This is a genomic window from Sulfitobacter sp. CB2047, assembly GCF_000735125.2.
Classification (GTDB): Bacteria; Pseudomonadota; Alphaproteobacteria; order Rhodobacterales; family Rhodobacteraceae; genus Sulfitobacter; species Sulfitobacter pontiacus.
Genome location: NZ_CP072613.1, coordinates 2,613,380 through 3,063,365, shown reverse-complemented (window position 1 = coordinate 3,063,365; position 449,986 = coordinate 2,613,380). Strand labels below are relative to the sequence as shown.

At 60.9% G+C, this 449,986-nt stretch carries 431 protein-coding genes, 5 tRNA genes, 3 pseudogenes and 2 riboswitches (2 of these 441 cut by a window edge); of the genes and pseudogenes, 248 read left to right on the top strand and 191 right to left on the bottom strand.

Annotated elements, in window-relative coordinates; genetic code table 11:
* On the top strand, window positions 1-413 hold the final stretch of the coding sequence (gene aspS / locus IV89_RS15065) for an aspartate--tRNA ligase (RefSeq protein ID WP_037943121.1). 1,438 nt of this gene lie to the left of the window's left edge; only the last 413 of its 1,851 coding nucleotides appear in the window; its start codon lies off the left edge, out of view; its stop codon occupies window positions 411-413.
* Between the two features lie 125 nt (window positions 414-538).
* Here the strand turns inward: aspS and IV89_RS15060 are convergent, their stop codons facing one another.
* Window positions 539-823 (bottom strand): hypothetical protein, encoded by a 285-nt coding sequence (locus tag IV89_RS15060; protein WP_037943122.1) that lies wholly within the window; start codon window positions 821-823, stop codon window positions 539-541.
* 42 nt (window positions 824-865) lie between these two features.
* Between IV89_RS15060 and IV89_RS15055 the strand changes: the two genes are divergently transcribed.
* Window positions 866-1,591 carry a GNAT family protein gene (locus tag IV89_RS15055; RefSeq protein ID WP_037943123.1) on the top strand — a complete coding sequence of 242 codons (726 nt, stop codon included), beginning with the start codon at window positions 866-868 and terminating at the stop codon, window positions 1,589-1,591.
* A 7-nt stretch (window positions 1,592-1,598) separates the two neighbouring features.
* On the opposite strand, the gene IV89_RS15050 is transcribed toward IV89_RS15055, so the two are convergent.
* Window positions 1,599-2,318, bottom strand: coding sequence for a response regulator (locus tag IV89_RS15050; RefSeq protein WP_037943125.1), 720 nt, complete (start codon window positions 2,316-2,318; stop codon window positions 1,599-1,601).
* Between the two features lie 134 nt (window positions 2,319-2,452).
* Between IV89_RS15050 and mce the strand changes: the two genes are divergently transcribed.
* Window positions 2,453-2,857 carry a methylmalonyl-CoA epimerase gene (gene mce / locus IV89_RS15045; protein WP_005851258.1) on the top strand — a complete coding sequence of 135 codons (405 nt, stop codon included), beginning with the start codon at window positions 2,453-2,455 and terminating at the stop codon, window positions 2,855-2,857.
* A gap of 2 nt (window positions 2,858-2,859) precedes the next feature.
* On the top strand, window positions 2,860-3,153 hold the full coding sequence (locus tag IV89_RS15040) for a DUF1467 family protein (RefSeq protein WP_005851259.1): 294 nt from the start codon (window positions 2,860-2,862) through the stop codon (window positions 3,151-3,153).
* Here the strand turns inward: IV89_RS15040 and IV89_RS15035 are convergent.
* The 4 genes from IV89_RS15035 to trpS form a co-directional block, all read right to left on the bottom strand.
* Window positions 3,086-3,820 (bottom strand): EI24 domain-containing protein, encoded by a 735-nt coding sequence (locus tag IV89_RS15035; protein WP_005851261.1) that lies wholly within the window; start codon window positions 3,818-3,820, stop codon window positions 3,086-3,088. The genes IV89_RS15040 and IV89_RS15035 overlap by 68 nt on opposite strands.
* A complete protein-coding gene (locus IV89_RS15030) occupies window positions 3,811-4,383 on the bottom strand; it encodes a nitroreductase (protein ID WP_037943127.1) in 573 nt (190 codons plus the stop codon). The genes IV89_RS15035 and IV89_RS15030 overlap by 10 nt, the downstream gene beginning before the upstream one ends.
* 11 nt (window positions 4,384-4,394) lie before the next feature.
* Window positions 4,395-5,501, bottom strand: coding sequence for a class II histone deacetylase (locus IV89_RS15025; protein WP_037943129.1), 1,107 nt, complete (start codon window positions 5,499-5,501; stop codon window positions 4,395-4,397).
* Window positions 5,502-5,637: 136 nt separating this feature from the next.
* Window positions 5,638-6,654, bottom strand: coding sequence for a tryptophan--tRNA ligase (gene trpS / locus IV89_RS15020; RefSeq protein WP_037943131.1), 1,017 nt, complete (start codon window positions 6,652-6,654; stop codon window positions 5,638-5,640).
* 75 nt (window positions 6,655-6,729) lie between these two features.
* Here trpS and IV89_RS15015 point away from each other — a divergent pair, with 75 nt between their 5' ends.
* Window positions 6,730-7,416 carry a rhomboid family intramembrane serine protease gene (locus IV89_RS15015; RefSeq protein WP_037943134.1) on the top strand — a complete coding sequence of 229 codons (687 nt, stop codon included), beginning with the start codon at window positions 6,730-6,732 and terminating at the stop codon, window positions 7,414-7,416.
* Between the two features lie 87 nt (window positions 7,417-7,503).
* Here the strand turns inward: IV89_RS15015 and murJ are convergent, their stop codons facing one another.
* From murJ to IV89_RS15000, 3 genes are all read right to left on the bottom strand, one after another.
* Window positions 7,504-9,096 carry a murein biosynthesis integral membrane protein MurJ gene (gene murJ / locus IV89_RS15010; protein WP_037943135.1) on the bottom strand — a complete coding sequence of 531 codons (1,593 nt, stop codon included), beginning with the start codon at window positions 9,094-9,096 and terminating at the stop codon, window positions 7,504-7,506.
* A 108-nt stretch (window positions 9,097-9,204) separates the two neighbouring features.
* Complete coding sequence (locus tag IV89_RS15005) at window positions 9,205-11,988, bottom strand: [protein-PII] uridylyltransferase (RefSeq protein ID WP_037943137.1); 2,784 nt, start codon at window positions 11,986-11,988, stop codon at window positions 9,205-9,207.
* A 13-nt stretch (window positions 11,989-12,001) separates the two neighbouring features.
* Window positions 12,002-13,186 (bottom strand): penicillin-binding protein activator, encoded by a 1,185-nt coding sequence (locus IV89_RS15000; protein ID WP_037943138.1) that lies wholly within the window; start codon window positions 13,184-13,186, stop codon window positions 12,002-12,004.
* An 89-nt stretch (window positions 13,187-13,275) separates the two neighbouring features.
* Here IV89_RS15000 and rsmI point away from each other — a divergent pair, with 89 nt between their 5' ends.
* From rsmI to IV89_RS14980, 4 genes are read left to right on the top strand one after another with little or no spacing between them, the layout of a single operon-like run.
* Window positions 13,276-14,136 (top strand): 16S rRNA (cytidine(1402)-2'-O)-methyltransferase, encoded by an 861-nt coding sequence (rsmI, locus tag IV89_RS14995; protein ID WP_005851274.1) that lies wholly within the window; start codon window positions 13,276-13,278, stop codon window positions 14,134-14,136.
* A 1-nt stretch (window position 14,137) separates the two neighbouring features.
* Complete coding sequence (locus tag IV89_RS14990) at window positions 14,138-14,527, top strand: YraN family protein (RefSeq protein WP_005851276.1); 390 nt, start codon at window positions 14,138-14,140, stop codon at window positions 14,525-14,527.
* Between the two features lie 58 nt (window positions 14,528-14,585).
* Window positions 14,586-15,521 (top strand): glutathione synthase, encoded by a 936-nt coding sequence (gene gshB / locus IV89_RS14985; protein WP_037943139.1) that lies wholly within the window; start codon window positions 14,586-14,588, stop codon window positions 15,519-15,521.
* Window positions 15,518-16,435, top strand: coding sequence for an alpha/beta hydrolase (locus IV89_RS14980; RefSeq protein ID WP_037943140.1), 918 nt, complete (start codon window positions 15,518-15,520; stop codon window positions 16,433-16,435). Before gshB ends, IV89_RS14980 begins: the two co-directional genes overlap by 4 nt.
* Here the strand turns inward: IV89_RS14980 and IV89_RS14975 are convergent.
* Together IV89_RS14975 and IV89_RS14970 are read right to left on the bottom strand one after the other, a co-directional pair.
* Window positions 16,401-17,915 carry a YifB family Mg chelatase-like AAA ATPase gene (locus tag IV89_RS14975; protein WP_037943142.1) on the bottom strand — a complete coding sequence of 505 codons (1,515 nt, stop codon included), beginning with the start codon at window positions 17,913-17,915 and terminating at the stop codon, window positions 16,401-16,403. The genes IV89_RS14980 and IV89_RS14975 overlap by 35 nt on opposite strands.
* Before the next feature lie 120 nt (window positions 17,916-18,035).
* On the bottom strand, window positions 18,036-18,617 hold the full coding sequence (locus IV89_RS14970) for a histidine phosphatase family protein (protein ID WP_037943144.1): 582 nt from the start codon (window positions 18,615-18,617) through the stop codon (window positions 18,036-18,038).
* A gap of 181 nt (window positions 18,618-18,798) precedes the next feature.
* On the opposite strand from IV89_RS14970, the gene IV89_RS14965 reads away from it, so the two are divergent.
* The 8 genes from IV89_RS14965 (at window position 18,799) to IV89_RS14930 (ending at window position 26,245) form a co-directional block, all read left to right on the top strand.
* On the top strand, window positions 18,799-19,677 hold the full coding sequence (locus IV89_RS14965) for an RNA polymerase factor sigma-32 (RefSeq protein WP_037944893.1): 879 nt from the start codon (window positions 18,799-18,801) through the stop codon (window positions 19,675-19,677).
* Between the two features lie 107 nt (window positions 19,678-19,784).
* A complete protein-coding gene (gene coaBC, locus IV89_RS14960; RefSeq protein WP_037943145.1) occupies window positions 19,785-20,978 on the top strand; it encodes a bifunctional phosphopantothenoylcysteine decarboxylase/phosphopantothenate--cysteine ligase CoaBC in 1,194 nt (397 codons plus the stop codon).
* A gap of 64 nt (window positions 20,979-21,042) precedes the next feature.
* A complete protein-coding gene (gene dut / locus IV89_RS14955; protein WP_037944894.1) occupies window positions 21,043-21,492 on the top strand; it encodes a dUTP diphosphatase in 450 nt (149 codons plus the stop codon).
* A gap of 99 nt (window positions 21,493-21,591) precedes the next feature.
* Complete coding sequence (gene phnC, locus IV89_RS14950; RefSeq protein ID WP_037943147.1) at window positions 21,592-22,401, top strand: phosphonate ABC transporter ATP-binding protein; 810 nt, start codon at window positions 21,592-21,594, stop codon at window positions 22,399-22,401.
* 67 nt (window positions 22,402-22,468) lie between these two features.
* Window positions 22,469-23,380, top strand: coding sequence for a phosphonate ABC transporter substrate-binding protein (gene phnD / locus IV89_RS14945; RefSeq protein ID WP_005851293.1), 912 nt, complete (start codon window positions 22,469-22,471; stop codon window positions 23,378-23,380).
* 71 nt (window positions 23,381-23,451) lie between these two features.
* Window positions 23,452-24,336: a phosphonate ABC transporter, permease protein PhnE gene (phnE, locus tag IV89_RS14940; protein WP_005851294.1), complete on the top strand. Its 885-nt coding sequence runs from the start codon at window positions 23,452-23,454 to the stop codon at window positions 24,334-24,336.
* On the top strand, window positions 24,333-25,631 hold the full coding sequence (gene phnE / locus IV89_RS14935) for a phosphonate ABC transporter, permease protein PhnE (RefSeq protein WP_037943149.1): 1,299 nt from the start codon (window positions 24,333-24,335) through the stop codon (window positions 25,629-25,631). The genes phnE (IV89_RS14940) and phnE (IV89_RS14935) overlap by 4 nt, the downstream gene beginning before the upstream one ends.
* Complete coding sequence (locus IV89_RS14930; protein WP_037943150.1) at window positions 25,631-26,245, top strand: chloramphenicol acetyltransferase; 615 nt, start codon at window positions 25,631-25,633, stop codon at window positions 26,243-26,245. The genes phnE (IV89_RS14935) and IV89_RS14930 overlap by 1 nt, the downstream gene beginning before the upstream one ends.
* Before the next feature lie 12 nt (window positions 26,246-26,257).
* On the opposite strand, the gene phnF is transcribed toward IV89_RS14930, so the two are convergent.
* Window positions 26,258-26,971, bottom strand: coding sequence for a phosphonate metabolism transcriptional regulator PhnF (gene phnF, locus IV89_RS14925; RefSeq protein WP_005851300.1), 714 nt, complete (start codon window positions 26,969-26,971; stop codon window positions 26,258-26,260).
* Between the two features lie 93 nt (window positions 26,972-27,064).
* Here phnF and phnG point away from each other — a divergent pair, with 93 nt between their 5' ends.
* The 10 genes from phnG (at window position 27,065) to IV89_RS14875 (ending at window position 36,604) form a co-directional block, all read left to right on the top strand.
* Window positions 27,065-27,529, top strand: a complete 465-nt coding sequence (gene phnG, locus IV89_RS14920) for a phosphonate C-P lyase system protein PhnG (protein ID WP_037943152.1) — start codon at window positions 27,065-27,067, stop codon at window positions 27,527-27,529.
* On the top strand, window positions 27,529-28,089 hold the full coding sequence (phnH, locus tag IV89_RS14915) for a phosphonate C-P lyase system protein PhnH (RefSeq protein ID WP_037943153.1): 561 nt from the start codon (window positions 27,529-27,531) through the stop codon (window positions 28,087-28,089). Before phnG ends, phnH begins: the two co-directional genes overlap by 1 nt.
* Window positions 28,089-29,237, top strand: coding sequence for a carbon-phosphorus lyase complex subunit PhnI (locus IV89_RS14910; protein ID WP_037943154.1), 1,149 nt, complete (start codon window positions 28,089-28,091; stop codon window positions 29,235-29,237). Before phnH ends, IV89_RS14910 begins: the two co-directional genes overlap by 1 nt.
* A complete protein-coding gene (locus IV89_RS14905) occupies window positions 29,234-30,103 on the top strand; it encodes an alpha-D-ribose 1-methylphosphonate 5-phosphate C-P-lyase PhnJ (RefSeq protein ID WP_037943155.1) in 870 nt (289 codons plus the stop codon). Before IV89_RS14910 ends, IV89_RS14905 begins: the two co-directional genes overlap by 4 nt.
* Window positions 30,100-30,870, top strand: a complete 771-nt coding sequence (gene phnK, locus IV89_RS14900) for a phosphonate C-P lyase system protein PhnK (protein ID WP_005851310.1) — start codon at window positions 30,100-30,102, stop codon at window positions 30,868-30,870. The genes IV89_RS14905 and phnK overlap by 4 nt, the downstream gene beginning before the upstream one ends.
* Before the next feature lie 5 nt (window positions 30,871-30,875).
* On the top strand, window positions 30,876-31,559 hold the full coding sequence (gene phnL / locus IV89_RS14895; RefSeq protein WP_037944895.1) for a phosphonate C-P lyase system protein PhnL: 684 nt from the start codon (window positions 30,876-30,878) through the stop codon (window positions 31,557-31,559).
* Window positions 31,556-32,131, top strand: coding sequence for a phosphonate metabolism protein/1,5-bisphosphokinase (PRPP-forming) PhnN (gene phnN / locus IV89_RS14890; RefSeq protein ID WP_037943156.1), 576 nt, complete (start codon window positions 31,556-31,558; stop codon window positions 32,129-32,131). The genes phnL and phnN overlap by 4 nt, the downstream gene beginning before the upstream one ends.
* Window positions 32,128-33,270: an alpha-D-ribose 1-methylphosphonate 5-triphosphate diphosphatase gene (locus IV89_RS14885; RefSeq protein ID WP_037943159.1), complete on the top strand. Its 1,143-nt coding sequence runs from the start codon at window positions 32,128-32,130 to the stop codon at window positions 33,268-33,270. The genes phnN and IV89_RS14885 overlap by 4 nt, the downstream gene beginning before the upstream one ends.
* Before the next feature lie 181 nt (window positions 33,271-33,451).
* Window positions 33,452-34,501, top strand: a complete 1,050-nt coding sequence (gene moeB, locus IV89_RS14880) for a molybdopterin-synthase adenylyltransferase MoeB (protein ID WP_037943162.1) — start codon at window positions 33,452-33,454, stop codon at window positions 34,499-34,501.
* 87 nt (window positions 34,502-34,588) lie between these two features.
* Window positions 34,589-36,604, top strand: coding sequence for a M3 family metallopeptidase (locus IV89_RS14875; RefSeq protein WP_037943164.1), 2,016 nt, complete (start codon window positions 34,589-34,591; stop codon window positions 36,602-36,604).
* A 114-nt stretch (window positions 36,605-36,718) separates the two neighbouring features.
* Here IV89_RS14875 and IV89_RS14870 read toward each other — a convergent pair whose 3' ends face one another.
* From IV89_RS14870 to IV89_RS14845, 6 genes are all read right to left on the bottom strand, one after another.
* Window positions 36,719-37,651: a glyoxylate/hydroxypyruvate reductase A gene (locus tag IV89_RS14870; RefSeq protein WP_037943165.1), complete on the bottom strand. Its 933-nt coding sequence runs from the start codon at window positions 37,649-37,651 to the stop codon at window positions 36,719-36,721.
* Between the two features lie 7 nt (window positions 37,652-37,658).
* Window positions 37,659-38,798, bottom strand: a complete 1,140-nt coding sequence (gene rodA / locus IV89_RS14865) for a rod shape-determining protein RodA (RefSeq protein ID WP_037943167.1) — start codon at window positions 38,796-38,798, stop codon at window positions 37,659-37,661.
* Window positions 38,795-40,738 (bottom strand): penicillin-binding protein 2, encoded by a 1,944-nt coding sequence (mrdA, locus tag IV89_RS14860; RefSeq protein WP_037943168.1) that lies wholly within the window; start codon window positions 40,736-40,738, stop codon window positions 38,795-38,797. Before mrdA ends, rodA begins: the two co-directional genes overlap by 4 nt.
* A gap of 10 nt (window positions 40,739-40,748) precedes the next feature.
* Window positions 40,749-41,384, bottom strand: coding sequence for a hypothetical protein (locus tag IV89_RS14855; RefSeq protein ID WP_005851327.1), 636 nt, complete (start codon window positions 41,382-41,384; stop codon window positions 40,749-40,751).
* A complete protein-coding gene (mreC, locus tag IV89_RS14850) occupies window positions 41,381-42,286 on the bottom strand; it encodes a rod shape-determining protein MreC (RefSeq protein ID WP_005851329.1) in 906 nt (301 codons plus the stop codon). The genes IV89_RS14855 and mreC overlap by 4 nt, the downstream gene beginning before the upstream one ends.
* Window positions 42,287-42,355: 69 nt before the next feature.
* Entirely contained in the window at window positions 42,356-43,402 is a 1,047-nt protein-coding gene (locus IV89_RS14845; protein WP_037944896.1) for a rod shape-determining protein, read from the bottom strand.
* 174 nt (window positions 43,403-43,576) lie between these two features.
* Between IV89_RS14845 and IV89_RS14840 the strand changes: the two genes are divergently transcribed.
* Window positions 43,577-44,161, top strand: coding sequence for a VOC family protein (locus IV89_RS14840; protein WP_037943171.1), 585 nt, complete (start codon window positions 43,577-43,579; stop codon window positions 44,159-44,161).
* Window positions 44,162-44,306: 145 nt separating this feature from the next.
* Window positions 44,307-45,170 (top strand): porin, encoded by an 864-nt coding sequence (locus IV89_RS14835; RefSeq protein ID WP_037943172.1) that lies wholly within the window; start codon window positions 44,307-44,309, stop codon window positions 45,168-45,170.
* 82 nt (window positions 45,171-45,252) lie between these two features.
* On the opposite strand, the gene IV89_RS14830 is transcribed toward IV89_RS14835, so the two are convergent.
* Window positions 45,253-46,824, bottom strand: a complete 1,572-nt coding sequence (locus IV89_RS14830; protein WP_037943173.1) for a 2-isopropylmalate synthase — start codon at window positions 46,822-46,824, stop codon at window positions 45,253-45,255.
* A gap of 265 nt (window positions 46,825-47,089) precedes the next feature.
* Here IV89_RS14830 and IV89_RS14825 point away from each other — a divergent pair, with 265 nt between their 5' ends.
* Both IV89_RS14825 and IV89_RS14820 read left to right on the top strand, forming a co-directional pair.
* Window positions 47,090-47,755, top strand: a complete 666-nt coding sequence (locus tag IV89_RS14825; protein ID WP_037944897.1) for an SDR family NAD(P)-dependent oxidoreductase — start codon at window positions 47,090-47,092, stop codon at window positions 47,753-47,755.
* A complete protein-coding gene (locus IV89_RS14820) occupies window positions 47,749-49,278 on the top strand; it encodes a cryptochrome/photolyase family protein (RefSeq protein WP_037943175.1) in 1,530 nt (509 codons plus the stop codon). Before IV89_RS14825 ends, IV89_RS14820 begins: the two co-directional genes overlap by 7 nt.
* Here the strand turns inward: IV89_RS14820 and IV89_RS14815 are convergent.
* Complete coding sequence (locus IV89_RS14815) at window positions 49,275-50,798, bottom strand: 2-isopropylmalate synthase (protein WP_037943177.1); 1,524 nt, start codon at window positions 50,796-50,798, stop codon at window positions 49,275-49,277. The two genes, IV89_RS14820 and IV89_RS14815, sit on opposite strands and share 4 nt — an antisense overlap.
* Window positions 50,799-50,971: 173 nt before the next feature.
* Here IV89_RS14815 and IV89_RS14810 point away from each other — a divergent pair, with 173 nt between their 5' ends.
* The 3 genes from IV89_RS14810 (at window position 50,972) to IV89_RS14800 (ending at window position 55,527) form a co-directional block, all read left to right on the top strand.
* Window positions 50,972-52,630, top strand: coding sequence for an NAD+ synthase (locus IV89_RS14810; protein WP_037943178.1), 1,659 nt, complete (start codon window positions 50,972-50,974; stop codon window positions 52,628-52,630).
* Window positions 52,631-52,707: 77 nt separating this feature from the next.
* On the top strand, window positions 52,708-54,033 hold the full coding sequence (gene gltX, locus IV89_RS14805) for a glutamate--tRNA ligase (RefSeq protein WP_037943180.1): 1,326 nt from the start codon (window positions 52,708-52,710) through the stop codon (window positions 54,031-54,033).
* Window positions 54,034-54,129: 96 nt separating this feature from the next.
* Window positions 54,130-55,527 carry an MATE family efflux transporter gene (locus IV89_RS14800; RefSeq protein ID WP_037943181.1) on the top strand — a complete coding sequence of 466 codons (1,398 nt, stop codon included), beginning with the start codon at window positions 54,130-54,132 and terminating at the stop codon, window positions 55,525-55,527.
* On the opposite strand, the gene IV89_RS14795 is transcribed toward IV89_RS14800, so the two are convergent.
* Entirely contained in the window at window positions 55,507-56,061 is a 555-nt protein-coding gene (locus IV89_RS14795) for a gamma-glutamylcyclotransferase family protein (RefSeq protein WP_037944899.1), read from the bottom strand. The two genes, IV89_RS14800 and IV89_RS14795, sit on opposite strands and share 21 nt — an antisense overlap.
* Window positions 56,062-56,213: 152 nt before the next feature.
* Window positions 56,214-56,300, top strand: a riboswitch (glycine riboswitch).
* Between the two features lie 153 nt (window positions 56,301-56,453).
* Between IV89_RS14795 and gcvT the strand changes: the two genes are divergently transcribed.
* The 3 genes from gcvT to gcvP all read left to right on the top strand — a co-directional run bounded on the left by gcvT (window position 56,454) and on the right by gcvP (window position 60,868).
* Entirely contained in the window at window positions 56,454-57,578 is a 1,125-nt protein-coding gene (gcvT, locus tag IV89_RS14790) for a glycine cleavage system aminomethyltransferase GcvT (protein ID WP_037943182.1), read from the top strand.
* A gap of 19 nt (window positions 57,579-57,597) precedes the next feature.
* Window positions 57,598-57,957 (top strand): glycine cleavage system protein GcvH, encoded by a 360-nt coding sequence (gcvH, locus tag IV89_RS14785; RefSeq protein ID WP_037943184.1) that lies wholly within the window; start codon window positions 57,598-57,600, stop codon window positions 57,955-57,957.
* Between the two features lie 67 nt (window positions 57,958-58,024).
* Entirely contained in the window at window positions 58,025-60,868 is a 2,844-nt protein-coding gene (gene gcvP, locus IV89_RS14780; protein WP_005851357.1) for an aminomethyl-transferring glycine dehydrogenase, read from the top strand.
* A 66-nt stretch (window positions 60,869-60,934) separates the two neighbouring features.
* Here gcvP and IV89_RS14775 read toward each other — a convergent pair whose 3' ends face one another.
* Genes IV89_RS14775 through IV89_RS14765 form a run of 3 tightly spaced genes read right to left on the bottom strand, consistent with a single transcriptional unit; the run spans window position 60,935 to window position 65,052 of the window.
* Window positions 60,935-61,810: an inositol monophosphatase gene (locus IV89_RS14775; RefSeq protein WP_037943186.1), complete on the bottom strand. Its 876-nt coding sequence runs from the start codon at window positions 61,808-61,810 to the stop codon at window positions 60,935-60,937.
* Window positions 61,811-61,843: 33 nt separating this feature from the next.
* The gene (locus tag IV89_RS14770; protein WP_037943188.1) at window positions 61,844-64,372 is read right to left on the bottom strand and encodes an FtsX-like permease family protein; all 2,529 of its coding nucleotides are present in this window, start codon (window positions 64,370-64,372) and stop codon (window positions 61,844-61,846) included.
* On the bottom strand, window positions 64,369-65,052 hold the full coding sequence (locus tag IV89_RS14765) for an ATP-binding cassette domain-containing protein (RefSeq protein WP_009825994.1): 684 nt from the start codon (window positions 65,050-65,052) through the stop codon (window positions 64,369-64,371). The genes IV89_RS14770 and IV89_RS14765 overlap by 4 nt, the downstream gene beginning before the upstream one ends.
* 48 nt (window positions 65,053-65,100) lie before the next feature.
* On the opposite strand from IV89_RS14765, the gene IV89_RS14760 reads away from it, so the two are divergent.
* The gene (locus tag IV89_RS14760) at window positions 65,101-65,751 is read left to right on the top strand and encodes an arylesterase (RefSeq protein ID WP_005851366.1); all 651 of its coding nucleotides are present in this window, start codon (window positions 65,101-65,103) and stop codon (window positions 65,749-65,751) included.
* Window positions 65,752-65,817: 66 nt separating this feature from the next.
* Here the strand turns inward: IV89_RS14760 and IV89_RS14755 are convergent, their stop codons facing one another.
* The gene (locus IV89_RS14755) at window positions 65,818-66,024 is read right to left on the bottom strand and encodes a cold-shock protein (protein WP_005851368.1); all 207 of its coding nucleotides are present in this window, start codon (window positions 66,022-66,024) and stop codon (window positions 65,818-65,820) included.
* 284 nt (window positions 66,025-66,308) lie between these two features.
* Between IV89_RS14755 and IV89_RS14750 the strand changes: the two genes are divergently transcribed.
* The gene (locus IV89_RS14750) at window positions 66,309-67,631 is read left to right on the top strand and encodes an NAD(P)-dependent oxidoreductase (RefSeq protein ID WP_037943191.1); all 1,323 of its coding nucleotides are present in this window, start codon (window positions 66,309-66,311) and stop codon (window positions 67,629-67,631) included.
* 20 nt (window positions 67,632-67,651) lie between these two features.
* The gene (preA, locus tag IV89_RS14745; protein WP_037943192.1) at window positions 67,652-68,956 is read left to right on the top strand and encodes an NAD-dependent dihydropyrimidine dehydrogenase subunit PreA; all 1,305 of its coding nucleotides are present in this window, start codon (window positions 67,652-67,654) and stop codon (window positions 68,954-68,956) included.
* 15 nt (window positions 68,957-68,971) lie between these two features.
* Here the strand turns inward: preA and IV89_RS14740 are convergent, their stop codons facing one another.
* Window positions 68,972-69,607: a TetR family transcriptional regulator C-terminal domain-containing protein gene (locus IV89_RS14740; RefSeq protein ID WP_009825997.1), complete on the bottom strand. Its 636-nt coding sequence runs from the start codon at window positions 69,605-69,607 to the stop codon at window positions 68,972-68,974.
* Window positions 69,608-69,776: 169 nt separating this feature from the next.
* Between IV89_RS14740 and IV89_RS14735 the strand changes: the two genes are divergently transcribed.
* The 6 genes from IV89_RS14735 to IV89_RS14710 all read left to right on the top strand — a co-directional run bounded on the left by IV89_RS14735 (window position 69,777) and on the right by IV89_RS14710 (window position 76,279).
* Window positions 69,777-71,027 (top strand): Zn-dependent hydrolase, encoded by a 1,251-nt coding sequence (locus IV89_RS14735; protein WP_005851376.1) that lies wholly within the window; start codon window positions 69,777-69,779, stop codon window positions 71,025-71,027.
* A 93-nt stretch (window positions 71,028-71,120) separates the two neighbouring features.
* Entirely contained in the window at window positions 71,121-72,581 is a 1,461-nt protein-coding gene (gene hydA, locus IV89_RS14730; protein ID WP_037943194.1) for a dihydropyrimidinase, read from the top strand.
* Between the two features lie 106 nt (window positions 72,582-72,687).
* Window positions 72,688-73,470, top strand: coding sequence for an ABC transporter ATP-binding protein (locus tag IV89_RS14725; RefSeq protein WP_005851381.1), 783 nt, complete (start codon window positions 72,688-72,690; stop codon window positions 73,468-73,470).
* Window positions 73,471-73,539: 69 nt separating this feature from the next.
* Window positions 73,540-74,406 (top strand): ABC transporter permease, encoded by an 867-nt coding sequence (locus tag IV89_RS14720; protein ID WP_009826002.1) that lies wholly within the window; start codon window positions 73,540-73,542, stop codon window positions 74,404-74,406.
* A complete protein-coding gene (locus tag IV89_RS14715; RefSeq protein ID WP_037943197.1) occupies window positions 74,403-75,242 on the top strand; it encodes an ABC transporter permease in 840 nt (279 codons plus the stop codon). The genes IV89_RS14720 and IV89_RS14715 overlap by 4 nt, the downstream gene beginning before the upstream one ends.
* Window positions 75,243-75,289: 47 nt before the next feature.
* The gene (locus IV89_RS14710; RefSeq protein ID WP_005851387.1) at window positions 75,290-76,279 is read left to right on the top strand and encodes an ABC transporter substrate-binding protein; all 990 of its coding nucleotides are present in this window, start codon (window positions 75,290-75,292) and stop codon (window positions 76,277-76,279) included.
* 102 nt (window positions 76,280-76,381) lie between these two features.
* Here IV89_RS14710 and IV89_RS14705 read toward each other — a convergent pair whose 3' ends face one another.
* Window positions 76,382-76,933 (bottom strand): L,D-transpeptidase, encoded by a 552-nt coding sequence (locus IV89_RS14705; protein ID WP_005851389.1) that lies wholly within the window; start codon window positions 76,931-76,933, stop codon window positions 76,382-76,384.
* A gap of 136 nt (window positions 76,934-77,069) precedes the next feature.
* Window positions 77,070-77,276: a cold-shock protein gene (locus tag IV89_RS14700; RefSeq protein ID WP_005851393.1), complete on the bottom strand. Its 207-nt coding sequence runs from the start codon at window positions 77,274-77,276 to the stop codon at window positions 77,070-77,072.
* 395 nt (window positions 77,277-77,671) lie between these two features.
* Here IV89_RS14700 and IV89_RS14695 point away from each other — a divergent pair, with 395 nt between their 5' ends.
* Window positions 77,672-78,631 carry a response regulator transcription factor gene (locus IV89_RS14695; RefSeq protein WP_037943198.1) on the top strand — a complete coding sequence of 320 codons (960 nt, stop codon included), beginning with the start codon at window positions 77,672-77,674 and terminating at the stop codon, window positions 78,629-78,631.
* A 99-nt stretch (window positions 78,632-78,730) separates the two neighbouring features.
* On the opposite strand, the gene ettA is transcribed toward IV89_RS14695, so the two are convergent.
* Window positions 78,731-80,386 carry an energy-dependent translational throttle protein EttA gene (gene ettA, locus IV89_RS14690; RefSeq protein ID WP_005851397.1) on the bottom strand — a complete coding sequence of 552 codons (1,656 nt, stop codon included), beginning with the start codon at window positions 80,384-80,386 and terminating at the stop codon, window positions 78,731-78,733.
* A gap of 368 nt (window positions 80,387-80,754) precedes the next feature.
* On the opposite strand from ettA, the gene IV89_RS14685 reads away from it, so the two are divergent.
* The 3 genes from IV89_RS14685 to IV89_RS14675 all read left to right on the top strand — a co-directional run bounded on the left by IV89_RS14685 (window position 80,755) and on the right by IV89_RS14675 (window position 83,467).
* On the top strand, window positions 80,755-81,195 hold the full coding sequence (locus IV89_RS14685) for a universal stress protein (RefSeq protein ID WP_005851399.1): 441 nt from the start codon (window positions 80,755-80,757) through the stop codon (window positions 81,193-81,195).
* An 11-nt stretch (window positions 81,196-81,206) separates the two neighbouring features.
* Window positions 81,207-82,760, top strand: a complete 1,554-nt coding sequence (locus IV89_RS14680) for an alanine/glycine:cation symporter family protein (protein ID WP_037943199.1) — start codon at window positions 81,207-81,209, stop codon at window positions 82,758-82,760.
* 77 nt (window positions 82,761-82,837) lie between these two features.
* Complete coding sequence (locus IV89_RS14675) at window positions 82,838-83,467, top strand: nicotinate-nucleotide adenylyltransferase (RefSeq protein WP_081858767.1); 630 nt, start codon at window positions 82,838-82,840, stop codon at window positions 83,465-83,467.
* Here IV89_RS14675 and IV89_RS14670 read toward each other — a convergent pair.
* Window positions 83,432-84,256 carry a DMT family transporter gene (locus IV89_RS14670; RefSeq protein ID WP_037943203.1) on the bottom strand — a complete coding sequence of 275 codons (825 nt, stop codon included), beginning with the start codon at window positions 84,254-84,256 and terminating at the stop codon, window positions 83,432-83,434. The two genes, IV89_RS14675 and IV89_RS14670, sit on opposite strands and share 36 nt — an antisense overlap.
* Before the next feature lie 88 nt (window positions 84,257-84,344).
* On the opposite strand from IV89_RS14670, the gene IV89_RS14665 reads away from it, so the two are divergent.
* Window positions 84,345-85,856, top strand: coding sequence for a D-alanyl-D-alanine carboxypeptidase (locus IV89_RS14665; protein ID WP_037943205.1), 1,512 nt, complete (start codon window positions 84,345-84,347; stop codon window positions 85,854-85,856).
* Between the two features lie 15 nt (window positions 85,857-85,871).
* On the opposite strand, the gene IV89_RS14660 is transcribed toward IV89_RS14665, so the two are convergent.
* The gene (locus tag IV89_RS14660) at window positions 85,872-86,294 is read right to left on the bottom strand and encodes a tellurite resistance TerB family protein (RefSeq protein ID WP_037944901.1); all 423 of its coding nucleotides are present in this window, start codon (window positions 86,292-86,294) and stop codon (window positions 85,872-85,874) included.
* Window positions 86,295-86,413: 119 nt separating this feature from the next.
* Between IV89_RS14660 and IV89_RS14655 the strand changes: the two genes are divergently transcribed.
* The 3 genes from IV89_RS14655 (at window position 86,414) to IV89_RS14645 (ending at window position 90,919) form a co-directional block, all read left to right on the top strand.
* A complete protein-coding gene (locus IV89_RS14655) occupies window positions 86,414-87,994 on the top strand; it encodes a lysine--tRNA ligase (RefSeq protein ID WP_009826010.1) in 1,581 nt (526 codons plus the stop codon).
* Between the two features lie 62 nt (window positions 87,995-88,056).
* Window positions 88,057-88,470, top strand: coding sequence for a DUF4864 domain-containing protein (locus IV89_RS14650; RefSeq protein ID WP_037943207.1), 414 nt, complete (start codon window positions 88,057-88,059; stop codon window positions 88,468-88,470).
* 160 nt (window positions 88,471-88,630) lie between these two features.
* Window positions 88,631-90,919, top strand: a complete 2,289-nt coding sequence (locus tag IV89_RS14645; protein WP_037943208.1) for a glycosyl hydrolase family 28-related protein — start codon at window positions 88,631-88,633, stop codon at window positions 90,917-90,919.
* Here the strand turns inward: IV89_RS14645 and IV89_RS14640 are convergent.
* Window positions 90,916-91,590 (bottom strand): hypothetical protein, encoded by a 675-nt coding sequence (locus IV89_RS14640; RefSeq protein ID WP_037943209.1) that lies wholly within the window; start codon window positions 91,588-91,590, stop codon window positions 90,916-90,918. The two genes, IV89_RS14645 and IV89_RS14640, sit on opposite strands and share 4 nt — an antisense overlap.
* Window positions 91,591-91,715: 125 nt before the next feature.
* The gene (locus IV89_RS14635; RefSeq protein WP_005851419.1) at window positions 91,716-91,901 is read right to left on the bottom strand and encodes a PLDc N-terminal domain-containing protein; all 186 of its coding nucleotides are present in this window, start codon (window positions 91,899-91,901) and stop codon (window positions 91,716-91,718) included.
* A 155-nt stretch (window positions 91,902-92,056) separates the two neighbouring features.
* Here IV89_RS14635 and IV89_RS14630 point away from each other — a divergent pair, with 155 nt between their 5' ends.
* Complete coding sequence (locus IV89_RS14630) at window positions 92,057-92,335, top strand: hypothetical protein (RefSeq protein ID WP_005851422.1); 279 nt, start codon at window positions 92,057-92,059, stop codon at window positions 92,333-92,335.
* A gap of 73 nt (window positions 92,336-92,408) precedes the next feature.
* On the opposite strand, the gene IV89_RS14625 is transcribed toward IV89_RS14630, so the two are convergent.
* Window positions 92,409-92,663, bottom strand: coding sequence for a hypothetical protein (locus IV89_RS14625; RefSeq protein ID WP_005851424.1), 255 nt, complete (start codon window positions 92,661-92,663; stop codon window positions 92,409-92,411).
* A 167-nt stretch (window positions 92,664-92,830) separates the two neighbouring features.
* On the opposite strand from IV89_RS14625, the gene IV89_RS14620 reads away from it, so the two are divergent.
* On the top strand, window positions 92,831-93,016 hold the full coding sequence (locus IV89_RS14620; RefSeq protein ID WP_005851426.1) for a DUF3008 family protein: 186 nt from the start codon (window positions 92,831-92,833) through the stop codon (window positions 93,014-93,016).
* 9 nt (window positions 93,017-93,025) lie between these two features.
* Here IV89_RS14620 and uvrB read toward each other — a convergent pair whose 3' ends face one another.
* Together uvrB and IV89_RS14610 are read right to left on the bottom strand one after the other, a co-directional pair.
* Window positions 93,026-95,242 (bottom strand): excinuclease ABC subunit UvrB, encoded by a 2,217-nt coding sequence (gene uvrB / locus IV89_RS14615; RefSeq protein WP_037943211.1) that lies wholly within the window; start codon window positions 95,240-95,242, stop codon window positions 93,026-93,028.
* A 100-nt stretch (window positions 95,243-95,342) separates the two neighbouring features.
* Window positions 95,343-95,627 carry a hypothetical protein gene (locus tag IV89_RS14610; RefSeq protein ID WP_037943213.1) on the bottom strand — a complete coding sequence of 95 codons (285 nt, stop codon included), beginning with the start codon at window positions 95,625-95,627 and terminating at the stop codon, window positions 95,343-95,345.
* Window positions 95,628-95,767: 140 nt separating this feature from the next.
* Here IV89_RS14610 and IV89_RS14605 point away from each other — a divergent pair, with 140 nt between their 5' ends.
* The 7 genes from IV89_RS14605 to IV89_RS18650 all read left to right on the top strand — a co-directional run bounded on the left by IV89_RS14605 (window position 95,768) and on the right by IV89_RS18650 (window position 102,836).
* On the top strand, window positions 95,768-96,079 hold the full coding sequence (locus IV89_RS14605) for an ETC complex I subunit (RefSeq protein WP_005851432.1): 312 nt from the start codon (window positions 95,768-95,770) through the stop codon (window positions 96,077-96,079).
* Between the two features lie 130 nt (window positions 96,080-96,209).
* A complete protein-coding gene (locus IV89_RS14600; protein ID WP_037943215.1) occupies window positions 96,210-97,136 on the top strand; it encodes an MYG1 family protein in 927 nt (308 codons plus the stop codon).
* 105 nt (window positions 97,137-97,241) lie between these two features.
* Window positions 97,242-98,633, top strand: coding sequence for an L-seryl-tRNA(Sec) selenium transferase (gene selA, locus IV89_RS14595; RefSeq protein WP_081858768.1), 1,392 nt, complete (start codon window positions 97,242-97,244; stop codon window positions 98,631-98,633).
* Complete coding sequence (selB, locus tag IV89_RS14590) at window positions 98,630-100,501, top strand: selenocysteine-specific translation elongation factor (protein ID WP_037943219.1); 1,872 nt, start codon at window positions 98,630-98,632, stop codon at window positions 100,499-100,501. Before selA ends, selB begins: the two co-directional genes overlap by 4 nt.
* Window positions 100,502-100,542: 41 nt before the next feature.
* A tRNA-Sec gene (locus IV89_RS14585) sits at window positions 100,543-100,637 on the top strand.
* Between the two features lie 63 nt (window positions 100,638-100,700).
* A complete protein-coding gene (locus IV89_RS14580; protein ID WP_037943221.1) occupies window positions 100,701-102,290 on the top strand; it encodes a TlpA disulfide reductase family protein in 1,590 nt (529 codons plus the stop codon).
* Between the two features lie 24 nt (window positions 102,291-102,314).
* Window positions 102,315-102,836, top strand: coding sequence for a UGSC family (seleno)protein (locus tag IV89_RS18650; protein ID WP_258182285.1), 522 nt, complete (start codon window positions 102,315-102,317; stop codon window positions 102,834-102,836).
* An 85-nt stretch (window positions 102,837-102,921) separates the two neighbouring features.
* Here IV89_RS18650 and nagA read toward each other — a convergent pair whose 3' ends face one another.
* Together nagA and IV89_RS14560 are read right to left on the bottom strand one after the other, a co-directional pair.
* Window positions 102,922-104,052: an N-acetylglucosamine-6-phosphate deacetylase gene (gene nagA, locus IV89_RS14565; RefSeq protein WP_037943223.1), complete on the bottom strand. Its 1,131-nt coding sequence runs from the start codon at window positions 104,050-104,052 to the stop codon at window positions 102,922-102,924.
* Window positions 104,049-104,924, bottom strand: coding sequence for a BadF/BadG/BcrA/BcrD ATPase family protein (locus IV89_RS14560; protein ID WP_037943226.1), 876 nt, complete (start codon window positions 104,922-104,924; stop codon window positions 104,049-104,051). The genes nagA and IV89_RS14560 overlap by 4 nt, the downstream gene beginning before the upstream one ends.
* Before the next feature lie 169 nt (window positions 104,925-105,093).
* On the opposite strand from IV89_RS14560, the gene edd reads away from it, so the two are divergent.
* Together edd and eda are read left to right on the top strand one after the other, a co-directional pair.
* Window positions 105,094-106,896 carry a phosphogluconate dehydratase gene (edd, locus tag IV89_RS14555; protein WP_037943228.1) on the top strand — a complete coding sequence of 601 codons (1,803 nt, stop codon included), beginning with the start codon at window positions 105,094-105,096 and terminating at the stop codon, window positions 106,894-106,896.
* Between the two features lie 21 nt (window positions 106,897-106,917).
* Window positions 106,918-107,565 carry a bifunctional 4-hydroxy-2-oxoglutarate aldolase/2-dehydro-3-deoxy-phosphogluconate aldolase gene (eda, locus tag IV89_RS14550; RefSeq protein WP_005851466.1) on the top strand — a complete coding sequence of 216 codons (648 nt, stop codon included), beginning with the start codon at window positions 106,918-106,920 and terminating at the stop codon, window positions 107,563-107,565.
* On the opposite strand, the gene IV89_RS14545 is transcribed toward eda, so the two are convergent.
* Window positions 107,562-108,086, bottom strand: coding sequence for a winged helix DNA-binding protein (locus IV89_RS14545; RefSeq protein ID WP_174226595.1), 525 nt, complete (start codon window positions 108,084-108,086; stop codon window positions 107,562-107,564). The two genes, eda and IV89_RS14545, sit on opposite strands and share 4 nt — an antisense overlap.
* 183 nt (window positions 108,087-108,269) lie before the next feature.
* Here IV89_RS14545 and IV89_RS14540 point away from each other — a divergent pair, with 183 nt between their 5' ends.
* On the top strand, window positions 108,270-109,187 hold the full coding sequence (locus IV89_RS14540) for a lipid A-modifier LpxR family protein (RefSeq protein ID WP_037943229.1): 918 nt from the start codon (window positions 108,270-108,272) through the stop codon (window positions 109,185-109,187).
* A 93-nt stretch (window positions 109,188-109,280) separates the two neighbouring features.
* On the top strand, window positions 109,281-110,354 hold the full coding sequence (locus tag IV89_RS14535; RefSeq protein ID WP_037943231.1) for a Hint domain-containing protein: 1,074 nt from the start codon (window positions 109,281-109,283) through the stop codon (window positions 110,352-110,354).
* Between the two features lie 33 nt (window positions 110,355-110,387).
* Here the strand turns inward: IV89_RS14535 and IV89_RS14530 are convergent, their stop codons facing one another.
* Window positions 110,388-110,957 (bottom strand): TlpA disulfide reductase family protein, encoded by a 570-nt coding sequence (locus tag IV89_RS14530; RefSeq protein WP_009826027.1) that lies wholly within the window; start codon window positions 110,955-110,957, stop codon window positions 110,388-110,390.
* 22 nt (window positions 110,958-110,979) lie between these two features.
* On the opposite strand from IV89_RS14530, the gene argH reads away from it, so the two are divergent.
* The 5 genes from argH to IV89_RS14505 all read left to right on the top strand — a co-directional run bounded on the left by argH (window position 110,980) and on the right by IV89_RS14505 (window position 116,780).
* Window positions 110,980-112,371, top strand: coding sequence for an argininosuccinate lyase (gene argH, locus IV89_RS14525; protein WP_037943234.1), 1,392 nt, complete (start codon window positions 110,980-110,982; stop codon window positions 112,369-112,371).
* A complete protein-coding gene (locus IV89_RS14520; protein ID WP_005851482.1) occupies window positions 112,368-112,547 on the top strand; it encodes a hypothetical protein in 180 nt (59 codons plus the stop codon). Before argH ends, IV89_RS14520 begins: the two co-directional genes overlap by 4 nt.
* The gene (locus IV89_RS14515; RefSeq protein ID WP_037943236.1) at window positions 112,544-112,747 is read left to right on the top strand and encodes a hypothetical protein; all 204 of its coding nucleotides are present in this window, start codon (window positions 112,544-112,546) and stop codon (window positions 112,745-112,747) included. Before IV89_RS14520 ends, IV89_RS14515 begins: the two co-directional genes overlap by 4 nt.
* 148 nt (window positions 112,748-112,895) lie before the next feature.
* Window positions 112,896-114,161, top strand: coding sequence for a diaminopimelate decarboxylase (gene lysA, locus IV89_RS14510; RefSeq protein WP_037943238.1), 1,266 nt, complete (start codon window positions 112,896-112,898; stop codon window positions 114,159-114,161).
* Window positions 114,162-114,200: 39 nt separating this feature from the next.
* Window positions 114,201-116,780: a TIGR02302 family protein gene (locus IV89_RS14505; protein ID WP_037943239.1), complete on the top strand. Its 2,580-nt coding sequence runs from the start codon at window positions 114,201-114,203 to the stop codon at window positions 116,778-116,780.
* 52 nt (window positions 116,781-116,832) lie between these two features.
* Here IV89_RS14505 and IV89_RS14500 read toward each other — a convergent pair whose 3' ends face one another.
* Window positions 116,833-117,741: a zinc-ribbon domain-containing protein gene (locus tag IV89_RS14500; protein ID WP_037943241.1), complete on the bottom strand. Its 909-nt coding sequence runs from the start codon at window positions 117,739-117,741 to the stop codon at window positions 116,833-116,835.
* 165 nt (window positions 117,742-117,906) lie between these two features.
* Between IV89_RS14500 and IV89_RS14495 the strand changes: the two genes are divergently transcribed.
* The 3 genes from IV89_RS14495 to IV89_RS14485 are packed head-to-tail and all read left to right on the top strand — an operon-like array spanning window position 117,907 to window position 120,217.
* Window positions 117,907-118,584, top strand: coding sequence for an ATP-binding cassette domain-containing protein (locus tag IV89_RS14495; RefSeq protein ID WP_037944903.1), 678 nt, complete (start codon window positions 117,907-117,909; stop codon window positions 118,582-118,584).
* Complete coding sequence (locus tag IV89_RS14490) at window positions 118,581-119,486, top strand: FtsX-like permease family protein (protein ID WP_051843895.1); 906 nt, start codon at window positions 118,581-118,583, stop codon at window positions 119,484-119,486. Before IV89_RS14495 ends, IV89_RS14490 begins: the two co-directional genes overlap by 4 nt.
* Window positions 119,486-120,217, top strand: a complete 732-nt coding sequence (locus IV89_RS14485; protein ID WP_037943244.1) for a lysophospholipid acyltransferase family protein — start codon at window positions 119,486-119,488, stop codon at window positions 120,215-120,217. The genes IV89_RS14490 and IV89_RS14485 overlap by 1 nt, the downstream gene beginning before the upstream one ends.
* 110 nt (window positions 120,218-120,327) lie before the next feature.
* Here the strand turns inward: IV89_RS14485 and lpdA are convergent, their stop codons facing one another.
* From lpdA to IV89_RS14420, 13 genes are all read right to left on the bottom strand, one after another.
* Window positions 120,328-121,716 carry a dihydrolipoyl dehydrogenase gene (lpdA, locus tag IV89_RS14480; RefSeq protein WP_037943245.1) on the bottom strand — a complete coding sequence of 463 codons (1,389 nt, stop codon included), beginning with the start codon at window positions 121,714-121,716 and terminating at the stop codon, window positions 120,328-120,330.
* Window positions 121,717-121,863: 147 nt separating this feature from the next.
* Window positions 121,864-122,259 carry an MAPEG family protein gene (locus tag IV89_RS14475; protein WP_005851499.1) on the bottom strand — a complete coding sequence of 132 codons (396 nt, stop codon included), beginning with the start codon at window positions 122,257-122,259 and terminating at the stop codon, window positions 121,864-121,866.
* A 12-nt stretch (window positions 122,260-122,271) separates the two neighbouring features.
* Window positions 122,272-122,658, bottom strand: a complete 387-nt coding sequence (locus IV89_RS14470; protein ID WP_005851501.1) for an MAPEG family protein — start codon at window positions 122,656-122,658, stop codon at window positions 122,272-122,274.
* Between the two features lie 30 nt (window positions 122,659-122,688).
* Window positions 122,689-124,218: a 2-oxoglutarate dehydrogenase complex dihydrolipoyllysine-residue succinyltransferase gene (gene odhB / locus IV89_RS14465; protein WP_037943251.1), complete on the bottom strand. Its 1,530-nt coding sequence runs from the start codon at window positions 124,216-124,218 to the stop codon at window positions 122,689-122,691.
* A gap of 2 nt (window positions 124,219-124,220) precedes the next feature.
* Entirely contained in the window at window positions 124,221-127,184 is a 2,964-nt protein-coding gene (locus IV89_RS14460; RefSeq protein ID WP_037943252.1) for a 2-oxoglutarate dehydrogenase E1 component, read from the bottom strand.
* A gap of 76 nt (window positions 127,185-127,260) precedes the next feature.
* Window positions 127,261-128,148 (bottom strand): succinate--CoA ligase subunit alpha, encoded by an 888-nt coding sequence (sucD, locus tag IV89_RS14455; protein ID WP_009826038.1) that lies wholly within the window; start codon window positions 128,146-128,148, stop codon window positions 127,261-127,263.
* 43 nt (window positions 128,149-128,191) lie between these two features.
* Window positions 128,192-128,878: a hypothetical protein gene (locus tag IV89_RS14450; RefSeq protein ID WP_037943254.1), complete on the bottom strand. Its 687-nt coding sequence runs from the start codon at window positions 128,876-128,878 to the stop codon at window positions 128,192-128,194.
* A complete protein-coding gene (locus tag IV89_RS14445) occupies window positions 128,875-129,336 on the bottom strand; it encodes a hypothetical protein (RefSeq protein ID WP_037944905.1) in 462 nt (153 codons plus the stop codon). Before IV89_RS14445 ends, IV89_RS14450 begins: the two co-directional genes overlap by 4 nt.
* Before the next feature lie 91 nt (window positions 129,337-129,427).
* On the bottom strand, window positions 129,428-130,621 hold the full coding sequence (gene sucC, locus IV89_RS14440; RefSeq protein ID WP_005851509.1) for an ADP-forming succinate--CoA ligase subunit beta: 1,194 nt from the start codon (window positions 130,619-130,621) through the stop codon (window positions 129,428-129,430).
* Window positions 130,622-130,902: 281 nt separating this feature from the next.
* The gene (locus tag IV89_RS14435; RefSeq protein ID WP_037943255.1) at window positions 130,903-131,940 is read right to left on the bottom strand and encodes a MaoC family dehydratase; all 1,038 of its coding nucleotides are present in this window, start codon (window positions 131,938-131,940) and stop codon (window positions 130,903-130,905) included.
* Window positions 131,940-132,143 (bottom strand): DUF1737 domain-containing protein, encoded by a 204-nt coding sequence (locus IV89_RS14430; protein ID WP_009826044.1) that lies wholly within the window; start codon window positions 132,141-132,143, stop codon window positions 131,940-131,942. Before IV89_RS14430 ends, IV89_RS14435 begins: the two co-directional genes overlap by 1 nt.
* Window positions 132,144-132,161: 18 nt before the next feature.
* Entirely contained in the window at window positions 132,162-132,719 is a 558-nt protein-coding gene (locus IV89_RS14425) for an NnrU family protein (RefSeq protein ID WP_037943256.1), read from the bottom strand.
* Window positions 132,720-132,724: 5 nt separating this feature from the next.
* Window positions 132,725-133,582, bottom strand: a complete 858-nt coding sequence (locus IV89_RS14420) for a CoA ester lyase (RefSeq protein ID WP_037943258.1) — start codon at window positions 133,580-133,582, stop codon at window positions 132,725-132,727.
* 174 nt (window positions 133,583-133,756) lie between these two features.
* On the opposite strand from IV89_RS14420, the gene IV89_RS14415 reads away from it, so the two are divergent.
* The 11 genes from IV89_RS14415 (at window position 133,757) to IV89_RS14365 (ending at window position 142,502) form a co-directional block, all read left to right on the top strand.
* Window positions 133,757-133,933: a hypothetical protein gene (locus IV89_RS14415; RefSeq protein ID WP_005851518.1), complete on the top strand. Its 177-nt coding sequence runs from the start codon at window positions 133,757-133,759 to the stop codon at window positions 133,931-133,933.
* A 120-nt stretch (window positions 133,934-134,053) separates the two neighbouring features.
* Window positions 134,054-135,076, top strand: coding sequence for a PRC-barrel domain-containing protein (locus tag IV89_RS14410; RefSeq protein ID WP_037943259.1), 1,023 nt, complete (start codon window positions 134,054-134,056; stop codon window positions 135,074-135,076).
* Between the two features lie 189 nt (window positions 135,077-135,265).
* The gene (gene mdh, locus IV89_RS14405; RefSeq protein WP_037943261.1) at window positions 135,266-136,228 is read left to right on the top strand and encodes a malate dehydrogenase; all 963 of its coding nucleotides are present in this window, start codon (window positions 135,266-135,268) and stop codon (window positions 136,226-136,228) included.
* A 433-nt stretch (window positions 136,229-136,661) separates the two neighbouring features.
* The gene (gene sdhC, locus IV89_RS14400; RefSeq protein ID WP_005851524.1) at window positions 136,662-137,045 is read left to right on the top strand and encodes a succinate dehydrogenase, cytochrome b556 subunit; all 384 of its coding nucleotides are present in this window, start codon (window positions 136,662-136,664) and stop codon (window positions 137,043-137,045) included.
* Between the two features lie 11 nt (window positions 137,046-137,056).
* Window positions 137,057-137,428: a succinate dehydrogenase, hydrophobic membrane anchor protein gene (sdhD, locus tag IV89_RS14395; protein WP_037943262.1), complete on the top strand. Its 372-nt coding sequence runs from the start codon at window positions 137,057-137,059 to the stop codon at window positions 137,426-137,428.
* Between the two features lie 31 nt (window positions 137,429-137,459).
* Window positions 137,460-139,265, top strand: coding sequence for a succinate dehydrogenase flavoprotein subunit (gene sdhA, locus IV89_RS14390; RefSeq protein ID WP_005851527.1), 1,806 nt, complete (start codon window positions 137,460-137,462; stop codon window positions 139,263-139,265).
* A gap of 82 nt (window positions 139,266-139,347) precedes the next feature.
* Window positions 139,348-139,683, top strand: coding sequence for a hypothetical protein (locus IV89_RS14385; protein WP_005851528.1), 336 nt, complete (start codon window positions 139,348-139,350; stop codon window positions 139,681-139,683).
* Complete coding sequence (locus IV89_RS14380) at window positions 139,683-140,498, top strand: FkbM family methyltransferase (protein ID WP_037943264.1); 816 nt, start codon at window positions 139,683-139,685, stop codon at window positions 140,496-140,498. Before IV89_RS14385 ends, IV89_RS14380 begins: the two co-directional genes overlap by 1 nt.
* Before the next feature lie 53 nt (window positions 140,499-140,551).
* Window positions 140,552-141,331, top strand: coding sequence for a succinate dehydrogenase iron-sulfur subunit (locus IV89_RS14375; RefSeq protein WP_037943266.1), 780 nt, complete (start codon window positions 140,552-140,554; stop codon window positions 141,329-141,331).
* Window positions 141,332-141,392: 61 nt separating this feature from the next.
* Window positions 141,393-141,608: a hypothetical protein gene (locus tag IV89_RS14370; RefSeq protein ID WP_037943268.1), complete on the top strand. Its 216-nt coding sequence runs from the start codon at window positions 141,393-141,395 to the stop codon at window positions 141,606-141,608.
* A gap of 51 nt (window positions 141,609-141,659) precedes the next feature.
* The gene (locus tag IV89_RS14365) at window positions 141,660-142,502 is read left to right on the top strand and encodes a DUF1989 domain-containing protein (RefSeq protein ID WP_037943269.1); all 843 of its coding nucleotides are present in this window, start codon (window positions 141,660-141,662) and stop codon (window positions 142,500-142,502) included.
* Window positions 142,503-142,581: 79 nt separating this feature from the next.
* Here the strand turns inward: IV89_RS14365 and deoD are convergent, their stop codons facing one another.
* From deoD to IV89_RS14350, 3 genes are all read right to left on the bottom strand, one after another.
* The gene (gene deoD, locus IV89_RS14360) at window positions 142,582-143,292 is read right to left on the bottom strand and encodes a purine-nucleoside phosphorylase (protein ID WP_005851536.1); all 711 of its coding nucleotides are present in this window, start codon (window positions 143,290-143,292) and stop codon (window positions 142,582-142,584) included.
* An 82-nt stretch (window positions 143,293-143,374) separates the two neighbouring features.
* Window positions 143,375-143,689: an H-NS histone family protein gene (locus tag IV89_RS14355; RefSeq protein WP_005851537.1), complete on the bottom strand. Its 315-nt coding sequence runs from the start codon at window positions 143,687-143,689 to the stop codon at window positions 143,375-143,377.
* A gap of 85 nt (window positions 143,690-143,774) precedes the next feature.
* Entirely contained in the window at window positions 143,775-145,838 is a 2,064-nt protein-coding gene (locus IV89_RS14350; RefSeq protein ID WP_081858770.1) for a protein meaA, read from the bottom strand.
* 109 nt (window positions 145,839-145,947) lie between these two features.
* On the opposite strand from IV89_RS14350, the gene IV89_RS14345 reads away from it, so the two are divergent.
* From IV89_RS14345 to IV89_RS14335, 3 genes are all read left to right on the top strand, one after another.
* Window positions 145,948-147,294, top strand: coding sequence for a 1-acyl-sn-glycerol-3-phosphate acyltransferase (locus IV89_RS14345; protein ID WP_037943274.1), 1,347 nt, complete (start codon window positions 145,948-145,950; stop codon window positions 147,292-147,294).
* A gap of 164 nt (window positions 147,295-147,458) precedes the next feature.
* On the top strand, window positions 147,459-148,739 hold the full coding sequence (ccrA, locus tag IV89_RS14340; RefSeq protein WP_009826059.1) for a crotonyl-CoA carboxylase/reductase: 1,281 nt from the start codon (window positions 147,459-147,461) through the stop codon (window positions 148,737-148,739).
* Window positions 148,740-148,917: 178 nt separating this feature from the next.
* A complete protein-coding gene (locus IV89_RS14335) occupies window positions 148,918-150,453 on the top strand; it encodes an AAA family ATPase (RefSeq protein ID WP_009826060.1) in 1,536 nt (511 codons plus the stop codon).
* Here the strand turns inward: IV89_RS14335 and IV89_RS14330 are convergent.
* The 12 genes from IV89_RS14330 to IV89_RS14275 form a co-directional block, all read right to left on the bottom strand.
* Entirely contained in the window at window positions 150,450-151,220 is a 771-nt protein-coding gene (locus IV89_RS14330) for a TIGR02186 family protein (RefSeq protein WP_005851546.1), read from the bottom strand. The two genes, IV89_RS14335 and IV89_RS14330, sit on opposite strands and share 4 nt — an antisense overlap.
* Window positions 151,217-152,125 (bottom strand): sulfite exporter TauE/SafE family protein, encoded by a 909-nt coding sequence (locus IV89_RS14325; protein ID WP_037943275.1) that lies wholly within the window; start codon window positions 152,123-152,125, stop codon window positions 151,217-151,219. Before IV89_RS14325 ends, IV89_RS14330 begins: the two co-directional genes overlap by 4 nt.
* A gap of 79 nt (window positions 152,126-152,204) precedes the next feature.
* The gene (locus tag IV89_RS14320) at window positions 152,205-153,173 is read right to left on the bottom strand and encodes an ABC transporter permease (RefSeq protein ID WP_005851549.1); all 969 of its coding nucleotides are present in this window, start codon (window positions 153,171-153,173) and stop codon (window positions 152,205-152,207) included.
* Window positions 153,173-154,303, bottom strand: a complete 1,131-nt coding sequence (locus IV89_RS14315; RefSeq protein WP_037943277.1) for an ABC transporter permease — start codon at window positions 154,301-154,303, stop codon at window positions 153,173-153,175. The genes IV89_RS14320 and IV89_RS14315 overlap by 1 nt, the downstream gene beginning before the upstream one ends.
* Before the next feature lies 1 nt (window position 154,304).
* Window positions 154,305-155,933 (bottom strand): ABC transporter ATP-binding protein, encoded by a 1,629-nt coding sequence (locus IV89_RS14310; protein WP_037943278.1) that lies wholly within the window; start codon window positions 155,931-155,933, stop codon window positions 154,305-154,307.
* A gap of 2 nt (window positions 155,934-155,935) precedes the next feature.
* Window positions 155,936-156,931, bottom strand: a complete 996-nt coding sequence (locus tag IV89_RS14305; protein WP_005851554.1) for a BMP family ABC transporter substrate-binding protein — start codon at window positions 156,929-156,931, stop codon at window positions 155,936-155,938.
* Window positions 156,932-157,091: 160 nt separating this feature from the next.
* Entirely contained in the window at window positions 157,092-157,508 is a 417-nt protein-coding gene (rimI, locus tag IV89_RS14300; protein ID WP_037943279.1) for a ribosomal protein S18-alanine N-acetyltransferase, read from the bottom strand.
* Window positions 157,505-158,161 (bottom strand): tRNA (adenosine(37)-N6)-threonylcarbamoyltransferase complex dimerization subunit type 1 TsaB, encoded by a 657-nt coding sequence (gene tsaB, locus IV89_RS14295; protein ID WP_037943280.1) that lies wholly within the window; start codon window positions 158,159-158,161, stop codon window positions 157,505-157,507. Before tsaB ends, rimI begins: the two co-directional genes overlap by 4 nt.
* On the bottom strand, window positions 158,154-158,714 hold the full coding sequence (locus IV89_RS14290) for a NifU family protein (RefSeq protein WP_005851560.1): 561 nt from the start codon (window positions 158,712-158,714) through the stop codon (window positions 158,154-158,156). Before IV89_RS14290 ends, tsaB begins: the two co-directional genes overlap by 8 nt.
* Before the next feature lie 98 nt (window positions 158,715-158,812).
* Window positions 158,813-159,271, bottom strand: a complete 459-nt coding sequence (locus IV89_RS14285; RefSeq protein WP_005851562.1) for a universal stress protein — start codon at window positions 159,269-159,271, stop codon at window positions 158,813-158,815.
* Window positions 159,272-159,303: 32 nt separating this feature from the next.
* Window positions 159,304-160,170 carry a branched-chain amino acid aminotransferase gene (locus tag IV89_RS14280; RefSeq protein ID WP_037943282.1) on the bottom strand — a complete coding sequence of 289 codons (867 nt, stop codon included), beginning with the start codon at window positions 160,168-160,170 and terminating at the stop codon, window positions 159,304-159,306.
* A gap of 14 nt (window positions 160,171-160,184) precedes the next feature.
* Window positions 160,185-160,421 carry a hypothetical protein gene (locus IV89_RS14275; protein ID WP_005851566.1) on the bottom strand — a complete coding sequence of 79 codons (237 nt, stop codon included), beginning with the start codon at window positions 160,419-160,421 and terminating at the stop codon, window positions 160,185-160,187.
* Between the two features lie 124 nt (window positions 160,422-160,545).
* Between IV89_RS14275 and IV89_RS14270 the strand changes: the two genes are divergently transcribed.
* Together IV89_RS14270 and IV89_RS14265 are read left to right on the top strand one after the other, a co-directional pair.
* Window positions 160,546-161,253 (top strand): M48 family metallopeptidase, encoded by a 708-nt coding sequence (locus tag IV89_RS14270; RefSeq protein ID WP_005851568.1) that lies wholly within the window; start codon window positions 160,546-160,548, stop codon window positions 161,251-161,253.
* Between the two features lie 9 nt (window positions 161,254-161,262).
* Window positions 161,263-161,613: a YigZ family protein gene (locus IV89_RS14265; RefSeq protein ID WP_009826067.1), complete on the top strand. Its 351-nt coding sequence runs from the start codon at window positions 161,263-161,265 to the stop codon at window positions 161,611-161,613.
* Between the two features lie 7 nt (window positions 161,614-161,620).
* Here the strand turns inward: IV89_RS14265 and IV89_RS14260 are convergent, their stop codons facing one another.
* From IV89_RS14260 to rimO, 3 genes are all read right to left on the bottom strand, one after another.
* Window positions 161,621-162,241, bottom strand: coding sequence for a hemolysin III family protein (locus IV89_RS14260; protein WP_009826068.1), 621 nt, complete (start codon window positions 162,239-162,241; stop codon window positions 161,621-161,623).
* 123 nt (window positions 162,242-162,364) lie between these two features.
* Window positions 162,365-162,784 carry a hypothetical protein gene (locus tag IV89_RS14255; protein ID WP_037943283.1) on the bottom strand — a complete coding sequence of 140 codons (420 nt, stop codon included), beginning with the start codon at window positions 162,782-162,784 and terminating at the stop codon, window positions 162,365-162,367.
* A 175-nt stretch (window positions 162,785-162,959) separates the two neighbouring features.
* Complete coding sequence (gene rimO, locus IV89_RS14250) at window positions 162,960-164,330, bottom strand: 30S ribosomal protein S12 methylthiotransferase RimO (RefSeq protein WP_037943285.1); 1,371 nt, start codon at window positions 164,328-164,330, stop codon at window positions 162,960-162,962.
* A gap of 64 nt (window positions 164,331-164,394) precedes the next feature.
* On the opposite strand from rimO, the gene IV89_RS14245 reads away from it, so the two are divergent.
* Together IV89_RS14245 and trpB are read left to right on the top strand one after the other, a co-directional pair.
* A complete protein-coding gene (locus tag IV89_RS14245) occupies window positions 164,395-166,338 on the top strand; it encodes an AsmA family protein (RefSeq protein WP_037943287.1) in 1,944 nt (647 codons plus the stop codon).
* 169 nt (window positions 166,339-166,507) lie between these two features.
* Complete coding sequence (gene trpB, locus IV89_RS14240) at window positions 166,508-167,734, top strand: tryptophan synthase subunit beta (protein WP_005851582.1); 1,227 nt, start codon at window positions 166,508-166,510, stop codon at window positions 167,732-167,734.
* A 75-nt stretch (window positions 167,735-167,809) separates the two neighbouring features.
* On the opposite strand, the gene IV89_RS14235 is transcribed toward trpB, so the two are convergent.
* From IV89_RS14235 to trpA, 8 genes are all read right to left on the bottom strand, one after another.
* Window positions 167,810-168,403, bottom strand: coding sequence for a DUF4893 domain-containing protein (locus tag IV89_RS14235; protein WP_037943289.1), 594 nt, complete (start codon window positions 168,401-168,403; stop codon window positions 167,810-167,812).
* Window positions 168,403-168,792 carry a DUF2237 domain-containing protein gene (locus IV89_RS14230; protein ID WP_005851586.1) on the bottom strand — a complete coding sequence of 130 codons (390 nt, stop codon included), beginning with the start codon at window positions 168,790-168,792 and terminating at the stop codon, window positions 168,403-168,405. Before IV89_RS14230 ends, IV89_RS14235 begins: the two co-directional genes overlap by 1 nt.
* The gene (locus IV89_RS14225) at window positions 168,789-169,961 is read right to left on the bottom strand and encodes a serine hydrolase (RefSeq protein ID WP_037943290.1); all 1,173 of its coding nucleotides are present in this window, start codon (window positions 169,959-169,961) and stop codon (window positions 168,789-168,791) included. Before IV89_RS14225 ends, IV89_RS14230 begins: the two co-directional genes overlap by 4 nt.
* Window positions 169,962-170,028: 67 nt before the next feature.
* Window positions 170,029-171,063 (bottom strand): DUF2332 family protein, encoded by a 1,035-nt coding sequence (locus IV89_RS14220; RefSeq protein ID WP_037943291.1) that lies wholly within the window; start codon window positions 171,061-171,063, stop codon window positions 170,029-170,031.
* Window positions 171,060-171,791 carry an aminoacyl-tRNA hydrolase gene (pth, locus tag IV89_RS14215; RefSeq protein WP_037943293.1) on the bottom strand — a complete coding sequence of 244 codons (732 nt, stop codon included), beginning with the start codon at window positions 171,789-171,791 and terminating at the stop codon, window positions 171,060-171,062. Before pth ends, IV89_RS14220 begins: the two co-directional genes overlap by 4 nt.
* A 152-nt stretch (window positions 171,792-171,943) precedes the next feature.
* Window positions 171,944-172,591, bottom strand: coding sequence for a 50S ribosomal protein L25/general stress protein Ctc (locus IV89_RS14210; protein WP_005851594.1), 648 nt, complete (start codon window positions 172,589-172,591; stop codon window positions 171,944-171,946).
* Window positions 172,592-172,817: 226 nt separating this feature from the next.
* The gene (locus tag IV89_RS14205; RefSeq protein ID WP_009826077.1) at window positions 172,818-173,984 is read right to left on the bottom strand and encodes an alpha-hydroxy acid oxidase; all 1,167 of its coding nucleotides are present in this window, start codon (window positions 173,982-173,984) and stop codon (window positions 172,818-172,820) included.
* Between the two features lie 97 nt (window positions 173,985-174,081).
* The gene (trpA, locus tag IV89_RS14200; RefSeq protein WP_037943294.1) at window positions 174,082-174,873 is read right to left on the bottom strand and encodes a tryptophan synthase subunit alpha; all 792 of its coding nucleotides are present in this window, start codon (window positions 174,871-174,873) and stop codon (window positions 174,082-174,084) included.
* 177 nt (window positions 174,874-175,050) lie between these two features.
* On the opposite strand from trpA, the gene IV89_RS14195 reads away from it, so the two are divergent.
* The 4 genes from IV89_RS14195 (at window position 175,051) to IV89_RS14180 (ending at window position 177,632) form a co-directional block, all read left to right on the top strand.
* Window positions 175,051-175,242, top strand: coding sequence for a hypothetical protein (locus IV89_RS14195; RefSeq protein ID WP_005851599.1), 192 nt, complete (start codon window positions 175,051-175,053; stop codon window positions 175,240-175,242).
* A gap of 59 nt (window positions 175,243-175,301) precedes the next feature.
* The gene (gene ychF, locus IV89_RS14190; RefSeq protein WP_005851601.1) at window positions 175,302-176,399 is read left to right on the top strand and encodes a redox-regulated ATPase YchF; all 1,098 of its coding nucleotides are present in this window, start codon (window positions 175,302-175,304) and stop codon (window positions 176,397-176,399) included.
* A gap of 254 nt (window positions 176,400-176,653) precedes the next feature.
* Window positions 176,654-176,743, top strand: a tRNA-Ser gene (locus IV89_RS14185).
* A gap of 181 nt (window positions 176,744-176,924) precedes the next feature.
* The gene (locus IV89_RS14180) at window positions 176,925-177,632 is read left to right on the top strand and encodes an SDR family oxidoreductase (RefSeq protein ID WP_037943296.1); all 708 of its coding nucleotides are present in this window, start codon (window positions 176,925-176,927) and stop codon (window positions 177,630-177,632) included.
* A 106-nt stretch (window positions 177,633-177,738) separates the two neighbouring features.
* Here the strand turns inward: IV89_RS14180 and IV89_RS14175 are convergent, their stop codons facing one another.
* Window positions 177,739-178,575: an NAD(P)-dependent oxidoreductase gene (locus IV89_RS14175; RefSeq protein WP_064216193.1), complete on the bottom strand. Its 837-nt coding sequence runs from the start codon at window positions 178,573-178,575 to the stop codon at window positions 177,739-177,741.
* A 102-nt stretch (window positions 178,576-178,677) separates the two neighbouring features.
* On the bottom strand, window positions 178,678-179,880 hold the full coding sequence (locus IV89_RS14170) for an FAD-binding oxidoreductase (RefSeq protein ID WP_037943297.1): 1,203 nt from the start codon (window positions 179,878-179,880) through the stop codon (window positions 178,678-178,680).
* A 305-nt stretch (window positions 179,881-180,185) separates the two neighbouring features.
* Here IV89_RS14170 and IV89_RS14165 point away from each other — a divergent pair, with 305 nt between their 5' ends.
* The 4 genes from IV89_RS14165 (at window position 180,186) to IV89_RS14150 (ending at window position 182,708) form a co-directional block, all read left to right on the top strand.
* Window positions 180,186-180,728: a sigma-70 family RNA polymerase sigma factor gene (locus IV89_RS14165; RefSeq protein ID WP_005851609.1), complete on the top strand. Its 543-nt coding sequence runs from the start codon at window positions 180,186-180,188 to the stop codon at window positions 180,726-180,728.
* On the top strand, window positions 180,725-181,420 hold the full coding sequence (locus IV89_RS14160; protein ID WP_037943299.1) for an anti-sigma factor: 696 nt from the start codon (window positions 180,725-180,727) through the stop codon (window positions 181,418-181,420). The genes IV89_RS14165 and IV89_RS14160 overlap by 4 nt, the downstream gene beginning before the upstream one ends.
* A gap of 404 nt (window positions 181,421-181,824) precedes the next feature.
* Window positions 181,825-182,319 carry a peptide-methionine (R)-S-oxide reductase MsrB gene (msrB, locus tag IV89_RS14155; protein ID WP_005851613.1) on the top strand — a complete coding sequence of 165 codons (495 nt, stop codon included), beginning with the start codon at window positions 181,825-181,827 and terminating at the stop codon, window positions 182,317-182,319.
* On the top strand, window positions 182,319-182,708 hold the full coding sequence (locus IV89_RS14150) for a DoxX family protein (protein ID WP_037943301.1): 390 nt from the start codon (window positions 182,319-182,321) through the stop codon (window positions 182,706-182,708). The genes msrB and IV89_RS14150 overlap by 1 nt, the downstream gene beginning before the upstream one ends.
* Here IV89_RS14150 and hrpB read toward each other — a convergent pair.
* Entirely contained in the window at window positions 182,682-185,096 is a 2,415-nt protein-coding gene (gene hrpB / locus IV89_RS14145) for an ATP-dependent helicase HrpB (protein WP_037943302.1), read from the bottom strand. The genes IV89_RS14150 and hrpB overlap by 27 nt on opposite strands.
* Window positions 185,097-185,205: 109 nt before the next feature.
* Between hrpB and meaB the strand changes: the two genes are divergently transcribed.
* The gene (gene meaB / locus IV89_RS14140) at window positions 185,206-186,177 is read left to right on the top strand and encodes a methylmalonyl Co-A mutase-associated GTPase MeaB (RefSeq protein ID WP_005851619.1); all 972 of its coding nucleotides are present in this window, start codon (window positions 185,206-185,208) and stop codon (window positions 186,175-186,177) included.
* On the opposite strand, the gene IV89_RS14135 is transcribed toward meaB, so the two are convergent.
* The 3 genes from IV89_RS14135 to fsa all read right to left on the bottom strand — a co-directional run bounded on the left by IV89_RS14135 (window position 186,174) and on the right by fsa (window position 188,727).
* The gene (locus tag IV89_RS14135; RefSeq protein WP_081858771.1) at window positions 186,174-187,121 is read right to left on the bottom strand and encodes a tyrosine recombinase XerC; all 948 of its coding nucleotides are present in this window, start codon (window positions 187,119-187,121) and stop codon (window positions 186,174-186,176) included. The two genes, meaB and IV89_RS14135, sit on opposite strands and share 4 nt — an antisense overlap.
* Window positions 187,118-187,825: a DUF484 family protein gene (locus IV89_RS14130; RefSeq protein ID WP_037943304.1), complete on the bottom strand. Its 708-nt coding sequence runs from the start codon at window positions 187,823-187,825 to the stop codon at window positions 187,118-187,120. Before IV89_RS14130 ends, IV89_RS14135 begins: the two co-directional genes overlap by 4 nt.
* A 248-nt stretch (window positions 187,826-188,073) precedes the next feature.
* Window positions 188,074-188,727, bottom strand: coding sequence for a fructose-6-phosphate aldolase (gene fsa / locus IV89_RS14125; RefSeq protein ID WP_037943306.1), 654 nt, complete (start codon window positions 188,725-188,727; stop codon window positions 188,074-188,076).
* 118 nt (window positions 188,728-188,845) lie between these two features.
* Between fsa and IV89_RS14120 the strand changes: the two genes are divergently transcribed.
* From IV89_RS14120 to IV89_RS14105, 4 genes are all read left to right on the top strand, one after another.
* Entirely contained in the window at window positions 188,846-191,041 is a 2,196-nt protein-coding gene (locus IV89_RS14120) for a primosomal protein N' (RefSeq protein WP_107277667.1), read from the top strand.
* Between the two features lie 143 nt (window positions 191,042-191,184).
* On the top strand, window positions 191,185-192,417 hold the full coding sequence (locus IV89_RS14115; protein WP_037943310.1) for an MFS transporter: 1,233 nt from the start codon (window positions 191,185-191,187) through the stop codon (window positions 192,415-192,417).
* 59 nt (window positions 192,418-192,476) lie between these two features.
* Window positions 192,477-193,349, top strand: a complete 873-nt coding sequence (locus tag IV89_RS14110) for a 50S ribosomal protein L11 methyltransferase (RefSeq protein WP_037943312.1) — start codon at window positions 192,477-192,479, stop codon at window positions 193,347-193,349.
* Window positions 193,350-193,458: 109 nt separating this feature from the next.
* Window positions 193,459-193,806 carry a hypothetical protein gene (locus tag IV89_RS14105; RefSeq protein WP_037943314.1) on the top strand — a complete coding sequence of 116 codons (348 nt, stop codon included), beginning with the start codon at window positions 193,459-193,461 and terminating at the stop codon, window positions 193,804-193,806.
* A 133-nt stretch (window positions 193,807-193,939) separates the two neighbouring features.
* Here IV89_RS14105 and IV89_RS14100 read toward each other — a convergent pair whose 3' ends face one another.
* On the bottom strand, window positions 193,940-194,158 hold the full coding sequence (locus IV89_RS14100) for a DUF1127 domain-containing protein (protein WP_005851636.1): 219 nt from the start codon (window positions 194,156-194,158) through the stop codon (window positions 193,940-193,942).
* Between the two features lie 330 nt (window positions 194,159-194,488).
* Here IV89_RS14100 and ruvC point away from each other — a divergent pair, with 330 nt between their 5' ends.
* The 16 genes from ruvC to folD all read left to right on the top strand — a co-directional run bounded on the left by ruvC (window position 194,489) and on the right by folD (window position 209,887).
* Entirely contained in the window at window positions 194,489-194,995 is a 507-nt protein-coding gene (gene ruvC / locus IV89_RS14095) for a crossover junction endodeoxyribonuclease RuvC (RefSeq protein WP_009826106.1), read from the top strand.
* Window positions 194,992-195,660, top strand: coding sequence for a Holliday junction branch migration protein RuvA (ruvA, locus tag IV89_RS14090; protein WP_037943315.1), 669 nt, complete (start codon window positions 194,992-194,994; stop codon window positions 195,658-195,660). The genes ruvC and ruvA overlap by 4 nt, the downstream gene beginning before the upstream one ends.
* Window positions 195,661-195,709: 49 nt before the next feature.
* Window positions 195,710-196,729: a Holliday junction branch migration DNA helicase RuvB gene (ruvB, locus tag IV89_RS14085; RefSeq protein ID WP_037944909.1), complete on the top strand. Its 1,020-nt coding sequence runs from the start codon at window positions 195,710-195,712 to the stop codon at window positions 196,727-196,729.
* A 47-nt stretch (window positions 196,730-196,776) separates the two neighbouring features.
* Complete coding sequence (locus tag IV89_RS14080) at window positions 196,777-197,400, top strand: hypothetical protein (protein ID WP_037943317.1); 624 nt, start codon at window positions 196,777-196,779, stop codon at window positions 197,398-197,400.
* The gene (gene ybgC, locus IV89_RS14075) at window positions 197,397-197,783 is read left to right on the top strand and encodes a tol-pal system-associated acyl-CoA thioesterase (protein ID WP_037943319.1); all 387 of its coding nucleotides are present in this window, start codon (window positions 197,397-197,399) and stop codon (window positions 197,781-197,783) included. The genes IV89_RS14080 and ybgC overlap by 4 nt, the downstream gene beginning before the upstream one ends.
* 132 nt (window positions 197,784-197,915) lie before the next feature.
* Window positions 197,916-198,611 (top strand): protein TolQ, encoded by a 696-nt coding sequence (tolQ, locus tag IV89_RS14070; protein ID WP_005851646.1) that lies wholly within the window; start codon window positions 197,916-197,918, stop codon window positions 198,609-198,611.
* 3 nt (window positions 198,612-198,614) lie between these two features.
* A complete protein-coding gene (gene tolR / locus IV89_RS14065; RefSeq protein ID WP_005851648.1) occupies window positions 198,615-199,094 on the top strand; it encodes a protein TolR in 480 nt (159 codons plus the stop codon).
* Between the two features lie 2 nt (window positions 199,095-199,096).
* On the top strand, window positions 199,097-200,260 hold the full coding sequence (locus IV89_RS14060) for a hypothetical protein (protein ID WP_037943320.1): 1,164 nt from the start codon (window positions 199,097-199,099) through the stop codon (window positions 200,258-200,260).
* Entirely contained in the window at window positions 200,257-201,579 is a 1,323-nt protein-coding gene (gene tolB, locus IV89_RS14055; RefSeq protein ID WP_005851653.1) for a Tol-Pal system beta propeller repeat protein TolB, read from the top strand. The genes IV89_RS14060 and tolB overlap by 4 nt, the downstream gene beginning before the upstream one ends.
* A gap of 100 nt (window positions 201,580-201,679) precedes the next feature.
* A complete protein-coding gene (gene pal / locus IV89_RS14050; protein ID WP_005851654.1) occupies window positions 201,680-202,204 on the top strand; it encodes a peptidoglycan-associated lipoprotein Pal in 525 nt (174 codons plus the stop codon).
* A 28-nt stretch (window positions 202,205-202,232) separates the two neighbouring features.
* Complete coding sequence (gene ybgF / locus IV89_RS14045; protein WP_005851655.1) at window positions 202,233-203,084, top strand: tol-pal system protein YbgF; 852 nt, start codon at window positions 202,233-202,235, stop codon at window positions 203,082-203,084.
* On the top strand, window positions 203,071-204,348 hold the full coding sequence (gene tilS, locus IV89_RS14040) for a tRNA lysidine(34) synthetase TilS (protein ID WP_235183748.1): 1,278 nt from the start codon (window positions 203,071-203,073) through the stop codon (window positions 204,346-204,348). The genes ybgF and tilS overlap by 14 nt, the downstream gene beginning before the upstream one ends.
* An 87-nt stretch (window positions 204,349-204,435) precedes the next feature.
* Window positions 204,436-206,343: an ATP-dependent zinc metalloprotease FtsH gene (gene ftsH / locus IV89_RS14035; protein WP_235183810.1), complete on the top strand. Its 1,908-nt coding sequence runs from the start codon at window positions 204,436-204,438 to the stop codon at window positions 206,341-206,343.
* 115 nt (window positions 206,344-206,458) lie between these two features.
* Complete coding sequence (locus IV89_RS14030; protein WP_037943325.1) at window positions 206,459-207,040, top strand: sulfurase; 582 nt, start codon at window positions 206,459-206,461, stop codon at window positions 207,038-207,040.
* 173 nt (window positions 207,041-207,213) lie between these two features.
* Window positions 207,214-208,890, top strand: a complete 1,677-nt coding sequence (locus IV89_RS14025) for a formate--tetrahydrofolate ligase (RefSeq protein ID WP_037943326.1) — start codon at window positions 207,214-207,216, stop codon at window positions 208,888-208,890.
* A 94-nt stretch (window positions 208,891-208,984) separates the two neighbouring features.
* The gene (gene folD / locus IV89_RS14020; protein ID WP_037943327.1) at window positions 208,985-209,887 is read left to right on the top strand and encodes a bifunctional methylenetetrahydrofolate dehydrogenase/methenyltetrahydrofolate cyclohydrolase FolD; all 903 of its coding nucleotides are present in this window, start codon (window positions 208,985-208,987) and stop codon (window positions 209,885-209,887) included.
* Here folD and IV89_RS14015 read toward each other — a convergent pair.
* The 15 genes from IV89_RS14015 to IV89_RS13945 form a co-directional block, all read right to left on the bottom strand.
* On the bottom strand, window positions 209,884-210,312 hold the full coding sequence (locus tag IV89_RS14015; protein ID WP_037943328.1) for a PaaI family thioesterase: 429 nt from the start codon (window positions 210,310-210,312) through the stop codon (window positions 209,884-209,886). The genes folD and IV89_RS14015 overlap by 4 nt on opposite strands.
* Window positions 210,313-210,353: 41 nt before the next feature.
* Complete coding sequence (pdeM, locus tag IV89_RS14010) at window positions 210,354-211,019, bottom strand: ligase-associated DNA damage response endonuclease PdeM (RefSeq protein ID WP_005851663.1); 666 nt, start codon at window positions 211,017-211,019, stop codon at window positions 210,354-210,356.
* Between the two features lie 257 nt (window positions 211,020-211,276).
* Window positions 211,277-213,721: a ligase-associated DNA damage response DEXH box helicase gene (locus IV89_RS14005; RefSeq protein ID WP_037943329.1), complete on the bottom strand. Its 2,445-nt coding sequence runs from the start codon at window positions 213,719-213,721 to the stop codon at window positions 211,277-211,279.
* Between the two features lie 102 nt (window positions 213,722-213,823).
* Window positions 213,824-215,131 (bottom strand): hypothetical protein, encoded by a 1,308-nt coding sequence (locus tag IV89_RS14000; protein WP_005851665.1) that lies wholly within the window; start codon window positions 215,129-215,131, stop codon window positions 213,824-213,826.
* Between the two features lie 61 nt (window positions 215,132-215,192).
* Window positions 215,193-215,687, bottom strand: coding sequence for a prepilin peptidase (locus IV89_RS13995; protein ID WP_037943330.1), 495 nt, complete (start codon window positions 215,685-215,687; stop codon window positions 215,193-215,195).
* A 3-nt stretch (window positions 215,688-215,690) separates the two neighbouring features.
* Complete coding sequence (locus tag IV89_RS13990) at window positions 215,691-216,545, bottom strand: hypothetical protein (RefSeq protein WP_037943332.1); 855 nt, start codon at window positions 216,543-216,545, stop codon at window positions 215,691-215,693.
* 28 nt (window positions 216,546-216,573) lie between these two features.
* A complete protein-coding gene (locus IV89_RS13985; RefSeq protein ID WP_005851668.1) occupies window positions 216,574-217,128 on the bottom strand; it encodes a tetratricopeptide repeat protein in 555 nt (184 codons plus the stop codon).
* A gap of 56 nt (window positions 217,129-217,184) precedes the next feature.
* A complete protein-coding gene (locus IV89_RS13980; RefSeq protein ID WP_005851669.1) occupies window positions 217,185-218,102 on the bottom strand; it encodes a type II secretion system F family protein in 918 nt (305 codons plus the stop codon).
* A gap of 51 nt (window positions 218,103-218,153) precedes the next feature.
* Entirely contained in the window at window positions 218,154-219,116 is a 963-nt protein-coding gene (locus IV89_RS13975) for a type II secretion system F family protein (RefSeq protein ID WP_005851670.1), read from the bottom strand.
* Between the two features lie 12 nt (window positions 219,117-219,128).
* Window positions 219,129-220,574 (bottom strand): CpaF family protein, encoded by a 1,446-nt coding sequence (locus IV89_RS13970; protein WP_037943335.1) that lies wholly within the window; start codon window positions 220,572-220,574, stop codon window positions 219,129-219,131.
* Between the two features lie 39 nt (window positions 220,575-220,613).
* Entirely contained in the window at window positions 220,614-221,852 is a 1,239-nt protein-coding gene (locus tag IV89_RS13965) for an AAA family ATPase (protein ID WP_005851672.1), read from the bottom strand.
* Between the two features lie 272 nt (window positions 221,853-222,124).
* Window positions 222,125-222,829 carry an OmpA family protein gene (locus IV89_RS13960; protein WP_037943337.1) on the bottom strand — a complete coding sequence of 235 codons (705 nt, stop codon included), beginning with the start codon at window positions 222,827-222,829 and terminating at the stop codon, window positions 222,125-222,127.
* Complete coding sequence (locus IV89_RS13955; protein WP_037943338.1) at window positions 222,816-224,255, bottom strand: type II and III secretion system protein family protein; 1,440 nt, start codon at window positions 224,253-224,255, stop codon at window positions 222,816-222,818. Before IV89_RS13955 ends, IV89_RS13960 begins: the two co-directional genes overlap by 14 nt.
* Before the next feature lie 211 nt (window positions 224,256-224,466).
* Complete coding sequence (gene cpaB, locus IV89_RS13950) at window positions 224,467-225,330, bottom strand: Flp pilus assembly protein CpaB (protein ID WP_005851675.1); 864 nt, start codon at window positions 225,328-225,330, stop codon at window positions 224,467-224,469.
* 397 nt (window positions 225,331-225,727) lie between these two features.
* The gene (locus IV89_RS13945; protein ID WP_037943339.1) at window positions 225,728-225,919 is read right to left on the bottom strand and encodes a hypothetical protein; all 192 of its coding nucleotides are present in this window, start codon (window positions 225,917-225,919) and stop codon (window positions 225,728-225,730) included.
* A 375-nt stretch (window positions 225,920-226,294) separates the two neighbouring features.
* On the opposite strand from IV89_RS13945, the gene IV89_RS13940 reads away from it, so the two are divergent.
* Window positions 226,295-227,086, top strand: a complete 792-nt coding sequence (locus IV89_RS13940) for a lytic transglycosylase domain-containing protein (RefSeq protein WP_037943340.1) — start codon at window positions 226,295-226,297, stop codon at window positions 227,084-227,086.
* Window positions 227,087-227,162: 76 nt separating this feature from the next.
* Here IV89_RS13940 and IV89_RS13935 read toward each other — a convergent pair whose 3' ends face one another.
* From IV89_RS13935 to tldD, 6 genes are all read right to left on the bottom strand, one after another.
* Window positions 227,163-227,789 (bottom strand): 3-oxoacid CoA-transferase subunit B, encoded by a 627-nt coding sequence (locus IV89_RS13935; protein ID WP_009826130.1) that lies wholly within the window; start codon window positions 227,787-227,789, stop codon window positions 227,163-227,165.
* Entirely contained in the window at window positions 227,789-228,484 is a 696-nt protein-coding gene (locus tag IV89_RS13930; protein WP_005851680.1) for a CoA transferase subunit A, read from the bottom strand. The genes IV89_RS13935 and IV89_RS13930 overlap by 1 nt, the downstream gene beginning before the upstream one ends.
* 203 nt (window positions 228,485-228,687) lie before the next feature.
* Window positions 228,688-229,260 (bottom strand): L,D-transpeptidase, encoded by a 573-nt coding sequence (locus IV89_RS13925; RefSeq protein ID WP_005851682.1) that lies wholly within the window; start codon window positions 229,258-229,260, stop codon window positions 228,688-228,690.
* Window positions 229,261-229,362: 102 nt separating this feature from the next.
* A complete protein-coding gene (gene topA / locus IV89_RS13920) occupies window positions 229,363-232,059 on the bottom strand; it encodes a type I DNA topoisomerase (protein WP_037943341.1) in 2,697 nt (898 codons plus the stop codon).
* A 245-nt stretch (window positions 232,060-232,304) separates the two neighbouring features.
* The gene (dprA, locus tag IV89_RS13915) at window positions 232,305-233,444 is read right to left on the bottom strand and encodes a DNA-processing protein DprA (protein WP_037943343.1); all 1,140 of its coding nucleotides are present in this window, start codon (window positions 233,442-233,444) and stop codon (window positions 232,305-232,307) included.
* Between the two features lie 156 nt (window positions 233,445-233,600).
* Window positions 233,601-235,025, bottom strand: coding sequence for a metalloprotease TldD (gene tldD / locus IV89_RS13910; protein WP_037943346.1), 1,425 nt, complete (start codon window positions 235,023-235,025; stop codon window positions 233,601-233,603).
* A 179-nt stretch (window positions 235,026-235,204) separates the two neighbouring features.
* Between tldD and coxB the strand changes: the two genes are divergently transcribed.
* The 10 genes from coxB to IV89_RS13860 all read left to right on the top strand — a co-directional run bounded on the left by coxB (window position 235,205) and on the right by IV89_RS13860 (window position 243,161).
* Window positions 235,205-236,101 carry a cytochrome c oxidase subunit II gene (coxB, locus tag IV89_RS13905; protein WP_005851687.1) on the top strand — a complete coding sequence of 299 codons (897 nt, stop codon included), beginning with the start codon at window positions 235,205-235,207 and terminating at the stop codon, window positions 236,099-236,101.
* A gap of 63 nt (window positions 236,102-236,164) precedes the next feature.
* On the top strand, window positions 236,165-237,100 hold the full coding sequence (gene cyoE, locus IV89_RS13900) for a heme o synthase (RefSeq protein WP_009826135.1): 936 nt from the start codon (window positions 236,165-236,167) through the stop codon (window positions 237,098-237,100).
* Window positions 237,100-237,276, top strand: coding sequence for a hypothetical protein (locus IV89_RS13895; protein WP_037943347.1), 177 nt, complete (start codon window positions 237,100-237,102; stop codon window positions 237,274-237,276). The genes cyoE and IV89_RS13895 overlap by 1 nt, the downstream gene beginning before the upstream one ends.
* Window positions 237,276-237,851, top strand: a complete 576-nt coding sequence (locus IV89_RS13890) for a cytochrome c oxidase assembly protein (RefSeq protein WP_005851692.1) — start codon at window positions 237,276-237,278, stop codon at window positions 237,849-237,851. The genes IV89_RS13895 and IV89_RS13890 overlap by 1 nt, the downstream gene beginning before the upstream one ends.
* Window positions 237,852-237,874: 23 nt before the next feature.
* Window positions 237,875-238,678: a cytochrome c oxidase subunit 3 gene (locus IV89_RS13885; RefSeq protein WP_005851694.1), complete on the top strand. Its 804-nt coding sequence runs from the start codon at window positions 237,875-237,877 to the stop codon at window positions 238,676-238,678.
* 120 nt (window positions 238,679-238,798) lie between these two features.
* Window positions 238,799-239,479, top strand: coding sequence for an SURF1 family protein (locus tag IV89_RS13880; protein WP_037943349.1), 681 nt, complete (start codon window positions 238,799-238,801; stop codon window positions 239,477-239,479).
* Window positions 239,480-239,484: 5 nt separating this feature from the next.
* On the top strand, window positions 239,485-240,873 hold the full coding sequence (gene thrC / locus IV89_RS13875) for a threonine synthase (protein WP_037943351.1): 1,389 nt from the start codon (window positions 239,485-239,487) through the stop codon (window positions 240,871-240,873).
* Window positions 240,870-242,132 carry a pitrilysin family protein gene (locus tag IV89_RS13870; RefSeq protein WP_037943353.1) on the top strand — a complete coding sequence of 421 codons (1,263 nt, stop codon included), beginning with the start codon at window positions 240,870-240,872 and terminating at the stop codon, window positions 242,130-242,132. The genes thrC and IV89_RS13870 overlap by 4 nt, the downstream gene beginning before the upstream one ends.
* Complete coding sequence (locus IV89_RS13865; RefSeq protein ID WP_005851700.1) at window positions 242,132-242,716, top strand: GNAT family protein; 585 nt, start codon at window positions 242,132-242,134, stop codon at window positions 242,714-242,716. The genes IV89_RS13870 and IV89_RS13865 overlap by 1 nt, the downstream gene beginning before the upstream one ends.
* A 7-nt stretch (window positions 242,717-242,723) precedes the next feature.
* Window positions 242,724-243,161: a VOC family protein gene (locus IV89_RS13860; protein ID WP_037943355.1), complete on the top strand. Its 438-nt coding sequence runs from the start codon at window positions 242,724-242,726 to the stop codon at window positions 243,159-243,161.
* Between the two features lie 69 nt (window positions 243,162-243,230).
* Here IV89_RS13860 and IV89_RS13855 read toward each other — a convergent pair whose 3' ends face one another.
* Window positions 243,231-243,827, bottom strand: a complete 597-nt coding sequence (locus tag IV89_RS13855) for a GcrA family cell cycle regulator (RefSeq protein WP_037943357.1) — start codon at window positions 243,825-243,827, stop codon at window positions 243,231-243,233.
* Window positions 243,828-244,259: 432 nt separating this feature from the next.
* Here IV89_RS13855 and IV89_RS13850 point away from each other — a divergent pair, with 432 nt between their 5' ends.
* From IV89_RS13850 to IV89_RS13840, 3 genes are all read left to right on the top strand, one after another.
* Window positions 244,260-245,435, top strand: a complete 1,176-nt coding sequence (locus IV89_RS13850; protein ID WP_037943360.1) for an aspartate aminotransferase family protein — start codon at window positions 244,260-244,262, stop codon at window positions 245,433-245,435.
* A gap of 76 nt (window positions 245,436-245,511) precedes the next feature.
* Complete coding sequence (gene argF / locus IV89_RS13845; RefSeq protein ID WP_009826142.1) at window positions 245,512-246,417, top strand: ornithine carbamoyltransferase; 906 nt, start codon at window positions 245,512-245,514, stop codon at window positions 246,415-246,417.
* Entirely contained in the window at window positions 246,414-247,412 is a 999-nt protein-coding gene (locus IV89_RS13840) for a 2-dehydropantoate 2-reductase (RefSeq protein ID WP_037943362.1), read from the top strand. Before argF ends, IV89_RS13840 begins: the two co-directional genes overlap by 4 nt.
* Before the next feature lie 25 nt (window positions 247,413-247,437).
* Here IV89_RS13840 and IV89_RS13835 read toward each other — a convergent pair whose 3' ends face one another.
* Both IV89_RS13835 and IV89_RS13830 read right to left on the bottom strand, forming a co-directional pair.
* Entirely contained in the window at window positions 247,438-248,919 is a 1,482-nt protein-coding gene (locus IV89_RS13835; protein ID WP_037943363.1) for an inorganic phosphate transporter, read from the bottom strand.
* Between the two features lie 86 nt (window positions 248,920-249,005).
* Window positions 249,006-249,464 (bottom strand): NUDIX hydrolase, encoded by a 459-nt coding sequence (locus tag IV89_RS13830; protein WP_005851707.1) that lies wholly within the window; start codon window positions 249,462-249,464, stop codon window positions 249,006-249,008.
* A 153-nt stretch (window positions 249,465-249,617) separates the two neighbouring features.
* Here IV89_RS13830 and gndA point away from each other — a divergent pair, with 153 nt between their 5' ends.
* Window positions 249,618-251,045: an NADP-dependent phosphogluconate dehydrogenase gene (gene gndA, locus IV89_RS13825; RefSeq protein ID WP_037943364.1), complete on the top strand. Its 1,428-nt coding sequence runs from the start codon at window positions 249,618-249,620 to the stop codon at window positions 251,043-251,045.
* A 9-nt stretch (window positions 251,046-251,054) separates the two neighbouring features.
* Here gndA and truA read toward each other — a convergent pair whose 3' ends face one another.
* Complete coding sequence (gene truA / locus IV89_RS13820) at window positions 251,055-251,843, bottom strand: tRNA pseudouridine(38-40) synthase TruA (RefSeq protein ID WP_005851709.1); 789 nt, start codon at window positions 251,841-251,843, stop codon at window positions 251,055-251,057.
* 92 nt (window positions 251,844-251,935) lie between these two features.
* Between truA and IV89_RS13815 the strand changes: the two genes are divergently transcribed.
* From IV89_RS13815 to IV89_RS13795, 5 genes are all read left to right on the top strand, one after another.
* Window positions 251,936-253,348 carry a YcjX family protein gene (locus IV89_RS13815; protein ID WP_037943366.1) on the top strand — a complete coding sequence of 471 codons (1,413 nt, stop codon included), beginning with the start codon at window positions 251,936-251,938 and terminating at the stop codon, window positions 253,346-253,348.
* Window positions 253,345-253,800, top strand: a complete 456-nt coding sequence (locus IV89_RS13810; protein WP_037943368.1) for a GNAT family N-acetyltransferase — start codon at window positions 253,345-253,347, stop codon at window positions 253,798-253,800. The genes IV89_RS13815 and IV89_RS13810 overlap by 4 nt, the downstream gene beginning before the upstream one ends.
* Window positions 253,800-254,801 (top strand): TIGR01620 family protein, encoded by a 1,002-nt coding sequence (locus IV89_RS13805; RefSeq protein WP_037943369.1) that lies wholly within the window; start codon window positions 253,800-253,802, stop codon window positions 254,799-254,801. Before IV89_RS13810 ends, IV89_RS13805 begins: the two co-directional genes overlap by 1 nt.
* Window positions 254,802-254,997: 196 nt before the next feature.
* The gene (gene ileS / locus IV89_RS13800) at window positions 254,998-257,913 is read left to right on the top strand and encodes an isoleucine--tRNA ligase (RefSeq protein ID WP_037943370.1); all 2,916 of its coding nucleotides are present in this window, start codon (window positions 254,998-255,000) and stop codon (window positions 257,911-257,913) included.
* Window positions 257,914-257,946: 33 nt separating this feature from the next.
* Window positions 257,947-258,405, top strand: a complete 459-nt coding sequence (locus IV89_RS13795) for a methylated-DNA--[protein]-cysteine S-methyltransferase (RefSeq protein ID WP_037943373.1) — start codon at window positions 257,947-257,949, stop codon at window positions 258,403-258,405.
* A 42-nt stretch (window positions 258,406-258,447) separates the two neighbouring features.
* Here IV89_RS13795 and IV89_RS13790 read toward each other — a convergent pair whose 3' ends face one another.
* The gene (locus IV89_RS13790; RefSeq protein ID WP_037943375.1) at window positions 258,448-259,143 is read right to left on the bottom strand and encodes a CDP-alcohol phosphatidyltransferase family protein; all 696 of its coding nucleotides are present in this window, start codon (window positions 259,141-259,143) and stop codon (window positions 258,448-258,450) included.
* A 188-nt stretch (window positions 259,144-259,331) separates the two neighbouring features.
* Between IV89_RS13790 and rpmB the strand changes: the two genes are divergently transcribed.
* The 3 genes from rpmB to IV89_RS13775 all read left to right on the top strand — a co-directional run bounded on the left by rpmB (window position 259,332) and on the right by IV89_RS13775 (window position 260,631).
* Window positions 259,332-259,631, top strand: coding sequence for a 50S ribosomal protein L28 (gene rpmB / locus IV89_RS13785; RefSeq protein ID WP_005851725.1), 300 nt, complete (start codon window positions 259,332-259,334; stop codon window positions 259,629-259,631).
* A 99-nt stretch (window positions 259,632-259,730) separates the two neighbouring features.
* Entirely contained in the window at window positions 259,731-260,075 is a 345-nt protein-coding gene (locus tag IV89_RS13780) for a hypothetical protein (protein WP_037943377.1), read from the top strand.
* Between the two features lie 46 nt (window positions 260,076-260,121).
* Window positions 260,122-260,631 (top strand): copper chaperone PCu(A)C, encoded by a 510-nt coding sequence (locus tag IV89_RS13775; protein WP_037943379.1) that lies wholly within the window; start codon window positions 260,122-260,124, stop codon window positions 260,629-260,631.
* Window positions 260,632-260,670: 39 nt separating this feature from the next.
* Here IV89_RS13775 and IV89_RS13770 read toward each other — a convergent pair whose 3' ends face one another.
* Together IV89_RS13770 and IV89_RS13765 are read right to left on the bottom strand one after the other, a co-directional pair.
* Window positions 260,671-261,384 (bottom strand): NAD-dependent deacylase, encoded by a 714-nt coding sequence (locus IV89_RS13770; RefSeq protein WP_037943380.1) that lies wholly within the window; start codon window positions 261,382-261,384, stop codon window positions 260,671-260,673.
* Window positions 261,385-261,442: 58 nt separating this feature from the next.
* Window positions 261,443-262,408 carry a LysR family transcriptional regulator gene (locus IV89_RS13765; RefSeq protein ID WP_037943381.1) on the bottom strand — a complete coding sequence of 322 codons (966 nt, stop codon included), beginning with the start codon at window positions 262,406-262,408 and terminating at the stop codon, window positions 261,443-261,445.
* Between the two features lie 179 nt (window positions 262,409-262,587).
* On the opposite strand from IV89_RS13765, the gene IV89_RS13760 reads away from it, so the two are divergent.
* The 11 genes from IV89_RS13760 (at window position 262,588) to IV89_RS13710 (ending at window position 272,262) form a co-directional block, all read left to right on the top strand.
* Window positions 262,588-263,469, top strand: coding sequence for a carbon-nitrogen hydrolase family protein (locus IV89_RS13760; RefSeq protein WP_037943382.1), 882 nt, complete (start codon window positions 262,588-262,590; stop codon window positions 263,467-263,469).
* 81 nt (window positions 263,470-263,550) lie between these two features.
* Complete coding sequence (gene infA / locus IV89_RS13755) at window positions 263,551-263,769, top strand: translation initiation factor IF-1 (protein ID WP_005851736.1); 219 nt, start codon at window positions 263,551-263,553, stop codon at window positions 263,767-263,769.
* A 54-nt stretch (window positions 263,770-263,823) separates the two neighbouring features.
* A complete protein-coding gene (locus tag IV89_RS13750; RefSeq protein WP_037943384.1) occupies window positions 263,824-264,402 on the top strand; it encodes a Maf family protein in 579 nt (192 codons plus the stop codon).
* Window positions 264,399-265,421, top strand: a complete 1,023-nt coding sequence (locus IV89_RS13745; RefSeq protein ID WP_037943387.1) for a ribonuclease E/G — start codon at window positions 264,399-264,401, stop codon at window positions 265,419-265,421. Before IV89_RS13750 ends, IV89_RS13745 begins: the two co-directional genes overlap by 4 nt.
* Window positions 265,418-265,609, top strand: a complete 192-nt coding sequence (yacG, locus tag IV89_RS13740) for a DNA gyrase inhibitor YacG (protein WP_037943388.1) — start codon at window positions 265,418-265,420, stop codon at window positions 265,607-265,609. The genes IV89_RS13745 and yacG overlap by 4 nt, the downstream gene beginning before the upstream one ends.
* A gap of 102 nt (window positions 265,610-265,711) precedes the next feature.
* Window positions 265,712-265,786, top strand: a tRNA-Phe gene (locus IV89_RS13735).
* A 335-nt stretch (window positions 265,787-266,121) separates the two neighbouring features.
* The gene (locus IV89_RS13730; RefSeq protein WP_051843897.1) at window positions 266,122-267,441 is read left to right on the top strand and encodes an XRE family transcriptional regulator; all 1,320 of its coding nucleotides are present in this window, start codon (window positions 266,122-266,124) and stop codon (window positions 267,439-267,441) included.
* On the top strand, window positions 267,410-268,510 hold the full coding sequence (locus tag IV89_RS13725; RefSeq protein WP_037943391.1) for a beta family protein: 1,101 nt from the start codon (window positions 267,410-267,412) through the stop codon (window positions 268,508-268,510). The genes IV89_RS13730 and IV89_RS13725 overlap by 32 nt, the downstream gene beginning before the upstream one ends.
* Before the next feature lie 68 nt (window positions 268,511-268,578).
* The gene (locus tag IV89_RS13720; protein ID WP_037943394.1) at window positions 268,579-270,870 is read left to right on the top strand and encodes a restriction endonuclease; all 2,292 of its coding nucleotides are present in this window, start codon (window positions 268,579-268,581) and stop codon (window positions 270,868-270,870) included.
* A 540-nt stretch (window positions 270,871-271,410) separates the two neighbouring features.
* Window positions 271,411-271,743, top strand: coding sequence for a hypothetical protein (locus tag IV89_RS13715; RefSeq protein ID WP_051843901.1), 333 nt, complete (start codon window positions 271,411-271,413; stop codon window positions 271,741-271,743).
* A gap of 288 nt (window positions 271,744-272,031) precedes the next feature.
* The gene (locus IV89_RS13710; RefSeq protein WP_037943396.1) at window positions 272,032-272,262 is read left to right on the top strand and encodes a hypothetical protein; all 231 of its coding nucleotides are present in this window, start codon (window positions 272,032-272,034) and stop codon (window positions 272,260-272,262) included.
* 373 nt (window positions 272,263-272,635) lie between these two features.
* Here IV89_RS13710 and IV89_RS13705 read toward each other — a convergent pair whose 3' ends face one another.
* From IV89_RS13705 to IV89_RS13685, 5 genes are all read right to left on the bottom strand, one after another.
* The gene (locus tag IV89_RS13705) at window positions 272,636-274,447 is read right to left on the bottom strand and encodes an AAA family ATPase (RefSeq protein WP_051843903.1); all 1,812 of its coding nucleotides are present in this window, start codon (window positions 274,445-274,447) and stop codon (window positions 272,636-272,638) included.
* A 51-nt stretch (window positions 274,448-274,498) separates the two neighbouring features.
* On the bottom strand, window positions 274,499-274,723 hold the full coding sequence (locus IV89_RS13700) for an AlpA family phage regulatory protein (protein WP_037943397.1): 225 nt from the start codon (window positions 274,721-274,723) through the stop codon (window positions 274,499-274,501).
* Window positions 274,724-274,837: 114 nt separating this feature from the next.
* A complete protein-coding gene (locus IV89_RS13695; protein WP_146152944.1) occupies window positions 274,838-275,605 on the bottom strand; it encodes a hypothetical protein in 768 nt (255 codons plus the stop codon).
* Window positions 275,538-276,731: a site-specific integrase gene (locus IV89_RS13690; protein ID WP_037943399.1), complete on the bottom strand. Its 1,194-nt coding sequence runs from the start codon at window positions 276,729-276,731 to the stop codon at window positions 275,538-275,540. The genes IV89_RS13695 and IV89_RS13690 overlap by 68 nt, the downstream gene beginning before the upstream one ends.
* Window positions 276,732-276,894: 163 nt before the next feature.
* Complete coding sequence (locus tag IV89_RS13685; protein ID WP_037943400.1) at window positions 276,895-277,413, bottom strand: hypothetical protein; 519 nt, start codon at window positions 277,411-277,413, stop codon at window positions 276,895-276,897.
* Window positions 277,414-277,664: 251 nt separating this feature from the next.
* Here IV89_RS13685 and IV89_RS13680 point away from each other — a divergent pair, with 251 nt between their 5' ends.
* The 3 genes from IV89_RS13680 to IV89_RS13670 all read left to right on the top strand — a co-directional run bounded on the left by IV89_RS13680 (window position 277,665) and on the right by IV89_RS13670 (window position 281,418).
* Complete coding sequence (locus tag IV89_RS13680) at window positions 277,665-279,281, top strand: AAA family ATPase (RefSeq protein WP_051843904.1); 1,617 nt, start codon at window positions 277,665-277,667, stop codon at window positions 279,279-279,281.
* Complete coding sequence (locus tag IV89_RS13675; RefSeq protein WP_037943401.1) at window positions 279,281-280,159, top strand: HNH endonuclease signature motif containing protein; 879 nt, start codon at window positions 279,281-279,283, stop codon at window positions 280,157-280,159. Before IV89_RS13680 ends, IV89_RS13675 begins: the two co-directional genes overlap by 1 nt.
* 69 nt (window positions 280,160-280,228) lie before the next feature.
* Window positions 280,229-281,418 (top strand): IS3 family transposase gene (locus IV89_RS13670; protein ID WP_107277669.1). Its coding sequence is split into 2 segments (ribosomal slippage): window positions 280,229-280,481 and window positions 280,481-281,418, totalling 1,191 coding nucleotides; the frame shifts between segments, so codons are not numbered across the junction.
* A gap of 804 nt (window positions 281,419-282,222) precedes the next feature.
* Here IV89_RS13670 and IV89_RS13665 read toward each other — a convergent pair.
* Window positions 282,223-284,412: a molybdopterin cofactor-binding domain-containing protein gene (locus IV89_RS13665; RefSeq protein WP_037943406.1), complete on the bottom strand. Its 2,190-nt coding sequence runs from the start codon at window positions 284,410-284,412 to the stop codon at window positions 282,223-282,225.
* A 3-nt stretch (window positions 284,413-284,415) separates the two neighbouring features.
* Window positions 284,416-284,880, bottom strand: a complete 465-nt coding sequence (locus IV89_RS13660) for a (2Fe-2S)-binding protein (protein WP_037943408.1) — start codon at window positions 284,878-284,880, stop codon at window positions 284,416-284,418.
* Window positions 284,881-285,024: 144 nt separating this feature from the next.
* On the opposite strand from IV89_RS13660, the gene IV89_RS13655 reads away from it, so the two are divergent.
* Window positions 285,025-285,627: a TetR/AcrR family transcriptional regulator gene (locus IV89_RS13655; RefSeq protein WP_081858773.1), complete on the top strand. Its 603-nt coding sequence runs from the start codon at window positions 285,025-285,027 to the stop codon at window positions 285,625-285,627.
* Between the two features lie 11 nt (window positions 285,628-285,638).
* On the opposite strand, the gene IV89_RS13650 is transcribed toward IV89_RS13655, so the two are convergent.
* Together IV89_RS13650 and IV89_RS13645 are read right to left on the bottom strand one after the other, a co-directional pair.
* Window positions 285,639-286,019, bottom strand: a complete 381-nt coding sequence (locus IV89_RS13650) for a hypothetical protein (protein WP_037943412.1) — start codon at window positions 286,017-286,019, stop codon at window positions 285,639-285,641.
* A 180-nt stretch (window positions 286,020-286,199) separates the two neighbouring features.
* Entirely contained in the window at window positions 286,200-287,078 is an 879-nt protein-coding gene (locus IV89_RS13645) for a haloalkane dehalogenase (RefSeq protein ID WP_037943419.1), read from the bottom strand.
* 71 nt (window positions 287,079-287,149) lie between these two features.
* Between IV89_RS13645 and IV89_RS13640 the strand changes: the two genes are divergently transcribed.
* Window positions 287,150-287,758, top strand: coding sequence for a TetR/AcrR family transcriptional regulator (locus IV89_RS13640; RefSeq protein ID WP_037943421.1), 609 nt, complete (start codon window positions 287,150-287,152; stop codon window positions 287,756-287,758).
* A complete protein-coding gene (locus IV89_RS13635; protein WP_037943423.1) occupies window positions 287,758-288,324 on the top strand; it encodes a 3'-5' exonuclease in 567 nt (188 codons plus the stop codon). Before IV89_RS13640 ends, IV89_RS13635 begins: the two co-directional genes overlap by 1 nt.
* A 374-nt stretch (window positions 288,325-288,698) precedes the next feature.
* Here the strand turns inward: IV89_RS13635 and IV89_RS13630 are convergent.
* A pseudogene (locus IV89_RS13630) lies at window positions 288,699-289,033 on the bottom strand (IS3 family transposase); the annotation flags it as partial.
* Window positions 288,957-289,169: a hypothetical protein gene (locus IV89_RS13625; protein ID WP_235183749.1), complete on the bottom strand. Its 213-nt coding sequence runs from the start codon at window positions 289,167-289,169 to the stop codon at window positions 288,957-288,959. The pseudogene IV89_RS13630 and the gene IV89_RS13625, both read right to left, overlap by 77 nt.
* Window positions 289,170-289,318: 149 nt before the next feature.
* On the opposite strand from IV89_RS13625, the gene IV89_RS13620 reads away from it, so the two are divergent.
* A complete protein-coding gene (locus tag IV89_RS13620) occupies window positions 289,319-289,861 on the top strand; it encodes a TetR/AcrR family transcriptional regulator (protein WP_235183750.1) in 543 nt (180 codons plus the stop codon).
* 96 nt (window positions 289,862-289,957) lie between these two features.
* On the opposite strand, the gene IV89_RS13615 is transcribed toward IV89_RS13620, so the two are convergent.
* On the bottom strand, window positions 289,958-290,542 hold the full coding sequence (locus IV89_RS13615) for a TetR/AcrR family transcriptional regulator (RefSeq protein ID WP_051843908.1): 585 nt from the start codon (window positions 290,540-290,542) through the stop codon (window positions 289,958-289,960).
* A gap of 78 nt (window positions 290,543-290,620) precedes the next feature.
* On the opposite strand from IV89_RS13615, the gene IV89_RS13610 reads away from it, so the two are divergent.
* From IV89_RS13610 to IV89_RS13590, 5 genes are read left to right on the top strand one after another with little or no spacing between them, the layout of a single operon-like run.
* The gene (locus tag IV89_RS13610) at window positions 290,621-291,802 is read left to right on the top strand and encodes an efflux RND transporter periplasmic adaptor subunit (RefSeq protein ID WP_037943428.1); all 1,182 of its coding nucleotides are present in this window, start codon (window positions 290,621-290,623) and stop codon (window positions 291,800-291,802) included.
* A 3-nt stretch (window positions 291,803-291,805) separates the two neighbouring features.
* Window positions 291,806-294,913, top strand: a complete 3,108-nt coding sequence (locus IV89_RS13605; RefSeq protein WP_037943430.1) for an efflux RND transporter permease subunit — start codon at window positions 291,806-291,808, stop codon at window positions 294,911-294,913.
* On the top strand, window positions 294,910-296,268 hold the full coding sequence (locus IV89_RS13600) for an efflux transporter outer membrane subunit (protein ID WP_037943432.1): 1,359 nt from the start codon (window positions 294,910-294,912) through the stop codon (window positions 296,266-296,268). The genes IV89_RS13605 and IV89_RS13600 overlap by 4 nt, the downstream gene beginning before the upstream one ends.
* A gap of 35 nt (window positions 296,269-296,303) precedes the next feature.
* Window positions 296,304-297,032 carry a DUF1499 domain-containing protein gene (locus IV89_RS13595; RefSeq protein ID WP_037943434.1) on the top strand — a complete coding sequence of 243 codons (729 nt, stop codon included), beginning with the start codon at window positions 296,304-296,306 and terminating at the stop codon, window positions 297,030-297,032.
* Window positions 297,033-297,035: 3 nt separating this feature from the next.
* Complete coding sequence (locus IV89_RS13590) at window positions 297,036-297,575, top strand: hypothetical protein (protein ID WP_037943436.1); 540 nt, start codon at window positions 297,036-297,038, stop codon at window positions 297,573-297,575.
* A gap of 274 nt (window positions 297,576-297,849) precedes the next feature.
* Here the strand turns inward: IV89_RS13590 and IV89_RS13585 are convergent, their stop codons facing one another.
* From IV89_RS13585 to IV89_RS13570, 4 genes are all read right to left on the bottom strand, one after another.
* The gene (locus tag IV89_RS13585) at window positions 297,850-298,452 is read right to left on the bottom strand and encodes a ferric reductase-like transmembrane domain-containing protein (RefSeq protein WP_051843912.1); all 603 of its coding nucleotides are present in this window, start codon (window positions 298,450-298,452) and stop codon (window positions 297,850-297,852) included.
* Window positions 298,453-298,510: 58 nt separating this feature from the next.
* Window positions 298,511-299,356 (bottom strand): NAD(P)H-binding protein, encoded by an 846-nt coding sequence (locus tag IV89_RS13580; RefSeq protein WP_037943437.1) that lies wholly within the window; start codon window positions 299,354-299,356, stop codon window positions 298,511-298,513.
* Window positions 299,357-299,419: 63 nt separating this feature from the next.
* Window positions 299,420-299,830, bottom strand: coding sequence for a nuclear transport factor 2 family protein (locus tag IV89_RS13575; protein ID WP_235183751.1), 411 nt, complete (start codon window positions 299,828-299,830; stop codon window positions 299,420-299,422).
* Between the two features lie 186 nt (window positions 299,831-300,016).
* A complete protein-coding gene (locus tag IV89_RS13570; protein WP_037943438.1) occupies window positions 300,017-300,301 on the bottom strand; it encodes a DUF2218 domain-containing protein in 285 nt (94 codons plus the stop codon).
* Between the two features lie 95 nt (window positions 300,302-300,396).
* Here IV89_RS13570 and IV89_RS13565 point away from each other — a divergent pair, with 95 nt between their 5' ends.
* Entirely contained in the window at window positions 300,397-301,281 is an 885-nt protein-coding gene (locus IV89_RS13565) for a LysR family transcriptional regulator (protein ID WP_037943440.1), read from the top strand.
* Window positions 301,282-301,556: 275 nt separating this feature from the next.
* Here IV89_RS13565 and IV89_RS13560 read toward each other — a convergent pair whose 3' ends face one another.
* The gene (locus IV89_RS13560) at window positions 301,557-302,426 is read right to left on the bottom strand and encodes a LysR substrate-binding domain-containing protein (RefSeq protein ID WP_005851782.1); all 870 of its coding nucleotides are present in this window, start codon (window positions 302,424-302,426) and stop codon (window positions 301,557-301,559) included.
* A 161-nt stretch (window positions 302,427-302,587) separates the two neighbouring features.
* On the opposite strand from IV89_RS13560, the gene IV89_RS13555 reads away from it, so the two are divergent.
* The gene (locus IV89_RS13555) at window positions 302,588-303,706 is read left to right on the top strand and encodes an S-(hydroxymethyl)glutathione dehydrogenase/class III alcohol dehydrogenase (protein WP_346428844.1); all 1,119 of its coding nucleotides are present in this window, start codon (window positions 302,588-302,590) and stop codon (window positions 303,704-303,706) included.
* A gap of 69 nt (window positions 303,707-303,775) precedes the next feature.
* Here the strand turns inward: IV89_RS13555 and tcuB are convergent, their stop codons facing one another.
* Genes tcuB through IV89_RS13540 form a run of 3 tightly spaced genes read right to left on the bottom strand, consistent with a single transcriptional unit; the run spans window position 303,776 to window position 306,895 of the window.
* A complete protein-coding gene (tcuB, locus tag IV89_RS13550; RefSeq protein ID WP_037943450.1) occupies window positions 303,776-304,843 on the bottom strand; it encodes a tricarballylate utilization 4Fe-4S protein TcuB in 1,068 nt (355 codons plus the stop codon).
* Window positions 304,833-306,218, bottom strand: a complete 1,386-nt coding sequence (tcuA, locus tag IV89_RS13545) for an FAD-dependent tricarballylate dehydrogenase TcuA (RefSeq protein ID WP_037943453.1) — start codon at window positions 306,216-306,218, stop codon at window positions 304,833-304,835. Before tcuA ends, tcuB begins: the two co-directional genes overlap by 11 nt.
* Window positions 306,215-306,895 (bottom strand): GntR family transcriptional regulator, encoded by a 681-nt coding sequence (locus IV89_RS13540; protein WP_037943456.1) that lies wholly within the window; start codon window positions 306,893-306,895, stop codon window positions 306,215-306,217. The genes tcuA and IV89_RS13540 overlap by 4 nt, the downstream gene beginning before the upstream one ends.
* An 89-nt stretch (window positions 306,896-306,984) precedes the next feature.
* On the opposite strand from IV89_RS13540, the gene IV89_RS13535 reads away from it, so the two are divergent.
* Window positions 306,985-308,031 (top strand): AbrB family transcriptional regulator, encoded by a 1,047-nt coding sequence (locus IV89_RS13535; RefSeq protein WP_037943459.1) that lies wholly within the window; start codon window positions 306,985-306,987, stop codon window positions 308,029-308,031.
* Here IV89_RS13535 and IV89_RS13530 read toward each other — a convergent pair.
* The 6 genes from IV89_RS13530 to IV89_RS13505 form a co-directional block, all read right to left on the bottom strand.
* The gene (locus IV89_RS13530) at window positions 308,006-308,980 is read right to left on the bottom strand and encodes a D-2-hydroxyacid dehydrogenase family protein (protein WP_037943461.1); all 975 of its coding nucleotides are present in this window, start codon (window positions 308,978-308,980) and stop codon (window positions 308,006-308,008) included. The two genes, IV89_RS13535 and IV89_RS13530, sit on opposite strands and share 26 nt — an antisense overlap.
* Before the next feature lie 9 nt (window positions 308,981-308,989).
* Window positions 308,990-309,148 (bottom strand): hypothetical protein, encoded by a 159-nt coding sequence (locus IV89_RS13525; RefSeq protein ID WP_181358626.1) that lies wholly within the window; start codon window positions 309,146-309,148, stop codon window positions 308,990-308,992.
* 7 nt (window positions 309,149-309,155) lie between these two features.
* A complete protein-coding gene (locus tag IV89_RS13520; RefSeq protein ID WP_037943465.1) occupies window positions 309,156-309,971 on the bottom strand; it encodes a universal stress protein in 816 nt (271 codons plus the stop codon).
* 1 nt (window position 309,972) lies between these two features.
* On the bottom strand, window positions 309,973-311,061 hold the full coding sequence (locus IV89_RS13515) for a 4-oxalomesaconate tautomerase (RefSeq protein ID WP_037943466.1): 1,089 nt from the start codon (window positions 311,059-311,061) through the stop codon (window positions 309,973-309,975).
* A gap of 11 nt (window positions 311,062-311,072) precedes the next feature.
* Complete coding sequence (locus tag IV89_RS13510; RefSeq protein ID WP_037943467.1) at window positions 311,073-313,103, bottom strand: tripartite tricarboxylate transporter permease; 2,031 nt, start codon at window positions 313,101-313,103, stop codon at window positions 311,073-311,075.
* A gap of 73 nt (window positions 313,104-313,176) precedes the next feature.
* Complete coding sequence (locus IV89_RS13505; RefSeq protein WP_037943468.1) at window positions 313,177-314,253, bottom strand: tricarboxylate transporter; 1,077 nt, start codon at window positions 314,251-314,253, stop codon at window positions 313,177-313,179.
* A 150-nt stretch (window positions 314,254-314,403) separates the two neighbouring features.
* Here IV89_RS13505 and IV89_RS13500 point away from each other — a divergent pair, with 150 nt between their 5' ends.
* Entirely contained in the window at window positions 314,404-315,075 is a 672-nt protein-coding gene (locus tag IV89_RS13500) for a response regulator transcription factor (RefSeq protein WP_005851808.1), read from the top strand.
* Window positions 315,072-316,442: a sensor histidine kinase gene (locus IV89_RS13495; protein ID WP_037943471.1), complete on the top strand. Its 1,371-nt coding sequence runs from the start codon at window positions 315,072-315,074 to the stop codon at window positions 316,440-316,442. Before IV89_RS13500 ends, IV89_RS13495 begins: the two co-directional genes overlap by 4 nt.
* A gap of 493 nt (window positions 316,443-316,935) precedes the next feature.
* Here the strand turns inward: IV89_RS13495 and IV89_RS13490 are convergent, their stop codons facing one another.
* A complete protein-coding gene (locus tag IV89_RS13490; protein WP_037943473.1) occupies window positions 316,936-317,784 on the bottom strand; it encodes a DUF4437 domain-containing protein in 849 nt (282 codons plus the stop codon).
* Window positions 317,785-317,897: 113 nt separating this feature from the next.
* On the opposite strand from IV89_RS13490, the gene IV89_RS13485 reads away from it, so the two are divergent.
* A complete protein-coding gene (locus tag IV89_RS13485) occupies window positions 317,898-318,800 on the top strand; it encodes a LysR family transcriptional regulator (protein WP_051843915.1) in 903 nt (300 codons plus the stop codon).
* A 218-nt stretch (window positions 318,801-319,018) separates the two neighbouring features.
* Here IV89_RS13485 and IV89_RS13480 read toward each other — a convergent pair whose 3' ends face one another.
* From IV89_RS13480 to IV89_RS13460, 5 genes are all read right to left on the bottom strand, one after another.
* Window positions 319,019-319,297, bottom strand: a complete 279-nt coding sequence (locus tag IV89_RS13480) for a GNAT family N-acetyltransferase (RefSeq protein ID WP_107277671.1) — start codon at window positions 319,295-319,297, stop codon at window positions 319,019-319,021.
* A 30-nt stretch (window positions 319,298-319,327) separates the two neighbouring features.
* Window positions 319,328-320,938, bottom strand: a complete 1,611-nt coding sequence (locus IV89_RS13475; RefSeq protein WP_037943478.1) for an FAD-dependent oxidoreductase — start codon at window positions 320,936-320,938, stop codon at window positions 319,328-319,330.
* 189 nt (window positions 320,939-321,127) lie between these two features.
* Window positions 321,128-322,039: a 2OG-Fe(II) oxygenase gene (locus IV89_RS13470; RefSeq protein ID WP_037943481.1), complete on the bottom strand. Its 912-nt coding sequence runs from the start codon at window positions 322,037-322,039 to the stop codon at window positions 321,128-321,130.
* A gap of 221 nt (window positions 322,040-322,260) precedes the next feature.
* Window positions 322,261-323,247, bottom strand: a complete 987-nt coding sequence (locus IV89_RS13465; protein WP_037943484.1) for a zinc-dependent alcohol dehydrogenase family protein — start codon at window positions 323,245-323,247, stop codon at window positions 322,261-322,263.
* A gap of 194 nt (window positions 323,248-323,441) precedes the next feature.
* A complete protein-coding gene (locus IV89_RS13460; protein ID WP_037943485.1) occupies window positions 323,442-324,287 on the bottom strand; it encodes an enoyl-CoA hydratase/isomerase family protein in 846 nt (281 codons plus the stop codon).
* A gap of 381 nt (window positions 324,288-324,668) precedes the next feature.
* On the opposite strand from IV89_RS13460, the gene IV89_RS13455 reads away from it, so the two are divergent.
* The 6 genes from IV89_RS13455 (at window position 324,669) to IV89_RS13430 (ending at window position 328,725) form a co-directional block, all read left to right on the top strand.
* Entirely contained in the window at window positions 324,669-325,658 is a 990-nt protein-coding gene (locus tag IV89_RS13455; protein ID WP_235183752.1) for a thiamine pyrophosphate-dependent dehydrogenase E1 component subunit alpha, read from the top strand.
* A gap of 15 nt (window positions 325,659-325,673) precedes the next feature.
* The gene (locus IV89_RS13450; RefSeq protein WP_037943486.1) at window positions 325,674-326,693 is read left to right on the top strand and encodes an alpha-ketoacid dehydrogenase subunit beta; all 1,020 of its coding nucleotides are present in this window, start codon (window positions 325,674-325,676) and stop codon (window positions 326,691-326,693) included.
* Between the two features lie 76 nt (window positions 326,694-326,769).
* A complete protein-coding gene (locus IV89_RS13445; protein ID WP_005851830.1) occupies window positions 326,770-327,003 on the top strand; it encodes a biotin/lipoyl-containing protein in 234 nt (77 codons plus the stop codon).
* A complete protein-coding gene (locus IV89_RS13440) occupies window positions 327,000-327,671 on the top strand; it encodes a 2-oxo acid dehydrogenase subunit E2 (protein WP_037943488.1) in 672 nt (223 codons plus the stop codon). Before IV89_RS13445 ends, IV89_RS13440 begins: the two co-directional genes overlap by 4 nt.
* A complete protein-coding gene (locus IV89_RS13435; RefSeq protein WP_037943489.1) occupies window positions 327,668-328,366 on the top strand; it encodes a hypothetical protein in 699 nt (232 codons plus the stop codon). Before IV89_RS13440 ends, IV89_RS13435 begins: the two co-directional genes overlap by 4 nt.
* A gap of 56 nt (window positions 328,367-328,422) precedes the next feature.
* Window positions 328,423-328,725 carry a DUF1330 domain-containing protein gene (locus IV89_RS13430; protein ID WP_037943490.1) on the top strand — a complete coding sequence of 101 codons (303 nt, stop codon included), beginning with the start codon at window positions 328,423-328,425 and terminating at the stop codon, window positions 328,723-328,725.
* Between the two features lie 210 nt (window positions 328,726-328,935).
* Here the strand turns inward: IV89_RS13430 and IV89_RS13425 are convergent, their stop codons facing one another.
* The 3 genes from IV89_RS13425 to IV89_RS13415 form a co-directional block, all read right to left on the bottom strand.
* Window positions 328,936-330,702, bottom strand: a complete 1,767-nt coding sequence (locus IV89_RS13425; protein ID WP_160171651.1) for a sigma 54-interacting transcriptional regulator — start codon at window positions 330,700-330,702, stop codon at window positions 328,936-328,938.
* Window positions 330,703-330,869: 167 nt separating this feature from the next.
* Window positions 330,870-331,652: an SDR family NAD(P)-dependent oxidoreductase gene (locus IV89_RS13420; protein ID WP_037943494.1), complete on the bottom strand. Its 783-nt coding sequence runs from the start codon at window positions 331,650-331,652 to the stop codon at window positions 330,870-330,872.
* Between the two features lie 42 nt (window positions 331,653-331,694).
* On the bottom strand, window positions 331,695-332,471 hold the full coding sequence (locus IV89_RS13415) for a CmcJ/NvfI family oxidoreductase (protein WP_037943495.1): 777 nt from the start codon (window positions 332,469-332,471) through the stop codon (window positions 331,695-331,697).
* A 157-nt stretch (window positions 332,472-332,628) separates the two neighbouring features.
* Here IV89_RS13415 and IV89_RS13410 point away from each other — a divergent pair.
* The 11 genes and pseudogenes from IV89_RS13410 to urtE form a co-directional block, all read left to right on the top strand.
* Window positions 332,629-332,754, top strand: a pseudogene (locus tag IV89_RS13410) (LysR family transcriptional regulator); the annotation flags it as partial.
* 36 nt (window positions 332,755-332,790) lie between these two features.
* Window positions 332,791-333,429: pseudogene (locus tag IV89_RS13405) on the top strand (IS3 family transposase); the annotation flags it as partial.
* Between the two features lie 193 nt (window positions 333,430-333,622).
* On the top strand, window positions 333,623-334,675 hold the full coding sequence (locus tag IV89_RS13400; protein ID WP_037943496.1) for an IS110 family transposase: 1,053 nt from the start codon (window positions 333,623-333,625) through the stop codon (window positions 334,673-334,675).
* Window positions 334,676-334,973: 298 nt separating this feature from the next.
* Window positions 334,974-336,044: a malate/lactate/ureidoglycolate dehydrogenase gene (locus tag IV89_RS13395; protein ID WP_037943498.1), complete on the top strand. Its 1,071-nt coding sequence runs from the start codon at window positions 334,974-334,976 to the stop codon at window positions 336,042-336,044.
* Window positions 336,045-336,209: 165 nt separating this feature from the next.
* Entirely contained in the window at window positions 336,210-337,346 is a 1,137-nt protein-coding gene (locus IV89_RS13390; protein ID WP_037943500.1) for a TAXI family TRAP transporter solute-binding subunit, read from the top strand.
* Window positions 337,347-337,440: 94 nt separating this feature from the next.
* Complete coding sequence (locus IV89_RS13385; RefSeq protein WP_037943501.1) at window positions 337,441-339,435, top strand: TRAP transporter fused permease subunit; 1,995 nt, start codon at window positions 337,441-337,443, stop codon at window positions 339,433-339,435.
* 328 nt (window positions 339,436-339,763) lie between these two features.
* Window positions 339,764-341,056 (top strand): urea ABC transporter substrate-binding protein, encoded by a 1,293-nt coding sequence (gene urtA, locus IV89_RS13380; protein WP_005851848.1) that lies wholly within the window; start codon window positions 339,764-339,766, stop codon window positions 341,054-341,056.
* Window positions 341,057-341,131: 75 nt separating this feature from the next.
* Entirely contained in the window at window positions 341,132-343,066 is a 1,935-nt protein-coding gene (urtB, locus tag IV89_RS13375; protein WP_037943502.1) for an urea ABC transporter permease subunit UrtB, read from the top strand.
* A 3-nt stretch (window positions 343,067-343,069) separates the two neighbouring features.
* Window positions 343,070-344,236, top strand: a complete 1,167-nt coding sequence (gene urtC / locus IV89_RS13370; protein WP_037943503.1) for an urea ABC transporter permease subunit UrtC — start codon at window positions 343,070-343,072, stop codon at window positions 344,234-344,236.
* A complete protein-coding gene (urtD, locus tag IV89_RS13365) occupies window positions 344,233-344,985 on the top strand; it encodes an urea ABC transporter ATP-binding protein UrtD (RefSeq protein WP_037943507.1) in 753 nt (250 codons plus the stop codon). Before urtC ends, urtD begins: the two co-directional genes overlap by 4 nt.
* On the top strand, window positions 344,978-345,673 hold the full coding sequence (gene urtE / locus IV89_RS13360; RefSeq protein ID WP_037943508.1) for an urea ABC transporter ATP-binding subunit UrtE: 696 nt from the start codon (window positions 344,978-344,980) through the stop codon (window positions 345,671-345,673). The genes urtD and urtE overlap by 8 nt, the downstream gene beginning before the upstream one ends.
* Here urtE and IV89_RS13355 read toward each other — a convergent pair.
* Entirely contained in the window at window positions 345,670-348,066 is a 2,397-nt protein-coding gene (locus tag IV89_RS13355; RefSeq protein ID WP_037943513.1) for a PAS domain-containing sensor histidine kinase, read from the bottom strand. The genes urtE and IV89_RS13355 overlap by 4 nt on opposite strands.
* Before the next feature lie 282 nt (window positions 348,067-348,348).
* On the opposite strand from IV89_RS13355, the gene IV89_RS13350 reads away from it, so the two are divergent.
* From IV89_RS13350 to IV89_RS13340, 3 genes are all read left to right on the top strand, one after another.
* Window positions 348,349-349,320: a mechanosensitive ion channel family protein gene (locus IV89_RS13350; protein ID WP_037943515.1), complete on the top strand. Its 972-nt coding sequence runs from the start codon at window positions 348,349-348,351 to the stop codon at window positions 349,318-349,320.
* A gap of 24 nt (window positions 349,321-349,344) precedes the next feature.
* A complete protein-coding gene (locus IV89_RS13345) occupies window positions 349,345-349,860 on the top strand; it encodes a YetF domain-containing protein (protein WP_037943516.1) in 516 nt (171 codons plus the stop codon).
* 61 nt (window positions 349,861-349,921) lie between these two features.
* On the top strand, window positions 349,922-351,016 hold the full coding sequence (locus tag IV89_RS13340; RefSeq protein ID WP_051843987.1) for an alpha-hydroxy acid oxidase: 1,095 nt from the start codon (window positions 349,922-349,924) through the stop codon (window positions 351,014-351,016).
* Here the strand turns inward: IV89_RS13340 and IV89_RS13335 are convergent.
* The 8 genes from IV89_RS13335 to IV89_RS13300 form a co-directional block, all read right to left on the bottom strand.
* Window positions 350,997-351,812 carry an energy transducer TonB gene (locus tag IV89_RS13335; RefSeq protein WP_037943519.1) on the bottom strand — a complete coding sequence of 272 codons (816 nt, stop codon included), beginning with the start codon at window positions 351,810-351,812 and terminating at the stop codon, window positions 350,997-350,999. The two genes, IV89_RS13340 and IV89_RS13335, sit on opposite strands and share 20 nt — an antisense overlap.
* Window positions 351,809-352,300 (bottom strand): TonB system transport protein ExbD, encoded by a 492-nt coding sequence (exbD, locus tag IV89_RS13330; protein ID WP_037943520.1) that lies wholly within the window; start codon window positions 352,298-352,300, stop codon window positions 351,809-351,811. Before exbD ends, IV89_RS13335 begins: the two co-directional genes overlap by 4 nt.
* Before the next feature lie 5 nt (window positions 352,301-352,305).
* On the bottom strand, window positions 352,306-353,169 hold the full coding sequence (exbB, locus tag IV89_RS13325; RefSeq protein WP_051843917.1) for a tonB-system energizer ExbB: 864 nt from the start codon (window positions 353,167-353,169) through the stop codon (window positions 352,306-352,308).
* Window position 353,170: 1 nt separating this feature from the next.
* Entirely contained in the window at window positions 353,171-353,854 is a 684-nt protein-coding gene (locus tag IV89_RS13320) for a Fe2+-dependent dioxygenase (RefSeq protein ID WP_037943522.1), read from the bottom strand.
* Between the two features lie 64 nt (window positions 353,855-353,918).
* Window positions 353,919-356,345: a TonB-dependent siderophore receptor gene (locus IV89_RS13315; protein ID WP_235183753.1), complete on the bottom strand. Its 2,427-nt coding sequence runs from the start codon at window positions 356,343-356,345 to the stop codon at window positions 353,919-353,921.
* 186 nt (window positions 356,346-356,531) lie between these two features.
* Complete coding sequence (locus IV89_RS13310) at window positions 356,532-357,008, bottom strand: hypothetical protein (RefSeq protein ID WP_005851872.1); 477 nt, start codon at window positions 357,006-357,008, stop codon at window positions 356,532-356,534.
* Window positions 357,005-357,169 (bottom strand): hemin uptake protein HemP, encoded by a 165-nt coding sequence (locus tag IV89_RS13305; RefSeq protein ID WP_009826214.1) that lies wholly within the window; start codon window positions 357,167-357,169, stop codon window positions 357,005-357,007. Before IV89_RS13305 ends, IV89_RS13310 begins: the two co-directional genes overlap by 4 nt.
* A 357-nt stretch (window positions 357,170-357,526) precedes the next feature.
* Window positions 357,527-359,170 (bottom strand): BCCT family transporter, encoded by a 1,644-nt coding sequence (locus IV89_RS13300; RefSeq protein WP_037943525.1) that lies wholly within the window; start codon window positions 359,168-359,170, stop codon window positions 357,527-357,529.
* Between the two features lie 366 nt (window positions 359,171-359,536).
* Here IV89_RS13300 and IV89_RS13295 point away from each other — a divergent pair, with 366 nt between their 5' ends.
* From IV89_RS13295 to IV89_RS13285, 3 genes are all read left to right on the top strand, one after another.
* Window positions 359,537-360,298: a hypothetical protein gene (locus tag IV89_RS13295; protein ID WP_037943526.1), complete on the top strand. Its 762-nt coding sequence runs from the start codon at window positions 359,537-359,539 to the stop codon at window positions 360,296-360,298.
* Between the two features lie 36 nt (window positions 360,299-360,334).
* A riboswitch (cobalamin riboswitch) is annotated at window positions 360,335-360,513 on the top strand.
* Between the two features lie 49 nt (window positions 360,514-360,562).
* Window positions 360,563-361,243, top strand: a complete 681-nt coding sequence (gene bluB / locus IV89_RS13290; RefSeq protein ID WP_037943530.1) for a 5,6-dimethylbenzimidazole synthase — start codon at window positions 360,563-360,565, stop codon at window positions 361,241-361,243.
* A 238-nt stretch (window positions 361,244-361,481) separates the two neighbouring features.
* Window positions 361,482-362,480, top strand: coding sequence for a hypothetical protein (locus IV89_RS13285; RefSeq protein ID WP_005851883.1), 999 nt, complete (start codon window positions 361,482-361,484; stop codon window positions 362,478-362,480).
* 188 nt (window positions 362,481-362,668) lie between these two features.
* On the opposite strand, the gene IV89_RS13280 is transcribed toward IV89_RS13285, so the two are convergent.
* Window positions 362,669-362,743 (bottom strand) — tRNA-Thr (locus IV89_RS13280).
* Window positions 362,744-362,827: 84 nt separating this feature from the next.
* Here IV89_RS13280 and IV89_RS13275 point away from each other — a divergent pair.
* The 6 genes from IV89_RS13275 (at window position 362,828) to IV89_RS13250 (ending at window position 367,192) form a co-directional block, all read left to right on the top strand.
* Window positions 362,828-363,028 (top strand): hypothetical protein, encoded by a 201-nt coding sequence (locus IV89_RS13275; RefSeq protein WP_037943532.1) that lies wholly within the window; start codon window positions 362,828-362,830, stop codon window positions 363,026-363,028.
* Between the two features lie 3 nt (window positions 363,029-363,031).
* Window positions 363,032-364,303, top strand: coding sequence for a UDP-N-acetylglucosamine 1-carboxyvinyltransferase (murA, locus tag IV89_RS13270; protein WP_037943535.1), 1,272 nt, complete (start codon window positions 363,032-363,034; stop codon window positions 364,301-364,303).
* Window positions 364,300-364,770, top strand: a complete 471-nt coding sequence (locus IV89_RS13265; RefSeq protein WP_005851890.1) for a DUF2948 family protein — start codon at window positions 364,300-364,302, stop codon at window positions 364,768-364,770. The genes murA and IV89_RS13265 overlap by 4 nt, the downstream gene beginning before the upstream one ends.
* Before the next feature lie 81 nt (window positions 364,771-364,851).
* Entirely contained in the window at window positions 364,852-366,153 is a 1,302-nt protein-coding gene (gene hisD / locus IV89_RS13260; RefSeq protein ID WP_037943537.1) for a histidinol dehydrogenase, read from the top strand.
* A gap of 94 nt (window positions 366,154-366,247) precedes the next feature.
* The gene (locus tag IV89_RS13255; RefSeq protein WP_009826222.1) at window positions 366,248-366,727 is read left to right on the top strand and encodes a UPF0262 family protein; all 480 of its coding nucleotides are present in this window, start codon (window positions 366,248-366,250) and stop codon (window positions 366,725-366,727) included.
* Window positions 366,728-367,192, top strand: a complete 465-nt coding sequence (locus IV89_RS13250) for a low molecular weight phosphatase family protein (protein ID WP_005851897.1) — start codon at window positions 366,728-366,730, stop codon at window positions 367,190-367,192.
* A gap of 35 nt (window positions 367,193-367,227) precedes the next feature.
* Here IV89_RS13250 and IV89_RS13245 read toward each other — a convergent pair whose 3' ends face one another.
* Together IV89_RS13245 and IV89_RS13240 are read right to left on the bottom strand one after the other, a co-directional pair.
* Complete coding sequence (locus IV89_RS13245) at window positions 367,228-367,587, bottom strand: hypothetical protein (protein WP_107277672.1); 360 nt, start codon at window positions 367,585-367,587, stop codon at window positions 367,228-367,230.
* 156 nt (window positions 367,588-367,743) lie between these two features.
* Window positions 367,744-368,838, bottom strand: coding sequence for a porin (locus IV89_RS13240; protein ID WP_037943540.1), 1,095 nt, complete (start codon window positions 368,836-368,838; stop codon window positions 367,744-367,746).
* A gap of 355 nt (window positions 368,839-369,193) precedes the next feature.
* On the opposite strand from IV89_RS13240, the gene lepA reads away from it, so the two are divergent.
* Window positions 369,194-370,993 (top strand): translation elongation factor 4, encoded by a 1,800-nt coding sequence (lepA, locus tag IV89_RS13235; protein WP_005851903.1) that lies wholly within the window; start codon window positions 369,194-369,196, stop codon window positions 370,991-370,993.
* Between the two features lie 57 nt (window positions 370,994-371,050).
* Here lepA and IV89_RS13230 read toward each other — a convergent pair whose 3' ends face one another.
* The 6 genes from IV89_RS13230 to IV89_RS13205 are packed head-to-tail and all read right to left on the bottom strand — an operon-like array spanning window position 371,051 to window position 377,051.
* Complete coding sequence (locus IV89_RS13230; RefSeq protein ID WP_037943542.1) at window positions 371,051-371,800, bottom strand: polysaccharide deacetylase family protein; 750 nt, start codon at window positions 371,798-371,800, stop codon at window positions 371,051-371,053.
* Complete coding sequence (locus IV89_RS13225; protein ID WP_037943547.1) at window positions 371,797-372,936, bottom strand: glycosyltransferase; 1,140 nt, start codon at window positions 372,934-372,936, stop codon at window positions 371,797-371,799. The genes IV89_RS13230 and IV89_RS13225 overlap by 4 nt, the downstream gene beginning before the upstream one ends.
* On the bottom strand, window positions 372,933-373,514 hold the full coding sequence (locus IV89_RS13220) for a histidine phosphatase family protein (protein WP_037943549.1): 582 nt from the start codon (window positions 373,512-373,514) through the stop codon (window positions 372,933-372,935). The genes IV89_RS13225 and IV89_RS13220 overlap by 4 nt, the downstream gene beginning before the upstream one ends.
* Window positions 373,511-374,587, bottom strand: a complete 1,077-nt coding sequence (locus IV89_RS13215) for a glycosyltransferase (RefSeq protein WP_340271115.1) — start codon at window positions 374,585-374,587, stop codon at window positions 373,511-373,513. Before IV89_RS13215 ends, IV89_RS13220 begins: the two co-directional genes overlap by 4 nt.
* The gene (locus tag IV89_RS13210; RefSeq protein ID WP_037943552.1) at window positions 374,587-375,849 is read right to left on the bottom strand and encodes a glycosyltransferase family 4 protein; all 1,263 of its coding nucleotides are present in this window, start codon (window positions 375,847-375,849) and stop codon (window positions 374,587-374,589) included. The genes IV89_RS13215 and IV89_RS13210 overlap by 1 nt, the downstream gene beginning before the upstream one ends.
* Entirely contained in the window at window positions 375,846-377,051 is a 1,206-nt protein-coding gene (locus IV89_RS13205) for a glycosyltransferase (RefSeq protein ID WP_037943554.1), read from the bottom strand. The genes IV89_RS13210 and IV89_RS13205 overlap by 4 nt, the downstream gene beginning before the upstream one ends.
* 411 nt (window positions 377,052-377,462) lie before the next feature.
* On the opposite strand from IV89_RS13205, the gene IV89_RS13200 reads away from it, so the two are divergent.
* Together IV89_RS13200 and IV89_RS13195 are read left to right on the top strand one after the other, a co-directional pair.
* Window positions 377,463-379,895, top strand: coding sequence for a mechanosensitive ion channel family protein (locus tag IV89_RS13200; RefSeq protein WP_037943555.1), 2,433 nt, complete (start codon window positions 377,463-377,465; stop codon window positions 379,893-379,895).
* 79 nt (window positions 379,896-379,974) lie between these two features.
* Window positions 379,975-380,745, top strand: coding sequence for an MBL fold metallo-hydrolase (locus IV89_RS13195; protein ID WP_037943556.1), 771 nt, complete (start codon window positions 379,975-379,977; stop codon window positions 380,743-380,745).
* A gap of 73 nt (window positions 380,746-380,818) precedes the next feature.
* Here IV89_RS13195 and IV89_RS13190 read toward each other — a convergent pair whose 3' ends face one another.
* The 4 genes from IV89_RS13190 to IV89_RS13175 are packed head-to-tail and all read right to left on the bottom strand — an operon-like array spanning window position 380,819 to window position 386,688.
* Window positions 380,819-381,973 carry an ABC transporter permease gene (locus tag IV89_RS13190; RefSeq protein WP_037943557.1) on the bottom strand — a complete coding sequence of 385 codons (1,155 nt, stop codon included), beginning with the start codon at window positions 381,971-381,973 and terminating at the stop codon, window positions 380,819-380,821.
* Window positions 381,970-382,998: an ABC transporter permease gene (locus tag IV89_RS13185; RefSeq protein WP_037943559.1), complete on the bottom strand. Its 1,029-nt coding sequence runs from the start codon at window positions 382,996-382,998 to the stop codon at window positions 381,970-381,972. The genes IV89_RS13190 and IV89_RS13185 overlap by 4 nt, the downstream gene beginning before the upstream one ends.
* Complete coding sequence (locus IV89_RS13180) at window positions 382,995-384,920, bottom strand: ABC transporter substrate-binding protein (protein WP_037943561.1); 1,926 nt, start codon at window positions 384,918-384,920, stop codon at window positions 382,995-382,997. Before IV89_RS13180 ends, IV89_RS13185 begins: the two co-directional genes overlap by 4 nt.
* On the bottom strand, window positions 384,913-386,688 hold the full coding sequence (locus IV89_RS13175) for an ABC transporter ATP-binding protein (protein ID WP_037943563.1): 1,776 nt from the start codon (window positions 386,686-386,688) through the stop codon (window positions 384,913-384,915). The genes IV89_RS13180 and IV89_RS13175 overlap by 8 nt, the downstream gene beginning before the upstream one ends.
* Window positions 386,689-386,848: 160 nt before the next feature.
* Here IV89_RS13175 and IV89_RS13170 point away from each other — a divergent pair, with 160 nt between their 5' ends.
* The 11 genes from IV89_RS13170 (at window position 386,849) to IV89_RS13120 (ending at window position 398,502) form a co-directional block, all read left to right on the top strand.
* Window positions 386,849-387,343, top strand: coding sequence for a class I SAM-dependent methyltransferase (locus IV89_RS13170; protein ID WP_037943565.1), 495 nt, complete (start codon window positions 386,849-386,851; stop codon window positions 387,341-387,343).
* Window positions 387,344-387,508: 165 nt separating this feature from the next.
* Window positions 387,509-388,564 carry a C4-dicarboxylate TRAP transporter substrate-binding protein gene (locus IV89_RS13165; RefSeq protein WP_037943567.1) on the top strand — a complete coding sequence of 352 codons (1,056 nt, stop codon included), beginning with the start codon at window positions 387,509-387,511 and terminating at the stop codon, window positions 388,562-388,564.
* A 27-nt stretch (window positions 388,565-388,591) separates the two neighbouring features.
* On the top strand, window positions 388,592-389,125 hold the full coding sequence (locus IV89_RS13160; protein ID WP_005851926.1) for a TRAP transporter small permease: 534 nt from the start codon (window positions 388,592-388,594) through the stop codon (window positions 389,123-389,125).
* Window positions 389,125-390,465, top strand: coding sequence for a TRAP transporter large permease (locus IV89_RS13155; RefSeq protein ID WP_005851928.1), 1,341 nt, complete (start codon window positions 389,125-389,127; stop codon window positions 390,463-390,465). The genes IV89_RS13160 and IV89_RS13155 overlap by 1 nt, the downstream gene beginning before the upstream one ends.
* Entirely contained in the window at window positions 390,462-391,238 is a 777-nt protein-coding gene (locus tag IV89_RS13150; protein WP_037943569.1) for a helix-turn-helix domain-containing protein, read from the top strand. The genes IV89_RS13155 and IV89_RS13150 overlap by 4 nt, the downstream gene beginning before the upstream one ends.
* A gap of 28 nt (window positions 391,239-391,266) precedes the next feature.
* Entirely contained in the window at window positions 391,267-393,363 is a 2,097-nt protein-coding gene (locus IV89_RS13145; RefSeq protein ID WP_037943572.1) for an FAD-dependent oxidoreductase, read from the top strand.
* A gap of 46 nt (window positions 393,364-393,409) precedes the next feature.
* Window positions 393,410-394,615 carry an acyl-CoA dehydrogenase family protein gene (locus tag IV89_RS13140; protein ID WP_005851934.1) on the top strand — a complete coding sequence of 402 codons (1,206 nt, stop codon included), beginning with the start codon at window positions 393,410-393,412 and terminating at the stop codon, window positions 394,613-394,615.
* Window positions 394,612-395,745, top strand: a complete 1,134-nt coding sequence (locus tag IV89_RS13135) for an acyl-CoA dehydrogenase (RefSeq protein ID WP_037943574.1) — start codon at window positions 394,612-394,614, stop codon at window positions 395,743-395,745. The genes IV89_RS13140 and IV89_RS13135 overlap by 4 nt, the downstream gene beginning before the upstream one ends.
* Window positions 395,726-396,154, top strand: a complete 429-nt coding sequence (locus tag IV89_RS13130; RefSeq protein WP_005851938.1) for a PaaI family thioesterase — start codon at window positions 395,726-395,728, stop codon at window positions 396,152-396,154. The genes IV89_RS13135 and IV89_RS13130 overlap by 20 nt, the downstream gene beginning before the upstream one ends.
* Window positions 396,151-396,924 (top strand): enoyl-CoA hydratase family protein, encoded by a 774-nt coding sequence (locus tag IV89_RS13125; RefSeq protein WP_037943576.1) that lies wholly within the window; start codon window positions 396,151-396,153, stop codon window positions 396,922-396,924. The genes IV89_RS13130 and IV89_RS13125 overlap by 4 nt, the downstream gene beginning before the upstream one ends.
* A gap of 84 nt (window positions 396,925-397,008) precedes the next feature.
* Window positions 397,009-398,502, top strand: coding sequence for a class I adenylate-forming enzyme family protein (locus tag IV89_RS13120; RefSeq protein WP_037943578.1), 1,494 nt, complete (start codon window positions 397,009-397,011; stop codon window positions 398,500-398,502).
* Window positions 398,503-398,599: 97 nt separating this feature from the next.
* On the opposite strand, the gene rpe is transcribed toward IV89_RS13120, so the two are convergent.
* Window positions 398,600-399,289, bottom strand: coding sequence for a ribulose-phosphate 3-epimerase (rpe, locus tag IV89_RS13115; protein ID WP_037943580.1), 690 nt, complete (start codon window positions 399,287-399,289; stop codon window positions 398,600-398,602).
* A 241-nt stretch (window positions 399,290-399,530) separates the two neighbouring features.
* Between rpe and IV89_RS13110 the strand changes: the two genes are divergently transcribed.
* From IV89_RS13110 to IV89_RS13090, 5 genes are all read left to right on the top strand, one after another.
* A complete protein-coding gene (locus tag IV89_RS13110; protein ID WP_037943586.1) occupies window positions 399,531-400,550 on the top strand; it encodes an ABC transporter substrate-binding protein in 1,020 nt (339 codons plus the stop codon).
* Window positions 400,551-400,619: 69 nt separating this feature from the next.
* Complete coding sequence (locus IV89_RS13105; RefSeq protein ID WP_037943588.1) at window positions 400,620-401,387, top strand: ABC transporter ATP-binding protein; 768 nt, start codon at window positions 400,620-400,622, stop codon at window positions 401,385-401,387.
* A complete protein-coding gene (locus tag IV89_RS13100; RefSeq protein ID WP_174226599.1) occupies window positions 401,380-402,186 on the top strand; it encodes an ABC transporter permease in 807 nt (268 codons plus the stop codon). The genes IV89_RS13105 and IV89_RS13100 overlap by 8 nt, the downstream gene beginning before the upstream one ends.
* Before the next feature lie 68 nt (window positions 402,187-402,254).
* Window positions 402,255-402,470 (top strand): DUF2945 domain-containing protein, encoded by a 216-nt coding sequence (locus IV89_RS13095; RefSeq protein WP_037943589.1) that lies wholly within the window; start codon window positions 402,255-402,257, stop codon window positions 402,468-402,470.
* 3 nt (window positions 402,471-402,473) lie between these two features.
* Window positions 402,474-403,439, top strand: coding sequence for a DNA topoisomerase IB (locus IV89_RS13090; protein ID WP_037943590.1), 966 nt, complete (start codon window positions 402,474-402,476; stop codon window positions 403,437-403,439).
* A 7-nt stretch (window positions 403,440-403,446) separates the two neighbouring features.
* Here the strand turns inward: IV89_RS13090 and IV89_RS13085 are convergent, their stop codons facing one another.
* The gene (locus IV89_RS13085; RefSeq protein ID WP_005851955.1) at window positions 403,447-403,764 is read right to left on the bottom strand and encodes a metalloregulator ArsR/SmtB family transcription factor; all 318 of its coding nucleotides are present in this window, start codon (window positions 403,762-403,764) and stop codon (window positions 403,447-403,449) included.
* Between the two features lie 84 nt (window positions 403,765-403,848).
* A complete protein-coding gene (locus tag IV89_RS13080; protein WP_037943592.1) occupies window positions 403,849-404,235 on the bottom strand; it encodes a hypothetical protein in 387 nt (128 codons plus the stop codon).
* Window positions 404,236-404,306: 71 nt separating this feature from the next.
* Between IV89_RS13080 and IV89_RS13075 the strand changes: the two genes are divergently transcribed.
* The 14 genes from IV89_RS13075 (at window position 404,307) to IV89_RS13010 (ending at window position 418,583) form a co-directional block, all read left to right on the top strand.
* Window positions 404,307-405,047 carry a cytochrome c biogenesis protein CcdA gene (locus tag IV89_RS13075; protein WP_037943593.1) on the top strand — a complete coding sequence of 247 codons (741 nt, stop codon included), beginning with the start codon at window positions 404,307-404,309 and terminating at the stop codon, window positions 405,045-405,047.
* Window positions 405,048-405,065: 18 nt separating this feature from the next.
* The gene (locus IV89_RS13070) at window positions 405,066-405,638 is read left to right on the top strand and encodes a thioredoxin family protein (RefSeq protein WP_051843923.1); all 573 of its coding nucleotides are present in this window, start codon (window positions 405,066-405,068) and stop codon (window positions 405,636-405,638) included.
* A gap of 119 nt (window positions 405,639-405,757) precedes the next feature.
* Entirely contained in the window at window positions 405,758-406,234 is a 477-nt protein-coding gene (soxX, locus tag IV89_RS13065) for a sulfur oxidation c-type cytochrome SoxX (RefSeq protein ID WP_037943594.1), read from the top strand.
* Between the two features lie 38 nt (window positions 406,235-406,272).
* Window positions 406,273-406,692 (top strand): thiosulfate oxidation carrier protein SoxY, encoded by a 420-nt coding sequence (soxY, locus tag IV89_RS13060; protein ID WP_037943596.1) that lies wholly within the window; start codon window positions 406,273-406,275, stop codon window positions 406,690-406,692.
* Between the two features lie 18 nt (window positions 406,693-406,710).
* Complete coding sequence (gene soxZ / locus IV89_RS13055) at window positions 406,711-407,040, top strand: thiosulfate oxidation carrier complex protein SoxZ (protein WP_037943597.1); 330 nt, start codon at window positions 406,711-406,713, stop codon at window positions 407,038-407,040.
* Between the two features lie 27 nt (window positions 407,041-407,067).
* Window positions 407,068-407,922, top strand: a complete 855-nt coding sequence (gene soxA / locus IV89_RS13050; protein ID WP_037943598.1) for a sulfur oxidation c-type cytochrome SoxA — start codon at window positions 407,068-407,070, stop codon at window positions 407,920-407,922.
* 96 nt (window positions 407,923-408,018) lie between these two features.
* On the top strand, window positions 408,019-409,722 hold the full coding sequence (gene soxB / locus IV89_RS13045; RefSeq protein WP_037943599.1) for a thiosulfohydrolase SoxB: 1,704 nt from the start codon (window positions 408,019-408,021) through the stop codon (window positions 409,720-409,722).
* 24 nt (window positions 409,723-409,746) lie between these two features.
* The gene (gene soxC, locus IV89_RS13040) at window positions 409,747-411,009 is read left to right on the top strand and encodes a sulfite dehydrogenase (RefSeq protein ID WP_037944938.1); all 1,263 of its coding nucleotides are present in this window, start codon (window positions 409,747-409,749) and stop codon (window positions 411,007-411,009) included.
* On the top strand, window positions 410,993-412,018 hold the full coding sequence (locus tag IV89_RS13035; protein ID WP_037943601.1) for a c-type cytochrome: 1,026 nt from the start codon (window positions 410,993-410,995) through the stop codon (window positions 412,016-412,018). The genes soxC and IV89_RS13035 overlap by 17 nt, the downstream gene beginning before the upstream one ends.
* 71 nt (window positions 412,019-412,089) lie before the next feature.
* Window positions 412,090-412,527 (top strand): DUF302 domain-containing protein, encoded by a 438-nt coding sequence (locus IV89_RS13030; RefSeq protein WP_037943603.1) that lies wholly within the window; start codon window positions 412,090-412,092, stop codon window positions 412,525-412,527.
* 183 nt (window positions 412,528-412,710) lie between these two features.
* Window positions 412,711-413,595 carry an MBL fold metallo-hydrolase gene (locus tag IV89_RS13025; RefSeq protein WP_005851975.1) on the top strand — a complete coding sequence of 295 codons (885 nt, stop codon included), beginning with the start codon at window positions 412,711-412,713 and terminating at the stop codon, window positions 413,593-413,595.
* A 4-nt stretch (window positions 413,596-413,599) separates the two neighbouring features.
* Window positions 413,600-415,327, top strand: coding sequence for a sulfate permease (sulP, locus tag IV89_RS13020; protein WP_037943604.1), 1,728 nt, complete (start codon window positions 413,600-413,602; stop codon window positions 415,325-415,327).
* A 101-nt stretch (window positions 415,328-415,428) separates the two neighbouring features.
* Window positions 415,429-416,997, top strand: coding sequence for a class I adenylate-forming enzyme family protein (locus IV89_RS13015; RefSeq protein ID WP_037943605.1), 1,569 nt, complete (start codon window positions 415,429-415,431; stop codon window positions 416,995-416,997).
* Between the two features lie 14 nt (window positions 416,998-417,011).
* The gene (locus IV89_RS13010) at window positions 417,012-418,583 is read left to right on the top strand and encodes an acetolactate synthase large subunit (RefSeq protein WP_235183754.1); all 1,572 of its coding nucleotides are present in this window, start codon (window positions 417,012-417,014) and stop codon (window positions 418,581-418,583) included.
* An 84-nt stretch (window positions 418,584-418,667) separates the two neighbouring features.
* Here IV89_RS13010 and IV89_RS13005 read toward each other — a convergent pair whose 3' ends face one another.
* The 5 genes from IV89_RS13005 to IV89_RS12985 form a co-directional block, all read right to left on the bottom strand.
* On the bottom strand, window positions 418,668-421,106 hold the full coding sequence (locus tag IV89_RS13005) for a mechanosensitive ion channel domain-containing protein (protein WP_037943606.1): 2,439 nt from the start codon (window positions 421,104-421,106) through the stop codon (window positions 418,668-418,670).
* Window positions 421,107-421,267: 161 nt separating this feature from the next.
* A complete protein-coding gene (locus IV89_RS13000; RefSeq protein WP_037943608.1) occupies window positions 421,268-422,524 on the bottom strand; it encodes an OpgC domain-containing protein in 1,257 nt (418 codons plus the stop codon).
* Window positions 422,499-424,268 (bottom strand): glucans biosynthesis glucosyltransferase MdoH, encoded by a 1,770-nt coding sequence (gene mdoH, locus IV89_RS12995; protein WP_235183755.1) that lies wholly within the window; start codon window positions 424,266-424,268, stop codon window positions 422,499-422,501. Before mdoH ends, IV89_RS13000 begins: the two co-directional genes overlap by 26 nt.
* 1 nt (window position 424,269) lies before the next feature.
* On the bottom strand, window positions 424,270-424,434 hold the full coding sequence (locus IV89_RS12990; protein ID WP_181358627.1) for a hypothetical protein: 165 nt from the start codon (window positions 424,432-424,434) through the stop codon (window positions 424,270-424,272).
* Window positions 424,431-425,993 (bottom strand): glucan biosynthesis protein G, encoded by a 1,563-nt coding sequence (locus tag IV89_RS12985; protein ID WP_235183811.1) that lies wholly within the window; start codon window positions 425,991-425,993, stop codon window positions 424,431-424,433. The genes IV89_RS12990 and IV89_RS12985 overlap by 4 nt, the downstream gene beginning before the upstream one ends.
* A 361-nt stretch (window positions 425,994-426,354) precedes the next feature.
* On the opposite strand from IV89_RS12985, the gene nhaC reads away from it, so the two are divergent.
* Window positions 426,355-427,848, top strand: a complete 1,494-nt coding sequence (nhaC, locus tag IV89_RS12980; RefSeq protein WP_037944945.1) for a Na+/H+ antiporter NhaC — start codon at window positions 426,355-426,357, stop codon at window positions 427,846-427,848.
* A gap of 65 nt (window positions 427,849-427,913) precedes the next feature.
* Here the strand turns inward: nhaC and IV89_RS12975 are convergent, their stop codons facing one another.
* The 4 genes from IV89_RS12975 to doeA form a co-directional block, all read right to left on the bottom strand.
* The gene (locus tag IV89_RS12975) at window positions 427,914-429,521 is read right to left on the bottom strand and encodes a class I adenylate-forming enzyme family protein (protein WP_037943615.1); all 1,608 of its coding nucleotides are present in this window, start codon (window positions 429,519-429,521) and stop codon (window positions 427,914-427,916) included.
* 138 nt (window positions 429,522-429,659) lie between these two features.
* Window positions 429,660-431,033, bottom strand: a complete 1,374-nt coding sequence (locus tag IV89_RS12970; protein WP_005851997.1) for an aspartate aminotransferase family protein — start codon at window positions 431,031-431,033, stop codon at window positions 429,660-429,662.
* A gap of 27 nt (window positions 431,034-431,060) precedes the next feature.
* Window positions 431,061-432,053: a N(2)-acetyl-L-2,4-diaminobutanoate deacetylase DoeB gene (gene doeB / locus IV89_RS12965; protein WP_037943616.1), complete on the bottom strand. Its 993-nt coding sequence runs from the start codon at window positions 432,051-432,053 to the stop codon at window positions 431,061-431,063.
* A 4-nt stretch (window positions 432,054-432,057) separates the two neighbouring features.
* Window positions 432,058-433,233, bottom strand: a complete 1,176-nt coding sequence (doeA, locus tag IV89_RS12960; protein ID WP_037943617.1) for an ectoine hydrolase DoeA — start codon at window positions 433,231-433,233, stop codon at window positions 432,058-432,060.
* Between the two features lie 118 nt (window positions 433,234-433,351).
* Between doeA and IV89_RS12955 the strand changes: the two genes are divergently transcribed.
* Window positions 433,352-433,807: an Lrp/AsnC family transcriptional regulator gene (locus tag IV89_RS12955; RefSeq protein ID WP_005852003.1), complete on the top strand. Its 456-nt coding sequence runs from the start codon at window positions 433,352-433,354 to the stop codon at window positions 433,805-433,807.
* Window positions 433,808-433,828: 21 nt separating this feature from the next.
* Here IV89_RS12955 and IV89_RS12950 read toward each other — a convergent pair whose 3' ends face one another.
* Window positions 433,829-434,269: a PACE efflux transporter gene (locus IV89_RS12950; RefSeq protein WP_037943618.1), complete on the bottom strand. Its 441-nt coding sequence runs from the start codon at window positions 434,267-434,269 to the stop codon at window positions 433,829-433,831.
* A 279-nt stretch (window positions 434,270-434,548) separates the two neighbouring features.
* On the opposite strand from IV89_RS12950, the gene IV89_RS12945 reads away from it, so the two are divergent.
* From IV89_RS12945 to IV89_RS12930, 4 genes are all read left to right on the top strand, one after another.
* On the top strand, window positions 434,549-436,066 hold the full coding sequence (locus IV89_RS12945; protein WP_037943619.1) for an ATPase domain-containing protein: 1,518 nt from the start codon (window positions 434,549-434,551) through the stop codon (window positions 436,064-436,066).
* Between the two features lie 8 nt (window positions 436,067-436,074).
* Entirely contained in the window at window positions 436,075-437,532 is a 1,458-nt protein-coding gene (locus tag IV89_RS12940; protein WP_037943620.1) for an HWE histidine kinase domain-containing protein, read from the top strand.
* Window positions 437,533-437,580: 48 nt separating this feature from the next.
* On the top strand, window positions 437,581-437,961 hold the full coding sequence (locus tag IV89_RS12935; RefSeq protein WP_037943624.1) for a response regulator: 381 nt from the start codon (window positions 437,581-437,583) through the stop codon (window positions 437,959-437,961).
* A gap of 128 nt (window positions 437,962-438,089) precedes the next feature.
* Window positions 438,090-439,760: a mechanosensitive ion channel domain-containing protein gene (locus IV89_RS12930; protein WP_235183756.1), complete on the top strand. Its 1,671-nt coding sequence runs from the start codon at window positions 438,090-438,092 to the stop codon at window positions 439,758-439,760.
* A gap of 105 nt (window positions 439,761-439,865) precedes the next feature.
* On the opposite strand, the gene IV89_RS12925 is transcribed toward IV89_RS12930, so the two are convergent.
* Entirely contained in the window at window positions 439,866-440,360 is a 495-nt protein-coding gene (locus IV89_RS12925; protein WP_005852015.1) for a ferritin-like domain-containing protein, read from the bottom strand.
* A 316-nt stretch (window positions 440,361-440,676) separates the two neighbouring features.
* Between IV89_RS12925 and IV89_RS12920 the strand changes: the two genes are divergently transcribed.
* From IV89_RS12920 to IV89_RS12910, 3 genes are read left to right on the top strand one after another with little or no spacing between them, the layout of a single operon-like run.
* On the top strand, window positions 440,677-441,237 hold the full coding sequence (locus IV89_RS12920) for a hypothetical protein (protein WP_037943625.1): 561 nt from the start codon (window positions 440,677-440,679) through the stop codon (window positions 441,235-441,237).
* Complete coding sequence (locus tag IV89_RS12915; RefSeq protein WP_005852019.1) at window positions 441,234-441,632, top strand: phage holin family protein; 399 nt, start codon at window positions 441,234-441,236, stop codon at window positions 441,630-441,632. The genes IV89_RS12920 and IV89_RS12915 overlap by 4 nt, the downstream gene beginning before the upstream one ends.
* Window positions 441,622-442,845: a DUF3618 domain-containing protein gene (locus IV89_RS12910; RefSeq protein WP_037943626.1), complete on the top strand. Its 1,224-nt coding sequence runs from the start codon at window positions 441,622-441,624 to the stop codon at window positions 442,843-442,845. The genes IV89_RS12915 and IV89_RS12910 overlap by 11 nt, the downstream gene beginning before the upstream one ends.
* 233 nt (window positions 442,846-443,078) lie before the next feature.
* Here the strand turns inward: IV89_RS12910 and IV89_RS12905 are convergent, their stop codons facing one another.
* Genes IV89_RS12905 through IV89_RS12890 form a run of 4 tightly spaced genes read right to left on the bottom strand, consistent with a single transcriptional unit; the run spans window position 443,079 to window position 447,760 of the window.
* Entirely contained in the window at window positions 443,079-445,289 is a 2,211-nt protein-coding gene (locus IV89_RS12905; RefSeq protein ID WP_037943627.1) for a xanthine dehydrogenase family protein molybdopterin-binding subunit, read from the bottom strand.
* Complete coding sequence (locus tag IV89_RS12900; protein ID WP_037943628.1) at window positions 445,286-446,260, bottom strand: xanthine dehydrogenase family protein subunit M; 975 nt, start codon at window positions 446,258-446,260, stop codon at window positions 445,286-445,288. The genes IV89_RS12905 and IV89_RS12900 overlap by 4 nt, the downstream gene beginning before the upstream one ends.
* Window positions 446,257-446,763 (bottom strand): 2Fe-2S iron-sulfur cluster-binding protein, encoded by a 507-nt coding sequence (locus IV89_RS12895; RefSeq protein WP_005852029.1) that lies wholly within the window; start codon window positions 446,761-446,763, stop codon window positions 446,257-446,259. Before IV89_RS12895 ends, IV89_RS12900 begins: the two co-directional genes overlap by 4 nt.
* A gap of 55 nt (window positions 446,764-446,818) precedes the next feature.
* Complete coding sequence (locus tag IV89_RS12890; protein ID WP_005852030.1) at window positions 446,819-447,760, bottom strand: LysR substrate-binding domain-containing protein; 942 nt, start codon at window positions 447,758-447,760, stop codon at window positions 446,819-446,821.
* 117 nt (window positions 447,761-447,877) lie between these two features.
* Between IV89_RS12890 and IV89_RS12885 the strand changes: the two genes are divergently transcribed.
* The 3 genes from IV89_RS12885 to IV89_RS12875 all read left to right on the top strand — a co-directional run bounded on the left by IV89_RS12885 (window position 447,878) and on the right by IV89_RS12875 (window position 449,729).
* Complete coding sequence (locus IV89_RS12885) at window positions 447,878-448,582, top strand: SDR family oxidoreductase (protein WP_037943629.1); 705 nt, start codon at window positions 447,878-447,880, stop codon at window positions 448,580-448,582.
* Complete coding sequence (locus IV89_RS12880; protein ID WP_009826291.1) at window positions 448,572-448,820, top strand: DUF6552 family protein; 249 nt, start codon at window positions 448,572-448,574, stop codon at window positions 448,818-448,820. The genes IV89_RS12885 and IV89_RS12880 overlap by 11 nt, the downstream gene beginning before the upstream one ends.
* A 573-nt stretch (window positions 448,821-449,393) precedes the next feature.
* Window positions 449,394-449,729 carry a hypothetical protein gene (locus IV89_RS12875; RefSeq protein ID WP_051843929.1) on the top strand — a complete coding sequence of 112 codons (336 nt, stop codon included), beginning with the start codon at window positions 449,394-449,396 and terminating at the stop codon, window positions 449,727-449,729.
* A gap of 252 nt (window positions 449,730-449,981) precedes the next feature.
* Here the strand turns inward: IV89_RS12875 and IV89_RS12870 are convergent.
* Window positions 449,982-449,986, bottom strand: a tRNA-Gln gene (locus IV89_RS12870); it runs 70 nt beyond the window's last position.

The window sequence follows — 449,986 nt, the reverse complement described above, 5'->3', positions numbered from 1 at the left end:
CGTTCTCTATGCCACAGGGCGGGATGGACGCGCTGATGGGCGACCCGCTTGAGGTGCTTGGCTATCAGTATGACCTTGCGTGCAACGGCTACGAACTGGTGTCCGGTGCCATCCGGAATCACAAGCCAGAGATCATGTTCAAGGCGTTCGAGATCGCAGGCTACGGCAAGGACGAAGTCGAAAAACGCTTTGGCGGCATGGTGAACGCGTTCCAATACGGTGCCCCGCCCCACGGTGGGTGTGCCGCCGGTATCGACCGGATCGTCATGTTGCTGGCGGAAGAGGCGAACATCCGCGAGGTGATCCTCTTCCCGATGAACCAGCGCGCCGAAGACCTGATGATGAACGCGCCAAGCGAACCACAGTCGGATCAGTTGATGGAACTGGGTCTGCGGGTCATCCCGCAGGACTAAGCCCTGCAACATACCCATAGAAAAGCCCGCCTTGGATATTCCAAAGGCGGGCTTTTTCGTTTGAACGCGATGGAACCGCGTTGGTGTCGGGGGTGGTCTATGTCGGGATGGCATGTGCCCGAGGCTCAGAAACCGGCTTGCGCAACCTCTACCACGGTCTGCGCGCCAAAGTCGCGCGCATGGGCAAAAGCCAGTGCCACGATCGCCACACCCACCACATTTGCCGCAAAGACTGTCCAGTCGAAACTGGTTTCCTTGGCGTAGATGCGGCGCAGTTTGGTGAACATGATGTGCCCTTTGGGATGGGTGACGTGGGTGGGTTGGTGGTTGCGGATGCCATCAGCCTCGCAGGCGTTTGTGGCAAAAACAGGACCTTTCTGCGCTCCAGATTGGGTGATGTCATATGACATTCGGGTCTTGGCGCTGACAGCGCTTGGCCTTAACGTAAGCGCATGAAACAAGATGACCAGCCCCCCGGCCCACTTGGTGCCCCTGTTGCAGATTTTTCCGTCCCGCCGCGCCCGCCGCGGACGGTGATGACGGGCCGCTACGCCCAGCTTGAACCGCTGAACGCCGAGGCCCACGCCGCCCTGCTGTTCCGCGCTTTTGAAGGTCAGGATCACCTGTGGCATTATATGTATGACGGGCCGTTCTCATCCTCTGCCCAGTTTCACCGTTGGGTGCGCGAGGTCGAAACCAAAGACGACCCGCTCTTCTATGCGATCAAGAACCTAGAGACAGGGCATATCGAAGGGGTGGCAAGCTATCTGCGCATCGCGCCAGAGGCCAGATCGATAGAGGTCGGGTCAATCACCTTTGGGCCGGCGTTGCAGCGCACGCGGGCGGCGACGGATGCCATGTATCTGATGATGAAATGGGCATTCGAGGCGGGATACCGTCGGTATGAATGGAAGTGTAACGCGCTGAACATGCCGTCGCGCCGTGCCGCGCAACGCTTGGGCTTCAGCTACGAAGGCATCTTCCGGCAGGCGGCTGTCGTTAAAGGGCGCAACCGCGATACGGCTTGGTTTGCCGCGATTGACGCCGAATGGCCGGGCCTGCGCGAAGCCTTCGAAGCGTGGCTTTCCCCTGCAAACTTTGACGCAGAGGGTAAGCAGCGCGAACGGCTGGGCGACCTGACCAGCCTCGTGCGGGTGTCCAGTGACCCGCTGACGTGACCCGCGACTAGATCGCGATCTGCCGCATCAGCCGTTGGCGCAAGACCGACCGGATCACCCGTTGTTCTTCGATAGCAGGCAGGCCCAAGGTGCTGCGTGCTGCCAGCGCTGTCGCCGCCTGCTCCAGTGCTGCGTCCCGCGCGCTGCGCGCCACGCCGGTCAGAAACTGCGCGACATATTCCAGCGTCTGAGGCGTACAGGGGCCGGACAGAACGTCATCCATATGCGCCATGTCATCCTGCAACGCGATAGTGTCGGGCGTGATCGTTTCATCGGAAAGCACGGACAGTCCCAGCGGACGATGATGCTGCGGCAGGGCGGCCAGCACGACCTGTTGAAACTGTGACAAAGATTGCAACGGTTTGCTCATGAAACGGTCTGCCCCTGCGGCCAGCGCATCCGCCGCCAGGTGGGTGTCCCCCGAAATCGCCAGTAGCGCATCCACGCGGGGCTGCGATTGTGCCAGTTCCGCAATCAGATCAATGCCGTTTCCGTCTGGTAACCCCAGATCGGCAATCACGATCGACGGGCGGTAGACCTGCAAATGCCGCCGCGCCGCGCGCAGGCTGTCGGCCCGTCTGATCCGCGCGCCAGAGCGGAGACAGAGCAGGCGCATCGCCTCGCAGGCAAAGCGGCTGTCTTCGATCACCAGAACGGTAAGGCCCAAAAGCGGGCGGTCGGCCGTGGGGGCGGGCAGGCTTTGGGCCTGATGTTCAAGCGTATCCATGATTCCTCCGTTATGCTTTGTGGGTGACCTATGGTTAGGCGCGCTTCGCTAATACGGTGTTAACGTGACGCATTGCTCTTGCGGCAGCGGCAGCCCATAAACCGGGTCAAATGTTGATTTGAGGGAGAAGAATGATGATCGGTCGCCTAAACCACGTAGCCATCGCCGTGCCGGACCTTGAGGCCGCTGCGGATCAATACCGCAACGCTTTGGGTGCGAATGTTGGCCCCGCGCAGGATGAACCCGACCACGGCGTCACCGTGATCTTTATCGAACTGCCCAATACCAAGATCGAACTGCTTTACCCGCTGGGGGACGATAGCCCGATCAACGGTTTTCTGGAAAAGAACCCCGCCGGTGGCATCCACCACATCTGCTATGAGGTCGAAGACATCATCGCGGCGCGGGATCGCCTGAAGGAAAGCGGCGCGCGTGTTCTGGGCAACGGTGAGCCCAAGATCGGTGCCCACGGCAAGCCGGTGATTTTCCTGCACCCCAAAGACTTTAACGGCGCGCTGGTCGAGCTGGAGCAGGTGTAACCATGGCCGTCATGTCAGGTATCGTTCTGTTCACCGTGATCTGGTCGATGGTATTCATGATCCTGCTGCCAGTACGGGTGCAGACCCAGGGGGATCTGGGCCAGATCGTCGAGGGCACCCACGCGGGGGCCCCCGAACATCACCACCTTAAAAAGAAAGCGCTGTGGACGACCGCTGTGTCGATCGTGCTTTGGGCGATCATCGCGGGGATCATCCTGTCGGGCTGGTTCACCGTGGCGGATGTGGAGCAGTGGCTCCACGGGGCACCGACACCAATTGGTGGAACAAATGGGTAAAGGTCGCCGCCCCTAGGATCGGAATCACCAGATTCAGCAGCGGCACCGACAGGGGAATCGCCATCAACACGCCGGCGGCCCAGATTGTAAGGCCATGTTTCCCGCGCAGACGCTTTGCCTCGGTCCGGCCCACCCGCCGGATCGCAGCAAGCGTGAAATACTCGCGTCCCAGCAAGAAACCGTTCACGCTCCAGAAGATCAGGGGCGCGAAGGGGGCGAACATCAGGTACAGCACCAACGCCACGACGTTCACGCCGATCAGCACCCCCATGAAGTTCACCGTATCGCGCAGCGCATCGCCAAAGGGCACAGGCGTGGCGGGGGGCAGATGGGGGTAGTGTTCGGCCTCTACCGCGTCGGCCACATCATCCAGAAACATCGACGTGATGGCCGAGGCGACGGGCACCATCAGGAACACCGACAGCACCATCAACAGCAGCGCCGCCCCCCAGCTGAACAGATCGTCAAGCCACGAAACCTCGCCCAGGACGGGCAGCCAGTTGTCCTCTCCGGTCAGCCAGTCGATCAGCCAGACAAAGCCCGCAGACGCACCGACCAGCAGCAGCAACGCCAAGCCGACACCCAGCAGCAGCACGCGGCGAAAGCTTGGATCGCCCACCTGTCCAACGGCCAGCCCGAAGGCGCGAAAAATCTGTGCTATTGCCATGTGGTGATCGCCGTGATGTCGGGGCGCCCGCGCTCTGGCGGGGCGGAGGTTTCGGTGCCGATATGGATGATGCCCGCGATGCGTTCATGCTCCGCGAGGTCGAAAGCCTCGGTCATGAAGGCGCGGTCGTGGCTGACCCAACCGCTTAGCCAGTTCGCGCCCCAGCCAGAGGCGAGCGCGGCATTGACCAGCGACAGGCAGACCCCGCCGACGGCATAGGTCTGTTCCAACGGTGGGATCTTGGGCGAGGGTTTCTGCACCTCGACCACAACAACCGCCAGCTCGCCCTGATCGAATTGCCCGCGGCCCTTCTGGATCTGCTCGGCGTCGAGCGCCAGGGCGGTGCCGCGTGCCTCGGCGATGTCGGCCAGACGCGCCATCGCAGGCTTTTCGATCACGATAAAACGCCACGGCTCCAGCATCCCGTGATCCGGCGCGCGCGAGGCCACGGTCAACAGCTCGGTCAGCGTGTCGCGGTCGGGGACCGGTGTGGTCAGGGTCTTGGCGGGGCGCGAACGGCGGGTTTGCAGGAAATGCAGCGCGTCGGGATTGGGTGTCGGCATCGGGGTCTCTCTTATAGGTTCAGCTCTTGCGCCATGTCATCAATGGACGCGCGCAGGAATGCGTCGAATGCGGGGCTTGGCTGGCGAATGCGAAAGTTCTTCGCATGGGGATCTGGCGCTGTGATGTCACTGTCTGCGAGGGCTGCGATGGTGGCGTGGCCACAGAAGGGAACATAGGCCTCTGAATAGCCGCCTTCATGGACGAGCACCAGCTTGCCGCCGCAAAGTTTTTGCGCCGCGGCTTTGATCCGCTGTGTCATCTCGGCAAAGGTTTCCGCTGTGGCCTGCATGCGCGCCAGCGGGTCCACGATAGAGGCATCGAAACCGCAGGCGACGATGATCATATCGGGTTGATACGCGTCGAGCGCGGGGAGCACCACGCGGTCGAGCGCGTGCAGATAGGCCGTATGCCCCGACCCCGCGTGCATCGGCAGGTTGATATTGTAACCGGCTCCCGCGCCGTTGCCCCGATCCGCCAGCGCGCCGGTATCAAGCGGGTAATTACCTTCTTGATGGAGCGAGATCGTCAGCACGTCGTCGCGGTCATAAAAGATCGCCTCGGTGCCATTGCCGTGGTGCACATCCCAGTCCAGCACGGCAACGCGGCGCACCAGCCCCTTGGCCTTTGCTGCCTCGATCGCGATGGCGATATTGGCGAGCAGGCAGAAGCCGTTGGGGAAATCAGGCAGCGCATGGTGCCCCGGTGGACGGCTGAGCGCATAGGCATTGTCGAGGTCACCTTTGGCGACGGCCTCTACCGCGGTGATGGAGAGGCCCGCGGACAGCGCTGCAATCTCGAACCCGCCGGCGGCGAAGGGGGTGCGCAACCCCAGCTCTCCACCGCCCGCGTCGGAAAGGCGCTTGAAGTCGTCGAGATAGGCAGCCGGATGGACCCGCAGCAGATCCTCGCGCGATGCAGGTGCCGCGCTGCGCACGTCGAGTTCGGCCATCAGGCCGGTGACCTCCATCAGATTGCGCAGGCGGCGTTTGGTCTCGGGGTTTTCCGGCAGGCCGCCCGCCGCCAGCGGCTGCACCAAGCCGCCCACGGGCATGGTAAAGGCATAGTTGCCACCTGCGTGCCAAAAGCAGCGTTCATCCATGAAAAAACCGGTGGTCATCGTCTATCCCCTTCGTGGTTCGGGCGAAGGCTGGCAAAACGCTAAAGGATTGTCCATGGGGGCAAGGCCCGCAGCCGTGGTGCTGCGGCGGATCTGTGGGAGGAGTATTTGGGAAAGGGTGAAGGGGCGGGCTGGTTTAGCCCACCATGCCCACAATCTCGTAGGTTTTCTTGAGGATCGGCGCGGTGATCTCGCGCGCTTGGGTGGCACTGTGGGCCAGAATGCGGTCGATCTCTGCCTCGTCGGCCATCAGCTCTGCCATGCGGGTGCTGATCGGGGCCATTTTGGCGACGGCGAGTTCAGCCAGTTTGGGTTTGAAGGTGCCGAACTGCTGGCCGCCCACATCGGCCAGAACCTGTTCAACGGTCTGGTCGTTCAGCGCGGCAAAGATATTCACCAGATTGCGCGCCTCTGGCCGGTCCTTGAGGCCGTCCACTTCGGAGGGGAGCGCATCGGCGTCGGTCTTGGCCTTGCGGATTTTCTTGGCGATGGTGTCGGCATCGTCGGTCAGGTTGATACGGCTGGCATCGGAAGGATCGGATTTCGACATCTTCTTGGACCCGTCACGCAGGGACATGACGCGGGTCGCAGCCCCTTCGATCACCGGTTCGGTCAACGGGAAGAAATCGACGCCGTAGTCATGGTTGAACTTGGCCGCGATGTCGCGGGTCAGTTCAAGGTGCTGTTTCTGGTCCTCGCCCACCGGCACATGGGTCGCATGGTAGATCAGGATGTCGGCGGCCATCAGCGCGGGATAGGCAAAGAGCCCCAGCGAGGCAGCTTCGGCATTCTTGCCGGCCTTGTCCTTCCACTGGGTCATGCGGCCCATCCAGCCCATACGCGCCACGCAGTTGAAGACCCAGGCCAGTTGCGCGTGTTCGGGCACCTGGCTTTGGTTGATCAGGATGGATTTATCGGGGTCGATGCCTGAAGCGATGAAACCGGCACAAAGCTCGCGCGTGCTGCGCTTGAGGTCCGCAGGGTCCTGCCAGACGGTGATCGCGTGCAGATCGACCATGCAGTAGATCGACTGTACCCCCTTGTCCTGCGCATCGGCGAAACGTTTGAGCGCGCCCAGGTAGTTTCCAAGATGCAAATCGCCCGACGGCTGGATGCCGGAAAACACACGCGGGGTGAAAGAGGTGTCGGTCATTGGATGCTCCGATAAGGCTGGAAACTACGGCCAGATGGGCTTACCCATGCGCACCATGCCCGTCAAGGAGGCCCTATGGAAGACCCAGATTTTCACCCCCCCGTGAACCCAATGCCCGCAACCGTGACGCTGCTTTTTCTGGCGCTGGCGGGGATAGAGGTCGTGCTGTCGCTGGCCGAGGCCGGGATCATCGGCGGTCCTGCTGCTGTGGGCTGGCGTCTGGCCTTGATCCGCGACTTCGGATTTTCGGGCGATGTCTTCGACTGGATGGTCGCCAACATGCAGTTCCCCCTGCGCGACCTGTCGCGGGTGGTGAGCTATAGTTTCATCCATCTGGGGTTCACCCATGCGATCTTTGCCTGCGTGCTGTTGCTGGCGCTTGGCAAGATGGTGGCGGAGGCGATGGGGCAGGTGGCGTTTCTGGCGATCTTCTTTGTGTCGGGCATTTTCGGCGCGGTGGTCTATGCGCTGGTGCTGGATGATCCGGTCTGGCTGGTCGGTGCCTACCCGTCGGTTTATGGGCTGATCGGCGGCTATTCCTTTGTCATGTGGCGCAAGCTGGCGGGGCAAGGGGAACAGCAGTACCGCGCGTTTTCCCTGATTGCCGTGCTGATGGGGTTGCAGCTGATCTGGGGCGTGTTCTTTGACGCGGGCACCCAGTGGGTGGCGGAGCTTTTGGGCTTTGCCTGTGGTTTCGCGCTGAGCTTTGTTTTTGCGCCGGGCGAATGGGGCAGGCTGCGGGAGCGTATTCGGCATCGGTGAGGCTTGCAGGCGTGTCAGGCAGGCGTGACGGGCAGGGGGCCAGCCCCCTGACCCCCGGGATTTAATGCCATTTGGAAGCGGGTCGGGTTAGCCGCGTTTTAGGGCGCGTTTGAATTCGGCCAGTTTGAACGCACCGATGAGCTGGCCGGTGCCGAAGTAGCTGACGGCCGCTAGGGCAATGAGGATCACCAGGGCGACCCCGCGCCACCAGGCTTCGGCGAGCAGGGGTTGCAGGGCCAGATTGCCGATCCAGAGCGCGCCGCCCATGACCGCCGCCGCCGCCATGATGCGCCAGATGCGTTTGTGAAAACGCGCATCGAATTTGGCGGCCAGCCCGAAGCCACGTGCGCCATAGGCCAGCAAGGCAAACATCGCCCATCCCGCCAGTGTCGTCGCTATGGCAGGGGCAATCCAGCCGATCAAGGGGCTGAGGCCGACGGCCAGTACCACGTTCACCACCATTGCCACCACGGCAAAGTAGAAGGGGCGGCGGGTGTCTTCACGCGCATAGTAAAGCGGTTGCAGGATCTTTTGCAGCACAAACGCCGGCAGGCCGAGCCCGTAGATCGCCACCGCAATGGCGATGGCCGCGGCGTCATCTGTGGTTGTGGCCCCGCGTTGGAACAGCACCGTGGCCAGGGTGAAGGGGATCACCATCAACGCAACCGCCGAGGGGATGGTCAGCGCCAGCGACACCTCGGCGGCGCGGCTGATCTGGGTGTGCGATCCCTGTTCGTCTCCGGCCTTGAGCCGTCGTGACAGGTCGGGCAGCAGCACCACGCCAATCGCGATCCCCACCACGCCCAAGGGCAGTTGGTAGAGGCGGTCTGCATAATTGAGCCAGGCCACGGCCCCTTCGTAGAAGCTGGCGACCTGACGGCCGACCAGCAGGTTGATCTGCATGACCCCGCCCGCCAGGGCCGCAGGGGCGGCGATGATGGCGAGGCGTTTCAGCTCGGGCGTCAGGCGGGGGCGGTGGCCGAAGGTCAGTGTGAAGCCTGCGCGTTTCGCGGCCCACCAGACCAGCGCCAGTTGCGCGATCCCCGCCAGCGGGACAGACAGCGCCAGGGTGTCGCCGATCTGCAGGCCAAGCGCCTTGTCGATGCCCATGCCGATCGCCTCTGATCCGTCGCGGCCAAGGGCGGCCCCGATCAGGACGGCGAGGATGAAGATGACGTTCAACACCACAGGGGCTGCTGCCGCCGCCATGAAGCGGCCCGTGGCGTTCAGCACGCCCGATACAAGGGCGGCGAGGGAGATGAACAGGATATAGGGGAAGGCCAGCCGCCCGTATTCGACCGCCAGATCGAACCGTTCGTCCCCCGCAAAGCCCGAGGCCATCAGCAGCACCAGCCCCGGCATCGCGACGATTCCGATGATGGTGAACAGCGTCAGGATGAACGCCATGCCGACGAAAGCATCCTGCGCGAATTTTTCCGGATCATCGCCGCTTTCGAGCTTTTTCGAGAACATCGGCACAAAGGCCATGTTGAACGCCCCCTCGGCAAAGAAGCGGCGGAACATGTTGGGCAGGGAAAAGGCGACCAGAAACGCTTCGGCTGCGGGGCCGGATCCAAGGTAGCCCGCGATCATCACATCGCGCACGAACCCCATGACCCTGCTGAGGAGGGTCCAGATCCCGACGGTGAAGAAGCCGGACATAAGGCGGATAGGTTTCATGGTGGTGCTGCCCCGTAACTGCGGTGCAAATGGCCTAGCCGTTGGCGCCGCACTGCGCAATCAGGGAAATGCGAACACAGCCGTCATGCCCGCGCGAAAGCGCCGATGTCAGTCCTGCGCCCGCGCAACACCGTCGATGATCGCCGCACGCAACCGTTTCTCGAGCGTCTTCTGCTTGCTTTCGGTATAGTATTTCAACCCGAACATATCCTTGACGTAAAAGGTATCGACCACCTGTTCGCCATAGGTCGCGATCACCGCATTGGCGATATAGACGTTGGATTCAGACAGCGACCGCGTGAGGTCATAGAGCAGGCCGGGGCGGTCGCGGGTATCCACCTCGATAATCGTGTAGATCTCGGAGCCTTCGTTATCAAAGGTGATATGCGTGGGCACCTTGAACACTTTCTCGCGCTTTTTCACCTTGTCGCGGGATTTCAGCGCATCGCGGGCCAGAATTTCACCCTTGAGCGTCTTGGAGATCATCTGCCGCAGCCGTGGCAGGCGCGAGACGTCGTAGGGGTTGCCCTCGGCGTCCTGGATCCAGAACGCATCGGTCACCCAGCCGTCCTTGGTGGTATAGCTGCGGGCATCGACGACATTGGCCCCGACCAGCGCCAGCGCACCGGCAAGCCTTGCAAAGATGCCCGGGTGGTCAGCCATGACAAAGCAGGCGCGGGTGGCGTCGCGGTCATCGTCAGGGTGCAGGTCAATGCGGATTTCACCGTCCTGAATATCGCGGAGCTGTTCGGCGAATACCACCTGGGAGGCCGTATGAAGGCCCTGCCAATAGGGCGGGTAGTGGCGTGCGGTTTCGGCCTGAAGATCCTTGCGCGGCCAATGGGCAAGGGCCGCACGCAGGGCCTTTTTGGCCCCCGCGCCGCGGTTCTCGCGGTTGAGGTCTTCGAGCCCGGTTTCAAGCGCGCGTTTGGTTTGCCGGTAGAGCCCGCGGATCAGCACGGCTTTCCAGTTGTTCCATGTGTTCGGGCCGACGCCGCGGATATCGCAGACGGTCAGCACACACAGCAGATCAAGCCGTTTGACGGTCTGCACAGCCTTGGCAAAGTCCCGCACGGTGCGCGGATCGGAAATATCGCGTTTTTGCGCCATATCCGACATCAACAGGTGGTAGCGGACCAGCCATTCGACCGTGTCGACCTCGGCCTTGTTCAGGCCCAGACGGGGCGCGATCTTGCGGGCCATTTGGGCCCCGAGGATCGAATGGTCTTCGGGGCGGCCTTTGGCGATATCATGCAGCAAGAGAGCCACATATAGCACCTTGCGGTTCACCCCACGTTGCAGGATCGACGAGGCGACGGGCAGGTCTTCTTCCAGCTCGCCCTTTTCGATCAGGGCAAGGTTTGTGATGCACTGGATCGTATGCTCGTCCACCGTATAGCTGTGGTACATGTTGAACTGCATCATCGCCACGATGGGTTCAAACTCGGGGATGAAGGCTGACAGCACGCCCAGTTCGTTCATCCGGCGCAGGCCGCGTTCGGGGTTGCCGTGTTTCAGCATCAGATCAAGGAAGATCCGCCGCGCTTCGGGCGTGTTGCGCATGTCGTCGTCAATCAGGGCGAGGTTCGCTTTGACCAGACGCATCGCATCGGGGTGGATCAACATGCCGGTGCGCAATGCCTCTTCGAAGATGCGCAGCAGGTTCAGCTTGTCGCTGATAAACGCCTTGCCATCGGTGACGGCCAGCCGCCCGCCCACGACCTCATAACCGTCCCGCAGCTTGGGGCGACGGCGAAAGATACGTTCGAGCAGGGGTTCCGCCTTGACGTGCAAGGCTTCGAGCTTGGTGAGGAAGATGCGCGTCAGTTCGCCCACTTCGGTGGCATGGCGGAAATAGGCCTGCATGAACACCTCGACCCCGCGGCGGCCCCGCGTGTCGCGGTATCCCATCGCCTCGGCCACGGCGACCTGCATGTCAAAGGTTAACTGTTCGGTCGCGCGTCCTGAAATGAGGTGCAGGTGTCCGCGTACCGCCCAAAGAAAATTCTCGGCCGCGACGAAGGTCTTGAATTCTTCCTCCAGAAACACGCCGCGGTCGACAAGATCGGCGGCATGTTCGACGCTGTAGATATGTTTGGCGATCCAGAACAACGATTGCAGATCGCGCAAGCCGCCCTTGGCCTCTTTGACGTTGGGTTCCACCACATAACGCAGACCCTGCTTGCGGTGCCGCGCGTCGCGTTCCTCCAGCTTGGCTTCGATAAAGCTGCGACCGGTGCCTGCAAAAAGATCGGTCTTGAGCGTTTCATCCAGATCCTGCGCCAAAGCCACATCCGCGGCGATAAAGCGGTGCTCCAGCAGGGCTGTCTGGATCGTAAAATCCTCGCGGCCGAGGGTAACGCAGTCGCGGATGGTGCGGGTGGAATGGCCGACCTTCAACTTGAGATCCCATAGCATGTAGAGCATGGATTCGATCAGGTTTTCAGTGCGCTGGCTGGGCGTTTGGGGGATGAGGAACAGTAGGTCCACATCGGAATAGGGGGCCATCTCTCCGCGGCCATACCCGCCGACGCCGATCACGGCGAGCCGGTCGTTCGGGCCAAGCGTTTCAATCTGGTGGAGCCGTTGTCCGGCGATCTGCAGGGTCGTGCGGACAAGCTGATCGGTGAGGTAGCAATAGGCCGACGTCATGGGGCGCGCGTTGAACGGTGACGCCGCAAAGGCGCGGGCGATTTCGGCGCGCCCGTTCTTTTGCGCGTCTTGCAGGACGGCGACGGCGGCGGCCTGAATCTCTGCCGGATCGGTCAAACCGTCCAGCACGTCCTTGAGCGCGGCGGAAACAGCCGCTTCGTCAAAGATGCGTTTGGGGGTGCTGATCAGGTGACGCGCGGTGGCCTCACCTGATTCTGCTGGTGCAACAAGGGGTTTCACAAAAGGCGGTCCCTTAGAAACCGGCCCCGCCAAAGGCTTGGGGGGCAGGGCTGATGATGACGACCTGCTGATTGCGGATCGTGGCAATGGCAAGGCCGCGTTCTGCGGTGCCGTCCGCCTTGAGGCGGAACACGCCGCTCGCCCCGCGGAAGCCCGCGCCTTGGGTCAGACGTGCCGCGGACAACGCGTCGGATTTGCCGGATTTCGCCAAGGCCCCCACGGCGGCGATCCCGTCAAAGGCCAGACCAGCGATCGGGCCGGGTGTGTCGCCATAGGCTGCGGCATAGCGCTGCGAAAATGCGGTTGTCGCACCGGGATCGGGCAGGGCGAACCAGCCACCTTGCACGCCGGGCAGGGCCAGCGTTTGGGGCGGGATGTCCCAGCGGGTCAGACCGATGTACTGCGTGGTGGCACCGCTGATCCCTGCCTCTGGCAGCATCTGTGCGAAGAGCGGCAGGGCACTGGCCGAGGATGTTGTCAGGAAGATCGCATTCGCCCCGTTGCTTTCTACGGCAGCTTTCACGCGCGGCACGTCAGACATTACGGCTTCTTGGCTCAGCGCGTAATCAACCGTACCGGCAGAGGTCGCCCCGTTTGCGGCAATCGCCTTGAGGATGGCATCGCGGCCCAGCTGACCGGCCAGATCCTGACCGTGCAGTACGAGGATCTTGTCTTTTCCGTTGCTCTTGGCGTAGCGGACCAGACGGTTGGAGGTGTCGTTAAAGTTCTGACCCAGCACAAAGACATTGCCGCCCGCGATGCTGGGGTTGTTCGAGAAGGACAGCACATTCACGCCCTGCGCGGCAACCGCGTTGCCCGCCGCGTTTGCGGCCTCGCCATAAAGCGGCCCCAGAATGATCTGCGCTCCGTCGGTGACAGCCTGCGCCGCCGCGGTGCCCGCAGTGCCGGCATTGCCGCCCGTACCATAGACCCGCAGGTCAATCTGCACGCCGCCCAGATCGCGGATCGCCAGACGCGCGGCGTTCTCAAGTTCTTGCGCCAGCAGGTTATCCGCCGCCGAACCGCCACGCGGGATCAGCAAGGCCACCGGAATAGGTTTGCTCGAGTCGACTTTGGGGCCCTTGGACCCGTTCATATTGGTCAGCGCCACAGGTTCACAGGCGGCAAGCGCCAATGCAATCAGTGGCAGGATCAAAAGCCGCAGTGGCTTGCGAAGGATGTTGAAAACAGCGATCATAACAGTGTCACTCCATTGGTGGCAGGTCGGCGGCGATGGCCCCGGGGACATATGCACTGATCATAGAGGGTGCGAAAGGCGGGTCCAGCTTGAATTACCAAAAGATTCCCCTTGCGGCGGGGCTTTACTTTGTCGGGGTGCCGATCGGCTCTGCTCGCGACATAACCTTGCGGGCGCTCGACGTGCTGGCCTCGGCTGATGTGCTGGCGGCGGAGGACACGCGGAGCCTGCGTAAGTTGATGGATATCCATGGGGTGCCTCTCAACGGGCGGCAGATTGTGGCGCTGCACGACCATTCGGGCAGTGGCGTGCAGGACAAGCTTGTCGCCGCGATCCGCGATGGGCAATCCGTCGCCTATGCCTCTGAGGCTGGCATGCCGCTGATCGCGGATCCGGGGTTCGAACTATCCCGCGGTGTGGGCGAGGCAGGGCTCATGCTGACCTGCGCCCCGGGCCCCTCGGCGGTGCTGACCGCGCTGGCTTTGGCAGGGCTGCCGACGGATGCCTTCTTTTTCGCAGGGTTCCTGCCCAATGCGAAAGGCGCACGGCTCACGGCGCTGCAAAAGTTGAAAGAGGTGCAAGGCACGCTGGTTTTCTACGAATCACCCAAGCGGGTGGGGGCGATGCTGCGCGATGCCGCACAGGCGCTGGGCGGGGAACGTCCGGCGGCTGTCTGTCGCGAGCTGACCAAGAAGTTCGAGGAAATTCAGCGCGGTACCCTAGATGAGTTGACCGAACACTACAGCGGTAAAGCCCCGAAGGGCGAGATTGTTGTGCTGATCGATCGCGGGCGTTTACCGGCTGTTAGCGAAAGTGATCTAACCTCTGACCTTGCGAACGCATTGGAAACGAATTCGATGCGCGATGCCGTCGATATGGTGGCGCAGGCATATGATGTGCCGCGCCGACAGGTGTATCAGGCGGCATTAGAACTTGGGAAAGAAACCTAAGATGACCGACACACTGACAACATTGGCGAAATCCGTTCAAGGCGCTGTTTCCTATCACGCAGGTCGTGCGGCTGAACTGCAGGTCTCGGATGACTACCGCCGCCGCGGCTTTGATCTGGCACATGAACGGTGGCGGGGTAAGGCGGGCGAAATTGATCTGATCATGCGCGACGGCGACGGAATCGTCTTTGTCGAAGTGAAGAAAAGCAAAAGCCATGACAGCGCCCTGCAGCGTCTGAACCGGAAACAGATGCGCCGTATCTATCGATCCGCCGAAGAATTCATTGGCGGCGAACCCAAAGGCGCGCTGACGGACGTGCGGTTTGACGTGGCGTTGGTCGATCAAACCGGTGACCTGCGTATCCTTGAAAACGCCTTCGGGCACGACTGACCCATTGCACCCCAGGCCCTGCTGCGCCATCTAGAAAGGAACAACAGGGAGACCCCTTATGAAAATCGCCTTTCAGATGGACCCGATCGGGGACGTGAACATCAACGCGGACAGCAGCTTTCGCCTGGCCGAGGAAGCACAGGCGCGCGGGCACGCGCTTTTCTACTACACCCCCGATCACCTCGCCTATCAAGAGGGGCGCATAACCGCGCGGGGTCATGATCTGACCGTGCAGCGGGTACAGGGCGATCACGCCACCTTGGGGCCTGAACGCGAGGTTGATCTGGCGGATTTCGACGTGGTCTGGCTGCGGCAGGATCCGCCGTTCGACATGCATTACATCACCTCGACCCATTTGCTGGACCGTCTGAAAAAGACAACGCTGGTGGTGAATGACCCGTTCTGGGTGCGGAACTACCCCGAGAAACTGCTGGTGCTCGATTTCCCGCAGCTGACCCCGCCGACCACAATCGCCCGTGATCTGGACACGATCAAAGCGTTCAAGGCGAAGCACAAGGATGTCATCCTCAAGCCGCTATACGGGAACGGGGGCGCGGGGGTCTTCCGTCTGGACACGAATGATCGCAACCTCAGCTCTTTGCACGAACTGTTCACCGGTTTCTCGCGCGAGCCGTTGATCGTACAGAAATTCCTGCCTGCTGTGTCCAAGGGCGATAAACGGGTGATTCTGGTGGATGGCGAAGCCGTCGGGGCCATCAACCGCGTCCCGGCAGAGGGGGAAACCCGGTCGAACATGCATGTGGGCGGCCGCCCTGAAAAGGTCGGCCTGACAGAGCGTGACCTTGAAATTTGCGCCGCCATCGGCCCGTTGCTACGCGAGAAAGGGCAGATTTTCGTCGGCATCGATGTCATCGGCGACTATCTGACAGAGATCAACGTGACCTCCCCCACGGGCATACAAGAACTGGAACGTTTCGACGGCACCAATATCGCGGCTAAGATATGGGAAGCGATCGAGCGTAAGCGCGCATGAGCTTGCTGCGCCCTCTGCTGAACGGCTATTTACGTTTGGTAGAGAAGCGCAAGCTGGCGCGCACGCGCGATGTGTACAAGATACGTCGTGATTTCGCGAAAACCGCGCGGCTGCTGTTTCGGGCACCGCGGGGCACCCAGATCACCCGCAGCCGCTTGGTTGGCGCGGGCGATGTTCTGCGGGTGAGCCCTACGCAAACACGCTCTGATCTGGTGATCTTTTATATTCATGGGGGCGGTTTCGTGTTTGGCAGCCCCGATACCCACGGCGCGATGCTGGGGGCCTTGGCGCAGCGTCTGGGGGCTGCGGCGGTGTTGCCCTATTACCGTCTTGCCCCCGAAGCGCCGTTTCCCGCCGCAATCGAAGATGTCGCCGCGGCCTATCGGGCGCTGCTCGACAGTGGTGTGCCGGCGCAGAATATCATTGTCGGCGGCGATAGCGCTGGCGGCGCGCTGGCGTTCAATCTGCTTAGCCGGCTTTGTGCAGGCAGTGGCCCCCTGCCGCGCGCGCTTTTTGCTTTTTCACCGCTGACCGATTTTCTGCACGAGGGGGCCAGCTTCCGCGAGAATGCGGCACGAGAGGCCGTATTGCCCGCCGCGCAGGCCGGTCTTATGGCAGAGGTGTATCTGGCCGGTGCAGACCCCCGAGATCCCGATATAAGCCCCTTGCTTGCGAGCTATCCGGGGGCACCGCCAGTCTGGATCACCGTCGGGTCCACAGAGATTTTACGCGATGACGCGCGCCGGATGGCAGCGCGTTTGCGGGATCAAGGTGTTAGCGCGTCGTTGGAAGAGGAGCATGACCTGCCCCACGTCTGGCCGATCTTCCACAACACCCTGCCCGAAGCGCGGGCCACGCTGGACGCATTGGCGCGCTGGATCACGCAACTGCCACCGACGGCAACCGAAAGCTGAGCGCTTCGGCCAGATGCGGTTTGCGCACGTCGCCGGCCCCGTCCAGATCCGCGATGGTGCGCGCCACACGCAATACCCTGTGATACCCACGCGCCGATAGGTGAAACCTCTCTGCCGCGCGGGACAGCAGCTGTCGCGCCTCCGTATCCGGGGCGGCGATCTGTTCCAGCAGGTCCCCTTCTGCATCTGCGTTCAGGGCCGCTGTGGGATGGTCGGCAAACCGGTCGTGCTGGCGGCGGCGTGCGGCTTGCACCCTTTGGGCGACTTCCGCCGAGCCTTCCGCACTGGGGGGCAGGTCGAGGTCGGTATAGCCCACGGGCGGCACATCTATGCGCAGGTCGAAGCGGTCACGCAGCGGGCCTGAAACGCGGTTCATATAATCCTCACCGCAAGCGGGGGCTTTGCTGCATGCGCGGGACGGATCGCTAAGGTAGCCGCATTTGCAGGGGTTGGCTGCGGCGACAAGCATGAATTTGCACGGGTATTTCACATGTGCATTGGCGCGGGCGATCATCACCTCGCCCGTCTCAACGGGTTGACGCAGGGTTTCCAGCACGGTGCGCGGGAATTCGGGGAACTCATCCATGAACAGCACGCCGTTATGGGCAAGGCTGACCTCTCCCGGTTTGGCCAGCCGCCCGCCGCCAATGATCGCCGCCATAGACGCCGTGTGGTGCGGTTCGCGGAACGGGCGCAGACGAGAGATGCCACCGTCATCCAGAAGCCCGGCAAGCGAGTGGATCATAGAGGTGCTGAGCGCTTCTTGTGGGGTCAGCGGGGGGAGGATGGAGGGTAAACGCGCCGCCAGCATGGATTTGCCCGAGCCGGGCGTGCCGACAAACATCAGGTGATGACGTCCCGCGGCCGCGATTTCCAAGGCGCGTTTGGCGCGTTCCTGACCTTTGACATCGCGCAGGTCATGCTGGCTGGGGCTTTGCGAGACTTCGCCCGGTGTGGCAGGGGGCAGCGGGGTTTGGCCGGTATAATGCTGCACCACCGCACCGAGGCTGGGGGCCGCGATCACCTGCGCATTGCCGACCCATGCCGCTTCGGCACCAGAGGCAGCGGGACAAAGCAGGCTACGCCCGTTTTCCGCCGCAGCCATCGCCGCAGGCAGCGCGCCGATCACGGGGATCAGGCTCCCGTCCAGCGACAGTTCGCCCAAGGCGACGGTGCTTTGGATGACATCATTCGGCAGGATATCGATCGCCCCCAGCAGGGCCAGCGCGATCGGCAGGTCGAAATGGCTGCCTTCTTTGGGCAGGTCGGCAGGGCTGAGGTTGATCGTGATCCGTTTACTGGGCAGGGCGATGGCCATCGCACCAAGCGCGGCACGAACCCTTTCGCGCGCTTCTGACACCGCTTTGTCGGGCAGGCCCACGATTGAAAAGGCGGGCATGCCGGCGGAGAGCGCGCATTGCACCTCGACGATGCGCGCGTCGATGCCCTGGAATGCGACCGTATATGCCCGTGCGACCATTCTACCCCCGATGCCTTGCGATACCTCAGGGGTAGGGCGGGGGTGTTTAATAAGCGTTAACGAACGTGGGAAGCGCGGGATTTGAGTTTAATTGGCAAAATGAAGGTAGGGGCGGGACCGTCAGACCTGATGGTTGATGGTGCCGATGTCCCACCCCTGCGGGGTGATGTGTATATCCGTGACCGACAGGTTGTCGATCTTATGGGCCATCGCGGCATGGGCATCCACACCAAGCGCGCGTTGGACCTGTGTCAGGATCACGCCGAAATGCGCCACGGCGATGATATCTGTGTTCGGATGGGCCTGTGTGATCCGGTCAACGGCGGCGTTGATCCGGCGGGCCGCGTCGTTCCAGCTTTCGCCTTCGGGGGCGGCGATGTCACCCGGGGTGGTCCAATAGGCGCGGCTGAGCTCGGGGTGGCTTTGCGATACATCGCGGGCGTGCATGCCGTCCCACAGCCCGAAATCAAGTTCGCGCAGGTCGCGGTCATGGGGCAGGCGCAGGCGGCTGGCAGAGGCCAGCGTATCGGCGGTGGCAGAAGCGCGGATGAGGTCCGAAGATACCATCACGGCAGTCTGCGGCAGATGCGCGTTGAGCCGCCCGAGCTGTGCGACATCGGACAGATCGGCAGGGACATCGCGCCAGCCGACAAAGTTTTTCTCGTGGGTCGGGCCGTGGCGCACCCAATGCCAGATAGTCATGATCAGCGCGCCTTATTCGCCCAGTGGTTTGCGATTTATTTAGCGTCATTGTCACAAAGTCAAAGCAAGCTGCGCGGAAAAAAGCCGATTCTTTTTCGATTCCGCGTGAACCAACTGGCGGTTTTCCGCGTTTACATGAAAAGGCGCAGACAGATGTGCCTCAATAGTAGGGATGGACATCATGACGCTGGCGCAATCACGTGAATTTTCTTTGACCCGCACCGCAATGAAGGCAGAGCTTTTAGATGCGGAGACAGAACTGAAGCTTGCCTATGCCTGGCGGGACGAACGCGACGAGGAAGCGCTGCACCGGCTGATCACAGCTTATATGCGTCTAGCTATCTCGATGGCGGGTAAGTTCAAGCGCTATGGCGCGTCGATGAATGATCTGATCCAGGAGGCCGGATTGGGCCTGATGAAAGCTGCCGACAAGTTCGACCCCGACCGCGGGGTGCGCTTTTCTACCTATGCCGTCTGGTGGATCAAGGCGAGCATTCAGGATCACGTCATGCGCAACTGGTCGATGGTGCGCACCGGCTCTACGTCCTCTCAGAAATCGCTGTTCTTCAACATGCGCCGTGTACAGGCACGCCTTGAGCGCGAGGCCCAAGCCGCGGGCGAGACCTTGGACAAGCATCAGCTGCGTCAGATGATCTCTACCGAGATTGGCGTGCCGATGCATGACGTCGAGATGATGGAGGGGCGTTTGTCCGGCTCTGATTTCTCGTTGAACGCGACGCAATCGGCAGAGGACGAGGGCCGCGAGTGGATCGACGCGTTGGTCGATGACAGTGCGCAGGCCGCCGAACGTGTCGAGGAAAGCCACGACACGCTGACGCTGCGCAGCTGGCTGTTGTCGGCGATGCAGGCCCTGAACGAACGCGAACAATTCATTGTGCGCGAACGCAAGCTGCGCGATCAGCCGCGGACGCTTGAAAGTTTGGGTGCCGAGCTGAGCTTGTCGAAAGAACGTGTCCGCCAGCTAGAGGCCGCGGCCTTTGGCAAGATGCGCAAAACGCTTGAGACACAATCCTCCGAGGTGCGCCACTTCCTGATGTGAGCCCCCAGATATGATCCCGCGGTCTGCGCGCTCTGCCGCAGGAACGGGCTGGCGGAAAATGAACCGCCCCCCTATGGTCGGGACGAACACCGACGACGGGGGCGATCATGCTGGCTGGCAAACATATTCTGCTGATAATCGGGGGCGGTATTGCCGCTTTCAAATCCCTTGATCTGATCCGTCGCCTGCGCGAACGCGGGGCCACTGTGACGCCCGTGCTGACCCGCGCGGGCGAAGAGTTTGTGACGCCTTTGTCTGTTTCAGCGTTGGCGGGGCAGAAGCTGTATCGCGACTTGTTCGATCTGGGCGACGAGGCCGAGATGGGGCATATCCAGCTAAGCCGTGTCGCGGATTTGGTTGTGGTGGCCCCTGCCACGGCGGATCTGATGGCCAAGATGGCGAGCGGTGTGGCGAATGATCTGGCCTCTACCCTATTGTTGGCAACAGATACGCCGGTGCTGATTGCGCCGGCGATGAACGTGCGCATGTGGGACCACCCCGCGACGCAGCGCAACCTTGCGACCCTGCGCGGTGATGGCATCCATGTGGTCGGCCCGAATGATGGTGATATGGCCTGCGGGGAATTCGGCCCCGGGCGCATGTCCGAACCGCTTGAGATCGTCGCCGCGGTCGAGGCGCAGCTGGCCGATGGTCCGCTAAAGGGGCGACGTATTCTGGTGACCTCCGGCCCGACGCATGAGCCGATTGATCCTGTCCGCTATATCGCTAACCGGTCCTCGGGCGCGCAGGGCACCGCGATTGCGCGCGCGTTGGCGGCGTTGGGGGCTCAGGTGATCTTTGTCACTGGCCCTGCCGACGTGCCCCCGCCCGACGGGGTAGAGGTGATCCGCGTGCAAACGGCGCAGCAGATGCAGGAGGCGGTAGAGGCAGCCTTGCCCGTCGACGCAGGCGTATTCGCCGCGGCGGTGGCGGATTGGCGCATGGCCAGCGCCAGTGATCGAAAGCTCAAGAAATCGAAAGACGGGCTGCCGGTGCTGAGCTTTGCTGAAAATCCCGATATTCTGAAAACCGTCAGCGCGGCGGGGGCGCGGCGGCCCAAGCTGGTCGTGGGCTTCGCTGCGGAGACGAATGACGTCGTTGAAAACGCCACGGCGAAACGGCTGCGCAAGGGCTGCGACTGGATCGTTGCGAATGATGTCTCACCGGCGACAGGCATTATGGGCGGGGCGGAAAATGCTGTGACCCTGATCACGGATGCGGGGGCCGAAAGCTGGCCGCGCATGGGCAAGGATCAGGTGGCACAGCAGTTGGCCGCGCGCATTGCAGAGGCGTTGAGCTAGAGTTTTCTTGCCTTCGGCGAGGATTTAAAACCATTTGGAAAGCGCGCGTGCGGTGGAGCGGATGATGAGCGAGATCAAATTCAAACGGGTCAGCGGCAATGATGATCTGCCGCTGCCGTCCTATGCCACTGCCGGGGCGGCGGGGATGGATTTGCGGGCCTTTCTGCCCGACGGGCCGATGGAATTTGTGAAAGGGCAGATCAGTCTGATCTCTATCGGGTTCTCGGTCGAGCTGCCGCGCGGGACAGAGATGCAGATCCGGCCACGGTCGGGCCTGGCGTTGAAGCACGGGTTTCTGATTCCCAATGCGCCCGGCACGGTGGATGAGGATTACCGCGGCGTGGTGATGGTCGGGCTGTACTATGTAGGGGATGCGCCTTTCGTTATCCGGCACGGGGATAGGATCGCACAGGCTGTTATTGCGCAGGTTCAACAATACGTCTGTGTCGAGGTCGATGCCTTGTCCGATACCACGCGCGGGGACGGCGGATTCGGCTCTACCGGCCTGAAATAGACGAGGATCGTGAAAGGTTCCGCTGTCGTGAAACTTTCATAAAGCTGAAACGAATGTGAATTAATGCCGCCCTAGGTTCCCCGAAAAAAGGGGAACCGAATGCTTCAGCTTCAAGCCGTCACAAAAACATTTGGCGCGAATACAGCCGTTCACGCGGCGAGCTTTTCCGTCGACCGCCCGATGATGATTGGCATCATTGGCAGTTCCGGTGCCGGTAAGTCGACGCTGCTGCGGATGATGAATTGCCTGACCCCTGCCAGTTCGGGCGAGATTCTGGTCAACGGGCGCGACATCACCAAGCTGCGCGGGGCGGAGAAGCGCGATTGGCAATCCCATTGCGCGATGATCTTTCAGCAGTTCAATCTGGTGCCGCGTCTGGATGTGGTGTCGAACGTGCTGCATGGCACGTTGAACCGCCGGTCGACATTGGCGACGATGTTCAACCTCTACCCCGAAGGCGACATCATCCGCGCCATCGATATTCTGGATCGTCTGGGCATTGCCGAGCACGCTCCCAAACGCGCCGAGGCCCTGTCGGGCGGTCAGCAGCAACGTGTCGCCATTGCGCGCGCACTGATGCAGGACCCCACGATTATTCTGGCCGATGAACCCATCGCCTCGCTTGATCCGATGAACGCACAGCTGGTGATGCAGGCGCTGCGGGATATCCACGAACAGGACGGGCGCATGGTGATCGCGAACCTGCACACGCTGGACACCGCGCGTCGTTATTGCGACCGCGTGATCGGCATGCGGCAGGGGCGCATCGTGTTTGACGGCACGCCCGCGCAGCTGACCACCGGTGTGGCGCGCGACATTTACGGGGCGGATGCCAGCTTTTCCGAAGCGACGACATCGACCCAGATCGAAACGCTGTCCGCCCGTCCCGAAACGGTGGCGGCGCAATAACCCCAATTATCTTTTCATCCCCAGCCTCCGATCCTCGGGGGCCTATCTGCAAAAAGAGAGACGACCGATGAACAAACTACTTGCTGCTGCTTTCGCGACGACCGCCCTTGCGACGGGTGCTGTGGCCCAAACCGAAGCCATTTCCGAATTCCGCATCGGTATTCTGGGTGGCGAGAACGCGCAGGACCGGATGAATTCGAACGAATGTATGCGCGCCATGACCGAGGATGCCTTGGGCGTCCCGACCAAGCTGTTCGCCCCTGCCGATTATAACGGCGTTATCCAGGGTCTGCTGGGCGGCACGCTGGATATGGCATGGTTGGGTGCTTCCGCCTATGCCGCCGTGTATCTGCAAGACGCCGAAGCGGTCGAGCCTGTGCTGGTGAAAATCAACGTGGACGGGTCTTATGGCTACCACTCCATCGGGTTTGCCCGCGCCGACAGCGGCATCACCAAGCTTGAAGACGTCAAGGGCAAGGTCTTTGGCTTCGGTGACCCGAACTCCACCTCGGGCTATCTGATCCCGTCCATCGAGATCCCCCAGATGGGCGAAGAGATCACCATGGACTCCGGCGCGTATTTTGGCGAGGTCAAGTTCACCGGCGGTCACGAGCAGACCATCGTTGCGGTCAACAATGGCGACATCGATGCAGGCGTGACCTGGGCTGATGGTCAGGGCAACTGGGAAGACGGCTACAACTCCGGCGCGCTGCGCAAGGCCGTGGACGCAGGCCTGGTCGATATGAACGATCTGGTGGAAATCTGGCGCTCCAAGCCGATCCCCGAAGGCCCCGTCGTGCTGCGCACCAGCCTGCCTCAGGACGTCAAAGACAAGATGACCGCGCTGGTCGACAACCTGTACGAGAACGACCCCGACTGCGCCTATGGCGTGGCGGCGGGCGACAGCCTTGGGTTCGACCCGATTACCCATGACGCCTATGTGTCGATCATCGAAGCCCGCAAGGCAAAATCGAATTGATCCAAGTGATTTAAGCACTGTCGCTGGCTCCGATCCGCATCGGGGCCAGCATTTTTACGTAAGGGCTTCCCATGACCGCGACATCGCAAACCGACCCCGACCTGGCAGGGATTCAGGAAAACTATCTGGCACTGGCCCGATCAAAGCGCTGGATGAATCTGGTGCTGCTGATCCTTTTCGTAGCGCTGCTGGTGGGTGGATTTAACACCGCAGGCAACCGCAATGCGGGCGGGTTCTGGGACGGCTTGCCGAATATTCTGGATTTCCCCGCCGATGTGATCGGCGAAGCGATTGAACGCGGGCACCTGCTGCCCGGCTATATGGCGAAATACCTGCCGTCGCTGATAGAGACGGTGAATATCGCCGCCGCCTCGACCCTGCTGGGGGCGATGGTCGGGCTGTTCTTGTCGCTGATGGTCACGCGCGGGTTGGCTCCGGTGCCGTGGCTCGTGGGCCCTTTGCGCCGCGTATTGGATCTGCTGCGTGCCATACCCGAGATTGTCATCGCGCTGGTGCTGATCTTTCTGCTGGGGGGCGGGCCAGTGCCTGCGATGATCGCCATCGCGCTGCATACCATCGGTGCCTTGGGCAAATTGTTCTCGGAGGTGAATGAAAACGCATCGCTCAAACCGGTAGAGGGTCTTGCCTCTGTCGGGGCGGGGTGGAGCCAGCGCATGTGGCTTGGCGTGATCCCGCAGGTGGCCCCGAACTACATCAGCTATGCGCTCCTGCGGTTCGAGATCAACATCCGCGCCTCTGCGATCCTTGGCTTCGTCGGGGCAGGGGGCATCGGCTATGACCTGCGCAACACCATGAGCTGGGGGCAAGGCAAATTCGACGAGGCCGCCGCCATCTTCCTGCTGCTGTTCCTGACGATTGTGATCGTCGACCAGCTTTCTTCTGTTTTCCGTAACCGTCTGACCCACGGCCTGCCGAGCGCAAAGGTGACCCTATGACCGCGACCGCCCTTCATACCCAGACGATGGTCCATTTCTCGCGCAAGCGGATGGCTGCGCTGGCGCTGCCCGTGATCGTTCTGGCCTATTTCGTCTATATCTTCTTTGCCTTCGATATTCCGGGGCTGGGGGATCGGATCAACGTGGGAAATGCCCGCACGCTGGTGGCCGATGCCTATAGCTACAAGACCCATGTCACGCAGGACAACCGCGACGGCGCGTTTTCCGTCGCGATCGAAGGCGAGCGTAAGGGCGCATATGAAGCCGGCACGGCCCCCGATTGGGTCACGTTGGGGGATCGCCCTGTCGCGGATCTGGGGGGCGGTCATATCGTGACCTTTGGCCCGCAGGTGAGCTATGACATCCCGGGCTATGGCACGGTCATGGCCGAGCCGGGGCAGCGCGGTGTTCAGGCGACATTCCCGCCCGGCGATATTCCCGACTATATCAGCGCGTCCAAGAACCGCGTGATGATCAACACGGAGGCAGGGCGGCTGACGATCACCCGCAACCGGACCGAGGTGTTCAAATACGACTACGGGTGGGAGCTGTTCTTTTTCACGCTCGACAGCCCCTACCACGGGCTGGGCCCGGTCGCGCTGATGGGGCGTGCGTTCAGCGGTGAAGCGGGCGCGATCTTCCATGACTTCTGGACCAACCGCATGTGGCGGCACAGTGATGTGGCCTGGGCGCTTTACGAGACTTTGCTGATGGCCTTTCTGGGCACATTCGGCGCGGCGATCATCGCCCTGCCGCTGGGGTTTCTTGCGGCCAAGAACTTTACCCCGCTGCGGTCCTTGCGCTTTGCCGCACGGCGGATGTTCGATTTCCTGCGCGGTGTCGACGGGCTGATCTGGACCATCGTCCTGTCGCGCGCCTTCGGGCCGGGGCCGCTGACCGGAGCCTTGGCGATCCTGCTGACCGATACGGGGTCTTTCGGCAAGATGTTCTCGGAAGCGCTGGAGAATGTGGACGGCAAACAGATCGAAGGTATCGCCTCTACCGGGGCCAAGCCGCTGCAACGCTACCGTTTTGGGGTGCTGCCGCAGATCGTGCCCGTGCTGCTCAGCCAGGTCCTCTATTTCCTCGAATCCAACACCCGCTCTGCGACGATCATCGGGGCGATCACCGGCGGCGGCATCGGTCTGCTGCTGACGCAGGCGATTGCCACCCAGAAGGACTGGGAAGAGGTGACCTATTATATCGTGCTGATCGTGCTCATGGTCATGGCGATGGACAGTTTCTCGGGCTGGCTGCGCCGCAAGCTGATCAACGGTGACGAGGGCGGTCACTGATGCCGCGCCTGACTGCCGACAGCCCCCTCATCCACCCCGACTGCGAGATCAAAGATGCCACATTCGGAGCCTATACAGAGGTCGGGCGCGGGTCGCGGATCGCCCATAGCCAGCTTGGCGATTACAGCTATTGCGACCGCTACGCCGACATTGCCAACACCACCGTGGGTAAATTCTCGAACATCGCGGCCTATGTGCGGATCGGGGCCACAGACCACCCGATGGAAAAAGCCAGCCTGCATCACTTTCACTACCGCGCGGGCGACTACTTTGACGGCGCGGCTGACGATGACGCTTGGTTCGCACACCGTCGCAGTCGGCGCGTTACCCTTGGTCATGACACATGGCTTGGCAATGGCGCACAGGTGCGGCCAGAGGTAACGATCGGCCATGGCGCGGTCGTCGCGGGTGGGGCCATCGTGACCAAGGATGTCGCCCCCTATATGATCGTCGCGGGTATTCCCGCGGTGCCGCTGCGGGCGCGGTTCAGCGCGGGCATCGCTGACCGGATGATGGCGCTGGCATGGTGGGACTGGCCCCATGACGCCTTGCACCGCGCGCTGGATGATTTCCGCACGCTGTCAGCTGAGGCATTTCTGGAGCGCTACGAATAACGCCACGTGATTTCAGGTATCTGCCAGTGTCAGGGTCACTTTGTCCCCTGCGAACCACGTGCGCCCGTATTCCAGCGGTTGCCCCTGATCATCCACATTCAGGTTGATCGTGCGCAAGATCGGCGCGCCCTCGGCCACGCGCAGATGCAGCGCCTGGGTGGCGCTGGCGAGCTTGGCGTTGATGCGGGTTGATGCGCGGGTATAATCCGTCACGCCCCCGAGCCGCAGCGCCGCCGTCACCGATTGCGCCTGTTCAAGATGCGCCAGCATGTCGGGGAAGCGCGCGGCAGAGAAGACGCTGCGAAACAGCGCGATCACCTGACCGTCGGCAAAGGACAGCCCCTCGCAGACCTGCACTTGTGCGTTCTGCGCCAGCGCAAGTGCGTCGCTTTCTTCGGGGCGCGCGGTGCGGGTTTCCAACGTCAGGAACTCCTTGCTTGGCATCCGCCCCTGCGCCGACAGGTTCTGGTGAAACCGCACGCGGCGGCCGATGGGGTAATCGGTGGGGGTCGAGGTCACGAACACTCCTGCACCGCGCCGCGGCAACACCAGCCCTTCGCCCGCCAGCGCCTTGATCGCGTGCCGCACCGTATGCCGGTTCACCCCGAACCGCGCGGCCAGCGCGCTTTCGGTCGGCAGCTTGTCGTCGGGGCCATAGACACCCGCTGCGATGTCGCTGCGCAGACTATGGGCGATGGCGGTCCAGATCGGGGTGCGTTGGGGCATGTCACAAATATTTCGCAAAAGGAGGGCTTGGCGCTGATCGGTGCTACAGGTAGTATTTGTCTAGTTGTATAGACAACTCGAAAAGGTGTCTAGATGAATATGATGAACTCAGAAATCGACCCTCATGCGCGGCGTAAGGCATGGTTGGGTCTGCTTGCCAAATCCCCCGCCGCCGAGGTCGCGCTCCTTTGGGCCGCCTATGGCACCCACCCTGATCACAGCATTCTGCGCGCGCCGGAAATCGGCGGCGTAATGGTGCGCGGTCGGGCAGGGGCCGTCGGTGCCGCGTTCAACCTTGGCGAGATGTCCGTCACCCGTGCGTCTGTCAAGCTGGGCTGCGGTACGGTGGGTCACGGCTATGTGCAGGGCCGCAGCAAGGATCACGCGCTGCAGACGGCGCTGATTGACGCGCTGATGCAAACCGATGCGGCGACGCAGATAGAGGCCGCGATCCTCGCGCCCCTGCGCAAGGGGCGTGACACGGCCAAGGCCACCCGCGCGGCCAAGGCGGCGGCGACCAAGGTGGATTTCTTTACGATGGTACGAGGGGAAGACTGATGCAGACCCATGCTTTGGAGGGCGGCTTTACCGACGCCCCGATCGACGCCGCCCGCGCCTTTCGCGGGCTGATGACCGCGATGGCGCGCCCGGGGACGATCTGTGACGTCTCTGGGGCCACACCGCCCGCCCCGCTTGGCGCGGCGGCGGGCACCGCGATCCTGACGCTGTGTGATCCCGATACGCCAATCTATCTCGGCAGCGCTTGTGACACTCAGGATGTGCGCGATTGGATCACCTTTCAGACCGGCGCGCCCTTTGTGCCGCCCGCACAGGCGATGTTTGCCGTCGGGGCTTGGGAGGAGCTCCCGCTCTGCGAATTTGCCATCGGCACCGCCGAATATCCCGACCGCTCGGCGACGGTGGTTGTCGAGATGCCAGACCTCACGTCTCTGGGTGCGACCCTAAGCGGGCCGGGCATCAAGGATACCGCCAGCCTGTCGCTGCCGGATACTGCCGCGTTCCAACGCAACGCCGCGCTGTTCCCGCTGGGGCTGGATTTCATTTTCACCTGCGCAAACCGGCTTGCCGCGCTGCCGCGCACGACGAGGGTCCGCTGATGTATGTTGCTGTCAAAGGGGGCGAACGCGCCATCGACAACGCCCATGCCTGGCTGGCCGAGGAACGGCGCGGGGACCGTGATGTGGCGGAACTGGGGGTAGACCAGATTCGCGAGCAGATGACGCTCGCCGTTAATCGCGTGATGGCGGAAGGGTCGCTGTATGATCCCGACCTTGCCGCGCTGGCGATCAAACAATCGCGTGGTGATCTGATAGAGGCGATCTTTCTGATCCGCGCCTACCGCACCACGCTGCCGCGTTTTGGCGGCTCTAACCCGGTGGATACGGCCACCATGGCCTGCGACCGCCGCGTGTCTGCAACGTTCAAGGATGCACCCGGTGGGCAAGTGCTGGGGCCAACATTTGACTACACCCACCGTCTGCTGGACTTCAAACTCGCCGCCGATGGCGAGTTTGGCGAGATGCCGCAAACAGAGCCTAATGCAGGCGAAACGCCGCATATCATGGGGTTCCTTGATCGCGAGGATCTGATCCAGTCGGAACCCGCAGGGGCGGACACACCGGACGATCTGACCCGCAGCCCGCTGGAGCTTCCGGCGAGCCGTGCCTTGCGTTTGCAGGCTCTAACACGGGGGGATGAGGGGTTTATCCTTGGCATGGCCTATTCCACCCAACGGGGCTATGCGCGCAACCACGCCTTTGTGGCAGAGCTGCGCATCGGTGCGGTCGCGGTCGAGATGGAAATCCCCGAGCTCGGCTTTGCCATCGACATCGGCGAGATCACCCTGACCGAATGCGAAACCGTCAACCAGTTCAAAGGCTCGAAAACCGAACCGCCGCAATTCACGCGCGGCTACGGGCTGGTCTTCGGGATGACGGAGCGCAAGGCGATCTCTATGGCGCTGGTCGACCGCGCGTTGCGCTGGAAAGAACTGGGCGAGGATAACCTAGGTGCCCCCGCGCAGGACGAGGAATTCGTGCTGTATCACGCCGATAACATCCAGGCGACGGGGTTTCTGGAGCATATCAAACTGCCCCACTACGTCGACTTCCAATCCGAACTGGAGCTGATCCGCAAACTGCGCCGCGAGGCACAGGCATCAGAGCAAGCGGCGGGACAGGCCGAGGGGGAGGGCCCCTCCGGGGGGAGTTTAAAGGGCAAAATGAAGGAAGGGGTGGCGTCATGAGCGACTATAACTTCGCCTATCTGGACGAGCAGACCAAACGCATGATCCGCCGCGCTATACTGAAAGGATTGGCGATACCGGGGTATCAGGTGCCTTTTGCCAGCCGCGAGATGCCGATGCCTTATGGCTGGGGCACGGGTGGTGTGCAGGTTTCGGCAGCGGTACTGACGCCCGAGGACCGGTTCAAGGTGATCGATCAGGGGGCCGATGATACGACCAATGCAGTCTCTATCAGGCGGTTTTTCGAGAAAACGGCGGGTGTCGCCGTGACCGAGGCCACCACAGAGGCCAGCGTCATACAGACCCGTCACCGCATCCCCGAAACACCCCTGCGCGAAGATCAGATCCTTGTCTATCAGGTGCCGATCCCCGAACCCCTGCGGTTTCTTGAACCGTCAGAGGTCGAGACACGCAAGATGCACAGCCTTGAGGAATACGGATTGATGCACGTGAAACTTTACGAAGACATCAGCCAGCACGGCGCGATTGCCACGGCCTATGCCTATCCGGTGAAGGTCGAGGGGCGCTATGTCATGGACCCGTCCCCGATCCCCAAGTTCGATAACCCCAAGCTCGAGATGGCCGGTATCCAACTGTTCGGCGCAGGCCGCGAACAGCGCATCTATGCGGTGCCGCCCTATACGCAGGTGGTCAGTCTGGACTTCGACGATTATCCGTTCGAGCCGAGCAAGGCGGATCATGCCTGTGACCTATGCGGCGCGACGGACAGCTATCTGGACGAGTTGATCATGGATGACGCCGGCGGGCGGATGTTCATGTGTTCGGATACGGATTACTGCGGCGCGCGGCGTGCGGCAGGGCATCTGGGTGCGCAGGGCGCCCCCTTGGCGGAGGACGCGGCATGACCCCTTTGTTGCAAGTGGAAGGCATCGCCAAGATGTACGGCGCACGAATCGGCTGTACCGACGTGTCGTTTGATCTTTATCCGGGCGAGGTGATGGGCATCGTCGGGGAAAGCGGGTCGGGCAAGTCGACGCTTCTGAACTGTTTGGCAGGGCATTTGCAGCCCGACGCCGGGGCCGTCCGTTTCGACACCCGCGCCGAGGGCCTGCGCGATACGGTCACGATGAGCGAGCCTGAACGCCGCATGTTGTCGCGCACCGACTGGGCCTTTGTGCATCAGCACGCCCGCGACGGGTTGCGCATGAATGTCAGCGCAGGCGGCAATGTGGGCGAGCGGCTGATGGCCGTGAACGCCCGCCATTACGGAGACATCCGCGACAAGGCGATCGACTGGCTGGGCCGCGTCGAGATCAGCGCCGACCGCATTGATGACCGGCCCACGGCGTTCTCTGGCGGTATGCAGCAGCGCTTGCAGATCGCGCGCAATCTGGTGACAGGCCCGCGGTTGGTGTTCATGGATGAACCCACGGGGGGTCTGGATGTCAGCGTGCAGGCACGGTTGTTGGACCTGCTGCGGGGTCTCGTGCGCGAGATGGGGTTGAGCGCCATCATCGTCACCCATGATCTGGCTGTGGTGCGTTTGCTGGCCGACCGGCTGATGGTCATGAAAGACGGCCATGTGATCGAAAGCGGGCTGACCGATCAGGTGCTCGACGATCCGCAGCATGCCTATACGCAGCTTCTTGTTTCCTCTGTCCTACAGGTATGAACCCGATGATTACTGTTGAAAACGTGTCGAAATCTTTTGTGTTGCACAATCAGGGGGCTGCCGAAATCTCTGTTATGGCGGGGGCGTCGCTGTCGGTGGCACAGGGGGAGTGTATCGCTTTGGTCGGGGCGTCAGGCGCAGGTAAATCGACCCTGATGCGGATGATTTACGGCAATTACCTGACCCAGTCGGGGCGCATTATGGTGGGCGATCTGGATGTCGTGACCGCGGCACCAAGGCAGGTGATCCAGCTGCGCCGCACCACATTGGGCTATGTCAGCCAGTTCCTGCGGGTTGTGCCACGGGTATCGACGCTGGACGTGGTGGCAGAGCCGCTGATGGCCACCGGATCTGATCGCGCCAGTGCCGAAGCGCAGGCGAAAACCCTGTTGCAGAGACTGAATATACCTGAACGTCTGTGGCAGCTGAGCCCCACGACCTTCTCGGGCGGAGAGCAGCAGCGCGTCAATATCGCACGTGGTTTTGCCTATCCCTATCCCGCGCTATTGCTGGATGAACCGACCGCCAGCCTTGATCCCGTGAACCGCGCCACCGTGCTAAAGATGATCGCCGAGGCGAAGGCGCGTGGCGCTGCCATCATCGGGATTTTTCACGACCACGCCGCGCGCGACGAAATTTGCGACCGGCAGTTTGACGTGACCCGGTTCACCCCGGGGATGGCCGCATGACGGGGCGGTTTATTGCAGTCGTCGGGCCTTCTGGTGTGGGGAAAGACAGCGTAATGGAGGGGCTGGCCGCTGCGGACCCGACGCTTTGCCTTGCGCGGCGCGTGATCTCGCGGCCCGCAACCCTTGGCGGAGAAGCATTCGACGGCGTATCGGAGCGTGCTTTCAGGAAGGCAGAGGATGACGGCGCGTTTATCCTCAGCTGGCATGCGCATGGCTGGCACTACGGCATCCCGCAGTCCGTCGCGCTGGAGGTGGCGCAGGGGCGCGATGTGCTGGTGAACCTGTCACGGGCCGTCCTGCCACAGGCACAGGCTCTCTTTGCGCGGTTTTGCGTGATCTTGCTGCGAGCGGATCATGACATCCTCTCCGCCCGTCTGACGGCGCGCAACCGCGAGGACGCCGCCGAGATAGAGCGCCGCCTGGCCCGTGCGGATTTCGCCATGCCCCTCGGTATTCCCCATCAGGTGATCGACAACAGCGGCCCCTTGGCGCAGACCATTGCCACGATACGCCAGCACCTTTCCCAGACAGCCTGCGACGCTGGCCAGTCCAATCAGAAGATAATGCCATGACCCAAGAGACAATTTTCGCCAACGCCCGCCTGATCCTGCGGGATCGCGTCGAAACCGGAACGCTCCGCATCGCAGACGGGGTAATCACCGACATCGATTTCGGCACCGCCGTGCCCAAAGGCGCGCAGGACATGCAGGGCGACTACATCGCGCCCGGTCTGGTCGAACTGCACACCGATAATCTGGAACGGCATATGTCGCCGCGCCCCAAGGTCGACTGGCCGCACCGCGCGGCCATCCTCGCCCATGACCGTGAACTGGCGGGCACCGGCATCACCACCGTGTTCGATGCGATCCGCGTCGGTTCGATGATCTCGGCCGAGCACCAGTACCAGAGATATGCGCGCGGCATGGTCGATACCATTCTGGCGATGCGCGCCGCCGGAGCCCTGCGGATCAGCCACCACATCCACCTGCGGGCCGAGATCTGTTCGGAAACGCTGGCCGAAGAGCTGGCTGAATTCGGCCCAGAGGATCGCGTTGGCATCGTCTCGATGATGGACCACACGCCGGGTCAGCGTCAGTTTCGCGATCTGTCGAAATTCGAGGCTTACGTGCGCGGCAAACACAGCTTTGATGCCGCCGCCTTCCAGCGTCATGTGGACACTCTGTACGATGTGCAAAAGCAATATGGCAAAACCCACGAGGCCGCGACCGTTGCGGCAGCCACCCGATATGGCGCAGCGCTTGCCAGCCACGACGACACCACCGCAGAGCAGGTCGAGACGAGCCACCGCTACGGCGTCCGGCTTGCCGAGTTTCCCACCACGATCGAGGCGGCGCATAGCTGTCATGCCAATGGGATCGCGACCATCATGGGCGCGCCCAACGTCATTCGCGGCGGGTCGCATTCGGGCAATGTCGCCGCCCTTGATCTGGCGAAGGCGGACCGGCTGGATATCCTGTCGTCCGACTACGTGCCCGCGGGCCTGTTGATCGCGGCATTGCAACTGGGGGATCTGTGGGGGGATCTGGCGCGCGGGCTGGCGACGGTCACCCACGCGCCTGCACAAAGCGTGGGGCTGACGGACCGCGGCACGATAGAGGTCGGCGCACGCGGCGATGTGATCCGGTTTGCGCGGCTCGATGCCTTGCCGATCCTGCGCGAGACATGGGTCGAAGGGCAGCGCGTCTTTTGACCTGATGCAGCGGCGCGACGCTTGCGGCGCTCTGGCGGGCGGGGCGTAGCTTTGGGGTTGGTGTCGGCGGAAAAATGCTTAGGTTGCCGCTTTAGGGTCTGAACACCCGGAAACAAAGCGGGGGCCTTATGCGCCAATCATTAATGCAACCACATCCCCATGTCACAGGCGGAGGCGTCTGATGCTGTTGGTGCTGGGACTGGCCGCGTTGATCTGGGGCGCGGGGGCTGCGTTCGGCCAGCCGCGTGAACGGCGCGTCGTGGTGTTGGGCATGCTGTTTGGTCTGGTGATCGGGTTGAACCTCTTGCTGCCCCAAGCGCACCCCTTGCGCGTGGCGACGGGTGGCTCGGCAGCCCCGTGGCTGCTGCTGACGGGATTTCTGCTGCTGATCTTTGGCTATAGCTGGGTGTTGAACCGCCTGCGCGCCCGCGCCGAACCGGTGGCCGCACCGACGCCCGCCGCGCAAACTGGCACTTTCTCGGAAACGGAGCTGAACCGCTATGCCCGCCACATCGTGCTGCGCGAGGTTGGTGGACCGGGCCAAAAGGCGCTAAAGCAGGCGCGGGTGCTGGTCATTGGCGCGGGTGGGCTTGGCGCGCCGGTGCTGCAATACCTGACGGCGGCCGGTGTCGGCACGATTGGTGTGATCGACGATGACGTGGTCGAGAATGCCAATCTGCAACGACAAGTGATCCACAAAGACAGCGCCATCGGCACGCCCAAGGTCTTTTCAGCGCAGGCCGAGATGGAGGCGCAGAACCCTTTTGTCACCGTGCGCCCCTATCACCGCCGCCTGACGGAAGACATCGCGGCAGAGCTTTTCACCGACTACGATCTGGTGCTGGACGGCACGGATAATTTCGACACGCGCTATCTGGTGAACCGCACCTGTGTCGCGGCCGGTTTGCCGCTGATCTCGGGGGCGCTGTCGCAATGGGAAGGACAGCTGAGCATCTTTGACCCCTCCAAGGGCGCGCCATGCTACCAGTGCATTTTCCCGCAGGCCCCGGCGGCCCATCTTGCCCCCAGCTGTGCGCAGGCCGGGGTGATCGGCCCCTTGCCCGGCGTGATCGGCGCGATGATGGCATCCGAGGCGATCAAGCTGATCACCGGTGCCGGTGCGCCGCTGCGTGGTCAAATGCTGATGTATGATGCGCTCTACGGCGAGAACCGCGTGATCGGCGTCTCCAAACGCGACGACTGTCCGATCTGCGGGAACGCGGGCGACTAGACGACCCGCCATGGCGGCTTTGCGCGCGGGTATTGCGATTGTATTGCCCCGCCGCAGTGCATAGCTTGATCCGTAAAGGAGACCGCCATGACAAACCCTTTGCTACAGGATTGGGACACCCCGTTTCAGATCGCCCCTTTCGACAAGATTTCCGACGATGATTTCGCCCCCGCGCTGGACGAGGCCCTGCAGACGCACCGGATGGAGATCGACGCCATCGCCGACTGCGAATATGATCCGACGTTTTCCAACACGATCGAGGCGCTCGAGGAAGCAGGCAGCCAGCTGGACCGCGTGTTGGGCGTGTTCTTCACCGTCGCAGGGGCCGACAGCAACCCCACGCGCGAAGACCTGCAGCGCAAATTCTCGCCGCTGCTGTCTGCGCATTTCTCTGACATCTCAAGCAACAAGGCGCTGTTTGCGCGCGTGGCCTCCGTCTGGGAAAATCGCGACAGCTTCGATCTGACGCCCGAACAGGCACGGGTGTTGATGCTGACCCACCGCGGCTTTGTGCGCGCAGGCGCGGCGCTGGAGGGTGCGGATGATGCGCGGATGAAAGAGATCAAGAACCGGCTGGCGGTGTTGGGGACACAGTTCACCCAGAACCTGCTGGCGGATGAACGCAGCTGGTTCATGCCGTTGGAGGAATCCGATCTGGAAGGGCTGCCCGACTTTGTCATCGATGCCGCCCGTGCGGCGGGCGAGGAGAAAGAGGCAGGCGCGCCGGTCATTACCCTTTCGCGGTCTTTGATCACACCGTTCCTGCAATTCTCGCCGCGCCGCGATCTGCGCGAAAAGGCGTTTCTCGCTTGGCAGTCCCGTGGGGCCAATGGCGGCGAGACCGATAACCGCGCCATCGCTGCCGAGATCCTCGCCCTGCGCGAGGAACGGGCCAAGCTTCTGGGCTATGACAATTTCGCGGCTTACAAGCTGGAAACAGAGATGGCGAAAACACCCAAAGCGGTGCGCCAGCTGCTGATGGATGTCTGGACCCCGGCAAAGCGCCAAGCGCAGGCGGACGCCGAGGTGCTGACCCGTATGATGCATGACGATGGCGTGAACGCCGATCTGGCCCCGTGGGACTGGCGCTACTATGCGCAGAAACGGCGCGTGGCAGAGCATGATCTGGATGAAGCCGCGTTGAAACCGTATTTCCAGCTGGACCGGATGATCGACGCGGCCTTCGACTGCGCCACGCGGTTGTTCGCTCTCGAATTCAAGCCCCTCGACGTACCGCTTTATCACCCCGATTGTCGCGCGTGGGAGGTGACCCGCAACGGCGAACATGTGGCCGTGTTCATCGGTGACTACTTTGCACGCGGATCGAAACGGTCGGGCGCGTGGTGCAGCGCCATGCGGTCTCAGGCGAAATTCCCCGACGTGCAGTCGCCCGTCGTGATCAACGTGTGCAACTTTGCCAAAGCCGCGCCCGCGCTGCTGTCCTATGACGATGCGCGCACGCTGTTTCATGAATTTGGCCATGCGCTGCACCAGATGCTGTCGGATGTGACCTACGAATCCGTGAGCGGCACATCGGTCGCGCGTGACTTTGTCGAACTGCCCAGCCAGTTGTTCGAACATTGGCTCGAAGTGCCCGACGTGCTCAGCCAATTTGCCACCCATGCCAGAACAGGCGACCCCATGCCGCCCGAGATGTTGGAAAAGGTGCTGGGGGCCGCGAATTTCGACATGGGGTTCGCCACGGTCGAATATGTCGCCTCTGCGCTGGTCGACCTCGAATTCCACGACGGTGCGGCGCCTGCCGATCCGATGGAGAAACAGGCGCAGGTACTGGCCGGTCTGGGCATGCCGCCCGCAATTACCATGCGCCACGCCACGCCGCAGTTTGCCCATGTCTTTTCCGGCGACGGCTATTCCAGCGGCTACTACAGCTACATGTGGTCCGAGGTGATGGACGCAGACGCCTTCGCCGCCTTTGAAGAGGCCGGCAGCGCCTTTGATCCCGACCGCGCCGCCGCGCTAGAGCAGCACATCCTGTCCACCGGCGGCAGTCAGGACGCGGCGGAACTGTACAAGGCGTTCCGTGGCCGGTTGCCGGGGGTAGAGGCTTTGCTGAAGGGGCGCGGCCTGACAGCAGGCTGAGCGCCCGCGGCCGGCCTGCCTTCGGCGAGAGTTTAAGAGGCAAAATGAAGGGGCGCACGGTTGCAGCTTCATTTTGCCAAATAAACTCAAATTCTGACCTCGATACGGGGCGGGTCAGTAGCCTTTGGCGCGATCCACCAGATGCAGGAAATCCTCGCCTGCTTCGCCGCGGCGGATGTTTTCGACGATGGCCTGTGCAGCGGTTGTCGCGCGGGTTTCAGCGGCGATGTGGGGCGTGACGGTGACCTTGGGATGTGCCCAATAGGGGTGGTCTGCGGGCAAGGGCTCGACACGGAACACATCCAGCGTGGCATGGGCGATCCGGCCGCTGTCGAGCGCTGCCAGCAGCGCGTCGTCATCAATCAGCGCGCCGCGGCCCGGGTTGATGATACAGGCACCAGCGGGCATTTGCGTCAGCGACTCGGCATTCAGCGTGTTTTCGGTATCGGGCGTGTTGGGCAGCAGCAGCACAGCGATCTCGGCACGGCGCAGGGCATCTGCGCGTCCGGCGTCCCCATGCAGGCAGGTGACGCCCGTGATGTCCTTGGGGCTGCGCGACCAACCGGTGACGTTGAACCCCAGATAGAGCAGAGTTTCCGCCACCGCCGCGCCCAAGGCCCCCAGCCCCAGAATGGTGACCTGTCGTTCCTGTGCCAGCGGTGGGGTGCGCGGGGTCCAATCGGTGTCCGTTTTGCGAATGTCCGTGTCCAGCCCCAGATGATAGCGCATCACATGGCCCGTGACCCATTCCACCATCCCCTTGGTCAGCCCCGGGTCCACCATCCGCGCCAGAGGGATCTTCAGCGTCTGGTTATTGGTGATGTTTTCCACCCCCGCCCAGAGGTTCAGCACCGCCTTGGCCCGCGTATAGGGCGTGAAATCCTGCAAGGGGCTGTTGGGGGCATAGACGATGTAGTCCACGTCTTGCGGGGCGATATCCGTTGATAGGTGACCCGCGATCCCCGCGGCATCAAGCGCTTGGCGCAGCGGCGTTTCATACGTCACCCAGCGTTCGGGGCGCGCGGCGAAAAGGATATTGAGAGGCATGGGCTTCCTATCTGGGGCGGTGGACATGGGCCGATTGTACAAGGCCAAAAGCCAGCAGCAACACCAGCATCGCCGACCCGCCGTAGCTGACCAGCGGCAAGGGGACACCGACAACGGGCGCCAGCCCCATCACCATCGACATGTTCACCGCGAAGAACAAAAAGAAGTTCAGCGCGATGCCAAGGGTCAGCAGCGACGAGAAACGGTCCTTGTTGATCAGCGCCGCCGCGACGCAGAAGACGATGATCAGCGCATAGAGACCCAGCAGGGAGAACCCGCCGACAAAGCCGAACTCCTCGGCCAGGGTGGTAAAGATGAAGTCGGTGTGTTTCTCGGGCAGGAAGTTCAGGCGCGACTGGGTGCCTTGCATGAACCCGCGCCCCGTCCAGCCGCCGGAGCCGAGCGCGATCTTGGATTGTGTGATGTGATACCCTGCGCCCAACGGGTCGGTGCTGGGATCGATAAACGTGTCGATGCGCCGGAACTGGTAATCCTTGATCAGCTGCCACGGCGTGCCGCGGGACTGGAACACCGCCGTCACCAGTCCGACGGCTCCGGTGATGACCACGGCGAAATAGCCCCAGTGCACACCGGCCAGAAACATCAGCCCGCCGCCCGCTGCCATCAGCAGGATCGCGGTGCCCAGGTCGGGCTGTTTCAGCACCAGCGCCGTGGGGATCAGGATCAGCAGCACCGGCAGCAGCACCCAAAGCGGGCGCGAGGTTTTCTTGGGCGGGAGCCAGTCGTAATAGGCCGCCAGCATCATCACCAACGTGATCTTCATCAGCTCGGAGGGTTGCAGGCGAAACGATCCGAGCTCGATCCAGCGCTGCGCGCCCATACCGACAGCGCCGAAAAGCTCTACCCCGATCAGCAGGATTACGGTCCCGAAATAGGCCACGCCTGCAAGGTTTCGCCAAAGCCAGATCGGCACCATCCCCGCGGCGATCATCAGCGCGATGCCAAGGGCAAAGCGTTTCATCTGCGGTTCGGCCCAGGGGGTAAAGCTGCCACCGGCCACGGAGTAGAGCATCAGGAACCCCACCCCCGAAACAGCGGCCAGCAGGATGGTCAGCGGCCAGTTCAGGTGCAGGATCTTGGCAAAGCCCGTGGGGACATGTTTGACCGTATATTCAAGGTAGCTCATGCTTGGTCTTTCCCGCTGAAGTCCGCTTGCGGCTGGATCGCGCGCAGGGCTTTTTGCTGCTCGGCGATGCGGCCGCGGTCGGCGGTGGGGTAGGCCTCTAGCGGTGGTTCGCCGCCATAGATCGCTTGCAGTATGACATCGCGGGCGATGGGGGCCGCTGCGGTCGATCCGCCGCCGCCGTGTTCCACCAGCACCGATACCGCATAGCGTGGCTTGTCATAGGGGGCGAAGGCGACAAACAGCGCGTGGTCGCGGCGTTCCCAGGGCAGGTCCTCGTTGCGGCTGACCCCGCGCGCGCGTTCGGCCGCGGTGATGTTGCGCACCTGGCTGGTGCCGCTTTTGCCGGCCATGCGCACACCCTCGGCGATGACGCGCGACCGGTAGCCGGTGCCGCGTCGGTCGTTTACCACCGAATACATGCCCTTGCGCACTTGCCGCATGTTGTTTTCGTTCATGCCCAAAGGCTCGCCCGCGCCGCTGGGTTGTTCGACACCGTCAATCGATTTGATCAGTCGCGGGACCACGGCGCGGTTGGTGGCGATGCGCGCGGTCATCACCGCCAGTTGCAGCGGCGAACTGAGGGTGAAGCCTTGCCCGATAGAAGCATTAACCGTATCGCCGATCACCCATGAATCGCCCTTGGTCGCTTGCTTCCACTCTTTCGTGGGGGCCAGACCGGCGGCGACGGAGGACAGCGGCAGGTCGTGTTTCCAGCCCAGACCAAAGCGGTTCGCCATGGCCGAGATTTTCTCGATCCCGACTTTCATCGCCAGATCATAGTAATAGACGTCGCAGGATTGCTTGAGCGAGTTCTCAAGGTCGATCCAGCCGTGGCCTGCGCGTTTCCAGCAGTGGAAACGGCGACCGCCGACCTCTAGGTGGCCGGGGCAATAGACGGTTTCTTCGGGGCCGACGATACCCTCTTCGAGGGCGGCCATGGCCACGACCATCTTGTAGGTCGATCCGGGCGGGTAGGTGCCCTGCACGGTCTTGTTGACCAGCGGGCGGTATTCCGATTGCAGCAGCGGGTTATAATCGGCCGAGGATATCCCCCCGATGAACAGGTTCGGGTCGTAGCTGGGCGAAGACGCATTGGCGACCAGATCGCCGTTATCGCAATCCATGATCACGACGGCGGCGCTTTCGCTTCCCAGACGGGCCTGCACAAAGTTCTGCAGCTTGGAATCGATGGTAAGTTGCAGATCCGCCCCCGATTGCCCTTCGCGGCGGGCTAGTTCGCGCATCACACGGCCGGTGGCGTTGACCTCGACCTGTTTGGTGCCGGCAGAGCCGCGCAACAGGGATTCCTGTCGGGCCTCGACGTTGATCTTGCCGATCTGGAACCGGGGGATGCGCAGCACCGCATCGGGGTTTTCCAGCGCATCCAGATCGGCTTGGCTCACGCGGCCCACACGGCCGACGATATGCGCAAAGTCCGACCCACGGGGATAGACACGGGTCAGGCCGACCTCTGGGCTGACACCGGGCAAGGCGGGGGCGTTGACCGACACGCGGCTTACCTCGTCCCATGTCACATCATCGGCGACGGTCACCGGCAGGAACGGGGCGGAGCGTTTGATCTCGGCCATCGCGCGGTCGCGCATTTCGGGATCAAGGTCGATGACCTTGCCCAGCCGGTCCATCACCGCATCCACATCATCGGCATCCTCGCGCACGATCACGATCCGGTACGACGGCACGTTTTGCGCCAACCGCACGCCGTTGCGGTCAAAGATTTCGCCTCGTGCAGGCGGGATCAACCGGATGTTGATCCGGTTCTCTTCGGCCAGCAGGCGGAACTGGTCAGCCTGATCGACCTGCAAGTAATTCATCCGCGCGGCCAGACCGCCCATGAACAGCAGCTGCGCGCTGCCCAGCAAAACAGCGCGGCGGCTGAGCTTGGAGTGGCTGGCTTCGCTATCGGCCCTGCTGCGTCTCATCTTGGTCTCCTCATGAGCGGTTGCCCATACTGTCCAGATCGCCGGGGGCGGATTTGCGCACGCCCATCAGCGCATGGGTCACAAACACCACAGCCGGATAGGTCAGGATCGTGACGGCCAGTTCAAACAGGCTCAGCGACCATTGTGGCGGTGGGACCAGCAGCAACGATAGCACGATCCGGTTCAGCATCAAAATAGCGATCAGCCATACGGAGACCGCCAGCCATTCCGCGCCAAAGGTGCTGTCGCGCAGGGTGCGACCACGGGTTTTCATATTCTCGCATGCCAGCAACGCCAGCAGCGCCCAGAGGCCGGGCGGGCGTTGCAGCAACAGGTCCGTCAGCAGGAAGGCGACGGCAAGCAGCAGGGCGGGGACATAGTCGGGCCGCCGCACAGACCACGCCAGCGCAAAGGCGATCAGCAGGTCGGGGGCGATCCAGATGCGGTCGCTGCCCTGGTCCAGCAGGGCCCGCAGACGCGCCTCTGCGGGGTCGATGGTGGCCAGTGGGGGCGACAGCTCGGGCGCGAACAGCGCGATCGGCTGGGTATCAAGCGGCAGCAGATGGAAGAACAGCAGCACCACCGTCAGCGCCAGAAACGCCGCGCGCATCAGCCACAATCGCAGGGGCGACAGTTCGTCCATCATTCGGTCGCAGGATCAAAGGGCAGGGGCGCGATCATGCCCGTGGCGTCATCCCGCACCACGGCCGCATCCTCGTTCACTTTTTCGGAGCCGTGGTGGCGCAGCACGCGCAGGAATTCGAGCCGCTCGAAATCCGCCGCAAGACGCACGCGCAGCCGCCCGCCGGGGTCGGCGGCGACCTGACCGATCAGGATACCCGCAGGAAACACGCCGCCATCGCCAGAGCTGCTGACCCGATCACCGGGACGCACGAGGTCGGGGTTCTCGAGAAAATCAATCGGTGGCGCGGCGGAGTTGTCGCCCGCAATAATCGCCCGCTGCCCCGACGGCTGGATCACCGCCGGTATGCGGCTAGAGGTATCGGTCACCAGAATGACGCGCGCGGTGTTTTCGCCCACGCCGGAAATGCGCCCTACCAGCCCGATGCCGTCCACCGTGGCCCAGCCATCGACAATGCCGTCACGGGCCCCGACGTTCAGCAGCACAGATTGGCGGAAGGGCGAACCGGAGTCCGCCTGCACCACACCGGTAATATGGGTCAAACGCGGATCAAGCCGCACCTTGTTCAGGTCCAGCAAACGGGCGTTTTCCTGTTCAAGTTGTAGCGCGGCCTCTTTCCAGGTCTGCATCTTGCGCAGCTCGGACCGCAGTTCCTGGTTCTGCACGGTCAGACGTTGATAGCTTTGGAAATCGCGGAACAGGTTCACCGTGCCGGTAACAGGGGCCATCGCCCAATCCAGATTGGGGACGATCCGGTCGGTGATCTGCGCGCGAAACCGTTCGACACGGGGGCTGTCGATCCGCCACAGCAGAAAGATGCCCGCCAGCACCAGCACGATGACGGCCAGCAGCAAGCGGCGCAGCGGGCGCCCAAAATCGTTCGAAGAGGATCGGTCGATGGCCATGCGTTATACGTTTCCCACCGCGAGGGCAGCGCCGTCCTGCCGCATCCCGGGCTGTTATAGCTGCGCTGATTAGCTGTCGTAGTCGATGGCGTGGCGCAGCTGCTTTTCATACTCCAGCGCTTTGCCGGTGCCCAAGGCCACGCAGTTCAACGGTTCATCCGCCACGGAAATGGCCAGCCCGGTCTGTTCGCGCAGCGCCAGATCCAGATCGCCCAGCAAGGCACCGCCACCGGTCAGCATGACGCCACGGTCCACGATGTCAGCCGCCAGATCGGGCGGGGTGGTTTCCAGCGCGGTCATCACCGCCTCGCAGATCTGCTGCACGGGCTCGGCCAGCGCTTCGGCGATCTGCGCCTGGGTCACTTCGATCTCTTTGGGGACACCATTCAGCAGGTCGCGCCCGCGGATCTGCATCGAGGTGCCGCGCCCGTCGTCGGGCATCCGTGCGGTCCCGATAGAGGTTTTCACCCGCTCGGCCGTTGTTTCACCGATCAGCAGGTTCTGCTGGCGACGCAGGTAGCTGATGATCGCCTCGTCCATACGGTCGCCGCCCACACGGACAGAGCGCGCATAGACGATATCGCCCAAGGACAGCACCGCGACCTCGGTTGTGCCACCACCTATATCGACAACCATGTTCCCGGTCGGATCGGTGATCGGCATGCCCGCCCCGATGGCCGCTGCAATCGGTTCGGCAATCAGGCCGGCGCGGCGTGCGCCCGCAGACAGCACCGACTGACGGATCGCGCGTTTTTCAACAGGCGTCGCCCCATGCGGCACGCAGACGATGATCTTGGGCTTCGAGAAGGTCGACCGTTTGTGCACCTTGCGGATGAAATGCTTGATCATCTCTTCGGCGGTGTCAAAGTCGGCAATCACGCCCTCGCGCATGGGGCGGATCGCTTCGATGCTGCCGGGGGTCCGGCCCAGCATCAACTTTGCGTCTTCGCCCACGGCCAGCACCTTTTTGACGCCGTCCTTGACGTGATAGGCGACAACCGAAGGTTCGGACAGGACGATGCCCTTGCCTTTGACATAAACCAAGGTGTTCGCGGTCCCGAGGTCGATGGCCATATCGGACGAGAACAAACCACGGAATTGATCAAAAACGGACATGGGCAGCAGGACCTTGCAAAAATTCATTTTGGCCCGTCGACTCTGACAAGTCACGGGCTAAACGGCTTATAGGCCGATGAGGTCAAAGACGAAAGGGGGGTTGACCTTTGTGGTGGCATGATGCCGCCACCGCGCTATGGTTTGCGGCAAGCCGGACAATAGGGGGAGAGAGAAATGCAGAAGATTCAAGTTATTGGTGTGCATCACATTACGCTGATGGGCGCGGACCGTCAGACCAGTATCGACTTCTGGGAGGGTCTGCTGGGCATGCCGTTCATCTTCGACCAGCCAAATCTGGACGATCCCGACGAAGGGCACCTGTATTTCGATCCCGGCGACGGCCGGTTGATCACGATCTTTACCAATGAAAACCGCAAACCCGTCTACAGTCGCACGCCGACGGATGCGGGCTGCGTGCACCATCTTGCGTTCGAGGTCGACCGCGCCATGTTTGATCAAGTGCTCGACCGGCTCAAGGAGCGGGGGATCGGCAATTCGGGCGTGAAGGATCGCGGGTTCATGCATTCGATCTACTTCAAGGATCCGCTGGGGTTCCTGATCGAACTGGCCTGCTACACCTTCATCCCGCCGCGCGGATCGTCCCACGCGGAAGTGATGCTAGAGGCGCATAAGCTGCGCGTCGCACGCGGAGATCACCATATCGAACGCCAGCATCTGGCCGATGCCACAGTGATGATCGTCGAACGCTCGCAACGGTCGCTGTCAGAGGATCGCAGCCCCAAGGATCCCTATCGCTAAAGGGCGGCGGGCAGCGGTTCAGGCGGGTCAAAAATACCACAAGTAAACGGATCGTAACGGCGGTTTCGCTTGGGTGTTGCGGGCGGATTCCGCTGCGCCTAAGAGCCATGGTACGAGCAACCTTAAATTGTGCGAAGGAACCAGCATGATCCGTAATATTTTTGTCGCCTCGCTTCTGAGCGTGACCGCAACCGCAGCTGCTGCCGAACTGACCTATGGCACGGCTTTCGCGAAATTCCACGACTTCGACGTTGACGGCGCAGGCACGATCGACGTGAAATCCTTTGGCGGCGGCATCGAGTACCGCTACGACAACTTCATCTTCTCGGGTGAGCTGTCGAACATCTCTATCGAGGGCGTTGATATCGATCTGGGCACAGTGGGCGTCGAATACGCTCTGGCCAACGGCTTTAACATCGGCCTCGACTATTCGCGTTTTGACATCGAAGGCTTCGACGCGGATGTCACCAGCCTGTTCGGGTCCTATCAGTCCGGCGCGCATACCTTTGGTGCCGCAATCGGTGATTCCTCCGATCTGGACGACATGACCTTCAGCATCTTCGCCGCTTGGGATGTTACCCCCACCGGCACCGTCGGTCTGGATCTCGTTCACATCGAAGACGAGACGCTTTACGCCGCCTATGCCGATTATGATGTCGCGCAATACAACGTACAGGCAGACCTGCTGAAACTGGATGATCTGAGCGTTGTTGCTGTCGCAGGCGGCTATGAATTCGCCAACGGCTTCTCTGCTATCGGTTCTGTTGGCTTCCTGGATCTGGGCCCCGAAGACGTGCGGTCGATCACCATCGGCGGTCAGTATGAATTCACCCCCGGTGCGAACGTAGAGCTGGCCTTGGGCCGTCTGGACTTTGACAGTGGCGAGGACGTGGACCAGCTGACTTTCGGCGTGAACTATGAACTGGGTCGCCGTACCTCCAAGCGTCGTTCGCTGGGTAACATCTTTTCAAGCGCGACCGGTACTTTTGCGGGTCTGACCGATTTCTAATCTGCGCTGACAGAACACCAGATACAGAAAAGGCCCCCGACTTCGGGGGCCTTTTTGCGTTCGTGGGGGAAGAGCGGGCGGGTTAGCCCACCACGTCTTTATAGCTGATCTCGCGCTTGTCGGTGCCGCCCTTCTCGCGGCGCACCAACAGACGGTTGAGCGCGTGTATATAGGCGCGGACCGATGCAACCACGGTGTCTGTATCCGCCGACTGACCGGTCACGATGCGGCCGTCTTCCTCGAGCCGGACAGAAACGGTGGCCTGCGCGTCGGTGCCTTCGGTCACGGCGTGCACCTGATACAATTGCAAGCGCGCGCTGTGATCGACCAGTGCCTTGATGCAGTTGAACGCGGCATCCACAGGCCCGTCACCGGTTTGCGAGGTAGAGGTTTCGGCACCATCCACCGTCAGCGACATCTCTGCCTTCTGCGGGCCTTCGGTGCCACAGACGACGGTCATGCTACCCAGCACAATGCGGTCGCTTTCAGGATCGGTGGCGGTGCGCATCAGGGCGATGAGATCGTCGTCGTAGATCTCTTTCTTGCGGTCGGCCAGTTCCTTGAAACGGACAAACACATCCTTGAGCTGGTTATCCCCCAGTTCATAGCCGAGGTTTTCCAGCTTCGAGCGCAACGCCGCACGGCCAGAGTGTTTGCCCATCACGATGTTGGTCTCGGTCAGGCCCACGTCTTCGGGGCGCATGATCTCGAATGTTTCGGCGTTCTTCAGCATGCCGTCCTGATGGATGCCGCTTTCATGCGCAAAGGCGTTCTTGCCGACGATGGCCTTGTTGAACTGCACGGCGAAGCCCGAAACAGCGGCAACGCGGCGCGAGATATTCATGATCTTGGTGCTGTCGATCCTGGTCTGGAACGGCATGATGTCATTGCGCACTTTCAGCGCCATCACGACCTCTTCCAACGCGGTGTTGCCCGCGCGTTCGCCCAAGCCGTTGATCGTACATTCGATCTGGCGCGCGCCCGCTTCGACGGCGGCAAGGCTGTTGGCGGTCGCCATGCCAAGGTCGTTGTGACAATGCGTGGCAAAGACGATCTCGTCCGCGCCGGGCACGTTTTCCAAGAGCTTGCGGATCAGATCGGCGCTTTCGCGCGGCGCGGTATAGCCGACGGTATCGGGGATGTTGATCGTGGTCGCCCCTGCCTTGATCGCGATTTCGACGACACGGTAGAGGTAATCAAGCTCGGTCCGCGTGGCGTCCATCGGCGACCATTGCACGTTGTCGCATAGGTTGCGCGCGTGGGTCACCGTTTCGTGGATGCGGTCGGCCATTTCGTCCATCGTGAGGTTCGGAATGGCGCGGTGCAGCGGCGAGGTGCCGATAAACGTGTGGATGCGGGGCTGGGCCGCATGTTTGATCGCCTCGTAGCAACGATCAATGTCGCCGAATTGTGCGCGGGCCAAGCCGCAGATGACCGAGTTCTTCGACAGCTTCGCGATTTCGCTGACGGCGGCGAAATCCCCTTCGGAGGCGATAGGGAAACCGGCCTCGATAATGTCGACGCCCATCTCGTCCAGCAGGCCCGCGATCTCGATCTTTTCGGCGTGGGTCATGGTGGCGCCGGGGGATTGTTCGCCGTCGCGCAATGTCGTGTCGAAAATCAAGACGCGGTCTTGTTGTGTGGTATCTGTCATCGTTTGGGTTCTTTCATTCTGCTGTATAAATCCGTGGCGCGCGGCACATCCCTCTGAGCGGGCGCGCCGGATGGCACGCTCAGAGGCGGATTAGCAGCAGTAGGTTGGCACGCAGGAAAGTCGCGCAGCGGCGCGGCAGGATCGCAATATGATCGGCGTGTGTCATGGCGACAAGTTATACCCGTGCATTCGCAAATGGGAAGGGTTTTTCTGCGCCCTTTTTTCCGCGCTTGAAGGGGGGCTGTTTTCCGCTACCTCCCCTTGCATGAAACAGGTTTTGATCATCGGGGCGTCCGGCGGTGTGGGTGCCGCCTTGGCCGCCGCTTACGAGGGGCGTGGCGATGCGGTCACGCGGCTGTCACGGTCGGTGGACGGGTTGGACATCACGGACGAACGCAGTGTGGACCAGCACTTGACCGCGCTGAACGGGCCGTTTGATGTGGTGCTGGTGGCTACAGGCGCGCTCGAGATTGACGGTGCCGCACCGGAAAAGACCATCAAGTCCATCAGCCAAAAGGCGATGTTGGACCAATTCGCGTTGAATGCCGTGGGTCCTGCGCTGGTGCTGCGCCACGCAGGCGACCTGCTGCGGCGGGACGCGCCTTGCGTCTTTGCCGTATTCTCGGCGCGGGTGGGGTCGATCGGTGACAACCGGATCGGCGGCTGGATCAGCTACCGCAGCGCCAAGGCGGCGGTGAACCAGATCGTGCACACGGCCGCGATCGAACTGGCGCGCAGTCACAAGAGCAGTATCTGCGTCGCCCTGCACCCCGGCACGGTCAAGACCGCCTTTACCGCGAAATACCTTGCCCGCCATCCCGCTGTCGCACCGTCGGAGGCGGCGGAAAATCTGCTGGCTGTGATCGACGGGCTGACACCTGCGGACACAGGGCAGTTCTTTGACTGGGCCGGAAAGCCGGTGCCATGGTAGGGCGCTTGGTGCTGGTTCTGGGCGACCAGCTGACAGAAACGCTTAGCGCTTTGGCGCAGGCGGATAAGGCACGCGATACGGTCGTGATGGCCGAGGTCGCGGACGAGGCGGCTTATGTCCGGCATCACCCCAAGAAAATCGCCCTGATCTTTGCCGCGATGCGCAAGTTTGCCCATGCGTTGGAACAGGACGGCTGGAAAGTCGTCTATACGCAACTGGACGATACGGATAACGCGGGTTCTATCGTGGGGGAATTGCTGCGTCGCGCAGCGCAGACGGGGGCAAGCGAGGTGCTGGCGACAGAGCCGGGGGAGTGGCGCTTGATCGACAAGCTGAAATACGCCCCGCTGAAGGTGCATCTGCTGCCCGACGACCGCTTTCTTGCCACTCATGCAGAATTCGAGGCATGGGCCGAAGGCCGCAAAGCGTTGCGGATGGAGTATTTCTACCGCGAAATGCGCGGCAAGACCGGCCTGCTGATGGAAGGGGACCAACCCGCTGGCGGCAAGTGGAACTTTGACCACGACAACCGCAAAGCCGCGCCCGAAGATGTCACCGTAGATGGCCCCCTGCGGTTCGACCCCGATGCCACGACGCGCGAAGTGCTGGAGCTGGTTCAAGCGCGTTTCGGCGATAACTTCGGCGCGCTAGAGCCGTTCTGGTTCGCCACCACCCGCGCCGAGGCGCTGCAAGCGCTGGACCATTTCATCGCGAACGCCCTGCCGCGGTTTGGGGACTATCAAGACGCGATGCTGAACGAGAATGAATTCCTGTATCACGCGATCCTGTCGCCCTACCTCAACATCGGGTTGCTGAACGTGACCGAGATTTGCGAGGCCGCTGCCGACGCCTATGCCGCAGGTCATGCGCCGATCAACGCCGCCGAAGGGTTCATCCGGCAGATCATCGGCTGGCGCGAATATGTGCGGGGCATCTATTTCCTTGAAGGGCCGGACTATACCGCCCGCAATAATCTGGGGCACGACCGTGACCTGCCGTGGTTCTACTGGGGTGGCGAAACGCGGATGAACTGTGTGGCCAAGGCCGTGGGGCAGACCAGGACCCAAGCCTATGCGCATCATATCCAGCGGCTGATGGTGACGGGCAACTTTGCCCTGCTGGCGGGGATTGATCCGGCGCAGGTGCATGAATGGTATCTGGCGGTCTATGCCGACGCCTTTGAATGGGTAGAGGCCCCCAATACCATCGGCATGAGCCAATTCGCCGACGGCGGCGTCATCGCGTCCAAGCCCTATGTCTCGTCCGGGGCCTATATCAACCGTATGTCGGATCACTGCAAAAGCTGCCACTATTCAGTCAGCGCAAAGACGGGTGACACCGCTTGCCCGTTCAACCTGCTTTACTGGCACTTTCTGGACCGCCATCGTGACCGGTTCTCGAACAATCCGCGCATGGGCAATATGTACCGCACGTGGGACCGGATGGACGCCGACAAACGTAAGACAGTTCTGGCCGAAGGCGATGCCTTGCTCGCCCGTCTGGACGCGGGCGAGGTGATCTAGCCGTCGTTGCTTCCGGCCGCGTCCGTACTGTCGGCGGGTGCCTCTGACGGAGACTCGGCCTCTGCCGGGGCCTCATCCGTGGCGTCGGGCGTGGGTGCCGCCTGTGTATCCTCGTCAGGGGCTGTGCCTGCTTCTTGCAGCGCGCCGTTGACCCACTGGCCCGAGACTTCCTCGCCCGATTTATAGCGCATGGTGCCCTGACCCTGACGTTTGCCGCCTTCGAACGCGCCTTCGTAGATGTCGCCGTTGGGGTAGGTGGCGGTGCCGGTGCCTTCGATCTCTCCGCCGGACCACTGGCCGTCATAGGTGAAACCATCGGGCATGGTGATCTTGCCCGTGCCGTCGCGTAGCCCGTCGACAAAGCTGCCGGTGTAGACGGTGCCATCGGGATAGGTCGCGGTGCCCATGCCGTTGCGTTGGCCGTCTTTCCAGCTGCCGTCATACTTATAGCCGTCGGCATAGGTCATCACGCCCTGACCGTCGTTGCGCGCGTTCTTGAACCCGCCCTCGTAGACGATACCGTTGGGATAGGTCGCGCGGCCTTCGCCTTCGATCACGCCCGCGACCCATGATCCTTCATAGGTTGATCCGTCGGGATAGGTGATCTTGCCCTCCCCATCGGCCAGATCATCGCGGAAACTGCCTTCGTAGACAGAGCCGTCGGGGTAGGTCACCTTGCCCATGCCTTCGATCTGCCCGGCAACCCATGATCCGGTGTAGACATAGCCATCTGTGCCGGTGAACGTGCCCTGGCCCTCGCGGCGGTCGTCCTCGAAGCCGCCCTCGTAAGTGTCGCCATTGGCATAGGTCACCTTGCCCGTGCCCTGGCGCTGACCGGCGACCAGATCGCCTTCGTAGACATCGCCATTGGGTTGGGTCAGCGTGCCGGTGCCGTCGATCTGCCCGTCTTTCCACTGGCCGGTATAGGTCAGCCCGTCGGGCATGGTCAGCGTGCCCGTGCCATTGCGTTCGCCATCGGCGATGTCACCGTCATAGAGCGCGCCATCGGGATAGGTGATCTTGCCCACGCCCTGCTTGACGCCATCGACCCAGTCGCCCTGATATTCATACCCGCCGGGGGATTGCATGACGCCCTTGCCGTGGTGGTTCGCATTGCGGAACGACCCTTCGTAGCGCACCCCATTGGCATAAAGCGCGATGCCCTGACCGGTGATCGCACCGGCCTCCCATTCGCCCTCATAGGTGCCGCCATCGGCAAAGGTGATCTTGCCGAAACCGTCCGGTTTGCCCTTTTCAAAGTTGCCCTCGTAGACGGACCCGTTGGGGAAACGCGCGACGCCTTTGCCCTTGATCTCTCCGTCTACCCAGGCACCTTCGTATTCATAGCCGTTGGGCAGCGTATAGGTGCCGGTCCCGTGCTGTACGCCGTCCTTGAACGTCCCCTCATAGACGCCGCCATCGTCGTATTGCTTGCTTTGAACCTCGCCGTCCTGCGCAAGCGCGGGGAAGGGCAGTAGCCCAAGGCAAAGGATCAGCGGGGTCAGGGTCAATTTCGTCATACAGCAACTTTCAAAAGAGAGTGCGGCCAAGAGCGGCGGGCGAGTTTGTTAACGCTTAGCCTATTCAATGGCCTGCAAGGGGGCAATCGTCTTTTGACCGGCGGTGCGCCTTGGCCTTTCACTTGGCGCGTGATCTGCTACATCACTTGCGTAGATTATCGAAGGACCGCCCTATGACATCGCGTTTTCGCATCACGCTTGGCCAGTTGAACCCCACCGTCGGGGATCTGGCCGGAAACGCAGACCTCGCGCGGGAGGCCTGGGCGCAGGGCAAAGAGGCAGGGGCCAATCTGGTTGCTTTGCCCGAGATGTTCCTGGCCGGGTATAACGCGCAAGATCTGGTGATGAAGCAGGCGTTCCAGCTGGATGTGATGACCCACCTCGAAGCGCTGGCGGCTGAGTGTGCCGACGGGCCCGCGCTGGCCATCGGTGCGCCCTGGGTCGAAGGGGCCAAGCTCTATAACGCCTATCTGATCCTCAGAAACGGCAAGATCGCCAGCCGTGTGTTCAAGCACAACCTGCCGAACGAGACCGTGTTCGACGAGGTGCGCATTTTTGACAGCGCGCCTTTGGGTGGGCCGTACGCCGTTGGCGATACCCGCATCGGCAGCCCGATCTGCGAAGACGCATGGCACCCCGATGTGGCCGAAACGCTGGCCGAAACCGGGGCGGAGTTCCTGCTGGTGCCCAACGGATCGCCCTATTATCGCGGCAAATTCGAGACGCGGTTGAACCATATGGTCGCCCGCGTGGTCGAAACTGAACTGCCGCTGATCTACCTCAATATGGTGGGCGGTCAGGATGATCAGGTCTTTGACGGGGCGAGCTTTGCGCTGAACCCCGGCGGCAAGCTGGCGTTCCAGATGCCCGTCTTTGACGCGCAGATCGCGCATGTCGATCTTGAACAGACCCCCGAAGGCTGGCGCGTGGTCGAGGGCGAGAAGGCGCATATGCCGTCGGACCTTGAGCAGGATTACCGCGTCATGGTGCAGGGCTTGCGCGACTACATGGGCAAGACCGGGTTCAAGAAAGTGTTGCTGGGTCTGTCGGGCGGGATCGATTCGGCGATTGTGGCGACGATCGCTGTGGATGCGCTTGGCGCTGACAATGTGCGCTGTGTGATGCTGCCGTCCGAATATACCTCCCAAGCCTCGCTGGACGATGCTGAATCCGTCGCCAAGGCGCTAGGCTGCCGCTACGACTATGTGCCGATTGCGCAGGGCCGTGCCGCGATCACCGACACGCTGGCCCCGCTGTTTGACGGCACCACCCCAGACCTGACCGAGGAAAATATCCAGTCGCGCCTGCGCGGTTTGCTGTTGATGGCGGTCAGCAACAAGTTCGGCGAGATGCTGTTGACCACGGGCAACAAGTCAGAGGTGGCGGTGGGCTATGCCACGATCTATGGCGACATGGCGGGGGGCTATAACCCCATCAAGGATATGTATAAAACCCGCGTCTTCGACAGCTGCCGCTGGCGCAACGAGAACCACCGCGACTGGATGAAGGGCCCGGAGGGAGAGGTGATCGCGCCGCGCATCATCGACAAGCCGCCCTCGGCCGAGCTGCGCGAGGATCAGAAAGACAGCGACAGCCTGCCCGACTATCCCGATCTCGACGCGATGCTGACGATCCTTGTGGATGATGACGGGTCCATCGCCGATTGCGTGGCAGCGGGCTTTGACCGCGAGGTTGCCAAAAAGGTCGAACACCTGCTCTATATCAGTGAATACAAACGGTTCCAGTCCGCCCCCGGTCCGCGTTTGACCAAGGGCGCGTTCTGGTTGGACCGCCGCTATCCCATCGTGAACCGCTGGCGCGACCCCAGTTGACCGCGCGGGCGACGCTGCACGTTATCTAGACAATGGCGCCGCGCTGTGACAAGCCAGCGGCCAATCAGGAGAACCCAATGACCATCACCCGCTTCGCCCCGTCCCCGACCGGCTATATCCACGTAGGCAACCTGCGCACGGCGCTGATGAACTATCTGATCGCCCGCAAGAACGGCGGAGAGTTCATCCTGCGGATCGACGACACCGATCCGGTGCGCAGCAAGGAAGAATACGTCGACGGTCTGAAAGAAGACCTGACATGGCTCGGCCTGCATTGGGACCGCGTTGAGCGTCAGTCCGAACGGTTGGACAAATACCACGCCGCCGCGGACGAGCTGCGCAAGATCGGGCGGTTCTATGAAGCCTGGGAAACCCCGACCGAGCTGGACCTCAAGCGCAAGAAACAGCTGAACATGGGCAAGCCGCCGGTCTATGACCGCGCCGCGTTGAACCTGTCGGAGGCCGAAAAAGCCAAGCTGCGCGACGAACGCGGCCCCGGTGTGTGGCGTTTCAAGCTGGATCAGGAACGGATCGAGTGGAAAGACGGTATCCTGGGCGATATCTCGATCGATGCGGCGTCGGTGTCCGACCCTGTGTTGATCCGCGGCGACGGGCAGATCTTGTATACTCTGGCGTCCGTGGTCGATGATACCGAGATGGGCGTGACCAATGTCGTGCGCGGGTCCGACCATGTGACCAACACGGCGACACAAATCCAGATCATGCAAGCGCTTGGCGGCACTGTTCCGACCTTTGCGCACCATTCGCTGTTGACTGGCCCGCAGGGCGAAGCGCTGTCGAAACGTCTGGGTGTGCTGGCGCTGCGCGACCTGCGCGAACGCGGTGTGCATCCTTTTGCGCTGCTGTCGACAATGGCGCGCCTGGGCTCTTCGGACCCGATTGAACTGCGCACCGATATGGAGAGCCTGATCGACGGTTTCGACATTGAACGCTTCGGTTCAGCGCCGACCAAATTCGACGTCGAGGACCTGTTCCCCATGACCGGCCGCTATCTGCAGACCCTCCCGCTTGAGGCCGTCGCAAGCGACATCGCAGCCCTCGGTGTGCCCGAGGATAAAGCCGCGCTGTTCTGGCAGGTCACCCGCGAAAACATCACCACGCTGCACGATCTAAAAGGTTGGTGGCAGATGTTCAGTGAAGGCGCAGAGCCTGTGATCGCGGACGAGGATAAAGAATTCGTCGCCGAAGCCTTGGCGCTTCTGCCTGAGGGCGAGTTTGACGAAAGCACCTGGGGCACATGGACGGCCGCCGTGAAAGAGCAGACCGGCCGCAAGGGCAAGGGGCTGTTCATGCCGCTGCGTCTGGCACTGACTGGCAAACCCCACGGCCCCGACATGGGCGCGGTGCTGCCGTTGCTGCAAGTCGTGAAGGCACGCGGGTGAAACGCGCCGGGTTCACGGGCGCAAGTTCGGGAGCCTTCGGCGAGAGTTTATCTGGCAAAATGAAGCCGCTGTCGGCTGATATAGGGCGCGTCCATCATGGTTGATGGGCGCGCCAAATTTTTGTCGGGCAATCTGTTCGGGCATGTCGCCAATATGTCTTTGCTGGCCTCTGTCGGGCTGGTGGCCGTGTTTCTTGTCGATTTCGTCGACATGATTTTCATCTCTATGTTGGGCAAGGCAGAGCTGGCGGCGGCCATCGGCTATGCCGGTGCGATCCTGTTTTTCACCACCTCCTTCGGGATCGGGTTGGGCATCGCGGCGGGGGCCTTGGTCGCGCGGGCCTTGGGGCAGGACAACGCGCAGCTCGCGACAGAGAGGACGACCCATGCGCTGTGCTATGGCGCGGTCTTTGGCGTGATCTTTGCGCTTTGTGTGTTCCTGTCGCTGGATGTGCTGGTCGGCTGGGTTGGCGCAGGCGGTGAGACGGCGGCGCTGGCGGTGGATTTCTTGCAGATCGTCGTGCCGTCGGTGCCATTTCTGATGGTTGGTATGATGGGCAGCGCGATCCTGCGGGCCCATGGGGATGCGCGGCGGGCGATGATGGCGACGATCGCGGGGGGCATCGTGAATGCCATTCTCGATCCGATCCTGATCTTTACCTTTGATCTGGGCCTGACCGGTGCGGCCTGGGCGTCTTTTGTGGCGCGGGTGGTGATTGCCTATACTGCCCTGATGCCGATTGTGCGCTACTATGGCGGGATCGCGATACCGCGTCCCGCGGGGCTGTGGCGCGATCTGATGCCCGTGTTGTCTATCGCGGTGCCCGCCATTCTGACGCAGGTCGCCACGCCGGTGGGGCAGGCCTATGTCACCCGTGCAATGGCGGCCTATGGCGAGGATGCTGTCGCAGGCATGGCGATTGTCAGCCGCATGATGCCCGTTGCCTTTGCCGTGATCTTTGCCCTGTCGGGGGCGGTGGGGCCGATCATCGGGCAAAACTTTGGCGCGGGCGATCTGGGGCGGGTCAAGCGGACCTATGCCGCGGGGGTCAGCTTTGCCGCTTTGGTGATCGTCGTCATCTCGGCCGCGCTGTTTGCGTTCCGCGCGCCGCTGGCGGCGATGTTTGATGCGCAGGGGATCACCTTGACGTTGATCTATCTGTTCTGCGGGCCGCTATCCCTGGCGTTCTTTTTCAACGGCGTGTTGTTCGTGTCGAATGCGGCGTTCAACAATATGGGCCACCCCTATTATTCGACCGTGACCAACTGGGGCCGCAACACGCTGGGGATGATCCCGCTGGTCTGGGGTGGCAGCCTGCTGTTCGGGGCCCCCGGTGTGCTGATCGGGCAGGCGGCGGCGGGGGTGCTGTTCGGGGCGCTGGCCTGGGTGCTCGCGCGGCGGATGATCGCGCAAGGGGGGCAGCGCAAACGCGCGAAGCCCGAAGCTTTCGCCCGCGACGGGCGGTTGATGTCGCTACTGCACCTGCGCCGATAGGCGGGTCAGATGCTGGTCGACCAGCGCGGTTTCCTGCGCGGTAAGCTCTTGCGCGCGCGGGTATTTCGGCGCGGCGCGGTCGTTCAGGATCGGCGTATCCCAGCCCCGCGTCGTGTCAAAGAAACGCTGCACCCCGTCGATGCCATATTCGCGCAGGAACCCCTGCACCACCACATCAAGATAGCTGAGCAAGATGGTATGGTCGCCCGATGTCACATGGGTGTCTGTGGGCACGGAATAATGCGCCATATCGGGGGCCGGGATGATGTCATGCACCACCGCCCCGTTCGATCCGATGCGATCATAATTGGTTTCGCGCGTATCCAGCGCCACCCAGTCGGCACCGGGGACCGCCGCGATCAACCCGTCGATCACGGTGCCCTCTTCGGGCAGCACGCTCAGGAACACATGCGCGGCACCTTCGATGCGCACCCAAAGCCGGTGCCAGCCGCGAAGCTGCGCCGGACGGGCGTCTGGATAGGCGTGGGTATTGCGGTTTACGAGGCTGCCGTAGCCGAAGAAATATGGTGTCATGCGGGTGTTTTGGCGCCGCTGCGCGATGATGTCCACATCTTGCGCGCGCCGCACCCGACGTGCTGCCCAATATCGCGGCGCCGGATGAAAGTTTTCGCGCCGCCCTGTCAACTTTGCTTGACGCAGCGCCGCGTTCCGGCATAGCACTTGCCCACACCGTTACGGGAGAACTGGCGCAAGCCGGTGCCGAAGGAGCAACCGCCCCGGAAACTCTCAGGCCAAAGGACCGCAACGGGACCTAACAACTCTGGAGAGTGACGCGACAGCGTCCGCCGAAGGGATAACGATCTCAGGCGAAAGGACAGAGGGGGCATTTGACAGGCTGCATTCCCGCGGTCTGCTGGGTGCCAGTATGGTCGATGGCCTTCTGGATAGGGAAAGGCCGCGTGACCATGAGCGATTTGCAACAGACACCGCTATACGATCTTCATCTGGAACTGGGGGGCAAGATGGTGCCCTTTGCGGGCTATTCCATGCCTGTGCAATATCCGATGGGCGTGATGAAAGAGCACCTGCACACCCGCGCCGCGGCGGGCGTCTTTGACGTCAGCCACATGGGGCAGGTGATGGTGACCGGCCCGTCGTGGGACGCCGTGGCGCTGGCGTTCGAAACATTGGTGCCGATGAATGTGCTGGGGCTCGAAGACGGGCGGCAGCGCTATGGGTTTTTCACCAATGACGCCGGCGGGATCGAGGATGACCTGATGTTCGCGCGCCGTGGGGATGACCTGTTTGTTGTGGTCAACGCCGCCTGCAAGGATGCCGATATCGCACGCATGAAGGCGGCGTTGGAGCCAGAGATCACCGTGACCCCGATCACCGACCGCGCGCTGGTGGCGGTGCAGGGCCCTGCGGCGGGGGCGGCTGTGGCGTCGCTTGATGCCGCTGCGGACGGAATGCGGTTCATGGATTTCGGCACATTGACGCTTAACGGGGTAGAGGTCTGGGCCTCGCGGTCGGGCTATACCGGCGAGGATGGCTTCGAGATTTCGGTGCCGGAGGCCCACGCCGAAGCGCTGGTCCGCCGGCTACTGGAGGTCGAGGGTGTGGAACCCATCGGTCTGGGCGCGCGGGATTCGCTGCGGCTTGAGGCGGGCTTGTGTCTTTATGGCAATGACATCGACGCGGGCACCAATCCGGTAGAGGCCAGCCTGACCTGGGCGATCCAGAAAGCGCGCCGCGCCGGTGGTGAACGCGCGGGCGGCTACCCCGGTGCCGATGCCGTTCAGGCGGCGTTCGACGATGGTGTCGGCCGCAAGCGTGTCGGTCTGGCCCCCGAAGGCCGTGCGCCGATGCGCGACGGGACACCGCTGTTCGACGCCGCGACAGGGGGCACACAAGTGGGCGAGGTCACCTCGGGCAGTTTCGGGCCGACGGTAGGCGGGCCTGTCGCAATTGGCTATGTCAGTGAGGCGCAGGCGGGTATTGATACGATGCTGTGGGGCGAAGTCCGTGGCAAGCGTCTGCCGGTGACTGTGGCCAAGCTGCCCTTTGTTGCGGCGAATTTTAAAAGATAATCTAGCGAAGGATGAAAGAATGAAGTTTACCGAAGAGCACGAATGGCTGCGGGTTGAAGGCGACGAGATCGTCGTTGGCATCACCATTCACGCCGCTGAACAACTGGGCGACGTGGTGTTTGTCGAACTGCCCGACGAAGGCACGACCGTCAGCAAGGACGACGAGGTCGTCGTGATCGAATCCGTCAAGGCTGCGTCTGATATTTTGGCACCGATCGATGGAGAGATCATCGAGGTCAACAGCACGCTGTCCGATAACCCCGCGATGGTGAATGACGATCCGCAGGGCGATGCGTGGTTCTTCAAGATGAAGGCGTCCGATCCGAGCCAGATGGACGAGTTCATGGACGAAGCCGCCTATCAGAAGTTCATCGGGTAAATCCCGCTGCCCCCGTCGGAGCCTCCGGCGGGGATTTTTATACCATTTGGAAGAGGGGCCCCGCGCCATGGTTTTCAAACCGACCGAATATTTGCCGTATGATTTTGCCAATCGCAGACATATCGGGCCGTCCCCGGCAGAGATGTCGGACATGTTGAAAACCGTCGGCGCACAAAGCCTTGGCGCGTTGATCGATGACACGATGCCCGCGCAGATCCGCCAGAAAGAGCCGCTGGATTTCGGCAAGCCCATGTCAGAGCGCGAAGTGCTGGAATACATGCGCGTGGTGGCGGGCAAGAACAAGGTGCTCACCTCGTTGATCGGGCAGGGCTATCACGGCACGGTGACGCCGCCTGCGATCCAGCGCAATATTTTTGAAAACCCCGCATGGTACACGGCCTACACCCCCTACCAGCCCGAGATCAGCCAGGGGCGTCTTGAGGCATTGCTGAACTTCCAGACCATGGTCAGCGATCTGACCGGGCTTGAGGTCGCCAATGCGTCCCTGCTGGACGAGGCGACGGCCTGTGCCGAGGCGATGACCATGGCGATGCGCCTGTCGAAATCGAAGGCCAAGGCGTTCTTTGTCGACCGCGATTGCCACCCCCAGAACATCGCCGTGATCCAGACTCGGGCAGCCCCGCTGGATATCGAGGTGATCATCGGCGACCCTGACAAAATGGACGCGAGCGCTGTCTTCGGGGCGCTATTCCAGTACCCTGGCACCTACGGCCATGTGCGCGACTTTACCGACCATATGGCCGCGCTGCATGAGGCAGGTGCCTTGGGCGTCGTATCCGCTGATCCGATGGCGCTGACGTTGCTGAAAGAGCCAGGTGCCATGGGGGCCGATATCGCCGTCGGGTCCACCCAGCGGTTTGGCGTGCCCGAAGGCTATGGCGGTCCGCATGCGGCTTATATGGCATGCAAGGATGCCTATAAGCGCGCAATGCCGGGGCGGATTGTGGGCGTGTCAATCGATGCGCATGGCAACCGCGCCTACCGTCTGTCCCTGCAGACCCGCGAGCAGCACATCCGCCGCGAAAAGGCGACCTCCAACGTGTGCACGGCGCAGGCTTTGCTGGCGGTGATGGCGTCAATGTATGCGGTGTTCCACGGGCCCGAGGGGCTGAAGGCTATCGCGCAGCGCATCCATCGCAAGGCGGTGCGTCTGGCGAACGGGCTGGAGGAGGCCGGCTTTAAGGTCGATCCCAAATCCTTCTTCGACACGGTGACGGTTGATGTCGGCCCCTTGCAGGCCGCGGTCATGAAATCCGCAGTGGACGAAGGCATCAACCTGCGCCGCGTCGGTGAAACACGTGTCGGCATCACGCTGGACGAACGTACGGTGCCCGAGACGATCGAAGCCGTCTGGCGCGCCTTTGGCATCCGCCGCAGCGACGAGACATTCGAGGCGCAGTATCGGTTCCCCGATGATATGCTGCGTGAAAGCGCTTATCTCACTCATCCGATCTTCCACATGAACCGCGCGGAGACCGAGATGATGCGCTACATGCGCCGTCTGGCCGACCGCGATCTGGCGCTGGACCGCGCGATGATCCCGCTGGGGTCCTGCACGATGAAGCTGAACTCGGCTGCGGAGATGATGCCCGTCAGCTGGCGCGAGTTTTCGATGATCCACCCGTTTGTGCCGCAGGATCAGGCGCTTGGTTACAAGCATATGATCGACGACCTATCGGCCAAGCTGTGTGACATCACCGGGTATGACGCGATTTCCATGCAGCCGAATTCCGGCGCACAGGGGGAATATGCGGGTCTGCTGGCGATTGCGTCCTATCACCGTGCCAACGGGCAGGGGCATCGCAACATCTGCCTGATCCCCATGTCGGCCCATGGCACCAACCCCGCCAGCGCCAATATGGTCGGCTGGAAGGTGGTCGTGATCAAGACGGCGGCCAATGGTGACATCGACTTGGATGACTTCCGCGCCAAGGCGGAAAAGCACAGCGAGAACCTTGCCGGTTGCATGATCACCTATCCATCCACCCACGGCGTATTCGAGGAAACCGTGACCGAGGTGACCAAGATCACCCATGACCACGGTGGGCAGGTCTATATCGACGGGGCGAATATGAACGCGATGGTCGGTCTGGCGCGTCCGGGCGATGTGGGCGGGGATGTCAGCCACCTGAACCTGCACAAGACCTTCTGCATCCCGCATGGGGGCGGTGGCCCCGGCATGGGGCCGATTGGCGTGAAATCACATCTCATCCCCCATGTGCCCGGTCATCCGAACGGCGGTGAAGGCGCTGTTTCGGCGGCGCCCTACGGATCGCCATCGTTGCTGCCGATCTCGTGGTCATACTGCTTGATGATGGGGGGTGACGGGCTGACGCAGGCGACGCGGGTGGCGATCCTGAACGCCAACTACATTGCCAAGCGGCTCGAAGGGGCGTTCGAGGTGCTGTACAAAGGGCCGACGGGACGCGTTGCACATGAATGTATCTTTGACGTGCGCCCGTTCGAGGACAGCGCAGGCGTGACGGTGGATGACATTGCGAAACGTCTGATCGACGCCGGCTTCCATGCGCCAACGATGAGCTTCCCTGTCGCAGGCACGCTGATGGTGGAACCGACCGAGTCGGAAACCAAGGCCGAGCTGGACCGTTTCTGTGATGCGATGCTCGCGATCCGTGACGAGATCCGCGCGATTGAAAATGGCGATATGCCGCGCGAGAACAACGCGCTCAAGAACGCGCCGCACACGGTCGAGGATCTGGTCGGCGAGTGGGATCGTCCCTACACGCGCGAACAGGGCTGCTTCCCCCCCGGTGCGTTCCGCGTCGACAAATACTGGCCTCCGGTCAACCGTGTCGACAACGTGCATGGCGACCGCAACCTGATCTGCACCTGCCCCCCGATGGAGGAATACGCAGAGGCGGCTGAGTAAGCTGTTCCCTATATATGTGATCGAACGGGCGCGGGGGAAACCTCGCGCCCGTTTTGCATTGGGGGCTCAATCGTCGGCGAGGAAGGCAAAGACCTTGCGCAGGCGGTTCCATGTGGTTTTGTCCGGTGTCACCAGAATATGCCCTGTGCGCAGCGTCGCGTCATAGGGGCCGCCCGACAGCATCTCGACATGGGCACCGGCTTGGGCGCAGATCAACGCGCCGGCTGCATGGTCCCACGGGTGCAGCGTCCCGCTGAGCACGAAATCGGCGTGCCCTTGGGCGACAGTACGGTATTCATGCGCCGAGCAACGTAGCGAGTTCACCTTGGCAAAGCTGGGCAATGTGGCCGCGACTTTGCCCCGCAGGTCTTTGCTGAAGTTCCCCAGCGGAACGAAACCGCTGAGGTCCTCGATCTGTTTGCCCATGCTGACCCGCAGCGGGCGCGACTGCCCAAGGGCGCGTTCAAAGCGCGGGGTGCTGGTGTCATCGCTGATCACCCAGTCGTCATTGACCGGGTCATAGATGACGCCGAAGGCCGGTTTGCCAAAGCGCGTGACCGCAAGGATCATGCCGAAGGTCGATAGCCCGTGGGCGAAATTCGATGTGCCGTCGATGGGATCAAGGATAAAGGCCAGCGGGGCTTCAGCGATCTTGTCCTGCAGGGCGGGGTCGGCCGATACCGCCTCTTCGCCGATGATCAGCGCATCCGGATAGGCCGTGGCGAGGGCGCGGGTGATCATTGCCTCGGCAGCCAGATCGGCAGCGGTCACCAGATCATGGGGGCCGGATTTGGTGTCGATGTCAGCGGGGGCGAGGTTGCGGAAACGCGGCAGCACCTCGGCCCGTGCGGCACGGCGCAGGACGTTCACCACATGCGTTTGCTGGGCTGCCGTCAGAACGGGTGGCAGGGGGGCGGGCAGTGTCTGGGTGGTCTGCGTCATTGTTATATCCCTCTTTCGGTCTATCGGTTCCATCTATTCGCGGGCGCGCAGCACCTGTGCGGGTCTGGCGTTCAAGGCTTTGATCGCAAAGCCAAGCGACGCAAGGATCGACGCCAGCGCGCCACCGGTGACGATCAACAGCGCCGAAGGCCATACCACGGCAAAGCTGGTGTCCATCACAAAGCGGCTCACGGCCCATCCGCCCAAGATACCTGCCAGCAGGGCAACGGCACCGGCGAAGAGCCCCAGCAGAGCGGCACGCATCAGAAAGCTGGCGGCGATGCTGCGGCGCGAGGCCCCCAGCGTTTTCAGCAAGGCGGCTTCATAGCGACGGGCATCCGCCCCGGCGGCGGCTGCCCCGATCAATACCAGAAAGCCGGTCAGAAGAGTAGCCGCCGCGCCGTAGGATGTCGCCGCAGCCAACCCGCTAAGCACCGCCGCTACGCGGTCGATTGCATCGCGCACGCGGATCGCGGTGATGTTGGGATAGGCGGTGGCCAGATCACGCAGGATAGGTGCTTCGGCCTCTGCATCGGCGTAGACGGTCGAGATATAGGTATGCGGCGCGCCGGTCAGGGCGGCGGGGTTCATGGTCAGGATAAACCCGATCCCCGCGGTCGAGAAGTCGACCTCTTGGAAGCTGGCGATGGTGCCGGTGATGTCGCGCCCCAGCACGTTGATGGTCAACGTATCGCCAAGCTCTAACCCGATCTCCTCGGCCTCTTCGGCGGCAAAGCTAATGAGCGGCGGGCCTGCGTAATCAGGCGCCCACCATTCGCCCGCGGTGATCACCGTGTCGTCATCGGGGGTCTCGGCATAGGTCAGCCCGCGGTCGCCGCGCACCACCCAGTGATCGCCCGCGACCTCTTTGGCGGGCCTGCCGTTGATTTGGGTCACGACGCCGCGCAGCATCGGCGCGCTGTCGATGCGGCGCACGGCGGGGTCATCGGTCAGCCGTTTGGTATAGCCGTCGATCTGGTCTTTCTGGATGTCGACAAAGAAATATGACGGGGCCACATCGGGCAGGTTGCCCGAGATCGCCTGCCGCAGGTTGCCGTCGATCTGCCCCACGGCGGCCAGCACCGACAGGCCGAGCCCCAGCGAGAGCACCACGGCCCCGGCACCTTCGCCGCTGCCGCCAATCGCGGCCAAGGCCCAACGCAGCCGCGGGCGCCCGCGTGCCAGAACCGCGGCGCGTTGTGCGAGAAACCGCACCAGCAGTGCCGCCAGCGTGAGGATCCCAAGCGCACCTGCGATTCCGCCCAAAGTCCAGAGCGTCAGCCACCAACTGCCGTTGAACCACCCCGCCAGCGCGACCAGCAGCGCCACAGTCATCACGATAATCGCCACATAGCGCGGTGCCGGAAAACGCGCGGCCCCGTCCCATGCATCGCGAAACAGGGTCGCCGCGCGGATATTCTCGCTGCGGGCCAGCGGCCACAGCGTGAAGGCAAAGGCGGTCAACAACCCGTAAATCGCCGCCTCGGCCAGCGGTGCCGGATAGATGGCAAAGGCCGCAGGGATCGGCAGCCGCGCAGAGATCAGCGGCGCAAAGACCAGCGGGGCCACCGCCCCAAGCACCACGCCGATGGCGACGCCCAGAAGCGATAGGGCACCAATCTGAATGAAATATGTCTGGAAGATCGTCGCGCGGTCTGCCCCTAGCGCGCGGAGCACGGCGATGACTTCGGTCTTGCCGGTGAGGTAAGATCGCACCGCAGCCGATACGCCCACACCGCCCACAGCCAGACCGGATAGACCCACGAGGATCAGAAACGCCGTCAACCGTTCGACAAAGCGCGACACCCCCGGTGCCCCGTTGCGCGCATCGGTCCAGCGCATCCCGCTGTTTTCGAACCGCGCACGGGCGGCAGAGCGCAGTTGATCAAGGTCGGTATCGGCAGGCAGCAGCATCCGGTATTTGGAGTTGAACAGCGTCCCTTCCGCCAGCAGGCCGGCCCCGTCCAGCGCCTCGGTCCGGAGCAGGGTACGCGGCCCAAGGGCAAAGCCGCTGGCGGCGCTGTCGGGTTCGCGCACGATCAGGGCGGAGAGGCGGAATTCCTTGACGCCAAGCTTGAAGGTGTCGCCGGGGGACAGGCCCAGACGGTCTGACAAGGCGCGCTCCATCACCGCGCCGGACAGGCCGTTTTCCAGCCCGAGCGCCTGCTCCAGCGGCATCGCCGGTTCCAGCACCATCTCGCCCACCAGCGGATAAAGATCATCGACCGCTTTCACCTGCGTCAGCGCACGGTCAGCGGCGGCCCCGTCACCCGCGACAGCCATGGACCGGAACTCGACAACCTCGGAGACGGCACTGGCTTGGCTTTCGATCCAGTCGCGTTCGGCATCGGTGGCGAAACGATAGGTGAAATCAATCTCGGCCGCGCCACCAAGCAGGGCCGCACCTTCGCGCTGCAAGCCACCCTCGATCGCAGAGCGGACAGAGCCGACGGCAGCGATTGCCGCGACGCCAAGGGCGAGGCAGGCCAGAAACAGACGGAAACCCCGCAGCCCCCCGCGCATCTCGCGGCGGGCAAAGCGGCCGGCCAGACGCAGGCTCATGCGCCCGTCCCGCTGACGATCCGCCCGTCGGTCAGGGTGACGATCCGATCACAGCGCGCGGCCAATTCATCGGCGTGGGTCACCAACACCAAAGTCGCGCCATGTTTTTCGCGCAGATCGAACAACAGCTCCATGATCGCGGCACCATTGGTACTGTCGAGGTTCCCTGTCGGCTCATCCGCCAAAAGGATCGCCGGACGCGGGGCAGAGGCGCGGGCCAAAGCAACCCGCTGCTGTTCGCCGCCCGACATCTGTGCGGGATAGTGGTTCAGCCGGTGCCCCAGACCCACCGCGTGCAATTCCGCCTCCGCCCGGTCAAAGGCGTCGGCGACGCCGTTCAGTTCCAGCGGGGTGGCGACGTTTTCCAGCGCGGTCATGGTGGGGATGAGGTGGAAGGACTGGAACACGATGCCCATCCGCCCGCGGCGAAATTTGGCCAGCCCGTCTTCGGACAGGGTGCTCAGGTCTTCGCCCAAGGCGCGCACCGATCCGCCGGTCGCACGCTCCAGCCCGCCCATGACCATCAGCAACGACGACTTGCCCGACCCCGACGGGCCGGTAAAGGCGACCGTCTCTCCTTGTGCGACGTCCAGGGTGATCCCATGTAGGATGTCGACCTTTCCGGCGTTGCCATTCAGTTTCAGGGATGCATCTTGAAGCTGGAACACCGGGTCGGTCATAGGGCTGCCTTTTGAAATACGGTCCCTGTTGGATATGGAGGTTCGACCATGATGCGCAAGGTTACGACGGCACTTGTTCTGGTATTATCAGGCCCCGCACTGGCGGAACCGCTTGTTATTGCAGCATTGGGCGACAGTCTGACGCAGGGCTACGGCCTGCCCGCCGAGGACGGGTTCGTGCCGCAGTTGCAAAACTGGCTGGATCAGAACGGTGCGGATGTGACGGTGATTAATGCAGGCGTGTCGGGTGACACGACCGCTGGCGGGTTGGCGCGGGTCGCCTGGACCATGACGCCCGAGGTCGATGGCATGATCGTGACCCTTGGCGGGAATGACCTGTTGCGCGGGATCGACCCCGCGGTCAGCCGCGCCAATCTGGATGGAATCATGAAGGCCGCCCAAGACGCCGAGGTAGAGGTGCTGCTGGTCGGCATGACCGCGCCGGGCAACTTTGGCCCTGAATATAAAACCGCCTTTGACAGCATCTATCCCGATCTGGCCGCGCAATATGACGCGAGCCTGATGGGCAGCTTCTTTGACGGCCTGTCCGACAATGGCGAGACGCCAGATCTGGCGCAGGCGCGCGGGTTTTTCCAGGCCGACGGGGTGCATCCGAACGCGCAAGGCGTCACGAGAATCGTTGATGCTTTGGGCCCGAAAGTGCTGACGCTGATCGATCAGATCAACGAAAACGAGTAGTTTTGCACAAAAAACGGGCACCGAAGCGCCCGTCGTCAAAAATATTACGAACCGGTTTTGGGCCGGTTAGGCCAATGCGATATTCGCGGCGCTTTCGCGGCCATCACGGCCCGCTTCTACGTCGAATGTCACCTTCTGGTTGTCGGCAAGCCCGGTCAGGCCAGCGCGTTCAACCGCCGAGATGTGAACAAAGATATCTTTGCCGCCACCATCAGGCGCGATAAAGCCGTATCCCTTTGTGGTATTGAACCATTTTACGGTGCCAGTCGCCATGCCCCGTTTCTCCTCGTGTTTGTCCTGCCCACATTATGCGGCAGCGTGGCTCGGTCAGAACTTGATCGCACCAGCGCCGGAGGGCTGAGGGGTCGAAAGTCTTTCGCGTCGCACCTCTGACTTTGGCGCCAAATAGGACAAAATCAAGAGTTTTTGCCCCGAAACGCGTAACCGGCGGGCATTTGCGCAAGAAATTTCACAGTTATGAAATAATTTTACCAGTTGATAAAAAAATCATTCCGTGGGAGCGTTTCAGCATAAATAGTGACAGCAGGGATAAAAAAATGTCGCAGAAAATCTTTGAACCGGGGGTGGCTGCCGGACGGCTGGACGCCGACGTCTATGCCGCGCAGTTTTCCGATTTGCACCCGCCACTGGATGTGCACGAAGCGCTTGTCGCGGCGGACCGATGCTACTTCTGTCACGACGCGCCGTGCATCACGGCCTGCCCGACGGATATCGATATTCCGCTCTTCATCCGGCAGATCGCCACGGGCACACCGGATGCCGCCGCCAAAACGATCCTGAGCCAGAATATCATGGGCGGCATGTGCGCCCGCGTTTGTCCGACCGAACAGCTTTGTGAACAGGCCTGTGTGCGCGAAGTGGCCGAGGGCAAGCCGGTCAAGATCGGCGAGCTTCAGCGCTATGCCACCGACCATCTGCAAGCACAGGGCGCACATCCGTTTGAACGCGCGGCCTTGACGGGCAAGCGCGTGGCCGTGGTCGGTGCAGGTCCGGCGGGGCTGTCTTGTGCGCACCGTTTGGCGATGATGGGGCATGATGTCACCGTCTTTGACGCGCGGCCCAAGCCCGGCGGTCTGAACGAATACGGGATCGCTACCTATAAGACACCCGACGGCTTCGCGCAGGCAGAGGTGGACTGGCTGCTTAAGATCGGCGGCATCACCGTGCAGAACAACGCAGCCCTTGGGGCGGCGATGACGCTGGACAGTTTGCGGGCCGACTATGACGCCGTGTTCCTTGGTATGGGCCTTGGCGGTGTGAACGCCTTGGGGGCCGAGGGCGAGGATAAGACCGGCGTGCTGGATGCGGTCGATTTTATCTCTCACCTGCGTCAGGCGAGCGATGTGGCTGCGGTCCCGATCGGTCGTGACGTGGTGGTGATCGGCGGCGGGATGACCGCGATCGATGCCGCCATTCAGGCGAAACTGCTGGGCGCGCTCAATGTGACGCTGGTCTATCGTCGCGGGCGCGACCGGATGAACGCCAGCGTGTTTGAACAGGATCTCGCGGCCTCCAAGGGCGTGCGGATCGTGACCCATGCCACGCCGGTCGCCGTGATCGGCAACGGTGCAGTGCGCGAGATCGAGTTCGAGTATGTGGATGACCAGATGCAGGGCACGGGTCAGACCCTGCGCCTCGCTGCGGATCAAGTGTTCAAGGCCATCGGCCAGACCCTTCAAGGTGACGCGCTGCCAACGCTGGAGGCGCGCAAGATCAAGGTGGATGGCACCGGACGCACCAGTGTCGACGGGGTCTGGGCCGGTGGCGATTGTGCGAGCGGCGGCGATGACCTGACCGTGACCGCTGTCGCCGAAGGGCGCGACGCGGCGATGGACATTCACATGGTATTGATGGGCTAAGCCCCTACAGGAGAACGCAAATGGCTGATCTAAGAAGCGACTTCGTGGGCATCAAAAGCCCCAACCCGTTCTGGCTGGCATCCGCGCCACCCACGGACAAGGAATACAACGTCCGCCGCGCCTACGAGGCAGGCTGGGGCGGTGTCGTGTGGAAGACCCTCGGCATGGAGGGCCCGCCCGTCGTCAATGTCAACGGCCCGCGCTACGGCGCGATCTGGGGCGCGGACCGGCGGCTGCTGGGGCTCAATAACATCGAATTGATCACTGACCGCCCGCTTGAAGTGAACCTGCGCGAGATGAAAGCGGTGAAACGGGATTACCCTGACCGCGCGCTGATCGCGTCGATCATGGTTCCGTGCGAGGAGGAAGCGTGGAAAGCGATCCTGCCGCATGTGGAGGAAACCTGTGCCGACGGGATCGAGCTGAACTTTGGCTGCCCACATGGCATGGCGGAACGCGGCATGGGATCGGCTGTGGGGCAGGTGCCGGAATACATCGAAATGGTCACCCGCTGGTGCAAGCAATACACGCGCATGCCGGTGATCGTGAAGCTGACGCCGAACATCACCAATGTGCTCTACCCCGCCGAGGCCGCCAAACGCGGCGGCGCGGATGCGGTGAGCCTGATCAACACGATCAACTCCATCACCTCGGTTGATCTGGACCTGTTTGCGCCCGAACCGATGATCGACGGAAAAGGCACCCACGGCGGCTATTGCGGGCCGGCGGTAAAGCCGATTGCCTTGAACATGGTGGCGGAAATCGCGCGCAACCCCGAGACGGCGGATATGCCGATCAGCGGCATCGGCGGCGTGACCACATGGCGCGACGCGGCAGAGTTTCTGGCCCTTGGCGCGGGCAATGTGCAGGTCTGCACGGCGGCGATGACCTATGGTTTCAAGGTTGTGCAAGAGATGATCTCGGGCCTGTCGGAATATATGGACGACAAGGGGATGACTTCGGTCGATCAACTGGTGCGCCGTGCGGTGCCGAATGTGACCGACTGGAACCAGCTGAACCTGAACTATGTCGCCAAGGCCAAAATCGATCAGGATCTGTGTATCTCCTGCGGGCGCTGCTTTGCCGCCTGCGAAGACACGTCGCATCAGGCGATTGCCATGTCCGAAGATCGCACCTTCAGCGTGATCGACGACGAATGCGTCGCCTGCAACCTCTGCGTCAATGTTTGCCCGGTCGAGGATTGTATCTCGATGGTGGAGCTGGCCCCCGGCACCACGGACCCGCGCACGGGCAAGCCCGTCGATCCGAATTACGCCAACTGGACGACGCATCCCAACAACCCGTCGGCAACGGCGGCCGAGTGACCCTTGCCCCCGCCGCTACTGTTGAGGCGCGGCGGGGGTCAGCAACGTCGAGAACATCAGTCGCAGATGGTCCGACGCCTGCTGGTGTTGATCGGCATCGCCGTCCAGCAGCAGCGCGACTTGCGGCGCGAAATCGGCATAGTGTTGCGTGGTCGACCAGATCGAGAAAATCAGATGGCGCGGGTCCATCCGCGCGATCTTTCCCGCCGCCATCCAATCGGAAATAACGGCGCATTTCTCGTCGAACAGCGGTTTCAGATCGCTTTGCAAACGCGGCTCCATATGGGGCGCACCGCGTAAAATTTCACCAGCAAACAAGCGGCTTTCACGGGGCAGATCCCGCGCCATATCCAGTTTGCGCTGCACATAATCCAACAGCTCTGTGCGCGGGTCACCATCGGCGTCCAGCTCGACCAGCGGGTCGAGCCATGTCTCCATCAGCTGGCTCAGCAGGGTCGTGTGGATTTCTTCCTTCCCGCTGAAATAATACAATATATTCGGTTTGCTCAGCCCCGCCTCGCTGGCGATCTGATCCAGCGTGGCGCCGCGAAACCCGTAGGTCGAAAACACATCAAGCGCCGCATCCAGGATCACACGGCGGTTGCGCCTTTGGATTCGGCTGGGCTTTTTCTTGGCGGTTGTCTCGGGCATGGCGCGTCCCCTTTCGGTGTAAGTGCCTGAAAATGCGGCGCCCCACTTCGGACGGGTGGCCCCAAGGGAAAGCATTTCTTGACAGACTTAACCCTAGCCGCAATCGTGGGTTTACCAAATGGTAAAAATTTACGCCTTGCACAAGGTAGAAAACGCAAAGGAAACCGCTATGGCCGCGCCCGGTGAAAACCTGAAGATCAACCCGGATCGTTTGTGGGACAGTCTGATGGAGATGGCCAAGATCGGCCCCGGTGTGGCGGGTGGCAACAACCGCCAGACGCTGACCGACGAAGACGCCGAAGGTCGCGCCCTGTTCCAGAAATGGTGCGAGGAGGCGGGCTGCACCATGGGCCTTGATACGATGGGCAACATGTTCGCGCAGCGCGATGGCACCGACCCCGATGCGCTGCCGGTCTACGTCGGGTCGCATCTGGATACGCAGCCCACGGGCGGCAAGTATGACGGCGTGCTGGGTGTGCTGGGTGGGCTGGAATTGCTGCGCACGATGAACGATCTGGGGATCAAGACGAAACACCCCGTGGTCGTGACCAACTGGACCAACGAAGAGGGCACCCGCTATGCCCCCGCGATGCTGTCGTCTGGCGTTTTTGCCGGCATCCACACGCAGGAATGGGCCTATGCCAAGACCGATGCCGAGGGCTTGCGCTTTGGCGACGAGCTCAAGCGGATCGGCTGGCAGGGCGACGAAGAGGTCGGCGCGCGCAAGATGCATGCGTTTTTCGAGCTGCACATCGAACAGGGCCCGATCCTGGAGGCCGAAGGCAAGGACATTGGCGTCGTGACCCACGGGCAGGGGCTGTCGTGGACCCAAGTCACCGTGACCGGCAAGGATGCGCATACCGGATCAACGCCGATGCCGATGCGCAAGAATGCGGGGCTTGGCATGGCGCGTATGCTTGAAGCGGTGGACCAGATCGCATGGTCCCACGCGCCGCATGCGGTGGGTGCCGCGGGGCATATCGAGGTTTACCCGAACTCGCGCAATGTGATCCCGGGGCAGGTGATCTTTACCGTCGATTTCCGGTCGCCCGATCTGAGCGTGATCGAGGATATGGAAAAGCGCCTGCGCGTCGAGGGTCAGAAGATCGCCGATGACATGGGGCTTGAGGTCGCTTTTGAAAAGGTCGGTGGCTTTGATCCTGTCGCCTTTGACGAAGGCTGCGTCTCGGCCATCCGTTCCGCGGCAGAGCGGTTGGGGTATAGCCATATGGACGTCATCTCGGGGGCGGGTCACGATGCCTGCTGGATCAACGGGGTGGCCCCGACCGCAATGGTCATGTGCCCCTGCGTGGATGGGCTGAGCCATAACGAGGCCGAAGAGATCACCAAGGAATGGGCCAAGGCCGGTGCCGATGTTTTGCTGCATGCGGTGCTGGAAACGGCAGAGATTGTGGGCTGAACCCGTCGGGGGCCTGAGCGGGCGCGCCCTGGGGGCCAGCCCCCAGACCCCCGGGATTTGGACCATTTGGAAGACAGATAGGGGAGAGGACAGATGAGCAAGGTTATCAAGGGCGGCATGGTCTGCACGGCGGATCGCACCTGGAAAGCAGACGTGTTGATCGAGGGCGAGATCATCAAGCAGATCGGTGAGGATCTGGTGGGCGACGAATATATCGACGCCGAAGGGGCCTATGTCATCCCCGGCGGGATCGATCCCCATACCCATCTGGAGATGCCCTTTATGGGCACCACAGCGGCCGAGACATTCGAGACAGGCACCTGGGCCGCGGCCGTGGGGGGGACCACGATGATCGTCGATTTCTGTCTGCCGGGGGCGGACGGGTCGATCAAGAACGCGATCAACGAATGGCACCGCAAATCCGCGCCGCAGATCTGTTCGGATGTCGGCTATCACATGGCGATCACCGGCTGGAACGAGAATGTCTTTGACGAGATGAAAGACGCCGTCGACATGGGGGTGAATTCGTTCAAACACTTTATGGCCTATAAAGGGGCCTTGATGGTCGAGGATGACGAGATGTTCGCGTCCTTCCAGCGCTGTGCCGAACTGGGGGCGCTGCCGATGGTCCATGCCGAGAACGGCGATCTGGTCGCGGCCTTGCAGGAGAAGTATTTCAATCAGGGGATCACGGGGCCGGAGGGGCATGCCTATTCCCGCCCGCCCGAACTGGAGGGCGAGGCCGCCAACCGCGCGATCACCATTGCCGATGCCGCCGGCGTGCCGCTTTACATCGTGCATGTCTCTTGCGAGCAGACCCACGAAGCGATCCGCCGTGCGCGGCAAAAGGGGATGCGGGTCTACGGCGAGCCGCTGATCCAGTTCCTGACCCTGGACGAGAGCGAGTATTTCAACAAAGATTGGGACCATGCCGCACGCCGTGTCATGTCGCCGCCCTTCCGGTCCAAGGACCATCAGGACAGTCTATGGGCGGGCTTGCAGTCGGGATCGCTGCAGGTGGTTGCCACGGATCACGCTGCGTTTTCGACCGAGCAGAAACGCGCGGGCCGCGATGATTTCCGCATCATCCCCAACGGGTCCAACGGGCTGGAGGAACGTCTGGCGGTGCTCTGGACCGAAGGGGTGGAGACGGGCCGTCTGACGCCGAATGAATTCGTCGCTGCCACCTCGACCAATGTGGCGAAGATTCTGAATATCTATCCGCGCAAAGGCGCGATTGTCGAAGGGGCCGACGCGGATATCGTGGTATGGGATCCCAAGATCAGCAAGACGATTTCGACGGCGAACCACCACTCCATTCTGGATTACAACGTCTTTGAAGGCTTCGAGGTCAAGGCACAGGCGCGCTATACCCTGAGCCGTGGCGAGGTGATCTGGGCCTGGGGGCAGAACTCGCAGCCCAACCCCGGACGCGGGCGCTTTGTGCCGCGGCCTGCTTTCCCGTCGGCCAACCTTGCGCTGAGCAAGTGGAAAGAGTTGACTGCGCCGAAACTGATCAAACGCGATCCGCTGAACATCCCTGCGGGGATCTGAACGCGGGACTATCAACGCAGCGCGGCGGTTGCGCCGCGCTGCCCTGAAGAAGAAAGAGGCCAGCATAGATGCGAGCACGTTGTACGGCAGAAGAGGGACGCAGCTTATGAGCACCGCGCCCGTGATCTCGGCCCAGAATCTATCCCTGACATTTGAAACCAACGACGGCCCCGTGCATGCGCTGAAAGACGTGTCGCTTGATATCGAGAAAGGCGATTTCGTCAGCTTTATCGGGCCGTCGGGCTGCGGCAAGACGACGTTCCTGCGCTGTATGGCGGACCTGGAGCAGCCCACGGGGGGCGAGATCACGGTGAATGGCGTAAGTGCTGCCGAGGCACGGCGGGCGCGGGCCTATGGCTATGTGTTTCAGGCGGCGGGGCTTTATCCTTGGCGGACGATTGGCGGCAATATCCGGCTGCCGCTTGAAATCATGGGGTATTCCAAGGCGGATCAGGCAGCGCGGGTTCGCCAAGTGTTGGAGCTGGTCGAGCTGGCAGGGTTCGAGCGCAAGTTCCCTTGGCAGCTGTCGGGTGGGATGCAGCAGCGGGCATCTATCGCGCGGGCGCTGGCGTTTGATGCGGATATCTTGCTGATGGATGAACCCTTTGGCGCGTTGGACGAGATCGTACGCGACCATTTGAATGAACAGCTGTTGCGTCTGTGGGCGCGCACGCAAAAGACCATCGCTTTTGTCACCCACTCCATCCCGGAGGCGGTGTATCTGAGCACCAAGATCGTGGTGATGAGCCCGCGCCCCGGACGGATTGCAGATGTCATCGACAGCCCTTTGCCGAAAGAGCGCCCCTTGGACATTCGCGAAACGCCCGAGTTTCTGGAGATCGCGCATCGGGTGCGGGAAGGATTGCGGGCAGGGCATGCGGATGATTGATCGCGCGCCTGCTGCAGCCCGGCCCTTCGGGGAGGATTTTCGGACCATCTGGAAGCAGGGGGGCGCGCGATGAGGTCGAGCTTCTTGCCTGTCCTGACTGTGGTCGGGGTCTTGTTTGCGCTGTGGTATGCGGCGGCGGTCTGGCTGAATGCGGACTGGACCTATGACAAGGCCACACGGTCGGGCGAGACGGTGACCGCCACGTCTTTGGTCGCGGATACCTGGGCGCAGAAAAAGCCCAAACTGCCCGCGCCGCATCAGGTCGCGTCAGAGATCTGGGACACGACCGTGATGAAGAAAGTCACGTCGAAGCGGTCCTTGGTCTATCATTCCTGGATCACGCTCAGCGCGACCCTGCTGGGCTTTGGCATGGGCACCTTGCTGGGCGTCTTGCTGGCGGTGGGGATCGTGTTCAACCGGGTGATGGATATGTCGGTGATGCCTTGGGTGATCGCCAGCCAGACCATTCCCATTCTGGCGATTGCGCCGATGATCATTGTGGTTCTGAACGCCGTGGGCGTGTCGGGGCTGCTGCCGAAAGCGATGATCAGCATGTATCTGTCGTTCTTCCCCGTCGTTGTCGGCATGGTGAAAGGGCTGCGCAGCCCTGATCAGATGCAGTTGGACCAGATGCGCACCTGGCATGCCAGTGCGGGCCAGACCTTCTGGAAGCTGCGGTTGCCTGCGTCGATGCCGTATTTCTTTACCTCGCTCAAGATCGCGATGGCTGCGTCGCTGGTGGGGGCCATCATCGGTGAGCTGCCAACGGGTGCCGTGGCGGGTCTGGGGGCGCGGTTGTTGGCTGGCAGCTACTATGGCCAGACGATCCAGATCTGGAGCGCGTTGATCATGGCGGCGGCCCTGGCGGCGTTGCTGGTGGGGATCATCGGCTTGATCCAGCGTGTGACATTGAAACGGATGGGGATGGCGCGATGATCTGGCTGGTTTTTGCCGCAGTGGCCTGGGCCTTTGGCATGTGGGTCAACATCCGGTTGGCGCGATTGCGGCCGGCCCGCTGGGTGTCCCTTGCAGCGCCCTTGGTTTTTGGCGCGACGCTGATCGCTGTCTGGGAAGGCATTGTGCGCGGGCTCGAGATTTCGCAGGTCTTGCTGCCTGCGCCGTCGCTGATTGCCCTGCGGCTGGTGTCATCGCTTGATATCCTTTGGGTGGATTTCGTGCAGACCGTGCTGAAGGGCGCGTTGTCGGGCTATGTGCTGGGCTGTGGTGCGGCCTTTTTGATCGCCGTTGCGATTGACCGTTTCCCGTTTTTGCAACGGGGGCTTTTGCCGGTGGGGAACTTTGTGGCCGCGCTGCCGGTGATCGGGATGGCCCCGATTCTGGTGATGTGGTTCGGCTTTGACTGGCAGTCCAAGGCCGCCGTGGTCGTGGTCATGGTGTTCTTTCCGATGCTGGTGAACACGGTGCAGGGCTTGCAAGCCACCGACGCCATGCAGCGCGATCTGATGCGGACCTATGCGGCCAGCTATTGGGCGACGCTGTTCAAGCTGCGCTTGCCTGCCGCGATGCCTTTCGTGTTCAATGGGCTGAAGATCGGCACGACCCTTGCCCTGATCGGGGCGATTGTTGCTGAATTTTTCGGCTCTCCTGTGCGGGGGATGGGGTTTCGGATCTCTACCTCGGTGGGCCAGCTTGCGCTTGATCTGGTCTGGGCCGAGATTGTTGTCGCGGCGATTGCCGGGTCCGCATTCTACGGCGCGATGTCATTGTTTGAACGGCGGGTGACCTTTTGGCATCCGAGCCAGCGGAACTAACGCGGAACTAACCAAGACGACCAACCAACCAAGAGGGAGATATAAAAATGAAAAAACTATCAACATATGTCGCCGGGGCCGCTGTGGGCCTGATGGGGACCATGGCCCAAGCGGCGGATGATGTGACGCTTCAGCTGAAGTGGGTCACGCAGGCGCAGTTCGCGGGCTATTATGTGGCGCAGGACAAAGGGTTCTATGACGAAGAAGATCTAAACGTCACGATCAAGCCGGGCGGTCCAGACATTGCGCCGACACAGGTGCTGGCCGGTGGTGGTGCCGATGTCGCCGTTGAATGGATGCCCGCCGCATTGGCCGCGCGCGAGAAGGGTCTGCCGATGGTGAACATCGCGCAGCCGTTCAAATCCTCGGGCATGATGCTGACCTGCCGCAAGGATGCCGGGATCGAGACCACGGATGACTTCAAGGGCAAGACGTTGGGCGTCTGGTTTTTTGGCAATGAATTCCCCTTTCTCAGCTGGATGAGCAAGCTTGAGCTGCCCACCGAAGGCGGTGAGGATGGTGTGACCGTGCTGAAACAAGGCTTTAACGTGGATCCGCTGCTGCAAAATCAGGCCGCCTGCGTGTCGACCATGACCTATAATGAATACTGGCAGGTGATCGACGCAGGTCTGACGCCGGATGATCTGAACGTGTTCAAATACGAAGAGCAGGGCGTTGCCACATTGGAAGACGGGCTTTACGCGCTGGAAGAGAACCTTGCCGATCCGGCGTTCGAGGACAAGATGGTGCGCTTTGTGCGGGCCTCTATGAAGGGCTGGAAATACGCCGAGGAAAACCCAGATGAAGCGGCGGAAATCGTGTTGGACAACGATGCCTCGGGTGCGCAAACCGAAGAGCATCAGAAACGCATGATGGGCGAAGTGGCCAAGCTGACCGCAGGCAGCAACGGCGCGCTGGACGAGGCGGATTACGAGCGGACCGTGCAATCGCTGCTGTCCGGTGGGTCGGACCCCGTCATCACGGTAGAGCCGTCGGGCGCATGGACCCATGCGATCACCGACAAAGCCTTGAACTAAGGCGCGCTGAACTAAGGGGACACGTCCCCGATACGGTGCAGAAATGCGAAGGGGCTGGCAGCGATGCCAGCCCCTTTTGCGTGATGAATAAAGCCAGCGGCGTTACAGCACCGTGACTTTGGTGCCGATGGGCACACGTTGGTACAGGTCTTTGACGTGTTCGTTCAGCATGCGGATACACCCGTTCGAGACAGAGCGCCCAATGCTGCTGGGTTGGGTGGTGCCGTGGATGCGGAAATATGTATCGCGGCCATTCTGGAACAGATAGAGCGCGCGCGCCCCCAGCGGATTGGACGGGCCACCGGGTTGCGCGTCGGTATTGCCGATGAACCGCGCATAGGTCTTGGGCTCTCGTTCGATCATCTCGTCCGTGGGGCGCCAGGTGGGCCATTCCTTTTTGACGTCGATCGTCGCGGTGCCGGTAAACTCCAGCCCCGCCTTGCCGACGCCCACGCCGTATCGCATGGCCTGACCGGGGGCGGTCACCAGATACAGGTAGTGGCTGCGGGGCAGGATCAGCAGCTCGCCCACGGCATATTGTGGTTTGATCGAAACCATTTGCGGTGTGGGGTCATAAGCGGCACCCGCGGCAAACAGCGCGTGGGGAAAGGCGAGGGCGGCCAAAGAACCTGCGATAAACTGACGGCGGCGCATGGGGGCTCCTTTAGGATGTGATGACGGTATTTTGCCCCTTGGGTTGTGTTTGGCAACCCTGAGGACATAAAAAAACCGGCTGTCCCGTGAGGGTCAGCCGGCAAATTCATCCTGCGGGCCTAAGGCCCTGCATGGCTTATGCCAGTGCGATGTTCGACGCGGATTCGCGGCCGTCACGGCCAGCTTCGATGTCGAATGTCACTTTCTGGTTGTCGGCCAGACCGGTCAGGCCTGCGCGCTCAACAGCGGAGATGTGTACGAATACATCTTTGCTGCCGCCATCGGGTGCGATAAAGCCGAAGCCTTTTGTTGTGTTGAACCATTTTACGGTGCCAGTGGCCATATCCGTAGTCTCCTCTAGTATGCCATCCGCGTCGTGCGATGGCTTGGCGTTGTCGGTCTGGATCGAAGTCTGAACGCCGTATGAGGGAGACAGTTGGTCGAAAAAGAATAACGTTAGCCATTCGGATATGGCAGGTCGTGGGGATTCGCGCAAGGGGCTGTCAATGGGCCTTGAAAAACAGGCCGATCCTTGCTGATTCCGGCACATTTGCGCCGTATTCTTCGGAGGGGCAAGGCGAAACCCTAACGTGCATTGGCAGAGGCAGCGGGGCAAAGGGTTAACGGATTGGCCGAAATTGCCTAACTGCTGACAGATTTATCTGCGATTTTGCTCCGAGCCATAAGAGAATTTAACCAGTCCCCCTTCTGCCGACACGACAACGAGTGAGCCACCGTATGAAAATCCTAGCCGTAGATGACGATCCCACCATTCTTGACCTGTTGCGCGACTGTCTGACGCCGTCGCTGGGGTTCGATCTGGTCTGTGCAGACTCGGCCGAGGATGGGTTGGCCAAGATCGACGAACACGGGGCAAGCTTTGACTGCTTCTTGCTGGATATCATGCTGCCCGGCGTTGACGGGATCACCCTATGTGACGACATCCGCAATATGCAGGCCTATAAAAGTGCGCCGATCATCATGATCACCGGCAGCCGGAAACATGATCTGATGGACACCGCCTTCCGCGCCGGGGCGACGGATTTCATCTTCAAGCCCTTGAACGGGATCGAGTTGGGCGCGCGTATCAACATGGCGGGCATGCTCAGCGACAGCCTGCGCCGTGAACGCGAGGCCGCGCATACGCTGGCGGAGCTGTCGGGCCTGATGAAGGTACGGGTCGAGGAAAGCTTTGATCTGAACGTTGTCGGCGTCGACGATCTGCACGGGTTCGAAAACCACATGCTGCGTCTGCCCGAAGGCTGCTATGCCATGAGCCTTTTTGCGGTCAAACTCCCGCAGATCCGCAATATCTTCGAGGCCGCAAGCCCGGCTGAGTTCTGTCGCCAGATGGGCTTGGTCGCGCAGGCCACGGTCGCGGCGCTGGCGCATGAGAAATGCTTTATGGGCTATGCGGGCGAGGGGATCATCGTGGGCACCGTGATGGGCCGCCACCGGATCAAGCCCGAAGAGATACAGAAAGACATCGAAGACATCCTGTCCCATGATGGCACCGCCGCACGTATCGGCGGGGATTTCAGCGCCGATGTCACGGTCAAGCTGGTGTCGAACCAGCGGCTGTGGTCGGGGCTGTCTGCCTGCAACACGCTGCGCGATTTTCTGGGCCGTGAAACGGTGCCCGACAGCACCAGCACCGACCGCACCGATGGCTATACGGAACTGGCCGACGGGCTGTAACGGCAAACCCGTGCCGCGTCGCTGCGGCGCGTTGACCGACACATAAAAAGGCCCCTGCAGTTTCCTGCGGGGGCCTTTTTCTTGAAGCTTTTGCCTAGATCAGCGCGAGAATTTCTTGTGCTTCATGCGCTTGGGCTCCATGGCGTCTTCGCCCAGACGACGCTTCTTGTCCTCTTCGTAGTCAGAGAAGCCGCCCTCGAACCATTCAACATGCGCGTCGCCTTCAAAGGCGAGGATGTGCGTGCAAATCCGGTCAAGGAAGAAACGGTCGTGCGAGATGACCACGGCGCAGCCCGCGAAATCGACCAGCGCGTCTTCGAGCGCGCGCAGGGTTTCAACGTCCAAATCGTTGGTAGGTTCATCGAGCAGCAGCACGTTGCCGCCTTCTTTCAGCAGACGTGCCATATGCACACGGTTGCGTTCACCGCCCGACAGCAGGCCGACTTTCTTCTGCTGGTCACCGCCCTTGAAGTTGAAGGCGCCGCAATAGGCGCGGGAGTTCACTTCGGCATCGCCAAGCTTGATGATCTCGGCCCCGCCCGAAATGGCCTGCCAGACGTTGTCATCAGGGTTCAGGTCATCGCGCGACTGGTCAACATAGGACAGATCAACGGTATTCCCCAACTCGATCGTGCCGGTATCGGGTTGTTCGTGGCCGGTGATCATCTTGAACAGGGTCGATTTACCCGCGCCGTTGGGGCCGATCACGCCGACGATCCCGCCTGGCGGCAGAGAGAAATCCAGCTTTTCGATCAACAGCTTGTCGCCCATGGCTTTGGACAGCCCCTCTACCTCAAGCACCTTGTTGCCCAGACGGGGACCGTTGGGGATAACGATCTGGGCGCGCGTCAGGCGCTCGCGCTCTGAGCTGTCGGCCATTTCGTTATAGGACTTGATCCGCGCTTTGGATTTCGCCTGACGGGCCTTGGCCCCCTGACGCATCCATTCCAATTCGCGCGACAGTGTCTTTTGCTTGGACTTGTCCTCGCGGGCTTCCTGTTCAAGCCGTTTGGCTTTCTGGTCGATCCAGCTGGAATAGTTCCCCTCGTAGGGAATGCCATTGCCGCGGTCGAGTTCCAGAATCCAGCTGGTGATGTTATCCAGGAAGTACCGGTCGTGGGTGACGATCAGGATCGTGCCCTTATAGTCGATCAGGTGCTGTTGCAGCCAAGCGATGGTTTCCGCGTCCAGGTGGTTGGTCGGTTCGTCAAGCAGCAGCATTTCGGGCGCTTCAAGCAGCAGCTTGCACAGCGCCACGCGGCGGGCTTCACCACCGGACAGTTTGGTCACATCGGCATCGTCTGGCGGGCAGCGCAGGGCTTCCATCGAGACGTCGATCTGGCTGTCGAGATCCCAGAGGTTCTCCGCGTCGATCTGATCCTGCAAGGCGGCCATTTCGTCGGCTGTCTCGTCGGAATAGTTCATCGCCAGTTCGTTGTAGCGGTCCAGAATGTCCTTCTTGGCTTTCACGCCCAGCATGACATTTTCGCGCACGGTCAGGGCGGGGTCCAGATAGGGTTCCTGTTCCAGGTAGCCGACCTTGGCCCCTTCAGCGACCCATGCTTCGCCCGAGTAATCCTTGTCCTTGCCAGCCATGATCTTCATCAGCGTGGATTTACCCGCGCCGTTGACGCCGACCACACCGATTTTCACACCGGGCAGGAAGTTCAGGTTAATGTTGTCGAAACACTTTTTGCCGCCCGGGTAGGTCTTTGAGACACCGGACATGTGATAGACATATTGATAGGCGGCCATTGAGAATCCTCGGATAAGCTGAATACGGTTTGGAACGTGCAATATCGCCACAGGCGGGCAAGAGCAAACATTCAATATATAAGGCCTGTGCCGCGGTTTTGAACCCCGTCCGTTACCGGGCGATTCACAGGGCGCAGGGGCGTTACGCACAAAGCGCGGATCGCGCGGGCGGCAAAGGCTGTTTTTCCGATAACTATCCCTTTTTACCGTTTTCGAGCGGTGAACTGGGGACGAATGACCGAATTTTACGCGAAATTCAGTCGAAAAAAATTTTGGACCTCGTTTATATTCGCCTAATCCGGGTGCGTTCAGCGCCCCGGTACAACGCGGCCGCAAAAAGACCGCGTCATACACAAAGGGACAAATACATGACAGCATCCACTATTGTTGTTGGACTGGACGGGGGGGAAGCCGGGGCGCGCGCTTTGGATTTCGCAACGAAACAGGCCAAATTGATTGGCGATTGCGAGCTCAAGCTCGTTTACGTGATTGAATGGTCTCCATTCAGCTTCCAGACCTCGGAAGAGAATGACCAGCGCCACAAACGGCGCGAAGAGGAACTGGCACTGGCCCGCGAACGTATCGTCGATCCGGCGGTCAAGAAGGTCAGCGAAGACGGCGTCACCGTTCAGGGCATCGTGAAGCATGGCGATGTGGCCGATATTCTGGACGATCTGGCCAAGAAACACGGCGCACAGCAGATCGTGGTGGGCCGTGTCGGTCTGCGCGGCCTGAAAGAGCGTATGTTCGGCGGCGTAACCGGCCGCTTGGCTGTGGCGTCTCGCGTGCCTCTGACGATCATTCCTTGAAAGGTCATATCATGAAAAAATTTCTGACAACGGGTGCGGGGGCTACTGCTGTCTCTGCCTTGCCCATGGTTGCCGCGGCACAAGAAACCGTCGGCATGGATCAACGCATCAATGATATCTTCGCGGGTTCGACGGGCTGGTTCGTCAATCTGATCTTCATGTCGCTACCCGGCACCAACTTCCCGTGGATCGTGCTGTGGCTGGTGGTCGCGGCGTCGGTGTTTACGCTGTATTTCGGCTTCATTCAGGTCAAAGCGTTCTGGCATGCGATCTCGCTGGTGAAAGGCGATTATTCCGATCCCGATGACGCGGGCGAGGTGAGCCACTTTCAGGCGCTGGCAACGGCGCTGTCGGGGACTGTCGGTCTGGGCAACATCGCGGGCGTCGCGGTGGCCGTGGGCATCGGCGGTCCGGGGGCGACCTTCTGGATGATCCTGGCCGGTTTGCTGGGCATGGCCTCCAAGTTCACTGAATGTACGCTGGGTGTGAAATACCGCAATGAATACGCCGATGGCACCGTTTCCGGTGGTCCGATGTACTATATGACAAAGGGCTTCAAGGAGCGCGGCCTGCCTTTGGGCGGGGTGCTGGCGGTGATCTTTTCGATCTTTACCATCGGTGGTGCCTTGGGCGGCGGGAATATGTTCCAGGCCAATCAGGCCCATGCGCAGCTGTCCGGTATCATCGGCGACTACCCTGGCTGGATCACGGGCATCGTCTTTGCCGCAGTGGTCTTTGCGGTCATTGTCGGCGGGATCAAATCCATCGCCAATGTCACCGAGAAAATCGTGCCGTTGATGGGCGTGATCTATGTTGGTGCCGCGCTGATCATCCTGATCGTTGAATACGACAAGATCGGTTGGGCCTTTGGCCAGATTTTTGAAGGTGCGTTCAGTGGTCTGGGCGTTGCAGGCGGTCTGGTTGGCGCGCTGATCCAGGGCTTTAAACGGGCGGCGTTCTCGAACGAGGCGGGTGTCGGCTCGGCGGCGATCGCACACTCTGCCGTGCGCACCAAAGAGCCGGTGACCGAAGGCGTCGTATCCCTGTTGGAGCCCTTCATCGATACCGTTGTCATCTGTACGATGACCGCGCTGGTGATCACCATCTCTGGCGTGCTGGTGATGGACCCCGAAACGGGCCGCTTCATCCTGAATGACGCAGGCACCGCGATCCAGACCATCGACGGGTCAAGCGGCGTTCAACTGACATCGGCTGCCTTTGCGACCGGGTTCAGCTGGTTCCCCTATGTGCTGGCGCTGGCGGTGATCCTGTTCGCCTTCTCCACCATGATCAGCTGGTCCTACTACGGGCTGAAGGCGTGGACCTATCTGTTCGGTGAAGGCAAAACCAAAGAGATCGTGTTCAAGGTGATCTTCTGCCTGTTCATCATCGTGGGGGCGGCGGCCAATCTGGGCGCGGTTATCGACTTCTCTGATGCGATGATCTTTGCGATGGCGGTTGTGAACATCACGGCGCTGTACTTCCTGATGCCGATCGTGAAGCGCGAGATGAAGAGCTATTTCGCGCGTTTGAAATCCGGCGAGATCAAGAAGTTCGTCGATTAACGCTCGGATAACGCGATTGACAAAGGGGCGTTGCTGCCCTTCTTTCGGCCCCTGATGTATATCGGGGGCCGTTTTCGTTGGGTTATCCATTTCCATATGCGCCCCCGGGGCAGGTGATCGGGCTGCTTGGCGGGTCGTTTGATCCGGCGCACGAGGGTCACGCCCATATCACGCGCGAGGCGATCAAGCGTTTCGGGCTGGATCGGGTGTGGTGGATGGTCAGCCCGGGCAATCCGCTCAAGGCGCATGGGCCGGCCCCGATGGCGTCCCGTCTGGCCCGCGCGCGCGAGGTGATGCAGCACCCGCGGGTCGAGGTCACGGATATCGAGGCCCATCTTGGCACCCGCTACACCGCGCAAACCCTTGCCGCGCTGCGGGCCCGCTATCCCGGTGTGCGCTTCGTCTGGCTGATGGGGGCGGATAATCTGGCGCAGTTCCACCTGTGGCAGGATTGGCGGCAGATCATGGAGACTGTGCCCCTGGGGGTGCTTGCACGGCCCGGCCAGCGCATATCGGCACGGATGAGCCACGCCGCGACGCTTTATGCACCCTACCGGATTTCGGGGCGGCAAAGCCAGCTCTTGGGGCAGACACCGGCCCCCGCGTGGTGTTTCGTGAACGTCCCGATGGTCGATGTCAGCTCAAGCGCGATCCGGGCCGCGGGCAAATGGTCAGCGCAATCTGGCAGAGGCGATACCCGCCCCTAGGATCATCGCCATGCCGGCCCATGTCAGGGCGTCGGGCCATGCGCCGAACACCAGCCACCCCAGCCCCACGGCGGACAGCAGTTGCAGATACACCAGCGGCGCGACCTTGGTCGCAGGGGCCATGCGATAAGCGTATAACATCAGCAGGTTGCCCAGCATCGAACACAGCGCGCTTGCGAGGCTCAGCCCCAGGACGGGGCCGGACAGCGGCGGGAAATAGACCAGCCCCAGAGGCAAAAGCAGCAGCCCGCTGATCACCAGCTGGCTGAAGGTCAGCGCAAGGGGCGGGGCCAGATGCGACAGCCAGCGCGACATCGTGAGAAACACGCCATAAAGCGTCCCCGCGGTCAGCGCCCAAAGCAGCCCCGCACTGGGTTCAAGCCCCGGTCGGACCACGACCAGCACCCCCAGAAACCCCGCTACGATCAACGCGCTGCGCTGAAGCGATATCGCCTCGCGCAGGAAGAGCGCGGCCAGCACATAGCTGAGCAGCGGACCGATAAAAAAGGCGGCAAAGACATTGGCCACGTCCTCGGTCACCAGTGCTGTCTGGATGCAGGTGATGCTGCCGCACAGGATGGCGGCACGGACCCAGATGCGCCAGTTGCCGAACAGGGCGCGCGTTTGCGGCGGGGCGAAGGGCACCAGCAGCAGCGCCCCGATGGCAAACCGCGACCACGCCACAAAAACGGGGGCCACGCCAAGCTGTGAGGTCAGGATCTTGCCCGCGCTGTCGCCTGCGGGAATCAGTGACATGGCGACAAACATGATCAAAATAACGCGTTGCATGTTTTGTCAGTTAGCATGGGCCCCCGCCCATGAAAATGTGATTTGCAAGCGCTTGTGTCGCTCTGTCCTGTCAGGTTTAAGTCGCCCCATGAAAACTGTTTTATCCCGTCGTTTGTTTCTGAGTACCGCTGCGGCGGCTGTTGCGGCTCCGGCGGCCTTTGCGGCACCGCCAACTCAATCGCTGCGTCCCGTGTTGCGCGGGGACGATCTGTTCCGGCAGGCGATCCCCTCGGCGCAAGAGCTGATCGACAAGGCGCGGTTGAACGGGGCTGTGACCTTTAGTCTGGCGGATGCGGAAACCGGTGCGGTGCTGGAACAGAACGGCCCGCTTGACGGGATGCCCCCGGCGAGCGTGACCAAGGCGATTACCGCGCTTTACGCGCTGGATACCTTGGGCGCGGCGCATCAGTTTCAGACGCGCATCATGGCGACCGGTGGCATTGTGGACGGCGAAGTGCAGGGCGATCTGATCCTTGTGGGCGGGGGCGATCCGACGCTGGATACGGACGGGCTGGCCAAAATGGCCGATGACCTCAAGGCGGCGGGCATTATCGGCGTCAAAGGCGGGTTGAAAATTTACGAACGCAGCCTGCCGGTCTTCCCGTTGATTGATGCGGATCAGCCGGATCATGTGGGCTATAACCCCGCTGTGTCGGGGCTGGCGCTGAACTTTAACCGCGTCCACTTTGAATGGAAGCGCGAGAATGGCAGCTATTCGGTGCTGATGGACGGGCGGTCGGGGTCTTATCGCCCTGACGTGGCGATGGCCGCGATGGAGATCAGCGACCGCAGTGCGCCGGTCTTTGCCTATCGTGACGCAGGCACCCGCGATGACTGGAGCGTCGCGAAAAGCGCCTTGGGCAATGGGGGGGCGCGCTGGCTGCCGGTGCGCAAGCCGGGACTGTATGCGGGCGATATCTTTAAGACATTGGCGGGGGCACAGGGCATCCGTCTGCGCGACATGGCGTTGATCACCAGCTTGCCCGAGGGCGAGGTGCTGGTGACCCGTTCCAGCGCGCCGCTGCGCGATATCCTGCGCGATATGTTGAAGTATTCCAATAACTTGATCGCAGAGATGGCGGGGCTGTCCGCCACGGTTTACCGCACGGGCACGCCCGCGTCCCTGCGCGCGTCTGCGGCAGAGATGAACGTGTGGGCCAAGGCCAATCTGGGCATGGATGCACCCGCGCTGGTGGACCATTCGGGGCTGGGCGAAGACAGCCGCGTGACCGCGCAGGATATGGTGACGGCGCTGGTACGGGTCTATGGATCGGGCACATTGAAACCGTTGCTCAAGTCGATTTCCCTGCGCGATTCAAAGGGGCGGCCCGTGCAGGATCACCCGATCAAAGTGGAGGCGAAGACCGGCACGTTGAACTTTGTCTCGGCCTTGGCGGGGTATCTGACGGCACCGGACGGGCGGGTGATGGCCTTTGCCGTGTTCACCGCCGATATGCCTCGTCGCGCCACCCTGACCCGCGCGCAGCGCGAACGCCCCGAGGGGGGGCGGGCTTGGAACGGGCGCTCCAAACGGTTGCAGCAAGGGCTGATCGAACGCTGGGGGGCGTTCCATGTGGCTGCGGATTCGGCCTCTCTTTGATCGCGGTGTCGTGGCCTATTTGACGTGACGGGCGCGGGCACCGCGTTCGATGGCGGCGGCGTGCAGGCGGTCGAGGTCAAGCTCGTAGCGGATTTCTTCCAGCAGACGTAATTCGGCTTCGTCCAACGTACCGTCGGCCGCGGCCACATCGCAGGCCAGCGCATAGGCCGTTTCGTTCAGCCGGTCGGGCAGCGCGCCCTTGATCAGGCCGAACAGGGCGTCCAGCCCGTCTTCCTGTTCGAACAGGTCGAACACCATCGAGCTGACAGAGCTGATGCGGTCTACATCATAGCCCGAAAAGACGGGGAGCATGTTTACAGCCGTCTGGATCTTGAGCAATTCGGTGGTGCGGATGTCCTCGTCTGATGCGGAAACCGCGATCATCACGGCGACAAGGCAATCCTGCGCGCTGAGGGTGAGGGAGGTGTCGTCATTCATGCGCATTTCCGTTCGGTCATTCCGTTGATCTGCAGATTATTGACGGGCCTACGGGGACGCAATAGGTACGGGCTGCCTGCGCGCATTGGGTGCGGGGTGAAAATGATGGAATTGATGACATGTCGCAGATGCGTGAAGCAGCCCTAACCAGTAAAGCGTGGCCGTTCGAGGAAGCACGTCGGGTGTTGAAACGCTATGCAAACAAGGCCCCCGAGAAGGGATACGTCTTGTTCGAGACCGGCTATGGCCCGTCGGGTCTGCCGCATATCGGGACCTTCGGCGAAGTTGCGCGCACGACGATGATCCGCCGCGCATTTGAGCAGATCAGCGACATTCCGACGCGGCTGGTGTGCTTTTCCGACGATCTGGACGGGATGCGCAAAGTGCCGGGTAACGTGCCCGACCCCGCCGCATTGGAAGAACATCTGCAGCGCCCGCTGACATCGGTGCCCGATCCTTTCGGCAAATACGACAGCTTTGGCGCGCATAACAACGCGATGCTGCGGCGTTTTCTGGATACCTTCGGGTTCGAGTACGAGTTTATCTCTGCCACGGAATTCTACGGCTCCGGCAAGTTCGACGAGGTGCTTTTGCGCGCTGCTGAAAAGTATGACGAGATCATGGAAGTGATGCTGAAGTCGCTGCGCGAGGAGCGTCGGCAGACCTATTCGATCTTCCTGCCGATCCACCCTGAAACGGGGCGGGTAATGTATGTGCCGATGAAAGCGGTCAACGCCAAGGAAGGCACGATCACCTTCGACGATGAAGATGGCACCGAAATGACCCTGCCGCTGACCGGTGGCAATGTGAAGTTGCAGTGGAAGCCCGACTTTGGCGCCCGTTGGGCCGCCCTTGATGTCGACTTTGAGATGTACGGCAAGGACCACAGCACCAACACGCCGATCTATGACAAGATCTGCCGTATTCTGGGCAACCGCCCGCCCGAGCATTTTACCTATGAGCTGTTCCTTGATCAGGACGGGCACAAGATCTCCAAATCTTCGGGCAATGGTCTGACCATCGACGAATGGCTGACCTATGCCAGCGCGGAATCGCTGTCGTATTTCATGTACCTCAAGCCCAAGACGGCCAAGCGCATGTATTTCGACGTGATTCCCAAGGCGGTCGACGAATACCACCAGCAGCTGCGCGCCTATGAAACGCAGGACGACAAGGGCAAGCTGAATAACCCCGTTTGGCATATCCACGGGGGCGATGTGCCCAAGTCGGATATGGTTGTGCCGTTCTCGATGTTGCTGAACCTCGCGTCGGTCTCCTCGGCCGAGGACAAGTCGCAACTGTGGGGCTTTATCCAGCGGTATGCGCCGGATGCGACGCCCGAAGGCAACCCCGGTATGGATGCGGCGGCCGAGCATGCGGTGCGCTATTACAATGATTTCGTGAAGCCCGCCAAAGTGTTCCGCGCCCCTTCCGAGCTGGAGCGGGAAGCTTTGGAAGACCTGCGGGACCAGCTGAAAACATGGGACGGCGGGCTGGATGCCGAGGCATTGCAAACGATGGTTTTCGCCGTCGGGAAAGAGCGTTTCGACCCGCTGCGCGACTGGTTCACCGCGCTTTACGAAGTGTTGCTGGGCGCCAGCCAAGGTCCGCGTTTCGGTGGGTTTATCGCGCTGTATGGCGTGGATGAAACGGTCGCCCTGATCGACGACGCGTTGGCGGGCAAGCTGACCACGGCGTGAAACTATTGCCCTATGATGTGCGTGGCTTAGGTTAAGTTCAACACATCATAGGGAGCATTCTCATGCGTGGCGCGGTTCTTTCGGCCTTTTTCGGGATGGTTTTGACCTTTGCGACGGCACTTGGTGCCACGGCGCAGCAGGCGGATATCGAAAGCACGATCAGCGGCCAGTTCGAGGCTTTCAAGGCAGATGATTTCGAGGGTGCCTTCGCATATGCGAGCCCCAATCTGCAGATGATGTTTCAGTCTTCGGAAAATTTTAAACGTATGGTGACCACGGGCTATCCGATGGTCTGGAAACATGCCGAGGTGCGGTTTCTGGATCTGCGCGAGATCGCCGGTGCGCAGTGGCAGAAGGTGCAGGTCACGGACCTGAAAGGATTTACCTATTTGCTGGATTATCAGATGGTTGAGACGCCCGAGGGCTGGCGTATTGCCGCCGTTCAACTGCTGGATGCGCCAAGCGTTTCTGCCTGACCGGCGCGACATCTTTGGCACGCTCATGTGACTGCCTGCGGCGTACGCTGCGGTTAGGCGTGGTTAACCCTTTGTGCATAAATCTTTCCCCCTGCCGGCCAAGTGCCGGAGTTTTGCAATTCATGGGGGGCGACATCGCAACCCGACGAAGGGGATGACGATGAATAAGGCAATCACGGACGGTCTGCTACTGACACCTGCGGCATTTGCGCAAGGCTTGGATGTGTATTCAAGCGGGGATGGCACAGCGGGGTCTGATACCTATGCCAATGCCATAAATGCGGCGTTTATCCCTGCGGATCAGGACTTTGGCGGGGCGCTTGAGCTGATAAAAACGCAATCCACGCAAAAGCTGCGATACATGGGACAGACGCCACTTCTGCCGGGGTGTTATCTGCGGATCACGGCGCGGGTGAAGGCGATCAGTGGGAATCTACCGTCGGTGCGGATCGCGGGGTATCCGGCGCTTGGCAATGGCAGCCGCGCGGGCGGGCTGGTCGAGGCCGGTCCGGCGGTGACGCTGACCAGCTATGGCGAGGTGGTCGAGGTCAGCGCGATTGTCGGGTCGGGGCTGCGCGGCGGGGTCGATATGGTCTGGGGCAATACGCCGGTCTATGGGCATTTCGGGCTGGACCTGACGGGGCAGAATGGCGGGGTCGTTCGCATTGATGATTTGCAGATCGAGGATGTGACGGGCGTTTTCCTGCGGGACATGCTGGCACAGGTGGATGTGCGGGATTATGGCGCGGTAGGGGATGGCAGCACCGATGATACGGCGGCCTTTGTGGCGGCGAATGCGGATGCGCAGGGGCGCAGCGTGTTGATCCCGCGCGGGACGTATCTGCTGAACGGGGACGTGACCTTTGACGCGCCGACGCGGTTTGAAGGGACGGTGATCATGCCCGCCAGCGCGATCCTGCTGTTGCGGCGCAACTTTGATCTGCCGAATTATATCGAGGCTTTCGGGAATGAAGAGATCGCCTTTCGCAAGGCGTTTCAGGCGCTGCTGAACAATGCGGATCATGAATCTCTGGATCTGGGCGGGCGCAAGGTGAACGTGACCGGCCCGATCGATATGCAGGCCGCGACGCCCGAACGCAGCAGCTATGCCACGCGGCGGGTGATCCGCAACGGCCAGTTTGAAGCGGCCACGAATGGCGATTGGGATACGGTCACGGTGACCTCGCAGGCCAGCTATTCGCCCTCGGATGCGCGCAAGCTGACAAATGTGGTGAATGTGGCGAATGTGCCTGTGGGGGCGCTGATCACGGGCAATGGCGTCGGGCGCGAGATCTATGTGCGCGCCAAGAACGTCGCCACGCAAGAGATTACCCTGAACGCGCCTTTGTATGATGCGGCGGGGACGCAAAATTTTACCTTTACGCGGTTCCAGTATCTGCTGGATTTCAGCAACTACAGCCAGCTGAGCAAATTCGTTCTGGATGACATCGAATTCCAGTGCAACAACGTGGCCAGCGCCATCAACCTTGCGCCATCAGGGACAATTTTCCATGTGCGGGACTGCTTTATCTCGCGCCCGAAGGATCGCGGTATTACGTCGATCGGCGGTGGCTGTCAGGGGATGTTCGTGGACCGTTGCCAGTTCCTGTCCGCCGAGGATGCGCTGGACGTGCCGGACCGGACCACGATCGCGATCAACTGCAACGCCAATGACGTCAAGATTCGCGACAACCGTGCCACGCGCTTTCGCCATTTTGCGCTGCTGGCGGGGCAGAATAATATCGTCACGGGGAACCACTTCTTTCAGGGGGATACGGTCAAGAACGGCGTCCGCTCTGCCGGGTTGATCCTTGCGGCGCAGCACACGGCGAGCGTGGTCAGCGGGAACTATATCGACAATTGCTTTGTCGAATGGACCAATGAACAAGACCCCGCGCCGGACTACAGCAGCGAGTATTCTTTCAGCTCCCTGTCGATCAGCGGTAATATCTTTCTGTCGGGCGAGGTGGCCCCGTGGTTCAGCTATATCGTGATCAAGCCCCATGGGGCGGGTCATGTGATCAATGGGCTGACAATCAACGACAACCGCTTCCGCAGCATCAACGGGTTCATTGATCGGGTCGAACGGATCGACACGAGCTTTGCCGATATGGATTTCTCGCGCATGCGCAATATCGAGATGACGGGCAATTCGTTCCACGGCATCCATAATCCGGTATCGAACCCGGTGCAGGTTGAACATACCGAAGCCAGTCTGGCCAAGACCTGGGTGGTGGATATTGCCGACCGCTTTCCGTTCGGCGGGTGGGCGATTGCGGTGGATAGCATCACGATGGATGGGCCGGTGCGCAACGGATCGAATGTGGCGCAATACAGCGTGCCCTATGTGCTGACGGATCAGGGGGCGGATCGTGATCTGCTGCATCTGGTCTGGAGCACCAGCGTCAAAGGGTCGATCTTTATGCAGGCGCGCATGGATAAACGCTAGAACTCGCGCCAGAGCGAGAGTTTTAGCGCGGGGTTGGAGGTGTCGTTGATCAACGTCTCTGCCCCGATCTGGAAGCGGATATCGGGGCGGCTTTTCAGCGGGCGCATGACGATAGAGGGCGTGACAGAGGTGGCGCTGGCGGCAGAGGTCGAGGCATAGTAGATTTGCAGCATTCCCGAAAACCGGTCGCCGAAGTTGATGCCTATGGTGCCGTCGACTTTGGCGAGATGCTCTTGCAGGTAGATGTCCCACGCGAGGGAGCTGTCGATGGTCACCCAGCCGTGTTTCTGCCCCAGCGTATAGCCGCGGCCCCAGGACAGCCCCGCTTTGACATTGGGGTAGACCGCATCCCCCACCCATGCCGCGCCGAACCCCAGCTCTGCGGACCAGACGTTCGGGCGGTCGCGGCGGCCTAAGGGGCGGCGCAGGAAGACCGACGCAAATCCCGATTGCAGGCCGATCGAACTGGCGAGAAAGCCGACCTCTGCCCCCAGGGTCAGGTCGTCGCGCACGCCATATTCCATGAAGGTGCTTTCCGAAATGTCGTAGCTGCGCGTGACGTTTACCGTGGTGGAGGTAAATCCCGTGCCCTTTTCGCGCAGCCACGCGCCGCCCTGTGCAGGGGTGGGAAGCTGCAGTAAGCCAAGCAGAAGGATCGGCCAGTAGCGCATGGGATACCCTTTCGGCGGGTAGCTTGGCGCGTCATGCTTAACAAATTACTTACAGACCTTTGGGGCGGCATGCGAAAAGGCCCGCAGCAATGCTACGGGCCTTTGTCAAATCCTGTGTGCGTCGCTTAGACGTTGACGCTGCCGCCGCGTGGGCCAGCGATCAGCCATACGATAAAGCCGACGACCGGGAAGATCAGGACGCCGAGAATCCAGAGGATTTTCGCAAGCCCCGAAGCGCCGGAGGTGAAGATTTGATAGATCGCGTAGATGTCTGCGATCAGGATAATGAGTCCGAGAAGACCGAATTCCATTGTAAAGCTCCTGGGTTGTAATCTGCATTACTGTCTGGGTTCACAACTTCCCGCGCGGCCCAGATGTTCCCGAAAATGTTACTGGAACCATTTCCCGCTTCGCCGAGTTGCCCTTGCATCGCCTAGAACGGCAAGTGAATTTGGAAGGAAATACTATGAAGACCTCTACAGCAGTAATCGCAGGCCTTGCCGCAATTCTGGTGATCGCATTCGCGATCTTTTTCATCGATATCGATCAGACTGAAGAAGGCGCGCTGCCGGATGTTGATGTGTCCGTCGAAGGCGGCAACCTGCCCGAGTTTGACGCACAGACCGGTTCGGTTTCCGTGACTGAAGAAGAGGTCGACGTTGAAGTTCCGGACGTTGAAGTGACTACCGAAGAGAAAACGATCACCGTCCCCGGCGTTGAGGTTACTCCGCCCGCAGGTGACTGATATCGTTTGATAGTTTGAACGCAGAAAGCGCCCTCTGATTTGGTCAGGGGGCGCTTTAGTTATGGGATAGGGCTTAGTTGCGGGTCAGCTTGGTCGCGGGTTTCGCACCGTTGTCGCCGTCGGAGGCGAAGGTCAGCGTGACCTTATCGCCGGCCATCAGATCGGACGGGACAAGGGTTTTGGCATCCAGCGTCCAGGATGATTTGTCTTGCAGGACGATGATATTGGCAAGGCGGTCATAGGCAAGGATCGTGCCGGTTGTCTCATCGGCAAAGGCGGGGGCAGAGAGGGCGGTCAGGCCCAGTGTAGCAAGGGCGATCAGGCGCATTTGGGATCCTCCGGATAAAGCGCAGACTCCGAATGTGGGGTGGGTGCGGGTGCAAAGCAATCACCTTGCAACGGGCGCATGAAAATAATTATGCGCCAAGCTGTAGCAGGGGAACTGCGGGCGGTTGGACGGGTTGTGCCGCTACATCCAACTGACAGGAGACAGCGATGAAAGCCCAATCGAAAGCCCAACAACGCGCCGCCGGTGCAGCCCTGTCTGCCAAGCGGGGCGAGACCAAGGTCAAGGATCTGCAAGGCGCGTCGAAAGATATGTACGACAGCATGTCGGAGGACGAGCTGGAGGAGATGGCCTCGACCGACCATGACGGGTTGCCGGACGAGGTGGATGACTAGACGCGCCGACTAGCGTTTTTTGCCGCCGTAGCGGGATTTGCCACCGCGCATCCCGCCGCGACCGCCGGTTGATCGGCCCGACGCCTTTTGCGCGTCATCGACGGCTTTTTCGACAGCGTACTGACGCGCCATCGGATCGTCGGCGATGGCCAGATCGACGGATTCGAGCCGCTTGACCTCGTCGCGCAGGCGTGCGGCTTCTTCGAATTCGAGGTTCTCGGCCGCTTTGCGCATATCGGTGCGCAGCCCGTCGAGCACGGTTTGCAGGTTGCCGCCCGCGAGCGGGTTATCGATCTTGGCCGTGACGCGGCTCATGTCCACATCGCCTTTGTAGAGACCGGCGAGGATATCATCGACGTTCTTCTTGACCGTTGTCGGCGTGATCCCGTGTTCTTCGTTATAGGCCAGCTGCTTGGCGCGACGGCGGTCGGTTTCGCCAATCGCACGCTCCATCGAGCCGGTGATGCGGTCGGCGTACATGATCACGCGGCCTTCGGCGTTCCTCGCGGCCCGCCCGATGGTCTGGATCAACGAGGTCTCCGAGCGCAGGAACCCTTCCTTATCCGCATCGAGAATCGCCACCAGCCCACATTCGGGAATGTCCAAGCCTTCGCGCAGAAGGTTGATCCCGATCAGCACGTCAAAAGCGCCAAGCCGCAGGTCGCGCAGGATTTCGATGCGTTCGATCGTGTCGATATCGCTGTGCATGTAGCGCACGCGGATGCCCTGTTCGTGCATGTATTCGGTCAGGTCTTCGGCCATGCGTTTGGTCAGCACGGTGCAGAGCGTGCGATAGCCGTCGGCGGCGACCTTGCGCACCTCGTCCAGCAAGTCGTCAACCTGCATCTCGACAGGGCGAATCTCGATCTTGGGGTCGATCAGGCCGGTGGGGCGAATGATCTGTTCGGTAAACACACCGCCGGATTGTTCGATTTCCCACGCGGCGGGGGTGGCCGAGACAAAGACCGACTGCGGGCGCATAGCATCCCATTCCTCGAACTTAAGCGGGCGGTTGTCCATACAGGAGGGCAGGCGGAACCCGTGTTCGGCCAGCGTGAATTTGCGTCGGTAGTCGCCTTTGTACATCCCGCCGATCTGCGGCACGGAGACGTGGCTTTCGTCTGCAAAGACAATCGCGTTGTCGGGGATGAATTCGAACAGCGTGGGGGGCGGCTCTCCGGGGGCGCGGCCCGTGAGATAGCGCGAATAGTTCTCGATCCCGTTGCAGACGCCGGTGGCTTCAAGCATCTCGATGTCGAAGTTGCAGCGCTGTTCAAGCCGTTGCGCTTCCAGCAGTTTTCCTTCGGCGACAAGCTGGTCCAGCCGCATCCGCAGCTCTTTCTTGATGCCGATCACCGCTTGGTTCATCGTTGGTTTCGGCGTCACATAGTGGCTGTTCGCATAGACGCGGATCTGGTCGAAACTGCCGGTCTTCTCGCCGGTGAGCGGGTCGAATTCGGTGATGCTTTCCAGCTCTTCGCCAAAGAAGGACAGACGCCATGCGCGGTCCTCAAGGTGGGCCGGAAAGATTTCAAGGCTGTCGCCGCGCACGCGGAAGGTGCCGCGCTGGAACGCGGCGTCATTGCGTTTATAGGCCTGCGCGATCAGGTCCGCGATCACTTGGCGTTGGTCGTAATTGGTACCGGTCTTGAGGTCCTGCGTCATCGCGCCATAGGTCTCGACCGAGCCGATCCCGTAGATGCACGACACCGACGCGATGATGATCACGTCATCGCGTTCCAGCAGCGCCCGCGTGGCAGAGTGGCGCATTCGGTCGATCTGTTCGTTGATCTGGCTTTCCTTCTCGATGAAAGTATCGGACCGCGCGACATAGGCTTCGGGTTGGTAATAGTCGTAGTATGAGACGAAATATTCCACGGCGTTGTCGGGGAAGAACCCTTTGAATTCGCCGTAAAGCTGCGCCGCCAGCGTCTTGTTCGGCGCGAGGATGATCGCGGGGCGCTGCGTTTCCTCGATCACCTTGGCCATCGTGAACGTCTTGCCTGTCCCCGTGGCCCCCAGCAGCACCTGATCGCGTTCGCCCGACCGCACCCCTTCGGACAGTTCCTTGATCGCCGTGGGCTGGTCGCCTGCGGGTTCGAATTCGGTCGCCAGCTTGAACTTCTTGCCGCCCTCGAGCTTGGGGCGCTCGCGCACGTTGGGCGCGGGATTGGCAAGATAGGCGTCTTTGCGCTCGGGCAGACTGTCAGAGTGGGCGTAGGCCATAACATCGTCCTTTGGGGGTGTTCCCTAAGGTGTCATGTTTTCGCGCGGGTTCAAGGGGCTGAGCCTTGCGCGACGCGCATATGTCGCTTTCGTCGCAGGCTTATTTGGTCAGTCGCTTGCGGTTGGCGCGGACCTTTTTGCTGACCGGCACCATCGCGGCCGAGAAAATCTGGTCGGGCGTGCCCCCGGCAAAGGCGGCTTTGGTGGCCGCCTGATAGGCTTTGGCCATGGCGGGGCCTTTTTCATTCACCATGCGGGCGTTCTCTCCGCGGGTCTGGGGAAGGGCACCGGCCATCCCCAAAAGCCTAAGCGTCATAACGGCTTGGGTGTCGATCATCAGCTTGGCGAATTTGGCATTGAGCGTCATCAGGGTCAGGGGGGTCATGAGAGGTGCTCCGATTGCATGAAGTCAGTCTATGCTGCGCCGCAGCATATGTAACGCGAATTCGGCACAAATCACTGTGATGCCTTGATCCTTGGCCGTATTTGGCTGATAAACCGCCTGATCACAGCGGAGATTCAGCTATGCGCGCGCGTATTTATCAGCCTTCCCGAACTGCCATGTCCTCTGGCACGGCCAAAACCCGTGTCTGGTTGCTGGAATTCGACCCAGAGCACGCGCGCGAGATTGACCCGTTGATGGGCTGGACCTCGTCGAAGGACACGCAAACGCAGGTGCGTTTGCAGTTCGCCACCAAGGAAGAAGCGGTGGAATACGCCCGCGATCACAATATCGACGCGCTGGTGCAAGACCCCAACAAACGCCGCGCAAATGTCCGCGCCGGCGGCTATGGCGAGAATTTCGCCACAGGGCGTCGCGGGGCCTGGACGCATTAACTCTTTCTACGTTTTCTTATGCTAGGCCCGTGACGGGCGGTGTGAGCGATACATATTCACAGGGCGGCCCCTCGCACGGTCGCCCGTTTTCATTTCGACCTGCTGAACAGATGCGCAAAGGTACAGAAACATGACGATCACCCAACTCGTGACCCACTCAGGCGGTTTTCATGCGGATGAACTCCTATCCTCTGTCATCCTGACGCGGCTGTTTCCCGACGCCACGGTGCTGCGCAGCCGCGACAAGGCGCTGATCACACCGGCCGAGGGGCGCATCATCTACGACGTGGGCGGTGACTTTGATGCCGAAGCAGGGATTTTCGATCACCATCAACGTCCCAATCCGCTGCGTGAAGACGGGCAGCCCTATAGCTCTTTCGGGCTGATCTGGGCGCACTACGGGCATGATTATCTGCGCGCGCTCGACGTGCCCGAGGCGGATGTGAATGCCATCCACGACAGTTTCGATCGCGGGTTTGTTCTGCCGATCGACCTGCTGGATAATGGTGCCGTCAACGCGTCAGAGGCGGGGCCGCTGTTTGCCGGTCTGACCTTGCCCGCGCTGTTGGAAAGCCTGAAACCCGTCTTCGATGACCGCGAGGAAGGCGTGGACGACCGCGCCTTTGCCGCCGCCTTGCCCATTGCGCGCGCCTTTGTCGAAGCGTCGATCCGTCGCAAAGCCGCCAAGTTCCGCGCCGAAGCGATGGTCATGACCGCCATTGATGCTGCGGGCGAGGGCCATGTGCTGGACCTGCCCATGGGCATGCCGTTTCGCGGGGCCGTGGTGAAGGCGGGGGCGGATCATCTGCTGTTCGTCATCCACCCGCGCGGCGAGGAATGGACGCTGACAACGATCCGGTTGGGGGATGATACGTTCGAGAACCGCGCTGATCTTCCGGTGGCTTGGGCGGGTCAAAAAGACGCCGCGCTTGAGGAAGCATCAGGCGTCAAAGGGGCAAAGTTCTGCCACAACGGCCGCTTTATCGCCGTCGCCGATAGCCGCGAGGCGATTTTGCAGATGGCTGACATTGCGGTGAAGGAAGCGCTGGCGGCGTAACCCGCCCGGCAGGCCTCTTTGTCGCCTGCCTTTGGTCTGCGTTCCGGCTTGCCCCCGTGGCACGCGCGATTACACTGCGCGTTCAGCCATCGGGGGGCGTGACGCGTGAACAGCCAGCTTAGACATTTGCCACAGATCGATACGCTGTTGCAGCAACCGCATGTCGCGTCTTTGGTTGCGACCTACAGCCACGACGAGGTGCGCCGCGCCCTGCGCGAAACGCTCGACCAGCTGCGCCGTGATATTCGGGGCGGCGGGGTGGTCGATTTGCCCGATTTCGCCAGTGAACCCTTTGCCCATAGAATTGCCGACCGGATAAAGGCAGCCCGCCGGCCGAACCTGCGCCCTGTCATCAATGCCACGGGTATCATCATCCACACCAATCTGGGCCGCGCCCGCCTTGCCCCCGAGGCGCTGCAGGCGATGGACCAGATCGGTGCGCGGCCTTCGAACCTTGAGCTGAACCTAAAAACCGGCAAGCGCGGGTCGCGCTATGACCATGCCGAGGCGCTGATCTGCCAGTTGACGGGCGCAGAGGCGGCGCTGATCGTGAACAACTGCGCCGCGGCGGTTGTCTTGGCCCTGATGGGCACCGCCGCGGGGCGCAAGGTGATCGCATCGCGCGGGGAGCTGGTCGAGATTGGCGGGTCTTTCCGTCTGCCCGATGTGATCGCGCAAAGCGGTGCAGAGCTGAAAGAGGTGGGTGCCACCAATAAAACGCGGCTTAGTGATTATGCCGATGCGGTGGACGGGGATACGGCGGTTCTGTTGAAAAGCCACACCAGCAACTTTCGCATTGTGGGCTTCACCTCTGCCCCGTCCCGCACAGATTTGGCGCAACTGGCGGCGGAGCGGGATCTGATCCTGATGGAAGATCTGGGCAGCGGCGTGCTGATTGACCTTGCCCCCTTTGGGCTGCGCGACGAACCCGTGGTGGCGGATATCCTCAAAGCGGGTGTCGATCTGGTCATGTTCTCGGGCGACAAGCTGCTTGGTGGGCCGCAGGCGGGGATCATCGCGGGACGGGCGGATATTATCGCGGGGCTGCGCAAGCACCCGTTGCTGCGGGCGTTGCGCATCGACAAGCTGTCGCTGGCCGCGCTCGAGGCGACCTTGCGTCTGTACCTGCCGCCCCATGATCCGCTGGCGCGGGTGCCGGTCTTGCGTGCGCTCTCGCAGCCTTTGGCAGAGGTAGAGGCGCGGGCGCAAAGGCTCGCGGGTTCCCTCGCTGCGGTGAAGGGGGTGGATGTTGAGGTGATGGCGTCAGCCGCCTATGTCGGCGGCGGGTCGCTGCCGCAGCAGGATCTGGACAGTTTCAGTGTCGTCGTGGCCTCTGCCGCGCTGTCTGCTGAAACCCTTGGGGATCGTTTACGGGGCGGGGGGGTGCCCATTGTCGGGCGTATCCATCAGGGCAAGCTGTGGCTGGACATGCGCACGGTAACGGATGACGAGCTACCCGATGTCGTCGCGGCGCTGGGCGCGATCGCCGCCATATGACATCGGCCTGCGTGATCGTGATCGGCCATGTGGATCATGGCAAGACGGCGCTGGTGCGCGGGCTCACGGGGATGGAGACGGACCGGCTGGCCGAGGAAAAAGCCCGTGGCCTGTCGATCGCGCTAGGCTTTGCCCATTGCGAGATGGCGGGTTGGACGCTTGACCTGATTGACGCGCCGGGGCACGAGGATTTCATCCGCACCATGGTGTCGGGTGCCAGCGGCGCGCAGGGCGCGATGCTGGTCGTCTCGGCCGTGGAGGGCGTCGCGGCGCAAACGCGCGAGCATGTGCAGATCGCAAGACTGTTGCAGGTGCCCGTGGCGGTGGTCGCGGTGACCAAAGTGGATTTGATCCCCGAGGCAGCATTGCCCGCACGTCTGGTGGAAATTGCGGATGCCCTTGCCGCGCAAGGCGTTACCGGGGCCGAACTGGTGCCCTGTTCGGCCACGACCGCTGGCGGGACGGATCATCTGCGGCAGGTCTTGGCGCGGCGGTTCAACGCTTTGCCCGCGCGGGCCGCGCCGATGGGGGCGTTCCTGCCGGTGGACCGCGCCTTCACACTGGCGGGACGCGGAACGGTGGTGACGGGCACGCTGCTTGGCGGCGCGTTGGCGGTTGGCGAAGCGTTGACCGTGCAGCCAAGCGGTGCGGCCACGGTGGTACGTGGCCTGCAAGCACGCGGCGCGGCGCAGGAGAGGGTCACGGCGGGAGAGCGGGTCGCGGTGAACCTGCGCGGTATCGCGCTAGAGGATATTGCCCGCGGCGATGTGATCTGTACGGGCGGGCAGGGGGCGACGCTTTGTATGGATGTGTGTTTGACCGTCGCTGACACGGCACCGCGACCGGTCAAACACATGCAGGATTTGCGCGTGCTGTGGGGCACGGCGCATGAGGTCGCGACCCTGCGGCTGATGGGCGGTGGCCAGATCGCGCCGGGGGACGCGGGGCTGGGGCAGCTGCGCTTCAAACGCCCCGTGGTGGGGTTCGCGGGGCAGGCGGCGGTGTTGCGTCAGCTTTCCCCTGCGGCGACGTTGGCGGGCGCGGTGATCCTTGACCCGCAGGCCACGGCAGTCGGGGCGGGCGACAGACGGCGGTTGGCGGTGATGCAGGCGGCACAGCAGCAGGACGGTACCGCCCTTGCCGCAGCGCTTTGTGCGCAGGGGCGCGGGGTGGCGCTGTGGTCTGATCTTGTCCGGTTGGCGCGCTGCGATGCGACGGCTGCGCTGCCCACGGGCGTTGTGCGGCTAGCGCCGGAACATATCGCGCTGGCCGACGACCTCGCCACGGTGCAGACGGCGGTGGTGGCGGCTTTGCAGCGCTTTCACGCTGACCACCCGATCAAGCAGGGGGCGGCGCTTTCGATGCTGCAACAGGTGACACCACTGCGGGGTTTGGTGCCCTTTGCCCAAGCTGAGTTGCACAGGGGTGGAGAGGTTGTTTTGCGCGACGGTTTGGTCAGTCTCGCACGGCATGACCCCTTTGCAGCCCTGGCCCCGCAACAGCTTGCCCGCCTGACCGAGATCGAAGAGAGGATGCGCGCAGGTGGCACCTCCCCCCCGGATGTGCGGCAGTTCGATGCGCCTGATGACGCGGATCTGATCGCGCTGATGGTGGCGCAGGGGCGGTTGGTGTCCTTGGCGAATATCGCGTTGAAACAGCAGGTTGTGTTTCACGCGGCGACCATCGGCCAAGCGCAGCGGAGCCTTGCGGCAAGCTTCCCCCCGCCCACGGCCTTTACCACCAGCGCAGCGCGCACCGCCTTGGGCACCACCCGCAAGTTCATCGTGCCGCTGCTTGAGCATCTGGATGCGCTAGGCATGACCCTGCGGATTGGTGACACGCGCCAGATCGCGCCGCAGGCGCATTAGGCTTTCGCTTGCCCTGCGGCAGGGCTACGGTGTGGCAATGCGGAGACGACCGGAGTCTGGTGGCTTCCCTGGTCTTCAAAACCATGGACGCGTCGATACGGCGTGTGGTGGGTTCGATTCCCATCCGTCTCCGCCAAGCTGTCTGGACATGCCTGACGATCCCCCACAGTATGCAGCGGCATACTTGGGAGGGGGCGACATGAGTGATCGGAAACCGGAATTTACCCTGAAGGATCTGCAAGGCGCGGCCCACTTTTTTGACGGCACGGGCCCTGCGCTGGTCTGTTTCGTGAAAGAGGATTGCGAGACCTGCAATATCGCGGGGCCGGTGCTGCAGGCGCTGTCGCAGGCTTATGGCGATGCGGTGCGGTTTCTGGTGCCCGGGCAATCCGGCGAGAAGAACGGCGATTTCGCGCAGCGCCACGGGCTGACCATGCCGGTGCTTGAGGATGCGGGCTGCAAGACCTCGTTCGACTGGGATTTCGAGATCGTGCCCGCGCTCTACTGGATTGATGAAAGCGGCGCTGTCGTGACCCACTTTGAAGGCTTCGTGCGCGATGACTGGCAGGCATTGTCCGACCAGATGGCCCGTGCGACGGGCAAAGCTGCGGCGCAGATCGATTGGGACAGCCTGCCCGCCTGGCGTCCGGGATGCGGGTCGAAACACTTTGCCCCCGAGGTCTACGACGCGCTGCGGGCAGAGGCCGAAGGCAGCCGTCTGCGCGCCCGCAAGGTAGAGGTCGCCAGCGGCGATGACATGGCGGAATTCATGTTCGATCAGGGCTTCTCGGACGGGTTGCCCTTGGTGCCGCCGACGCCCGAACGGGTGATCCGCATGTTGGAAGGGACGCATCGTGATCCGCAGGATGTCATCGCCACAGTGCCGCCGAATATGGGTATCGCCACGGTCGAAAAGATCGCGATCAATGCGGTGATGGCGGGGTGTAAGCCTGAATATCTGCCCGTGGTGATCGCAGCCGTCGAAGCTGTCTGCACGGATGAATTCAACGTCCACGGGGTCACCGCCACGACGATGGGCGCGGCGACGGTCATGGTCGTGAACGGGCCGATCGTGGACAAGATCGGGATGAACGGCGGCTTGGGCGCTTTGGGCGCGGGGAACCGTGCCAATGCCACCATCGGGCGCGCGCTGCGGCTGATCATCCGCAATGTCGGCGGGGCGACCACGGGCGGGGTCGAACGGTCTGTCCTGGGCAATCCGATGAAATACACCATGTGCTTTGCGGAGAACGAGGCGGCCTCGCCGTGGGAGCCGCTGCATGTAGAACGCGGGTTCAAGGCGGAGGATTCGGTCGTGACTGTCTTTGCCATGACGGGCGGGCCGGTGCATCTGGTGGACCAGACCTCGCGCAAGCCGGACCAGATCGCGGGGTCGTTGGGGCAGGGGCTTGAAGGGGTGTTCCTGCCGAAGATGCACAACCTGCCGATTGACGCGCTGTTGGTGGTCTGCCCCGAGCATATCCACACGCTGACCGTCGATGGCCCCTATTCCAAAGACCGGCTGCGCGACCGTATCCAAGAGGTCACGGCGCGCCCCTTGTCGGACATGGTGCAGGATGACCATTCGGGCGCGGGTATCCCCGTGGCGGACGCGGAACGCATGGGGCCGGAAAAACTGGCGCAGTTGGCCCCTAAATTTGCGAGCAAGGAATATATCCATATCGTCGTGGCCGGTGGCGATGCGGGAAAATTCTCGTCCGCGTTCCACGGGTGGGCCACGGGCGAAGTGGGGTCGATTTCCGTTTCCAGAAAGATCGATCTAGGCTAGCTTTCACAGCAGAGGAGGACGTGAATGACAATAATTCTTGACCCGACGGACGAACGTGTCCCCGTCGCGCGTCAGATCAGCGAACGGTCCGGTTCGGTGCAGGGGGTTGTCGGGCTGCTGAACATCAGCAAGCCGCGCGGCAATATCCTGCTGGATGAACTGGACAGGTTGTTGACCGAAAACGCACCCGGCGTTGAGATCCGGCACTATACCAAGCCGACTTTCGCCAAGCCGTGCCCCGACACGCTGCGCCACCAGATCCGCGATGAATGCGACTTTCTGGTCGAAGGGCTGGCGGACTGAGGATCATGTACCACGTGCAGTATGCACGATACAGTCTGGTTTGAAATCCAGGGGATCCCGTCTGTTTCCATCGCTTCAAGCGTGTTTGGCCAAGCCGCTGAAACGCAGCGCAAGGCCTTAGGCATGGAGGGCGCGCGCTATGTGCTGGTGCCGCATCCTATTCAGGATGCCACGGACGACGAAATGCGCGCCAAGGCGCGTGAGGCGTTCGACCAGATCATCGGGGCGTTGCGCGACGCGTGACTGACGTGAAAGACATAGACGCAAAAGACATAGGGCGGCGCGGGAAACCTGCGCCGCCTTTTTCGTGAGCATGGGGTGGCGAGGGTTACAGCTCGGTCAGCCAGTGCAGCTCTGACAGGTCGTCGTTGATCCAGATCATCGCATCGACGCTGTCCGCTTCGGGTGGGTGCGCCAGCAGTTGCGCAGGGATTACTGTGGCACGGGCCAGTGCCCGCTCTAACGGCTCGCCCACGGTGTTGTGCATATAGCGCACGGCTTGCAGCAGGGTCAGGTCGGCCCCGGCCAGCGTTCCGTCGGCCAGCGTCAACCGTCCGTCGCGGCGCAGGATCTCGCGGTCGTTCAGGGTGAAGCTGGTGATATCAGAGCCGCCAGTCGCCATCGCGTCGGTCACCAGAAACACCTCTGCCGCGCCGCGATTGGCGGCAAGTGCGGTGCGGATCATGGCCGGATGTACATGCACCCCGTCGGCAATCAGGCCGGATGCCACGCGCGGATGATCAAGCGCCGCCCCCACCAGCCCCGGGCTGCGCGCGTTGGCTTGGCTCATGGCGTTGAACAGATGCGTCGCCATGCGGGCACCGGCGTCGAAGGCGCGCATGGCGGTGTCATAGTCGCAATCACTATGGCCCAGCGACACCAGCACGCCCGCCTGCGTCAGCGCCGCGATCTGATCGGGGGTGGCGTTTTCGGGGGCGAGGGTCATCATCAGGTTCGGGATCCGGGCCACGGCATCTGTCAGCATCGCCATATCATCGTCAGACAGGGGGCGGATCAGGCTGCCGTCATGGGCACCTTTGCGGGCAACGCTCAGATGCGGCCCTTCAAGGTGGAGCCCTACAATACCCGGCATGCCCAGGTGCAACGCCTCTGCCACGGCGGCGATGGCGGCGCGGCTATGGGCGGGGGTGTCGGTGATCAACGTGGGAAGAAATGCGCGGGTGCCAAGCCGTCGGTGCGCGGCGGCCATCGCGCGCAGCGTGTCCAGATCGGGCGCGCTATTGAGCATCACGCCGCCCCCGCCGTTCACTTGCAAATCCACAAACCCGGGGGAGAGGATGCCCCCGTTCAGCCTCCGGGTTTTGGCCCCCGTCGGCAGCGCGGTCAGGGGCGTGATGCGCGGGATGCCGTCGGGGTGCACCACAAGCGCGTGACCGGTCAGCAGATCGTGCCCGTCAAAAATGCGCGCGCCGGTATAGGCGGTGAGGGGGGCGGTCATGCCCGCGCGGCGCGCAGGGCCAGTGCGACGGCCCCATCCAGTGCGCGGCCTTTGGTTTCGACCAGATGGGCGGTCTGCGTGTCGGGCAGATAGGCGGCGTAATGGGGGCCGACGCCGCCGGTCAGGCACAGCGGGCCGCCGGGCTGGTGGTCTAGCGCGATCAGGGCGCGGGTCAGGTAATCGGCCCCTCTTGCCATCAGCGCCCGTCCGATGCTGTCGCCCGCCGCGGCGGCCTGTACCACATCGGGGGCAAGGGTGGCGAAATCGCCGGGCCGCGCCTTGAGGCTGAACTGCACGATGCCCGCGCCACCGCCGAATTTATCCAGCATCTGCTGCGACAGGGGGCTGGCGGGGGTGATCCCGTCAACGACGAGCAAGGTCTGCTCCAGCACGCCATGCCCCAGCCACGCGCCCGACGCCTGATCCGAGACCTGATAACACCAGCCGCCGATACAGGTCTGCACGCCGGCCTTTTGGCGGCCCACGATGGTGCCGGTGCCAAGGGCGATCAGGTGGCAGTCCTGCTCTCCGACGGCACCGACGATGGTGGTGGTGGTGTCTTCGGTCACGACGGATTTGGCAAAGGGCAGACCCGCCTGCACGCGCGGGCCCATTTCCGGCCCCGTGTATCCCGCAAGCCCCAGATGAGCCACGGCACGGGGCATGTCGGCGACATCCAGACCGGCGCTCTCTATCGCGTTGCGCGTCGCGGTCAGCACGCTGTCGATCGCGGTGGCGCAATCGGTGCTGACATTCGCCCGCCCGCCTTTGCCTTCGGCAAGGATACGGCCATCGGGGGTGGCAACAGCGGCGCGGCAACCGGTGCCGCCTCCGTCAACGCCGATCAGGAAAGGAGGGTCTATTTGTGTCATCCGAATTGTTTAGGGCACCTGTTTTGGCGGGGAAAGACAATTTTCGCCATTCGTTTTACCCATGGTCGCAACGGGTTTGCAAATGGCACATGCGCGTGATAAGTTAGCGCTAACATACTCACGTCTTTGTAGGAAGGCCCTTAGGCCCACCCACGTCACGAAGGAAAGCATGATGTTGAACGATACCGTAGCCCGTGTCACCGACCGGATCATCGAACGCAGCGCGCCAAGCCGGGGGGCCTATCTGGCGCGGATGCGCCGCGCCGCCGAGGAAGGGCCGGCGCGGGCGCATCTTTCGTGCAGCGGGCAGGCGCATGCCTATGCCGGTGCGGGGCAGGACCAAGCCGCGCTGGCGACGCAATCGGCGGGCAATATCGGGATTATCACGACTTATAATGACATGCTCTCGGCGCACCAGCCGTTCGAACGCTTTCCGACCCTGATCCGCGACACCGCGCGTGCGGCAGGCGGGACGGCACAGGTTGCAGGCGGCGTGCCTGCGATGTGTGACGGCGTGACCCAAGGCACCCCGGGGATGGAGCTGAGCCTGTTTTCGCGCGACATCATCGCCATGGCGGCGGGTGTCGGGCTTAGCCACAACACTTTCGATTCCGCGATCTATCTGGGGGTCTGTGACAAGATCGTGCCCGGTCTGGTGATCGCGGCGCAGGCTTTCGGGCATCTGCCGGCGGTGTTCCTGCCTGCGGGGCCGATGACCTCGGGTATCTCCAACGACGAGAAAGCGATCGTGCGCCAGAAATTCGCCGCAGGCGAGGCCACGCGCGAAGAGCTGATGGCGTCGGAGATGGCGGCCTATCACGGGCCGGGCACCTGCACCTTCTATGGCACCGCCAACACCAACCAGATGTTGATGGAGTTCATGGGCCTGCACCTGCCCGGCGCGTCCTTTGTGAACCCCAATACGCCCCTGCGTGATGCGCTGACCGTTGCGGGGACGCAGCGGGCGCTGGCGATCAGCCATCTGGGCAATGAATACACACCCGTTTGCGATGTGCTGGACGAAAAAGCCTATGTGAACGGCATCGTCGGCCTGCATGCGACAGGCGGGTCGACCAACCTGCTGATCCACCTTGTCGCGATGGCGCGGGCCGGTGGGATCGTGCTGGACTGGCAGGATTTCTCTGACCTTGCCGATGTCACACCGCTGCTGGCGCGGGTCTATCCGAACGGCTTGGCCGATGTGAACCACTTCCACGCGGCGGGGGGCTTGGGCTTTATGATCGGTCAGCTCATGGCGGGCGGCTTGCTACATGACGAGGTCAAGACCATCGCGGGCGACGGGCTGTCGCGCTACACCCAAGACCCCAAGCTGAAGGATGGCGCCGTCGAATGGGTCGCAGGCCCGACCGAGACGCTGAACGAAAAGATCGTGCGCCCCATTGGCGATCCTTTCCAGCCCACCGGCGGGTTGAAACGTCTGGCGGGGAACCTTGGCAATGCGGTCACCAAAGTCTCTGCCGTGAAGCCGGAGCATCACATCGTCGAAGCCCCGATCCGCGTGTTCCATGATCAGGAAAGCGTGAAAGACGCCTATCGCAATGGTGAGTTCAACGAGGATGTCATCGTTGTCGTGCGTTTTCAGGGGCCCAAGGCCAACGGCATGCCCGAATTGCACAGCCTGACGCCGGTGCTGGCGAACCTGCAGGCGCGCGGGCTGAAGGTGGCGCTGGTCACCGACGGGCGTATGTCCGGTGCCTCGGGCAAGGTGTTGAGCGCGATCCACGTGTGTCCCGAAGCGGTGGACGGCGGGCCGATTGCACGTTTGCAAGACGGTGATATCGTGCGCGTCGACGCCCGCGACGGGCAGCTGACGGTCCTGACCCCCGGCGCGATGGATCGCCCGGTTGCCACGGCTGATCTGTCGGGCAATGAATACGGGCAGGGGCGCGAGCTGTTTGCCACTTTCCGCAACACGGTTGGCGCGGCTGATACCGGCGCCAGCAGCATTTGAACCTGACCAGAGGATGATCCGATGACCCCGCAAGACGCCAGCGCCGCTGCCTATGCCATCTGTAAACGTGCCCCCATCGTGCCGGTCCTGGTGGTGCATGACGCACTGCACGCCCGCCCCCTGGCCGAAGCTTTGGTTGCAGGCGGATTGCCCGCGCTAGAGGTGACGCTGCGCACTGATGCCGCGCTTGAGGTCATTGCCGAGATGGCAAAAGTCGAAGGCGGCGTTGTCGGGGCGGGCACGTTGCTCACCCCCGATGATGTCAAACGTGCGGTGGATGCGGGCGCGACCTTTGGGGTGTCGCCCGGTGCCACGGATAAACTGCTGCAAGCGGCCGAAGATCTGGGCCTGCCGATGTTGCCCGGTGCTGCCACCGCGTCAGAGGCGATGCGTCTTTATGAACGCGGCTATGATATGCTCAAGTTCTTCCCCGCTGAAGCTGCGGGTGGGGCACCCTTCCTGAAATCGCTGTCCTCGCCACTGCCTCAGGTGCGGTTCTGCCCCACGGGCGGCGTGAGCCCTGCCAATGCGGAAAGCTACCTGTCGCTGCCCAATGTGGTGTGCGCGGGCGGCAGCTGGGTCGCGCCGGACAATCTGATGCGCAAGGGCGATTGGGCGGCGATCACCGAACTGGCCCGCGCCGCCAGTACCCTAGGCAGCCGCGGTTAAAGCGACGCCGCCGCGCGACTGGCCTGATCATACTGACCCGAGATCGCGCGTAGCTGCGCCGCGATCTCGCGCAGGTCGTCGCCTTTGATATCGGTGCGCCCCATGCTGTCGATCAGGCAGGTGTTGCGCACCGCGCGGTAGGTCTCTATTAGCTCGGCCCCGCTGGCGGAGGTGCGATAGAACACTTCTTTGCCGCGTTTCTCGGCCTCTAGCAGGCCGGATTTCAGCAGTTTGCGCAGCGCGTAGTTCACCGTATGCGTATCTTCGATATTTAGCAGAAAGCAGATGTCCGTCAGCCGTTTTTCACGGTCTCGGTGGTTGGTGTTGTGCAGCACCAGAATTTCCAACGGGGTCAGATCGGCATTGCCTGCCGCCGCCATGCAGCGCGACATCCAGCGCGAGAAGGCGTTGTAGGCGATGATCATCCCGTATTCGAGCTCGGACGCTTCCCATCCTTCGCCCTCGGCAAGGTGACGGGACGAAACGATACGGCGGGACGGGTGCGATTTTGGGTCTGACATCAGTGCCTCAAGGCTGGTTTTCACTGTCGTTATGTTAGCGAATTGTCGGTATCGCGCAATCCGTCTGTGCGCCAAGGACACGCCGCCCGAGAAAAATGTACCAAGGATAGCGCGACGCGGCAGGGCGCGGTAGCAAAGGGGCAACGGGTGCCGACCCTTACAGCCATTGCGATAGGAGTGACGATGCTGCGATTTCTTGTGCCGGTATTGGCCGCGCTTTTGCTTTTGCCCGTGGGTGCGCAGGCGGCAGAGCGGGAACGCCTTGGCTATGGCCGTCTGATTTCCAATGATTCCATCGGAGAGTTTCGCGACCGCGAGCGCACGGGCGCCTATGTGTCGTCCCGCGTCTGGGGGCCTGAGTGGACGGGGCGCTTGCCGGACCGCTTTGGGCAGTTGATCGAGCTGCGTTTGGGGGTAGAGGTATTCTCCCCCGCGAACCTGCGTCGCCCGCAAGCCGGATCGCGCCCATGGGCCGGTGCCCTGTCCGTCGGAATGCACACCCATTTCGAACGCGATGCTGTGGAATATTCGGTCGGGGCCGCGATCTACGCCACCGGTCCACAGACCCATCTGGATGATCTGCAACGGGGCATTCACGACATCATCGACGCGACCTCGCCCTCTGATCGGGTGTTGGATAACCAGATCGAAAACGGCTTTCACCCCACGGTTCTGGTCGAGATCGGGCGCAGCTTTCCGATTGGCGCGCGGACAAGCCTGCGCCCCTTTGTCGAAGGGCAGGCGGGGATAGAGACATTCGTTCGCGCGGGCTTCGACCTGACCTTTGGCGATATCACACGCGGGGAAATGTTGGTGCGCGACAGCACCACCGGCCAGCGTTACCGCGTGGTGCAGCACCGCGACGCCACGGGCTTTGGCTTTGTCGTTGGGGCCGATATCGCGCGCGTCAGCGACAGTGTGTTCCTGCCGTCGGATCGTGGCTATGACCTGACCCCGCGCCGCGATCGTGTGCGTGCCGGGGTGCATTGGCAGGGCAAGCGGGCCTCGGCGTTCTATGGTCTGACGTGGCTGGGCAAGGAATACGAGACGCAGCCCGATCACCAGCTTGTCGGCTCTGTACGCATCAAGATCGACTTCTGACGCGCAGGCCCCGTGCATAGGGTGATTCGTTCTTTCCAGCGGGGAACGGTTTTGATAGCCTTGGGGCAATAATAATACGACGAGGCACGAACAGTGGTCAAAACGGGCTTTCGAGGCACGTTTGTCATAAGCTGGTCGCAGACAGAAATAGACGGGCTGGATGCCGCACCGGTGCAATCCCTCAAGGTGGGGGCAGCCTGGGCATGGCGGGGCGATTCAATTCGCGTTGACGGGCCGAATGACGTGTTGCGGCTGGATCAGGCGGACGAGGCAGGGGATCTGCGCAGACGGGCTGCGCGGATGGTGCATCGTTTGGTCGGGGCCGCCCTGGACGGCACCACGCCGCCGCACCGGTCTTTCGCCAGTGACCGCGACACCCCGTTGATGGACAACAGCTTTACCGTTACCGACGGTGCGCAGACCTATCTGGTGACAGTGATCGAGGTCGGTCAGGGCAGCCAGCCGCTGCTGATGTTCCTTGACGCGCTGCCGCCGCGCAATACCGATCTGTGGGTCGTCGCGCATACATTGAATACCGCCGCGGCGGATCGGGCGGCGCAATACAGCAGCGGCGTCATCTGCTTTACCCCCGGCACGATGATCCGCACCGCCGATGGCGCGCGCCGGATCGAACAACTGCGCGAGGGCGATCACGTCCAGACGAAAGACAATGGCCTGCAACCCGTGCGCTGGATCGGTAGCCGCCGGATGAGCGGGGCGCGATTGTTCGCGATGCCGCAGCTGCGGCCCATCCGGTTTCGCGCCGGTGCTTTGGGGGATGCTCAGCCTGACGCGGATCTGCTGGTGTCGCCCAGCCACCGGATGCTGGTAAAGGGGCGTGTCGCCCATGACTTGTTCAACACGGACGAGGTGCTTGTCACCGCGCGGGATCTGGTGAACGGGCGCAGTGTCACCATCGATGCCCATGCGCGCGAGGTGACCTATATCCACCTCCTGCTCGATTTCCACGAGGTGCTTTGGGCCAACGGCGTAGAGACGGAAAGCTTTCACCCTGCCTCTGCCGCGCTAGAGACATTGGACGCGACGGACCGCGCGCGGCTGCTGGACCAGTTTCCGCAGATCGCCTTTGATCCGCATACCTATGGCGGCTATGCGCGGCGTAATCTGTCGATGTCCGAAGCGGCGATCCTCGCGCACGCCGCCTGACGCTGCCGGATCGCCTGCTTTCTTGGGGCGGGCCTAGCTGTCTGCCTTGCCCGCGATCAATGCCTGCACGATGGCTTTTGCGCTGTCGCTCGACCAATCCGCATCACCGCGCAGGCGTGCGATTTCACGTCCCTCGGGGTCCATGATCACGGTGATCGGCAGGCCGAAAATGCCCATCTGACTGGCCAGCGCCTGTTTCGGGTCTTGGTGGCGTGGCAGGCTATCGACGCCCGCATCCGCAAAGAACCGTTTGATCCCGTCGGGCGTGTTGCGGCCCGTGGCGATGGTCAGCACTTCGAAATCATCGCCGCCGAATTCCTTTTGCAGCGCGTTCAGCTGCGGCATTTCCTTGCGGCAGGGCGCGCACCACGTGGCCCAGAAGTTGATCAGCACATATTTGCCCTGCCACGCCTCAAGCGTGGTCTCGCCGCCGTCATCCTCAAGCTGGAACGCGACAGAGGAGGTGGCAACGGGGGAATCGTGCACGACCAGTTTCTTCATATCACCGTCGCGCAGGGGCTTGATGTCGGCGCTTTGCCCAAAGCTGGGGTTTGCACCAAGGGCAAGGGCCGTATAAACGAGCGCGAGCATAATCTTTTTCATTTTCCCTCCGAGGGGTTGCCTGATGACCGATACGACTTCGAACAAAATGTGGGGTGGCCGTTTTGCCGCCGGACCAGACGCGATCATGGAGGCGATCAACGCCTCGATCTCGTTTGACCAGCGTATGGCCGCCCAGGACATTGCCGGGTCGCGTGCCCATGCTGCCATGTTGGCTGCACAAGACATCATTAGTGATAGCGATGCCGACGCCATTCGGAAAGGGTTGCTCACGGTGTTGTCAGAGATTGAGGGCGGGACATTTGCCTATTCGACCGCGCTGGAAGACATCCACATGAACGTCGAGGCGCGCCTGAAAGAGGTGATCGGCGAACCCGCAGGCCGTCTGCACACGGGCCGGTCGCGCAACGATCAGGTCGCGACCGATTTCAAACTGTGGACCCGCGACCAGTTCGACGCCGCCGAAAGCGGATTGTTGGCGTTGATCAAGGCCTTGCTGGGTCAGGCAGAGGCCGGAGCCGATTGGGTCATGCCCGGTTTCACCCATTTGCAGACCGCGCAGCCGGTCACTTGGGGCCACCACATGATGGCCTATGTCGAGATGTTTGGCCGCGATCTGAGCCGGATGCGCGACGCACGGGCACGGATGAATGAATCGCCTTTGGGCGCGGCTGCGCTTGCGGGCACGTCCTTTCCGATCGACCGCGACATGACCGCACAGGCACTTGGCTTTGACCGTCCGGCCGCCAATTCGCTGGACGCGGTCAGCGACCGTGACTTTGCGCTTGAGTTCCTGAGCGCTGCGTCGATCTGCGCCATGCACCTGAGCCGTTTCGCCGAAGAGCTGGTGATCTGGTCCTCGGCGCAGTTCCGTTTCGTGACCCTGTCGGACCGTTTCTCGACCGGGTCGAGCATCATGCCGCAGAAAAAGAACCCCGACGCGGCAGAGTTGATCCGCGCCAAGATCGGTCGGATCATGGGGGCCAATGTGGCCCTGATGATGGTGATGAAGGGGCTGCCGCTGGCCTATTCCAAGGATATGCAGGAAGACAAGGAACAGGTCTTTGACGCCGCGGACAACCTGATGCTGGCACTGGCCGCGATGGAAGGCATGGTCAAGGATATGTCCGCCAACCGCGAAAGCCTTGCTGCGGCGGCGGGATCGGGCTTTTCCACCGCGACCGATCTGGCCGATTGGCTGGTCCGCGTGCTGGGGCTGCCGTTCCGCGATGCGCATCACATCACCGGATCGCTGGTGGCATTGGCCGAACAGAACGGCTGCGACCTGCCGGACCTGACGCTGGAACAGATGCAATCGGCCCATGGCGACATCACGGTAGATGTCTTTGACGTTTTGGGCGTGGAAAATTCCGTCAATTCGCGTATGTCTTACGGGGGCACTGCGCCCGCACAGGTGCGCGCGCAGGTGGCCCGCTGGAAAGGGATCATCGGATGAAACCCGTTGCTGCTATTGCCTTGTTGCTGACTCTCGCCGCCTGTGGTGTGGACGGGGAACCCGTGCCGCCGCAGGTCAATAGCACGGTGACGCTGTCGTCCTCCGGCATGTCGGTGGGCACTGGCGTCACCCTTGGCCGCGGCCCGTTCCGGCTGGGTCTGGGGGCGGCGCTGTGATCCGCGCGGCGGTGCTGGCCGTGGTTGCACTGGCGGTGCTGGCGGGCTGTGACAGCGCGCAACGCCATGCGCCGTCTGCCCATGACAGCCGCGCCTATACCCCCGCGACGGATACCGCCACCCGCAAGCATCGCAGCAACTATGAGCCCGGTGTGCATATCTCGGGGCATGTGGATGTGGGCGTTTCCAAGACATTCTGATCGGCGGGGCGGGTGGCGCTGATTGCCATTCCCGCCGCCTTTGGTATTGGGGTAAGCTGTGGTCTGCCGCGATGCCTGTCCCTGCGGTCCGCCGCCCGTAAACGATCGCCGGCAGCTTTCGGCGGGAAAAGCTTAGGAGCCTGAAACTATGGACCATTTCCTGTACCGCGATGGCGCGCTGTTCGCCGAGGATGTCGCCATCTCCGAGATCGCAGCCGCGGTCGGCACACCCTTTTACGTCTATTCAACCGCCACGCTGTTGCGCCACTTCAAGGCTTTTGACGATGCGCTGGACGGGATGGACCATCTGGTCTGCTACGCGATGAAGGCGAACTCGAACCAAGCGGTTCTGAAAACGCTCGCGCAGGCGGGGGCGGGCATGGATGTGGTGTCGGCGGGGGAATACCTGCGTGCCAAGGCGGCAGGCGTGCCCGGCGACAAGATCGTGTTCTCGGGCGTGGGCAAGACCGTGTCGGAAATCCGGCTCGCGCTTGAGGGCGGCATCCGCCAGTTCAACGTCGAATCCGAACCCGAGATGGAGGTGCTGGACGCCGTCGCACGGTCGATGGACAAGGTCGCGCCGATCACCATCCGCGTGAACCCCGATGTCGACGCCAAAACCCATGCCAAGATCGCGACGGGCAAGTCCGAGAATAAATTCGGTATCCCCATTGCCCGCGCCCGCGAGGTCTACCGCATGGCCGCCGCGATGCCGGGCCTAGAGGTCGTGGGCATCGATGTGCACATCGGCAGCCAGCTGACCGATTTGACGCCGTTCGAACTGGCGTACCAGAAGGTTGCCGAACTGACAGAGCAGCTGCGCGCCGACGGGCATACCATCCGTCGTCTGGATTTGGGCGGCGGGCTGGGAATCCCCTATGAGCGTAGCAATGCCGCCCCGCCGCTGCCCACGGATTACGGCGCGATGGTGCAAAAGACGCTTGGCCACCTGGGCTGCGAGATCGAGATCGAGCCGGGCCGCCTGATCGCGGGCAACGCCGGCCTCATGGTGAGCGAGGTGATCTATGTCAAATCCGGCGAGGGCCGCGATTTCCTGATCATCGACGGTGCGATGAACGACCTGATCCGCCCCGCCATGTACGAAGCCCATCACGATATCATCCCCGTCGTCGAAGCCGAAGCAGGGGCCGAGCAGCAGCCCTATGACATCGTCGGGCCGGTCTGCGAATCCGGTGATACCTTTGCCAAGCAGCGCATGATGCCAAAGCTGGCGGCGGGCGATCTGGTGGCCTTCCGCAGTGCCGGTGCCTATGGCGCGGTGATGGCCAGCGAATACAACTCTCGTGCGCTGATCCCCGAGGTGCTGGTCCATGGCGATCAATTTGCGGTTATCCGCCGACGCCCGACCTTTGACGAAATGATAAATCGCGATACCATTCCTGAATGGCTGTGACCGCGCCTTGCGTGTCCGGCTTTTGAAAGCAGGGCCCGCATGACGTTTTTCACCGCCAAGGATGACGACCACTCGCCCGAGCAGGGTCTCAAGTCGATCCGTTGGCCCCTGCGTCTGACCTGGGCCGGTATCTGGGCCGAGGTGTTGGTGCAGGCGTTCTGGCCGCTGATCGCCTTGGTGCTGGTTGTTCTGGCGGTGCTGATGCTGGGGCTGCACGATAGCGTTCCGATGTCCGTCGTGACCGGCGCTGTCGTGGCGGTGACGCTGGCCGCTGTCGGGGGGCTGGTCTATGCGCTGCGGCATTTACGCATCCCCCGCCGGATAGAGGCGCTGACCCGCCTTGACGCCAGCCTGCCCGGACGCCCCATTCAGGCGCTGATGGATGTGCAGGCGATCGGCACGGGGGATGATGCCTCTGCTGCGGTGTGGCAGGCGCATCAGCGCCGCATGGCCGCCCGTGCCGCCGCTGCGCAGGCGGTGCCCGCGGACTTGCGCATCGCGCGCCGTGATCCTTTTGCCCTGCGCTATGTCGCGCTGCTGGCTTTCGTTACGGCGCTGGTCTTTGGGTCGGTGCTGCGCATCGGGTCGGTTGCGGGTCTGACGGCGGGCGGGGGGGCTTTGGCCTCCGGTCCGGTCTGGGAAGGCTGGGCAGAGCCGCCGCGCTATACCGGCAAGCCGACGCTGTATTTGTCCGACCTTGCGGAGGGGCCGCTGAACCTGCCTGCGGGCACGCTGATCACCCTGCGCATGTATGGCGAAGTGGGCGCGCTGTCGGTCACCGAGACCGTCTCGGGCCACTCTCAGCCAGAGGGGGACACCCCCGCCATCGTGCAGGATTTCAAAGTCAGCCAAAGCGGACAAATCGCCATCGACGGGCCGAACGGGCGCGCGTGGGACGTGACGATGCTGCCCGACGCCAAACCGCAGGTCGAGATTGCAGGCCCGCCCGAGGTGACCGCCCTTGGCGAGATGCAACTGCCCTTTGTGGCGCGGGACGACTATGGCGTAGAAGCGGGCGAGGCGCGGATCGATCTGGATCTGGCCGCTGTGGACCGCCGCTATGGGCTGGCGATTGACCCTGACCCGCGGGCCGAGATGATCGTGCCGCTGTCGCTGCCCATTGCCGGGGACCGCCGCGATTTCGAAGAGAACCTGATCGACGATTTTTCCAAACATCCTTGGGCCAACCTGCCGGTCACGGTCACGCTGAGCGTGCTGGATGCGTCGGAACAACAGGCGACCACCCCGCCAACGCAGATGACCCTGCCGGGACGGCGCTTTTTCGATCCGCTGGCGGCGGCCGTCATTGAACAACGGCGCGATCTGCTGTGGGCAAAGGGCAACGCCGACACCCTCGCGCAGGTTTTGCGGGCGGTGTCCTATCGTCCGGAGGATGTGTTCCGCTCTGACACGGCGGCGCTGCGCTTGCGGCGGCTGATTGAACGGATCGAAATTCGCGCCCGCTATGGTTTGTCCGACGAGGTGCAGACCGAGATCGCGGATGATCTGTGGGATCTGGCGATTGAACTGGAGGAAGGCGTGCTGGCCGATGCGCTGGACCGGATGCGCCGCGCACAGGAGCGTTTGCAAGAGGCGATGAAGAACGGTGCCTCGGACGCCGAGATCGCAGAGCTGATGGAAGAGCTGCGCCGCGCCACCGACGACTATATGCGCCAGTTGCAACGCCAACAGGCGCAAGAAGGTGAGAACGGCGACCAGCAGCAAGGCCAGCAGGGCGAGACCATGCAGATGACGCAGGACGACCTGCAGCGCATGATGGACCGGATTCAGGAACTGATGGAGCAGGGCCGCATGGCCGAGGCCGAACAGGCACTGCGCGAACTGCAAGAGATGATGGAGAACATGCGTGTTACCCAAGGCCAGCCGGGCGAAGGTGGGCAATCCGAGGGTGAACAGGCGATGGAGGGGCTGGCCGATAGCCTGCGTGAGCAGCAAGAGCTAAGCGATCAGGCGTTCCGCGATTTGCAGGACAGGTTCAACCCCAATGCCGATGACGGCCAGCAACAGGGGCAGGACCAGGGCCAGCAACCCGGCCCGCAACAGGAGGGCAACCAGCCCGGCCAACCGGGGCAGCAGCCGGGCCAGGGCGAACCGGGGCAGGGACAGGGATCGATCGCCGACCGTCAGCAAGCGCTGCGCGATGAGCTGCGCCGTCAGGAAGGGCGTCTGCCCGGTGGCGGCACCCCCGAAGGTGATGCCGCGCGCGATGCGCTGGACCGTGCCGGCCGCGCGATGGACGGCGCCGAAGAGGCTTTGCGCCGCGACGATCTGGCCGAAGCGATCGATAACCAGTCGCAGGCGATGGAAGCGCTGCGCGAGGGTATGCGCGCCTTGGGCGAGGCGATGGAACAGGATCAGCAGGCGTCCGAGCCAGGGCAAGGCACCGCGCAGGGCAACCGCCGTGCCGAAAACACGGACCCTTTAGGGCGCGAGCAGGGGGCGAATGGCGCGCAGGGGTCAGAGGGTGATCTGGCGCTGGACAATGACGCCTATGGCCGCGCGCGTGAACTGCTGGACGAGATCCGTCGCCGCTCGGGCGAGGCGACGCGGCCGGAGGTCGAACGCGACTACCTGCGCCGTCTGCTGGACCGCTTCTGATAGGATTGATGACGCAAGGACGGGGCCGCCAAAAGGACGGGCCCGATCCGTTTTAGCTGCCCGACTGCGACGCCCGTGCATCCAGCCATTGCAGCGTTGATTGCAACATCTCGTCCAGCCATTGGCGCGCGCTGTCCACCTGCGCGACGTAAAGCGCAAGATAGGGGCGCAGCGCGGGAACCGCCTCCGAGATTTGCGGCGAAAAGACGTATAGCAGCACCAGCACAGAGGCGAGCGCGACAATCAGCACGAACCCGCGGCTGAACCCGCTACGCTGTTTCGTGTCCGCATGGGTATCGCGCCCGGCGTCTGCGCCCGTGTTCGGGATGACGCGCCGTTCTGATCCGGTGCGCAGGGTGGAGTTGATCTCTTCGATATCGGGCAGCAATTCGCGGCGCGATGCAACGGCCGCCGCGGCGGCTGTGGTCTCGGCAGCGCGGTGCTGCTCTTCGCCGCGCAGACGAGACATGCGGGCCTTGGCCTGCTGCGCGCGATCGCTTTCGCTGGGTTGGTCTGCTTCTTCAAGCCCCAGATCAGGCTGGCTTTCAAGGGTCTGAGCCTGACGACGACGGCGGGCTTCTTGTTCCGCCTCGGCCTCTTGCCGGAGAATATCGGCGACCGAAGGGTCAAGCTGCTTGCGCGGTGGCGGGGCGGGATGCGCGGGTTCGCCCGCGTCGGGGGCTTCCGCTGCGTCTTCGTCGGGCTCGGGCGGGCTTGCTGGGGCGGGCGAATCTACATCGCGTTCGGGCACGACGCCATTATCCGCATCCTCGCGCGCGGACAGAGCGGCGGAAACCGTGCTGATCCTGCTGTCGTCCTCGTCATCGAGAGGGGGGAAATCGGGGTGGTGCTGGAACCAGGTCTGGCCACAGTTCGAACATTGCACATCGCGACCGGAAGAGGGCATCACCTCGTCCGGGACCTCGTACTGCGCATCGCAATTGGGACAGATCAGTCTCATGTTGCGCCCCGAACCATTGGAAACCTCTTCGTTTTCACGTCAGATCAACCTTATGTCCTAGAAAACCGTAGGAAAAGTGCAATCTTCATGCAATGGCTGCGCCGGGGTGCATTGAAACCCAAGCGGTGCTGGGGCACAACAGTTCAAACCAAGCGGGATATGCGTGTGATCGAGTTTGAAAACGTGGCCTACAGCTATGGCGGGGGCGAGCTTTTGTCCGATATCTCGGTCAAGCTGGCGCCGGGGTCGTTCCATTTTCTGACGGGTCCGTCCGGCTCTGGCAAGACCACTTTGATGAAGCTCTGCTATGGCGCGCTGCTGCCCACGGCGGGGCATGTGTCGTTGTTTGGCAAGGACGTGCGTGCGATGGACCGCGATGATATCGCGATGATCCGGCGACGTGTCGGTGTGGTGCACCAAGATTGCCAATTCCTGAACCATTTGCCGGTTGCCGAAAACATCGGTTTGCCGCTGACCGTGTCGGGCCGCCATGCGGAAACCGGCGGGGACGACCTGCTTGAGCTGCTGTCGTGGGTCGGGCTGAGCAGCCGCGCCGATGCCCTGCCGCCAGAGCTGTCGGGCGGTGAGCGCCAGCGTGCGGCGCTGGCCCGTGCGGTGATCATGTCGCCAGATGTGGTGCTTGCAGATGAACCCACCGGCAACGTCGATTGGGAAATGTCGCAGCGCCTGCTTCGCCTGCTGGTAGAACTGAACCGCATGGGCAAGACCGTGTTGATCGCGACCCACGATCTGGGGCTGATCCGTGCCACCAAGGCGCAGGTGCAGGCGCGCGTTTTGCGTATCGCCAACCGGCGCATCCAGCTGGCGGGGGCGGATCTATGAAGATGTTGCGCATTGCGCTGACCGCGCTGTGGAACGGCGACCGTCAGGCGGACCGTGTGGTGCCGCCGTCGGGATTTACCGCGCAGTTGACCTTGTTTGCCGCGGGAACAATGGCGTTTCTGGCGGTCTTTGCGCTGGCGCTGTCGCTGGCGTCGGGACGGTTGGCGAATATCTGGGGGCAAGAGCTGGCACGCACCGCGACGATCCGTGTTGTGGCCCCTATCGACCAGCGCAGCGCCCAGACCGAGGCCGCTTTGCGCATCCTCGAGACGACCAAAGGCGTCGCCACAGCCCGCGCCCTCACGGATGAAGAGCAGCAATCCCTGCTGGCCCCCTGGTTCGGTCCAGAACTGGCCATTGATGCCCTGCCGGTGCCCCGCCTGATCGAGATCATCGAAGAGGACGACGGCATGGACGCCGATGGCCTGCGCCTGCGTCTCGCGGCAGAGGTGCCAGGGGCGGTTCTGGACAATCACAGCCGCTGGCGCGCGCCGCTGGTCAAGGCCGCGTCGCGGCTGAAGCTTCTGGGCTGGGTCTCCATGATCCTGATCATCGCGACGCTGGCCGCGATGGTGACACTTGCCGCCAATGCGGCGCTGTCGGCCAACGCTCAGGTCATTGCCGTTTTGCGTCTGGTGGGCGCGACCGACAGCTATATCGCGCAGGCCTTTATCCGGCGTTTCACCCTGCGTGCGCTGACCGGCGCTGCGGCGGGCACGGGGGTCGGGCTGCTGGCGATACTGCTGTTGCCAAGCACCGCTGACGCGGCGGGCTTTCTGACGGGTTTAGGCTTTCAGGGCTGGCACTGGGTTGTGCCGCTGGTGATCCCGTTTCTGTCCGGTGGTGTCGCCTTTGCGGCCACAGGGGCGGCCGCGCGCCGTACATTAAAGGAACTCGCATAATGTTGCAGTGGATACGATCGTTGACCTTCATCGTGCTGGCCACGGTCTATATGCCGCTTTTGGGGCTGCTTTACGCGCCTTGGGCGATGTTCTCGCGGCGGGGGGCCTATGCGGCGTGCAAGGCCTATGCGGCGGGGACCATGTGGATGGCGAAGGTCATCGTCGGGTTGCGGTGCGAGGTGCGGGGCGACGTGCCGGACGGGGCCGTGTTGGTCGCTGCCAAACATCAGTCTTTCCTTGATATCCTGATGATCTTTCACATTCTGCCGCGCGCGAAATTTATCATGAAACGCGAGATCCTGATGACCCCGGTGATCGGGCAATATGCCAAGCGCATGCAAATGGTCGCGGTGAACCGTGGCAAACGTGGCGCGGCGATTTCCAAGATGCTGGCCGATGTCAAAGCGGGCGAGGCCGAACCGGGCCAGCTTGTCATCTATTCGCAGGGCACACGCGTCGCGCCCGGCCTGTCGGTCCCCTATAAGGCAGGCACTGCCGCACTGTACGAGCAGATGAACCAGCCTTGCGTCCCCGTCGCCACCAACGCGGGTTACTTCTGGCCACGGCGCGGGCTGTACCGGCGTCCGGGTGTGGCAGTGGTCGAGTTCCTGACCCCCATCGCGCCGGGGTTGGAGCGGGCCGCCTTCATGAAACGGCTTGAAGAAACGGTCGAGACACGGTCGGACGCGCTCTTGGCCGAGGCGGGGTTCAAAGCCCCTCAACCGAGCTAGGCGCTTCCCATACCGATCGGCGCGCACGACGGATAGAGCACGACGGTTAGAACACAAAAAAGGGTGGGCCAAACGGTCCACCCTTTGTCGTTTCGATGCAGTCGGCTGCCTTACATGTGGATCGGGCCATCGCCACAGGCCAGCGCCGCTTCGCGGACCGCTTCGGAGTAGGTCGGGTGCGCGTGGCAGGTCATCGCCAGATCCTCGGCAGAGGCTCCGAATTCCATCGCAACGCAGACCTCGTGAATCAGATCGCCTGCGCCGGGGCCGATGATATGCGCGCCGAGGATGCGGTCGGTTTCCTTGTCGGCGATCAGCTTGACGAAGCCTTCGCCCGCGAAGACGGCCTTGGCACGGGCGTTGCCCATAAAGCTGAATTTGCCGACCTTATAGGCGCGGCCTGCTTCTTTCAGCTGCTCTTCGGTGGCACCGACATTGGCAACCTCGGGGTGGGTGTAGATCACGCCGGGGATCACGCCATAGTTCACGTGGCCATGTTTGCCCGCCACGACCTCTGCTGCGGCCATGCCTTCGTCTTCGGCCTTATGCGCCAGCATCGGGCCTTCAATGACGTCGCCGATGGCGTAGATGCCTTTGACCGAGGTTTCCCAGGTGTCGCTTACCGCGATCTGGCCGCGTTTGGTCAGCTCGACGCCCAGACCTTCAAGGCCCAGACCGTCGTGGAACGGCTTGCGGCCTGTGGAGACAAGAACAACATCGGCGTCAAGCGTGTGTTCGCTGTCATCCTTGCGCAGCTTGTAGGTCACCTTGGCTTTGGTCTTGGAGGCTTCGGTGCCTTGTACGGCGGCACCCATGACAAAGTTGACGCCCTGCTTTTTCAGGATGCGCATAAAGTTCTTCTGCACTTCGCCATCCATGCCGGGGGTGATCGCATCGAGATATTCGACAACGGTCACCTCGGCCCCCAAACGCGCGTAGACAGAGCCGAGTTCGAGCCCGATGACGCCCGCGCCGATCACGACCAGCTTTTTCGGGATCTTGTTCAGCGACAGTGCACCAGTGGAGGTGACGACGACCTTTTCGTCAACCTCGACACCGGGAAGGGCAGAGGGTTCGGACCCTGTGGCGATGATGATGTTCTTGGCCTCGTGGATCTCGTCGCCGACCTTGACCTTGCCGGCTTCGGGGATGGTGGCCCAGCCTTTGATCCAGTCGATCTTGTTCTTCTTGAACAGGAACTCGATCCCCTTGGTGTTGGTGTCGATCGTGTTCTGTTTGTAGGTCTGCATCTGCGCCCAATCGACCGAAGGGCTTTTGCCCTTGAGGCCCATATCGGCAAAGTTGTGTTCGGCTTCGTGCAGCATATGCGTGGCATGCAGCAGCGCCTTGGACGGGATACAGCCGACGTTCAGGCAGGTGCCGCCCAACGTCTCGCGGCCCTCGACACAGGCGGTTTTGAGGCCCAGTTGGGCGCAGCGGATGGCGGATACATAGCCGCCGGGGCCGGAGCCGATGATGATGACATCGTAGCTGGACATGGAAGGTCTCCTTGGTGGTCGGGAATTGGGGTAGAGTAGAAGAGGTGGCGTTCAGGCATGAAGGGGCGGGGCGTGTTGTGGTCAAGGCTAGGGGGCGCTGCCCCCGTGTGCAAGCGCACGCCCCCGGGATCTATGCCATTTGGAAGATCAAAACAGCGCGGCCAGCAGCATCAGCACCGTAGCACCCAGGCCAACGGCCCAGATCAGCGAGCGTCCGGGACGCAGGCCAAGCGCATAGGCTGGCACATAGGCGACGCGGGCCGCGAGGAAGATCCATGCGAGAATGGCGGTGTAGGTCGTGTTCTGGCCGGACATCTGCAGCACCACGACGGCGACGGCGAAAAGCGCCAGCGCTTCGAACATATTGTTGAAGGCGCGGCCCAGACGGGCGGTCCTGTCAGAGAGCGATTTCGACGGTTCTCGGTCGCGCGCGGACATGGTGTAGCCGGGGCCGACCTCGCGGTTGGCAGGGATCGCATAGGCCACAAAGGTCACGACCTGAAGCAGCGCCGCGAGGGTCAGAACAGTGAGTTCGGGTGTCATCTTGGCGGTCCGCTATAGCGCGAGGAAATAGAGAATGGCGGTGGCGGCAAAGCCCGCCAGCCATGCGAGGGTCCGGATCGCGGGCACGCCAAGCGCATAGACCGGCAGATAGATGATCCGCGCGATGAGGAAGACCTGCGCGGCCAGCAGGGACGTGGCATTGGTGCGGTCCAGCATTTCGAGGATCAGCACCGCCGGGGCAAAGAGCGCCATTGCCACGATGGAGTTGTCCAATGCGCGTTTAAGCCGGGCCGTCATGCCGGTCATCGACCGGTCCTCGTCGCGCGACGAGAGCAGATAGCCCAGGCTGAGTTGTTGCGCACCGCCCAGAACCTGAAGCAAGATTGTCAGCATAACGAGCAGGCCATAGGCGGCGAGTATCGTGGTCTCTGTCATCATTTGTCCTTTCTGGGCGGTGGGTGTGGTGGGTTACAGGTCCATCAGCAGGCGGCGTGGGTCTTCGAGCGCTTCTTTCACGCGGACGAGGAAGGTCACGGCACCTTTGCCGTCCACGATGCGGTGGTCATAGCTGAGCGCCAGATACATCATCGGACGGATCACGACCTGACCATTGATTGCCATCGGGCGGTCCTGAATCTTGTGCATCCCGAGGATACCCGATTGTGGCGGGTTCAGGATCGGCGAGGACATCAGCGAGCCATAGACACCACCGTTAGAGATAGTGAACGTGCCGCCCTGCATTTCCGCCATGGAGAGTTTGCCGTCGCGGGCCTTGGCCCCCAGTTCACCGATTTCCTTTTCGATGTCGGCAAAGGACATCGCTTGCGCGTCCTTGACCACGGGCACGACCAGACCGGTGGGTGTGCCGGCCGCGATGCCCATGTTGACGTAGTTCTTGTAGACCACATCGGTGCCGTCGATTTCGGCATTCACTTCGGGCACTTCGTTCAGGGCGTGGATACAGGCCTTGGTGAAGAAGGACATGAAGCCGAGTTTGACGCCGTGCTTTTTCAGGAACAGGTCTTTGTATTCGTTCCGAAGGGCCATGATCTCTGTCATGTCGACCTCGTTATAGGTCGTGAGCATGGCGGCGGTGTTCTGGCTGTCTTTCAGACGTTTCGCGATGGTCTGGCGCAGACGGGTCATCTTGACGCGTTCCTCGCGGGCGGCGTCCTGGGGGGCCGATGGGGCGCGTGGCGCGGCTGCGGCAGGTTTTGACGCGTTCTTGCCAGCGGCAACGGCCTTGGCCACGTCTTCCTTCATCACACGTCCGTCACGGCCTGTGCCGGTGACCTGATCGCGGCTGATGCCGGCTTCGGCCATGGCTTTCTTGGCGGAAGGCGCGTCTTCGACATCGCCCGAGGGCGCGTTGCCGGGGGCAGGGACCTGACCGCCCGCTTTGGGTTCAGCGGTATCATCGGCGGGTTTGCTTGCGCTGCCGCCTTCGCCTTGGCTGATCACGGCGAGCTTGCCGTTGGCCTCGACCGTGCTGCCTTCTTCGGCGATGATCTGGGTCAGCGTGCCCGATGTCGGCGCGGGCACTTCGACGCTGACCTTGTCGGTTTCCAGCTCGCACAGCATTTCATCGGCTTCGACGTGGTCACCGACGTTCTTGAACCACGTGCTGACGGTCGCCTCGGACACGGATTCGCCCAAGGTGGGGACCATGACGTCGACATCATCCGCAGCGTCGCGGGGTTTCACGTCTTCGGCACCAGCATCGACCGCCTTGGGGGCTTCGGATTTCGCCGGGGCCGCATCCCCTTCGGAGATATTGGCCAGCAGCGCGTCAACGCCGACGGTTTCGCCTTCGGCGGCGACGATATCGGCCAGAGTGCCCGCCACGGGGGAGGGCACTTCGACGGTGACCTTATCGGTTTCCAGCTCGCAGAGCATTTCGTCGACTGCGACGCTATCGCCGGGCTTTTTGAACCATGTTGCCACGGTCGCTTCGGTTACGGATTCACCCAAGGTAGGGACGCGTACTTCGCTTGTCATGGTTATTTTCCTTCGATGGTCAGCGCTTCGTCAACGAGGGCTGCTTGTTGTGCTTTGTGTTGGGAGGCAAGGCCGGTCGCAGGCGAGGCCGAGGTGGCGCGACCGACATAGGTCGGACGGGTGTGGGTGGCGTCGATACGGCCCAGAACCCATTCGATATTGGGTTCGATGAAGGACCATGCCCCTTGGTTCTTGGGCTCTTCCTGACACCATACCATTTCCGCATTCTTAAAGCGTTCCAGCTCTTTCACAGCGGATTGCGCGGGGAACGGGTAGAATTGTTCGAAACGCAGCAGGTAGATGTCGTCGATGCCACGGGCGTCGCGTTCTTCCAGCAGGTCGTAATAGACCTTGCCCGAACACATGACGACGCGCTTGATCTTGTCGTCCGCCGCCAATGTGGTGTCCGAGTTGCCCTGTTCCGCATCGTCCCAGAGGACGCGGTGGAAAGAGGAGCCGGTGGTGAATTCCTCGGCCTTGCTGACGGCCAGCTTGTGGCGCAGCAGGGATTTCGGCGTCATCAGCATCAGCGGCTTGCGGTAGCTGCGGTGCAGCTGGCGGCGCAGCAGGTGGAAGTAGTTCGCGGGCGTGGTGCAGTTCGCCACGATCCAGTTGTCGCCGCCGCACATGGTCAGGAAGCGTTCCAGACGCGCGGAGGAGTGTTCGGGCCCTTGCCCTTCATAGCCATGGGGCATCAGGCAGACGAGGCCGGACATGCGCAGCCATTTGCTTTCGCCCGAGGAAATGAACTGGTCGAACATGATCTGCGCGCCGTTGGCAAAGTCGCCGAACTGCGCTTCCCACAGGGTCAGCGCGTTGGGTTCCGCCAGCGAGTAGCCGTATTCAAAGCCCAGAACCGCGTATTCCGACAGCATGGAGTCGATGACTTCGTATTCTGCCTGACCTTCGCGGATGTGGTTCAGCGGGTAGTAGCGGTCTTCGTTTTCCTGATTGATCAGGGCCGAGTGACGCTGCGAGAAGGTGCCACGGGCGGAGTCCTGACCGGACAGGCGGACCTTGTACCCTTCGGTCAAGAGCGAGCCAAAGGCCAGCGCCTCGGCTGTGGCCCAGTCGAAGCCTTCGCCGGATTTGAACATCTCGGCCTTGGCGTCCAGCAGGCGCGCCACGGTTTTATGCAGCGGGAAGCCGTCGGGTGCGGCGGTCAGCGCCTTGCCCACATCCGCCATGGTTTCGGCGGCGATGGCTGTCTTGCCACGCTGGTATTTCTTTTCCTTGGCCTTATCGAGGTGCGACCACTTGCCATCCAGCCAATCGGCCTTGTTGGGGCGGTATTCTTTGCCGGCCTCGAATTCAGTGTTCATCTTCTCCTGGAAGGCGGCTTTCATATCCTCGATCTCGCCCTCGGGGATCAGGCCGTCTTTCACCAGCCGCTCGGTATAGAGCGTCAGCGTGGTCTTTTGCTTTTTGATCTTCTTGTACATCACCGGGTTGGTGAACATCGGCTCGTCGCCTTCGTTGTGACCAAAGCGGCGGTAGCAGATCAGGTCGATGACCACGTCTTTCTTGAACTTCTGACGGAATTCCGTCGCCACGCGGGCCGCGTGCACGACCGCTTCGGGGTCGTCGCCGTTGACGTGGAAGATCGGAGCCTCGACGACCAGCGCGTTATCGGTCGGATAGGGGCTGGAGCGGCTGAAGTGCGGCGCTGTGGTGAAACCGATCTGGTTGTTCACCACGATATGCATGGTTCCGCCGGTACGGTGCCCGCGCAGGCCCGAGAGGGCGAAACATTCGGCCACGACACCCTGACCGGCGAAAGCCGCATCCCCGTGCAGCAGGATCGGCATCACGGAGGTGCGCTCCTTGTCGTTCAGCTGGTCCTGCTTGGCGCGGACCTTGCCCAGAACAACGGGGTTCACCGCTTCGAGGTGGGACGGGTTGGCGGTCAGCGACAGGTGGACGGTGTTGCCGTCGAATTCACGGTCGGAGGACGCGCCGAGGTGATATTTCACATCGCCGGAGCCGTCGACGTCATCGGGTTTAAAGCTGCCGCCCTGAAACTCGTTGAAGATCGCGCGGTAGGGTTTCTGCATGACGTTTGCCAGCACCGACAGACGGCCACGGTGCGGCATGCCGATAACGATGTCCTGAATGCCCAGCTGACCGCCGCGCTTGATGATCTGCTCCATCGCGGGGATCAGGCTTTCGCCCCCATCAAGGCCGAACCGCTTGGTGCCCATGTATTTGACGTGCAGGAATTTCTCGAAGCCTTCGGCTTCTACCAGCTTGTTCAGGATGGCTTTGCGGCCATTGCGGGTGAACTGGATTTCCTTGCCGTAGCCCTCGATCCGCTCTTTCAGCCACGCGGCCTGTTCGGGATCAGAGATGTGCATATATTGCAGCGCGAAGGTGCCGCAGTAGGTGCTTTTGACGATATCGACGATCTGTTTCATCGTCGCGATCTCGAGGCCAAGCACATTGTCGATAAAGATCGGGCGATCCATGTCCTTGGGCCCGAAGCCATAGGCGGCCGGGTCCAGTTCAGGGTGGGTGTCGCTGTCGCGCATGCCAAGCGGGTCAAGATCGGCGGCAAGGTGACCACGGATACGGTAGGCGCGGATCAGCATCAACGCGCGGATACTGTCGAGCACGGCACGTTGTACCTGCGCGTCAGACAGTTCGATCCCCTTGGAGGAGGCTTTTTCGGTAATCTTCTGACCGGCGGCTTTCGCTTCGGTCGGGACGGGCCACTGGCCGGTCAATGCAGAGGTCAGATCGTCCTGCGGGACGGGGGGCCAATCGCTGCGCGCCCAGGACGGGCCTGCGGCCTCTGCCTGAACATCGGCGTGGTCATCGTCCATCGCTTCGAAGAACGCCTGCCATGCGCCATCAACCGCATTGGGATCGCTGGCATAGCGGGCATACATTGCCTCTAGGTATTCGCCGTTCTGCCCCTCGAGAAAGGAGGTATCGTGGAACTGGTCGTTTTTGGGTTGGTCTGTCATGGCGATACCTCTGATGAGAGCGCGACGTTTAAGTAAGAGCGGCGGGGCCTGAAAAGTCAGGCCCCGCCATCTGGCGTTAGCCTTTGTTGATGGCTTCTTGAACAGCTTCACCCAGCGTTGCGGGGCTATCCGCAACAACGATGCCTGCTTCTTTCATAGCTGCGATCTTGGATTCCGCGTCACCTTTGCCGCCTGCGACGATCGCACCGGCGTGGCCCATGCGACGGCCGGGAGGGGCTGTGCGGCCCGCGATGAAACCGGCTGTGGGCTTCCAACGGCCTTTTTTCTTCTCGTCGGCCAGGAATTGTGCCGCTTCTTCTTCGGCAGAACCGCCGATTTCACCAATCATGATGATCGACTGTGTTTCTGGATCGGCCAGGAACATCTCGAGGATATCGATATGCTCGGACCCTTTGATGGGGTCGCCGCCGATACCAACCGCAGAGGATTGGCCGAGGCCAAGATCGGATGTCTGTTTCACAGCTTCGTACGTAAGCGTACCCGAGCGCGAGACAACCCCGCAGGTGCCGCGCTTGTGGATGTGGCCGGGCATGATGCCGATTTTGCAGGCGTCAGGCGTGATCACGCCGGGGCAGTTCGGCCCGATCAGGCGGGATTTGGACCCTTCGAGCGCGCGCTTGACGCGCATCATGTCCAGAACCGGGATGCCCTCGGTGATGCAGATGATCAGCTCCATCTCGGCGTCGATCGCCTCGAGGATGGAATCCGCGGCGAAGGGGGGCGGCACGTAGATGACCGTGGCGTTGGCTTCGGTGACGTGACGGGCTTCGTGGACAGAGTTGAACACGGGCAGGTCAAGATGCGTCTGGCCGCCTTTGCCGGGGGTCACACCGCCGACCATTTTGGTGCCATAGGCGATGGCCTGTTCGGTGTGGAAAGTGCCCTGCGAGCCGGTGAGGCCCTGGCAGATCACTTTGGTGTTTTCGTTTACGAGTACGGCCATGTTATGTGCTTTCTTCTCAAGTTCAATTCAGGTGGCGCCGGTCTCAGGGCGCGGTGGAAGGTGCCGCCGCCGCAAGGCGCGGCAGTCGGTATGTCAGATAGATTGCAACAGCGAACATCAGCGGGATGCCCAGTTCGCCGACTTCCTCGATGACGTAGGCCAGATCGATCTGATCCTGGCCTAGCGTGATGCCAAAGGGTTCCAGCTTGCGCGCCAGCCCGTCGGTCAGCTTGTAGACGACGATGAACAGCAGCCCGATCAACACAGCAAGCTGCGGTGCCGCGCCTTTGGCGACCCCACGGATGAAGCCCCATGTCTCGCGGCGCAACAGGATCAAACCGGTTGTGATGATCGCCAGCAGGATGACGCCGGCAACGCCCTTTTCCATCAGGCTGACGCCATCGCTGGAAAATTGCCGCGCTTTCAGCAGGCCTTCGGTGAACGGCTTTTTATCAAGGTCCAGTTCGCGGGCCGCGAACAGGGCCATGAACACCGCAAAGTACCACCGACGCGCCGCCGAAGCCGCGGGCCACAGCACGAACATCAGCAAGATGCATAGGCCATAGCCAACGACCGACAGTGTCTCGAACGGGCCGCCTTCGGCCAGCAGGGAATCCTGCATCGGCATGGGCAGCTGTGCGACGACAGCCATCATTGCGAAGACCAGAACGGTCATCCCAAAGACGATGGCCTTGCCACCGGTGACGGTTTTTTGCGCGGCCGCGGTCATTGGTTTGCCTCGTTCAGCGGGGTCAGGCGTTCGACGCGGGCAAAGGTTTCAACCCCCTGCGCACCATCGCGTACCCCCGATTGTACCACAGCCATGCGGTTGGGGTTCAGCATGACGGCGGCGCGATAGGTGGCCCCCGTCGTGACGGGAAACCCTGCGGGGACATCTACCAGATCGGTCAGGTTTTCCTGTGCCAATCCGGTGGCGATCCCCTGTTGCGCAACCTGCGGTGCCGCCCCGTCAAAGGACACTTCGCAGCGACGGTCAGTGCCCGCCGTTGCTGCCGCGCCCGTCACCGGAGACTGCGGTGCCGAGGTAAAGGGACGCAGATCATAGAAATCGACCCGTGCCCCTATGCTGCCAAGCTGTGCCTGCGCTGTCCGTGCGGTCAGACGCGGGCTGAAACAATGGTCTGCAAAGGCCTGGGCGATGTCCGCCGCGCGCGTTGTCTGTGCCATAGCGTTACTGGCCGCCCCGAAAGGGACAGCCAGCGCGGCAATGGAAAAACAAAAGGCGAGACGATGCATCATCCAAGCTTTCCAGCCAGTTTTAGCCTTTGACCGCTTTCACGATCTTTTGCGCGCCATCTTTCAGGTCGTCCGCAGCGATCACGTCCAGGCCGGAGTTGTTGATGATGGCTTTGCCTTCTTCAACGTTTGTGCCTTCCAGACGGACAACCAGCGGAACCTGCAGGCCGACTTCCTTCACGGCTGCGACCACGCCTTCGGCGATGACGTCACAGCGCATGATGCCGCCGAAGATGTTGACCAGAATACCTTTGACCTGCGGGTCGGAGGTGATGATCTTGAACGCTTCGGTCACTTTCTCTTTGGTGGCACCACCACCAACATCAAGGAAGTTCGCAGGCTCGGCACCGTAAAGCTTGATGATGTCCATTGTGGCCATCGCCAGACCGGCACCGTTCACCATGCAGCCGATTTCACCGTCCAGAGCGATGTAGTTCAGGTCGTACTTGGACGCCTCGAGCTCTTTGGGGTCTTCTTCGGTGGTGTCGCGCAGATCGGCAATATCGCCGTGGCGGTACATCGCGTTGCCGTCAAAGCTGACTTTGGCGTCCAGCACTTTGAGGTCGCCGCTGTCGGTGACGATCAGCGGGTTGATTTCCAGCATTTCCATGTCTTTTTCGACGAAGGCTTTGAACAGCTGGCCCATCAGGGTCACACATTGTTTGACCTGCTTGCCTTCCAGCCCCAGGGCGAAAGCAACGCGGCGGCCGTGGTAGGGCTGGAAGCCCGCGGCGGGGTCAACAGAGAAGCTGATGATTTTCTCGGGGGTGGACTCGGCTACTTCTTCGATGTCCATGCCGCCCTCGGTGGAGCAGACGAACCCGATGCGCGAGGTCTGGCGATCCACCAGCAGCGCGAGGTACAATTCGGTTTCGATGCCTGAACCGTCTTCGATGTAGATCCGGTTGACCTGTTTGCCCGCGGGGCCGGTCTGATGCGTGACCAGGGTGCGGCCCAGCATTTTCTTGGCTTCTTCGGCGGCTTCTTCAACCGATTTGGTCAGGCGTACACCGCCTTTGTCGCCAGCATCGGCTTCTTTGAAAGACCCCTTGCCGCGGCCACCTGCGTGGATCTGCGCCTTGACGACCCAAAGAGGTCCGTCCATCTCGCCTGCGGCTGTTTTCGCTTCTTCAGCTTTCAGCACGACCCGGCCGTCGGATACTGGCGCGCCGTAGCTACGCAAAAGGGCTTTTGCCTGATATTCGTGGATGTTCATAAAAAACGGTCCCGTCTTTGTTCCAGTCTAATCGCGGTATACGATTGAGTCTTGATACTCGGTAAACAGTTTTTCGGAGAAATACAGGGTTTTCCAGATAAAAGCGACATTTGTGATCACACGAATTTCGCGTGTGATCACAAAATAGCGCTAACGGTGGAAAATCTGCGGAATGTTGCCGACGCAGCGGCTGTCGCGCTCGGAAACCCCACGTTTTAAGGGTCGAACGCGACATATAGTTGTTTGTTTTGCGACCGGTCAGCCGTCGTCAAGGGGTCGTCCTACTTGGGAATCAGTGCCCAGTAATCGAGATCGAGCAGGACATCGGGCAGGTATTTGCCGTCTTCACCCTTCAGCTTGAACGGCTCTCCGCCTTTGGTGGCAACCAAGCGCAAGCGCAATGCGCCGACGCCGGGTTTGTCGGTATCGGCTTTGTCCAGAACCTCGGTCCAGGCGCGGATTGTGTCGCCAGACAGGCAGGGGTTCGCATGCGCCCCGCCGTTCAGCCCCACTATCATCTGCGCATTGGCCAGCCCGTTGAACGACAGCGCCCGCGCCATAGAGATCACGTGACCGCCATAGATCAGCCGCGACCCGTCGGGGCGGGCAGAGGTGTCAAAGTGCACTTTCGCCGTGTTCTGCCACAGGCGGGTGGCCATCATATGCTCCGCCTCTTCGACGGTGACGCCATCCACGTGGTCGATCATCTCGCCCACGGTATAATCGCCCCAGCGATGCGCCTCGCCCGCGAGGGTAAAGTCGTAATTGCTGAAGTCGAGCGTTTCGGGAATCGACAGATCTTCAACCGTCAGCGCCTTGGGCAGATCAGGCACGATAGTTTCGGGGGCAGGGGCGTCGACATCGCGTTTGCGCACCATTACCCAGCGGACATACTCCAGAACTTTCGTGTCGTTCTGGTTAAAGCCGGTGGTGCGTACATAGACGACCCCGGTTTTCCCGTTCGAGTTCTGCTTGAGCCCGATCACCTCGGATTCAGATCGCAGCGTGTCACCTGGCCAGACCGGCGCCAGCCAGCGCCCCTGCGCATAGCCAAGGTTGGCGACCGCATTCAGCGATACATCCGGCACGGTTTTCCCGAACACGATGTGAAAGGTGATCATATCGTCCAACGGGCTGGCAGGCAGGCCGCAGCTTTGGGCAAACTGGTCAGAGGAATAAAGCGCATGACGTGCGGGATACAGCGCGTGGTACAGCGCGCGTTCACCATCCTTGACCGTGCGGGGCACCGCATGATGCAGCGTCTCGCCTACTTTATAGTCCTCGAAGAAACGGCCCTTGTTGGTCTTTGCCTGTGCCATCAATGCGCCCCCAGTTTGGTGTCGGGCGTATAGGTGCCTTCGACTTCCTTGGTCACGGCCTGACCGCAACGCATGACATTTGCCTTGGCATCCCATGTCTGCGTGGGCGTGCCGTAAAGCTCCCACCCCTTGTTCAGCGCGTCGGTGACCTTGTGGCAAAAGGCGGAAGTGTCCTCTTCGGACAGGAAACGATAGAGTTTCATGGGGGTTCTTTCAGTAACTCAGGAAAAGGGAGAGACGCCAAGCAGGGTATGGATCGCGGTCACAACGACCAGCATCACCAGCGTGATCACCGCAAGGCGGATATAGGTGGCCTTGCCCGCGGGGGCAGGGGGTGTCCAGTTGTGTTCCGCGCGGTTGATCAGGATCACGGAACCGACCGCCCAAGCCAGCATAGAGCCAAACAGCAGGATAGAGGCGAGATCCCCGTTCACCAGCAAATGCGCGACTGCCCAGATTTTAACGGCCATCAGCTGCGGGTGGCGGGTTTTATAGGCGGGCCAGGCCTTGGCCCCTTTGGCCGCACTGGACCCGTAGACCCAGAATGCCAGCACCATCAGCAGGTTGTTCAGATGCGTGAGGAAGGGCGGGGGCGTCCAGACGGGGATAAACTCGGCCCCGCGGTATCCGATAATGATCATGACCAGCGCCGCCACGATGGCGACGGCGATGATGCCTTTGCCCTGTCGGCCCATAGCTGCGCGCTGGTCCGGCATGAAACGACGGAAATAATGGGCACCGACCCATAAGATCAGACCAAGGATCAAAAGTGCCATCATCAGGTTTACTCCGTTTGCAGGGCCGCGATCGCGTCCAGCTTTGCCAATGTTTCGCGTGCGGTGGCGACATGCAGGTTTTCAACGATGCGCCCGTCCACAACGGCCACACCCTGACCTGTCGCCTGCATTTCGTCAAACGCCTCGATCTGGCGGCGCGCCAGATCGGCTTCGGCCTCGGAGGGGGAGAATGCCTCGTTCGCGACGTCCAGCTGCGCGGGGTGGATCAAGGTCTTGCCGTCAAAGCCCATGTCGCGGCCCTGATCACATTCAACGCGGTGGCCTTCGTCATCCTTGAACGCATTGTAAACGCCATCGACAATCGCGATGCCGTTGGCCTTGGCTGCCAGCACGCATAGGCCAAGCCCGGTCATCAGGGGCAGGCGGTCGGCGCGCACGCGGGTTTGCAGGTCCTTGTTCAGGTCGTTGGTGCCCATCACCATACATTGCAGCTTGGGATGCGCGCCAATCGCGGCGGCATTCAGCATCGCACCCGGCGTTTCCATCATCGCCCAAAGCGGGATGTCGCCCGTTATTTCCGCCAGTGCGTCCAGATCGGCGGGGCTGCCGACTTTGGGCAGCAAAATGGCGTCGCAGTCCATTTTCGCCGCGGCGCGGGCATCGTCGGCACCCCATTCGGTGTCCAGCCCGTTGATGCGGATCACCTTATACCGGCTGCCATAGCCGCCGTCTCTCAGCGCCGTGGCGAGTGTTTCACGTGCAGCGGTTTTCTCTTCCGGAATCACAGCGTCTTCGAGGTCAAAGATAATCGCATCGGCCGGCAGCCCGCGAGCTTTGTCTAACGCGCGGTCCTTGGAGCCGGGGATATATAGAACGGAACGCAGGGGGCGGGTGATTTTCGACATTTGCGACTCTCCAAGAAATAATGTTGCGTGCAGGTCTGCATTTTTAGACGAAAACTTCAAGCGCAAACGCGCCGCAGCGCAGCGTCAGATAATTTGCGGCTTTAACGCGGCCTTCAGGTTTTGCTGCCAGAAGGAAAGGCGTCATGGTGCGAGTGTAAGTGTAAGAGGTGTAGAATGGTAAAACTGTTTAACCTGATCGGGCTGGCAACTGCCGCGGCGGCGGTGGTGGCGCTGACGCAGGATGTCGCGGCGGGAACGCGAACCGCAGGTTGTGACGGATGCCACAAGATTTCCGCGAAAATTTCGCACCCGCCGCAGGATCAACAAACTAAGGAGGCGGGCCCCATTTGATATGTCATAGATTATAAAAGCGGCGAAAAAAGACGCGGATCGCCGGAACGCAATCGCCACATCATCGTTGATATCACAACCGAGTGATTATCACCCGGAACTTCTAAAGGAGTATCAACAATGAAACGTATTCTTGGCACAACCGCAATCATCCTGAGCTTGACTGGTCCCGCATTTGCAGATGCACATGCAGCTGGTTTTGGTACCGTGACAGCGCAAGAAACTGACTTCTTCGCGTCCGACCTGATCGGCATGCGTATCTACAATTCCGAGACAGAAGTCGAAGCAAACTCCACCATCGCCGCTGACGGCGAAAAGGAATGGGACGACATCGGCGAGATCAACGACGTCCTGCTGGATTCCGAAGGCAACGTTAAGGCCGTTATTCTCGGCATTGGCGGCTTCCTCGGCATGGGTGAGCGTGACGTAAGCGTGAACATGGACGAGATTCGCATCGTGACCGAAGAAGGTGACAGCGACGACCGTTTCCTCGTGGTGAACACAAGCAAAGAGATGCTTGAAAAAGCCCCAGCGTTCGAACGTATGGACGACGAAGCTGACATGGAAACCGAAGCAAACATGGACGCCAACGCCGACATGAACGCTGAGACAGATATGGCAGCGACCGACATGAACGCCGAAACTGAGGTCGACACAGAGACCGAAATGGAAGCGGATGCCGAAGCACTGGCAAACGAAGCTGAAATGGAAGCCGAAGAAGCAGCCGCTGAAACAGAGCAGGCCGTTGATGAAGCAACCACTGAAATGGCCGAAGGGGCAAACGAACTTGAGCAAGACATGGAACGCCCCATGCTGACAGCCCCAGCGGTTGAGCGTGAAGGCTACGCCAACGCCACAGCTGATGAAGTTGCCGCGCTGACAGCAGAAGACCTTGAAGGGTCCTATGTTTACGGTGCCAACGACGAGACCGTCGGTGAAATCGGTGCCCTCGTTATGGGTGACAACGGCGAAGTTGGCCAAGTTGTGATCAACGTCGGTGGTTTCCTGGGCATTGGCGAAAAGCCAGTAGCCGTTACATGGGACGAGCTGCAAATCATGAAGAACGCTGAAGGCGACGACTTCCGCATCTACATCGACAGCAGCGAAGAAGCGCTGGAAGCACAGCCCGAATACCAAGGCTAAGCTGAACGCTCAGTCAAATTCGGCAATAGCTTGCTGAAAAGCTGACCAAGACGGGATCGTTTCGAAAGAAACGGTCCCGTTTTTTATGGCTCTGCGCGATGTGACGTGATGCCGGACCAAGCGCAACTTGCACGGTGCGCTTCATTTCGGTATCCCGAAGCGAAATGTAACCCTGTCGGAGTATACCACATGGCCAGACCCAAGATCGCGCTTATCGGCGCAGGGCAAATCGGGGGCACGCTTGCCCATCTCGCAGCAATCAAGGAACTGGGCGACGTTGTCCTGTTCGACATCGCCGAAGGTATCCCACAGGGTAAGGCCCTCGATATCGCAGAATCGGGCCCATCCGCCAAATTCGACGCGACCATGACCGGCGCGAACGACTACTCTGAAATCGCTGGCGCAGACGTTTGCATCGTGACCGCCGGTGTTGCGCGTAAGCCCGGTATGAGCCGTGATGACCTGCTGGGAATCAACCTGAAGGTCATGAAATCGGTTGGCGAAGGCATTGCTGCCCACGCACCAGACGCATTCGTTATCTGCATCACCAACCCGCTGGACGCGATGGTTTGGGCGCTGCGCGAATTCTCCGGTCTGCCTCACCACAAGGTTTGCGGTATGGCCGGTGTGCTTGATTCGGCACGCTTCCGTCACTTCCTCGCGACTGAATTCAACGTCTCCATGAAAGACGTCACTGCCTTTGTACTGGGCGGCCACGGCGATACAATGGTGCCCCTGACGCGCTATTCCACCGTTGCGGGTATCCCACTGCCTGATCTGGTAAAAATGGGCTGGACCACACAGGATAAGCTGGACGCGATCGTTCAGCGGACCCGTGATGGCGGTGCCGAAATCGTTGGCCTGCTGAAAACCGGTTCGGCGTTCTACGCGCCTGCGACATCGGCAATCGAAATGGCCGAAGCCTATCTGAAAGACCAAAAACGCGTTCTGCCATGCGCCGCCTATGTTGACGGTGCCTATGGTCTGGACGGCTTCTACGTCGGCGTGCCCACCGTGATCGGTGCTGGTGGCGTCGAACGTGTGGTCGAGATTGCGATGAACAAGGACGAACAGTCCATGTTCGACAACTCTGTGAACGCCGTCAAAGGCTTGGTCGATGCGTGCAAAGGCATCGATGAATCGCTGAAGTAATACCCCTAAGGTGCAGCGGGCGGGTGTGGTCGAGATCACGGTAAACCCCGCCCGCTGCACCTGCACTTGCTATTGGACGATCCCGCGAGGTGAAGCCAAAGCCGCTTGCTCCCCCGTTCAGATCAGTCTCCGCAGGTAGCCAAATCTGCCGCGTCGCAAGTTGAAGACATGCGCATCATGCGGCGCGCAAACGAACACTTGGGGCTGAGTTTTCGCCCAAACCGTCGCCGAAAAGCCCGATGAATTTGGTTGGCTTTAGTGCTTGTGATCACAGCTTGAAAATTAGTGATCACAAATTGTGGAAATGTCCGGCGCTAACCGAAGGGTTTGGGCAACTGCGCCAATAAACCGCTTCAAATTCACGCCTCTGGACGTGACAGTCCCAAAAATACCGTTATCTATGACCGCAACCTGACGAGAAAAGGAATCCATCATGGCAGATGTGAACCGGGGCAACCGCCCGCTGTCACCCCACCTGACGATCTATCGCCCGCAACTGACCTCCATGACGTCGATCCTGACGCGGATCACCGGCAACGCGATGCTGGTTGCCGCGCTGCTGATCGTCTGGTGGTTCCTCGCGGCGGCAACGTCGGCGGAGTATTTTGATATCGCGAACGGTTTCATCACCAGCTGGTTCGGTGATCTGGTCATGTTCCTGTCGCTGCTGGGGCTGTGGTATCACACGCTGGCCGGTATCCGGCACCTGATCTGGGACAACGGCTATGCGCTGGATATCCCGACGGCTGAAAAGCTGGGCTGGGCCGCGCTGATCGGTTCAGTCGTTTTGACCATTATCACCGCGCTGATCATCTGAGGGATAGACACATGGCTTATTTGACAGACCGCAAACGCGCTATGGGCATGGGCTCGGCCAAATCGGGCACCGCACATTTCTGGGCGATGAAAGTCAGCTCTGTTGCGCTGCTGATCCTGATCCCGCTTTTCGTCTTTACCTTCGGGTCCGCCCTTGGGGGCACCTACGAAGAGATCATCGCCTACTACAGCAGGCCTTTCCCCGCGATCGTCGCCGCCCTGACGCTGATCGTTGGCTTCAAACATTTTAACGACGGTGTCCAAGTGCTGATCGAGGATTACGTCCACGGGCTGTCGCAGAAGGTTGCGATCATCCTGATGACCTGCCTCAGCTATGGTGCGGCCGCGATTGGCGTTTTCGCCATCGCCCGCATCGCGCTTTAACACACGCCTACGCTATACCGGAGACCGAGACATGGCTGCATATGAATATGAAACGCATGAATATGATGTCGTTGTCGTGGGGGCTGGCGGCGCTGGCCTGCGTGCGACACTTGGCATGGCAGAGCAAGGGCTGAAAACAGCCTGCGTGACCAAAGTTTTCCCGACCCGTTCGCACACGGTTGCGGCGCAGGGCGGTATCGCGGCGTCGCTGTCCAACATGGGCCCCGATAACTGGCAGTGGCATATGTATGACACGGTCAAGGGCTCTGACTGGCTGGGTGACACCGATGCGATGGAATACCTCGCACGCGAAGCCCCAAAAGCGGTGTACGAGCTTGAACACTACGGTGTGCCTTTCTCGCGGACCGAAGCGGGCAAGATCTACCAGCGTCCCTTCGGCGGCCACACCACCGAATTCGGCGAAGGCCCCCCCGTGCAGCGGACCTGTGCCGCCGCCGACCGGACCGGCCACGCGATCCTGCACACGCTTTATGGTCAGTCGCTGAAGCATAACGCGGAATTCTACATCGAGTATTTCGCCATTGATCTGATCATGTCGGATGATGGCGTGTGTCAGGGTGTGCTGTGCTGGAAGCTGGACGACGGCACCATGCACCTGTTCAGCGCCAAGATGGTTGTTCTGGCGACAGGTGGCTATGGCCGTGCCTATTTCTCGGCGACATCGGCGCATACCTGCACCGGCGACGGCGGCGGTATGGCGGCGCGTGCGGGCCTGCCTTTGCAGGATATGGAATTCGTGCAATTCCACCCCACCGGCATCTATGGCGCGGGCTGTCTGATCACCGAAGGCGCGCGTGGCGAAGGCGGCTATCTGACCAACTCCGAAGGCGAACGCTTTATGGAGCGGTATGCCCCCACCTACAAAGACCTTGCCAGCCGTGACGTTGTTTCGCGCTGTATGACGATGGAAATCCGCGAAGGCCGCGGTGTGGGCGAGAACAAAGACCACATCCACCTGCACCTGAACCACCTGCCCAAGGAAACGCTTGATCTGCGTCTGCCCGGTATCTCTGAATCCGCGCGCATCTTTGCAGGGGTGGACCTGACCAAAGAACCGATCCCGGTTCTGCCGACGGTACACTACAACATGGGCGGTATCCCCACCAACTATTGGGGCGAAGTGCTGGCACCGACCGAAGACGCGCCGGACCGCGTGGCACCGGGCCTGATGGCCGTGGGCGAAGCGGGCTGTGCCTCGGTACACGGGGCGAACCGCTTGGGTTCGAACTCTCTCATTGACCTTGTGGTCTTTGGCCGTGCCGCCGCGATCCGCGCGAAAGAGGTCGTTGACGCAGAGGCCCCCGTACCGACGCCGAACCAGAAATCGGTCGATGCCGCCTTTGAACGCTTCGACAGCCTGCGCTATGCCAAGGGCCAGATCCCGACCGCCGAGCTGCGGCTTGAAATGCAGAAAACCATGCAGGCCGATGCTGCGGTTTTCCGTACCGACAAGACGCTGAACGAAGGCAAGGTCAAGATGGACGAGGTCGCCGGCAAGATCGCTGACCTGCACGTGACCGACACATCGCTGGTCTGGAACTCTGACCTGATGGAAACGCTTGAGCTGACCAACCTGATGCCGAACGCTGTGGCCACAATCACCGCCGCTGCCGCCCGCAAGGAAAGCCGCGGGGCGCATGCCCACGAAGATTACCCTGATCGCGACGACGAGAACTGGCGCAAGCACAGCCTCGCGTATTTCGACGGGAACGCGGCAACGCTCAGCTACCGTGGTGTGCACCTTGATCCGCTGACCGAGGAATCCGAAGGCGGGATCGACATGAAAAAGATCGCACCCAAAGCACGGGTCTATTGATCTGAAACCCTGCCTCCGCTTTTGGGGGCAGGGGACCAAACCGGGGGCCGTGCCCTCGTCCTGCAGGCGGAGGGCAGGCGACATGAAACAGTTTATCGCTATGACCATGATTTTGGCCGCGTCCGCTTGTGCGCAAGCAACGCAGCAGGTCGACAGCATCGCCCGCGAAGGCACCAAGGGGGTCATTACCGAAACCCTTGCCACGCGCTTTCCGCAGGTGCCCAAGCAGCTGATCACGCCCTTCACCGATTGTATCGTCGACAATGCCGATGCGGCTCAGGTGCGCGTTTTCGCCAAATCCGCCGTGATCGGCGTGGATGACACCACCGTCGCCACCGTGCGCGCGGTACTGTCACGCCCCGAAACCGTGCAATGCCTGTCGCGTTCCGCTGGCAGCGTCCCGGGGTTGCTGGGCTAATGGGTCACCCGAACGTCACGCCGGATACGCAGGGCAAGGATGCAGGCCATATGGCCGATCTGCGCGCGCAATTCCGTGACGGGGACACCAGCGAACGCACCCGCATCAAGGCGCAGCTTGGCCCCACACAGGTGGAGTTCGCTGACATCCGCATGGTGGTGGACCCGCGCGATAACTACACCGAAACCTGCCTTTGGCTGAACGAATACCCGCCCGAGATCAAATCGCTGGTGGCTTTGGTCGAACTGGTGGAAGACCGCAACATGCTGGTCTTTGACATCGGTGCCAACTGCGGGGCCTATTCGATCCCGCTGGCGATGGCCGCAGGCGACGGGTCGCGCGTGGTGGCATTCGAACCCAACCCGCTGATGATTGGCCGGCTTGGCATGAACATCGCGCTGAACAATCTGACCGATCGTGTCCGTATCGAAGGCTGCGCGCTGTCCGACCGCGAGGGGGAGGCGATGCTGAACTTCCGCGGGCACAATTACGGTCAGGCATCGCTGCTCCCGATCGAGGGCAAGCAACAGAACGGCGGCGTGCTGGTGCCCACACGGCCCCTGTCCGCCTTTACACACGCCGCACGGCACCATGACGGCACGATCCTCAAGATCGATGTCGAAGGGGCCGAGGAGGTCGTGCTGAACCCCATCCTCGCGCAGGGCAAATCCGGCGGCTGGCTGCCGGATGCGATCTTGATAGAGGTCCGCCATGCGGATCAGTGGGACGGCGACCTTTGTGCAGAGATACTGGCCGCCGGGTACCGTCAAACCCTGCGCGCCGAGGGAAATGCGCTTTACATCCGAAAGACGTAAGCGCCAGAATTGTAACGAACTGGGCAACTGCCCGACAGACCAGGAGAAGCGATATGGTTCAACTCACGCTCCCCAAGAACTCCCGGATGACGACCGGTAAAACATGGCCCAAACCCGAAGGTGCCAAGAACCTGCGGCAGTTCCAGATCTATCGCTGGAATCCGGATGACGGAAAGAACCCGGCCATCGACACGTATTTCGTCGATATGGACACCTGCGGCCCGATGATTCTGGACGCGCTGATCAAGATCAAGAACGAGATCGACCCGACCCTGACCTTCCGCCGGTCCTGCCGCGAAGGCATCTGCGGATCCTGCGCGATGAACATCGACGGGATCAACACGCTGGCCTGTACCTATGGCGTGGACGAGGTGAAAGGCGCGGTGAAGATCTATCCGTTGCCACATATGCCCGTGGTCAAAGATCTGATCCCCGATCTTACGCATTTCTACGCGCAGCACGCCTCCATCCAGCCGTGGCTTGAAACCAAGACGGCAGAGCCCGCGAAAGAATGGAAACAGTCGATCGACGACCGTGCCAAGCTTGACGGGCTTTATGAGTGCATCATGTGCGCCTGCTGCTCGACATCCTGCCCCAGCTACTGGTGGAACGGCGACCGCTACCTCGGGCCAGCCGCATTGCTGCATGCCTACCGCTGGATCATCGACAGCCGCGATGAAGCCACAGGCGAACGTCTGGACGATCTGGAAGACCCGTTCAAACTGTACCGCTGCCACACCATCATGAACTGCGCCAAGACCTGCCCCAAGGGCCTGAACCCTGCCGCAGCCATCGCCAATATCAAGAAGATGATGGTCGAACGCACCGTTTGATCCCATCGCAACCTGCGCCTCCCGCTGCCCATTGGCGCGGGGGGCGTGACATGTGCTCCCTATGATCCTGATTGCCTTTGCCATCGCTTTTGCGATCGTCGCCTATTTTGCCTACCGTGATAAGGGGGTGCGTGGATGCCGCTGGCGCAAGGACAGTACCCGCGACAAAGGCAGCCTGCAGTTCTACCACTGTGTCGCCTGCGGAGCAGAGGCCTATACCGCCACCCAATCGGCCCCCCGCGACTGTAAGGCCAATGTCGGCGGCCGGCCTCTCTGACGCCGTGCGCGATGGCCTCAGGATCGGACCCAACCGTCAGGAGTTTCCGCTATGACACCGCCCCATGATGCCGACGCCCGCCGCGCTGTTGCGCCCGTGATCTGCTATCCCGTCGAGACGCTGCCCGTGCCTGACATGGCACTTTACGGGCGCGCGCGCGAAACGCTGACCAAAGTGGACGAGGTCACCGTCGCCCCCCGGGAGGCAAGCTGCTTTACCGTGCCTGCGGGGCATTTTTTTCGGATCACCTCGGTCGAGGGGCCACAGGTCGGTGACCTGAACCTCTGGTCGCAAAATGATCTGTCCGAGCGGTTCTACTCCGGCAAAACCCGCGCGCTGCATGGCACGCATATCACCACTGGACAGCGCATGTGGAGCAGTTTTCCCACGCTGCGCCCTATGGCGACGCTGACCCATGATACGCTCGACTGGTACGGCATGGATGCCTTCGGCGGCTCGGTGCATGATGTGATCGGCACGCGCTGTGATCCCTATACCAACCAACTGTTGTCGGGCGGGCAATACCACCATTGCTGCCACTCCAACCTGATCCGGGCCTTGGCGGATCATCAGGGCATGTCCTACGCCGAGGCAGAGCCTTTCGTGCATGACGTGCTGAACGTCTTTATGTGCACCGGCTTTACCCGCGACACCGGCCAGTATTTCATGAAGGCTAGCCCCGTGCGCCCCGGCGACTACCTTGAGTTTTTCGCCGAGATCGACCTGCTTGGCGCGCTCAGCGCCTGTCCGGGGGGGGATTGCTCCGCCAAACACTCCTCGGACGTTGCCGCCTGCTATCCGCTGCTGGTAGAGGTGTTCGCCCCCGCCAAAGGCGCGCTTGAGGGGTGGCAAAGCCCGCCTCCCAACGGCTACGACCGCAGCCACGGGGGCTAAGGGATCGGGATAGCGCCCGGCCGTGCTTCCAAATGGATATAAATCCCCCGCGGAGCGTCCGACGGGGGATCATCGCGCATCAGCTGTTGGGGAAAGCCGCCTGTAGCGCGATTTCTACCATATCGCCAAAGGATTTCTCGCGCTCTTCCGCGGGCAGCGCTTCGCCGGTTTGCAGGTGGTCGCTGACCGTCAGCACCGCCAGCGCACGGCGTTTGTGACGCGCGGCGAGGGTATAAAGCTCTGCCGCTTCCATCTCGACGCCCAGAATACCGTGGCGGGTCATCTGCTCGTCCAGATCGGGGCGTTCGGCATAAAAGACATCCGAAGAATAGATCCCGCCGACATGGGTTTTCGTGCCTTTCGCCTCTGCCGCGTCCACGGCAGCACGCAGCAGGGACCAATCGGCGCAGGGGGCGTAATTCATCTCGCGGAAGATACCGGAAGAAGGCGAGGTAATTGTCGTGGCGGTCATGGCAATAATGACATCGCGAATACCAACCTGCGGCTGCATCCCGCCACAAGATCCAATCCGAATAAGGGTTTGCGCGTTGTATTCGGAAATCAATTCATTGGCATAAATCGACAGCGAGGGCATCCCCATGCCAGAGCCTTGAATAGTGACGCGGTTGCCATTCCATGTGCCGGTGAAACCCAGCATGCCGCGCACTTCATTTACAAGTTTTGCATCTTTAAGGAATGTTTCAGCAGCCCATTTCGCGCGATACGGGTCGCCGGGCATAAGGACTGTTTCGGCAATATCGCCGGGTTTTGCGCCAATATGAATTGTCATGGGATGCTCTTTATATTTCCAAAGCCAAGAGGATGCGCCGAGGGGACGCAATAATCGCACGCGGTGCGCAGGTCAGGCCGATTTACAGTTCCAACGTTTCCGGATCGGTGCCGCTGGCGATCAGGTCGCGGAACCAGTTGGGCTGGCGGCCCTTGCCGGTCCATGTCTGGCTGGGGTCTTCTGGGTTGGCGTATTTCGCGGCAGCTTTCGCGGCTTTGCCCTTTTTCGCACCGCCGGATACTTCATCCAGCGAGAACCCGTATTCGGCGGCTGCTTTTTCAGCGGCTTTGCGGGCTTCTACGCGGTCGCGTTCATATGCGTTTTTAATCGCCATCTTCACGTCTTCCAAATGCTGTTCCAGCTGTTTGTGGGACATTGTGCTTAGATCAATACTCATTCTCGTTCATTCCTTTGTCGAAAAGCCAATTAATGCTTTACGCCAAAAGAATGAACAAACAAAGAGTTTTTGAATTGGCCGCTTTTTATTCGGCGGCCACAGTTTCGGGATCGGCGAGTGTGACGATGTCTGCCATAATTGTATTCAATTCAAAGTCTTTCGGCGTGTAAACGCGGGCGACTCCCATAGCGCGCAATCTTTTGGCGTCTTCTTCTGGAATAATACCACCCACGATTACGGGAATGTGATCCAATCCGGCGGCGCGCATTTGTTTCATTAAATCCTCGACCAATGGAATATGTGATCCCGAAAGAATCGAAAGCCCGACAACGTGATGTTCCCCTACAGCGGCGGCGGAAACAATTTCCGACGGCGTCAGGCGAATACCCTCATAGGCAATTTCCATGCCGCAATCGCGGGCGCGGACGGCGATCTGTTCCGCGCCGTTCGAATGGCCGTCGAGCCCCGGTTTCCCGACAAGGAAACTCAGCCGGCGGCCCAGGCGGCTGCTGACGGCGTCCACGGCGTCGCGCAGGTCGTCCAGCCCCTCGGTCTTGTTTGACCGGCCAGAAGCAACGCCTGTTGGCCCACGGTATTCACCGTGCACGCTGCGCATCTGTTCGGCCCATTCGCCGGTGGTAACCCCCGCCTTGGCGGCGGCGATAGAGGGCTCCATTACATTGCGCCCTTCGGCAGCGGCGGCGCGCAGATCGGCCAGCGCCTTGTCCACGGCGGCCTGATCACGGCTGTCGCGCCATGCGTTCAGACGGTTGATCTGGTCGGCCTCGACCGCGGGGTCCACGACCATGATGCCGCCATCGCCCGTCATCAGCGGCGAGGGTTCGCCCTGTTGCCATTTATTCACGCCCACGACGATGGTCTCGCCGGCCTCGATCCGACCCAGACGGTCCGCGTTGCTTTCGACCAGACGCGACTTCATATAGTCAATCGCCGAAATCGCGCCGCCCATATCGTCAAGGTTCGCCAGCTCGGCCCGTGCGCCCTCTTTCAGCGCTTCGACCTTGCGGTCCACGGCGGGGTTGCCATCGAACAGGTCGTCAAACTCCAGCAGGTCGGTCTCGTAGGCCATGATCTGCTGCATCCGCATCGACCATTGCTGGTCCCACGGGCGCGGCAGGCCAAGCGCTTCGTTCCACGCGGGCAGCTGCACGGCGCGGGCGCGGGCGTTCTTTGACAGGGTCACCGCCAGCATCTCGATCAGGATGCGGTAGACGTTATTTTCGGGCTGCTGTTCGGTCAGCCCGAGCGAGTTCACCTGCACCCCATAGCGGAAGCGGCGATATTTCGGGTCTTCAACGCCATAGCGGTCGCGGCAGATTTCGTCCCAAAGGTCGCCAAAGGCGCGCATCTTGCACATCTCGGTGACAAAGCGGATGCCCGCGTTCACAAAGAAAGAGATCCGCCCCACCAGCATGGGGAAGTCCTCTTCGGGGACGCGGGGGCGCAAGGCGTCCAGTACGGCGGTGGCGGTGGCAAGGGCAAAGGCCAGCTCTTGCTCGGGCGTGGCACCGGCCTCTTGCAGGTGGTAGGAACAGACGTTCATCGGGTTCCACTTGGGCACGTTGGTATAGCAATACTCGGCCACATCCGCGATCATCTTGAGAGACGGGGCAGGCGGGCAGATATAGGTGCCACGCGACAGGTATTCCTTGATCAGGTCGTTCTGCACGGTGCCTTGCAGCTTGGACACATCCGCGCCCTGTTCCTCGGCCACAGCAATATACAGCGCCAGCAGCCACGGCGCGGTGGCGTTGATCGTCATCGAGGTGTTCATCTGTTCAAGCGGGATATCCTTGAACAGGCTGCGCATATCGCCCAGATGCGCCACGGGCACGCCCACTTTGCCGACTTCGCCGCGCGACAGGATGTGATCGCTGTCATATCCGGTCTGGGTGGGCAGGTCGAAGGCGACCGACAGGCCGGTCTGCCCTTTCAAAAGGTTCGCGCGATACAGCGCATTGGATGCCTCGGCGGTGGAGTGTCCGGCGTAGGTGCGGATCAGCCAGGGGCGGTCTTTTTGCGGTTGCGACATGGGGCGGCCTTTCGTGAATCGAATGGGTAATATTCTTGCGCTGGTCGATTGATACGTGAAATAATCAGGCGCTGTCAATTCGCTGCATTGCGGCATGGGTGAAAGCCGCTGCGTTACGGTCGCGTGTGCCTTGCCTAGGGGTGCCCTATGTGTGGTTGACTGTTTTGTGTTGCCCAGACAGCGCGGGTCCTGCAAGGGTTGGGCGATGACGCAAACGATTGAACTTCCCGTCTGGCTTTTCGCGGTGATCCTGCTGTTCGCGGCTGTGACCGCGCTTAGCCATTTTTTGTTGCCCTCGGTCCGGTGGTTCTTTCGCAGACGGCTGGAGAAAGCTGTCGCGCAGCTGAACACGCGGCTGACCCGCCCGATTGAACCGTTCAAGCTGGCGCGGCGGCACGATATGATCCAGCGGCTGATCTATGACCCGCAGATCAGTCAGGCGATTGTGGATCACGCGCGCGCCGAAGGTATCCCCGAGAACGTCGCTTCCGAACAGGCGCGCCGCTATGCCCGCGAGATCGTCCCGAGTTTTAGCGCCTTTGCCTATTTCAGCTTTGGCATCCGGCTGGCGCGGTTTCTGGCGAATGCGCTGTATGATGTGCGCACCGGATCGCGCAACGGCGCGGTGATCGAAGGTATCCCGTCAGAGGCCACGGTCATCTTTGTGATGAACCACCGTAGCAACATGGACTACGTGCTGGTGACCTACCTCGCGGGGGAGGCGTCGGCGCTCAGCTACGCTGTGGGGGAATGGGCGCGTGTCTGGCCGCTCAGCCGGTTGATCCGGTCGATGGGGGCGTATTTCATCCGGCGCAAGTCGCGCGGCGCGCTGTATCGCAAGGTCTTGGCCCGCTATGTGCAGATGGCAACCGAAGGCGGGGTGACCCAGGCGATTTTCCCCGAGGGCGGGCTGAGCCTGAACGGCAAGTTGATGCCGCCCAAGATGGGTCTGCTTGGCTATGTGCTTGAGGCAGAGTTGAAAGACCGCGATGTCGTCTTTGTGCCGGTGGCGATCAACTATGACCGTGTGCTGGAAGACCGCGTGTTGATTGCTGCGGACGCGGCAGGCACGCGCCGCTTCGATGCGCAAATCACGGTCATCTTGAAATTCATTGTTCGCAAGATCTGGCTGCGTATGCGCGGCAAATTCCTGCGCTTCGGCGAGGCTGTGGTCGTGTTTGGCACGCCGGTGCATTTGCGCGACTATGGCGACGCGCCGAATGTGGACGGGCTGGCGCAGGATCTGATGGGGCGGATCGAACACGAGATGCCGCTGTTGTTCGTGCCCTTGCTGGCGCGGGTGCTGTTGCTGGCGGAAAAGCCGCTGGATGGCGTCGCGCTGGAACAGGAAATGCAAGGCATGGCAGCGCGGGCCTCTGACGAGGCTTCGGTTGTGGCGCAGGACTTCGCCGCCAATGTCGCCAGAGCACGCGATCATCTGGTGCAGCGCGGGATGATCACGGCGTCCGATCGTGGCTATGCCCCCGCCGACGGGCAACGCCCCGCCTTGCGGTTCTACGCCAACTCTATCGCCCATTTCTTTGACAGATAGGTCACACAAGCAAAACTGCTGCCGAAATTGCTGCGACTGCAAAGTCATAAAATTACAATTACAGGTCAAATGGTGTTGCATTGTTGCGCGAAGGATCATATTCCACCAGTAGACGCCGCGATTCTGCACTGCGGCACAAACCTATTCTGACTGTGGAGACCGACATGGCCTTGGACACGAATATCGCGCAATACGACGCACCGGAAAAAGACCTTTACGAGATCGGGGAAATCCCGCCGATGGGCTACGTTCCAAAGCAGATGTACGCATGGACCATCCGCAAGGAACGCCACGGGAACCCCAATACCGCGATGCTCGAAGAGGTCGTGGACGTGCCGACGCTCGACAGTCACGAGGTGCTTGTCCTCGTGATGGCGGCGGGTGTGAACTATAACGGTGTCTGGGCTGCCTTGGGCAAACCCATCAGCCCCTTCGACGGCCACAAGCAGCCCTTCCACATTGCGGGCTCTGACGCGTCGGGCATCGTCTGGGCGGTCGGCGACAAGGTAAAACGCTGGAAGGTCGGCGACGAAGTCGTGATCCATTGCAACCAGGATGACGGCGACGACGAAGAGTGCAACGGCGGCGATCCGATGTATTCCCCCAGCCAGCGTATCTGGGGCTACGAGACCCCCGACGGATCCTTCGCCCAGTTCACCAATGTGCAGGCGCAGCAGCTGATGCCACGCCCCAAGCACCTGACATGGGAAGAGGCCGCTTGCTACACGCTGACGCTGGCCACGGCCTACCGGATGCTGTTCGGCCACGAGCCTCATGACCTGAAACCGGGCCAGAACGTGCTGGTCTGGGGCGCCTCGGGCGGTCTGGGGTCCTATGCGATCCAGCTGATCAACACCGCTGGCGCGAATGCGATTGGTGTGATCTCGGATGAATCCAAGCGTGACTTTGTCATGGATCTGGGCGCCAAGGGCGTTCTGAACCGGAAGGACTTCAACTGCTGGGGCCAGATGCCCACAGTGAACACGCCCGAATATGCGGCTTGGTTCAAAGAGGCGCGCAAGTTCGGTGCCGCGATTTGGGAGATTACAGGCAAGGGCGTGAACGTCGACATGGTGTTTGAGCACCCCGGCGAGGCGACGTTCCCTGTTTCCACCTTCGTCTGCAAAAAGGGCGGCATGGTCGTAATCTGCGCGGGGACTTCGGGTTTCAACCTGACGTTCGACGTGCGCTATATGTGGATGCACCAGAAGCGTTTGCAGGGCAGCCACTTTGCCCACCTCAAGCAGGCGTCCGCCGCCAACAAACTGATGGTGGAGCGCCGTCTTGATCCGTGCATGTCCGAAGTGTTCACCTGGGCCGATCTGCCCGACGCGCATATGAAGATGATGGCGAACGAGCATAAGCCGGGCAACATGTCGGTACTGGTGCAATCGCCCAAGACCGGCCTGCGCACGCTCGAAGACGCGCTGGACGCGAAGAAATAAGTCGGTGGCCCCCGTTCAGGGGGTGCTGACAACCGGCTGACCAGACACCCGCGCACCAATCCATCGGTGCGCGGGTGTTGTCGTATTTGGCATCACGCGGCGGTTTGGCACGGGCTGATTGCGCGAATAGCGGCGATGCCATCTGGCCCCCGGTGCCGCGCTGAATTAGGGTCGCGCCATGACAGTACCTGCCCTTACCTATTCCGCCGATCAGGCGGCTGCCTTTGACAGCGTGACCGAGATGTTGCGCCATGCGGGCATCGATCTGGATGACAATCTGCTGATGCCCCCTGCGGGCGGGGCGGACCAAGTGCTGGCGGTGACCGGCAAGGCGGGGTCGGGCAAAACACTGCTGCTGGCAGAATTGTACAAGGCGCTGGAAAATGCCGGCGTCGACATCGTTTCGGGCGATTACGAGCGCAAGAAGAAAGACAAGCGCACTCTTGCCATTCTGGCACCCACCAACAAGGCGGCATCGGTCCTGCGGCTGCGCGGTGTGCCCGCGACGACGATCCACCGCATCCTCTATACGCCGGTCTATGACCCCGAATACGAACGCATCGCGGAATGGCTGGCGGGCAGCGGTGAACGCCCGGTGATCGAGGGGATGAACGAAGTCTCGCTGGACCGCGCCTTCGCGTTCTACGAGAACAACAAATCCATTCCCGGTGCCTTGGCCGCTGCGGGTCTGCGCGGCAGCGATTTCATCACCGGATGGAAGCGTCGCGAGGAACCGCTGGATATCGGGTTTGTCGATGAAAGTTCGATGCTGGACGACAAACAGTTCGAGGATCTGAAAGAGATCTTCCCGACGTTGCTGCTGTTTGGCGATCCGGCGCAGTTGGCCCCGGTGGGGCAGTCGGGCACGATGGTGTTTGAAAAGCTGCCCAAGGAACGGGTGCTGAACCTTAGCCGAATTCACCGGCAGCAGGCCGACAACCCGATCCTTGATCTGGCCCATGCGCTTGCCGACCCTGACCTGAGCTTTGAACAGTTCGAGCGTATGGTCGAAGACGCGTCAAAGAAGGACGACCGTGTCGTCTGGGGCCAGCGGGTAGAAGTGGACTTGATGGCGCGGTCGCCTGTGCTGGTCTGGCGCAATGCCACGCGCATCCGGCTGATCAACGCTTTCCGGTCGGTCTATGGCGCGCCCGAAGACGCGCTGCTGGAGGGGGAGCCGCTGATCTGCGACGGGATCGAGCTGCCGTTGAAACACCGCAAGAAACGGCTCGACCTTGAAGCGCGCGGCCTGATCAAGGGCGCGCAGGTCGTTTATCTGGGGGCAGGGCGCAAGCCGGGCTTTAGCCGCCTGCATGTGATGGGCGCGGAAGACCCGCAAATCTCTGCCGCGTCGATCGTGAAGATCGAAAAACCGGACGAGGAAGAACCCTTCATCCCTTTTGCCGCGCGCATGGGGGCGACGTTTTTGCATGGGGCGGCGGTGACGATCCATAAGGCGCAGGGCAGCCAGTGGGACACGGTGCAGGTCTTTGCGCCCGACCTTTATGCAGCGGCGCGGATGGGCCGGTCAGAGGCGGGGCAACCGCTGTGGAAGCGGCTAGCCTATGTGGCGATCACCCGCGCGCAAGAGCGGCTGATCTGGGTCGTGCGCAACCGCCTGTCAAAACCGTCCGGAATGCTGCGGGTGGATGATCTGCGCGCGGCCCCTGCCGCCCCGCTGAGCCTTGAGGCCCAGACAGATGATCCGGCCTAGCGGCGCAGCGCCGCAAAAAGGCTAGAGGCCCCCCAGCCCGCCGCGATGGCAATCGCCAGCGATAGCAGCCCGTAGACCAGCGCATTTTCGCGCGACAGGTTGAAAAGCCAGCGTTCCAGCCCGACCTTGCGAACGTCGATCAACGTCCCGTATTGCGCCACGACGGACCCGCCACGGGTCAGGAAAATGCGGGTGTTGTAATCGCCTTCGATCAAGGAGGCGGGCAGCTGCACCGTCGCGCGGAACAGGGTCTGTTCGTCCACGGTCACGCCTTCCTCGTCCAGTTGGTACTGGTTCGCCTTGCTGCGGATGCGCACCAGTGCGTCCGAGAAGGCGGCGGAATCCTCGATATTCATCGGCGCACCGACCGACCGGATCGCCCGCGGGACAGAGATTTTATAGCGCAGGTCCTCGGTGCGGTTCAGCACGTCCTGCAAGGGGCCACTGGTGGCGACGGCATAGAAGCTGGGGGCGCGGTCTACCTCTACGGCGGCGGTGTTCACCCAGATGCCAAAGGTCTTTTCCTTGCGCCGCACCGTGACGGGGGCCGACGGGCCGGACACGGTCACCACGACCTCAAGCTCGGGGCCTTCGGGGATCGGGGTCTCGCGTTTGACGGCCCCGAAGATGATGATCTCGGACCCGTTGAAATTGGTGGAGATAGAGACTTCGCTTTGGTTCAGGCCCAGCACAATCGCCTCATCCGCGGTGGCGGAGAAAGACAGGCAGGCCAGCGCCGCCACCAAAAGGGCACGCAGACGGATCATGATGTGAACCCGACGGAATAAAGCTCTGCCGGCTGCAGCAACAGTTCCAGCGCCAGCTTGCCGCAGACGACCAGCACCAGAAGTGCAAGCAGGATCCGCAGCTGTTCCGCCTTGAGCTTGGTGCCAAGGCTGGTCCCGAACTGTGCGCCGATCACCCCGCCGATCAGCAGCAGCACGGCCAGTATGATGTCGACGGTATAGTTGGTGGTGGCGTGCAGCATCGTGGTAAACGCAGCCACAAAGATGATCTGGAACAGTGAGGTCCCGACAACCACCTTGGTCGGCATCCCCAGCAGATAGATCATCGCCGGCACCATGATAAAGCCGCCGCCCACGCCCATGATCGCGGCCAAAAGCCCAACAAACGCCCCGACCAGCAGCGGTGGGATGACCGAGATATAAAGCCCCGTGACCCGAAAGCGCATCTTGAACGGCAGCTTCTGGATCCACGTGTGTTTCTTGCGCGGGGGGCGTTTGCCGCTGCGGGTCTTGTACATCGCATTCAGCGATTCAATCAGCATCAGCCCACCGATGATGCCAAGGAAAACGACATAGCACAGGTTGACCAGCAGATCGACCTGACCCAGCGATTTGAGGTAGTTGAAGATGGTGACGCCCGCCGCGGCCCCGACCAGCCCGCCCGCCAGCAGCACGCTGCCCATGCGCAGATCCACCGTCTTGCGTTTCAGATGCACCAGCAGCGCCGAGAAGGAGGAGGCAACGATCTGGTTCGCGCCGGTCGCCACAGCCACCGCAGGGGGGATGCCGATGAAGAACAGCAGCGGCGTGATCAGAAATCCGCCCCCGACGCCGAACATGCCGGATAGAACGCCCACGATACCGCCCAACCCCAAAAGGAGGAACGCGTTGACCGACAGCTCGGCAATGGGCAGGTAAATTTGCATAGAAGCAGTTAGACCGATCCAAAGGTTGAAATCAATCGTGGATGCTGCGCCGCCGCAATTTGCGACGGCGCGGGGAGCGTTAACGCTCTTTGACGTAGGGCTCGCCGCCGGCACGGGGCGGGATCGCCTTGCCGACAAAGCCCGCGAGGATGATCACGGTCATCACATAGGGCAGGGCGGCCAGCAATTGGCCCTGAACCTTGAAGTTCACCAATGCCTCGATCACGTCGGGGCGGGTTTCCAGCGCGCCGAACAGGCCGAACAGCAGCGTGGCCCACAGCGCGTACCACGGGCGCCACTTGGCAAAGATCAGTGCCGCCAGCGCGATATAGCCACGGCCTGCGGACATATCCTTGATGAAGCCGGCCTGCAGCGCCGTGCTGAGGTAGGCACCGGCAATACCGCAAAGCACGCCACAGATCAGCACCGCAGCATAGCGCAGCCCGATAACGGAAACCCCTGCGGTATCCACCGCAGCGGGGTTTTCGCCCACAGCGCGCAGACGCAGGCCAAAGCGTGTCCGATACAGCAGCCACCATGTCGCAGGGACCGCGAGGAAGGCGAGGTAGACAAGGATCGAATGACCCGAGATCAGCTCGGCATAGAGCGGGCCGATGATCGGGGTCTGGGCGATGTCATCGGCAAAGGGCAGGGTGATCGGATTGAACCGCGCCCCGCCGATCAGCGACGGCGTGCGCCCGCCTTGCTGGAACCAGTCCTGCGCGATCAGCACCGTCAGACCGGCGGCAAGAAAGTTGATCGCGACGCCGGAAATCAGCTGGTTGCCGCGGAAGGTGATGGAGGCAAGCCCGTGTAGCAGGCTCAGCGCCATCGACGCGGCGATGCCGGCCAGCAGCCCCAGCCAGACGTTCCCCGTCAGCGACGCCACGGCCGCCGAAAAGAACGCCGCCGCCAGCATCTTGCCATCAAGGCCGATGTCAAAAATACCGGCGCGTTCGGAAAACAGACCGGCAAGGCAGGCCAGTAGCAGCGGTGTGGCAAGGCGCACGGTGCTGTCGAACAGTTGGATGAGCGTGATATAATCCATTATTCAGCAGGCTCCACCGGTTTGCGTTCGGGCTTGGGGGCCCGTGCGGCGCGCAGCGCCAGAAAGATTTTCTCGAGCGGCATACGCACCATGTTATCCAGCGCTCCGGTAAAGAGGATCACCAGCGCCTGAATGACGACGATCAGCTCGCGCGGGATCGAGGTCCAGAGCGCCAGTTCAGCACCACCCTGATAGAGGAACCCGAACAGGATCGCGGCAAGGAAAACGCCCAGAGGATGGCTGCGCCCCATCAGCGCCACAGCGATGCCGATAAAGCCCGCGCCTTCCGTGGCGTTCAGCACCAGCCGTTCGGCTTCGCCCATGACGTTGTTGATCGCCATCATGCCCGCCAAACCACCCGAGATGATCATCGAGATCATCGTAATCTTGACCGGAGAGATGCCGGCGTATTTCGCAGCCGATTCCGAATGGCCATAGGCGCGGATTTCATACCCCAGCCGCGTGCGCCAGATCAGCACCCACAGGAAGATACAGGCCGCAACCGCCACCAGAAGAGAGATATTGGCGGGCGCTGCCTTGGAAAACTCGATCCCCAGCGGGGCAAGGATATCATGCAGCGTCGGCAGTTTGGTCGCGTCAGGAAAACGCGCCGTTGCGGGATCCATGCTGCCTTGGGGGCGCAGCATATTAACCAGAATATAGTTCAGCACCGCCGCCGCGATAAAGTTGAACATGATCGTGGTGATCACGATATGGCTACCCCGTTTGGCCTGCAGGAACGCGGGGATCGCGGCCCAGGCGGCGCCGAACACGGCAGCCATCGCAGCCGCACCGATCAGGGCCAGCGACCAATGGGGCCACGGGATATACAGACAGGCCAGCGCTACGCCCAAACCGCCCAGCATCGCCTGGCCTTCGCCACCGATATTGAACAGCCGCGCGTGAAAGGCGATGGCAACGCAAAGGCCGGTGAACATGAAGTTCGTGGCGTAATACAGCGTATAGCCCCAGCCATAGGTGCTGCCCAAAGCGCCGGACACCATCAGTTTGACGGCCGCAACGGGGTCTTCCCCGATGCCCAGAATGACCAGCGCCGACAGGATCGCTGCCAGCAATAGCGAAATCAAAGGCACGAGGACGACCTCGGCCCATTTTGGCATTACGTCCATGTTACACTTCCTTATGCGGATCGCCGCCCGCATGGGCCAGATTGTCTTCGATCTCTTCGATGGAATGGGGCGCATCGGTATCGGTGATGCCCGCCATCAGCAAGCCCAGTTCCTTTTCATCGGTCTGGCTGGCGTCGCGGATGCCCATGACCTGACCGTCGAACATGACAGCCACCCGGTCGCTGAGTGCGAGAATCTCTTCCAGCTCGACCGAGACCAGCAGGATCGCCTTGCCCTGATCGCGCAGGGCGACGATCTGTTCGTGGATGAATTCGATCGCGCCGATATCCACGCCACGGGTCGGCTGGCCGATCAGCAGCAGGTCGGGGTTGCGTTCGATCTCGCGCGCCAGAACGATCTTTTGCTGGTTCCCGCCGGAAAAGTTTTTGGCCGCCAGTTTGGGGTTTGGCGGACGCACGTCGAAACGTTCCATCTTTTCAACGGTGTCGGCCTTGATCGCGGCGTTATCCATCAACATGCCGCTGCGGTAGGCAGGGTCTTTGTGATAGCCGAAGGCGGTGTTTTCCCACGCCTGATACTCCATGATCAGACCTTCGCGCTGGCGGTCTTCGGGGACATGGGCGATGCCGTGGTTGCGGCGGGATTGGCCGTCGGATTTATTGCCGGTCAGGTCCAGTGCCGTGCCATTGACGCGCACGCTGCCCTTGCCGGTCTGGTATCCGCCCAGAACCTCAAGCAGTTCGGACTGGCCATTGCCGGCCACCCCCGCAACGCCAAGGATTTCGCCCGCGCGGACTTGCAGATCGATGCCGCGCAGACGCTCGACGCCCTTGTCATCAACGACGCGCAGCCCTTCGACATCCAGAATGACCGGACCGGGGGCCGCGGGTTTCTTGTCGACACGCAGCAATACCTTGCGGCCGACCATCAGCTCCGCCAGTTCGGCGGGCGAGGTTTCGGCGGTCTTGACGGTGGCGGTCATCTCGCCGCGGCGCATGACCGATACGGTGTCCGTCGTCTCCATGATCTCGCGCAGCTTGTGGGTGATCAGGATGATCGTCTTCCCTTCGGAGCGCAGACGCCCGAGGATGCGGAACAGCTGGTCCGCCTCGGCTGGGGTCAGTACGCCGGTGGGCTCATCCAGAATGAGGATATCGGCCTGACGATACAGCGCCTTGAGGATTTCCACCCGTTGCTGCATGCCGACGCCGATGTCTTGCACCAGCGCGTCGGGGTCCACTTTCAGGCCGTAGTCATCGGCCAGCTTCATCAGCGATTTGCGCGCCTTGGCCAGCGACGGCTTCAACAGCCGCCCGTCTTCGGCACCCAGAATAATGTTTTCCAGGACCGTAAAATTTTCAACCAGTTTGAAGTGCTGGAACACCATCCCGATGCCTGCGGCAATCGCGGCCTGGCTGTCAGGGATGTCGGTCTTTTTACCGGCGATATAGATGTCGCCTTTATCGGCTTTGTAGAATCCGTAAAGGATCGACATCAGCGTCGATTTGCCCGCGCCGTTTTCCCCGATGATCCCATGGATCGTGCCGGGCATGACGCGGATAGAGATGTCTTTATTGGCCTGTACCGGACCAAAGGCCTTGGAGATGCCTTTCAGCTCGATCGCCGGAGCGGCAGTTTCCTGCCGCTCCGTATGTGTTGCAGTGCTCACGCTTAGAAGCTCAGGCTCGGGCAGCTGTCGTCGGACATGTAGTCATGTACCTCAAGCGACCCGTCTGCGATCTTGGCTGCTGCTTCATCCACAGCGGCCTGCATTTCAGCGGTAACCAGTGCCTTGTTGTGTTCGTCAATCGCGACGCCCACGCCTTCGTTGCCAACGCCCATGACGTTAAAGCCTTTTTCCATGCCGGGGCCATCGGACATCGCGTCAAACACAGCGTTGTCCACGCGTTTGATCATCGAGGTCAGGACCTTGCCCGGGTGCAGGTGGTTCTGGTTGCTGTCCACGCCGATCGACAGGATGTCTTCGTCCGCTGCGGTTTGCAGAACGCCAACGCCTGTGCCGCCCGCGGCTGCATAGACAACATCAGCACCCTGGCTGATCTGCGCTTTGGTCAGTTCGGACCCTTTTACGGGGTCGTTCCATGCGGCAGGGGTCGAACCTGTCATGTTCGAGATCACGGTCGCGTCGGGGTTCACGGCCAGAACGCCTTGGGCGTAGCCGCAGGCGAATTTGCGGATCAGGGGGATGTCCATGCCGCCGATGAAACCGACAGTGTTGGATTCAGAGGCCATCGCCGCCATCATGCCGACCAGATAGGACCCTTCGTGTTCGTTGAAAACAACGGAACGGACGTTGGGTGCGTCGACAACCATGTCGATGATGACAAAATCGGTATCAGGGTAATCGCCTGCAACCTGACCAAGCGCATCACCAAAGGCAAAGCCGGTCATCACGATAGGGTTGGAGCCCGCTTCGGCGAAACGGCGCAGCGCCTGTTCACGCTGTGCTTCGGACTGCAGTTCGATCTCGCGGAAGCTTTCACCGGTCTCTTCGGCCCAGCGTTGCGCGCCAGCAAAGGCGGCTTCGTTGAAGGATTTGTCGAATTTGCCGCCAAGGTCGAAGATCAGGGCGGGTTCGGCCAGAGCCGCACCGGCACTAAGAGCCGTGGCCGCAGCAGCGCCGAGGAATTTGGTCATAAGGGTCATGGAGTGTCTCCCGGTTTATTGTGTTGGGGCGCAAGCGCGAAGCCTTTGCCCGGTCGCAGTTCCGCGCTTGCGCCCGGTCCCGTCGATCAGATGTACGATACTGCGTAGCCCATGGGTAGGGTCAACCGGATTCTCAAGCGCTTGGGGATGATATTGCCTATTAACCGTGCGTAAACTGGCGCGAAAGGATCAATGCATCAACGGATGGCGCATCTTTACGCTGATAATACCCGCGACGTGTGGCCGTCTGGTGAAACCCTGCGGATGTGTAAAGCGCGATAGCAGCGGTATTGTCGGCGGCGACCTCCAGAAAGGCGGTGTCGGCCTGCGCTTCAAGCCCGTCCATCCAGCGTTGCAGCAAGCGGCGGCCAATACCCTGACGTTGGGCTGCGGGATCAACGGCGAGGGTCAGCAGCTCTGCCTCTCCCGCGATGAGGCGGGTCAGGGCAAAGCCCTGCGGTTCCGCCAGATACGTCACAAAGGGGGAGGCCAGCAGATCGGCGATCTCTTGCGCCGTCCACGCACGGTCGTGCACAAAAGCGGCGGCGTGAATCCGCGCCATATCCTGCGGCGTCATGAAAAGATCGCGGGCGGTGTGTCGCGGGCCGGGGCGGCATCGGCGGGGCGCAGATACAGCGGGGCAGGGCGCGGGGTCCGGGTGCCAAGCTTCGTGGCGGCAATGCGTGCCGTTGCCTCTGCCACGGGCATACAAGGGGGCAAGGCGGTGCCGTTACAAAGTGCTGCGATCATATCGGCCTGATGACCCACACAGACGGGATCAGCGCGCGAGGGCACTGAAGGCAGATCATCCAGCCCACACATCACAGGGTCGCGGTCGTCCATCGTGCCGAACACCTGCACGAACAGCTTGTCCTGCCGCGCATCGATGCTGCTGATGACAACGCCGTCATGCCCGAAGGCCAGCGCCTGAAGATGCGAAACACCTATCGCGGGCACCCCAAGGCCAAGCGCGAGCCCGCGCGCGGCTGAGACCGCGATGCGGATACCGGTGAAGTTCCCCGGCCCGATGCCGACGCCAATCGCTGTCAGATCGCTATAGGCCACATCTGCGCTGGCCAGCACCTCGGCACATAGGCCAAGCAGCCGTTCGCCCTGACCCTTGTTCATCGGTTCCTCGACGCTGGCGATGATCTGGTCGCCCGACAGCAAAGCGGCCGCACAATGTGCGGCCGATGTATCAAACGCCAGGAGAAGAGGCGTCTTAGGCAACCGGGCGTACCTCGGTTACTTCGGGGATGTAGTGGCGCAGCAGGTTCTCGATGCCCATTTTCAACGTCAATGTGGACGATGGGCAGCCCGCGCAGGCCCCTTGCATGTGCAGATAGACAACGCCGCGCTCGAACCCGTGGAAGGTGATGTCGCCGCCGTCCTGTGCCACGGCAGGGCGCACGCGGCTGTCCAGCAATTCCTTGATCTGGCCGACGATCGCACCGTCTTCGCCCGTATGCTCCGCATGGCCCGACGCGTGGTCATGGCCGGTTTCCATCACCGGCTGGCCGGATTGAAAATGCTCCATAATCGCGCCAAGCAGGGCGGGTTTCAGGTGGTCCCATTCGATCCCGTCAGCTTTGGTGATGGTCACGAAATCGGTGCCGAAGAACACGCCGGTCACGCCTTCGACAGCGAACAGACGCGTGGCCAAAGGCGAGGCGCTGGCGGCTTCGGGGGCGGGGAAATCGGCGGTGCCCATCTCTAGCACGGTCTGACCGGGCAGGAATTTCAACGTTGCGGGGTTGGGCGTGGATTCGGTCTGAATAAACATCACATGCTCCTGAAAGGGTTGATGCAGATATGCGACCTGAACGCGCGCAAGTCAAGGTTTGGAACGATTCTAAGTTTGCGACGGCCTGCGGTGCCGCCTCAGGTGATCATCTCGAGCCGTTCTTTGCTCATGTCACCGGGAACGATGGTGATCGGCACCGGCAGCGAGCCTGCGTTGCGGGAAAGCTGGGTCACCAAGGGGCCGGGGCCAGATTTCTTGTCGGTGCCCGCGCCAAGCACCAGCACGCCGACTTCGGGGTCATCGGCCAGCTGGTTGATGATCTCGTCCACGATCACACCTTCGCGAATGACCAGCGCGGGCTCCACGTTCAGCCGGTCGCGCATCCATTTGGCGAAGACCTCGAAATGCACCTCGATCCGCTCGCGGGCTTCTTCGCGCATGACCTCGGCCACACCGATCCAGTGGTTGAATTCGTCAGGCGGGATGACCGACAGCACCACCACCCCGCCGCCAGAGTTGGACGCCCGCATCGCGGCAAATCGCATGGCGTTCAGGCATTCGCGGCTGTCATCCAGCACAACCATAAATTTACGCATAGCATCCTCCTGTTGAACGGCGGGGGGCGGGGTCAGCCACGGTCAGAGGCCGCCCAATCCCAATACATCTCGCGCACGCGGCGGGTCATGGGGCCGATCTGGTACTGCGTGTCGTCAAACGCTTTGACAGGCGTGACCTTCATCATGTTGCCGGACAAAAAGACCTCGTCCGCGGCATGGAAGTCATCAAAGCTGAGCACTGTTTCGTGCACCTTGATCCCGTCGGCGCGCATGTTCGACATATGCCGCGCGCGGGTGATACCGGCCAGAAACGTGCCATTGGGGATCGGGGTGAACACCTCGCCATCCTTTACCATGAACACATTGGCAGAGGCCGATTCGGCGACATTGCCCATGGCGTCGGCGACCAGCGCGTTGCCAAAGCCCTTGGCGCGGGCTTCAACCATCATGCGGGCGTTGTTGGGATAAAGGCAGCCCGCCTTGGCATTGACGACGTTGTCTTCAAGCACGGGACGCCGGAAACGGGTCCGTGTCAGCGTCGTGGCCGCATCGGGTGCCGCCATAGGGATCTGTTCTAGGCTGATGGCAAAACCGGTCGCGTCCTTTAATGGCACGATCCCCAGCTCGTCGCCCGCCAGCGCCCAATACATCGGACGGATATAGACGGCGGCGTCCTTGGGGTAGCTTTTCAGACCCTCGCGTACCATCTCGACCATATCGGCGGTCTCGACCGTGGGGGTGATCATCAGTGCCTTGGCCGACCGGTTGATCCGCGCGCAATGCGCCTCCAGATCGGGGCTGAGACCGTCGAATAGCCGCGCCCCGTCAAATACGGTCGTGCCCAGCCATGCACCGTGGTCCGCGGCCTTGATGACAGAGATGTCACCCTCGTGCCAACTGCCTTCGTAAAATGTCTTGATATCTGTGCCAGTGGCCATTGCGTGTCCTTTGGTTACCGCTTGGGCGCGGTGCGGTAGATGCCCTCGGGCAGGTTCAGCGCGGCTGTCAGATCGTGCAGCTGCTCGGGCGAGAGGCTGATCTTGCAGACAGAGTTGGTGCGCGGGTCCCATTGCTCGAATGTGATAACGCTGGCAAAGGCCTGCACCGTCACATCTTCACGCAAGGGTGCTTTGCCTTCGTCGATCAGAGTGATCACACTGGCATCGAATTCGTGTTCAATCGTAAACATGAAGGCACAGTATTCTTTCGGCGGTCCAATGCAAGAGCAGCACTGCGCCGTCTGTTCAAATCCGCGCCGCCGCGTTAAAACGGTGGCAGATCTATTCGTTGCCCTTTTGAGGATGCGTTACGTGATGTTGAGATACTGTCTTGCTCTGGCTGCTGCGGCATTTATGGCTGCCTGCGAACCGACGACCATGTCGGGGCCTGTCTCCACCCAACCCGAGCAAGGGCAACCCGCTAGTTTTTCCGCCAATGAATCCGCCCGCAGCTTTATCCGCGTGTTGCAAACGGTCGAACCTGTCGCCGAACGGGAATGTCGCGTGCGGACCTCGCAGGTGAATTGCGATTTCAACATCGTGGTCGATGACCGCCCCGGCCAGCCCGCCAACGCCTACCAAACCGAGGATAAGGCCGGGCGTCCGGTCATCGCCTTCACGCTCGCCCTGATCGCGGATGCGCGGAACGAGGATGAGCTTGCCTTTGTCATGGGTCACGAGGCTGCCCACCACATCGAAGGGCATATCGCGCGCCAACAGCAGAACGCGGTCGCCGGCGCGGTGATCTTTGCCGGTCTCGCCACGCTGAGCGGGGGCGATGCCACAGCGGTCGAATCGGCACAGCGTCTTGGGGCTCAGGTGGGCGCGCGGACCTATTCCAAGGACTTCGAGCTTGAGGCAGACGCCTTGGGCACCATTATCACCGCACGCGCAGGGTATAACCCGCTGCGGGGGGCCGAATTCTTTACCCGTATTCCTGACCCGGGTGACCGTTTCCTGGGCACGCACCCGCCCAATGCATCGCGTCTGGATACCGTACGGCGGACCGCGGCGGGGCTGTAACGGGACCGCATGAAGCAGCTTGGCCAGATACTGTCGGACCGCGGGTCCAAATATGCCGTCTCAGGCTGCCCCGCGTCCGATCGCGCCGCCGTGGATGCAGCGCTGAAAGAGCTCAAGCGCGATAAATCTTATGCCAAGGCAACCCACAACACCTGGGCGGTGCTGCTGTCAGACGGCGGCCCGCTGAAAGGCGATGATGGGGAATCCGGTGCGGGGATGGTGATTATCCGGATGCTAGAGCGTGAGGGGCTGGAGGATCACTTGATCGTGGTCACGCGCTGGTATGGCGGGAAACATTTGGGCGGCGACCGGTTCCGCCACGTGCAATCCTGCGTGCGCGCCTATCTGGACGCGGCCTGACACGGGCTTACAAGCTGATAGAGATGGCGGCGAAAAAGCAGATAGAGGCGGCAAGCACAAAGCTGTGCCAGATCGCATTCTGAAAGCGCATGCCGGGGTGTGCAAAGACGATCGTCCCCAGCGTATAGATCAATCCGCCGATGCCGATCAGCGTCAGCGCCGTGGTGGGCAGGCTTTGCCACATCGGCCAGACCAGCAGCACAGACAGCCACCCCATGCCAAGATAGAGATACAGCGACGCTTTGGACTCCGTGCTCCAGAAGGACAGTTTGGCGACCGCGCCGATAATGGCCAGCGCCCAGACCACGGCGAGGATGCCATAGGCGAACCCCGTTCCGATGAGCACAACAAACGGTGTGTAGGTGCCCGCGATCTTGAAGTAGATCGCCGCATGGTCAATCCGCCCCAGCAGGGCGCGGGTACGATCAAACGGCAAAAGGTGGTAAATCGCCGACGCCAGAAGCGACAGAACGAAGCAGGCCGCATAAACCAGCGTCGGTGTAAGCTGCTCCCCCTGGCTTGCAGCATAGGTTGTCAGCAGGATTGTTGCCGGTATCGCAAATCCCAGACCCAACACGTGGATCGTGCCATCGGCGAGAGTGTCAGCGGTTGGGTGCGGATAAGCCATAGGTCAAATCTAGCACCCGTTTGCAACATTCCCATGTCAGATTTCGTCTAATTAATGGCGCTTTGGTATCTCGACCTATCCATTCGTATAGGAGGTTATGCCGACGCGCGGCGCGCGTCCGGATCAACGGGGTTTATTGCCGTCGATCCAGCGCGACATCATCGTCTTGTCGCGGAAACATTCTTGCGGGATATCGCGGCGCTTCAGGCGGGCGATGCGTTCGGCAAAAGCGACCTGCTTTGACGACGGATACTGCGAAAACGGCCCGTCCACCGGCTTGGGCTTATGGGCGTCGATCCATTCAGACAGCGCGGCGCGGTCGGTCAACGCCCGTTTTGGCACAGGCGCGCCGGTCTTGAGGCTAAGCGAGGTAGCATAGTGCATCTGCTTCTCCGTCGGCGGCAAAGCGGCGCGCGCGTCGCGGGCTGAATCTTCTGAACGGGCAGGTACGGCCCCGTTGTCGGGATCGAACATGCCGGGAAACTGCGGTTGGTAGGACATCGTATAGGCCCCCTTGTTCTGGCTGGAACATATATAGAACATCGCATGCGCATTTTCAAGGGTTTCACCTCTGATACGCCATCATTTGTCTATATGTAGGGTGCGGATTTACAATTTCCACAACATGGGCTGCGCCTGCAATCGGGTCTACCTGCGCGAATAGGAACGCCAAGGCGCTTGCTTTGTTCCATGGTTGAGAAGGGGGGAGAGCGGTGGCCTAGACCACGCGCCCCCAAAGATCGTATTCGCCGGCTTCTTCGACTTCGACGGTCACGATCTGGCCCACGCTCAGGTTTTCAAAGCCTTCGTCGATGAACAGGTTGCCGTCGATCTCTGGCGCGTCTGCCTTCGTGCGGCAGGTGGCGGCCTCGTCGTCGATCTCGTCGATGATCACATCCATGCGGCGACCGACTTTGGCTTCCAGCTTGGCGGCCGAGATGGCTTGCGCCTTCTCCATAAAGCGGTTCCAGCGGTCCTGTTTGACCTCGTCCGGCACGTGATCGGGAAGCGCATTTGACCGCGCCCCGTCCACGTTTTCGTACTGAAAACAGCCCACCCGGTCCAGCTGCGCCTCGTCGAGCCAATCCAGCAGGGTCTGGAACTCTGCCTCTGTCTCGCCGGGGTAGCCAACGATGAATGTGGACCGCAGGGTGATGTCGGGGCAAGTGTCACGCCACGCGGCGATTTCATCCAGCGTCTTTGCCGCCGCCGCAGGACGGGCCATGCGTTTCAGCACGTCGGGATGCGCGTGCTGGAAAGGAATATCCAGATAGGGCAGTACCAGACCTTCAGCCATCAGCGGGATCAGGTTGCGCACATGGGGGTAGGGGTAGACGTAATGCAGCCGTACCCACGCCCCGAGCGACCCCAGATCACGGGCCAGATCGGTGATATGTGCGCGGTGGCCACGGTCTTCGGCATGTTTGATATCGACGCCGTAGGCCGAGGTATCCTGAGAGATCACCAGCAGTTCGTTCACGCCGTTCTGCACCAGCTTTTCAGCCTCGCGCAGGATCGCATGGGCAGGGCGCGATTGCAGGCGGCCGCGCATGTCGGGGATGATGCAGAACTTGCACTTGTGGTTACAGCCTTCCGAGATCTTCAGATAGCTGTAGTGGCGCGGCGTCAGGCTGACGGCCTGCGCGGGCAGCAGATCGATAAACGGATCGGGCGAAGGCGGCACGGCCCCATGCACCGCGTCCAGCACCTGTTCATATTGGTGCGGGCCGGTGACGGCCAGAATACGCGGGTGATGTTCGCGGATATAATCCGGCTCGGCCCCCAGACAGCCGGTCACGATCACCTTGCCATTTTCGTTCAGCGCCTCGCCAATCGCGTCAAGGCTTTCGGCCTTGGCGGAATCAAGGAAGCCGCAGGTGTTCACAATCACCGCATCCGCCCCGGCGTAGTCCGGCGACACGCCGTAGCCTTCGGCGCGCAGGCGCGTCAAAATCCGTTCGCTGTCGACCAGCGCCTTGGGGCAGCCCAGCGATACCATGCCGATGGTCGGCTGGCCGGGGCGGGACGGATTGCTGATCTGGGCCTTTGGCGCAAGATCGGGGCGTAGATTTGGTGGGTTTGTGCTCATGAACTGCGCTATAAGCCATGCAAAGGGTCTGGGAAAGGCCCCGCATCAGGCAAGGAGACGGGCGATGAAGTGGATTATTCGGGCAATTGGCATACTGCTGCTGATTTTGGTGGTCGCGGTGGGGTCGCTGTTCTTGCTGCCCGCCGACCGTATTGCGCGAATCGCGGCGGACCAGCTGCGCAACCTGACAGGGCGCGAGGTCACGATCACGGGCGATGTGGGGCTGACCTTCTGGCCGGTGCTGGGGGTGACCGCAGGCGGGCTCGAGGTCGGGAATGCCGATTGGGCCAAGGATGGGGCGATGCTCTCGGCCGCCAATGCCGCCATCGGGGTTGATGCGATGGCGCTGATCCGGGGCGAGATCAAGATCACCAACATTGAAGCGCAAAGCCCCACCATCCGGCTGGAGCAACGCCGCGACGGGCGCGCCAGCTGGCAGTTCAGCGACGGCGGCGGCGAGGCAGCCATCGAGACCGCTCCGACCGCGCCTGCGCGCAGCCCGCGCCCGCTGACGATTCAGCGGCTCAATATCACCGACGCCACGTTGATCTATGATGCCGAGGGCAGCGATCTGGTGCGATTTGACGGTGTGGACCTGTCGCTCGACTGGCCCGAACGGGCGGGCGATGCGGTGATCAAGGCCGCCCTGCGCCCCGCGGCCGATCGCGTGTCGATCGAGGCGACGATCAACCGGTTTGACCAATTCCTGAACGGCGATATCCGCCCGCTGCGTGCCCGTGTGGACACCAAAGGCGGCGGCGTTTCGCTGACCGGACGGGCGGGGCTGACCGGCGCGGTCGCAGGGGATCTCTGGCTCAAGACGTCGGACACGGGGCGTTTTCTGGCAGCGCTTGGGGTGGGTGACATCGCACTGCCGCAGGGCTTGGGAAAGACGGCGGATATCAACCTTGATCTGACCCTGACGCCCGACCGGCGCTTGGCCCTGCGCGAGGTGGTGGCCGATCTGGGTGGGAACGCCCTGACCGGTGCGGCGGATATCACGCTGAACGGCACGCCCGATGTGAACGCGCAGATCAACGTCGGCGCGCTGGACCTGACCAGCTTTGCAGGCAGCGCCCCAAGTGGCACCGCGCCCGCGTCAAGCACCCCCGCGCCTGCGTCTCCGACAGGGTGGTCGAAAGCACCGATTGATGCGTCCGCGCTTTCCGCCTTCAACGGCGAGGTCGCGCTGCGGGCAGATAGCATTGATCTGGGCACGCTGAGCTTGGGCGCGACGCGCGTATTGCTGCGCAACGACCGGTCGCGTCTGGTCGCCGAGCTGCGCGAGATCAGGGCCTATGCCGGTGTGATCAGTGGCGAGTTCGTGGTCAACAACCGCAACGGCCTGTCGGTGGGCGGGGCGCTGAACGCGACCTCCATCGCCATGCAGCCTTTGCTGCAACAGACCGCAGGGCTGGGCCGGTTCCACGGTACGGGCGATGCAGAGGTATCTTTCCTCGGGTCCGGCGCATCGCTGGACGCGATCATGCGGTCGCTTAGCGGATCGGGCGCGGTGAATGTCGGGCGTGGGCATATCGAGGGGATCGACCTTGATGCGCTGATGGGCAATTTCGACGTCGAGGGGGGCACGACGGTCTTCGATTCCCTTGCCGCGACATTCGACATGGATCAAGGCGTACTGCGCAACGACGACCTGCTGATGCAGCTGCCGAACTTTACCGCCACGGGCACAGGGCAGGTGGGGCTGGGGGCGCAGACGCTTGATTATACCGTCACGCCCAAGGCGCTGCGGGTGAACGGCGATCGGGGGTTGGCCATTCCGGTGCGCATCTTCGGGCCGTGGGCCGCACCGCAGATCAAGCCGGATTTGCAGGCGGCGCTGGACATGAACTTTGCCAAGGAAAAGGAACAGGCCCGCCAAAAGCTGAACGAAAAGCTGGAGGAGGAACTGGGCGTATCGCGGCAGGACGGGCAATCGGTCGAGGATGCGGTGAAACAAAAGGTAGAGGACGAGCTGCGGCGCGGGCTGTTCAAGCTCTTTGACTAGCGGCGCGCCACGCAGGCCGTGTATTTCCAACAGCTCAGTTTGGAAAATTGCAATTTTCCGTGGCGTTTTATGGGCGAGGGGCGGTACGGGCCCTTCGCCGCGCCCACCCCGTCTTTACCTGTCGCGGCGGGGGCGTTAAGGCTGGTCGCCAAGCGCAAGGAGCACCTCCATGGACAATGATCTTTTCAACTCTTTCATGACCGGACCTGACGAGAATGGCCGCTTTGGCGATTTTGGGGGGCGGTTTGTGTCGGAAACCCTGATGCCGCTGATCCTCGAACTGGAAGCGGAATATGAAAAGGCCAAGACGGACGACAGCTTTTGGGCCGAGATGGACGACCTGTGGACCCACTATGTCGGTCGCCCCAGCCCGCTGTATTTCGCAGAGCGTCTGACCGAACATCTGGGCGGTGCCAAGGTTTACATGAAGCGCGACGAGCTGAACCACACCGGCGCGCATAAGATCAACAATGTGTTGGGCCAGATCATTCTGGCGCGGCGCATGGGCAAGAAACGGATCATCGCGGAAACCGGTGCGGGTCAGCACGGTGTGGCGACGGCCACCGTCTGTGCCAAGTTCGGTCTGCAATGCGTTGTTTATATGGGTGCGCATGATGTTGAACGGCAGGCCCCCAACGTTTTCCGCATGCGTCTGCTGGGTGCCGAAGTGATCCCCGTCACCTCGGGCCGTGGGACGCTGAAAGACGCGATGAACGACGCGTTGCGCGATTGGGTCACCAATGTGCGCGACACATTCTATTGCATCGGCACGGTCGCAGGGCCGCACCCCTATCCGGCGATGGTTCGCGACTTTCAGGCGATCATCGGCAAGGAAGTGCGCGAACAGATGGACGCCGCCGAAGGCCGTCTGCCCGACACGCTGGTCGCCGCGATCGGTGGCGGGTCGAACGCGATGGGGCTGTTCTATCCGTTCCTTGATGACAAGGACGTCAATATCATCGGCGTCGAAGCTGGCGGCAAGGGCGTGAACGAAAAGATGGAGCATTGCGCATCATTGACCGGTGGCCGCCCCGGCGTGCTCCACGGTAACCGTACCTATCTGTTGCAGGACGACGACGGTCAGATCCTCGAAGGGTTCTCTATCTCGGCCGGTCTGGATTACCCCGGGATCGGGCCCGAACATTCCTGGCTGCACGACATTGGCCGCGCGCAATATGTGTCGATCACTGATAAAGAAGCGCTTGAGGCGTTCCAGTTGAGCTGCGCGCTTGAAGGAATCATTCCCGCGCTCGAACCCAGCCACGCGCTGGCGCATGTGATGAAGATCGCACCAGAGCTGCCCAAGGATCACATCATCTGCATGAACATGTGTGGGCGCGGCGACAAAGACATTTTCACCGTCGCCAAGGCGCTTGGTTTTGACATGAAGGTCTGAGGATCAGACGAAAGCTTAGACACTGACGATCACGAAGGGGGCGGCGCATCGCCCCCTTTTCTTTTGGCGTTGGCCCTATCGGGTCAGTTCTAGGATATCAAAGTCGCTTTCGACCACCGGCGCAGGAAACATCAGCCGCGCCCGCTGGTTGCTGACACGTTCGAACACCGCGACATCGGGCTGCATCGTGCCATCTCCGGCAAAACCGGGTGGCAGGGCGTCGTAAGCGGGCGGCACCTCTCCCGCGACATAGCCGACGCCAGCATAGACCGCGCGCCCGTCTCGCAGCGTGATGACCCCCGTGGTGCGCTGCGACCCGCTGAGCTTTTCAAACAGATACCCGTTGCCCTGAAAGGTCAGGCGGCATTTGAACGGGCTATAGACCACCAGCGCAGGCAGCCCGCCCAGTTTCATCGTGCGGCAGGACCAATCGCCTGCCAGCCCCTCGTCAAAGGCAACCTGCGGTGTGCCGGACAAGGCGCGCGACAGAGCGGCCAGATCATCCGCGCTGCCGCTTTGGAACGCTTGCAGCAGGGCATCGCCCGCCGTGGCCTCGAACCGGTCGAGGCGAAGCTGCTCTTGCGGGCGCAGGGCGTCTTGGGCGATGGCTGGGGCGGCGCAGAGCACTGCGGTCAAGGCCGTAGTCAGGGCAGCAGTCAGGCGCAGCATCAGTCTGCCCCGCCGTTCGGGCGCAGGGCATGGGCCTGCAGGATGTTCAGCGGCACGATATCCAAGGCGCGCTGATGGGTTGCCTCAAGATGCACCTTTGGCGCGCAGCCCTCGTCCGCCGCTTGCAAGAAACGCCCCGCACAAAGACACCACGGATCGCCCGCCGACAGTCCGGCAAAGCCGAATTCGGGGCGCGGTGTGCTGAGGTCGTTGCCGACATATTTGGAATAGGCCAGAAACTCGGCCGTCATGATCGCGCAGACCGTGTGGCTGCCCTGATCGGCGGCACAGGTGTTGCACGACCCGTCGCGGAAAAAGCCCGTGACGGGATCGCTGCCACAGACGGCCAGCGGGCCGCCCAGAATATTGATGCTTTCGTCAGGTGTCATGTGCCCCCCAAGGCTGCGCTGATCTGGCGGAAGATGGCGATGTTCTGATCGCTGACCCCGGCCTCGCGGAATTTGCGGTCGGCGGCATTGGTCGCGATCACCACCCCGTCAGCGCGGTTGATGTAGATATACTGTCCATACACACCGCGGGCCATGAATTCACCCTCTGTCGCACCTTGGGGAATCCACCACTGATAGCCATAGCCGATCTGCCCCTCTGCCGTCGGGGCCGATGGCGCGGTAGAGGCGGCGACCCAGTCTGCCGGTACAATCTGCTGACCGTTGTAGCGACCGTTTTGCAGGAACATCTGCCCCATGCGGGCGTAATCGCGGGTCGTCAGGTTCAACCCGCCCAAGACAAAGGCGACACCCGCGCCGTCCGTCACGTAATAGGGCGCATGCTCAAGACCCATGGGGGTGATGACTTTTTCCGACAAAAGATCGGTGACGGACCGGCCTGTTGCCCCCCGAACGACCATGCCGATGACATGGGTGTCGATCGACACATACTGCCACTGGCTGCCGGGCGTGGTGAAAGTGTCTTTCAGGCTTGCGGTGAAATCATCCAGCTCTCCGCCAAGGGCGAGGGCGCGGCCCATCTTGTTGATGTCGGAATCCGGGTCGAGGTAATCTTCGTCAAAGGTAACCCCGCTGGCCATGTTAAGCACGTTGCGCAGCGTCGCCCCGTCATAGGCGGTGCCTTTCAGCTTGGGCGCATAGGTCGTGACGGGGTCGTCAAGCGATGCAATCGCCCCTTCGTCCAGCAGGATACCCACAAGCGCGGAAAGGTAGCTTTTGGCGACAGACCAGCTGATCCGCAGATCATCGGGCTGGGTGCCTTTAAAGTAGTTCTCATAGACAATCTGACCATCTTTCAGCACAACCAATGCCGTCACATCCCGCGCTTTGATCCAGTCGTTGACCGCGGCAGGGGGGGCGTATTCGGGTCCATAAGACAGCTCTGCTGTGGGGCCATCACCGCGCGACAGGGGTTTGGACAGGAAGGCCTCGTCCATATGGCTGAAGTTATGCACGATCTTGTCTTCGGCAAAGAGCGAGTTCACCGCCAGCAGCCGCGTGATCTCTTCGCGCTTCCACAGGCCGACAACGACCACAGCCACCACTAGAGCCAGTAAAATACGGCCCAGCCATTTCCCGAATGTGCGCATGAAATCCTCCCTGATATGCGGGGATACCCAAGCACGAAGGCTGCGGTGGTGCCAGATAAACTTGGCGTCAGCCGGTGTAGGTCCAATCGATCCAGCGACCGTGGAAATCGACCCGCGCCAAGGGCAGGGTGATGTCACCGGGCCAGAGCCTGAGCGTCAGCGCGGCCCCCTTGAGGCCGGATCCGTCCTGCTCCATCGACAGCCATGCCAGCGGGCGGTTGCGCGTGGCGCGTTTGCCAGCAGCCTCGATCAACGCTTGGCCACGGGCCTGCGCCTCTTTGGGAAAATACTGCCACGCGACGGTGTGCTGGATCAGGTGCAGACACCCTTCGGGGGATTGGGGCAGAGTGCGCGCCAGCCAGTCAATCGCATCGCCGCGTTGCACCTGCGCCGTCATGACAGAGGCCGCGGTCCGCGTCAGTGTCAGGCGTTCGGGTTGGTCCGCCCAGATATAGGACATCAGCCGCAACAGGTGGTCGGGCCGCGTCGGGTCCAGCGGGTTCAGATCAACGCCGCGACGTTTTTCGACCTGCGGGTTGATCGCCGGTGGCAGTTTGCCTGTCCAGTCAGGCGACAGCAGGATTGTGGACATGTTCGACCCGAAGCGATGCCCCTCGATCTCGAGCACGAAGTGATCCCACATCAGGTTGAGCCCGCCGCTGGCCCCGAGTTCGGACAGGCGGATCGGCAGGTTGAAATGCTGCGCCGCGACGCGGGCCCCGGCGATCAACGCGGCAGAGCGGCGGACCTCGTTGGTTTGCGGTGCGCTGTCGGTCCAATCAAGCAAGAAGGCTTCATGCGTGGTGATCGCGTCGCGCACGGCCTCTGACAGGGCTTGGTCGCTCGCCTTGTGCGGGGGGTACACGGCCATCAGCGCAGGCGCTTTGCGTTTCAACACTAGCGCATGCAGCCCGCCCGCGATGCGCAGGGGAAGGGACGCGCCCGACGGGCCGATATCCCCTTCGATCGCCGCAAATTTACGGCCAAGGGCTGTGTCGGCGGGCCAGTCCTGTGCCAGCACGCCCATCAACTGCCCCATGAAGGGAGATCCGAGTGCGATGCAATGCCCGGCTTGCTCTTCAAAGGCGGCTTGCAGTGTCACTTGAACCGGTCCAGCAGTTTTTGCATGGCGCTGCGGTCGTCGGTCTGGGGTGCAGGCTCTGCCTTGGGTTGCGTTGGGGCCGGCTGCGCGGGCTTTGGCGCAGCGGCTTGAGCTTTGGCCGCAGTGCCCGCGGGTTTCTTGGTGCCCGTGCCGGATCGTGGCGGGGCAACACGCAGGGCCACGGCGTTCATGAACTTGGCCGTATCGCCGCGCGCCAGGTCCGCAGCACCGTCGCTGATCCCGCGCAATACGTCGTCCAGCCAGTCTTGCTCTGCCTTGGCAAAGTCGCGCAGGACATAGCCCGGTACGGCGTCCTTATGCCCCGGATGGCCTACGCCAAGGCGCACACGGTCATAGTCGGGACCGATATGCGCATGGATCGACCGCAAGCCATTGTGCCCCGCATGCCCGCCGCCGGTCTTGCATTTGACCTTGCCGGGGGCGAGGTCGATTTCGTCGTGCAAAACGATCACGTCCGCCGGTTCAAGCTTGTGGAACCGCATGGCCGATTGCACCGACTGACCAGAGTTGTTCATGAATGTCTCGGGCTTGAGCAAGACCACGCGGTCCGCGCCAAAACGCCCTTCGACCGTTAGCCCGTTGTGCTTGGTCTTCCATCCGGCAAAGCCGTGATCCTGGGCGATGCGGTCCAGCGCCATAAAGCCGATGTTATGCCGGTTGCCCGCGTATTTGGCACCCGGATTGCCAAGCCCTACGATCAGTTTCATGCGGACCCCTTCAAGTGGATAAAAACGTTTGTTTGGCCAAGGATAGCAGACCGCGGGGCCAAACGAAATAACGCCCCAACGAAAAACGGGGCCGCCCATGGCGACCCCGTCTCGACCCATCCGCGCCCGCAGGCGCGACGGATATATCAGTATCAGTCTTCTTTGACTTCTGTTGCGGGCACTTCGTCTGCTGCAACATCTTCGTCTTCATCATCGTCCTGGCTGGCCAGACCGGAAGGCGCGGAAATCTGCGCGATCACGAAGTCACGGTCGATGACCGGCTTGGTGCCGTTTGGCAGCTTCACGCTCGAGATGGTGAGGCTGTCACCGATTTCCAGTTCGGAAACGTCGATTGTGATGTGATCAGGGATATCGCCTGCGGTCACAACCAGTTCAACTTCGGGACGTACCAGCGTCAGAACGCCACCTTTTTTCAGGCCGGGGCTGACTTCTTCGCCTTCGACTTCAACCTGGATGAAGAGGTTGATTTTGGTGGTGCGCTTCAAACGCATCAGGTCGACGTGCGTTGGCAGGTCTTTAACAACGTGACGCTGAACGTCGCGGCAGATGACGCGGACGTCTTCTTGGCCTTCAACCTTGAGGTTGAACAGGGTCGCCTTGAAGCGGCCTGCGCGCAGTTTGGTCAGCAGCTTGTTAAAGTCCAGGTTGATCGGCAGCGGATCAAGGTCACCACCGAAAACGATACCAGGAACCATGCCATCGCGGCGTGCCTGACGAGCGGCGCCCTTGCCTGTCCCCGTGCGTTCGAAAGCTTCAAGATCAGGAATCTCTCCAGCCATTGTAATCTCCAATATGTTTAGGGCGGACATCCTCCAAGGCTGTATGTCCGCGTGAAGCCGCGCGTATAGACGGGTTTGGGCGTTTGGGAAAGACTAAAACGCCGCTTTTGCGCAAGTTGGCCTTGGTTTGCGACCTATGCGGGGCGGGGCAGGGGCTGCGCGCAGGGTTTTCGCCCGCCCTGACATATCAGCCAAGGCGGGCGTATCATGCGAAGAAGGCGCGGCCTCAGGGCTGCCAGTCGCCTTCAAAACCTTTTGGAATAAGCAGGTTATGCTTGCCCAAACCCGCAACAGAGGTTTCACCGCAAAGCGCCATGGACAGGTCGAGCTCCTTGTGGATGACCTCCAGCGCCGAGGTAACCCCCGCCTGACCCATCGCGCCAAGCCCGTAGATGAAGGCGCGCCCGATATAGGTGCCTTTGGCCCCCATCGCCATCGCCTTGAGCACGTCCTGACCGGACCTGATTCCACTGTCCAGATGGACTTCGATCTGGTCGCCCACGGCCTCCAGGATTGACGGCAGCGCCCGGATAGAGCTGATCGCCCCGTCCAGCTGGCGCCCGCCGTGGTTGCTGACGATGATCGCATCCGCCCCGACTTTCAGCGCCATCCGCGCATCGTCGGCGTCAAGAATACCCTTGAGGATGACCTTGCCGCCCCATTGCTCTTTCAGCTTGGCGATCTTGCCCCAATCGAGGGTGGGGTCGAATTGCTCTGCCGTCCATGCGCCGAGGTTGGCTGTGTCGTCGACGCCGTGCACATGGCCCACGATATTGCCAAAGCTGCGCCGCTTGGCCCCCATCATGCCGATGCCCCAGCTCCATTTGGTTGCCAGATTGGCGAGCGTTTTGGCGGTCAGCTTGGGCGGGGCAGAGAGGCCGTTCTTCAGATCCTTGTGGCGCTGGCCAAGGATTTGCAGATCAAGCGTGATGACAAGGGCTGAGCATTTGGCATCCTTGGCGCGCTGGATCAGCCGCGCGACATAGTCTTCGTCGCGCATGGTATAAAGCTGGAACCAGAAGGGTTTCGTCGTCGCCTCTGCCACATCCTCGATCGAATTGATGGACATGGTCGACAGGGTGAAGGGCACGCCAAAGGCTTCGGCGGCGCGGGCGGCTTTGATCTCTCCGTCGGCGTGCTGCATGCCGGTTAGCCCGACTGGGGCCAGTGCCACAGGCATCGCCACATCCTGCCCGATCATCTGCGTCTTGGTGCTGCGCCCGCTCATATCCACGGCGACGCGCTGACGCAGGCGGATCTGTTCAAAATCGGTCGTGTTCTCGCGAAAGGTCTGCTCTGTCCAGCTGCCCGATTCCGCGTAGTCATAGAACATCCGCGGCACGCGGCGTTCATGCAGGCGCTTGAGGTCGTCGATGGTGGTGATCACGGGCATGGTGGCAAGTTCCTATGTATTGGTCAGATGATCTAACCAATACGGCCCGTTGAAATCAATTGCTTTACGCCACGACATCGGGCCTCGGGCGGGGCGCTCAGGCCCGATGCGCACCATCCGACAGGGTTTTGACAAAGCTCAGCACGTCTTCGACAGGCAGCCCATCCGCGATTTTCGACACGATGGCAGAGCCGACAACAACCCCATCAGCAACGCTTGCAATGGCTTCGGCCTTGGCGGGGGTGTTCACACCGAACCCGACAATGACGGGCAGGCCGCTGGCCTTCTGGATGCGCTCAACCTCGGGGGCGACATCGCCCGCATCCGCTTCGGCAGAGCCGGTGATGCCGGTAATCGACACGTAATACACAAAGCCCGAGGTGTTCTGCACAACCCGCGGTAGACGTTTGTCATCAGTCGTAGGGGTCGCAAGGCGGATAAAGTTCATACCGGCAGCTTGCGCGGGCAGGCACAGTTCGGCGTCTTCTTCCGGTGGCAGGTCCACGACGATCAGCCCGTCCACGCCGGCCTTCTTGGCCGCCTCTAGGAAGTTATTCACGCCTTTGGAATAGATCGGGTTGTAATAGCCCATCAGCACGATCGGGGTCGTGTTATCTTGTTCGCGGAACGCCGCGGCAAGCGCCAGCGTCTTGTCCAGCGTCATCCCGCCTTCAAGCGCGCGCTGTCCCGCCAGCTGAATGGCAGAGCCATCGGCCATCGGATCGGTAAACGGCAGCCCCAGTTCGATAATATCGACGCCCGCGCCAGGCAGGCCGCGCACCACCTCGAGCGACGTGTCAAAGTCGGGATCGCCTGCCATCACATAGGCGACAAAGGCTTTCTTGCCTTGGGATTTGAGGTCAGCGAATTTGGCGTCGATACGTGTCATGAGGGCGGCCTTTTTACGTTACCCTGCTGCAATGCCGAATATATCACGGGAAATCAATCCAACTCCGCCGGTGGGCTTGGGCGATTTTCCGAAAAACAGGTGCCAAGGGCGTTGGATTTATGCAGGTGTGCATAACATAGTCCTTTAAATCCCGCCGCCGGTGCCTACATTTATCGCATGAATTATGTACTCGCCCTGCTGTTGCCGCCGCTTTCCATCCTGCTGACAGGACGGATCTTCACGGCGATTATCGTCTTCCTGATCTGGATTCCGGCCGTGATCTTTTCGGGCGGGTTGACCCATCCGATGTTCATCGTGCTCGCATGGATCCTGATTTACCAGACGCACGAGGACCGACGCCTGCGCTAAGACTTGCGCAAAGGCGGCCAAATCCCTAGGACAACGCCAACTTATAAAGGATGCTTGTCATGGGCTTTAAGATGGGAATCGTGGGTCTGCCGAATGTCGGCAAGTCGACCCTCTTCAACGCGCTGACCAAAACAGCGGCAGCGCAGGCGGCCAATTTTCCGTTCTGCACAATCGAACCGAACGTCGGTGAAGTCGCGGTGCCGGATTCGCGCCTTGATAAACTCGCCGCGATTGCGGGCTCCAAGCAGATCATCCCGACGCGGATGACCTTTGTGGATATCGCAGGCTTGGTCAAAGGCGCGTCCAAAGGGGAAGGCCTCGGCAACCAGTTCCTGGCCAATATCCGCGAGACGGACGCGATCGCCCATGTGCTGCGCTGCTTCGAAGACGGCGATGTGACCCACGTCGAAGGGCGCGTGGACCCCGTGGCCGACGCCGAGACCATCGATACAGAACTGATGCTTGCCGATCTGGAAAGCATCGAAAAACGCCGCGCCGGTCTGGTCCGCAAGATCAAGGGCAACGATAAAGACGCAGCGCAGCAGGACCGCCTGTTGGCCGCCGCGCAAGAAGCCATCGAAAACGGCAAACCCGCGCGCACCGTCGAGGTTGACGCGGATGATGCAAAAGCCTGGCGCATGCTGCAATTGCTGACGACCAAGCCGGTGCTTTATGTCTGCAACGTCGGTGAGTCCGAAGCGGCCGAGGGCAATGCCCTTTCTGCCAAAGTCGCGGAAATGGCCGCGGCGCAGGGCAATAGCCATGTCGTGATCTCTGCCCAGATCGAGGAAGAAATCAGCCAGCTGGAGCCCGAAGAGGCCAGTATGTTTCTGGACGAGATGGGGCTAGAGGAAGCCGGGCTTGATCGGTTGATCCGCGCGGGCTACGAGCTGCTGCACCTTGAGACATACTTCACCGTCGGCCCGAAAGAGGCCCGCGCCTGGACGATCAAGGCTGGCACCTCTGCGCCGAAAGCCGCAGGCGTGATCCACGGTGATTTTGAAAAAGGCTTCATCCGCGCCGAAACCATCGCCTATGACGATTTCGTGGCCTTGGGCGGTGAAGGCCCCGCCAAGGAAGCCGGCAAGATGCGCGCCGAGGGCAAAAGCTACACCGTCAAAGACGGCGACGTGCTGCACTTCCTGTTCAACACCTGATCCAATCCGGCGGGCCGCTTTCCAGGCGGCCCGCCGATCTGGCGCGCGAGCGGCCCCTCCCGCTGCCATCGCGCCACTTCTCTGCCCGCCTCCCCCCTCGGCCCACGGATGCCCCCGGCCCGCGCCGCGCGCATAGCGCCGCAAGCAGTATCCCGCCCCCGATATCCTCCGCTATCCCCGCGATCCCGACATTCCCGGTATTTTCTGAGATTACCGCTTGTGCCCCATGCGTTTTCTTGGATATACGCGTCGACGGAGACGTGGCCGAGTGGTCGAAGGCGCTCCCCTGCTAAGGGAGTAGGCCCGGAAGGGTCTCGAGGGTTCGAATCCCTTCGTCTCCGCCATACACCTCGACATTTTCTACATACTTGATCAGGTGTTGCGCGGCCCGAGATGGGGCGCGACGTTGCGCTTGGCTTTCCCCTCCGACAGTTTCGCCGCCACCCGCCTTTTGCAAACCTTGCGCCCATGCTTTCGCGAGGAAAGGAGGTGGGGTAGAGGGGGTGTAATACTCAGGAGCGGATCATGGAATTAAAGAACAAGCGTATTATCGTCACTGGTGGCAGTGATGGTATCGGGCGGCATATTTGCCTTAAACTCGCGGCAGTAGGGACGCGTCTGGCCATTCTGGGGCGCGATGCTGACCGGCTGGCTGCGGTAGAGGCTGAATGTATCGCCGCTGGAGCCAGCGAAGCGATCGGCATTGCGTGTGATATCCAGAACCCGGATGCGATCAGCAAGGCGGTGGAGCAGGTGACCGCTGCATTTGGCGGGCTGGATATTCTGATCAACAATGCGGGCATCTGGCACAAAACCGGTCCGCTGGATGAGATCCCGCCGCAGCTTTTGCAGGCGACCGTGCAGACCAATCTGACCGGCTTGATGCAGATCACGCAAGCCGCCATTCCGGCGCTGCGCGCGAATGACGAGGGGATCATTCTGAATGTCGTCTCCAAGTCCGGCGTCGTCGCGCAGGCCGGGCAATCTGTCTATACCGCCACCAAATACGGGGTGCGGGGCTTTACCGAGGTGCTGAAAGCGGACGAGGAAAACACTGGCGTGCGCGTGGGCGGAGTTTACCAGTCGGGGACGAACACGGGGATGTTCTCGAAGGCGGGGGAGGATGTGCCCAACCATATCTTTACCGAGCCCGACGATCTGGCGGATGTGGTGGTCTTTGTGCTCTCGCGGCCGCCAAAACTGTGGATCCACGATATCCGCATCGAATTGTGAGCCGCGGGCGCATCTGTCGCGACCGCTGGCAAGACGGGCGCCATCCCAAACATCGCGTCACGTGAAACATGGGGGCGGGGGTAAAGCCCCGCCCGCCCTCAAGGCATCAGGTGGTTTTCTTGTCGTTGACGATGTTCATCGACGCCACGCCGCTTTCGCCGAGGTCGACCGCGGCAAAGGGGCCACCGTGGTGCATTTGGCCGGGGTCTTTCAGATCGACCGGTGGTGCTTCGGCAAGGATCTTCTCGGCGAACTGCTCTGCGTTGTCTTTCGGGCGATAGCCGAGAAAGGACGCTTTGGCGTTGTCCACCGGCGCGCGGTCGTTGTTGGACACGCCGTAGACCACGCTGAAGCCGACCGATGGCGTATCGATGGCGCGGGTGACCAGCTGGATCAGATCGTCATAGGACAGCCACGATCCCAAGGCGCGGGTGTTGTTGACCTGCGCGCAGCTGAGGATGCGCAGGCACACGGCCTCTAGCCCGCGTTTGTCCCAATACATGGACGCAAGGTCTTCGCTAAAGCATTTGGCGAGGCCGTAGAATGTATCGGGCTTGTGGGGCGCGTCGATGCCGATGAAGTCGGATTTCTTGTGCATGCCCACAGCGTGGATGGACGAAGCATAAACGACCCGCTGAAGCCCGTGCTGATAGGCAGCTTCCCATACGTTGTAAGATCCGACGAAATTCGGCCCCAGCAGTTCCTCGAAGGGTTTTTCATCGACGATGGCACCAAAGTGGACAACCATATCGGCACCCTCCAGCAGCGGCGCGATCTGGTCATAGACGGCGACATCGGCCTTGGCGTAGCTTTCGCCTTCATAGAGCTTGCCGATGTCATCGACGATGTCGGTGCTGACCAGTTCTTGGCACATCTTGGACAGGGGTTCACGCAGGTAGGACCCAAGCCGCCCTGCGGCCCCCGTTAGAACCAGTTTCTTCATCATGTCGTTTTCCTTCCACTATCGTTTTGCGAGGCCAAGCAAGGCTGCGCGCCCGCACAAAGGGGTGTTGCCTGGCATGGGTATGTCATCGGGGCAGGGGGATCAAATCACCGCCTTTTCAATCAACGATTGGTTTTCCTCGATCCGGCGGTAGGCGTAGGGGCTTAGGTCCAACGTGCGGTATGCGCCATAGGCGATCCATTCAGCGATGCCACGGCCAAGGGCGGGTGCCTGCTGCAGCCCGTGACCGGAGAACCCGTTCAGGCACAGAAAATTCTCGACCACACTGTGCGGCCCGACAATCGCGTTCTGGTCCAGCGTGTTGTAATCGTAGTGCCCGACCCATTCGTTGATCACCTTGACCTGATCGAACTGCGGGACGCGGGTGGCGATGGCGGGCCACACCTTGTCCTCCCACAGGCTGTGGTCAAAGGCAAAGTCATCATAGGCGACCGCAGGATCTTCGCGCGGGGGGCAGCCCGCCATGTAGTATTTCCCTTCGGTCCTGAAATGCACCCCCGACGGGTCGATTGTCAGCGGCAGGTCGCGGTCCAGCGGTTTGGCGGCATCGAACACAAAGGTATAGCGTTTGCGCGGCTCGACCGGGAGGGTGATGCCGGCCATGCCCGCCGTCGCGGCCGCCCGCGGGCCTGAGGCGTTGACCACCGTCCCGCAGGCCACCGTTGCGCCGGATTTCAGCGTTACATGGGTGACGGATGTGCCATCGGCGGCTTTGGTTATCGCGGTCACTTCGTCGTGCAGGTATTCCACTCCGTTGCGGCGGGCCATGCGTTTGAACCAGTCAAACATGGTGCCGCCGTCGAAATAGCCTTCATCCACACGGTTGTGGTTGGCGGCAATGATGTCATCAAGCTGATAGAACGGGTAAGCGGCAGCGACCTCGGCGGCGGTCATGTGCTGCGTGCCCGCCCCCAGTGCCACCTGTATCTGCTGGTTCTGTTGCAGCGTCTGCGCAAACTCGGGCGTGTCCGCGAGGTAGAGATAGCCAAAGCTTTGCAGCGCCAGATGCGGCACCTCTGGATCATCGCCCATAAACTGACGGAAGTTCTTGATAAACTCGGCCCCGAACTGCGACACCTTCACGTTGATGGCCGAGCTGAACTGCTGGCGGATGCAACTGTTGGTATGGCTTGTGGCGGCGTATTCATAGGTGGGGTCACGTTCGACCACCAGAACCTTGCCGTCAAAACCGGCCATCTGGGTCAGCCACCATGCGACCGACGATCCAAAGATCGCGCCACCGATAATGACAACGTCATAGGTGCTGTGATTGGGCTGCGGCATCGCGATACTCCTTCCACATATGGGCCACATAGGGGCCTGACAGACGGGATGCCGTGCAGCGGTGTACAACAGGGCAGCCCTGCCACGACTAAACGCGCAACACCGGCCCCCGTCCATAGCTTGTGAACGCGGGGGGCCATTTCCGCGCCCGCTTGCCGCCCGATAGATTACCCATTGGCCAACGCGATGCGCCTGGGTTACACAAAGTTGTCCAATGACAACGCTTTGCTGGACAAATGTAGTGAGTGCCGTAGGTTTCGGTGTAACGCTGGAAACCCGTTCAGGTGGAGAAATGGCCCGTGCAAATGGACCGACAAGAAATCGAAAACTTGATTGCCCGTGTCGCGTTGAAAGACCGCGCGGCGTTTGACCAGCTCTATGATCGTGTTTCTGCGAAACTTTTCGGGGTTTGTCTGCGTGTGTTGAACAAACGCGCCGCAGCAGAGGACGCCATGCAAGACAGTTTCGTCAAAATCTGGAACAATGCCGATAAGTATAATGCCAATGGCCTGAGCCCGATGACGTGGCTGATCACCATTGCACGAAATACCTCTATCGACCGTCTGCGGGCCCGCAAAAAAGGCCATCAGGACGTGAACACGCCCGGTTTTGAACTTGTCTCCCCCGGACCCACGCCCGAACAATACGCCGTTGCCTCGTCAGAGGCGTCGCGCCTGTCGGGCTGTCTTGATACGCTGGAAGAAGACCGTGGCAAAGCCATTCGGGGTGCCTATCTGGATGGCGAGACCTATTCCGATCTGGCTGAACGCTTCGGCGTGCCGCTGAATACGATGCGAACCTGGCTGCGCCGTGGCCTGATCGCCCTGCGGGAGTGTATGAGCCAATGACCCAAACGCCCGAAACACCCCATGATGATGATCTTCTGGCCGCCGAAATGGTGCTAGGCCTGTCGTCTGACGACGATATGATCGCCGCGCGTCGCCGTGTCGCGACTGAACGTGATTTTGCTAATCGCGTTGTGTTCTGGCAGGAACGCCTGACCGCCATGACCGACGGGATCGACCCCGTCTCGCCGCCCGCGCGCGTGAAGAAAAAGCTGATGGCGCAGGTCTTCCCCAAGCAGCGGGTTTCGATCCTGCAACGTTTGTGGCTCTGGCAGGGGATGGCGATGGCATCGCTGCTGTTTGCGGGCTACCTTGGCGTGCAACTGCTTGAGATCAACACACGTCCGGGCGGCGATCAACCGACCGTTCTGGCCGCACAGCTGGTCAGCGACACCAGCCCGTTGCAAGTGTTGGCCGTGGTCGAACCGATCAAGCACGAGATCGCGCTGCGCCGCGTTTCGGGCGCCGCGAACGAGGGGCGTGTGCTAGAACTTTGGGCGATCCTGCCCGATCAGGCTCCGGTTTCCTTGGGCGTTCTGCCCGACAGCGAGACGACGCGGATTCTTGTTCCGGCAGAGCTGCGCAGCCAGGCGGCACAGATCACGCTGGCGATTTCGGATGAACCCGTCGGCGGCTCGCCCACGGGGGCACCTACGGGCGATGTCCTGGCCGCAGGGGCTATGTCTGAACTGTAATCCGGGTTTTATCGGGGTCGCTGACTATTCAAACAAAGACTTCGTCCGCTTTCATGTGGGCGAAGTCGTTGTTTCTTAACGGTATTTGAGAAAGTTTAATAAAAACTTTGGTTTTTTGCGTTTTCGGTGAAACTTCTCGTTTTCTACTTCCGTGTATTTCCACAACTCAGGCCGACACTGGTTGCAAGCCCATGTCGCTGAGGGACCGTGCCGTGTTTTTGGCGCGGTTTGGTAACGAGTTTGTTGGCGTGGAACCATGCATTCCGCCAACGGGTTTATCCAGTATCGGCACCTCGCGTGCCTTGTAACGAGTACCGCCGGATGTCAGCGCCACGCGCGACGTCCGGCGGCCCTTTCAACAGACATCCAATTTATCCGAAGTACCGCAACCTTAAGGGGGCATTATGAAACGCCGGAATTTCCTGAAATGCACAACGATGACGATGGCGGCCTTGCCGTTTGGCGTAGGCGCGGCGGCGCAGGCCGGGACCGTGGCACAGGGCGACTTTGAAGTCAGCCGCACCCCTGCCGAATGGCGCGCGCAACTGGGCGATGACGCATATGCCGTCCTGCGCGAAGGGGATACCGAACGCGCATTTACCAGCCCGCTAAACGATGAGGTCCGCAAAGGCGTGTTCCATTGCAAGGGTTGTGATCAGGCGCTTTATAGCTCCGAGACCAAGTTCAAAAGTGGCACCGGCTGGCCAAGCTTCTTCGCCCCGCTGGACGATGCTGTCGAAACGATGCCGGACAAGGGGTTCTTTACCACGCGGACCGAGGTGCATTGCGACCGCTGCGGCGGCCATCTGGGCCATGTGTTCGATGATGGTCCTGCACCCACGGGCAAACGCCACTGTATTAACGGGTTGGCGATGACCTTTACGCCCGCCGCCGCCTGATGCAGCGGGTTGAGAGGATTGCGATTTATACGGGCCGCCTGCTTTTGGCGGCCCTTTTCGTCGCGGGATTTGTACAAAAGCTGGTCGATCCTGCAGCGGCGCAGGGTTTGCTGTCGGATCGCGGATTGCCCGTGTTCCTCGTCTGGCCCGCGATGCTGTTCAACGGGGTGGCGGCGATCAGCTTGATCTTCGGTCTCTGGCTCGCCCCCATGAGCGCAGCACTCGCGCTTTATTGTATGGCAACGAGCATCTTCCACTTCATCCCTGATGACCCGTGGCAGATGTCGATCTTTGTCAAGAACTGGGCGATTGCGGGCGGATTACTGGTACTCGCAGGGCACGCCGCTCGACATCGCGGGGCCTCAGGTGCCGCGGGGTTTGGCCCGTAGCGTCGGATCGGCCTGCGTCGGGTCTTCGGGCCACGGGTGGCGTGGATAGCGGGCGCGCATGTCCTTGCGCACATCGGCATAGGACCCAGCCCAGAACCCCGGCAGATCGGTGGTCACCTGCACGGGTCGCTGCGCGGGGGACAGCAGCGTGATCTGCAAGGGCTGCCCTGCGATCATGGGGTGACGGGTGGTGCCAAAGACCTCTTGCAGACGCAGGGCGATCTGGGGCTGCGTTTCGCTATAATCAATTGCGATCTTGCGCCCCAGCGGCGTGGTGAAATGCGCAGGCGCGGCACGATCAAGCGCTTGCTGGTCGTCCCAGCTCAGCCGCGCGGTCAGGGCAGGCAGCAGGTCAAACGCCTTCCAGTCGGCGGTGCTGCGGACACCTGTCAGATGACCGGGCAACCAATCCTCCAAGGTCTCAAGCAGGTGATCCTCGTTGAAATCGGGGAAATCATCGCCCATCAGCCGCGCCCGCGCCAGAAACAGCGCCGCCGCTTTGCCGGGCATCAGACCCAGCTGCCGCACCCCGTCGAGCATGGCCTGCGCGATGTCTTCCGCAGGGGCGTCGGACCACGCCCTGTCGTCCAGCACCAATGCGCCAAAACGTTCCTGCTGCCGCGCCAGCACGCGGCCCTCGCGGCGGGACCAGACGCAGAGTTTATGCCATCCGATTTGATCCGCGAAGCTTTCACGCAGATCGCTGTCGGACAGGCGCGCGGCTTGGCGAATGCGTGCTTCTCGCGGGTCGCCGTCAAGATCGGTCGCCACCAGCAAACGTTCCCCCGCCAGCGGATCACTCTCGGGCAGGATCGCGCCTTTGCCGCCCGACATAACGTATCGCGGGGCGTCGCCCTTGCGCCGCAGTGCCACCCTGTCGGGGTAGGCAAGTGCCGCCAGCACCCCCAGCGTATCGGGGCCGTCACCGGTTTGCCCTCTGGCCAGCCGTTTGGCGTCTTGCTTGATGCGTGAAAGGGCAGCGTGGTTGACCTCGGCCGGGACGCGCTTGCCCGCGACCGCATCAAGCCGCAGCGCCAGATCGACAGAGCCGCCGCGCAAGGGGTCACGCTCCGACAGGATCGCGGCCAGCGTCGGGGCGCTGCGCCCGCCTTTGGCGACCATATGCGCCAGACGGGGATGCAGCGGCATCTTCGCCAAGCTGCGGCCATGCTCTGTGATCCGACCCGTCGCATCCAGCGCCCCCAGCATGTGCAGCACGGCCTGTGCTTCGGCCAGACGGCCTGCATGGGGCGGGGTCACGAACTTAAGGTCATCGGCCTGCGCCCCCCAGACTGCCAGCTCTAACGCGAAGGCGCATAGATCGCCGGCCTCGATCTCGGCGGGGGGGTAGGCGGCCAGCGCGCCTTCCTCGCCGCGGGTCCAGAGTTTGAACGCAGTGCCTTCCGACACACGCCCGGCACGGCCCGCGCGCTGCGTCGCTTCGGCGCGGGTTACGCGGTCGGTGATCAGCCGCGACATACCCGAGGACGGATCGAACTGCGCCCGTCGCGCGCGGCCCCCGTCCACCACGATCTGCACCCCTTCGATGGTCAGCGAGGTTTCCGCGATAGAAGTCGCGAGCACGACCTTGCGGCCTGTTTTGGCCGGGGCAATCGCAGCGCGCTGCGCTTTGAAGTCCATCGCGCCGAACAGCGGGGCGAGCGTGCAATCGGCGGGCAGCCGTCCGGTCAGCGCGCTTTCAACCCGTCGGATTTCACCTTCGCCGGGCAGGAACACCAGCGCCGATCCCGGGGCGGTATCCAGCGCGTGCAACACCAGATCGGCGACTGCCTGCTCGAACCGTTGCTTGCCTACGGGCCGGTCCAGCCAATGGGGCGTCACCGGAAAGCTGCGCCCTTCGGAGGTGACCACCGGTGCCTGCATCAGTGCGGCGACGGGGGCGGCGTCCAGCGTGGCGGACATGGCGACGATCAACAGGTCATCGCGCAGCGCTTCGGCCACCTCTAGGCAAAGCGCGAGGCCCAGATCCGCGTTCAGGGATCTTTCGTGGAATTCGTCAAAGATCACCGCGCCGACACCGGGCAGGTCGGGGTCGTCTTGCAGCATGCGGGTCAGAATGCCCTCGGTCACGACCTCGATACGGGTGGATTTGCTGACGGCGCTGGCACCGCGGACGCGAAAGCCCACGGTTTGCCCCGGTTCTTCGCCCAAGGTCGCAGCCATCCGTTCGGCGGCTGCACGCGCGGCAAGGCGGCGCGGTTCCAGCATCAGGATGCGGCCGGTGGTCAGCCCCGCGTCCAGCATCGCCAGCGGCACGCGCGTGGTCTTGCCCGCACCGGGGGGCGCTTGCAGCACAACGCGGCCCTGGCCGCGCAGCGCGTCGATCACCTGCGGCATCACGTCATCAATGGGAAGGGTAAAAGCCATACGCGTGGTTATGGGCGAAACCCGGCGCGGGGCCAAGACCCGGCCTGTGGTCTGGACATTTGCGCCGCCGGGATCGAAACATGGGCCAAAGGCGTGAGGGGCAGGACCTATGAACATCGACGATCTGGCGAAGGGTATCGCAGCAGGGGAGCGCCGCGCGCTGGCGCGGGGGATCACCTTGATCGAATCCGGTCGCGAGGATCACCGTGCGCAGGCGACAGAGCTGCTTGCCGCGCTGCCCAAGGGGCGCGAAGCGCTGCGGATCGGGTTGTCGGGGACGCCGGGTGTGGGGAAATCCACCTTTATCGAAAGCTTCGGCATGATGCTGATCGGGCGCGGGCTCAAGGTCGCGGTGCTGGCGATTGATCCGTCCTCTTCGCGTTCGGGCGGGTCGATCTTGGGGGATAAGACGCGGATGGACCTCTTGTCGCGCGAACGCGATGCTTTCATCCGCCCGTCGCCCAGCCAGACCCATCTGGGCGGCGTGGCCCGCCGCACCCGCGAGGCGGTGACCCTGTGCGAGGCCGCAGGTTTTGACGTGGTGCTGATCGAAACGGTCGGCGTCGGCCAGTCAGAGACGGTGGTGGCAGAGATGTCCGATGTTTTCATGCTGTTGCTGGCCCCTGCGGGCGGGGACGAGCTGCAAGGCGTCAAGCGCGGCATCATGGAGATGGCGGATATCATCGTGATCAACAAAGCCGATGGGGATCTGAAACCCGCCGCGTCGCGGACCTGTGCCGATTACGCCGGTGCCCTGCGGTTGCTGCGCAAACGGCCACAAGACCCCAAGGGGTTTCCCAAGGCGATGATGGTCTCAGCGCTGGAGGAAAACGGGCTGGACGAGGCATGGGCCGAGGTAGAGGCGCTGACCGAATGGCGCCGCGCCGAAGGGTTCTGGCAACATGCCCGTGCCGCACAAGCCCGCTACTGGTTTGAACAGGCGGTGAAGCAGGCGTTGCTTGCGCAGTTGGAAAAGCCCAAGGCCAAGGCCGCGTTGACCGAGCTTAGCGATCGTGTGGCACAGGGGCTGGCGGACCCCACCAAAGCCGCGCAGGATTTCGTCACCCAGCTGGACCGTTAACTGCCGCCGCCCGCCTTGGGGTGGGCGCGGTTATAGACATCCATCAGACGCGCGGTATCGACAGCCGTATAGGCCTGCGTGGTCGAGAGCGACGCATGGCCCAAAAGCTCTTGGATCGCACGCAGATCGCCCCCCGCATCCAGCAGATGCGTGGCAAAGCTGTGGCGCAGTGCGTGGGGTGTGGCGCTGGCAGGCAGGCCAAGCTGCATCCGTGCATCCGCCATGACCTGCGATATCGCCCGTGCCGCCAAAGGCCCGCCGCGCACTGCGCGAAACAGCGGCGCATCCCGTTCCTTCCCAAAGGGGCAGACGCGCAGATAGGCATCCACGGCATCGCGCGCCGCAGGGAGCACGGGCACCACCCGTTCCTTACCGCCCTTACCGATGATACGCAGCACCTCGGGCAGGGGCGCGTCGGCCCCCTTGAGGCCAAGCGCTTCGGATATCCGCAGCCCGCACCCCCACAGCAGGGTCAGGACCGCCACATCCCGCGCGGCCACCCAGGCGTGACGCGACTGCATTTCCACGCTGTCGATCATCGCCTGAGCGGCATCAATCGCCAAGGGGCGGGGCAGCTTTTTGGGAAACTTCGGCGATCTGGTCGACAGCACGGCGGTAGGCTCGAACCCCTCGCGCTCTGCCAGCCAGCGATAGAAGGCTTTGACCGCCGACAGCTTGCGCGCCATCGACCGTGGCCCGACATCCCCGCTGCGGGTCTGTGCCATCCAGGCGCGCATGTCCGAGATGGTGATCTTTGACAGCGCGCCCAAGCCTTGGCTGTCGCCCTTATGCAGAGTCATAAACGCAAGGAAATCGACCAGATCCCCCTGATAGGCGGTGATCGTGTTCTCGGCAGCCCCCTTTAGGGCGCGTTGATGGTCCAGCCAGCTTTGCAGGGCGTCCCGCGCGGCGGGGCTGATCAAAAGCGCGTTTGCCCCGCTCAAGACAGCCAGCGGCGCATCGTCCGCTCGAACACGCCAGCGAAGAAGCCCAGCAGATCGGTGCCCTGTTGCGGGCTGAACATATGCGGGTCTTCGGAGCCAAGGATCAGCAAGCCCGGCAACCGGCCCGCGCCAAAGTTCAGTTTCAGGCAGGCTTCCGACCGGATCCAATCCGCCGCGCCGCCGTAGATATGTTCGGGGCTGTGCTGCACACCGCGCAGGGTCACCTGACGCACCGTGCCGCCGCGCCCGTTCGATAGGTAGTCGTCAATAAAACCCGGTTCGGCGACGTTCAGCACATCGCCCAAGCGTTTGATCGCGGGATCATCGTCATTCTCGGCAGATTCCAGCACCAGCCGCACAGCGTCGACCCGCAGGATATCGGCAACCTCGCCCCCGAGATCCTTGAGGAAGGGTTCGAAGTCTACAGGGTCAAGCATGCGCAGGATCGCGCGGTGGATCTGGTTGGTCCCCGCAAGGTTTTCATAAGCCGCGGCGATCACGTTGCGGTGCGTGTCCTCAAGCCGGTCCAGACGGGTTTCCAGCCGGTCCATGGCGATGCCGCGCAGATCGACAATATTGCCCCCCATCGCGCGTTCATTCGCGGCGATCAGGGCCTGCATCACGTCGTTGTCGTCAAGGATGACGTCGGGCTGTGAAATAATCGCTTCCCGAAGGGAATCTTCGATCTTGTGGTTACTGCTCATGCGGGTCTCTTTTTATATTTGGCACTGACATAGCATGCGCGTCAGGCTAAATCTGCTTTTTTCTTTTGGCGTATGGCTGGTTTTTCGGCGTCAAACCGCCCGCTCGCCGCGCATGGACGGGGCAGAGGCAGGGCGAAGCTGCTGCGGTTTTCTGCGAGGACATGGGCCAACTACGGGCACATGCAGATCGTGGTGGGCACGCGCAGCCTGCGACGCGCGTGCCCCTTTGTCGTCGTCTTGAAGCGGGATCAGAGGATGTTCTGACCTGTCTTTGCCCAATCGGCCATGAAGGTCTCGAGCCCCTTGTCGGTCAGCGGGTGCGACGCCAGTTTCTTGATCACTTCTGGCGGGGCGGTCATGACATCGGCACCGATACGCGCAGCGTCCAGCACGTGGTTCACGGTACGGATCGACGCGGCAAGGATTTCAGTCTCGAACCCGTAGTTGTCATAGATCGTGCGGATGTCCTGGATCAGGTCCATACCGTCAAGGTTGATGTCATCCAGACGCCCGATGAATGGCGAGATGAACGTGGCACCGGCCTTGGCGGCGATCAATGCCTGGTTCGCCGAGAAGCAGAGCGTGACGTTGACCATCTTGCCCTCGTCCGACAGCACTTTACAGGCTTTCAGACCGTCCCATGTCAGGGGCAGCTTCACGGTGATGTTTTCCGCGATCTCGGCCAGTTTGCGGCCTTCGGCGATCATGTCGTCCGCTTTGGTCGCGACAACTTCGGCAGAGACGGGGCCGTCGACCAGATCACAGATCTCTTTCGTGACTTCCAGAATGTTGCGGCCGGATTTCAGGATCAGCGACGGGTTTGTTGTCACCCCGTCTACCATGCCCAGATCGTTCAGCTCGGCGATGGCATCGATTTCGGCGGTATCTACGAAGAATTTCATGTTACGTCCTTCAGGTTGGAATAGGCAGCAGGAATGGCTATGTCTGTCGCCTAGGGCTTTAGCGCATCATCCGCCAAGCTGGAACCCTAATTCCCGTAACCCCGTTCCGGAGCGATTGGTGAAACCGCCAGAATTTTTTCATGCAAATGAGCTGGTGGCCGTGATGACCACCCAGCCGCTGGGCCGTGCGCTGGATTACAAAGCGCCCGAAGGCGGCTGCCATATGGGGGCCTTCGTCGAGGTGCCTTTGGGTCCGCGCAAGGTGATCGGTGTTGTCTGGGGCGCTGGGCAGGGGGATTACGAGCTGTCCAAGATACGGTCGGTGATCCGCGTGCTCGATGCGGCCCCCATGCGCGAAGAACTGCGCAGTTTTCTGACCCGTGCCGCCGCCTATACGCTGACGCCGATGCCCGCGATGTTGCGGCTGGCGACGCGTGCGCCGGGGTTGGGCGACCCGCCGTCGATGCGCAAGATTTACCGACGCGGCGAGGGGGAGCCTGACCGGATGACCGACGCGCGCCGTCGCGTGTTGGAAACTCTGGCGGAGTATGGCGACCTTTCGTTCACGCTCAAGGAACTGGCCGAGATGTCGGGGGTGACGGCGTCGGTGATCAAGGGGTTGGTGACCCAGGGCGCAGTGCTGGAACAGGACAGCCCGCGCGATTTGCCGTTCATGCGCATGGACCCGAGCTTGCCCAGCAAAGAGCTGACGGATGATCAGGCCTCGGCCTCGGCGCTGCTGGCGGCGGGGGTGGCCTCGGGCACATATGGCACCACCTTGCTGCGGGGTGTGACCGGATCGGGCAAGACCGAAGTCTATCTGGAGGCTGTGGCCGCTGCTTTGAAATCCGGCAGGCAGGCTTTGGTGCTGCTGCCGGAAATCGCGCTGACCGAACAGTTCTTGCACCGTGTGCAGGCGCGATTTGGCGCGAAGCCTGCGGAATGGCATTCGGGTGCCACGATGACAGAGCGGCGTCGCATCTGGAAAATGGTCGGGCAGGGACAGGCTCAGGTGGTGATCGGTGCGCGGTCGGCGCTGTTTCTGCCGTTCCAGAACCTTGGTCTGATCGTCGTCGACGAGGAACATGACACCTCGTACAAGCAGGAAGAAGGCGTGCTGTATAACGCCCGTGACATGGCGGTGCTGCGGGCGTCCATCTGCGGGGCGCAGGTGGTTCTGGCCTCTGCCACACCGTCGTTGGAAAGCTGGGCCAACGCCGAGGCGGGCAAATATACGCGGGTCGAGCTGACATCGCGCTTTGGGCCGGCAGTGATGCCGACGATGGGCGCGATCGACATGCGCAGCGAAGGCCTGCCGAGCGATAAATGGGTGTCGCCCACGTTGAAGGTCGAGGTCGACAAGCGGCTGGAACGGGGCGAGCAGGCGATGCTGTTCATCAACCGCCGCGGCTATGCGCCGGTGACCCTGTGCCGCGCCTGCGGGCATCAGATCGGCTGCGATCATTGCGATGCGCGGATGGTCGAACACCGCTACCTCAAACGGCTGGTCTGCCACCAATGCGGCGAAAGCAAGCCCATGCCCGAGGTCTGCCCCTCGTGCGAGGTCGAAGGCAAGCTGGCTGCCGTGGGGCCGGGGGTGGAACGTCTGGGCGAAGAAGCCGCCGCCCTTTGGCCCGAGGCGCGGGTCGCGACGCTAAGCTCGGACATGTACGGTTCGGCCCGCGCGCTCAAGGCCGAGATCGCGGGGATCGCTGATGGGGCGGCGGATATCATCATCGGCACGCAGCTGGTTGCGAAGGGGCACAATTTTCCCAACCTCACACTGGTGGGGGTCATTGACGCGGACTTGGGGCTGATGGGATCGGACCTGCGCGCGGCAGAACGAACCTATCAGTTGATGCGGCAGGTGGCGGGGCGCGCCGGACGGGCCGAGGCTCCGGGCACCGCGCTGTTGCAGACCTTTCAGCCGGATCACCCGGTGATCCGCGCCATTCTGGCAGGGGATGAGGAAGGGTTCTGGAAAGCCGAAGCCGGAGAGCGCCGCCACGCCGGCGTGCCGCCCTATGGCCGGATGGCGGGCATCATCCTGAGCGGCCCCGATGTGGCCGCGCTGTTTGATGCGGGCAACCAGCTGGCGCGACAGGATGCGCCGCTGCGGGCCGTGGGCGCGCAGGTCTATGGGCCCGCGCCCGCGCCAATCGCACGGGTGCGCGGGCGGCATCGCGTGCGGCTGCTGGTCAAGGCCGAAAAGGCCGCCCCCTTGCAAGAGGCATTGGCGAAATGGGTCGCACAGCTGCGGTTGAAGAATGATGTGCGCATCGCCGTCGATATCGACCCGCAGAGTTTTTATTAGCGGTGAGACGCGCTTGCCCCTGCGGGGCAAGGGCCTTCGGCGAGGATTTCGGGCCATTTGGAAGCTGCGGTTGCGCGGAGCATGCGCGTGAGGCGGGTGATTTGATCTCGTCAAGGGGCGGGAACGGGGGTAAGGAATTGCCCATGACCCAATATGTGACCCTTGAAGATGCCAAGCATCAACCGTTCTGGCGCCGCCCTGTGGCGCTGCTGTTCCTGATGGCGCTGGCGATGCCCATTGCCTTCAACACATGGTCGGCGCTGCTGAATAACTTTGTGATTGAGGTCGCCGGGTTCGACGGATCGGACATCGGCTTGCTGCATACGGTGCGCGAGATACCGGGCTTTCTGGCGGTCGGCGTGATCGCGATTATCCTGTTCGTGCGCGAACAGGTATTGGGGTTGGTATCACTGGTGCTGCTGGGGGTGGCGACGGCGCTGACCGCGTGGTTCCCGTCGATGGGCGGTATCCTGACGATCACAATGCTCAGCTCTATCGGGTTTCACTATTACGAGACGGTGAACCAGTCGCTGCAGTTGCAGTGGCTCAAGATCGAGGACGCGCCCCGCATGATTGGCTGGCTGATGGCAGCGGGGTCGGCGGCGACGCTGATGGCCTATCTGGCGATCATGGCGCTGTGGGATACCTTGTCGCTGTCCTATAACATCGTCTATCTGATTGGCGGCGGGGTGACGGCGGTGATCGCGCTAGTGGCGCTGCTGGCCTATCCGCAGTTCGAGGCCCCGACACCGCAGGTCAAGAAGATGGTGCTGCGCAAGCGGTACTGGCTGTATTATGCGCTGCAATTCATGTCTGGCGCGCGGCGGCAGATCTTTGTCGTTTTTGCGGGCTTCATGATGGTCGAACGCTTTGGGTTTGATGTGCATGAAATCACCCTGCTCTATCTGATCAACCTGATCGCCAATATGATCTTTGCCCCGCTGATGGGCCGTGCAGTCGGCTTCTTTGGCGAGCGCCGCACGCTGAGCTTTGAATACATCGGGCTGATCATCGTGTTTCTGGCCTATGGCGGCGTCTATTATCTGGGCTGGGGCGTAGTGGTGGCCGCGACGCTTTATGTGCTGGATCACATGTTCTTTGCGCTGGCGCTCGCGCTCAAGACCTATTTTCAGAAGATTGCCGACCCTGCCGACATTGCGCCGACGGCGGCGGTGGCCTTTACCATCAATCACATCGCGGCGGTGTTCCTGCCTGTGGGGCTGGGGCTGCTGTGGCTGATCTCGCCCGCGGCGGTGTTTTTCCTTGCGGCGGGGATGGCGCTGGTGTCGCTGTTGCTGTCGCTGATGATCCCGCGCCATCCCGTGCCGGGCCACGAGACGATCTTTTCCAATCCGCTGCCGGCCCCGGCCGAGTAGCACCCCCTGACAAAGCCGGATGTCGCGCGGCGATATCGGCGATCCTGACGGAGTTTCCCATGCCAACATTCACAGCTTTGACGACCCTTGAAGGACGCAAGCCCGCCTATGCTTTGGGCGAGGCGATGGAGCGGCTGGTGCCGGAACCCACCGGTGTCGGCGTTTTCGAGATGGAAGACGGCTCGGGCCTGTGGGAAGTCGGCGGCTATTTCGAGGAAAGCCCGGATGAGACAGCGCTGGCGGTGCTGGCGGCCTCTATGGGGGCGAAGGAATTTGTCGTGTCAGAGCTGCCGGAAACCGATTGGGTCGCCCATGTGCGCCGCGAACTGTCGCCGGTCGAGGCGGGGCGGTTCTTTGTTTACGGCAGCCATGACGCGGACAAGGTGCCCGAAGACTGTGAGCCGCTGTTGATTGAGGCGGCAATGGCCTTTGGCACCGGGCACCACGGCACCACATTGGGCTGCTTGCGCGCGTTGGACCGTTTGGCGAGCGGCGGCATGGTCGGGCAGAACGTGGCAGATATCGGCTGCGGTACAGCGGTGCTGGCGATGGCGGCGGCGCGCATCTGGCCGAACCCCGTGTTGGCCAGCGACATCGACGAGGTTGCCGTCGACGTGGCCCGCGCCAATGCGGCCGCGAATAATCTGGCCGACCGTTTGATCTGCGTCGAGGCAGCGGGATTTGACCATCCCGAACTGGCATCGCGCGCGCCCTTCGATCTGGTATTCGCCAACATCCTGAAAGGGCCGTTGGTCGCACTTGCCCCCGATATGGCCGAGGCGCTGGCCCCCGAGGGCTATGCGATTCTATCTGGCATTTTAAACGAACAGGCGGATGACGTGATCGAGGTTTATGCGCAATCCGGCATCAATCTTGTCAACCGAGAGGTGATTGGTGACTGGACCACGTTGACTGTCCAGAAAATGCCATAATCTTTGTCACTTTTCGCCATGAACAAGGTCGAAATGCAGAGAATTTGACACATTCTTGCTTTATTATGATCTTGCGAGAGGTGGGGGCCTTTAGCGACTAGAGGCTGCCATGGTTGATGCTCGTCAACAATTTGGGACACGCGTAAAGAGTTTAGAGAGTAAGAACGTCAAGCTCGCGCGGGGCTATTACACCACCATCCGTGCCGACGGGCTGGTTGTCGCGCGGCCGGCGCGGCGCGGCCTGCGGGTGCCGACCAAATTACTGGTCGCGCTGGTGGCCCTGTTCGTCTGCTTCAAAGGGTTCGTTCTGGCGGCGATCGGCCCCACGGCCTATGACAGCAGGCTGGACAGTTTGGCGCAGGGCACCGTGATCGAACAGGCGGGGGCTTGGGTTTTGCAGGTCGATCCGGTGACGCAAACGCTTGCCCGTAAGCTGGGGCCGGTCTTTCGCGGATAGGGACGCTGCGGGACGGTGGCCTGCACCGTCATATTTCACTGTCGTAGAATAAATGAAGCCACGCAGATCATTCAGATGTGCGTGGCTTGTGCTTTGGGTTGGCAGCCCCTTGGGCGCTATGAAACATCGACCCTTAGCGGATGAAGTGGTTCATTGCGACGCGTTCGATGTCGCCACGGACCAGACCGATATCGTCGAGTTCACGGTCGGACAGCGCGGACAGGGCGTTGCGTGTGACACGTGCGTCGTTCCATTTGATGATGCTGCCGACAACGTCGCCAAGATGCGCGAAAAAGCGGTTAACAGCTGCGGCGGTGCCGTAGGTGGTTGGGGTATTATAGTAAACAGCCATTGGAGCCATCCTTGAATAAAGAAAAGCCGGATAATCCGGCGGTGCGCTGTGCAATTAGGCAGAATGAAAACACTTCACAACACCCACCGGCGCATGTGTGTTCTGCGTTTGCTGCATAGCAGCATTTGGCGGTTTAGCGCCTATTCATAAGGGGTTTGCCGCCACTGACGCGGGGGTCGTTTTCAGTGGCTTGAGCGTCGCAACCCGCCTCGAAATTCAGCTTCCAGATTGAATTGTGACTTTTGTGTGGCGCGGTGCAAAAACCTTGGTGGATGTTCGCGTTTCGTGCTACTGCCTTGGAAAAAGAAAATTCTTGAGGATAATGGGCATATGATACGGGTAATCGGCATTGATCCGGGCTTGCGCAATATGGGCTGGGGCGTCATCGACGTGGCCGGCAGCCGCATCACGCATGTGGCGAACGGCATTTGTCAGTCCGAGGGGGCCGATCTTGCTACGCGTCTTTTGTCGCTCCATGCGCAGTTGACGCGCATCATGGTGACCTATCGACCCGATGCCGCGGCGGTGGAACAGACTTTTGTGAACAAGGATGGTGCCGGGACGCTCAAGCTGGGGCAGGCGCGGGGGATCGCGATGCTGGTGCCTGCGCAGGCGGGGCTGGCGGTCGGTGAGTATGCGCCCAATACGGTCAAGAAAACGGTCGTTGGCGTCGGCCACGCGGATAAGGGGCAGGTGCTTCATATGGTACGCATGCAATTGCCGGGGGCAGAGATTGCCGGCCCCGATGCCGCGGATGCCTTGGCGATCGCCATCTGTCACGCGCATCACGGGGGGGCCTCGACCTTGGCGCAGGCCGTCGCAAGGGCAAGCGCATGATTGGCAAGATCACAGGACGTATTGATTATCGCGCGCCGGATCATCTGCTGATTGACGTGCGTGGTGTCGGTTATCTGGTCTATTGCTCTGACCGGACGATGGCCGCGCTGCCCGGCGTGGGCGAGGTGGTGGCGCTTTTCACCGATCTGGTGGTGCGCGAAGACCTGATGCAGCTTTTCGGCTTTCAGACTTTGGCGGAAAAGGAATGGCACCGGCTGCTGACCTCTGTTCAGGGGGTGGGGGCCAAGGCCTCGCTGGCCATTTTGGGCGCGCTTGGGCCAGATGGTGTCAGCCGCGCCATCGCGCTTGGGGACTGGAACGCGGTCAAAGTGGCCAAGGGCGTCGGCCCCAAGATCGCGCAGCGCGTGGTGCTGGACCTCAAGGATAAGGCACCGGGGGTGATGGCGATGACCGGTTCGCTGGCCGAGGCGCATGGCGAGGTCGAAGCCGCAGCAGAGGTGATCGAAACCGCTGCCCCCAAACGCCGCCCCGTGGCCCCGCCGAACCAGTCCGCGCAGGCAGAGGCGCTGTCGGCGCTTGGCAACCTTGGCTATGGTCCGGGCGATGCGGCAGGGGCCGTGGCGCAAGCCGCCGGAGAGATGCCAGAGGCCGATACGCCGCAGCTGATCCGCGCGGCGTTGAAACTGCTTGCCCCCAAAGGATAGGATGCGCATAGCCGCGTGGCCGTCCGTATGAACCTTGCTTGGATATTTGATGATCGACAGTGACCCAACTTTGCGGCCGGACCCGCAGCCCGGTGATATAGACCGCGCCCTGCGCCCGCAGATGCTGGATGAATTCGTCGGTCAGGCCGAGGCGCGGGCCAACCTCAAGGTGTTCATCCAATCCGCCAAGCAGCGGGGCGAGGCGATGGACCACACGCTGTTCCACGGCCCGCCCGGATTGGGGAAGACCACGCTGGCGCAGATCATGGCACGCGAGCTGGGGGTCGGGTTCCGCATGACCTCTGGCCCTGTGCTGGCAAAGGCGGGCGATCTGGCGGCCATCCTGACCAACCTCGAAGCCCGCGATGTGTTGTTCATCGATGAAATCCACCGTCTGAATCCAGCCGTGGAAGAGGTGCTGTATCCCGCGTTGGAAGACTTTGAACTGGACCTCGTGATCGGCGAAGGCCCCGCCGCGCGCACCGTGCGCATCGAGCTGCAGCCCTTCACGCTGGTTGGCGCGACAACGCGCATGGGGCTGTTGACCACGCCGCTGCGCGACCGTTTCGGCATCCCGACGCGTTTGCAGTTCTATACCGAGGATGAGTTGTTCATCATCGTCGATCGCAATGCCCGCAAGCTGGGAGCCCCCGCCGATGAGGGGGGCGCACGCGAGATCGCCAAGCGCGCCCGTGGCACCCCGCGTATCGCGGGCCGTCTGCTGCGACGCGTTGTGGATTTCGCCGTTGTCGAAGGCGACGGCCGCGTGACCCGCGCGCTGGCGGATATGGCGCTGACCCGTCTTGGCGTCGACAAGCTGGGGCTGGACGGGGCCGACCGCCGCTATCTGCGTCTGATCGCCGAGAATTATCAGGGCGGCCCGGTCGGGATCGAAACCATGTCGGCGGCGCTGTCTGAATCCCGTGATGCGCTGGAAGAGGTGATCGAGCCCTACCTGCTGCAACAAGGGTTGATCCAGCGCACGCCGCGGGGACGGATGCTGGCGCAGAAAGCCTGGTCGCATCTGGGGATGGCACCGCCCAAACCCCAAAGCGATTTGTTTGGCTGAGGGCGGGGAAGCCTTCGGCGAGGATTTAAGACCATTTGGAAGTTGAGATGACACCACAAGAGATCGAAGCGCTGTTTACCCGAAGCGACGACAGCTATGCCTTTGCCCGTTGGGGCCGCCCGTTGGCACCTGTGGTCTTTGGCGTGGATGATGCGACGCTGACCGTGGTCAAAAGCGCGATCGAGGCGGTCTGTCAGTTGGGGGGGCACAGCATGTCAGAGACCGACCCCGAGCTTGGCAGCAATCTGATGATGTTCTTTTTCAAGGATTGGGCAGAGCTGTTGGAGGTGCCCGATCTGGACCGTCTGGTGCCTGATCTTGGCCCGCTGGTGGAAAAGCTGGATGCGGCGGGGGCCAATCAGTATCGTCTGTTCCGCTTTGACGAGACAGGCGCCATCAAGGCATGTTTCGTCTTTCTGCGCATGGACGAGCAGCTGAGCGCGATGCCCGCGCAAGCCCTGGCACTGGGGCAGATCGTGCAGTCTTTCTTGCTGTGGTCTGATACTGCGTTCCGCGAGGTGTCGCCACTAGCACTGCACGAGGGGGCGACGATCCTGAAGCCGGAGGTGGCGGTACTGTTGCGTGCGGCCTATGACCCCGTGATGCCCGTGGCAGCGCAGGACCCGTCTCATGCACTGCGTTTGTTCGCGCGGGTGGGGGCGGCGCAATGACCCACCATCTGCCGATCCGCGTTTACTACGAAGACACCGATATGGCGGGGATCGTCTATTACGCGAATTACCTGCGCTATATTGAACGGGCGCGCAGTGACTGGGTGCGCGAGATGGGAATTGACCAGTTGGCCATGAAAGCCGAAGGCGTGGTCTTTGCCGTGCGGCGGGTAGAGGCGGATTACATTCAGCCTGCGGTTTTCGACGATATGCTTGATGTAGAGACATGGGCCACGTCGATCACGCCGGCCCGCATGGTGATGGAGCAAGAGGTCAAACGCGGCGATGCGGTCCTGTTCCGGGCGGTGGTTACGATTGTTTGTATCGCGGCGTCAGGCAAACCTTGCCGATTGCCAGCGAAACTTCGCTCAATCCCCGTCTAGCAGGCGGATTGGCCCCATAATCCTAGCAATAGATATTGCACTCGGCTAAGCTTGTGCCAAATAGCGCCTTGGAAAACAGGGCCGTTGAGGCAGATGAAGCCCCTTTTGGGCGCAACAAAAAGAGCAGAACCGATGGAAGCAGAAACGCTGGCGGCGGCAAGCGAGATTGATTTCTCGCTCTTGGGTCTATTTCTCCGCGCAACGATTACCGTAAAACTCGTGATGATCATGCTGATCGTCGCGTCCTTCTGGTCGTGGTCGATCATCATTCAGAAGATGATCCAGTACCGCCACGCCAAAGCCGAGGCAGAGCGGTTTGACCAAGCATTCTGGTCGGGCGAGCCGTTGGACGGGTTGTATGACACGATCGGGCCGGATCCGGATGGGGCCGCAGAAAAGATTTTCGCCGCCGGTATGACGGAATGGCGCCGGTCGCATCGCGAGGATGGCGGGCTGATCCCCGGTGCCACCGCGCGGATCGACCGCAGCATGGATGTGGCGATTGCCAAAGAGGCAGAGCGTCTGCAAAAGGGCTTGCCCGTGCTGGCGACCACAGGGTCCACCGCGCCATTTATCGGTCTGTTCGGGACCGTATTCGGGATCATGAACTCTTTCATCGAGATCGCGGCCCAACAAAACACCAGCCTTGTCGTCGTCGCCCCCGGTATTGCCGAGGCGCTTTTGGCCACAGGCATCGGCCTTCTGGCGGCTATTCCCGCGGTTATCTTCTATAACAAGCTGAGCGCGGATTCTGATCGTATTCTGGGCGGCTACGAAGCCTTTGCTGATGAATTCGCCACCATCCTCAGCCGTCAGCTGGATAGCTGAGCCATGGCAGGTGGGGTGATGAAAAAGCAGGGCGGGGGTGGCCGTGGCCGCCGTCGCGGCCGTGCGCAGCCGATGGCAGAGATCAACATCACGCCGTTCGTTGACGTGATGCTGGTGCTCTTGATCATCTTTATGGTCGCGGCACCTTTGCTGACCGTTGGCGTGCCGGTCGAGCTGCCCAAAACAGCGGCCACCGCCCTGCCGTCCGAGCAGGAGGAGCCGTTGACCGTGACCGTTCTGGCGGACGGGTCCGTGCAGATCCAGAAGACAGAGACCGGGCGTGATGATCTGGTTGCCAAGCTGCGTGCCATTTCGGCGGAGCGTGCGAGCGACCGCGTGTTCCTGCGTGCGGATGGGGCTGTGCCCTATGCCTCGATCATGGAAGTCATGGGAGCGCTGAACGCAGGTGGCTTTAGCAACATTGGTCTGGTGACTGAAACCGGCGGGCCGAAGTTGGACGGCACAGGCGCGTCAGGCGGGTAACCATGCACAAGGGGCATTACATCTCTGGCGCGGGTCACTTGGGGCTCATCGGCTGGCTATTGCTGGGGAATATCTTTACCTCGCACAGCGACCCTGTGGAGATGCAGGAGGTGTCGGTCATTTCGGCCGCTCAATATGACGAGATGGTCGCCGCGGCGCAATCCGCGCAGGCGGAGGCCGCAGCGCAGCCCGAGCCTGCCCCTGAACCGGAACCTGCCCCCGAACCAGAACCGACCCCTGAGCCTACGCCGGAGCCCGAGCCCGCCCCGGAACCCGTGCCAGAGCCTGAACCCATCGCACCGCCCCCCTCGGAGGACGTGAGCGATCAGGCCCCCGAGCTGCCCGAGCCGCCTGCCGATGTCGCCGTTCTGACGCCAGAGGAAGCACCCGTCGCCGTGCCGCGCCCTGTAGAGCGTGTGGCCCCCGAACCCGTAGAGGCCCCGGATCCCGAGGCGCGCACCGATGATGTGCTGCGCGAGGCCGCGACACCGGATGCGCCGGCAGAGAAGATCGTGGAAGAGGCACAGGAAGCCACCGCCCCCGAAGAGGCGACGACGCAGATTGTGACCGAAGCAACGGAAGCGCCCAAAGCGTCGCCGACCCAATCCGCACGCCCTCCGGCCCGCCGCCCCACACCTCCTGCGCCGCAGGTGGCAGAGGCACCCGTGGAGACGCCGAAACCCGAAACGCCAAAGCCCGCCACACCGAAGCCGGAAACACCCAAGCCAGAGGCCCCCAAGCCGACGCCTGAACCGACAACGGACAAGGACGCCGTGGCAGCCGCCCTCGCCGAAGCCATGGGAGAGACCGACGCGCCTGCAACGCCGGCGGCACCCTCGGGCCCGCCATTGTCGGCTGGCGAGAAAGAATCGCTGCGCGTGGCGGTATCGTCGTGCTGGAACGTGGGGTCCCTTTCCTCCGAGGCATTGCGCACTACTGTAGTGGTGAGTGTCGCAATGAACCAAGATGGCACGCCACAGACCAATTCGATCAAGATGACCAGCAGTTCGGGCGGATCACAGGGGGCTGCCAATCAGGCGTTCGAGGCCGCACGGCGGGCAATTATCCGCTGCGGCGCGCGCGGGTATCAGCTTCCTGTAGAAAAATTCGGTCAATGGCAGAATATTGAGATGACCTTTAATCCTGAAAGGATGCGCATCAAATGATTGTACGAATTCTGAGCCTCTGTCTCGCGCTTATCGGCGGTGTTGCCTCGGTCGCGCAGGCGCAGGATGGACCATTGCGGATCGAGATTACCGAAGGTGTGATTGAACCCTTGCCCTTTGCCGTGCCCAGCTTTCAGCCCGAAAGCGGGGATGCGGGGCAGATGGCCGTTGATCTGGCGCGGGTCGTGTCCGAAGATCTTGTCGGTTCTGGTCTGTTCCGCGAAGTACCGGCGAGCGCCTATATCTCGACCGTAAGCGATTTTAACGCGCCGATCCAATATGCTGACTGGAAGGCGATCAACGCGCAGGCGCTGATCACCGGTGCCGTCAGTGTCTCGGGCAATACGTTGAATGTGAAGTTCCGCCTGTATGACGTATTTTCGGGCGCTGAACTGGGGTCGGGCTTGCAGTTTTCGGGCACGGTCGATGGCTGGCGTCGCATGGCGCATAAGGTGGCGGATGCCGTCTATTCGCGTATCACGGGCGAAGGGGGCTATTTCGACAGCCGCGTCGTCTATGTCTCCGAGACGGGGCCCAAGGATGACCGCGCGAAACGGCTGGCTGTGATGGATTATGATGGGGCCAATGTGCGCTATCTGACCGACAGCTCGTCGATCGTGCTGGCACCGCGGTTCTCGCCATCGGGGGATCGTATTCTCTACACCAGCTACGAAAGCGGCTTCCCGCGGATCTATGTGCTCGACATCGGGTCGGTGCAGCGTCGCGTGCTGGAAAGCGCCGAAGGCACCATGAGCTTCGCGCCGCGGTTCTCTCCGTCCGGCAATACGGTTGTCTATTCGCTGACCCAAGGTGGGAACACGGATATCTACACGATGGATATCAACACCGGCCAGTCGACACGGCTGACCAACACACCTGCAATTGAAACCGCGCCCAGTTATTCGCCGGACGGCAGCCGGATCGTTTTCGAAAGCGACCGTTCGGGATCGCAGCAGCTGTATATCATGCCAGCAACAGGCGGCGAGGCTACGCGGATCTCGTTTGGCGAAGGGCGCTATGGCACGCCGGTCTGGTCGCCGCGGGGCGATCTGGTGGCCTTTACCAAGCAGAACAAGGGCCGGTTCCACATCGGCGTGATGCGGCTGGACGGGTCGGAAGAACGTCTGCTGACCGCGTCGTTCCTGGATGAAGGCCCCACATGGGCCCCCAACGGCCGCGTCATCATGTTCGCGCGGGAAACCCAGGGGGCAGGCGGGGCGTCGTCGCTTTATTCGGTCGATATCTCGGGCCGGAACCTCAAGCCTGTGCGCACCCAAGAGGGCGGATCGGATCCGTCTTGGTCGCCGCTTCAGAAGTAAACAACAGCCATAGTGCCTTGGTGTTTCCCAATACCAAGGCACTATGGTAACACCGTCACAACAGACACATTAAAATGCTATCGTCAAAAAGGCACAGTCCATGAACCGCATTCTCACCGCAACTCTATTGATCGCAGCCCTGGCCGTATCGGCCTGTACCAACCCTGACCGCTTTGGCGCGGACGGCATGAATAACGGTGCCGCGAATGGCGCAGGCCTGAACGGGGGCATTATCCCCGGCAGCGCGAACGACCCGGCTTCTACGGCATATTTCCAGCAAGCCGTTGGGGATCGCGTTCTGTTCCTGGTCGACCAATCCAACCTGACCCCCGAAGGCCAAGCGACGCTGGACGGTCAGGCAGCCTGGTTGAACACCAACACCGATTACCAAGCCGTGATCGAAGGCCACGCGGACGAGCAGGGCACACGGGAATACAACCTTGCGCTTGGCGCACGCCGCGCCAATGCAGCGCGCGAATATTTGATCTCGCGCGGGATCGCCGCCAGCCGTCTTCGCGTTGTAAGCTATGGTAAGGAACGCCCGATCGAAGTCTGTTCGAGCGAGGCATGCTATGCCAAGAACCGTCGGGCCGTGACCGTACTTGCGGGCGGTCTGACCAGCTAAGTCGTCTACGTTAGGTTAGGATTTCAATATGCGGTTTGCTTTGATTGTAGCGCTTGGACTGGCCTTTGGGCCGGTCGCGGCGCAGGCGCAGGATGCGCAGACTTTGGCGGATGTGCGTCAGGAACTGACGGTGCTGAACGTCGAGGTACAAAAGCTGCGCCGGGAACTGTCCACCACGGGCGGCGCGAGCGTTGCCGTGACCGGTGGGTCGGTGCTCGAACGTGTCAATGCAATGGAAAGCGAACTGCAGCGCCTGACCTCTAAAACCGAAGAGCTGGAAAACCGGATCAACCGCGTGGTCACCGATGGGACCAACCGGATCGGTGATCTGGAATTCCGGCTGGTCGAGCTTGAAGGCGGCGATGTGGGCAGCCTCGGCCAGACTTCTACCCTTGGCGGGGGCGAGATGCCCGCGACCATGGCACCCGCCACGCCCGTGCCCGCACCAGCGGACCCGTTGGCCAATACTTCTACCCCCACCAATACCGCAGAACTTGCGGTGGGTGAAAAAACAGACTTCGAGCGGGCGAAGGCGGCGCTCGCTGACGGTGACTTTCGCAGCGCCGCAGACCAGTTTGCGACCTTCAATCAGACCTATCCGGGCGGACCGCTAGGCCCCGAAGCCGACCTGCGGCGCGGCGACGCGCTGGACGGTCTGGGCGATACCCGCGAAGCGGCACGCGCCTATCTGGCAAGCTTTAGCGCCGATCCCGCGGGGCCTGTCGCGGCAGAAGCACTGTACCAGCTTGGCAGCTCTTTGGGGGCCTTGGGCCAAACCCAAGAAGCCTGCGTGACCTTGGGCGAAGTCGCATCGCGCTTCCCCACAAGCCCCTTCGTCGCGCAGGCCCAATCCGAACGCAGCGTGCTTGCCTGCCAGTGATCCGATGACCGACCCGCTGGCGCAGAGCATCGCCGCCAGCTTTGACCCCGCGCCGCCGCCCGTATTGGGTGTGGCGGTGTCGGGGGGCGGCGACTCTGTCGCGCTTTTACATCTTCTGAATGGCTATGCCCGCAGCCGCGGGATCGCGCTGCACGCAGCGACCGTGGATCACGGCCTGCGACCCGAGGCCGCTCGCGAAGCCGCGATGGTCGCCGCCCAGTGTCGCGCGCTTGGCGTTCCGCATGATACGTTGAGGTGGACGGGCTGGGACCACAGCGGCAATTTGCAGAACGAGGCCCGCAAGGCACGTTACCGGTTGTTGGCGGATTGGGCACGGGGGCAGGGCATTGGCGCTGTCTGCATCGGGCATACCGCCGACGATCTGGCAGAGACTTTCGTGATGCGTTTGGGGCGCCGGGCAGGGGTCGACGGGCTTTCCGCCATGCCTGCGATGTTCGACCGTCACGGCATGCGTTGGCACAGGCCCTTACTCAACGCTCGCCGCGCCGACCTGCGCGCGCATCTGACGCGTTGCGGGGTGACTTGGGTCGATGACCCCAGCAACGAGGATGACAGCTTTGCGCGGGTGCGCATCCGCAAGGCGCTGGCGGTGCTGACCGATCTGGGCGTTGATTCTGCCGCACTTGCCGATGTCTCGCGCCACCTTGCCGATGCCCGTACCGCGCTTGACGCGCAGATGTTTGCCGCCGCACGCGCCCATGCCCAAGTTCAATGCGGTGCCGTGGCGATGGATTGGCAGGCGCTGTGTGACCTCCCGACAGAGACACGCCGCCGATTGCTGACCCATACGATCGCTTGGATCAACGGGGCCACCTACGCCCCACGCAGCAGCGCCGTGGCAGAGGTGCTGACGGCGCTTGATGATGCCGGTGCCGCGACCGTGCAGGGGTGCGAGCTGCGTTTGAAGCGCGATAAACTGTGGATTTACAGAGAGTTGCGGGCAGTGCGGGCAGTTGATGCGCCCGTGGGCGCACTTTGGGACGGCCGCTGGCGTCTGGAACCTTGCGGCGATGCGCCCGCGCCCGACACGCAAACCACGATCCGTGCCTTGGGCGCTGAGGGGCTGCGCAGCTTTGCTGATTGGCGCGATTTGGGCGTGCCGCGCGGTGTCTTGCTGGCCTCTCCGGCGGTGTGGCAGGGCGCGGAACTGGTCGCTGCCCCCCTTGTCGGTCGGTCGCAAAACTGGCAAGCAGTGCTCGAACGCGGCGAAGATGCCTTTTTTGCCGCACATATGACGCATTGAACATGCGCCGATCGTGTCTATCTTACACGCATTGGGCGCTGTGTTTGGTGCCGTCCCCCGGATGTAGGAGACTTTCCTTTGGGTAATATGCGCAATCTCGCCTTTTGGGTTGTATTGATGCTTTTGGTTTTGGCGCTGTTCAATCTGTTCAGCGGCTCGACTGGCGGGCTGCAAAGCCGTGAAATCAGCTATTCCGAATTTGTGACCGCTGTCGAAGCAGGGGACGTGCGCAACGTCACGCTTGATGGTGAACAGGTTCGTTTCCGTCGTGCCGATGGCAGTGACTATGTCACGATCCGGCCCGAAGACGCCGAGGTCACCAGCCTGCTGATGTCCAAGGACATCCCTGTGCGCGCTGAACCCCAGCAACAATCCGGTTTCCAGACCTTCCTGATGTCGCTGTTGCCCATCCTTCTGCTGATCGGTGTGTGGATCTATTTCATGAACCGCATGCAGGGCGGTGGCAAAGGCGGGGCGATGGGGTTCGGCAAGTCCAAGGCCAAGATGCTGACCGAAAAACACGGTCGTGTGACGTTTGACGACGTGGCGGGCATCGACGAGGCAAAGGAAGAGCTGGAAGAGATCGTCGAATTCCTGCGCAACCCGCAAAAGTTCAGCCGTTTGGGCGGCAAGATCCCCAAAGGCGCACTGCTTGAGGGCCCTCCCGGTACCGGTAAGACCCTGCTGGCGCGGGCGATTGCCGGCGAGGCGGGTGTGCCGTTCTTCACCATCTCGGGCTCTGACTTCGTCGAGATGTTCGTTGGCGTGGGTGCCAGCCGCGTGCGCGACATGTTCGAACAGGCCAAGAAAAATGCGCCCTGCATCGTCTTCATCGATGAGATCGACGCCGTGGGCCGGTCCCGTGGGGCGGGCTACGGTGGTGGCAACGACGAGCGTGAACAGACCTTGAACCAGCTGCTGGTCGAGATGGACGGCTTTGAGGCGAACGAAGGCGTGATCATCATCGCCGCGACGAACCGCAAAGACGTGCTGGACCCTGCCTTGCTGCGTCCGGGCCGCTTTGACCGTCAGGTCACCGTGGGCAATCCCGACATCAAGGGCCGCGAGAAAATCCTTGGGGTGCATGCGCGCAAGACACCGCTTGGCCCTGACGTAGACCTGCGCATTATCGCGCGCGGTACACCCGGTTTCTCGGGTGCGGATCTGGCGAACCTCGTGAACGAGGCCGCGCTGACCGCCGCACGCGTGGGCCGTCGCTTTGTCGCGATGATGGATTTCGAGGCCGCGAAAGACAAGATCATGATGGGTGCCGAGCGCCGGTCGATGGTGTTGACGCAGGACCAGAAGGAAAAGACCGCCTACCACGAAGCCGGTCACGCCATCGTCGGGATCAAGCTGCCGAAATGCGACCCTGTCTATAAGGCCACGATCATTCCGCGCGGCGGTGCCTTGGGTATGGTGATGAGCCTGCCCGAAATGGACAAACTGCAAATGTTCAAGGACGAAGCCGAGCAAAAGATCGCCATGACGATGGCGGGCAAAGCGGCTGAGATTTTCAAATATGGCGCTGAAACCGTGTCGTCGGGCCCGATGGGCGATATCATGCAGGCCAGCCAGTTGGCGCGTGGCATGGTGATGCGCATGGGCATGTCCGACAAGGTCGGGAACATCGACTATTCGGAAGCGGCGGCTGGTTACCAAGCCAACGGCGGCGCGGGCGGGTTCAGCGTGTCTGCGGCCACGAAAGAGCTGATCGAATCCGAAGTGAAACGCATCATCGACGAAGGCTACGACCGCGCCTATAAAATGATCACCGATCACGAGGAAGAATTCGAACGTCTGGCTCAAGGTTTGCTGGAGTACGAGACCCTCACCGGTGAGGAGATCAAGCGCGTCATGGAAGGCAAACCGCCACAAGACCCGGACGGCGACGACACCAGCGGCATGGACAAACCAAGCCTGACCGCGATCCCCAAGGCCAAAGGCAAGAAGACGCCTCCGCCAAGCGGGATGGAGCCAGAGCCAAGCGTCTGACGCCTAGGCATTGATCACCAGAATACGAAAGAAAAGGCCCTGCACCCGCGGGGCCTTTTCTTTTGTCGCGGCTTTGCGCAGGTTACGGACAACGCAGCGCGAAAGGATGCCGGTCATGCCGACGATGAAAGAAACCGAGTTTACCGCAACGATCACATGGCTTGGTGTAGTGCCCAAGCTGGCCAAGGGCATCCGCGCCGAACCCCGGAGCGAAGCTTTCGCCAGCTATGCCGGTTTCGAGGATGACGTGCATGCGGGGCTGACCCGCGCGTCCTGTGTGCGGGTCACGAACCTCTATCCCAAGGGTACCGAGATCCGGAACGTGCGTCAGCTGTCGATCCTGTCCGCGGAAGAAATGGCCCTGATCGCGGCCGACATGGGGATGGAGACACTGGACCCCGTGCACCTTGGCACGTCGATGGTGATCAAGGGCATCCCCGATTTCACCCATGTGCCGCCCAATGCGCGGCTGCAGGCTGCCTCGGGTGCGACGATCACGATTGATACCGAAAACCGTCCTTGCGTATTGCCCGGTCGCGAGATCGAACAAGACAGCCCCGGCCACGGTCCCAAGTTCAAATCCGCCGCCGAGAACCGTCGCGGCGTGACCGCCTGGATCGAACGCGAGGGGCTATTGCGCGTCGGGGATACGCTGCGCCTGTTCATCCCCGACCAGCCAGCCTGGCAGCACGGCTAGACCCAATGGGGCGCGGGGTCACAGCGACCCGCCATGCTCAAATCAGCGACACACCCGCCGGATCGCCGCATCAAGCGCCGGATATGTCGGAATTGCCCCCTCTGCCCATGCCCTCACAGGCGTATTGAGGACATAAGAAACATAGAACGCCGACGGCGCATCAGGGAGGACATATGACCTTTAAATCCGACATCCAAATCGCACGCGAAGCCAGCAAACGCCCCATTCAGGAGATCGGGCAAAAGCTGGGCATCAGCAGCGATGATCTGCTGCCCTACGGCCATGACAAGGCGAAGGTGTCGCAAAAGTTCATCAACTCGGTGCAGGACCGTCCCGATGGCAAGCTGATCCTCGTCACCGCGATCAACCCCACCCCCGCGGGCGAGGGGAAAACCACGACCACCGTTGGTCTGGGCGACGGGTTGAACCGCATCGGCAAGAACGCGGCCGTCTGTATCCGCGAGGCGTCTCTTGGTCCGAATTTCGGCATGAAGGGCGGGGCGGCGGGGGGCGGCTATGCGCAAATCGTCCCGATGGAAGAGATGAACCTGCATTTCACCGGTGACTTCCACGCCATCACCTCGGCGCATAACCTGCTCAGCGCGATGATCGACAACCACATCTATTGGGGCAACGCGCTAGAGATCGACCTGCGCCGTGTCGTCTGGCGCCGCGTCGTCGACATGAACGACCGCGCCCTGCGTCAGATCACGGCGTCCTTGGGCGGTGTGTCGAACGGTTTCCCCCGCGAGGCCGGGTTCGACATCACCGTCGCGTCCGAAGTCATGGCGATCCTGTGCTTGGCCAAAGACCTGAACGACCTGCAAAAGCGTCTTGGCGACATGATCGTCGCCTATACCCGCGAGCGTAAACCGATCTATGCGCGCGATATCAAAGCGGATGGTGCGATGACCGTGCTGTTGAAAGACGCGATGCAGCCGAACCTTGTCCAGACGCTGGAAAACAACCCCGCTTTCGTCCACGGCGGGCCTTTCGCCAATATCGCGCATGGCTGCAACTCTGTCATCGCGACCACCACCGCGCTGAAGCTGGCCGATTACGTCGTGACCGAAGCGGGCTTTGGTGCCGATCTGGGGGCAGAAAAGTTCCTGAACATCAAATGCCGCAAGGCCGGGTTGGCACCGTCCTGCGTCGTGGTTGTGGCCACCGTGCGCGCGATGAAGATGAACGGCGGCGTGGCCAAGGCCGATCTGGGCGCTGAAAACGTCGACGCCGTGCAGGCCGGTTGCCCCAACCTTGGCCGCCACATCGAGAACCTGAAATCCTTTGGCGTGCCCGTCGTCGTCGCGATCAACCATTTCGTCACCGACACCGACGCAGAGGTGCAAGCGGTCAAAGACTATGTCGCCTCGCAAGGGGCCGAGGCCGTGCTGTCCCGCCACTGGGAATTGGGCAGCGCTGGCTCTGCCGAACTTGCCGAGAAAGTGGTCGCGACGATTGATAAGGGCCAAGCGGATTTCGCGACGCTCTACCCCGACGCGATGCCGCTGGCCGATAAGATCAACACCATCGCAACAAAGATATACCGCGCGGATGGGGCGGTGATGGATCAGAAGATCCTCAACCAGTTGAAAGACTGGGAAGAGCAGGGATATGGCGATCTGCCGGTCTGTATGGCCAAAACGCAATACAGCTTTACCACCGATCCCGAAGCCCGCGGCGCGCCAACCGGCTTTACCATCCCCGTGCGCGAGGTGCGCCTGTCTGCCGGCGCGGGCTTTGTCGTGGCCATCTGCGGTGAGATTATGACCATGCCGGGCCTGCCGCGGGTTCCTTCTGCCGAAAATATTCGTCTCAATGACATCGGCGATGTTGAAGGTCTGTTCTAAGCGCGTATGAACAGGGCGCGGAGGGTCGCCCCTTCGCGCCTTCGCCTGCTGTGGCAGGTGATAGCAGCGCCACAACAGACAAAGGACGGTCCCCATGACAGCGACGATCATTGACGGCAAGGCATTTGCAGCACAGGTGCGGGGGCAGGTCGCCCAGCATGTCACGCGGCTGAAGGACGATCACGGGATCACGCCGGGGCTGGCTGTGGTGCTTGTCGGGGCCGATCCTGCCTCCGAGGTCTATGTCAAATCCAAGGGCAAGATGACCAAGGAAGTGGGCATGAAATCGGTCGAACACCGGCTGGCAGACACCACATCAGAGGCGGAGCTTCTGACCCTGATCGACACGCTGAACAACGATGATACGATCCACGGTATCCTCGTACAGCTCCCCTTGCCCGATCACCTGAACGAAGACCTTGTGATCAGCGCGATTGATCCGGCCAAGGATGTCGACGGGTTTCATATCTCGAACGTCGGTCTGTTGGGCACGGGGCAGAAATCCATGGTGCCCTGCACGCCGCTTGGCTGTCTGATGATGCTGCGCGACCACCACGGCACCCTGTCGGGGATGGATGCCGTCGTGATCGGGCGCAGCAATATCGTGGGCAAACCTATGGCCCAGCTTCTGCTCAACGACAGCTGCACCGTGACCATCGCCCATTCGCGGACCAAAGACCTTGCCGCTGTTGTGCGCCGCGCTGATATCGTGATCGCCGCCGTGGGCCGCCCCGAGATGGTGCCGGGCGACTGGATCAAACCGGGGGCCACAATCATCGACGTGGGCATCAACCGTCTCGACGCGCCAGAGCGGGGTGAGGGCAAGACCCGTCTGGTGGGTGATGTCGACTTTGACAGCTGCGCCAAGGTGGCCGGTGCGATCACCCCGGTGCCGGGGGGCGTGGGCCCGATGACGATCGCCTGCCTGCTGGCCAATACGGTCACGGCCTGTTGCCGTGCCCATGACCTGCCCGAACCCGAAGGGCTGACCGCCTAAGCGGCGGTCGCCGGAACCGGCACCATCGTGCCCTGAAGCAAGGCGATCAGCACCTGCTGGTCGCCGGTTTGGGCAAAGACCTCGGCCGTGACCACACAAAGCCGCTTGCCCGGTTTCACCACCTTGCCAATCGCGATCAGCCGGTCTCCGCGGGCGGGGGCCAGCAGGTTGATCTTGATCTCTGCGGTGACGACCTCGGACTCCAAGGGCAGTGTCGTCAGCGCGGCATAGCCCGCAGCGCTGTCCCCGATAGAGAACGTCAGCCCCGCGTGGCCAAACCCCTGCTGCTGGCGCGTGCCGGGCAGAATCGGTGCCTCGATCCGGATGAGCCCCTTTGATACATCACTAAGTTCAGCGCCGAGGGTCTGCATCATCGATTGTGCGTCAAAGCTGTCGCGGATGCGGGCGATTTCTTGCGGGGTCATAGGGGCTCTTTCAACATGGATAGCCGGCCCCGTGGCTGCGCTTAGCGCGGCATGGGGATCGCGGTGGGCTGCGGTCCGGTAAGTATGGCGCAGGCCTGCGGACCCATCAATGCCTGTAGCACCGGCGCGTCACTGTACAAGCCACCGGTATAGGTGCCAAAGGCAGGCATGATCAGCCGTCGGTCGTCATACAGGAAGGCCGGACGCGTCACCGACCGCCCGCGCAGCCGCAGCCGAGCCTTGGGGTGATAATGCCCCGAAACCTCGGCCTGCGCGCTTGCCTGCGCGATATGCCGGAACTGCAAGGGGCCGATCACAAGCTCGGCCAGATGCTCCCCGCCCAGTTCGACGGGACCGGGGTCGTGGTTGCCCTCTACCCACAGCCACTGCCGCCCTGCCTGCAGCCGCGCCAGCGTCAGCCGCGCAGGCTCGGGCAGAGCGTGGGCCGCGTGCAGATCATCGAAACTGTCGCCCAGACACATCACGACGCGCGCGGGCACACGGTCAAGCGCCGCCGCAAGCCGGGTCAACGTGTCCATCGTCTCGTAAGGGGGAAGCGCCGTGCCGCCGCGCCGCGCAATCCGTTCGGCTTTGCCAAGATGCAGGTCGGACACGCAGAGCAACCCGTGATCTGCCCACCACAAAGCGCCAGAGCCAAGCGCCGTCAGCCGCGCTCCGCAAAAGTCGAATTCATACCCGATGTTCATGCTGCGTTCATCACCAAGTTTGCCCGCGGGCGCAAGGGGCGCTGGCCGATGGACGCGCCTATGGCGGGGCGCAGGAGTATTTGAAAAAGGGTGAAGCGGAAGACGCCCCCGCTGATCCCGAGGGGCGTGGGGGCGTCTTCACCCTTTGCGGTCATCGGCTCTCCAGCCTGTACCGCGGGGTGATCATAGGGCAAAATACCTAAGCGAAGGTTAATTCACCCTTTCAAAAATACTCAGCTGCGCAGCGATTGCCATGTCTAGCGCCGTTTGAGGGAGATGTTATCCGGCGCGGGTGTGATCTGTGCGAGGCCGGAGGCTTCCATCAACCGCGCGGATTCCTCGGCCAGCAGACGCTCTTCTGCCTGCCCCTTGACCGGCACGCGACCCATTTCCAGAAACAGCGGTGCGGACAGCGGGCTGACACGGTCGAGGATACGGTGGTCGATCCGGCCCTTGATACGATGCAGCATTTCCTCGATCCGGCCAAAGTCGACCAGTCCGCGCAGGGCCTCTTCGCGGGTGATATCGAGCAGGAGGTGATCGGGTTCGTATTTCTGCAAGGTGTCATACAGGATATCAGAGCTGAAGGTCGCCTGCCGGCCAGACTTACGGGCTTGGGGAGTGTTCCGTTCGATCAGCCCTGCGATGGTGGCGGCGGCGCGGAACGTGCGTTTCATCACCGCATTGCCGGCCAGCCAATGGTCCAACCCGTCATGCAGGGCTGTGGCATCAACGAGCGGGGCGGGGTCATCGACCGGATCCAGCCCCCAGATCAGCGTGGCATAATCGGTGGCGACGAAGCCCAGGGGGTTCAGGCCCAGTTCCTCCATCCGTTTTGTCAGCAGCAGGCCGAGCGTTTGCTGCGCGTTGCGACCGGCAAAGCCGTAGAAGACCGTCTGGGCGCGGCCCTCATGGGGAAAGCTTTCGATCAGCAGTCGGCCCGGCTGCGGCAGTTGGCTGACTTCGCGTTGCAGGGTCAGCCATTCGGCCGTGTGGCGCGGCAGCTCGGGCCAGCTGTCTTGGGTGAACATGCGTTGCACGCGGGCGGAGAGCTGGGTCGAGGTGGCGAATTTGGTGCCCATGAACGTAGCGACGCGCGGTTTCTTGGCGGCGGAGCGGCTGACCTCTACGGTCATTTCCCGCAGCCCCTCGTATTTGACGATCTGGCCGCCGATCAGGAACGTGTCGCCCGCGCTGAGCGAGGCGGCGAAACCTTCCTCGATTTCGCCCAAAGGGGCACCGCCGCGGTTGCGTTTCATGCGGACCTTCAGCGTGTCCGTGTCCTGAATGGTACCGATGTTCATACGGATACGCTGGCTGCTGCGGGGGTCGCGCAGGTGCCATTTGCCGTCGGTGCACATCAGACGTTGCCATCTGTCGTAGGCGCGCAGGGCGTAGCCGCCTGTGGCACAGAAATCGAGGCAGGCGTCAAAGGCGGCGCGGCTGAGGCTGGCATAGGCCCCGGCCGAGGTCACCTCGGCATAGAGCGCATTGGCGTCGAAGGGACCGGCGCAGGCGGTGATCAGGATATGCTGGCATAACACATCGCGGGGGCCGGGGCCGCGCGGGTCGCCGTCAAGATCGCCTGCCAATACGGCGTCGAGGGCGGCGACACATTCGACCACCTCGAACCGGTTTGCAGGCACCAGCAGCGCTTTGGAGGGCGCGTTATAGCGGTGGTTGGCCCGTCCGATGCGCTGGACCAGCCGTTTGACATTCTTCGGCGCACCGATCTGGATCACGAGATCGACATCGCCCCAATCGATCCCCAGATCGAGGCTGCCGGTACACACAATCGCGCGCAGATCACCGCGCACCATCGCGGCTTCGACCCGTTCGCGTTGCTGCCGATCGAGCGACCCGTGGTGGATGCCGATGGGCAGGCTATCTTCGTTGGCGAGCCAGAGATTGTGAAAGAAAATCTCGGCCTGGGCGCGGGTATTGTGGAAGATCAGGGTGGTTTTATGCTGGCGTATCTGGTCGAGTACCGCCGGAATCGCATAGGCAGCCCCATTGCCGGACCACGGCGGGGCCGCGTCCGTGCGCAGCATCCGGATGTCGGGCGGCGGGCCGGGATCGGCCAGCAGGATCGGGCAGGGGTCGGGGTGACGCGCCATGAAATGCGCGATGGCGGCGGGATCTTCGACGGTGGCGGACAGGCCCACCCGTTTCAGCCCCGGGCACAGACGTTGCAGCCGCGCCAGCGCCAGCATCAGCTGGTCGCCGCGTTTGCTGTCGGCCAGCGCGTGGATCTCGTCGATCACGACACGTTTGAGCCCTTTGAACATGCGCGGTGCATCCTCGTAGGAGGTCAACAGCGCAAGGCTTTCGGGGGTGGTCAGCAGGATATGGGGCGGGTCGGCGCGTTGCCGGCGTTTGCGCGTTTGCGAGGTGTCGCCGGTGCGGTCCTCGATCCGGATGGGGAGGCTCATTTCGGTCACCGGGGTGGTGAGGTTGCGCTTGATATCCGCGGCCAGCGCCTTGAGCGGCGAGATATAGAGCGTGTGCATGCCGTCGTGATCGCCCTCGGCCAGATCGACCAGCGTGGGCAGAAAACCCGACAGCGTCTTGCCGCCCCCCGTCGGCGCGATCAACAGCAGCGCGGGCGCGTCGGCGCGGTCCAGCATGTCCTGCTGGTGGGGGTGGATGGACCAGCCTTTGGTGGCGAACCAGTCGGAGAACTTGGGGGGCAGGGTCTGCATGGGGCGTAAGATAGGCTGTTTGCACGCGGGGGCCAGCCCCCGCACCCCCGGAGTTTATCTGGCAAAATGAAGCGGATGCCCGCAGCCGTTTCGAGCGCGGTGCTACCTGACGATGGTTTCATCCTCGACGAACATATTGGCCCAAGCACGGTCAATCAGATCAGGGCGCATCTGGTGCGGGATACCTTCGAAATCGCAGATGGAAATCATCTGGTCGATCAGGAAGATCGGCTGATAGTTGGCGAAAACATTGTTGATCGTAGGGTATTTCGTTTTCAGCAAATGGATCAGCGTCGCCTCGTCCAGTTTGATGTTTCGTTTCTTTGCGACCATGGCGAAGATCTTGAGGAAGTTTTCCTGATTGGGCCCGTCGATCTTGATCTTGAAGAAGATCCGGCGCAGGGCGGCCTGGTCGAAGATCTCATTGGGGTGGAAGTTGGTCGAGAAGACCACCAGCGTGTCGAAGGGAACTTCGAACTTCTCGCCGGATTGCAGGGCGAGGATGTCCTTGTTTTCTTCCAGCGGCACGATCCAGCGGTTGACCAGCGCCTGTGGCGATTCTGCCTGTCGGCCAAGGTCGTCGACGATGAAGATGCCGCCGGTGGATTTCAGCTGCAGCGGGGCCTGATAGGTCCGTGCGGTGGGGTTGTAGACCAGATCAAGCATATCGAGCGTCAGTTCGCCCCCGGTGATCACCGTGGGGCGTTCGCATTTCACATAGCGGGTGTCAAAGCGCGTCACGCGGCGCAGGGATTTCGGGTCTTGTTTCTCTTCGGAAATGGCGGTGTGCACGATGGGGTCATAGACCGTGATCACCTGACCGGCATATTCAATCGCGCGGGGGACATAGATCCGGTCACCAAGCGCGTCGCGAATCCCATTGGAGATGCTTGATTTACCATTGCCGGGGGGGCCGTACATCAGGATGGAGCGACCGGCCGTCACGGCTGGGCCAAGGTTGCCGATCAGCTCGGACGGGAGCACCAGATGGCCCATGGCGGCTTCGAGTTTTGCGCGGGTGATTTGCATGTTGCGCACGGACTGGCGCTTGATCTGTTCACGGTAGACATCAAGCGGCACGGGCATCGGGCCGAAGTATTCCGATTGCGCCAAGGCATCCAGCGCGCGGGCCTTGCCCAGATCGGTCAGCTGGTAGCCCATTTCATTGCCGTTATTCGCGTTAAGCGTGCCCGTCGCTTCGAGAAGGCGTTGTTCGCGCGACAGATCCACCAGCTCCTGCGTGACCTGAAGCGGCAGGCAGATCGCCGCTGCGAGTTCGCTGACCATGGTGACGTTCTTGCGGAACATCGTCTTGATCATGATGTCGCGCATCATCACCACGGGCAGCTTCATCTCTTGGATGGTGCGCGGCGGAGGGGGGGCCATGACGGCGCTGGTTTGCATATTCATGAAGGCTTCTTTCATGGGGACACGGGCGTGCCCCAAGGCGTAGCGGTTGAATATGGCGAAATCAGGCCCCGAAGTAGGCACCGAGCATTAAATATGCGGCAAGCACAGTTCCAAGGGCGAGGCCCATGGGGAATTTCTTGGCTTCGTGCCAGCTGACCCATTGCGGGGCAAGCTTGCGCAAGGGGGAATATTTGGCGGCGCGGTGAATGATATAGGCGGCAACCAGCGTCGCCATGAACAGCGCCATGACAAAGCGCACGTCCCCGAGCGCGATAAAGGGCGTGGCGGCGGCGATGAATTTCGCATCCCCCGCGCCCATCAGCCCGCCTGCGTTCATGAAGATGCCCACAACAAGGGCTACCACCATCGCCAGCAGGTGCCAGAGGTAGCTGTCAAAGGGCAGGGCAATCGGGCCGATCAGCACAAATACGGCGGCCAATGCGATCACCGTGACATTGGTGATCCGCATAAAGGCCAGATCGGTGTAGATCGTATAGGCACAAAGGGGCAGCGCGAAGGGCAGGAACCACAGCGCTGCGGAGCTGGTGATCTCCACGCGTTAGCCTGCGTTTTCCAGCGCGCGCAGCGACCGGACGGCGGCCTCGAAGTGCTGCGGGTGGGTGCTGATGGCGTCACGCAGCAGCCCTTTGCCGGTTTCAACGTCGCCCTTCTTGATCGCGGAGAGGGCAAGGGTGTGCAGCAGTTGCGCGCGCTCCGTCTGGTCCATCTCGATCGGGGGGAGGCTGTATTCGCGCTGCGCGCCACGGGCGAGGATCAGGTTGTTCTTGGCGGTGAACAGGGTCGAATCCTGTTTCACAGCCTCGCCGAAAAGGCGTTCGGCAGCCTGATAGTCGCCGCGCGTCAATTTGGAGTAGCCCCAGTTGTTCATGACCGAACCGGGCTTGGTGGTCAGACCAATGGCGATCTCGTAAAAACTGTCGGCCTTGTCCCATTCCTGCTTGCTGTCAGCGACGATCGCCTCAAGCCGGTAGCGGTTGTAGGTTTCATGGGTGGGGGGGACGGAATCCAGCGTCTTTTCCGCCTTGGCCCAATCGCCCGCGCGGATCAGCGCATCGGCGTAGTCAACCTTGTCGTCGGCGGTGGCATCCTTGGAAGCGGCAACTTTGCCCCAGACGGATGCGGCCTCTTGGTTGCGTTTGGCGCGGATCAGGGACTTGCCCAAGCTGCGCTGGATGTCGATGCGGTCGGGGTTTTCCTGCGCGGTGCGGGTGAAATAGCTGACCGCCTCGTTCGGGTCGGCCACTGTCAACATCACATCGTTGAGGTTGCTTTCATCCACGACGTTCACGTCCTGGAAGGCGCGGGTGACGGTATCCTCGCCGGATTTCTTGCCGCAGCCTGCTACTGCGACGACGCCTGCAATGCAGGCGGCCAATAGGATAGGGTGGCGCATTTTTGCGTCCTTTTACTGCTCTGCCTCGTTATGATGCTGGCCGAACCAGATAGTCGCCCGAGCCGCGCCGCACCAATTTATAACTGTCTTCTTGATCCGGGATCGTAACAGAGTTTTCCGATTTTGCGAGTGCTAAGCGCAAATTGTCACGGATTGCGTCACTTTCGCCATTATCGAGCGCATAGGCCTTGCGAAAGGTCAGCTGGGCTTCGGCGAGTTTGCCGCGTTCCATCAACACAACGCCGAGATTATTCCAGACCTCGGGGTGGGTTTCGTCCTTTTCTACAGCGTCGCGCAGCAGCTTTTCCGCCTGACCCAATCGCCCCAGCCCAAGGTTGGCGCTGCCCAGTCCCGACAGGATTTCGGCATCCAACTGGGAGGCGAGCGCCGCGCGGTTGAAGGCGCGGATGGCCAGTTCGTATTCGCCCGCGCGCATAAGACGGTGGGCGACCTCTACCCCGTCTTCGGCGTCCTTGCGGGTGTTGACACCGGGGGCAAAGGGGTTGTCAGGGCTGGCGCGCTTGCCCCCAAACGCGGAAAGACCGCCTGCAGAGCAAGCGGCCAATCCGGCGATCAGGGTCATACAAAGCGCGAGCCTGAAGGGTAAAGCGCGCTTGGGAATGTGGATCATGCAGAGCCTTACTGACCTAGTTTGGTAATGTTCATCACCGATGGCGCGACCAGAATGATCAGCAGCGGAGGAACGGTCAGCATCATTGTGGCAAGTGTCATCTTGGTTGGCAACTTGTTTGCGGCCTCTTCGGCGCGCATCACGCGTTTGTCGCGCATCTCGGCGGCATAGACCCGCAGCGCGTCGGCGATGGATGTCCCGAAGGCGGCGGATTGTACCAGCACCGTCACAAAGGACGACACATCTTGCACGCCGCAGCGTTCGCCCATGGCGTTCAGCACGCTGACCTTGTCTTTACCGGCCTTCATCTCATAGGCGACGATTTCGAACTCTTCCGCCAGTGCAGGGTAGGAGGCGCGCAATTCGCGGGCCACACGGACGATACATTGATCAAGCGACTGGCCAGCTTCGACGCAGACGAGCATCATGTCCAGCGCATCGGGGAAACCACGCGTGATTTCCTCTTTCCGCTCGGCGACGCGGCGGGTCACCCAATAGCGCGGCAGGAAATATCCGATACCGCCGGGCCCCACGGTATACAGCATCATCTTGTTGGTGGTCATGCCTTCGCCGCCGCCAAGGAAGTTGATGTAGACGGTGCCGATCACCAGCCCGGCAATACCAAGCGCCATCTGTGCAAAGTGAAAGAACCGTACCGCATCGCGCGAGCTATAGCCCGCCTGACGCAGCAGCAGCGCCTTGGCGCTGAGCTCTTCCACGTCTTCGGGTTCGAGGAATTTGGCGAATTTTTGCAGCTTCTCGTTGCGGTCCGACTGGCGCAGGCGCTGTTGCTTGCCTGCATCGGCAGCCTCGGTCTGGCTACGCTTGAGCTTGGCCAAAGGGTCTTCGGGCTGGCGCAGGATCATGACAAGCGTTGCGCCCACCATGGTCAGGCCCAATGCGCCCAGAATGGCGATCCAGCCCATGGGACCAAGTGCGGTGTCGAGTGAGTTGAGGAAATTCACAGTGAGGCCCCCTTAGACTTTGATATCGGTTAGCTTGCGCATGACGATGAGGTTAAGCGACAGGAACAGGACAACCGCGATACAGCCGGGGATGAACAGCGGGTGGGTCATGACTTCGTCATAGTAATGCGGGTCACCGAGTTTGATCACGATGAGCGCGAGGATCGGGAAGGCGGACAGGAACTTGCCGGACCATTTCGCTTCGGCGGTGATGGCACGCACGCGGCGGAACAGGCGGAAGCGGGCGCGGATGACCTTGGCCAACCCCGCAAGGATTTCGGCAAGGTTACCCCCCGATTGCTGCTGGATGGTCACAGCCACCGCGAGGAAGCGCAAATCCTGCATATCAAGCCGTTCGGCCATATCCTTGAGCGCCTCGCCAATGTCGCGGCCATAGGCGGTTTCATCGGCGATCACGCCGAATTCCGACGCCAGCGGGTCCTGGATTTCCTTGGACACGATAGAGATCGCGCTGGTGAAAGGGTGGCCCACGCGCAGCGACCGCACCATCAGTTCCACCGCGTCAGGCAGCTGCTCTTCGATCATGTCCATGCGCTTCTTCGCTTTGGACGAGATCCAGAAGAATACGGCCCCGACACCGATCCCGACAGAGATCAGGATGCGTACGGGCACTTCGGTATTGGTGCCGATGGTCAGCCCCAGAAAGGCGACGACCGAAAGGCCGGCCATGATCATAATCAGCTGTTTCGGCGCAAAGGCGATCGCGGCCTTTTGTGCTTTCTCGGCGAGCAGGGAATAGACCGGAATGGATTTATTATCCATGTGCTGCTGCATTTCCTTGCGCAGCTTGTCCAGAACCTCTTCGCGGCGGGCCCCTTTTTCCAGCATTTCAAGCCGGCGGTTGACCTTGCTGTTGAGGCTGATGGATTTACCGAAAGCGACCAGATACAGCCCTTCGACCAGCACAAGGACACCGACGAAGATCAGGCCATAGATAATGGGTTCTGCACTCATGATTGATAATCCTTACTTGACCACAACGGGTTCATAGATCGACGATGGCAGGTCATAGCCCCACATCTTGAAACGTTCAGAGAAGTGGCTGCGCACGCCGGTGCCGGTGAAGTGGCCGATGATCTTGTTTTCGGGCGTCAGGCCGACGCGCTGAAAGCGGAAGATTTCCTGCATAGAGATCACGTCGCCCTCCATGCCGGTGATTTCGGTAATCGAGGTCATGCGGCGCGACCCGTCCTGCAAGCGCGATGCTTGTACGATCAGGTTCACAGCCGACGAGATCTGGCTGCGGACCGCTTTCAGCGGCATTTCGATACCGGCCATGGCGATCATGTTTTCCAGACGGCTGACACCATCGCGGGCAGAGTTGGCGTGGATCGTGGTCATCGACCCGTCGTGGCCGGTGTTCATCGCCTGCAGCATGTCGATCACTTCCTCGCCGCGCGTCTCGCCGACGATGATCCGGTCAGGACGCATCCGCAGGGCGTTTTTCAGACAGTCGCGGGGGGATACCTCGCCCTTGCCTTCAACGTTGGGTGGGCGGCTTTCCATGCGGCCCACATGGGTCTGTTGCAGTTGCAGTTCGGCGGTGTCTTCGATGGTCAGGATACGTTCATCGTTGGCAATAAACGATGACAGCGCGTTCAGCGTGGTGGTTTTACCAGAACCTGTACCGCCCGAGACGATGATATTCAGACGGGTGGCGACGGCGGCTTGCAGATAGGCTGCCATCTCTTCCGAGAAGGCCCCAAAGCTTACCAGATCATCAATGCCCAGTTTGTCTTTCTTAAACTTACGAATGGAGACAAGGCTGCCGTCCACGGCAATCGGCGGGACCATAGCGTTGAAACGCGAGCCGTCTTTCAAGCGCGCATCGACATAAGGGTTGCTTTCATCGACGCGACGGCCAACGGCGGAAACGATCTTGTCGATGATCCGCAGCAGGTGCTTTTCGTCTTTGAAGGTCACGTCGGTCAGCTGCAGTTTACCCGCGCGTTCCACGAAGATCTGTTGCGGGCCGTTAACCAGAATATCGTTGACGCTGTCGTCTTTCAGCAGCGTTTCCAGCGGGCCGAGGCCGGTCACCTCGTCATACAGTTCGGAGTTCAGTTGAACGCGGTCTTCGCGGTTCAATACGATGGATTTCTCGGCCAGAATCTCGGTCGAGATTTCGTTGATCTCGCTGCGCAGATCCTGCTCCGAGGCATGTTCAAGGGCGGCGAGGTTCAGGTTCTCAAGCAGGGCACGGTGCAGTTCGAGCTTGATGTCGCTCATGCGTTGCTTGCGCTTCACGTCGCGATCCTGCGGGGCGACGGTTGCAGCTTGAGCCACGCGGCGCATGCTGGCGGGTTTGGGCGCGACCGCTTCCTCTGGCTGTTGCTGGGGCGCGGGAGCCTTCGCCTTTGGGGCGGGTGTGGCTACGGCAACGTCACCTGGCTTTTTATACTTCGAGAACATCTGAATACTCTTTCTAAATTATCTGGCGCTTGGGCCGGATCAGGCGGCTTTGGCTTCGTCAGCCTTGAGGTCGTGGATAGAAGACGCGAGCTTTGCGATCTCGCGACGTAGTGGGTTCTTGGCGGCGGTATTGGCGAGCGGCAGACCGTGGTCGTTGGCCTGCGTCACTTGCTTGCCGCCATCAGGCAGCTGCACGTCGATGGAAATACCAAGGCTTTCTGCCATCCGTTTGACCCGCGCTTTGGCGTTAAGGTCGGTGAATTTCGGCGCGCGGTTCATGACATAGCGCAGCTTTTCGACCGGCAGCTCTTCGGATTGCAGCGCGCGTTTGAAACGCAACGCGTTTTGGGCGCAGCGCATATCCAGTTCGAGCATGGCAAAATAGACATGCGCATTGCTCAGCACGGTTTCGGTCCATTGCACCAGCGTCGACGGCATATCGACAACAACGTAGTCGAACTGGTTGCGCGCCATATCCAGAATCCGCGTCACATCTTCCGAGGTGATCAGATCAAGCGGCAGCATATCGGCGGGGGCGGTCAGGACCTGAAGCGTGTCTTCATAGGTCAGCAGGGCCTGACCAAAGCTTTCCTCGTCCATCTCGTCTGTCTCGATCAGCATGTCATAGACGACTTCGCGGCGCGGCAGGTCCAGATAGGTCGCCACGGCCCCGAACTGCAGATCGAAATCCAGCAGGCAGACCTTTGGCGGGTTCTTTTTGTCGGACGTCGCCAGTTCCCACGCCAGATTAACGGCCATGCTGGTCGCACCGGTGCCACCGGCCAAACCATGTACCACGATCACCGCGCCGTCTTTATCGGCACCGGGTTTCAGCTTGGGGCCTGCCTCGATGTGTTCGGCTTTGGGCTCGGGCCCTGCGCGCAGACGTTCGATGGTCGCCGCCAATTCGCCTTCGGGCAGCGGGTAGGGTACGAATTCATCCGCACCTTGACGCAATAGAGAATGGAGCGAGGCCGGGGACATGTCTTCGGCGATCAGGATCACCTTGATATGACGCGATTTCGCCTGCGAGATGATTTCGGACATCATCGGCAGGTTCTCTTCGTCCTCGGAATCAAGCGCCAGTGCAATCAGCTCGAGCGTCGCCGCTTCGGGCTGGCTGAAAAAAGCGAGGCTTTCAGAAAAGCCGAGATCACCCCAGGCTTCGCCCAAAGCTGATTCCATATCCTCGATCAGCAGGTCAAAGTTCTGTACATCACGGCTGACAGTGCAGGCGATGATCTGTGGTGCGTCAATCTGTGGCATACTGCTGCTCATACCTAAACTTCCCCTTCTTCTCTTTGGGGCGCGGCAAGGGCTAATCGGGCGTCGCCCTGTTCTTTGCCTTGCGGTCCCCTGCGTCAGACCACGGTGGCCGGGCGCAACTGTCCTATTGCAGTGAATATCCCTGCCAAGTTGGGCAAGATTGGGGCTAAATAGTTTCTATTGTTTGGTCTTTTGAAACGATCCGCAGTGATTTGCCGGATTGAAACGCAAAAGGCCCGACCGTCAGCGACGATCAGGCCCTTCTGGAGGTATCTTTTATCCGGTTATTCCGTCGTGGTGCCGGTCGATGTCGCACCGCCCGATAGCTGAGTCGGCGGCACGGCGCTGGCAACGTAATCGCGATAGATGATCTGCGCGTATTTGCCGTCCAGAACGGTGGGATGACGCCCGACAAAGCCGCTGACTTCGGTCACTGTGCGGCGGTTCGCCCGTTCGCGGCCCTGTGTCACGATCAACGGCTGTGTTTCGCCAAAGGAAACAACGGCCTCAAGACGGCTGCGGCTGATGCCCTGCGTTGACAGGAACGCAACAACGGATTGTGCTCGGCGCAGGCCCAACGCCTTGTTATAGCTGTTCGAACCGACGGCATCGGTATGGCCATACACGCGGAAGCGGACTTCGGGGAACTGACGGATCCATCCCGCTTGGCGCCGCAGCACAGCCTGCGCGGCCCCGTCCAGCTGGGCCGAGTTAAAGGCAAAGGTCACCGTGGATTCGACTTCGCCGGCAAAGCGGTTGGCCAGATCGAAGGTGTACTGGCGTTCGCCTGTCATTACCAAACGGTTGTTCAGCGTGGCGTTTCCAAAGGTGCCCAGATCGGTCAGGGATCCTGCTTCGCGGTGGAACTGGGTATAGACCGGATCAGGGCTGCTGACGCAGCCTGCTACGGTCATCGCCAAAGCGGCGCATAACCCGGTGATTTTGCCTGTCGAAGGGATCGCTGAAGTCATCTGATCAATCCAATACATAGCCATATGACCCGCTAAAGTCCTGTTTGGCAACCTCGCCAGCCGCCCCTTTGGTGGGCGCTGTGCTGCCTTTGGACGTGCGACCTGACAGGAACAATTCGCTTTCCGTGGGCGGTTTGATCCGGTCGGTGGGCAGGGCCAAAGCCTCGCCGCGGGTGGGGGTCACGAGATGGGCCGTGATAATGATCACCAGTTCGGACTGGCTGCGCTGATAGTTCGCGCTGCGGAACAACGCGCCCAATACAGGCACATCGCCGATCCAGGGTAGCTGGCTGGAGTTATCGGTGAAATCGTCGGTCAGCAGACCCGCGATCGCAAAGCTTTCGCCGTCGCGCATTTCAACCGTGGTCGAGGTTTCGCGGCGGGTGAAGGCCGAGATGTCGAAACCATTGCCCAAGGACACGCTGTTGCTGGCATCAATCGCCGACACAGCGGCTTTGAGTTCGAGGTTAATCAGGTCTTTATCCACGACACGGGGGATAAAGCTCATTTCTACGCCGAAGGGTTTGTACTGCACCGAAATCTGGTCGCCGGTCTGGGCGACAGGTACGGGGTATTCGCCACCGGCAAGGAACGTCGCCTCTTGCCCGGACAGCGCGACGAGGTTCGGTTCGGCAAGGAAGCGTACGGCACCCTTCTGCTCCAGGGCTTCAAGCAGCAGGCCGACTTGGGTGGACCCTGCGTTAAAGCCAAACAGTACCGCGCCTGCGTTGCTGTTGGACGCAGGCGTCGTGCCGCCAAGAGAGTTTGCAATCGCGCCTGATGTATTTGTCGTATTGGTCCCGCCGTTGATCGCAAGATCGTTGCCCACCAACCCGTTCAACGCGAGCGACGCGCTTAGGGATTTGGAGACAGATCGGCTCATCTCGGCAAAGCGGACTTTCATCATCACCTGCTGGATGCCGCCGACGCTCATCAGGTTGGAGACGCGTTCTGGCGCGTAGCGTTCGGCCAGATCAAGGGCGCGCTGCAGGCGTTGGGTGGAGGACACGATGCCCGACAGGACGATACCGTCGTTGGCTGTGCGCACTTCGATCTTTTCGCCGGGCAGGATCTGCCGCAGGCGTTCCTTGAATTCAGAGACATCGGCCGCGACGCGCACATCCACGTTGGTGATCAACTGACCGGCCGCATCCAGCAGGGTCAGCGTGGTCAGGCCAGGGGATTTGCCCAGCACATAGATGGTGCGATCGGAGAGGGATGAGATATCTGCGATCCCCGGATTGGCGATGCTAAGCTCGGCAAAGGGGATGTCGCTTTCAACCACAACCGCGCGGTTCATCGGGACTTCCAACACACGGTTGGTGCCCTTTTTGACCACACGGAGCGTGTTGGCCTGCGCGTCGATCGGCGCCGTCAATGCAAATGGCATCGCGCCAATGGTCAGTCCCAATAGGGCTGCTTTAATAAACTTATCGATTTTCATGTGACCTGCCTTTGTGATCACGCCTCAAAATAGGGTCTTTGCGCCCGCCGTTTGCGCCACTGTGCGGTCCTTTGCGTTTTTTTGCAAGAATCAATGACAGGGGGTGGCGGGTATATGTGGATTAACAGCAACATATCCGAAATGGCAAAACGCCGCGCAAAGTGATGCGCGGCGGTGTTGAGGTCCGTATTTGCCCTGCCTGACAAGCAGATCAGTTGGTGCAGGGGATCGGGATTTCGACCACTTCGGCACCACGACGGGTCCGGATGGTGCAGACTTTTTCTGTAGTCGTTTCGACTTTGACCGTTTCTTCTGTCAGGCCGAGCAGGCGGCGTTGGTCGACTTCGATCTCACCGGCGACGGTGTCATCCTCTGCCCCGACGAGCGAGAGGGATAGGTCACCCGTCGATTGGGCCTGTGCCAATGCGGCAACTTGATAGGGCTGAACGGCAACAGTGACGGTATTCGCAATGGCCGCTTCGCTGCGTTCGCCGCCGGCGCTTTGGTCGATCGCGATGATCTTGACGCCTGCCTCGATCAGTTTGGTCACGTCTCCGGTATCGGCGCGGTCGTTGCCGCCTCGGTTGATGCGGCCGGTCCAGTAGACATCGACACGGTCACCGGGGCGCAGGAAGCCCGAGACGCCGCTTGATACATCGACGCGGATCGCAAACGCACGGCTGCCCCGTTCCAGCTGCGAGGTGAGGCCGGTATCGGCACCGGGTTCGGTCACCTTCACCGCCATAATGGCTTCGTCTTTTTCCATCGCACGCAGCACGACACGCAGGTCATCGCTGTTTTCGGGGAAAAGCGCTGCTTCTTCGATAAATGTGCCTTCGGGGATCGCATTTTCAGGCCAGTTCACCTGCCGCACATCTTCGCGGGTTAGGCGCTGCCCGTATTTCAGCGGCCCATTGGCCACATATACACCAACCGTTGGTACGATCTGTGCAAGAGCCTCTTGGGCCTGTTGGTTGGCGCGTTGATATTCACTGATGCGGCCCTTTGCTAGATACACAGCACCACCTGCCAAAGCGATACCGGCGAGCAGGACCAGTCCAAAAACCATCCGCATGTTACTTACCTCTCTTGAGTGTGTGCCGGTCCCAGGACGCGGCGCGAAACTTATACCAATGCATAGGCGGTGATTGTGTTCAGACTATGGATAATCCGCGACCAAGCTGGGTCATTATAGTGATGGATTGGGTTAGATGTCGCCCGGCGTCTGGGTCATCACCCGGTCTGCTAGATCCACAGTTCCGGTAGTCATGCTGACGACAATGAGAACCGCCAGAGATACCACCGCTGCGCATAAAACAACCCAGTCAACTGTGACCGCACCGCTTGGGCTTCGCCAGAATTTGATAAGCTTCGAGAGCATTGTTTTGCCTTGCGTGATGAAGGTCTAAAAAAACTGGCCGCATTCTGTCGAGCAGAATGCGGCCAGCGAAATTTCGTGGTGTGACGAACGCTTAGCCGCCGATGCTGCCAGGGTTTTGTGTCCCCATGTAGGAGTTGGTTTTCGATGTCAGGTTGGAAGCGCCTGTTTCGATCGAGGAGTAAGCTGCGACGGCCAGGCCAACAACGGCGGCGGTCAGAACAACCCAGTCAACAGTCACAGCGCCGGATTCGTCGTTTTTGAAGTTCTTGATAAAGTTCATCATGGTATGTCCCTCCAAGGATCATAAAGTTTTCAATCTCAACCCTGTCGTCCGTTTCGATGCTTCTCTCTCAATTCCGCATCTGGCTGACTTGGTATGAGCCTATATAGCCTTGTGAATGGGGCACGAATTTGGCGGCAATTGTGACATTTCGTTTTTCAGGGCCGGTTTTTGGCGGAATTGCTGTAGCCTGCTGATACGAAAAGATTTTCCGTCTTCATTTTTTGTTATCCTTGATGGGAAGCGGGGCAGGATTGCATCAATTATGGCGAAATCGCCATGTTCCCTGCCATGTTTGGTTGGTTTGGAAAGGGTTTCCGTGCGAGATTGCTGAAAAAGAGCATTAAATAATAAGTGCAGGCAGCGATGTTTCGACGAATGACCGTATCTTTGATGGTGGGGATGCTGGCGGCCTCGGCTGTCTGGGCAGACGCGCCCAAGCCATTTCCGAAGTTCGAAGCAAAACGCGTAAAACCGCCCAAGCCGGGCAGTACCAATCGGATCAATGTCTTTATCGAACCCAAGGCCGACGACGTCCCCGATGTGGTCGCAACCGACTCCGGTGCCATCGTGCCAGCGTCACCGGGGCAATATGATTGGTTCTGGGATCGTGTCTCTCCGGCGGTCGAGAAATCTGGCCCGGGCCGGCTGGAGGCCGCGATGGTCACGCTGGCAACGGCCAGCAGCAAAATCCCCGCGCCACGCATGCAACAGATGCAAGAGATCGCCAAGGCCAATGGGATCGACATCCTCCGCTCTACGATCGGGACACAGGTGTCACCTGCGCTTGTGCTCGCGGTGATCACGGTTGAATCTGCAGGACGGCCCGATGCCATCAGCGGGGCAGGGGCGCAGGGGTTGATGCAGCTGATGCCTGATACAGCGTCCCGCTTTGGGGTGACCGATAGTATGGTCCCGACGCAGAATATCGCGGGCGGCGTAAAATACCTTGATTGGCTGATGGGCGAATTTGACCGCGATCCGATCTTGGTGCTGGCCGGTTATAACGCGGGCGAAGGGTCCGTGCACAAGCACGCGGGCGTGCCGCCTTTTGCCGAAACCCGTGACTATGTGCCCAAGGTGCTGGCCGCGTTTCAGGTCGCCAAGGGCCTGTGCCAGACCCCGCCCGAGCTGATCTCGGACGGGTGTGTCTTTGCGGCGATGAACTGACGCCAGTTCGGGGTGGATGTAAAAAGGGGCGCGGCCATCGCTGGCTGCGCCCCTTGTCGTTCATCGCGTCAGCGGATTAGACGATTGTCGCTTCGGTCGCGGCGCGTAGTTCGTCTTCGGTGACGCCATCGGCGCATTCAACGATCTTCAGTCCGCCTTCAACGACATCCAGCACACCTAGATTGGTGATGATGCGGTCAACGACGTTCTTGCCGGTCAGCGGCAGGGTGCATTCTTTCAGCACCTTGCTGTCGCCATGCTTGCTGGCGTGGTCCATGACCACCACAACGCGACCCACACCCGCGACCAGATCCATCGCGCCGCCCATGCCTTTGACCAGCTTGCCGGGGATCATCCAGTTGGCGAGGTCGCCGTTTTCAGCCACTTCCATCGCGCCCAGAATGGCCATGGCGATCTTGCCGCCGCGGATCATCCCGAAGGAGGTCGAGCTGTCGAAATACGAGGTGCGGTCCAGCTCGGTGATGGTCTGCTTGCCCGCGTTAATCAGGTCGGCGTCTTCCTCGCCCTCGATGGGGAAAGCCCCCATGCCCAACATGCCGTTTTCCGACTGCAAGGTCACATCCATCCCGTCGGGGATGTAGTTGGACACCAGCGTCGGAATCCCGATGCCAAGGTTCACATACCAACCGTCTTGCAGTTCCTGCGCGGCGCGTGCCGCCATTTGATTGCGATCCCAAGCCATTATGCCGTCCTCACTGTGCGCTGTTCGATGCGTTTCTCGTGATCACCCTGAATGATGCGGTGCACATAGATGCCGGGCAGGTGGATCGCGTCGCCGCCAAGGCTGCCACGGGGAACGATCTCTTCGACCTCGGCGATGCAGATCTTGCCACACATGGCCGCTGGCGGGTTGAAGTTGCGCGCAGTCTTGCGGAACACGAGGTTGCCAGTGTCATCCGCTTTCCACGCTTTGACAATCGCCAGATCCGCAACGATGCCGCGCTCAAGGATATAGGTCTCGCCGTCGAAATCCTTGTGCTCTTTGCCTTCGGCGATCACGGTGCCAACGCCGGTTTTGGTATAGAAACCGGGAATGCCCGCACCGCCCGCACGCATACGTTCGGCCAAGGTGCCTTGCGGGTTGAATTCCAGCTCAAGCTCGCCGCCGAGATACTGGCGCATGAATTCCTTGTTCTCGCCGACGTAAGAGCTGATCATTTTCTTGACCTGCTTGGTCTGCAACAAGATACCGATGCCGAAATCATCTACGCCCGCATTGTTCGAGGCAAAGGTCAAATCCTTGGTGCCCGCGTCCCGGATCGCGTTCAGCAGCAGTTCGGGAATACCGCAAAGGCCAAAGCCCCCCGCTGCGATCAGCATGCCATCGTGCAGCACGCCTTCCAGCGCCTCGGCAGCGCTTCCATAGATTTTCTTCATTCCGGCTCCTTTCAAGAGAGGCTCACGGCCCTGTCGTATTATCGTTATACGACTTCTATGACGCGGCGTAACGAACGTGTCAAACCGCCGACGCTAATGTCAGCGGTACCAGTGAAGCTTGCCGGAAAATTCGGGGGAATGCGCGCCCACCCTGCATCGGGTGGGCAGCTGTCGTCGCGGGGTCAGTGCAGCCCGCAGCGAGGTCAGACGATGCGTACCTGCGTGCCGATGGGGGCAATCTGGTACAGCGCCTCAATCATGTGGTTGTAAAGCCCGATGCACCCGTCAGAGCTTTGCCGCCCGATCTTGCGCGTGTCATGGGTGCCGTGGATCAGATAGGCGGGCCAGCTGAGGTACATCGCATGGGTGCCAAGCGGGTTGTCCGGACCGGGCGGCATATACTTCAGATCGGGGTCGCGTTCGATCATGCTGGGTGTCGGTGTCCAGTCGGGCCCGACACGTTTGCGCACAATGCGGGTGTAGCCGCGTTTGGTCAGTTCGTCGCTGCGGGGCACGGAGGTCGGGTAAATCTTGTAGGTCTCGCCATCGCCGCCCCAATAGTGCAGCGCGCGGGAAGAGGTATCAGCCACGATCGCGGCTTTGCCCAATGTATCAAAGTGGTCCTGCCAGTTCTGGCTGGAAAATCCATTGGTGTTATGACGTACCGGTGCCGCGATCTCTGGCACCGGCGTCTGTGCGCGCAACAGGGCCGGCGTGAAAAGCGCCGCGCCCGCTGTCAGGATCAACCCGCGTCTTGAGAATGTCTGCTCTGCCATCTTTATGTCCTTCTACCGTGGCGATTGTCACAGGTAAAAGCAGCAAGGGCAGGGCGGGGCAACTCACATATATGTCATTTCATGAATATGTGAGTTGCGCTCTCATTCTTCCGGTGCGGCGGCCGATTTTGCGGGTGCCTTTTTGGCCGTTGGTTTCTTTGCGGGTGCCTTTTGGGCCGCTGGTTTCTTTGCGGGGGCCTTCTTGGCAGCCGTTTTCTTGGCCGGAGCCTTTTTCGCAGCGGTTTTCTTTGCTGCGGGCTTCTTGGTTGCGGCTTTGCGCTTGGCAGGGGACTTCGCCAGCTTTTCCTCAATCAGCTCAACCGCACGTTCCATGGTCAGATCGGCAGGCTCGACCTCTTTGGGGATGGTGGCGTTGACTTTCTCCCACTTCACATAAGGCCCGTATTTGCCTTCCATGATGTTAACCTCGCCGCCCAGATCAGGGTGTTCGCCCATCTCGCGGATCGGTTTTGCCGCTTTGCCACGCCCGCCACGGCTGGCGACTTTCTCGGCCAGCAATTGCACGGCGCGGTTCATGCCAACGGTGAACACCTCGTCCAGTGTTTCGAGGTTCGCATTGGTCCCGCCACGGTTCGACGTGCTGTCGGCGTGTTTGATATAGGGGCCGTAGCGCCCGATATTTGCCCAGACCATCACCCCATCTTCCGGGTGCGGGCCGATCTCTCGCGGCAACGACAGCAGCATGACAGCGCGTTCCAGCTCCAGCTCTTCGGCGGGCCAGTCCTTGGGCACCGATTGACGCGGCGGTTTTTTGTTCTCTTCGGTGACGGGGCCGCGCTGCACATAAGGGCCGAAGCGCCCTTTGAACACGCGGATCTCGTCGCCCATATCCTCGCCCAGCAGTTTGCCATCGGGCGGAATAGCCGAGGCTTCTGCCTCGGGGTCGGGCGGGCCGAAGGGGCGGGTATAGCGGCATTCAGGGTAGTTCGAACAGCCGATGAACGCGCCGCCGGACCGTGCGGTGCGCATGGACAAACGCCCGATCTCGCAGTTGGGGCACAGGCGCGGGTCGCTACCATCCTCATTGGGCGGGAAGAGATGCGGCTCGAGTACCTCGTTGATCTTCTCCAACACCTCGGTGATGCGCAAATCGGCTGTTTCGGCAATCGCAGCCGAGAAATCCTGCCAGAACCGGCCCAGCACATCCTTATAGTCGGCATCCGCCGCGCTCACCTTATCAAGCTGGTTTTCCAGATCGGCGGTGAAGTCATAGCCCACATATTTGCGGAAGTAATTCTCGAGGAAGGCCGTCACCAAACGGCCCTTGTCCTCGGGGAACAGACGGTTGCCTTCCTTGCGAACGTATTCGCGGTCCTGAATGGTGGTGACAACGCTGGCGTAGGTCGACGGGCGCCCGATTCCCAGCTCTTCCATGCGCTTGACCAATGTCGCTTCGGTGTAGCGGGGGGGCGGCTGGGTAAAGTGCTGCTCTGGCGTGACGGCGCGTTTGTCCATCTTGTCGCCTTGGGTGATCTGCGGCAGGCGCTTGTCATCCTCGTCCACGACATCGTCGCGGCCTTCTTCGTAGACACGCAGGAAGCCGTCGAATTTCACCACCTGGCCGGTGGCGCGCAGCCCGACCTGTTCGTCCTTGCTGCCGATCTCTACCGTGGTGCGTTCCAGACGCGCACTTTCCATCTGGCAGGCCAGCGTGCGCTTCCAGATCAGGTCGTACAGCTTGCGTTGATCCGGTTCGGTCAGTTTCAGCGCGTCGGCATCTTTGGTCATGTCGGTGGGGCGCACACATTCGTGCGCCTCTTGCGCGTTCTTGGCCTTGTTCTTGTAAATGCGCGGCTCGGACGGGACATACTCCGCCCCGAACCGGTCCGAGATAGCGTCCCGTGCCATCGTGATCGCTTCGGGGGCCATGTCGATGCCGTCGGTCCGCATATAGGTGATGTGACCGGCTTCATAGAGCCGCTGCGCTGTGCTCATGGTCTGGCGTGCGCCCATGCCGAACTTGCGGCTGGCTTCCTGCTGCAGGGTCGAGGTCATGAACGGGGCCGAGGGGTTGCGGCTCGCGGGTTTCGCTTCGACGCTGGTAACCGTCAGATCACGGCTGGTGATCGCCTGCACCGCCATCTCGGCTTGCGTTTCATTGCCAAGATCAAAACGGTCCAGCTTCTTACCGGCAAGCGTCACCAGACGGGCCTCGAACTCTTGCCCGCGCGGGGTGGCGACCAGTGCCTTGACGCTCCAGTATTCGCGGTTGCGGAAGGCCTCGATCTCCATCTCGCGCTCGACGATCAGCCGCAAGGTGACCGACTGTACCCGCCCCGCCGATTTCGCGCCGGGCAATTTGCGCCATAGGACGGGCGACAGGTTGAAGCCCACCAGATAATCCAGCGCGCGCCGTGCCAGATAGGCCTCGACCAGTGGCATATCGACCTGACGCGGGTTCGCCATCGCCTCGGTCACGGCCTTTTTGGTGATCTGGTTGAACACCACGCGGCTGACCGGTGTGTCCTTCTTGATCGACTTGCGTTTGGTCAGCGCCTCTTGCAGGTGCCAGCTGATCGCTTCGCCTTCGCGATCAGGGTCAGTCGCGAGGATCAATGCGTTGTCGTCTTTCAGCGCATCAGCGATGGCTTTGACGTGTTTCTTGCTTGCTGCGGCGACTTCCCAAGTCATGTCGAACCCGTTTTCCGGGTCGACCGATCCGTCTTTGGGCGGCAGATCGCGGACGTGGCCGTAGGACGCAAGCACGGTGTAATCACTGCCGAGATACGAGTTGATCGTTTTAGCTTTGGCAGGTGATTCGACGACGACAACTGGCATAAAATTCGGCACCTTGGATCAAATTAATTCGCGTGGCTTATGCTGTGACATGTGGCGTGAAGCGAAGTTTGTCAATCCGCAGAACAGCGCGCGCCCTTTGATACACGGGTTATAAAGCGCCTTTTCGGGGGTGTTTCACGGTGCAATCCGGCCGCGGTTCCGGCTTCCAGATGGTCTAAATCCCGGGGGCGCTTTGGAGGTTCTCCAAAGCGGGGGCTGGCCCCCGATCTGCGGCCGCGTCACGCTCAGTCCGCGCGGGATACCAGCCCGCCTGCATGGCGCAGGATATGCCCGTTCAACTCAAGCTCGACCAGAACAGGTGTGGCGATCCCCGGTGCGACCGCCAGATCGCGCAGCAGCTGGTCTTCGGCAACGGGGCTGGGGCCAAGGCGTGACAATATATCGGTGTGCAGCGCTGCAATGTCGCGCTGGGGCGCGGGGGCGGCTGCTTGGGAAATGGGCGGGCTGGCGGCGGGAGCTTTTGCCGGCCCCAGTTGATCAATCACATCTGCGGCATTGCGCACCAGCGCCGCCCCGTCACGGATCAGCATGTTGCAGCCCGCGGCACGGGCATCGAAGGGGTGGCCGGGCACGGCAAGCACCTCTCGCCCCTGATCCAGCGCGTCACGGGCGGTGATCAGGCTGCCGGATTTAGCCGCCGCTTCGACCACGACCGTTGCGCGGCTTAGCCCTGCGATGATCCTGTTGCGGCTGGGGAAATGCCGCGCCATCGGTTGCAGCCCCATCGGTTGTTCCGAAATGCGCAGCCCTTGGGCCGCGATATCTTGGGCAAGCGTCGTATTCTCTACCGGATAGATCACATCGACGCCCCCCGCTTGAACCGCGATTGTGCCGGATTCGAGCGTCGCCAGATGCGCCGCGGCATCAATCCCCCGCGCCAATCCCGAGACGACCGTAAACCCCGCCTCACCCAAACCGGATGCCAAGGCGCGGGCCATGCGCGTCCCGAGCGATGAGGCGTTTCGCGCGCCCACAATCGACACCAAGGGGCGGTGCAGCAGCTCGATATCTCCGATCGCCCATAGAAACGGGGGGGCGTCGTCGGGCTCTGCCAGATGAGGGGGATAGGCTGCGCAATCATGGGCAATCAAGCGCGCGTTCGCGGCCTTTGCCGCGCGCAGCTCTGCGTGGACGACATTCTCGGGGCAGATGCGATAGTCTTTCACACCTGCGGCGCGGGCGACGTCGGGCAACGCCTCAAGCGCGGCGCATGCGGTGCCGTATTCGCGCAGCATGCGGTAATAGGTGACAACGCCGACACGGCGCGAGCGCAACAGACGAAGCCGCGCAAAGCTGTCGTCTTCCAGGGTGGGTGGGACCAAGGGGGGCGTGGAAGAGGAGGGAGTGTTGTTCCTGTCAGTCATCCCGCGTCTCCGTCCGTTGCCTCACCAGCTTTAGGCAAAGCTGCTTAACGAAACGTGAACGGCGAAGGTTTAATCCGAACTACTAATCTTCTTCGGTGTGCGATCCGGTATCGGATCACCGGAGCACCTAAGTGCATTCCGGTAATCCGTTTTCACTTAGGCGGCAGCGGCACCGCCGACGGTCAGGCCGCCGATCATCAATGTGGGCTGTCCAACGCCCACGGGCACCCATTGGCCCGCCTTGCCGCAGTTGCCCATGCCCGGATCCAGCGTGGGATCATTGCCGATGGCGCGGATCTGTTGCAGCGCCGTGGCCCCGTCTCCGATCAGCGTTGCCCCTTTGACGGGGTCCCCGACCACGCCATTGCGCACACGGTAGGCTTCGGTGCAGGAGAAAACGAACTTGCCGTTGGTGATATCCACCTGCCCGCCGCCAAAACCGACCGCATAGATGCCGTCCTTGAGGTCCGCGACGATATCACCGGGGGCCACGTCACCGCCCAGCATATAGGTGTTGGTCATGCGCGGCATCGGGGTGTGGGCATAGGATTCGCGGCGGCCATTGCCGGTCGGGGCCACGCCCATCAGCCGGGCGTTCTGCCGGTCCTGCATATAGCCTACCAGCACACCGTCCTCGATCAGCACATTCTTGGCGGAGGGCGTGCCTTCGTCATCAACAGAGATAGACCCGCGCCGATCGGGGAGGGTGCCATCATCCAGCACCGTCACGCCTTTGGCGGCGATGCGTTGGCCCATGAGTCCGGCAAAGGCGCTTGAGCCCTTGCGGTTGAAATCTCCTTCCAATCCGTGACCGATGGCCTCGTGCAGCAAGATGCCGGGCCAGCCGGGGCCAAGCACAACATCCATGACGCCCGCAGGCGCGGGCACGGCACGCAGGTTGACGCAGGCGATGCGCAGGGCTTCGCGCGTTTTGGCCTGCCAGTCGGCGGGGTCCAACAGTCCGTCCAGCCCGACACGCCCGCCGCCACCGGCGGTCCCGCTTTCGCGGCGGCCATCCTGTTCGACAATGACCGACACGTTCACCCGCGTCATCGGGCGCACATCGCGGACAGAGGTGCCCTCGGGGCGCAGAATCTCGACCTCCTGTATAGAGGCAGAGATAGAGGCAGAAACCTGCACGACACGCGCATCAAGGCTGCGGGCGAAATCGTCGATCTCGCGCAGGGTGTCGACCTTGACGGGAAAGGCCGCGCCCGCGATCGGATCTTCGTCGGTATAGAGCTTTTGATTGGTCGCGGCTGGCGCATCCGCCCATGTGCCGCCCCCCGCACCCACGGCCAGCCGCGCCGTCTCGCTTGCGCGGCGCAGGGCGGCTTCGGTGATCTCGGTCGAGTGAGCATAGCCGGAGACATCGCCCCGCACCGCCCGCAAGCCAAAGCCTTCGGAGGCATCGTAGCTGGCCGTTTTCAGCCGCCCGTCGTCAAACACCAACCCTTCAGACCGCCGGCGTTCGAAAAACAGTTCCCCGTCGTCGGCACCTACCACAGCGTCGCGCAGGGTGGACAGCGCGGCGTCACGGTCAAGCTGCGCCTCAAAGGGGTTGAAAGGCGGCTGGCTCATAAAAATGTTCCCTGAATCGTGTCATAAAAATCGCTTCGCGTCCGTTTGACGCAAGCAGAAGTCTTTATCTTGAAGTTAGAATATGATTGTAAGCGTACAGATTACAACGGGACAGCTGCCTCCAATTGCGGGGTGCTGCTGGGATTCGCTTATCAATGGTCACAAGATCAGGACGACATATGAAACATCTTCTCTCTTTTTCGGGTCTCATGGCCGCTTTTTCCGCCGTGCCAGCAATGGCGCAGGAAAACCTTCGCATCGACGGGCTGGAAATCATTGGTGAGCCGGTAGACGGCAAGATGGGCTTTCAGCCAGCCGTGACCCGCGTCGCGCAAGACATCCACGATCTGGACCACCTGATCCTGATCATCATCACCTTGATCACCATCTTCGTGACCGGTCTGATCCTTTGGGTGGCGATCCGCTATAACCGCAAGCGCAACCCCGTTGCCGCATCCTTCACACACCACACGCCGGTTGAAATCCTCTGGACCGTCGCACCGATCGTGATTCTGGTGCTGATCGGGGCCTATTCGCTGCCGATCCTGTTCCGTCAGCAGGAAATCCCGCAGGCCGACCTGACCATCAAAGCGACCGGCAACCAGTGGTACTGGTCCTATGAATATGTCGACGAGGGCTTTGGCTTTGACAGCTACATGATCGGTGCACCGGCTGTTGGCGGCGAAAACCGTAAAACACCCGAAGTGATCGCGCAGCTTGAAGCAGCCGGCTATACCGAGCAGCAGTTCCTGCTGGCGACCGATACCGCCGTTGTGATCCCTGTCGGTCAGACCATCGTTGTTCAGGTCACCGGTTCCGACGTGATCCACTCCTGGGCGATGCCCGCCTTCGGTGTGAAACAGGACGCCGTGCCCGGCCGTCTGGCGGAAACATGGTTCACCGCCGAGAAAGAAGGCGTGTACTTCGGTCAGTGTTCCGAGCTGTGCGGCAACGCCCACGCCTATATGCCGATCACTGTGAAAGTCGTCTCGGAAGAGGCCTATGCCGAGTGGCTTGGCAACGCGAAAGAAGAGTATGCGGGCATCCCGCAGACTCTGACCGTTGCGTCCAAGTAAGGCACAATTGCTGATGCGGGGTGCGCGAGGCGCGCCCCGGGTTCCTTTTGTATGAGAGATCGCATGACAGATACCAGTACGACACCTGCGGGCGAGTATGAGGCGCAGTTCGGCGATTATTTCGCCCTGATGAAGCCGCGCGTCATGCAGTTGGTGGTATTTACCGCACTTGTTGGCATGCTCGCCGCGCCCGAGTCTGTGCACCCCGTGATCGGCTTTGCCTCGATCCTGTTTGTTGCAATCGGGGCAGGGGCCTCGGGCGCGCTGAACATGTGGTGGGACGCCGACATCGACGCGATCATGCGCCGGACCCAAGGCCGCCCGATCCCGTCGGGGCGCGTCCAGCCGGGCGAAGCGCTGGCGATCGGTGTGGCGCTGTCGGGCATGTCTGTCGTCATGCTGGGGCTGGCGGCCAACCTGCTGGCCGCGGGTATGCTGCTGTTCACGATCCTCTTCTACGCCGTTTTCTATTCCATGTGGCTTAAGCGTGCGACGCCGCAGAACATCGTCATCGGCGGTGCTGCGGGGGCGTTCCCGCCCGTGATCGGCTGGATCATCGCCACCGGCAGCTTTTCGGTCGAGGCATGGCTGATGTTCGCGCTGATCTTCATGTGGACCCCGCCGCACTTCTGGGCCTTGGCGCTGTTCATGCGCAATGACTATGACGACGCGAAGGTGCCGATGCTGACCGTGACCCACGGCCGCCGCTCCACCCGTCGTCATATTCTGGCCTATACTGTTTTGCTGGTCATTCTGGCGGTCGGCACCGGCTTCACCTCGATCGGCGGGCCAATCTATCTGGCGACCGCGGGTGTGCTGAACCTGTTGTTCCTGGTCGGGGCCTTCCGCATCTGGCAACGTGATGAAGACGACAGCGAAGCCGATGATTTCCGCGTTGAACGCAAGTTCTTCCGCCTGTCGCTATGGTATCTCTTCCTGCACTTCGGTGCCATTTTGCTTGAGGCCACCCTGCGGGGCTACGGCTTGGGAGGCTGGTAATGGGCATTCGCGCTGAACACGAGATTCACACACGCCGCCGCGGGCGCAACCTTGGCGTCGGTCTGCTGCTGGCCGCCTTCGTAGTGCTGGTCATGGCGCTGACCTTTGTCAAAATCACCAACATCGATTTCGACGATCTGCCCGGTGGTGAGCTTCAAACACAGGAGAGCAACTGATGGCCCTGTCCGGACCCGCAAAGACTGTGGTGCAAACCGTCTCTGTCGTCATCCTGATGGGGGGGCTGGCTTGGGCATCGGTACCGTTCTACGATTGGTTCTGCCGCGTCACCGGCTTTGGCGGGACGCCGGGACAGGTCGCCGGAGCCGAGGGCGAGGTGCTGGATCAGACGATCAAGGTGCGTTTCGACGGCAGCTTGAACGAAGACATGCCGTGGGAATTCAAACCCGTCGTCAACGAGATGGAACTGCGCATCGGCGAGACCGGGCTGGCGTTCTACGAGGCCTATAACCCAACCGATCACCCCGTCGCGGGGCAGGCGTCCTACAACGTGACGCCCTATGCCGCCGGGGCCTTCTTTGAAAAGATCGAATGTTTCTGCTTTACTGAACAGGTGCTCGCCCCCGGTGAGCGTGTTCAAATGCCCGTCAGCTTCTTTGTTGACCCCGAAATCGTCGAAGACCGTGATGGCAAGTATGTACATACGATCACACTGTCTTATACGTTCTATGAAATTGACCTGCCCGAGGACTATGAAGCCCCCGATCAGGACAGCGAGACAAACCTGAATTAAGAAAAAGGTGAGGGACTGAACCAATGGCCCATGAAAAGAACCATGACTATCACATTCTGCCGCCGTCCACATGGCCATTGCTCAGCTCCATCGCCGGCTGTGTCATGCTGGTTGGTGGTGTCTTCTGGATGCACGATGTAACCCCCTTCGTCTTCTTGGGTGGTCTGGTTGCCGTTCTGTACTGCATGTTCGGATGGTGGTCCGAGGTTGTTGCTGAAAGCCACGTCGGCGATCACACCAACGTCGTGCGCATCGGTCTGCGCTATGGCTTCATCCTGTTCATCATGTCCGAAGTGATGTTCTTTGTGGCGTGGTTCTGGACCTTCTTCAAAGAAGCCCTGTACCCGATGGATGAATTCCCGGGCTCCACATATGTGCAGCCGGATATCATTCCCGTTGACGCCTTTCACCTGCCGCTGATCAACACGCTGATCCTGCTGCTGTCGGGCTGCGCTGTCACATGGGCACACCACGCGCTGGTACATGAAAACAACCGCAAAGACTTGATCGCCGGCCTGTCCATCGCGATCGTTCTGGGCATGCTGTTCACCGCGTTCCAGGCCTATGAATACTATGAACTGCTGGCCCATGACGACTGGACCTTCGGCGGCGACCTGTTCTTCTCCAGCTTCTTCATGGCGACAGGCTTCCACGGTTTCCACGTTGTGATCGGCACGATCTTCCTTGCGGTCTGTCTGTTCCGCGCGATGAAAGGCCACTTTACCCAAGAGCAGCACGTCGGCTTCGAAGCCGCTGCCTGGTACTGGCACTTTGTTGATGTGGTCTGGCTGTTCCTCTTCTTCGCCGTCTACATGTGGGGCATCTAAGCCCGCAGTCGGCTTGCAAACCGGGCCGCAATCACTAAAAGCAACAGGCGCGCGAGGGGGACCTTGCGCGCCTTTGCATTGCCGCCACCCGTCCACGGGTGCCAACCTCAAGAGAGCTTTATGCGTCGTACGCTATTCCTGCTGATTGTCGGCCTTGGCGGGGCTGCTATCCTGATCTGGCTGGGCGTTTGGCAGATCCAGCGGCTGGCGTGGAAAGAGGCGATCATCGCCGACATCAACACCCGCATCGCCGCCGCCCCCGTCGACCTGCCCCCTACCGTCAACGCCGAGGATGACGCCTACTTGCCCGTCGCTGTGACCGGTGCCTATCGCGCAGGCGAGGTGCATGTGCTTGTGTCCCAGAAAGACGTCGGCGCGGGCTACCGCGTTATCGCGTCTTTCACGCTAGAGGATGGCCGCCGCATCATGGTCGACCGCGGCTTTGTCCGGACGACGGACAAGGACGCCCCCCGCGCTTTGGGCCCCGCGACGGTGACGGGCAATCTGCAATGGCCGCGCGAAACCGATAGCTTCACCCCCGAGGCCGACATGAAGGGCAACATCTGGTTCGCCCGCGATGTGCCGGATATGGCGCAAACGCTTGGCACCGACCCCGTTCTTCTGGTTGCGCGCAGCAGCACGCCTCAGCCAGCGGGGATCAGCCCGTTGCCCGTCGATACCGCCCGTATTCCCAACGACCACTTGCAATATGCCATCACTTGGTTCTCTCTTGCCGCGATCTGGCTTGGGATGAGCCTGTTCTTCTTGCGCCGCCGCCGCGCGCCCAAAACCGAAAGCTGACCCTTATGCGTTATGTCTCCACCCGTGGTTCCGCCCCCGTTTTGTCGTTCGAAGAGGCGCTGCTGACCGGCCTCGCCCGTGACGGCGGCCTGTATGTGCCCGAAACGATCCCGCCGCTTGGCACCGATGAGCTGCGCGAGATGGCCACGATGTCCTACGAGGATGTCGCCTTTCGTGTGATGAAACCCTTCGTCGGCGACACATTCAGCGACGATGAATTCAAGGCGCTGATCGCCAAGGCCTATGCGGGCTTCAACCACAAGGTGCGCGCGCCGCTGGTGCAGCTTGAACAGGGGCACTTCCTGCTTGAACTGTTCCACGGTCCTACGCTGGCGTTCAAAGACTTTGCCATGCAGTTGATCGGCCACATGTTCCAGGCAGTTCTGTCGCGCAAGGGGGAACGGGTGACCATCGTCGGTGCGACCTCGGGCGATACCGGATCAGCCGCGATCGAAGCCTTCCGCGGGCTGGATAACGTCGATGTCTTCATCCTCTTCCCCCACGGCCGCGTGTCCGAAGTGCAGCGCCGACAGATGACCACACCATCGGAAAGCAACGTGCACGCGCTGGCGCTGGACGGTGATTTCGACGACTGTCAGGCCCGCCTGAAAGACATGTTCAACGACCACGATTTCCGTGACGGGGTGCAACTGGCAGGGGTCAATAGCATCAACTGGGGCCGCGTGCTGGCGCAGGTGGTCTATTACTTCACCGCAGGGCTCGCTATGGGCGCGCTGGACCGCAAGGTCAGCTTTACCGTGCCCACGGGCAACTTCGGCGATATCTTCGCGGGCTATATCGCGCGCGAAATGGGACTGCCGATTGCCGATCTGGTTGTTGCGACGAACCAGAATGACATCCTGCACCGCTGCCTGACCACAGGCGGCTACCACAAGGGCGAGGTTCATGCCTCTATCAGCCCGTCGATGGATATTCAGGTCAGCTCCAACTTTGAACGCGCCTTGTATTTCGCCTACGGCCAAGACAGCGACGCGATCAATGCGCTGATGGGTGATCTGGCGAAGGGTGGGTTTGACGTGGGCGACAATGCTCTGCGCGATCTGCAAAACACCTATAAATCGGGCCGCGTTTCCGAAGAGGAAACCAGCGAGACGATCAAGGCCTTCTACGCCGACACAAACGAACTTCTGTGCCCGCATTCTGCCATCGGGGTGCGCGTAGGGGCGGCCTTGCGTGATCCTGCGACGCCGATGATCACGCTGGCCACCGCGCATCCGGCCAAGTTCCCCGACGCGGTCGAAGCTGCCACAGGCCAGCGCCCGCCGCTGCCTGACCACATGGCCGATCTGTTCGACCGCGAAGAACGTGTGACCCGCGTGCCGAACGACCTTGAGGCGCTCAAGGATATCATTAAAGGGGGCATCGCTCAGTGAGCTTGCAACAACACCGCCTGTCCAACGGCTTTCGTATCGTAACCGAGCATATGCCGGGGCTTGCATCGGCATCTATCGGGGTCTGGGTTTCGGCGGGCGCGCGGCATGAGACGGCCACGCAAAACGGTATCGCGCATTTCCTTGAGCATATGGCGTTCAAGGGCACGGCCAAGCGCACGTCGTTGCAAATCGCCGAAGCGATCGAGGATGTGGGCGGCTATATCAACGCCTATACCTCGCGTGAAGTGACGGCATACTATGTGCGCGTGCTGGAAAATGACGTGTCGCTGGGGCTGGATGTGATCGCGGATATCTTGCGCAATCCCGTCCTTGATAATGGCGAGATCGAGGTGGAGCGCGGCGTGATCCTGCAAGAGATCGGTCAGGCGCTGGATACGCCGGATGATGTGATCTTTGACTGGTTGCAGGAAAAGGCATACCCCAACCAACCCATCGGGCGCACCATTCTGGGCCCGTCCGAACGCGTGTCGAATTTCAGCCGAGAAGACCTGTCGGGCTTTATTAGCCAGCATTACGGCCCCGACCAGATGATCCTCGCCGCCGCAGGGGCGGTGGACCATGACGAAATCGTGCGCCTTGCTGAACAGCTGTTCGGCGACATGCCCCCCAAGCCTCTCTTCGACGTGGATGCTGCCAAATTCAGCGGCGGTGAAGTGCGCCAGTTGAAACCGCTTGAGCAAGCGCATTTCGCGCTCGGGTTCGAAGCGCCCGGCTACCGCGCCGATGATATCTATGTCGCGCAGATCTATGCCTCTGCCCTCGGGGGCGGCATGTCGAGCCGCCTGTTCCAGGAGGTCCGCGAGAACCGCGGCCTGTGCTATACGATCTTCGCGCAGGCGGGGGCCTATGCCGATACGGGCATGATGACGATCTATGCTGGCACCAGCGGCGAACAGCTGCCCGAACTGGCGGGCATCACCATTGACGAGATGAAGCGCGCCGCCGCCGACATGTCCCCGGCAGAGGTCGCGCGGGCACGGGCGCAGATGAAAGCTGGCCTGCTGATGGGGCTGGAAAGCCCGTCGAACCGCGCGGAACGTCTGGCGCGTCTGATCCAGATCTGGGACCGCGTCCCCCCGCTGGAGGAGACCATCGCTCAGATTGACGCGGTCACCACAGGTGACGTGCGCGACTTTGCCCAGAATATCGCCGCCAGCGCCCCTGCGGCATTGGCGCTTTATGGTCCCGTAGATGGCGCCCCCACATTGGAAGAACTTCAGGAGCGTCGCGCTGCCTGATGCAACTGCTGAAACGAAAGCTTGCCATTGAAACCGAAAGGCTGACGTTGCGGCCACCGGTGCATGCTGACTTCCGCCCCTGGGCCACCCTGCGGTCGGACAGCATCACCTACCTCACCCCGTGGGAGCCGTCCTGGGCACCGGACCACCTGTCGCGCAAAGCGTTTACCAATCGGGTCTACTGGGCCAACCGGTCGGTCTCTGCGGGGACGGCGCTGCCGCTGTTCCTGATCCGCCGCAAGGATAACATGCTGATCGGGGCGATCACGCTGGATAATATCCGTCGCGGCCCGGCACAGGCGGGCACCTTGGGGTATTGGACCGGCGAACAATTCGCCCGCCGTGGCTATATGCGCGAAGCGATCGAGGCGACGGTGCACCACGCTTTCACCCGTCTGGACATCAGCCGCGTCGAGGCCGCTTGCCTGCCCGAGAACATCGCCTCGCGCGGGTTGCTGGAAAAGACCGGTTTCAAATACGAAGGCGTCGCGCAAAGCTATCTGCAAATCGACGGGCGCTGGCGGACCCATGTGCTTTATGCGCAGTTGCGCGGGGACCGTCGGGGCAAGACCGCAGCGGGGTAGGGGGGCTATGATCGCCTATGTCACTGTCGGGGCAGACGACCTTGCACGTGCCAAACGCTTCTATACGGCTTTCCTGCCAGCCTTGGGCTATGCCTTGACCGAAGGTCCCGAGGGCTTGAGCTTTGTGCTGCCGAAGGCTGCGGGGCACCCCGTGGCCTTGCCAGATTTCTACGTCAAACCGACCTTTGATGGCGCGCCGGCTTCTGCTGGCAACGGGTCGATGATCGCGTTCGAAGCAACCAACCAGGCACAGGTGCGCGTGTTGCACGCCGCAGCGCTGGCCGCGGGCGGCAGCGATGAGGGCCAGCCGGGGTTTCGCGCCACCTATGGCCCGCGCTTCTACGTCAGCTACCTGCGCGACCCCCAAGGCAACAAGATCGCGTTGTTCTCTAATAATCCGGCAGAGCCGGGCAGGGATGATCCACCCCCTGCGCCGACGCGTTGATGCGAAAAAGGCCAGACATCGCTGTCTGGCCTTTCGTTACTCTGATGTCCGCAGCGGCTTACTGACGGCTTAGCGGCGGCGGTCGCGCCGCGCGCTCATCGGTTGGAAGGCGACGCCGACGTGGGCCTCGCAATAGGGCTTGCCTTGCTGTACGGGCAGACCGCAGAACCAGAAATCATCCGTTGCAGGGTCACCGACGGGCCATTTGCAGGTCCGCTCTGTCAGGTCCATCAGGCCGATCTTCTTCGACTTTTTCTCGACCTCGCTCACCTTGGCAAGCGCCTCAGGGCTGATCTCGTTCGCGGAGGGCTGCGGCGGCAGCGGCTGACCGGCGGGAATGATCTTGGCGCGCGCGGGCAGGTTGGGGCGGGGCGCTGGCGCGGCCTCCGCCGGTTCCGGCTCTGCGGATTCGGGGGCGGGTTCAGCCTTGGGTTTGGCGGCTGCGGCGGGTTTCGCGGCAGGCTTGGCCTTGGCTTCCGGTTTGGCAGCAGCAGCAGGGGCGGCGGGCGCTGCGGTTGCGGTCCGGTTGGACAGCCCCAGACGATGCACCTTGCCGATCACGGCATTGCGGGTCACACCGCCCAACTCCTTTGCAATCTGGCTTGCGGATTGGCCCTCGCCCCACATTTTCTTCAGGATCTCTACGCGGTCATCGGTCCAAGACATTTGGCGTCCTTAGCTAACAAGCGGCCCTTCTCAGGACCGCCGTGGAAAAATCTCAAGCCCCTATACTAATCACTGACAGCTTGGGTGCAAGGCGCGAACGGGCGATTGGGGCGGCAGCGGGGGCAAACGCTCCCTTAAAACCACAGCAAAGCAGCGACGGCACCGTTCGTGCGACAGATTGCGGCGGTCGCGCGCCAATTTTTGCTTTGCAAGCCGCGAAAAGCTGCTTATGCAAACGGCATGATCAACCGTTCGACATCCTCATTGCGACGACGCCAAGGCTAATTGGCGACACCGGTCCCTGACACGGGGGGCACGGCATTGATCTTTTGCGACATAAATTGCGTCGCACCCCTTCAAATCTTATTGACCCTCTCCGTCACACATGGCCTTTTGTGCCTTTGATGCGGCCAACCCATAAGGATGATCTTGATGATCCCATCTGTTCTGCCGACCTATTCACGCGCCCCCCTGAGCTTTGTCAAAGGCGAAGGGTCCTGGTTGATTGAACAGGACGGCCGCCGATTTCTGGATCTGGGCGCAGGCATTGCGGTGAACGCGCTTGGCCATGCGCACCCCGCGCTGGTGGCGGCGCTGACCGAACAGGCGGGGCAGCTTTGGCATACCTCGAACCTCTATGAGATCCCCCAGCAACAGGAACTGGCCGACCGGCTGGTCGCGCTCAGCTTTGCCGATACGGTGTTCTTCACCAACTCCGGCACCGAGGCATGCGAACTGGCGGTCAAGATGGCGCGCAAGTATTTCTACGACAAGGGCCAGTCCGACCGGACCGAGATCATCACCTTCTCGGGTTCGTTCCACGGGCGGTCATCTGCCGGGATCGCGGCGGCAGGGTCCGAGAAAATGACCAAAGGCTTCGGCCCGCTGCTCCCCGGTTTCAAACATATCGAATTTGGCGATATGGAGGCGCTTGGCGCGGCGATCACCGATACCACAGCCGCCATCATGATCGAACCGGTGCAGGGCGAAGGCGGCATCCGTCCCGTGCCGGATGCGGACCTCAAACAGATGCGCGCGCTGTGCGAAACACACGGGCTGCTGCTGATCTTTGACGAGGTGCAATGCGGCGTGGGTCGCACCGGCAAGATGTTCGCCCATGAATGGGCCGGCGTCACCCCCGACATCATGATGGTCGCCAAAGGCATCGGCGGCGGTTTCCCCCTGGGCGCCGTGCTGGCTACAGAGAATGCTGCCTCTGGCATGACGGCGGGCACCCACGGGTCGACCTATGGCGGCAACCCGCTGGGCTGTGCCGTGGGCAATGCTGTGGTCAATATCATCGGCACAGACGCCTTTCTTGAGGATGTGAACCGCAAGGCCGGCCTGATGCGCCAAAAGCTCGAAGGGTTGGTCGCCAGCCACCCTGACGTGTTCGAAAGCGTGCGCGGCAGCGGGCTGATGCTGGGGCTGAAATGCAAAGCCACCAACAGCGATGTCGTCTCTGCGGGTTACCGTCACGAGGTTATCACAGTACCGGCGGCGGATAACGTAATCCGCCTGCTGCCCCCTCTCAATATCACCGATGAAGACATCGCCGAGGCCGTCTCCCGCCTTGATCAAGCGGCCAGCAGCCTTGCTGCCAGCTGACCTTCATTTTGCCCTATAAACTCCGGGGGGCCGGGGGGGCTGGCCCCCCAACTCCCTAAAATTAAAAGAATACCCCATGAAACATTTTCTCGACATTCACCAAACCGATCCGGCTGACCTACGCAGCATCATCGACAATGCCGCCACGATGAAATCGTCCCGTCTGGGCCGCCCCCGTGGTGCGCCGGATGATGAACAGCCGCTCAAGGATCACATGGTCGCGCTGATCTTTGAAAAGCCCTCGACACGGACGCGGGTCAGCTTTGACGTGGGCGTGCGTCAGATGGGCGGGCAGACGATGGTGCTGTCTGGCGCAGATATGCAACTCGGCCACGGCGAGACCATCGCCGACACGGCACGGGTGCTCAGCCGCTATGTCGATCTGATCATGATCCGCACCTTCGAAGAGGCGACCCTGCTGGAGATGGCGGAATATGCCTCTGTCCCGGTGATCAACGGGCTGACCAACCGCACCCACCCCTGCCAGATCATGGCCGATATCATGACCTTTGAAGAGCATAGCGGCCCAATCAAGGGCAAAAAGGTGGTCTGGTCAGGTGACGGTAACAACGTTTTTGCGAGCTTCGCGCATGCGGCCAAAGCCTTTGATTTCGAACTTGTGTTTACCGGCCCGCAGACACTGGACCCCGAGGCCGCGCTGAATGGCCTTTACACAACCGAGCGTGACCCGAACAAAGCGGTAGAGGGCGCGGATCTGGTCGTGACAGACACATGGGTGTCGATGCATGATCCGCAATCGGCGCGCGAACGTCGGCACAACCAGCTGCGCGGCTATCAGGTGAATGACGCGCTGATGGCCAAGGCAAAGCCTGACGCGCTGTTTATGCACTGTTTGCCCGCGCACCGCGATGACGAGGTGACAAGCTCCGTTATGGACGGCCCAAGCTCGGTCATTTTTGACGAGGCTGAAAACCGGCTGCACGCGCAAAAGTCGGTCATGCGCTGGTGCTTGGGGAAATGAGCGACCGGCGGCCCATCGTTGTCGCGGGTGCGGGGGCGATCGGCTGCTTTGTGGGTGGCATGCTTGCCGCCCACGGTCGCGATGTCACGCTGTTGGTCCGCCCCCGCGTGGCAGAACAGATCCGCAAGCATGGTCTGCGGCTGACGGGTTTTGACGGGCTCGACCAACAGGTGCCCGCCGCAAGCCTGACCCTCTCCCAGGACCCTGCCTGTCTTGCCGAGGCGGGGATCGTGCTGGTCACGGTCAAGACCGACGACACCGCCGACATCGCGCGGCTGGTGGCGCAGCACACGCCGGCGCTGTCGACCATTGTCAGCCTGCAAAACGGCCTCGACGCGGCCGAGATCCTGCGCGAGGCCTTGCCGCTGCATGATGTACGCGGGGGCATGGTGCCTTTCAATGTCGTCCCCCATGGCGACGGGCGGTATCACCGCGCGACCAGCGGGGATATCTTCGTCGAAACGGGCCGGATGCCACTGGCGGGCTATCTGTCGGTGCCGGGACTGCAGGTTACGGGGACGGGGGCGATCATCGGCGTTCAATGGGGCAAGCTGTTGCTGAACCTGAACAACGCGCTGAACGCCCTGTCAGGGCTGACCTTGCAGCAACAACTGCTTGACCGGCGCTGGCGACGCGTGATGGCCGCCCAGATGGCCGAGGCGCTTGCCGTGCTGAAGGCTCATGGCATCCACCCTGCATCCTCTACGCCACTGCCCGCACAGCTGATCCCTTGGGTGCTGCGCCTGCCGACGCCGCTGTTTTCACGTGTCGCGGCCAAGATGCTGACGATTGACCCGATGGCGCGGACCTCGATGTCCTATGACCTGGAAGCGGGTAAACCGACCGAGATCGACGCGCTTCAGGGGCGGATCATCGCGATGGGGGCGCAGGAAGGCGTCGCCACGCCGCTGTGTCAGCGGGTCTCTGATCTGGTGAAAGAGGCGCAGGCGCGCGGTCCGGGGTTGCCCGATATGGACCCCTCGGACCTTCGCTAGGCGGCAAGGCCATGCGCCACAGCGCTTAGTTGACCAGCGCGTTCAACCCCAGAAAGATCATCGCTGACATGGTTGCTGCCGCAGGGACAGTGATGACCCATGCTGCGACGATGGTCATGAAGTGCGACCGGCGCACGAGTTTTCGGCGGCGGCGTTCCTCTACCGCGATGCGTTTGACCTGACCGGCTTTGGCACCGGGGCGACGCAGGCGGCGCTCCATATGCCATTCGCGGTAGAAGCCAACGCCAAAAACGCCCCCCACAGCGATATGGGTAGAGCTGACGGGCAGGCCCAGCCACGAGGCGATGATCACGGTGATCGCCGCAGAGAGCGCGACGCAATAGGCGCGCATCGGGTTCAGCTTGGTGATCTGGCTGCCCACCATGCGGATCAGTTTCGGCCCGAAAAGGAACAGCCCGAAGGAAATGCCGAAGGCCCCGATCACCATCACCCACATAGGGATAGAGACTTTGGCCTCGAACCCGCCGAACTCCGAGGCGTGGACGATCGCGGCAAGGGGCCCAACCGCGTTGGCGACATCATTGGCCCCATGGGCAAAGCTGAGCAGCGCTGCGGAAAAAACCAGCGGCAGGCCGAACAACACTTTGACGGATTTGTTGCGGTTTTCCATCCCGACCGACGCGCGGCGGATGACGGGGTAGGAAATGGCATAGGCCAGAACACCACAGGCCAAACCGATCAGCAGGGCAGAGCCCATGTTGATCTCGACGATCTTCTTGAGCCCCTTGAGCGCCAGATAGGTGGCAAAGACACCGGACATGACGCCAATCAGGATCGGCACCCAGCGACGCGAAGCTGCGATCTTGTCGTCTTGGTAGAGGATTTGCGACTTGATCAGCGCAAGGAACATCGCTGCGACAGCGCCGCCCAAGACGGGCGAGATGATCCAGCTGAGGGCGATCATGCTCATCGAAGGCCAATTCACTGCCGCCATCCCCGCAGCCGCGATGCCGGCCCCCATGACGCCGCCCACGACCGAGTGTGTGGTCGATACCGGCGCGCCCACCCATGTGGCCAGATTGACCCATAGTGCCGACGAGATCAGCGCGGCCATCATCGCCCAGATGAACACTTGGGAATCTGCGACCGACGCGGGGTCGATGATCCCTTTCGAGATGGTCGATACCACGTCGCCACCAGCCAGAAGAGCACCGGCACTTTCGCAAATGGCAGCGATGATGATCGCACCGCCCATGCTCAGCGCCTTGGCCCCGACGGCGGGGCCCATATTGTTGGCAACGTCATTGGCCCCGATGTTCACCGCCATATAGGCCCCGAAGGCTGCGGCAGCGATCACCACATAGTTGGAAGGCTGCGCGCCAAAGAACAGACCGGCGACCAGCGCGGCCAATACGATGAAGGCAAGGGCAATGCCAAATCCGACCATAGGCCGCGCCACATAGGTCGCGGCCTGTTCCACCCGCGAGATGCGGTTCAGGTCAGAATCCAGTGTTTTCCACTGTTGGCCTTTGGGTCCGTCGGTCATTGCTGCCTCATCTTCTAAAACCATGCGCTCGTGGCACAGTGAAAACGGTTTCGCAAGGCCGCACGGGGGGCTATCGGGCGTGGCGACTAGAGGTTCAGAAGGATTTCGCGCAAATCGGGCTCCGCCACCAGTTCGGCGGCTTCCTTTGGGGGCATCCAGCGGCGGGTGCGCATGTCAACCTCGGGGTATTCATCCTCGATGTGACGGACGCGGGTCAGGTAGACCTGTGCGATGACGGGCGTGGTCATCCCTTCGGACAGACCCTTGTCATAGTCATAATACCCGATCGGCTCGCTTTCGATATCGGCCTTGGACACGCCTGCCTCTTCCCATGCTTCGCGCAGGGCGGCACCGGCACCGTCCAGTCCGTCAATCGGCCAGCCTTTTGGCACGATCCACCGGCCGGTGTCACGGCTGGTGATCATCAGGACTTCTTTACCTTCGGGAGTTTCACGGTAGCACAATGCGGCGACCTGAATACGTTTGGGGCGGCGCCAGATGGGGAGGATCATACCCTCCCACGCGCGTTTGAGTTCATGTATCATAATTAAAACGTTAACCTGTAACTTCGTTGTTCTTGCTTTTATCCGGTCATCGTAGCTGAAAAAGAGACGAGAATCAATTTCACCCCCGCAAACCCTTGTGCAGCGGCGGTGTGCATCCCACTGTTTGATGGACCTTATAGGAGATTTAGCGCGATGGCCGCAGATTTAAAGACCGCAGATATTGGCGTTTATGGTCTGGGGACGATGGGCAGTGCACTGGCGCTTAATCTGGCCGAGCAGGGGTTCCGTGTGGCGGTCAGCAACCGCGAAGCCGATTGGATCGCGCCCTTTCTGGACGAGGCCGGACTGCTGGCGGGTCACCTCTCGGGCCACGCAACGCTTGAGGATTTTGTCGACAGTATCGCGCAGCCGCGCAGCATCTTGTTCATGATCCCGTCGGGTGCACCGATGGATGCGATGATCGACGCCGTGATGCCGCTGCTGGATGAGGGCGACACCATCATTGATGGCGGCAACGCCGATTTCCACGACACCCGACGCCGCGCCGCCGCCTTTGACGGTACGGGGCGGCATTTTGTCGGCATGGGCGTGTCGGGCGGCGAAGAGGGCGCGCGCCACGGCCCTTCGATGATGGTGGGTGGTACCGATCACAGCTGGACCCAGCTGCGCCCCATGCTCAGCGCGATTGCGGCCAAGTTTCAGGGCGCGCCTTGCGTCGATCATCTGGGGCCGGACGGGGCGGGGCATTTCGTCAAAACCGTGCACAACGGGATCGAATATGCCGACATGCAGATGATCGCCGAAGTTTACGGGCTGCTGCGCGACGCCGGTGGGCAAACGGCACCGCAGATCGGGGCGCTGTTTCAAAGCTGGCAGAAAGGGCCGCTCAGCTCTTACCTGATCGAGGTGTCTGCCGCCGCGCTGCAAACCGTGGATGCCGAGAGCGGGACGCCAATGGTGGATCTGATCCTTGATAAGGCGGGTCAGAAAGGCACGGGCCGCTGGACCCTGATCGAGGCGCTGAAACTTGGTCAGTCGGCCAGCACGATCGAAGCGGCAGTCGGTGCCCGTGGCTGGTCGAGCGAGAAAGCCTTGCGGGTCGCGGCGGCGCCGCTCTTGCCGGATGCGGTGACCGGCGGCACGCTGCCAACCGAGGATGAGATGAAATCGGCCCTGCTGGCCGCGCGCATTCTGGGTCACGCGCAGGGGTTCCGCGTGTTGTCTGCCGCCTCTGACGAATTTGGCTGGCAACTGGATATGGCCCGCATTGCAGAGATCTGGCGTGCGGGCTGTATCATCCGGTCAGCCTTGCTGGACGATCTGGCCGATGCGTTCCATGCAGGATTGCCCGAGGGGGCATTGATCCTCGCCCCGGCCATCCGCGATATGCTGGGCGATCACCTTGCTGGCCTGCGCAAGACCGTCGCTGCCGGGGTGAGCCTGGGCGTGCCCATGCCCGCGCTGAGCGCGTCACTGGCGTGGTATGACAGCATCCGAACCGCACGCGGCTCCGCGAATTTGATCCAGGCGCAGCGCGACTTTTTCGGCGCGCACGGGTTTGAACGCGGCGATATTGCGGGCGCGCACCACGGGACGTGGAACGCGATCCGGCGCGACTAGGGCGCTGGTCTAGCCGCGGCGCAGGGACGATTGCGCGAAAGGATCTGTCTCGTAGGTGACATGCGACAGATACAGACCCTGCGGCGGGGCGACGGGGCCGCAGGCTTGACGGTCCCGCGCAGCGAGCATCTGTTTCACATCGTCGGGCGCAAATGATCCGGCCCCGACGCGTTCAAGCGTGCCCACGATGCTGCGTACCTGATTGTGCAGGAACGACCGCGCGCGCACGTCGAACTGCACCTCGACACCGCCGCCGACGGGATGCTCTGTCATATCCACACGGTCCAGCGTTTTGACCGGCGTTTGCGCCTGACAGATGGTCGAGCGGAAGGTGGTGAAATCATGCTCGCCGATCAGATGGGTCGCGGCCTCGCGCATGCGGTCGATGTCCAGCGGCTTCTTGACCTGCCAGACCAGCCCCGCCTGATGTGTCGCCGGAGGGCGACGTACCAGCACACGAAACAGATACCGGCGTTCAAGCGCGGAAAAGCGGGCGTGAAAATCATCATCCACCGCGACGCAATCGACAATCGCAATGGGCAGTGGTTTCAGATGATAGTTGATCGCCTCGGACAGGCGGAACGGGGTCCAGTCACGTTCCATATCGCAATGGGCGACCTGCGCCAGCGCGTGGACACCGGCGTCGGTGCGCCCTGCGGCGGCGATGTTATGGGCGCGCGGTTCGATCTTGGCCAAAGCGTCCTCTATCGCGCCTTGGACCGACGCAAGGTCGATCTGGCGTTGCCAGCCGACAAAAGGTGCGCCGTGGTATTCGATTTTCAGGGCATAGCGTTGCATGGCGGGCGTTTACCCTGAGGGTGCCCATCTGGCAATCCCTGACCCGCGTGCCTATGTTAGAGCGTAACGACAGGTGAAGGCGGGCACGGGCTTTGGTACTCTCAAGAATTGCCGATGGCATTTGGCGGCAGGTGGAAAATGTGCAGGACGGGGTGTCCGAGACGTTTTTCGAGCCTGTGATCCGTCTGGGCGTGACCGGTTTGGCGCGCTCCGGCAAGACCGTCTTTATCACCTCGCTTGTGGCGAACCTGCTGGATCGCGGGCGGATGCCGGGGCTGCTTGCTGCTTCCGAAGGGCGGATCGAGGCGGCGTTCTTGCAGCCGCAGCCCGACGATACTGTGCCGCGGTTCGAATATGAAAACCACCTTGCCGCGCTGACGGGGCCCACGCCGCATTGGCCCGACAGCACCCGCGCCATATCGGAACTGCGCTTGTCCTTGCGGGTGCGGCCAAACGGCTTGCTTGCGGGGTTTCAGGGGCCGCGCACGGTGCATCTTGATATCGTGGATTACCCCGGCGAATGGCTGCTGGATTTGGCGCTGATGGATGTGGATTATGCCACGTGGTCGGCGCAGGTGCTGGCGCGGATTGCCAACCGCGAAGAGGCCGCAGGTTACCGCGCGCTGGTGGAGGCGACCGACCCCGAGGCGGCGTTGGACGAACCCGTGGCCCAAGCGCTGGCCGCCAGCTTTGCCGAGTATCTGCAAACGGCACGTGCGAATGGCTATTCCGACTGCACACCGGGGCGGTTCCTGCTGCCCGGTGATCTGGCCGGATCGCCGGTGCTGACTTTTGCGCCCCTGCCGGGCGGCGAGGGGCCGCGCGGGTCACTGCTACGCGAGATGGCGCGGCGGTTCGAGGCGTATAAGCGGCAGGTGGTCAAACCGTTCTTTCGCGATCACTTTGCGCGGATCGACCGGCAGGTCGTGCTGGTGGATGCGCTTGGCGCGATCAATCAGGGCCCCCGTGCCGTCGAGGATCTGCGCGCTGCCATGAGCGATATCCTTGGCAGCTTCAAACCCGGACGCAATGGATTTCTGACGCAGCTTTTGCGCGGCAAACGGGTCGAGAAAATCCTCTTTGCCGCGACCAAGGCAGACCATTTGCACCACAGTCAGCACGCCAGCCTCACCGCGATTATGGAGGCGCTGACACGGGATGCCCGCGACCGCGCGCGCTTTGCGGGGGCTCAGACATCGGCCATGTCGCTGGCGTCTTTGCGTGCCACCACCGAAGCCACGATGACGCACAACGGCGAAACTCTGGAGGTCGTGCGCGGCAGCCTGCTGGATACCGGCAAAGAGGCCGCGTTCTATCCCGGTGAACTACCCAAAGACCCGGCCCACCTTCTAAGCCCGGCGCGGGCGGGGGCGGAAAAATGGCTGGATCAGGATTATCAGATCATGCGTTTCGCGCCTGCTCGGCTGAACCTGCGCCCCGGTGACGGGCCGCCGCATATCCGTCTGGACCGCGCGGCGGAATTCCTGATCGGGGATCGTCTGTGACCGGTGATGATGTGACCATCGCACCCGCGCGGGTGCTCGATGCCGGTCGCCTGTCAGAGGTGATGGCTTGCGCCAATGCAGATCACGATTGGCTGCCTCGGGCCCACAGCCGCGCAGAAGAGATCGGCACTCTGGGCGACATGATCGATGTGGGCTGGGTGCAGGTGGCGCGGACCGAGGGGCATGTTGTGGGCTTTCTGGCACGGCGTGCGGCCGAGATTCACGGGCTGTATCTGCACCCCAAAGCCCAAGGCAAAGGCATCGCGCAGCGTTTGCTGAACGGGGCCAAGGCGCAAAGCGACCGGCTCGCGCTGTGGAGTTTCGAGGCGAACCTGCGTGCGTCGCGGTTCTACCGTGCCGCGGGCTTTATAGAGGTGGCGCGCAGCGACGGGGCAGGCAATGATTTCGGGCTGCCCGATGTGCGGTTTGAGTGGATGAAAGGGGCGGCGTGATGGCCAAGGGTCCGGTGCTATTTGATCTTGAAGACGACACAACCGCGCGGCCTTCGGTATCGGATGCGCCGCCGGTGCCCGACGTAGGTGCGCCCGCGCCGCAAGGGCAGGCGATGCAGATCGCGGCACGGCTGGCCGCGCGCAAGCCGTCAAAGCTGGTACGCCTGTTCTGGTGGCTGCTGACCACGCTCATTGGCGCGCTGGTTTCGATTGCCGCGTGGAACTTTATCATGGGGCTGCTGGCGAGCTATCCGCTGTTGGGGCTGGCGATGACCGTGCTTATTGGTGCGGTGCTGCTGGTACTGGTGTTGCTCTGTTTGCGTGAATTGGCGGCGTTTAGCCGTTTGGCGCGGCTTGACGGCTTGCATCACGATGTGGGCGAGGCGCTGGCGCAGAATGATCTGACTGCGGCTCGGGCTGTGACGGACCGGCTGGTTGGCCTGTATCAGGGCCGCGAGGATACCCGTTGGGGTCGCGACCGTCTGGCAGAGCTGCGCGGCGATCAGTTGGATGCGCAGACCTTGCTGGCCCTGACCGAGGCAGAGCTGTTGGGCTCTCTCGACATCGCCGCCAGCCGCGAGGTCGAGGCGGCGGCCCGTCAGGTCGCGACGGTGACGGCGCTGGTGCCCCTGGCGCTGGCCGATGTGGTCGCGGCGATGACCAGCAACCTGCGCATGATCCGCCGCGTCGCCGAGATCTACGGCGGGCGCTCGGGCTTCTTTGGATCGTGGCGTCTGACGCGGGTGGTGCTGTCGCATCTGGTGGCGACAGGGGCCGTGGCTGTGGGCGACGACATGCTGGAGCCGATCCTTGGCGGAACGATGCTGGCGAAACTGTCACGCCGCTTTGGCGAAGGGCTGGTGAACGGTGCGTTGACCGCCCGCGTTGGGGTCGCCGCGATGGAGGTTTGTCGCCCCATGCCGTTCTCTGAACCCCGCCGCCCCAAGGTGCGCAGCATCATCAAACGCGCGCTGTCGGGGCTGTTTTCCAAAGGCAGCTAGATGCCGGGGCGAGGGGGCTTGTCGGTCGATCTGCTGCGGCCTATAAGGCTGCATATGACCCGGAACTCCGCGATCATTATTCGAATTATTTTCCCGGCGCTCTGATTGACGAGACGCCGGGCAGAGGTGCTTGAGTTTTTCGCACCGCATCCGAACATTCACCATTCCGAAATACCGTTGCCAAAGGACGCCCGCCATGTGCGCCGACACCCCCGAAACGCTTGACTATAAATCCACGCTGAACCTGCCAAAAACCGATTTCCCGATGCGCGCGGGCCTGCCCAAACGCGAACCCGAATGGCTGGAGCGGTGGGAAAAGATCGGCGTCTATGACCGCCTGCGCGAAAAGCAGGGGCGCAAGCCCTTTACGCTGCACGACGGCCCGCCCTATGCGAATGGCAACCTGCATATCGGCCACGCACTGAACAAGACGATCAAGGACATGATCGTGCGGTCGCACCAGATGATGGGCTTTGACGCGCGCTATATCCCCGGTTGGGATTGCCACGGTCTGCCCATCGAATGGAAGATCGAAGAGCAGTACCGCCAGAAGGGCCGCGACAAGGACGATGTGCCGATCAACGATTTCCGCGCCGAATGCCGCAAGTTCGCCGCCGGCTGGGTCGATGTGCAGCGCGAGGAATTCAAACGTCTGGGCATCACCGGCAACTGGGCAGACCCCTATCTGACGATGGATTTCCACGCGGAACGTGTGATCGCCGAAGAATTCATGAAGTTCCTGATGAACGGCACGCTCTATCAAGGCTCCAAACCCGTGATGTGGTCGCCGGTTGAAAAGACCGCGCTGGCCGAGGCCGAGGTGGAATACCACGACAAGGAAAGCTTTACGATCTGGGTGAAGTTCAAGGTTGTTGGCACGGATGACGCCACCCTTGACGGCGCGCACGTCGTGATCTGGACCACGACGCCCTGGACCATGCCGTCCAACAAGGCCGTCGTCTATGGCGAAGATATCTCTTACGGTCTGTACGAAGTCACCGGCCGCCCCGAGGAATCCTGGGTCACTATCGGTGATCGCTATCTGCTGTCGGACAGCATGGCGATGGATGTGTTCGGGCGTGCGCGTCTGGATGACACCATGGTGCGCCGTTTGCGGGATGTGACGCAGGACGAACTGGCAAAGATCAAGCTGCAGCACCCGCTGGCGGGGGCCGAAGGCAGCAATGGCGAATGGGACGATCTGCGCGACTTCCGCGCCGCTGATTTCGTGACCGACACCGAAGGCACGGGCTTTGTCCATTGTGCGCCGTCGCATGGTCTTGAGGAATATGAACTTTACCGCGGTCTGGGGATGCTGGATCAGGTGATCACCTATAACGTGGTCGAAGACGGGTCTTTCCGCGCCGATCTGCCGTTCTTTGGCGGCAAGAAGATCCTCAAACCCAACGGCAAGGAAGGCGACGCCAACACGGCCGTGATCAACAAGCTGGTCGAGGTCGGCGGGCTGCTGGCGCGCGGCAAGATCAAGCACAGCTATCCGCATTCCTGGCGCTCCAAGGCGCCGGTCATCTACCGCAACACGCCGCAGTGGTTTGCCGCGATCGACCGGCCCGTTGGTGACGGGCAGGACACATTCGGCAAGACCATCCGTGAACGCGCCCTGACCGAGATCGACAACGTCAACTGGGTGCCCAAAAAGGGCCGCAACCGTCTGCACTCGATGATGGAAGCACGCCCCGACTGGGTGCTGTCGCGTCAACGGGCCTGGGGCGTGCCGCTGACCTGCTTTACCAAGAATGGCGCGCTGCCAACGGATGAAGACTTCTTGTTGCGTAACCCCGAGGTCAACCAGCGCATCGTCGAGGCGTTCGAGGCTGACGGTGCTGATGTCTGGTACGAAGACGGCGCGAAAGAGCGGTTCCTTGGCGGCATCGTGAACCCCGACGACTATACCCAAGTGTTCGACATTCTGGACGTGTGGTTCGATTCCGGTTCGACCCATGCGTTTGTGCTGCGCGACCGCGAGGATGGCTCGGAAGACGGTATCGCGGATGTCTATATGGAAGGCACGGACCAGCACCGGGGCTGGTTCCATTCGTCGCTGCTGCAATCCGTGGGCACCACAGGCCGCGCGCCTTATCGTAACGTGGTGACGCATGGGTTCACGCTGGATGAGAAGGGCATGAAGATGTCCAAATCCATCGGCAACACCATCGTTCCCGAAAAGGTCGTGCAGCAATACGGCGCGGATATCCTGCGTCTGTGGGTGGCGCAGACCGATTATACTGCGGATCAGCGGATCGGGCCGGAAATCCTGAAAGGCACCGCCGACAGCTACCGCCGTCTGCGCAACACCATGCGCTATATGCTGGGCGCGCTGTCGGACTTTACCGATGCCGACCGGACAGAGCCTGCAGATATGCCAGAGCTTGAACGCTGGGTGCTGCACCGTGTGGCAGAACTGGATCAGATCGTGCGCGAAGGCTATGCGCGCTACGACTTCCAAGGCGTGTTCCAGGCGGTGTTCACCTTTGCCACGGTTGATCTGTCCGCGTTCTATTTCGACGTGCGTAAGGATGCGCTGTATTGCGACGGCGACACGCTGCGCCGCCGTGCTGCGCGCACGGTGCTGGACATCCTGTTCCACCGTCTGACGACATGGCTGGCCCCTGTGCTGGTGTTCACCATGGAGGAAGTCTGGCTTGAACGGTTCCCCGGCGACGAAAGCTCGGTTCACCTGACGGATATCCCTGAAACGCCCAAGGCGTGGCTGGATGCCGATCTGGCGGCGAAATGGGGCAAGGTGCGTGCCGCGCGGCGGGTTGTGACCTCGGCTTTGGAAGTGCAGCGGGTCGAGAAGGTCATCGGGGCCTCGCTTGAGGCCGCGCCAATGGTGTTTGTTGCCGATGACGCTCAGCGAGCGGCGCTTGAAAGCGTTGCGTTCGAAGACGTTTGCATCACCTCGCAGATCGCCATCACCGGCGATGACGCCCCGGCAGAGGCGTTCCATATGCCAGAGACCGACGGCGTTGCCGTGGTGTTCGAGAAAGCTTCGGGCGAGAAATGCGCACGCTGCTGGAAGGTGCTGCCGGATGTCGGCACCCATGATCACGCGGGCGTCTGCGCCCGGTGTGACGAGGCTGTGTCCTAAGATGACGCCGCGCCGCTTGATCCGGAAACTCGGGTGAAGCGGCGCAGCATCCCCACGCGCTTTGGCACCTTGGTCGTGACCGAGGATGCGGGCGCGATTACCCACCTGCATTGGGGGCAGGATACCCTACACCAAGACAAAAGCGCACTGCTGGATGAGGCCGAGACGCAGCTGCGTGCCTATGATGCGGGGCGGCTGACACAGTTCACTTTGCCACTGCGCATTGGCGGAAGTGCCACGTTGCAAGCGGTCTGCGCCGAGATGTCGGCGATCCCCTTTGGCGATACAGTGACCTACGGCGACATCGCGACCAAACTGGCGATCCCGGCGCAAGTGGTGGGGCAGGCCTGCGGGCAGAATCCTGTCCCGGTCATCGTGCCCTGCCACCGTGTGATGGGGGCCAAGGGGCTGACCGGATACTCGGGTGCTGGCGGGGTAGAGACCAAGGTCGCCCTGCTACGCCACGAAGGGGCGGCAGGGCTGCTTATCTAGTTTAGAGGTTTCGTGCCGCTGCCTTGGCCCTGCGTGCCTCTATCAGGCCTCGCGGTCGTAAAGATACTGCTGCGCGACACCGGCAAACATCAGATAGACGCTGGTGATGATCAGGCCCCAATGCGCCCAGCTTTGCGGGTGGAAATCGACCCACGCGGCCCAGCCGGCAAAGAACGTCCAGCCCAATGCCATGGGCAGGGTGACCATGCGCCAACGCTCTGTCCGGACGGGATGCACGAATTTCAGCGGGGCGAACATGGTAACGGCCAAGACCGTGACAAGCACCAGCGACACCCACCATGGCGGCGACAGGGCAAAGAGCACCAGCACCAGCATGTTCCAGCATCCGGGGAAGCCCCAGAACGAGTTGTCCTTGGTTTTCATGCGTGTGTCGCAGAAATACATGGCGCTGGCGAAGGTGACGATGATGATCATGACCCAACCACTCCACCCGTCCATGAGGCCGGAATGGAATAGCGCAAAGGCCGGAATAAACACATAGGTGAGATAATCGATGATCAGATCAAGCAGCACGCCGTCGAATTCGGGCGCGTTGGTCTTTACGTCGTATTTACGCGCCAGCGGCCCGTCGATCCCGTCGACAAAGAAGGCGACAACCAGCCAGAGAAACATCATATCCCAGCGTTCGTCGGCGGCAGCGAGCATGGCCAGCATGGCGAAAATCGCACCCGTCGCAGTGAACAGATGGACAAGAAGGGCACGGGAATGAATATTCATATGCGACAGATGACAAATCTTTTCGACGGATGCAAAAGGAAAAGCGTGTGTTGCCGCGCAGGCTTGGGTTGACCCCGCTCGCGATTCCGCCTAAAGCCAGCAAACCAATTTCAGGGTTTGCCGTAGCGCGGCCCATATGGGTATTGCACCGGATCGCCGGAAATGCCCCGCAGCAAAAGGATAGACCCATGTCGCGCGTTTGCGAATTGACCGGAAAAGGCCCGATGACGGGCAACAACGTAAGCCACGCCAAGAACCGTACACGTCGTCGGTTCTTGCCAAACCTGAACGATGTCACCCTGCAGTCCGAAGCACTGGGCCGCGGTTTCAAGTTCCGCATCTCGGCAGCTGCTTTGCGCACTGTTGACCACCGCGGTGGCTTGGACAAGTTCATGGCGAAGGCAAAGGACACTGAACTGTCCGTCAACGCATTGAAAGTTAAGAAAGCAATTGCAAAGTCCAGCGCCACAGCCGAAGCGCTGTCGTAAGACTTTCCAATCGTTACGATGTTGTAGCCCTGGCCCTTGGCCGGGGCTGCGTCGTTTTGGACTGGTGCTTTTTCAAGCGCTTCGTCTAGGGTGCGGTCCATGACCCTGCGTTCCCTTTCAGCTTTGGTTCTGGCGTTGATGCTGGCCCTCACGGGTCAAAGCATGGCGGTCGCGCGTGGGGCCTCTGCGGCGACGGGGCAGATGGTGCTGTGCACCGGTGCGGGCCCTGTGGCGATTTATGTGGATGCGCAGGGCAAGCCGACCTCGGCCCCGCATATCTGCCCCGATTCGGCGCTTAACGTTGCAATGGCAGGCGCGGTGGTTCTGGCGGCCGCACCGATGCGGATCGTGACCTTTGTCGCGCCGGCGGTGCATGTCCTGACAGCCGATGTGCCGCGACGTAAAACGCGCCACGACCCAAGGGCCCCGCCTGTCGCTGTCTGAGCCACACCCTTCACAGACATTTTGAATATGACGACAGGATATATCAATGACACCTGCTTTGCTGACCCGCGCTGTCTGCGCATTGTTTCTCTTTTCCGCCCCTCTCGCTGCCGAAGGCATCATGGTGGATGACGCCTACATCCGCAGCTCGACTGCGAAATCCACCTCCGGTGCGGCGTTTATGGTGGTGATGAACCACTCTGGCGTGGATGACCGTTTGATCGGGGCGTCCTCCGACGTGGCCGACAAGGTCGAATTGCATTCCCACACCTCTGACGACAATGGCGTCATGCGGATGGGCGAGATCGAAGGCGGCGTGGCCATTGCGGCGGATGACATGCACGCCTTCAAACGCGGCGGCGATCACCTGATGTTCATGGGCCTGAAAGGCCCGCTGGAGCAGGGCGCGATGGTGCCCGTCACACTTGAGTTCGAAAAGGCCGGTGCGGTCGAGATCGAGGTGATGGTCGATCAGGACCGCAAGCCGAACCACGGCAAGATGAAGCATGACCACGGTGATATGGATCACACCGGTCACGAGATGCCGAAAGACTGAGCCTTTTCGCACCCATGAATGGTAGCGGCCAGATCTGTGTTAAAACGCGGGCCGCTGCTGGGGTGGGGTGGCCAAGAGTTGCTCCACCCAATCTGTGACCACACGTGTCGCCGGACCGGTGCGGTGTTCGGCGAACTGGTTCCCCACGGCAGAACGTTCGAGGTTCAGCTCTACCGTATGGGCCCCATTGCGCCGCGCCTCTGCCACGAAACCGGCGGCGGGGTAGACGTTGCCAGAGGTGCCGATGGCTGCAAAGATATCGGCCTCGGCCAGATGGTCAAAAATCTCGTCCATGTCATAGGGCATTTCGCCGAACCACACGATGTCGGGCCGCGCGGCTGCGGCATTGCAGGCGGGGCAGGGATCACCGACGGCCATGACTATAGGTGCGGGCCAACGGTGGTCGCAGGCAGCGCAGAGCGCTGAATTCAGCGCGCCGTGCATATGGATCACCCGCGCGCCGCCCTGTTCGTGTAGATCATCGACATTCTGCGTCACAATCACCACCTGTCCGGCATAATTCGCCTGCAGTCTGGCCAGGGCTTGATGCGCCGCGTTCGGTGATACCTTCGCCGCCTGTTTGCGGCGACCGTTATAGAAATCGACGACCAGTTGCGGGTCGCGGGCAAAGCCTTCGGGGGTGGCGACGTCCTCGACCCGGTGCTGTGCCCAAAGCCCGTCTTCGGCGCGGAAGGTATCAATGCCGCTTTCCGCAGAAATGCCCGCGCCGGTCAGAATGACGATCTTGCTCATGTCAGCCCCTTTGTTTTACGCGCCAAGTGAACCAGCCGCGCAGCTTTTGCGCAAGCGGTCAGCCCTCTAACGCCTCGAAGCTGGAAGAAAGCCACGGCAACTGCGCCACCGTCGGCGCGATCATGTGGGACCGAAGCAGTTGCCGCATCGTGTCGGCAATATTCTGCGGCACCGGCCCCGTCCAGTCTGACCCCGCAAACAGCGAGATCTGTCGCGTTAATCCGGGCGTGGGGAGCGGGTGCACCGCAAGCTGCTGGTGAAACCGCTCTGCGCGGCAATAGCCGAAGGGCGTCGTGATGGCCCAGCCGATGCCCCGTGCCACCATCGCCATCAGGGCGAGATGGCTGCCGATCTCGAATTGCGAAGGCAGGGTGATATTGCTGCGCGTCAGGTGGTTGGTGATCTGGTCGGCGATCAACTGGTCCGCCGCGTACTTAACGAAGGGCAGGGCGGAACGCCCCGTCATCAGCGCGGCGCTGTCGCCGTCAAAGCTGGCCGGGGTGACGATAACAAAGGGATCGCGGGCCAGCGGAATCTCGATCAGCCCGCTTTTGGCATCCCCGCTGGTGGCGGCAATGGCGATATGAAGCGATTTGTCCTGCACCGACTGGATCAGCCCCTTGCTGCCGTCGGTTACCATGCGAAAGCGACAGCCCGCCATACTGTCGGCCAGTAGGGTCGCCAGACGCGGCGTGACATCGTTGTCAAAGTCGTCAATCACGCCAAGGCTCAGGTCGCTGAGATTGGCAAGATCCATGACCGTCAGCTCGGATTGCGCGAGCCGGATATGGGTCAGCGCCGCGCCACTGTGCCGCAGAAAGCTTTCGCCCGCCGCGGTCAGACGCATGGGGCGTGTGCTATGGTCGATCAGGGCGGTGCCCATGGCGGCTTCGAGGTTGCTGATCTGCTGGCTCACGGCGGGTTGGCTTAACCCTGTCAGCGCGGCGGCCTGTGCGACCGAACCACGGCTGGCCAAAGCCTCGAATACCTCTATACCGCGCAGGGTGATGCCCTTTTTGATCATGGTGCTCGCCCCCTTCGTTCTTTCCAATTTTGTGAAGCATGCCCGATAAATTGGCAAGCTTGTCGCGGATCATGCACCCATAGTTTCACAAAAGTGAAATGAGCCCTGGGGTGTGTGGCGGTACTTGAAGCTTGGCCGCGCGCGGCGCACCATAAGGGAAATCACGCACCGGAGGCCTCATGAAAATCGCAACCGCCGCATACCCGCTGGATGTCCTGACCAGCTGGGCGCAATATGAAGACAAGCTTGCAGGCTGGGTCGCAACGGCGGCCGCCAGCGGGGCGGAGCTGTTGGTTTTTCCCGAATACGGCGCGATGGAGCTTGCGACGCTCGCTGGCCTTGACGTGGCGGGCAATCTTGAGGCGTCGCTCTTTGCAGTCTCTGACCGGTTGGCGGATGCGGATGCGGCGCATCTAAAACTGGCGGCGGAATATGGCGTGCATATCGTTGCGGCATCGGGGCCCGCGGTGACGCCTGCCGCTGCCCGTCCGGTGAACCGCGCACGTCTGATCACCCCTTCAGGTCAAGTCGGGGTGCAGGACAAGCAGATCATGACCCGATTCGAACGCGAGGTCTGGGGCGTGGTCGGCGGGGAGCCTCTGCGCATCTTCGAGACCACATTGGGCAAGATCAGCATCCTCATCTGCTATGATAGCGAGTTTCCCCTGCTGGGCCGTGCTCTTGCCGATTGCGACATCATCGCCGTGCCGAGCGTGACCGAGGCGCTGGCAGGCTATTGGCGTGTCCGCATCGGATCCATGGCGCGGGCACTGGAAAATCAATGCGTTACAGCCATGTCATCCTGCATCGGCCCTGCGGATTGGTCAGAGGCGCTTGGCACATCCTACGGGGCGGGCGGCATCTTCTGCCCGCCGGATGTGGGCTTTCCATCCACCGGAGTCCTTGCCGCCGCCGAGATCAACGTGCCCGGCTGGACCTTCGCCGAGGTCGACATCGCCCAGATCAGCCGCGTGCGTGCAGACGGGGTGGTTTTGAACCGAAACCACTGGGAGGATCAGTTCGGGCGTGACGCAACGGCCATAAACGTGCCTTTGATGTGAATACCCCTTGAAAAAAGGGAAAATTGCGCCCATTTAAGCCTGCGTCCTGAAATTGCAGGGCAAAGTGTTCAAGGAGAGACCATGGCCAAGGAAGACACGCTCGAATTCCCCGGTATCGTGAAAGAACTTCTGCCGAACGCGACGTTCCGGGTCGAGCTTGAAAACGGCCATGAGATCATCGCACATACGGCAGGAAAGATGCGCAAGAACCGCATCCGTGTTCTGGCTGGCGATAAGGTACAGGTGGAAATGACCCCCTATGATCTGAGCAAAGGCCGGATCAATTACCGCTTTAAATAATACGCTTTTCCGAGAATCACCTAGTGGTTTTCGGGCAGCGATCTAGGATCGCATATGAGTTTTATCCTCGGATCAGGAAGTCCGCGCCGCAAGGAATTGCTGGCGCAAATCGGCGTTGTGCCTGACGATATTCGCGCGCCCGATATCGATGAAACCCCCCATACCGCCGAACTGCCGCGCCCCTATTGTGCGCGTATGGCCCGTGAAAAAGCCGCCGCGGTGCAGGCGGGGTCCGATGATATCGTGCTGTGTGCCGATACCACCGTCGCAGTGGGGCGACGAATCCTGGGCAAGCCTGCGGATGAAGCAGAGACGATCCGTTTCCTGCGCCTCATGTCGGGGCGTCGCCACAAGGTTATCACGGCCGTCGCGGTCAAGCGCGGCGACAAGTTGTGGCAGCGCGATGTGGTCAGCACCGTCCGCATGAAACGACTGTCAGACACCGAGATCACGGCCTATCTGGCAACCGGGGACTGGCAGGGCAAAGCCGGCGGCTATGGTATTCAGGGCCCGGCAGGAGCCCTTATCCCGTGGATCAGCGGATCATTCACCGGCATTGTCGGCCTGCCACTGGCCGAAACCGCAAACCTGCTGCGTGCTGCAGGATATGTTTTCGCAGGAGAGACCTCATGAAGGGCCGTACGATCGTTCTGGACCATTTTGGCGACATCGAAGCCGCCGCGCTGATCGTGGACGGCAAGTTGGATGACCTGCTGATCGACAGCGACGGCCCGCGCCCCGGCACGATCTACCGCGCCATCGCGGATCGTCCGGTCAAGGGGCAGGGGGGGATGTTTTTGAAAACGCCCGACGGCTCTGCGTTTCTGCGCCAGATCAAGGGGCTCGCACCCGGGCAACCCATTCTTGTGCAGGTATCCGGCTATGCTGAACCCGGCAAGGCCGTTCCCGTCACCCAGAAGCTGCTGTTCAAAAGCCGCTATGCCATCGTGACGCCGGGCGCACCCGGCACCAATATCTCGCGCAGTATCCGCGACGAGGAAGAACGCGACCGGCTGCTCGAAATCGCGCATGAAGCGTCCGACGGGGCCGCACATGGCCTGATTCTCCGGTCCTCTTGCGCTGGCGCGGATGCCGATGACATCGCCGATGATATCGACGCGATGCTGGCGCTGGCGGACAAGGTATTGGACGACCCATCCACCGACATGGAGGTTCTGTCCGAAGGTGATGGTCCGCATATTCTGGCTTGGCGCGACTGGGTCGAGCCCGCCAACGTCGTGACCGACCCCGGTGGTTTTGAAACCCATGGCGTGTTGGACACTGTCGACAGCCTCTCGCAGCCGCGCGTCGCGCTTGACGGCGGTGCCTTTATGTTTGTGGAACCTACCCGTGCGTTGGTGGCCGTTGATGTGAACACCGGTGCGGACGTGTCCCTTGCTGCGGGGATCAAAGCGAATATGGCCTGTGCCCGCGCCTTGCCCCGTGCCCTGCGCCTGCGCGGGTTGGGCGGGCAGATCACGCTTGACCTTGCGCCCATGCCCAAAAAAGATCGCCGCCCGTTCGAGACCGCGTTGCGCCAGGCCTTCCGCGCCGACGACGTGGAAACGACACTGGTCGGCTGGACCCCGCTGGGCCACTACGAACTGCAACGCAAACGCGCCCGTATGCCTTTGGCCGAGGTGCTGAAGTGACCTGCCCGATCTGCGACCGTGAAACCTCTCCAAAGTATCGCCCCTTCTGTTCGGGGCGCTGCGCTGACGTGGATCTGGCCAAGTGGCTGAACGGCAGCTACGCGACCCCCAGCCGCGACCCCGAGGATATCGAGGCCGCAATCGAAGCCACCGAGGCCGCTTTGAACGCGCCCGACAAGCCGCATTAGAATTTTCCGAAAAAACCTTTGCCAAACATAGCAAAACCCTCTGGACACCCCCGCCGCAAACTCCTAGAAACCGCACACCCGACCACTACGGTGGTCTCCGGTGCCCGGGTAGCTCAGGGGTAGAGCAGTGGATTGAAAATCCTCGTGTCGGTGGTTCGATTCCGCCCCTGGGCACCAACTTTTATCATAAATTCCAATATGTTAAAGGTGCGGCACTTGCCGCTCGTGCTTTTCGTTCCGTTCCGGGTATCACTGGGGTAGCGTTTGACGCCATCAGTCTGTTCGGCCAACCCAATCGATTAGATGGCAGTGCTACTGCGTCTATTCGGTGAAACCAACCAATCCTAAACTGCTGCACGCCGCGCTTTTGTACGGCCCGGCGCGTCTAAAGGGCTCTGAAAGAAGCCGGAAGGTTCGCTTTGAGACTGACTGGCTAATTGGCAACCCTGAAGTGACACAACAATTTTGTTGGGCTTCTTGACCACAACATTTTTGTTGGGTAGGTAAGGGGCATGAATACTGGCATCATCCTTAATGAAAAAGAACTGCGCGAAGCTCGCTCGCGCGTGGCCGCGCTTGACGAAGCGCTGGCGACAGATGAATCCCTCAAGCGAGTTGTTGAGGGCTTGCCGCCGGAAGTCGTGAAGCAGCTGTCTGCGTCAATGCGGGCCGAACGTGACGACCTGAATGATGCAATCCAAGCATATGATGTCGCCAAGGGAACGGGTAAGCCAACGCCTCTTGAGCGCCGGGCGGAAAGTGATCCGGGCTTGATGTTGATCGTTGCACGGATTGCCAAAGGTTATACACAACGCGACTTGGCTTGGCGCTTGGGCGTAAAAGAACAGCAGGTCCAGCGATATGAAGCTGACCGTTACAATTCTATCAGCGTCAAAAACTATGCACGCGTTGCCGCTCTTGTGGGTGTTCGCTTGAGCGCGACCATCGAGCCAGACCCTCAGTTTCGGGGACTGGATAAGGTAATTGATGATGTCTCCAAAGAGGGCATCAAAAAAATCCTAAAACATGGCCGCGCAAACGGCTGGTTTTCTGATGACATGGACGAGTCTCAGCTCCGCCAATACATCGCAGAAAACAGAATTGATTTTGGCAGCCCAACCTTGTTGCGAACAGGGCTAAACGTTCAGGACCACAGCGAAGATGTTTTGCTCCACGCGTGGCGTGCTCGGGTGGTGACGCGCGCCAAAGAAGTCATTCGTAGAGGTGTTCCGCGCTACGACCCCGTGAATACGGGTTGGCTGAACCAACTGCCCAAGCTGAGTGTGTTTCCAGACGGCCCGCGTCGCGCCCGACAGAAACTCCATGAAGCGGGTATTGTTCTCATTGCGGAGAGGCAAATCCCGGGCCTTACCATCGACGGTGCCGCGTTCATTGAGGAGGGAGTGCCGGTTATCGGCATTACGCTTAGAAAAGACGATACGGGCAACTTTTGGTTTAGCCTGCTCCATGAAGTCGGTCATGTCGTTCTGCACCGTTTGACAGGCCTCACTAGTGGCTTTTTTGATCAGTTTGATGCAGCGTCTGTTGACGAACAAGAAGCGGAAGCGGATGCTTTTGCTTCTAACATGCTAATACCAGAAGAACGTTGGCGGAAATCCACTGCTAGGATCGCCAAGACAGCACAGCCGGCGGAAAAGCTGGCGAAAGAACTGGGGATTAATCCAGCCATCGTTTTTGGCAGAATTCAAAAAGAGAGAAACAACTACGCGTTGTTCTCAAAAAAGATCGGGAGGAACACCGTGAGGAAAGTACTTATTGAGCAACCCGAGGAGAGCAACGATGCTGCCATATCGTCCGGCACTAAGATTTAAGCAAGGTGAATATAATGCAGCGGGGCGTATTCGCTCGGCCATGCAGAAACATGTGCGTCCTTTCTTTATCCTGCCGCCGTTGATCGAAAAAGACCCAGAACTTCAAAAGGTTCTGACGCATGACGAAATCGCGTATGTAACAGGTGAACGCATCGGCAAACACTGGCCAAGTTATCCCGCCTACATGGACACTCAATACGTCATGAGAGAGCCCAGCAACGAGGATATCAACCGGCTCTTCCAAGTCGCACGGGCTAGAAATCCAAACCTTATTGCGGTTATTCCGGCATCTGATCTGGGTAATAGCTTGTGGCGCGGTTTGCTGCTCGACACATTCCCCCGCGCTGCGATTCATCTGCGTGCCGAAGACTTGGAAGGCGACGTTCTGCGTGATGGGTTGCAAGCGCTTGGTCTTGCCGCTTCTGAGTGCGAAATCTTCGTCGACTTCGCGGGGCTCGAACTGGACCCAGAGATCGCCACCGAAGTTGTGGGCGGTACGTTCAATGAACTGTCCGAGATTGCAAATTGGGGATGCATTATCTTTCAGGGGTCGAACTTCCCGACAACCAACCCGGCTGAGGCTGGAAAAACGCAGTTGGTTCCTCGCCATGAGTGGACTGTCTTCAACGCAGCGGTTCGGGAATGTGACATTCCTACGGAACGGCTTGGGTTCAGCGACTTTGGCGCAGATTGTGGCCAAATCAATTTCCCGACAAAGAAAGGTGGCGCAATTCCCATCCCCCACATTCGCTATACGACCAAAACGGACACGGTTGTCATTCGGGGCAAGGCTGGCGGAAAGCAGTCTGAGGTGATGAAGGCGGTTCTGAAAGGCCTTATCTCACGGCCTGACTTCGCGGGCAAATTGTTCTCGTATGCGGACCGTAGGATGTGGGACGCGGCCAATGGTCATGCCACACCGGGCAGCGCGAGCATGTGGCGCGAGTGGAATATGGCACACCACCTCACACGGGTTGTTCGTGATCTCGCGGCGATGTCTGGTGTTGAATTCGAAGAAGAAGTAGAGCACCCCGAGCCGGAACAAATTGGTCTGTTCGCGGACATTTAACGCTTGTTTACACGTTGGCATCTTGCGCTCTTCGTGGCGTTTTTTGCAACGGGAAGATTTGGTAGTTCATGCCACAGTATGACTTTCAACAGCTTTCTCCTTTCGACCTAGAGATACTTGTAAGGGATCTCCTGCAAGCGCATTGGGGCGTGACGATTGAGAGCTTTAAAACCGGAAAGGATGGCGGCGTAGACCTCCGCTATGCTGTCGGCACTAACAAGCTGATTGTGCAAGTCAAACACTACCAAAAAACTGGTTCAGCCGGGCTAACTCGTGATCTAAAAAAAGAAGTCGAGAAGGTTCGGTCGATTAACCCGTCTCGGTATTTCGTTGTAACCTCAGTTCCATTGTCCAAAGCCAACAAGGACACCATCTCAGGATTGTTTGATCCGGGTGTGCTTCAGGCTACTGATGTGATTGGGCAGGAAGATCTAAACAATCTTCTTGGACAGCATCCGGAAATTGAACGAAATCACTACAAGCTTTGGCTTGCGAGTCGCGCTGTGCTCGACAGTGTGCTCCATAACGCTGAGAAGACTCGTAGCGAATTCAAGGTGCGCCAAGTCTATGAGGAAGCGTGCCGCTACGTTCAGAGCAGCGCATATCCAGAAGCGATGAAGATGCTCAATGATAGTCGAGTCGTAATCGTTGCTGGCCCACCGGGGGTGGGTAAAACAACTCTAGCAAACCTGCTGCTCTACGCGCACTTGGAACGCGGATATCAAGCCGTCTTGATCCAACGAGACATTAATGAAGGTCTGAAACTGTTTCAACCTGGCACACCGCAAGTTTTTTATTTCGATGACTTCATGGGGACTACATTTCTGGGGGACGGGCCGGGACTGCTTTCGGGGTCAAATGACAAAGCGTTGTTAGAATTCATTTCTATGGTGCGATCAACGCCAACCGCTCGAATGATTTTGACTACCCGAGAGCACATTTACTCCCAAGCAATAGGCAGGTCTGAACGCCTGCGGCATTCTGATTTGGATGACCTTCGAGTATTTTTGAGAATGCCGAATTACTCCTTCGGACAAAAGGCACGTATACTCTACAACCACCTCTGCTTCAGTGACTTACCGTCCGATTATCGCGATGAGTTGTTGAGAGACGAGTTTTACATGCGCATCATCAAGCATGAGAAATTCAACCCTCGCCTAATCGAGTGGCTGTCTAGCTTTCGCCGACTACAAAATGTCCCGATCGACAAGTACCGTTCTTTCGTTGAAAATCTATTGCGCGATCCATCTGAAATATGGCGCCATGCCTTTGAGAACCAGATTTCAGATGCCGGGCGTTCGATCTTGCTAGCAATGTTCTCGTTGGAGGGTAGAACTGTAGGCTCGGTTCTTAAGGCTGCATTTACTGCCTTGCACGAGCATCGCGCCAGCCGATATGGCTTTTCGACGCGCCCCGAAGATTTTCGTGTCGCTTTGCGCGAAATTGCTGGCACCTTCATCAAGCCCTATGGGTCTCACGGCGTTGAAGTGATCGACCCGTCTGTTCTTGACCTGTTGAACGCTGTAGTTCAAGTCGATCCAGAAAACGCTATCGACATCGTTGTAGGTGCGACAGGCTTCGATCAGATCAGACGCATTTGGGCCTTTTCAAAGTCGCAGCGAAGTGAGGCCGTTCTAAGCACTTTCAAAAACAAACCGGGGCTTATTGCCGAGTCGATTTCTAACCAAATGTTGAAACGGCGTCGGTTCGACCATGGAAATGGAAGTGTTAGCTATCGAGGTCCAACTTTTGAGCGCCGCTTGGTGGTTTTGCTCGACATTTCCAATAAATTGGAGAGCAATGACATCACCGCACTAGTGCCGGTGCTGTTCACTCGACTTGAGCAGGAGTGGGCTTCAGAAAGGCCGGAAATCAACGATGCAGTTGAGCTAGTGCGAGCGCTAGAATCTAGCCAATCCGTCTCGGAAGACGAGGCAGACCGTATGCTGAACATCATCAAGCCGGTTCTGCTCAACAAAATCCGGGAAGGGTGTCGTTCAGATGAGCTGCGAGAACTGATCGGTGTTTTAGAATTGGACGTGCTCAACGAAACCAAGGAAGCTGTTCGAACTGCGTTTGAGAAATACAGGCTTTCGCTATTTGACGGCGAAGTGAGCGACTGCAAGTCCGGCGAACAATTCGATGAGCTGATCGAAGATCTCGAGCTGTTTCGAGATGAACTCGGGGTAGATGTAGCTGCATTGTTGGATGCGGTGGAGGAAGCCAAGTCTGAGTTTGAGGCCAACGAGGAAGCTTGGTCCGATCACATGCAGGACGAGTGGAAAGAACGGTCGCGCGACGAACGCGCCAGTGCCCGAAGCGTTTCTGATATGTTTGGTTCGCTGCGCCGCGCAGATTAGGTGTCGGCTGCTGTCGAGGTTTGCTGACCGCACTGCAATCAAGTCTAGTTCTGTTGTTCAAACGGGATCAGCTAGCTCATAGGGCAAGCTGAACCCCGAAGTATGCCCTTATCGTTTGGCCGCTAGTACGCGGCGGGCCTCCTTTTCAGCAGCAGACCCTTTCACCCACTGCCACGGTGTGCGCGGCTTCCTTGCCTTCGCCAGTTCGGGATTCGCTTTGGCATCGCTGGCGTGTCAGGGGTAACCCCAACGCATCTCTAGCTTTTATCGATCTGCTGCTATGACTGATCTCGACATAGCAGACGCGGCCATGTTGGGGCGTGGAAACCCCTCGATAGCTGGGCCGAGCAATCGGCTGAAACCTTGACCCTATGGTCGGGGTGTCTGTGTTATACAACAGGCCCCGGCTAAAGGCACAGGGCCCGTGCTATCGCGGATTTCCAACACCCCGATCACCAGTCAAACGCGAGGGCGCTCGCAGTTCGGGGCGCTGTGGAGTTCAAGTTCTCGTAGTCGGTTTGTTGGCAGGAGCGTGGCAGTTTGCCCGACGCCGCTGGTGTGTATGTGATTACACAACAAGCCAATCTCGTGCCGGTCTACATTGGGTTAACCGCCGAAGAGAGGGGGCTTCGCGGGCGCATATCGAAGTTCCACCGTTCTGCCATCAACGGGGTTGGCAACCATGCGGGCGGTCGCACTTACCATCGGCTGTTCGGTGCTGATGTGTCCGGCTTGTCGTTGCGCTACCATCAGGTCGAAAACTTCAAGTTCCAAACCAGCCTTGTCCACGCCTACGTGACCTATGTCGAAAGACGGCTGACCTGGGAGCATGTCGAAGCGCATGGGGCGCTGCCGCTGAGCAACTCGGAATGACCCGCAACAAATCTCTGGCAAGTAGAGCTATACGCCCGCGCGGCGGCGTTGCAATGAGCCAGCAGTGCCAGCTCGAGCACTTTTCGATCAAACCCTGCGAATACTTGCCGGAGGTGCTGTGTGGCGCACTGAGGAGCTATCCCGACCCGTCCGCAGGGTGTTGGGTGTGAACACCTGTCATCAGCACTCACGCGGCCTCTACACAGCCCCGCAGGGTTTCACCTGACCGGACTCCGCAACTTTCTTATCGAGATTACATCAACCAACTTTCCACGGAGGAATTTGAAAATGGCCATCAGCGCGAAGTGGAACTTCAACGGCGAAACCAAGGTCATTCTCGGTAACTGGCATAGGCTGTGGTGCCTGCTATTCGGGCCATTCTACTATCTGTTCAAGGGTATGTGGTTTTGGGCGATCTTGTCGTTCATCACCCTGAACGGCCTCTGGATCGGGTTCCCGCTCTACAACCGATCCATCGTGTTGCGCCACTTTCACCGCAAGGGCTGGGTTCAAGAATGACCAACCACCTCGATTGCTACCCGTATGATACCCAGCGGGCGGTGGCGAAACCTAGCCACTATGCGGACTGCTTGAAATGGTTGATCAATTCGGCTCCGGCTCGCACCCGACAGACTGATACGTAGTCAACGGGTCGCCCTAGGCGGGTCTGCCGGACACCCAATGAGGTGCTGGCGAGGGGTGTGGGGGGAGGTGTTTTTTTTAACAGCGCGTGCATCCCGTACAGACAAGTGGTCATGCATACTTCCGAGATTTTTGGCCTCTAGCCGCTCAACGGCCCAATCGTGTCCTCGACTACCGGAAAGGCGAAAGACAGGCCGAAGCCCGCCTCTCATTCGATATAAAAATTATTGTACACGAATTATTATAACGATCACTCATCGGGCCGGGATTTGCCAAGCTTCCACAGGGCGCTTTTTCCTTTGCCGACCTGCTCGATTTCGCTGGTCTTCGCCATCTCGGCCCGAAGGGCGTTCAAGGTTCCAACAGATGCAAGGCTGCGGCTTTTCACAGCGCTTTCGACCTTCTCCCACCTTACCGGCTGATCGGAAAGAAATTCGAGTATGAACTCTCGCGCGGCGTCGGTGGCGGACGCGGGCCTGCCGACCGAATTTGTCTCGACCCTGCAAACCTCGGCCTCGTTCGCATCTGAGAACTCGACTGGGTGCAGGACCGGCGTCCCGTCACGCCCGCCACCGAAACGCTCGAATATGATGGTCTTGCCAAGCTCGCTGGCATTAGCCTTGCCATGCGCCAGTGCGAAACGTGAACGGTCAGTTGGGTCTGTGCCGTAAAACAACGCTGATCGAATGCTTGCGGCGAAACCGATGGATCCGACAATTCGGTACAGGGGGTGTTCTGCCGATTGTTTATTCAGATGACCAATGGCCAGCACCGCACACCCGGCATCCTCGGCGATTTCCGTCAAACGCCCCAAAAATTCTCCGACTTCATTTTGCCGGTTCATGTCACGCCCGCTTCCCATATAGGCGGTCAGCGTGTCGATCACGACCAGCTTGGGCCTCTCCTGCTTGATGTAGCGCGCCATTGCTTCGAGGTTTTCCGGCGACAGGATTTTGAATCTAGTCATGACTCGGATTTTGCTGATGTCCGCTCCGCTCTCCAACAGTCTTGGCAATGTCACCCTTTGCCAATTGTCCTCAGCAGACAGCATGAGCACCTTGCCCTTCGGAGCACATTCATCGGAAAGCGGCCATGGGCCGCCAGAAGTCACGGCTGCGATCAGCTTGGTGACCAAAAGCGATTTTCCCATGCCGGGATTGCCCGCGAGAAGGGTCACGCCGAAATACGGGATGTACGGGTAATAGAGAAATTCCATCGGCAGCGGTTCCGTCGTCTTTGGTGGCCCGAACAGCGCCGAAGTATCCTCGACATAATTCCCGCTGCTTTGGATGACTGAGCGCAACTCACCCGGTGACAATGGAGTCTCCGTGAAGTCATCGTTCAACGCCTCCAGCATCGCCTCAACGGCATCTTCATGGTCGAACCTCCGGCGCAAAAAGCAGGCGGTACGAAAGAAGAAATCGTTTCGGCTACCACTCTTGATGACAAGGTCTGTTGACCCTGTTTGTGAGCGTTCTTGCCGTTGCTCCGTTCGCTTGGGTTTGAGACTGCTCAGGTGTTTCGGCAGGGTTGCAATTTGTGAGGAACACCGCGTGGAGTAGCGATATAGCTTGCCCGAGGGATGGGTGCTGGGCGGAACCATCAGCATTTTGTTGCCGGCGGTCAATACGTCGACTTTTTCTCCCTTGAAGGTGCCCTCAGCTATCTCGCCCTTGAAGTACAAGTGATAGCCGCGTCCGGTGAAGACCTTGACCGTATCTGGAAGGTCAAGCTGCTTCACGGCGGCACGCCCTTCATCGCCGTCAACGTCAACGACTGTCAATCCAGCGAGAGATATCGCGAGGTTTGCATTGGGATGCCGTCGCAATGCTTTTTGTACCAGCGCGATATCATCGGTCGCGCTATTCACACCGTTCGGAAAGAAATTCGACAAGGGGTGCTTGCCGGGTGAAGGGCAGTCGTCACGCTTGCACGAGCATCGTCCGCCCTCGCCAATGCCGTATGTCAGAATCACGTTTCGCCCGGCGGCGATCTGAGCCTTTGCGGCGGTTAGTGTATTTCGAGAGCGCATCTGTTTTGACACGCGAAATTGTTGTCGCATGGTGTTTCCTTCGATTTTCTAATGGGAGAAGAGGGGCTGGAAAGCCCCCAATCAGTACTCAGCGTAGTGGGTTCGGGTGCGCTCCTCGGCGCGTTCGGCAAGCCAGTCTTCGATCTCTGACATGAGCCATGCGACGGTGGTCCCGCCCATTCTGATGCGACGGGGAAAGCGCCCTTGGGCCTCCCAGCGCAGTTTCGTGGTATTCGAAACGTTGATGCCCATGCGCTTCAGGTCTTCGCGGGTGACAAGCATCTTGTTCGCCATACTGTCTGTCATGATTTTACCTTTCGTTGCTGAAAGAAACCGGTTCCTGAGACAGTAGTGGTGCGAGAATTTTAGCTTGTCATTTCAATGCTATGAATAAAAACAAGGCAAAATGAGATGTTCTGTTCAGTCGTCTAGACGATAATCGGAAACCGCTGTTTGAATTTGCCTGTTTAGGTTTTCGAACCTAGTGGGGTCTTTAGCGAACTTTGAGTAATAGGCAGTGAGGAGCGGGCGCGCCGACGCCCGAATGAACTCAGGATATTCGCCATCGATATGGCCGTACGATGCGGAGCGTTTCACATGCTCAAGGCCCCGAATATCGATGAAGACTTCGGTCATTCCGTTGACAACTGCCTGCATCGTTTCTGAATGAGCCGTTGCTGCCCCCACATCTTTCGGCACGCCGCTGACTGCTTGAACTAGCTGCAATAGGTTCGACACTGCGTCTTCGGTTTCCTCGACGCGTTTTCGCATTTCCGAAGCCGGTACAAAACGGGAGGACTGTCCATTTTCGGGGCGGACAACCACAGATGACAATAGGTCGTCAGAGTTGGCCAATCCTGCCATCAAACGGCGGGACAAATCATCGATCTTTGCGGCCCAAGCGAGTTTTTGTGCCGGTGTCGCGGCACCGCCCGCGAAGTCGAAAACGGACAGGAGGTATTCGGCGGTTGCAGCAAGTTGAAGCCGAAGCTCTTCAATGCCGGCTGGACTCTCAAGGCGTATAGTCTCTGCGATTGCGACCGCCGCATCGTTGGTATAAATTTCGGACCACGGATTGTGGCCTGGTGGGAACTTCTTGCTCGCGTATCCAGCCCAGCGTTCAGGCGTGATATCGCCTTTCAACTTGTTGAGCATTCTTGGGCGTTGTGATTTTTTCGATATGCTCATTCCACTTGTCCAGCGCCTCGCGCTTCTCGTCCGCGTATGAATAGACATTGTAGATAGCAGCCACGCCTGAGACTACACCCGTCTTGTGGTTCAACAGCGCCTCGGTCACAGCTTGCGGAATACCTATTTGAGCCATGTTGGTGGACATCGTGCGACGCAAGTCATGGATGTGCCACGGTTCAGTGCCTTCGGGTAATGCATGATCGAGCCGTTCTTTCAAGCGACCGAACCCTGAGATCGGCGTGACACCTTTCGTCGTGAAGACATAATCTGAGCCTAGGAAAGGGGGCACCCTGCGCAAAACATCAAACATGGCATCCGTGATCGGGATTGTGTGTTGCCTCCCATTCTTGGCCCGTTCGGCAGGTAAGGTCCAAAGGCGTTTTTCAAGGTCGAGTTCCGACCAGCGCATCTCGGCAACCTCGGCGCGTCTCTGGCCGCTGAGGGCTAGAAGCTTCATGCAATCCCCAAAAGGGTAACCTTCAGCGTTACAGGCTGCCCAAAGAGCGCCTAGCTCCTCGTCGTTCAATACACGATTGCGAGGCTGTTCCTTGGCGCGTGGCTTCATCCCGGCAATGGGTGAAACTTCGATCAAGCTCCGCTCTACGCACCAGCCCATTAGATGCTTGAGATGGGCCAATGCGCGGTTCACGCCGATTGGTGCAGATTTCTGGATCTCGTCGCATGCTTTCACCACATCTGCGCGTTTTATCTCGTTTATTCGCATGTCGAGTAAATCTGTAAATTTGGCAAGCTGTGCTGCCTTGCGGTCGCTATCTCGGTTGTGAACTTTGGCGTATTTCTCAATGTAATCCGGGATCACTTCGCTCAAAGTCGGCTTGGTATCGACCTCGATGCCAGTGTTCTGTTCAAAACGGCCCGTTTCAACTTCGTAGAGTATTTGCCGCGCTCGTTCCCGAGCGTCAGTCAGGGAAAACGGTCCGAATTTTCCGATGGTCAAACGCTTCATTTTTCCGTTTATTCGCTTGTGAAAGCTGAACGTCTTGGTGCCGGACTTGTTCACGCGAAGGACCAAACCGGGAACCACTGTGTCACGATAGTCAACACGCTTGGCAGGATCGGGCTTTTTGGTTTCGATGAATTTTGTAGTAAGTTTCTGTGTCATGAAACCATGATAAGAGACCCGGAATTCTCACGTCAGGGACAATCCTAAATGCGATGTGCCGGTTTGAGAGGGAAAATTGAGTACACCCCACTATGGAAGAAAGATTATCCCAACAACCGCGCGAAACGTGGCTGTTTATTGAAGGGCTTGTTCTTCAAGGCGTTCATTTTAGGCGGTCCCATGGAGGTTCAATCCGTTCAACGCGGTATCTCTTCCTGAATTCTTGAAGCACCATTTCAAGAGTGGCAACAAACTCGCTTTGATTGAATGACAACGTTTTTTGGTTTTCGTACAGGTATCGCCAATCAACGAACGCTTCCGCATGATGTTCCAAGACATCAAGAATGCCGTATTCGGTATCAAAAAGAATAGGGTGATTAAGTGCAACTGATCGCCGAAATGCTGTGTCCAACTTGTTTTGGCTTTCTGGCTTCAACCCGACAAAAAGCTTGGCCAAGTTGTGTGATCGGATTACTTTGGTTGTGTCGTGATCAAACACATACCAAGCTTTCAAAGCCAACTCCATCGCGAGGGCAAGGAGCATAGGATCGATCCCTATGTGGGCTTTTAAATCCCAACCTTTGCAAGAACGGGCTGTTTCGAAGTCAAAGCTGTTAACCCTTTGTAGTACGGCATTCGCGGAGTCAGCGATTTTGATTGCGGTAGTTAGCCTTGTACTCATGTTGGCTCCAAATTCGGTGACAGCGTTAGTTTGCTTTCAAATCCAGAAGTGACAAGGCAAACACCCTCGGTCGCGAGGCTGTTTGGGCCGTCACAAGTGAAAGGTTCTCCTATGTCGATACTGCAAGGTTTCAAGTTCAAACGTGCCCTAGTTGCCAGAAGTCAACTTAATGACGCTGGCGCCTGTAAGAAAATCTCACTACAACGCTAGGGTGCCTCCATCCACGCATAAACACCGCAAACACGAATTTGATGATTAAGTTTTCAGTATTTTCGCCATCTCGTTCCGAGCCGTCTGATTTTTCCGGAGCGGCACTACAGCAAGACGCGTGGAACGATTTTAGCTTCCAGACCCAATACCATTTGTACGTTGACATACCGGAGTTCAGCGGGCGCATAGGACCTGTCAAAATCCTAAAACGCGGCCAAACGTCAAGTGACACTCTTCAACTAAGGGTCGGCGACCTTGATCCACTTGATGAGGATTGGGTCTCACTGGGTCAAGACCTTGACTACTATGAGCGGCTCGCTGAGTTGCCCGAGCAGGTCCGCGCCGAGATTTTGCTCCACTTACGTGATGCGCTTGCATATCCGGAATACGCTGCTTCTTTCTTTGAAGAGGAAGGTTGGAAAACGTCGTTACTGCGCTTTGTCGACTGGGAAAGCTTTCAGCGCGATGCTGCTGTTTTGCTTGAGCGAGACTACAATCGCGTCGCGCAGTTGGGGTTGACACTTGAGTTTCAAGTGGAGGGTTGGCGCGATCCACTACTGCTAGACTTTCAATCACCAAGGGCACCAATCTTCATGCCCGGTCAAGATTCCTCGCTTCCAGAGCGGTTAGCTGTGATCATCGGTCGCAATGGCTCGGGAAAAAGCACATTGCTGTCGAGGCTGGCTCGAATCTTGCATGCTTCTCAACGAGACCGTGCTGGTAAGCATCTTTCAGAGCTTGGAAAAATTTCACCTGAGGGTGTTGGGTTCACAAGAGTAGTGAACATCGCTTACAGCGCATTTGACGCTTTTCAGCTGCCCGGCATTGACTATCGTGAGAGAAAGCAAATCGTTGAGGATTTAGAAAGAGGAAGTGGGCGATATCATTATTGTGGCTTGCGTGACATTGCAGCCGAGGTACGTCGCAGCGAGGGTGTAGGTGATATCGACGGCAGGCCAATTCAGCCTTTGGGACCTGATCGGCAAGAAACTGTTCTATTCAAATCAGGTGAAGAGCTAACAGTAGAGTTTGATCGAACGGTCAAACGAATTCGTGAGATGGGCCGGGAAGAGCTGTTTTCAGAGGTTTGCAGTATTCTGGCCTCTGACCCTTCCTTCTTGGACCTTGGCACCGACCCCGGTGCCTCTGTCATGGAGAATCCTGTGGAGTGGTTTCAGATTTGGAGTACTGGCCACAAAATCGTCATGCACGCCACGGCGGCCATCGTTGCGTACACCGAACCAAAATCTATTGTTCTGATCGACGAGCCTGAGAGCCACCTTCATCCACCCCTGCTCGCGGCGCTGATGAACGCAATTCGCTTAATCCTTCGACGCAATGACGCATTTGCGGTCGTGGCAACCCATTCGCCTGTGGTGGCTCAAGAAACACTTCGTCGGCACACCGCTGTGGTTCGTCGAACAGGGGACGAAACGACCATTCATCGCCCAAAGATTGAGACATATGGCGAGAGTATCGGTGAGATAACAAACGAAGTTTTCGGCCTTACCTCAGATACAACCGATTTTCATTCAGTTTTGTCATCTCTAGTGCAGCAAGGGCTCTCATTGGAAGAAATTGAAGCACTCTTCGATAGAGGTCTTAGCCTGCAGGCAAGAGCCTTTGTATTGAGCGATATCGCGCAAAGGGACGACTGATGTGGGTAATGGGAGATCAGGAAACTGACGGCCTAGACGAGGCACTTGATCGCGCATTGACTTTCCTGAATGGCGACAAAGTCTATGATCTAAGCGATCAAGAACGCCAAGCCATTCATATTGTATATGATCTTTATCAAGAAATGCTTGGCCAACCGCATCCAGACCTGACCCCGGCCACTTTAGACGGTGCGAGACCCGCGTTGCACAACGCTTATGGGCAGGTGCAAATCCGTGGTAGGCTCGAAGGCTTGAGGGAAAAGCTGCTTGCCTCGGCAGACGAATGCCCCTTTTGCGGCTTTGGTGAGCCAAGCCAACTGGACCATTATTTGCCCAGAAGCGTATATGGCGAGCTTGCCATCTACCCCAACAACCTCATTCCATGTTGCGGGCCCTGCAATAATGCAAAGCGCACGGTAGTGCCGGGGCTTGGGCCAGCACACGGCCCCGGATTAATACACCCTTATTTTCAAGAGCTTCCCAACATAGATTTTTTGATGGCTGATGTCCTATTTGAAGGCGAGGTGCTTTCGGTCGCTTTTCGAATTGACCCCGCGGGCATTGACGCAGGTTTAGCGGGCAAACTGCAGTTCCAATTGGATCGCTTGAAGCTAAACGCGAGGTATCGGAAGCAGATCAACAAGTTTCTCAATGAACAACGCACAGGAATGCTCCTATTTGGTACAGGAAGCGCACAACGGCTTAGTGAGTACCTGAGCGCAAGTGCAGTCAACCTTGCCAGATCATTCCATCGAAACGACTGGCGCGTCGCATTGTTCCGTGCTTTAGCTGAAACACCCGAGTTTTGTGAACATCCAGAACTGTATTTGGGAACCAAGGTTGAAGAGGAAGAAGCTCGTCTTGCTGGAGAGGGATAGCGGCTTTGACCTGCCACGGGATTTTTCCTCCACCGTCGATTAGAGTCCGGCCCAACTTGAGGACGGACAATGAAGCGAACGAGATTCACGGACGAACAGATCATCGGCATCCTTGGCGAGCACGAAGCAGGCGCAAAATGCGCGGACCTGTGCCGCAAGCACGGCATGTCGGAAGGCACCTTTTATAACTGGAAGGCCAAATTCGGCGGCATGACGGTGTCTGAGGCCAAGCGGCTGAAGACGCTTGAGGATGAGAACGCCAAGCTGAAGAAGCTGCTGGCCGAGCAGATGCTCGATCTGGCTGCAATGAAGGAACTGGTTTCAAAAAAGTGGTGACGCCTGCCGTGAAGCGCGAGGCGGTCGCGCATCTGAAGGCCCTTCTCGGGCTATCGGAACGGCGGGCGTGCCGGATTGCCGGGGCGGACCGCAAGATGGTCCGCTACCAGGCTAAGCGTGCGCCGGACACGGTTCTACGCGGTCGGTTGCGGGATCTGGCCAACGAGCGTCGACGGTTCGGTTATCGGCGGCTCTTCGTGCTGCTGCGCCGCGAGGGCGAGCCCTCGGGGATCAACCGGATCTATCGGCTTTACCGCGAGGAAGGGCTGGCGGTGCACAAGCGAAAGGCCCGACGCAAGGCTGTCGGGACACGGGCGCCAATCTTGGTCGAAGCACGGCCGAACGCACGTTGGTCATTGGATTTCGTCCACGACCAATTCGCCAGCGGCCAGCGCTTCCGGGTGCTCAACGTGGTCGACGATGTCACCCGGGAGTGCTTAGCGGCAATCCCGGATACCTCGATTTCGGGACGGCGTGTGGCACGCGAGCTGACGGCCTTGATCGAGCGGCGCGGAAAGCCTGGCATGATTGTCAGCGATAATGGGACCGAACTAACCAGTAACGCGATCCTGCGCTGGTGTTCCGAGCACCGGATCGAATGGCACTACATCGCGCCGGGCAAGCCCATGCAGAACGGCTTCGTCGAAAGCTTTAACGGGCGGATGCGCGACGAGCTACTTAACGAGACCATGTTCCGCAACCTGGCACATGCCCGCGTCGTGATCCCCGCATGGGCCGCCGACTACAACACCGAACGCCCACATTCGGCCTTGAATTACCAGACCCCGGCCGACTACGCGCGGACCCTGACCACCGCAATCGCCCGCCCCGCTACGCGAGATGAAAGCTCCGCGTGTCGGGCGATTGCTCAACCTGCGCCAATCGGCGTAAACATCAATCGGGCTCAAGTCACAGCTGGATGAGAGTTCCGTGGCAGGTCAGCTTGCAACCAATATGTATTATCAACTCGGGGTATCATTAGGGTAGCAGGAGCGGTGAGCTTGAATGCTCCAGCGTGAAACGTAGCGAGACGGTCTGCCAATCAAAAAGAACAAAGTTGTCAATCGGCTAGGTGACGGGTTGAGCAGACCTGAAATAGAGCGCGCCGAGCACAAGGCTAATTGAAAATCCTCGTGTCGGTGGTTCGATTCCGCCCCTGGGCACCATTTAAATCTCTGAATATAGCTGATTGGCCCGAGTAAATAAGGGTATGTCGCGGCTTTCTTCCCTTGGAGAGGCTTGCTTTGCTACAGGAAGCGCTACGGTTTCCGAGCCTGCTATTACGGAAAATAAGGGGTTGTATGGTCGCCTTTCGAAATGATGCTGCTAAGTAGGTTCGATAGTGCCAGCCCTTCCGAGAACGATGCGCGAAGGATGCCATGTTTTATCGGTGATGCGAGCGGCGCGGATCATTTCCGGCAGCTCTTGGATCCCGTCATTGGTCAGTGCGGCACCGATTGCAGTGACGAACGTCTCTTATGGGGCGCTTACGTCTTGCGGTAGGTAGGGCGGATTGCGGAAGTTCGCTGCAATTGCGCTTCTATGGTAGAGTATTCTGGAAGCCGCCATTGAAATACAGCCAGAAGCAGGCACTCAGTGGCACCGCAATTATGGCCAGCCGGTAGACCGAACTCTGAACCGCGCGGGGCGCAGTGTCGCGTGCAAGGTTGTGGAGCCGGTATTGATAGACCGCCGCACCCCTATGGCTGCGGCGGTCTAAAGGGTCGTCAGGCGAAATCCACACCGTTTTCGATCATCGGCAGGTGTGTCACCAGATCACGCCCCGAGGCTGCGATTGCGTTGGCGAGCGCTGGACCCGCCGGCGGTGTGCCCGGCTCGCCAATGCCTGAGGGTGCTTCGTTTGTCTTGACGATATGCACCTCGATGGCCTTGATGTCGCGCATCCGCAGCGGTTCGTAGTCGGGGAAGTTTTGCTGCACTACGACGCCGCCATCCAGCGTGATCTGATCGCGCATGATGTGACCGACGCCAAAGCCGATCGCCCCTTCGACCTGGGCTTTGATGACATCGGGATTCACTGCCACGCCACAGTCGACGGCTGCGGTGTATTTCTCGATCTGAACATAGTCATCTTCGTCGATCGATATTTCGCAGATCTGCGCACAGTAGGTACCAAAGGATTTGTGCACAGCCACACCGTGGAAATGCCCGTCCGGCAACGGCTTGCCAAACCCGGCGTTCTCGGCAGCCAGTTTAAGGACGTCAGCTTTGCGTTTTTGATCGGCTGTGTCGCCGGGCAAATACGCAAGACGGAAGCTGACGGGATCCTGACCGGCTGCGGCGGCGGCCACATCCATCATGGTTTCCATGACATAGGCGTTATGGCTGTGACCGACGGAGCGCCAATAGTTAACGGTTGTTGCCGGGGCCGCGTCCGTCAAGCCGATGTGCATTCCGGGGATCGCATAGGGATTTTCTGCCGTCCCTTCCACCGAAGAAATGTCCACACCGTCTTTGACATAGAAAGCGTCAAACGGCCCATCTTTTGCAATGGATTGACCCGCCACGCGGTGATCCCAGCCAACAATCTTGCCCGCATCGTCCAGACCCACACGTACCTTGTGCGCATAGGCCGGGCGGTACCAGCCGCCAGACAGGTCATCTTCGCGGGACCAGACCAGCTTTACCGGGCGGGTCTGGTCGGTCATCGAAAAGGCCAGTGTCGTTTCTACGATATAGTCCGCACCCGCGTTGAAGCGACGGCCAAAGAACCCGCCTGCATAAAGGGTTTTGACCTGAATCTTGTCCATCGGGATGCCAAGGATCTGGTGCATTGTGGCGTGGTTCATGGTTGGACCCTGCGCGCCGTCATACATGATCACGCCGCCGTCTTCGGTGGCCGCGATGGTGGCCGACAGGGGCTCCATCGTTGCGTGGGCCAGCATTGGCAGGAAGAATTCGCGCTCTACGACTTGGGCGGCACCTTGCAGCGCTTCCGTCGCTGCATCCAACGTCGTCTCGGATGCCTGCCACTGCGGATCAGTGTTCACAGCCGCCAGTAGCTGTTGCTTGATCTCGTCGCTGCTGCGGGTTTCGGCCTTGCTCAAATCCCACTCAACTTCGATCGCGTCGCGCGCTTGAAACGCGGCCCAGGTGTTTTCGGCGTAGGCCACCACGCCCGCACCGTTGGGCAGGGCCTTGGCCATGATAAATCCCGTGACGTCCTTGGCGAGACTATCGTCGAACGAGGCAACAGTCGCGCCGTATTGCGGAATGCGTTTGATTGCGGCAACCATCTGGTTATCCAGTTGGATATCCATGCCATAGATGCCTTCGCCGTTAACCTTGTCATGGCTGTCGCGGCGCGCTTTTTGGGTGTTGCCGATCTGGGTCCAGTCTTCGGGGGCCTTCAGGACGGGCTCGGCCGGCACCGCGATTTGCGCAGCGGTGGAGATAAACTCACCGATCTGGCCCTCTTTGCCCGCGCCTGAAATGACGCCATTGGCAAGTGTCAGCTCAGAGGTGTCCACGTCCCAATCCTTGGCCGCGGCTTGCAACAATACGTCACGCGCGGCCGCGCCTGCGGTGCGATATTGCATGAACGAATTGGCCATCGCGGTCGATCCGCCCGTGCCTTGCAGCGCGCCAAAGAACAGGTTGTTGTAAACGGCGGTATCCGACGGGGCCATTTCGAAGGTGATATCGCTAAGCTCCATGTTCAGCTCTTCCGCGATCAGCGTGGACAGGCCCGTAGAGGTGCCTTGCCCGCCTTCAAAGTGCTTGATGACGGCTGCAACCGTACCATCGGCATAGATTTTTACGAAGGGCGTAATGGCTGTGCCAGCCTCCGACGTCGAAGCGGCAAGCGCGCCCTTGGGGTCAATGCCAACGGCCAGAACTGCAACGGCCGCACCTGCACCTTTGAGGAAACTGCGGCGGGATGTGTTGATGGTCATGGCTTAGCCCTCCACGATTTCTGAGGCGCGCTGGATACCGGCGCGGATACGTTGATAGGTGGCACAGCGACAGGCATTGCCGTCCATGTAGTCGTCAATCTCATCCAGCGTTGGCTTTGGCGTTTCTTTCAACAGGCCCACCGCAGACATGATCTGACCAGACTGACAGTACCCGCATTGCACCACGTCGAGCTCTTTCCAGGCTTGCTGTACGGCAGCGCCGATCTTGTCGTCGCCAATCGCTTCGATGGTGGAAACCTCGGCACCCTCGACGTCTTCGATATAGGTCTGGCACGACCGGGTCGGTTCGCCGTCGACATGCACGGTGCAAGCGCCGCACGACGCGACGCCGCAGCCGAATTTGGTGCCGGTCAGCTTCAGTTCGTCCCGGATCACCCACAGCAATGGTGTGCCCGGTTCTGCTTCGACAGAGCGTTCGGCCCCGTTAATCTTTAGCTTGATAGTCATGGTCAATCTCCATCTGGCGATACGATTGGAATGTGGGTAAACTGGTCGGTGTACTTATATGGCGTAAAGAGCCGCAGGTAAACCCGCAAGTTTACCGAGCCGAAAAAATTGGCAATTCCTGGATGTGGTGTGTAGACCGACAGAATGAGTGAAGTGGCTGAAAATTCGGTAGATAAACGTGACTCGATCCTGCAAGGCGCGTTTGATGAATTCTGCGAGAATGGGTTCCTTGCGGCCAGCATGGACCGAATCTCCAAGCGGGCCGGTGCGTCCAAGCGCACCGTGTATCGGTATTTTGAAAGCAAGGAAGTGCTCTTCCAAACCCTGATGCTGCGCCAGTGGAGGGTCATCGCGGACAACCTGAAGGTCAGCTACCAGCCCGGCATGGATATCCGAGAGCAACTGATTGAGATGGGCCGCGCGCAGGCGCGACTTTACACGTCGCCCGAAGTCATGAACGCCAACAAGATGTTGATGACTGAGATCCTGCGGGATCCGGAACTTGTCAGGGAAATCCAGAATGAAGTCGACTATACGGCGTCATTTGAACAGTTGTTCAAAGAGGCCGCCGCCGACGGGGTGCTGACCATCCCAAACCCCCGACAAGCGGCAGAAGAGTTCATATCGTTGTTGAAGGGCAAGGCTTTTTGGCCGTTCATGTTGGGGGCGCCCTTGGTCAGTCCTGACGAAATGGACGCCATGATTGACCAATCGGTTGATATGATGATGAACCAATATGGCACCTGAGAAATCAGGTCTCATGCGATCCGCCACAGCAGGAAATCGAGCACCGAACGACCTGTGACGCGAAGAGACCCAACGATATAGATCAAACTGACCAAGCCGTCGAACAATACAAAGGCGTATTGCGACGGATCAGCCAACCCGTTTGGCACGGCGTAGAGCACAGCCGTGATTGCAGCCAAACGCGATATAGCGCTCCAGAACACAACGGCTGCGCGCGCGACAAGATCGCGGGTTGCCCAGACCAACAATGATGCGGCCATGATGAAAAACCCCGCAAGCGTGAAGGAAAACACGAAATTCGCGGGGTTGGGCATTTGCACAGCCTGCCCGATGATCATTGGCGCAAAGAGAAAGTTCAGCAACGCAGTGCCGATGATAAATTTTTTGAACATGCCGGTGGCCCTTCGTGTCGTTCAGTTATTTGGAAAAAACTGCGGATGATTTTGGCAAATCAGCCGAGAGAGTTGCAGCGGCAAGCTCGGCCGCCGCTGCAGGCTCATCCGAGCCATTGCCTTGAAAGCCGACTGTTGCGGCGGTCGATTGGGATCCGCGCGCGGCGCTTCTGGTGTGGGTTACAGGTTGGCGTGCCAATCACGGACGGCTGCACCGATCTCGTCAGGGGAGTCTTCCTGAATGAAGTGCAATCCGGGCACAGTCACTTCGGTGATGTTCGGCCAGCTGCGCACACGGTCCCGTACCGCCCCAGTGATCAACACGCCGGGGTCCGCATTGACGAAGAGCTTGGGTATTGATGTCTTGCCGAGCCAGTCGACATAGGCATCGACGATTTCGGTCACATCCGCTGGCTGCCCTTCAATCGGGATCTGGCGCGGCCATGTCAAAGTGGGGCGGCGATCTTCGCCCGCGTTGGCAAAGGGGCGACGGTATTCGTTCATTTCTTCTTCGGTCAAATCCCGCAGGATGGAACCGGGAACCAGCGCTTCGACAAAGAGGTTCTTTTCGAGAACCATCTCCTCGCCAGCAGGCGAGCGTAGGGCTTGGAACATTTCGCGGGCGCGGTCGGGAAACTGGTCCCAGCTATCGCGGGTTTCGACGATTGCTTCCATGAAGGCAATGCCTTTGACGGCCTCGGGATGTGTGTGCGCCCAATGGAAACCCAAGCCGGAACCCCAGTCATGGATGACCAGTGTGACGTTGTCGGTGACGCCCAATTGTTCAAGCAAAGCAAACAGATATTTGCGGTGTTCGACGAAGGTATAGCTGTCCGGGCCAGAATTATCGAGCTTGTCACTATCGCCCATGCCAATCAGGTCTGGCGCGATCAAGCGTCCCTTGCCTGCAAGGTGGGGCATCACATTGCGCCACAGATAGGACGACATCGGGTTGCCATGCAGGAAGACAATCGGATCGCCGGTCCCTTCTTCGATATAGGCCATCTGCTTACCATGGACGGTGGCAAATTTCTTTTTGTCGCGGAAAGACGTAGTCATGTGAGTACCTCGGGCTTGTGTTTGAGTCGGGGAAGATGTAGAAGAACGATCATTCTGAAACAAGGTCAAAAATGCCAAGAGCGAAATCTCAATCCCGCGAAAACCTGTTGGACAGTGCGCTCAATACGTTCTGGAAGACTGGTTTCCACGTTGTTTCCATGGGCGATCTGGTGCGCGAAACCGGCGTGAGCCGAGCTGGAATCTACAGCGATTTTGGCGGCAAGGAGGATCTGTTCCACGCCTGTCTCGACAGATACCAGGACACCGTCGTCACTCCAGCCTTTGCGCCGGTCGAGGCCGAAGGCGCGGGAATCGAGGGCATTCAAAAGTATTTCGATAACCTTCTGGCGCGTTTCGAGGACTCGGGCGGCTTTGGTAAGGGATGCCTTGTGGGCAATACGCTGTCCCAGATCCCCGAAGATGCGCAGGAAACCCGCCAAAAGCTGCGCGCGCATAGCGATCGCCTGACAGCAGGCTTTCGCAAGGTGCTGTCCCATGAGAATGGGGATCATGGCTCATTGAGTGATGCCGAAATCGAGGCGCTTGCGCGCTATACCATGATCTCGGTGCAGGGCATTTGGTCTTACTCCCGTCTGACAGGGGATGTCGCGGAATTGCGTGCGGCGTCTGACATGCTCATCGCTGTGTTGAAAGCCCGGCTTCGGGGAACACCGGATTGATGCTGCCTCTGCCCGTAGGTGATTTCCAGTTCATTGCACTGGATGTCGAAACCGCCTGTGGTGACAGCGCCAGTATTTGCCAGATCGGGATCGCCTGCGTTGGCTTTGATGACAGCATTCTTACATGGTCTACCTATGTCGACCCGCTTATGCCGTTCGCGCCCTTCAATGTTGACCTGCACGGGATTGGGCCGGAGACTGTGCGCGGTGCCGGAAGCTTTGCGCAGGTCTGGCCCCAAATCTGGCCGTTGCTGTCACGCCACCCGATGGTGCAGCACAGCAGGTTCGATGAATATGCGATCAACGCCGCGTGCAAAGCGCAGGGCCTTCCGCGACCACGTCTGACATGGCACGACAGCGTGAGCATCGCGCGCAGGGCTTGGCCCGAATTGAAGGGCAACGGCGGCCACGGTCTGGCCAACCTGAAACTGGTGCTGAACCTTGACTTTCACCACCATGACGCAGGCGAAGACGCCCGCGCCGCTGCGATGGTGGTTCTGCGGGCGCAGGCCACGACCAAAGACCACCGGCTGTTCAAACCCGTGCAACTGTCACTGCCTTTGTAAGGGTGGCCCACCCGCCGTTTGCCTCAGCCCCAGCCATAGCTTCCGATCATTTCGGGTCCGCCAAGGCGACGCTCAGCGGAACCGAAACCATTTGAACTACCAACCAAGGCCAGGCTCATCACGAGCATCCGAGTGCCGGAGAGGAGATCCAGTTTAAGTGGCTACGTGGCAGCTTTGCCCCGCGTTGGGTCAGTTCGGCCCGCATCACGTTTTGCTCTTGCAGCAAAGGTCGGCAATGTGTGCTGCAACCGCCGCATCGAAGGACTTGGGAAAATGTCGGCTTTGGGTCGTTCGTATCGACCGACATCTTCGGCGGGAAGCGGTCATTTGCTGCAAGTGTAAAGTTGCTCTTAAGGTGCATGGCCCTTGGTTTCCTAGACACCTTCTTGGTTCACATTGACCTGTCTGTTTTCGAAGTCGACAGGCGACAGCATACCGTTTCTGACATGTTTGCGTTTCGGGATATAGAACATTTCGATGTAGTCGAAGATGTCCTGTCTGGCCTGCTCGCGGGTTTAATATGTTCGACGCCGGTCGCGTTCCCGTTTGAGCAGGTTGAAGAAGCTCTCAGCGACCGCGTTGAAGCTCCTATATTCGTCAAGCCTTGATCCGTGTGGATCAGGACGCGTCGCTTAGGTTTGCGTCGCCAGACAGCCATCAGAAGGGCTTGCTGCACGAGGTCTGTTGGTTGCCGCGATTGTGTCGCCCAGGTCAGTATCAGCCAATGGGCAAATGAGGATCTGCCCGAAACAGAGGCCGAGGAAGAAAATCGAAAGCGAAAGTTCAGCCGCCGTATGGGTGGCGTTCATCGAGGCCGCGAGCTCACCGAGTGCGGCGAGGTACATATCGGTGGCCAATGGGGGAAAGAGGGACAAAAGGCCCAAGGTGGCGGTATCGGCAAAGGCCCGTTTTGGGGTAAGGGAGATCTGTGACAGATCGGCTCCGACAACAATATTAGACGGCGGTCTATTGGCAATTGGTGGACGGCAGTCTGATGATCAATCACGGACTATTCTGCATCTATGAACAGGAACTGTACCTGTCGGGCAAAAGGCCAAGCGGGCGGCCCGCAAATCAAGACGCCAGCACGGCATTGAAGGCTGTGGCTCTACGTCTGGTTCGGGAACTTGGCTATGAGAAAGTCTCGGTTTCGGAAATCATCGAGCAGGCTGGCGTGGCGCGCCAAACGCTATACAACCGCTGGAATACGAAGGCTTACCTTGTTCTCGAAGCCGTTTTTGAGCGGACCAACACCTATGCCGCCGAACGTTCTTGGGACGGGGCAGAGGATTGTCGGACCTTGCTCGAAGATTTCCTGATCCGTATTTTCGAACACTTGCGCATCGACGGGGACACCCTACGAGCTTTGATCACCGCTGTGCTCCGCCGGGCGCAGGACCGCGGAGAGCTTTCGTCGGGGCGGAACGTGGAGACACTGTCGGCCTTGATACATGGCGCGTTCTGGTATCGCTTGCTGAACCGCGGGGTGTTGGACGCCGGGTTCGCGAAAGAAATAGTGGCGGAAACCTTCGCCTGATCGTTCGGCATTCTGCACCCAGAATAGCTTCGGCAAAGGGTTGCCGCAAAAGTTAAACCCTTTGCCCGAAGTGCCCGAACGTAACGCTTGGAAAAATCAGGACGGCGGCGTCAACAGGGCCGCCGCGGCGATTGTTCCTTCCCAAATCGTGTCTAAGGCAGCACTCAGTGATATTCCTTCTCCGTGCTCCCAGAGGAAGATCGCCCTGCCCACTGCTTCGGTAGTGTGGCTTGCGAGCGCGGCGGCGGCTTGGGAGTGCTCGATGCGGTGGCTCAGGCATTCTGTAAGCTCTCTGCGCTCCATCATGAGGAACCCTTGCAGAATACCTCTCGCTCTTTCGTTTGAACGCAGAACCGTGCCGATCATCTTGAGAATAGGTTCATCATTGGTCAGCGCAGCGAAGTGTTGATCCAAGAACATCTTGAGATCGTCCGCAAGCGGTCCGTTTCCGCTGCGTAACGCTTCTTTCGCAGCCTCCGAAAAGGGGGGCGGGGCCCCAACCGCAGCCGTTTCCTTGTTGGTATAGTAGTTGAAGAAAGTGCGCGTGCTGATGCCAGTTGTCGCAGCGATCTCCTCGGTCGTCACATTCTCTAACCCTTTTTGAACGGCCAGATTCAGCGTCGCCAGCTGAATGTCACGCGCCGTCTGCTGTCGTCTTCGCTCTCGTAACGAAACTGTCATGTCTGAATTCCTTGCGTACTGTGCAACGTCTGCCTACAAGGCATCAAACCTGCTGAATAGTCAAGGATCGAGAAGCACATGAAAATCGGCGTTTGGAAGATGTTTGGCGCAGCGCTTGCGTTTGCGGGGGCTGCCACAATGGCGAGCGCGCAGGGCGGCCCTCCCGATGGCATGCCCGCGGCGGGGCCGCTTGAAGTAGGTGTGATCGACATGCAGATGCAGGAAATCCCACGCATTGTGACCACGCCGGGCCGGGCCGTTGCGTTTCAAGACGTTGAAGTGCGCCCGCGTGTCGGCGGTGTGGTCAAAGAGATCCTCTACACGCCCGGACAATTGCTTGAGGTCGGGGATCCGCTTTTCCGGATCGACGATGCCTCCTATCTCGCGGCTGTCGCGACAGCCCGTGCCAATCTGGCCACTGCCGAAGCCAACCTGCCTGTGAAGCAGGCGGCCTATGACCGCGCCGAACAACTCTCCGGACGCGGCTACACCGAGGCAGAGGTCGAAGCGGCGCGTGCCAGTCTGGCCGAAGCAAAGGCCACGCTTGATGCAAACAAAGCGGCGGTTGAATATGCCGAGACCGAACTGTCGTGGACGACGATGACCAGCCCGATCGCCGGGCGTGCGGATGTTTCAACCGTTTCGGTTGGGGATTTGGTCACGGCTGGGCAGGCCGACGCTTTGACGAGCATCGTCACCTCAGATCCGATCTATGTGGATATGATGGAGGCAAGTGCGCGTATCTTGTCGGTGCGCCGCGCCATTGCCGAGGGTGATCTGCAACAAAACGACACCCTTCAAGCGACATTGACGCTGGAGAACGGCGACATCTATCGCGGTACCGGGCAATTGGTCACACCCGGCAACAATGTCTCGACCTCCACCGGAACCGTGACCATCCGTTTCACCTTCGACAACCCTGACCACATTATCCTTCCCGGCATGTTTGTGCGGGGGGAAATCGTGCTTGGCACGATGCAAGCCTACCTTGTTCCGCAGCGTGCAGCGACGCGTGGCAACTCAGGTAAACTGACTGCTTATGTTATCGGTGAAGACGGCAAGGCCGAACAGGTGACTCTCGAAGATGACGGTACCTATCAGAACGCATGGATCGTGCGTGAGGGGCTGAACGATGGGGATCGGCTCGTCGTGGACGGCCTTTCATCCGTCCGCGCAGGGCAAGAGGTCAGCCCCGTGGCCGTGACGATCGACGAGGTTGGCGTCTCTCGCGATATCGCTGCCCCCGCGGCGAAGGATTGATCTATGGCCCGTTTCTTCATCCACCGCCCTGTTTTTGCTTGGGTTCTGGCGATTGCCACCATGTTGCTGGGCGCTTTCAGTATGACGGGTCTGCCGATCTCGCAGTATCCTGATATCGCGCCCACCACCGTTCGAATTTCCGCCACCTATACCGGGGCCTCGGCCGCAACGGTGGAGAATTCGGTCACCACTGTCATCGAGGACGGGCTGACGGGGTTGGATGGGCTCACCTATATGACCTCATCCTCCAGCGAAGGTGCGGCGAGTGTATCGCTGACCTTTGACGATAGTATTGATCCTGACATGGCGCAGGTGCAGGTCCAGAACAAACTGCAACTGGTCGAATCGCAGCTGCCTGACACCGTGACAAGCCAGGGCGTTTCCGTGTCCCGCTCGACCGACTCGGTCCTGATGGTCGGGGCGCTTGTCAGCGAAGACGGCAGCTATACCTCGCTTGAACTGGGCGACCTACTGAGCAGCACGATTGAAGACCCGGTACAGCGCACGGCGGGGGTGGGGTCGATCAATGTTTTCGGCACCGAATACGCAATGCGCATTTGGTTGAACCCCGAAAAGCTGTTCCAATATCAACTGACATCTTCGGAGGTGACCACCGCCGTATCCGAGCAGAACACAAACGTGACGGTCGGCAGTCTGGGTGAGCAGCCGGTGGTGAAAGGCCAGCAGTTCACGGTCTCCCTGTCGGCGCAGTCCCAGCTTGAAACGGTTGAGGACTTTCGGAACATCCTGCTGAAGACCAACTCGGACGGGTCGGCCATTTACCTTGCTGATGTTGCCACAATCGAACTCGCCGAAGAGGACTACGGCAGTGTAAGCCGCTTTAATGGTCATCCGGCGGCGGGCTTTGCGGTGAACCTTTCCACCGGGGCCAATGCGGTGGATACCGCCGAAGCGGTGCGGGACGTGGTGGGCAATCTTTCTTCCGCGTTGCCCGAGGGCGTAGTGGTCGAATATCCCTATGACACCTCGCCCTTCGTCGAGGAATCCATCGACCAAGTCTATGAAACGTTGATCGAGGCGATTGTCCTCGTCTTTCTTGTCATCTTCCTTTTCTTGCAAAGCTGGCGGGCGACGATCATCCCGACCATCGCCGTGCCGGTGGTCTTGCTGGGCACCTTTGGCGTGCTGTCCGCCTTTGGCATGTCAATCAACACCCTTTCCATGTTCGCATTGGTCTTGGCCATTGGTCTGTTGGTCGATGACGCGATTGTTGTTGTCGAGAACGTCGAACGGGTGATGGAAGAAGAAGGGTTGGACGCCGTCACCGCCACGGAAAAGAGCATGGGGGAGATTTCCTCGGCGCTCATCGGGATCGTGATGGTGCTTTCTGCTGTGTTCCTGCCGATGGCCTTCATGGATGGGTCGACGGGGGTCATCTACAAACAGTTCTCGGTCACGATCATTTCGGCGATGGTGCTGTCGCTTTTCGTCGCCCTGATCCTCACGCCTGCGATGTGTGCGCAGCTTCTCAAACCGAACCATGACAAGAAGCCTCTGCTTCCGCTGCGCTGGTTCAATGGCGGCCTTGACCGTCTGACGGGTGGCTATGCTTCGCTTGTCGGGCAGTTGTCCATGCGGCCTTTCCGTATGGTGTTTGTCTTGGCGCTCGTCGGATTTGGCGCCTATTGGGTCTACGACCGTCTGCCGTCGTCGTTCCTGCCGACCGAAGATCAGGGCGTGCTTATGACCATGATCGAACTGCCTCAGGGATCGACAGTTCAGCAGACAGCCCACACGATTGAACAGATCGAGCAATATTTGCTGACCGAAGAGACCGAAATGGTCGATGGCGTCTTTGCCAATGTCGGATACAGTTTCGGGGGGTCTGGTCAGAATTACGGGATGATGTTCATTAGGCTCAAGGACTACGAAGAGCGTCCTGGGCTTGATGCGGCTGATCTGATGATGCGGGCCAATGGCAGGTTCTTCCAGTCCCGACTAGGCAGTATTTTTGTCCTTCAACCGCCTGCCATTCCGGGGCTTGGCACGTCTTCGGGCTTTGCAATGTACCTCGTCGATCAGTCGGGCGCGGGTCAGGAAGCATTGAGTGATGCCGCAGATAAACTGGTCGCGGCAGGGCTTGCTGACGGTCGCGTGACCAACCTGCGCGGCAATGATGCTGCGACAGAACCTTCGTTGAAGCTGCGTATCGACCAACAGAAGGCCGAGGCTTTGGGCGTGTCTTTGTCGAGCGTGAACACCATGCTGGCGACCGTGTTTTCTGGCACCTATGTCAACGACTTCCCTCTGGGCAACAACCTGCACGAGGTCATTGTACAGGGCGGTGCAGACTGGCGCATGCAGCCTGATGACATCGACCATTGGTATGTGCGTAACGACAGTGCGGAGATGGTACCACTGTCGGCCTTTGTCAGCCGCGAATGGGAAACCATCACGCCCAAGCTGTCGCGCTATGGCGGCACCCGCGCACTGGAGCTTTCCGGCGAAGCGGCAACGGGCATCAGTTCGGGCGATGCGATGGAGGTGATGGAACAGCTTACCGCTGATCTGGACGGATCTTATGCCTCGGCTTGGACGGGGCTGAGCTATCAAGAACGGTTGTCCGGCGATCAGGAAGCCATTCTCTATACGATATCGGCGCTGGTCGTCTTCCTTTGTCTCGCCGCCCTCTACGAAAGTTGGGCCGTGCCCTTTGCGGTGATGCTTTCGGTGCCCGTGGGCATTCTGGGGGCGCTGGTGACAACGTGGTATTTCGGACAGTCGAACGACGTCTATTTCAAGGTAGGTCTGCTTACCACGATCGGCCTTGCGGCGCGAAATGCCATTCTGATCGTAGAGTTCGCGGAATCCCTTCGGGCGGAAGGCAAAGTATTGCTGGAAGCCACCGTCATGGCAGCGCGACAGCGGCTGCGTCCCATTCTAATGACCTCCCTTGCCTTTGGTTTTGGCATCATGCCGCTGGTGCTCGCCTCTGGGGCAGGGGCCAATGCGCAAAAATCAATCGGGACGGGGATGCTCGGCGGGATCATCTTTTCGGCGGTCATCGGGATCGTGATGGTGCCAGTCTTCTACGTCGCCGTAATCCGAACAACAGAAATTTTCCGTAAGCGAGTGGAGAAAGCTCAGTGAAACCTTACTATCTCGTACTGGGTCTGCTCGTTGCGGGCTGTGCTGTCGGCACTGATTACCAGCGCCCCGAAGTGGCCATGGAAACCCGGTTTGTCGGTGGCAATGCAGAGCAGATCGGCGCGGTAGCCACTCAGCAGTGGTGGCTGAACTACAAGGATTCGAACCTTACAAATCTTCTCACGCGCGGCCTTGCCCAGAACCTTGATGTGATTGCCGCGGGTGAGCGCATACGCCAAGCGCAAGCGGAGTTGCGCACAACCGGGGTAAATGCTGCGGCGTACGGATCGCTGACCGGATCAGTGACCACATCCGGTGGCGACGGCACCAGCGGTACGAGCACCGTCGAAAGCGGGTCTTTGGGTGCCTCGCTGGTGATTGATCTCTTCGGTGGTATCCGGCGTGAGCGAGAGGCCGCTGTCGCCTCTCTCACTGCCGCCCGGGCGGAGGAAGAGACCGTTCGTCTTGCATGGCTGGCCGAACTTATCGCTGCCTATTCCGACGCGCGCTATTATCAAGAGGCGATGGCCTTGACGCGCACCGCCATCGCCACGCGCGAAGAGACGGTGAGCATCACCCGAAGCCAGTTCAATGCAGGCGCGGCCACCGAATATGAAGTGGCCGAAGCGCGGGCTTTGCTTTCGACCGCGCGGGCCGATTTACCGCAGTTCGCCGCCCTGTTTGACGCAAGTGTCTACGCCATCGCGACACTGCTGAACGAACCCGCGGGACCGATCAAGGCACAAATGCAAAAGGGTGCCCCCCAACTCTTCAGCCCCGGAGATGCGCGCACCGGCGTACCGGCGGACCTGCTTCGCAATAGGCCCGATGTGCGCAGCGCCGAAGCCGATTTGGCCGCTGCCGTGGCCAACGTGGGCGTCGCCGAGGCCGCGCTTTACCCGGCCTTGTCCCTGTCCGGAACGGTGGGCCGTACGGACGCCACAGATGCGTGGAGTTTCGGGCCGCAATTGTCCCTTCCAGTATTCAATCAGGGCCTCTTGAAAGCTAGCCGTGACGCGCAACTCTCTGTCGCAAGGCAGGCCGAGATCGCATGGCGGGCCTCGATCAACGAAGCGGTCGAGGATGTCCAAGTCGCACAGTCCAACCTCACCCGCGCGCGCCAGAGGGCGCAACTGCTGCGAACCGCCGCCAGCGACTACGGCCGGGCGCTGACATTGGCACAGGAGAATTATCGAAACGGTGCCATCACGCTGTTGAACCTGCTGGAAACCGACCGGAATACCAATGCTGCAAGGATCTCGGCGGCCTCGGCCACGAACGAAGCGGCGCAGGCCTGGGCCACGCTGAAGATCGCGACGGGGGCAGGGGCGGCCGTGACTGGTCAGCCGAGTAACTGAGCACATATTAACGCTGGTCGTGAAAGGCCGAAAACATGAGACATACTGGAAAAATTGCCGCCCTAATCGCCGTTGCAGGGTTAATTTGCGTTACACTGATCTTGTTCGGAGCGCGCATGGGGCTTTGGGAGCCGATCATAGGGTTCGGGCTTTACCGGAGCTACTTTAACGCAATCGGGGTGGGCATCTTCAGCGCGGGGCTGATCGCTTTGGCCATCCATCTTGGCCGGGGCGAAAAGGGATGGGCAGCGGTCGGCGGCGTGGTCACGCTGCTTGGGCTGGGGGCCCTGTTTCCCCTCATCTCAAACACCGTGAACCCCCAACCGCGCGCGGCACCAATCCATGACATCACGACTGATACCGCCAATCCCCCGGCCTTTGAGGTGCTGGATGACACCCGCGCGGGTGCGCGCAACACGCTCGAATACGGCGGTGTAGAAGTGGCAGACCAACAAGCGACAGCCTATCCCGATATTGTGCCACTTGAGACCGGCCTGAGCACGGACGCAGCCTTTGAGCGGGCATTGCAGGTGGCAGGCGAAATGGGGTGGGAGATCGTTGCGACCGATCCAACCCGCCATCGGTTCGAGGCCACCGCGCGCACCTCTGTCTTCTATTTCGCCGACGATATTGTCGTTGCAGTTACCCCTGCCGAGAACGGGAGCCGCGTGGACATGCGCGGCGTTTCACGGGTGGGGCGCAGTGACCAAGGCGTCAATGCAGCGCGCATTCGTGCCTTTCAACAACAGTTCCATAAGGAGTGAGCGATGAGATTTCCAAGCTCAAACTTGGCCTTTGCCGCGCTGATCGTATTGGGCCAAAGCATCCCATTCTCGGCCCATGCGGAGGCACCAAGCCTCCAGACCGACGGGCCCGTCATTCATCTTGCCGATAACCTTAACGAGGAAGCGTCGCTCGGCTGGTGCATCGATACTGAAGGGCGCGGTCTGAGCGATCAGCTTCACGCCCATTCATGCAAACCGGAAGGGGACGACGTGTTGTTCACCTATGCGGCAGCGACGGGCATGATCGCGTCGGCGACCTATGATGGTCTGTGCATGGCGTATAATGATCCCGAGAATGCCGAAAACCCATTTGGTCTGGTTTCTTGTGACGAGGGCGATCCCGCACAGCAGTTTGTTTATGATGACGCGAGCATGGAGATGCGTTTGGCCTCGAACCCCGCGCAATGCGTCACCGTTGCAAAAACAATCGACGATGCGGGCCCATACCAGTCTCGCGACTTGATCCTCGCGCCATGTGGCGCATTGGAGGCCAGCCTCAAACAATGGGTCATTCAAAGGTAAGAAGCATTAACGGTAACGCATATCGGGAAGCACTTGGTTTAGTCGGTGAAGATCCTAGCGGGAAAGCTTGTATTTTATAGCGAAAAGTCTCTGAAAGAGACTTTCCTTGCCCGCCGGCCCAAGGTCCGGTTTGGGCTGTTCGCTTCGGCCGACACGATGGGTGGCTTATGCACTTTGACGGTAGGTGCGAAGATTCCCTATAAAGGTAGGGAGATCGGCTATTTAGCTTTAGATCGCCGAAAGAACGCGGAGAATTTGCCCTGCAACCCCTCGCTTACGTCAACGCGCGCTGGCGGCGGCGTTGTTGGGTTGACCACAGACGGTACATCTCAAGAACGGCCAGAGGCGCAAAATGCACCAGAGCCGCGCCGACGCCGCCCCAATCGTGCAGGGCAGCCCAGTGGATAAGGGTTAGTATAGCCGCAGCATAGACAAACTGCTGTAGCTTTTTCCACGACCGCCCAAGGCGGCGCACCCATGCGTCTGTCGAGGTAACAGCCAATGGCACAAAGATAAGAAAAGCGATCCAGCCGGTCCAGATGTACAGCTTTGATACCTCGCCGTCAGTGAAGGCTATGGCGCCTTCATCAATGAGATAAAGCACCGTGTGGGCCAGCGCGTAGAAGAATGCGGCCACGCCAAGATTGCGCCGACGCTTCATCAGCCAGCGCGGCCAGCTCGCATCGCGAAAAAGCATCATCAGCGGGGTGATCATCATCGCGATGATCATGAACCGCGCGGCGAATTCACCCGTGGGATGCAAAAGACTGCTGACCGCGTCCGGCGCGCCGGAGGTCAGGCCAAGGGTCATTGGAATGGCGGGGAGGCTCAACAGCGCCCAGAAGGTGAGGGGGTGATCCCATGTGGATTTCAGCACGCAAATATCTCCGAAAGGTTGGTCGTTCTACGCGGGTCGCCCCGCGTATCTGTGGCGATCAGCGTAACAGCGAGGCGAAATAATCTTCCCAGCTTTGATGCGGGCGTCCGGTCGCGGCTTCATAATCGCCGGAGGCGTCAAAGGCGCTGCGGCGGATACCGTCGTAGATGCCGCCGATAATCGGGCCGATAAAATCGCCAAGCTCGGCGGTGCGGTCAGCCACATAGTCTTCGGCCGACATGCTGCGATAGGTAAGCGCGGTGCCATATGCGGCGTTCATGTACTGCGTTAGTTCCGCCTGAGTGATCGGCGTACCGTTCAAATCAAAGGTTTGACCGTTCAGCCCGTCCCGCGTCAGCAAAGCGGCATAGGCATGGGCCAATTCGGAACGGGTCGTGTAGCCGCATTTGCCGTCCCCCGCGCTGTTGGCGATCTCGCCCTTGGCGCGGTAGCTGTCGATATACTCAACGTCAGGCTCGATGTAGATGCCGTTGCGACCGATGGCCCAGTCCAGACCGCTGGCGCGGATGTCGGCCTCGGTCTGACGGTTGCTCTGCACGACGGGTGAGAAGGCGGTCCCAACTTCGGGACCTTGAATGCTGGTGTAAACGATCTTGCGAACGCCGGCGGCCTTGGCCGCCTCGATCACGTTGCGGTGCTGGCCGATGCGGTCTTCGGGCGGGGCCATGCCTGAGACGAGCACAAGGGCATCAACGCCCGCAAGAGATGTTCGAAGCGCGTCCGGCTGGTCATAGTCGCCGGGGCGCACCTCGATCCCTAACGCGGTGGCATTGCCCGGCGTCCGGGCGAGGCCGATGACCAAGGCGTGATCTGTTCGTTCTATGAGTTTGCGGGCGATTTCTTGACCGAGTTGTCCTGAAACGGCGGTGACAGCATAGCGCATCGGGCTCTCCTTTGACTGGGGTCTCGCTGGCAGGGCCTGACGGGCCCTGCCATGTTGCGGATATTAGCCGTGGTAGGCTTGGCTGACGGCAAAGCTGTCTTCGAACCAGTGCCACAGCACCACCTGACCATCGCGGACCTTGGCACGCAGGGCAAAGGTGAAGGGGCCAGTCTCTTTGCCGGATTTCGTGGTGATGCCGCTCATCTTACCAAAGACGGCAACGGTGTCGCCTGCGGCAAAGGCATCTGTGTTGTCCCAAGCGGTTGTCTGAAAATTCTGGCCAAAGACGCCAAGAAAGTCGAAGATTGCCTCCTTGCCGCGTGCCTCACCGATCCACGGCAAGCTTCCGTCGCCCTCGTTGTGCCAGACCATATCGTCGGCCATCAGGGCCCGCATTTTCTCCATATCGCCCGCCCCCATAGCGCCCATGAAGGCCATTACGGTGTCAAAGCTCTCTTGTGTAACTGTGTCCATGTCTTTTGCTCCTGCGTGTTGTCCGAGAATGATGGCCAGAGATGCGCCGAGTGACGTTTTCAGAAGGGTTCTGCGTTTCATGTGTCGCTCCATATCGGGTGCCCCGAAGGAATGGGGCCTTGGTTAAGTTCAAGATTTCGGGTGCCACTCCGCGCGGCACGCGAAAAGCTCGGGCCAGCTCAGCTCTCAGGCGGCGTAGGTCCAAGTGAGCTTGGGGTCTTCGCGGAAGGCAAAACGTTCGAGGTGGCTGGTAATGACCTGCACGACCCTATGGAGTGCGGCCGGGTCATCGGCTGTCGCGCTCAGTGACAACTGGCCCTTTGTTGCGACCAGTTCACATGCCCCGAAAGGCAGTTCGATATGGCCGTTTTGGCGCGTGTGGGTGACGGGCACCTTGTGGCCGAAATGTTTGCAGAGCGTGCCCAGATAACGCTCTGCGCTTTCGGTGTTGAGATGAGTGGTCGCTTTCATGGCGGTGTTCCTCGTGTTGCAAGGAACATCTATTCCCGGCGCATTGATCGGGGTATTCATGGAATCCAGAAGTGATAGTTCCGGCAGGCCGAACAATGATCGATCATCTAAAGCATATGGCCATCTTCGCCCGGGTGGTGGACGAAGGCTCGTTCCGGGCCGCGGCGAAAGCCCTTGGCGTCGCACCGTCGCGGGTGAGTGAAACCGTCTCCGAACTCGAAGATTTCCTTGGCGTGACACTGCTTTACCGCACAACCCGCAAGATCGCGCTGAGCAACGAAGGGCGGATGTTCTACGCCCGGGTGACCGACATGCTGCGAAGCGCCGAAAGCGGATTGAATGACCTCAACGCCCTGTCGTTGGAGCCTGTGGGCGCGCTTAGGGTGTCGATCCCTGCCTTTATGTCGTCATCGACCCTGTCGACGGCGATCGCTGAATTTTCCCGTCTTCATCCGCAAGTCGCCCTGTCGCTGGCTTTTTCGGATCAGAGGATGGACCTTATCAACGATGGTTTTGATGTGAATATCCGCGCGGGCTGGCTCGACGACAGTGCGATGATGTCGCGCAAGCTGGGTGAAAGCGCGCGCGCCTTGGTGGTTGGCAGCGACTATGCCGCAACGCGCCCGGCCCCCGAACATCCTTGCGATCTGGAAGACTGGGACTGGGTGCGCTACCGACATCGCTCAGACTATACTCGTCTCAGCGGCCCCGGCGGGGAAGAGGCGAAAGTTCTGGGCCAAGCCCGGCTGGAAGTGGACAGCGTGGATGCCCTCTACCATTTCGCCTGCAAGAACCTTGGCGCCACGGTTCTGCCCGAGCATCTCGCCGCCCGGGGGGAGGCGGAGGGCAAGCTGAGCCGCCTGTTCCCCGATTGGCGGCTGAAACCGTTGGGAATTTTTGCCGTCTGGCCAGACACCTCGCGCCGCGAGAACCTCACGCTTCTGTTCGTTCGGTTTTTGGCAAAAGAGCTCCATCAATAGGACGGTGCCTATCGGGCCATTTGGTCCCGCATGAAGGGGCACCTGCCACGTCGCCATAGATTACCTCATGGTGCGGCCAAATGAGCCTTTCGCTGAACGAAGCCCCGGTACAGATGGCTGAACGCCAGGCCAAAAGATACGATCTTTGCCGGGTCCTCGCTCCTTCGGGCAAAGATGCTCAGATGACGGCCCAAGTTCCGAAGGTCAGCGCACTTGGCGGGTCGCTCACGATCATCGGGCCTTCCTTTCAAATTCTGAGGCGATGATTTTGTAGATCATCGCAACCCTTTCGCAAGGTGATCAAGCAGCAGCCGGACCTTTGGCGAAAGATGCCGGTTCTGCGGATAGATCGCCCAGATGCCATCGTCCGGCGCGCGATACGTATCCAAAACAGAGACCAACCGACCGGCCCGCAGCTCCGCCTCGACGTAATAATCCGGCAATTGGATGATCCCGAGGTTCTTCAGCGCCGCATCGACCAGCGATGCGCCGCTGTTGCAGCGGAGATTGCCTTTCACCCTAATGTGGCGGGTGGTTCCTTTTTCCTGAAACCGCCAATAGCCCAAAGTGCCTTGCAGACAGTTGTAGCCGTCAAGTTCGGACAGGGTGTGCGGGGTTCCGTGAGCGGAAAGGTATTCGGGTGCCGCGCAGGTGTAATGCCTGCGAGAGGCCAGCCGCTTTGCCATCATGGAGCTGTCTTCCAACTCTCCCAGCCGGATCGCGAGATCGTAGCTTTCCGCTACAAGATCGAGCAGCTGATTGGTCAGCCTGAGGTTGACCTCAAGATCAGGATAGCGCCGGACGAAGTCATTCACCAAAGGCGCGATGCGGTTCTCGCCATATGTCACCGGGGCTGTAAGGTTCAGCCGTCCCTTGGGGCTTTGATGCAGATCGGTGATCGCGCGCTCGGCTTCGGCCAGCCCATCAAGCACCTGCCGGCAATGGTTGTAATACACCTGACCCGTCTCGGTGATCGTGACCTTGCGCGTGGTGCGGTAGAACAGCTTGGTGTCCAATCGCGCCTCAAGTGCGCCGACTTGGCGGCTGACCTGAGCCGTAGAAATACCCAAGCTGTTGGCAGCAGCTGTAAAGCTTTGGGCTTCAGCGACGGCCACAAATTCTGATACCCCCTCCCAACTCAGCATGATGTTCCTTTCAATCTTAATGGCGGAAGAACTATTGCTAATAGGTAACGGTGTTTTGCAGATATCTCTGATTATCGCCAGTGGGAAACAGTGTAAATGACTGTCCCTACACCGTCACCCGCCAAAATAGTCCTAACCGCGAAGTGAGACCCATGACCGATATCATCAAATGCAAAGCGGCCGTCGCCTGGGCCGTTAACGAACCTCTCTCGATCGAGGAAATCGACGTAATGCCGCCTAAGGCTGGCGAAGTGCGCATCAAAATCGTGGCCTCGGGCGTTTGCCATACCGATGCTTTCACTTTGTCGGGCGAAGACCCCGAAGGCCTGTTCCCGGTCATTCTGGGCCATGAAGGGGGCGGGATTGTCGAATCCATCGGCGAGGGCGTCACTAGCGTGGCGGTGGGTGACCATGTGATCCCGCTCTACACGCCAGAATGTGGCGAGTGCAAATTCTGCAAATCCGGCAAGACCAACCTCTGCCAGAAGATCCGGGAAACCCAGGGGCGCGGTCTGATGCCCGACGGCACCAGCCGGTTCTACAAGGATGGTCAGCCCATCCTGCACTACATGGGCTGCTCGACCTTCTCGGAATACACAGTGCTGCCCGAGATATCGCTTGCCAAGGTGAACCCCGACGCGCCGCTGGAGGAGGTCTGCCTGCTGGGCTGCGGCGTCACTACCGGCATGGGGGCTGTGATGAACACCGCGAAGGTCGAGGAGGGCTCATCGGTTGCGATCTTCGGCATGGGCGGCATTGGCCTGTCCGCCGTGATCGGCGCGACCATGGCCAAGGCCAGCCGGATCATCGTGATCGATATCAACGAAAGCAAGTTCGATCTGGCGCGTAAGCTGGGTGCCACCGATTTCATCAACCCAAAAGATCACGACAAGCCCATTCAGGACGTGATTGTCGAGATGACCGACGGCGGCGTCGATTACTCCTTCGAGTGTATCGGCAACGTCAATATTATGCGCTCGGCGTTGGAATGCTGCCACAAGGGCTGGGGGGAATCCGTAGTCATTGGTGTCGCAGGGGCAGGGCAAGAAATCTCGACCCGTCCGTTCCAGTTGGTCACGGGCCGCGTCTGGCGGGGGTCGGCCTTCGGCGGGGTCAAGGGACGCTCCGAGCTACCTGACTATGTCGAGCGCTATATGAACGGCGAGTTCAAGCTGAATGATTTCATCACCCATACCATGGGGCTGGAAGAGATCAACGAGGCCTTCAAGCTCATGCATGAAGGAAAAAGCATCCGTTCAGTGATCCACTTCGGCGAATGATCGTCTCCCGGTCGCGCCGTCTGTAGGCGCGGCCGGGGTGATCTGGAAGCGTTGCTAGAAAGCCTAAAGTCAGCCCACCTCGCGCCGCTGTGCATCCCTGACCAGCGCTGCCATTCGGTAGAACCCATGGGCCATCTTGGTGAAAGGCGTGAGCAGGAAAAACGCCAGCACCGCGCCGAGGTGGATGACCAAAAGCCCCGGCATCCAGCCGGTGCCCCCTGCCGCATAGAGCAGCAGACCAGATAGTCCGACAAACCCCAGCAACCCGGTAAAGGCTATTTCGCCGCCAAAGGCATTAGTCGCGCCGAGCGATTTGTCAGACCGCAGCTTAAGCCAGACCATCTTGCCACAGCCCAACACCAGCAGAACACCGCCCGAAAGCCCGAGGAACTTGGGTGCGGAGAACAGCCCGTAGGGGGCGGGCATATCGAGCAGGTAATGCATCAGCGTCGCCACGCTGGTCGAAGCGAAACACAGCAGAAAGCCATACATAATCGCCTGATGCGCATAGCGGCGGGAATGGGTAAACCGGTCTTCGTCTTCAAAGTTGCAGCCGTCGCCGTGGCCGCCCTTGAGGTTGCGCATGTTCGCGACAGAGGCGATGGCCCCGCGCAGATGCGACAGGCGAACCCGGGTGCCGCCCACGGTTTGCCAGTAGCGGCGCAGGCCGATGGCAATGCTTATCAACGGAAACAGAAAGGCGGGCAGAAAGATCGCCACCATCGCATTGTGGGATAGCACCGCGTAGAAGCCTTCGCCTCCTGCGGCGGCCAGCGCACGGGCAGCCCAAAACAGCAATGCAAAGCCCAAGACAGTGGCGAGCACGATGGCGAGGCCGTTTTTCTGGAAGGCTTTCCCGGCGGCACGTGGAAAGGCAAACTCTTCCCAACTGTCTTGGCGCACATCGGCCAAGGCTTGCGGCAGGTTCAGTTCAAACTCATGCGGGGCGGTGTATTGGCACGCATAGTAGCAGCCCCGGCAATTGTGACAGAGGTTCGCCAGTTGAGTCAGATCCCCGTCCGAAAAAGCGCGTTCGGCTTGCAGGGCCGGGAACACTGAGCAGTACCCCTCGCAATAGCGGCAAGCGTTGCAGATTTCGGCCTGACGGCGGGCCTCTTGGAGTAGATCAATTTGCATGGGCTGCGGCCTCCTTGCCTGCGATACGTCCGAATACGGTGCCGATGGTCATGCCAAACCCGGCGAGGTAGCCTTGGCCCAGGATCGACCCGGCCATGGTTTCGCCCGCAGCCCAAAGGTTGCTGACAAGGCGGTCGTCGATGGAGCATTGCGCGTTTTCATCCACCTTCAGCCCGAGATAGGTAAAAGTGACGCCAGTGCGCAGCGAATAGCCGTAGAATGGCGGCTCGGTGATGGGGCGGGCCCAGTTGGTCTTGGGCGGGGTGAGGCCGGAGGTGGCGACCCCGTCCAGCTCGGTGGGGTGAAAGCCGCTTTGATCGCCGCAGGCTTCGTTGAACTCGGCCACGGTCTGCGCCAGCGCGTCGGCGGGCAGGCCCATTTTGCCCGCCAGTTCCGCCAGCGTGTCGGCCTTGATCGGGGGGAAAACCGAAGGCATGAACAGGTTCAGCGATTTCGCGTCGATGATGACATAGCCGACCTGATCGGGCTGCGCGGCCACCAGACGGCCCCAGATCGCATAGCGTTTCGGCCAAACATCCTCGCCCTCATCATAGAACCGCTGCGCATCCTTGTTGACGACGATGGAGAAGGGCACGCAATCCAGCCGTGTGACGATCCCGCCATCGAATTTCGGTGCCCGCCCGTCGATGGCGACGGCGTGACATTGGGTCGGATCGCCCACCTGTGCGATGCCTTGATCCAGCAGATCCGCCAGAACCACGCCGCGGTTATAGGGCGTGCCGCGGATCAAGAAGTTCTTCGCCGCTGGCCCCCATGCGCGTGCCAGCCAGTCGGTGTCGGCCTGAAATCCGCCAGAGGCCACGACGACGGATTTGGGCGAGAGGCTCTTTGCTGCCCCCTCATGGGTATAGTCCACCCGCGTTACCCGGTCGCCTTCCAGTTCGAGATGGGTCACGGCGGCTTCATAGAGCACCTCCACGCCCAGCCCTTCGGCGGTGCGGTAATAGGCGTTCACGAGGCTCTTGCCGCCGCCGCGAAAGAAGGCGTTGGTGCGGGCAAGGGATAGGGTGCCCGACAGCGAGGGCTGAAACCGCACGCCATGGGCTTCCATCCACGGCAGGCATTCCTCGGAAGAGCGGATGGCGAGGCGTGCGAGATGTTCATCTGTCTTGCCACCCGTCACCTTCATCAGATCGGCGAGGTATTCCTCTTCGGTGTAGCTTTCGACCAATGGGCCCAAGGGGCCATGGTGCATGCAGCGGAAGTTGCGGGTGTGGCGCGAATTGCCGCCCCGGTAGGGTTTTGGCGCGGTCTCAAGAATCAGCACGCGGGCGCCGTTTTCGGCAGCGGTGATCGCGGCACAAAGCGCCGCATTGCCGCCGCCGATCACGACGATATCGTAGGTTTCAGTCACAGCAGGTCTCCGTCATAGGTTTCATCGCGCGTGGGCTGCGCGCGCAGGGCGCGCACCCGAACCCGTTGGGCCGCTTCGATATGCGCGCGCATCGCCGCTTCGGCGAGGGCGGCATCACGGGCCTTGATCGCATCCAGAACGCCAAAATGTTCCTCCACCGCTTTCTCGGCACGGTCAGGATCGGTGAGCGTCGTCGGGCCGAGGATCATCAGCGTCTTTTGCAGTGTATGGATCGACCGGGTGAGAAAACGGTTCTTCGCGGCGTCCAGAAGGGCGGCGTGGAACTGGCGGTTGAGGGTGAAGGCTTCGGGCACATTGCCCAGGGTGGCAAGCTGCTGGTTCATGTCCTGCAACTCTTCGATCTCGATGTCCGAGGCAGCGCGGGCGGCGAGCCGTGCGGCGGTGCCCTCCAGCACGGCGCGCATCTCGTAGAGTTCCATCACCTCGGCGTAGTCCAGCGTGCGGATGCTCGCCCCTTGACGCGGGATATGTGCCACGACGCCGTCTGCCTCTAACTGTCGGATCGCTTCGCGCACGGGGGTGCGGGAGACGCCCAGACGGTCGGCCAGTTCGGTCTCCCGCAGGCGGTCGCCGGGGTTCAGCCGTCCGGCGCGTAACTCATCCATTAGTTGAGCATAGGCAGAGTTGCCCTGCGGTGTGCGGTCTTCTTCGCTCATAAAACGCCCCCAAAGGTGATTATTGCATACATGTGGATACAATAGTATGCAATAATGATCAAGTCCGATAAACTGCAGGAGTGGACCCCATGCGCATTGCCATACCAACCCGAAGCCGGTCGCTTACCCTCATCCTCGCCGGGGCTGGCACTTTGGCCTTCTGGGCGCTTGATCTGCCGCTACCATTCCTTTTCGGCCCTATGGCCGCCTGTCTTATCGCGGCATTGTCGAACGTGCCGATTAAAGGCTTCGGTCAGGTCTCGGTGGCGGCGCGCACGATCCTTGGGGTGGCGGTTGGGGCTTCGATCACGCCTGATCTTTTTTACCAACTTCCACAAATGGCGATGTCGGTGGCGCTGGTCCCGGTCTTTATCGCGTTGATCGGGATTATCGGGGTCCCGTTCTTTCGGCATGTTTGGGGGTTCGATGGGCCGACAGCCTATTACGCCGCGATGCCGGGTGGCCTGCAGGACATGGTGATTTTTGGCACCGAAGCGGGGGGCGATCCGCGGGCGCTGTCGTTGATCCATGCCACGCGGGTGCTGATTATTGTCACCCTCGCGCCTGCCTTCCTGACGCTGGTTTACGGAGCAAGGCTGACCAATCCCATCGGCGCGCCGGTGACGGAACTGCCGGTGGGCGAGATGGCCCTGATGGCCGCCGCCGCCCTGATCGGCTGGAAGGGGGGAGAGCGGATCGGCCTTTTTGGCGCGTCGATCCTCGGCCCCATGATCGTCACCGCTGTCTTGTCACTTTCCGGCCTGATCCACAGCCGCCCGCCCGCCGAAGCCATCCTGGCCGCGCAGTTCTTTATCGGCTGCGGGATCGGCGTGCATTTTCTGGGCGTGACATGGGGCGAGCTGACGCGGGTGGTGCTGGCGGGCATCGCCTATGTGCTGGTGCTCGCCGTCTTGGCCGCAGGTTTCACCGGGCTTGTCACTTGGGCCGGGTTGGGCAACCCGGTCGAGGCATTCCTTGCCTTCGCGCCGGGCGGGCAGGCCGAGATGACGGTGCTGGCCATCGTGACCGGTGCGGATTTGGGCTTTGTCATCACCCACCATCTGACCCGCATCGTGCTGGTGATCGTCGGCGCGCCGCTGGTCGCGGGGTTTATGGCGCGTAGACGGAAGGATTGATCATATGGATCGGAGCGCCTGCCGCATAGGCGTTCACCTGTTCGAAGATATCCGCGAATTGCTTGTCGAATTCGTCTTCGGTGACAAAGCCGATATGCGGGGTGGCGATCATCTTGGGGTGGGACAGCAGCGGGTCGCTGGGGTCGGTCAGCGGCTCGGCATCAAAGACATCCACCGCCGCCGCGCCAAGATGCCCGGCGTTAAGCGCTTGCAGCAGCGCGCCTTCGGCAATCAGCCCGGCGCGCGAGGTGTTCACTAATACCGAACGCGGCGGCATCGCACCGAGGTCGTCGGCGGTGACACTGCCGCGCGTCTCAGATGTAAGCCGCAGATGCAGCGAAACCACGTCACATGTGCCGAAAAAGGCCGCGCGGCTCTCGGGCACGGTCTCGCCATCGGCTTCCGCCCGCGCGCGCCCGGCTTCGGAACTCCACCAGACAACTTCCATGCCAAAGGCGCGGGCATAATCGGCCACAACACGCCCGATGCGCCCATAGCCATAAAGCCCCAGCCGCCGCCCGCGCAGGCTGCGCCCGACGCCCATCTGCCAGTTGCCCGCCTTGGCGCTTGCCATCTGCTGCGGCAGTTGCCGCATGGCTGCAAGGATCAGCGCAAAGGTCAGTTCCGCCGCCGCATGGTTGGCCCCATCCGCACCTTTGTTGGAACACAGCAGTACTCCCTGGTCGGTGCAGGCCGCGACGTCCACATGCGGATAAGCGCCACGCTGCGAGATCAGGCGCAGGTTCGGCAGGCGCTCCAGCAGCCCGCGCGTCACCTTGGTCCGCTCGCGAAAGAGCACGACGCAGTCGGCATCCCGCAAACGGTCGGCCAAGATCGCCTCGTCAGGCTGATGGTCCGTCCAGACGGTGACATCATGCCCCGCCAGCAGGTCAAAGCAAGGCAACCCGCGGAGGGTGTTGAACCAGTCGTCGAGGATATGAACCTTCATCCCTGCACCCTATGCTGAAAGCGCGTTGATCGCTTTGCTGACCCGTTCGTGCAGGATCAGCAGATCAGAGTCGCGGTCTTTTTGCGTGTTGAGGCTGGCGATCAGCTCGGCACGCAGTTTTTCCAGATCACGGCGGGCGGTTTTGATTTTCTCGTAGTTGGTCATCATTTGCTTCTCAATGGGACAAAAGAACGGGGATTTTGATCTTTTCCAGCACCTCGGCGGTCACGCCGCCAAGGAAATCTTCGCGAAACTTGGAGTGTTCATAGGCACCCAGCACCAGTAGTGAGGGATCGTGCCGCTCGCAATAGGACAGCAGAGTCTGTGACACCGGATGGGTTGTCGGAAAGTCTTCATGCACCGCTTCGACGCCGTGGCGGTCGAGGTGGGTCATCAGATCGGTGATCGGCCAGGATGTGCGTTTGCCGACCGTCAGCACGCTGACCCGGCCATCGGCCTCAAGCAGGCGCAAGCTGTCCGACAGCGCCCGCGCGGCGGCGCGACCACCGTCCCATGCCAGCGCCGCGTGGCTGTGCTGCGCGCCTGCGTCATAGCCCGCGGGCACCACGATCACCGGACGCCCGGACTGCAAGGCGATGCGATCAGGATGGTGGGTCACATGGGCGTCGTCGCTCTCGGTCCGGGCACCGACGATCAGCATGTCATAGTACCGCGCGCCTTCGGAAAGCAGCATGTCGACGCGGCCGGTCTCTTCGCGGAAATCCAGCGCGTCGCCCAGACCGAGGGCGGGGCGGAGTTCTTCGAACCGGCGGATGACCTCGGCCAAGATTTCGCTGTTGGCAGCCTCCAACAGGGCGCGAGCCTCTTCAGGGATCCAACGGGAACGACGGTCGATCACCTCATGCGCGGTATGCGCAAGGATCGCCGTGACATGCGCGCCGCGCTGTTTGGCGAGGGAAGCGGCATAGCGCAGCGCGGCGACGGAGGCGTCGGAGCCGTTGAAGGCGACAAGCAGGTTCATCACGGGCATGTCAGCGACCCTCCCAAATGCGCGAGGGGACAAAGACACAGCCATCCGCCAGCTTGCGGGCTGTTCGCAGCAGCCCGGCGGAGTTCAGCGCGAAGCCGTCCGACGTGTCGTAATCCACCAGCACGTCGATCGTACCAGAGGCATGTTCAAGCACCACATCAGCGGGGCTTTGAATGGGGCGTTCCAACAGGCCATCGGCCACACTGCCGGGCGTGAGCGCGCAGGAAGCAAGACATTGCGCCCCGGTCACCGCCATGGAGGGGTGCGTGTTCCACGGCATGAAATAGCGCGTCGCGATGGTGCCGCCCTCGCGGGCGGGGGCCAGCAGGCCGAACTTCGGCGTAACGGATTTTGCCACATCCCCCATGCCCATGGCGGCCCCGGCCTGAAGGCGGATGGCTTCCATACGGGCAAAGAAATCCTTGTTCGCGTCAAGCTCGGCGACGCTCTCATACCCCGTCAGGCCAAAGTCCGCCGCGCGGGCGATGACCATCGGCATGGCGACATCCATGCAGGTGACTTCGATCCCGTCAAAGGTATCGCGGATACTACCCGTGGGCAAAAACGCCCCGGTCGAAGAGCCGACGACGCCCATGAAGTTCAACGCCACGGCTGCACCGGCACCGGGCACGCCCGCGATCTCGGTGTCGCCGTCATAGGTGAGCACACCGCCGGGGGTCAGCACTTTGGAGAGCACCTTGGCCCCAGTGTTGACGGCGTGGATCTTCACATCCGTTACATCGCCGGTGGGCTGGACGAGGCCCAATTCCACCGCCGCAGGGCCAACACCCGACAGGATGTTTCCGCAGGTCGGTTTGAAGTCGACCAGCCGATCCTCGACCGAGACTTGGGCGAAGAAATAGTCCACATCGGCCCAAGCGTCGTCTGAAGGCGATAGCATCGCGACCTTGGTCGTGACCGCCGCGCCGCCACCGATGCCGTCGATGTTGAGCGGATGGCCGGAGCCCACCACAGCGAGCAGCACCTCGGCCAGAGTTTCGCGGTCTTCCGGCAGATCCGCGCGGTTGAAGTATGGCCCCCGCGAGGTGCCGCCGCGCATGAAGAGATAGGGGATAGCAGTCTGTGTCATCTCTAAACTCCTCAGTTCAGCGGCCAGGGCAGATCGACTGCGCTTTGCAGTAGACCGGGCGGGAAATCACGGTTGAGTGCCCCGGCCATGACGCACATCAGCGCGATGCCGCAGGCCGTCAGGATCAGGGTTTTCGGCCAATGCGCCTGTGCGCGGACCCGCAGGAAGCTGATCAAAAAGCCCAAGAGCGCGAGGATGAAGCCGACGAAGTATGTGGCGACGATCAACCCCACGAACCACGCCAGCGTGCTCCAGAGGCCATAGGGCGCATCAGCGTCCTCGCCCGAGACTTCCTTGTCGGCAAAGATCGCATCGCTTTCGGGGCGCAGGATCATCTGCACCAGCAAGATCAGCAGCGCAGCCAGGGCGATACCCCCCACAACCAGCGGCACGATCTTGTCGGTCATGTTGTAGTCAGGGATTAGCGAGGCATTGATCAGCGCGGCCACGACGTAGCCCATGATGATCAGCAAAAAGACCAGCGGCGCGCGTTTGGAGCCGGACTGCACATCGCCTTCGGCCATGATCGACTTGGCCTGACGCAGACCCAGCACGACAGAGACCACGGTGACGATCAGCAGCACGATGACGATGGGTGAGAAGACATAGTCCATCCCATCCTCAAAGGATTTGCGGAACCGGAACGATGCGATCTGAAACGCTTGGTTCGAGAATTTCTCGACCGGGTTGGACAGCACGAAACCGATGAGGAAAGCCGGGCGCGACCAGTCAAAGCGGCGCAGGAAGATACCGATCAGGCCGATCACGAAAAGCGCGAGGATGTCTTCGAAGTTCTGTCCCGACTGGAACGCCGCGAAGGAGATCAGCATGAAGAGGAAAGGCGCGAGGTAAGTGAAGCGGATCGTGGTCAGCTTGGCGATTCCGCCCGAAGCCGCGATGCACAGCAGCGTGCCGACGACATTGGCCAGCGCCAGCAGCCAGACAATCGAATAGGTGATGTCGAGGTTGTCGCGCAGCATCGAGGGGCCGACTTCGATCTCGCCGGACCCCAGCAGGGCGATGGCCCCGATGAAGATCGCCATGGAGCCAGAACCGGGGATGCCGAACAGCAGGGTAGGGACCAAGCCGCCGCCCTCTTTCGCGTTGTTCGAGCTTTCCGGCCCGATCACGCCGCGCACTTCGCCTTTGCCGAAGTTCGATTTGTCCTTCGTCGTTTGAACCGCGTGGCCATAAGCGATCCAGTCAACGACTGACCCACCAAGGCCGGGGATGACGCCGACCACCACGCCGATCAGTGAGCAGCGCACCGACAGCCATTTGTTGGCAACCCAGTCGCGCACGCCGTCGCCCCAGCCCGCGCCGAGTTTGGCTTCTTTTGAAATCGCCCGGTCTTGGCGCAGGAGCGATACGATCTCGGGCACGGCAAAGATGCCAAGGCCCACGATCACCAGTTTCAGGCCGTCTGTTAGATAGGGGATGTCATAGGTCGCCATCCGCAGGGAGCCGCCCGCATCAGCCTCGCCGATGGTGCCGATGAGCAGGCCGAGACCCGCGGCCGCCAGACCTTTGAGCGCCACGCGCCCGGCCAACACCGCGACCATCGACAGGCCGAGGATCGAGATCATCAGCATCTCGGGCAGGCCGAACGACAGGACGATGGGCCGCGCAACAACGATGAACAACGTCAGGAAAGCCGCGCCGACCAGACCGCCGAAGAGCGATGAGGTGAAAGCCGCCGAAAGCGCCCGCGCGGCTTGGCCTTTCTTGGCCATCGGAAAGCCATCGAGCACCGTGGCTTGGCTGGCCGAAGACCCCGGAATGCCCATGAGGACGGAAGCGAAAGTGTCTGAGGTCGGCACGACCGCGACCATGCCGATCATCAGCGCCAGACCCAGCACCGGGTCCATGCCGAACATGAAGGGCAAGAGCAGCGACAGCCCCGCGATCCCACCGAGGCCGGGAAAGACGCCGACAGCCAGGCCCATGACGACGCCCAACACCAGATATCCCAGTACTACAGGTTGCAAAATTAGAGCCCATGCCTGGCCAAGCGCAGGCAGAGCGGTTGCGAACAGATCCATCGCACCGACCTCGAAATGTTAGATTAAAGGGAGGGGTGGCCCCGGGGCGCGCCCGGGGCCTTGGGGGTTTCGCTTACTTCAGCGAAACGCCATAGGCTTCTTGCAGCCAGTTGGTGACGAAGGCCTTCGCCTCTGCAGAGACGGTCGTGCCGCGCTGCGTCGCCTTTGCCGCGCCTTCACCTACGAAGACGGGGTATTTCCCGACGCGCTTCTCGGCGATTTGAGCGAAATCTTCGCGGTTGCGCACCGCGTCGAAGGCTGCCGTGTAGGTTTCGATCACGTCATCGGGCGTCCCTGCGGGCAGGAAGGCGATCTTTTGCACCGGAAAACCTGCGATGAAGAAGGCTTTCCACGCGTCCCAAGCCTCGCCCTCGGTCGCGCAGCCCTCGGTGGCTTCACAGACTTCCTTGAAGGTCAGGATGTCGGGGAAGGTGGGGTCACGAACGATGTTGCCATCGTCGTCCAGCGCGCCCCATGTCATCATCGGCACGGCTTGACCCTTTTCGACCAGATCGGCAGAGGCCCCGAGGTAGCTTGACGAGGTCTGGTAATCGATCGTGGCCTCGCCGCGCTCAAACATCAGACGGCCATCGCCACGGCCCTTGATGCCAAAAACCGGCTCTACATTCATGCCCAGCATTTCCCATGCCAGCAGCGGCACGAGGTCAAGGCGCGTGGCCCCTTGCGAGCCGTAGATGAAGTTGATGTCTTTAAGGTTATTGGCGGTGCCATCGAATTTCTCACCGTCCGCGGGGTTCAGATAGGCGACCCCGCCGGTGCCCGATGCCATGACAGGCTTCCAGTCGCTGTACTCATACCGCACGCGCGGATCGTCCAGCAGATAGGGGAACTGGGTCGAGCCGGAGGTGCCGAAAAGAACCGTGCCCTCGTCATGTTCTTGCTCTTGGAACCAGTTGGCACCTTTGGTTGAACCCGCGCCCGGCATGAATTTGACCACGACGGTGGGGTTGCCCGGAAGTTCCTCGGACAAGAGCGGGGCAAAGAAGTTGGCCCATTTGGCCGAGCCGCCGGTTTCCGAGAAGGGGATGACCCACTCGATGGTTTTCCCTGCAAAGTCGACTTCGGCCAGCGCCGGGGCGGCAAGGCAAGCAGCAGATACAGCGGTTGCGGCGAAATACTTGATAGTCATTGGTGTCCTCCCGTAGACATTCTGTATCGGTCAGACTTTCACGCCTGCCGTAATTCGTATTTGTTTCAGGGAACGAATCCCTCCTCCAACACGGGCACACTGCCTTTCCAACCTTGCGCGAAACTTGCGCATCAGGATTAAGTTTTAATCATGCGCATTGCAGTCATCGAAGACAATGAGGCTCTGGCACAGGGAATTGCCCATCGCTTGCGCGATCGGGGCCATGCGGTGGACCTGCTGCATGACGGGGAAGATGCTGACATTTTCTTGCGACATGAGGGGGCTGACCTGATCGTGCTGGACTGTAACTTGCCCGGTTGTGACGGGCTGGAAGTTCTGAGCCGTCTGCGCCGCCGTGGCGATGGCACGCCAGTGATCCTGCTGACCGCGCGGGCGGAGACTTCAGAGCGAGTAGCAGGGCTGGATGCCGGAGCCGATGATTACCTGACCAAACCCTTCGAGATGGATGAGCTCGAGGCCCGGCTGCGTGCCATGGCGCGGCGCAAAAACCTTGAGTTCGCCGCCCGCGACGCGATTGGCCCCTTGGTCTTTGACCGCACGAACCGGCAGCTGCTGGAGGGGGAGCAGCCACTGGCTTTTCCTCGTAAAGAACTGGCGACGCTTGAATGCCTTCTCGAAAGGCGCGGGCGGATCGTCTCGAAATCCCAACTGATCACCCACGTCTATGGCACCGGGGCCGCGCAGGAAGACAGCGCCATCGAGCCGCATGTGTCCCGTCTTCGCAAACGGTTAGAGCCCTTCGGCATCCGCATCAAAGCCGCCCGTGGGCTGGGCTATATGTTGGAGGTCGACAGCGCATGACCTCGATGTCGCTGCGCTCTCGGCTGTTCATGCTGATCCTGCCGCCGCTGCTGCTGCTTTCGATCGTTCTGGGGTTTTGGCGCTTTGAAGTGGCGCAGCGCACCTCTGAAACCCTGTTCGACCGGAGCCTGCTGGCCGCGGCCTTGGCAATCTCTCGCGATGTGGCAATCTCAGGCGGGGATGCGCTTTCTCCCAGCACGCGGGATTTCGTCTCGGATGCCGGGGGCGGTGAGCTTTTTTACCATGTCACGGGCCCAGGTGGCATCTACATCACCGGCTATGCCTATCCCCCCGTCTCTGGCGGTCGGGCGGGCGAGGATCGGCTGAACTACACGATGGCGGAATATCGGGGCGAGCCTGTGCGGGTTTTGCGGATGGCGGAGAGCACGACCATCGGCAACCTCACGGGCGATACGATCGTCACCGTCTGGCAAAGGGACAGTGATCGCAATGCTTTCGCCGCCGCCTTGGCGCGCCGCGCGGCGGCGTTGATCGCCAGCCTGATGGCAGCACTTGCTTTGGTGGTTTGGTTCGGGGTGAAGATCGGCCTGCGCCCCTTGAACGATTTACAAGATGCGATCCAACACCGATCTCCCGATGACCTGCGCGATATCCGCCGCCCGGTCCCGGCAGAAGTCTTTGGTATTGTCGCTACATTGAACCGGCTTTTCGGGCAGGTGCGCCAGAGCATTGAGGACCATCAGGTCTTTATCTCCAACGCCGCGCATCAGCTGCGCAACCCCGCCTCCGCACTGTTGTCATTGGCCGAGGTTTTGCCAGATGTCAGCGACCCGCAAGAGCGTCGCCTGCGCGAACGTGAATTGATCGCCGCCGCACGTAAATCGGCGCGGCTCGCCAATCAGTTGTTGTCTCTCGAACGGTTGCGCTACGACGAGGCACCAACATTCGATAGACTGGAACTTAACGCTGTCGCTGCCGAAGTCTGCAGTGACTTTGCCCCGACGGTCCTGTCGCGGGACATAGGCTTTGGCTTCGAGCCATATCCTGCCCCTTTGCCCGTGAATGGTGATAGCGTGCTGCTGGGTGAGGCCATCACCAATCTACTTGAAAACGCGCTGTCCCATGGGGGGCCAGGCCTCTCAGCGATCCGCGTGAGCACCGTGGCCGAGGCGGGGTATGCGGTGCTGACCGTACAAGATGACGGCATCGGCATCCCCAAAGACAGCACGCAGGCCGCGTTTCAACGGTTCGGTCAATTGAGCGAAGGGGAGGGCAGCGGGCTTGGGCTTGCCATCGTTCAGGATGTCCTGCGCCGTCACGGTGGTGACGTCGAGCTGTTGCCGCAGGAGCGGGGGTTGGTCGTGCGATTGAAAGTTCCGTTGGTGTCGCCGGTCGCAAAGCCCTGACACAAACCGCGCGCTGCTCGTTACTCTAATTCGTGTACCCAGTTACATAGGTAAATGCATCGATCCTGTCGACCGCGTCGTGGTTTGGTGCAGACTTACCGTTCTAAATCAAATTCGCTTGCTTGCAGGTATTTAGCTTTATGCAATTCGGTTTCTTGGTCTGCAAGCGGCGCATAGGGAGCGGCAAGGCGACAGAGTTCCGATGGTGCGACAAAGCACGAATGGTCGTTTTGGGCGGAAAGCGGTCGTTCGCTGCAGGTGCGAAGCATGGGGAAGGCAATGGTGAAAGCGGGCGTATCACGAGCGGCTAAGACTTCATTGTCTTTCTAAAAAGCTGGCCTGCCCAAAGTCGACAGATCCACGTTCCGGTTTGTTCGATTTCAGAAAAGCAGGCGGATGCACGATACAGGGGCTTGCTATTTTCTTTGCCAGTGGACCGCGATCGCTTGAAGGTGGGACTAGAGCCATCTTTCAAACGACCGCGGCACTGCGATTACTTCCCGGTGAAAGTGTATTTGCCTTCTGCCCGCACATACAGCATGCAATCATCTTCGATCTGGCAAGACAGATCATATGATCCGCCTGTTTCGGAGCCAAAATAGCTGCCGGGAACTAGATCGCTTTCTGTGGAGCCTTCCGGGACGGTTAGGTCCGTTTTGCCGGAGATTGTGACAGCGCGGAGCAATCCAGCATTGCTTTCGAGCGTGCCGGAAGTTCCTGCCGGAATTTTCAGGAATGTTGCATTGTTTGCGCTGGTCTCTCCCCAAAGGTAGGCGAGCTGTGGGGCGGCCGTGTTGTCCTTGGCGGCGGGCTGATCGATCCATGTCACATCATCCGTGCTTAGCCAGACAACGTTGCTTGAATCCAAATTCACTGGAAGTTCGTGATTGTCAAAAGCCTCTTCGGTCGGCCGGACCAGATATGGCCCTTCGAGGATCTCCAAAAAGATCGTTGCGCCGCCCTCTGCCGCCGCAGATGTGATGTGAGGCTCACCCGCCGGCTGTGACCAAAAAGAGCCCGGCCCCATCCACATGTTTGCGGCATCGGGATCATCATTGTGGACAGCACCTTCGATAACGATGCCCCGATAGGTGATGTTGTGAATATGGGGCGGCGAAGAAAAGTTCTCTCCGAATTTGATAATGGCACCGGTGGGCACGTCTTTGGCGATATCCCCCCAGAGCACGCCGGCCTGAGGTGCTGCGTCTCCGCGTGCTGGGTTGAGCGGCTGATAAGTAACATCCGAAAATTTCACGATCTCGGTGGCTTCTTGTGCAAAGGATTGCTGCGAACTTAGCGCCAGGGCTATTGCGGCTATGGGCAGAACGGAGTGTTTCATCATGTCATATACTTTCGTGGTGAAGTGTCTTGGCTCGTTGCCGGGAGTAAGATACTATGAAACCAACGAATGATAATGGCTTCAAAAAGTAATACACTATTCGGCTGTGGCAAATAATGATTAACGATCTGAAATTGCTGGAATTGTTCGTTCGGGCAGCGCGGTTGGGAGCTATCGGTAAGGCCGGTGCAGAGTTTGGTTTGTCGCCGACGAGCGCGACGCAACGCATTCAGGCACTCGAATCCGAAGTGGGCGCGCAGCTTTTGCACCGGACAACTCGAAGTGTCAGTGTGACGCTTGAAGGGGAGCGCTTGCTGAAACATGCAGAGCGGATTTTCGAGACGGTGCAGGACGCCATGCTTGACGTAAGTGGCGAAAATCAAGTCCTGCGCGGCACTCTAAGGTTGGCTGGCCCTGCCTCATTCGGGCGGAAGTACATTGCGCCATTTGTGACGGAATTCTTGTCGATGCATCCGGGTTTGACCGTGCAACTCCACCTTAGTGATACGGTTTTTGACATCGTGGATAACGGGTTCGATTGTGCTATCCGGTTGGGTGCTCTGGAAAGTTCGAGCCTCAAGGCGCAAAAGCTTAGTTCATGTCCACGTATTCTGGTTGCTGCGCCAGACTACCTAAAAGCGATGGGCACGCCACAAACGCCACAGGACCTGGTTCATTTTGACTGCGTAATTCGCGATGCATTGCAGAACTGGAAGTTCAAAGGGCCTCATGGGGAGGAAGATGCCGTCAAAGTTGCGGGCCGTTTTGTGACCAATCTTGCAGAGGGTGTTACCGAAGCTGCCATTTCCGGCTTTGGCATCGCGCGCAAATGTACATGGGAAGTTGCCGAGCATCTTGAAAGTGGTGAACTGGTAACTGTCCTGGACAGATATAGCGTCGCGCCGGAGTGGAACATTCACTTCATGCGCCCGCCCGGCGGGATCGAGCCGCTTAGGGTCCGGCAATTCAGATCGTTTATCAAACAAAAGATGGCGCAGGTGCCGACTTTGCGGCAGTGAAGTGGTTTTTACAATGACCGGTAACTTGCGACCCACGACCGAACAGCGCCGTTTTGGATTATGGTGCCCGATATACTCAGCAGGGCATATATGGCCGGATTGGATTGGACTGGGCGTGAGGTTGACCTCAAGGCGTTCGCCAACAAGGGTCTCATTATTTCACAAAACGAGACGCTTACATTTTTGAAAATGTTCGTGTTTCTCTACGCTATATAAGCCTAATTCAGCACGTCAGCCCATTCGGGGTGTTTTCGAAACTGTGAGGCGGCGAAGGGGCACAGCGGCACGATCTTTTTGCTTTGCTTTCGCATGTCAGCGACAATTTGTTCAATAAGCATCTGCCCGTACCCGCGACCCCGCAAGGCGTCGTCGACTTCGGTGTGGTCGATGATGACGATCTTATCTCCAGCTTTGGAGAAGGTCGAGACGGCCTCGCCACCCTCGGTTCGGAGGACATAGCGTCCCCCTGTTTCTCCGTCTTCAAAATCTACGTGCATGAGGGGCTCCGTCAAATTTTCAACTGGGGTTCAGCTATTCAAATGGTTCCAGACCTCGCTCATGACGACCGAGCCTTCGCCCACCGATGACGCCACTCGCTTGACCGAGCCGGACCGCACGTCGCCAACTGCAAAAATGCCGTGGGTCGATGTTTCAAACGGCGATCGGCCACCGTTTTCGGTGCCTGTCAGAACAAAGCCCTTATCGTCCAACGCGGCGTGCCCGGCCAGCCAATCTGTATTGGGTGCCGCCCCCGCCATGATGAAAACTGTGCGGCTGTCATAGCGATGATGCGTGCTGTCGGCTTTGTTTTTCACCGTCACTGCGGATAGCTTGTCATCGCCATGCAGATCAGAAATTTCTGCTTGGTAATGGATCGTGATCCGTGGATCGGCCTCAAGGCGCGACGACAGATAGTCCGACATAGAGGCGGCAAGGCTGCCGGAGCGCACCAGAAGATGCACATGCGCAGCTGTGCGGCTGAGGAACATGGCCGCTTGCCCCGCGGAATTGCCGCCGCCTACAACGATGGCTTCCGAGTTTCGGCAAAACCGAGCTTCCATTTCTGTGGCGGCATAATAAACGCCGACGCCTTCGAATTCTTCCAGTCGCGGGATCGGCAGCTTGCGATACTGAACACCCGTAGCCACCACAATCGACCGTGCGCAGAGTTCGCGTCCGTTTGAACAGGTCGCGTAAAAGCGGTCGTCACGATAGGCTAATGCCTCGATCCGCAATGGCATGGCAAATCGGGTGCCGAATTTCATCGCTTGGACTTCGCCGCGCCATACAAGGTCTCCACCTGAAATTCCCGTTGGAAATCCCATGTAGTTTTCGATCCGGCTGGAGGTGCCTGCCTGCCCACCGATGGCGATATCTTCTGCGACGACGGCAGATAGCCCCTCGGCACCAGCATAGACCCCTGCGGCTACGCCCGCAGGCCCGCCCCCGACAATCAGGACATCGACCACTTCGCCGTTCGGGATCACCAGTTCAAGCCCCAATGTCCGAGCGAGCTTTTCCGGCGTCGGATCGTAAATCACCTCACCGCCAAAAATCACCGCAGGGCCACAACCTTGTAGATCACAGCTTGTGCGTTCCGCGTCGGCCTCGGCACTATCAAGATCAATCAGTTGCGCCGCGATCCGGTTGCGCTGTGCAAAGACGGCGATCTTCTGAATATCCTTGTCAACATCCGCGCCGATCAACTTGAGCTCGGTTTGTCCATGCTCGATGTTTCCGCGCCGTCGCGCCGCAAAGACGGTCAGGATAATATCGCTCATCTCTGGGATGCGGGACATCAGTTTAATCAGGTCTGCGTTTTGGACCGCGATCACCGTCGAGGTTTCACACGCCCTCATTTGGATCATCGACACCGCACCGGATAGCGTCCCGATTTCACCGGTAAATTGGGATCGCCCCATCGTGGCCGCGATTGTCCGCTCCTGCGTAATCGGATGCACAACCTCTATCTCGCCGCTTTCAATATAAAGCAATTCCTCCAGCGGATCACCGGGTCGAATGATCGTGTCGCCTGCGCCATACGTCCGTATCGTTCCAACCTGTCGCAGCGCTTCGACATGGTCCGCATGCAAGGGCGTCCGCTGCATCTGACTAAGATCGTTGGCAAAGCTTTCCATGCTTAGCATCCCTTTTAGCTATTTGTTGGTTGCTCTCGGCGCGTCGGACCCCCGTTGATGAGAATAAACGCATGATGCACAGGCGCTCAATGGACCTTATGTTACAGGCATGCCGCACGTTATTTCCGTCGCATATTCGGGCGGCCTGAACCGCCCGAATATATCGCTATGTTAAGGGACAACCCGGCCTTAGAACGGCGCGAAATTGTCAAATTCTTCCGTTGGTACGGACCACCTGTCCTTGGCCGAGATTTGCGGCGTCGGCGTGCTGCCATGCGGAATTTGTCCGTGTTGACCATACAGCCACAGAACAAAGTTATAGCGTTCGCCTTCAGTGATCGGCTCGGACGCGTGGGGGACGCTGCCGTGGTGGATCAGTGCGGTGCCGGGTTCAAAAGTCAGTTTTTCAACGCGGCGTGAAACCGGATCGATGAAGCTGACGGCCGAACCGGAGTACCCTTCGCCGGGCAGGTTCAGGTTGATATTTAGTGTCACCGCAGAGGCATCCGAATGAGGGCGCAGGGACGTATCTTTGCTGGCCTGCCACCGGATAGAGAACCCGAATGTTTGTGTGTCGTAGCCTACAACGTCAGGGAACAGCAGACGAGACACGGGCCGCATGTAGGCGTCCATCATCTCGCGGTAGAAGCCCTGAAACCCGGGCGCGGCAAGATACCCTTCGGAGCGCGGGTCAAGCATGGCACCACCGCGGTTCAGCACGATCCCGTAAGGGGGGCGCAATGGGATGTCCGCATCGGCAACGCCGTCAAGGTATTCACGCAGGGCCGCAAGGCGTTCGACATCAAAGAATTGCGCGCGATAGACTCCGGGGAAGACTTCTTCCCACAGGTCCTTGACCGCACCTTCGGCTGTCGGGTCTGCCCATGCCTGTTCCACGGCCGCGCGCAGTTTTGGATCGAAAATAGAGCTGTCGAGCTGAGGCAGCTTAGCCTCGTTCTCCGTCTGCCATTCTGACCAAGCGCGTTCAAACAGATCGCGGTTCTGGTTCCAGAATTGTTGGACAGAGAACTCGCGGTTAAGCATTTGTTCCCGGCTTGGGCGCGCAATGGCACGGGCTTGTTGAAGAGATGAAAGGGTCATTTAGGGGCATCCTTCTTATGTTGGAGCAGGTTTGATAAGCAATACTTATTGATCTCTCTCAGCTTGATAAACGGGCATATTTTGTAATCAAAATTCGGTTAATAGATATAATCGTCAGTTCGGGTTGGGGCGCCGTTTTTCTTTAAAATCCTATTTCGGAAAAACGAATGGCGCGGCGAGCCGAAGCCCGCCGCGCCATGCCGAACGCGCCTTGCGGTGCGTTATACGTCCACGACCACCTTGCCGATTGCTTTGCCGCTGGCGAGGCGGTCATAGGCTGCACCGACCTCTTCAAGGGCAAACTGGGGCTCATCCACGACCGGTTTCAATGCGCCGCTATCAACCAGCTTTGCCAGTTCGGCCAAGATTGCACCGTGGTCTGCGCGGTCTTTGTCATGCAACATCGGGATCAGCATGAATACGACATGCAGTGAGGCACCCTTCAGGTGGGCGGGGGACAGGTCAAGCTCTGCCAACGCGAGGGTGGTGGCCACGTGGCCGTTCAGGGCGACCGCGTTGAATGAGTTCGTCAGGTTGCCAGCGCCGACTGTATCCAGCACCGCATCAAAACCTGTGCCACCTGTGTGCTTGGCGACGTAGTCCTCGACGGACTCCGCCTTGAAATCGATCGCTTCGGCACCAAGAGCACGCACAACAGATAGGCGTTCATCGCCGCTGTCGGTGGCATAAACCTCCGCCCCCAGTGACCGGGCCAATTGCACGCCGATGTGCCCGACACCGCCAGAACCGCCATGCACAAGCACCTTCTGGCCCTCGCTTACGCCGGCCCGCTTGAGCCCCTCATAAGCGGTGATCCCGACCAGCGGGATCGCGGCCGCTTCGCGCATGGATAGGGATTTCGGCTTTTTCGCGATCAGCCGTGCATCAGCCGGCATGTATTCCGCCAGAGCGCCCTGAAGGTTGGCCAGACCACCGGCGCAGCCATATACTTCGTCGCCCACGGCGAAACCGGTCACACCCTCGCCGACTTCTTCAATCGTGCCAGCAAAATCCATGCCCAAAACAGCAGGTGTAGCGGGGGCAAAACCAAGGTCCGTGCCCATATTGCGGATCATCATGTCGATTGTGTTGATACTGGTTGCTTGAACGCGAACAATCACATGACCGGTGTCTGCGGTTGGTTTGGGCAGCTCGGTCAATGCAAAGGCGGAGTTGGGTCCGTATTCGGAGAGGGCCATGGTTTTCATCGGATTTTCCTTTCAATGTGTTTGTTGACACAGAACTAACACGTCTGAATATTTGGGTAATCGGTGCAATTCGGAGTTCAGTTTTCGGATTCTGAAGGTAATGCTCTCATCTGCGCGTGGACGGCGACCAAACAGAAAGAACCGCACCGTGAATACTGGCGCGGTTCTTGAGTAGTGCCCTTAAAAAGGGGAGTTTAGTTGATGTCTTGAACCTTCATGACCAGATCGCCCCAGTTGCGCTGGTTCTCGATGTCGTGCTCAAGCCCTTGTTCGTCAGCCACTGTGAAACGCTTGATGGCCGGGGTTTTGCTGGTCGCTTGATAAAGCCAATAGGCCTCAGCCTTCAGGGCTTCTTCAATTGGTTTGTCGATAGATTCGTAAACCATCTGCTTACAGGCGTTAATCGAAGCCGCGGGAAATTTGGAAATGCGCCGCGCCAGCGCGTCAACGTAGGGCCCGATCTCATCGGGTTCGAGCGCCTTGTTGATTGTGCCGAACCGTTCCGCATCATCTGCGTCGTAATCATTTGCGCTAAGGATAATTTCCAACGCTTTGCCCAAACCTGTTTGACGGGCCATGCGCGACGCGCCGCCTCCACAGGGCAGAATGCCCATGCCGACTTCCATTTGCATAAACTTGTACTTGCCACGCGCGGCGAACCGCATGTCGAGCGCCAGTGCCAGTTCATGGCCTCCGCCACGTGCAAACCCTTCCAGCTTCGCAATGGTCGCTTGCGGCACCCTGCTAATCCGTTCGCATACCATTTGTAGGTCAAGCAATACCGCGTTTTCGCGCGAAACGGCTTCGATCGCCATATCTTTAAGAAGCTCCGTATCGTAATGCGCCACCCAGATTTCGGGGTGCGCCGACTGGAAGATTACAACCTTTGTATCGCGGTCCCGCTCAAGCCGCATTGCAAGGCTGTTCAGGTCGGCGAGCATCTCTTGTCCCTGAACGTTGACCGTTCCATAATCGAACGTCACGGTAGCGATGGCATCTTTGACATCGACGCTAAACGTTGTGAAATTCTCGTACTTCATAGCATCTCTCCGTTGTGGTGCCCTGTTTTGCGCGGGGCTTGAGTTGTGAGCCGAAGCTCTTTTTCGTGCCCCTATGATGAGATGATCCAAATTTTGGATAAACGGGGGTGAAGTTAGCTACAGAATTCGGATTTTGAATATAAATTGCGTGCCGCTTTATTGCTGAGTCGATGTCCGTCTTTCTTCGACGCGCAGAGCAATTCCTGCTCAAGGTGCGCCACACTCTGGATCAAAGTGTCTCAAACTGTCTCACGGTGAGACAGTTTGCGCGATCAAGCCCCGCGTGGGCGTCAGCGTCATTGTTCCGCAGCCCAACAGGTTCAATCCTACTTCCAGCGTTCATGCGGCAGGGAGAGGCCGCGCACATGGGAGGAGGAATTCATGTCACCAACACGCGAAGAACAGCATTGGATGTATCGCAATATGGTCACGAGCCGGAGGTTCGAAGAAGCCATTGCGAAGATCTATTTCGAGGGAAAATCACCGGCGTTCAACATGGCCAATGGGCCGATCCCGGGTGAAATGCACCTGTCCGACGGGCAGGAGCCAGTGGCGGTGGGGGTTTGTGCGCACCTGACTCCCGAGGATGTGGTCACAGCCACCCACCGTCCACATCATCAGGCCATCGCCAAAGGCGTCGATCTGGACAAAATGGCCGCCGAGATCTTCGGTAAGAAAACCGGCTTATCCGGTGGTCGTGGCGGACACATGCATCTGTTTGATGACAATGTGAACTTTGCCTGTTCTGGCATTATCGCGCAGGGTATGGGCCCCGCCGTCGGCGCGGCGCTGAGCCGTAAAATGCAAGGCAAGCCGGGCGTGGCCGTGGCTTTCGTCGGTGAAGGCGCGGTGAACCAAGGCGGCTGGCACGAGGCGATGAACCTTGCCGCCGTTTGGAACCTGCCCTTTATCTGCGTGGTCGAGGATAACGGCTGGGGCATTTCTGTCGCAAAAGAAACCGCCAGCAGCATCGGCAGCCATGCAGACCGCGCGGCGGCTTATGGCATCCCTGGCAAACGGATTGAGGGCAACGACCCCTATGCCATCTTTGAAGCAGCAGGCGAGGCGATTGCCCGAGCACGAGCGGGTGAAGGCCCATCGCTGCTGGAATGCGAAACCTACCGTTTAGCGGGCCACTTTATGGGTGACGCCGAGGCCTATCGCCCCGAAGGGGAAAAGGACGCGCTGTTTGAAAAAGATCCGATCCCGAAAATGAGGGAAAGATTGCTCGCCGAAGGTTCTGCCAGTGAGGCGGACTTGGACACGATCGAGGAAGAATCTGCTGCGCGCGTTGATGCCGCGATCAAGTTCGCCCGCGAAAGCGATGATGCAGCCCCCGAAGATGCGCTGACGCGCGTGTTCGCAGCATAAACGGGAGGGAGAGACATGACCAAATCGAACGAGAGAAAACTGACCATCGCCCGCGCCATGGCCGAAGCCACCGCACAGGAAATGCGCATCGATCCCTCCGTCTTTGTGATGGGTGAGGACATCGGCCCTCTGGGTGGCGTCTATGGCAACACCCGTGGGTTAATCGAAGAGTTCGGGGCGGAACGCATCCGCGACACACCGATTTCGGAAACTGCCTTTATCGGTGCCGCTGTTGGTGCGGCGCAGGATGGCATGCGTCCGGTGGTCGAACTGATGTTCGTCGACTTCTTTGGCGTCTGCTTTGATGCGATCTACAATCTGATGGCCAAGAACATCTATTTCTCCGGCGGCAACGTGAAAGTGCCAATGGTTCTGATGACCTCAACCGGTGGTGGCTATTCCGATGGCGGCCAGCATTCGCAGTGTCTGTACGGCACCTTTGCTCACCTGCCCGGAATGAAGGTTGTGGCCCCATCCAATGCCTATGACGCCAAAGGGTTGATGACGGCCGCCATGCGCGACGACAGTCCGGTGGTTTACATGTACCACAAGGGGCTACAGGGCATGGGTTGGCTTGGCACCGAGGCGGGGGCGACTGTGCATGTGCCGGAAGAGACCTACACTCTGGAAATCGGCAAGGCCAAGGTCGTGCGCGAAGGCAAGGATGTATCCATCGTCAGTTGCGGCATGGGCGTTCACAACGCTTTGAAGGCCGCCAAGAAGCTTGAAGAACAAGGCGTCAGCGCCGAAGTCGTCGATCTTGTCAGCCTTGTGCCGCTGGACCGTGACACCATCCGCGCCAGTGTCGCCAAGACCGGCAGGCTGATCGTCGTGGACGAGGACTACATGAGCTATGGTCTGTCCGGCGAAATCATCGCCTCCGTGACCGAGCATGATATCTCGGTTCTCAAGGCCGCGCCGAAACGCGTTGCCTTCCCCGATGTGCCGATCCCATTCGCGCGGGTGATGGAGCAGTTTTGCCTGCCCAACCCTGACAAGATCGTCGCTGCCTGGGACGAGATGCAAGCGGCCTGAGCCGAACCAAAACCAACAAATCACTAATCAACGGGGTCGCATGCAGCGCGACCCCGAACAGGAAAGGACACTTCAAATGGCAACAGATATCGTCATCCCATCCGACCTCTGGGAAGAGGACGAAGAAACAGTGATCACCGGCTGGCTTGCTGATGATGGCGCGACCGTCGAAGAAGGCGCGTTGGTGGTCGAGATTATGACCGCCAAAGTGCAATACGAGATCAACGCACCAGCCTCTGGCACCCTGCGGATCAAGGAAGAGGCCGATGCCGTTGTGCCCAAGGGTGCCGTCATCGGGTCGGTCGAATGACCAAAGTTGTCCCTCTCAAAGGCGTGCGCGGCATGATCGCGGATGCCATGGTGAAAAGCCTCGCGACAGGCGCGCAGCTGACCCACCACGGTAGCGCCGATGCGACGGCGCTGATGGCCGAAAAAACCCGTCTGGGCGCGGCAGGTACCAAGATATCTGTTGAGGATCTCTTGATGCTGGCTGTGGTGCGCGCCCTGAAAAAGAACCCCGAGGCAAACGGACGTGTCGAGGGGCGCGAGGTGCATTTGTCTGATGCGGTTGACCTGTCGGTGGCTATCGCCTTGCCCGGCAATCTGTTGGTCGCCCCTGCCATGTTCGGTGCCGATGCGATGGATGTAACCGAATTACGTGCGGCGCGGCAGGATCTGGCCACGCGGGCTAAGATCAACAAGCTGACCGTGACAGAAATGACGGGCGGCACATTCACCGTCTCCAACCTCGGCCTCACGCGGGTGGAACATTTCACGCCGATCATCAACGCAGGGCAAATCTGCATTCTTGGCATTGGGCGTATGACGGATCGCGCGGTACGGGGCGCGGATGGCGGGATCGAATTGCGCCCCCATGTGGGCCTGTCGCTGACCTTTGATCACCGCGCGCTTGATGGTGCACCAGCGGGTGATCTGCTGACTTCCATCTGCGAAGAGATTGAAGGGATGGCGGTGTGAACGCACCTCTCACATATGTGGAGGGCGTGGCCGAGGGGCTTGCCCTTGAGGCAGCGGCCTTCGCGGCGCAAGGCGCTGTAACCTGTCTCTGGAGCCCACGCCGCCGCGCGCTTGTCTGTCCGGCAAGCCTGAGGCTCAAGCCCGGATTTGAAACGGCGAAGCGTAATTCAGCCAAGCGCGGCTGGCCGTTGCATCTGCGCCCCACGGGCGGCGGCGCGGTCCCCCAAGGTCCGGGGGTGTTAAACCTCGCGCTGGCGTTTACCGCTGATCGGACGTTCTCCATTGAGGATGGTTACCGCCTGATCACACGGCTCATTCAGAATGCAATCCCCGCCGGTTGGGCGACGGGTGCGACCCCGAACAGTTTTTGTGACGGCGCATGGAACCTGTCCTTGAAGGGCCGCAAAGCCGTTGGCACCGCGCAGCGCATACGCCCTGTTGGCAACCGGCAGCGCCGCATTCTGGCGCATGCGCTGATTTTGGTGGAGGGCGATCTGGCCGCCGGGGCAGCAGCCGTCGATGCGTTTCACCGCGACCTTTCCCTTGGCCCAATTGACGCGAGTGTTCACACGACGTTGGACAGGGCCATCCCGTCGCAGCGTGATCCGATGAACACATTGGCCGCATCACTCAATGAAATAGCACAGCGCGACATTCTGCGCGCAACACAGCATTTAGGTCGCCGAGCGGCCTGAACCCAAACCCGCGTTAACAACAAGGGTAATCGATACCAAAGAGGAGGAACCAACCCATGACAGCCTATTCAGTTCTGGCCGTGACACCCACCGACGACAGCTGGATACCCGGCTATATCGAGCCGGTCGGCAAGATCATCGCCAAACATGGCGGCAAGTATATTGCGCGCACAACCAGCCACGAACAGGTCGAGGGCGAAGACCAGCCCGCAGCCCTGCGCGTGATCCTTGAATGGCCGGATGCGCAAGCCGTCCGCGACTTCGTGAATGATCCGGACTACGCGCCCTATCTCGAGGCCCGCCACAAGGGATCGACCAGCGTTCATTTCATCATCGACGGCAAGGACGAACTTGCCTGAGAACCCTAAGATACCCAGCGGCGTCCTTGCGAATTCCGCTCCTGCCGACGGCCTGTGAGGACGCCAAGAAAAGTCAAATAAACCCACAATGTGATTGTGATCTGTACTCTATCACACCTCGCGCGTGAGGCTCGTCGAAATGACAGAGCAACGCGCTCCGGTCGCCTTCGACAGGCGGTCCTTCTTTACGCGACGGTGGGCCGGCCTGCTTCAGGTCGGCCGCCGGATCTCGTACATTTTCAGTTTCCGGTTAATCGTTGCGCGCCCCATGCCAAGTACGCGAGCAGCTTCGCTGACATTCCACCGACTGTTGCTGAGCGCATCAAGGATCATGCTGCGTTCGTCATAGACGGTTACCGGACTGGCGGGTACAATGGCGCAAACCGGTTCCGGTATCGCAGAGGCCAGAGGAGCGCCAACACAGGCTTGTTGCAAATCAAGCAGGTTGATCCGGTTGTCCTGTGCCGTTGCCAATGCGTTTTGAAGCGCGCCGCGCATTTCGCGGACATTGCCATGGAAGGGTAGGCGACAAAGCGCATCTTTGGCCTCGGCACTGAAGGTGACGTTGCAACCGGTCAGCTGCGCGCACAGGGCCTGTGCCAGAACCTCGGGATGTTCACGCCTTCGGAGGGGGGGCAGGAAGACCTTTGAGCCTGTTAGAAGATAAAATAGGTCGTCTCTGAAATGCCCCGCGTTGACGGCGTCTATCAAAGATTTGCGGCTGGTGGAAACCACACGCAGGCGGCTGTCATGCCCATGGTCATCCGTTTGGTGGCGGTGTTCTTCCTGTTCATTCAGGAAACGTCGCAGCTCTGCCTGCGAAGCGCGCGGCAACTCGTCCACATTGTCAAACACCAAGGTCGCGCGGACGCCCTTGCCATAGGACATTCTTGAAACGACGCGGGCTTGCTCAATGACCCTGCGCAAATGGTCTGTGTCGGCGTCACTCTCGCCAAGCGTCGCACAATCCAGATCGAAAACCGGTGCGTCAGGGGCATCGGTTTGCAGCAATGCGGCCACAAGCGCGGATTTCCCGGTTCCGGTTTCGCCTTCCAGATGCAGCATGGCTGTGTCTTCCAACATGGTTCGCGCACGGCGACAGGCGGCAGCCATGCTATGACTTCCGGTCGCCAACTGCTGTAGCGATGGCGGCAAGCGCGGTTTGCGCGCAGGGCTGGGCGGCAGCGGCTTGGACACCCGTTGGGGTGCGGCGGTCTTTGGCACAGCAACCGTCAGGTTCACGGCGGCCCCATGATTGGCTGGAATCGAAAGTACCCTCTCGGGCACATTCACCAGCCGATTGCTGTCGACGTGAAAGATCGCCTCGAACGCCTGACCTCTCAGCGATGCAGCGTTTGCACCGTCAAGGCAGGCGGAAACGGTCGAAGTGGCACCGATAATCATCCCTGCCTCGTTCACGGCGACCAGTGCATCTTCGGAGAGGACGTGATCACGCCCCACACGCGAGACCGTCACAAGCATCGCGTCGTTGAATTCCTTTTCAAACAGGTTGCGCTGAATGCGATGCGCAGTATTTGCCAACAGCTGCTGCCCAAACAGATAATCCGCGCGATTGCCCCGATCGACAGAGACAAGATTGATTGCACCAATCATCCCCCCGCTGGCATCCAGCACCGGAACGCCGGTACAGGCGAACTGTCTGAGCGTCGAAAAGTAATGATCCGCACCGCGCACAGTGATTGCGTGGCCCGTCCGCAAGGCCATGGATACGCCGTTTGTACCGGCCACGCGTTCGTCCCAACATGACCCAAGAGCGATGCCGTTCCATCCGTCAGAGCCACTCGTCGCCCCGCTATGCTCAATCCGAACAGAGACGCCATCGGCGTCGGTGACAACCAGACAATGACCGATTTCGCCCGCGACCGAAGCGAGATGTTGAAAGAAGCCCTGCCTGCCGCCGGTGCTCTCGACAATCTGTTCAAGTCGGGGGGCAACTTCGGAGGATTGGAGGCGCATGATAGGCCGCCCGGTATCGTGCCGCAGGTTATACTGCCGCGCACACCGGTCCCAGGATGCGGCAATCGCATCCGTTTGATTTGAGGTAATGAAACCTCTCATCACGTCTCCTCCCGACTCTTAGCTTAATGCGCAATCCCCTTGATCGGCAAACGTTTTGGGACGCCTCAGGTGCCAGCCAGCTCGCGAATAGCCGCCATCAGTTGCGCGACATGTGCGCGGTCGGCGGCGGCGGGATGGGGCCGTGCGATGCGTCCTGCGTCGTTGTCGTAATACTGCCCCGAGGCATTGGCAAATTCCTCGGACACTGCCGCACGGCGCAGGATGTCCGCCCCGATCCGCAGGTCATTGCCCGCCATTCCATAGGATTCCTTAACCATTTTTGTGGCAAGAAGAGACCCCGGGTTGACCGAGACAAACATCGGCCCTTCGGGGTGTTCGCGCGCCAATTCCTGCGACCAGATTGTCAGCGCCAACTTGCTTTGTGCGTAGGCTTCGCTGTGGCCAAGCTGCTGTTCGCCACGCAGGGCGTCGATGTCGACAGGGGCTTGTGCAGCTGAGGAAAGGCTCACCACGCGACCGTCTTTTGGAATGATCGGCAGCAGACCAACGGTCAAAGCCCAGGGCGCGATTGTGTTGACCATGAAACGCACGTCCAGCCCGCTGTCTGTCTGTGTGTTGGGAACCTTCAGAACCCCGGCATTGTTGATCAACACATCCAGGGTGTCATGTTTGGCACGGACATCTGCCACCAAGGCGTTAACATCCTCCAGCAGCGAAAGGTCAGCGCGGTAGGTTTCCGGATCGCCCCCGACCTCGCGTGCCGCGGCTTCCAACTTGTCCGCGCTGCGCCCGTGCAACAGGACGTTGTGGCCCTCAGCAGTCAGCGTCTTGGCTGTCAAAAGGCCGATCCCGTCCGTCGCGCCGGTGATAAGAATTGTCTTGGTCATGTGAATGTCTCCTCAGGTGTGCAAGGCGCGGCTGGGCGCTCTTTAATAGCGAACCAACGTACGGCTCTCGATGCTTTGGCGGGGCGCCGTGACTGTCGGGTCCTCGACCAGATCAATCGCACTGTGGCCAACGCAGGGGCGGCCGGAATTGTCGTAGATGTTGAAAAACGCGACCTCGTCAGGCGTCATCCGTGAGCGGTAAACCCATTCGTGCGCGTCGTCTTTTGCCAACCCCATCACCTGGCCCTTGCGATCGGGGTAGATCAAGTCAATCACGATCCAATCTGCGTCTCTGACCGTCGACGGCCGAATGAAGCCAAGCGGAGCCGAATTGATCGGGTTCGCGATCGGGCGCCAGACGTTGATAAAGGCATAATGACCCTGCGCCCATTCATCGGCCTGTCCAGGGCCCAGAATATCCACAAGACGCCTTTCCGCACCCTCGCGGCTATAATCGCTGTGGACGTGGCGGGCCGGGCGGCGCTTGGCCTGCGGATCATCGATGCGGACTGTATGATCAAAGGTGATCACCTCTTTTGCGCCAACTTCCTGTTCCAATAGATCGGCCAGTTCGGCATCATATCGGCTTTGCCAATTGCCACCTTTGAAATCCAATATAGCCGTTGGGGAGTTGGCAAAAGCAAAGCCATCCTCTGCAAAATCCGTGGTGGCCTCGCAGTTCCGTTGATCCTTCACTGCGATCTTGGCAGCGAAAAACTCCGGCTCGATGAGGTTGCCAGCAATGCCATCCACATCAATTTCGAACGCCTGCCGAAACGGCTTGTGGACGTGATAGTTTACGGTTCCGGTCTGTGTCATCAGAGCCTCCTTTCCATCATGATCGGGCCAGTCTGCTCGGCGGATTACCGCAAAAGCCTTGAGTTGATGTCATCCTTAGGATGCGAATTTATACCTTGTTTTTCGCGCAATAAACTGCCGAGAGTGGAGTTCACTTTCTTGATTTTGGGTATAATCGATGGACACCGATCACCTGCGATTATTTGTAATGGCAGCAGAGCGGCTCAATATTAGCGCTGCGGGTCGTGAACTTGGCCTTGCACCTACAGTGGCAAGCGCCCGCCTCGCCAAGTTGGAAACTGAACAGCCCCTAGATTTGTAGACGCTTTCTTCCCTAACTTTGAGGCAAGGAAGCCGTTATGGGAAGCCAAATTTCAGTGAAGATTTCAAGCGCGATGCAGTCCATCAGATAACAGTGCGGGGGTATGCCGTTCGCGAGGTTTCGGAACGGTTGGGCGTTAGTACATACTCGCTCTACAAATGGATGAAGCTCTACGCCAAAGCTGCGTCACAGACATCATCTGTTGACCACGAAGCTGAGAGCCGCAGGCTCAAGCGTGAGTTGGCCCGTGTGGCCGGGATCCGCGCAGAGATCGGGTACAAACGTAAGCTGGGCAAGTATGGTGGAAGGCCGTCAGTCGTCGTCGACAACACGTTAGACCGGCAGTTTGATGTCACAGCGCCAGACACCGCCTGGGTGTCCGATATCACTTACATCAAAACCTATGAGGGGTTTCTCTATCTGGCGGTTATCATCGACCTCTACTCACGACGTGTGATCGGCTGGGCGACACAATCGCAGCAACCAACAGACCTCGTGCTGCAAGCCCTTCTGATGGCTGTCTGGCGACGCAAACCTAAGCGACGCGTCCTGATCGATACGGATCAAGGCAGCCAATACACCAGCAAGGACTGGGCGGCGTTTCTGCGGGCCCACAATATCGAACACTCGATGAGCAGGCGCGGGAATTGCCATGACTGTGAGTATGGTATTGCGGCTTGATGGCCTGACCCATGTTACGATTGACTGCGTGTCATTGCGTTGACGTGTCGACCATCAAGTCGCCCCGGCAACGGGCGAGATGTGACCTTATAGGAGCCTGACGGGTACGCCCCATCACAGTCCTGTCCCCTCGGATCGGTGCCTGGGCATTCTTAGCAAAGAGGGCAGCATGAAGACCACACACCCAGTTATTATCGGCATCGACACGCACAAGGCCAGCCACGTCGCTGTGGCGATTGATACGCAAGGCACCCGCTTAGCGACGCTCTCCATTCCAACCAATCCGAAGGGGTATTTAGAATTGGAGCGTTGGTCTCAGTCTCTTGGGAAAGTTCAGGCATTCGGGATTGAAGGCACCGGTTCTTACGGCGCAGGTCTTTCGCGATCGTTGCTCGCCCACGGCCACAATGTCATTGAGGTCACGCGTCCAAATCGGCAACTGCGATACACGCAGGGCAAGACAGATAGTTTGGACGCGGAAGGTGCCGCACGTTCCGTTCTTTCTGGGCAAGCTACGGCACGACCGAAGACACAGACGGGGTCATCAGAAATGATTCGCCATCTGAAGATTGCACGTGATACCGCAGTTAAATCGCGCTCGCAGGCAATGGTCACCCTGAAAACACTGATCATAAATGCACCCGCCGATTTGCGCGACGCACTGAATCATATCCGTGGGAAAATCGCACTAATCCGGCACATCGCCGCCTTTCGACCTGGTGATATCGACAATCCATTGGCCTCTGCTAAAGCCGCCATGCGTGCATTGGCGCGTCGTTGGCTGTGGCTGCACGAAGAGATTATTGCGCACGATAAGGAACTGGAACGGCTTGTCACAGAACGCGCACCAGAGTTAATGGCATCCCACGGCATTGCCACTTTGACGGTCGCACAGATGCTGATCCTCGTTGGCGATGATCCAACACGCATTCGATCAGAGGCTGCCTTCGCTAAGCTTTGCGGGGTTTGTCCCATTCCGGCATCGAGTGGGAAAACACATCGGTTCCGACTGAACCGGGGCGGCAATCGCCAGGCCAATGCTGCCCTCTATCGTGTTGCCATTGTCAGGATGCGAAGCCACGAACCGACACTGGCTTATGTCAAGAAACGCACAAAAGACGGGAAGAGCAAGAGCGAGATTATTCGTTGCCTAAAACGCTACATCGTGCGCGAAATTTATAGCCAGCTTTGCGTCCCAAAATCGTCCCAGATCAAGGCTTGACGAATATAGGAGCTTCAATGCGCGCGTCCATTGTCCTCGGACCAATGGCGGACAAAGACTTGCCTGAGAGCTTCTTCAACCTGCTCAAACGGGAACGCAACGGGGAAACCCAAGCTGCCCCTGGGCGCCGTTTAAACCCTCCGTTGAAAACTTCCCCGCCGTAGAGGCCGACGTTGGCTCTTTCCGCTTCCGATGACCCTCCGGCTTGCAGTTTCCGCTTCTTGGCGCGAGGCTGCGATCGGGGGCGTTCGCTTTGGGAGAGGCGGCGTGGACAGCATATTTGGGGGAGGACAGACCGATGGCGGTTGATGCGGGGCGGTTGACGGATTTTGCGACGGCAATTTTGGCGTATGCAGGGAAGGATGCAGGGCGGGCGGCGAAGGTTGCGGCGCGGTTGGTGGGGGCTAATCTGGCGGGGCATGACAGCCACGGGGTGGGGATGATACCCGCCTATGTGGACGGTATTCTTGCAGGGCAGTTGGACGCTGCGGCCGATATCGAGCTGGTGCAGGACAAGGGGCCGTTCCTCTTGGTCGATGGCCACCGTGGCTTTGGCCATATCGTGGCAGAGCAGGCGATGACGCTGGCGATTGATCGCGCGCAGACCCACCATTTCGCGATGCTGTCCTTGCGCAGCAGCTTCCACCTTGGGCGGTTGGGCGACTGGGGCATCATGGCGGCGGAGGCGGGGTTTATCTGCATCCTTTACGCGAATGTTCAGTCCGCGCGCCCCCTCGTGGCACCGTTCGGCGGCAGTGATGCGCGGTTTGTCACCAACCCTTACTGCACGGCGATACCGGCAACCGAAAAGCATCCGATGTTTGTGCTGGATATGGCGACCAGTACCATCGCCATGGGCAAGGCGCGTGTCGCTCAGCTTAGCGGCAATCCTGCGCCCGAAGGGGCGTTGATTGATGCGCAGGGTAATGCCACGCGCGATCCGTCGGTGGTATCTGACGGTGCGGGCGGGGCGTTGACGGCCTTCGGGCAGCATAAAGGGTTCGGGCTTGCCTTGCTGGGGGATATCTTAGGTGGATCGTTCAGCGGGGGCGGGGCCTATGCGCCCGAGCGCGAGGTGCCCGACCGGATCGTGAACAACATGATGGCGATCTTGATCGATCCGAATGTCTTTGGTCTTGCGCAAAGCTTTGGTGTGGATGTGGACCGCTATACAGATTGGGTAAAAGCATCCCCCGCAGCGCCCGGAACGGCGGGGGTGCAATTCCCCGGCGACCCCGAAAGGCGCAGCACGGCAGAGCGATCGGCCAAGGGTATTCCGCTGGATGCAGGCACATTGGCGCAACTGACGGCGGCGGCGCGCAAGGCGGGTGTTCCCGCGTCAGAACATCTCTGCTCTACCTCTGATTGACGTCACCCTGCGCAATCGCGCCTCTCGCGGTCTTTTGTTGACTCAAGGAAAGGCGCGCTCTTATCCTTTTCCACAGGGCGGAACCACGTTTCACAAGAAAACGGGCCGCTAACCTTGCCGCAAACGCGAATGTTTTGCGCCGCAGGAATTTCTGGGAGGAAAGATATGAACGTATTGAAGACGACGGTCGTGGCATTTGGGTTCACGGCTTCCATGGCGTTCGCGCAGGATCTGGACCTGCCGCGTCAACTGAGCTGGACAGCCTATGACACCGGGTCGGCGGGCTATAATCAGGCCGTGGCAATCGGTGCTGCGTTGCAAGATGCGGCGGGGGTGAACTTGCGCGTGCTGCCGGGCAAGAACGACGTGTCGCGCACAGAGCCATTGCGCCAGGGGCGGGTTGAATTCTCGGCCACGGGTGTGGGCGGTAGTTTTATGGCGCAGGAAGGTGTGTTTGATTTCGGAGCCGAAAACTGGGGCCCGCAGCCGATCCGGGTGCTGCTGGCGAACAACGGCGGCGCGATCAACCTTGCGGTCGGTGTCGCGGGCGATCTGGGGATCGAGACCTATGCCGACCTCAAGGGGAAGCGCGTGTCCTATATCGTGGGTGCCCCTGCGTTGAACGTAAACACCGAAGCCTATCTGGCCTATGGCGGCTTGACATGGGACGATGTGGAGCGGGTTGATTTCGGGGGGTTCGGGGCCAGCTGGACCGGCCTGATCGAAGGGCAGGTCGATGCGGCTTTTGCGTCGACCAATTCGGGCAAGGCATATGAGGCCGAAGCGGGGCCGCGCGGGCTGTTCTGGCCGCCGATTGATCCCGACGACACCGAGGGTTTCGCCCGCATGCAGGAAATTGCCCCCTTCTTCACGCTGAACAAAGCCAAGGTCGGGGCCACCATCGACGGGACCGACGGCTATCAGGGCGCGGGCTATGCCTATCCGGTGCTGACCTCGATTGCTGCCACGGACGAAGCGTTGGTCTATAATATGACCAAGGCGATGGTAGAGCTGTTCCCGAAATATGACGGCAATTCCCCCGGCATCGGTGGCTGGGCGCTGGACAAGCAGAACATGGAATGGGTGGTGCCCTACCACGAAGGGGCGATCCGCTATTTCGAAGAAGTGGGCGCTTGGTCCGACACCGCGCAGGCGCATAACGACAAACTTGTGAAACGCCAAGAAGCGCTGGCCGCGGCATGGGAAGCGACGAAAGCATCCAACCCCTCTGACTGGGAAGCCGCCTGGTCCGAGGCGCGCCGCAAGGCCTTGGCAGACGGCGGGTTCTCTGTCGTTTTCTGAACCCTTTCAAAGTTTGGGGCGGGCTGGTCATGGTGCCGGCCCGTTCCTGCTGTGCCGCTCACCGGCCCGTACCCCCTAATATGAAAGCGTTTTTATGACCGATCCCGATACATTGCGCGCCCCGCAGCCGAAGTTCGAGGAGGTGGCGATTGACGGTGCCACCCCGGCGGAGCGGATCTCGGGGGTGGCACGTTGGGTCGTGGTGATCACCACGCTGCTGTCGCTGGTGCTGGTGGTCAACCAGCTGTTCAACCTTCAGCTTTTCGGGATTGTGCTGATCGACGGGCGGTATCTGTATATCCTCGGGGGGATGTTCCTAGCGTTGACGTTCCTTATCTTTCAGGCCCGCGGCGGCAAGGGGGGGGAGCCAACACTGCTGGACTGGGTACTGTTTGCCGCTTCGGTCGGGACCACGGGCTATCTGGCGCAGACCGCGCAGCAGAACCTGTCGCAGGGGTGGGAATATGCAGCCCCTGAAACGGCGCAATATGTCTCGGTCATATTCTTCTTTCTGATCCTGGAGGCAACGCGGCGGGCAGGCGGTCTGGTGCTGTTCCTGATCGTCACGCTCTTTGCCTTTTACCCGACATTCGCGGGCCACGTGCCGGACCCGTTTTCGGGCTTTCAAAGCACGTTTCTGCAAACGGTGTCCTACCATATCTATTCCGCCGAAAGCTCTTTCGGCATTCCGATGAAGGCGTTCGGCGGTGTTGTCATCGGCTTCATCCTGTTCGGCGCGGTGCTGCAACGGACAGGCGGCGGGCAGTTTTTCAATGATCTGGCGCTTGGCCTTGTGGGCGGCTACCGCGGGGGCGCGGCGAAAGTGTCTATCTTTGCCAGCGGCTTTATGGGGTCGATGTCCGGCTCTGTCATCTCAAATGTCTTGACCACGGGGGCGGTGTCGATCCCCGCGATGCGCAAGACCGGATTTTCGGCCAAGACCGCCGCCGCGACAGAGGCCTGCGCCTCGACTGGCGGGGTATTGATGCCGCCGATCATGGGGGCGACGGCCTTTGTCATGGCGTCCTTCCTGTCACGCCCCTATGTCGAAATCGCGCTGGCCGCCGCCATTCCGAGCATTCTGTTCTACTGGGGGCTTTTCGCGCAGATCGACGCCTACTCCGCGAAACGCGGGCTGCGCGGATTGCCCAAGCCCGACCTGCCACGGCTGCGTCAGGTGATGATCGAAGGCTGGCCCTATATCTTCGTTTTCGCGCTGCTGCTCTATATGATGATCGGGCTGCGGCAGGAATCCTCTGCGCCCTTCTATGCGACGGCGCTGCTGTTGGTGGTGAACCAGTTCCGCGCCAGCCATCGTCTGAACCTGAGCCGCCTTGGCAATATGATCGTCGGTGTCGGCATGGGGCTGTCAGAACTGACCGCGATCCTGCTGGGGGTCGGGCTGATCGTCGGGTCGTTCTCGGCCACGGGGCTGGCGGGCACATTGGTGAACGAGCTGGTGTTTCTTGCCGGCGACAGCACGTTGATCCTGTTGCTGATGGGGGCGATCACCGCCTTTATCTTTGGCATGGGGATGACGGTGACCGCCTGCTATATCTTCCTTGCGGTGGTGCTGGCCCCCGCGCTTGAGGCCGGCGGGCTGAACCAACTGGCAGTGCATCTGTTCATTCTCTACTGGGGCATGGTCAGCTACATCACACCTCCGGTCGCGCTTGGCGCTTTTGCGGCCTCTACCATGGCGGTGTCCAACCCGATTGCCACGGGGTTCGAGGCGATGCGCCTTGGCGGTGTCATCTATATCGCGCCCTTCTTCTTTGTGCTGAACCCTGCGTTGATTGGTCAGGCCCCCGCGTGGGAGGTCGTCGTCGCGCTTAGCTGTGCGATGATCGGAGTGACCCTGATTTCGGCGGCGCTGCAGGGTTACATCAGCCTTGTCGGCCCGATTGAAGGCCGTGGGGCGCTACCGATGCGGGTGGCGCTGTTCTTTGGCGGCGTTCTGATCGCCATGCCGCAGAACGATCTGGCCGGTTTGGGCTACAGCCTGTCCTTCCTCATCGGGGCCGCCCTTTGTGCGCTGCCGATGTTGCGGGCGTGGCAGGCGACCTCCGCCGCGCGCGTCACCCCCTAAGGCGAAGGTGCTGGCGCGCGCCTTTCCCCGGAGCCGTGTGCCTGCCGGTTACATTTTAGGCGATCCCGATCTTTGGTGCCAAAAAATGAGGCGCGGCTAGGGGCGTGTCCTGTGACATGCCATTTTTTCTAGCGACTCCGCCACTGCCCTAGGCATCTTGGCCTTGTGCCGACACAGGCAACACCGTCGCACGGCAAGCGATCCTGGCAGATGTAACAAGCCATGCGACGATCACAACAATATGCTGCGCCTCCTGTCTAACGTGCTTGGGGGCCCCGGAAAAGTGCGTTCTGACGCGCGGGGTAGCAGCGCCAACAGGGGATAGAAGATGACAACATTCACCAAACTCGCCGCCTGCGCGACCGCTGCATTGATGGGCTCCACCTCGCTGGTGATGGCGCAGGACTGTGCCGATCCGGTCAAGGTCGGCGTGCTACACTCGCTGTCGGGGACCATGGCGATTTCCGAGACGACGCTGAAAGACACCATGCTGATGTTGATCGACGCGCAGAACGAAAAGGGCGGCGTATTGGGCTGCGAAATTGAGGCGGTCGTGGTTGACCCTGCCTCCGACTGGCCTTTGTTCGCAGAGAAGGCGCGCGAGTTGCTGACCGTGAACGAGGTCGACGTGATCTTTGGCAACTGGACCTCTGTGTCGCGCAAATCCGTGCTGCCCGTGATTGAAGAGCTGAACGGCCTGCTGTTCTACCCCGTGCAATACGAGGGCGAGGAATCATCCAAGAACGTGTTCTACACGGGTGCCGCGCCCAACCAGCAAGCGATCCCTGCGGTTGATTACTTCCTCGAAGAGCTGGGGGTCGAGAAATTCGCCCTGCTCGGGACCGACTATGTCTATCCGCGTACCACCAATAACATTCTGAAATCCTATCTGATGTCCAAGGGCATTGCCGAAGAAGACATCTTTGTGAACTACACCCCGTTTGGCCATTCCGATTGGGCCACGATCGTGGGCGATGTCGTGGCACTGGGCCAGGACGGCAAGCAGGTGGGCGTTGTGTCGACCATCAATGGGGACGCGAACATCGGTTTCTACAAAGAGCTCGCCGCGGCGGATGTGTCGGCGGATGATATCCCCGTCGTTGCCTTCTCGGTGGGCGAGGAAGAGCTGTCGGGGCTCGATACATCGAACCTTGTCGGGCATCTGGCGGCGTGGAACTACTTTATGTCCGCAGACACCCCTGCAAACGCTGAGTTCATCGAACAGTGGAAAACATCCATCGGCGACGACAAACGCGTGACCAATGACCCGATGGAGGCGCATTACATCGGCTTCAACATGTGGGTGAATGCGGTTGAACAGGCTGGCACCACCGATGTCGATGCCGTGCGCAGCGCGATGTACGGGCAGACCTTCCCGAACCTGACCGGCGGCACCGCCGAGATGCTGGTGAACCACCACCTGTCCAAACCCGTGCTGATCGGCGAGATCACGGCAGACGGTCAGTTCGACATCATCAGCCAGACCGATCCGGTGCCCGGCGACGCCTGGACAGACTTCCTGCCCGAAAGCGCTGTGCTCACCTCCGATTGGAAAGATCTGGAATGCGGCATGTACAACACCGAAACGGAAACCTGCGTTCAGCTGACCTCTAACTACTGATCCTGAACGCCGGGGCGGGCAGGCTGACTGGCCGCCCCATCACCTTATTTCCCAGACTTACCACAAGGGTTCCCTATGTTCCGCCACCTGTTAATGCTCCTCTGTTGGGTGGGCATCGTGGGAACGGCACAGGCGCAAGATTTGCAGCCCGTGCTTCAAGCTCATGCCGATGAAATTGCCAAACCCTCGCGCAGCTCTGTCTCTGTCGCGCTGGATGATCTGGTTGCCTCCGGTGCGCCGCAGGTCAGCGCGTTTCTTGAACGCTGGCAGGACAAAGGGGTCTGGCAACGCGACGCGGATGGTGTGTTCTTTTTCGGCACCGAGACAGGCGACACGCTGGCCTTGCGCGATATCGACAGCGATGCGGAAAGCACGGCACCGGCAAGCGGGTTTTCGCAGCTGAAACCCAATGGCGGTGTGCGCCGCCTGATCGGCACCGCGCTTGTGCAGTTCCAACTGACCGACCCTGATCTTGCACGCCGTCAAAGTGCGGTCGATTCCATCGCCCGCCGCCCGGAGGCGGACCAACTGGCCTTCCTGCGCGCCTCGATCGAGGCAGAGACAGATGCGGCGCTGAAGGCCCGCAAGATCCAGTTGACCAACTTCCTCTCTGCCAGTTTTGGCGACACAGCCGCCGACCGTATCGCCGCGATCACGTCAATGGCCAGCGATACCTCGATCGAGGCGCGGGCGGTGATGAACCAGATTCTATCGACCAAAACAGCGACGCCGTCTGAAACACCCACCGGCAACGTCGCGCGGGTGCTGACACCGGGGGAGGATATTTCACCCGATGCGGCCTATGCGCAGCTTGTGGCGGCTGATCTGGCCCCGGCGCCTGTGCCCCCTGCCGCGATCCGCGACGCTTTGGCGGCGAACGTTGTCAACGGGCGTGTGGGTGGCATCCCGACAGCGCGGCTGAATACCGATGCGGCGCGTGCGACCGCCTATGCCGCACTCGCCGCTGCGGGCACCGTGCCACCGCTGGTGACTGCGCGGGACCAGCAAGATGCCATCGCGGGCATGACGTTCTACGAGGTGTATGACGAGCCCGACAGCGCCGTCACAGACGCCGCGCGGGCCGCGCTCGACAGCATCGAGACCCGCGTCGCCGCCGCGCAAACCGTTGACCTGACGCTGGACGCGTTGTCGCTCGCGTCGATCTATTTCCTTGCTGCTATCGGCCTTGCCATCACCTTTGGCGTCATGGGGGTCATCAACATGGCCCATGGCGAGTTTATCATGATGGGGGCCTATACCGGCTATGTCGTGCAGCTGTTCGTGCCCGATTATACGCTGTCGATCATCATCGCCCTGCCGCTGGCCTTTGCGGTCACATTCGCCGCCGGTGTGGTGATGGAGCGGTTGGTGATCCGGCACCTCTACCACCGTCCGCTAGAGACGCTGCTGGCGACTTTCGGCATCTCTATCGCTTTGCAGCAACTGGCCAAGAACATCTTTGGCACGCAGGCACGCCCGCTGACCTCTCCGGCTTGGCTGGACGGGGCGTGGGTGATCTCGGATGTGATCCAGATCAGCTATATCCGCATCGCGATCTTCGTGTTGGCGCTGCTGTTCCTGGGGCTGATCCTGTTTGTGCTGAAACGCACGCGACTGGGGCTAGAGGTGCGCGCCGTGACGCAGAACCCCGGTATGGCGGCCAGTATGGGTATCAACCCCGACCGCATCAACATGATGACCTTTGGCCTTGGCTCGGGCATCGCGGGGATCGCGGGGGTGGCCATCGGGCTTTATGCCAAGGTCACGTCCGAGATGGGGGCCGATTACATCGTGCAATCCTTCATGACCGTGGTCGTGGGCGGCGTTGGTAACGTCTGGGGCACGCTGGCCGGGGCCTCGCTTATCGGGTTCCTGCAAAAGGGGATAGAATGGTTCAACCCGTCCAATACCCTCGCGGCACAGACCTATATGGTGCTGTTCATCATCCTGTTCATTCAATTCCGTCCCAAGGGCATTGTTGCCCAAAAGGGTCGGGCAGCGGCGGATTGATCCATGCGTAAAACATTCATTTCTGAAAACCCTTCTGTCCTGTGGTTCATTGCGCTGTTGGGGCTGTTTACCCTCGCGGTCGCCATCGGGTCAGAGGCGACGGGCACCGGCCTTATCTCTACCTCTATGGTCAAGACATTGGGCAAAACGCTGTGCCTGTGTCTGATCGCCATCGCGATGGATGTGGTCTGGGGCTACTGCGGTATCCTGAGCCTCGGTCATTTCGCTTTCTTCGGCATCGGCGGTTACGCCATCGGCATGTGGCTGATGTATGCACGCACCGAAGGCATCGTATTAGCAAGCCTTGAAGGTCAGGTGATCCCGCCCACACCGCAAGAGGTGCAGGACGCCATCGGCAACCAGATCTTCGGCGTCGTTGGCAGCTCTGACTTTCCGTGGCTCTGGGCCTTTTCCGACAGTCTGTTCCTGCAACTGTTGATGGTGGTGGTTGTGCCGGGGCTGCTGGCGCTGGTCTTTGGCTGGCTGGCGTTCCGCAGCCGTGTCACGGGCGTTTACCTGTCGATCCTGACGCAGGCGATGACGCTGGCGCTGTCGCTGTGGCTGTTCCAGAACGACAGTGGTCTGCGCGGCAATAACGGGCTTTCCGGTTTGCAGAATATTCCGGGGTACGAAGACACCTCGCAGGCGACCATCAGCCTTGTGTTCTTTATGGGGTCGGCGCTGGCGCTGGCGCTTGGGTATATCCTGTTTGCATGGGTGGTATCGGGCAAGATGGGCAGCGTGGTGCAAGGCATCCGCGATAACGAGGCCCGCGTCCGCTTCCTTGGCTACCGTGTGGAACGCTACAAGCTGTTTATCTTTACCCTGACCGCCGTGATCGCCGGTATCGCCGGGGCGCTTTATTACCCGCAGGCCGGCATCATCAACCCGGCAGAGATCGCGCCGATTGCATCGATCTATCTGGCGGTCTGGGTCGCGATTGGCGGGCGCGGGCGGCTTTACGGCGCGGTGATCGGGGCGGCATTCGTATCCTTGCTGTCCAGCTGGTTCACGGGCGGCGGTGCCCCTGCCATCAATCTGGGGTTCTATACGATCCTATGGACCGACTGGTGGCTGGTACTGCTTGGCGTATCCTTTGTTTGCGTCACCTTGTTCTTCCCCAAGGGGATCGGCGGCCTGTTTGATTATCTGGTGAGGAAACCGTCATGAACGATACCCTGTTAGAAGTCTCCGGCGTGTCGAAATCCTTTGACGGGTTCAAGGCGATCAACAACCTGTCGATCCAGATCGCAGAGCCGGAACTGCGCGCTGTGATCGGGCCGAATGGGGCGGGCAAGACCACCTTTATGGACATCATCACCGGCAAGACGCGCCCCGACAGCGGCCATGTCGTCTGGGGGGAGCGGAATATATCGCTGCTTGGTATGTCAGAGGCGGATATCGCGAACGAAGGGGTGGGGCGCAAGTTTCAGAAACCCACCGTGTTCGAGGCGCAGACCGTGCGGCAAAACCTTGCGATGGCGCTGAAGAACCCGAGGGGGCCGCTGGCCGTCCTGCTGCACCGCAAGACCCCGTCCAACGCTGCGCGGATCGAAGGCATCGCGGCAGAGATCGGCCTGACCGACAGCCTGACCCGCATCGCCGGCGAGTTGAGCCACGGCCAGAAGCAATGGCTTGAGATCGGCATGCTACTGGCGCAGGAGCCGCGCCTGCTGCTGGTCGACGAACCCGCCGCCGGCATGACGGTTGAGGAACGCGAAAAGACCACCGATATTCTGAAACGTGCCGCCAAGACCCGCGCCGTGGTAGTGGTCGAACATGACATGGAATTCGTGCGCAGGCTCGACTGCAAGGTCACGGTGCTGCACGAAGGATCGGTGCTGGCCGAAGGCAGTCTTGACCACGTGACATCCAACCCGAAAGTGATCGAAGTTTATCTGGGGCGCGGCCATGCTTGAAGTTGAAAATCTGGACCTGCACTATGGTCAAAGCCGCATTCTTTACGAGGTGTCCTTTCAGGCCCCCAAGGGGCAGATCACGACCTTGATCGGCAACAACGGGGTCGGCAAGACCTCCACCCTCAAGGCGATTGCCGGGCGGCATCCGGCGTCGGCGGGCACGATCACCGTTGATGGAACTCCCGTGCGTTTGACCACAGCCTTTCAGGCGGCGAATGCGGGCATTGCCTATGTGCCGCAGGGGCGCGAGGTGTTCCCGATGATGACGGTGGAGGAGAACCTAGAGACGGGGTTTGCCTGCCTGCCCAAGACCGACCACCACATTCCCGATCACATTTACGATCTGTTCCCTGTCTTGCGGGACATGAAAGCGCGGCGCGGGGGGGATCTATCGGGCGGGCAGCAGCAGCAGCTTGCCATCGCGCGGGCTCTGATCACGCGACCGCGGGTCTTGTTGCTGGACGAACCGACTGAAGGTATCCAGCCCAATGTGATCCAGCAGATCGGGGATGCGCTGCGGTTGCTGCGCACCCAGGGCGAGATGGCAATTGTATTGGTCGAACAGAATGCCGATTTCGCCTATGCGCTGGGCGACAGCTTTATCGTGGTCGAAGGCGGGCGCAACGGGCCGCGCAAGCTGAAGGCCGATTACACCAAGGATATGCTGATCGCTGATCTGGCGCTTTAGGCCACCATCGCCACGTCGGGGTCTTCGGTCGAGGGGCAGGTGAACCAGAACACGGTTTCCTCCCCCGGCACACTGTCGAACCCGATCTCCCCGCCCATGGCCTCTACCAGATGGCGCGAGATATTGAGCCCAAGCCCGGTGCCACCGCGCTGGCGCGTGTTCGATGCCTCGGCCTGCGAGAACGGCTGGAAGATGCGTTCGCGGAACTCCTCCGAAATACCATTACCCAGATTGGTGACAGAGATTTTGGTCATGTCGCCCACTGGCGCTGTGGTCACTGTCACGGCGGTTTCGGGGTAGGCGAACTTGCAGGCGTTGGACAAGAGGTTGGTCAGCACCTGCATGATGCGGTTCTTGTCGGTCAGCACATGGTGATCGGGATCGGGCGTGTCTACGTCGATCTCGACCTTCCATTCGCTGGCATAAGGCTCTACCTGCTCGGCGGCGAGGGTGACGATATCGCCCAGCTTCTCCGGTTTCGCCACAACGGTCATGCTGCCTGCGTTGATCTTTTCCATGTCCAGAATGTCATTGACCAGCGCGACAAGCCGGTCGCAGTTGGCCGTGGCGATCTGCACCAGACGCACCGCGCCGGCATCCGGATCGTCCTGTGTCTGGGCCTCAAGCAGCCCCAACGCCCCCTTGATAGAGGTCAGCGGCGTGCGCAGTTCGTGGCTGACGGTGGCGACAAAGTCGTGCTTCATCTGTTCAAGCTTGTTGCTTTCGGTGATGTCGATCTGGATACCCAGCATCCGCAGGGCGCGCCCGTTCTTCGCCCGCTCTACCACGACCGCATCCGATTTGATCCAGCGCCAGTTGTCCTGACCAACGCGGATGCGAAAGCGGGCCTCGGCGCGGTCGGTCATCCCGTTCAGACAGGCGAGCTCGATCTTCTTGACCACCGCCGCATCGTCGGGATGCACATGCCGCATCTTATCGTAATAAGGGTTCTGACAGGCGGGGTCAGCGGGGTGATGCATGATGTCGCGCCATGTGTCCGACACCACAGATGTGCCATTTTCCAGATCAATGTCAAAGACCCCGATATGCGCACTGCTGAGCGCGAGGCTCCACCGTTGTTCGGTTTCCGCGATCTTGAGCGTGCGGCGTTCGCTGTCGGTGATATCGCGCAGCATCAAGGTGATACGCGTCTCTGCGTCGGCGGTAAGCCAGGTGTTCTTCTCGACCTCAAGTGTGCGGGGTTCTGTCGTACCTTTGTGGGGCGGCACCACGACTTTCACACCGCCGTCGGCGCGGTGGATGTCGACCTCGGGGAGCAGGTCTTGCACGAAGTCGCCCGTCGCGTCCTTGCGGTGCCCGGCAGCGATCAGATGCTGTCGCGCGGCATCGTTCAGATGCAGGATTTCCCCCGATTGCCGGACCGAGATAATCGGCAGCATCGCGTTTTCGAGGATCGATCGTTTCTCTTGGTGCTGCGTCTCAAGCTCGCGGGTTTTGTCGGCCACCGTCTGGTTGATTGTCAGATTACGTTTCAGGATCACCGACTGGATGATCAGGATCAGCGCCGTGATGGTCAGCGACAGCGCCAGCACGATCCATTTGGCGTTGTTCGGTTGCGCGGCCTCGAAGGCCGGGGTGCTGGCCCAGTGCAGGGTCATGCGTTGGCCATAGCCCGTATGGTCACGCGAAAACTCAAAGGCCGGGGCGGGGGCATCGCTGGCGACGGTTGGATCGTGCTGGAACGGGGTGCCATTCTCATCATAGAAGGACACATCCAGCGTGATGAGGTCATTTTGCGCGGCGAAGAGATCGCTAAAGATTTCGTCCACGTCGACCATCGCAAAGGCGACGCCCAGAAACGCCGCATCCGGATCGCGGGTGCCGTCAGAAGCGGTGCCGGGGCGGAAAATCGGTTTGATCAGCAGGGCATGGCAGTTTTCACCGTGGAGCGCAGGGGTTGTCGAAAGCGTCTTGCCGCTTGCATAGGTGGCGAGGGCCGTGGCCAGAAGATCTGAGTTGCTTGAAAACTCTGTCCCGACCATGCCGGCGAAGTTTTCCGTCGGTGTGGCGCGCTGGATCACGAAATCCTTCAGCGTGCCATCGGTTTCGTCATACACAGGGACGGCAAAGCCGATGGCGTCCAGCACGTAGGAACCGTCTGCAATATGGACCGACGTAGCGTAGGTCTCCATATCCTGCGCCGTCACCTCGTCAGAGGCAGCGACAAAGCCCGCGACACCGTCGAGCGTCCTGCCGTATTCGTCGGCGCGCCGCCCCATTGACGACAACCCTTGGCTGACCAGCGCGTGAAACCTGTCCTGCGCTTGGACCTGCACAGTATTGCCCGCCACAAAGAAGAACAAAAAGGAAAGCCCGATGCAGACGCAAAGGGTAAACAGTTGAAAGTAGGCTAGCTTGCGCGGAATTGTCATCGTTGCCCTGTCACTCAGTCCTGCACAGAGGGTTGTACGCTCTGCATCTCTTGAAATTCTCTGCCATCGTTAATGGTTTCTGAAACTGGCGGAATTATGGCGCTGTTGCTCATTTCACACAAAGCGCTTGCGGCCTTGGACGTGTTTGCAGCGCATATACCAAGGGTGTTTCGGGAACCCGCCGCTGTTTCGGGTCGTTTGTCTTGGGGATGTGATCAAATAGCCACGTGAGAACGGGCCTTTTGTGCTCCCGCTGATTCAGTAATGAGTAAGGAAGAACCCATGGAAGAAGTCGACGCCAACCCCGGCCTGATTTTCGATAAACTTGACGGCTGGTTGGACGGCTTTTTCAGATTGCTCCCGAATATCGGCGTCGCGCTGGTTGTGGTCGTGGTGTTCTGGTTTCTGGGAATGGGCATCGGCGCGCTGATCCGCAAATCCGCCGGGCGCCGCGGACGCGAGAACTTGGGCGACGTGGGCGGGGCACTGATGCGGTGGGCCGTGACTATTATCGGCTTCATGCTGGCGGTGACCATCGTCGCCCCGACGGTCACACCGGGGGATCTAATTGCCGGTTTGGGCGTCAGCTCTGTCGCGATCGGCTTCGCGTTCAAGGATATTTTGCAGAACATGCTGGCAGGTATCCTGATCCTGCTGCGTCAGCCCTTTGAAGTCGGCGACCAGATCGTGTCGGGCGGGCATGAAGGCACGGTCGAAAAGATCGAGACCCGCGCCACGATGATCAAAACCTATGACGGTCGCCGCGTGGTGATCCCGAATTCGGACATTTATACAGACAGCGTGGTGGTCAATACCGCCTTTGACACGCGCCGGTCGGAATATGACATCGGCATCGGCTGCAGCGACGACTGGGATACCGCGCGCAAGGTCATGCAGGATGCCTGCGCCAGCGTTGAGGGTGTAGAGACCGACCCAGCCCCCGAAACGATACCGGTCGAACTGGGCGATTCCGCCAACATCGTCCGCTTGCGGTGGTGGACGAAGTCGGACCGTGCGTCGCAGATCCATACCTTCGGGGCGGTGCTGCAGGCAGTCTATAAAGCGCTGGATGAAAAAGGGATCGATATGCCCTATCCAACGCAGGTGCATCTGTTCCACGACCAGACCGAAGCGACCGACGGCGACCGCCGCGCGCAGCGCGAGGGGTGGCCCGCAGGCGAGGGCGACGTGCCGAAATCGCGCGCTCAGCAACGCGACGAGAAAGAAGAGAAAGCGCGTCGATCCGACGCCTGATCAATCCAGAGAAGAAGGGATTATATGTTTTTCGACAACACGGTACTGGATGTTCTGGCCCGCGGCTTCGTGCTCAGCGGTGTGGCGCTGATCTGGATCATCCTCATGGTTCGGATCGTCGGGCTCAATTCCTTCTCCAAAATGACGAACTTCGACTTTGTGACCACCATCGCCTTCGGCTCTTTGCTGGCGGGGGCGGCGCAAGCGTCGGATTGGAAAGCCTTCTTCCAGACTTTGGTCGCGACCGCTTGCCTGTTCCTTTTCCAGTTCACGCTGTCCTATCTGCGCCGTCGGTCAGAAACCGCTTTGCATACCATCCAGAACGCGCCGGTCTATCTGATGGAGAACGGCAAGATCTGTGAAGAGGCGATGCGGGTCAATCGTGTGTCACGCAGTGACCTGATGGAGAAGCTGCGCGAATCCAACGTCATGCGGCTGAGCGATGTGCGTGCCGCCGTGTTCGAGACGACGGGCGAAGTCTCTGTTCTATGCGGGGACGAGGTGGATGACGCGATGCTGGAATACGTCCAACGCGTCTAACCGATATACCTGAGTATTTAAGTCGCTTGTGGCGGCGGGCGTTTTGCGCGATCTGTGGGTTATGCCTGTGACCTTATCAGATTTCGAAGCCTCCGCCCACGCGACCCTTGCCGCTGATGTGTTTGCCTACCTTGAAGGTGGCGCAGAAGGGGAGCTGTCGCTGCGCCAGAACCGCGCCAGCTTTGGCCGGATAGGATTGTTGCCGCGCCTGTTGGCTGACTGTGCAGGCGGCCATACGCGCACGACGATATCGGGGCAGCCCGCGGCGCATCCGATCATGGTCGCGCCGATGGCGTTCCAACGGCTGTTCCACACCGAAGGCGAAACTGCGACGGCACTGGCCGCTGCCGCGCAGGAGGCGGTGATGGTGGTCAGCTGCCAGACCAGCACCGCGCCCGAAGACATCGCCGCTATCCCCGGCCGACGCTGGTTCCAGCTTTATATGCAGGCGGATCACGATAGCACGATGACATTGGTCAACCGCGCGGTGGACTGCGGGGCAGAGGCGCTGGTGGTGACGCTTGACGCCCCGATCAACGGCCTGCGCGACCGCGAGGTTGCCGCGGGCTTTGCGCTGCCGGATGGCGTGCGCCCCGTGATGCTGGACCCGCTGCCACAACCACCGCGACCGCAGTTGCAAGACGGGCAGAGCGTGGTGTTCGACGGGATGATGGTCTTTGCCCCCACATGGGCAGACCTGACGCGGCTGATTGCGGACAGCCCCGTTCCGGTGATCATCAAAGGCTGTCTGCGTGCCACGGATGCGCGGCGGTTTGTCGATGCCGGTGTTGCGGGGATCATCGTGTCAAACCACGGGGGCAGGGTGCTCGATACTGTTCCGGCCCCCGTCACGCAGTTGGCCGCCGTGGTGCAGGAGGTGGGGCAGGATGTGCCGGTCTATCTGGATGGCGGGATCCGGCGCGGAAGCGACGTGTTCAAGGCGCTGGCGCTTGGGGCCGAGGCTGTGCTGGTCGGTCGCCCCGTGATGCACGGGTTGATCGTCGACGGGGCACGCGGGGCCAGTCAGGTGTTGCGTCGCTTGCGGGACGAGCTGGAAGTGACGATGGCCCTATGCGGCTGCGCAACAGTTGCGGACATCACCCCCGATATGATCACAGCCTTCGGCGGCGACCCGATCAGCGAAAGCGATAGCTGATCGGGATTGCCAGATTGAACGGGCCGGCACCCATGGCAGAGGGCGGGCGCGGCAGTGTTTGCAGCCGGTCAAAGATATCCAGCGCCGCCTGATCCAGCACGGGCCAGCCGGAGGATTTGGACACCTCGCGGCCTTTGATCTGACCGTATTGATCCAGCGTGAAGGCTACGGTTGTGGTCCCCTCGGCGCGGGCCTCGCGGGCGCGGCGGGGGTAATCCTTGGCGGCATTCAACGCCAGAACCAGCGACTTTTGCCAATCCGTGATCTCTGCCCGTTCGGCATCTGTCAGCCCCTGTTCCTTGGCCGCGCTTTGGTCCTGTTCGTCCTGACCTGCGCTTGCCTTGGGGGCGGCAGCCGTGCTTTGCGCGGCGTTCTCGTTTTCGGTCTCTTCCTGCAACTCGGTCGGCGTTTCGGTCGCCTCCTTGTCGGTGTCGACTTCCTGATCGGGGTTGGCGATCTTGAACTGCAGTTCGGGGTCGTCCGGCGTGTGCGGTATCTGTGCCAGCAGCGGATCGTTTGACGCTTTGGCTTCCTCGCGTTCGGCCGGGCTTTCGAGCGTGGCTTGGCTATCCTCGGCGGGTGGCCCGTCGGGGAGGTCGGTTTCAGGCGCGGCCATGATCATCTCGACCTCGGCCAGATCGATCAGCTCGCGGCCCTGAATGCCCGCTTCTTCCGGTGGCTCGTAGGCGGCGGCCTGTGTCAGCCAAAGTGCCACGAGCGCGCCATGCACGCCGATGCTCAGCCCGGCCCCCAGCATCAAGCCGGCACCATATCGCGGGGCGTAGGCAAAGCTCATTCTGCGGCGTCCTGCGCAGCGGGGGCAGGCGAAGCGGTTGCCACGTCACCTGCTGCCGAAGGGGCGGCCCCGCCCTCGTCCTCAAGCCCGACGAGGCCGATCTTCAGATAGCCTTCGCTGCGCATACGGTTCATCACGGCCATCACCTCGCCATAGGGAACCGAACGATCAGCATTGATATAGATGCGCGTGCCCAGATCCAGACGGGTCAGGATGCCAAGCCGCATGTTCAGATCCCCCAAAGACACCTCTTCCTCGCCCACGCTCAGGCTGAGGTCCTGATGGATGGTGACAAAGACCGGATCATCGGGGCGCGGCGCGGGTTTGCCGGTGGCGACCGGCAGCTCTACGTTGACGTCCACGGTAGACAGCGGGGCCGCCACCATAAAGATGATCAGCAGGACCAGCATCACGTCGATAAACGGTGTGATGTTGATATCCGCATTGGGGGCAAGATCGTCGCCGCCGTCAGAGAGTCGCACGCCCATCGGGGTTACTCCGCTGCCAGTTTGGTGGCGATATCAGGGGTGGTATGGGGCACGTCGGTGGTACGCTCTGCACGGTCCAGATCACGCGACAGGCAGCGCTCCACCAGCGCCGCGGCATCCCCCACACGCGCGCGGTAGCCGGTGACGACGCGGGTGATGTGGTTATAAAGCAGCACGGCGGGGATCGCGGCGACCAGACCGATGGCGGTGGCCAGCAGCGCTTCGGCGATACCGGGGGCGACGACTGTCAAGCTGGTGCTGCCGCTTTCAGCGATGCCGATAAAGCTGTTCATGATGCCCCAGACCGTGCCGAAAAGCCCGATGAACGGTGCTGTCGACCCGATGGATCCCAAGATCATCGCACCAGACTGCATCGCGCGCGCGGCCCCTGCCTCGATCCGCGAAAGTTCGGAGGCGACGCGTTCCTTGATACCCGCCTTGTTCAACCCGTCAGAGATGTCGATCTCGGCCAAAGCAGCGCGGATCATGGCGCGCATGGGGCCGGAAAAGGACTTCGCCTGCGCGCCTTTGACGGCACCTGCCTTGGCAAGCTTGCGGTAGGACCGGCGCAGCCGTGCGTTGGCCCAGCAAACCTGCAGGATCTTGCCCGCCCATACGGCCCAACCCAGAACCGAGGCGATGGCCAGCCCGAACATCACCGCTTTCACGACGATATCGGCCCCCATGAACATCGCCAGCGGCGAATGGCCGCCCTGTTGCGCGGCCACGCGCATCGGCTCGGACAGGGCAGGGCCGATCCATTCGTCAGCCCATGTGATCAGCGCGATATTGACCGACGCGGTGTCGGCTGCGGCCAGTTGCGGGGTTGCGACAAGGACGGCCGCCAGAAGGATGCTTGGAAATTTCATATCAGGTCTCTGCCCATTGTCGGATGAGGTTGTGGTAGATGCCGGTCAGGCGCACAGCGGTCGGGTCGTTCAGACCCGCGCTGGCCGACAGCTCTTGGATGGATTGATCCAGATCGAAGAGAATCTCGCGCTGGCCGCCGTCGCGGATCATCGACTGCACCCAGAAGAAGGACGCAACACGCGCACCACGGGTGACAGGCGTGACCTGATGCAGCGAGGTTGACGGATAAAGCACGCAGTGCCCCGCCGGCAGTTTGACCGACTGGGTGCCGTAGTTGTCTTCGATGACCAGCTCGCCACCGTCATAGTCGTCGGGGTCATTCAGGAACAGCGTGCACGACAGGTCGGTCCGCAGCCGCTGGCCGGTTTGCGGGTTTACGCGGATGGCGTTGTCGACATGCACGCCAAAGGTCTCTGCCTCTTCGTAGCGGTTGAACATCGGGGGCAGGACATGCAGCGGGAGGGCAGCGGAAACCCACGTGGGGTTGCCCATCAACCGCTGGAGCACCAGCGTCTGCAAATCAGGCAGAACGGGGCTGTCGAGGGGAATTTGCTGATTGCGCTTGGTTTGCGCCGATTGCGCGCCGGCGGTGTTGCGGCCGTCGTCCCATTGGGCCGTGTCGATCACAGATCGGATATGGGCAACTTCCTGCGGTGACAGGATATTTTCGACGCAAAGCAACATGGTGTATCCTTTCGAGGGGATCGGCTGGCGGCGCGGGTCTGCGCCGCCAGCCTTGGTGTGTGGTTTAGAACTTCATGCTGACAGAGATGGACGCAGAGCGACCCGGTGCCACATAGACGAACGGCGTGCCGGAGCGGTACAGCGCGTCATAGTAGGTTTCGTCCAGCACGTTATCGATGCGGAAGTTGACCGAGGCATCATCCGTGATGTGGTAATCCGCCATCAGGTCAAAGCGCCAGTAGCTGGGCAGCTCGTTGCCGTTGGTCGCCGCGAATGTGCCGCCCTGAACGCTGCCGCGCCATGTGGCTTGGCCGCCAAAGCTCCACTGGTCGTTATAGTCGTAACGGGCCAGTACGTTGAACTGTTCGTGCGCGATATTCGCGAACTCTTCGCCAACGTTGTCGGGGTTGCTGCTTTTCAGCACTTCGCTGTCCATCAGGGTCGCACCGCCGAACAGGCTCAGCTTTTCGGTGATGTTACCGCCAAAGCCCAGTTCGATCCCGCGCACGCGGTATTCGCCGGTCGCGGTGGTCACAACAGGTGCGCCGCGGCCGCCTGTGCTTTCACGGGCATTGTCCTTGGTGGTCTGGAACAGCGCAGCGGTGGCGGTCAGATTGCCGAACTGCCATTTGGTGCCCAGTTCAATCGCGGTGTTTTCTTCGGGCTCCAGCAGCAGGTTCGAGGAATCGATCCCGTTGTAGCTGCCGCCGCCTGCGTCCAGTTCATCCCCGACAGGATTGGTTGAGGTGGCATAGGACAGGTAGATCGACCCGTTGTCGCGGGGTTTCCACACAACACCGGCATTCCAGTTGAACATGGTGTCATCGCGCGACAGCGTATCGGCACCGGCTTGCGTGGTGGTCCGGCTGACGCTGTAGTCATCCAGACGGGCACCCAGGTTCAGCTGCCACTGCGGATTGAAGGTGATCGTGTCGTTCAGATACAGCGACCGTGTGGTAACATCGGTCAGCGTCGCATCGGCGCTGCGGACAGGTGTCGCTGTGGAACAGCCGCTGACATCGGGGTTGTAGATCGCGACGGAGCACCCTTCGAGACGGTCTTCAGCAGTGCCGCCCCCCACTTCGGAGGATAGGCCGACATAGCCGCGCTGGCTGATCTCTTCACGCGACAGCGCGAAGCCCGCGATCATGTCATGGCGCGCCGACCCGGTGTTGAAACCAAAGGAAAGCTCGCTGGTGTTCGACGCCACTTCGTTGACCTGATACCGGCTTTTGGGGGAGGCCGTCAGCGTCCAGTTCTGCGGATCGGCATCCGAGGTGTCAGGGCGTTCAGGTGCCGACACGATATAGTCGTTCTCGGTCCGGCTGAGACGGGAGCGGTTGGTGAATGTCATGCCCGGTGTGATTTCAAAGGTCGCGCCGAAGGTGGCAACGCTTTGTGTCGCATCGTGGAAATCGCGGTCTGGGTTGCCGTAGAATGTGTCACGGTCCAGCGTTGGACGGCCTGCAGCGGATTCGGTGAAGGGTACGCCGTTGGTGCCATCCCATGGCACACCCCAGTCTGGCATCTGTTTCATCTGCAGCTGGTAGGCTTCGAAATCCAGTGTCAGACGGTCGGTCGCTTCGTATTCGGCAGCGATGGACAGACCCAGACGGTCGTCTTTGCTCCCGTCGCGGCCGGCAACGTCGCTGACTTGGGCGACGGCACCGATGCGGGTCTTGAAGCGGTCGTTCCAGACCTTGTTCCAGTCGACTTCCTGACGCGCCAGATCGGCGGTGCCAAAGGTCGTGGTGGTTTTGACAAAGTCCGTATCCTGCGCCTTTTTGGTCACCAGATTGACCGCGCCGCCGGTGGTCGAGCGGCCACCGATGGAGCCAGACGGGCCTTTGGTGATCTCGACCTGTTCGGCCATGAATGTTTCGCGCACGGCGACACCGGAATCACGCACGCCGTCGATGAAGACGTCGTTGGAGGACCGGAAGCCGCGGATGAACAGAACGTCGCCGAATGCGTTGCCGCCTTCGCCAGTGCCCAATGTGATGCCGGGGGTGGTGCGGGCGAGCTCACGCACCGATGTCGCGTTCTTGTCGCGCAGCACTTCCTGGGTGACGGCGGTAACCGTGCGCGGTGTATCGACCAGCGGTTGCGTCAGCAGCGAGTTGCCCGATTGAACGGCCTGATATCCGGCTTCGGGGTTGGCGTAGGGCGACAGACCGTTCTCGCCAGCGACGGGCGCGGCGGGGGCGGCAGCAACGGGGGCCTCGGCCACGACGGGTGCAGGGGCGGGTGCCGGTGTCGCGCGGGGGGCAGGGGTCGCCGCGGCGCGTTTCTTGGCGGGTTGTGGTTTGGGCTTGGCAGCCTGCGGCTCTGAGGTTTCTACCTCGATCCCGGGAAGCAGCAGCGGCTCGTCGCTGGATTGCGCATAAAGTGCTGCAGGAGACGTCGCGCCGATGGCGGCGGCCGTCATCATGCCGATGCTGCGGCTGGCCGTGTGGCCACGCAAGCTGTGTGGTGTTTTCGTCTGAGTCATATCGCCCTCGTCATTGCCCATTCGGGCTGTTTTTAGGGGGCTGGTCTGGACGATTGGCTACCTATTCACGGGCGGGTTACTAAGGCTGATAAAAACAATCAAGTATTAAACTTCGGCAACCTTACAAAAATTTCAAGGGGTTGTAGCGTTGCACATAAGGCGTCAATCGGGCGCGCGAAGCGCCCGTTAATGAAGCGTCGGTGCTGCTTCCATTTGCGCGACCTCGCTTGGTGCGCTCAGGCGCATCCGTTTAAGCGCAAGCCCGAAATCCGCGGCAAGCGATGCCACCAGCGGGGCCATATCGGCGCGTACCAGCAGGGTCGCGATCAGCATCGCGTCTTCGCGCTGTCCGTCCGTGGCTGTCGCGATGAAGTTCGCAAAGCAGGATTCGTCCGATCCCAGACATTTGCACGTGACCGAATGGCGCATCAAAGGCCGCCGCCCGAACCGTGCACAAAGCGAGCATAGCTGTTCAAACGTAGCGAGCGCCTTGCTCCCGTTGGTATGGCCGAGGACGCTGGCAAAATCGCTGCTGACTTTTTCCTGTGCGTCAGGCCCGTCACACCACATCCGCAAATAGATGACCGACGCGGCCTGAAGGCTGTCCAGCTCTGTGATGAACCCTACCGGGGCACCGCCGGGGTGCTGATGTGCGTCATTCATTTGGTCAGGATCAATTTGCCAGCGCGTGTGATTCGCAAGGTGTAGGTCTGGGTATCCAGCACGATTTGGGCCAGATCTCCGCCTTCGGTCAGGTCGCGGGCAGAGTAGGTCGGCAGCGCGTTCATCGGGGCTTGGGTCTTTGGGGGGGCGTGAAATGTCATAGGGCTGCTCTATCAATGGTCATGGAAAAGGAACGTTGCACGCGGCACCGATCATCAGGCAGCCCTGCGGCTTGGTCCTGACGGTGAACGGCAGTTTGCGTTCTGGGGAATGGTCTCATCGTGGGACTCCTCACATCATATGTGTCGGGCGTCCCCGTGGTCACGGGCGGGGTGGCTAGACGTTTCCATAAACCTGATTGAAATTATAGGGTATGTCAATCCGACAGTTTTAGTCGGAATACTTTGGGCGCATTTTTGTTTGTCTGTGTCGTGCAAAAGAATACCCCCCGCAGCACGGGGCGGCGGGGGGTATCAGGTGCTTTGACCGGCAAAGCACAAACGTCGGTAAGGGTTGCGTTATTGCGTCTTCATCTCGGCGCGCAGGCCGCGGAAGATTGCGTAGCACAGGAACAGCAGCACCACAGTAAAGGGCAATCCGGTAGAGATAACCATCGACTGAAGCGACTTGAGCCCGCCTGCAGACAGCAGCAGCACAATCGCTACGGCACCTTCGAAAATACACCAGAACACGCGCTGTGGTGCAGGTGCATCGACCTTGCCGCCTGCCGTGATCGTATCGATCACCAGCGAGCCGGAGTCAGACGAGGTCACGAAGAACACGATGACCAATACGATCCCGATCAGCGATGTGATCCCGGCAAGCGGCAGCGCATCCAGCATGGCGAACAGCTGGCGTGGCAGCTCGGCTTCTTGCGCGGCTGTGTAGCCGTCGCTGATCACCTGATCGATTGCCATGCCACCAAAGACGCTCATCCACAGAACGCAAACGAGGCTCGGGATCAGCAGAACGCAGGTCAGGAACTCGCGGACCGAACGGCCACGGCTGACGCGGGCGATGAACATGCCGACGAAAGGGGACCAGCTGATCCACCATGCCCAGTAGAAGGAGGTCCAGCCTTGCATAAAGTTCACGTCTTCACGGCCGATCGGATTGGACAGACCGGGCAGATATTCCACATAGGCCAGCAGGGATGACCTGAAGGTCGACAGGATCGCCAGCGTCGGTCCGACCAACAGCACGAAGGCCAACAGCAAAAACGCCAGACCCATGTTGATCTCTGACAGGACTTTGACGCCGCCATCAAGGCCGCGCAGCACGGACACGGTCGCAATCGCGGTGATGCCGGTGATCAGCAGAACCTGTGTTGTCGGGCCAACCGCCACACCAAAGAGCTCGTTCAAGCCCGCGTTGGCTTGCGTGGCACCCAGACCAAGCGATGTCGCCAGACCAAAGAGCGTTGCAAATACGGCGAGAATGTCGATCACGTGACCGGGCCAACCCCAGACGCGTTCCCCCAAGATCGGGTAAAAGGCAGAGCGGATGGTCAGGGGAAGACCCTTGTTATAGCTGAACAGCGCCAGCGCCAGACCAACAACGGCATAGATCGCCCAAGGGTGCAGGCCCCAGTGGTAGATCGTGGCCGCCATACCCAGACGAACCGCTTCGGCCTGATCGCCCGCAGCCGCGCCCAAAGGTGCCCAATCGGTGCGCAGGCCGTCTTCGCCAACAGCAGTGCCACCCATGGAGCTCGAGAAATGCGATAGCGGTTCAGAGACGCCATAGAACATCAGACCGATGCCCATGCCCGCCGCGAACAGCATCGAGAACCATCCAAGGTAGGTGTAGTCGGGGCTTGCTTCGGCCCCGCCAAGACGCACACGGCCCAAAGGCGTGACGATCAGGAACAGGCAGAACAGCACAAAGATGTTGCCGGCAGAGATAAAGAACCAGTCAAAGCCCTTTGTCACCGACGAGAACAGCCATGTGAACAGCGCGCCAGACTGTTCGGGCAGCGCGAGTGTATAGAATACAAAGGCAACAATACACACACCCGAGATCGCGAAGACCGGGTTGTGAATGTCGAAGCCGAAGGGCCCCACGCTGCCTTCTTTGTTGTCTTGGCCGATCTCGTAATCCGTGTCGATTACGGCAGCGGCCCCGTCGGGTGTCGGGATACCCGGCGACGTTTCATCTGTCATTAGATGCTCTCCATTTTATGTATTTGCGACTAATCATAGCGCAACTCCGACAAAACGACCACCGCTGCGCGGGAATTAAGTAAATGAATATCATGGCTTAGCCCCCGGATGCGGGCTTGACGCCCCGTTTGCGGGTCGCGGGCTATGCGTTTTTTCCGTGGTTTACCGCGAATCCCCTCTTTGGATTCGGGTGAAACACCGGGGCGGTTCCGCGTGCCACACTGCCCACGCCCGTCTGAACGGAGGGGGCAACCGCACCGCGGGATAGCGCCCTATCCCAAAAGATATGCCGGCCTATCCGTCCATGGCCCCGACCCACCTGCTTGCGCAAATGAAAGCGCGGGCGTCTGCGGTCACCATGGTCCCATGACAAATTTTTTCATCATGGGGGATGATATGAAAGTTACTTGCACACTACCAATTATCGCAACCGCGGCACTTCTGGCCGCTACCACTGTCAGCGCCGAAGGGTTCAGCCTGTCCGGTGCGCGCTCTGCCATGCAAAGCGACATCTCGTTCAACGTCATGCAATCCGCAGGGCAGGGTCAGATCAAGCTGCGCCACAAGATCCAGCCCAAAGCGCAGGTCCGGTCCAAAACCGTGAGCAGCCGCAGCCGGTCTTTCCAAGAGCTCAGCGGGGTCAGCACGGCCGCGGACCTCAAAAGCCTCATCGCTTGGGCCGAGGCGGGCCCAAAGGGCTATGACGCCGTGCAATACGGAGCCAAACGGCTGCCGCCACAGCGTCCGACGCAAATGACCATCGGCGAGATCTACCGCTGGATCGACCGCACGCCGGGCCAACCGCATGCCATCGGTCGATACCAGTTCATTCCATCCACGCTGCGCAGTCTGGTGCGACAGGCGGGCCTGAGCAAGAATGACCGCTTTACCTCGGCGGTTCAGGACGGGCTGGCCGATATCCTTTTGGTCGATGCGGGGTTTAACTCCTTCAAGAAGGGTAAGATCAGCCGCCACCGCTTTATGGAAAACCTCGCACGTATCTGGGCCGGTTTCCCGACCTCTAACGGGCGGTCCTATTATCACGGCTATGCGGGCAACAAGGCCGTCATCTCGTGGAACGAGTTCGACGCCGTAATGAAGAAGATTTTCGCAACCAAACGCGGCTGATCCCCGCGTTAGGGCTTGTTCCGGGCGGACAGCCGTGGCCCAATGGCCGGGTCTGGTGTCCGCCTCGCGGAAGAATCGGGAAGCTGGTGAAACTCCGGCACGTGCCCAACGCTGTAATGGGGATGGTTTGCGCATAGGCCACTGGACTATTCCGGGAAGGCGCGCGGACCAGACGACCCTAAGTCAGAAGACCGGCCAGACAGTACAGCTTGCCCCGCATGGACAGCGGGATTGGCGCTTAAACGTATTGTTGGGGACTGAACAATGCCGATACCCTCTGCGCTGGCACCCGCCGCGCCTTTTTCAGATGCTGAACGCGACGCCGTCTACAAGGCGATCTTTACCCGCCGCGATGTACGCGATCAGTTTTTGCCCGATCCACTGGCCGAGGATGTGTTGCACCGCATACTGACCGCCGCGCATCACGCACCGTCAGTCGGGTTGTCACAGCCGTGGAATTTCATCGTCATCCGCGATCAGGCCGCACGCGATCAGGTCTGGCAAGCCTTCAACCGCGCCAACGAGGAAGCCGCCCAGATGTTCGAGGGCGACCGCCAGACAACCTACAGGTCGCTGAAGCTCGAAGGCATCCGCAAGGCACCGGTCAATATCTGCGTGACCTGTGACCGCAGCCGTGGCGGTAAGGTCGTGCTGGGGCGCACCCATAATCAAAGCATGGATCTTTACAGCACCGTCTGCGCGATCCAGAACCTCTGGCTTGCCGCCCGCGCCGAGGGCATCGGGATGGGCTGGGTCAGCGTGTTCCGCGATGCCGATCTGCGTGACCTGCTGAATATCCCCGACCGGATAGAGATCGTCGGTTACCTCTGTCTGGGCCACGTGGACGAGCTTTACCAGACGCCCGAACTTGAGGTGAAAGGCTGGAGCAAACGGCTCCCCGTGGACGAGATGATCTTTGATGGTACGTGGCAGGGCGACCCTTAGTCACTGCCCGTCCCGCTCACGTTGTCATCTCCCGCAATGCGGGTATTTTGCGCGGTCAGCGGAACTATGCCGGTTCCCTGACGTTGCCTTTGTGAAGCCAGTGCATCCCGCGTCTGGCACGCAAAGAGGAAGTATTCAAAATGGGCGGTATCATTTATCTCGTTGGTCTTGTGGTCGTGGTTATGGCGGTGCTGTCGCTGGTCGGCTTGGCGTAATCAAACGCCGGGGAGGCATTTACATGAACACGACACTTACTGAAAAAACTGCCGATGGATCCTATGTCGACTGGCCCGCAATTTTCGCGGGCACTGTTGTCGCTGTGGCGATCGGCCTCTTGCTGACCACCTTCGGCGCGGCACTTGGCCTGTCGTCGATCACGCTGGACGGAACCGACAATTCATCGACGCTTGAACTGGTGCTGACCGCGCTGTGGATGGTGATCACGCTGGTCGCCTCCTATCTGGCCGGTGGTTATATCGCGGGCCGCATGCGCCGCCGCGTCGAAAGCGCTACGGATGATGAAGTCACTGCTCGTGACGGGATCAACGGTCTGGTTGTTTGGGGCCTCGGGTCTGTGATCACCGCCGTGATGCTATCAAGCGCGCTGAGCTTTGCAGCCAATACCGCGGGCAACGTCGCAGCGGGTGCAGGCAAAGCGGCTGGTACGGTCGTCGAAGCTGCGGGCTCTGCCGTGGGAGGTGCTGCCTCCGGGCTGGCCGATGCGGCGGGTGCTGCAATCCCGGATGAGGCCAAGAATGATCCGACAGATTACCTGTCGAACCAGCTTTTGCGCCCCAATCAGGTCGACCCGTTGACAGCCGATCCCGAGCAACTGGCAGAGCAGACCGCCAGCATCGTTGCCAATATCTACCGCACGGGTGAGGTGAGCGAGGAAGACCGGACCTATCTTGCCGGCGCTGTTGCCGCACGCACCGATCTGACCCAGGCTCAGGCGAAAGAGCGTGTGGACCAGATCGTGACCCAAGCGCAGGAAGCACGTCAGGAAGTCGAAGACGCTGTAGCCGCTGCCAAGGCCGAGGCTGAACAGGCCGCAGCAGAGGCGAAAGAAGCAGCGGTTGAGGCTGCGCAAACCGCGCGTAACGCCGGTATCCTGACCGCCTTTGTGCTGGCCGCCGCGTCGCTGATTGCCGGTGTGGCATCTGTCGCAGGGTCGGTCCACGGGGGCCGCCACCGCGATCAGGGCCGTCTGTTTGCCGGTCTGACATATCGCGGCTAAATTGCTTCACGTGAAAATCAAAACCCCGGCGGCGCAAGCGGTCGGGGTTTTCTTATGCCATCGTGATTCGGGATGTTTCGGGGCAGGGTGCGCTGCGACGACTTCAGGCGCATCCATGGCACATGCCAAAACCGCAACGCCAGATAAATAAGGCATCAGGGCAAAGCGATATGTTTAAAGGGGGGATCTGGTGCTGAAGGGGAGGATTGAACTCCCGACCTCGTCATTACCAATGACGCGCTCTACCACTGAGCTACTCCAGCACTGTGGGCGGGTGATTAGACCCATTCGCAATATGGTGCAAGCGTAATCTGGACCATATCGGTCCGCTGCGCTAGACAATCGACATGTCAAAGGATACCGCCCCACAAAAGCCGCCAAAACCCAATGCATTGCGGGAAGACAGGCTGAAAGCCGCGCTGAAAGCCAATATGGGCCGACGCAAGGCGCAAGCGCGTGCGCGCAGCGACAAAAGCCAAAGCGACGACACGCAAAATAATAACGCGCAGACAGATAACGGGCCGACCGGCCAAACCAAGGAAGGCTGAAGGATGGATTCGATTGTGGTCAAAGGCGGCGGTGCGCTGTCGGGACAAATTCCGATTGCGGGGGCCAAGAACGCCTGTCTGACGCTTATGCCAGCGACCCTGCTGTCCGAAGAGCCGCTGACGCTGACCAACGCGCCGCGCCTGTCCGACATCCGCACCATGACCGAATTGCTGCGGTCCCTGGGGGCAGAGGTGACATCGATGCAGGACGGTCAGGTTCTGGCGATGTCGTGTCATGGCGAGATCAACACACGCGCCGAATATGACATCGTGCGCAAGATGCGCGCGTCGAACCTTGTGCTGGGGCCGCTGCTGGCCCGCGAAGGGCACGCGCAGGTATCACTGCCGGGCGGCTGCGCGATTGGTGCGCGTCCGATGGATATTCACACCGATGGTCTGGCCCTGATGGGCGCAGAGATCGACTTGCGTGACGGTTATCTGCACGCCAAGGCGCAAGGCGGGGCCTTGAAAGGTGCGGTCATCGACTTCCCCTTTGCCTCTGTCGGCGCGACCGAGAACATTATGATGGCTGCGACCTTGGCCAAGGGCACGACGGTGATCAACAACGCCGCGCGCGAGCCCGAGATCGTGGATCTCGCGGATTGTTTGCGTGCTATGGGCGCGCAGATCGAAGGCGACGGCACCAGCCGGATCGAGATTCAGGGCGTGGACCGTCTGCATGGGGCGACTCACCGTGTTGTGACCGACCGGATCGAACTGGGCACCTATATGCTCGCCCCTGCGATGTGTGGTGGCGAGGTTGAATTGCTGGGCGGGCGCATCGACCTGCTGTCGGCTTTCTGCGAAAAGCTTGACGCGGCAGGGATCGACGTGACCGAGACGGACAAAGGTCTGAAAGTCGCGCGGCGCAATGGCGTGATCAACGCGGTGAATGTCACGACTGAACCTTTCCCCGGTTTCCCCACCGACCTGCAAGCCCAGATGATGGCGCTGCTGTGTACGGCAGACGGTACCTCGGTGCTGGAAGAGAAAATCTTCGAGAACCGCTTTATGCACGCGCCCGAGCTGATCCGCATGGGGGCCGATATCGAGGTCCACGGCGGCACCGCGACGGTGCACGGCGTCAAAAAGCTGAAAGGTGCGCCGGTGATGGCGACCGATCTGCGCGCGTCGATTTCCCTGATCCTTGCCGGTATGGCCGCCGAAGGCGAAACGCGCGTCAGCCGTGTCTACCATCTGGATCGCGGGTACGAACATGTGGTGGCGAAACTGCGCGGCGTGGGCGCAAATATTGAACGGATCAAAGACCAATGACCGAAGATGCACGTTTCGAAGACGGGCGCGAAGCCCCGCTGAACCTCGGCGCGCTGGATGCCGATGACCTCAAGGTGATCTCCTCGCTGGCGCAGGATGCTGTGTTTCCGGGGTCGGAGATGCGCTGGCTGCAAAAAGAAGGGCGCTTTGCCCTGCTGCTGAACCGCGTGCGGTGGGAAGACGCGGGCAAATCGCGCCACGCCCCGGAACGCGTGCAAACAATCTTGATGTTCAGCAACGTGCAGCGCGTGTCCAGCCAGGGCGTGAACAAGGGGGATGCGGATACCATCCTGTCGCTGTTGCAGATCGAATTTACCGAAACCGATGCGCCCTCGGGCGACGTGCTGCTGACCCTCGCGGGGGACGGTGTGATCCGGCTGACGGTCGAAGCGCTGGATGTGACCTTGAAGGATGTGACGCGCCCCTATGTGGCCCCGTCGCGCAAGCTGCCGGAACATCCGGCCTAAGCGTTCTTCCACATTCTTTGCCGTGCGGGTCGCCCGCGTGGCATCCCTTCAAAGCCCATTGCACGTTGCAAAGGACATCCGATGCCCCAATTCCTAGACTTCGATCAGCCCGATTTCGAACAGGCGTTCACCGCGCTGCTTTCTGCCAAACGTGAAGACAGCCCCGATGTGGACGACACAGTGGCCGAGATCATCTCCCAGGTGCGGTCCAAAGGCGATGCCGCTGTGATCGAGCTAACCCAGAAGTTCGACCGCATCGCGCTGACCCCCGACACCCTGCGCATCACCGCGGCTGAAGTCGACACCGCGGTTGCCGAAGTCTCGGACGCGGATCGCACAGCGCTTGAACTCGCTGCGGCGCGTATCCGTGCCTATCACGAACGGCAACTGCCCGAGGATGCACAGTGGCAGGACGACGCCGGTGCCACGCTTGGCTGGCGGTGGAGCGCGGTATCCGCCGCAGGGCTTTACGTGCCCGGTGGTCTGGCAAGCTATCCTTCCTCTGTCTTGATGAACGCGATCCCGGCCAAGGTCGCGGGGGTTGAGCGGCTTGCGATGGTCGTGCCCACGCCGGACGGGGTGCTGAACCCGCTGGTGTTGCTGGCTGCGCGGCTGGCGGGCGTCGATGAGATTTACCGCATCGGTGGGGCGCAGGCGGTGGCGGCGCTGGCCTATGGCACCGACACGATCCCCCCCGTCGACAAGATCACCGGCCCCGGCAATGCCTATGTCGCTGCCGCGAAACGGCGGGTGTTTGGCAAGGTGGGCATCGACATGATCGCGGGCCCGTCCGAAATTCTGGTGATCGCGGATGGGGACAACGATGCTGACTGGATCGCCCTTGATCTGCTCAGCCAGGCCGAGCACGACGAAAGCGCCCAGTCGATCCTGATCACCACGGACAAGGCGTTTGGCCGCGCGGTGTCGGATGCTGTGGATGCCCGACTGGAAACGCTGGAACGGCGCGCGATTGCGGGCACCAGCTGGCGCGAGAACGGGGCGATCATTACCGTGCCGGATCTGGCCACAGCCGCCAAGCTGAGCAACCGTATCGCGCCTGAGCACCTTGAACTTTGCGTCGCGGATGTGGATGCGCTGAGCGCGCAGATCACCCACGCCGGGGCGATCTTCCTTGGCCAATGGACGCCCGAGGCGATTGGCGATTACGTGGGCGGGCCGAACCACGTGCTGCCCACGGCACGCTCTGCACGGTTTTCCAGCGGGCTGTCTGTGCTGGACTTTATGAAGCGCACGACACTGGCACGGATGACGCCGGACGCGCTGCGCGCGATCGGCCCGTCGGCTGAACGACTGGCGCGATCCGAAAGCCTTGAGGCGCACGGTCTGTCGGTCACCGCACGGCTGCGCAAACTGAACGACTGACGCAACGGCCCTTTGACCGGCCCGCCGATGTCAATTGTAGAACCCCGCCGCCCGGTCTAAGGTCGGCGGGATAGACACTAAATGAGACGTCCCCATGTCCCGGATCACGCATATCGCGCTTGACGACGCGAACCTGCCCCCGCCCACGCCCGAGATAGAGCAAGAGCGCAAGGTCGCCATGTTTGATTTGCTGGAGGACAACGTTTTTACCCTGCCGTCGCGCGATGATCGCCCGGTGCCACAAGGGCCGTACCATCTGGGCCTGTCGATCCGTGATAAACGGCTGGTGTTTGATGTGAACACCGAAAGCGCTGAAAAGGCGGCGGAATTCCATCTGTCGCTGGGGCCGTTCCGGCAGGTTGTCAAAGACTATTTCCAGATTTGCGAATCCTATTTCGAGGCGGTCAAGAAATCCGCCCCCTCGCAGATCGAGACCATCGATATGGCACGGCGCGGGATCCACAACGAAGGGTCTCGGGTGTTGCAAGAGCGGCTTGAAGGCAAGGCCGAGATCGATACAGATACGGCCCGCCGCCTGTTCACCCTCATCTGCGTTCTGCACTACGGCGGCTAGATGACCCAGAAACTGCCCCAATCGGTGCTGTTTTGCTGCGATCACAACGCGGTGCGGTCGCCTATGGCCGAAGGGTTGATGAAAAAGTTCTACGGCACGGGCACCTATGTGCAATCCGTCGGCGTGATGAACGATCTGGAAATCGATGGTTTCTCTATCGCGGTGTGCCAAGAGCTGGACGTGGAACTATCCCGCCACCGGTCTCGCAGTTTCGACGAGATGGAGAATTGGGGCGATGATCTAAGCTCTTTCGATCTGATCATCGCGCTGAGCCCCGCCAGCCAACGCCGCGCGCTGGAACTGACGCGGTTCTATCATCTGACTGTGGAATATTGGCCGATCCTCGACCCGACAGGGCTGGGGGAAACGCGCGATGCCAAGATCGCGCAATACCGCGCCGCCCGTGATCAGATCAAAGACCGTCTGATTGACCGTTTCGGCCCGCCCTCGCGGCCACAGATCTAGGGCAGGGGCGTGCCCCTGCCGCCGGTTTCACGGTCTTAGGTGGCGCTGCACAGGGTCGATGCTGTCTGGCCATAGGCTTTCCATACAGCCCAGAAATCATTGTCGCTTTTGCGGTCGGACTGGCGCGCCTCTTGCAGGCTGTGAGGGTCCGAGAAAACGCGTACGCCACGGCGCTGTTCTGACGAAGAAAGCTCTTTGTCGGCAACGGCCTGGATACAGCCGCAGCGCGCCGCGCTCGCCTGTTTGCGCCCCGATTTCATGCAGGCGTTGTGGATCGGCCCGGTGGCGAACAAGACAGCGCCCCGGCCAAAGCCGCCGCTGGGGTTATAGCCGCGCGGTCCGCCGCAAGCGGCCAGCGTGCCAACAACACAGATCATCGTGAAAAGTCGTACCATCGTTTTGCCTCATCTCTCGGACGCCGGGTTGATCCCGAGGCTGCCCTAACTGCTGCTGGCATTTATGCCGGAAAACTGCAGATTGAGCAATTCACGATTGGGGGCGCAAAACGGAAATGCCTTTGCCCGAACAGGTCGGGCAAAGGCGTGTGTTGCTTAGAACTTCCAGCGCGCACCAACGAAGGTCACGTCCAGATCCTGATAGGATGCCGACGGATCGTCGAAGTCATAGGTGCGGTGTGTTGCGTAAAGCTCGGTGTTGTACGCGTCGAGGCGCTGAACAACGGCGACACCCACGGAAGAGGTGCTGGACCCTGCGACAACAAAGTCGTTCCCGTCGTAGTAATCAACGGAGAAGGATGTCGAACCCGCTGCGATGTAATCACGGGTGATGCCCGCTTTGATGTAGGCGTAGTCTGCGTCACCCGCAACGCGGCGACCTGCGGAAACCGCGAGGTTCAGACCGGTAGGTTGGTGCAGAACAGCGGCGGAGCCCATGACCAGATCGTTGCTGGTGTCGCGGAACGAATAGCCCAAGCGCGCGTCGACCGAATAGTCGCCGTAGTCTTGAACGTAGCGTGTGCCGACATCGGTGTAGTCGTTGTCATCGCCCGAGCTCAGGACTTCCTGACCGTAGGAAACCGATGCGGAGAAGCCGTTGAACACAGGTGTGTCATAGCGCACGCGGAAACGGCGGCTACCGTCGAAAGAGCTGTTGGTGCCCCCGATTGTAACGCTCGACAGCGTGCCATCCGCGAAACGCAGTTGCTGGCTGCCCGCGATGTCGCTGATGCCCACATAGGCGGCAACACCGGTGCCCGAGAAGTCAGCTTCGGCCGAGCCATCTGTCGATGTGCTGCCTTGACCAAACGAGAAGATACCCGCGTTTGGCGTGCGGTATGTCAGGTCCAGTTTGCGCAGTTCGGTGCGGTGGTAGTCGAAATCCAGGCTGTCGTCGTCGCCATTGATGGCGGAGGACCCGGTCAGGCCAAGGCCTGCTTCGAAGGTCAGACGCAGTTCGGACCCGTTTTGCAGCGCTTGGGTCATGGTCAGACCAACACGGCTGTTGGAGTTGTCGTTGTCGATAAACGTGGTGTTTGTGTCTTCACCATCGTCAACGCTCAGAACGCCAAAGTTCAGTTGGCCGTAAACGTCCCAGACGGGGCCTTCTTGGGCCTGTGCCAGCGCGGGAAGCGACGCCAGACCAAGGGCTGCAACGGTCACTGTGCCAAGCGAGTGTTTCATCTTCATCTCAAAATTCCTTATTCGCCCGATCTGCAAGAGTGCAGACCATTTGAGAAGGCCGATCTAACGCCGCCGCCCGCGGGATAAAACCATAAGGCAGCCATACGAAATGCCGGTGTTGCAACATTGCTAAAGGGGGCGGTACCGCGCAGTACTGCCAAGCGCCTTGATATATTGGCGTTGGCGGCGGTATGCGGTTTCTGCATGGCAGGTGACCGCGAAAAAATCGCATCCCCCCTTTGACGTTTGCGATCAGAATGCAGGTAAATCCGCCGACGCGCGTCAAATGCCCTAAGGATCAAGGGGAACAGGCGATCCAGCCCATTGACCAGCGCTTGAATCCGCACCATATCCTTGCCTCATGACACCACTTTCACATATCCGCAATTTCTCCATCGTCGCGCACATCGATCATGGTAAATCCACGCTCGCCGATCGCCTGATCCAAGAGACGAACACCGTTTCCCTGCGCGATATGAAAGCGCAGATGCTCGACTCGATGGATATCGAGCGCGAGCGCGGGATCACGATCAAGGCCCAGACGGTGCGGATCAACTACACCGCCCAGAACGGCGAGGAATATATCCTCAACCTGATCGACACCCCCGGGCACGTCGACTTTGCCTACGAGGTCTCTCGCTCCATGCGCGCGGTCGAAGGATCGCTGCTGGTCGTGGACAGCACCCAAGGCGTAGAGGCGCAGACGCTCGCCAACGTGTATCACGCGATTGATGCGGATCACGAGATCGTGCCGGTTCTCAACAAGATCGACCTGCCTGCGTCCGACTGCGACCGCGTGGCGGAACAGATCGAGGATGTGATCGGGATCGATGCTTCCGAAGCGATCCGTGTTTCAGCCAAGACAGGTCAGGGCATTGTCGAAACGCTTGAAGCCATCGTGCATAAGCTGCCCGCACCAAAGGGCACGCAGGACGCGCCGTTGAAGGCGATGCTGGTCGATTCATGGTACGACAGCTATCTGGGCGTCATCGTTCTGGTGCGGATCATGGATGGTCAGCTGAAAAAAGGCGACCGTATCCGCATGATGCAGAACGGGTCGGTGCACCATGTTGACCGTATCGGCGTTTTCCGCCCCGCCATGACCGAGATCGACAGCCTCAACCCCGGCGAGATCGGGTTTCTGACCGCATCGATCAAACAGGTCCGCGACACACGGGTCGGGGATACAATCACGCATGAGAAAAAGGGCACCGAAACCCCGCTGCCGGGCTTTAAGCCAGCGCAGCCCGTGGTGTTCTGTGGTCTGTTCCCAGTGGACGCCGCCGAGTTCGAAGACTTGCGCGACAGTATCGAAAAGCTGGCGCTGAACGACGCGTCTTTCAGCTTCGAGATGGAAACATCCGCCGCCCTGGGTTTCGGTTTCCGCTGCGGCTTCCTTGGCCTGCTGCACCTTGAAGTCATTCGTGACCGGATCGAGCGCGAGTATGACATCGACCTGATCACCACCGCGCCGTCGGTTATCTATGACATCCACATGAAAGACGGCACGGTCGAGCAGTTGCACAACCCCGCCGACATGCCCGACCTGACCTTCGTGGACCACATCGAAGAACCACGCATCAAGGCGACCATCCTTGTACCGGATGAATATCTTGGTGACGTGCTCAAGCTGTGCCAGGACCGCCGCGGCATCCAGATGGACCTGACCTATGCGGGCAGCCGCGCGATGGTTGTCTATGATCTGCCGCTGAACGAAGTGGTTTTCGACTTCTATGACCGGTTGAAGTCGGTGACCAAGGGCTATGCCTCGTTCGACTATCAGATGATCGGCTACCGTCAGGATGCGCTGGTCAAGATGTCTATTCTGGTTAACGACGAACCTGTCGATGCGCTGAGCACTATGGTGCACCGCGACCGCGCCGAAATGCGCGGCCGTGCCATGGTTGAAAAGCTTAAGGATCTGATCCCGCGTCACATGTTCAAGATCCCTATTCAGGCGGCCATCGGCGGCAAGGTGATCGCGCGCGAAACCCTATCGGCAATGCGCAAGGATGTGACCGCGAAATGCTACGGCGGCGACGCCTCGCGGAAACGCAAGCTGTTGGATAAACAGAAGGCGGGTAAGAAGAAAATGCGCCAGTTCGGCAAGGTCGACATCCCGCAAGAGGCATTTATCTCTGCCTTGAAGATGGACAGCTAAGACGATAATTTAAGGGGGCGCTTCATGCGCCCCTTTTCGTTGGAATGACACCAAAGGTCAGGGCAGCTCTGGCATCTGTGCAGACACCGCCCCACCGTCCAGCAGCCGCGCCAGACAAGCGTGGGTGAACCCCCAGATATCTTCGTCATGCACCAGGTGGTGGGTCAGAAATCCCAAGGGTTCCTGCGGGTCCGTCAGCCCTTTGCGGCGGTCCTGCAGCAGTTTGGTGATATCCGCAATCAGCGTGTCCGGTGGCACAAGGCTGCGGGTGCCGCGCCAGAAAATCGGGTCGATATGGGTGTTGATCTGCACCAGCCCCGGGGCGGCAATCCGGTTATCCCGCGGCAGATAGGTCGACACCCCGACATAGCCTGCGTCTGCCAGCACCGGCAGCAACCCATCGTCCAACCGGTTCCACGGCGGCACAAAGATCGGCAGCAGGTCGTCGCCGAAAAGCTGTTGCATCCGGTTCAGCGCTTGGGCCAGCTCGTGGGCCGCGTCCGGGCGCGGGTGCCCGAACTCTGCCTTTTTCGCCCCGTCGGGCGCGTGGCTGATATGCTGCCAGCCATGCACCAGCGGGCGGATCAGGGGACGGTCCTTGCTATAGGCGGCAAGCGCGGGTTCTGCATGTTTAGGGATCACGGCGATATGCACGGGCAGGGACAGATCCTCCGCCAGTGCGGCAAGGCGATCCAGCGCGGCGGTTGGGGCGATGGCATCATCATCGCGCCACCAGATCGGCAGGTGCAATCCCTCTGTGCGCCATATTGCAAGCTCGGCGTCAAGAGCGGTCCAATCCACGGTCATCGCGTGCCCTTTCGCATCGCCTCGGTCAGGGTGACCGTCCTCGCGGCCCCGTCAAACCCGTCTGTCAGCGCAGGCCGGGTCGGGGCGGCGTGCAGAGTTGCCAAGGCGGATAGCAACTTGTCCGGTGTCAGATCGGCGCTGCGCAGCACTTCGATCCCCGGTAGCGCGGACAGCGCATCGGCGCGCAGCCCTTGTTCCACCTCGTTGCCGGCGTCAAAGGGGACAAACAGCGCGCGCACCCCGCTTTGCAGCACATCCAGCGCGGTATTGTAGCCGCACAAAGAGACAGAGGCGGCGGCGTGATACAGCATCTGGCGGAATTCGGGGCGCGCCGGTTCGATCACCACATTCGCGGGGGCATCCTGCATCAGCGCGGCGCTGCGTGCGGCTGCATCCTGCCCCCCTAGCAGCAAGCGCCAGTCCCGCCCCGCATCACGCGCGGCCGCGGCGCGGCAGGTGTCGAACACATGCGCACCTACATCGCCGCCCCCGGCGCTGACGATAACCTCGCCCGCGCCAAGCCGGTCGGGATGGGGGCTGGCGGGGGGCGGTGCAACGAAACCGGTATAGCGCAGCTTGCCCTGCATCGCGCCGGACACCGGCCAGCTGAGCGAGAGCGGCGTCACGGCCTCGTCCGCATGGACCAGCACCGCATCGTAATACTGCGCAACCAGATCATCGGCCAGCTGCGCCTTGGCGGGTTTGGATGGCGGTGCGAGGATATCGCGTACCGATGCGCAGACCAGCGGGCGCGTGGGCAGGGCATCTGCGGCGTCAAGCAGGGCCATGAACTCTGCCTTGAGGGTGCGGCGCCCAAAGGGGAACAGTTCGGTGATCAGCAGATCGGGGGTGCGGGTCTGGATGTGGGTGACCAGCATCTCGCGCCGCGCGGCCTTCAACGCTTCAGAGGCGACCGCACCATGTTCATCCAGCAGCCGCGCGAAATCCACACCGTCAGAGCGCAGCGGCGGCAGTTGCACCACGTCAACGCCGTCGCTGTTCAACTGCGGTGCGGGCATCCCGCCCGAGACGACCTGCACATCATGCCCTGCCGCCCCATAGGCGCGGCCAAGGGTCAGGGCGCGGGCCAGATGGCCGGTGCCCAGCAGATGTGTGACGACGATGCTGACCTTCATAAGCGCGGCTCCAGTCGGATGGGATCAGGGTGGGCGGTCCAGCCCTTGGGCGAAATATCCAGCAGATATAAGCGGTTGCGCTTGATCTGAAAGGGGGCGGGGCCAGCGAAATCCCAGCCGGTCGCATGGGCCAGCAAAACACGCATCACGCCGATATGGCAGACGGCGACAGTGTCGCGCGTCAAGCCGTTGGCCCAAGGGATCAGCCGTTCGCGCAGGCTGTCGGGGCTTTCGCCGCCGGGTGGGGTGTAGCCCCAGCCCCAATCCTCGATATCGCGGAACCCGCTGGTGGGGTCTGCCTTAAGCTCTACGCCGTGCAGCCCTTCCCACTTGCCCCAGTCCATCTCCATCAGCGCGGGCGCGGTTTTCGGCGCGCGGTCTGCGACCAGTCGGGCGGTTTCAGCGGCGCGAGACAGGGGGCTCGACACAAGATCGGCACGGTCCCAAGGCGCGGACAATGCCAGCGCCGCCAGACCGGCGCGGGCGTCATCATCCAGCGGGATATCCGTGCGCCCTTGAATGCGGCCCGCACGGTTCCAGCTTGTGTGCCCGTGGCGGAGCAGGGCAAGCCGGATCACGGGCGCACCCCGCAGCTTTCCAACCCCGCCAGCAAGGTCGCGGTGGCAGTGGGAAGCAGATGATGTTGCGCGACAAAATCGCGGGCGGCTTGGGCGCGTGTGTGGCGTAGGGTTGTATCCGACAGCAGCGCTGTGATCTGTGCGACAAGCGGGGCAGTGCCGCTTTCCGGCGCGGGATAGGAGGCAGGGGCCAGCACATCGCGCACGCCGGGGCGGTCTTGGGCCACGACGGGCAGGCCCGCGGCCTGCGCCTCCAGATAGGCGAGACCAAAGGCTTCGTTCACCCCGGGCCAGAACAGCAGCGACGCATGGCGATAGGCGGCGGCCATGGCGGTCGCATCAAGCTCCCCAAGAAACCGAACCGCGTCGCCAAAGGGGGCCATCATCGTCTCTATCTCGGTGCGGGCGGGGCCGTCACCCGCGATATCCAACCGCCAGCTGCCTGCTGGCAGCAGCGCCAGCGTCTCCGCGATGATCTGATACGAGGCGCGTTTGTCCCCGTCGCGCAGCATACCGACAGCCAGCATCGGGCCATCCAGCGCGGACGGCAGGGGCAAAGCGTCCTGTGCGAGAAACGGCGGCAGATGCACCAGCCGCTGCCCCGCGGTCTGATCGCGGCGCAGCGTTTCGGCATCGCGGTGCGTGAGGTAAAAGATCACATCCGCCGCGTCGCTTGCGGCCTCGGCAGCTTGGGCGAAACCGGCCCACGGGCCTGTCAGCCGTTTGCGCGCGCGGCTGGATTCGACCAGCAGATAGGGGATGCCAAGGGCGCGGGCAACGGCGGGGCCGATCAGGTCGGGGGCCTTGTAATAGTTATGATAGGTGATCCACGCCTGCCAGCATTCGGTACGACCGCGGGCGATGGCTTGGGTCACTTCGGTCTTGGCAGCATTGAACAGCATGGCCTGCGCCGCGCTGTCGCCCGCCCCGTCGCGGCTACGCAGGGTGCTGGCGACTGTGACGGTCGCGCCCCCCCGCTGCAGGGCAGTCATCAACCCACGCGCCATCGCCCGATCCCCCGAGGGTACCGGATGATCAGGCGACTTTAACGGAGCGTAGAACGCAAGCCGCATCAGCCGCCCTGTGCCAGCATGGCCGTCAGCCGTTTGTGTAGCTGGCGAATGCCGGGGGCCATGGTGAACTCTGCATGCAGGCGGTCGTGGGCGGCTTCGGCCAGCCGAGGGCCAAGCGATGGATCCTCCGCAAAACGCTGCATCGCCTCGGCAAGGGCGGCGGGGGCATCGTCGCTTAGCACGCCGGTGGTGCCGCTGGTGATGAACTCGGGGATGGCGGATACGGGCGTGCTGAGCAGCGGAAGCTTCTGGCTTGCCGCTTCCATCAGCACATTGGGCAGCCCGTCACGGTCACCGTCCTTGGCAATGCGCGAGGGCAGCACGAACAGATCGGCGGCGCGCATGGCCGCGATCACCTCTGGCTGGTCGCAGGCCCCGCGCCAAGTGATCCGGTCGTTGATCCCGTGCGTTTCTGCGCGTGCTTTCATCGGTTCCGACAGGTCCCCGCCGCCGATATGGGTCCAGTGCCAGTCAAACTCATTCGGCAGCAGCGCCAACGCGTCGATCAGGTTGTCAAAGCCCTTCTTCTCGACCATGCGCCCGACAGACATCATCTGGAACGGATCGCTTTTGGCGCGTTGGACCCGGGTTGGCGGTTCGGGGAAACGCGCCAGATCCAGCCCGTGATAGACCAGATCAATCCGGCCCGGGGCGGTGGTAAGACTGCGCAGATGTTGCGCGTTAAAGTCCGTGCAGGTGGCACCAAAGGCGGCACCGTGGCTGGCGGGGTCCAGCTTTTCGCGCAACTCCCATTCGGGCGAGGTCCAGATGTCCTTGGCGTGGGCAGAAAAGCTCCACGGTAGGCCCCGCAGGATCGCGGCATAGCGCGCGACCGAGGACGGGGTGTGCAGGAAATGCGCATAGATGCCGCGGGTCTCGGCGGGTAGCTCATGTGCCATGACGCAGGCCTGCCCAAAGCGGCGACGGCGGTTAGGGGTGTCATCGCGGGCAAGATCTTGTTGGAAAACCTCCCATGCCGCGTCGTAGCCGGGCATGGCTTTCGCGGCCTCTTGTGCTGCGGCCACACGTTCGGGATCGTCGCGCAGGTATTCCGGCAAATAGCGCACGCGCGCTTGCAGCCGGTCGTGCAACGGGTGGGTTTTCGTATCGGTCGGGTGGCGCAGCGACCAGATGTCGAACCGCAGGCCGGCTTCTTCAAGGGCGACAAGTTCTTGTGCGATGAAGGTCTCGGACAGGCGCGGCCAGCCTTTGACCACAATGGCGAGGGGGGCGGGGGCGAGGGGGGCAGGGGTGTCGGTCATGCGCCACCGCCCATCAGGGCGCGGCCCCGTTCAACCACCACGTCAAGCCCGTCCAGCAGCCCGTCTGCACCGGCTTGCGAGGGTTTGTTCTGATGCGGCAGGTTGCGGATTGCGGCGATCATCGCCTGCGGCGTCATGCCATCACGGGTTTCTTCCAGCATGCGGACGAGCCCAAGCTCTTCGGCGCGGCTGGCACGGATCCATTGTTCCAACCGGGGCACGGTGCGCGGCACGATGACGGCGCGTTTGTCAAAAGAAAGCACCTCGCAGAAAGTGTTGTAGCCGCCCATGCAAACCACGCCCTCAGCCCCGACATAAAGCTGTTCGATCCGGCTATCAAAGCCAAGCGCGGTCACCCGTCCGTCCAGCTTGGCCACCCGCGCGTCAAAGGCGTCGCGGACGTCGCCGGACAGGAAGGGGCCGTAGATCAGCTTGGCATTTGGCGTCAGGTCGGGGTCTTGCTCGTAGGCGTCCAGCACCAGCGACACCATCGCGGCACCGTCCCCGCCGCCGCCGGGGGTAATCAGCACATAGGGCTCTTCGGCGGGGGGCGTTTCGTCCGGGGCCTCGCGGCGCAGGTAGCCGGTCCAATGCATCCGATCGTGGGCCGCCTGCGACAGGGGCAGCCCCTTGGTCGGGTCATAGACATCGCGCATGCCGTAGACCCAAATCTCGTCATAATATTTCTCGGTCGCTTCAACCGCGCCCTTGCGTTCCCATTCGGCGGCCAGCACCTCGGGTTCGTCCAGCACGTCGCGCAGGCCCAGCACGACTTTGGTGGTGCCATTCTCGCGCAGCCAGTCAAGGCTGGGCAGCAGTTCCCCGCGAAAGCCCGTCGGCTCTTTATCCACGATCAGCAGATCGGGGGTGTATTCCTCGATCGCGGTGCGGATCAGACCGGCCCGCAGAGAGGTGACTTCGTCGATATCAAGGCCAAGCGTTTGCGCCACATAGCTGCCGTCGGCAAGCTTCGTCACGCCCGGAAGGCGGATGTGGTCGACGCCTTTGGGAAAGGTGAAACGCCCCGCGACGGGCGATCCGGTCAGGATGATGGCCGAGGCATCTTCGTCGCCGTCCATCAAGGCGGCAGCCAGTGCGCGCGACCGCCGTAAGTGGCCCAATCCAAAGGTGTCGTGGCTATAGAAAAGCACCCGCCGCGCTGGTTTGCCATTGCGGGCGTTGTTCGAGACCGTTTGGCGCATGGGCCGATCCTAACTTAGTCAAATATCCTTGGCCGCACCTATCAGTCTGGCGGCTAGAAAGCGTTTATTGTCGAAGGCAGGTGAACCCGTCCCGCCCGATGCACCCAGAAACCGAATACACTCACATCACCTTGGTCTGCCGGTCGAACAGCCCAATAAGAATACCTTAGGCATCTATGGTGAACATGTCATGCATTTCAGCACCTTCCGCCGTCGGCGCCCTTCAATAGGCTGCGAAAACTGGCGTTTGAACGGGACAAGCCCGTGGGAAGATGCGGCGCGTGTCATATTCGGCGTCCTTCGCGGTTCATCGTCAGGGGGAGTAGGTGGGGCCGGGGGGTAAAGATTGCAATGGCACGGGGGGCGCCTTAGCGTCTCAAGACTGCTCCCCAAGGCCATGAGCGAGGACATATGCGGCATTTCATCTTCACCCTTCTTTTGTCGCTGTGGGTCTTGCCCTTTGCCAACGCCGCGACGGCGCAAGGAGTTCTGTCCCTTTTGCCAACAGCGCAGGAAACTGCCGTCAGCGATGCAGAAGGCGATGCCGCGCGACTGCAAGAGGTCATCAGACAAGCCGCTGAAAGCGGGGTGAGCGTGGTGGTGGTCGATAGCGCGGGCCAGTTGTTGAACCAGCCCGCATCTGCCCAACCGGCCGAGGGCGACCAGCAAGAGGCGGCGCTGGCCAAGGAAACCTCTGCGCTGATGCACCTGCAAGAACGGGGCAACCAGTTCCGCACTGCCTTGATCGAACGCATCGTTCAGTTGCCCGACGCGATCAACGAGGTGATCTATATCCTGCGGGCCGCCAGCCCGGACGGCACGCTTTGGGCCTTTGGTGAGACGCTGCTGGTGGCGCTCGCGCTGTTTGCCGTCGGGGCCGTGGTCGAGGTAGAGCTGTTCGGCAAGCGAATGGCACGCGGCTTCGTCACCGCCAAAGTGCAGGCGAACCCCGTTGGCTATACCGAAAAGATGCCGTTTCTGGTGTTTCGGTTCTTCATGGGGGTCATCGGCGTTCTGGTGTCGATGGTGGTGGCCTATATTCTGGGCGCGCTGCTGTTTGGACCGCTTGAAGACACGGCGATCCAGTTCACTGTCACGCTGATCAACATCGGCTATTTCGTCTGTCGCGTGGCCGCGGGCCTGTGGCGGATGATCCTGTCGCCCTTCCTGTCGCAATACCGCATCCCTGTGTTCAGCGACCGCGATGCCAAACGCCTGCACCGCTGGCTGTGGATGATGGCAAGCCTTGATACCGTCGCGATCCTGTTCGGTATCTGGATCGCTGAACTGGGGCTGAATTATGATGTCTATGCTTTCATCGCCTCCCTGATGTCGGCGGCGATCGTCGTGGCGAATATTCTGATGATCTGGGTCAACCGCCGCCCCATTTCAAACGCGCTGCGGCAGGGCAAGCCCGCGTCGGAATGCAGCGCTGTGGGGCGTTTTATGTCGCGGGCCTGGGCACCGCTGGTGGTGGCCTATGCGATTTTTGCCTGGTTCGAACTGACCTATGATCTGGTGCTCGAGAACCCAAGCTCCGTGCCTCTGATCGCGGGGGCCTATGGTATTCTGGTGTCGATCATCGTGGTCTACGGTGTGATCAACTATGCTATTGAACGCGGCTTTGCCCGCGCGCGCATGATGCGCCGCCTGAACGAGCTGCGCCGCGAGAAGCGCGCTGATGCCGCCCTGGACGAGGATGCGCCCGAGGCCGCCGGCACTGCGCAAGCGGATGATACCATGTCGCTGGACGCGGCTGACAGACAGGCCGCAATGGTGCCACGCCAAAGTCTCACCAGCTTTGAAGGTCTGGCGCGGCGCGTGGCCGGTATCCTCGCCTTTGTTACGGGGGCCTATGCGTTCTTCTATATCTGGGACACAGAGGCAACGTTGATGGTCGAAAGCCACGCGGACAAGCTGCTGGACGTGATGGTGATCCTGTTTATCGGCTACGTCGTCTATCACGCCTTCCGCATCTGGATCGACAGCAAGATCGAGGCCGAAACCGCCGACCAGCCCGAGGCGGAACTGGGCGACGAAGGCAGCGGCGCGTCCTCTGCCAGCCGATTGGCAACGCTGCTGCCGCTGTTTCGCAACTTTGTCCTGATCGTTCTGATCGTGACCATCGCCCTCATCGTGTTGATGGAATTCGGGATCAATGTCGGCCCGCTGTTCGCCGGTGCGGGGATCGTCGGTGTTGCCGTCGGCTTTGGCAGTCAGGCGCTGGTGCGCGATATCTTTGCCGGCGCGTTCTTTCTGTTCGACGATGCCTTCCGCAAGGGGGAATACCTTGATGTGGGCGGCGTGAAGGGCACGGTCGAGAAAATCTCGGTCCGGTCGTTCCAGCTGCGCCACCATCTGGGCGCGCTGCACACTATTCCCTTTGGCGAGCTGCAGGTGATGACCAACTACAGCCGCGACTGGGTGATCATGAAGTTGCCGTTGCGGGTGACCTATGACACCGATGTCGAACGCGTTCGCAAGCTAATCAAAAAACTTGGCATCGCGCTGCTGGATGATCCGGTGATCGGCGACAACTTTATCCAGCCGCTGAAATCGCAGGGCGTGATTGAAATGCAGGATTCCGCGATGATCATCCGGGTCAAGTTCATGACCAAACCGGGGGATCAATGGCTGGTGCGCAAGAAGGTCTATGAAGAAATCCGAGCCTTGTTCGAGCGCGAAGGAATCCGTTTTGCCCATCGGGAGGTCACTGTGCGTCTGGCCGACGGCAAGGTCAAAGACCTGAGCGACGAGGAACGCGATGCGGTGACCGCAGCGGCGCAGGCATCGCTGGAAGAAGAGGCACAAACCGGCCCGGAACCGGGCGGCGACGACCGATAGCCGCGTCTCGCGCAGTTGTGACATTGAAACGGCGGCGGCGGGCGCTAGCATCATCTTCACCTGCAACAGGAGAATTCCCATGAAACAGTCCAGACGCCAATTCCTGACGACCACCGCCGCCACCGCCGGGGTTGTGACGCTACTGCCTTATGCCGCGCAAGCCGCGGCGCACGGCGGTAATATGTTCCCCATGACCGGCGGCGAGGTCAAAGTGCACCCCATCGACCACGCGTCCTTTGTGATGGAGACGCCAGCCGGCGTGATCTACTGCGATCCCGTGGGCGAGGTCGCCAACTACAGCGATTTCGCCACCCCCGATCTGATCCTGATCACCCACGAGCACGGCGATCACTATAACGCCGAAACACTGGCCGGTGTGGTGGGCGAAAACACGCAGATCCTTACCAATCCTGCGGTCTACGACATGCTGCCCGAGGCGTTGAAGGCCAAGGCGAATGCACTGGCCAATGGCGAGCAGGCGATGTTCAACGAGGTCTCGATCGAGGCGATCCCCGCCTATAACACCACCGAAGAACGCAAGCAGTTCCACCCGCAGGGGCGTGACAACGGCTATATCGTGAACCTCAGCGATTTCCGCGTGTATATCTCGGGCGATACCGAAGCGACGCCGGAGATGCTGGCGCTAGAGGATATCGATCTGGCGTTTGTCTGTATGAACCTGCCGTTTACCATGGACGCGACCTCGGCCGCGGCTGCGGTGTCGACGTTCAAACCCTCCTTTGTCTACCCCTACCATTACCGTGGGCGCGACGACGGCACGCAAGACCCCGCCGCCTTTGCCGCCATGGTCGGCGAGGGGATCGAAGTCAAAATGGGCGACTGGTACTGATCCGGCGCAGCGGGGAGCCAGCCCCCCGCACCCCCCGGGATTTAGACCATTTGGAACTGAAGGCCCCAGCGGGTCAGGATTTATACGGATCAAGACTTGCGCGCAGACCATCGCCCAGGAAGTTGAACGCCAGCACCACGACGATGATCGGCAGCATGGGAATGGCGGTCCACCAGTAGATCTCGATGCTCGCCAGATTTTGCGCGTCATTCAGCATGACGCCCCAGCTGACGGCGGGCGCGCGTAGGCCCAACCCGAGGAAACTAAGCGCGGTTTCCCCAAGGATCATCGCCGGGATCGACAGGGTCGCGCTGGCGATCAGATGCGACATGAAATTCGGCAATAGGTGTTTGCGGATCACCCGTGCGGGCGACGCGCCCATCATCTCGGCCGCTTTGACGTATTCCTCTTCACGCAGGCTCAGGAATTTTGACCGCACCGCCCGCGCCAGGCCGGGCCAGTCCAGAATGCCGAGGATGATCGAGATGATAAAGAACACCGACACGGGCCCCCAGTTCGACGGCACCGCCGCCGAAAGTGCCAGCCAGAGCGGGAGCTCTGGCAAGGACCGCAAAATCTCGATCGCGCGGTTGACCAGCCAGTCGGTCTTGCCGCCGAAGTAGCCGGCCAGCGATCCAAAGAAGATCCCCAGCACAAAGCTGACCGTGATGCCGATCAGCCCCACCGTCAAGGACAGCTGCGCGCCATAGAGGATGCGGCTGAACACATCGCGCCCCAACCTATCCGATCCCCAGAGAAACACCGTCGCCCCGTCAGGCGCGCAGAACAGGTGGGTGTCGCTGGGGATGACAGCAAAGAGGTGGTAGGTTTCACCCTTACAAAAATACTCAATCTTGCGCGGGTTGCTGGTATCGGTGTCGTAGACCCAGCGGAAATTCACCAGATCCGCAGTGCCCGTCGTCTCGTAGACAAAGGGGCCGATGAAACTGCCCTCGTGCCAAAGGTTGATGCTTTGGGGGGGCGCGTAGATGTGTTCGGCGTTGCGCTCGTTTGGTGTGTAGGGCGCGATGAACCCCGCCACTGGCAGGATCAGATAGCAGAAGGCCAGAAACAGCCCGGATACCAGCGCCAGCTTGTGCCGCCGGAACTTGCGCCACATGAGCCGCGCGACAGAGGCGTCCATCTCGGCCCGCTCAGGCGCGGAAAGATCGGCGTCGTCGGTCCAGGGGGTGGTGTCGACAAAGCGGTTGTCCGGCTGGATGCTCATGAGCTGCGTGCCCCGTAACGGATGCGCGGATCAAGCAGGACCAGCAGCATGTCAGAGATCATCGTGCCGATCAGCGTCAGCAGGGCCACGAACATCAGGATGAACGCCGAGAGGAACTGGTCTTGGGACTTCAGAGCCACCAGCAGATAGGGCCCGATGGTTTGCAGGCCAAGCACCACCGATACCAGCACAGAGCCCGACACCATTGCTGGCAGCAGGTTCCCGATATCTGCGACAAAGGGGTTGAAAGCCACGCGCAGCGGGTATTTCGACAGCAGTCGTGCGGGGCCCATCCCCTTGGCCTTGGCGGTTTCCACATAGGGTTTATCAAGCTCGTCGAGCATATTCGCCCGCAACCGCTGCATCATCGCGGCGGCTCCGGCGGTGCCGATCACAAAGGTCGGGACGATCAGGTGCAGCAGGACGGAGCGTACTTTCTCCCATGACATGGGCTGGCCCTCAAGCTCGGGGGCCATAAGCCCGCCAATCGGCAGGTCAAAGTATTTATGCCCATAGTAAAACAGGATCAGTGCCAGCAGGAAGTTCGGTGTCGCGAGCCCGAGGTAGCCCAGAAAGCCGGCGGTATAATCGACCCAAGTCTCAGATTTGGCGGCGGCAAGCACGCCAAGCGGCAAGGCAATAAGATAAACGAATAATACGGCGGCGAGATTGACCAGCACCGTCATCCATAGCGCATCGCCGACGATTTCGCCCACGGGGCGGTCAAACTCGAACGACCAGCCGAAATTGCCTTGGATCAACCCGGCAAACCCCTGCGGCCCCGGCACCATGCCGACCCAGATCAGGTATTGCTTCCAGATCGGTTCATCCAGCGCGTATTCGTGGCGCAGAAACTCGGCCTTGGCGACGCCTTCGGCCTGACCCGTGGCGCGCAACTCGGCGATCTGGTTCGACAGATAGTCGCCGGGTGGCAGGTTGATGATGACGAAGACCAGAAGCGAGACCACCCAGAGGGTCAGTAGCATGGTGATGAAACGCCACACGGCGTATCGGAGGAAGATCATCGGCTTACCTGCACATGGGGGTCTTGGAAGTAGAATTCGTCGATGCGGTGAATGCCGAAATGTGCGCCGGGATCAAAGGCCCAGATTCCATGCTCCGGTACATTCATCAGATCGTTTGAGACGACGACGGGTTGCGGGGCCTCGGCCAGCACGCCGATGGCGAATTGCTGTTCGGCGTGGATGGCGAGCATCCGCTTCCAGATGTCTTCGCGCACCTGTGGGTCGTCGGTGTGGTTCCAGTCATTCGCCAGCAGCATCAGCCGTTTCGCGGGCTGCATATCAGGGGGCGACCCGGCCTGTCCAACTGTTTGGTAGTATTGGCCCCACATCGGCCAGGCAAAGAATTCCTGATTGGTGGGCGCCAGATAGGACGGAGAGGTCGACGGCCCCGGAAGCCCGTTGTCCCAGCCGAACCAGACCGAGGCCATGGTCCGCCCTGCATAGATCCGGTTGCGCAGGATATCGCGGTCCAGCGGGCGCATGATCAGGCGGATGCCCAGATCACGCCATGTGTCCGCGATGATCGCCAGCGCGTTTTCTTCCTCGCTGCGTTCGCCGGCGGTTTCGATCACGAATTCCATCGGGCGGCCATCGGGAAGCTTGCGGAGCCCTGCGGGGGTGCGGTCTGTCAGACCCATATCATCCAACAGCGCGTTGGCATGGGCGAGGTTCATCATGGACCACGCATGTGTGTTGTCGTCGTTGTAAAGCGCGCTTTGCGACAGGGCGGACATGCCACCTTCGCTGGCGAGGCCGAAATAGAGCGCGCGGTTGATCATGCGTCGATCGATGCCGAGGCTCAGGGCGCGGCGAAAACGCACGTCGCGCATGACCTCGCGCCACACGGGGTCGGCGAAATTCAGGTTGGGATAGATGGCGATCTGGCTGGCGGCACCGTTGGCCCAAAGCAGGGTGCGGTATTTGCCGCCGTCCGCCTCGCCTTTCTTGAGGATCGCGACATCGGGGAAATCGAGCCCGCGCGCCTGCAGGTCGACCTCGCCCGCGTTGGCCTTGGCCGCGATCAGCCCACCGCCGACCACGGTCATCTGCACCACATCGATATAGGGCAGCTGCACGCCCCGGCTGTCGATACGGTGGAAATAGGGGTTACGCACAAAGAGCTTGCGCGAGCTGTCCTTGTCCGAGGAGTTGATCCACGGCTGCAGGGTCGGCAGCGCGGGGTTGTCGAACTTGTACATATTGTCGCGCTTGTTGTGCAGCGCGGCCCAGCTTTTGACCCGCGCGGCTTTGACCTTTTCGACCAGCGCATCGGGATCGGCGAACTTCTTATGGAACTGCGACAGGTAGTGGGCGGGGCGATAGATGAACGGTGGGCTTGCTTGCGCCAACAGCGGCAGGAAGTTCGGATTGGGAATCTGCCATTCGAACACGACCGTATGTTCATCGGGGAAGGTGACCTTTCCCATGCGGTTGTCCACGATCATGAAATCCGGCGGCCCGCTGGGGGTGATGTCCGGGTCGTTGGCAACATTTTCCCACCAGTAACGGAAATCATCCGAGGTAAAGGGCATGCCGTCCGACCAGCGGTGACCGGGGCGCAGGTGAAGCGTGAATTTGCGTCCTTCTTCCACGTCCACCGCCGCGAGGATATCGGGGGCAAGCGTGTAGTCAGGCTGATACCCTACCAGCCGCGCATAGCCGTAGACGACCATCTGCCGCACGTCCTTGGTGCGCGAGATCAACGTGCGTAGCGTACCGCCCTGACGCCCAAAGCTGCGGCCCTTGGCTTCGAGGTCGACGACCAGCGGCTCTGACGGGATGCGGTCCTGCACGTGGGGCAGGCTGCCGGCGTTGACCTCTTGCGCCCAAAAGCTGCTTTCTTGCAGCACGGGGCCGTCGCTATGCGCGGCAAGGGGCGCGAAGGCGAGGGTCGCGGCGAGGGCAAGGAGGAACTTACGCATGACAACGTACCTTATGGCCGGGCTCAAGCTCGCGCAGGGCGGGGGCGTGATGGCCTTCAAAACGGAACTGTTCGGGCCAGAGCGTGGGAGAGCCCGCGCCCTTGGCGACCAGATCAAGATCGATGGGCCGGCTGATGTCGGGTTCGGGCTGTGCCGCGATCAAGGCGCGGGTGTAGGGGTGTTGCGGATTGTAGAACAACGTGTCGGGCGGGGCCTGTTCGACGATCACGCCAGCGCGCATAACCGCGACCTCGTCCGCGATGCGGGCAACGACCGCCAGATCGTGGCTGATGAACAGGTAGCTCAGGTTGGCGCGGTCGCGGATGTCTTCGAGCAGGGTTAGAATTTGCTCTTGGACCGAGACATCCAGCGCCGAGGTGGGTTCGTCGCAGATCAGCAGCTTCGGATCGAGCGTCAGCGCGCGGGCAATGGACAGCCGTTGGCGCTGGCCGCCTGAAAACGCATGCGGGAAACGGCCAAGCATATCAGGGTTCAATCCGACCCACCGCAGCATTTCGGCCGCCTTTTCGCGGCGGTCGCGGGCGGTGCCGATGTTGTGCACCTCCATCGGTTCGGTCAGGGCTTGCTGCACGCGCATCCGCGGGCTGAGCGAGGAATACGGGTCCTGAAACACCATCTGCGCTTGCCGTTGGAATGCGGTGCGTTCAGTGGGCGACAGATCATGCACGGCCAGCGGTGCGGCGGCGGGGTCGGGGCGAAACAGCACTTCGCCGCCGGCATCGGGACGTTCGGCCCCCATGGCGATGCGGGCGCAGGTGGTCTTGCCCGATCCGCTTTCGCCAACAATCGCCAGTGTCTTGCCACGGGGCAGTTGCAGGTCAACGTGCTGGCAGGCGGAGACGGACACCGGCTTGCGCCAGCCGCCCGCCCGCATGGTGTAGGTCTTGGACACGTCGCGCAGATCAAGGATCACATCGTCTGCGGGCTTCGTGGATGCGGGGGCAGGGGCGGCCACGGCGGGGATCATCGGGGCGGCGGCGAAAAGCTTGGCGGTATAGGGGTGGGCAGGGCTGCCCAACACCTCTTGCGCATCGCCCCGTTCCATCACGCGGCCCTTGTTCATCACCACGACACGCTGCGCCATATTCGCCACGACGCCCAGATCATGGGTCACAAGGATCACACCCATACCGGTTTCTGCCTGAAGCGACCGGATCAGCCCGAGCACCTGCGCCTGTGTCGTCACATCCAAGGCGGTCGTCGGTTCGTCTGCGATCAACAGCTCGGGCTTGGCGACCATGGCCATAGCGATCATCGCGCGTTGGCGCATCCCGCCGGACATCTCGAACGGATAGCTTTTCCAGGCGCGCAGGGGATCGACAAAGCCGACCTTCTCAAACTGTTCGATCACGGCACGTTTGGCCGCCCTTCGTCCCATATTGCGGTGCAAGCGCAGCACTTCGGCGACCTGATCGCCAAGCCGGTGCAGCGGCGATAGCGACCGCATCGGCTCTTGAAAGATCATCGAGATGCGATCCCCCCGAATGGCGCGCATCTTCTTTTCGGGGAGGGACAGCAGGTTGACGGCACCCTCGGCCCCGTTGAACCGGATCGACCCGCCGCGCATCTGTGCCGCATCGGGCAGCAGTCGCAAAACCGACCGGCAGGACAGCGTTTTGCCAGACCCGCTTTCGCCCACCAACGCGAGGGTTTCGCCCGCGTTCAACGCAAAGCTGACGCCGTCCACGACCGACGGGCCGTTGCCGAAACCGATCGACAGATCATTTACTTCAAGAAGGGGGGCCATTGTTATCCCAAGCGGGTCAGAGCGATCATTATCTATCGAGTGAAGCCGATAAACACCCAAGCGTCTAGGGGGCAGCGCAAAAACCAAGCGTCAGCGGTACACAAAGGGCGGCGGCGTCCCCATGTTGCATCAGTACGACCCAACCCGAAGGAGAACCGCGATGAGCCGCCTGGACATTTTTATCGACCGTATGGTGTCACAGCGTGCGTGTCTCGACCATGCCGCCGCCCTGACGCAGACAATGACGGGGCCGGTGTTCGAGCTGGGATTGGGCAATGGCCGTACCTTTCACCACATCCGTGAAACGATGCCCGACCGCGATATCTTTGTGTTTGAGCGCGCTGTTGCATCGAATCCCGATAGCACGCCCGAGGACCATCAGCTGATCCTGGGCGATGTGCACGAAACCCTGCCTGCGGCACTGACGCGCTTTGGCGCGAATGCGGCTCTGATTCACGCGGATCTTGGCGGGCATAACCTTGCAAAAAACGATGCTTTCGCGCGTGAAATCTCGCCCTTGGTCGAGCCGTTATTGGCCGTCGGGGGCATCATGGTGTCCAGTGACCGGATGTATTTCGACAATTTGATCGAAATCCCCTTACCACCTGAAGCTGTGGAGGGACGCTGCTTCATGTACCGCCGCGAGAAGTCATGATCTGAATTAAGTACTTGATAAGTATTGGTTAAATGGTGAGCGGCGTCGGTATTCCGGCGCCGCTTTAAGTTTCGCTTGCACGTTCCAAATCCCCTCCCTAGTGTGCGCCCGAGACATAGTGAAACGATGTTTCGCATGGTAAAACAATTCTTGGGAGGGAATTACATGTCCTTTTTGAAAAACCTATCTTTCGCTGCTGCAATGACTGTGGCGGCTTCCGTTGCCGGTGCTGAAACCGTGCTTATCCACGGCGAAGCAGGCCCGAATCGCGGTGCCCGTGCAGATGCGTTGCAGTGGTTCGCCGATCAGGTTGCCGAGCGGTCGGAAAACGATCTGCGCCTCGACATCCAGTGGGGCGGCGCGCTGTTCAAGGCGAATGCGGCCGTACAGTCCATCGGTGACGGTGTGGCAGATATGGGGTCGGTGATCGCGGTGTATTACCCGCAGGAAATGGCCGCCTATGGCATCGCCGATCTGCCCGTAAACAACCCGGACGCCTGGGTCGGTATGCGCGCCACGGACGAGCTGATGCGGTCGAACCCCGCGATTGCCGAAAATCTGGCTGAAAAGAACCTCGTGTACATCGGCACATGGACCACAAGTCAGGTGAACATCGGCTGTAAGGGCGACGCGATCCGTTCGGTTGCAGATATCGCCGGCAAGAAAGTACGCGGCACAGGGGCCTACGGTAAGGTCTTTGGTGACGAAGGCGCGAACATGGTCAACATGTCGATCTATGACGCGTACCAAGGGCTCGACACCGGTCTGATCGATTGTAGCCAAGGGTATTCCTACGCTGTTGCCGCGCTGAAGCAGGCCGAAGTCATGGACAACTACACCCTGTTGAACTGGGGCCAGGTTGGCGGCGTCGGCATCTTCATGAACAAAGACATGTTCGATGCGCTGTCCGAAGATCAGCAAGCTGTGCTGCTGGAAACCGGTGCTGATCTGTCCGATGAATTCGGCCGCATGATCACAACCGCGAACGACAACGCCATTGCCGCGATGAAAGAGCAAGGCGTCGAAGTGTTCGAACTGCCCGCGGAAGAGCGCGCCAAGCTGGTCGAAGGCGGCGAGAAGTATCTGGCTGAGTGGGTCGAGACAGCCAACCGCACCGGTCTGCCGGGCGAGCAACTGCTGGAAGACTACAAGGCGCTGATCGCCAAATACACGCAAGAGCGCGACGAGAACGGTTACCCTTGGGCAGCTGACAACAACTAAACACAAGCTTTGGGAGGAGCAGGGACCATGTTGGTACCACTTGAGAAAATCCTGTTGGGGTTGGGCGCGGCTGCGGTCATCCTTTTGGGGATCTTGATCACGTCCAACGTGGTCGCACGCGCCGTCTTCGCATCTAGCGTACCCGATAGCGTCACTTTGGTGCGGGAGCTGATGGTTGCGGCCATCCTCCTGCCCCTTGCGGCAGCGACCGCAAACCGCGCTCACGTTAGTGTGGCTTTTGTGTCCGACCGGTTCGGGCCCAAACTCCGGTCCTGGCTTATTGTGCTGGGGTCGGTCATGGGGATGATCGCCTTGGGCGGTCTGATCTATTCCGGCGGCCGCGAATTCCTGAGCGTTTGGGAAAAGGGCAGCTTTTTCTACGGTGACCTGAACCTGCCCAAATGGCCCGGACGTCTGTTGTTTGTGGTCGGTATCGCCGCCTGCTGGCTGCGTCTGGCGGAACTGGCGATCCGCGATGTGCGGACCATCCTGTCCGGGGGCATCGTCTCGGACGAAGAAAACCACACAATCGAGCTCGTTGCCGAAAAAGAGGTGCTGTAATGGATGCGTCGACCATCGGGCTGATTGCCTTTGCTGCCGTTCTGATCCTGTTGGCGCTGCGTGTGCCGATTGCCTTTGCGCTGGCCAGCGTCGCGACGATTGCGACCTTCTTTATCTTTGCCTTCCGCACTGGCACTTTCATGCCCGAACGTGCCATCCGTGCCACAACGTCGATGGTGTTCTCGAACTCCTTTGACCTGATACACTCTTACGATCTATCGATGATACCGCTGTTTGTCGCCCTTGGGCACATTGCCTATCGCGCGGATATCACGACCAAGATCTACCACGCGGCCAAGGTCTGGCTGACGCGTCTGCCCGGCGGTGTTGCCATGGCAAGTGTCATGGGCTGTGGCGGATTTTCGGCCATTACCGGCAGTTCTATCGCCTGTGCCTCGACCATGGGGAAAATCTGTACGCCCGAGATGCTGCGCATGGGCTATGACCCGCGTCTGGCAACAGCGTCGGTCGCGGCAGGGGGCACGCTGGGGTCGCTGATCCCGCCGTCTGTTCTGTTCATCATCTACGGTATCTTCACCGAGACCTCGATTTCGTCACTGTTCCTCGCGGGTGTTTTGCCGGGGCTGCTGACGCTGGCGGGCTTTATCCTCGTGATTGCCGTCTGGGTCTGGCGTTCGCCCGAAATCGCCCCTTCGACAGCGACACGCTACTCCGCCAAGGAACGCTTTGCGGCGGCGGCTGAAAGCTGGCCTGCGGTCATGTTGTTCGTGTTGATCATCGGCGGTATCTACGGCGGTATCTTTACGGCGACCGAAGCGGCGGCTGTCTGCGTGGTCGCAGCGACGCTGATCGGTTTTGCGCAGCGCAAGCTGACCTTGCAGGGCCTGTGGGACGCGGTGAAAGAGACGTGCATCCAGACCGCGGCGATCTTCTTTATCGCGGCAGGAGCCAAGATCTTTGTGGCCTTTATCGCCCTGACCAACGTTGCCCCGATGATTGTGAACGTCGTGGCCGAGGCAGAGCTGTCCGTCGTAGTCCTGCTGCTGGCGATTGCCGCGATCTATCTGCTGCTTGGCATGTTCCTTGATCCCATCGGCATCATGGTTCTGACCCTGCCGCTGATGATCCCGCTGGTGGAAAGCTATGACATGAACCTGATCTGGTTCGGTGTTGTGGTGATTAAGCTGCTGGAAATCGGGCTGATCACGCCGCCTGTCGGGTTGAACGTCTTTGTTATCGCCAATGTGGTGGGCAAAGAGGCTCCGATCGACAAGATCTTTGCCGGTATCACGCGCTTCCTCAGCGTTGACGTGATCGTGCTGGTGCTGATCATGTCCTTCCCGATGATCTCGCTGCTTATTCCTATGGCGGCGCGATGAGTGGGGACCCCACAGACAGGAAGTTTGCCAACACTCTGGCGCGGGGGCTTGCTGTATTGCGGGCCTTTCGCGCCAGTGACAGCGGGCTGACCCACGCGCAGATTGCCGACCGGACGGGGCTGCCCAAGCCTACGGTGTCGCGGCTGACCTATACGCTGTGCGAACTGGGCTACCTCAGCCACGGCGGGCGCAATGACCGCTTTCGGCTAGGGCCGTCGGCTATCGCGCTTGGCTCTGTCGCATCGGTGGCGGTGAACTTTCTGGATTTGGTGTCCGACGCCATGCAAGAGCTGGCCGATAAAACGGGCACGCTATTGCTGGTCGCCGTGCGCGACGACGAGAAAATGATGCTGGTGCGCACATGGCGGCCACAGAATGCATCGACCATCTGGCTGGAGCCGGGGCACCGGATTCCCGTGTTCGGATCGTCGTCGGGCATGGCCGTCGTGGCGTCACTTGGCGAAGAGCGCTTTGAGCAGTTGACGCCCGAAGCGGATATGCGAAGGTTCCGGGCGGAGGGATATTCGCAATTGATAGAACAAGGGTTCGCCTACGCGTCGGAGGGCACACGATATGCCAGTACGATCAACGCCGTAAGTGTCCCCTATTTTGCCGAAGAGTTCGGCGAACCGGTATCGTTTACCGCCGGGGCCATGCCACATGATTTGCCCGATTCCCGTATCGTGCAAGAGGTCGGCCCCGCGTTGCGTGAACTGGTGCGTGCGCTTGAACAGCGCACCGGGCGCACCCCCGCGCTCAGCCGCCGGGACTGAAACAAGACTAGACCAAGGAATATGCTAAATGACTGACAAGATTGGATATACCCGCAAAGGCGACGTGGCCGTACTGCGGATCAAGAACCCCCCGGTCAATGCGTTGTCCCATGCTGTTCGTGAAGGTCTGGTGGCCGGTATGGCGCAGGCCGAGGCCGATGACGGCGTCAAGGCCGTGGTTATCGTCGGCGAGGGCCGCGCCTTTATCGCCGGTGCGGATATCACCGAATTTGGCAAAACGCCGCTGGAACCTTTCCTGCCGGATGTGTGCAAACGGATCGAGGAGTCCCCGCTGATCGTTGTCGCCTCCATGCATGGTGTGTCCTTGGGCGGCGGGCTCGAGATCGCGCTGTCGGCGCATTACCGCGTGGCGCAGCCGTCGGCCAAAGTGGGCCTGCCCGAGGTACATCTGGGCCTGATCCCCGGTGCCGGTGCGACCCAGCGTTTGCCGCGTCTGATCGGCGTGGACCCGTCGCTTGATCTGATCACCTCTGGCCGTCAGGTCAAAGCGGCCGAAGCCGAAAGCCTTGGCATCGTCGATCAGGTCACCGAGGGTGACCCCGAGGATGTGGGCGTCGCCTATGCCGAGAACCTGATCGCCACCAACGCACCGCGCCGCCCCGTCAGCGAGATGGCCGCACCCGCGCCGATCGACTGGGATGCCGCCTATGACGGGACGCTGAAAAAGGGGCGGGGGCAAATCTCTCCGGCGCAGGCGGTTCGCGCGGTTCAGGCCGCGGCGGAACTGCCCTTTGACGAAGGCATGCTGGCCGAGCGCAAGATTTTCATGGAGTTGATGGAGACAGACCAACGTCAGGGCATGATCCACGCGTTCTTCTCCGAGCGTGCGGTAGGCAACCTGCCGGAACTGAAAGGCGTCGAACCCCGCGCGTTGCAATCCATCGGCATCATCGGCGGCGGCACCATGGGCGCAGGCATCGCCACGGCTGCGCTGTTGGCAGGCTTCAACGTCGTGCTGATCGAGATGAAGGAAGACGCGGCAGAGGCCGCGCGCGGTCGCATCGCGGGCAATCTTTCCGGCGCGCTTAAGCGTGGCAAGATCACGCAGATGAAATACGACGCGATGACCAACACCGCGCTTGAGGTGTCGATCAACTATGACAGCCTCGCCTCGGTCGATCTGGTGATCGAAGCCGTATTCGAGGATATGGGTGTCAAGAAAGAGGTGTTCGGCAAGCTTGATGCCGTGTGCAAGCCCGGTGCTATTCTGGCGTCCAACACGTCCTATCTGGATGTGGACGAGATCGCGGCCAGCACCTCGCGCCCTGCGGATGTGATCGGGCTGCACTTCTTCTCGCCTGCGCATATCATGAAGCTGCTCGAAGTGGTGGTCGCCGAAAAGACCGCCCCCGATGTGGTTGCCACGGGCTTTGCTCTTGGCAAGGCGCTGAACAAGATTTCCGTGCGCGCCGGTGTCTGCGACGGCTTTATCGGCAACCGTATTCTGGCAACCTACCGCACCGCCGCCGATCACATGGTGCTTGATGGTGCATCGCCGTTCCAGATCGACAAGGCGCTGGTGGATTTCGGCTTTGCCATGGGCCCCTTTGCCGTGGGCGATCTGGCCGGACTCGATATCGGCTGGGCCACACGCAAGCGCAAGGCGGCGACGCGCCACCCTGCCGAACGCGTGCCGACATACCCCGACAAGATCTGCGAAGCGGGCAACTTTGGTCAGAAGACCGGCAAAGGCTACTATATCTATGAGGCCGGATCGCGCGGCGGCGTGCCGAACCCCGAAGTGTCCGAGCTGATCGCCGCCGAACGCGCCGAGCGTGGCATCACCCCGCGTGACTTTACCGACGCAGAGCTCGTCCGCCGCTATATGGCCGCCATGGTCAACGAGGCGGCAAAGGTCGTGGGCGAGGGCATCGCGAAGCGGCCCTTGGACGTGGATATGGTCCTGCTCTTTGGCTACGGCTTCCCGCGCTACTGGGGTGGCCCGATGAAATGGGCCGACCTGCAAGGGCTGCCTGCACTGCTGGCCGACATCGAAAGCTACGCCAAGGAAGACGCCTGGTTCTGGGAACCCGCGCCGCTACTGAAACAGCTGGTGGCCGAAGGGCGCAGCTTTGACGACCTGAACAAACAAGCCGCCAAGTAAATGAACAAGGGCGCAATGCCCGACAGTATAAACCGGAGGAAGACAAATGGATCTGAGCTATAGCGACGAAGAAAAGGCTTTCCGCGCCGAAGTGCGGGCCTTTCTTGAGGAAAAGCTCCCCAAGGAAATGAGCGACAAAATCCGCAAGGGTGAAGAGCTGGGTAAAGACGGTCAGGAACAGTGGCATGCGATCCTGAACGCCCAAGGCTGGCTGGCCCCGAACTGGCCCAAGAAATTTGGCGGTGCGGAATGGAACGCGGTGCAGCGTCACATCTTCGAAGAAGAGGCCGCTGCCGCCTATGCGCCACGCATCGTGCCTTTTGGCCTGTCGATGCTGGCGCCTGTGCTGCAAAAGTTCGGCTCGCAAGAGCAGAACGACTACTGGCTGCCCCGCATCCTGTCGGGCGAAGACTGGTGGTGTCAGGGCTATTCCGAGCCGGGTGCGGGGTCCGACCTTGCCTCGCTCAAGACCGAAGCGGTTCTGAACGACGAAGGCACGCACTACATCGTCAACGGCCAGAAGACGTGGACCACCCTGGGTCAGCACGCGAACATGATCTTCTGCCTTGTGCGCACCGACAAGACGGTGAAGCAGCAAGAGGGTATTTCCTTCCTGCTGATCGATATGGACACCCCCGGCGTCGAAGTGCGCCCGATCATCCTGCTCGACGGCACCCACGAGGTGAACGAAGTCTGGTTCTCGGATGTGAAAGTCCCGGTCGAAAACCTTGTCGGCAAAGAGAATGAAGGCTGGACCTACGCCAAGTATCTGCTGACCCACGAACGCACCAACATCGCGGGCGTCGGGTTCTCGCAAGCGGGTCTGACGGCGGTCAAACGTATCGCAAAGGCAGAGATGTCCGGCGGCAAGCCGTTGATGCAGAACCCGCATTTCGCGGCACGTGTGGCACAGGTTGAAATCGACCTGATGGCGATGAGCACCACAAACCTGCGCATCGTCTCCAAGGCGGCAGCGGGCGCGGCACCGGGCGTTGAATCGTCCATGCTGAAGGTCAAAGGCACGATCATCCGTCAGGAGATCAACGACCTCGCGCGTCGTGCGGCGGGTGCCTATGCGATGCCATTTGCATCCGAAGCGATCGAAGGGTCGAACCTGGCCCTGCCTGATCCGTTGAATGCCGGCCCCGTCGCCGCGCAATATTTCAACAACCGTAAACTGTCGATCTTTGGCGGCTCGAACGAAATCCAGCGCCAGATCATTGCCAAAACAACGATGGGAGGTGGAGCATGAACTTCGACCTGACAGAAGAACGCCAAATGCTGCAAGACAGTCTGCGCCGTTTCCTGCGCGACAAATACGATACAGCAGCCCGCAACAAGATCCTTGAAAGCGACACCGGCTTTTCCGCCGACATCTGGAACGGTCTGGCCGAACTGGGCGTCATTGGAGCACTGTTCACCGAAGATCAGGGCGGCTTTGGCGGCGCTGGTTTCGACATCGCCGTCGTGTTCGAGGAACTGGGCCGCGCAGGCGTGGTCGAACCCTTCCTTGATACCGCCATTCTGGGCGGCGGTCTGATTGCCGACTTGGGCAATGAAGACCAGCAGGCCCACGTCGAAGAGCTGATCGGTGGCGCGTTGCAGGTGGCTTTTGCCCACGGCGAACCCACCAGCCGCTATGACCTGAACCAGGTGACTTCTACAGCCAAGGTCGATGGCGACAACGTGGTGCTGAACGGCCGCAAGGCGGTTGTGGTCAACGCTGAAAACGCCGACATGCTGATCGTTTCTGCCCGCGAAAGCGGCGAGGCAGGCGACGAAAACGGGATCTCGCTGTTCCTCGTGCCCGCAGATACCAAAGGCATCACGCTGCAAGGCTATGCGCTGCTGGCCGGTGGTCGTGCCGCCGAAGTCACGCTGGATGATGTGTCCGTCCCTGCCTCTGCCCGTCTGGGTGAAGCGGGCAAGGCGTTCAAGGCGATCGAGGCGCGCGTCGCTGCGGCCAATGTCGCGATCTGTGCGGAAACACTGGGTGCGATGGAAACGGCAACCCGCCTGACCCGCGAATACCTGATGACCCGCAAGCAGTTCGGCAAGCCCATCGGCACGTTCCAGGCGCTCGCGCACCGCATGTCCGACCTGCTGATCGAGATGGAGCAGGCGCGCTCTGCGGTGATCGTTGCCGCGGGCAACCTCGAAGCGGAGTATAAAGCGCGCGAGACGCATATCTCTGCCGCCAAGAACCTGCTGGGTCGCGCGGGCCGTCTGGTTGCCGAAGACAGCATCCAGATGCACGGCGGTATCGCCATGACGCAAGAATACGAACTGGCCCATATCGCCAAGCGTATCATCATGGCAGACCACCGCTTTGGTGACACAGACCACCATCTGGAGCGTTTCATTGCCCTTGCAGCAGCCTGATGAAAGCCAGCTGATCCGGGACGAGACCGGCACCCAAACCCTGGTCGGATATGTCGTCGACATATCCGATCCGGCCCACGGGCGCTGCTTTCTTGATCTGGGTCCGCAACACTTCAACCGCCATGGGGTTCTTCATGGCGGTATTGCCGCCACATTGCTGGATAACGCCTGTGGCATGACCGGATCGCTGAGCGTGGATCCCACCGGCCAGCACCCGTTCCTCACGATCTCGCTGACGACCCAGTTTCTGGCCGCGGGGCAGCCCGGGCGCGTGACCGCGACCGGCACGATCAAGGGCGGTGGCCGCAGCCTGCTGTATATCGACGCTGAACTCGTCCACGAAGACGGCACGGTCATTGCGACATCCACCGGCGTGTTCAAGCGCGTCCCACAGGAGAAACTGAAATGAGCGCTCGGATCGAAGACAAGGGTGACCGGATCGTCATCTGGAACGGAAACGCGCACAAGCGGGGGGCCCTGTCGCCCGAGCTTTACGCCTGCATCGGCCAAGCGATTGAAATGGCCGCCGAGCCGCGTATCCGTGCCGTGATCCTCACCTCCGAAGGGGATTTCTTTTGCGCGGGCGGCGATCTGAATGTCCTGATTGCCCGCCGCGACATGCCCAAAGATGAACGTCGGGGCAAGATCAACGAATTGCACAGCCTGATCCGCGGGATCCGGTCCTGTCCGGTGCCGGTGATCGCCGCCGTCGAAGGCGGTGCCGCGGGCGCGGGGCTGTCTTTCGCGCTGGCCTGCGATCTGATCGTTGCCGCCGCCGGTGCCAAGTTCACCGCTGCTTACGTCAAGGCGGGGCTGGTGCCCGACGGGGGGCTGACCGCCTCGCTCGCGCGTGCGCTGCCGCGGCAGCTCGCGATGGAGATGTGCTTGCTGGCGCAGCCCGTCACCGTTGAACGCATGCATGATCTGGGCGTGGTAAATGCCGTCACCGACAAGGGCGGCGCGTTCGAGGCCGCAATGGCGCTTGCCGACCGCTTGGCCGCAGGCCCCCGCGAAGCCCAAGGGGTGATCCGCGGGCTGGTCGCGCAGGGCTATGACGTGTCCGAGGCCGACCAGCTTGAAGCGGAATGTGACGCCATGGCCCATGCCACCGGCGCAGATGAAGCCGCCGAAGGCATCGCCGCTTTCCTCGAGAAGCGCACACCGAATTACGGCGGCTGACCCTCGGCCACCGATCTATTGACCCAACCCGCAGCCAGACGCGCTGACCGGGTTCTGAAAGACTGCGGGGAGGCAGAGAATATAATGGTACGTGTAGAGCAATTTCTGGCGGATCAAGTGGCCGCACGCGGGGACGCGCCCGCGCTGAGCGACAGCACAGGGGTACGCTGGACGTACAAGATGTTCGACAAGGCAAGCGATGACATCGCGCAGGCGCTCAAGGATGCCGGTGTGCAGCCCAACGACCGCGTGCTGATGCTGTCGGAAAACTGTGCCGCCGCCGTGGCCACTGTGTTTGGCACGTGGAAAGCCGGCGCAGTCATCATCCCCGTCAATGCACGCCAAAGCGCGGGCGAGATCCAGCGGATCATTGACCACGCGGCGCCTGCTGCTGTGCTGATGACCTGCCACGCCTCACCGGATGCGACAGCCCATGCGGAACGGCTGGATGCCGCAGAGATCACCGGTGCCTTCGGCGCGATGCATCTGGCCACGCCGATCGCCAGCAACCCTGATGGGGATCTGAGCGATGTGGCGGTGCTGCTGTATACCACCGGCACAACGGGCGACCCAAAGGGCGTCATGCTGACCCATGCCAACGTGCGCTTTGGCGGCAATGCCTCGGCGACGCTGCGGGGGATCAATGCAGGCGATGTGGTCTATGGCGTGTTGCCCCTGACCCATGTTTTCGGGCTGTGTTCAGTCATGACCGCCTCCTGCTGCGCCGGTGCCGAAATCCGGCTGGAGGCGCGTTTCTCGGCCGAAAAGCTTTATACCGCGCTGACCACGGGGGTGAACTTCCTGTCGGCCGTGCCGCAGATGCACGCGCTGCTGATGCAATACACGAAAGAGCAGGGGCTCACGCAGCTCAACTCCGAAACGCTGCGCTATGTATCTTCGGGGGCGGCACCGCTGGACCCCACGTGGAAGCGCAAGGCCGAAGCCTTTTACGGCGTCGCGATCCAGAACGGCTATGGCATGACGGAATCCACCGCCGGTATCTCGGCCACCAGTAACCCACTGGGATCGCCCGATATCTCGGTCGGCCCGTCCTTGCCCGGTGTCGAGACCAAGATTGATGATACCGTCGAAGGCGGCAGCAATGGCAAGGGCGAGGTCCTGACCCGTGGGGCCCACGTCATGAAGGGCTACTACAAGAACCCCGAGGAAACCGCCAAAGTCCTCGGCCAGGATGGCTGGCTGCGCACCGGCGATCTGGGGACGTTCGACGAACACGGTCATCTGCATATTCTGGGCCGCTCGAAAGAGCTGATCATCCACGGCGGGTTCAACGTCTACCCGCCCGAGGTAGAGGCCGCGATCAACGATCACCCGCAGGTCATTCAGGCCGCCGTGGTGGGCCGGTCCACAGGCAATGACGAAGAGGTGCTGGCCTTCGTCCAGATCGCCGAGGGCGATACGCTGGACCCGCAAGACCTGAAGGCCTTCGTCAAGGAACGGCTGACTGGCTATAAACGCCCCAGCCAGTTTATCATCGGAACGGCCCTGCCTGCGGCCCCCACGGGCAAGATCCTCAAGCACAAGCTGATCGAGACATTCAAGGATCAGCTGGCCTGATTGGCTTCTGATTGTTCCCTGTGCGGTGTTAAGGAAAAGGCCGGTCCCCCGTGGTGGGGGCCGGCCTTTTCCTTTGTCGCTGGTGTGCGGCTGGCGCTTAGACGTAGACGCCTTCCGCAGCGGCGCGGATAGCGCGGATGTTTTCGCCGTAGGGGGCAGGGTTGCTGACAGACCCGCCACGGAATACCGCGGAGCCTGCGACCAGCACATCCGCCCCCGCCTGCGCCACGCTGGAAGCGGTGTTCACATCAACGCCTCCGTCGATTTCGATATGCACCGGACGGTCACCGATCATCGCGCGCAGGGTGCGGATCTTGTCGCTCATATCGATGAACTTCTGCCCGCCGAAACCGGGGTTCACGGTCATCACACAGACCAGATCGGCAACGTCCAGCAGATGCTCGACCGCTGCGGCAGGCGTGCCGGGGTTCAGCGCGACACCGGCCTTGGCACCGGCACCGCGGATCGCTTGCAGCGTGCGGTGGATATGGGGGCCGGCTTCGACATGGGCCGTGATCACATCGGCACCGGCTTTGGCAAAGGCATCGATGTAGGGATCCACGGGTGCGATCATCAGATGCACGTCCATCACGCCCTTGATATGGGGGCGGATCGCGGCGCAGGTGGTCGGGCCAAAGCTGATGTTCGGGACGAAATGCCCGTCCATTACATCGACATGTACCCAGTCCGCACCCTGCGCTTCGATGGCGTCGCACTCTGCCCCGAAATTGGCAAAGTCGGCAGCAAGGATGGAAGGGGCGATTTTGATCGAACGGTCGAAGGTCATGGAATCGGGCCTTTTGTGAAAGGGAGGGGGCTGATGCAGCGGTGACGCCCATATAGGCAATGTCGTACGCGCTGGCAATCTGGGGAGCCTTCGGCGAGGATTTAAGGCCATTTGGAAGCGGGCGAGGCTTGGTGCCACAGGCCGTGACGCTTCGTTCGTGAGGGTGGTTTTCGGGGGGCGTGCGCTTGACACTACGTCATGCCACGACCCATTGTGCGCGCAAATTCAAGGGGAGGATATCATGACCACATTCAACCGCCGCCAGACATTGGCTACCATGGGGGCCGCTGCCGCGGTCGGGCTTGCTGCACCGGCTGTTGCGCAGGGCAAAAAGATCACTCTGGGCGCGCTGCGTTTCACCAGCCATTCCGGCACATTCGTGGCCTATCAGCGCGAGTATTTCAAGCAGGCCGGTCTGGATGTCGAGCTCAAGTTCTTTCAGGCCGCGCAGCCGATGGCCGTGGCGATTGCCAGCGGGGATGTCGACTATGCCGTGACCGCGATCTCGGGCGGGCTGGTGTCGCTGGGGGATAAGGGTGCGATCAAGGTGATCGGCGGTGCTTTGTCTGAAGAGAAGGGCATTGACGGGCAGAAGTTTCTGGCCTCGGACGCGGCCTATCAGGCGGGTGTGACCGCGCCTGCGATGCTGGACGGGAAGAGCTTTGGCATGACCACGGCAGGATCGTCGTTCCATTATATGGGGTCAAAGATGGCGCAGGCCGAGGGGATCGAGCTGTCGTTCAAGCCGTTGCAGAAGGTGGGTGCCATCATCGGCGCGCTGAAGACCGGCCAGATTGATGCCTGGTCCATCGTGCCCCATATCGCCAAGCCACTGGCGGGCTCGGGTGCCGTGCATATCATCGGGAACGTGTCCGATTATCTGCCCGACTATCAGGTCACCACGGTCTTTACCTCGACCAAGAACGCGAGTGAGGAAAAGCAGCAGACGCAGGATTACCTTGCGGCCTATGCCAAGGGGGTGGCTGACTACAACGCGGCGATGATCGAACAGACCGCCGGTGCGGAAGGCGTGGCCGAGATGGTCAAGCTGATCCACAACTACGTCTACACCGACAAAACGCTCGAGGCCGCGACGCCGGGGATTGTCAACGGCACCATGCGTCTGAACGAGGGGGCCGCGTTGAACGTCGCCTCTGTGCGTGACCAGCTGAGCTGGTTCCAGTCCGAGGGGCTGGTGGATGCGGATATCACGCTTGAGACGTTGATCGACACGTCTTTCGTCGACACCATCGGCGCCTGATCGCGCCATCTATACCAACGACAGGTCGGGCAGGCTTTGCCCGGCCTTTGATATTTCAGGACGTTTCTCATGGATCTTAGGTTAGCGGGGGTCAGCCATACTTATGGCGAGACCGAAGTGCTGCGCGATATCAACCTTGATATCCCCTCAGGGCAGATTGTCTGCATCGTCGGGCCTTCGGGCTGTGGCAAGTCGACCCTGCTGCGGATGCTGGGCGGGCTGGAGCAGCCGACTTCGGGTCAGGTGCTGCAACTGGGCACGCCCCCAGCCGGCTGTCTGAACCCGCTTACCTACGTATTTCAGGATTTCGCCTTGCTGCCTTGGCGCAGCGTGCGCGGCAATGTGGCGCTGGTGCTGGAGGATCACAGTCTGGACGCCGCCGCGCGGGCGCGGATCATCGACGACGTGCTGGCCCGTACCAAGCTGACCGAATTTGCCGATGCCCTGCCCAAACAACTTTCTGGCGGGATGAAACAGCGGGTCGCCATTGCACGCGCCTTGGCGGTGAACCCTGCGGTGATGTTGATGGACGAACCGCTGAGCGCCTTGGACAGCCAGACGCGCGAGCTGTTAATGGACGATCTGATCAGCCTGTGGACACGCCAGCCTTTCACCGCCGTCTATGTCACCCACAATCTGGCAGAGGCCGTACGGCTGGGGCACAGAATCGTGGTGCTATCTCGCCGCCCCGGGCAGATCCGCGAAGTGGTCGAGCTGACCACCCCGCTGGCAGAGCGTGCCTATGGCGATGCCGCCCTCGAGGCGCAACAACAACATTTGTGGGGGCTGATGCGCGAAGAAGCCGCCGCCGCCGATGCGGAGTTGATCCATGTCTGATGCAGCACATACAAACAGCCGCCCCGTCGCCTTTCGCGGCGGCGGTTTTGCCCCCAAGCAACGACGGGGCATGGGGGTCTTGGTCTTTGTCCTGCTGATCCTGCTGGCCGAATGGGGCACGCGCAGCGGTTTTATCTCTAACCTGACATTGCCGCGCCCCTCGGATGTGGCGATGACCTTTGTCGAGCTGTGGCAATCGGGGATGCTGTTCAAACACCTGGCCCCCTCGCTCAGCCGCTTGGCTGTGGGGGCGACGCTCGGGGCTTTGGTTGGTGTCGGCGTCGGGGTGATGATCGGGCTGTTCAGCTATGTGCGTGCCGGGCTGGTGCCCTTGGTTGCGGCGCTGTTCCCGATCCCCAAGATTGCGCTTTTGCCGTTGTTCGTGATCTGGTTCGGCATTGACGAGGGCAGTAAATACGCGCTGATCGCCTTTGGGACATTCACGCCGACGGTCGTGGCGACCTATGCTGCGGTGGACAATGTGGACCGCGGATTGATCCGCATGGGGCAGAGCTTTGGTCTGTCGTGGTGGTCGATCGTGCGCAAGATCGTACTGCCGGGGGCGATGCCGGGCATCCTGTCGGGGCTGCGCATCTCTTTGGCGATTGCGATCATACTGTTGGTGGCCGCTGAAATGCTGGGCGCGGAATATGGCATCGGGGCTTATATCCTTGAGGCCGGCAGTCTTTATGATCTTGAACGTCTGTTTGCGGGGGTGGTGATCCTGTCGGTGCTTGGGGTTTGCGTGAGCGCCGTGATTGCCGCCATCGAAACCCGCGTGCTGCGCTGGCGGGTCTGATCGGAGGGAACCCGTTTCGGGCATAGGTCGTTATCCTTTCACACCAAACAGTGCGGAAGGGGACGACGATGTCAGGGATATCCAAGGGCACCAAGGTCAAATGGGACTGGGGGCAGGGCACTGCCAGTGGCAAGGTGACAGAACGCTTTACCAAAAGTGTGACCCGTACGTTGAAGGGGTCCGAAGTCACGCGAAACGGGTCCGATGATGATCCGGCGCTGCTGATCGAGCAAGACGACGGGGATGAGGTGCTCAAGCTGTCGTCGGAAGTCGAGGCTGTCTGACATATGAGCGGCGCGGGGCTGACCTATTATGGCGATGACCGCCCCGGAATTTCGCGTCAGCGGCGCGGGCGCGGGTTTACCTATAAGGCACCGGACGGCACAACTATTGCTCGCGGAGAAGAGCGCGCGCGGCTGGAAGCGATGGCGGTGCCGCCCGCCTATGAAGACGTGTGGATGACGCCTTTGGCGAACGGGCATTTGCTGGCCACGGGGCGCGACACCCGCAATCGCAAACAATATCGCTATCACGAAAAATGGTCAGAGGCGCAGGCAGAGACGAAATTCGCGAGCCTGGTGGATTTTGCGCATGCTTTGCCGCGTCTGCGCCGCTTTGTCGCTCGCGATCTGGATCAGCAGGCGGGGGAGCGCAGCTTTGCCTTGGCCAGCGCCGTCACGCTGATCGACCGCGCGTCGCTGCGGGTGGGAAATCCGGACTACACGCGCGAGAATGGCAGCTATGGCACGCTGACCCTGCGGTCGCGCCATGTCAAACTCGACGGGAATGTGATCCGGCTGCGTTATACGGCCAAGGGCGGCAAGAAGGTGCGGCGGCAGATCAACGACCGGACGCTGGCCAAAACGCTGGAGAAAATTAACGACCTGCCGGGGGCGGAGCTGCTGACATGGGCCGATGCGCAGGGCGAGGTGCATCAGTTGAACTCAGCCGGATTGAACGCCTATATCGCCGAAGCATCGGGGTGCGACGACTTTACCGCCAAGACCTTCCGTACATGGGCGGGCACCGTTGCCGCCTTCGAGGCCGCCGAGAAGGGGCAGGCCACCATCAAGCAATTGGCCGAAGCCGCCGCCGCACAGCTGAGCAATACGCCGACCGTGGCGCGCAACAGCTATATCCATCCGGCGGTGATCGATCTGGCGGGCGAAGCCCCGCCCGAGATCAAGGTCGGGCGCAAGACCGGGCTATTCGCCTCGGAAGCGCGGCTGCTGACGTATCTGGAGCAGCTCTGAGCCGCGTTTACCCGTCGTTGTCCGGTTTGCAGAACATATCATAGACGACTTCCATGATCTTTTGCGGACGGTCATCGGCCAGCCGGTAATAGATCGTCTTTCCGTCGCGGCGAGGCGTTACCAGCCCTTCAAGCCGCAAGCGTGACAGCTGTTGGGATACCGCCGCCTGACGGGCTGACAGTAGCTCTTCCAGCTCGGTGACGGATTTTTCGCCTGCAGAGAGGTGACACAGGATCATCAACCGCCCCTCGTGGCTGATCGCCTTGAGGAAGTTAGAGGCACGTGCGGCGTTTTCGGCCATACGGTCCCGATCGGCTTGGCTCATTTCTGTGTCGGAACCGGGGTTACCCACTGGTTAACATCCTTAGCTGAATAAAAGGGGATTGGCGTGCGCATATCGCAAGGGGCGCTAGCTTTTGGCGGGGTCTGGCATCAATTTGGCGTCGGATAGCATTTTTTCCAGAACGCCCCAAAAGAAATCTTCGCCCGGGTAGCCTTCGATGCGCGACACCTCATGGCCGTCGACCATCAACACGAACGTCGGCGTGTAATGCAGGCTGCGGGCAAAGTGCAGATCGGTGGGTTTGTCATCGTTGATATCAACGCGGCGCAATGGGGCTGCCTTGCCCGCTTGGGTCTTGGGATAGATCGGGGCGATCTGGTCATCCCAACGGGCACACCACACGCAGCCCTGTTCCTCGACCATGATCAGCGCGGTCTGGGCCGCGGCGATCACAGGGGAAACCGCAAGACCTGCGGCCACCGAGAGGGACAAGAAAGCAGTGCGCAACCGCATAGGGAATTCACCTGTTGATTTCAAAATACTTAATGTGAATATGTGAATGGCACAAGATAAAGGCAACCTGCATGCTTGAAATCACCTTTCTGGGCGCGGCATTTGCCGGGCTTTTGTCCTTTTTGTCGCCCTGCATCCTGCCGATCGTGCCCTTTTATCTGAGCTATCTGGCGGGCGTCGGCATGAACCAGATCACGGCAGACGGGCCGGTGGATGCCGCCGTGCGCAGGCGCGCGGTGATCGCGGCGCTGTTCTTTGCGGCGGGGGTTATCACGATCTTTGTCGGGCTGGGGGCGGTGGCCACGACCTTTGGCCAGATCGTGCGGGACTATTTCGATATTTTGCGATGGGTCGCTGCGGCTGTTATCATTGCGATGGGCCTGCATTTTCTGGGCGTGATCCGTATCGGTTTTCTATATCGCCAGTTTCGTGCGGATGCGGGGAACACGACCGCGACCAGTTTTCTGGGGGCCTATGTGATCGGGCTGGCCTTTGCCTTTGGTTGGACGCCTTGCGTCGGGCCGGTGCTTGCGGCCATCCTGTTCACCGCTGCGGGGGCCGAGACGGCGGGCTCGGGTGCGCTGTTGCTGCTGACCTACGGCGTGGGTATGACCGCGCCTTTCGTGCTGGCGGCGCTGTTCATCGGGCCGTTCATGCGCTGGATGGCGGGGTTCCGGCAACATCTGGGCACGGTAGAAAAGGCGATGGGGGTTCTGCTGATTGTCTTTGGCCTGCTGATCGCCACCAACTCGATCAATTATATTGCGCAGTGGATGCTTGAAACCTTCCCTGTTTTCAGCGCCATTGGCTAACAACCGGAGGGACTTTTGATGAAGATGATCCGAAACGCTTTGGCCGCGCTGGCGGCTGTCGCTTGTATGGTGACTGCGGGCAGTGCCGCGACCTTGGGGGATGACGGTTTGCACAAAACCGCCTGGATGCGCGAGACCTTCAAAGATCTGCGCGACGATCTGGCCGAGGCGACGGACGAGGGCAAGCGGCTGATGGTCATCATCGAACAGCGGGGCTGCATCTACTGCAACAAGATGCACGAAGAGGTTTTCCCCCTGCCCAAGATCGACGCCTACCTGCGCGAGAACTTCTTTGTCGTGCAAATCAACATGTTCGGCGATGTCGAGGTCACCGACTTTGACGGAGAGTCATTGCCCGAGAAGGACATGGTGCGCAAATGGCGTCAGATGTTCACGCCGACGCTGATGTATTTCCCCCAGACCGTGGACGAAGGGCAGACGGCCGTTGAAGCGGCGGTCGCGACGGTGCCCGGTGCCTTTGGCCCGGCGACGACCTTTCACATGATGAACTGGGTCGTCGACAAGGGATATGAGGGGGACGAGACGTTCCAGAAATATCACGCGCGTATGCTCATTGAAGAGCAGGAATAACGGCGGTAGAATCCGCTAAATGCTGTGCTGTTATAAGAAATTCAATAAATTGAATTTATAGTTGCGTCATTTTGGCGCGGGCAGTAGGGTTTTCAAAAGGAATGTCTGTGGGAGGACGCATGAAAGTTTCCGTATTTGCCCTGGTGGCCTCTGTCGGCTTTGCCGCGGCGGCGCATGCGGCCGACGTGGCCCCCGGTGACGTGGCCTATGATGAGTATGGCGCGGTTGAACAATCGCTGACCGGCACTCCCGGTAACCCCGAAGAGGGGGCCAAGATCGTGGGCAGCAAAAAGCTTGGCAACTGCATCGCCTGCCATCAGGTCAGCGCTTTGCCCGATATCCCGTTCCAGGGCGAAATCGGCCCGATGCTGGATGGGGCGGGGGACCGCTGGACCGAGGCTGAATTGCGCGGCATTGTCGCCAACGCGAAGATGCTGTTCGAGGGAACGATGATGCCTGCGTTCTACAAGGACAGCGGCTATATCCGTCCGGGCAAGGGCTATACCGGCAAGGCGGCTGATGACACGCTGGGGCCTATTCTGGCCGCCCAGCAGATCGAGGATGTCGTGGCCTATCTTGCCACGTTGAAAGACTAAGAACCCCACCGAGCGGGATCTGATCAGGAGTGATGATAATGGAATTTACACGACGTAGTGCGATTGCGATGGGGGCAGGTGCCTTTGCCGCACTGTCCCTGCCCAAGCTGGCCGTGGCCGCCGCCGGGGATGACGCGATTGCTGCCTTCACCGGCGGTGCAGAGATGGCTGATACCGGCGTGACCCTGACCGCCCCCGAGATTGCTGAAAACGGCAATACCGTCCCGATCGAGGTCGACGCCCCCGGTGCCACTGAAATCATGGTGCTGGCGCTTGGCAACCCCACGCCGCCTGTGGCGAACTTCAAGTTCGGCCCGCTGGCAGCAACGCAGCACGCCTCCACCCGCATCCGCTTGGCGGGCACGCAGGATGTGGTGGCGATCGCCAAGCTGGCCGACGGCTCTTTCGCCAAGGCGACCAGCACAATCAAAGTAACAATCGGCGGCTGCGGCGGCTAAGGCGAGAGGAAGAAAAACATGGCATCTGGTGTAAAACCCCGCGTCAAAGTCCCCAAGTCAGCAGCGGCTGGCGAGACGATCACGATCAAGACCCTGATCAGCCACAAGATGGAATCCGGCCAGCGCAAGGACAGCGACGGCAACACGATCCCGCGGTCGATCATCAACCGTTTCACCTGCGATTTTAACGGCGAGAATGTGATCGATGTCGCGATGGAGCCCGCGATCTCGACCAACCCGTATTTCGAATTCGACGCCACCGTGCCCGAAGCGGGGACATTCACCTTCACGTGGTATGACGATGACGGCGATGTCTACGAGGAAACCAAAGACATCGCGATCAGCTAAGCGTCTGCATCCTTGGGAGGAACAGGAATGAGCAATTTCACAAAAGGTCTGGGCGCGTGCCTTGCTGCGGCGCTGATGTCGACGGGGGCCTTTGCCGATCCCGTGGATGATACGCTGGTGATCAACGAAGAGATCGACATCGTGACCCGCACTGCCGCCCCCGCGCATATGGCGGACGCGGTAGACGAGGTCATGTCGGGCTGGCTTTTCCGCGGCGCCGAGACCCGTGCGATGCAGGCCGATGATTTTGACAACGCGGGCATGATCTTTGTGGAACAGGCCGAAGACGTCTGGAACACCGCCGACGGATCAGAGGGTAAATCCTGCGCGGATTGTCACGGGGCCTCGGCCGAGATGGCAGGCGTGCGTCCGGTTTATCCGAAGTATGTCGAATCCGCGGGCGAGGTGCGCACGCTGGAAATGCAGATCAACGATTGCCGCGAGAACCGCATGGGGGCGGAAAAGTGGAAATACACTGGCGGCGACATGGTGAACATGACGGCGCTGATCTCCTCTGTCTCGCGGGGGATGCCGGTGAACATCGCCATCGACGGTCCGGCCCAATCCACATGGGAGCAGGGCAAAGAGATCTACTATACCCGTTTCGGCCAGCTTGAACTGTCCTGCGCCAATTGCCACGAGGACAATTATGGCAACATGATCCGTGCCGACCACCTGAGCCAGGGCCAGATCAACGGTTTCCCGACCTACCGTCTGAAAAACACCAAGCTGAACGCGGTGCAGGCCCGTTTCAAAGGCTGTGTACGCGACACCCGTGCCGAGACCTTTGACCCCGGCAGCCCCGAGTTTGTCGCGCTAGAGCTGTACGTCGGCTCGCGCGGGAACGGGCTGTCGGTCGAAGGGCCCTCTGTCCGGAACTAACCTGAAAAGACCCGTTTCGCCGATGCGAGGCGGGTCTTTTTATCATATTGTTATTCAAATATGCGCATATGAATTGCGCGTCGAAAAGGCCAACCTATGATCTCTCGTCGTGATTTCCTTCAGGCCAGCATGGCTGCAACGGCTTTGTATGGTGCGTCGTCCTTTGGCAACTGGGGCAAGCTTGCCGCGCAGCAGGCGTTGACGCAGGATAAATTGCTTGAATTCGACACCTTCGGGAATGTCAGCCTGATCCACGTGACCGACATCCACGCGCAGTTGAAACCGATCTATTTCCGTGAACCTTCGGTCAACATCGGTGTGGGCGATAACCGCGGGAAGGTGCCGCATCTGACCGGCGCGGATTTCCGCAAGCTTTACGGGATCGCGGACGGCAGCCCCTCGGCCTATGCGCTGACCTATAACGATTTTTCGGCGCTGGCGCAGGGCTATGGCAAGATGGGCGGTCTGGACCGTGTAGCGAGTGTGGTCAACCAGATCCGCGCGGACCGGCCTGATGCGCTGCTGCTGGATGGCGGCGACACCTGGCACGGCAGCTACACCTGCTACCACACGCAAGGTCAGGACATGGTCAACGTGATGAATGCGCTCAAGCCTGACGCGATGACCTTTCACTGGGAATTCACGCTCGGCTCTGACCGCGTGGCAGAGATCGTCGAGGGGCTGCCCTTTGCCGCCCTGGGGCAGAACATCTTTGACGCCGAATGGGACGAACCGACAGAGCTTTTCCCGCCATACAAGTTCTACGAGACAGGCGGCGTTAAAGTCGCGGTGATCGGGCAGGCTTTCCCCTATATGCCGATTGCCAACCCCGGCTGGATGTTCCCCGAATATTCGTTCGGTATCCGCGACGAGCGGATGCAAGAAATGGTGGACGAGGTCCGCGCCAAAGGGGCCGAACTGGTCGTCTGCCTGAGCCACAACGGATTTGACGTGGACAAGCAGATGGCGGGCGTGGTGACGGGGATCGACGTGATCCTGTCGGGTCACACCCATGACGCGCTGCCCGAGCCTGTGCTGGTGGGCGAGACGATCATCGTGGCCTCGGGGTCGAACGGCAAATTCGTCAGCCGCGTCGATCTGGATGTGCGCAACGGCCGCATGATGGGCTTCCGACACAAGCTGATCCCGATCTTCTCTGACGTGATTGCGCCTGATCCGGCGATGACCGCGCTGATCGACGCACAACGCGCCCCCTATCTTGACCAACTGACCGAAGTCATCGGCACCACCGCCGAAGACACGCTGCTGTACCGGCGCGGTAATTTCAACGGCACCTGGGATGACCTGATCTGCGACGCGCTGCTTTCCGAGCGCGAGGCCGATATCGCGCTGAGCCCCGGTGTGCGGTGGGGGCCGTCGATCCTGCCGGGGCAGGACATCACGCGCGAGGATATCTGGAACGTCACCTCCATGACCTACCCCGAAGCCTACCGGACCGAGATGACCGGTGAATTCCTGCATGTCGTGCTCGAAGATGTGGCCGACAACCTGTTCAACCCTAACCCCTATTACCAGCAGGGCGGTGACATGGTGCGCACAGGCGGGCTTGGCTACCGCATTGACGTGACCCAGCCGCAAGGCAGCCGCATCACTGAACTGACCTTGCTGAAAACCGGTGAACGTATCGATCCGGCCAAGACGTATCAGGTTGCAGGCTGGGCCAGCGTGAACGAAGGCACCGAGGGCCCCGCGATCTGGGACGTGGTCGAAAGCCACATCCGCAAGCAGGGTAGCGTTTCGCTGGACCCCAACACCAGCGTCATCGTCAAGGGCGCGTAACAGGGCAGCATGAAAGGCAAGGCCATGGCACCACGGAAGACAGCGAACAGACGGGCCTTCTTGCGTGGCGCGGCGACTGCTGGACTAGGGGCGATGGCGGCCCGTAGCGCTGCCGCGCAATCGCCCGATCCCTTGATCGTTGAACCGCAACCCTGGGCGCAGGGCTTGGGCGATGGGGTCGATGTCACGCCCTATGGCCTGCCGATCAGGTTCGAGCAAGACGTGGTACGGCGCAATGTGCCTTGGTTGACGGCGGATACCATCAGTTCGATCAACTTCACCCCGATCCACGCGCTGGACGGTACGATCACCCCGCAGGGCTGCGCCTTTGAGCGGCATCACTCGGGCGCGATCGAACTGTCGAAGCAGGATTACCGCCTGATGGTGAACGGGCTGGTGGACCGCCCGCTGGTGTTCACCTACGCCGATCTGGAACGTTTCCCGCGCGAAAATCACATCTATTTCTGCGAATGTGCGGCCAATTCGGGCATGGAATGGGCCGGCGCGCAGTTGAACGGGGCACAGTTCACCCATGGCATGATCCACAATATGGAATACACCGGCGTGCCCCTGCGGTTGCTGCTAGAGGAAGCCGGTTGTGACCCTGCGGGCAAATGGGTGTATGTCGAGGGGGCGGATGCGTCGTCGAACGGGCGGTCGATCCCGATGGATAAGGCGCTCGACGATGTGCTTGTCGCGTTCAAAGCGAATGGCGAGGCGCTGCGCAAGGAACACGGCTACCCCGTGCGGCTGGTCGTGCCGGGATGGGAGGGCAACCTCTGGGTCAAATGGCTCCGCCGGATAGAGGTCACGGACGCGGCCGTCGGAAGCCGCGAGGAAACGTCGAAATACACCGATACGCTAGCCGATGGCACCAGCCGCAAATGGACGTGGGCGATGGACGCAAAATCCGTCATCACCGCACCAAGCCCGCCAGCGCCGGTGCCCCATGGGGCGGGGCCTTTGGTCGTCACCGGGCTGGCATGGTCGGGGCGCGGTGCGATCACCCGCGTGGATGTGTCGACGGATGGTGGCGCAAGCTGGCAAACCGCGCGACTGGCCCAAAAGGGCACGCCGATGGCGCTCAGCCGCTTTTACCTCGATGTGCAGTGGGACGGCACAGAGATGCTGCTGCAATCCCGCGCGATGGATGACACGGGCTATGTCCAGCCGACGAAAACGCAACTGCGCGCGGTGCGGGGGCTGAACTCTGTCTACCATAACAATGGCATCCAGACATGGTGGCTGCACGCGGACGGGAGCGTTGAAAATGTCGAGGTTTCTTAACACCATTGCTGCGTGCCTCATCGCCACGGCCACAGGTTTGCCCTTGGCGGGGGCCCCCTACGGTCTGGGCCGCGCCGCGCTGCCGGAAGAGATCGCGGCCTGGGATGTGGATGTGCTGCCCGATGGGCGCGGTCTGCCCGAGGGGCAGGGCGATGTGCTGACGGGCGAAGCGATTTTTACCGACAAATGCGCAGCCTGCCACGGGGACTTTGCCGAAGGCCGCGGGAACTGGCCTGCGCTCGCGGGCGGTCAGGACACGCTGGCGGATGCCGATCCGGTCAAGACGGTCGGGTCCTATTGGCCGCATCTGTCCACAAGCTTCGACTATATCCGCCGATCCATGCCCTATGGCGATGCGGGAACGCTGACGGCGGATGAGGTCTATGCCATCGTGGCGTATATCCTGTATTCCAACGATCTGGTGGCGGAGGAATTTACCCTGTCCAAAGACAACTTCACCGCGGTCCAGATCCCCAATGCCGACGGTTTCCTCCGCGATGACCGCGACACTACGGAATTGCCGCGCTGGCAGGTTGCGCCGTGTATGGCGGACTGCAAGGAAAGCGTGAACGTTACCATGCGCGCGCTGTCACTGGATGTGACACCCAAGGACGCCGCCCCCGCGACTGTGCCGCAACAAACGCCCGTTGCCGATGTCGAGCCAGCGTCAGAGCCTGCTGCCGACCCTGCCTTGCTCGCCGATGGAGAGTTGGTGTTCCGCAAATGCAAAGCCTGCCATCAGCTGGGCAAACGCGCCAAAAACCGCGCGGGCCCGGTCCTGAACGGGATCGTTGGTGCGCCTGCCGGTGGGGTCGAGGGGTTCAAATACTCGCGCGCCCTGATGGCGCAGGCAGAGGATGGTCTGATCTGGACACCCCAGACGCTGGACGCCTTTCTGGCATCACCGCGCAGCTTCATGAAGGGCACCAAGATGGGGTTTTCCGGCTTGAAAAGCGATGCCGAGATCAAGGCGGTGATCGCCTATCTCAACAGCTTTCCGGCCCCGTGACGGTGCGCATGATTGGCGACGTGCGGCGAGGGTGATAGGATAGGCCCGCGCCCGTTTGTGAAAGGACAAGGATGAGACCGTTACAGATTGCCGCAGCACTTTGCCTTTGTGCCGCGCCGCTCGCCGCTCAGGATCAGGCCGTGACCTATGACTACGACGGTAGCTTTGACGATGCGACCTTCGCGGTCGAGAACGCGATTGTCGGCAAGGGGCTGGTCATCGACCACGTCAGCCACACGGGCGAGATGCTGGCCCGTACCGCCAGCGATGTCGGCAGCGATGTCGAGATCTTTCGCGCGGCAGACGTGTTTCTGTTCTGCTCTGCCGTGGTGTCGCGCAAGGTGATGGAGGCGGACCCGATGAACATCGCCCATTGTCCCTACAGTATCTTTGTCACCGACATCGACGGCGCGGTCTCTGTCGGGTATCCGACCTACCCGGACGGCCCCATGCAAGAGGTGCAGGCCCTGCTGGACGAGATCACGCAAAGCGCGCTGGACGGGTTCTGAATGCTGCCGCTGTTGCGTAGAGCAGGCGGCAGGCACAGGACGCTTTGTCGCGGCGGCTGTGGCGGTCGGGCAGCACAATCCGCTTCCTTGACAAAGAATTCCATAGTATGAATATGTTTGACTCGACGACGGGGCGCAGCCTTCAGATGTCGGGCGAAAAAAGCGCAAACGGAGCAGGTGACCATGACTGAATACCCCGTGAATATGGATGTCATCCCCGATGTCTCGGGCCATTTTGATCCGGTGACCAATACGATCAGCTATATCGTGCGGGATCCGAACTCCAACGCCTGTGCGATCATCGATTCCGTGATGGATATCGACTATGCCGCCGGACGGATCACCTATGACCACGCGGACAAGCTCATCGCCGAGGTCGAAGCGCAGGGGCTCGCGCTGGAGTGGATCATCGAGACCCACGTCCATGCCGACCACCTGTCTGCCGCGCCCTATATCCAGCAAAAGCTGGGCGGCAAGATCGGCGTCGGAGAGCAGATCATGACCGTGCAGGACACTTTCGGGAAAGTGTTCAACGAGGGGACAGAATTCCAGCGCGACGGGTCGCAGTTCGACGCCTTGTTCAAGGATGGCGACCGCTACCGCGTCGGGGGCATGGAATGTTTTGCTATCTACACCCCCGGTCACACGCCCGCCTGCATGGTGCATGTCATGGGCAACGCCGCCTTCACGGGCGATACGCTGTTCATGCCCGACGGCGGCTCTGCACGCGCTGATTTCCCCGGGGGCGACGCCGGAGAGCTGTATGACAGCATCCAGAAGGTCTTGTCCCTGCCGGACGACATGCGCCTGTTTATGTGCCACGACTACGGGCCCAATGGGCGCGATATCCAGTGGGAAACCACCGTGGGCGAAGAGAAAGCGCATAACATCCATGTGGGCGGCGGCAAAACGCGCGAGGAATTCATCACCTTTCGCACCGAACGCGACGCGCAGCTGTCGATGCCGAAGCTGATCATCCCGTCGCTTCAGGTCAACATGCGCGCCGGGCATATGCCGCGTGACAAGGACGGGAACCTGATGCTCAAGGTGCCGGTGAACGGGTTGTAATCAGGTGCGTATCCCTGCCGCTGCCCGCCGCTATCTGCCTGTCCTCGACTGGGGGCGCGATTATGACAGGGCGGCCTTGTCCAATGATCTGATCGCGGCGGTGATCGTCACGATCATGTTGATCCCGCAATCGCTGGCCTATGCGCTGCTGGCGGGGCTGCCGCCCGAAGCGGGGCTCTATGCATCGATCGCGCCGATCCTGCTTTATGCCGTCTTTGGCACCAGCCGCGCGTTGGCGGTGGGGCCGGTGGCGGTGGTGTCGCTGATGACAGCCGCCGCCTTGGGCAATATCGCCGATCAGGGGACGATGGGCTATGCCGTCGCCGCGCTGACGCTGGCCTTGCTGTCTGGGGTGATGCTGCTGGTGATGGGCGTGTTCAAACTGGGGTTTCTGGCGAATTTCCTGTCTCACCCCGTGATCTCGGGCTTTATCACCGCCTCTGGTGTGATCATCGCCGCCAGCCAGATCAAGCATATTCTGGGCATTGATGCCTCTGGCGGCAATCTGGCAGAGCTGCTGATGTCGGTCTGGGCCAATCTGGGCACGGTGAACGGGGCGACGGTGGTGATTGGTGTGTCTGCGACGCTGTTTCTGTTCTGGGTGCGCAAGGGGCTGAAACCTTTCCTGCGCGCGCGTGGCGTTGGCCCACGGGCGGCGGATGTGGCGACCAAGGCGGGGCCCGTGGCGGCGGTGGTTGTCACCACATTAGCAGTCTGGGCCTTTGATCTCGCGGGGCAGGGCGTCAAGATCGTGGGGGCCGTGCCGCAAAGCCTGCCGCCGCTGACGCTGCCGGACCTGTCGTTCGAACTGATGGGCAGCCTGCTGCTGCCGGCTTTTCTGATCTCTGTCATCGGGTTTGTTGAATCCATCTCTGTCGCGCAAACGCTTGCCGCGAAACGGCGTCAGCGGATCAATCCGGATCAAGAGCTGATCGGTCTGGGGGCGGCCAATATCGGCGCGGCCTTTACGGGGGGCTATCCGGTCACGGGCGGGTTTGCGCGGTCTGTGGTGAACTTTGACGCAGGGGCGCAGACACCGGCGGCGGGGGCCTATACCGCCGTGGGGCTGGCCGTGGCCGCACTGGCGCTGACGCCGCTGGTATTCTTTCTGCCGCAAGCGACCCTGGCTGCGACGATCATCGTGGCCGTGCTGACGCTGGTCGATTTCTCGATCCTGAAAAAGGCATGGGGCTATTCCAAATCAGATTTCGCTGCCGTGCTGTCCACCATGCTGATCACCTTGGGCAGCGGGGTCGAACTGGGGGTGACCTGCGGGGTGGTGCTGTCGATCTTTCTGCATCTCTATAAAACCACCAAACCGCATATTGCCGAAGTCGGGCTGGTCCCGGGCACCGAACACTTCCGCAATATCAACCGCCATGAGGTCGAGACCTGCCCCACAGTGCTGACCCTGCGCATCGACGAGAGCCTGTATTTCGCCAACGCGCGGTTCCTGGAGGATTGCATCTACGACCGGCTGGCGGGCAACACCTGTCTGCGCCATGTCGTGCTGATGTGCTCTGCCATCAACGAGATCGACTTTAGCGCGTTGGAATCGCTTGAAGCGATCAACGCAAGGCTGCGCGATATGGGGATCAAACTGCACCTGTCCGAGGTCAAAGGCCCTGTCATGGACCGTCTGAAAAAGCAGCATTTCATCTCGGATTTGACAGGCAGCGTGTTCCTGTCCCAGCATGCAGCCTATGTCGCCTTGGGAAAAGCTGCCGCATAGTCACCCATCGTTTGCAAGTTTCTGTTTGATCGTTACAACTGCTGTCAGGGGCTGCGGAACGGCGTTCCGCAGCGGGGAGAGAACTATTTCAGGACAGTGATATGATACCGATCAATCCGCCGGCACCGGCGACGACACCCACGAAAACCATCGTCGAGGTCGTGCGCGACAACGCCAAAGCGCATCCGGAAAAACCTGCGCTGGTCTGTGACGGGCAAACCGTCAGCTGGGGGGCATTCGACCAGCGCATCAACAAGATCGCCAATCTGCTGCTGTCGATGGGGGTGAGCAAGGGCGACAACATCGCGATCATCTCGCCCAATTCCATTCCTTATGCAGAGCTGTTTATGGGCATCTTGCGGGCAGGGGCCTGCGTGACGCCGCTGTCGACGATGGCCTCGCCCGATGCGCTGCAAAAGATGCTGACCGACTGCGGCGCGCGCGCGATCTTTGTCGCGGCGCAATATCTTGAACTGGTCGATGGCTTTATCGCCGATCTGGATCTTGCGCGCTTTGCCATTGATTTCGACCATCCCACATTTCAGCCTTATGGCGCTGCGGTTGACGGGGCTTCGGACTCCGACCCCGAAATCCAGATCGAGATGTCGGATGCGTTCAACCTGATCTATTCCTCGGGCACGACCGGCACGCCCAAGGGCATCTTGCACAATCACTGGATGCGGTCGGCGCAGATGGACCGCGTGTCGCCCAACGGATATGACGATAACGCCCGCACGCTGCTGTCGACGCCGCTGTATTCCAACACAACGATCGTGTCCTTCCTGCCGACGCTTTATGGCGGCTCGACCGTCTATCTGATGCCGAAGTTCGACGCCCGCGGGTACCTCGAGATCGTGCAGCGTGAAAAGATCACCCACACGATGCTGGTGCCTGTGCAATACAAACGTATCATGGACGTGCCTGACTTTGACGCCTTTGACCTGTCATCGATGCAGGTGAAATTCTCCACCTCCGCGCCGCTGCGGGCCGAGGTCAAGGCGGATGTGCTGGCGCGCTTTCCCGGCAAGCTTCTGGAATACTACGGTCTGACCGAAGGCGGCGGGGTCACGGTACTGAATTCTGCCGAACACCCCGACAAGCTGCACACGGTGGGCCAGCCTGCGCCGGGCAATGAAATCCGCCTGATCGACGAGACCGGTGCAGAGGTTCCCAAGGGCACCGTGGGCGAGATTTGCGGTCGCGGGCCGACGATGATGGCGGGGTATTTCGGGCGCGATGACCTGACCGCTGACTACATCTGGCGCGACGCAGCGGGCAACGTCTTCTTCCGCTCGGGCGATATGGGCCGTTTTGACGAGGACGGCTTTCTGATCCTGTCGGACCGCAAGAAAGATATGATCATCTCGGGCGGGTTGAACATCTATGCCGACGATCTTGAACTGGTGTTGTTGGCCGACCCCGATGTGACGGATGCCGCCGTGATCGGCGTGCCCTCTGACGCTTGGGGCGAAACGCCTTACGGGTTGGTGGTGCTGCGCGAGGGGGCGACGCGTTCGGGCGATGATATCTGCGCTGACGCCAACGCCAAACTGGGTAAAAGCCAGCGTCTGTCGGCGGTGGAACTGCGCGAAGAACTGCCGCGCAGCTCTATCGGGAAGATCCTCAAGAAAGAATTGCGCGCGCCCTTCTGGGCGGCGGTTTCTGCGTGAACAAGGAAGATGACATGAGCGACCAAGACGATACAGACCAGATGAACGGGGCCGATAGCCTTGTGCAGACGCTGCTCGATAGTGGGCTTGATACCTGTTTCACTAATCCCGGCACGTCGGAAATGCACTTTGTTGCCGCGCTGGATCACGTGCCCGGCATGCGGTCGATCCTTGTCCTGCAAGAGGGCGTGGCGACGGGGGCGGCGGATGGGTACTACCGTATGGCCGGCAAGCCCGCCTGCACCCTGCTGCACCTTGGGCCAGGGCTCGCCAACGGGTTGTCGAACCTGCACAACGCGAAAAAGGCAGGCTCGGGCGTGGTGAATATTGTCGGCGAACATGCGGTCACGCATATCGAGCTGGACGCGCCGCTGACCTCTGACATCGAAGGGATCGCGCGGCCCGTGTCCCATTGGGTGCATACATCCATGTCGGCGGCGGATGTGGGCGCGGATGCCGCCCGTGCGGTGCAGGCGGCAAATGTGGCACCGGGGCAGGTGGCGACGCTGATGCTGCCCAGTGACACCGCCTGGAACGAAGGCGGCGCTGTCGCGCCCGCGCTAGAGCCTGCACAGCGCCCTGCCTTCGACGCGGCGGCGTTGGAGGAAGCCGTCGCCGCGCTGTCCGGCCCCGACAGCCTGCTGCTGTTGGGCGGTGCCGCGCTCAGCGCCGAGATGCTTGAGATTGCGGGGCGGATCGCGGCCAAGACGGGCTGCAAACTGCTAAGCGAATGGGCCAATGCGCGGCAGGAACGCGGGGCAGGGCGTGTGGTGGTCAACCGCGTGCCCTATCCCATCGATCAGGCGCTAGAGACGCTGGCCCCGTTCAAGCGCATCGTTCTGCTGGGCGCACGCGCACCCATCGGCTTTTTCGCCTATCCGAACAAGCCCGCGATCCTGACCGCCGAGGGCACGCAGATCACCAACCTCTGCACCACCGCGCAGGATATCGCGGGGGCGCTGGAGGCGCTGTGCGGCAATGTGGGTGCGGCGGACACTCCACCCGCCCATGTGGCCGAAGCCGCTACCCCCGACAAACCCAGCGGCCCGTTGGAGCCGGGCGGCATCGCACAAGCCCTAGCGCGCACCATCCCCGAGGATGCGATTGTCATCGACGAGGCGATCACCACAGGCCGCGCGTTCTTCCCCGCAACGGCAGGGGCTCCGAAGCACACTTGGGTGAACAACTGCGGCGGGTCCATCGGCTATGGCATGCCTGTGGCGATCGGGGCGGCAGTGGCCTGCCCTGACCGCAAGGTGATGGCGCTGATCGGAGATGGCAGCGCGATGTACACGGTGCAAGCGCTTTGGACGATGGCCCGCGAGGGGCTGGACATCACCATCGTGATTTTCGCCAACCGCGTCTACAAGATCCTGCGCGGCGAGCTGACCAATGTCGGCGTCAGCAATGCGGGCCCCAAGGCGATGGATATGCTGTCGCTTGACCAGCCGACGCTTGAATTTGCACAGATGGCAAAATCGATGGGGGTAGAGGCAACCCAGGTCACAGATTGCGAAGCGCTTGAGCTCGCGATCGAGACAGGGCTGGCGCATAAAGGCCCGTATCTGATCGAAGCGGTGATGTAGCGCCTGCGCGAACCACCCGAACCAAAAAGGCCCCCGATCAGCGCTGATCGGGGGCCTTTTTCTATTTCAGTCATTCCGCGTCTGCTAGCGGTCTGCACCACCGTCGCCATCGGCATCATCGCTGTCCGGCACATCGTCTGCCTCGATCGGCTTGGACACGGTTTTGGTCGGCGGCAGGCTTGTATCCTGCGCGGCGGGGCCTTCGATCTTGAACGGCTGGGTGGTGCCGTCCTTGTTCTCGCCCAGCCAGATGGTCTGCTGCGGGAAGGGGATCTCGATCCCGCGCTCGTCAAAGACCGTCTTGAGGTAGCCGTTGTACATACGCCCGATGCCCCATTGCTTGCCCGGATCAGTCTTGATCCGCACGCGCAGCACCACGGCGCTGTCACCAAGGGATTGGACCCCGAACCATTCAAGCTCTCCCATGATGCTGTTGGCGATCTCTGGCTCGTTCTCCATCATGCGGTCGAAGGCGTCGAACATGGCCTGCTTGGCCTCTTCGACATTCTCGCGGTAGGCGATGCCCATGTCACAGACCGTGTAGGAGAAGCCGCGCATATAGTTGCTGACCACATCAACGGTAGAGAAGGGGATCATGTGGAATGCGCCTTGCACATCGCGCAGCGAGACAGAGCGCACCGACAGCTTTTCGACGGTGCCAGTGGTGCCGCCCACGGTGATCACATCGCCAACGTTGATGACGTTCTCGAACTGGATGAACACACCGGTGATGATGTCTTGCACCATCTTCTGCGCGCCGAAACCAATCGCCAGACCCAAGACCCCGGCAGAGGCGAGCAGTGGCCCGATATCCAGCCCGATCTCGCTTAGCACGAACATCAGCGTGAGGATGATCAGCGTAATGGTCGCCGCATTGCGCAGCAAGGTCAGCAGGGTGGTTTCCCGCGAGGTTGGCACAGCGCCGTATTCAGGGTTCAGCTTGTAGTCGACAAAGGATGTCAGCGCGAGCCAGATGCCGAAGGCCACCGTCAGGATCAACCCGACAGAGATCAGCGCCTTGGTCACTGCCAGCCCGACCTGCCCCTCAAGCCAGCTGCGCATGTCGATCGTGCCGATCACGTCCAACGTAAAGAACAGCACGCAGATCAGCAGGAACAGCCGCAAGGCGCTGAAGGCGCGGGGGACAAAGGTGTTGATGCGACGTTCCAGCAGCGGCAGCTTGGCGTTCACGTCCTCGGGCAGTGAAATGCCGCGGTGCACGGCCTGTGCCAACCAGCCGGACAGCAGGGCGGCGATGATGATCGCGGCAAGGATTTTGCCCGACCCGACAATCGCGTTCAGCGTGACCTCGGCGGGCTGGGTCATGACCACGATGAACATCACCGCGATATAGGCCAGTGCGAACCAGTGCCAGATGCCTGCCAACCCGTGCAGCGTGCGCGCGATAAAGCCGCGGCGCGCCTCTGCGATGGTGGCGGGGTCGACGCCCTCGGCGGCTTGCGCCTCGCTGGGGTCGGCCTCGCTTTGTAGCCAGCGGGTGACGGCCTTGCGACGACGCAGCACGATGTAGACAAAATACAGCAGCACGAGAACCGACAGAAGGGCCGACACGCCAGCGCCCGCGGCCGTGTTGACGCTTTGGTTGACGATTGGCACGACCAGCAGTTGCCCGTAGCCCAGAACACTGACCACGATGCTCAGATAGCGGGTCAGCGCCGCGGCGGCCTTGTCACCGACGGGCACCAGACGCAGACCCGACGCAACGGGCGAGAGGAACGACCGGATGACGACTTTGGTCATTTCGACCAGCAGGAAGGCGTTCAGATACATCGACTGGCGGATGCCGATCTGCCCGACTTCGCCAACAGCGAGGATGGTGATCAGATAACCAGCGGCCCAAGCCACGACCACGATAAAGGCGTCCAGCAGGTTCGACCCCAGAAACAGCCCGATAGAGCGGAAGAGGCCCACATGTTCAGCCGTGCGCCCCATGCGCGCATACAGCCCCCGCGCAAGGTAGCGCAGCACCACAAAGAGCGCGACGGTGATCGCAATGACCGCAAGCAGGCCGGGGATCGCTTCCAGCAATACGGTCAGCTCCGCACCGCTGAGGCCAGAGAAAACCTTGCCGCCGCGTTCGAACCCGTTCCAGAAAGAGGTGAGCGTGCTTACCGTGTCTTGGCCGATCTGCTGGGTGATCAGGGCGATTTGTCGCCCGACCGATACCCCTTCGGCATCCGCGGCTTCGGTGATCGTTTCAATCGCGGGGTTTGCATCACCCGCGGGGGCGCCCGAGGCATCCAGCGACTTTTCAAGGTCCGCGATCAGCGCCGCGCGGGCGTCATCGTCCTTAAGCACTTCAAGCAGGGTATCCAGCGGTGCCTTCGCCTCTGCCTCGGGTGTCGTTTCGGTTGTTTCCGTGTCGGAAGACCCGCCACCGGTGAACAGCGATTGCGCCTGCGCCGCGAAGGGGGCGAGCGTCAGGAAGAGTGCCACCACAAGCCCCGTCAGTACGTAGAGCCACCCTTGGGTTGGCATCGCGATCTTTCCGGTTTTTGACATGGGGGCCTCTTTCAACACACTAATTTACACTACGAGATAGGGGAACATTCCCTATTTCCACTGTTTTTCGCTTATGGGCGGTCTTGGACGTAAAGAAAACCCGATGGCAGGGCAAGTCTGCGCATCGGGCGGTCTTTCGGTCATGGCACTAACGGGCTTGTTTACGCCGTGGAACTGCCGGTGATCACCTCTGCCCGCGGGGCCTCGGCTTTGGTCGGGGCGGGCTGCTTTGGCTGCGGCTGTTTGCGTGCCGCTTCGGCCAGCAGGGCGGCGGCATAGCACACAGCGATGGCGGCCAGCGGCAGGGTCCACGGCAGGGCGGTGACCGTAGGTTCGACATCCATCATGATCTGTCCGGCCAGTGCAAGGATCGTCCCTAGCCCAAAGACCAGCAGGCCGTGGCTGCCCATCAGACGCAAGGGGGCGGCATAGCGGTGTGCGCAGATGCGGGTCACCACAGGCAGGCACGAAAGCACATAGACCAGCGCTAGAATATGGACCAAGCGCGGCAGCGCGAGCATCGACTTGTTGTGCGTCGTGATGTTGCTGGGCAGGCCAAGCCCGCCAAGTTGCGCCATCTTGTGATTCATGAACGATCCCAAACCGGGCACGTAGCGCCAGGCAAAGATAAACAGCAGCAGACCGAGCGCCAGCTTGAACAGGATCGGAGAGGTGCGGACCAACCGTTCGTCCTTGCGATGACGCACGCCAATGGCAAGGCCGATGACAAAGATGAACTGCCAGGTGAGCGGGTTGAAGAACCAGCCGCCGCCACCGGGGTGGTTCGGGATGGTCAGTCGGGTGGCTCCTGCATAAAGCCAGAACGCCCCCGCAACGGCCAAGGTCGTGCGCGGCGCGTAAAGCACAGCGGCGATCAGGGCAGGGCCTGCCAGCAGCAAGACGGTATAGGACGGCAGAATATTCACATAGCCGATCTGATATCCCAGCGTGACCAGCCCCGCCATCGCGGCACCGGTCTGATCATACAAGAGGGCAAGGTTGTGCATCACGCGAAATTCCGAGCGCACAAACGTATCTGCCGCCCAGGCATAAAGACCGATGGCCGCGACTGTCAGCACGATATGCACGATATAAAGCTGCCACGCCCGCCGCCACAGCGGGGCCATTGCATCCCAAAGACGCAGCTCGCCCGACATCCAGCGGCCAATGGCGGGGGAATAGGCGATGCCAGCCGCGATGCCCGACATGATAAAGAACGCCTCTGCCGCGTCGGAGAACCCGATGTTGCGGATGGTCAGATGCTCCCATGGGTTGCCGGGCATGTGGTCGATGATGATCATGATCAGCGCCAGCCCGCGAAACGCATCGATGCGCGGATCGCGGGCGCGGCGCGGCAGGTCGACCCCGCGCCGGATGGGAATAAGCTGCGCGTCAGGCCGGTTGGACGATTGTGTCATGCGACGATCCTTCTGGGGCGGCACCCGATCTCAGGTTGTCGCGATAGGCCGCAATGACGGCGGGCATGGCCCGTTCTTGCGGCGTGGTAAAGACTTGGCCGGTGCTCTCGTGCGAGGTCACGGCGATCAACAGCGGCGCGATGGACATGGGGAGCGTCACCGGCAAGAGCCAGAAGATCAGGTTCGGCACCCAAAGATAGACGGCAACAGTCACCGCGACCCCGAACAGCGATACCCAACGGCTGGCACGCCAGCTTTCGGCGAGGGTAAGCCGCCCTTCGCCGCGTGCAGTCGCGGGCCAGCCGCCATCCTTGCCCGCAAAGACCTCGGCGACGGCGCGGCTTTGATACATCAGCATGACGGGCGCAATCAGCGCGGTCAGCAGGATTTCAGACAGGACAGAGCCAAGCGCGCGCAGCGCCCCGCCAAACCCCTTGGCGCGGCCTGTTGCAGCCGCTTCGCCAAAGATCGCGAGCTTGGGCAGCAACAACAGCCCACCGATCCCAAAGGCAAGCGCCACGATCTGGAAGGTCTTGTCGTCGGGGAAGACGGGGAACAGCTGATAGGCGTTGGGGAAATAATCAGGGCTGGCATTGGTCGCAGCGGCCAGCAGCGACACGATCAGGAAGGCCCCCCAGGCGACCGATACCAGATAGGCCATAATCCCCTGGACAAAGACGAACCGGCTCCACCCGTGCAGGCCGGGGGCACCGACCAGACGCATGTGTTGCAGGTTGCCCTGACACCAGCGGCGATCACGGCGCGCAAAGGCAAGCAGATTGTCGGGGCCTTCCTCGAAGGAACCGGCGATGCGGGGGTCCATCTCGACGCGCCAGCCGCCACGTACCAGCAGGGCGGCTTCGACATAGTCATGGCTTAGGATGGTGCCGCCGAAAGGGGCGGGACCGCTGAGTTCTGGCAGGCCGCAGCATTGCGACAGGGCGCGCACACGGGCGATGGCATTATGCCCCCAGAACGGGCCCGCGCGCCCCTGCATACGGGCCAGACCGCGTGCAAAAACGGGCGAGTGAAAGCTGGCAGAGAATTGCATCGCACGGCCAAACAGCGACCCCGCGCCAAAGATCTTGGGCAGGGTTTGCAGCAGACCGAGGCTCGGATCTGCCTCCATCCGTGCGACAAGATGGCGGATCGTGTCGCCCTCCATCAGGCTGTCGGCGTCAAGGATCACGACGTATTCATAGGCCCCGCCGGATTTGCGGATGAAATCCTCGACGTTGCCCGCCTTGCGGCCATAACGCTCTGTTCGGTTGCGGTAGTAGACCGGGTTCGCAGCGCTTTCATTGCCCAACAGCGTGGCCAGCGCCGCGCGCTCTGCGATCAGGGCGTCGGGGTCAAAGGTGTCGGACAGAATGGCGAAATCGACGGGTACGTTCGCGGCCTGCATGGATTGGCGCATTGCCATAATGCGCGCGCAAACCTCGGTCGGGTTTTCGTTGCAGATCGGCACAAGGATCGCCGTCGGGGGGAAATCCGCGTTGCTCAGGTCCATATCAGGGAGGGGATCGAAAGAAGGCACGCCCAAAAACGCCTGCCCCGCCCCCCAGGCCAACCAAGCCGTCGTAAGCGCGATAAGCGCCACGGCGAAGCCGTCCCAGATATCAAATCCGGTATTAAGCCCTGCCTGCGCCAGCGTCGCGGCTGCCGCTGTTGCGCATAGCAAGGCAAAGCAAATGGCACCAACGCGGCTGACCCGCGTGGCACCATCGCGTAAATAAGAGGGCATGTCAGGCATTACGCATGAAGATGCGGCTCACCACCTCGAACAGGGAGGGGCGGGCATCATGCTCTAGCACCTGCCGCGGCATATCCAGCGGGGCAGGGCGAGGCGCATAACGGTCAAAGTCGGTCATTTGTTCGGTGATCGCAGGTGATGTCACAGACGTATTCATTCTTTCAGCCATTGGTATACCCAAGTCTCGGTCAAGCTACGGTCGCCCGCGACCAGATTGGCGCGCAGTTCGACCGTTGCATCAGTTTCGGCGACGACCTCTAGAACCAGTCGCCACATGTGATCGTGGCCGTCGATCTGCTGCAGTACTTGTCCTGCAACTGTGCCGCCGGCGATGTTTACATTGGCTTCAACAACGTTCTCGGCGTTTGGTTCCCCTAAAGTTGCACCTTCGAAGTCGATGACAAACTTTCGGCGATCATTGCGCGGTTTTACGCCCGCGATGCCCCCATTTCCGGCAAGAGTGCGCGATACTTGGGCAAGTGTCGAAGACGCGCCGGGCGGGTTCATCCCCCAGTTCAGACGGTAGGAAATGCTTTTGCTATCCCCCGCCGCGAACCCGTTCTTGTAGGTCCAGAAGGCGACGATATTGTCGTTCCCCTCCAGATCCGACGGGATCTCGATCAAGCGGACCATGCCTTCGCCCCAGTCCCCTTTTGGTTCGACCATCAGCGTCGGGCGCAGCTCGTAGTGGGCTTCGGCGTCCAGATAGTCGTCAAAGGCACGGTGGCGCTGCACAAGGCCAAAGGATTTCGGCGATTGCGCCCCAAAGTATGAATTGGCGAGCTTGGGCGGGTTGTTCAGCACGCGGAACAGCGTGTCTTGGCCGGTGTTGACCACCAGCGCCTCGCTGTCGTGGACGCGGGCACGGTAATCGTCAAAGCCACCCTGATCGTTCAGGCCGAACAGATACATCGATGTTAGCGGCGCGACGCCCAGTTGCTGCACGTCCTGGCGGAAGAACAGTTCGGTGGTCACATCCATCGTGGTGGTGGCACCGGGGGTCACAGTGAACTTGTAGGCCCCCACGACCGACTGGCTTTCCAGCAGGGCGTAAAAGGTCATCTTCGTCTCGCCGGGTGCGGGACGCTGCAGCCAGAAGGCGCTGAAGCGGGGGAATTCCTCGGGTTCGGAGGTGGCAGTGTTCACCGCCAGCCCGCGCGCGCTCAGGCCATAGCGGTTGCCCGCCCCCAAGGCACGGAAGTAGCTCGCCCCGAGGAAAGACACGATCTCGTCGAACTGCTGCGGATCGTTCAGCGGCGCATTCATGCGGAAGCCCGCGACGCCGGGCAGCTCGGTACCGGTCGGGATCTTTTCAAGCGCTTTGGACTGGTAGATGAAGTCATCCGAGGTAAAGCCAAGCGGCTGTGCCTTGTCATTGACGATCTCGTAAAGCGACACGGTGCCGTCAAACAGCCAGCCGGGGTGATAGGCATGTACCACCGCCTGCGCCGCAGGGCCTTTCCAGATCGCGCTGTCCTCCCGGAAGCGGATGTTGCGGTAATCGTCATAGTCCAGCGTGGTAAAAGGCTCGCCCAGTTGCGTCGGCGCGGTGTACTCTTCACCCGCGAGGCTGCGTGCCCGTTCGATCAGAATATCAAAGGAAAAAGGCTCCGCCGTATCACTGGCCTGCGCCCAGGCAGCAGTGTCTTGCAAACCGGTTGCAGCGGCGAAAGCCAAAGCGGCCCCCCCTGCGCGCAATACTGACCGGCGAGACATCGGGCGGGAGCGAGACAAATGATGCATCAAAAATGATTCCTGTTCGTTGCTGCATTGCAGAATTCATATAATTACGCGGGAAGTTCAATAACATGAAGCATGATGCGCAAAATTTTGCTGCACAGTGCGGGGTTTACGCGAAAATCGCGAAATCAGCGCGGCATCATCCGGCAATATTTGCAAAGACATAGCGCCCCGGAGTGCAGGTTTTGTCTAGCCTCTTTGAAATACAGCGGAAAATTGCCGGAAATTGCGTTCAATCGCCCTAGAATAAGATTGGTTGGCATCACAGGCCCGCAATGCCACCCTAAAGGGAATCTGTGTGTGTATCAGTAAACAAGAATACAAAAACGAGGACAAAATGGACAATAAAGACCTTCCATCGCTCCCGCTGGCGCTGCTGCCCGTCGTTCTGACGCTTGGCCTTCTGGCGCTGCAACTTTTCTACTATGGCGACTTCACGCCGCATATTCCCCTCATCCTCGGATTGGCCATCACGTCCCTGCTGGGTGTGTTTCGTGGTCAGACGTGGATGGACATCCGCGAAGGCGTATTCCACGTGATCCACGTGTCGATGCCGTCACTGGCGGTGTTGATCGTGGTCGGCATGATCGTCGGCGTCTGGATCGCGTCGGGCACGGTGCCTACGCTGATCTATTACGGGCTGACCTTGCTGACCCCGTCAATTTTTCTGGCAGCCGCGATGATCCTCTGTGCAGTGGTTTCCCTGTCGTTGGGGACCAGCTGGGGCACAGTCGGCACCATCGGTCTGGCGCTGATGGGGATCGGTGCGGGTTTCGGTATCCCGGCCTATTGGACCGCCGGTGCGGTCGTGTCGGGCGCATTCTTCGGCGATAAGGTATCGCCGCTATCGGACACCACGAACCTCGCGCCTGCGGTGACGGGCACGAATGTATTCGACCACATCAAGAACATGCTGCCCACGACAGTCCCTGCGATGATCATCGCGCTGGTGATCTATGTCGTCGTCGGCTTTATGCTGATCGAAGAGGGAGCAGGCGACGTCAGCAGCATCAATCAGATCACAACCGGTCTGGAGGAACGCTTTAGCCTCGGGATCATCCCGCTGACGCCGGCCTTGATCGTGATTGTGCTGGCGCTGATGAAAAAGCCGCCGCTGCCGTCGCTGTTTGCCGGTGTGCTGGCCGGTGGACTGGTGGCGATCTTCTGGCAGGGTGCGGGGCTGCATGACGTGTTCGCCTTCGCGCAGTCGGGCTATTCCATCGACACGGGCATCGCCGACATCGACAGCCTGCTGAACGCGGGCGGCATCCAGTCGATGATGTGGACCATTTCGCTGATGTTGATTGCCTTGGGCTTTGGCGGCGCGCTGGAACGTACCGGCTGTCTGGAGGCGATCATTCTGGCGATCGTCAGCCGCGTGAAAAGCTTTGGCGCGGTACAAAGCTCGGCCATCGGGACGGCCTTTGCGACCAATATGGTCGCGGGTGATCCTTATATCTCTATCGCGCTGCCGGGGCGTATGTACGCGCCCTTGTACCGTGGGATGGGCTATTCGACCCTGAACCTCAGCCGCGCGGTGGAAGAGGGCGGCACGCTGATGAGCCCGCTGATCCCGTGGAACGCCGGTGGTGCCTTTGTGATCTCGGCCTTGGGGCTGGGGGTCATGGACGGTAACCTGACCAACCTGCTGTATATCCCGCTGGCCTTTGCCTGCTGGACCGCACCGCTGATCGGTGTGTTCTATGCGGTGACCGGTCTGTTCTCTCCCAAAGCGACGGACGAAGATCGCGCCGAATGGGACAAATCCGGCGAAGACATCATGGACCTTGGCGACCATGAGCTCGCCTACGAGCAACCGGCCGCGACCTGATCGCGCCTGAACCGACACAGATGAAAGCCGCAGCGCCTATGAGCGCTGCGGCTTTTTTCATGCCCTCAGGCCTGCGCCTTCAGCCTGTCGCGAAGCGTGTTCTTGACGATCTTCCCATTGGCGTTGCGCGGCAGGGGATCGGGTTCGAACGTCGCGAAATCGGGGGCTTTGTAGTCCGCCATCTTTGTCCGTGCGAAAGCCTTGATCGCATCAAGATCCAGCGCGGTATCCGTGGTGTGGATGAACACATGCATCTTTTCTCCCAGCACCGGATCAGGGCAGCCGATGGCGGCACATTCGATCACGGAGGGGTGGGCGGTCAGGGCGTTCTCGACCTCGGCGCTGTAGATGTTATAGCCGCCGCGAATGATCATATCCTTGCGGCGGTCGTGCAGGCAGATGAACCCCTCGGCATCGCGTGACCCCATGTCGCCGCTTTTCCAGTAGCCGTCGTGGAGCTCGGAGGCGGTGCGGTCGGGGTTGTCCCAATAGCCGGGCACGGTCATCGCGCCCTTGATCCAAAGCTCTCCATGGGTGCCGTCGGGCACGTCGTTGCCCTGAGGATCGACAATGCGGATGTCGGCGCAGGGCACGGCGATGCCGATGCTATCCGCGCGTTTGGTGCCGAACCCCATCGGCAGGATCGTCACGGCAGAGGTAAGCTCCGTCGCGCCATAGGCGTTCATCAGGCAGAGGTTCGGCAGCTTTTCCGACAGTTCGCTGATGGTGGATTGCGGCATAGGCGCGCCGCCGTAGCCCCCGATCCGCCAGTGTTGCAGGTCGTAGTCATCGACGTTGCAGCGCAGCAGGAACAGGTTGTACATCGCTGGCACCATCAGCGTCTGTGTGACTTTCTCGTCGGCGGTCAGCGACAGGAATTCATGGGCACCGAAGACCTCCATCATCACGGTGCAGCCTGCGGTTTGCAGCATAGTAAAGACGGTGGCGACCAGCCCGGTCACATGGCTTGCGGGCACGCCCAGCAGCGACCGTTCACCGGCCCCCAGCTCCATGCAAAGCTCGAAATGCATCGCGGAATGGACGATGTTCAGATGGGTCAGCGTCGCCCCTTTGGGCTGGCCTGTGGTGCCCGAGGTATAGAGGATCACCGCGATGTCATCCTCGTGCAGCGGCACGGCGTCGGTCAGCGGGGTCTGCGCGGGCAGCGTGTCAAACGCGTCGGACCCCGCCGCTGTGCCGCCAACGCAAAAGCGGTGGGTCAGCCCGGGCAGATCGGTGGGTGCGGGCAGACGGTCGGCGACATCCATGCCATGCACGGCGATCTTGGCCCCGCATTGACGCAGGATAAACGCCAGCTCTGGCGTGCCTTCGCGGATGTTGATCGGCACGGCAATCGCGCCAAGCCGCAGACAGCCCATCATTGTCGCGATGAACTCCCAGCGGTTCGACAGCAGCAGCGCAACGCGGTCGCCCTTTTCGACCCCACGGGCGCGCAGCCCTGCGGCGATGCGGCCCACGTGCAAGTCAAGCTCGGTATAGGACAGTCTGGTCTCGCCGCTGACCACGGCCTCTTGATCGGGGGCGCGGGCAAGGGCCGCGGCGAGCATGGCGTTCAGGTCGGCGGGGCGATCCTTGAAGCATTTGATCTCGCGACCGTCAAAATGGGTTTCTGTTTGTATGCGATCCGTGATCGCCTGTGACCAATGTGGCATCTGCGCTCCTCCCGTAGCTTGGGGTAGTCATTGCGCAAACAATCAGGGGCTGCAACGCCCAAGCGCCGTGTTAGCGCCCGCATTACGCCCCACCTGTGGGGGCCGGTTCGCCCTGCGAAACAAGGCGAACCGGGGCGTTTATCCCAGCACGGTTTTTACCGCATCCGCGGTCGCGGCGACGACGGTATCGACCTCTGCGCGGGTGATGCAGAAGGGCGGGGCAAAGCCGGTGATGTCGCCTTGGGGCATGGCGCGGGCGATCACGCCGCGTTCCAGCATCGCGGCAGAGATCGCGGCCCCCACCTTGGCAGCAGGATCAAGCGGCGTGGCGTCTGCCTTGTCGGCCACATATTCCACCGCGCACAGCAGCCCTTCGCCACGGATGTCCCCCACATTTGGATGATCGCCAAGCGCCTCTTTCATCGAGGCGTTCAGATATCCGCCCACCTCGGCCGCGTTGCTGACAAGGTTCAGGTCGTCGATGAGCTTGAGGTTCGCGACACCCGCCGCGGCACAGATCGGATGCGCCGAATAGGTCCAGCCGTGACCGATGGGGCCGTTCTCGTCCGTGCCCTGTTCCAGCACTTTCCACATCCGGTCCGATACGATCGACCCCGACAGCGGCGCATAGGCCGAGGTCAGACCCTTGGCAATGGTGATCAGATCGGGTTTCAGCCCATAGTGTTCCGACCCGAACATCGTCCCCAGACGGCCAAAGCCGGTCACGACCTCATCCGCGATCAGCAGGATGTCGTGGCGGTTCAGCACCTCTTGGATCGCGTCCCAATATCCGGCGGGCGGGGGCACGATGCCGCCGGTCCCCAATACGGGTTCCCCGATAAAGGCCGCGATGGTGTCCGGCCCTTCGGCTTGGATCAACGCTTCAAGCGCGTTGGCGCATTGCGCGGTAAATTCCGCCTCAGTCTGGGTGCGGTCCTTGCGGCGGTAGTAATAGGGCGCGTCCGTGTGGATCACGGGGTTCATCGGCAGGTCGAATTTGTCGTGGAACAGCGACAGGCCGGTCAGCGATCCGGTCATCAGCCCCGACCCGTGGTAGCCGCGCCAGCGCGAGATGATTTTCTTTTTCTGCGGGCGACCAAGGATGTTGTTGTAGTACCAGACGAGCTTGATGTTCGTTTCGTTCGCGTCCGAGCCGGACAGACCGAAATAGACCTTGGACATATGCGCCGGTGCGCGGTCCATGATCATCTTTGCCAGCGTGATAGACGTTTCTGTGCCGTGGCCCACATAGGAATGGTAATAGGCCAGTTGATGCGCCTGTTCGGCGATGGCGTCGGCGACTTCGGTCCGGCCATAGCCTGCGTTCACGCAATAGAGCCCGGCAAAGGCGTCCAGCATCCGGTTGCCATCGCGGTCCTCGATATGGACGCCCGACGCCCCTGTGATCACCCGCGTCGCGGATTCACCCCGCGCATGCTGTGCTAAATGCGTAGAGGGATGGAAAAAGTTTTCGCGGTCCCATGTGGCGAGTTGATCATCATTGCGAAGCATAGGTCAGGCTTTCTGTTTAGGAGAGTTTCAAGTGAGTTCGGTGGCCAACACGGCAAGGCAATCGCCCGGCTGTGCCAGTCCGGGGTGGTGGCGGGCGATCACGATGCCCCCCATCTGGGCGCGGATTTCACGCGGGGGCAGGCCCGTATGCTGGCTGTCCCATAGACGCGCGATCAGGTCGCCTTCGGCCACTGTGTCGCCAAGGGTGACGTTGAAATCGACCAGCCCACCGTGGTTGGTGACGTGAAAACAACGGTCGTCGTCTTGCGACAGCATGCGCGATGGCGCGGTGACGGGCTGGCCTTGCAGGATACCGGCGTGGATCAGCAGATTGCGCACGCCTTTACGGGCGATCTGCGCGGTTTCAGGCGTGGCAGTGCCGCCGCCGCCCAATTCGGTGGTGATGAATGTCTTGCCCATGGTCTCTGCTGCGTCGTCATACATGCCAAGCGCGTCGATCTCGCGCATCTCGACACTGAAAGGCGCGTTGAACGCATCGCGCGCGGCGCGGCAGCGGGCCTGCTGGTCCGCATCCTCCAGCGTGTGACAGGCGGCGAAGGGCAGAAAATCCAGCGTCTTGCCGCCCGAATGGAAATCAAGCACGACATCCGCCATCGGCAGCAGCACCCGTTGAAAGTAGTCCGCGATCTTCTGGGTGGGGGTTCCATCGGGGCGGCCGGGAAAGCTGCGGTTCATGTTCACCCCGTCCAGCGGAGACACCCGCGTCCCCGCCATAAAGGCGGGGTGGTTCATGAAGGGGAGGATGATCACGCGACCCGTGACATCCTTGGCCTCCAAGGTCTGGGCGAGCTCGACCAAGGCCAGCGGCCCTTCGTATTCGTCGCCGTGGTTGCCGCCGGTCAGCAAGGCAGAGGGGCCGTCGCCGTTTTTCACTTGGGTCACCGGAATCTGGATCGCCCCCCAAGCGCTGTCATTGCGGCTATAGGGCAGGCGCAGATAGCCATGCTGCACGCCGTCGCACTCGAAATCGATGGTGGCCGAAATAGGATTGTCCCGCATGGCGCTATTCCTTGATCACAAGCGCACGCGGGGTGGTGCAGAGGCATTCGACACCGGTTTGCGTGATGACAATCGGCTCTGTGATCTCGATCCCGCCGTCGTCAAGCCAAAGGGCGGGCATGAAGTGAAAGGTCATTCCGGGTTCCAGCACGGTGGTATCCCCTGCGCGGAACGACATGGTGCGTTCGCCCCAGTCCGGAGGGTAGGACAGGCCGATCGCATAGCCGCAGCGGCTGTCTTTCTCGAATCCGCGGTTGCGCAGGGTGGTGTTGAAGGCGCGGGCGATGTCTTCGCAGCGGTTGCCGGGTTTGGCCTGCTCTAGCCCGGCATCAATCGCTTCGAGCACGGCGTTCTCTGCATGCAAATACTTCTGCGGAGGCTTGCCCAAGAACAAGGTACGCGACTGTGGACATTGATAGCGTCGGTGCGCGCCCGCGATTTCAAAGAACGTGCCTTCGTTGTTGCGCAGGGGGGCATCGTCCCATGTGATATGCGGCGCGGTGGCATCCAGACCCGAGGGCGTCATGGGCACGCAGGCGGGGTAGTCGCCCCAATGCCCTTCGGCCCCGCTGACGGAGGCGTGATAGATATCCGCGATCAGATCGTTCTTGCGCATCCCGACCTGGGCCTTTTCGCGGATCACCTCGTGCATCCGTTCCACGATCCGCGCGGCGCGGCGCATATATTCAAGCTCTGTCGGGGATTTCACCGCACGCTGCCAGTTCACCAGCGCCGTGGCGTTCTGGATATTGACGCCCGGCAGCCGCGTTTGCAGCGTCAGAAACGCCGAAGCGGTAAAGTAATAGTTGTCCAGCTCGAACCCGATGCGTGCATTCTCTAGACCGCGGTCCGCGATGAGACGGGCGAGATCCTCCATCGGGTGTTTGTCGGGGTTCTGGACGTAGGTGTCATCATAGCCGACGATATTGTCATCATCCAGATAGGTGGTGCGCTGGGCACCGGCGCTGTCCATGGCGCGCCCCCACCAGACGGGCTGGCCTTCGTGGGTCAACAGCACGCCTTGATGCACGTAGAACGACCACCCGTCATAGCCCGCCAACCACGCCATATTGGACGGATCGGTGACAAACAGCGCGTCCAGCCCGCGGTTGGCCATTTCGGCGCGTGTTTTCGCCAGACGTGCTGCATATTCGTGCTGTGTAAAAGAATGGTCGATCATGTGGGGATTCCTGCCAGGGTATTGTGCGAGTTTAGCTTTTTCGCGCTGTGCATTTATGCGAATAATGCGGCTACGCGGGTAAAAGCTGCAAACTTTTGTAAGATATGGGGAATTTAGGATGATTGACGCGATAGACCGGAAAATCCTGCATCACGTGCAACGCGACAATCTGCTTACCAGCGCGCGCCTTTCCGAACTGGTCGGGCTGTCGCAAACCTCGGTCCAGCGGCGCCTTGCGCGGCTGCGTGCGACCAAGGCGATCGAGGCCGATATCGCCGTCGTCTCGCCCGAGGCCGTGGGCCGTCCCCTGACCATGCTCATCGCGGTGGAACTGGCGCGGGAACGGTCCGATATCATCGACCGTTTCAAGCGGGCGGTGCGGGAGCGGGCAGAAGTGATGAGCGCCTACTACGTGACCGGAGAGACCGACTTTATGCTGATCGTCAGCGCCAAGGACATGCAGGATTACGAGGCGTTCACCCGCGATTTTTTCTACAACAACCCCGATATCAAAGGGTTCAAAACCACCGTGGTGATGGACCGGATCAAGGCGTCATTCACCTTGCCGGTCTGATCACCACAATGGGTTGATGAGCTAGGCGCTTTCCGCCTGCTTTTGCGACCATTCGGGTAGCGGAAAAAGCGTGTCGTAGATCAGGTTAAACACGTAGGAATAAACGAGGTAGAATGCCGCCAGTGCGATATCCAGCACGAAGGCATCCCACAGGCTGATCCCCAGATACCACGCGATGAAGGGCAACAGAACCATCAGCAGCCCCGCCTCGAACACCAGCGCGTGCAGCACCCGGACGATGCGCGATTTCAGGGTGGTTCCAGTCAGCCGTTGTAGGGCTAAGTCGAAAAGCACGTTATAGCCAAGGTTCCAAAGCGTCGCGAGCGTGGCGCTGACAATGCCCACGACACCAAAGTCATGTAGGGGCACGTTAAACAGGATCGCGCCAGCGGGGATCACAAGGATCAGCGCGATAACTTCAAAACTGATGGCGTGGCGAAGACGGTCAAATGCAGAGCGCATGTTATACCTCATTGAAGGGCCGGGTCGTCCCGACAGTTTTCCATTCAGGGGAGGTCGTCCTCACACTGCCATAGGTGGCAAAACCGCACGCGTTTTTCAAGAGCAATCGGGCCGCCGCCCCTTTACCGAACAGTCCCGCGGGGCATCCGGCACTCTGGCGTTCCATCGATACAAATCGATTTGCTTGAATATTCATCATTGAGTAAAATACGGCGGATACATGGGCCCACTGCTGGAGTAAGGGCACCGTAAGAGTATGATACGAGTGGGGTGCAAGTAATGGGCGATCGTACCACTGGGGCGGCGCAGAGGCGGCTGTCGACAGGGACGTCTGGTTTGGATGATGTGCTGTGTGGCGGGTTGACCCCGCATCGGCTGTATCTTGTCGAAGGGACGCCGGGGTCCGGCAAAACAACGCTCGCGTTGAAGTTCCTCATGAATGGTCGCGAAAATGGTGAGCACGGTCTTTATATCACGCTTTCCGAAACGGTTGATGAGCTCACGGCTGTCGCACAGTCCCACTCCTGGACGCTAGACGATATTGATCTGTACGAGCTGGTCGCGGAAGATGAGTACAGCTCTGATCGGGAGCAATCCTTGCTGCACCCAAGCGAAGTCGAACTCGGGGAAACCGTGCGTGGTATCATCAATCTGGTGGAAGAGAATAATCCGACCCGTGTCGTTCTCGACAGCCTGTCAGAGCTGCGCTTGCTGGCGCAGAACCCGCTACGCTACCGTCGGCAAATCCTGGCGCTAAAGCATTTCTTTGCGCGGCGTAATTGCACGGTCTTGATGCTGGACGACCGAACGGCTGAACCGGGGGATCTACAGCTTCACTCCATCGCGCATGGCGTCGTCTCGCTTGAACAATTGGCCAATGATTTCGGGTCGGAACGGCGCCGGTTGCGTGTGATCAAGATGCGCGGCTTGAAGTATCACGGCGGCTACCACGATTTTACCATCGAAAAGGGCGGGTTGTGCGTCTACCCGCGCCTGATCGCGGCGGATCACGCGCGCGATTTTTCGGCTGATGCGGTGACAACGGGGCTGGACGCGCTCGACGCTTTGCTGGGCGGGGGGCTTGTGCCCGGCACCAATGCGCTGCTGGCCGGTCCTGCTGGCGTGGGCAAGACAACGACGGCGGTGCGCTGCATGCTGGCCGCGTTGAACCGAGGCGAGAAAGCCGCGTATTTCCTGTTCGACGAGCGACTGTCAACGTTGCTTACCCGCTCGCGGGCGCTTGGCATGGACGTGCAGCCGTTCATCGACAACGGGCAGTTGGAAATCCGGCAGATCGATCCGGCGGAACTGTCGCCCGGTGAATTCGCCAGCGCGGTGCGCACCTCGGTTGAAAAAGACGGGGTAAATGTTGTCGCGATCGACAGCCTCAACGCGTATTTGCACGCGATGCCAAGTGATAATTTCCTTGTGCTACAGATGCATGAGCTGCTCAGCTATCTCGCGCAGCAGGGCGTGGTGTCGCTGATGATCCTTGGGCAACATGGTGTCACAGGGGAACTGCGGACCGACATCGATATCAGCTATCTTGCCGATACCGTCATGATGCTGCGGTTTTTCGAGGCCGAAGGCGAAGTGCGCAAATCCATCGCGGTGATCAAGACCCGTACGTCTGACCATGAGCGCAGCATCCGTGAATTCAAGATCGACGCGACTGGTATCGTGATCGGCGAACCTATCCGCAGTTTCTCGGGCGTGTTGTCAGGGACGCCGGTGTTCACGCAGCGCACAGACGCGCTTTTGCAGCTCGACCCTCAAACCAGCGACGGTGCCAAGTGACACCACAAATGGCATCGTCATCCGAACCAGAGACCCCGGATGATGCGCTTTTGGTCTCTGTCGGTATTCTCGCGCCACGCGGACGGGATGCGGCTGTCGCCGGGCAGCTGCTTGACCAGCATGATATTGCATCGACATCCGTCGCCTCGCTTGGGGAGCTTGCGGGCCTCGTCGGGCGACAAATCGGCGCGATTCTGGTGACCGAAGAGGCGCTGGCAGGCGTCGGGGTCGATACCTTGCAAGAGGCGCTTGCCGCGCAGCCCCCGTGGTCGGATGTCCCGTTTATCGTGCTGGCCAATGGCACGTCCTCCAGCCGTAGCAACCACGCGGCGGCAAGGATTGACCAGCTGAGCAACGCGGTGCTCTTGTCGCGCCCTTTGCACGCAGAGGAACTGGTACGCTCGGTTCGCTCCGCGCTCAAGGCGCGGCGGCGGCAGCATGAGGCGCGCAAACATCTGGAGCAGCTTGAACTGCGGGAACGTCAGCTGTTCGAGAGTGAGGCCAAGTTCCACGCGATTGCGAATTCGGTCGATCAGATGATCTGGTCCACTTTGCCGGACGGGTTTCACGATTATTACAACGACCGCTGGTATGAATTCACCGGTGTGCCCGAAGGATCGACTGACGGCGAGGGCTGGAACGGCATGTTCCATCCCGACGATCAGGAAAAAGCCTGGGCGCGTTGGGGTCACAGTCTTGAGACCGGCGAGCACTATGAAATCGAATATCGCCTGCGGCACCGCACGGGGCAGTATCGGTGGGTGCTGGGGCGTGCCCAGCCTGTGCGCGACGAGGCCGGACGGATCACGCGCTGGTATGGCACCTGCACGGATATACACGAGATCAAGGTCGCCGAAGAACAGCGGCAGCTGATGCTGGGCGAGATGAACCATCGGGTGAAAAATACCCTTGCGATGGTCAATGTCATGGTGTCGCAGACGCTGCGTCAGTCCGAAAACCTGAAGGATGCACAGGTCGCTATCCAGTCGCGTATCGGCATGATGGCGCAGGCGCATGACCGTTTGATCAAGGCCGCATGGGCACAGACCCGTATCCTCGAGGTGATCGAGGCCGCGTTGGCCCCTCATCGGACGGGTGAGGGACGGTTCGCGATAGAGGGGCCGGATGTGCCGATCGGGTCCAAACAGGCGCTGGCCTTGACGATGGCGCTGCACGAACTGTCGACCAACGCCACGAAATACGGCGCTTTGTCCGGTGACGGGGACGACGGCAAGATTGCGGTGCGGTGGAAGGTCGCTCGGGCAAGCGATGGCGCAGAGGTGTTTCACCTCAGCTGGACCGAAAGCGGCGGCCCATTGGTCACACCGCCAAGCCGCAAGGGCTTTGGCAGCCGGATGATAGAACAAGCGCTCGCCGGATATTTTAACGGATCGGCGGAACTAAACTACGCGCCAGAGGGTTTGAGCTTTATGCTACAAGCTCCACTGGCAGGTTTGACGATCTAAGAATGGTGCTCTGCAAGCCCATTGATCATTAATGAAAGCTGTCCAAACGTGGATTATCAGAACCTACCCGCCGTGCTGATCGTAGAAGATGAACCGCTGATCCGTATGGGGGCCGTCGATATGATCGAAGAGGCCGGCTTTAAGACCTATGAAGCCGGATCGGCCGACGAAGCCATCGAAGTGATGCAGACGCAATCTGATATTGGCATCCTGTTCACCGATATAGATATGCCCGGCACCATGAACGGGCTCAAACTGGCGGCCTATGTGCGCACGACCTGGCCTCCGGTGGTGATCATGATCGCGTCGGGCGTGATCGAACTTGACGAAGCGGATGTGCCAAGCGGGGCTGCCTTTGTGCCCAAGCCCTATGCCACGAACCATGTGACCAAGATGTTGCACGAAGCCACAGGGCAGGTGGGGGCCTGATCTTGCGGTCAGGTGCGCCTGGCGGCACGAATTGCCCAGATCAAAACTGGTAGAATGCGGCAGCTGCGCTAGCTCAGTCACAACACCGACATGTCACGTGATTTCGTGACGCCGGAATGGAGAGTGATTTGAGCAAACTACGATACCTCGCGGGTCTGATGGCTACCCTTTTGATCTTTGCGGCACCGCTTTGGGCGCAGGAGGAAGAGGAAGCCTGCGATACCGCCCGCTGGTATTGCGTCGAGGCATTGAACAGCGGTCTGCCCGCGGTCACGCCGGAAATCGACCGCGAAACACCCCGTGCGACGATGGAAAGCCTTGTGCGGGCCGTGCGCCGCGATGATTGGGTCGGTGCCGCGCATCTGCTTGACCTGTCCGATATCCAGCAGGATCGCCAGCAGGACGTGGGGACATCGCTGATCCGACAGCTTGAAACCGTGATCAGCCGGAAAACTGTGATCAACTGGGACAACCTGCTGGACCGGCCCGATGCGCTGGATGCGACATCCACCTCTGACAAGGCGATGGCGGGCACGCCGCGCAAATCGCTGTTGCTGTGGACGCTTGATATGGACGACTACCCCGCGTCCATCCGCCTAAACCGGATCAAGCCCGAAGGGGGCGACCCTGTCTGGGTGTTCTCGCGCCATACGGTGCAGAATATTCCGCGGCTCTACACCCGCTACGGGCCCGGTCGGCTTGAAACCATGCTGCCCGATGTGCTGACAGAAAACACGGTCGTTGATCTTGCGCTGTGGGAACTCATCGGCCTGCCGGTGCTGATCGCGCTGGCGATTTACGTGGCGCGACTGGTCTGGTTGCTGACAGGGTGGATCGCGGAGCGTGTGCCGTCGCAGCTGGCGCGGCAGATATTCCGATCGGTACGCGGGCCCGCCTGCGTGGGTGTGTCGACCCTGTTTGTGATGGTGGTCGAGGCCAAGATTTTCTCTTTCTCGGCAGAGCTTACGACAGTGTTGGTCCCGACCGCATGGCTGGGGCTGATAGGGGCGGGGTTGTGGTTTGTGGTCAATTGCGTCGAGGTTATCCTGGATCACCTGACGCAGGTCGAGGAAACCGACCTGACCCTCAAGGAAGAGGTGCACAAACGTACCACCGCAACGCGCATCTCGGCGGCGCGTCGGGTCTTTGTTGTGGCTGTCGTGCTGGTTGGCGGCGGTATATTCCTGTCGCAGACCAATGTGTTTCAGAACCTCGGGCTGACGTTGCTAGGGACGGCTGGGGCGGTCACCCTTGTCTTGGGCTTCGCCGCGCGCAGCATTTTAAGCAATATCATGTCGTCGTTGCAGATCGCCTTGAACGGATCAGCCAAGATCGGCGACCGTATCGTGTTCAACGACGCGCTATGCCACGTGGAGCGGATCCATTTCACCTATGTGCAGCTGCGCGACTGGGATGGCACGCGGCTGGTCGTGCCGGTGACCGAATTCGTCTCTACCCCGTTCAAGAACTGGACCATGCAGGAGCCGGAAATGTTGCGCATCGTTAAGATCAAACTGTCTCACACCGCAGATGTGGATGCGTTGCGCGACGCATTCGACAAGGTGATCGACGCGCTGGACGAGAAATACGTGGGCAATCGAGATGACGTATGCGTGCGGGTGGCGGGGCAGGATGTGTTGGGCAAGGACGTCTGGTTCCTCGTGCCCTGTGCCGACCCCAACACCTCTTGGGAGGCCGCCTGCGACGCGCGTGAAGGCATCATGGCAGAGATCCACAAGCTCGCCGAGAAAGAGGGGGTCGATTACTTCCCCCAAGCGACCGCGGCAGAAGCGAGCTGACGCCGCGACACGGTTCTTCGAGGTAGGCAGACATGAGAAAAGCCCCGCTGATCCAGCGGGGCTTTTGCACATTGGTTGGGGGCTAACGCCCCAACTGTCGCAAACTTAGGCTGCGGCTTTATTCACGCCACCTGTCGCGATGTCGGTCATGCGGCGGTCACCGTCATAGGTCTGATCCAGACATTCCTGCAGGATGGCACCATCTTCGTCTTTGCCCAGACGGTTGGCAAAGGCGACAAGGCAGCCGTATCCGGCCAGCGCGTAATGCACCATGCGCTGATACTGTGTGATGATCATGGCGTCGCGTACGTCGTCGTCGCCGAAATCTTCTTCCAGCGCGTGGGCCTTCGCCTCGGCCACAAGCCCTTCCATCCCTTTGCAGTGTTCACCCGTGGGCGAAATACCGTGGGCGTTGCATATCTCGGCAATCTTTTCCATGCCGTCGCTGATGCCGTTCGATCCGGCGATCAGGGCTTCGGAAAGCTCTTTATCCTTGGCGGCACGGCCTAGGGCGACGACCACATCCAGCGACTGTTTGTTCGCGCTGTACAGGTCTTGGAGTTGGTCATGGTACACGTCTTTAAGGCTGTTCATCGGCATATCGATCTCCTTTGCGATGTGATTTGTATTCCCTGACCAACGCGGCGATGCGCCAATGCGTTCCACGCTGTCTGCGTGCGCGGCGGCTTCGCGCGTGCCTTTATATGCACCCTAAAATCACACCTGTTCCGACGCGAGTTTTATCGCCCCCAACGTCGGAAGCGCGGAACGAAATTCAACTCTGACGGTTGGGTCTTCAATAACAGGAACGTGACAAAAAAGGAGAAATTGAATGCATGGAATTTTCTACCTCATCGGCCTGATCGTGGTCGTTCTCGCCGTTCTCAACCTCATCGCCTAACAAAAGGAGCGCATCATGACTGATACTAAAAATAGCAATCCTGCCGGCGCGCAGGACCTGAATGAAAAAGTAAAAGCCACCGCCGCCTCCGCTACGGATGAAGCCAAAGCGCGGGCGAAAGACGTGGCCGACACCGTTGCCTCCGATGCCGCACGCTATGCGGATGAGGCCAAAGGTGCCGCCGCGAGCGAAGTCAGAGGCGTGGCCAGCGCATTGCGCACCGCCGCCGACGAACTGCGCAGCGGGTCGCCACAAGAACGCACCTTTAGCCAGCTTGCAGACGGGCTTGCGGATGCTTCTGACTCCATGCGCGACAAGGATCTCGGCGAGATGGTCGGCGCGGTATCTGACTTTGCCAAACGCAACCCCTTCGTCTTTCTGGGCGGTGCTGCCTTGGTCGGCTTTGCCGCGACACGGTTTGCCAAAGCGTCGAACACTGGCGCACGCGGCGAACGCTATGCCTACGAGGGCCGCGAGATGGAACGCCCCGCACCTGCAGAGCGCGCGCATAACCTAGATACAGGTGATGTCGCCAGCCCCGCCGTAAACACCACACCGAAAGGGAGCACAGTATGACCACCGATCCCAATAAATCCACCGGCAGCCTGCTGAGCGATGCGCTGACCCACGTCAGTTCGCTGGTCCGCAGCGAGGTCGATCTGGCCCGTGCCGAAGTAAACGAAAATCTGAAATCTGCGGGTGCGGCCATCGGTCTGATCGTCGGCGCTGTCGTCGTTGCCCTGACCGCTTTGAACGTGCTGTCCGCGGCATTGGTTGCAGCCCTCACCGAAGCAGGCATCCCTGCGGGGTGGTCGGCCCTGATCGTCGGCGTTGCCTTTGCACTGATCGCCTATGTGATGGTCAACAAAGGGACCAATGCGCTGAAACTCAGCAGCTTGGCACCGACCCGCACCACCAAAAACGTAAAACGTGACGCGCAAGCCGTGAAGGAGGTTTACGATGACAAGTAATAACCGCAGCCCCGAAGAAATCGAACGCGAGATCGAGCGCGAGCGCGCCGGATTGACCAGCACGCTGGACGATCTGCAAGACAAGTTCTCGGTCGAAACCATCGCCCGCCAATTCTCGGATCAGTTCCGCGAACACGGGGGCGACATCGGCCGCTCTGTCACCGATGCGGTAAAGCGCAATCCGATTGCGCTGGCGCTGACCGGTGTTGGCCTCGCGTGGTTGATGGCCGGCGACAAGATGCCAGGCCGCGACCGCTATGTTTCGCGCGATGATCGCGATTATCGCGACACCCGCGGGCATGCAAACTATTACGGTGTCCGTCACGACGACCACGACCTTCCGGTCAGTGCAGAACAGCATGGCGTTGTTCCAGTGGGCCAGCGTCGTGATCTGGGGCCACAGCCCGGCGATCCGTCCAAGCCCTATTACTCGGGCGATGTTGCGCGGACGGGTGATGTGCCAACTTGGGCGCTTACAGAAGATGACGATCAGCCCGGTATCGCACAGCGTGCAGGCGACGCGGCATCGCGCGCCGGTGACCGTGTATCGGGCGCGGCGTCCAGCGTAGCGGGGTCCGCCCAAAACGCGGGCTCGGCCGTGGCAGACAAAGCCAAGGGGGCCGCAGGTGCGGTATCGGATGCTGGTCATTCCGTCGCATCGGGGGCGCGCGACTTTGCATCCTCCGCCTCCGAGCGCGCAGCGCAGTTGCGCCGCCGTCTGGCCGAGGGCACCGAAGACCTGTCAGAGCAAGCCCGCGAGCGCGTCATTGCCGCGCGTGAAAGCGCCGTTCGTGCCCGTGCGACAGCCGCCTCCTATGGCCGCGAGGGTCGGGATCGTGCCGTTGATATGTACGAAGAACAGCCGCTGATCGCCGGCGCGCTTGCGCTCGCCGTTGGGGCCGCCATCGGCGCCGCACTGCCCCGCAGCCGGACCGAGGACCGCTACATGGGTCAGCATAGCGACCAGCTGATGGCCGACGCTGAACGTATCTTCGCCGAAGAAAAGGCAAAGCTCGGCAAGGTTGCTCAGGCGGCCTCTGACGAGGCGAAGAAGGTGTTGCGCGAAACCAAGGAAGACGCGGACGCCGCGGCCCCGGGTGATACAGCGGCAGACGCGATTGTCGAGAAGGCCAAAGCCTCCGGCCAACGTGTTGTCGACGCTGCCGAAGCCGAGGCCGATAAACAGGGTGTCGGAGACGTCAAGAAGTCCTGATAATGCCGGTATAGCTGATAAAAGCCCGCGCTTCATCGCGCGGGCTTTTTTGTGTCGTGTTGCTGGCGAAGGGGGCGGAGGGTACCACGACCGCCCCAGGGATCGGGATTGGACGATGCGCTACCCCCGTGCCGGATCTCCTGCCGGGAAATGGCCAAACATAGACAAAAGCCCACAAAAAAACCGGCGCAAGCTTTCGCCGCGCCGGTTGCTTTGTTTGCGGATGCAGCCGGTTACATCTCTGGAAGGCCCGACAGGATCTTGTCCATCGTCGCGGGCAGGTCACGCACCCGCACACCGCAAGCGTCGTAGATCGCGTTGATGATGGATGCGCCTGCGCCGCAGATACCCAGCTCTCCGATGCCTTTGGCCTGCATGGGGTTCGCCCAAGGGTCACGTTCCTGCACGAAGTTCACGGTCAGCTGTGGCACGTCAAGGTTTACCGGCACGTGGTATTCAGCCAGATCGTTGTTCACCAGATGGCCGTCGCGTTTGTCGAACATCAGCTCTTCGGTCAGCGCCATGCCGATGCCAAAGGTCATGCCGCCCAGACATTGCGAGCGCGCTGTCTTGGCGTTCAGGATGCGACCGGCGGCGAAGCTGCCGTGCATCCGGCGCACGCGCGTCTCGCCGGTGACGCTGTTCACGCCGACCTCGGCAAAGAAGGCACCGAAGGTGGCCTGGCGGCGGTCGGTCTGGGTGTCACCCTTCCTGATCGTGCCCTTGACCGTGAGCGGGCCATCCTTGGTGAATTCCGGCAGATCGGCGCGACGGTTGTTGGCGGTGGCGACCCCATCTTGCAGGGTCAGGTCGCGTTCATCTACGCCCATAGCCTCGGCGATCTTTTTGCGCAGGGCTTCGCAGGCGACAAAAACCGACCCGCCCGAGGACGCAGCACCCCAGCTGCCACCGGATCCGGCGGCTTTGGGCAGGCTGCTGTCGCCCAAACGCACGGTCACACGGTCCGAAGGCACGCCCAGCATTTCGCCCGCAATCTGGGTGAGGATCGCATAGGTGCCCGTGCCGATGTCGGTCATGTCGGTTTCAACCAGCAGACTACCGTCCTGATTCAGCGTCACGCGGGCGTGGCTTTCGCCCAGCATATTGACACGGGTGGCAGAGGCCATGCCGTAGCCGATCAGCCATTCACCGTCTGTCTTGCCAACCTCGCGGCTGTCCCAGCCAAAGGTCTTGGCCCCATCATCCAACGCCTCGGCCAATTTGTGGGATGAGAATGCGCGCCCGTCTGACGGGTCGACATCCGGAATGTTGCGTTTGCGTAGTTCGACAGGGTCGATGCCACTTGCGACCGCCAGTTCGTCCATCGCGATCTCAAGTGCGGTGATCCCGACCGCTTCCCCCGGCGCGCGGACAGAGCCTGCACACATGCGGTTGATCCGCTTGATGTGCATCCCGATCTCGCGGTTCTCACCACGGTAAAGGAATGGCGTGGCCTGGGCTACCGGCTCTGCAAAGCTTTCGTCCATCAGTTGCGACACGGTGGAATCGTGCCCGATGCCGGTCATACGCCCGTCGGCATCCGCGGCGAGCTTGATGTGCTGCACGGTCTCGGATCGACGCATTGTCGCTTCTAGCACCTGCTGGCGCGTCAATACGACAGCCACCGGTGCCCCCAACTCGCGCGCGGCGAGCGCCGCGGCCACGGCCTCGTGGCTGATGCCCAGTTTGGAGCCGAAGCCACCTCCCACGAACGGGGCCAGAAGATGCACATTCTCTGGGTCGATCCCTAGGGCGTCGGCCAGTTCGTTCACATTGTATTTGAGCATCTGGTACGACCCGCGCAGGGTCAGCTTGTCGCCGTCCAATTGCGCGATCGCGGCGTGGGGTTCCATTGCCGACGAGCTATGCCCGCCTGTGCGATAGGTTTCGTCCACGGTATAGGCGGCTTGCGACAGGGCGGCGTCGAGATCACCTTGGGAGGATTGTTTTTCCTTCGGGGTCTCGATCTCTGCCGTTTCCAGGTCGGTGACCGCATCGTCGGGCGTGATCTGAAGCTCGACCATATGGGCCGCATGGCGGGCTTGCTCGAACGTATCGGCGACGACCAAACCCACGGGCTGACCGACATAGGAAATCTTGCCGTCCGGCTGCACCGGTGCTTCGTTCGCGGTGCCTTGTGCGGGATTACGCAGGAAGGTCTTGCCGTGGAACACACCGCGCACCCCATCCAGCTTGCGGATCGCCTCGGCGTTCAGGCCGGTGACCTGACCGCCCGCGACAGGGGCACGCACCAAAACGCCGGTCAACATGCCCGTGGGCTGATCCTCATGCGCGTAGGTGGCGCGGCCTGATACTTTCAGCGGGCCGTCAGGGCGGTCCATGCCAGTGTGGATCAACCCCTGAACCGTGGCGTCCAGCCGGTTGCGGTCATCGGGTTCATCCATCGTCAGTTCGGCGGTCGAAATATTGCTACCGTCGGTCATTGCTGTACCCCCGTGAGTTCCTTGAGCGTGGCGATGAACGTGCGCCGTGCCAGCGGCACCTTGAACGCATTGCCCTCTTTCGGTGCGGCCTCCGCGACCAGAATATCAGCGGCTTTGCCAAACACCTCGCGCGCGGGTTCTTGGCCGATCAACGCGTCCTCGACCGCCGGATCGCGCCAAGGCATTGATCCGATACCGCCGCAGGCAATTGCGGCTTGGGTGATCTTGCCATCCGTCACCTTGATCCGCGCCGCGACCGATACCATCGCAAAGGCGTAGGACGCGCGGTCGCGTACCTTGCGGTAGGTCTGGCGACCCTCGGCGGGGGCGGGGAGGATCACGGCGGTGATCAACTCGCCGGGTTGCAAGACGGTTTCGACGGCGGGGTCGGTGGGGATCAGATAGAAGTCGGACAGCGGCACAGTGCGGGTCACACCATCGGTGGTCTCGATCTCGACCTCGGCCCCTAGCATCTGCATGGCCACCGCCATATCGCTGGGGTGGCTGGCGATACATTTGTCGGTCACACCAAGGATCGCGTGCAGACGGTTCGCCCCCTCCATCGCACTACAGCCTGAGCCGGGGTCGCGCTTGTTACAGGGCTGATCGGTGTCGTAGAAATAGTAGCAGCGGGTGCGTTGCAGCAGGTTGCCCCCCGTGGTCGCCTTGTTGCGCAGCTGACCGGACGCGCCCGCCAGCAGGGCGGAGGAGAGTGCGGCATAATCCGACCGTACCGTCATATCCGCTGCCAGATCAGAGTTGGTGACCAAAGCACCGATGCGTAGCCCGCCATCGCGGGTTGGGGTGATCTGTTTGAGGTCCAATCGCGAGATATCGACCAGCCGGTCGGGGGTCATCACCTCTAGTTTCATAAGGTCCAGTAGATTGGTGCCCCCGGCGATAATCGTGGCATCTGGGGTACCGGTGACATCGCTATTCGCACCGGCGCGGATGTAATCGAACTGTTTCATGACTGCCCCTTCGCCGTTTCGCGGATCGCATCGACAATGTTGGGGTAGGCGGCACAGCGACAGATATTGCCGGACATCCGCTCTGATATCTCGTCGTCGGTCAGCTCGGGCGAGGCTGTCAGACTGCCGGATACGTTAGAGGGCCAGCCGGCTTTGAACTCTTCGAGCATGGCGGTGGCTGAGCATATCTGACCAGGTGTGCAATAGCCGCACTGGAAACCGTCGTGTTTGACAAAGTTCTGCTGCATGTCGGACAGGTTGCGTTCATCGCCCAGACCCTCGATCGTGGTGATCTCGTCGCCGTCGTGCATACAGGCGAGCGTCAGGCAGGAATTGATGCGGCGGCCGTTGACCATGACGGTGCAGGCACCGCATTGGCCGTGATCGCAGCCCTTTTTGGTGCCGGTGAGGTTCAGGTGATTGCGCAGCGCATCCAGTAGCGACGTGCGGGTGTCGGCGTCAAGACTATGGTCTTCGCCGTTAACGGTCAGTGTCGTCTTCATGAGAAGGGGGCCCTTTGTCTTGTGACATCTATGAAGAAGAACCCCCGCCAGCGGGTCAGGGTTCCGCTATGGGAAGGTTGCTTTCGTCGTTTGGCGTTAGGGCGGCCTCTGCCACGTCGTCGCGGGCGCGGCCCAGTAGCCAATCGCGGACATGAGCGGCACCGCTTGGGGAGCCTTGCCGTGGGGACAAAAGGTAAAACCCGCTACCACCGCTCAATGCGCCTTCAATCGGTTGCACCAGCCGTTTCGCACGCAGATCACGCTGGACAAGAAACCGGTTGGCAAGGGCGATCCCCTGACCGGCAAGCGCCGCATCAAGGCTAAGCGTCGTCTGGTTGAACCGCAGACCGCGCGCCGTCGGGACATCGCGCCCAAAGACCGTTTTGATGAACTGCGGCCAAAGATCGTGCGTGTCATGCAGCAGCGTCGCCTCTGCGATACCTGCCGCGTCCATCGGCGTGTTCAGCGCTTCTGCCAAATGGGGGGCGCAGACGGCGACGATCTGCTGCTCGAACAACAGATCCGCGCGCAGGCTCGCCCCGAACGGCGGATTGCCCTGCCGCACGGCAAGGTCGATTCCATCCGCGTGAAAGCTGGACACTCTTTCGGTCGCGGTGATGCGCAGATCAATGCCGGGGTGCGCTTGGGTAAAGGCTGCCAGTCGGGGGATCAGCCATTTCGACGCAAAGGTGGGGGTGACACTGATCGTGACGTGGGACGGCGCGGTGCGCAGCGCATCTGTTGCATCGGCCATTTGGTCGAAAGCGCGGGCAATCGCGATGTGATAGGCGCGCCCTTCTTCGGTAAAGGCCAACCCGCGCGGCTCTCTGAGGAAGAGACGCAGGTTCAGGTGGTCTTCTAGCCCGCGCACCTGTTGGGCCACGGCACCTTGGGTCACGCCCAATTCATCAGCTGCGGCGCGAAAGGTAAGATGGCGGCCCGCAGCTGCAAAGGCGCGCAGCCCGTTCAGAGGGGGGAGGTCGTTCGAGGTCGGCACAGTAGAAATCCTATCGTCATGCAGCAGTATGTCTGGCTGGTCGAAGCGTTGCAAAGCGCTTACCTGCGGTGAAGCAGACGCGCTAGCGCTGCTTAACACATAAAGGAGGCAAACGTCATGAGTGTAGAAAAAGTAGCGTTAATCACAGCGGGCGGCAGCGGCATGGGGGCAGGGGCTGCCAAAAAGCTTGCCGCCGATGGGTTCAAGGTCGCGATCCTGTCGTCCTCTGGCAAAGGCGAAGCACTGGCCAAAGAGCTTGGCGGCTTCGGTGTCACCGGCACCAACCAGTCGGTTGATGATCTGGCGCAATTGGTTGATGGCGCTATGGAGCGGTGGGGGCGCGTGGATGTGCTGGTGAACTCGGCCGGTCACGGACCCAAGGGCGACATTTTGGAGATGACGGATGACGACTGGCATCAGGGCATGGACGTTTACCTGATGAACGTGATCCGCCCTACGCGACTGGTGACCCCGATCATGGCAGCACAGGGCGGCGGCGCGATCATCAACATCTCTACCTTCGCGGCGTTCGAGCCCGACCCTCTGTTCCCCACATCAGGGATTTTCCGCGCGGGGCTTGCAGGGTTCGCCAAGCTTTACGCCGATCAATACGCAGACAAGAACATCCGCATGAACAATGTCTTGCCGGGGTTCATCGACAGCCTGCCCGAAACAGACGACCGCCGCGCGCGCATCCCCATGGGCCGGTATGGCACCGAGGCAGAGGTCTCCTCCCTCATCGGGTGGTTGGCGTCCGACCAAGGCGGCTATGTCACCGGTCAGAACTGGCGCATCGACGGAGGGCTGACCCGTGCCGTCTGATCTGATCGCCTTGCGCAGCAGCACCCGACTTGCGTTCTGGATCAAATGGGCCGCATCGATCGTGCAGATCCTCGGCTACGCCGCAACGGGATTCGGCTGGACGCCGTGGAACCTCTATCTGTTCATCGTCGGCGTCATCGGTTGGTTCATCGTAGGCACCCTGTGGAACGACAGGGCGATCATGCTGATCCACCTTGTCGCACTGGGGTCGATGATGGTTGGCATGGCCAGCCAATAGCGCGTTTGGCATCGCCCCTGCTGGCCGCATCGCCACCTGAGTATGTGAGGCCGTTGGGGCCATGCCAGCTACACAGACTTCAGAACCCTTCCCAAGGGTTCTTTATGCTGCCGCTCGGCCACCTTGGGTGGCTGGGCACGGCAGCGAATTCGAGGGGGGGCGGGTGCCCCTGATCTCTTTCGGGTGGTTTACCGCGACCAATGCCTATCTCCGGCAGCTCTCATCACCTCTGTCTCCAGTCGAGAACCAAGATTAGCCTGCTTGAGTATCGATCACGCTGGGGCGGAAACGGGGGCAAGGCGAAGGGAGTGAGGCTGGCGAATGCCAGCCTCCAACGGACAGAGACTTTCAGACAGGCGATCTGAGCGCGCAGCGCGAAGAGCTAGAGCAACTTAAAAAACCGTCCTAACCCCATTAAACGCACGTGCGAATTAGCTTCCTCTGGTGTTGCTACCAAATACAAGAGTGATCCACGGAAGTTCGTGTCTAGCGAGTTGGTTGGTGGTAGATTCAATTCATGCTTGTATGAGGGAAATGGCTATGCCTTTCTTCGTTAATGCAAAGGAGGCATTTATGAAAAACATGATTTTAACTGCTGTTACGCTAGTGACATTGGCTGGATGTGTTGCACCTGCGGCGTCGCCAATGGAAGCCGCTGCCAGAAGAGCCGCTGGGGCGGAGATAGTTGCTAGACAATGCGCGGGGTATGCTGGGGGATACTCAAGTGTGAAGACATTGCGAGAGGACGCTAGCAAGAATGTTGCTACTGCACGAAATCTCGGAGCAACGGACGCCGTAATCGCAAAAGCGCGTAACGATATGCAGACCGGATTCAATACAATGGTCGCATTTACCACCCCGCAAGAAGCCTGCAACAAGCTGATCGGTGAGCTCGCGTGGGTGGGATAATGACAACGCGTCATTTATTTAGGTGAAACAATAGAGCTCCGCCGCTGCTACTCAACTGTGGCGGAGCTACCCCTAACATGGGTGAAGTGTTCGCAAAAGGAATCGCAAAGTCGAATTTCTATGACGGCCAGATAATGGACCGGCATCGCTACTTGTCACGGGCTGTGATGTCACAAACTGCTACGAAAACCTGCTACGATCCCAGTCGCGGTGGCATTCGGAAGTGTTTGAATTATCTGAAAAAGGTGGTGTTGGCT

What these genes read in the sequence shown, in the direction of transcription:
- IV89_RS15060 (WP_037943122.1), bottom strand. Translation starts at nt 823, where the DNA reads ATGTCATATGACATCACCCAATCTGGAGCGCAGAAAGGTCCTGTTTTT.
- IV89_RS15055 (WP_037943123.1), top strand. Translation starts at nt 866, where the DNA reads ATGAAACAAGATGACCAGCCCCCCGGCCCACTTGGTGCCCCTGTTGCA.
- IV89_RS15050 (WP_037943125.1), bottom strand. Translation starts at nt 2,318, where the DNA reads ATGGATACGCTTGAACATCAGGCCCAAAGCCTGCCCGCCCCCACGGCC.
- mce (WP_005851258.1), top strand. Translation starts at nt 2,453, where the DNA reads ATGATCGGTCGCCTAAACCACGTAGCCATCGCCGTGCCGGACCTTGAG.
- IV89_RS15040 (WP_005851259.1), top strand. Translation starts at nt 2,860, where the DNA reads ATGGCCGTCATGTCAGGTATCGTTCTGTTCACCGTGATCTGGTCGATG.
- IV89_RS15035 (WP_005851261.1), bottom strand. Translation starts at nt 3,820, where the DNA reads ATGGCAATAGCACAGATTTTTCGCGCCTTCGGGCTGGCCGTTGGACAG.
- IV89_RS15030 (WP_037943127.1), bottom strand. Translation starts at nt 4,383, where the DNA reads ATGCCGACACCCAATCCCGACGCGCTGCATTTCCTGCAAACCCGCCGT.
- IV89_RS15025 (WP_037943129.1), bottom strand. Translation starts at nt 5,501, where the DNA reads ATGACCACCGGTTTTTTCATGGATGAACGCTGCTTTTGGCACGCAGGT.
- trpS (WP_037943131.1), bottom strand. Translation starts at nt 6,654, where the DNA reads ATGACCGACACCTCTTTCACCCCGCGTGTGTTTTCCGGCATCCAGCCG.
- IV89_RS15015 (WP_037943134.1), top strand. Translation starts at nt 6,730, where the DNA reads ATGGAAGACCCAGATTTTCACCCCCCCGTGAACCCAATGCCCGCAACC.
- murJ (WP_037943135.1), bottom strand. Translation starts at nt 9,096, where the DNA reads ATGAAACCTATCCGCCTTATGTCCGGCTTCTTCACCGTCGGGATCTGG.
- IV89_RS15000 (WP_037943138.1), bottom strand. Translation starts at nt 13,186, where the DNA reads ATGATCGCTGTTTTCAACATCCTTCGCAAGCCACTGCGGCTTTTGATC.
- IV89_RS14990 (WP_005851276.1), top strand. Translation starts at nt 14,138, where the DNA reads ATGACCGACACACTGACAACATTGGCGAAATCCGTTCAAGGCGCTGTT.
- gshB (WP_037943139.1), top strand. Translation starts at nt 14,586, where the DNA reads ATGAAAATCGCCTTTCAGATGGACCCGATCGGGGACGTGAACATCAAC.
- IV89_RS14980 (WP_037943140.1), top strand. Translation starts at nt 15,518, where the DNA reads ATGAGCTTGCTGCGCCCTCTGCTGAACGGCTATTTACGTTTGGTAGAG.
- IV89_RS14975 (WP_037943142.1), bottom strand. Translation starts at nt 17,915, where the DNA reads ATGGTCGCACGGGCATATACGGTCGCATTCCAGGGCATCGACGCGCGC.
- IV89_RS14970 (WP_037943144.1), bottom strand. Translation starts at nt 18,617, where the DNA reads ATGACTATCTGGCATTGGGTGCGCCACGGCCCGACCCACGAGAAAAAC.
- IV89_RS14965 (WP_037944893.1), top strand. Translation starts at nt 18,799, where the DNA reads ATGACGCTGGCGCAATCACGTGAATTTTCTTTGACCCGCACCGCAATG.
- coaBC (WP_037943145.1), top strand. Translation starts at nt 19,785, where the DNA reads ATGCTGGCTGGCAAACATATTCTGCTGATAATCGGGGGCGGTATTGCC.
- dut (WP_037944894.1), top strand. Translation starts at nt 21,043, where the DNA reads ATGAGCGAGATCAAATTCAAACGGGTCAGCGGCAATGATGATCTGCCG.
- phnC (WP_037943147.1), top strand. Translation starts at nt 21,592, where the DNA reads ATGCTTCAGCTTCAAGCCGTCACAAAAACATTTGGCGCGAATACAGCC.
- phnD (WP_005851293.1), top strand. Translation starts at nt 22,469, where the DNA reads ATGAACAAACTACTTGCTGCTGCTTTCGCGACGACCGCCCTTGCGACG.
- phnE (WP_005851294.1), top strand. Translation starts at nt 23,452, where the DNA reads ATGACCGCGACATCGCAAACCGACCCCGACCTGGCAGGGATTCAGGAA.
- phnE (WP_037943149.1), top strand. Translation starts at nt 24,333, where the DNA reads ATGACCGCGACCGCCCTTCATACCCAGACGATGGTCCATTTCTCGCGC.
- IV89_RS14930 (WP_037943150.1), top strand. Translation starts at nt 25,631, where the DNA reads ATGCCGCGCCTGACTGCCGACAGCCCCCTCATCCACCCCGACTGCGAG.
- phnF (WP_005851300.1), bottom strand. Translation starts at nt 26,971, where the DNA reads ATGCCCCAACGCACCCCGATCTGGACCGCCATCGCCCATAGTCTGCGC.
- phnG (WP_037943152.1), top strand. Translation starts at nt 27,065, where the DNA reads ATGAATATGATGAACTCAGAAATCGACCCTCATGCGCGGCGTAAGGCA.
- phnH (WP_037943153.1), top strand. Translation starts at nt 27,529, where the DNA reads ATGCAGACCCATGCTTTGGAGGGCGGCTTTACCGACGCCCCGATCGAC.
- IV89_RS14910 (WP_037943154.1), top strand. Translation starts at nt 28,089, where the DNA reads ATGTATGTTGCTGTCAAAGGGGGCGAACGCGCCATCGACAACGCCCAT.
- IV89_RS14905 (WP_037943155.1), top strand. Translation starts at nt 29,234, where the DNA reads ATGAGCGACTATAACTTCGCCTATCTGGACGAGCAGACCAAACGCATG.
- phnK (WP_005851310.1), top strand. Translation starts at nt 30,100, where the DNA reads ATGACCCCTTTGTTGCAAGTGGAAGGCATCGCCAAGATGTACGGCGCA.
- phnL (WP_037944895.1), top strand. Translation starts at nt 30,876, where the DNA reads ATGATTACTGTTGAAAACGTGTCGAAATCTTTTGTGTTGCACAATCAG.
- phnN (WP_037943156.1), top strand. Translation starts at nt 31,556, where the DNA reads ATGACGGGGCGGTTTATTGCAGTCGTCGGGCCTTCTGGTGTGGGGAAA.
- IV89_RS14885 (WP_037943159.1), top strand. Translation starts at nt 32,128, where the DNA reads ATGACCCAAGAGACAATTTTCGCCAACGCCCGCCTGATCCTGCGGGAT.
- moeB (WP_037943162.1), top strand. Translation starts at nt 33,452, where the DNA reads ATGCTGTTGGTGCTGGGACTGGCCGCGTTGATCTGGGGCGCGGGGGCT.
- IV89_RS14875 (WP_037943164.1), top strand. Translation starts at nt 34,589, where the DNA reads ATGACAAACCCTTTGCTACAGGATTGGGACACCCCGTTTCAGATCGCC.
- IV89_RS14870 (WP_037943165.1), bottom strand. Translation starts at nt 37,651, where the DNA reads ATGCCTCTCAATATCCTTTTCGCCGCGCGCCCCGAACGCTGGGTGACG.
- rodA (WP_037943167.1), bottom strand. Translation starts at nt 38,798, where the DNA reads ATGAGCTACCTTGAATATACGGTCAAACATGTCCCCACGGGCTTTGCC.
- mrdA (WP_037943168.1), bottom strand. Translation starts at nt 40,738, where the DNA reads ATGAGACGCAGCAGGGCCGATAGCGAAGCCAGCCACTCCAAGCTCAGC.
- IV89_RS14855 (WP_005851327.1), bottom strand. Translation starts at nt 41,384, where the DNA reads ATGATGGACGAACTGTCGCCCCTGCGATTGTGGCTGATGCGCGCGGCG.
- mreC (WP_005851329.1), bottom strand. Translation starts at nt 42,286, where the DNA reads ATGGCCATCGACCGATCCTCTTCGAACGATTTTGGGCGCCCGCTGCGC.
- IV89_RS14845 (WP_037944896.1), bottom strand. Translation starts at nt 43,402, where the DNA reads ATGTCCGTTTTTGATCAATTCCGTGGTTTGTTCTCGTCCGATATGGCC.
- IV89_RS14840 (WP_037943171.1), top strand. Translation starts at nt 43,577, where the DNA reads ATGCAGAAGATTCAAGTTATTGGTGTGCATCACATTACGCTGATGGGC.
- IV89_RS14835 (WP_037943172.1), top strand. Translation starts at nt 44,307, where the DNA reads ATGATCCGTAATATTTTTGTCGCCTCGCTTCTGAGCGTGACCGCAACC.
- IV89_RS14830 (WP_037943173.1), bottom strand. Translation starts at nt 46,824, where the DNA reads ATGACAGATACCACACAACAAGACCGCGTCTTGATTTTCGACACGACA.
- IV89_RS14825 (WP_037944897.1), top strand. Translation starts at nt 47,090, where the DNA reads ATGAAACAGGTTTTGATCATCGGGGCGTCCGGCGGTGTGGGTGCCGCC.
- IV89_RS14820 (WP_037943175.1), top strand. Translation starts at nt 47,749, where the DNA reads ATGGTAGGGCGCTTGGTGCTGGTTCTGGGCGACCAGCTGACAGAAACG.
- IV89_RS14815 (WP_037943177.1), bottom strand. Translation starts at nt 50,798, where the DNA reads ATGACGAAATTGACCCTGACCCCGCTGATCCTTTGCCTTGGGCTACTG.
- IV89_RS14810 (WP_037943178.1), top strand. Translation starts at nt 50,972, where the DNA reads ATGACATCGCGTTTTCGCATCACGCTTGGCCAGTTGAACCCCACCGTC.
- gltX (WP_037943180.1), top strand. Translation starts at nt 52,708, where the DNA reads ATGACCATCACCCGCTTCGCCCCGTCCCCGACCGGCTATATCCACGTA.
- IV89_RS14800 (WP_037943181.1), top strand. Translation starts at nt 54,130, where the DNA reads ATGGTTGATGGGCGCGCCAAATTTTTGTCGGGCAATCTGTTCGGGCAT.
- IV89_RS14795 (WP_037944899.1), bottom strand. Translation starts at nt 56,061, where the DNA reads ATGACACCATATTTCTTCGGCTACGGCAGCCTCGTAAACCGCAATACC.
- gcvT (WP_037943182.1), top strand. Translation starts at nt 56,454, where the DNA reads ATGAGCGATTTGCAACAGACACCGCTATACGATCTTCATCTGGAACTG.
- gcvH (WP_037943184.1), top strand. Translation starts at nt 57,598, where the DNA reads ATGAAGTTTACCGAAGAGCACGAATGGCTGCGGGTTGAAGGCGACGAG.
- gcvP (WP_005851357.1), top strand. Translation starts at nt 58,025, where the DNA reads ATGGTTTTCAAACCGACCGAATATTTGCCGTATGATTTTGCCAATCGC.
- IV89_RS14775 (WP_037943186.1), bottom strand. Translation starts at nt 61,810, where the DNA reads ATGACGCAGACCACCCAGACACTGCCCGCCCCCCTGCCACCCGTTCTG.
- IV89_RS14770 (WP_037943188.1), bottom strand. Translation starts at nt 64,372, where the DNA reads ATGAGCCTGCGTCTGGCCGGCCGCTTTGCCCGCCGCGAGATGCGCGGG.
- IV89_RS14765 (WP_009825994.1), bottom strand. Translation starts at nt 65,052, where the DNA reads ATGACCGACCCGGTGTTCCAGCTTCAAGATGCATCCCTGAAACTGAAT.
- IV89_RS14760 (WP_005851366.1), top strand. Translation starts at nt 65,101, where the DNA reads ATGATGCGCAAGGTTACGACGGCACTTGTTCTGGTATTATCAGGCCCC.
- IV89_RS14755 (WP_005851368.1), bottom strand. Translation starts at nt 66,024, where the DNA reads ATGGCGACTGGCACCGTAAAATGGTTCAATACCACAAAGGGATACGGC.
- IV89_RS14750 (WP_037943191.1), top strand. Translation starts at nt 66,309, where the DNA reads ATGTCGCAGAAAATCTTTGAACCGGGGGTGGCTGCCGGACGGCTGGAC.
- preA (WP_037943192.1), top strand. Translation starts at nt 67,652, where the DNA reads ATGGCTGATCTAAGAAGCGACTTCGTGGGCATCAAAAGCCCCAACCCG.
- IV89_RS14740 (WP_009825997.1), bottom strand. Translation starts at nt 69,607, where the DNA reads ATGCCCGAGACAACCGCCAAGAAAAAGCCCAGCCGAATCCAAAGGCGC.
- IV89_RS14735 (WP_005851376.1), top strand. Translation starts at nt 69,777, where the DNA reads ATGGCCGCGCCCGGTGAAAACCTGAAGATCAACCCGGATCGTTTGTGG.
- hydA (WP_037943194.1), top strand. Translation starts at nt 71,121, where the DNA reads ATGAGCAAGGTTATCAAGGGCGGCATGGTCTGCACGGCGGATCGCACC.
- IV89_RS14725 (WP_005851381.1), top strand. Translation starts at nt 72,688, where the DNA reads ATGAGCACCGCGCCCGTGATCTCGGCCCAGAATCTATCCCTGACATTT.
- IV89_RS14720 (WP_009826002.1), top strand. Translation starts at nt 73,540, where the DNA reads ATGAGGTCGAGCTTCTTGCCTGTCCTGACTGTGGTCGGGGTCTTGTTT.
- IV89_RS14715 (WP_037943197.1), top strand. Translation starts at nt 74,403, where the DNA reads ATGATCTGGCTGGTTTTTGCCGCAGTGGCCTGGGCCTTTGGCATGTGG.
- IV89_RS14710 (WP_005851387.1), top strand. Translation starts at nt 75,290, where the DNA reads ATGAAAAAACTATCAACATATGTCGCCGGGGCCGCTGTGGGCCTGATG.
- IV89_RS14705 (WP_005851389.1), bottom strand. Translation starts at nt 76,933, where the DNA reads ATGCGCCGCCGTCAGTTTATCGCAGGTTCTTTGGCCGCCCTCGCCTTT.
- IV89_RS14700 (WP_005851393.1), bottom strand. Translation starts at nt 77,276, where the DNA reads ATGGCCACTGGCACCGTAAAATGGTTCAACACAACAAAAGGCTTCGGC.
- IV89_RS14695 (WP_037943198.1), top strand. Translation starts at nt 77,672, where the DNA reads ATGAAAATCCTAGCCGTAGATGACGATCCCACCATTCTTGACCTGTTG.
- ettA (WP_005851397.1), bottom strand. Translation starts at nt 80,386, where the DNA reads ATGGCCGCCTATCAATATGTCTATCACATGTCCGGTGTCTCAAAGACC.
- IV89_RS14685 (WP_005851399.1), top strand. Translation starts at nt 80,755, where the DNA reads ATGACAGCATCCACTATTGTTGTTGGACTGGACGGGGGGGAAGCCGGG.
- IV89_RS14680 (WP_037943199.1), top strand. Translation starts at nt 81,207, where the DNA reads ATGAAAAAATTTCTGACAACGGGTGCGGGGGCTACTGCTGTCTCTGCC.
- IV89_RS14670 (WP_037943203.1), bottom strand. Translation starts at nt 84,256, where the DNA reads ATGCAACGCGTTATTTTGATCATGTTTGTCGCCATGTCACTGATTCCC.
- IV89_RS14665 (WP_037943205.1), top strand. Translation starts at nt 84,345, where the DNA reads ATGAAAACTGTTTTATCCCGTCGTTTGTTTCTGAGTACCGCTGCGGCG.
- IV89_RS14660 (WP_037944901.1), bottom strand. Translation starts at nt 86,294, where the DNA reads ATGAATGACGACACCTCCCTCACCCTCAGCGCGCAGGATTGCCTTGTC.
- IV89_RS14655 (WP_009826010.1), top strand. Translation starts at nt 86,414, where the DNA reads ATGTCGCAGATGCGTGAAGCAGCCCTAACCAGTAAAGCGTGGCCGTTC.
- IV89_RS14650 (WP_037943207.1), top strand. Translation starts at nt 88,057, where the DNA reads ATGCGTGGCGCGGTTCTTTCGGCCTTTTTCGGGATGGTTTTGACCTTT.
- IV89_RS14645 (WP_037943208.1), top strand. Translation starts at nt 88,631, where the DNA reads ATGAATAAGGCAATCACGGACGGTCTGCTACTGACACCTGCGGCATTT.
- IV89_RS14640 (WP_037943209.1), bottom strand. Translation starts at nt 91,590, where the DNA reads ATGCGCTACTGGCCGATCCTTCTGCTTGGCTTACTGCAGCTTCCCACC.
- IV89_RS14635 (WP_005851419.1), bottom strand. Translation starts at nt 91,901, where the DNA reads ATGGAATTCGGTCTTCTCGGACTCATTATCCTGATCGCAGACATCTAC.
- IV89_RS14630 (WP_005851422.1), top strand. Translation starts at nt 92,057, where the DNA reads ATGAAGACCTCTACAGCAGTAATCGCAGGCCTTGCCGCAATTCTGGTG.
- IV89_RS14625 (WP_005851424.1), bottom strand. Translation starts at nt 92,663, where the DNA reads ATGCGCCTGATCGCCCTTGCTACACTGGGCCTGACCGCCCTCTCTGCC.
- IV89_RS14620 (WP_005851426.1), top strand. Translation starts at nt 92,831, where the DNA reads ATGAAAGCCCAATCGAAAGCCCAACAACGCGCCGCCGGTGCAGCCCTG.
- uvrB (WP_037943211.1), bottom strand. Translation starts at nt 95,242, where the DNA reads ATGGCCTACGCCCACTCTGACAGTCTGCCCGAGCGCAAAGACGCCTAT.
- IV89_RS14610 (WP_037943213.1), bottom strand. Translation starts at nt 95,627, where the DNA reads ATGACCCCCCTGACCCTGATGACGCTCAATGCCAAATTCGCCAAGCTG.
- IV89_RS14605 (WP_005851432.1), top strand. Translation starts at nt 95,768, where the DNA reads ATGCGCGCGCGTATTTATCAGCCTTCCCGAACTGCCATGTCCTCTGGC.
- IV89_RS14600 (WP_037943215.1), top strand. Translation starts at nt 96,210, where the DNA reads ATGACGATCACCCAACTCGTGACCCACTCAGGCGGTTTTCATGCGGAT.
- selB (WP_037943219.1), top strand. Translation starts at nt 98,630, where the DNA reads ATGACATCGGCCTGCGTGATCGTGATCGGCCATGTGGATCATGGCAAG.
- IV89_RS14580 (WP_037943221.1), top strand. Translation starts at nt 100,701, where the DNA reads ATGAGTGATCGGAAACCGGAATTTACCCTGAAGGATCTGCAAGGCGCG.
- nagA (WP_037943223.1), bottom strand. Translation starts at nt 104,052, where the DNA reads ATGACCGCCCCCCTCACCGCCTATACCGGCGCGCGCATTTTTGACGGG.
- IV89_RS14560 (WP_037943226.1), bottom strand. Translation starts at nt 104,924, where the DNA reads ATGACACAAATAGACCCTCCTTTCCTGATCGGCGTTGACGGAGGCGGC.
- edd (WP_037943228.1), top strand. Translation starts at nt 105,094, where the DNA reads ATGATGTTGAACGATACCGTAGCCCGTGTCACCGACCGGATCATCGAA.
- eda (WP_005851466.1), top strand. Translation starts at nt 106,918, where the DNA reads ATGACCCCGCAAGACGCCAGCGCCGCTGCCTATGCCATCTGTAAACGT.
- IV89_RS14545 (WP_174226595.1), bottom strand. Translation starts at nt 108,086, where the DNA reads ATGTCAGACCCAAAATCGCACCCGTCCCGCCGTATCGTTTCGTCCCGT.
- IV89_RS14540 (WP_037943229.1), top strand. Translation starts at nt 108,270, where the DNA reads ATGCTGCGATTTCTTGTGCCGGTATTGGCCGCGCTTTTGCTTTTGCCC.
- IV89_RS14530 (WP_009826027.1), bottom strand. Translation starts at nt 110,957, where the DNA reads ATGAAAAAGATTATGCTCGCGCTCGTTTATACGGCCCTTGCCCTTGGT.
- argH (WP_037943234.1), top strand. Translation starts at nt 110,980, where the DNA reads ATGACCGATACGACTTCGAACAAAATGTGGGGTGGCCGTTTTGCCGCC.
- IV89_RS14520 (WP_005851482.1), top strand. Translation starts at nt 112,368, where the DNA reads ATGAAACCCGTTGCTGCTATTGCCTTGTTGCTGACTCTCGCCGCCTGT.
- lysA (WP_037943238.1), top strand. Translation starts at nt 112,896, where the DNA reads ATGGACCATTTCCTGTACCGCGATGGCGCGCTGTTCGCCGAGGATGTC.
- IV89_RS14505 (WP_037943239.1), top strand. Translation starts at nt 114,201, where the DNA reads ATGACGTTTTTCACCGCCAAGGATGACGACCACTCGCCCGAGCAGGGT.
- IV89_RS14500 (WP_037943241.1), bottom strand. Translation starts at nt 117,741, where the DNA reads ATGAGACTGATCTGTCCCAATTGCGATGCGCAGTACGAGGTCCCGGAC.
- IV89_RS14490 (WP_051843895.1), top strand. Translation starts at nt 118,581, where the DNA reads ATGAAGATGTTGCGCATTGCGCTGACCGCGCTGTGGAACGGCGACCGT.
- IV89_RS14485 (WP_037943244.1), top strand. Translation starts at nt 119,486, where the DNA reads ATGTTGCAGTGGATACGATCGTTGACCTTCATCGTGCTGGCCACGGTC.
- lpdA (WP_037943245.1), bottom strand. Translation starts at nt 121,716, where the DNA reads ATGTCCAGCTACGATGTCATCATCATCGGCTCCGGCCCCGGCGGCTAT.
- IV89_RS14475 (WP_005851499.1), bottom strand. Translation starts at nt 122,259, where the DNA reads ATGACACCCGAACTCACTGTTCTGACCCTCGCGGCGCTGCTTCAGGTC.
- IV89_RS14470 (WP_005851501.1), bottom strand. Translation starts at nt 122,658, where the DNA reads ATGATGACAGAGACCACGATACTCGCCGCCTATGGCCTGCTCGTTATG.
- odhB (WP_037943251.1), bottom strand. Translation starts at nt 124,218, where the DNA reads ATGACAAGCGAAGTACGCGTCCCTACCTTGGGTGAATCCGTAACCGAA.
- IV89_RS14460 (WP_037943252.1), bottom strand. Translation starts at nt 127,184, where the DNA reads ATGACAGACCAACCCAAAAACGACCAGTTCCACGATACCTCCTTTCTC.
- sucD (WP_009826038.1), bottom strand. Translation starts at nt 128,148, where the DNA reads ATGGCCGTACTCGTAAACGAAAACACCAAAGTGATCTGCCAGGGCCTC.
- IV89_RS14450 (WP_037943254.1), bottom strand. Translation starts at nt 128,878, where the DNA reads ATGACCGCGGCCGCGCAAAAAACCGTCACCGGTGGCAAGGCCATCGTC.
- IV89_RS14445 (WP_037944905.1), bottom strand. Translation starts at nt 129,336, where the DNA reads ATGGCACAGACAACGCGCGCGGCGGACATCGCCCAGGCCTTTGCAGAC.
- sucC (WP_005851509.1), bottom strand. Translation starts at nt 130,621, where the DNA reads ATGAACATCCACGAATATCAGGCAAAAGCCCTTTTGCGTAGCTACGGC.
- IV89_RS14435 (WP_037943255.1), bottom strand. Translation starts at nt 131,940, where the DNA reads ATGGCACAGGCAAAGACCAACAAGGGCCGTTTCTTCGAGGACTATAAA.
- IV89_RS14430 (WP_009826044.1), bottom strand. Translation starts at nt 132,143, where the DNA reads ATGAAACTCTATCGTTTCCTGTCCGAAGAGGACACTTCCGCCTTTTGC.
- IV89_RS14425 (WP_037943256.1), bottom strand. Translation starts at nt 132,719, where the DNA reads ATGATGGCACTTTTGATCCTTGGTCTGATCTTATGGGTCGGTGCCCAT.
- IV89_RS14420 (WP_037943258.1), bottom strand. Translation starts at nt 133,582, where the DNA reads ATGTCGAAAATCACCCGCCCCCTGCGTTCCGTTCTATATATCCCCGGC.
- IV89_RS14415 (WP_005851518.1), top strand. Translation starts at nt 133,757, where the DNA reads ATGGTAAAACTGTTTAACCTGATCGGGCTGGCAACTGCCGCGGCGGCG.
- IV89_RS14410 (WP_037943259.1), top strand. Translation starts at nt 134,054, where the DNA reads ATGAAACGTATTCTTGGCACAACCGCAATCATCCTGAGCTTGACTGGT.
- mdh (WP_037943261.1), top strand. Translation starts at nt 135,266, where the DNA reads ATGGCCAGACCCAAGATCGCGCTTATCGGCGCAGGGCAAATCGGGGGC.
- sdhC (WP_005851524.1), top strand. Translation starts at nt 136,662, where the DNA reads ATGGCAGATGTGAACCGGGGCAACCGCCCGCTGTCACCCCACCTGACG.
- sdhD (WP_037943262.1), top strand. Translation starts at nt 137,057, where the DNA reads ATGGCTTATTTGACAGACCGCAAACGCGCTATGGGCATGGGCTCGGCC.
- sdhA (WP_005851527.1), top strand. Translation starts at nt 137,460, where the DNA reads ATGGCTGCATATGAATATGAAACGCATGAATATGATGTCGTTGTCGTG.
- IV89_RS14385 (WP_005851528.1), top strand. Translation starts at nt 139,348, where the DNA reads ATGAAACAGTTTATCGCTATGACCATGATTTTGGCCGCGTCCGCTTGT.
- IV89_RS14380 (WP_037943264.1), top strand. Translation starts at nt 139,683, where the DNA reads ATGGGTCACCCGAACGTCACGCCGGATACGCAGGGCAAGGATGCAGGC.
- IV89_RS14375 (WP_037943266.1), top strand. Translation starts at nt 140,552, where the DNA reads ATGGTTCAACTCACGCTCCCCAAGAACTCCCGGATGACGACCGGTAAA.
- IV89_RS14370 (WP_037943268.1), top strand. Translation starts at nt 141,393, where the DNA reads ATGATCCTGATTGCCTTTGCCATCGCTTTTGCGATCGTCGCCTATTTT.
- IV89_RS14365 (WP_037943269.1), top strand. Translation starts at nt 141,660, where the DNA reads ATGACACCGCCCCATGATGCCGACGCCCGCCGCGCTGTTGCGCCCGTG.
- deoD (WP_005851536.1), bottom strand. Translation starts at nt 143,292, where the DNA reads ATGACAATTCATATTGGCGCAAAACCCGGCGATATTGCCGAAACAGTC.
- IV89_RS14355 (WP_005851537.1), bottom strand. Translation starts at nt 143,689, where the DNA reads ATGAGTATTGATCTAAGCACAATGTCCCACAAACAGCTGGAACAGCAT.
- IV89_RS14350 (WP_081858770.1), bottom strand. Translation starts at nt 145,838, where the DNA reads ATGCCGCAATGCAGCGAATTGACAGCGCCTGATTATTTCACGTATCAA.
- IV89_RS14345 (WP_037943274.1), top strand. Translation starts at nt 145,948, where the DNA reads ATGACGCAAACGATTGAACTTCCCGTCTGGCTTTTCGCGGTGATCCTG.
- ccrA (WP_009826059.1), top strand. Translation starts at nt 147,459, where the DNA reads ATGGCCTTGGACACGAATATCGCGCAATACGACGCACCGGAAAAAGAC.
- IV89_RS14335 (WP_009826060.1), top strand. Translation starts at nt 148,918, where the DNA reads ATGACAGTACCTGCCCTTACCTATTCCGCCGATCAGGCGGCTGCCTTT.
- IV89_RS14330 (WP_005851546.1), bottom strand. Translation starts at nt 151,220, where the DNA reads ATGATCCGTCTGCGTGCCCTTTTGGTGGCGGCGCTGGCCTGCCTGTCT.
- IV89_RS14325 (WP_037943275.1), bottom strand. Translation starts at nt 152,125, where the DNA reads ATGCAAATTTACCTGCCCATTGCCGAGCTGTCGGTCAACGCGTTCCTC.
- IV89_RS14320 (WP_005851549.1), bottom strand. Translation starts at nt 153,173, where the DNA reads ATGGATTATATCACGCTCATCCAACTGTTCGACAGCACCGTGCGCCTT.
- IV89_RS14315 (WP_037943277.1), bottom strand. Translation starts at nt 154,303, where the DNA reads ATGGACGTAATGCCAAAATGGGCCGAGGTCGTCCTCGTGCCTTTGATT.
- IV89_RS14305 (WP_005851554.1), bottom strand. Translation starts at nt 156,931, where the DNA reads ATGACCCTTATGACCAAATTCCTCGGCGCTGCTGCGGCCACGGCTCTT.
- rimI (WP_037943279.1), bottom strand. Translation starts at nt 157,508, where the DNA reads ATGACGCCGCAGGATATGGCGCGGATTCACGCCGCCGCTTTTGTGCAC.
- IV89_RS14290 (WP_005851560.1), bottom strand. Translation starts at nt 158,714, where the DNA reads ATGTTTATTCAGACCGAATCCACGCCCAACCCCGCAACGTTGAAATTC.
- IV89_RS14285 (WP_005851562.1), bottom strand. Translation starts at nt 159,271, where the DNA reads ATGCGTAAATTTATGGTTGTGCTGGATGACAGCCGCGAATGCCTGAAC.
- IV89_RS14280 (WP_037943282.1), bottom strand. Translation starts at nt 160,170, where the DNA reads ATGGCCACTGGCACAGATATCAAGACATTTTACGAAGGCAGTTGGCAC.
- IV89_RS14275 (WP_005851566.1), bottom strand. Translation starts at nt 160,421, where the DNA reads ATGTTTACGATTGAACACGAATTCGATGCCAGTGTGATCACTCTGATC.
- IV89_RS14270 (WP_005851568.1), top strand. Translation starts at nt 160,546, where the DNA reads ATGTTGAGATACTGTCTTGCTCTGGCTGCTGCGGCATTTATGGCTGCC.
- IV89_RS14265 (WP_009826067.1), top strand. Translation starts at nt 161,263, where the DNA reads ATGAAGCAGCTTGGCCAGATACTGTCGGACCGCGGGTCCAAATATGCC.
- IV89_RS14260 (WP_009826068.1), bottom strand. Translation starts at nt 162,241, where the DNA reads ATGGCTTATCCGCACCCAACCGCTGACACTCTCGCCGATGGCACGATC.
- IV89_RS14255 (WP_037943283.1), bottom strand. Translation starts at nt 162,784, where the DNA reads ATGTTCTATATATGTTCCAGCCAGAACAAGGGGGCCTATACGATGTCC.
- rimO (WP_037943285.1), bottom strand. Translation starts at nt 164,330, where the DNA reads ATGAGCACAAACCCACCAAATCTACGCCCCGATCTTGCGCCAAAGGCC.
- IV89_RS14245 (WP_037943287.1), top strand. Translation starts at nt 164,395, where the DNA reads ATGAAGTGGATTATTCGGGCAATTGGCATACTGCTGCTGATTTTGGTG.
- trpB (WP_005851582.1), top strand. Translation starts at nt 166,508, where the DNA reads ATGGACAATGATCTTTTCAACTCTTTCATGACCGGACCTGACGAGAAT.
- IV89_RS14235 (WP_037943289.1), bottom strand. Translation starts at nt 168,403, where the DNA reads ATGCTGCGCCTGACTGCTGCCCTGACTACGGCCTTGACCGCAGTGCTC.
- IV89_RS14230 (WP_005851586.1), bottom strand. Translation starts at nt 168,792, where the DNA reads ATGACACCTGACGAAAGCATCAATATTCTGGGCGGCCCGCTGGCCGTC.
- IV89_RS14225 (WP_037943290.1), bottom strand. Translation starts at nt 169,961, where the DNA reads ATGCGCACATTCGGGAAATGGCTGGGCCGTATTTTACTGGCTCTAGTG.
- pth (WP_037943293.1), bottom strand. Translation starts at nt 171,791, where the DNA reads ATGAAACTGATCGTAGGGCTTGGCAATCCGGGTGCCAAATACGCGGGC.
- IV89_RS14210 (WP_005851594.1), bottom strand. Translation starts at nt 172,591, where the DNA reads ATGGCTGGAGAGATTCCTGATCTTGAAGCTTTCGAACGCACGGGGACA.
- IV89_RS14205 (WP_009826077.1), bottom strand. Translation starts at nt 173,984, where the DNA reads ATGCCCGTGATCACCACCATCGACGACCTCAAGCGCCTGCATGAACGC.
- trpA (WP_037943294.1), bottom strand. Translation starts at nt 174,873, where the DNA reads ATGACACGTATCGACGCCAAATTCGCTGACCTCAAATCCCAAGGCAAG.
- IV89_RS14195 (WP_005851599.1), top strand. Translation starts at nt 175,051, where the DNA reads ATGAATTATGTACTCGCCCTGCTGTTGCCGCCGCTTTCCATCCTGCTG.
- ychF (WP_005851601.1), top strand. Translation starts at nt 175,302, where the DNA reads ATGGGCTTTAAGATGGGAATCGTGGGTCTGCCGAATGTCGGCAAGTCG.
- IV89_RS14180 (WP_037943296.1), top strand. Translation starts at nt 176,925, where the DNA reads ATGGAATTAAAGAACAAGCGTATTATCGTCACTGGTGGCAGTGATGGT.
- IV89_RS14175 (WP_064216193.1), bottom strand. Translation starts at nt 178,575, where the DNA reads ATGAAGAAACTGGTTCTAACGGGGGCCGCAGGGCGGCTTGGGTCCTAC.
- IV89_RS14170 (WP_037943297.1), bottom strand. Translation starts at nt 179,880, where the DNA reads ATGCCGCAGCCCAATCACAGCACCTATGACGTTGTCATTATCGGTGGC.
- IV89_RS14165 (WP_005851609.1), top strand. Translation starts at nt 180,186, where the DNA reads ATGGACCGACAAGAAATCGAAAACTTGATTGCCCGTGTCGCGTTGAAA.
- IV89_RS14160 (WP_037943299.1), top strand. Translation starts at nt 180,725, where the DNA reads ATGACCCAAACGCCCGAAACACCCCATGATGATGATCTTCTGGCCGCC.
- msrB (WP_005851613.1), top strand. Translation starts at nt 181,825, where the DNA reads ATGAAACGCCGGAATTTCCTGAAATGCACAACGATGACGATGGCGGCC.
- IV89_RS14150 (WP_037943301.1), top strand. Translation starts at nt 182,319, where the DNA reads ATGCAGCGGGTTGAGAGGATTGCGATTTATACGGGCCGCCTGCTTTTG.
- hrpB (WP_037943302.1), bottom strand. Translation starts at nt 185,096, where the DNA reads ATGGCTTTTACCCTTCCCATTGATGACGTGATGCCGCAGGTGATCGAC.
- meaB (WP_005851619.1), top strand. Translation starts at nt 185,206, where the DNA reads ATGAACATCGACGATCTGGCGAAGGGTATCGCAGCAGGGGAGCGCCGC.
- IV89_RS14130 (WP_037943304.1), bottom strand. Translation starts at nt 187,825, where the DNA reads ATGAGCAGTAACCACAAGATCGAAGATTCCCTTCGGGAAGCGATTATT.
- fsa (WP_037943306.1), bottom strand. Translation starts at nt 188,727, where the DNA reads ATGAAATTCTTCGTAGATACCGCCGAAATCGATGCCATCGCCGAGCTG.
- IV89_RS14115 (WP_037943310.1), top strand. Translation starts at nt 191,185, where the DNA reads ATGACCCAATATGTGACCCTTGAAGATGCCAAGCATCAACCGTTCTGG.
- IV89_RS14110 (WP_037943312.1), top strand. Translation starts at nt 192,477, where the DNA reads ATGCCAACATTCACAGCTTTGACGACCCTTGAAGGACGCAAGCCCGCC.
- IV89_RS14105 (WP_037943314.1), top strand. Translation starts at nt 193,459, where the DNA reads ATGGTTGATGCTCGTCAACAATTTGGGACACGCGTAAAGAGTTTAGAG.
- IV89_RS14100 (WP_005851636.1), bottom strand. Translation starts at nt 194,158, where the DNA reads ATGGCTGTTTACTATAATACCCCAACCACCTACGGCACCGCCGCAGCT.
- ruvC (WP_009826106.1), top strand. Translation starts at nt 194,489, where the DNA reads ATGATACGGGTAATCGGCATTGATCCGGGCTTGCGCAATATGGGCTGG.
- ruvA (WP_037943315.1), top strand. Translation starts at nt 194,992, where the DNA reads ATGATTGGCAAGATCACAGGACGTATTGATTATCGCGCGCCGGATCAT.
- ruvB (WP_037944909.1), top strand. Translation starts at nt 195,710, where the DNA reads ATGATCGACAGTGACCCAACTTTGCGGCCGGACCCGCAGCCCGGTGAT.
- IV89_RS14080 (WP_037943317.1), top strand. Translation starts at nt 196,777, where the DNA reads ATGACACCACAAGAGATCGAAGCGCTGTTTACCCGAAGCGACGACAGC.
- ybgC (WP_037943319.1), top strand. Translation starts at nt 197,397, where the DNA reads ATGACCCACCATCTGCCGATCCGCGTTTACTACGAAGACACCGATATG.
- tolQ (WP_005851646.1), top strand. Translation starts at nt 197,916, where the DNA reads ATGGAAGCAGAAACGCTGGCGGCGGCAAGCGAGATTGATTTCTCGCTC.
- tolR (WP_005851648.1), top strand. Translation starts at nt 198,615, where the DNA reads ATGGCAGGTGGGGTGATGAAAAAGCAGGGCGGGGGTGGCCGTGGCCGC.
- IV89_RS14060 (WP_037943320.1), top strand. Translation starts at nt 199,097, where the DNA reads ATGCACAAGGGGCATTACATCTCTGGCGCGGGTCACTTGGGGCTCATC.
- tolB (WP_005851653.1), top strand. Translation starts at nt 200,257, where the DNA reads ATGATTGTACGAATTCTGAGCCTCTGTCTCGCGCTTATCGGCGGTGTT.
- pal (WP_005851654.1), top strand. Translation starts at nt 201,680, where the DNA reads ATGAACCGCATTCTCACCGCAACTCTATTGATCGCAGCCCTGGCCGTA.
- ybgF (WP_005851655.1), top strand. Translation starts at nt 202,233, where the DNA reads ATGCGGTTTGCTTTGATTGTAGCGCTTGGACTGGCCTTTGGGCCGGTC.
- ftsH (WP_235183810.1), top strand. Translation starts at nt 204,436, where the DNA reads ATGCGCAATCTCGCCTTTTGGGTTGTATTGATGCTTTTGGTTTTGGCG.
- IV89_RS14030 (WP_037943325.1), top strand. Translation starts at nt 206,459, where the DNA reads ATGCCGACGATGAAAGAAACCGAGTTTACCGCAACGATCACATGGCTT.
- IV89_RS14025 (WP_037943326.1), top strand. Translation starts at nt 207,214, where the DNA reads ATGACCTTTAAATCCGACATCCAAATCGCACGCGAAGCCAGCAAACGC.
- folD (WP_037943327.1), top strand. Translation starts at nt 208,985, where the DNA reads ATGACAGCGACGATCATTGACGGCAAGGCATTTGCAGCACAGGTGCGG.
- IV89_RS14015 (WP_037943328.1), bottom strand. Translation starts at nt 210,312, where the DNA reads ATGACCCCGCAAGAAATCGCCCGCATCCGCGACAGCTTTGACGCACAA.
- pdeM (WP_005851663.1), bottom strand. Translation starts at nt 211,019, where the DNA reads ATGAACATCGGGTATGAATTCGACTTTTGCGGAGCGCGGCTGACGGCG.
- IV89_RS14005 (WP_037943329.1), bottom strand. Translation starts at nt 213,721, where the DNA reads ATGCAGACCCTGCCCCCCAAGTTCTCCGACTGGTTCGCCACCAAAGGC.
- IV89_RS14000 (WP_005851665.1), bottom strand. Translation starts at nt 215,131, where the DNA reads ATGAATATGCAAACCAGCGCCGTCATGGCCCCCCCTCCGCCGCGCACC.
- IV89_RS13990 (WP_037943332.1), bottom strand. Translation starts at nt 216,545, where the DNA reads ATGCGCCACCCTATCCTATTGGCCGCCTGCATTGCAGGCGTCGTCGCA.
- IV89_RS13985 (WP_005851668.1), bottom strand. Translation starts at nt 217,128, where the DNA reads ATGACCCTGATCGCCGGATTGGCCGCTTGCTCTGCAGGCGGTCTTTCC.
- IV89_RS13980 (WP_005851669.1), bottom strand. Translation starts at nt 218,102, where the DNA reads ATGGGCTGGATCGCCATTCTGGGCGCATTGGGCCTGACCATGGTGGGC.
- IV89_RS13975 (WP_005851670.1), bottom strand. Translation starts at nt 219,116, where the DNA reads ATGAGTGCAGAACCCATTATCTATGGCCTGATCTTCGTCGGTGTCCTT.
- IV89_RS13970 (WP_037943335.1), bottom strand. Translation starts at nt 220,574, where the DNA reads ATGTTCTCGAAGTATAAAAAGCCAGGTGACGTTGCCGTAGCCACACCC.
- IV89_RS13965 (WP_005851672.1), bottom strand. Translation starts at nt 221,852, where the DNA reads ATGAGCAGCAGTATGCCACAGATTGACGCACCACAGATCATCGCCTGC.
- IV89_RS13960 (WP_037943337.1), bottom strand. Translation starts at nt 222,829, where the DNA reads ATGTATTGGATTGATCAGATGACTTCAGCGATCCCTTCGACAGGCAAA.
- IV89_RS13955 (WP_037943338.1), bottom strand. Translation starts at nt 224,255, where the DNA reads ATGAAAATCGATAAGTTTATTAAAGCAGCCCTATTGGGACTGACCATT.
- cpaB (WP_005851675.1), bottom strand. Translation starts at nt 225,330, where the DNA reads ATGCGGATGGTTTTTGGACTGGTCCTGCTCGCCGGTATCGCTTTGGCA.
- IV89_RS13945 (WP_037943339.1), bottom strand. Translation starts at nt 225,919, where the DNA reads ATGATGAACTTTATCAAGAACTTCAAAAACGACGAATCCGGCGCTGTG.
- IV89_RS13940 (WP_037943340.1), top strand. Translation starts at nt 226,295, where the DNA reads ATGACCGTATCTTTGATGGTGGGGATGCTGGCGGCCTCGGCTGTCTGG.
- IV89_RS13935 (WP_009826130.1), bottom strand. Translation starts at nt 227,789, where the DNA reads ATGGCTTGGGATCGCAATCAAATGGCGGCACGCGCCGCGCAGGAACTG.
- IV89_RS13930 (WP_005851680.1), bottom strand. Translation starts at nt 228,484, where the DNA reads ATGAAGAAAATCTATGGAAGCGCTGCCGAGGCGCTGGAAGGCGTGCTG.
- IV89_RS13925 (WP_005851682.1), bottom strand. Translation starts at nt 229,260, where the DNA reads ATGGCAGAGCAGACATTCTCAAGACGCGGGTTGATCCTGACAGCGGGC.
- topA (WP_037943341.1), bottom strand. Translation starts at nt 232,059, where the DNA reads ATGCCAGTTGTCGTCGTCGAATCACCTGCCAAAGCTAAAACGATCAAC.
- dprA (WP_037943343.1), bottom strand. Translation starts at nt 233,444, where the DNA reads ATGACTGACAGGAACAACACTCCCTCCTCTTCCACGCCCCCCTTGGTC.
- tldD (WP_037943346.1), bottom strand. Translation starts at nt 235,025, where the DNA reads ATGAGCCAGCCGCCTTTCAACCCCTTTGAGGCGCAGCTTGACCGTGAC.
- coxB (WP_005851687.1), top strand. Translation starts at nt 235,205, where the DNA reads ATGAAACATCTTCTCTCTTTTTCGGGTCTCATGGCCGCTTTTTCCGCC.
- cyoE (WP_009826135.1), top strand. Translation starts at nt 236,165, where the DNA reads ATGACAGATACCAGTACGACACCTGCGGGCGAGTATGAGGCGCAGTTC.
- IV89_RS13895 (WP_037943347.1), top strand. Translation starts at nt 237,100, where the DNA reads ATGGGCATTCGCGCTGAACACGAGATTCACACACGCCGCCGCGGGCGC.
- IV89_RS13890 (WP_005851692.1), top strand. Translation starts at nt 237,276, where the DNA reads ATGGCCCTGTCCGGACCCGCAAAGACTGTGGTGCAAACCGTCTCTGTC.
- IV89_RS13885 (WP_005851694.1), top strand. Translation starts at nt 237,875, where the DNA reads ATGGCCCATGAAAAGAACCATGACTATCACATTCTGCCGCCGTCCACA.
- IV89_RS13880 (WP_037943349.1), top strand. Translation starts at nt 238,799, where the DNA reads ATGCGTCGTACGCTATTCCTGCTGATTGTCGGCCTTGGCGGGGCTGCT.
- thrC (WP_037943351.1), top strand. Translation starts at nt 239,485, where the DNA reads ATGCGTTATGTCTCCACCCGTGGTTCCGCCCCCGTTTTGTCGTTCGAA.
- IV89_RS13865 (WP_005851700.1), top strand. Translation starts at nt 242,132, where the DNA reads ATGCAACTGCTGAAACGAAAGCTTGCCATTGAAACCGAAAGGCTGACG.
- IV89_RS13860 (WP_037943355.1), top strand. Translation starts at nt 242,724, where the DNA reads ATGATCGCCTATGTCACTGTCGGGGCAGACGACCTTGCACGTGCCAAA.
- IV89_RS13855 (WP_037943357.1), bottom strand. Translation starts at nt 243,827, where the DNA reads ATGTCTTGGACCGATGACCGCGTAGAGATCCTGAAGAAAATGTGGGGC.
- IV89_RS13850 (WP_037943360.1), top strand. Translation starts at nt 244,260, where the DNA reads ATGATCCCATCTGTTCTGCCGACCTATTCACGCGCCCCCCTGAGCTTT.
- argF (WP_009826142.1), top strand. Translation starts at nt 245,512, where the DNA reads ATGAAACATTTTCTCGACATTCACCAAACCGATCCGGCTGACCTACGC.
- IV89_RS13840 (WP_037943362.1), top strand. Translation starts at nt 246,414, where the DNA reads ATGAGCGACCGGCGGCCCATCGTTGTCGCGGGTGCGGGGGCGATCGGC.
- IV89_RS13835 (WP_037943363.1), bottom strand. Translation starts at nt 248,919, where the DNA reads ATGACCGACGGACCCAAAGGCCAACAGTGGAAAACACTGGATTCTGAC.
- IV89_RS13830 (WP_005851707.1), bottom strand. Translation starts at nt 249,464, where the DNA reads ATGATACATGAACTCAAACGCGCGTGGGAGGGTATGATCCTCCCCATC.
- gndA (WP_037943364.1), top strand. Translation starts at nt 249,618, where the DNA reads ATGGCCGCAGATTTAAAGACCGCAGATATTGGCGTTTATGGTCTGGGG.
- truA (WP_005851709.1), bottom strand. Translation starts at nt 251,843, where the DNA reads ATGCAACGCTATGCCCTGAAAATCGAATACCACGGCGCACCTTTTGTC.
- IV89_RS13805 (WP_037943369.1), top strand. Translation starts at nt 253,800, where the DNA reads ATGGCCAAGGGTCCGGTGCTATTTGATCTTGAAGACGACACAACCGCG.
- ileS (WP_037943370.1), top strand. Translation starts at nt 254,998, where the DNA reads ATGTGCGCCGACACCCCCGAAACGCTTGACTATAAATCCACGCTGAAC.
- IV89_RS13790 (WP_037943375.1), bottom strand. Translation starts at nt 259,143, where the DNA reads ATGAATATTCATTCCCGTGCCCTTCTTGTCCATCTGTTCACTGCGACG.
- rpmB (WP_005851725.1), top strand. Translation starts at nt 259,332, where the DNA reads ATGTCGCGCGTTTGCGAATTGACCGGAAAAGGCCCGATGACGGGCAAC.
- IV89_RS13780 (WP_037943377.1), top strand. Translation starts at nt 259,731, where the DNA reads ATGACCCTGCGTTCCCTTTCAGCTTTGGTTCTGGCGTTGATGCTGGCC.
- IV89_RS13775 (WP_037943379.1), top strand. Translation starts at nt 260,122, where the DNA reads ATGACACCTGCTTTGCTGACCCGCGCTGTCTGCGCATTGTTTCTCTTT.
- IV89_RS13770 (WP_037943380.1), bottom strand. Translation starts at nt 261,384, where the DNA reads ATGAGCAAGATCGTCATTCTGACCGGCGCGGGCATTTCTGCGGAAAGC.
- IV89_RS13765 (WP_037943381.1), bottom strand. Translation starts at nt 262,408, where the DNA reads ATGATCAAAAAGGGCATCACCCTGCGCGGTATAGAGGTATTCGAGGCT.
- IV89_RS13760 (WP_037943382.1), top strand. Translation starts at nt 262,588, where the DNA reads ATGAAAATCGCAACCGCCGCATACCCGCTGGATGTCCTGACCAGCTGG.
- infA (WP_005851736.1), top strand. Translation starts at nt 263,551, where the DNA reads ATGGCCAAGGAAGACACGCTCGAATTCCCCGGTATCGTGAAAGAACTT.
- IV89_RS13750 (WP_037943384.1), top strand. Translation starts at nt 263,824, where the DNA reads ATGAGTTTTATCCTCGGATCAGGAAGTCCGCGCCGCAAGGAATTGCTG.
- IV89_RS13745 (WP_037943387.1), top strand. Translation starts at nt 264,399, where the DNA reads ATGAAGGGCCGTACGATCGTTCTGGACCATTTTGGCGACATCGAAGCC.
- IV89_RS13730 (WP_051843897.1), top strand. Translation starts at nt 266,122, where the DNA reads ATGAATACTGGCATCATCCTTAATGAAAAAGAACTGCGCGAAGCTCGC.
- IV89_RS13725 (WP_037943391.1), top strand. Translation starts at nt 267,410, where the DNA reads ATGCTGCCATATCGTCCGGCACTAAGATTTAAGCAAGGTGAATATAAT.
- IV89_RS13720 (WP_037943394.1), top strand. Translation starts at nt 268,579, where the DNA reads ATGCCACAGTATGACTTTCAACAGCTTTCTCCTTTCGACCTAGAGATA.
- IV89_RS13710 (WP_037943396.1), top strand. Translation starts at nt 272,032, where the DNA reads ATGGCCATCAGCGCGAAGTGGAACTTCAACGGCGAAACCAAGGTCATT.
- IV89_RS13705 (WP_051843903.1), bottom strand. Translation starts at nt 274,447, where the DNA reads ATGCGACAACAATTTCGCGTGTCAAAACAGATGCGCTCTCGAAATACA.
- IV89_RS13700 (WP_037943397.1), bottom strand. Translation starts at nt 274,723, where the DNA reads ATGACAGACAGTATGGCGAACAAGATGCTTGTCACCCGCGAAGACCTG.
- IV89_RS13695 (WP_146152944.1), bottom strand. Translation starts at nt 275,605, where the DNA reads ATGAGCATATCGAAAAAATCACAACGCCCAAGAATGCTCAACAAGTTG.
- IV89_RS13690 (WP_037943399.1), bottom strand. Translation starts at nt 276,731, where the DNA reads ATGACACAGAAACTTACTACAAAATTCATCGAAACCAAAAAGCCCGAT.
- IV89_RS13685 (WP_037943400.1), bottom strand. Translation starts at nt 277,413, where the DNA reads ATGAGTACAAGGCTAACTACCGCAATCAAAATCGCTGACTCCGCGAAT.
- IV89_RS13680 (WP_051843904.1), top strand. Translation starts at nt 277,665, where the DNA reads ATGATTAAGTTTTCAGTATTTTCGCCATCTCGTTCCGAGCCGTCTGAT.
- IV89_RS13675 (WP_037943401.1), top strand. Translation starts at nt 279,281, where the DNA reads ATGTGGGTAATGGGAGATCAGGAAACTGACGGCCTAGACGAGGCACTT.
- IV89_RS13665 (WP_037943406.1), bottom strand. Translation starts at nt 284,412, where the DNA reads ATGACCATCAACACATCCCGCCGCAGTTTCCTCAAAGGTGCAGGTGCG.
- IV89_RS13660 (WP_037943408.1), bottom strand. Translation starts at nt 284,880, where the DNA reads ATGACTATCAAGCTAAAGATTAACGGGGCCGAACGCTCTGTCGAAGCA.
- IV89_RS13655 (WP_081858773.1), top strand. Translation starts at nt 285,025, where the DNA reads ATGAGTGAAGTGGCTGAAAATTCGGTAGATAAACGTGACTCGATCCTG.
- IV89_RS13650 (WP_037943412.1), bottom strand. Translation starts at nt 286,019, where the DNA reads ATGTTCAAAAAATTTATCATCGGCACTGCGTTGCTGAACTTTCTCTTT.
- IV89_RS13645 (WP_037943419.1), bottom strand. Translation starts at nt 287,078, where the DNA reads ATGACTACGTCTTTCCGCGACAAAAAGAAATTTGCCACCGTCCATGGT.
- IV89_RS13640 (WP_037943421.1), top strand. Translation starts at nt 287,150, where the DNA reads ATGCCAAGAGCGAAATCTCAATCCCGCGAAAACCTGTTGGACAGTGCG.
- IV89_RS13635 (WP_037943423.1), top strand. Translation starts at nt 287,758, where the DNA reads ATGCTGCCTCTGCCCGTAGGTGATTTCCAGTTCATTGCACTGGATGTC.
- IV89_RS13625 (WP_235183749.1), bottom strand. Translation starts at nt 289,169, where the DNA reads ATGTACCTCGCCGCACTCGGTGAGCTCGCGGCCTCGATGAACGCCACC.
- IV89_RS13620 (WP_235183750.1), top strand. Translation starts at nt 289,319, where the DNA reads ATGATCAATCACGGACTATTCTGCATCTATGAACAGGAACTGTACCTG.
- IV89_RS13615 (WP_051843908.1), bottom strand. Translation starts at nt 290,542, where the DNA reads ATGACAGTTTCGTTACGAGAGCGAAGACGACAGCAGACGGCGCGTGAC.
- IV89_RS13610 (WP_037943428.1), top strand. Translation starts at nt 290,621, where the DNA reads ATGAAAATCGGCGTTTGGAAGATGTTTGGCGCAGCGCTTGCGTTTGCG.
- IV89_RS13605 (WP_037943430.1), top strand. Translation starts at nt 291,806, where the DNA reads ATGGCCCGTTTCTTCATCCACCGCCCTGTTTTTGCTTGGGTTCTGGCG.
- IV89_RS13595 (WP_037943434.1), top strand. Translation starts at nt 296,304, where the DNA reads ATGAGACATACTGGAAAAATTGCCGCCCTAATCGCCGTTGCAGGGTTA.
- IV89_RS13590 (WP_037943436.1), top strand. Translation starts at nt 297,036, where the DNA reads ATGAGATTTCCAAGCTCAAACTTGGCCTTTGCCGCGCTGATCGTATTG.
- IV89_RS13580 (WP_037943437.1), bottom strand. Translation starts at nt 299,356, where the DNA reads ATGCGCTATGCTGTCACCGCCGTTTCAGGACAACTCGGTCAAGAAATC.
- IV89_RS13575 (WP_235183751.1), bottom strand. Translation starts at nt 299,830, where the DNA reads ATGGACACAGTTACACAAGAGAGCTTTGACACCGTAATGGCCTTCATG.
- IV89_RS13570 (WP_037943438.1), bottom strand. Translation starts at nt 300,301, where the DNA reads ATGAAAGCGACCACTCATCTCAACACCGAAAGCGCAGAGCGTTATCTG.
- IV89_RS13565 (WP_037943440.1), top strand. Translation starts at nt 300,397, where the DNA reads ATGATCGATCATCTAAAGCATATGGCCATCTTCGCCCGGGTGGTGGAC.
- IV89_RS13560 (WP_005851782.1), bottom strand. Translation starts at nt 302,426, where the DNA reads ATGCTGAGTTGGGAGGGGGTATCAGAATTTGTGGCCGTCGCTGAAGCC.
- tcuB (WP_037943450.1), bottom strand. Translation starts at nt 304,843, where the DNA reads ATGCAAATTGATCTACTCCAAGAGGCCCGCCGTCAGGCCGAAATCTGC.
- IV89_RS13540 (WP_037943456.1), bottom strand. Translation starts at nt 306,895, where the DNA reads ATGAGCGAAGAAGACCGCACACCGCAGGGCAACTCTGCCTATGCTCAA.
- IV89_RS13535 (WP_037943459.1), top strand. Translation starts at nt 306,985, where the DNA reads ATGCGCATTGCCATACCAACCCGAAGCCGGTCGCTTACCCTCATCCTC.
- IV89_RS13530 (WP_037943461.1), bottom strand. Translation starts at nt 308,980, where the DNA reads ATGAAGGTTCATATCCTCGACGACTGGTTCAACACCCTCCGCGGGTTG.
- IV89_RS13525 (WP_181358626.1), bottom strand. Translation starts at nt 309,148, where the DNA reads ATGATGACCAACTACGAGAAAATCAAAACCGCCCGCCGTGATCTGGAA.
- IV89_RS13520 (WP_037943465.1), bottom strand. Translation starts at nt 309,971, where the DNA reads ATGCCCGTGATGAACCTGCTTGTCGCCTTCAACGGCTCCGACGCCTCC.
- IV89_RS13515 (WP_037943466.1), bottom strand. Translation starts at nt 311,061, where the DNA reads ATGACACAGACTGCTATCCCCTATCTCTTCATGCGCGGCGGCACCTCG.
- IV89_RS13510 (WP_037943467.1), bottom strand. Translation starts at nt 313,103, where the DNA reads ATGGATCTGTTCGCAACCGCTCTGCCTGCGCTTGGCCAGGCATGGGCT.
- IV89_RS13505 (WP_037943468.1), bottom strand. Translation starts at nt 314,253, where the DNA reads ATGACTATCAAGTATTTCGCCGCAACCGCTGTATCTGCTGCTTGCCTT.
- IV89_RS13500 (WP_005851808.1), top strand. Translation starts at nt 314,404, where the DNA reads ATGCGCATTGCAGTCATCGAAGACAATGAGGCTCTGGCACAGGGAATT.
- IV89_RS13495 (WP_037943471.1), top strand. Translation starts at nt 315,072, where the DNA reads ATGACCTCGATGTCGCTGCGCTCTCGGCTGTTCATGCTGATCCTGCCG.
- IV89_RS13490 (WP_037943473.1), bottom strand. Translation starts at nt 317,784, where the DNA reads ATGATGAAACACTCCGTTCTGCCCATAGCCGCAATAGCCCTGGCGCTA.
- IV89_RS13485 (WP_051843915.1), top strand. Translation starts at nt 317,898, where the DNA reads ATGATTAACGATCTGAAATTGCTGGAATTGTTCGTTCGGGCAGCGCGG.
- IV89_RS13480 (WP_107277671.1), bottom strand. Translation starts at nt 319,297, where the DNA reads ATGCACGTAGATTTTGAAGACGGAGAAACAGGGGGACGCTATGTCCTC.
- IV89_RS13475 (WP_037943478.1), bottom strand. Translation starts at nt 320,938, where the DNA reads ATGGAAAGCTTTGCCAACGATCTTAGTCAGATGCAGCGGACGCCCTTG.
- IV89_RS13470 (WP_037943481.1), bottom strand. Translation starts at nt 322,039, where the DNA reads ATGACCCTTTCATCTCTTCAACAAGCCCGTGCCATTGCGCGCCCAAGC.
- IV89_RS13465 (WP_037943484.1), bottom strand. Translation starts at nt 323,247, where the DNA reads ATGAAAACCATGGCCCTCTCCGAATACGGACCCAACTCCGCCTTTGCA.
- IV89_RS13460 (WP_037943485.1), bottom strand. Translation starts at nt 324,287, where the DNA reads ATGAAGTACGAGAATTTCACAACGTTTAGCGTCGATGTCAAAGATGCC.
- IV89_RS13455 (WP_235183752.1), top strand. Translation starts at nt 324,669, where the DNA reads ATGTCACCAACACGCGAAGAACAGCATTGGATGTATCGCAATATGGTC.
- IV89_RS13450 (WP_037943486.1), top strand. Translation starts at nt 325,674, where the DNA reads ATGACCAAATCGAACGAGAGAAAACTGACCATCGCCCGCGCCATGGCC.
- IV89_RS13445 (WP_005851830.1), top strand. Translation starts at nt 326,770, where the DNA reads ATGGCAACAGATATCGTCATCCCATCCGACCTCTGGGAAGAGGACGAA.
- IV89_RS13440 (WP_037943488.1), top strand. Translation starts at nt 327,000, where the DNA reads ATGACCAAAGTTGTCCCTCTCAAAGGCGTGCGCGGCATGATCGCGGAT.
- IV89_RS13430 (WP_037943490.1), top strand. Translation starts at nt 328,423, where the DNA reads ATGACAGCCTATTCAGTTCTGGCCGTGACACCCACCGACGACAGCTGG.
- IV89_RS13425 (WP_160171651.1), bottom strand. Translation starts at nt 330,702, where the DNA reads ATGCGCCTCCAATCCTCCGAAGTTGCCCCCCGACTTGAACAGATTGTC.
- IV89_RS13420 (WP_037943494.1), bottom strand. Translation starts at nt 331,652, where the DNA reads ATGACCAAGACAATTCTTATCACCGGCGCGACGGACGGGATCGGCCTT.
- IV89_RS13415 (WP_037943495.1), bottom strand. Translation starts at nt 332,471, where the DNA reads ATGACACAGACCGGAACCGTAAACTATCACGTCCACAAGCCGTTTCGG.
- IV89_RS13400 (WP_037943496.1), top strand. Translation starts at nt 333,623, where the DNA reads ATGAAGACCACACACCCAGTTATTATCGGCATCGACACGCACAAGGCC.
- IV89_RS13395 (WP_037943498.1), top strand. Translation starts at nt 334,974, where the DNA reads ATGGCGGTTGATGCGGGGCGGTTGACGGATTTTGCGACGGCAATTTTG.
- IV89_RS13390 (WP_037943500.1), top strand. Translation starts at nt 336,210, where the DNA reads ATGAACGTATTGAAGACGACGGTCGTGGCATTTGGGTTCACGGCTTCC.
- IV89_RS13385 (WP_037943501.1), top strand. Translation starts at nt 337,441, where the DNA reads ATGACCGATCCCGATACATTGCGCGCCCCGCAGCCGAAGTTCGAGGAG.
- urtA (WP_005851848.1), top strand. Translation starts at nt 339,764, where the DNA reads ATGACAACATTCACCAAACTCGCCGCCTGCGCGACCGCTGCATTGATG.
- urtB (WP_037943502.1), top strand. Translation starts at nt 341,132, where the DNA reads ATGTTCCGCCACCTGTTAATGCTCCTCTGTTGGGTGGGCATCGTGGGA.
- urtC (WP_037943503.1), top strand. Translation starts at nt 343,070, where the DNA reads ATGCGTAAAACATTCATTTCTGAAAACCCTTCTGTCCTGTGGTTCATT.
- urtD (WP_037943507.1), top strand. Translation starts at nt 344,233, where the DNA reads ATGAACGATACCCTGTTAGAAGTCTCCGGCGTGTCGAAATCCTTTGAC.
- urtE (WP_037943508.1), top strand. Translation starts at nt 344,978, where the DNA reads ATGCTTGAAGTTGAAAATCTGGACCTGCACTATGGTCAAAGCCGCATT.
- IV89_RS13355 (WP_037943513.1), bottom strand. Translation starts at nt 348,066, where the DNA reads ATGACAATTCCGCGCAAGCTAGCCTACTTTCAACTGTTTACCCTTTGC.
- IV89_RS13350 (WP_037943515.1), top strand. Translation starts at nt 348,349, where the DNA reads ATGGAAGAAGTCGACGCCAACCCCGGCCTGATTTTCGATAAACTTGAC.
- IV89_RS13345 (WP_037943516.1), top strand. Translation starts at nt 349,345, where the DNA reads ATGTTTTTCGACAACACGGTACTGGATGTTCTGGCCCGCGGCTTCGTG.
- IV89_RS13340 (WP_051843987.1), top strand. Translation starts at nt 349,922, where the DNA reads ATGCCTGTGACCTTATCAGATTTCGAAGCCTCCGCCCACGCGACCCTT.
- IV89_RS13335 (WP_037943519.1), bottom strand. Translation starts at nt 351,812, where the DNA reads ATGAGCTTTGCCTACGCCCCGCGATATGGTGCCGGCTTGATGCTGGGG.
- exbD (WP_037943520.1), bottom strand. Translation starts at nt 352,300, where the DNA reads ATGGGCGTGCGACTCTCTGACGGCGGCGACGATCTTGCCCCCAATGCG.
- exbB (WP_051843917.1), bottom strand. Translation starts at nt 353,169, where the DNA reads ATGAAATTTCCAAGCATCCTTCTGGCGGCCGTCCTTGTCGCAACCCCG.
- IV89_RS13320 (WP_037943522.1), bottom strand. Translation starts at nt 353,854, where the DNA reads ATGTTGCTTTGCGTCGAAAATATCCTGTCACCGCAGGAAGTTGCCCAT.
- IV89_RS13315 (WP_235183753.1), bottom strand. Translation starts at nt 356,345, where the DNA reads ATGACTCAGACGAAAACACCACACAGCTTGCGTGGCCACACGGCCAGC.
- IV89_RS13310 (WP_005851872.1), bottom strand. Translation starts at nt 357,008, where the DNA reads ATGAATGACGCACATCAGCACCCCGGCGGTGCCCCGGTAGGGTTCATC.
- IV89_RS13305 (WP_009826214.1), bottom strand. Translation starts at nt 357,169, where the DNA reads ATGACATTTCACGCCCCCCCAAAGACCCAAGCCCCGATGAACGCGCTG.
- IV89_RS13300 (WP_037943525.1), bottom strand. Translation starts at nt 359,170, where the DNA reads ATGACAGATGAAACGTCGCCGGGTATCCCGACACCCGACGGGGCCGCT.
- IV89_RS13295 (WP_037943526.1), top strand. Translation starts at nt 359,537, where the DNA reads ATGACAAATTTTTTCATCATGGGGGATGATATGAAAGTTACTTGCACA.
- bluB (WP_037943530.1), top strand. Translation starts at nt 360,563, where the DNA reads ATGCCGATACCCTCTGCGCTGGCACCCGCCGCGCCTTTTTCAGATGCT.
- IV89_RS13285 (WP_005851883.1), top strand. Translation starts at nt 361,482, where the DNA reads ATGAACACGACACTTACTGAAAAAACTGCCGATGGATCCTATGTCGAC.
- IV89_RS13275 (WP_037943532.1), top strand. Translation starts at nt 362,828, where the DNA reads ATGTCAAAGGATACCGCCCCACAAAAGCCGCCAAAACCCAATGCATTG.
- murA (WP_037943535.1), top strand. Translation starts at nt 363,032, where the DNA reads ATGGATTCGATTGTGGTCAAAGGCGGCGGTGCGCTGTCGGGACAAATT.
- IV89_RS13265 (WP_005851890.1), top strand. Translation starts at nt 364,300, where the DNA reads ATGACCGAAGATGCACGTTTCGAAGACGGGCGCGAAGCCCCGCTGAAC.
- hisD (WP_037943537.1), top strand. Translation starts at nt 364,852, where the DNA reads ATGCCCCAATTCCTAGACTTCGATCAGCCCGATTTCGAACAGGCGTTC.
- IV89_RS13255 (WP_009826222.1), top strand. Translation starts at nt 366,248, where the DNA reads ATGTCCCGGATCACGCATATCGCGCTTGACGACGCGAACCTGCCCCCG.
- IV89_RS13250 (WP_005851897.1), top strand. Translation starts at nt 366,728, where the DNA reads ATGACCCAGAAACTGCCCCAATCGGTGCTGTTTTGCTGCGATCACAAC.
- IV89_RS13245 (WP_107277672.1), bottom strand. Translation starts at nt 367,587, where the DNA reads ATGGTACGACTTTTCACGATGATCTGTGTTGTTGGCACGCTGGCCGCT.
- IV89_RS13240 (WP_037943540.1), bottom strand. Translation starts at nt 368,838, where the DNA reads ATGAAGATGAAACACTCGCTTGGCACAGTGACCGTTGCAGCCCTTGGT.
- lepA (WP_005851903.1), top strand. Translation starts at nt 369,194, where the DNA reads ATGACACCACTTTCACATATCCGCAATTTCTCCATCGTCGCGCACATC.
- IV89_RS13230 (WP_037943542.1), bottom strand. Translation starts at nt 371,800, where the DNA reads ATGACCGTGGATTGGACCGCTCTTGACGCCGAGCTTGCAATATGGCGC.
- IV89_RS13225 (WP_037943547.1), bottom strand. Translation starts at nt 372,936, where the DNA reads ATGAAGGTCAGCATCGTCGTCACACATCTGCTGGGCACCGGCCATCTG.
- IV89_RS13215 (WP_340271115.1), bottom strand. Translation starts at nt 374,587, where the DNA reads ATGCGGCTTGCGTTCTACGCTCCGTTAAAGTCGCCTGATCATCCGGTA.
- IV89_RS13210 (WP_037943552.1), bottom strand. Translation starts at nt 375,849, where the DNA reads ATGACCGACACCCCTGCCCCCCTCGCCCCCGCCCCCCTCGCCATTGTG.
- IV89_RS13205 (WP_037943554.1), bottom strand. Translation starts at nt 377,051, where the DNA reads ATGCGCCAAACGGTCTCGAACAACGCCCGCAATGGCAAACCAGCGCGG.
- IV89_RS13200 (WP_037943555.1), top strand. Translation starts at nt 377,463, where the DNA reads ATGCGGCATTTCATCTTCACCCTTCTTTTGTCGCTGTGGGTCTTGCCC.
- IV89_RS13195 (WP_037943556.1), top strand. Translation starts at nt 379,975, where the DNA reads ATGAAACAGTCCAGACGCCAATTCCTGACGACCACCGCCGCCACCGCC.
- IV89_RS13190 (WP_037943557.1), bottom strand. Translation starts at nt 381,973, where the DNA reads ATGAGCATCCAGCCGGACAACCGCTTTGTCGACACCACCCCCTGGACC.
- IV89_RS13185 (WP_037943559.1), bottom strand. Translation starts at nt 382,998, where the DNA reads ATGATCTTCCTCCGATACGCCGTGTGGCGTTTCATCACCATGCTACTG.
- IV89_RS13180 (WP_037943561.1), bottom strand. Translation starts at nt 384,920, where the DNA reads ATGCGTAAGTTCCTCCTTGCCCTCGCCGCGACCCTCGCCTTCGCGCCC.
- IV89_RS13175 (WP_037943563.1), bottom strand. Translation starts at nt 386,688, where the DNA reads ATGGCCCCCCTTCTTGAAGTAAATGATCTGTCGATCGGTTTCGGCAAC.
- IV89_RS13170 (WP_037943565.1), top strand. Translation starts at nt 386,849, where the DNA reads ATGAGCCGCCTGGACATTTTTATCGACCGTATGGTGTCACAGCGTGCG.
- IV89_RS13165 (WP_037943567.1), top strand. Translation starts at nt 387,509, where the DNA reads ATGTCCTTTTTGAAAAACCTATCTTTCGCTGCTGCAATGACTGTGGCG.
- IV89_RS13160 (WP_005851926.1), top strand. Translation starts at nt 388,592, where the DNA reads ATGTTGGTACCACTTGAGAAAATCCTGTTGGGGTTGGGCGCGGCTGCG.
- IV89_RS13155 (WP_005851928.1), top strand. Translation starts at nt 389,125, where the DNA reads ATGGATGCGTCGACCATCGGGCTGATTGCCTTTGCTGCCGTTCTGATC.
- IV89_RS13150 (WP_037943569.1), top strand. Translation starts at nt 390,462, where the DNA reads ATGAGTGGGGACCCCACAGACAGGAAGTTTGCCAACACTCTGGCGCGG.
- IV89_RS13145 (WP_037943572.1), top strand. Translation starts at nt 391,267, where the DNA reads ATGACTGACAAGATTGGATATACCCGCAAAGGCGACGTGGCCGTACTG.
- IV89_RS13140 (WP_005851934.1), top strand. Translation starts at nt 393,410, where the DNA reads ATGGATCTGAGCTATAGCGACGAAGAAAAGGCTTTCCGCGCCGAAGTG.
- IV89_RS13135 (WP_037943574.1), top strand. Translation starts at nt 394,612, where the DNA reads ATGAACTTCGACCTGACAGAAGAACGCCAAATGCTGCAAGACAGTCTG.
- IV89_RS13125 (WP_037943576.1), top strand. Translation starts at nt 396,151, where the DNA reads ATGAGCGCTCGGATCGAAGACAAGGGTGACCGGATCGTCATCTGGAAC.
- IV89_RS13120 (WP_037943578.1), top strand. Translation starts at nt 397,009, where the DNA reads ATGGTACGTGTAGAGCAATTTCTGGCGGATCAAGTGGCCGCACGCGGG.
- rpe (WP_037943580.1), bottom strand. Translation starts at nt 399,289, where the DNA reads ATGACCTTCGACCGTTCGATCAAAATCGCCCCTTCCATCCTTGCTGCC.
- IV89_RS13110 (WP_037943586.1), top strand. Translation starts at nt 399,531, where the DNA reads ATGACCACATTCAACCGCCGCCAGACATTGGCTACCATGGGGGCCGCT.
- IV89_RS13105 (WP_037943588.1), top strand. Translation starts at nt 400,620, where the DNA reads ATGGATCTTAGGTTAGCGGGGGTCAGCCATACTTATGGCGAGACCGAA.
- IV89_RS13100 (WP_174226599.1), top strand. Translation starts at nt 401,380, where the DNA reads ATGTCTGATGCAGCACATACAAACAGCCGCCCCGTCGCCTTTCGCGGC.
- IV89_RS13095 (WP_037943589.1), top strand. Translation starts at nt 402,255, where the DNA reads ATGTCAGGGATATCCAAGGGCACCAAGGTCAAATGGGACTGGGGGCAG.
- IV89_RS13090 (WP_037943590.1), top strand. Translation starts at nt 402,474, where the DNA reads ATGAGCGGCGCGGGGCTGACCTATTATGGCGATGACCGCCCCGGAATT.
- IV89_RS13085 (WP_005851955.1), bottom strand. Translation starts at nt 403,764, where the DNA reads ATGAGCCAAGCCGATCGGGACCGTATGGCCGAAAACGCCGCACGTGCC.
- IV89_RS13080 (WP_037943592.1), bottom strand. Translation starts at nt 404,235, where the DNA reads ATGCGGTTGCGCACTGCTTTCTTGTCCCTCTCGGTGGCCGCAGGTCTT.
- IV89_RS13075 (WP_037943593.1), top strand. Translation starts at nt 404,307, where the DNA reads ATGCTTGAAATCACCTTTCTGGGCGCGGCATTTGCCGGGCTTTTGTCC.
- IV89_RS13070 (WP_051843923.1), top strand. Translation starts at nt 405,066, where the DNA reads ATGAAGATGATCCGAAACGCTTTGGCCGCGCTGGCGGCTGTCGCTTGT.
- soxX (WP_037943594.1), top strand. Translation starts at nt 405,758, where the DNA reads ATGAAAGTTTCCGTATTTGCCCTGGTGGCCTCTGTCGGCTTTGCCGCG.
- soxY (WP_037943596.1), top strand. Translation starts at nt 406,273, where the DNA reads ATGGAATTTACACGACGTAGTGCGATTGCGATGGGGGCAGGTGCCTTT.
- soxZ (WP_037943597.1), top strand. Translation starts at nt 406,711, where the DNA reads ATGGCATCTGGTGTAAAACCCCGCGTCAAAGTCCCCAAGTCAGCAGCG.
- soxA (WP_037943598.1), top strand. Translation starts at nt 407,068, where the DNA reads ATGAGCAATTTCACAAAAGGTCTGGGCGCGTGCCTTGCTGCGGCGCTG.
- soxB (WP_037943599.1), top strand. Translation starts at nt 408,019, where the DNA reads ATGATCTCTCGTCGTGATTTCCTTCAGGCCAGCATGGCTGCAACGGCT.
- soxC (WP_037944938.1), top strand. Translation starts at nt 409,747, where the DNA reads ATGGCACCACGGAAGACAGCGAACAGACGGGCCTTCTTGCGTGGCGCG.
- IV89_RS13035 (WP_037943601.1), top strand. Translation starts at nt 410,993, where the DNA reads ATGTCGAGGTTTCTTAACACCATTGCTGCGTGCCTCATCGCCACGGCC.
- IV89_RS13030 (WP_037943603.1), top strand. Translation starts at nt 412,090, where the DNA reads ATGAGACCGTTACAGATTGCCGCAGCACTTTGCCTTTGTGCCGCGCCG.
- IV89_RS13025 (WP_005851975.1), top strand. Translation starts at nt 412,711, where the DNA reads ATGACTGAATACCCCGTGAATATGGATGTCATCCCCGATGTCTCGGGC.
- IV89_RS13015 (WP_037943605.1), top strand. Translation starts at nt 415,429, where the DNA reads ATGATACCGATCAATCCGCCGGCACCGGCGACGACACCCACGAAAACC.
- IV89_RS13010 (WP_235183754.1), top strand. Translation starts at nt 417,012, where the DNA reads ATGAGCGACCAAGACGATACAGACCAGATGAACGGGGCCGATAGCCTT.
- IV89_RS13005 (WP_037943606.1), bottom strand. Translation starts at nt 421,106, where the DNA reads ATGTCAAAAACCGGAAAGATCGCGATGCCAACCCAAGGGTGGCTCTAC.
- IV89_RS13000 (WP_037943608.1), bottom strand. Translation starts at nt 422,524, where the DNA reads ATGACACAATCGTCCAACCGGCCTGACGCGCAGCTTATTCCCATCCGG.
- mdoH (WP_235183755.1), bottom strand. Translation starts at nt 424,268, where the DNA reads ATGCCCTCTTATTTACGCGATGGTGCCACGCGGGTCAGCCGCGTTGGT.
- IV89_RS12990 (WP_181358627.1), bottom strand. Translation starts at nt 424,434, where the DNA reads ATGAATACGTCTGTGACATCACCTGCGATCACCGAACAAATGACCGAC.
- IV89_RS12985 (WP_235183811.1), bottom strand. Translation starts at nt 425,993, where the DNA reads ATGTCTCGCCGGTCAGTATTGCGCGCAGGGGGGGCCGCTTTGGCTTTC.
- nhaC (WP_037944945.1), top strand. Translation starts at nt 426,355, where the DNA reads ATGGACAATAAAGACCTTCCATCGCTCCCGCTGGCGCTGCTGCCCGTC.
- IV89_RS12975 (WP_037943615.1), bottom strand. Translation starts at nt 429,521, where the DNA reads ATGCCACATTGGTCACAGGCGATCACGGATCGCATACAAACAGAAACC.
- IV89_RS12970 (WP_005851997.1), bottom strand. Translation starts at nt 431,033, where the DNA reads ATGCTTCGCAATGATGATCAACTCGCCACATGGGACCGCGAAAACTTT.
- doeB (WP_037943616.1), bottom strand. Translation starts at nt 432,053, where the DNA reads ATGCGGGACAATCCTATTTCGGCCACCATCGATTTCGAGTGCGACGGC.
- doeA (WP_037943617.1), bottom strand. Translation starts at nt 433,233, where the DNA reads ATGATCGACCATTCTTTTACACAGCACGAATATGCAGCACGTCTGGCG.
- IV89_RS12955 (WP_005852003.1), top strand. Translation starts at nt 433,352, where the DNA reads ATGATTGACGCGATAGACCGGAAAATCCTGCATCACGTGCAACGCGAC.
- IV89_RS12950 (WP_037943618.1), bottom strand. Translation starts at nt 434,269, where the DNA reads ATGCGCTCTGCATTTGACCGTCTTCGCCACGCCATCAGTTTTGAAGTT.
- IV89_RS12945 (WP_037943619.1), top strand. Translation starts at nt 434,549, where the DNA reads ATGGGCGATCGTACCACTGGGGCGGCGCAGAGGCGGCTGTCGACAGGG.
- IV89_RS12940 (WP_037943620.1), top strand. Translation starts at nt 436,075, where the DNA reads ATGGCATCGTCATCCGAACCAGAGACCCCGGATGATGCGCTTTTGGTC.
- IV89_RS12925 (WP_005852015.1), bottom strand. Translation starts at nt 440,360, where the DNA reads ATGCCGATGAACAGCCTTAAAGACGTGTACCATGACCAACTCCAAGAC.
- IV89_RS12920 (WP_037943625.1), top strand. Translation starts at nt 440,677, where the DNA reads ATGACTGATACTAAAAATAGCAATCCTGCCGGCGCGCAGGACCTGAAT.
- IV89_RS12915 (WP_005852019.1), top strand. Translation starts at nt 441,234, where the DNA reads ATGACCACCGATCCCAATAAATCCACCGGCAGCCTGCTGAGCGATGCG.
- IV89_RS12910 (WP_037943626.1), top strand. Translation starts at nt 441,622, where the DNA reads ATGACAAGTAATAACCGCAGCCCCGAAGAAATCGAACGCGAGATCGAG.
- IV89_RS12905 (WP_037943627.1), bottom strand. Translation starts at nt 445,289, where the DNA reads ATGACCGACGGTAGCAATATTTCGACCGCCGAACTGACGATGGATGAA.
- IV89_RS12900 (WP_037943628.1), bottom strand. Translation starts at nt 446,260, where the DNA reads ATGAAACAGTTCGATTACATCCGCGCCGGTGCGAATAGCGATGTCACC.
- IV89_RS12895 (WP_005852029.1), bottom strand. Translation starts at nt 446,763, where the DNA reads ATGAAGACGACACTGACCGTTAACGGCGAAGACCATAGTCTTGACGCC.
- IV89_RS12885 (WP_037943629.1), top strand. Translation starts at nt 447,878, where the DNA reads ATGAGTGTAGAAAAAGTAGCGTTAATCACAGCGGGCGGCAGCGGCATG.
- IV89_RS12875 (WP_051843929.1), top strand. Translation starts at nt 449,394, where the DNA reads ATGAAAAACATGATTTTAACTGCTGTTACGCTAGTGACATTGGCTGGA.